Source organism: Mycobacterium sp. MAA66 (assembly GCF_041261665.1).
Taxonomy (GTDB): domain Bacteria; phylum Actinomycetota; class Actinomycetes; order Mycobacteriales; family Mycobacteriaceae; genus Mycobacterium.
On sequence record NZ_JBGCCC010000002.1, the window covers coordinates 57672 to 519044 of the forward strand.

At 65.5% G+C, this 461373-nt stretch carries 438 protein-coding genes, 3 tRNA genes, 4 pseudogenes and 1 riboswitch (2 of these 446 running past the window's edge); of the genes and pseudogenes, 192 read left to right on the forward strand and 253 right to left on the reverse strand.

Features of this window, described 5'->3' with window-relative positions; genetic code table 11:
• On the forward strand, positions 1-202 hold the final stretch of the coding sequence (locus tag ABIA30_RS06785) for an SDR family NAD(P)-dependent oxidoreductase (protein ID WP_370063482.1). It extends 749 nt beyond the left edge of the window; only the last 202 of its 951 coding nucleotides appear in the window; the start codon falls outside the window, past its left edge; it ends in the stop codon at positions 200-202.
• A gap of 1 nt (position 203) precedes the next feature.
• Here ABIA30_RS06785 and ABIA30_RS06790 read toward each other — a convergent pair whose 3' ends face one another.
• From ABIA30_RS06790 to ABIA30_RS06800, 3 genes are read right to left on the reverse strand one after another with little or no spacing between them, the layout of a single operon-like run.
• Positions 204-1295, reverse strand: a complete 1092-nt coding sequence (locus tag ABIA30_RS06790) for a mandelate racemase/muconate lactonizing enzyme family protein (protein WP_370063484.1) — start codon at positions 1293-1295, stop codon at positions 204-206.
• 29 nt (positions 1296-1324) lie between these two features.
• Positions 1325-2500: an alpha-hydroxy-acid oxidizing protein gene (locus ABIA30_RS06795; protein ID WP_370063486.1), complete on the reverse strand. Its 1176-nt coding sequence runs from the start codon at positions 2498-2500 to the stop codon at positions 1325-1327.
• On the reverse strand, positions 2493-2933 hold the full coding sequence (locus tag ABIA30_RS06800; protein ID WP_370063488.1) for a tautomerase family protein: 441 nt from the start codon (positions 2931-2933) through the stop codon (positions 2493-2495). The genes ABIA30_RS06795 and ABIA30_RS06800 overlap by 8 nt, the downstream gene beginning before the upstream one ends.
• Before the next feature lie 305 nt (positions 2934-3238).
• Here ABIA30_RS06800 and ABIA30_RS06805 point away from each other — a divergent pair, with 305 nt between their 5' ends.
• Positions 3239-4192 carry a 2-hydroxyacid dehydrogenase gene (locus ABIA30_RS06805; protein WP_370063490.1) on the forward strand — a complete coding sequence of 318 codons (954 nt, stop codon included), beginning with the start codon at positions 3239-3241 and terminating at the stop codon, positions 4190-4192.
• A 37-nt stretch (positions 4193-4229) separates the two neighbouring features.
• Here ABIA30_RS06805 and ABIA30_RS06810 read toward each other — a convergent pair whose 3' ends face one another.
• Both ABIA30_RS06810 and mdlC read right to left on the reverse strand, forming a co-directional pair.
• Positions 4230-4988, reverse strand: a complete 759-nt coding sequence (locus tag ABIA30_RS06810) for a hypothetical protein (RefSeq protein ID WP_370063492.1) — start codon at positions 4986-4988, stop codon at positions 4230-4232.
• Positions 4989-5255: 267 nt separating this feature from the next.
• Positions 5256-6869, reverse strand: a complete 1614-nt coding sequence (mdlC, locus tag ABIA30_RS06815; protein ID WP_370063494.1) for a benzoylformate decarboxylase — start codon at positions 6867-6869, stop codon at positions 5256-5258.
• A 350-nt stretch (positions 6870-7219) separates the two neighbouring features.
• Between mdlC and ABIA30_RS06820 the strand changes: the two genes are divergently transcribed.
• Positions 7220-8194 carry a quinone oxidoreductase gene (locus ABIA30_RS06820; RefSeq protein ID WP_370063496.1) on the forward strand — a complete coding sequence of 325 codons (975 nt, stop codon included), beginning with the start codon at positions 7220-7222 and terminating at the stop codon, positions 8192-8194.
• On the opposite strand, the gene ABIA30_RS06825 is transcribed toward ABIA30_RS06820, so the two are convergent.
• On the reverse strand, positions 8195-9388 hold the full coding sequence (locus tag ABIA30_RS06825; RefSeq protein WP_370063498.1) for a PucR family transcriptional regulator: 1194 nt from the start codon (positions 9386-9388) through the stop codon (positions 8195-8197). It lies immediately after the preceding gene.
• Positions 9389-9471: 83 nt separating this feature from the next.
• Positions 9472-10758: a PucR family transcriptional regulator gene (locus ABIA30_RS06830; protein WP_370063500.1), complete on the reverse strand. Its 1287-nt coding sequence runs from the start codon at positions 10756-10758 to the stop codon at positions 9472-9474.
• A gap of 176 nt (positions 10759-10934) precedes the next feature.
• Here ABIA30_RS06830 and ABIA30_RS06835 point away from each other — a divergent pair, with 176 nt between their 5' ends.
• The 3 genes from ABIA30_RS06835 (at position 10935) to ABIA30_RS06845 (ending at position 13025) form a co-directional block, all read left to right on the forward strand.
• The gene (locus ABIA30_RS06835; RefSeq protein ID WP_370063502.1) at positions 10935-11861 is read left to right on the forward strand and encodes an NADP-dependent oxidoreductase; all 927 of its coding nucleotides are present in this window, start codon (positions 10935-10937) and stop codon (positions 11859-11861) included.
• The gene (locus ABIA30_RS06840; RefSeq protein WP_370063504.1) at positions 11858-12292 is read left to right on the forward strand and encodes a nitroreductase/quinone reductase family protein; all 435 of its coding nucleotides are present in this window, start codon (positions 11858-11860) and stop codon (positions 12290-12292) included. The genes ABIA30_RS06835 and ABIA30_RS06840 overlap by 4 nt, the downstream gene beginning before the upstream one ends.
• 67 nt (positions 12293-12359) lie before the next feature.
• A complete protein-coding gene (locus tag ABIA30_RS06845) occupies positions 12360-13025 on the forward strand; it encodes a class I SAM-dependent methyltransferase (RefSeq protein ID WP_370063506.1) in 666 nt (221 codons plus the stop codon).
• Here ABIA30_RS06845 and ABIA30_RS06850 read toward each other — a convergent pair.
• The 5 genes from ABIA30_RS06850 to ABIA30_RS06870 form a co-directional block, all read right to left on the reverse strand.
• Positions 13022-14017 carry a zinc-binding dehydrogenase gene (locus ABIA30_RS06850; RefSeq protein ID WP_370063508.1) on the reverse strand — a complete coding sequence of 332 codons (996 nt, stop codon included), beginning with the start codon at positions 14015-14017 and terminating at the stop codon, positions 13022-13024. The genes ABIA30_RS06845 and ABIA30_RS06850 overlap by 4 nt on opposite strands.
• 247 nt (positions 14018-14264) lie before the next feature.
• Positions 14265-15035 carry an SDR family NAD(P)-dependent oxidoreductase gene (locus ABIA30_RS06855; RefSeq protein WP_370063510.1) on the reverse strand — a complete coding sequence of 257 codons (771 nt, stop codon included), beginning with the start codon at positions 15033-15035 and terminating at the stop codon, positions 14265-14267.
• Between the two features lie 169 nt (positions 15036-15204).
• Entirely contained in the window at positions 15205-16059 is an 855-nt protein-coding gene (locus ABIA30_RS06860; RefSeq protein WP_370063512.1) for a pseudouridine synthase, read from the reverse strand.
• Positions 16056-17801 (reverse strand): glycerol-3-phosphate dehydrogenase/oxidase, encoded by a 1746-nt coding sequence (locus ABIA30_RS06865; RefSeq protein ID WP_370063514.1) that lies wholly within the window; start codon positions 17799-17801, stop codon positions 16056-16058. The genes ABIA30_RS06860 and ABIA30_RS06865 overlap by 4 nt, the downstream gene beginning before the upstream one ends.
• Before the next feature lie 71 nt (positions 17802-17872).
• Entirely contained in the window at positions 17873-19288 is a 1416-nt protein-coding gene (locus tag ABIA30_RS06870; protein WP_370063516.1) for an NAD(P)H-quinone dehydrogenase, read from the reverse strand.
• Between the two features lie 67 nt (positions 19289-19355).
• Between ABIA30_RS06870 and ABIA30_RS06875 the strand changes: the two genes are divergently transcribed.
• Entirely contained in the window at positions 19356-19823 is a 468-nt protein-coding gene (locus tag ABIA30_RS06875) for a gamma-glutamylcyclotransferase (protein WP_370063518.1), read from the forward strand.
• A 219-nt stretch (positions 19824-20042) separates the two neighbouring features.
• Here ABIA30_RS06875 and ABIA30_RS06880 read toward each other — a convergent pair whose 3' ends face one another.
• Both ABIA30_RS06880 and ABIA30_RS06885 read right to left on the reverse strand, forming a co-directional pair.
• Positions 20043-21215, reverse strand: coding sequence for a M20 family metallopeptidase (locus ABIA30_RS06880; RefSeq protein WP_370063520.1), 1173 nt, complete (start codon positions 21213-21215; stop codon positions 20043-20045).
• Positions 21212-22393 carry a M20 family metallopeptidase gene (locus tag ABIA30_RS06885; protein WP_370063522.1) on the reverse strand — a complete coding sequence of 394 codons (1182 nt, stop codon included), beginning with the start codon at positions 22391-22393 and terminating at the stop codon, positions 21212-21214. The genes ABIA30_RS06880 and ABIA30_RS06885 overlap by 4 nt, the downstream gene beginning before the upstream one ends.
• A 54-nt stretch (positions 22394-22447) precedes the next feature.
• On the opposite strand from ABIA30_RS06885, the gene ABIA30_RS06890 reads away from it, so the two are divergent.
• Both ABIA30_RS06890 and ABIA30_RS06895 read left to right on the forward strand, forming a co-directional pair.
• Positions 22448-23242 carry a purine-nucleoside phosphorylase gene (locus tag ABIA30_RS06890; RefSeq protein ID WP_370063524.1) on the forward strand — a complete coding sequence of 265 codons (795 nt, stop codon included), beginning with the start codon at positions 22448-22450 and terminating at the stop codon, positions 23240-23242.
• A complete protein-coding gene (locus tag ABIA30_RS06895; protein WP_370063526.1) occupies positions 23239-24747 on the forward strand; it encodes a phospho-sugar mutase in 1509 nt (502 codons plus the stop codon). Before ABIA30_RS06890 ends, ABIA30_RS06895 begins: the two co-directional genes overlap by 4 nt.
• A gap of 8 nt (positions 24748-24755) precedes the next feature.
• Here the strand turns inward: ABIA30_RS06895 and upp are convergent, their stop codons facing one another.
• A complete protein-coding gene (gene upp / locus ABIA30_RS06900; protein ID WP_370063528.1) occupies positions 24756-25379 on the reverse strand; it encodes a uracil phosphoribosyltransferase in 624 nt (207 codons plus the stop codon).
• A gap of 66 nt (positions 25380-25445) precedes the next feature.
• On the opposite strand from upp, the gene ABIA30_RS06905 reads away from it, so the two are divergent.
• The 6 genes from ABIA30_RS06905 to ABIA30_RS06930 all read left to right on the forward strand — a co-directional run bounded on the left by ABIA30_RS06905 (position 25446) and on the right by ABIA30_RS06930 (position 31993).
• A complete protein-coding gene (locus ABIA30_RS06905) occupies positions 25446-25769 on the forward strand; it encodes a hypothetical protein (RefSeq protein ID WP_370063530.1) in 324 nt (107 codons plus the stop codon).
• Positions 25766-26893 (forward strand): C40 family peptidase, encoded by a 1128-nt coding sequence (locus tag ABIA30_RS06910; protein ID WP_370063531.1) that lies wholly within the window; start codon positions 25766-25768, stop codon positions 26891-26893. The genes ABIA30_RS06905 and ABIA30_RS06910 overlap by 4 nt, the downstream gene beginning before the upstream one ends.
• A gap of 16 nt (positions 26894-26909) precedes the next feature.
• The gene (locus ABIA30_RS06915; RefSeq protein WP_370063533.1) at positions 26910-27041 is read left to right on the forward strand and encodes a hypothetical protein; all 132 of its coding nucleotides are present in this window, start codon (positions 26910-26912) and stop codon (positions 27039-27041) included.
• 51 nt (positions 27042-27092) lie between these two features.
• Positions 27093-28376, forward strand: coding sequence for a primosomal protein (locus tag ABIA30_RS06920; protein ID WP_370063535.1), 1284 nt, complete (start codon positions 27093-27095; stop codon positions 28374-28376).
• A gap of 175 nt (positions 28377-28551) precedes the next feature.
• Entirely contained in the window at positions 28552-28980 is a 429-nt protein-coding gene (locus ABIA30_RS06925; protein ID WP_370063537.1) for an MmpS family transport accessory protein, read from the forward strand.
• A 67-nt stretch (positions 28981-29047) separates the two neighbouring features.
• A complete protein-coding gene (locus ABIA30_RS06930; protein WP_370063539.1) occupies positions 29048-31993 on the forward strand; it encodes an RND family transporter in 2946 nt (981 codons plus the stop codon).
• On the opposite strand, the gene ABIA30_RS06935 is transcribed toward ABIA30_RS06930, so the two are convergent.
• The 4 genes from ABIA30_RS06935 to ABIA30_RS06950 form a co-directional block, all read right to left on the reverse strand.
• A complete protein-coding gene (locus tag ABIA30_RS06935; RefSeq protein ID WP_370063541.1) occupies positions 31972-33054 on the reverse strand; it encodes an adenosine deaminase in 1083 nt (360 codons plus the stop codon). The two genes, ABIA30_RS06930 and ABIA30_RS06935, sit on opposite strands and share 22 nt — an antisense overlap.
• Before the next feature lie 132 nt (positions 33055-33186).
• Positions 33187-34602 carry a phytoene desaturase family protein gene (locus ABIA30_RS06940; RefSeq protein ID WP_370063543.1) on the reverse strand — a complete coding sequence of 472 codons (1416 nt, stop codon included), beginning with the start codon at positions 34600-34602 and terminating at the stop codon, positions 33187-33189.
• Positions 34599-36368 carry a DUF3556 domain-containing protein gene (locus ABIA30_RS06945; RefSeq protein WP_370063545.1) on the reverse strand — a complete coding sequence of 590 codons (1770 nt, stop codon included), beginning with the start codon at positions 36366-36368 and terminating at the stop codon, positions 34599-34601. Before ABIA30_RS06945 ends, ABIA30_RS06940 begins: the two co-directional genes overlap by 4 nt.
• A 25-nt stretch (positions 36369-36393) precedes the next feature.
• Positions 36394-37854, reverse strand: a complete 1461-nt coding sequence (locus ABIA30_RS06950; protein ID WP_370063547.1) for a class I adenylate-forming enzyme family protein — start codon at positions 37852-37854, stop codon at positions 36394-36396.
• A 106-nt stretch (positions 37855-37960) separates the two neighbouring features.
• Here ABIA30_RS06950 and ABIA30_RS06955 point away from each other — a divergent pair, with 106 nt between their 5' ends.
• The gene (locus tag ABIA30_RS06955; protein WP_370063549.1) at positions 37961-39232 is read left to right on the forward strand and encodes a PucR family transcriptional regulator; all 1272 of its coding nucleotides are present in this window, start codon (positions 37961-37963) and stop codon (positions 39230-39232) included.
• Here ABIA30_RS06955 and ABIA30_RS06960 read toward each other — a convergent pair.
• On the reverse strand, positions 39229-40050 hold the full coding sequence (locus ABIA30_RS06960) for a dienelactone hydrolase family protein (RefSeq protein ID WP_370063551.1): 822 nt from the start codon (positions 40048-40050) through the stop codon (positions 39229-39231). The two genes, ABIA30_RS06955 and ABIA30_RS06960, sit on opposite strands and share 4 nt — an antisense overlap.
• 181 nt (positions 40051-40231) lie before the next feature.
• Positions 40232-40837 carry a hypothetical protein gene (locus ABIA30_RS06965; RefSeq protein WP_370063553.1) on the reverse strand — a complete coding sequence of 202 codons (606 nt, stop codon included), beginning with the start codon at positions 40835-40837 and terminating at the stop codon, positions 40232-40234.
• Positions 40838-40979: 142 nt separating this feature from the next.
• On the opposite strand from ABIA30_RS06965, the gene ABIA30_RS06970 reads away from it, so the two are divergent.
• Positions 40980-42530 carry a hypothetical protein gene (locus tag ABIA30_RS06970; RefSeq protein WP_370063555.1) on the forward strand — a complete coding sequence of 517 codons (1551 nt, stop codon included), beginning with the start codon at positions 40980-40982 and terminating at the stop codon, positions 42528-42530.
• 6 nt (positions 42531-42536) lie between these two features.
• Here the strand turns inward: ABIA30_RS06970 and ABIA30_RS06975 are convergent, their stop codons facing one another.
• Both ABIA30_RS06975 and ABIA30_RS06980 read right to left on the reverse strand, forming a co-directional pair.
• Entirely contained in the window at positions 42537-43826 is a 1290-nt protein-coding gene (locus tag ABIA30_RS06975; RefSeq protein WP_370063557.1) for a thymidine phosphorylase, read from the reverse strand.
• Positions 43827-43910: 84 nt separating this feature from the next.
• Positions 43911-44303, reverse strand: a complete 393-nt coding sequence (locus tag ABIA30_RS06980; protein ID WP_370063559.1) for a cytidine deaminase — start codon at positions 44301-44303, stop codon at positions 43911-43913.
• Positions 44304-44531: 228 nt separating this feature from the next.
• On the opposite strand from ABIA30_RS06980, the gene sdhC reads away from it, so the two are divergent.
• From sdhC to ABIA30_RS07000, 4 genes are read left to right on the forward strand one after another with little or no spacing between them, the layout of a single operon-like run.
• The gene (sdhC, locus tag ABIA30_RS06985; protein WP_370063561.1) at positions 44532-44969 is read left to right on the forward strand and encodes a succinate dehydrogenase, cytochrome b556 subunit; all 438 of its coding nucleotides are present in this window, start codon (positions 44532-44534) and stop codon (positions 44967-44969) included.
• Positions 44966-45448, forward strand: coding sequence for a succinate dehydrogenase hydrophobic membrane anchor subunit (locus ABIA30_RS06990; RefSeq protein WP_370063563.1), 483 nt, complete (start codon positions 44966-44968; stop codon positions 45446-45448). The genes sdhC and ABIA30_RS06990 overlap by 4 nt, the downstream gene beginning before the upstream one ends.
• 42 nt (positions 45449-45490) lie before the next feature.
• Positions 45491-47245 carry a succinate dehydrogenase flavoprotein subunit gene (gene sdhA / locus ABIA30_RS06995; protein ID WP_370063565.1) on the forward strand — a complete coding sequence of 585 codons (1755 nt, stop codon included), beginning with the start codon at positions 45491-45493 and terminating at the stop codon, positions 47243-47245.
• Position 47246: 1 nt separating this feature from the next.
• Positions 47247-48032: a succinate dehydrogenase iron-sulfur subunit gene (locus ABIA30_RS07000; protein ID WP_370063567.1), complete on the forward strand. Its 786-nt coding sequence runs from the start codon at positions 47247-47249 to the stop codon at positions 48030-48032.
• Between the two features lie 68 nt (positions 48033-48100).
• Here the strand turns inward: ABIA30_RS07000 and ABIA30_RS07005 are convergent, their stop codons facing one another.
• Positions 48101-48961 (reverse strand): hypothetical protein, encoded by an 861-nt coding sequence (locus tag ABIA30_RS07005; protein ID WP_370063569.1) that lies wholly within the window; start codon positions 48959-48961, stop codon positions 48101-48103.
• Positions 48962-49106: 145 nt separating this feature from the next.
• Between ABIA30_RS07005 and ABIA30_RS07010 the strand changes: the two genes are divergently transcribed.
• Together ABIA30_RS07010 and ABIA30_RS07015 are read left to right on the forward strand one after the other, a co-directional pair.
• Entirely contained in the window at positions 49107-50099 is a 993-nt protein-coding gene (locus ABIA30_RS07010) for a diiron oxygenase (RefSeq protein WP_370063571.1), read from the forward strand.
• Complete coding sequence (locus ABIA30_RS07015; protein WP_370063573.1) at positions 50099-51523, forward strand: FAD-dependent oxidoreductase; 1425 nt, start codon at positions 50099-50101, stop codon at positions 51521-51523. The genes ABIA30_RS07010 and ABIA30_RS07015 overlap by 1 nt, the downstream gene beginning before the upstream one ends.
• Here the strand turns inward: ABIA30_RS07015 and ABIA30_RS07020 are convergent.
• Positions 51499-52233: a TetR/AcrR family transcriptional regulator gene (locus tag ABIA30_RS07020; protein ID WP_370063575.1), complete on the reverse strand. Its 735-nt coding sequence runs from the start codon at positions 52231-52233 to the stop codon at positions 51499-51501. The two genes, ABIA30_RS07015 and ABIA30_RS07020, sit on opposite strands and share 25 nt — an antisense overlap.
• Before the next feature lie 66 nt (positions 52234-52299).
• Between ABIA30_RS07020 and ABIA30_RS07025 the strand changes: the two genes are divergently transcribed.
• A complete protein-coding gene (locus ABIA30_RS07025) occupies positions 52300-52872 on the forward strand; it encodes a carboxymuconolactone decarboxylase family protein (RefSeq protein WP_370063577.1) in 573 nt (190 codons plus the stop codon).
• 100 nt (positions 52873-52972) lie between these two features.
• A complete protein-coding gene (locus ABIA30_RS07030) occupies positions 52973-53770 on the forward strand; it encodes a 3-oxo-5-alpha-steroid 4-dehydrogenase (RefSeq protein ID WP_370063579.1) in 798 nt (265 codons plus the stop codon).
• Positions 53771-53863: 93 nt separating this feature from the next.
• Here ABIA30_RS07030 and ABIA30_RS07035 read toward each other — a convergent pair whose 3' ends face one another.
• Entirely contained in the window at positions 53864-54757 is an 894-nt protein-coding gene (locus tag ABIA30_RS07035) for a sigma-70 family RNA polymerase sigma factor (RefSeq protein ID WP_370063581.1), read from the reverse strand.
• A gap of 60 nt (positions 54758-54817) precedes the next feature.
• Here ABIA30_RS07035 and ABIA30_RS07040 point away from each other — a divergent pair, with 60 nt between their 5' ends.
• The 5 genes from ABIA30_RS07040 (at position 54818) to ABIA30_RS07060 (ending at position 61120) form a co-directional block, all read left to right on the forward strand.
• Entirely contained in the window at positions 54818-55819 is a 1002-nt protein-coding gene (locus ABIA30_RS07040) for an SMP-30/gluconolactonase/LRE family protein (protein WP_370063583.1), read from the forward strand.
• Positions 55820-55955: 136 nt separating this feature from the next.
• Positions 55956-57206, forward strand: a complete 1251-nt coding sequence (locus tag ABIA30_RS07045; protein WP_370063585.1) for a D-alanyl-D-alanine carboxypeptidase family protein — start codon at positions 55956-55958, stop codon at positions 57204-57206.
• Between the two features lie 71 nt (positions 57207-57277).
• The gene (locus ABIA30_RS07050) at positions 57278-58648 is read left to right on the forward strand and encodes a sugar porter family MFS transporter (protein ID WP_370063587.1); all 1371 of its coding nucleotides are present in this window, start codon (positions 57278-57280) and stop codon (positions 58646-58648) included.
• A complete protein-coding gene (nagA, locus tag ABIA30_RS07055; RefSeq protein WP_370063589.1) occupies positions 58645-59781 on the forward strand; it encodes an N-acetylglucosamine-6-phosphate deacetylase in 1137 nt (378 codons plus the stop codon). Before ABIA30_RS07050 ends, nagA begins: the two co-directional genes overlap by 4 nt.
• Positions 59782-59881: 100 nt before the next feature.
• Positions 59882-61120, forward strand: coding sequence for an oxygenase MpaB family protein (locus ABIA30_RS07060; RefSeq protein ID WP_370063591.1), 1239 nt, complete (start codon positions 59882-59884; stop codon positions 61118-61120).
• On the opposite strand, the gene yhjD is transcribed toward ABIA30_RS07060, so the two are convergent.
• Genes yhjD through ABIA30_RS07075 form a run of 3 tightly spaced genes read right to left on the reverse strand, consistent with a single transcriptional unit; the run spans position 61117 to position 63688 of the window.
• Positions 61117-62148, reverse strand: coding sequence for an inner membrane protein YhjD (gene yhjD, locus ABIA30_RS07065; RefSeq protein WP_370063593.1), 1032 nt, complete (start codon positions 62146-62148; stop codon positions 61117-61119). The genes ABIA30_RS07060 and yhjD overlap by 4 nt on opposite strands.
• 51 nt (positions 62149-62199) lie before the next feature.
• The gene (gene trpS / locus ABIA30_RS07070; protein ID WP_370063595.1) at positions 62200-63216 is read right to left on the reverse strand and encodes a tryptophan--tRNA ligase; all 1017 of its coding nucleotides are present in this window, start codon (positions 63214-63216) and stop codon (positions 62200-62202) included.
• A gap of 52 nt (positions 63217-63268) precedes the next feature.
• Positions 63269-63688: a MarR family winged helix-turn-helix transcriptional regulator gene (locus tag ABIA30_RS07075; RefSeq protein ID WP_370063597.1), complete on the reverse strand. Its 420-nt coding sequence runs from the start codon at positions 63686-63688 to the stop codon at positions 63269-63271.
• A gap of 51 nt (positions 63689-63739) precedes the next feature.
• Between ABIA30_RS07075 and ABIA30_RS07080 the strand changes: the two genes are divergently transcribed.
• A complete protein-coding gene (locus ABIA30_RS07080) occupies positions 63740-64354 on the forward strand; it encodes a TIGR03086 family metal-binding protein (RefSeq protein ID WP_370063599.1) in 615 nt (204 codons plus the stop codon).
• Here ABIA30_RS07080 and ABIA30_RS07085 read toward each other — a convergent pair.
• Both ABIA30_RS07085 and ABIA30_RS07090 read right to left on the reverse strand, forming a co-directional pair.
• Positions 64336-65142: an exodeoxyribonuclease III gene (locus tag ABIA30_RS07085; protein ID WP_370063601.1), complete on the reverse strand. Its 807-nt coding sequence runs from the start codon at positions 65140-65142 to the stop codon at positions 64336-64338. The two genes, ABIA30_RS07080 and ABIA30_RS07085, sit on opposite strands and share 19 nt — an antisense overlap.
• Before the next feature lie 82 nt (positions 65143-65224).
• Complete coding sequence (locus tag ABIA30_RS07090; protein WP_370063603.1) at positions 65225-67456, reverse strand: NADP-dependent isocitrate dehydrogenase; 2232 nt, start codon at positions 67454-67456, stop codon at positions 65225-65227.
• A 208-nt stretch (positions 67457-67664) separates the two neighbouring features.
• Positions 67665-67787, forward strand: a riboswitch (SAM riboswitch).
• A gap of 41 nt (positions 67788-67828) precedes the next feature.
• On the opposite strand from ABIA30_RS07090, the gene ABIA30_RS07095 reads away from it, so the two are divergent.
• From ABIA30_RS07095 to ABIA30_RS07105, 3 genes are read left to right on the forward strand one after another with little or no spacing between them, the layout of a single operon-like run.
• The gene (locus ABIA30_RS07095; RefSeq protein ID WP_370063605.1) at positions 67829-69154 is read left to right on the forward strand and encodes a bifunctional o-acetylhomoserine/o-acetylserine sulfhydrylase; all 1326 of its coding nucleotides are present in this window, start codon (positions 67829-67831) and stop codon (positions 69152-69154) included.
• Positions 69151-70284: a homoserine O-acetyltransferase gene (locus ABIA30_RS07100; protein WP_370063607.1), complete on the forward strand. Its 1134-nt coding sequence runs from the start codon at positions 69151-69153 to the stop codon at positions 70282-70284. The genes ABIA30_RS07095 and ABIA30_RS07100 overlap by 4 nt, the downstream gene beginning before the upstream one ends.
• The gene (locus tag ABIA30_RS07105; RefSeq protein ID WP_370065424.1) at positions 70275-71003 is read left to right on the forward strand and encodes a class I SAM-dependent methyltransferase; all 729 of its coding nucleotides are present in this window, start codon (positions 70275-70277) and stop codon (positions 71001-71003) included. The genes ABIA30_RS07100 and ABIA30_RS07105 overlap by 10 nt, the downstream gene beginning before the upstream one ends.
• Positions 71004-71062: 59 nt before the next feature.
• Here the strand turns inward: ABIA30_RS07105 and ABIA30_RS07110 are convergent, their stop codons facing one another.
• Positions 71063-71809 (reverse strand): SDR family oxidoreductase, encoded by a 747-nt coding sequence (locus ABIA30_RS07110; RefSeq protein ID WP_370063609.1) that lies wholly within the window; start codon positions 71807-71809, stop codon positions 71063-71065.
• A gap of 141 nt (positions 71810-71950) precedes the next feature.
• Here ABIA30_RS07110 and ABIA30_RS07115 point away from each other — a divergent pair, with 141 nt between their 5' ends.
• A complete protein-coding gene (locus ABIA30_RS07115) occupies positions 71951-72802 on the forward strand; it encodes a helix-turn-helix domain-containing protein (RefSeq protein WP_370063611.1) in 852 nt (283 codons plus the stop codon).
• A gap of 14 nt (positions 72803-72816) precedes the next feature.
• Here ABIA30_RS07115 and ABIA30_RS07120 read toward each other — a convergent pair whose 3' ends face one another.
• Positions 72817-74331 carry an FAD-dependent monooxygenase gene (locus ABIA30_RS07120; RefSeq protein ID WP_370063613.1) on the reverse strand — a complete coding sequence of 505 codons (1515 nt, stop codon included), beginning with the start codon at positions 74329-74331 and terminating at the stop codon, positions 72817-72819.
• Positions 74328-74963, reverse strand: coding sequence for a TetR/AcrR family transcriptional regulator (locus ABIA30_RS07125; protein WP_370063615.1), 636 nt, complete (start codon positions 74961-74963; stop codon positions 74328-74330). The genes ABIA30_RS07120 and ABIA30_RS07125 overlap by 4 nt, the downstream gene beginning before the upstream one ends.
• Before the next feature lie 178 nt (positions 74964-75141).
• On the opposite strand from ABIA30_RS07125, the gene ABIA30_RS07130 reads away from it, so the two are divergent.
• Positions 75142-75339 (forward strand): hypothetical protein, encoded by a 198-nt coding sequence (locus tag ABIA30_RS07130; RefSeq protein WP_370063617.1) that lies wholly within the window; start codon positions 75142-75144, stop codon positions 75337-75339.
• 4 nt (positions 75340-75343) lie between these two features.
• Here ABIA30_RS07130 and ABIA30_RS07135 read toward each other — a convergent pair whose 3' ends face one another.
• Positions 75344-76288: an alpha/beta hydrolase gene (locus ABIA30_RS07135; RefSeq protein WP_370063619.1), complete on the reverse strand. Its 945-nt coding sequence runs from the start codon at positions 76286-76288 to the stop codon at positions 75344-75346.
• An 82-nt stretch (positions 76289-76370) separates the two neighbouring features.
• Positions 76371-76745 (reverse strand): DoxX family protein, encoded by a 375-nt coding sequence (locus ABIA30_RS07140; RefSeq protein WP_370063621.1) that lies wholly within the window; start codon positions 76743-76745, stop codon positions 76371-76373.
• A gap of 160 nt (positions 76746-76905) precedes the next feature.
• Here ABIA30_RS07140 and ABIA30_RS07145 point away from each other — a divergent pair, with 160 nt between their 5' ends.
• A complete protein-coding gene (locus ABIA30_RS07145; protein ID WP_370063623.1) occupies positions 76906-77256 on the forward strand; it encodes a nuclear transport factor 2 family protein in 351 nt (116 codons plus the stop codon).
• Between the two features lie 20 nt (positions 77257-77276).
• Here ABIA30_RS07145 and ABIA30_RS07150 read toward each other — a convergent pair whose 3' ends face one another.
• Together ABIA30_RS07150 and ABIA30_RS07155 are read right to left on the reverse strand one after the other, a co-directional pair.
• A complete protein-coding gene (locus ABIA30_RS07150) occupies positions 77277-77570 on the reverse strand; it encodes a DUF3017 domain-containing protein (protein WP_370063625.1) in 294 nt (97 codons plus the stop codon).
• Entirely contained in the window at positions 77567-78418 is an 852-nt protein-coding gene (locus ABIA30_RS07155) for a bifunctional methylenetetrahydrofolate dehydrogenase/methenyltetrahydrofolate cyclohydrolase (protein WP_370063627.1), read from the reverse strand. Before ABIA30_RS07155 ends, ABIA30_RS07150 begins: the two co-directional genes overlap by 4 nt.
• Before the next feature lie 70 nt (positions 78419-78488).
• On the opposite strand from ABIA30_RS07155, the gene ABIA30_RS07160 reads away from it, so the two are divergent.
• Together ABIA30_RS07160 and ABIA30_RS07165 are read left to right on the forward strand one after the other, a co-directional pair.
• Positions 78489-79679 (forward strand): NADH:flavin oxidoreductase, encoded by a 1191-nt coding sequence (locus ABIA30_RS07160; RefSeq protein WP_370063629.1) that lies wholly within the window; start codon positions 78489-78491, stop codon positions 79677-79679.
• An 18-nt stretch (positions 79680-79697) separates the two neighbouring features.
• On the forward strand, positions 79698-82364 hold the full coding sequence (locus ABIA30_RS07165; RefSeq protein WP_370063631.1) for an FHA domain-containing protein: 2667 nt from the start codon (positions 79698-79700) through the stop codon (positions 82362-82364).
• 146 nt (positions 82365-82510) lie between these two features.
• Here ABIA30_RS07165 and ABIA30_RS07170 read toward each other — a convergent pair whose 3' ends face one another.
• Positions 82511-83101 (reverse strand): pentapeptide repeat-containing protein, encoded by a 591-nt coding sequence (locus ABIA30_RS07170; RefSeq protein ID WP_370063633.1) that lies wholly within the window; start codon positions 83099-83101, stop codon positions 82511-82513.
• Between ABIA30_RS07170 and ABIA30_RS07175 the strand changes: the two genes are divergently transcribed.
• On the forward strand, positions 83100-83849 hold the full coding sequence (locus tag ABIA30_RS07175; RefSeq protein ID WP_370063635.1) for a DUF1906 domain-containing protein: 750 nt from the start codon (positions 83100-83102) through the stop codon (positions 83847-83849). The two genes, ABIA30_RS07170 and ABIA30_RS07175, sit on opposite strands and share 2 nt — an antisense overlap.
• On the opposite strand, the gene ABIA30_RS07180 is transcribed toward ABIA30_RS07175, so the two are convergent.
• From ABIA30_RS07180 to ABIA30_RS07195, 4 genes are read right to left on the reverse strand one after another with little or no spacing between them, the layout of a single operon-like run.
• Positions 83846-84424 (reverse strand): ATP/GTP-binding protein, encoded by a 579-nt coding sequence (locus tag ABIA30_RS07180; RefSeq protein WP_370063637.1) that lies wholly within the window; start codon positions 84422-84424, stop codon positions 83846-83848. The two genes, ABIA30_RS07175 and ABIA30_RS07180, sit on opposite strands and share 4 nt — an antisense overlap.
• A complete protein-coding gene (locus ABIA30_RS07185) occupies positions 84405-84791 on the reverse strand; it encodes a DUF742 domain-containing protein (RefSeq protein ID WP_370063639.1) in 387 nt (128 codons plus the stop codon). Before ABIA30_RS07185 ends, ABIA30_RS07180 begins: the two co-directional genes overlap by 20 nt.
• A 16-nt stretch (positions 84792-84807) precedes the next feature.
• Positions 84808-85224, reverse strand: coding sequence for a roadblock/LC7 domain-containing protein (locus tag ABIA30_RS07190; RefSeq protein WP_370063641.1), 417 nt, complete (start codon positions 85222-85224; stop codon positions 84808-84810).
• Complete coding sequence (locus tag ABIA30_RS07195) at positions 85221-87776, reverse strand: ATP-binding protein (protein ID WP_370063643.1); 2556 nt, start codon at positions 87774-87776, stop codon at positions 85221-85223. The genes ABIA30_RS07190 and ABIA30_RS07195 overlap by 4 nt, the downstream gene beginning before the upstream one ends.
• 246 nt (positions 87777-88022) lie before the next feature.
• On the opposite strand from ABIA30_RS07195, the gene ABIA30_RS07200 reads away from it, so the two are divergent.
• Positions 88023-88487 carry a tRNA (cytidine(34)-2'-O)-methyltransferase gene (locus tag ABIA30_RS07200; RefSeq protein ID WP_370063645.1) on the forward strand — a complete coding sequence of 155 codons (465 nt, stop codon included), beginning with the start codon at positions 88023-88025 and terminating at the stop codon, positions 88485-88487.
• 90 nt (positions 88488-88577) lie between these two features.
• On the opposite strand, the gene ABIA30_RS07205 is transcribed toward ABIA30_RS07200, so the two are convergent.
• The 6 genes from ABIA30_RS07205 to ABIA30_RS07230 all read right to left on the reverse strand — a co-directional run bounded on the left by ABIA30_RS07205 (position 88578) and on the right by ABIA30_RS07230 (position 97909).
• Positions 88578-89219: a nitroreductase family protein gene (locus ABIA30_RS07205; RefSeq protein ID WP_370063647.1), complete on the reverse strand. Its 642-nt coding sequence runs from the start codon at positions 89217-89219 to the stop codon at positions 88578-88580.
• An 87-nt stretch (positions 89220-89306) separates the two neighbouring features.
• The gene (locus tag ABIA30_RS07210) at positions 89307-89876 is read right to left on the reverse strand and encodes a TetR-like C-terminal domain-containing protein (RefSeq protein ID WP_370063649.1); all 570 of its coding nucleotides are present in this window, start codon (positions 89874-89876) and stop codon (positions 89307-89309) included.
• A 93-nt stretch (positions 89877-89969) separates the two neighbouring features.
• A complete protein-coding gene (locus ABIA30_RS07215; RefSeq protein ID WP_370063651.1) occupies positions 89970-91523 on the reverse strand; it encodes a succinic semialdehyde dehydrogenase in 1554 nt (517 codons plus the stop codon).
• Positions 91524-91685: 162 nt separating this feature from the next.
• Positions 91686-94979: an error-prone DNA polymerase gene (locus tag ABIA30_RS07220; RefSeq protein ID WP_370063653.1), complete on the reverse strand. Its 3294-nt coding sequence runs from the start codon at positions 94977-94979 to the stop codon at positions 91686-91688.
• Positions 94980-95030: 51 nt separating this feature from the next.
• Positions 95031-96659, reverse strand: a complete 1629-nt coding sequence (locus ABIA30_RS07225; RefSeq protein WP_370063655.1) for a cellulase family glycosylhydrolase — start codon at positions 96657-96659, stop codon at positions 95031-95033.
• Positions 96660-97228: 569 nt separating this feature from the next.
• Positions 97229-97909: a VC0807 family protein gene (locus tag ABIA30_RS07230; protein ID WP_370063657.1), complete on the reverse strand. Its 681-nt coding sequence runs from the start codon at positions 97907-97909 to the stop codon at positions 97229-97231.
• A 114-nt stretch (positions 97910-98023) separates the two neighbouring features.
• Here ABIA30_RS07230 and ABIA30_RS07235 point away from each other — a divergent pair, with 114 nt between their 5' ends.
• Positions 98024-99118, forward strand: a complete 1095-nt coding sequence (locus ABIA30_RS07235) for a sensor histidine kinase (protein WP_370063659.1) — start codon at positions 98024-98026, stop codon at positions 99116-99118.
• Entirely contained in the window at positions 99096-99731 is a 636-nt protein-coding gene (locus ABIA30_RS07240) for a response regulator (protein WP_370063661.1), read from the forward strand. Before ABIA30_RS07235 ends, ABIA30_RS07240 begins: the two co-directional genes overlap by 23 nt.
• Positions 99732-99739: 8 nt before the next feature.
• Here ABIA30_RS07240 and ABIA30_RS07245 read toward each other — a convergent pair whose 3' ends face one another.
• Entirely contained in the window at positions 99740-101221 is a 1482-nt protein-coding gene (locus ABIA30_RS07245) for a diguanylate cyclase (protein ID WP_370063663.1), read from the reverse strand.
• A 327-nt stretch (positions 101222-101548) separates the two neighbouring features.
• On the opposite strand from ABIA30_RS07245, the gene ABIA30_RS07250 reads away from it, so the two are divergent.
• The 3 genes from ABIA30_RS07250 to ABIA30_RS07260 are packed head-to-tail and all read left to right on the forward strand — an operon-like array spanning position 101549 to position 103509.
• A complete protein-coding gene (locus tag ABIA30_RS07250; RefSeq protein ID WP_370063665.1) occupies positions 101549-102385 on the forward strand; it encodes an SH3-like domain-containing protein in 837 nt (278 codons plus the stop codon).
• A gap of 51 nt (positions 102386-102436) precedes the next feature.
• A complete protein-coding gene (gene scnC / locus ABIA30_RS07255; RefSeq protein WP_370063667.1) occupies positions 102437-103162 on the forward strand; it encodes a thiocyanate hydrolase subunit gamma in 726 nt (241 codons plus the stop codon).
• The gene (locus ABIA30_RS07260) at positions 103159-103509 is read left to right on the forward strand and encodes a thiocyanate hydrolase (protein WP_370063669.1); all 351 of its coding nucleotides are present in this window, start codon (positions 103159-103161) and stop codon (positions 103507-103509) included. The genes scnC and ABIA30_RS07260 overlap by 4 nt, the downstream gene beginning before the upstream one ends.
• A 13-nt stretch (positions 103510-103522) precedes the next feature.
• Here ABIA30_RS07260 and ABIA30_RS07265 read toward each other — a convergent pair whose 3' ends face one another.
• Both ABIA30_RS07265 and ABIA30_RS07270 read right to left on the reverse strand, forming a co-directional pair.
• A complete protein-coding gene (locus tag ABIA30_RS07265) occupies positions 103523-103813 on the reverse strand; it encodes a DUF1330 domain-containing protein (RefSeq protein WP_370063671.1) in 291 nt (96 codons plus the stop codon).
• Between the two features lie 98 nt (positions 103814-103911).
• The gene (locus ABIA30_RS07270) at positions 103912-104493 is read right to left on the reverse strand and encodes a TetR/AcrR family transcriptional regulator (protein ID WP_370063673.1); all 582 of its coding nucleotides are present in this window, start codon (positions 104491-104493) and stop codon (positions 103912-103914) included.
• Positions 104494-104566: 73 nt separating this feature from the next.
• On the opposite strand from ABIA30_RS07270, the gene ABIA30_RS07275 reads away from it, so the two are divergent.
• Positions 104567-105586, forward strand: coding sequence for a zinc-binding dehydrogenase (locus ABIA30_RS07275; protein ID WP_370063675.1), 1020 nt, complete (start codon positions 104567-104569; stop codon positions 105584-105586).
• An 11-nt stretch (positions 105587-105597) separates the two neighbouring features.
• Here the strand turns inward: ABIA30_RS07275 and ABIA30_RS07280 are convergent, their stop codons facing one another.
• Positions 105598-106263, reverse strand: coding sequence for a hypothetical protein (locus tag ABIA30_RS07280; RefSeq protein ID WP_370063677.1), 666 nt, complete (start codon positions 106261-106263; stop codon positions 105598-105600).
• A 1594-nt stretch (positions 106264-107857) separates the two neighbouring features.
• A complete protein-coding gene (locus ABIA30_RS07285; RefSeq protein ID WP_370063679.1) occupies positions 107858-108343 on the reverse strand; it encodes a winged helix-turn-helix transcriptional regulator in 486 nt (161 codons plus the stop codon).
• Between the two features lie 90 nt (positions 108344-108433).
• Between ABIA30_RS07285 and ABIA30_RS07290 the strand changes: the two genes are divergently transcribed.
• The 3 genes from ABIA30_RS07290 to ABIA30_RS07300 are packed head-to-tail and all read left to right on the forward strand — an operon-like array spanning position 108434 to position 111600.
• Positions 108434-109591: an acyl-CoA dehydrogenase family protein gene (locus ABIA30_RS07290; RefSeq protein ID WP_370063681.1), complete on the forward strand. Its 1158-nt coding sequence runs from the start codon at positions 108434-108436 to the stop codon at positions 109589-109591.
• Entirely contained in the window at positions 109591-110577 is a 987-nt protein-coding gene (locus tag ABIA30_RS07295; protein WP_370065426.1) for an LLM class F420-dependent oxidoreductase, read from the forward strand. The genes ABIA30_RS07290 and ABIA30_RS07295 overlap by 1 nt, the downstream gene beginning before the upstream one ends.
• Positions 110578-110580: 3 nt before the next feature.
• Positions 110581-111600, forward strand: a complete 1020-nt coding sequence (locus ABIA30_RS07300) for an NADP-dependent oxidoreductase (RefSeq protein ID WP_370063683.1) — start codon at positions 110581-110583, stop codon at positions 111598-111600.
• Positions 111601-111660: 60 nt separating this feature from the next.
• Here ABIA30_RS07300 and ABIA30_RS07305 read toward each other — a convergent pair whose 3' ends face one another.
• On the reverse strand, positions 111661-112134 hold the full coding sequence (locus ABIA30_RS07305; protein WP_370063685.1) for a MarR family winged helix-turn-helix transcriptional regulator: 474 nt from the start codon (positions 112132-112134) through the stop codon (positions 111661-111663).
• A 115-nt stretch (positions 112135-112249) separates the two neighbouring features.
• On the opposite strand from ABIA30_RS07305, the gene ABIA30_RS07310 reads away from it, so the two are divergent.
• Entirely contained in the window at positions 112250-113089 is an 840-nt protein-coding gene (locus ABIA30_RS07310; RefSeq protein WP_370065428.1) for an SDR family NAD(P)-dependent oxidoreductase, read from the forward strand.
• Positions 113090-113105: 16 nt separating this feature from the next.
• Here ABIA30_RS07310 and ABIA30_RS07315 read toward each other — a convergent pair whose 3' ends face one another.
• Positions 113106-114290: an FAD-dependent monooxygenase gene (locus ABIA30_RS07315; RefSeq protein ID WP_370063687.1), complete on the reverse strand. Its 1185-nt coding sequence runs from the start codon at positions 114288-114290 to the stop codon at positions 113106-113108.
• Between the two features lie 119 nt (positions 114291-114409).
• Between ABIA30_RS07315 and soxR the strand changes: the two genes are divergently transcribed.
• Positions 114410-114862, forward strand: a complete 453-nt coding sequence (gene soxR, locus ABIA30_RS07320; protein ID WP_370063689.1) for a redox-sensitive transcriptional activator SoxR — start codon at positions 114410-114412, stop codon at positions 114860-114862.
• Positions 114863-114943: 81 nt separating this feature from the next.
• On the opposite strand, the gene ABIA30_RS07325 is transcribed toward soxR, so the two are convergent.
• Complete coding sequence (locus ABIA30_RS07325; RefSeq protein ID WP_370063691.1) at positions 114944-116377, reverse strand: PPE family protein; 1434 nt, start codon at positions 116375-116377, stop codon at positions 114944-114946.
• Positions 116378-116683: 306 nt separating this feature from the next.
• Here ABIA30_RS07325 and ABIA30_RS07330 point away from each other — a divergent pair, with 306 nt between their 5' ends.
• The 6 genes and pseudogenes from ABIA30_RS07330 (at position 116684) to ABIA30_RS07355 (ending at position 125231) form a co-directional block, all read left to right on the forward strand.
• Positions 116684-117109: a hypothetical protein gene (locus ABIA30_RS07330; protein ID WP_370063693.1), complete on the forward strand. Its 426-nt coding sequence runs from the start codon at positions 116684-116686 to the stop codon at positions 117107-117109.
• 367 nt (positions 117110-117476) lie between these two features.
• Positions 117477-119654, forward strand: a complete 2178-nt coding sequence (locus ABIA30_RS07335) for a glutamine synthetase III (protein ID WP_370063695.1) — start codon at positions 117477-117479, stop codon at positions 119652-119654.
• A 787-nt stretch (positions 119655-120441) separates the two neighbouring features.
• On the forward strand, positions 120442-121941 hold the full coding sequence (locus ABIA30_RS07340; RefSeq protein WP_370063697.1) for an APC family permease: 1500 nt from the start codon (positions 120442-120444) through the stop codon (positions 121939-121941).
• A gap of 78 nt (positions 121942-122019) precedes the next feature.
• Positions 122020-122145: pseudogene (locus ABIA30_RS07345) on the forward strand (NAD(P)-binding protein); the annotation flags it as partial.
• Positions 122146-122214: 69 nt separating this feature from the next.
• Positions 122215-123702: a phytoene desaturase family protein gene (locus ABIA30_RS07350; protein WP_370065557.1), complete on the forward strand. Its 1488-nt coding sequence runs from the start codon at positions 122215-122217 to the stop codon at positions 123700-123702.
• Positions 123703-123707: 5 nt separating this feature from the next.
• Complete coding sequence (locus ABIA30_RS07355) at positions 123708-125231, forward strand: phytoene desaturase family protein (RefSeq protein ID WP_370063699.1); 1524 nt, start codon at positions 123708-123710, stop codon at positions 125229-125231.
• A gap of 198 nt (positions 125232-125429) precedes the next feature.
• Here ABIA30_RS07355 and ABIA30_RS07360 read toward each other — a convergent pair whose 3' ends face one another.
• On the reverse strand, positions 125430-125894 hold the full coding sequence (locus ABIA30_RS07360) for a MarR family winged helix-turn-helix transcriptional regulator (RefSeq protein ID WP_370063701.1): 465 nt from the start codon (positions 125892-125894) through the stop codon (positions 125430-125432).
• Positions 125895-125953: 59 nt separating this feature from the next.
• On the opposite strand from ABIA30_RS07360, the gene ABIA30_RS07365 reads away from it, so the two are divergent.
• Positions 125954-126322 (forward strand): VOC family protein, encoded by a 369-nt coding sequence (locus tag ABIA30_RS07365; protein ID WP_370063703.1) that lies wholly within the window; start codon positions 125954-125956, stop codon positions 126320-126322.
• A 217-nt stretch (positions 126323-126539) separates the two neighbouring features.
• Here ABIA30_RS07365 and ABIA30_RS07370 read toward each other — a convergent pair whose 3' ends face one another.
• The gene (locus ABIA30_RS07370; RefSeq protein ID WP_370063705.1) at positions 126540-127151 is read right to left on the reverse strand and encodes a TetR/AcrR family transcriptional regulator; all 612 of its coding nucleotides are present in this window, start codon (positions 127149-127151) and stop codon (positions 126540-126542) included.
• Positions 127152-127322: 171 nt separating this feature from the next.
• Between ABIA30_RS07370 and ABIA30_RS07375 the strand changes: the two genes are divergently transcribed.
• The 3 genes from ABIA30_RS07375 to ABIA30_RS07385 all read left to right on the forward strand — a co-directional run bounded on the left by ABIA30_RS07375 (position 127323) and on the right by ABIA30_RS07385 (position 131435).
• A complete protein-coding gene (locus ABIA30_RS07375) occupies positions 127323-127769 on the forward strand; it encodes an MmpS family transport accessory protein (RefSeq protein WP_370063707.1) in 447 nt (148 codons plus the stop codon).
• Positions 127766-130723 (forward strand): RND family transporter, encoded by a 2958-nt coding sequence (locus tag ABIA30_RS07380; RefSeq protein ID WP_370063709.1) that lies wholly within the window; start codon positions 127766-127768, stop codon positions 130721-130723. Before ABIA30_RS07375 ends, ABIA30_RS07380 begins: the two co-directional genes overlap by 4 nt.
• 481 nt (positions 130724-131204) lie before the next feature.
• Entirely contained in the window at positions 131205-131435 is a 231-nt protein-coding gene (locus tag ABIA30_RS07385; RefSeq protein WP_370063711.1) for a DUF3349 domain-containing protein, read from the forward strand.
• A 321-nt stretch (positions 131436-131756) separates the two neighbouring features.
• Here the strand turns inward: ABIA30_RS07385 and ABIA30_RS07390 are convergent, their stop codons facing one another.
• Positions 131757-133427 carry a CocE/NonD family hydrolase gene (locus ABIA30_RS07390; protein WP_370063713.1) on the reverse strand — a complete coding sequence of 557 codons (1671 nt, stop codon included), beginning with the start codon at positions 133425-133427 and terminating at the stop codon, positions 131757-131759.
• Between the two features lie 185 nt (positions 133428-133612).
• On the opposite strand from ABIA30_RS07390, the gene ABIA30_RS07395 reads away from it, so the two are divergent.
• Positions 133613-134230, forward strand: a complete 618-nt coding sequence (locus ABIA30_RS07395) for a TetR/AcrR family transcriptional regulator (protein WP_370063715.1) — start codon at positions 133613-133615, stop codon at positions 134228-134230.
• Positions 134231-134292: 62 nt separating this feature from the next.
• Here ABIA30_RS07395 and ABIA30_RS07400 read toward each other — a convergent pair.
• The 7 genes and pseudogenes from ABIA30_RS07400 to ABIA30_RS07430 all read right to left on the reverse strand — a co-directional run.
• Positions 134293-134759, reverse strand: a pseudogene (locus tag ABIA30_RS07400) (NADPH-dependent FMN reductase); the annotation flags it as partial.
• A 61-nt stretch (positions 134760-134820) separates the two neighbouring features.
• Positions 134821-136035, reverse strand: a complete 1215-nt coding sequence (locus ABIA30_RS07405; protein WP_370063717.1) for a YceI family protein — start codon at positions 136033-136035, stop codon at positions 134821-134823.
• The gene (locus tag ABIA30_RS07410; RefSeq protein ID WP_370063719.1) at positions 136032-136412 is read right to left on the reverse strand and encodes a DoxX family protein; all 381 of its coding nucleotides are present in this window, start codon (positions 136410-136412) and stop codon (positions 136032-136034) included. Before ABIA30_RS07410 ends, ABIA30_RS07405 begins: the two co-directional genes overlap by 4 nt.
• A gap of 38 nt (positions 136413-136450) precedes the next feature.
• Positions 136451-137077 carry an NADPH-dependent F420 reductase gene (locus ABIA30_RS07415; protein ID WP_370063721.1) on the reverse strand — a complete coding sequence of 209 codons (627 nt, stop codon included), beginning with the start codon at positions 137075-137077 and terminating at the stop codon, positions 136451-136453.
• 238 nt (positions 137078-137315) lie between these two features.
• Complete coding sequence (locus tag ABIA30_RS07420) at positions 137316-137741, reverse strand: hypothetical protein (protein WP_370063723.1); 426 nt, start codon at positions 137739-137741, stop codon at positions 137316-137318.
• A 46-nt stretch (positions 137742-137787) separates the two neighbouring features.
• Positions 137788-138726, reverse strand: a complete 939-nt coding sequence (locus ABIA30_RS07425) for an SDR family oxidoreductase (RefSeq protein WP_370063725.1) — start codon at positions 138724-138726, stop codon at positions 137788-137790.
• A gap of 52 nt (positions 138727-138778) precedes the next feature.
• Entirely contained in the window at positions 138779-139012 is a 234-nt protein-coding gene (locus tag ABIA30_RS07430; protein WP_370063727.1) for a dinucleotide-binding-like protein, read from the reverse strand.
• Positions 139013-139308: 296 nt separating this feature from the next.
• Here ABIA30_RS07430 and ABIA30_RS07435 point away from each other — a divergent pair, with 296 nt between their 5' ends.
• Positions 139309-139791 (forward strand): MarR family winged helix-turn-helix transcriptional regulator, encoded by a 483-nt coding sequence (locus ABIA30_RS07435; protein ID WP_370063729.1) that lies wholly within the window; start codon positions 139309-139311, stop codon positions 139789-139791.
• Positions 139792-140370: 579 nt separating this feature from the next.
• On the opposite strand, the gene ABIA30_RS07440 is transcribed toward ABIA30_RS07435, so the two are convergent.
• Both ABIA30_RS07440 and ABIA30_RS07445 read right to left on the reverse strand, forming a co-directional pair.
• Entirely contained in the window at positions 140371-141696 is a 1326-nt protein-coding gene (locus ABIA30_RS07440) for a helix-turn-helix domain-containing protein (RefSeq protein WP_370063731.1), read from the reverse strand.
• A gap of 157 nt (positions 141697-141853) precedes the next feature.
• Positions 141854-144583 (reverse strand): AAA family ATPase, encoded by a 2730-nt coding sequence (locus ABIA30_RS07445; RefSeq protein WP_370063733.1) that lies wholly within the window; start codon positions 144581-144583, stop codon positions 141854-141856.
• Between the two features lie 24 nt (positions 144584-144607).
• Here ABIA30_RS07445 and ABIA30_RS07450 point away from each other — a divergent pair, with 24 nt between their 5' ends.
• On the forward strand, positions 144608-144805 hold the full coding sequence (locus ABIA30_RS07450) for a hypothetical protein (protein ID WP_370063735.1): 198 nt from the start codon (positions 144608-144610) through the stop codon (positions 144803-144805).
• 22 nt (positions 144806-144827) lie between these two features.
• Here the strand turns inward: ABIA30_RS07450 and ABIA30_RS07455 are convergent, their stop codons facing one another.
• The 5 genes from ABIA30_RS07455 to ABIA30_RS07475 form a co-directional block, all read right to left on the reverse strand.
• Positions 144828-145415, reverse strand: a complete 588-nt coding sequence (locus tag ABIA30_RS07455) for an NADPH-dependent FMN reductase (protein WP_370063737.1) — start codon at positions 145413-145415, stop codon at positions 144828-144830.
• Between the two features lie 72 nt (positions 145416-145487).
• The gene (locus tag ABIA30_RS07460; RefSeq protein WP_370063739.1) at positions 145488-146972 is read right to left on the reverse strand and encodes a CoA transferase; all 1485 of its coding nucleotides are present in this window, start codon (positions 146970-146972) and stop codon (positions 145488-145490) included.
• Between the two features lie 29 nt (positions 146973-147001).
• Positions 147002-147970, reverse strand: coding sequence for a 3-hydroxyacyl-CoA dehydrogenase NAD-binding domain-containing protein (locus ABIA30_RS07465; RefSeq protein ID WP_370063741.1), 969 nt, complete (start codon positions 147968-147970; stop codon positions 147002-147004).
• 15 nt (positions 147971-147985) lie between these two features.
• Positions 147986-148888 (reverse strand): 3-hydroxyacyl-CoA dehydrogenase, encoded by a 903-nt coding sequence (locus ABIA30_RS07470; protein WP_370063743.1) that lies wholly within the window; start codon positions 148886-148888, stop codon positions 147986-147988.
• 733 nt (positions 148889-149621) lie between these two features.
• The gene (locus ABIA30_RS07475) at positions 149622-150356 is read right to left on the reverse strand and encodes an SDR family oxidoreductase (RefSeq protein ID WP_370063745.1); all 735 of its coding nucleotides are present in this window, start codon (positions 150354-150356) and stop codon (positions 149622-149624) included.
• A gap of 724 nt (positions 150357-151080) precedes the next feature.
• Between ABIA30_RS07475 and ABIA30_RS07480 the strand changes: the two genes are divergently transcribed.
• Positions 151081-152859, forward strand: a complete 1779-nt coding sequence (locus tag ABIA30_RS07480; RefSeq protein ID WP_370063747.1) for a thiamine pyrophosphate-dependent enzyme — start codon at positions 151081-151083, stop codon at positions 152857-152859.
• 1003 nt (positions 152860-153862) lie between these two features.
• Here the strand turns inward: ABIA30_RS07480 and ABIA30_RS07485 are convergent.
• Positions 153863-154615 (reverse strand): SDR family NAD(P)-dependent oxidoreductase, encoded by a 753-nt coding sequence (locus tag ABIA30_RS07485; RefSeq protein WP_370063749.1) that lies wholly within the window; start codon positions 154613-154615, stop codon positions 153863-153865.
• Between the two features lie 96 nt (positions 154616-154711).
• Here ABIA30_RS07485 and ABIA30_RS07490 point away from each other — a divergent pair, with 96 nt between their 5' ends.
• Positions 154712-155293, forward strand: a complete 582-nt coding sequence (locus ABIA30_RS07490; protein ID WP_370063751.1) for a TetR/AcrR family transcriptional regulator — start codon at positions 154712-154714, stop codon at positions 155291-155293.
• A 93-nt stretch (positions 155294-155386) separates the two neighbouring features.
• On the opposite strand, the gene ABIA30_RS07495 is transcribed toward ABIA30_RS07490, so the two are convergent.
• Positions 155387-155959 (reverse strand): TetR/AcrR family transcriptional regulator, encoded by a 573-nt coding sequence (locus tag ABIA30_RS07495; RefSeq protein WP_370063753.1) that lies wholly within the window; start codon positions 155957-155959, stop codon positions 155387-155389.
• Between the two features lie 228 nt (positions 155960-156187).
• On the opposite strand from ABIA30_RS07495, the gene ABIA30_RS07500 reads away from it, so the two are divergent.
• From ABIA30_RS07500 to ABIA30_RS07515, 4 genes are all read left to right on the forward strand, one after another.
• Complete coding sequence (locus ABIA30_RS07500; RefSeq protein WP_370063755.1) at positions 156188-156667, forward strand: MmpS family transport accessory protein; 480 nt, start codon at positions 156188-156190, stop codon at positions 156665-156667.
• On the forward strand, positions 156664-159534 hold the full coding sequence (locus tag ABIA30_RS07505) for an RND family transporter (RefSeq protein ID WP_370063757.1): 2871 nt from the start codon (positions 156664-156666) through the stop codon (positions 159532-159534). The genes ABIA30_RS07500 and ABIA30_RS07505 overlap by 4 nt, the downstream gene beginning before the upstream one ends.
• 152 nt (positions 159535-159686) lie before the next feature.
• Positions 159687-160478 (forward strand): class I SAM-dependent methyltransferase, encoded by a 792-nt coding sequence (locus ABIA30_RS07510; RefSeq protein WP_370063759.1) that lies wholly within the window; start codon positions 159687-159689, stop codon positions 160476-160478.
• Positions 160479-160762: 284 nt separating this feature from the next.
• Positions 160763-162274 carry an FAD-dependent monooxygenase gene (locus ABIA30_RS07515; RefSeq protein ID WP_370063761.1) on the forward strand — a complete coding sequence of 504 codons (1512 nt, stop codon included), beginning with the start codon at positions 160763-160765 and terminating at the stop codon, positions 162272-162274.
• 1 nt (position 162275) lies between these two features.
• Here the strand turns inward: ABIA30_RS07515 and ABIA30_RS07520 are convergent, their stop codons facing one another.
• Positions 162276-163154: an NAD-dependent epimerase/dehydratase family protein gene (locus tag ABIA30_RS07520; protein WP_370063763.1), complete on the reverse strand. Its 879-nt coding sequence runs from the start codon at positions 163152-163154 to the stop codon at positions 162276-162278.
• A gap of 84 nt (positions 163155-163238) precedes the next feature.
• On the opposite strand from ABIA30_RS07520, the gene ABIA30_RS07525 reads away from it, so the two are divergent.
• The 3 genes from ABIA30_RS07525 (at position 163239) to ABIA30_RS07535 (ending at position 165059) form a co-directional block, all read left to right on the forward strand.
• Positions 163239-163814 (forward strand): TetR/AcrR family transcriptional regulator, encoded by a 576-nt coding sequence (locus tag ABIA30_RS07525; RefSeq protein WP_370063765.1) that lies wholly within the window; start codon positions 163239-163241, stop codon positions 163812-163814.
• An 82-nt stretch (positions 163815-163896) separates the two neighbouring features.
• On the forward strand, positions 163897-164592 hold the full coding sequence (locus tag ABIA30_RS07530) for a DUF899 domain-containing protein (RefSeq protein WP_370063767.1): 696 nt from the start codon (positions 163897-163899) through the stop codon (positions 164590-164592).
• On the forward strand, positions 164589-165059 hold the full coding sequence (locus tag ABIA30_RS07535; RefSeq protein WP_370063769.1) for an SRPBCC family protein: 471 nt from the start codon (positions 164589-164591) through the stop codon (positions 165057-165059). Before ABIA30_RS07530 ends, ABIA30_RS07535 begins: the two co-directional genes overlap by 4 nt.
• Positions 165060-165114: 55 nt before the next feature.
• Here the strand turns inward: ABIA30_RS07535 and ABIA30_RS07540 are convergent, their stop codons facing one another.
• On the reverse strand, positions 165115-165981 hold the full coding sequence (locus tag ABIA30_RS07540) for a MaoC/PaaZ C-terminal domain-containing protein (RefSeq protein WP_370063771.1): 867 nt from the start codon (positions 165979-165981) through the stop codon (positions 165115-165117).
• A gap of 89 nt (positions 165982-166070) precedes the next feature.
• Here ABIA30_RS07540 and ABIA30_RS07545 point away from each other — a divergent pair, with 89 nt between their 5' ends.
• The 12 genes from ABIA30_RS07545 to ABIA30_RS07600 all read left to right on the forward strand — a co-directional run bounded on the left by ABIA30_RS07545 (position 166071) and on the right by ABIA30_RS07600 (position 179631).
• Positions 166071-168080, forward strand: coding sequence for an SDR family oxidoreductase (locus ABIA30_RS07545; protein WP_370063773.1), 2010 nt, complete (start codon positions 166071-166073; stop codon positions 168078-168080).
• Positions 168081-168360: 280 nt separating this feature from the next.
• Positions 168361-169860 (forward strand): APC family permease, encoded by a 1500-nt coding sequence (locus ABIA30_RS07550; RefSeq protein ID WP_370063775.1) that lies wholly within the window; start codon positions 168361-168363, stop codon positions 169858-169860.
• The gene (locus tag ABIA30_RS07555) at positions 169857-170378 is read left to right on the forward strand and encodes a universal stress protein (protein ID WP_370063777.1); all 522 of its coding nucleotides are present in this window, start codon (positions 169857-169859) and stop codon (positions 170376-170378) included. The genes ABIA30_RS07550 and ABIA30_RS07555 overlap by 4 nt, the downstream gene beginning before the upstream one ends.
• A complete protein-coding gene (locus ABIA30_RS07560; protein ID WP_370065430.1) occupies positions 170378-170707 on the forward strand; it encodes a YnfA family protein in 330 nt (109 codons plus the stop codon). The genes ABIA30_RS07555 and ABIA30_RS07560 overlap by 1 nt, the downstream gene beginning before the upstream one ends.
• 289 nt (positions 170708-170996) lie before the next feature.
• Positions 170997-172334, forward strand: a complete 1338-nt coding sequence (gene glnT / locus ABIA30_RS07565; protein WP_370063779.1) for a type III glutamate--ammonia ligase — start codon at positions 170997-170999, stop codon at positions 172332-172334.
• A gap of 80 nt (positions 172335-172414) precedes the next feature.
• The gene (locus ABIA30_RS07570; RefSeq protein WP_370063781.1) at positions 172415-173326 is read left to right on the forward strand and encodes a glutamine amidotransferase; all 912 of its coding nucleotides are present in this window, start codon (positions 172415-172417) and stop codon (positions 173324-173326) included.
• Positions 173323-174003 carry a protein glxC gene (locus ABIA30_RS07575; protein WP_370063783.1) on the forward strand — a complete coding sequence of 227 codons (681 nt, stop codon included), beginning with the start codon at positions 173323-173325 and terminating at the stop codon, positions 174001-174003. The genes ABIA30_RS07570 and ABIA30_RS07575 overlap by 4 nt, the downstream gene beginning before the upstream one ends.
• Positions 174004-174016: 13 nt before the next feature.
• The gene (locus ABIA30_RS07580) at positions 174017-175372 is read left to right on the forward strand and encodes an FMN-binding glutamate synthase family protein (RefSeq protein ID WP_370063784.1); all 1356 of its coding nucleotides are present in this window, start codon (positions 174017-174019) and stop codon (positions 175370-175372) included.
• Positions 175372-176550: an NAD(P)/FAD-dependent oxidoreductase gene (locus ABIA30_RS07585; protein ID WP_370063786.1), complete on the forward strand. Its 1179-nt coding sequence runs from the start codon at positions 175372-175374 to the stop codon at positions 176548-176550. The genes ABIA30_RS07580 and ABIA30_RS07585 overlap by 1 nt, the downstream gene beginning before the upstream one ends.
• Positions 176551-176597: 47 nt before the next feature.
• Positions 176598-177803 carry an allantoate amidohydrolase gene (locus ABIA30_RS07590; protein ID WP_370063788.1) on the forward strand — a complete coding sequence of 402 codons (1206 nt, stop codon included), beginning with the start codon at positions 176598-176600 and terminating at the stop codon, positions 177801-177803.
• Between the two features lie 63 nt (positions 177804-177866).
• A complete protein-coding gene (locus tag ABIA30_RS07595; protein ID WP_370063790.1) occupies positions 177867-178514 on the forward strand; it encodes a helix-turn-helix domain-containing protein in 648 nt (215 codons plus the stop codon).
• Positions 178515-178575: 61 nt separating this feature from the next.
• The gene (locus tag ABIA30_RS07600) at positions 178576-179631 is read left to right on the forward strand and encodes a nucleoside hydrolase (protein ID WP_370063792.1); all 1056 of its coding nucleotides are present in this window, start codon (positions 178576-178578) and stop codon (positions 179629-179631) included.
• Positions 179632-179705: 74 nt separating this feature from the next.
• Here ABIA30_RS07600 and ABIA30_RS07605 read toward each other — a convergent pair whose 3' ends face one another.
• From ABIA30_RS07605 to ABIA30_RS07620, 4 genes are all read right to left on the reverse strand, one after another.
• Complete coding sequence (locus ABIA30_RS07605; protein WP_370063794.1) at positions 179706-180128, reverse strand: organic hydroperoxide resistance protein; 423 nt, start codon at positions 180126-180128, stop codon at positions 179706-179708.
• 17 nt (positions 180129-180145) lie between these two features.
• A complete protein-coding gene (locus tag ABIA30_RS07610) occupies positions 180146-180574 on the reverse strand; it encodes a MarR family winged helix-turn-helix transcriptional regulator (protein WP_370063796.1) in 429 nt (142 codons plus the stop codon).
• Between the two features lie 61 nt (positions 180575-180635).
• Positions 180636-182222, reverse strand: a complete 1587-nt coding sequence (locus ABIA30_RS07615) for a DNA polymerase Y family protein (protein ID WP_370065432.1) — start codon at positions 182220-182222, stop codon at positions 180636-180638.
• Positions 182223-182259: 37 nt separating this feature from the next.
• Complete coding sequence (locus tag ABIA30_RS07620) at positions 182260-182955, reverse strand: hypothetical protein (protein ID WP_370063797.1); 696 nt, start codon at positions 182953-182955, stop codon at positions 182260-182262.
• A 234-nt stretch (positions 182956-183189) separates the two neighbouring features.
• Here ABIA30_RS07620 and ABIA30_RS07625 point away from each other — a divergent pair, with 234 nt between their 5' ends.
• The 3 genes from ABIA30_RS07625 to ABIA30_RS07635 all read left to right on the forward strand — a co-directional run bounded on the left by ABIA30_RS07625 (position 183190) and on the right by ABIA30_RS07635 (position 187162).
• Complete coding sequence (locus tag ABIA30_RS07625; protein ID WP_370063799.1) at positions 183190-183471, forward strand: hypothetical protein; 282 nt, start codon at positions 183190-183192, stop codon at positions 183469-183471.
• A 54-nt stretch (positions 183472-183525) separates the two neighbouring features.
• Positions 183526-185139, forward strand: a complete 1614-nt coding sequence (locus ABIA30_RS07630; protein WP_370063801.1) for a protease pro-enzyme activation domain-containing protein — start codon at positions 183526-183528, stop codon at positions 185137-185139.
• Between the two features lie 103 nt (positions 185140-185242).
• Positions 185243-187162 carry a zinc ribbon domain-containing protein gene (locus tag ABIA30_RS07635; RefSeq protein WP_370063803.1) on the forward strand — a complete coding sequence of 640 codons (1920 nt, stop codon included), beginning with the start codon at positions 185243-185245 and terminating at the stop codon, positions 187160-187162.
• Between the two features lie 3 nt (positions 187163-187165).
• On the opposite strand, the gene guaA is transcribed toward ABIA30_RS07635, so the two are convergent.
• On the reverse strand, positions 187166-188725 hold the full coding sequence (guaA, locus tag ABIA30_RS07640; RefSeq protein ID WP_370063805.1) for a glutamine-hydrolyzing GMP synthase: 1560 nt from the start codon (positions 188723-188725) through the stop codon (positions 187166-187168).
• A gap of 4 nt (positions 188726-188729) precedes the next feature.
• Positions 188730-189326 (reverse strand): TetR/AcrR family transcriptional regulator, encoded by a 597-nt coding sequence (locus ABIA30_RS07645; protein ID WP_370063807.1) that lies wholly within the window; start codon positions 189324-189326, stop codon positions 188730-188732.
• A 68-nt stretch (positions 189327-189394) separates the two neighbouring features.
• Between ABIA30_RS07645 and ABIA30_RS07650 the strand changes: the two genes are divergently transcribed.
• Together ABIA30_RS07650 and ABIA30_RS07655 are read left to right on the forward strand one after the other, a co-directional pair.
• Complete coding sequence (locus tag ABIA30_RS07650) at positions 189395-190285, forward strand: TauD/TfdA dioxygenase family protein (protein ID WP_370063809.1); 891 nt, start codon at positions 189395-189397, stop codon at positions 190283-190285.
• Positions 190286-190373: 88 nt separating this feature from the next.
• Positions 190374-191375 carry an alpha/beta hydrolase gene (locus ABIA30_RS07655; RefSeq protein ID WP_370063811.1) on the forward strand — a complete coding sequence of 334 codons (1002 nt, stop codon included), beginning with the start codon at positions 190374-190376 and terminating at the stop codon, positions 191373-191375.
• Between the two features lie 8 nt (positions 191376-191383).
• Here the strand turns inward: ABIA30_RS07655 and ABIA30_RS07660 are convergent, their stop codons facing one another.
• The 3 genes from ABIA30_RS07660 to guaB form a co-directional block, all read right to left on the reverse strand.
• Complete coding sequence (locus ABIA30_RS07660) at positions 191384-193108, reverse strand: GMC oxidoreductase (protein WP_370063813.1); 1725 nt, start codon at positions 193106-193108, stop codon at positions 191384-191386.
• Between the two features lie 65 nt (positions 193109-193173).
• Complete coding sequence (locus tag ABIA30_RS07665) at positions 193174-194301, reverse strand: GuaB3 family IMP dehydrogenase-related protein (RefSeq protein ID WP_370065434.1); 1128 nt, start codon at positions 194299-194301, stop codon at positions 193174-193176.
• Positions 194302-194409: 108 nt separating this feature from the next.
• The gene (gene guaB / locus ABIA30_RS07670; RefSeq protein ID WP_370063815.1) at positions 194410-195951 is read right to left on the reverse strand and encodes an IMP dehydrogenase; all 1542 of its coding nucleotides are present in this window, start codon (positions 195949-195951) and stop codon (positions 194410-194412) included.
• Positions 195952-196105: 154 nt separating this feature from the next.
• Here guaB and ABIA30_RS07675 point away from each other — a divergent pair, with 154 nt between their 5' ends.
• A complete protein-coding gene (locus ABIA30_RS07675; RefSeq protein ID WP_370063816.1) occupies positions 196106-196510 on the forward strand; it encodes a DUF5319 domain-containing protein in 405 nt (134 codons plus the stop codon).
• Between the two features lie 19 nt (positions 196511-196529).
• Here the strand turns inward: ABIA30_RS07675 and ABIA30_RS07680 are convergent, their stop codons facing one another.
• The 3 genes from ABIA30_RS07680 to ABIA30_RS07690 form a co-directional block, all read right to left on the reverse strand.
• On the reverse strand, positions 196530-197777 hold the full coding sequence (locus ABIA30_RS07680; RefSeq protein WP_370063817.1) for an anti-sigma-D factor RsdA: 1248 nt from the start codon (positions 197775-197777) through the stop codon (positions 196530-196532).
• On the reverse strand, positions 197770-198348 hold the full coding sequence (locus ABIA30_RS07685; protein ID WP_370063818.1) for a sigma-70 family RNA polymerase sigma factor: 579 nt from the start codon (positions 198346-198348) through the stop codon (positions 197770-197772). Before ABIA30_RS07685 ends, ABIA30_RS07680 begins: the two co-directional genes overlap by 8 nt.
• Positions 198349-198433: 85 nt before the next feature.
• The gene (locus tag ABIA30_RS07690; RefSeq protein WP_370063819.1) at positions 198434-199213 is read right to left on the reverse strand and encodes a hypothetical protein; all 780 of its coding nucleotides are present in this window, start codon (positions 199211-199213) and stop codon (positions 198434-198436) included.
• Between the two features lie 410 nt (positions 199214-199623).
• Here ABIA30_RS07690 and ABIA30_RS07695 point away from each other — a divergent pair, with 410 nt between their 5' ends.
• Entirely contained in the window at positions 199624-199914 is a 291-nt protein-coding gene (locus tag ABIA30_RS07695) for a WhiB family transcriptional regulator (protein ID WP_370063820.1), read from the forward strand.
• Between the two features lie 48 nt (positions 199915-199962).
• On the opposite strand, the gene ABIA30_RS07700 is transcribed toward ABIA30_RS07695, so the two are convergent.
• The gene (locus ABIA30_RS07700) at positions 199963-201096 is read right to left on the reverse strand and encodes a HoxN/HupN/NixA family nickel/cobalt transporter (RefSeq protein ID WP_370063821.1); all 1134 of its coding nucleotides are present in this window, start codon (positions 201094-201096) and stop codon (positions 199963-199965) included.
• Positions 201093-201863: a DUF6390 family protein gene (locus ABIA30_RS07705; protein ID WP_370063822.1), complete on the reverse strand. Its 771-nt coding sequence runs from the start codon at positions 201861-201863 to the stop codon at positions 201093-201095. Before ABIA30_RS07705 ends, ABIA30_RS07700 begins: the two co-directional genes overlap by 4 nt.
• 364 nt (positions 201864-202227) lie before the next feature.
• Here ABIA30_RS07705 and ABIA30_RS07710 point away from each other — a divergent pair, with 364 nt between their 5' ends.
• From ABIA30_RS07710 to hypE, 14 genes are all read left to right on the forward strand, one after another.
• Complete coding sequence (locus ABIA30_RS07710) at positions 202228-202563, forward strand: hydrogenase maturation nickel metallochaperone HypA (RefSeq protein ID WP_370063823.1); 336 nt, start codon at positions 202228-202230, stop codon at positions 202561-202563.
• A gap of 30 nt (positions 202564-202593) precedes the next feature.
• Positions 202594-203391, forward strand: a complete 798-nt coding sequence (hypB, locus tag ABIA30_RS07715) for a hydrogenase nickel incorporation protein HypB (protein ID WP_370063824.1) — start codon at positions 202594-202596, stop codon at positions 203389-203391.
• Positions 203392-203718: 327 nt separating this feature from the next.
• Positions 203719-204774 (forward strand): hydrogenase expression protein HypE, encoded by a 1056-nt coding sequence (locus tag ABIA30_RS07720; RefSeq protein ID WP_370063825.1) that lies wholly within the window; start codon positions 203719-203721, stop codon positions 204772-204774.
• Between the two features lie 64 nt (positions 204775-204838).
• Positions 204839-206635 carry a nickel-dependent hydrogenase large subunit gene (locus ABIA30_RS07725; RefSeq protein WP_370063827.1) on the forward strand — a complete coding sequence of 599 codons (1797 nt, stop codon included), beginning with the start codon at positions 204839-204841 and terminating at the stop codon, positions 206633-206635.
• Between the two features lie 3 nt (positions 206636-206638).
• A complete protein-coding gene (locus tag ABIA30_RS07730; RefSeq protein ID WP_370063829.1) occupies positions 206639-207589 on the forward strand; it encodes a NifU family protein in 951 nt (316 codons plus the stop codon).
• Positions 207586-208215: a DUF5947 family protein gene (locus ABIA30_RS07735; protein ID WP_370063831.1), complete on the forward strand. Its 630-nt coding sequence runs from the start codon at positions 207586-207588 to the stop codon at positions 208213-208215. Before ABIA30_RS07730 ends, ABIA30_RS07735 begins: the two co-directional genes overlap by 4 nt.
• Complete coding sequence (locus tag ABIA30_RS07740; protein WP_370063833.1) at positions 208212-208856, forward strand: DUF6084 family protein; 645 nt, start codon at positions 208212-208214, stop codon at positions 208854-208856. The genes ABIA30_RS07735 and ABIA30_RS07740 overlap by 4 nt, the downstream gene beginning before the upstream one ends.
• Positions 208853-210193: a hypothetical protein gene (locus ABIA30_RS07745; protein ID WP_370063835.1), complete on the forward strand. Its 1341-nt coding sequence runs from the start codon at positions 208853-208855 to the stop codon at positions 210191-210193. The genes ABIA30_RS07740 and ABIA30_RS07745 overlap by 4 nt, the downstream gene beginning before the upstream one ends.
• A 75-nt stretch (positions 210194-210268) precedes the next feature.
• Entirely contained in the window at positions 210269-210796 is a 528-nt protein-coding gene (locus ABIA30_RS07750) for a hydrogenase maturation protease (RefSeq protein WP_370063837.1), read from the forward strand.
• 3 nt (positions 210797-210799) lie between these two features.
• Positions 210800-211048 (forward strand): HypC/HybG/HupF family hydrogenase formation chaperone, encoded by a 249-nt coding sequence (locus ABIA30_RS07755; RefSeq protein ID WP_370063839.1) that lies wholly within the window; start codon positions 210800-210802, stop codon positions 211046-211048.
• Positions 211045-213360: a carbamoyltransferase HypF gene (hypF, locus tag ABIA30_RS07760; protein WP_370063841.1), complete on the forward strand. Its 2316-nt coding sequence runs from the start codon at positions 211045-211047 to the stop codon at positions 213358-213360. Before ABIA30_RS07755 ends, hypF begins: the two co-directional genes overlap by 4 nt.
• A 16-nt stretch (positions 213361-213376) precedes the next feature.
• Positions 213377-213694 (forward strand): HypC/HybG/HupF family hydrogenase formation chaperone, encoded by a 318-nt coding sequence (locus ABIA30_RS07765; protein WP_370063843.1) that lies wholly within the window; start codon positions 213377-213379, stop codon positions 213692-213694.
• Complete coding sequence (hypD, locus tag ABIA30_RS07770) at positions 213691-214791, forward strand: hydrogenase formation protein HypD (RefSeq protein ID WP_370063845.1); 1101 nt, start codon at positions 213691-213693, stop codon at positions 214789-214791. The genes ABIA30_RS07765 and hypD overlap by 4 nt, the downstream gene beginning before the upstream one ends.
• Positions 214784-215863, forward strand: a complete 1080-nt coding sequence (gene hypE / locus ABIA30_RS07775; protein ID WP_370063847.1) for a hydrogenase expression/formation protein HypE — start codon at positions 214784-214786, stop codon at positions 215861-215863. Before hypD ends, hypE begins: the two co-directional genes overlap by 8 nt.
• On the opposite strand, the gene ABIA30_RS07780 is transcribed toward hypE, so the two are convergent.
• A complete protein-coding gene (locus tag ABIA30_RS07780; protein WP_370065436.1) occupies positions 215846-216922 on the reverse strand; it encodes a 3-deoxy-7-phosphoheptulonate synthase in 1077 nt (358 codons plus the stop codon). The two genes, hypE and ABIA30_RS07780, sit on opposite strands and share 18 nt — an antisense overlap.
• 294 nt (positions 216923-217216) lie before the next feature.
• Here ABIA30_RS07780 and ABIA30_RS07785 point away from each other — a divergent pair, with 294 nt between their 5' ends.
• On the forward strand, positions 217217-217669 hold the full coding sequence (locus ABIA30_RS07785) for an OsmC family protein (protein ID WP_370063849.1): 453 nt from the start codon (positions 217217-217219) through the stop codon (positions 217667-217669).
• Between the two features lie 84 nt (positions 217670-217753).
• Positions 217754-217945 (forward strand): three-helix bundle dimerization domain-containing protein, encoded by a 192-nt coding sequence (locus tag ABIA30_RS07790; protein WP_370063851.1) that lies wholly within the window; start codon positions 217754-217756, stop codon positions 217943-217945.
• A 71-nt stretch (positions 217946-218016) separates the two neighbouring features.
• Here the strand turns inward: ABIA30_RS07790 and ABIA30_RS07795 are convergent, their stop codons facing one another.
• The gene (locus ABIA30_RS07795) at positions 218017-219513 is read right to left on the reverse strand and encodes a potassium/proton antiporter (RefSeq protein WP_370063853.1); all 1497 of its coding nucleotides are present in this window, start codon (positions 219511-219513) and stop codon (positions 218017-218019) included.
• 100 nt (positions 219514-219613) lie between these two features.
• Here ABIA30_RS07795 and ABIA30_RS07800 point away from each other — a divergent pair, with 100 nt between their 5' ends.
• A complete protein-coding gene (locus ABIA30_RS07800; protein WP_370063855.1) occupies positions 219614-220282 on the forward strand; it encodes a TrkA family potassium uptake protein in 669 nt (222 codons plus the stop codon).
• 70 nt (positions 220283-220352) lie between these two features.
• On the opposite strand, the gene ABIA30_RS07805 is transcribed toward ABIA30_RS07800, so the two are convergent.
• The 8 genes from ABIA30_RS07805 to ABIA30_RS07840 form a co-directional block, all read right to left on the reverse strand.
• Positions 220353-221453, reverse strand: a complete 1101-nt coding sequence (locus tag ABIA30_RS07805; protein WP_370063857.1) for a ferritin-like domain-containing protein — start codon at positions 221451-221453, stop codon at positions 220353-220355.
• A 50-nt stretch (positions 221454-221503) separates the two neighbouring features.
• Positions 221504-222106 carry a DNA-3-methyladenine glycosylase I gene (locus ABIA30_RS07810; protein ID WP_370063859.1) on the reverse strand — a complete coding sequence of 201 codons (603 nt, stop codon included), beginning with the start codon at positions 222104-222106 and terminating at the stop codon, positions 221504-221506.
• An 8-nt stretch (positions 222107-222114) separates the two neighbouring features.
• On the reverse strand, positions 222115-222768 hold the full coding sequence (locus ABIA30_RS07815; RefSeq protein WP_370063861.1) for an FMN-dependent NADH-azoreductase: 654 nt from the start codon (positions 222766-222768) through the stop codon (positions 222115-222117).
• Between the two features lie 41 nt (positions 222769-222809).
• Complete coding sequence (locus tag ABIA30_RS07820; protein ID WP_370063863.1) at positions 222810-223757, reverse strand: aldo/keto reductase; 948 nt, start codon at positions 223755-223757, stop codon at positions 222810-222812.
• Positions 223758-223846: 89 nt separating this feature from the next.
• Positions 223847-224560, reverse strand: coding sequence for a cysteine hydrolase (locus tag ABIA30_RS07825; protein ID WP_370063865.1), 714 nt, complete (start codon positions 224558-224560; stop codon positions 223847-223849).
• A 99-nt stretch (positions 224561-224659) separates the two neighbouring features.
• Positions 224660-225250 (reverse strand): TetR family transcriptional regulator C-terminal domain-containing protein, encoded by a 591-nt coding sequence (locus ABIA30_RS07830; protein ID WP_370063866.1) that lies wholly within the window; start codon positions 225248-225250, stop codon positions 224660-224662.
• 83 nt (positions 225251-225333) lie between these two features.
• Positions 225334-225762: a pyridoxamine 5'-phosphate oxidase family protein gene (locus ABIA30_RS07835; protein WP_370063868.1), complete on the reverse strand. Its 429-nt coding sequence runs from the start codon at positions 225760-225762 to the stop codon at positions 225334-225336.
• Between the two features lie 80 nt (positions 225763-225842).
• Positions 225843-226310, reverse strand: coding sequence for a cupin domain-containing protein (locus tag ABIA30_RS07840; protein ID WP_370063870.1), 468 nt, complete (start codon positions 226308-226310; stop codon positions 225843-225845).
• A 211-nt stretch (positions 226311-226521) separates the two neighbouring features.
• On the opposite strand from ABIA30_RS07840, the gene ABIA30_RS07845 reads away from it, so the two are divergent.
• From ABIA30_RS07845 to ABIA30_RS07855, 3 genes are all read left to right on the forward strand, one after another.
• A complete protein-coding gene (locus ABIA30_RS07845; RefSeq protein ID WP_370065438.1) occupies positions 226522-227208 on the forward strand; it encodes a cupin domain-containing protein in 687 nt (228 codons plus the stop codon).
• Positions 227209-227249: 41 nt separating this feature from the next.
• Complete coding sequence (locus tag ABIA30_RS07850; RefSeq protein WP_370063872.1) at positions 227250-227810, forward strand: cupin domain-containing protein; 561 nt, start codon at positions 227250-227252, stop codon at positions 227808-227810.
• A 110-nt stretch (positions 227811-227920) separates the two neighbouring features.
• Entirely contained in the window at positions 227921-228781 is an 861-nt protein-coding gene (locus ABIA30_RS07855; RefSeq protein WP_370063874.1) for an LLM class F420-dependent oxidoreductase, read from the forward strand.
• Between the two features lie 131 nt (positions 228782-228912).
• On the opposite strand, the gene groL is transcribed toward ABIA30_RS07855, so the two are convergent.
• From groL to ABIA30_RS07870, 3 genes are all read right to left on the reverse strand, one after another.
• The gene (gene groL / locus ABIA30_RS07860) at positions 228913-230532 is read right to left on the reverse strand and encodes a chaperonin GroEL (RefSeq protein ID WP_370063876.1); all 1620 of its coding nucleotides are present in this window, start codon (positions 230530-230532) and stop codon (positions 228913-228915) included.
• A gap of 125 nt (positions 230533-230657) precedes the next feature.
• Complete coding sequence (gene groES, locus ABIA30_RS07865; protein WP_370065440.1) at positions 230658-230960, reverse strand: co-chaperone GroES; 303 nt, start codon at positions 230958-230960, stop codon at positions 230658-230660.
• 248 nt (positions 230961-231208) lie between these two features.
• Positions 231209-231748 carry a DUF3455 domain-containing protein gene (locus tag ABIA30_RS07870; protein WP_370063878.1) on the reverse strand — a complete coding sequence of 180 codons (540 nt, stop codon included), beginning with the start codon at positions 231746-231748 and terminating at the stop codon, positions 231209-231211.
• Between the two features lie 230 nt (positions 231749-231978).
• On the opposite strand from ABIA30_RS07870, the gene ABIA30_RS07875 reads away from it, so the two are divergent.
• Positions 231979-232287 carry a hypothetical protein gene (locus tag ABIA30_RS07875; protein WP_370063880.1) on the forward strand — a complete coding sequence of 103 codons (309 nt, stop codon included), beginning with the start codon at positions 231979-231981 and terminating at the stop codon, positions 232285-232287.
• 247 nt (positions 232288-232534) lie between these two features.
• Positions 232535-234238 carry an alpha/beta fold hydrolase gene (locus ABIA30_RS07880; RefSeq protein WP_370063882.1) on the forward strand — a complete coding sequence of 568 codons (1704 nt, stop codon included), beginning with the start codon at positions 232535-232537 and terminating at the stop codon, positions 234236-234238.
• A 434-nt stretch (positions 234239-234672) separates the two neighbouring features.
• On the opposite strand, the gene ABIA30_RS07885 is transcribed toward ABIA30_RS07880, so the two are convergent.
• Positions 234673-237048 carry a cellulase family glycosylhydrolase gene (locus ABIA30_RS07885; RefSeq protein WP_370063884.1) on the reverse strand — a complete coding sequence of 792 codons (2376 nt, stop codon included), beginning with the start codon at positions 237046-237048 and terminating at the stop codon, positions 234673-234675.
• Between ABIA30_RS07885 and ABIA30_RS07890 the strand changes: the two genes are divergently transcribed.
• A complete protein-coding gene (locus ABIA30_RS07890; protein WP_370063886.1) occupies positions 237041-237286 on the forward strand; it encodes a hypothetical protein in 246 nt (81 codons plus the stop codon). The two genes, ABIA30_RS07885 and ABIA30_RS07890, sit on opposite strands and share 8 nt — an antisense overlap.
• A 417-nt stretch (positions 237287-237703) precedes the next feature.
• Positions 237704-238405, forward strand: coding sequence for a TetR/AcrR family transcriptional regulator C-terminal domain-containing protein (locus ABIA30_RS07895; protein WP_370063888.1), 702 nt, complete (start codon positions 237704-237706; stop codon positions 238403-238405).
• A 24-nt stretch (positions 238406-238429) separates the two neighbouring features.
• On the opposite strand, the gene ABIA30_RS07900 is transcribed toward ABIA30_RS07895, so the two are convergent.
• The 10 genes from ABIA30_RS07900 to ABIA30_RS07945 all read right to left on the reverse strand — a co-directional run bounded on the left by ABIA30_RS07900 (position 238430) and on the right by ABIA30_RS07945 (position 247573).
• A complete protein-coding gene (locus tag ABIA30_RS07900) occupies positions 238430-238861 on the reverse strand; it encodes a nuclear transport factor 2 family protein (RefSeq protein WP_370063890.1) in 432 nt (143 codons plus the stop codon).
• Between the two features lie 34 nt (positions 238862-238895).
• Positions 238896-239921: a tRNA (adenosine(37)-N6)-threonylcarbamoyltransferase complex transferase subunit TsaD gene (gene tsaD, locus ABIA30_RS07905; protein WP_370063892.1), complete on the reverse strand. Its 1026-nt coding sequence runs from the start codon at positions 239919-239921 to the stop codon at positions 238896-238898.
• Positions 239918-240379, reverse strand: coding sequence for a ribosomal protein S18-alanine N-acetyltransferase (gene rimI / locus ABIA30_RS07910; RefSeq protein ID WP_370065442.1), 462 nt, complete (start codon positions 240377-240379; stop codon positions 239918-239920). The genes tsaD and rimI overlap by 4 nt, the downstream gene beginning before the upstream one ends.
• 14 nt (positions 240380-240393) lie before the next feature.
• Positions 240394-241017 carry a tRNA (adenosine(37)-N6)-threonylcarbamoyltransferase complex dimerization subunit type 1 TsaB gene (gene tsaB / locus ABIA30_RS07915; protein WP_370063894.1) on the reverse strand — a complete coding sequence of 208 codons (624 nt, stop codon included), beginning with the start codon at positions 241015-241017 and terminating at the stop codon, positions 240394-240396.
• Positions 241014-241478: a tRNA (adenosine(37)-N6)-threonylcarbamoyltransferase complex ATPase subunit type 1 TsaE gene (tsaE, locus tag ABIA30_RS07920; protein ID WP_370063896.1), complete on the reverse strand. Its 465-nt coding sequence runs from the start codon at positions 241476-241478 to the stop codon at positions 241014-241016. The genes tsaB and tsaE overlap by 4 nt, the downstream gene beginning before the upstream one ends.
• Positions 241471-242592 carry an alpha/beta fold hydrolase gene (locus ABIA30_RS07925; RefSeq protein WP_370063898.1) on the reverse strand — a complete coding sequence of 374 codons (1122 nt, stop codon included), beginning with the start codon at positions 242590-242592 and terminating at the stop codon, positions 241471-241473. Before ABIA30_RS07925 ends, tsaE begins: the two co-directional genes overlap by 8 nt.
• Positions 242589-243755, reverse strand: a complete 1167-nt coding sequence (gene alr / locus ABIA30_RS07930) for an alanine racemase (protein ID WP_370063900.1) — start codon at positions 243753-243755, stop codon at positions 242589-242591. The genes ABIA30_RS07925 and alr overlap by 4 nt, the downstream gene beginning before the upstream one ends.
• A 121-nt stretch (positions 243756-243876) precedes the next feature.
• Positions 243877-245256, reverse strand: coding sequence for a glutamate decarboxylase (locus ABIA30_RS07935; RefSeq protein ID WP_370063902.1), 1380 nt, complete (start codon positions 245254-245256; stop codon positions 243877-243879).
• Between the two features lie 15 nt (positions 245257-245271).
• Positions 245272-246687 carry an NAD(P)H-hydrate dehydratase gene (locus tag ABIA30_RS07940; protein ID WP_370063904.1) on the reverse strand — a complete coding sequence of 472 codons (1416 nt, stop codon included), beginning with the start codon at positions 246685-246687 and terminating at the stop codon, positions 245272-245274.
• A 100-nt stretch (positions 246688-246787) separates the two neighbouring features.
• Positions 246788-247573, reverse strand: coding sequence for a DUF4239 domain-containing protein (locus ABIA30_RS07945; protein WP_370063906.1), 786 nt, complete (start codon positions 247571-247573; stop codon positions 246788-246790).
• Between the two features lie 84 nt (positions 247574-247657).
• Between ABIA30_RS07945 and ABIA30_RS07950 the strand changes: the two genes are divergently transcribed.
• The gene (locus ABIA30_RS07950) at positions 247658-248023 is read left to right on the forward strand and encodes a hypothetical protein (RefSeq protein WP_370063908.1); all 366 of its coding nucleotides are present in this window, start codon (positions 247658-247660) and stop codon (positions 248021-248023) included.
• Positions 248024-248080: 57 nt separating this feature from the next.
• Here the strand turns inward: ABIA30_RS07950 and glmS are convergent, their stop codons facing one another.
• The gene (gene glmS, locus ABIA30_RS07955) at positions 248081-249949 is read right to left on the reverse strand and encodes a glutamine--fructose-6-phosphate transaminase (isomerizing) (RefSeq protein WP_370063910.1); all 1869 of its coding nucleotides are present in this window, start codon (positions 249947-249949) and stop codon (positions 248081-248083) included.
• Between the two features lie 85 nt (positions 249950-250034).
• Between glmS and ABIA30_RS07960 the strand changes: the two genes are divergently transcribed.
• On the forward strand, positions 250035-250886 hold the full coding sequence (locus ABIA30_RS07960; protein ID WP_370063912.1) for a dienelactone hydrolase family protein: 852 nt from the start codon (positions 250035-250037) through the stop codon (positions 250884-250886).
• A 72-nt stretch (positions 250887-250958) separates the two neighbouring features.
• Positions 250959-251975 (forward strand): phospholipase C, encoded by a 1017-nt coding sequence (locus tag ABIA30_RS07965; protein ID WP_370063914.1) that lies wholly within the window; start codon positions 250959-250961, stop codon positions 251973-251975.
• 10 nt (positions 251976-251985) lie between these two features.
• On the opposite strand, the gene ABIA30_RS07970 is transcribed toward ABIA30_RS07965, so the two are convergent.
• Positions 251986-252411: a hypothetical protein gene (locus ABIA30_RS07970; RefSeq protein WP_370063916.1), complete on the reverse strand. Its 426-nt coding sequence runs from the start codon at positions 252409-252411 to the stop codon at positions 251986-251988.
• Between the two features lie 30 nt (positions 252412-252441).
• Between ABIA30_RS07970 and ABIA30_RS07975 the strand changes: the two genes are divergently transcribed.
• Positions 252442-253866: a PLP-dependent aminotransferase family protein gene (locus tag ABIA30_RS07975; protein ID WP_370063918.1), complete on the forward strand. Its 1425-nt coding sequence runs from the start codon at positions 252442-252444 to the stop codon at positions 253864-253866.
• Here the strand turns inward: ABIA30_RS07975 and ABIA30_RS07980 are convergent.
• The 14 genes from ABIA30_RS07980 to eccCa all read right to left on the reverse strand — a co-directional run bounded on the left by ABIA30_RS07980 (position 253846) and on the right by eccCa (position 270529).
• On the reverse strand, positions 253846-255276 hold the full coding sequence (locus tag ABIA30_RS07980) for a hypothetical protein (RefSeq protein ID WP_370063920.1): 1431 nt from the start codon (positions 255274-255276) through the stop codon (positions 253846-253848). The genes ABIA30_RS07975 and ABIA30_RS07980 overlap by 21 nt on opposite strands.
• A 4-nt stretch (positions 255277-255280) precedes the next feature.
• Positions 255281-255583 carry an ESX-1 secretion-associated protein gene (locus tag ABIA30_RS07985; RefSeq protein WP_370063922.1) on the reverse strand — a complete coding sequence of 101 codons (303 nt, stop codon included), beginning with the start codon at positions 255581-255583 and terminating at the stop codon, positions 255281-255283.
• A 55-nt stretch (positions 255584-255638) separates the two neighbouring features.
• A complete protein-coding gene (gene glmM, locus ABIA30_RS07990) occupies positions 255639-256976 on the reverse strand; it encodes a phosphoglucosamine mutase (protein WP_370063924.1) in 1338 nt (445 codons plus the stop codon).
• 99 nt (positions 256977-257075) lie between these two features.
• Positions 257076-257516: a 30S ribosomal protein S9 gene (gene rpsI, locus ABIA30_RS07995; RefSeq protein WP_370065444.1), complete on the reverse strand. Its 441-nt coding sequence runs from the start codon at positions 257514-257516 to the stop codon at positions 257076-257078.
• A 29-nt stretch (positions 257517-257545) separates the two neighbouring features.
• Complete coding sequence (gene rplM, locus ABIA30_RS08000) at positions 257546-257989, reverse strand: 50S ribosomal protein L13 (RefSeq protein WP_370063926.1); 444 nt, start codon at positions 257987-257989, stop codon at positions 257546-257548.
• Positions 257990-258239: 250 nt separating this feature from the next.
• On the reverse strand, positions 258240-259013 hold the full coding sequence (eutC, locus tag ABIA30_RS08005) for an ethanolamine ammonia-lyase subunit EutC (protein WP_370063928.1): 774 nt from the start codon (positions 259011-259013) through the stop codon (positions 258240-258242).
• Between the two features lie 2 nt (positions 259014-259015).
• Positions 259016-260425, reverse strand: a complete 1410-nt coding sequence (locus ABIA30_RS08010) for an ethanolamine ammonia-lyase subunit EutB (protein WP_370063930.1) — start codon at positions 260423-260425, stop codon at positions 259016-259018.
• The gene (gene eat / locus ABIA30_RS08015; protein ID WP_370063932.1) at positions 260422-261870 is read right to left on the reverse strand and encodes an ethanolamine permease; all 1449 of its coding nucleotides are present in this window, start codon (positions 261868-261870) and stop codon (positions 260422-260424) included. Before eat ends, ABIA30_RS08010 begins: the two co-directional genes overlap by 4 nt.
• A 144-nt stretch (positions 261871-262014) precedes the next feature.
• A complete protein-coding gene (gene adh, locus ABIA30_RS08020; RefSeq protein ID WP_370063934.1) occupies positions 262015-263538 on the reverse strand; it encodes an aldehyde dehydrogenase in 1524 nt (507 codons plus the stop codon).
• Between the two features lie 96 nt (positions 263539-263634).
• On the reverse strand, positions 263635-264933 hold the full coding sequence (locus tag ABIA30_RS08025; RefSeq protein ID WP_370065446.1) for a GAF domain-containing protein: 1299 nt from the start codon (positions 264931-264933) through the stop codon (positions 263635-263637).
• Between the two features lie 137 nt (positions 264934-265070).
• A complete protein-coding gene (locus tag ABIA30_RS08030; RefSeq protein WP_370063936.1) occupies positions 265071-265364 on the reverse strand; it encodes a WXG100 family type VII secretion target in 294 nt (97 codons plus the stop codon).
• Between the two features lie 22 nt (positions 265365-265386).
• Positions 265387-265698 (reverse strand): WXG100 family type VII secretion target, encoded by a 312-nt coding sequence (locus tag ABIA30_RS08035; RefSeq protein WP_370063938.1) that lies wholly within the window; start codon positions 265696-265698, stop codon positions 265387-265389.
• Between the two features lie 74 nt (positions 265699-265772).
• Positions 265773-266903, reverse strand: coding sequence for a type VII secretion-associated protein (locus ABIA30_RS08040; protein ID WP_370063940.1), 1131 nt, complete (start codon positions 266901-266903; stop codon positions 265773-265775).
• Positions 266900-270529 (reverse strand): type VII secretion protein EccCa, encoded by a 3630-nt coding sequence (gene eccCa, locus ABIA30_RS08045; RefSeq protein ID WP_370063942.1) that lies wholly within the window; start codon positions 270527-270529, stop codon positions 266900-266902. The genes ABIA30_RS08040 and eccCa overlap by 4 nt, the downstream gene beginning before the upstream one ends.
• A gap of 97 nt (positions 270530-270626) precedes the next feature.
• On the opposite strand from eccCa, the pseudogene eccD reads away from it, so the two are divergent.
• Both eccD and mycP read left to right on the forward strand, forming a co-directional pair.
• Positions 270627-271796, forward strand: a pseudogene (gene eccD / locus ABIA30_RS08050) (type VII secretion integral membrane protein EccD); the annotation flags it as partial.
• A gap of 62 nt (positions 271797-271858) precedes the next feature.
• The gene (mycP, locus tag ABIA30_RS08055) at positions 271859-273160 is read left to right on the forward strand and encodes a type VII secretion-associated serine protease mycosin (protein ID WP_370063944.1); all 1302 of its coding nucleotides are present in this window, start codon (positions 271859-271861) and stop codon (positions 273158-273160) included.
• Here the strand turns inward: mycP and eccB are convergent.
• Both eccB and glpK read right to left on the reverse strand, forming a co-directional pair.
• Positions 273143-274513, reverse strand: a complete 1371-nt coding sequence (gene eccB / locus ABIA30_RS08060; RefSeq protein ID WP_370063946.1) for a type VII secretion protein EccB — start codon at positions 274511-274513, stop codon at positions 273143-273145. The two genes, mycP and eccB, sit on opposite strands and share 18 nt — an antisense overlap.
• Positions 274514-274618: 105 nt before the next feature.
• A complete protein-coding gene (gene glpK, locus ABIA30_RS08065; protein ID WP_370063948.1) occupies positions 274619-276136 on the reverse strand; it encodes a glycerol kinase GlpK in 1518 nt (505 codons plus the stop codon).
• 633 nt (positions 276137-276769) lie between these two features.
• Here glpK and whiA point away from each other — a divergent pair.
• A complete protein-coding gene (whiA, locus tag ABIA30_RS08070; RefSeq protein ID WP_370063950.1) occupies positions 276770-277684 on the forward strand; it encodes a DNA-binding protein WhiA in 915 nt (304 codons plus the stop codon).
• 286 nt (positions 277685-277970) lie between these two features.
• Here the strand turns inward: whiA and ABIA30_RS08075 are convergent, their stop codons facing one another.
• The gene (locus ABIA30_RS08075) at positions 277971-278426 is read right to left on the reverse strand and encodes a hypothetical protein (protein WP_370063952.1); all 456 of its coding nucleotides are present in this window, start codon (positions 278424-278426) and stop codon (positions 277971-277973) included.
• A complete protein-coding gene (locus ABIA30_RS08080) occupies positions 278426-279001 on the reverse strand; it encodes an RNA polymerase sigma factor (RefSeq protein ID WP_370063953.1) in 576 nt (191 codons plus the stop codon). The genes ABIA30_RS08075 and ABIA30_RS08080 overlap by 1 nt, the downstream gene beginning before the upstream one ends.
• Before the next feature lie 177 nt (positions 279002-279178).
• On the opposite strand from ABIA30_RS08080, the gene ABIA30_RS08085 reads away from it, so the two are divergent.
• The 7 genes from ABIA30_RS08085 (at position 279179) to ABIA30_RS08115 (ending at position 283070) form a co-directional block, all read left to right on the forward strand.
• On the forward strand, positions 279179-279643 hold the full coding sequence (locus ABIA30_RS08085) for an Asp23/Gls24 family envelope stress response protein (protein ID WP_370063955.1): 465 nt from the start codon (positions 279179-279181) through the stop codon (positions 279641-279643).
• Positions 279633-279962, forward strand: a complete 330-nt coding sequence (locus ABIA30_RS08090; protein WP_370063957.1) for an Asp23/Gls24 family envelope stress response protein — start codon at positions 279633-279635, stop codon at positions 279960-279962. Before ABIA30_RS08085 ends, ABIA30_RS08090 begins: the two co-directional genes overlap by 11 nt.
• Positions 279963-280047: 85 nt before the next feature.
• The gene (locus tag ABIA30_RS08095) at positions 280048-280227 is read left to right on the forward strand and encodes a hypothetical protein (RefSeq protein WP_370063959.1); all 180 of its coding nucleotides are present in this window, start codon (positions 280048-280050) and stop codon (positions 280225-280227) included.
• The gene (locus tag ABIA30_RS08100; RefSeq protein WP_370063961.1) at positions 280220-280630 is read left to right on the forward strand and encodes an Asp23/Gls24 family envelope stress response protein; all 411 of its coding nucleotides are present in this window, start codon (positions 280220-280222) and stop codon (positions 280628-280630) included. Before ABIA30_RS08095 ends, ABIA30_RS08100 begins: the two co-directional genes overlap by 8 nt.
• The gene (locus tag ABIA30_RS08105) at positions 280630-281190 is read left to right on the forward strand and encodes a DUF6286 domain-containing protein (RefSeq protein WP_370063963.1); all 561 of its coding nucleotides are present in this window, start codon (positions 280630-280632) and stop codon (positions 281188-281190) included. Before ABIA30_RS08100 ends, ABIA30_RS08105 begins: the two co-directional genes overlap by 1 nt.
• Positions 281187-281756 carry a hypothetical protein gene (locus ABIA30_RS08110; RefSeq protein ID WP_370063965.1) on the forward strand — a complete coding sequence of 190 codons (570 nt, stop codon included), beginning with the start codon at positions 281187-281189 and terminating at the stop codon, positions 281754-281756. The genes ABIA30_RS08105 and ABIA30_RS08110 overlap by 4 nt, the downstream gene beginning before the upstream one ends.
• Positions 281757-281936: 180 nt before the next feature.
• The gene (locus ABIA30_RS08115; protein WP_370063967.1) at positions 281937-283070 is read left to right on the forward strand and encodes a GGDEF domain-containing protein; all 1134 of its coding nucleotides are present in this window, start codon (positions 281937-281939) and stop codon (positions 283068-283070) included.
• Between the two features lie 296 nt (positions 283071-283366).
• Here ABIA30_RS08115 and ABIA30_RS08120 read toward each other — a convergent pair whose 3' ends face one another.
• Positions 283367-283924 (reverse strand): CGNR zinc finger domain-containing protein, encoded by a 558-nt coding sequence (locus tag ABIA30_RS08120; protein WP_370063969.1) that lies wholly within the window; start codon positions 283922-283924, stop codon positions 283367-283369.
• A 171-nt stretch (positions 283925-284095) separates the two neighbouring features.
• On the opposite strand from ABIA30_RS08120, the gene ABIA30_RS08125 reads away from it, so the two are divergent.
• The 5 genes from ABIA30_RS08125 to ABIA30_RS08145 all read left to right on the forward strand — a co-directional run bounded on the left by ABIA30_RS08125 (position 284096) and on the right by ABIA30_RS08145 (position 287940).
• Complete coding sequence (locus ABIA30_RS08125; RefSeq protein ID WP_370065448.1) at positions 284096-285073, forward strand: DMT family transporter; 978 nt, start codon at positions 284096-284098, stop codon at positions 285071-285073.
• A 15-nt stretch (positions 285074-285088) separates the two neighbouring features.
• A complete protein-coding gene (locus ABIA30_RS08130) occupies positions 285089-285763 on the forward strand; it encodes a cutinase family protein (protein ID WP_370063971.1) in 675 nt (224 codons plus the stop codon).
• A 24-nt stretch (positions 285764-285787) separates the two neighbouring features.
• Positions 285788-286453 (forward strand): cutinase family protein, encoded by a 666-nt coding sequence (locus ABIA30_RS08135; RefSeq protein WP_370063973.1) that lies wholly within the window; start codon positions 285788-285790, stop codon positions 286451-286453.
• A 67-nt stretch (positions 286454-286520) separates the two neighbouring features.
• Complete coding sequence (locus ABIA30_RS08140) at positions 286521-287195, forward strand: cutinase family protein (protein ID WP_370065450.1); 675 nt, start codon at positions 286521-286523, stop codon at positions 287193-287195.
• A gap of 142 nt (positions 287196-287337) precedes the next feature.
• Complete coding sequence (locus ABIA30_RS08145; protein WP_370065452.1) at positions 287338-287940, forward strand: cutinase family protein; 603 nt, start codon at positions 287338-287340, stop codon at positions 287938-287940.
• Positions 287941-288014: 74 nt separating this feature from the next.
• Here ABIA30_RS08145 and truA read toward each other — a convergent pair whose 3' ends face one another.
• The 8 genes from truA to infA all read right to left on the reverse strand — a co-directional run bounded on the left by truA (position 288015) and on the right by infA (position 292645).
• Complete coding sequence (truA, locus tag ABIA30_RS08150; RefSeq protein ID WP_370063975.1) at positions 288015-288908, reverse strand: tRNA pseudouridine(38-40) synthase TruA; 894 nt, start codon at positions 288906-288908, stop codon at positions 288015-288017.
• Positions 288892-289431 carry a 50S ribosomal protein L17 gene (rplQ, locus tag ABIA30_RS08155; RefSeq protein ID WP_370063977.1) on the reverse strand — a complete coding sequence of 180 codons (540 nt, stop codon included), beginning with the start codon at positions 289429-289431 and terminating at the stop codon, positions 288892-288894. Before rplQ ends, truA begins: the two co-directional genes overlap by 17 nt.
• A 60-nt stretch (positions 289432-289491) precedes the next feature.
• The gene (locus ABIA30_RS08160; protein ID WP_370063979.1) at positions 289492-290544 is read right to left on the reverse strand and encodes a DNA-directed RNA polymerase subunit alpha; all 1053 of its coding nucleotides are present in this window, start codon (positions 290542-290544) and stop codon (positions 289492-289494) included.
• Between the two features lie 100 nt (positions 290545-290644).
• Positions 290645-291250 (reverse strand): 30S ribosomal protein S4, encoded by a 606-nt coding sequence (rpsD, locus tag ABIA30_RS08165; protein WP_370063981.1) that lies wholly within the window; start codon positions 291248-291250, stop codon positions 290645-290647.
• Positions 291251-291267: 17 nt separating this feature from the next.
• Entirely contained in the window at positions 291268-291687 is a 420-nt protein-coding gene (rpsK, locus tag ABIA30_RS08170) for a 30S ribosomal protein S11 (RefSeq protein WP_370063983.1), read from the reverse strand.
• A gap of 4 nt (positions 291688-291691) precedes the next feature.
• The gene (gene rpsM / locus ABIA30_RS08175; RefSeq protein ID WP_043401867.1) at positions 291692-292066 is read right to left on the reverse strand and encodes a 30S ribosomal protein S13; all 375 of its coding nucleotides are present in this window, start codon (positions 292064-292066) and stop codon (positions 291692-291694) included.
• Positions 292067-292260: 194 nt separating this feature from the next.
• Complete coding sequence (gene rpmJ, locus ABIA30_RS08180; protein WP_003879483.1) at positions 292261-292374, reverse strand: 50S ribosomal protein L36; 114 nt, start codon at positions 292372-292374, stop codon at positions 292261-292263.
• A gap of 49 nt (positions 292375-292423) precedes the next feature.
• Positions 292424-292645, reverse strand: coding sequence for a translation initiation factor IF-1 (gene infA, locus ABIA30_RS08185; protein WP_003886926.1), 222 nt, complete (start codon positions 292643-292645; stop codon positions 292424-292426).
• Between the two features lie 266 nt (positions 292646-292911).
• On the opposite strand from infA, the gene ABIA30_RS08190 reads away from it, so the two are divergent.
• The 6 genes from ABIA30_RS08190 to rfbC are packed head-to-tail and all read left to right on the forward strand — an operon-like array spanning position 292912 to position 299465.
• Positions 292912-294612 (forward strand): FAD-dependent oxidoreductase, encoded by a 1701-nt coding sequence (locus ABIA30_RS08190; RefSeq protein ID WP_370063987.1) that lies wholly within the window; start codon positions 292912-292914, stop codon positions 294610-294612.
• Positions 294613-294621: 9 nt separating this feature from the next.
• On the forward strand, positions 294622-296097 hold the full coding sequence (locus tag ABIA30_RS08195) for an ATP-binding protein (protein ID WP_370063989.1): 1476 nt from the start codon (positions 294622-294624) through the stop codon (positions 296095-296097).
• A gap of 58 nt (positions 296098-296155) precedes the next feature.
• Positions 296156-296986, forward strand: coding sequence for an LLM class F420-dependent oxidoreductase (locus ABIA30_RS08200; protein ID WP_370063991.1), 831 nt, complete (start codon positions 296156-296158; stop codon positions 296984-296986).
• Positions 296987-297001: 15 nt separating this feature from the next.
• A complete protein-coding gene (locus ABIA30_RS08205) occupies positions 297002-297850 on the forward strand; it encodes an LLM class F420-dependent oxidoreductase (protein WP_370063993.1) in 849 nt (282 codons plus the stop codon).
• Between the two features lie 17 nt (positions 297851-297867).
• The gene (gene rfbB / locus ABIA30_RS08210) at positions 297868-298863 is read left to right on the forward strand and encodes a dTDP-glucose 4,6-dehydratase (RefSeq protein WP_370063995.1); all 996 of its coding nucleotides are present in this window, start codon (positions 297868-297870) and stop codon (positions 298861-298863) included.
• Positions 298860-299465 (forward strand): dTDP-4-dehydrorhamnose 3,5-epimerase, encoded by a 606-nt coding sequence (gene rfbC, locus ABIA30_RS08215; protein WP_370063997.1) that lies wholly within the window; start codon positions 298860-298862, stop codon positions 299463-299465. Before rfbB ends, rfbC begins: the two co-directional genes overlap by 4 nt.
• 7 nt (positions 299466-299472) lie before the next feature.
• Here rfbC and ABIA30_RS08220 read toward each other — a convergent pair whose 3' ends face one another.
• From ABIA30_RS08220 to ABIA30_RS08235, 4 genes are all read right to left on the reverse strand, one after another.
• Positions 299473-300012, reverse strand: a complete 540-nt coding sequence (locus ABIA30_RS08220; protein ID WP_370063999.1) for a hypothetical protein — start codon at positions 300010-300012, stop codon at positions 299473-299475.
• Positions 300013-300130: 118 nt separating this feature from the next.
• Positions 300131-301528 (reverse strand): sigma-70 family RNA polymerase sigma factor, encoded by a 1398-nt coding sequence (locus ABIA30_RS08225; protein ID WP_370064001.1) that lies wholly within the window; start codon positions 301526-301528, stop codon positions 300131-300133.
• 129 nt (positions 301529-301657) lie between these two features.
• The gene (locus tag ABIA30_RS08230) at positions 301658-301930 is read right to left on the reverse strand and encodes a hypothetical protein (RefSeq protein ID WP_370064003.1); all 273 of its coding nucleotides are present in this window, start codon (positions 301928-301930) and stop codon (positions 301658-301660) included.
• Between the two features lie 256 nt (positions 301931-302186).
• Positions 302187-302528, reverse strand: coding sequence for an ArsR/SmtB family transcription factor (locus ABIA30_RS08235; RefSeq protein ID WP_370064005.1), 342 nt, complete (start codon positions 302526-302528; stop codon positions 302187-302189).
• Between the two features lie 391 nt (positions 302529-302919).
• Between ABIA30_RS08235 and mgtA the strand changes: the two genes are divergently transcribed.
• The 3 genes from mgtA (at position 302920) to ABIA30_RS08250 (ending at position 308749) form a co-directional block, all read left to right on the forward strand.
• The gene (gene mgtA, locus ABIA30_RS08240; protein WP_370064007.1) at positions 302920-305547 is read left to right on the forward strand and encodes a magnesium-translocating P-type ATPase; all 2628 of its coding nucleotides are present in this window, start codon (positions 302920-302922) and stop codon (positions 305545-305547) included.
• Between the two features lie 110 nt (positions 305548-305657).
• Positions 305658-307400, forward strand: a complete 1743-nt coding sequence (locus ABIA30_RS08245) for an ABC transporter permease (RefSeq protein ID WP_370064009.1) — start codon at positions 305658-305660, stop codon at positions 307398-307400.
• 29 nt (positions 307401-307429) lie between these two features.
• Positions 307430-308749, forward strand: coding sequence for a nitrate/sulfonate/bicarbonate ABC transporter ATP-binding protein (locus tag ABIA30_RS08250; RefSeq protein ID WP_370064011.1), 1320 nt, complete (start codon positions 307430-307432; stop codon positions 308747-308749).
• A 34-nt stretch (positions 308750-308783) separates the two neighbouring features.
• Here ABIA30_RS08250 and ABIA30_RS08255 read toward each other — a convergent pair whose 3' ends face one another.
• Both ABIA30_RS08255 and ABIA30_RS08260 read right to left on the reverse strand, forming a co-directional pair.
• Entirely contained in the window at positions 308784-309701 is a 918-nt protein-coding gene (locus ABIA30_RS08255; RefSeq protein WP_370064013.1) for an MBL fold metallo-hydrolase, read from the reverse strand.
• A gap of 4 nt (positions 309702-309705) precedes the next feature.
• A complete protein-coding gene (locus tag ABIA30_RS08260; protein ID WP_370064015.1) occupies positions 309706-310062 on the reverse strand; it encodes a cupin domain-containing protein in 357 nt (118 codons plus the stop codon).
• Between the two features lie 195 nt (positions 310063-310257).
• On the opposite strand from ABIA30_RS08260, the gene ABIA30_RS08265 reads away from it, so the two are divergent.
• The 4 genes from ABIA30_RS08265 (at position 310258) to ABIA30_RS08280 (ending at position 315231) form a co-directional block, all read left to right on the forward strand.
• Positions 310258-311775 carry a CoA-acylating methylmalonate-semialdehyde dehydrogenase gene (locus tag ABIA30_RS08265; protein ID WP_370064017.1) on the forward strand — a complete coding sequence of 506 codons (1518 nt, stop codon included), beginning with the start codon at positions 310258-310260 and terminating at the stop codon, positions 311773-311775.
• Between the two features lie 23 nt (positions 311776-311798).
• Positions 311799-312956 (forward strand): acyl-CoA dehydrogenase family protein, encoded by a 1158-nt coding sequence (locus ABIA30_RS08270; RefSeq protein WP_370065454.1) that lies wholly within the window; start codon positions 311799-311801, stop codon positions 312954-312956.
• Positions 312957-312974: 18 nt separating this feature from the next.
• Positions 312975-313850 carry a 3-hydroxyisobutyrate dehydrogenase gene (gene mmsB, locus ABIA30_RS08275; protein ID WP_370064019.1) on the forward strand — a complete coding sequence of 292 codons (876 nt, stop codon included), beginning with the start codon at positions 312975-312977 and terminating at the stop codon, positions 313848-313850.
• A 103-nt stretch (positions 313851-313953) separates the two neighbouring features.
• A complete protein-coding gene (locus tag ABIA30_RS08280) occupies positions 313954-315231 on the forward strand; it encodes a hypothetical protein (protein ID WP_370064021.1) in 1278 nt (425 codons plus the stop codon).
• Positions 315232-315267: 36 nt separating this feature from the next.
• Here the strand turns inward: ABIA30_RS08280 and ABIA30_RS08285 are convergent, their stop codons facing one another.
• A complete protein-coding gene (locus ABIA30_RS08285; RefSeq protein WP_370064023.1) occupies positions 315268-316038 on the reverse strand; it encodes an HAD family hydrolase in 771 nt (256 codons plus the stop codon).
• Positions 316039-316155: 117 nt separating this feature from the next.
• On the opposite strand from ABIA30_RS08285, the gene ABIA30_RS08290 reads away from it, so the two are divergent.
• The 3 genes from ABIA30_RS08290 to ABIA30_RS08300 all read left to right on the forward strand — a co-directional run bounded on the left by ABIA30_RS08290 (position 316156) and on the right by ABIA30_RS08300 (position 320542).
• Positions 316156-316836 (forward strand): response regulator, encoded by a 681-nt coding sequence (locus ABIA30_RS08290; RefSeq protein WP_370064025.1) that lies wholly within the window; start codon positions 316156-316158, stop codon positions 316834-316836.
• Positions 316833-318038: a GAF domain-containing protein gene (locus ABIA30_RS08295; protein ID WP_370064027.1), complete on the forward strand. Its 1206-nt coding sequence runs from the start codon at positions 316833-316835 to the stop codon at positions 318036-318038. Before ABIA30_RS08290 ends, ABIA30_RS08295 begins: the two co-directional genes overlap by 4 nt.
• A 107-nt stretch (positions 318039-318145) precedes the next feature.
• On the forward strand, positions 318146-320542 hold the full coding sequence (locus tag ABIA30_RS08300; protein ID WP_370064029.1) for a putative bifunctional diguanylate cyclase/phosphodiesterase: 2397 nt from the start codon (positions 318146-318148) through the stop codon (positions 320540-320542).
• On the opposite strand, the gene ABIA30_RS08305 is transcribed toward ABIA30_RS08300, so the two are convergent.
• From ABIA30_RS08305 to secY, 10 genes are all read right to left on the reverse strand, one after another.
• Positions 320539-321045, reverse strand: a complete 507-nt coding sequence (locus ABIA30_RS08305) for a MarR family transcriptional regulator (RefSeq protein WP_370064030.1) — start codon at positions 321043-321045, stop codon at positions 320539-320541. The genes ABIA30_RS08300 and ABIA30_RS08305 overlap by 4 nt on opposite strands.
• 25 nt (positions 321046-321070) lie before the next feature.
• On the reverse strand, positions 321071-322096 hold the full coding sequence (locus ABIA30_RS08310) for a histidinol-phosphate transaminase (protein WP_370064032.1): 1026 nt from the start codon (positions 322094-322096) through the stop codon (positions 321071-321073).
• Positions 322093-323100 carry a 3-oxoacyl-ACP synthase III family protein gene (locus tag ABIA30_RS08315; protein WP_370064034.1) on the reverse strand — a complete coding sequence of 336 codons (1008 nt, stop codon included), beginning with the start codon at positions 323098-323100 and terminating at the stop codon, positions 322093-322095. The genes ABIA30_RS08310 and ABIA30_RS08315 overlap by 4 nt, the downstream gene beginning before the upstream one ends.
• A 7-nt stretch (positions 323101-323107) precedes the next feature.
• A complete protein-coding gene (locus tag ABIA30_RS08320) occupies positions 323108-323755 on the reverse strand; it encodes an SRPBCC family protein (protein WP_370064036.1) in 648 nt (215 codons plus the stop codon).
• Positions 323736-325445, reverse strand: coding sequence for a thiamine pyrophosphate-binding protein (locus ABIA30_RS08325; RefSeq protein ID WP_370064038.1), 1710 nt, complete (start codon positions 325443-325445; stop codon positions 323736-323738). The genes ABIA30_RS08320 and ABIA30_RS08325 overlap by 20 nt, the downstream gene beginning before the upstream one ends.
• Positions 325446-325539: 94 nt before the next feature.
• Entirely contained in the window at positions 325540-326265 is a 726-nt protein-coding gene (locus tag ABIA30_RS08330) for an anti-sigma factor (RefSeq protein ID WP_370064040.1), read from the reverse strand.
• A complete protein-coding gene (locus ABIA30_RS08335) occupies positions 326262-326777 on the reverse strand; it encodes a sigma-70 family RNA polymerase sigma factor (RefSeq protein WP_370064042.1) in 516 nt (171 codons plus the stop codon). Before ABIA30_RS08335 ends, ABIA30_RS08330 begins: the two co-directional genes overlap by 4 nt.
• 52 nt (positions 326778-326829) lie before the next feature.
• On the reverse strand, positions 326830-327624 hold the full coding sequence (gene map / locus ABIA30_RS08340; RefSeq protein ID WP_370064044.1) for a type I methionyl aminopeptidase: 795 nt from the start codon (positions 327622-327624) through the stop codon (positions 326830-326832).
• Positions 327624-328169: an adenylate kinase gene (locus ABIA30_RS08345; protein WP_370064046.1), complete on the reverse strand. Its 546-nt coding sequence runs from the start codon at positions 328167-328169 to the stop codon at positions 327624-327626. Before ABIA30_RS08345 ends, map begins: the two co-directional genes overlap by 1 nt.
• Positions 328166-329485: a preprotein translocase subunit SecY gene (gene secY, locus ABIA30_RS08350; protein ID WP_370064048.1), complete on the reverse strand. Its 1320-nt coding sequence runs from the start codon at positions 329483-329485 to the stop codon at positions 328166-328168. Before secY ends, ABIA30_RS08345 begins: the two co-directional genes overlap by 4 nt.
• 260 nt (positions 329486-329745) lie before the next feature.
• On the opposite strand from secY, the gene ABIA30_RS08355 reads away from it, so the two are divergent.
• The 4 genes from ABIA30_RS08355 (at position 329746) to ABIA30_RS08370 (ending at position 333505) form a co-directional block, all read left to right on the forward strand.
• Complete coding sequence (locus ABIA30_RS08355) at positions 329746-330675, forward strand: class I SAM-dependent methyltransferase (RefSeq protein WP_370064050.1); 930 nt, start codon at positions 329746-329748, stop codon at positions 330673-330675.
• A gap of 17 nt (positions 330676-330692) precedes the next feature.
• Positions 330693-331595, forward strand: coding sequence for a class I SAM-dependent methyltransferase (locus ABIA30_RS08360; protein WP_370064052.1), 903 nt, complete (start codon positions 330693-330695; stop codon positions 331593-331595).
• A gap of 13 nt (positions 331596-331608) precedes the next feature.
• Positions 331609-332517 carry a class I SAM-dependent methyltransferase gene (locus tag ABIA30_RS08365; RefSeq protein WP_370064054.1) on the forward strand — a complete coding sequence of 303 codons (909 nt, stop codon included), beginning with the start codon at positions 331609-331611 and terminating at the stop codon, positions 332515-332517.
• A gap of 67 nt (positions 332518-332584) precedes the next feature.
• The gene (locus tag ABIA30_RS08370; protein ID WP_370064055.1) at positions 332585-333505 is read left to right on the forward strand and encodes a class I SAM-dependent methyltransferase; all 921 of its coding nucleotides are present in this window, start codon (positions 332585-332587) and stop codon (positions 333503-333505) included.
• Positions 333506-333532: 27 nt separating this feature from the next.
• Here ABIA30_RS08370 and sppA read toward each other — a convergent pair whose 3' ends face one another.
• On the reverse strand, positions 333533-335311 hold the full coding sequence (gene sppA, locus ABIA30_RS08375; protein WP_370064057.1) for a signal peptide peptidase SppA: 1779 nt from the start codon (positions 335309-335311) through the stop codon (positions 333533-333535).
• Between the two features lie 157 nt (positions 335312-335468).
• On the opposite strand from sppA, the gene ABIA30_RS08380 reads away from it, so the two are divergent.
• Both ABIA30_RS08380 and ABIA30_RS08385 read left to right on the forward strand, forming a co-directional pair.
• Entirely contained in the window at positions 335469-335717 is a 249-nt protein-coding gene (locus ABIA30_RS08380) for a hypothetical protein (protein ID WP_370064059.1), read from the forward strand.
• Positions 335718-335802: 85 nt separating this feature from the next.
• Complete coding sequence (locus ABIA30_RS08385; RefSeq protein WP_370064061.1) at positions 335803-337029, forward strand: serine hydrolase domain-containing protein; 1227 nt, start codon at positions 335803-335805, stop codon at positions 337027-337029.
• Between the two features lie 87 nt (positions 337030-337116).
• Here the strand turns inward: ABIA30_RS08385 and rplO are convergent, their stop codons facing one another.
• From rplO to rpsJ, 25 genes are all read right to left on the reverse strand, one after another.
• Entirely contained in the window at positions 337117-337560 is a 444-nt protein-coding gene (gene rplO, locus ABIA30_RS08390) for a 50S ribosomal protein L15 (RefSeq protein ID WP_370064063.1), read from the reverse strand.
• Positions 337561-337740: a 50S ribosomal protein L30 gene (gene rpmD / locus ABIA30_RS08395; protein ID WP_370064065.1), complete on the reverse strand. Its 180-nt coding sequence runs from the start codon at positions 337738-337740 to the stop codon at positions 337561-337563.
• Between the two features lie 3 nt (positions 337741-337743).
• Positions 337744-338409, reverse strand: a complete 666-nt coding sequence (rpsE, locus tag ABIA30_RS08400) for a 30S ribosomal protein S5 (protein WP_370064067.1) — start codon at positions 338407-338409, stop codon at positions 337744-337746.
• A 31-nt stretch (positions 338410-338440) separates the two neighbouring features.
• The gene (rplR, locus tag ABIA30_RS08405; RefSeq protein ID WP_370064070.1) at positions 338441-338842 is read right to left on the reverse strand and encodes a 50S ribosomal protein L18; all 402 of its coding nucleotides are present in this window, start codon (positions 338840-338842) and stop codon (positions 338441-338443) included.
• 3 nt (positions 338843-338845) lie between these two features.
• On the reverse strand, positions 338846-339385 hold the full coding sequence (gene rplF / locus ABIA30_RS08410; protein WP_370064072.1) for a 50S ribosomal protein L6: 540 nt from the start codon (positions 339383-339385) through the stop codon (positions 338846-338848).
• 12 nt (positions 339386-339397) lie between these two features.
• Positions 339398-339796 (reverse strand): 30S ribosomal protein S8, encoded by a 399-nt coding sequence (gene rpsH, locus ABIA30_RS08415; RefSeq protein ID WP_370064074.1) that lies wholly within the window; start codon positions 339794-339796, stop codon positions 339398-339400.
• 103 nt (positions 339797-339899) lie between these two features.
• Complete coding sequence (locus ABIA30_RS08420) at positions 339900-340085, reverse strand: type Z 30S ribosomal protein S14 (RefSeq protein ID WP_020109913.1); 186 nt, start codon at positions 340083-340085, stop codon at positions 339900-339902.
• A gap of 3 nt (positions 340086-340088) precedes the next feature.
• Complete coding sequence (gene rplE / locus ABIA30_RS08425; protein ID WP_370064076.1) at positions 340089-340652, reverse strand: 50S ribosomal protein L5; 564 nt, start codon at positions 340650-340652, stop codon at positions 340089-340091.
• 1 nt (position 340653) lies between these two features.
• Positions 340654-340971, reverse strand: a complete 318-nt coding sequence (gene rplX / locus ABIA30_RS08430) for a 50S ribosomal protein L24 (protein WP_370064078.1) — start codon at positions 340969-340971, stop codon at positions 340654-340656.
• Positions 340972-341340, reverse strand: coding sequence for a 50S ribosomal protein L14 (gene rplN, locus ABIA30_RS08435; protein WP_020101420.1), 369 nt, complete (start codon positions 341338-341340; stop codon positions 340972-340974). It lies immediately after the preceding gene.
• 292 nt (positions 341341-341632) lie between these two features.
• Positions 341633-342775, reverse strand: a complete 1143-nt coding sequence (locus tag ABIA30_RS08440; protein WP_370064080.1) for a YeiH family protein — start codon at positions 342773-342775, stop codon at positions 341633-341635.
• Complete coding sequence (locus tag ABIA30_RS08445; RefSeq protein ID WP_370064082.1) at positions 342772-342897, reverse strand: hypothetical protein; 126 nt, start codon at positions 342895-342897, stop codon at positions 342772-342774. Before ABIA30_RS08445 ends, ABIA30_RS08440 begins: the two co-directional genes overlap by 4 nt.
• A 155-nt stretch (positions 342898-343052) precedes the next feature.
• On the reverse strand, positions 343053-343919 hold the full coding sequence (locus tag ABIA30_RS08450; protein WP_370064084.1) for a formylglycine-generating enzyme family protein: 867 nt from the start codon (positions 343917-343919) through the stop codon (positions 343053-343055).
• The gene (locus ABIA30_RS08455) at positions 343920-346271 is read right to left on the reverse strand and encodes an arylsulfatase (protein ID WP_370064086.1); all 2352 of its coding nucleotides are present in this window, start codon (positions 346269-346271) and stop codon (positions 343920-343922) included.
• 219 nt (positions 346272-346490) lie between these two features.
• Positions 346491-346799: a 30S ribosomal protein S17 gene (gene rpsQ / locus ABIA30_RS08460; RefSeq protein WP_370064088.1), complete on the reverse strand. Its 309-nt coding sequence runs from the start codon at positions 346797-346799 to the stop codon at positions 346491-346493.
• Between the two features lie 2 nt (positions 346800-346801).
• The gene (gene rpmC, locus ABIA30_RS08465; protein WP_370064090.1) at positions 346802-347032 is read right to left on the reverse strand and encodes a 50S ribosomal protein L29; all 231 of its coding nucleotides are present in this window, start codon (positions 347030-347032) and stop codon (positions 346802-346804) included.
• The gene (rplP, locus tag ABIA30_RS08470) at positions 347032-347448 is read right to left on the reverse strand and encodes a 50S ribosomal protein L16 (RefSeq protein ID WP_370064092.1); all 417 of its coding nucleotides are present in this window, start codon (positions 347446-347448) and stop codon (positions 347032-347034) included. The genes rpmC and rplP overlap by 1 nt, the downstream gene beginning before the upstream one ends.
• A 2-nt stretch (positions 347449-347450) precedes the next feature.
• Positions 347451-348269: a 30S ribosomal protein S3 gene (gene rpsC / locus ABIA30_RS08475; protein ID WP_370064094.1), complete on the reverse strand. Its 819-nt coding sequence runs from the start codon at positions 348267-348269 to the stop codon at positions 347451-347453.
• Positions 348269-348733 carry a 50S ribosomal protein L22 gene (rplV, locus tag ABIA30_RS08480; protein ID WP_370064096.1) on the reverse strand — a complete coding sequence of 155 codons (465 nt, stop codon included), beginning with the start codon at positions 348731-348733 and terminating at the stop codon, positions 348269-348271. The genes rpsC and rplV overlap by 1 nt, the downstream gene beginning before the upstream one ends.
• Positions 348733-349014 (reverse strand): 30S ribosomal protein S19, encoded by a 282-nt coding sequence (gene rpsS / locus ABIA30_RS08485; RefSeq protein WP_043401734.1) that lies wholly within the window; start codon positions 349012-349014, stop codon positions 348733-348735. Before rpsS ends, rplV begins: the two co-directional genes overlap by 1 nt.
• A gap of 18 nt (positions 349015-349032) precedes the next feature.
• Positions 349033-349872 carry a 50S ribosomal protein L2 gene (rplB, locus tag ABIA30_RS08490; RefSeq protein ID WP_370064098.1) on the reverse strand — a complete coding sequence of 280 codons (840 nt, stop codon included), beginning with the start codon at positions 349870-349872 and terminating at the stop codon, positions 349033-349035.
• Positions 349873-349896: 24 nt separating this feature from the next.
• Positions 349897-350199: a 50S ribosomal protein L23 gene (rplW, locus tag ABIA30_RS08495; protein WP_370064100.1), complete on the reverse strand. Its 303-nt coding sequence runs from the start codon at positions 350197-350199 to the stop codon at positions 349897-349899.
• Complete coding sequence (gene rplD / locus ABIA30_RS08500) at positions 350199-350846, reverse strand: 50S ribosomal protein L4 (protein WP_370064102.1); 648 nt, start codon at positions 350844-350846, stop codon at positions 350199-350201. Before rplD ends, rplW begins: the two co-directional genes overlap by 1 nt.
• Positions 350846-351499 (reverse strand): 50S ribosomal protein L3, encoded by a 654-nt coding sequence (gene rplC / locus ABIA30_RS08505; protein WP_370064104.1) that lies wholly within the window; start codon positions 351497-351499, stop codon positions 350846-350848. Before rplC ends, rplD begins: the two co-directional genes overlap by 1 nt.
• A gap of 13 nt (positions 351500-351512) precedes the next feature.
• Complete coding sequence (gene rpsJ, locus ABIA30_RS08510; protein WP_003883485.1) at positions 351513-351818, reverse strand: 30S ribosomal protein S10; 306 nt, start codon at positions 351816-351818, stop codon at positions 351513-351515.
• A gap of 420 nt (positions 351819-352238) precedes the next feature.
• On the opposite strand from rpsJ, the gene ABIA30_RS08515 reads away from it, so the two are divergent.
• A complete protein-coding gene (locus tag ABIA30_RS08515; protein ID WP_370064107.1) occupies positions 352239-352712 on the forward strand; it encodes a hotdog fold domain-containing protein in 474 nt (157 codons plus the stop codon).
• A 560-nt stretch (positions 352713-353272) separates the two neighbouring features.
• Positions 353273-354586, forward strand: a complete 1314-nt coding sequence (locus ABIA30_RS08520) for a hypothetical protein (RefSeq protein WP_370064109.1) — start codon at positions 353273-353275, stop codon at positions 354584-354586.
• A 232-nt stretch (positions 354587-354818) separates the two neighbouring features.
• Here ABIA30_RS08520 and ABIA30_RS08525 read toward each other — a convergent pair whose 3' ends face one another.
• From ABIA30_RS08525 to ABIA30_RS08535, 3 genes are all read right to left on the reverse strand, one after another.
• Positions 354819-355304, reverse strand: a complete 486-nt coding sequence (locus ABIA30_RS08525) for a MarR family winged helix-turn-helix transcriptional regulator (protein WP_370064111.1) — start codon at positions 355302-355304, stop codon at positions 354819-354821.
• Positions 355305-355881: 577 nt separating this feature from the next.
• Positions 355882-356277, reverse strand: coding sequence for a nuclear transport factor 2 family protein (locus tag ABIA30_RS08530; protein ID WP_370064113.1), 396 nt, complete (start codon positions 356275-356277; stop codon positions 355882-355884).
• A gap of 87 nt (positions 356278-356364) precedes the next feature.
• A complete protein-coding gene (locus tag ABIA30_RS08535; protein WP_370064115.1) occupies positions 356365-357990 on the reverse strand; it encodes a carboxylesterase/lipase family protein in 1626 nt (541 codons plus the stop codon).
• 99 nt (positions 357991-358089) lie between these two features.
• Here ABIA30_RS08535 and ABIA30_RS08540 point away from each other — a divergent pair, with 99 nt between their 5' ends.
• Complete coding sequence (locus ABIA30_RS08540) at positions 358090-359340, forward strand: cytochrome P450 (protein ID WP_370064117.1); 1251 nt, start codon at positions 358090-358092, stop codon at positions 359338-359340.
• On the opposite strand, the gene ABIA30_RS08545 is transcribed toward ABIA30_RS08540, so the two are convergent.
• From ABIA30_RS08545 to mftA, 8 genes are all read right to left on the reverse strand, one after another.
• Complete coding sequence (locus ABIA30_RS08545; protein ID WP_370064119.1) at positions 359306-359947, reverse strand: TetR/AcrR family transcriptional regulator; 642 nt, start codon at positions 359945-359947, stop codon at positions 359306-359308. The genes ABIA30_RS08540 and ABIA30_RS08545 overlap by 35 nt on opposite strands.
• 138 nt (positions 359948-360085) lie before the next feature.
• On the reverse strand, positions 360086-361480 hold the full coding sequence (gene mftG / locus ABIA30_RS08550) for a mycofactocin system GMC family oxidoreductase MftG (RefSeq protein WP_370064121.1): 1395 nt from the start codon (positions 361478-361480) through the stop codon (positions 360086-360088).
• A 4-nt stretch (positions 361481-361484) separates the two neighbouring features.
• The gene (mftF, locus tag ABIA30_RS08555; RefSeq protein WP_370064123.1) at positions 361485-362900 is read right to left on the reverse strand and encodes a mycofactocin biosynthesis glycosyltransferase MftF; all 1416 of its coding nucleotides are present in this window, start codon (positions 362898-362900) and stop codon (positions 361485-361487) included.
• A 13-nt stretch (positions 362901-362913) separates the two neighbouring features.
• Entirely contained in the window at positions 362914-363645 is a 732-nt protein-coding gene (mftE, locus tag ABIA30_RS08560) for a mycofactocin biosynthesis peptidyl-dipeptidase MftE (protein WP_370064125.1), read from the reverse strand.
• Positions 363646-363779: 134 nt separating this feature from the next.
• Positions 363780-364964, reverse strand: coding sequence for a pre-mycofactocin synthase MftD (mftD, locus tag ABIA30_RS08565; protein WP_370064127.1), 1185 nt, complete (start codon positions 364962-364964; stop codon positions 363780-363782).
• 3 nt (positions 364965-364967) lie between these two features.
• Complete coding sequence (mftC, locus tag ABIA30_RS08570) at positions 364968-366188, reverse strand: mycofactocin radical SAM maturase (protein ID WP_370064129.1); 1221 nt, start codon at positions 366186-366188, stop codon at positions 364968-364970.
• Positions 366185-366502, reverse strand: a complete 318-nt coding sequence (gene mftB / locus ABIA30_RS08575) for a mycofactocin biosynthesis chaperone MftB (protein ID WP_370065456.1) — start codon at positions 366500-366502, stop codon at positions 366185-366187. The genes mftC and mftB overlap by 4 nt, the downstream gene beginning before the upstream one ends.
• A 74-nt stretch (positions 366503-366576) precedes the next feature.
• A complete protein-coding gene (gene mftA / locus ABIA30_RS08580) occupies positions 366577-366672 on the reverse strand; it encodes a mycofactocin precursor MftA (protein WP_370064131.1) in 96 nt (31 codons plus the stop codon).
• Positions 366673-366774: 102 nt separating this feature from the next.
• On the opposite strand from mftA, the gene mftR reads away from it, so the two are divergent.
• The 3 genes from mftR to ABIA30_RS08595 are packed head-to-tail and all read left to right on the forward strand — an operon-like array spanning position 366775 to position 369186.
• Positions 366775-367362, forward strand: coding sequence for a mycofactocin system transcriptional regulator (gene mftR, locus ABIA30_RS08585; RefSeq protein WP_370064133.1), 588 nt, complete (start codon positions 366775-366777; stop codon positions 367360-367362).
• A gap of 52 nt (positions 367363-367414) precedes the next feature.
• Positions 367415-367927 carry an RNA polymerase sigma factor gene (locus ABIA30_RS08590; RefSeq protein WP_370064135.1) on the forward strand — a complete coding sequence of 171 codons (513 nt, stop codon included), beginning with the start codon at positions 367415-367417 and terminating at the stop codon, positions 367925-367927.
• Positions 367924-369186, forward strand: a complete 1263-nt coding sequence (locus tag ABIA30_RS08595; protein WP_370064137.1) for a VOC family protein — start codon at positions 367924-367926, stop codon at positions 369184-369186. Before ABIA30_RS08590 ends, ABIA30_RS08595 begins: the two co-directional genes overlap by 4 nt.
• 78 nt (positions 369187-369264) lie before the next feature.
• Here the strand turns inward: ABIA30_RS08595 and ABIA30_RS08600 are convergent, their stop codons facing one another.
• Both ABIA30_RS08600 and ABIA30_RS08605 read right to left on the reverse strand, forming a co-directional pair.
• Positions 369265-370449 carry an NAD(P)/FAD-dependent oxidoreductase gene (locus ABIA30_RS08600; RefSeq protein WP_370064139.1) on the reverse strand — a complete coding sequence of 395 codons (1185 nt, stop codon included), beginning with the start codon at positions 370447-370449 and terminating at the stop codon, positions 369265-369267.
• A 69-nt stretch (positions 370450-370518) separates the two neighbouring features.
• On the reverse strand, positions 370519-370965 hold the full coding sequence (locus ABIA30_RS08605) for an Lrp/AsnC family transcriptional regulator (protein WP_370064141.1): 447 nt from the start codon (positions 370963-370965) through the stop codon (positions 370519-370521).
• 131 nt (positions 370966-371096) lie between these two features.
• On the opposite strand from ABIA30_RS08605, the gene ddaH reads away from it, so the two are divergent.
• Together ddaH and rocD are read left to right on the forward strand one after the other, a co-directional pair.
• Complete coding sequence (ddaH, locus tag ABIA30_RS08610; protein ID WP_370064143.1) at positions 371097-371963, forward strand: dimethylargininase; 867 nt, start codon at positions 371097-371099, stop codon at positions 371961-371963.
• Positions 371957-373177, forward strand: a complete 1221-nt coding sequence (rocD, locus tag ABIA30_RS08615) for an ornithine--oxo-acid transaminase (RefSeq protein ID WP_370064145.1) — start codon at positions 371957-371959, stop codon at positions 373175-373177. The genes ddaH and rocD overlap by 7 nt, the downstream gene beginning before the upstream one ends.
• On the opposite strand, the gene ABIA30_RS08620 is transcribed toward rocD, so the two are convergent.
• From ABIA30_RS08620 to ABIA30_RS08660, 9 genes are all read right to left on the reverse strand, one after another.
• Complete coding sequence (locus tag ABIA30_RS08620; protein WP_370064147.1) at positions 373164-374015, reverse strand: mycofactocin-coupled SDR family oxidoreductase; 852 nt, start codon at positions 374013-374015, stop codon at positions 373164-373166. The genes rocD and ABIA30_RS08620 overlap by 14 nt on opposite strands.
• Positions 374016-374110: 95 nt before the next feature.
• Positions 374111-374932: an SHOCT domain-containing protein gene (locus ABIA30_RS08625; RefSeq protein ID WP_370064149.1), complete on the reverse strand. Its 822-nt coding sequence runs from the start codon at positions 374930-374932 to the stop codon at positions 374111-374113.
• A 54-nt stretch (positions 374933-374986) separates the two neighbouring features.
• The gene (locus ABIA30_RS08630) at positions 374987-375718 is read right to left on the reverse strand and encodes a PP2C family serine/threonine-protein phosphatase (protein WP_370064151.1); all 732 of its coding nucleotides are present in this window, start codon (positions 375716-375718) and stop codon (positions 374987-374989) included.
• Positions 375719-375886: 168 nt separating this feature from the next.
• Positions 375887-377077: an elongation factor Tu gene (tuf, locus tag ABIA30_RS08635; protein WP_370064153.1), complete on the reverse strand. Its 1191-nt coding sequence runs from the start codon at positions 377075-377077 to the stop codon at positions 375887-375889.
• 83 nt (positions 377078-377160) lie between these two features.
• Entirely contained in the window at positions 377161-379263 is a 2103-nt protein-coding gene (gene fusA, locus ABIA30_RS08640) for an elongation factor G (RefSeq protein ID WP_370064155.1), read from the reverse strand.
• 95 nt (positions 379264-379358) lie between these two features.
• Positions 379359-379829, reverse strand: coding sequence for a 30S ribosomal protein S7 (gene rpsG / locus ABIA30_RS08645; RefSeq protein WP_020101372.1), 471 nt, complete (start codon positions 379827-379829; stop codon positions 379359-379361).
• On the reverse strand, positions 379829-380203 hold the full coding sequence (rpsL, locus tag ABIA30_RS08650; RefSeq protein ID WP_370064157.1) for a 30S ribosomal protein S12: 375 nt from the start codon (positions 380201-380203) through the stop codon (positions 379829-379831). Before rpsL ends, rpsG begins: the two co-directional genes overlap by 1 nt.
• Before the next feature lie 308 nt (positions 380204-380511).
• Positions 380512-381717: a hypothetical protein gene (locus ABIA30_RS08655; protein ID WP_370064159.1), complete on the reverse strand. Its 1206-nt coding sequence runs from the start codon at positions 381715-381717 to the stop codon at positions 380512-380514.
• Positions 381718-381756: 39 nt separating this feature from the next.
• Positions 381757-382392: a TetR/AcrR family transcriptional regulator gene (locus ABIA30_RS08660; protein ID WP_370064161.1), complete on the reverse strand. Its 636-nt coding sequence runs from the start codon at positions 382390-382392 to the stop codon at positions 381757-381759.
• Between the two features lie 226 nt (positions 382393-382618).
• On the opposite strand from ABIA30_RS08660, the gene ABIA30_RS08665 reads away from it, so the two are divergent.
• Positions 382619-382969, forward strand: coding sequence for a DUF3060 domain-containing protein (locus ABIA30_RS08665; protein WP_370065458.1), 351 nt, complete (start codon positions 382619-382621; stop codon positions 382967-382969).
• 49 nt (positions 382970-383018) lie between these two features.
• Positions 383019-383426, forward strand: coding sequence for a DUF3060 domain-containing protein (locus tag ABIA30_RS08670; protein WP_370064163.1), 408 nt, complete (start codon positions 383019-383021; stop codon positions 383424-383426).
• 12 nt (positions 383427-383438) lie between these two features.
• On the opposite strand, the gene ABIA30_RS08675 is transcribed toward ABIA30_RS08670, so the two are convergent.
• The 8 genes and pseudogenes from ABIA30_RS08675 to ABIA30_RS08710 form a co-directional block, all read right to left on the reverse strand.
• Positions 383439-384203 carry a crotonase/enoyl-CoA hydratase family protein gene (locus tag ABIA30_RS08675; RefSeq protein WP_370064165.1) on the reverse strand — a complete coding sequence of 255 codons (765 nt, stop codon included), beginning with the start codon at positions 384201-384203 and terminating at the stop codon, positions 383439-383441.
• Complete coding sequence (locus tag ABIA30_RS08680) at positions 384200-384925, reverse strand: PaaX family transcriptional regulator C-terminal domain-containing protein (RefSeq protein WP_370064167.1); 726 nt, start codon at positions 384923-384925, stop codon at positions 384200-384202. Before ABIA30_RS08680 ends, ABIA30_RS08675 begins: the two co-directional genes overlap by 4 nt.
• A gap of 3 nt (positions 384926-384928) precedes the next feature.
• Positions 384929-385843 carry a crotonase/enoyl-CoA hydratase family protein gene (locus tag ABIA30_RS08685; RefSeq protein WP_370064169.1) on the reverse strand — a complete coding sequence of 305 codons (915 nt, stop codon included), beginning with the start codon at positions 385841-385843 and terminating at the stop codon, positions 384929-384931.
• A gap of 84 nt (positions 385844-385927) precedes the next feature.
• Positions 385928-387574, reverse strand: a complete 1647-nt coding sequence (locus ABIA30_RS08690; protein WP_370064171.1) for an acyl-CoA dehydrogenase family protein — start codon at positions 387572-387574, stop codon at positions 385928-385930.
• Positions 387575-387630: 56 nt separating this feature from the next.
• On the reverse strand, positions 387631-389043 hold the full coding sequence (locus tag ABIA30_RS08695; RefSeq protein ID WP_370064173.1) for an amino acid permease: 1413 nt from the start codon (positions 389041-389043) through the stop codon (positions 387631-387633).
• A gap of 76 nt (positions 389044-389119) precedes the next feature.
• Positions 389120-389872: pseudogene (locus ABIA30_RS08700) on the reverse strand (deoxyribonuclease IV); the annotation flags it as partial.
• A 36-nt stretch (positions 389873-389908) separates the two neighbouring features.
• Entirely contained in the window at positions 389909-392806 is a 2898-nt protein-coding gene (locus ABIA30_RS08705; RefSeq protein ID WP_370064175.1) for an RND family transporter, read from the reverse strand.
• The gene (locus ABIA30_RS08710; RefSeq protein WP_370064177.1) at positions 392803-393228 is read right to left on the reverse strand and encodes an MmpS family transport accessory protein; all 426 of its coding nucleotides are present in this window, start codon (positions 393226-393228) and stop codon (positions 392803-392805) included. Before ABIA30_RS08710 ends, ABIA30_RS08705 begins: the two co-directional genes overlap by 4 nt.
• 255 nt (positions 393229-393483) lie before the next feature.
• On the opposite strand from ABIA30_RS08710, the gene ABIA30_RS08715 reads away from it, so the two are divergent.
• From ABIA30_RS08715 to ABIA30_RS08730, 4 genes are all read left to right on the forward strand, one after another.
• On the forward strand, positions 393484-394194 hold the full coding sequence (locus ABIA30_RS08715) for a TetR/AcrR family transcriptional regulator (RefSeq protein WP_370064179.1): 711 nt from the start codon (positions 393484-393486) through the stop codon (positions 394192-394194).
• A gap of 334 nt (positions 394195-394528) precedes the next feature.
• Positions 394529-395587 carry a type III polyketide synthase gene (locus ABIA30_RS08720; protein WP_370064181.1) on the forward strand — a complete coding sequence of 353 codons (1059 nt, stop codon included), beginning with the start codon at positions 394529-394531 and terminating at the stop codon, positions 395585-395587.
• A 4-nt stretch (positions 395588-395591) separates the two neighbouring features.
• Positions 395592-396101 (forward strand): isoprenylcysteine carboxyl methyltransferase family protein, encoded by a 510-nt coding sequence (locus ABIA30_RS08725; RefSeq protein ID WP_370064183.1) that lies wholly within the window; start codon positions 395592-395594, stop codon positions 396099-396101.
• Positions 396098-397117: an NAD(P)/FAD-dependent oxidoreductase gene (locus tag ABIA30_RS08730; RefSeq protein WP_370064185.1), complete on the forward strand. Its 1020-nt coding sequence runs from the start codon at positions 396098-396100 to the stop codon at positions 397115-397117. The genes ABIA30_RS08725 and ABIA30_RS08730 overlap by 4 nt, the downstream gene beginning before the upstream one ends.
• 107 nt (positions 397118-397224) lie before the next feature.
• Here ABIA30_RS08730 and ABIA30_RS08735 read toward each other — a convergent pair whose 3' ends face one another.
• Positions 397225-401175, reverse strand: coding sequence for a DNA-directed RNA polymerase subunit beta' (locus ABIA30_RS08735; RefSeq protein ID WP_370064187.1), 3951 nt, complete (start codon positions 401173-401175; stop codon positions 397225-397227).
• 60 nt (positions 401176-401235) lie between these two features.
• Entirely contained in the window at positions 401236-404715 is a 3480-nt protein-coding gene (locus ABIA30_RS08740) for a DNA-directed RNA polymerase subunit beta (protein ID WP_370064189.1), read from the reverse strand.
• Between the two features lie 507 nt (positions 404716-405222).
• Between ABIA30_RS08740 and ABIA30_RS08745 the strand changes: the two genes are divergently transcribed.
• On the forward strand, positions 405223-406419 hold the full coding sequence (locus ABIA30_RS08745; RefSeq protein WP_370064191.1) for a glycoside hydrolase family 27 protein: 1197 nt from the start codon (positions 405223-405225) through the stop codon (positions 406417-406419).
• A 59-nt stretch (positions 406420-406478) separates the two neighbouring features.
• Here ABIA30_RS08745 and ABIA30_RS08750 read toward each other — a convergent pair whose 3' ends face one another.
• The 3 genes from ABIA30_RS08750 to rplJ form a co-directional block, all read right to left on the reverse strand.
• Positions 406479-407495 (reverse strand): ABC transporter ATP-binding protein, encoded by a 1017-nt coding sequence (locus tag ABIA30_RS08750; protein WP_370064193.1) that lies wholly within the window; start codon positions 407493-407495, stop codon positions 406479-406481.
• Between the two features lie 185 nt (positions 407496-407680).
• Entirely contained in the window at positions 407681-408067 is a 387-nt protein-coding gene (rplL, locus tag ABIA30_RS08755; protein ID WP_370064195.1) for a 50S ribosomal protein L7/L12, read from the reverse strand.
• Between the two features lie 45 nt (positions 408068-408112).
• Entirely contained in the window at positions 408113-408640 is a 528-nt protein-coding gene (gene rplJ, locus ABIA30_RS08760; protein WP_370064197.1) for a 50S ribosomal protein L10, read from the reverse strand.
• A 466-nt stretch (positions 408641-409106) separates the two neighbouring features.
• Here rplJ and ABIA30_RS08765 point away from each other — a divergent pair, with 466 nt between their 5' ends.
• On the forward strand, positions 409107-409991 hold the full coding sequence (locus tag ABIA30_RS08765; RefSeq protein WP_370064199.1) for a glycosyltransferase family A protein: 885 nt from the start codon (positions 409107-409109) through the stop codon (positions 409989-409991).
• Positions 409992-409994: 3 nt separating this feature from the next.
• Here ABIA30_RS08765 and ABIA30_RS08770 read toward each other — a convergent pair whose 3' ends face one another.
• Entirely contained in the window at positions 409995-410423 is a 429-nt protein-coding gene (locus ABIA30_RS08770) for an anthrone oxygenase family protein (protein WP_370064201.1), read from the reverse strand.
• A gap of 69 nt (positions 410424-410492) precedes the next feature.
• Here ABIA30_RS08770 and ABIA30_RS08775 point away from each other — a divergent pair, with 69 nt between their 5' ends.
• A complete protein-coding gene (locus ABIA30_RS08775; protein ID WP_370064203.1) occupies positions 410493-410921 on the forward strand; it encodes a winged helix-turn-helix transcriptional regulator in 429 nt (142 codons plus the stop codon).
• On the opposite strand, the gene ABIA30_RS08780 is transcribed toward ABIA30_RS08775, so the two are convergent.
• Genes ABIA30_RS08780 through ABIA30_RS08795 form a run of 4 tightly spaced genes read right to left on the reverse strand, consistent with a single transcriptional unit; the run spans position 410822 to position 417542 of the window.
• Positions 410822-411730, reverse strand: a complete 909-nt coding sequence (locus ABIA30_RS08780; RefSeq protein ID WP_370064205.1) for an ROK family protein — start codon at positions 411728-411730, stop codon at positions 410822-410824. The genes ABIA30_RS08775 and ABIA30_RS08780 overlap by 100 nt on opposite strands.
• Positions 411731-411755: 25 nt before the next feature.
• The gene (locus ABIA30_RS08785; RefSeq protein ID WP_370064207.1) at positions 411756-412364 is read right to left on the reverse strand and encodes a malonyl CoA-ACP transacylase; all 609 of its coding nucleotides are present in this window, start codon (positions 412362-412364) and stop codon (positions 411756-411758) included.
• Entirely contained in the window at positions 412361-416530 is a 4170-nt protein-coding gene (locus tag ABIA30_RS08790; protein ID WP_370065460.1) for an NEW3 domain-containing protein, read from the reverse strand. The genes ABIA30_RS08785 and ABIA30_RS08790 overlap by 4 nt, the downstream gene beginning before the upstream one ends.
• A gap of 52 nt (positions 416531-416582) precedes the next feature.
• Positions 416583-417542: a helix-turn-helix transcriptional regulator gene (locus tag ABIA30_RS08795; protein ID WP_370064209.1), complete on the reverse strand. Its 960-nt coding sequence runs from the start codon at positions 417540-417542 to the stop codon at positions 416583-416585.
• A 61-nt stretch (positions 417543-417603) separates the two neighbouring features.
• On the opposite strand from ABIA30_RS08795, the gene ABIA30_RS08800 reads away from it, so the two are divergent.
• Both ABIA30_RS08800 and ABIA30_RS08805 read left to right on the forward strand, forming a co-directional pair.
• Positions 417604-418122 (forward strand): DinB family protein, encoded by a 519-nt coding sequence (locus ABIA30_RS08800; RefSeq protein ID WP_370064211.1) that lies wholly within the window; start codon positions 417604-417606, stop codon positions 418120-418122.
• Positions 418123-418124: 2 nt separating this feature from the next.
• Positions 418125-418724 carry a DinB family protein gene (locus ABIA30_RS08805; RefSeq protein WP_370064213.1) on the forward strand — a complete coding sequence of 200 codons (600 nt, stop codon included), beginning with the start codon at positions 418125-418127 and terminating at the stop codon, positions 418722-418724.
• Between the two features lie 92 nt (positions 418725-418816).
• Here ABIA30_RS08805 and ABIA30_RS08810 read toward each other — a convergent pair whose 3' ends face one another.
• Positions 418817-419659 carry a hypothetical protein gene (locus ABIA30_RS08810; RefSeq protein ID WP_370064215.1) on the reverse strand — a complete coding sequence of 281 codons (843 nt, stop codon included), beginning with the start codon at positions 419657-419659 and terminating at the stop codon, positions 418817-418819.
• A 174-nt stretch (positions 419660-419833) separates the two neighbouring features.
• Between ABIA30_RS08810 and ABIA30_RS08815 the strand changes: the two genes are divergently transcribed.
• The 3 genes from ABIA30_RS08815 to ABIA30_RS08825 all read left to right on the forward strand — a co-directional run bounded on the left by ABIA30_RS08815 (position 419834) and on the right by ABIA30_RS08825 (position 423061).
• Positions 419834-421198 carry an ABC1 kinase family protein gene (locus ABIA30_RS08815; protein ID WP_370064217.1) on the forward strand — a complete coding sequence of 455 codons (1365 nt, stop codon included), beginning with the start codon at positions 419834-419836 and terminating at the stop codon, positions 421196-421198.
• Between the two features lie 96 nt (positions 421199-421294).
• Positions 421295-422140 carry an alpha/beta fold hydrolase gene (locus ABIA30_RS08820; RefSeq protein ID WP_370065462.1) on the forward strand — a complete coding sequence of 282 codons (846 nt, stop codon included), beginning with the start codon at positions 421295-421297 and terminating at the stop codon, positions 422138-422140.
• A gap of 57 nt (positions 422141-422197) precedes the next feature.
• On the forward strand, positions 422198-423061 hold the full coding sequence (locus ABIA30_RS08825; RefSeq protein WP_370064219.1) for a cyclopropane mycolic acid synthase family methyltransferase: 864 nt from the start codon (positions 422198-422200) through the stop codon (positions 423059-423061).
• 4 nt (positions 423062-423065) lie between these two features.
• Here ABIA30_RS08825 and ABIA30_RS08830 read toward each other — a convergent pair whose 3' ends face one another.
• From ABIA30_RS08830 to ABIA30_RS08890, 13 genes are all read right to left on the reverse strand, one after another.
• Positions 423066-424919 (reverse strand): fatty acyl-AMP ligase, encoded by a 1854-nt coding sequence (locus ABIA30_RS08830; RefSeq protein ID WP_370064221.1) that lies wholly within the window; start codon positions 424917-424919, stop codon positions 423066-423068.
• A 95-nt stretch (positions 424920-425014) separates the two neighbouring features.
• Positions 425015-425653, reverse strand: coding sequence for a M15 family metallopeptidase (locus ABIA30_RS08835; protein ID WP_370064223.1), 639 nt, complete (start codon positions 425651-425653; stop codon positions 425015-425017).
• A gap of 125 nt (positions 425654-425778) precedes the next feature.
• Positions 425779-426489 carry a 50S ribosomal protein L1 gene (rplA, locus tag ABIA30_RS08840; RefSeq protein ID WP_370064225.1) on the reverse strand — a complete coding sequence of 237 codons (711 nt, stop codon included), beginning with the start codon at positions 426487-426489 and terminating at the stop codon, positions 425779-425781.
• 98 nt (positions 426490-426587) lie between these two features.
• A complete protein-coding gene (gene rplK, locus ABIA30_RS08845) occupies positions 426588-427019 on the reverse strand; it encodes a 50S ribosomal protein L11 (protein WP_370064227.1) in 432 nt (143 codons plus the stop codon).
• 72 nt (positions 427020-427091) lie between these two features.
• Positions 427092-427880 carry a transcription termination/antitermination protein NusG gene (gene nusG, locus ABIA30_RS08850; RefSeq protein ID WP_370064229.1) on the reverse strand — a complete coding sequence of 263 codons (789 nt, stop codon included), beginning with the start codon at positions 427878-427880 and terminating at the stop codon, positions 427092-427094.
• A gap of 47 nt (positions 427881-427927) precedes the next feature.
• Positions 427928-428392, reverse strand: coding sequence for a preprotein translocase subunit SecE (gene secE, locus ABIA30_RS08855; protein WP_370064231.1), 465 nt, complete (start codon positions 428390-428392; stop codon positions 427928-427930).
• Between the two features lie 63 nt (positions 428393-428455).
• Positions 428456-428528, reverse strand: a tRNA-Trp gene (locus ABIA30_RS08860).
• Positions 428529-428673: 145 nt separating this feature from the next.
• Positions 428674-429186, reverse strand: coding sequence for a (3R)-hydroxyacyl-ACP dehydratase subunit HadC (gene hadC / locus ABIA30_RS08865; protein ID WP_370064233.1), 513 nt, complete (start codon positions 429184-429186; stop codon positions 428674-428676).
• A 3-nt stretch (positions 429187-429189) separates the two neighbouring features.
• Positions 429190-429618 carry a (3R)-hydroxyacyl-ACP dehydratase subunit HadB gene (hadB, locus tag ABIA30_RS08870; RefSeq protein ID WP_370064235.1) on the reverse strand — a complete coding sequence of 143 codons (429 nt, stop codon included), beginning with the start codon at positions 429616-429618 and terminating at the stop codon, positions 429190-429192.
• Complete coding sequence (gene hadA / locus ABIA30_RS08875) at positions 429605-430084, reverse strand: (3R)-hydroxyacyl-ACP dehydratase subunit HadA (RefSeq protein WP_370064237.1); 480 nt, start codon at positions 430082-430084, stop codon at positions 429605-429607. The genes hadB and hadA overlap by 14 nt, the downstream gene beginning before the upstream one ends.
• Before the next feature lie 9 nt (positions 430085-430093).
• Positions 430094-430261 (reverse strand): 50S ribosomal protein L33, encoded by a 168-nt coding sequence (rpmG, locus tag ABIA30_RS08880; RefSeq protein WP_023985310.1) that lies wholly within the window; start codon positions 430259-430261, stop codon positions 430094-430096.
• 44 nt (positions 430262-430305) lie between these two features.
• Positions 430306-430382, reverse strand: a tRNA-Met gene (locus ABIA30_RS08885).
• Positions 430383-430449: 67 nt separating this feature from the next.
• Positions 430450-430522, reverse strand: a tRNA-Thr gene (locus ABIA30_RS08890).
• Positions 430523-430722: 200 nt separating this feature from the next.
• Between ABIA30_RS08890 and ABIA30_RS08895 the strand changes: the two genes are divergently transcribed.
• The 6 genes from ABIA30_RS08895 to recD all read left to right on the forward strand — a co-directional run bounded on the left by ABIA30_RS08895 (position 430723) and on the right by recD (position 441573).
• Positions 430723-431466 carry an MBL fold metallo-hydrolase gene (locus ABIA30_RS08895; protein WP_370064240.1) on the forward strand — a complete coding sequence of 248 codons (744 nt, stop codon included), beginning with the start codon at positions 430723-430725 and terminating at the stop codon, positions 431464-431466.
• Positions 431467-431573: 107 nt separating this feature from the next.
• The gene (locus tag ABIA30_RS08900) at positions 431574-432503 is read left to right on the forward strand and encodes a hypothetical protein (protein ID WP_370064242.1); all 930 of its coding nucleotides are present in this window, start codon (positions 431574-431576) and stop codon (positions 432501-432503) included.
• Positions 432451-433158: a crotonase/enoyl-CoA hydratase family protein gene (locus ABIA30_RS08905; RefSeq protein ID WP_370064244.1), complete on the forward strand. Its 708-nt coding sequence runs from the start codon at positions 432451-432453 to the stop codon at positions 433156-433158. The genes ABIA30_RS08900 and ABIA30_RS08905 overlap by 53 nt, the downstream gene beginning before the upstream one ends.
• A gap of 41 nt (positions 433159-433199) precedes the next feature.
• Positions 433200-436538, forward strand: coding sequence for an exodeoxyribonuclease V subunit gamma (recC, locus tag ABIA30_RS08910; protein WP_370064246.1), 3339 nt, complete (start codon positions 433200-433202; stop codon positions 436536-436538).
• Positions 436538-439840 (forward strand): UvrD-helicase domain-containing protein, encoded by a 3303-nt coding sequence (locus tag ABIA30_RS08915; protein ID WP_370064248.1) that lies wholly within the window; start codon positions 436538-436540, stop codon positions 439838-439840. Before recC ends, ABIA30_RS08915 begins: the two co-directional genes overlap by 1 nt.
• The gene (recD, locus tag ABIA30_RS08920) at positions 439837-441573 is read left to right on the forward strand and encodes an exodeoxyribonuclease V subunit alpha (protein ID WP_370064250.1); all 1737 of its coding nucleotides are present in this window, start codon (positions 439837-439839) and stop codon (positions 441571-441573) included. The genes ABIA30_RS08915 and recD overlap by 4 nt, the downstream gene beginning before the upstream one ends.
• Positions 441574-441577: 4 nt before the next feature.
• On the opposite strand, the gene ABIA30_RS08925 is transcribed toward recD, so the two are convergent.
• Both ABIA30_RS08925 and ABIA30_RS08930 read right to left on the reverse strand, forming a co-directional pair.
• Positions 441578-442885 (reverse strand): Ig-like domain-containing protein, encoded by a 1308-nt coding sequence (locus ABIA30_RS08925; RefSeq protein ID WP_370064252.1) that lies wholly within the window; start codon positions 442883-442885, stop codon positions 441578-441580.
• A 264-nt stretch (positions 442886-443149) separates the two neighbouring features.
• Positions 443150-444529, reverse strand: a complete 1380-nt coding sequence (locus ABIA30_RS08930; RefSeq protein WP_370064254.1) for an MFS transporter — start codon at positions 444527-444529, stop codon at positions 443150-443152.
• A gap of 355 nt (positions 444530-444884) precedes the next feature.
• Between ABIA30_RS08930 and ABIA30_RS08935 the strand changes: the two genes are divergently transcribed.
• Positions 444885-445259, forward strand: coding sequence for a hypothetical protein (locus ABIA30_RS08935; RefSeq protein ID WP_370064256.1), 375 nt, complete (start codon positions 444885-444887; stop codon positions 445257-445259).
• A gap of 15 nt (positions 445260-445274) precedes the next feature.
• Here the strand turns inward: ABIA30_RS08935 and ABIA30_RS08940 are convergent, their stop codons facing one another.
• Positions 445275-445868, reverse strand: a complete 594-nt coding sequence (locus tag ABIA30_RS08940; RefSeq protein ID WP_370064258.1) for a hypothetical protein — start codon at positions 445866-445868, stop codon at positions 445275-445277.
• A 222-nt stretch (positions 445869-446090) separates the two neighbouring features.
• Between ABIA30_RS08940 and ABIA30_RS08945 the strand changes: the two genes are divergently transcribed.
• Together ABIA30_RS08945 and ABIA30_RS08950 are read left to right on the forward strand one after the other, a co-directional pair.
• Positions 446091-448577, forward strand: a complete 2487-nt coding sequence (locus ABIA30_RS08945; RefSeq protein ID WP_370064260.1) for an alpha/beta hydrolase family protein — start codon at positions 446091-446093, stop codon at positions 448575-448577.
• Between the two features lie 98 nt (positions 448578-448675).
• The gene (locus ABIA30_RS08950; protein WP_370064262.1) at positions 448676-450010 is read left to right on the forward strand and encodes a hypothetical protein; all 1335 of its coding nucleotides are present in this window, start codon (positions 448676-448678) and stop codon (positions 450008-450010) included.
• Here ABIA30_RS08950 and ABIA30_RS08955 read toward each other — a convergent pair.
• The 3 genes from ABIA30_RS08955 to ABIA30_RS08965 are packed head-to-tail and all read right to left on the reverse strand — an operon-like array spanning position 450000 to position 451947.
• The gene (locus tag ABIA30_RS08955) at positions 450000-450599 is read right to left on the reverse strand and encodes a hypothetical protein (RefSeq protein WP_370064264.1); all 600 of its coding nucleotides are present in this window, start codon (positions 450597-450599) and stop codon (positions 450000-450002) included. The two genes, ABIA30_RS08950 and ABIA30_RS08955, sit on opposite strands and share 11 nt — an antisense overlap.
• A complete protein-coding gene (locus tag ABIA30_RS08960; RefSeq protein ID WP_370064266.1) occupies positions 450596-451165 on the reverse strand; it encodes a hypothetical protein in 570 nt (189 codons plus the stop codon). Before ABIA30_RS08960 ends, ABIA30_RS08955 begins: the two co-directional genes overlap by 4 nt.
• Before the next feature lie 23 nt (positions 451166-451188).
• Positions 451189-451947, reverse strand: a complete 759-nt coding sequence (locus ABIA30_RS08965) for a hypothetical protein (RefSeq protein WP_370064268.1) — start codon at positions 451945-451947, stop codon at positions 451189-451191.
• A gap of 78 nt (positions 451948-452025) precedes the next feature.
• Between ABIA30_RS08965 and chrA the strand changes: the two genes are divergently transcribed.
• Entirely contained in the window at positions 452026-453207 is a 1182-nt protein-coding gene (chrA, locus tag ABIA30_RS08970) for a chromate efflux transporter (RefSeq protein WP_370064270.1), read from the forward strand.
• Between the two features lie 71 nt (positions 453208-453278).
• Here the strand turns inward: chrA and ABIA30_RS08975 are convergent, their stop codons facing one another.
• Positions 453279-454592: a histidine phosphatase family protein gene (locus tag ABIA30_RS08975; RefSeq protein ID WP_370064272.1), complete on the reverse strand. Its 1314-nt coding sequence runs from the start codon at positions 454590-454592 to the stop codon at positions 453279-453281.
• Between the two features lie 252 nt (positions 454593-454844).
• Complete coding sequence (locus ABIA30_RS08980; protein ID WP_370064274.1) at positions 454845-457844, reverse strand: RND family transporter; 3000 nt, start codon at positions 457842-457844, stop codon at positions 454845-454847.
• Between the two features lie 149 nt (positions 457845-457993).
• Between ABIA30_RS08980 and ABIA30_RS08985 the strand changes: the two genes are divergently transcribed.
• Together ABIA30_RS08985 and ABIA30_RS08990 are read left to right on the forward strand one after the other, a co-directional pair.
• Positions 457994-459223 carry a cytochrome P450 gene (locus tag ABIA30_RS08985; protein WP_370064276.1) on the forward strand — a complete coding sequence of 410 codons (1230 nt, stop codon included), beginning with the start codon at positions 457994-457996 and terminating at the stop codon, positions 459221-459223.
• Positions 459224-459321: 98 nt separating this feature from the next.
• Entirely contained in the window at positions 459322-459981 is a 660-nt protein-coding gene (locus tag ABIA30_RS08990) for a TetR/AcrR family transcriptional regulator (protein WP_370064278.1), read from the forward strand.
• A 38-nt stretch (positions 459982-460019) separates the two neighbouring features.
• Here ABIA30_RS08990 and ABIA30_RS08995 read toward each other — a convergent pair whose 3' ends face one another.
• From ABIA30_RS08995 to ABIA30_RS09005, 3 genes are all read right to left on the reverse strand, one after another.
• Entirely contained in the window at positions 460020-460283 is a 264-nt protein-coding gene (locus ABIA30_RS08995; RefSeq protein WP_370064280.1) for a hypothetical protein, read from the reverse strand.
• 209 nt (positions 460284-460492) lie between these two features.
• The gene (locus tag ABIA30_RS09000; RefSeq protein WP_370064282.1) at positions 460493-460828 is read right to left on the reverse strand and encodes a hypothetical protein; all 336 of its coding nucleotides are present in this window, start codon (positions 460826-460828) and stop codon (positions 460493-460495) included.
• Between the two features lie 216 nt (positions 460829-461044).
• Positions 461045-461373: the 3' portion of an Hsp20/alpha crystallin family protein gene (locus ABIA30_RS09005; protein ID WP_370065463.1), read on the reverse strand. 160 nt of this gene lie beyond the right edge of the window; 329 of the gene's 489 nt are visible here — the last part of the coding sequence; its start codon lies beyond the right edge, outside the window; it ends in the stop codon at positions 461045-461047.

Consider the following 461373-nt stretch of genomic DNA (forward strand, 5'->3'; position numbering starts at 1 on the left):
ACAGGGCGCGGCCACGTCGGTGCTCTTGGCCGGCAGCCCCGAAGTCGAAGGGATCACCGGGCGGTACTTCGAAGACTGCCAGGAGTCTCCCGTGGTCGCCGAGCGCGGACAGCACACTGCAGGCGTGGCCCCTTATGCCCTCGATTCGGCGAATGCCGAACGCCTGTGGCAGGTTTCGACCGCGCTGACGAGTACCGAGTGACTCAGAATCGCTGCAGCGTCAGGTTTTCCACTGCATCGAGGTCAATGTCGTAACCCAGGCCGGGTTTTTCGGGTGCCAGCAAGTAGCCCTCGTGGTCCACGACCGGCAGGTCAGACATACCCATACTCAGCAGATTCTGCGGAACCATCACTTCGGCGAAGTCGCAATTGGACACCGACAGAGCCACATTCAGGTACATCGCCAGATTCAGCGTCGGGCCGTAGCTGTGAATCTCGTAGTTGAGTCCGAAGGCCTCGCAGGCGTGCGCAGACTTGCGCATCTGGGTGACGCCACCGGCGTACTCGGCGAGGCTACGGACGTAGAACCCCACGCCACTCTTCAGATACTCACGCATGGCCGGGAATCCGGCGAAGTTCTGTTCCCCGACCGCCAGCGGCACATCAAGCTTGCCCGCCAAGAACGCCAGCCCCTGCAGATCCAGATCCGAGATCGGGTTCTCGAACCAGTAGAAGTCCAGCTCCTGCAGGACCTCACCCACGGCCAATGCCTCGGGAACCGTGTAGGCACACACCGGGTCGATCATCAGATCGATGTCGGGAAACTCGCGTCGGATCGCCTGCGCCAGTTCGATGTCGCGCTTGGCGTCACGGAAGGGATGAAACTTCGCCGCGGTGAAGCCCTGCGCGACCGCGTCACGGATCGCTTCGAGATAGCCGTCGACGGTCGGGTAGGCGACAGTACTGGCGTAGGCGCGGATCTTGTCACGGTGCGCGCCCAGATACTTGTACAGCGGCAGGCCCGCGGCCTTGGCGTTGATATCCCACAAACAGGCGTCGGCTCCGGCCAAGGCCGGCGGATTCGAGTATGGCGGAAGCGCATTGGTCATCTCATCGCTGAGCGCGGCGATGTCGTAGGTATCACGGCCGACCAGAAGGGTCCTGGCCACCTCCGCGGCGTGTTCGGCCGCTTTCGCGGGAATCAGATAGCTGACGTAGTGCCCGTCGATGCCCTCCTGCGTGGACACCGACACCAGCACCAACTCGGGCATCTTGTCCACCGCACCCTGTGTGGGAATCACGGTCTCGTCGAGTTCGGTGCGCAGGATGGACAGCCTGACATCGCTGATCTTCATCGAATTCCCTTCTGGAAATCGGCGCGCTGCTACCGAGCGGTCAGCGTCGGCCGGCAGCCCGCTTCCTTGAGAGTCGCCACGTCTTTGAATCCACAGATCGCCAGCGTCAGGTCGAATTCGGCCAGGAAAGACTTGAGGTAGTGAGTCAAACTCTCCGCGCCACCGTAGGACAACGCATAGGCATAGGGCCGGCCGATCCCGACCGCTGTTGCCCCCAGCGCCAGCGCGATCACCGCATCGATGGGGCTGCGCACGCCCGAATCGAACATCACCGGCGTGGATCCCGCGGCCTCAACCACCCCCGGCAGCAGCTGTAGCGTCGAGATTCCCGAATTTGCCTGACGCCCACCATGATTGGTGCAATACAGCACATCGGCGCCGTTGTCGATCGCCAGTCGGGCATCGTCGGGATGTTGGATGCCCTTGACGGCGATCGGCATAGTCGTCTGCGACCGAATCCAGCGCAGATCCTCCCAAGTCACCGGGTGCGCAAAGATCTTGGCGTAGTGCGTCAGCGCGGCAGCCTGATCCTCTTGCGGTGGTTTGGCCAGATGCTTGGTGAAATTCTCGTCCGAGTAGTAGTTCTGCATGCAGAAGCCGCGGAACTGAGGAAAGTTCCCGATGGCCAGGTCGGTCGGCCGGAAGCCCAACGTCCAGGAATCGACCGTCACGATCAGCGCTGAGTATCCGGCCTTCTCGGCCCGGTTGATGAAGCTGGCGGCCAACTCCCGATCGGTAGGCATGTACAGCTGGAAGAAGTTCGGCGTGCTGCCTGCGTGGCTGATCACCTCCTCCATCGGGTTCTGGCTGAACGTCGACAGCGTGTAGGGCACCCCGGTGGCCGCCGACGCCTGAGCGGCGGCCACGTCACCGTGAAAGTCGGGCGCGCACAACCCCACCAGACCGATCGGGCACAGGAAGATCGGCGACGGCAACCGCTTGCCGAACAACTCGATCGACAGATCCCGCTGCGGCGGACTGACCATCATCCTCGGCGTGATCCCGTAATGCGCATAGGCGTCGATGTTGGCCTGCTGGGTACGGCCGTCCCCTGCCGCCGCCGACACATATCGATAGACCCAGTCCGGCAAGGCCTCCGACGCCTTCTTCTGGATGGTCTGGAAATCGAAGGGATAGCGGGTGGTTACCCCATGCACCGCGTCGAGGTACACGCCCAGCTGAAAGTCACCGAAATTGCTAGGCACCGGTGTTGCTCCTCTCCGCGTTCTGTTGTCGGCGGCGCTGGTCATCGGCGATCCAGGCAGCCTCTTGTCCGGGCTCTGGCAGCACCCGGCCTCCTTCGACCGCGCCGTACGCCGGGCTGTTGCCGATGACGACCAGCACTCGCTCGGCCTCGACACCCGTTATGCGTGTGATAGCGGCGGCCACCTCGGTGGCCAGACGGGTGGTCTCATCGGCTGGGTGCCCCTGGCGGACCCAGCCGTTCATCAGCACCGGGGCCGCCGGCACGCCGTCGGTGTACACATCGTCGGGCGGCAGCTCGTGGAACACCACGTTGACGTAAGTGCTTGGCACATGGTTGATCTCGGCGTGAATGGCGGCGACTTCCGCCGCCAGTGCCTGCTTGGTCTGCGCGGTGAACGTCGAATTATTGGCGGTGCAGGTGTAGATCGGCATCGCAGCTCCCAGCTGTCGCGTGTCTGGATATCACCATCGCGCATTCCCGTCTCGCCGTCGATATCACCGGCTACAACTTCCGGCACCTTGGAATGTGGCAGCCAACAATCACCTTGGCGGACAACAGGTCCCGGCATGGTTGCTCACAGCAAGTGGGCAGTATCAGGCGACCGCTCCCCCACACTTCAATGACGGCAGGGTAACGATATGCAGGACTCGGCGACGTCGGATCCGATAACCACACCCCGGAGACGCAACCCGGCAATATGAGAGTTCAATTGCGGTCACGACAGAGGGAGTCTTTGATGCCCACCACCGTTCTACAGGTCGGCGGGGTTCCGCCTACGCTCGCCGAGGCATTGACCGAGAAGTACGAAGCAGCGGTACTGCCCCTGGATGCAGGTCGTGCCGATTTTCTGGCCGAGCACGCGGCGACGGTCAGAGTGATCGTCGATGCCGGCCAAGCCCCGATCGACGCCGCGTTGATGCGCGCGCTACCCAACCTCGGCGCGATCATCCATTACCTGGACGGCTACGACACCATCGATATGGACGCTGCCCGTCGGCTGGGAATCGGGGTGAGCAATACCGCCGACGCGCTGACTGACAGCGTTGCCGACACCGCGGTCGGGCTGATGCTCATGACAGTGCGCGGCTTCGGTGCCGCTGAGCGCTACACGCGCGCCGGCCACTGGTCGGCCGAGGGGCCATTCCCGTTGACTCGGGACGTCTCCGGGGCTCGGGTGGGAATCCTCGGTCTGGGTCACATCGGTTCGGCGCTAGCTCACCGACTCACCGGATTCAACTGTGCCATCAGCTATCACAACCGCCGCCAGATTCCCGATTCGCACTACCAATACGCACCCTCACCAGTGGACCTGGCCAAATCAGTTGACGTGCTGGTGGTGGCAACCGGCGGGAGCAAGGACGCACCGCCGCTGGTGAATCGCGACGTGCTTGAGGCACTGGGCCCCGAGGGGTATCTCATCAACATCGGTCGGGGCAGCGTCGTCGACGAAACGGCACTCATCGAGCTGTTGACCGCAGGACGGCTCGCCGGTGCCGGACTCGACGTGTATGCCGATGAGCCCGTTGTGCCACAACAACTCCGGGAGTTGAACAACGTCGTCGCGCTACCACACGTGGGTAGCGCGACGGCACGCACGCGAGCGGCAATGGCGGCACTTACGCTGCGAAACCTCGATGAGTACCTGACCAGCGGCACCCTCACCACTCCCGTCATCGTGCCGACCCGGTAGCGCACCGCCGGGACTGATGAACGGGCTGGGGGCCCGATCAGCCGGGCTCGCTCGGGTTGTGCTCGAGCATGAGGCTCAGGACGCGACGCATGTCCCCGCTGGACACATCGTAAACGCCGTCGTACGGGTCAACCATGTCCAAGATGGTAAACAGCATGCTGCACAACGTAATTGCGGATAGCCCGATCATGAGGATGGCAATGGGGCTGGCCGGTGCGCGCAGGCCGAAGCACAAAAATATCGTCATCAGCCAGAACACCAGCACACGCAGGAATGCGGCCGGTATCGACCTCTGCGGCCCGGTCAACAGCGACCATCGGGCCCGGGCAAAGTCCTGATATTGGTCGAGGCAGTCTGCCACCACCCTCTCGTGGAAGGGGCTGCTCGGTTTGGCCCGAAAGATCTCGAGCTTGATGCCATTGAGCAGATCACTCAGCACCAGACTGGCGTTTTCGCGGGACATCGTGCGCACGTCTGGATAGGCCACACCGGTGGGTGCGGGTTCGCTGCGCCAGCAGTTGGCGATCGCGGCGGCAGTAAAGCTCTGCAGCCGACTTCGCATGGGCTGGGACTCAGGTCCGTAATTGCGCATGCATTGGTCGAGTCGGATCAGCTGTGCCGCATACATGGCCCAATGGTCTTCGATGTTGTCAACGAAATTCTTGGCCGTGTTGATCAGCAATCCCATCACGATGGCCGCGGTGGTCACGAGGAATGCCGTGATCACACTCATGAAATCGAGCGCCTCGTTGTGCGTATAGGGTCCCAAGACCTGCGATTTCAGCAGAAAGCCCAACGCCGCACTCCCGCACAGCAGTGTCAAGTCGACCAACGCCCACGAGAGTCGGGAAATGGTCGCTACGCGGGCGCTATTTCGCTTCGATGTCAACAGAACTCGTATTTCTGCACGGCCTTCTTGTCCCCATCCAGACCACACCCGGACCCTCGGGGAGCGATCGTGCCGTAGACGGCGACTGCGAGGTCGTTGAGGCGAGCCTGCGTCATCACGACCGCCGGTTCGCTCTCACCGGCGGGTGCCTGCTACGGCAACCGGGCACGACACCTATCCCAGGTGCGTGGATATGGGGCTGGTCGGCACCACGATCACGGTGGGCCCGTCGGCCGTGAGCGCCGCGTTGAATTCGACGGCGAGCTTCTCGGTAGTGTCGACGTTGACCGCCCGGCACCCGAAACCCACAGCGATGGAAGCAATGTCGAGTCCGGGCAGGTCCAATCCCGGCACGCCCGGGGTCTGCTCCAGCACCGCGAATGACTTGAGGATCGAGTATTCGCCGTTACGCATCACCACGAAAACAATCGGCAGTTTGTGTTGGGCCGCCGTGTAGATGGCCTGCACCGAGTATTCGAACGAGCCATCGCCGATGGTGGCCACCACAGTGCGTTTGACCCCGCGAGCCCGGTCTCCCAATGCGATACCGACCGCCCCGGGTACCCCCCAGCCGATGCCGCCGCTGGCCGTCGCGAAGAATGACGCGGGCCGAACAGTGGGCAGGAATCGTACTTGCTGCGCCAGCGTCGAGGTCGATTCGGTGACCAGCGGCGAGTCTGCCGGTTTGACGCTGCGCAACGTCGCCCACACCGCGTCGGGGGCCAGCGGCGCCGACCCGGTCAGGTCCACTGCACTGGTGTCTTTGGGCGCCGCGGGCACCTGCCGGTCGCTGTGATCGTCGACCATGGTCACCAACTGCTCCAAGCTCAACAACGCGTCGCCGAGCACGCTGTCGCCAACCGGCGCTGTGCCGGCCAGGCGCGGATCATTGGTGATCTGCAACAATTCGGTCCCCTCGGGCAGCCACTCACCCGCCACGTAGGGGTAGTAGCGGAAGACCTGCGCTCCGATCACCACCACCAGGTCGTAGCCCTGCAGCGTCTCGGTGACGCCGGCGACGGTCATCGGCAGCTGTCCCTGATACAGCCGGTGATCCTCGGGGAACGACGCCCGGTCCGGCAAGGCGCCGCTGTACACCGGCGCTCCGACCTTCTCTGCGAACGCCACGCCGGCGTCCCATGCCCCGGCACGGTCGACCTCCGGGCCGAAGACCAGGGCCAGCCGTTGCGCCTTGTTGATCCGCTCGGCGAAGCCCCGCAACCGCTGGGCATCCGGGCTGACCCGGTGACTGGCCGTGCGGATCACCGCCGGCCCCAGAGCCGGTTTCTCCCAGTCATCCAGTGGGATCGAGAGAAACACCGGCCCGGCGGGTGGCTGCAGTGCCACCGTGTAGGCGCGCATGAACGCGGCCGGCACGTCCTGCGCACGCTTGGGCTCATAGGCCCATTTCACCCACGGCTGCGGAAACACCGTTTCGTCCGGGTTGCTCAAATACGGTTCACACAAGACCATTTCGCGAGTCTGCTGGCCGGCCGTCACGATCAGCGGGGTGTTGCCCTTGTACGCCGCCACCAGACTGCCCATCGCATTTCCGGTACCCGCGGCAGTGTGAAGGTTGACCAGCGCAGGTTTTCCGGTGCTCTGGGCGAACCCGTCAGCCATGGCCAACACCGAGGCCTCCTGCAGACCGAGGACATACGTAAAGTCATCGGGGAAGTTCTTCAGGAACGTCTGCTCGGTCGAACCAGGATTGCCGAACACCGTGGTCAACCCCAGCGTCCGAAGCAAGTCGTAGGTGACCTCGTGGACGGTTCTTGCTTCTGCCATGGTCCTACCGATCCTTTCTGCACCGCCGTGGATCACACGTCGGGAACACCCGGACTACGTTCGGATACAACATTCGCGCCTGGCCGCTTTGCCGTCGATATCGCCGAGGACAACGTATGACGCCGGGGGATGTGCAAAACAACAATCACTTTGAAAGACAACCCGTTTCCCAATAAGTCCACAGCGAACCTTCAGCCTGTGGGGCTTGCCGATCGACAGCGCAAGCACACAAACCGGCACGGCTCGCTTTCCGTTGACGGCGGCCGCGTTGTCGGATTGCACCGGGCGCCTGCACATGTTGTGACCTGATCCATCGACAACGACGGCCTGCTGGATTGAAATATTGGGGCATGTACGCGATCACCGTCGCCGAGCACGGCGGCCCAGAAGTGCTGTCGTATGTCGAAACCCCGCGCCCCGCACCTGGGCCCGGCGAGGTATTGATCAAGGCCGAGGCCATCGGCCTGAATTTCGTCGACACCTACTTCCGATCCGGGCTCTACGCCCATCCGTTGCCGTTCATTCTCGGTGCCGAGGTGGCCGGCACCGTCGCCGAAGTCGGTGACGGGGTCACCGACTTCCAGCCCGGACAACGCGTTGCTACCGCCGACGCGGTCGGCGCCTATGCCGAGTACACAATTGCCCCTGTCGGTTTGGTGGCAGCAGTCCCCGACGAGGTGACGTCGGAAGTGGCCGCAGCAGCGATCCTCAAAGGCATGACCGCACATCTGCTCATCACCTCGGCGTATCCGGTGCGATCCGGTGACCCCGTGCTGCTGCATGCCGGAGCCGGCGGAGTCGGGCTGCTACTGACCCAGTGGGCCACGAGCCTCGGCGCTCGGGTAATCAGCACTGCGTCAACGGATCACAAGGCCCAATTGTCCCGCGGCGCCGGCGCGGTCGAAGTGCTGAACTATCCCGATGACGCCCGGCAATTCGATGCGCAAATCCGCAACCTCACCGCTGGCGCCGGTGTCGCCGCGGTGTACGACGGGGTCGGGCGGTCGACGTTCGATGCCAGCCTGGCCAGCTTGGCGGTCCGAGGCACTCTCGTGCTCTACGGAGCGTCCAGCGGACCGGTACCGCCAATGGATCCCCAGCAGCTCAACAAGGCCGGCTCGGTCTATCTCACCCGCCCGTCACGACCGGACTTCATCCGCACCCATGATGAATTCACCTGGCGCACCGACGAATTGTTCGATGCGATCGCCAAGGGCGTGGTGTCGGTGACGGTCGGCGGTCGCTATCGGCTGCAGGACGCCGCCCAGGCGCACCGAGATCTGGAGGGACGCAAAACCGTCGGCTCGGTGGTGTTGACGCCGTGATCAGCGCCCCATCAACCGGCGTTGCACTTCGAAAGCCAGACACAACTCCGCCACGTCCCGCGGCTTCGACAACGACCGGCCGGTGCGCTCCTCGATACGGTGCAGCCGGTACCGGACCGTGTTCGGGTGGCAGAACAATGCATCGCCTGCCGCTCGAACCGAGCCGTCGTTGTCCACCCACGACTGGAAAGTGTCGAACAGGGTGTCCTGCTCCTGATCACTGAGGCCGCTGAAACGAGCCAACTCAGGCGCGACCAGCTTGACCAGGACATCCGGCGCGCTCACCGCGGCGGTCGCGAGTATCGAGTTGTCGAATTGGGATACCAGTTCACCGGCGGGCAGCTGTCCGCGCAGCGAGACGCGGGCAAAGCGCAAGGCCTGCGGGGCCTCCCGGAGATCATTGAATGGAGCGCTGATTCCGACTCTGGCCGTGGCCGATTGGGATATCAGTGTCACGACGTCGGGGAGCATGCGGTCCCACTTGATATGGACGATGCCCACCTGCAACTCCGGCAATAGGTGCCACGCCGAGTACACGTCCATGCTCCGCAGCTTCGACTCGATCTGCGGCAGCGCCGCAGTTCCGGAGTCACCGATTTCAGCTGCGACCACCAGGTAAGGCCCGTTGGTCGGCAGCTTCAAATAGTCCGCGGCCTCCCACAGACTCCACTGTTCGACTATTCGGCCATAAAGCAACGACTCCAAGGGACTAACCCGTTGCGGCTCACCGCGATCGAGTTGCCGGGCCTTCTCGCCGCGATAGCCCATCGCCATCGCGTCAGTATAGGCCTGTTGTGCAGCAAGGACTTTCGATGTCAGGATGCGCATCGCCGGGCCATTTCCTTCGATGCGTTGCTCCGACTCGACCATCACGGCATCCCAGATATCCCGGAAGGCCACCCGGAAGGCCTCCATCACCGACGACAACGGCACGACATCGCGGGCGCGCGCGGCGCCCACGTCGATAGCCGGGGAGATATCGAATTCGTCGTCTGTGGCGATCGCACTGAAAATCGGGGCCACGTTCGCGGCGCAGCTCGCGACCACCGCCTTGAAGGGCACCGGTGTGACATCACGGTAGAGGTGCACCTCGCGATAGATGGTGCCGGCGAGGGTTACGGCGAGTTCGACGGTGTTGCGACCGATCGACTTGGCCACCTCGGAGACCTGTTGGGATACGCCTGCAGTCGTCATGAGCTGAGAGCCTAGGAACCGATCGGGGGCCGAGCTTGTGCTCGGGAAACGAATCTAGGCCTGATTTTTGTCCTGTGGCACAGTCAGCCGGCCTGACTCAGCACCGCATCGCCGTACCAGCGGCAGATCAACAACGCGATCTCCACCGCCAAACGGTCGGTCGCTGCGATCTCGCGGCCCAGCCGGTCCACCGCGCGGCCCACCCGGTACTTGACCGTGTTGAAGTGCATGTTCAGCTCCTCGGCGGCGTGCTTGTAGCTGGACCCACAGGACAGGAACACCTCCAAGGTGTCGCGCAGCCGAGCGTCGGCTTCGGTGTCGGCCGCCAACGCGCCCAACGTCCTGGCCACGTACTCCCGCGCATCTTCGATATCTCCGCCCAAGAGTGCCGCCGCGGACAGACCGGGCTCGCCGGCCGTGATCAGCATCGGCTCGGCGCGCTGTGCGATCAGCGCTATCTGACGGGCGTTGCCTGCCTCTCGGTGCGACCGCCGGAAGCCGTCCACCCCGCCGCCAACCGTGCCGACGGCCAGATTGGGCACGTCCCGGCCGGCTGCGGCGAACTGCCGGACCCTCTCCTCCGCGTCCACCGGCGCAGCACGGTAGGGCAACCACCCCCAGCCGCAGGTGCGGTCCGCGGCAACGAACAGCGGCGCCCCGTCCGCTCCGGCTGCCTGCCCGAGGTCCCGTAGAAAACGTTGCAGCCGAACGATCTCGGCCTCTTCACCGGCCACGTCCGGGTACCACATCACCACGGCGAGGTGCTGCCATTGCAGTGGGTAGCGGATGGTCATGGTGGCGGCATCGACATCGACCGGTCGACCACCTGTGAGCAGATCGCGAACTCGCATGGCGCGCAGGCTGTTCTGGTTCTCCAGCCAACGCTCGCGTTCGTCCTCGTACACCTCGATCACCTGCTGGGTGATCCAGTCGATGTATTCGAACAGCGTCGCGCTCATTGCCTGCAACACCGTGTATCGGGCCGCCTCCGGCACGTCGATCGTGCGTACCTGGGCGAACACCAACTCATTCATCCCATGCTGACCGAGCCGGTAGGCCCGGACCAGTGCATGCACGGGTACCCCGTATTGGGCCAACCGCCTTGCGTATTCGAGGGCCGCCGCAGGCACCGCCACTCGTTGCACCGGGATGGCGTACCGCATGGCGTGGAGCAGGGTGTCGACGTTGCTCTCGACGCTCGGTCCGAGTAGTTCCATCACCCTGGCGTCTCCTTTGAGCTCAGGGATCTGCACTTCGAGCGACTCTCTGATGCCCGCAGACAGCAGCGGCAGCTGCTGCTGCAGTTGCGCAGCGGCTTCGGCAATGTGGCGGGCTACCTCGACTTCGACGTCTGGACCAGACTCCGGCATGGGGCTGACATTAGACCCGGTCGGCGCCACCTGCGGGAGCATTGAGCGGTGCGATTCGGTCAGCTCGGACTCGTCGGCCGGCGCGGTTTATTCCCGAACCCTCGGAGTGTCGCGAGCTGTCATCATCACATCGACATTTGCTTGATATGTCACGCAAATGGACTACCGTGAAGGACATGACCAAAGCAGTGCAGTTCGATTCCTACGGCGACGTCGAGGTCCTCCAAGTCCGCGACGTGCCCCTCCTCATACCGGATGCCGGCGAAGCGCTGGTCCGGGTCAAAGCGGCCGGCATCAACATCAGCGAAGCGGTCATCCGCAGCGGTGCGCTTCATCACCAGTTCCCGGCCACTTTCCCCTCCGGGCAAGGCACCGACCTGGCGGGCGTGATCACCGAACTAGGCTCCGGCATAGACGATTTCAACATCGGTGACGAAGTCATCGGATTCTCCATGCGGCGGTCCAGTCACGCCGAGTACGTCGTCGTGCCGGCCGACCAATTGACCGTAAAGCCCCCACTCGTGTCGTGGGAGGTGGCCGGCTCGTTGTTCGTCGCTGGTGCCACCGCTTACGGCGCTCTGCAAGCACTGCGACTGACCCCCGGGGAAACCGTGGCCGTCTCCGGCGCAGCCGGCGGCGTCGGTGCCATCGCCATCCAGCTCGCCCGCCGCGCCGGCGCCACAGTCCTGGGCATCGCCGGACCCGCCAACGACGCCTGGCTGGCCGAGCATGGCGCGATCCCGGTCAACTACGGCGACGCGCTCGCAGCCCGGCTGTGCGCCGCAGCTCCCACCGGGCGCATCGATGCCTTCTTCGATGCCTTCGGCGGCGGCTACGTCGCCACCGCCGTCGAAGAACTCGACATCGGACCAGAGCGAATCGACACCATCGCCGATTTCGCGGCCGCGGCGAAGTACGGGGTTCAAACGGCAGGTGGCAACGAGGGCTCGACCGCGGCGGTAATGGCGGAACTCGCCGACCTCATCGCGCGGGGCGAACTCGACGTGCCGATCGCCGGTGTGTACGCCCTCGACAACGTCCGGGACGCATACCGAGAACTTGAACAGCGGCACACTCGCGGAAAGTTGGTACTTCAGCCATGAGCGAGGGTCTTGACTTCAACGCACAAAACATCGCGGAGTTCCGCGCCAATCACGGCCACGTCGGCGGCCACTTCGAGGGTGCCACGATGATCATCTTGCACACAGTCGGTGCACGCAGCGGTCAGCCGAGGACCAACATCATGCAATACCTGGCCGACGGCGAGCGGTTCCTGGTGTTTCCGTCAAACCGCGGCGCCGACCACAACCCGGCCTGGTACTGGAACCTGAAGACCAATCCCGACATTCGGGTCGAAGTCGGCGACGACATCATCGACGTGCACGCCACCGACCTGGTCCGCGCCGAGCGCGACGAGAAGTATGCGCTGCAGTCCGCGCTGTACCCGGGATTCGCCGAATACCAGCGCATGACGTCGCGCATCATCCCCGTGGTGGCCCTCACGCCGACCGGCGCACCAACACCGCGTCCGTGACGGCTCAGCCCGAAAAGCACACGTATATCCAAAGATTCACTGCTACTCGCGAAAAGGAGAAAGTGCCGTGGGCACCGCGACCAACTCACCTGAAGAATCGGGCGGATCACTCATCGATTTCGACGCCCTATATCGCGGCGAAAGCCCTGCCGCAGGAGTCCCTCCGGCAGCCATAGTGCCATGGGCCAGAACCGAACCCAGCCCCAGCGTCGTCGCATGGCAAACCGGCGGCTGGGTTCACGGCAACGTCCTGGACATCGGCTGCGGATTCGGCAACAACGCCATCTACCTCGCCCAGCACGATCACCCGGTGACCGGTCTGGACATCTCCCCCACCGCCCTGTCCACCGCCGAACAACGGGCCAGGGAGGCCGGAGTCGACGTGACGTTCGCCGTGGCGGACTCCACCAAACTCGACGGTTACACCGACCGATTCGACACCGTGATCGACATGGGACTGTTCCACAGCCTCGATGACGCGGGCCAACGCAGCTATGCAGCAGTGGCACACCGGGCCACCCGGCCAGGCGCCACATTGTTGCTCGTCTGCTTCTCGGACGCCAACCCCATCGCCAACGACTGGCGCCCGGCCGTGCCGGAAGCGACACTGCGCGAGGTGTTGGGCGGCGCCGGGTGGGACATCACGTCACTCGAGCCCTCCACCGAGGCCGGCGAATTAGACGGTGCACGAATCGAAATGGCCTTCTGGACGCTACGGGCGCAACGACGCTAGAGCGTCACCAGGACCGTACCGACCTTGCCGGGACGGCTGACATGCCGGACCGCGTCGGCGATCTGGTCGAGCGAGTAACGGGCGGCGACGTCGAAATTCTCCGGCTGCGTGGCGGCGATTGCGGTGACGGCGGCGATATCGGACATACGACGTTCGCGTGCGACGCCGTCGAGCCATCGGCCGACGGACAAACCGCGGATGCCGACTTCCCGGCCGACGAAGGTCGCGGCATCCAATGGGACTGCTTCCTGAGCCAGCGCCCCATAGGCGATCAGCGTTCCGCCAGAAGACAATACGGACAACAGCTTGCCCAGGAGGGCGCCGCCGACCGGATCGAGGACCACGGGGATCGGCCGGCCGTCGGCGAGGGCGCGTATCCGCTGGATCCAATCCGGGCTGTCGGTGGAAACGACAGGCACGTTCGGGTGACGGGCGGCCAGTTCCCGGGCACGGTCCGCACTGCGGACCACGCTGATCGTCGCGACGTGATGATGTTCGGCAACGGTGGTGAAGAAGCGAGCGACCGACGAGTTGGCGGCATTGTTCACCACGATGCCGTCCACGCCGACGGAGAAATCCTGCTGGGCAGCCCGGTAGAGCAGCAGTGCGGTGAGCGGATTGCACACCATCTGGGCGGCCACGTCATCACTCACCGAATCCGGCACGGGCACAGCGACTTCAGCGGGGACGGTGATGCGTTGCGCCCAAGAGCCCGGGTGCGGGAACACCGTCACGCGAGTCCCGACCGCCGGCGTCACGACGCCGGGCCCGGCTGCGACCACCACGCCGGTGGCCTCCAGTCCGGCGACCGTGCGTTGCGCAGGATGCACCGGGCCGACTTTGACGCCCAGAAGGTCGCCGGGGTGGATCGGGAAGGCGGTGACCTCGACCTGAATCTGGCCAGACCCCGGCGTTGGCGGATCCGAGACCTCGGTGACCGCCAGCACATCAGCAGGGTCGCCGGCCGTGGCATAGGTGATGGCTCGTCTCATAGTCGATCACATCCCGGATATCGGACTGAACATGAAACCAATTCCCAGACCGCAGTCATTGACGATGACCGCATTGCACTCGATCGATCCCCGACTATATAGCGTCTTTACATGACATGTCGAGTTTTCTCCGTGCTAGTGCGGCCGACCCGACAAGGACGGATACCGGGCCGCGCCGTGACGTCCCACAGTCCTTTCGTGGCTGGCTACCAACGCTTTCGGGGATCACGCGGGTAGCGCCCTGCCGCTACCTCGGCGTCCCGCCGCCGTCGACGACGACCACCTGACCGGTGATGTAGCTACCCGCACCGGAACAGAGCAGCAACGCGGTACCGACCATCTCATCCGGGCGAGCGAGCCGTTTCAGAAACGTACTGCCGGCCATCGCGGCGATCGCTTCCGGCGGGTTGTTGCGCACCATGTCGGTGTCGACCGGGCCCGGCGCAATCGCATTGACCCGGACGCCGTCGGCGGCGAAGCCCGCGGCCATCGACCGGGTGAAGGACACCAGCGCCGCTTTGCCCGCGGCATACATCGACACGTGCGGCGCGAAGTTGAAGGCACCCACCGACACCATGTTCAGCACGGCCGCGGACGGACTGGTCTTCAAGTGCGGCAACGCTTTCTGCACCAGGAACACCGGGCCGCGCAGGTTCGCGTCGTACGACTTCCCCCACGCCTCCGGGGTCATCTGCCCCAACGGCTGGGCCAGCGCGTTGGCGGCGTTGTTGACCACCACGTCGATGCCGCCGAACTCTCCGACCGTACGCTCCACCAGCGCGTCGAGGTCATCGAGGTTACTGGCGTTCACGGGCACCCCGATCGCCTGCCCGCCCAGGCCGCGCAGGTGCTCGGCCGCGGTCTCGCAGGCATCGGCCTTACGGCTGGCCACCGCTACACGCGCACCCGCCAACACGAATCCCTCGGCCAGCGCCAGCCCGATGCCGCGGGTGCCTCCGGTCACGATGACGGTGCGGTCGGTCATGTCGAACAAGCGGTCAAAGGCAGCGCGATCCATGTCAAGCAGTAGAACACAGGGGTCGCGTGGGCCAGCGTGGCTCGGCGTGTCGGGCAGTCCTGCGACACTTGCGATCTGGACTTGTCATCATGTGTTGACATTGTCAACCGATGATGACAAGTCCAGATCGAAGAGTAGTTGGGAAGAGGCCGGCTACCATCGCCGTTCGCTACCCGAGTTCTCGGCCGCTGACGAACTCGCGGGCTTCTCCGGTCACCGGATCGACGAACGACAACCGCTGCGCCAACAATTGCAACGGTGTGGAGAAATCACCGGAAGCCACGTCAAGCACGTTGGGGTACAAGGGATCACCGTCGATCGGTAACCCGAGTGAGTTCATGTGCACCCGCAGTTGGTGGGTTCGGCCGGTCGACGGCGTCAACCGGAACAGCCCCTCCGGAAGCGGCTCGACCAACGTCACCGCATTCACCTCGCCGACTTCTTCGACGGCCTGTAAATGCCCGCGCCGCTTGATAATTCGGCTGCGCAACTCGATCGGCTCGGCCAGCGCTCCGGCCGACGACCGGGCCAGATAAGTCTTGGACACCGCACCAGAAGCGAAAAGTGTCTGATACGCCCCACGCACCTCACGCCGGACGGTGAACACCAGCACACCGGCGGTCAGCCGGTCCAGGCGGTGCGCCGGCGAAAGCTCCCACAACTGCAGCGACCGCCGCAAGCGCACCAGCGCGGTCTGCACCACATGGCCACCACGAGGCATAGTCGCCAGGAAATGTGGCTTGTCCACCACCACGAGGTTCTCGTCCTGGTACAGCACCAGCATCTCGAAGGGCACCACGGTCTCCTCTGGCAGATCGCGATACCAGTAGACGAAGGCGCCCGCCGGCAACTCGGTGGCCGTGGTGACCACCGAACCGTCGGCGCAAACCACCTCTCCGGCGAGCACTTTCGCCGCCGCCTCGGTACCGAAACGGGAGCGCAGCTCAGCGAGTACCGGCCCGCCCAGCACCCGCAAGCGAGCGGGCCCTATCCCCTCGAACCCGGGACGGACGGGCAGGTTCAATCGAGCGGTACCGGTTCGAGAATCTCGGCGCGCGCCTCGGGCGCGGCGGCTCGCAGCGCATCGGCCGACGAGTCATCGGGCTGGGTCTGCGACAACACCTCGGCCTCCACCCGCGCCAGGTACGTCTCGACCTCCCGGTCGATATCGGCAGCACTCCAACCAAGAACGGGCGCAACGACTTCGGCGACCTCACGCGCACAGTCGACTCCGCGATGCGGATACTCGATCGAGATGCGCATCCGGCGGGCCAGGATGTCCTCGAGGTGCAGTGCGCCCTCGGCCGCCGCGGCGTACCAGGCCTCGACCTTCAGATACACCGGCGCCTCGGTGATCGGCTCGAGCAATTCCGGTCGCCCACAAGCCATGTCGAGCACTTCGCCGATCATCGAGCCATACCGGTCCAAGAGGTGCCGCACCCGGTACGGATGCAGTCCGTAGAGCTGGCCGACGTGTTCGGTCTGGTTGATCAGCGCAAAGTAGCCATCGGCACCCAGCAACGGCACCTTGGCGGTGATCGACGGCGCCACCCGGGTCGGCACGAACTCGCTTGCCGCATCGATGGCATCGGCGCCCATCACCCGGTAGGTGGTGTACTTGCCACCCGCGATCGCCACCAGCCCCGGCGCCGGAGTGGCCACCGCATGCTCGCGTGACAGCTTCGAGGTCTCTTCACTCTCGCCGGCCAGCAGCGGACGCAGGCCCGCATACACGCCGTCGATGTCGTCGTGGGTCAAGGGCGTGGCCAACACCGTGTTGACATGGCCGAGGATGTAATCGATGTCGGCCTTGGTCGCGGCCGGATGGGCCAGGTCGAGGTTCCAGTCGGTATCGGTGGTGCCGATGATCCAGTGCGTCCCCCACGGAATGACGAAGAGCACCGACTTCTCGGTACGCAGGATGATCGCCACCTCGGACACGATCCGGTCCCGCGGAACCACGATGTGCACGCCCTTGGACGCGCGGACCCGAAAACGACCACGCTGCTTGGACAAGGCCTGGATCTCGTCGGTCCACACCCCGGTGGCATTGACCACCACGTGGCCCTTCACCTCGGTGGTGGCCCCGTTCTCCGAGTCCCGCACTCGCACGCCGGTCACCCGGTCGCCTTCGCGCAGCAACGCGACCACCTGGGTGGACGTGCGCACCACCGCGCCGTAGTGGGCCGCGGTGCGCGCGACGGTCATGGTGTGCCGGGCGTCGTCGACGACGGTGTCGTAATAACGGATGGCGCCGATCAGGGAGCTGCGCTTGAGTCCCGGTGCCAACCGCAACGCGCCGGCCTTGAGCAGATGCTTCTGCGCGGGCACCGACTTCGCGCCACCCAGCTGGTCGTAGAGGAAGATGCCGGCCGCGATATAGGGGCGTTCCCACAGGCGTTTGGTCAGCGGGAACAGGAACGGCAACGGCTTGACCAGGTGTGGAGCCAGCGTGGTCAGCGACAGTTCACGCTCGTACAGCGCCTCGCGAACCAGTCCGAACTCCAGTTGCTCCAGGTAGCGCAGGCCGCCGTGGAACATCTTCGACGACCGGCTGGAGGTGCCCGACGCGAAATCACGGGCTTCGACCAGGGCGACCTTGAGGCCGCGGGTGGCCGCGTCCAGCGCCGCACCGGCCCCGACCACGCCGCCGCCGATCACGATGACGTCGAACTGTTCCTCCCCCAACCGGTTCCACGCGACTGTGCGGTCTTCCGGAGACAGCAGGGTCTGGCCATTGCCCGGCCCGGGGATCGGGTCGCTCACCGAGACTCCTCGTGGTTACTCGTCGGTAGTGGTCCGAGTGTGAGCCTACGTGGCTTTGACGATGCTCGCGGCTAGTCCAGATCGTCGTGCGCCATGAGACGGCGCGCGGTTTCGACGATCGAACCCGAGAACGAGGGGTACACCGACAGCGTCTGCGCCAGGTCGGTGACCGAGATCCGATTCTGCACTGCCAGGGCGATCGGCAGGATCAGCTCGGAAGCGATCGGTGCGACCACCACGCCGCCGATCACCACGCCGGTGGCCGGCCGGCAGAAGATCTTGACGAAACCGCGCCGCACCAGCGACATCTTGGCCCGGGCATTGGTGGTCAACGGCAGCGTCAGGGTGCGCGCCGGAACGGTTCCGGCGTCGATCGCGGCTTGCGGTACCCCGACCGCGGCGATCTCCGGCCGGGTGAACACCGCGGCCGCGACGGTACGCAGCCGGATCGGCGAAACCCCTTCACCCAGAGCGTGATACATGGCGATGCGCCCCTGCATGGCGGCCACCGAAGCCAGCGGAAGCAGCCCGGTGCAGTCGCCGGCGGCGTAGATGCCCGACGCCGTGGTGCGCGACACCCGGTCCACCGTCAGGTAATTGCCCGGGCCCAGCTCGATACCGACCTTCTCCAGCCCAAGTCCTTCGGTGTTGGGCACCGACCCGATGCTCATCAGGGCGTGACTGCCCTCGACGACACGGCCATCGGCCAGATTCACCTTGACCCCGGTCTCGGTGCGAACCACCGAGTCGGCGCGAGCGTTCTTCACCAGGCTGACGCCACGTTCGGCGAACACCTCCTCCAGCACCGCGGCGGCATCGGAATCCTCATGCGGCAGGATCTGGTCGCGGCTGGCCACCACCGTCACCTTGACGCCCAACTCGGTGTACGCATTGCAGAATTCGGCGCCGGTGACGCCGGAACCCACGATGACCAGGTGTTCGGGCAGTTCGGTCAGGTCATAGAGCTGACGCCAGTTCAGGATCCGCTCACCGTCGGGCCTGGCGTCGGGCAGCACCCGGGGACTGGCGCCGGTCGCGATCAGCACGACGTCGGCCTTGAGCACCCCGGTGCGCCCATCGGACGCGGTGACATTGACCCGGTGATGGGCCATGCCCGGGATAGGGTCGCACAGCTGGCCGCTGCCGGCGACCACGTTGACTCCGGCCCGCACCAACTGCCCGCCGATGTCCACCGACTGGCTCCGGGCCAGTGTCTTGACCCGGTTGTTGATCTGCGGCAACGAGATCTTGGCGTCTTCGATGTTGATGTCGAAGCCCAGCCCGTCGGCGCGGCGCAACTCGGTACGTACCCCGCTGGAGGCGATGAACGTCTTGGACGGCACACAGTCCCAGAGCACGCACGCACCACCGATGCCGTCGCGGTCGACGACCGTGACCTCGGTCTTTTCAGGGCCGTAGCCTGCGGCGACCAGGGCTGCCTCATAACCGGCGGGGCCACCGCCGATGACCACGATTCGGGTAACCACGGCTCTATCTAACCGTGAGTTGGTGGTTGATCGCCGGGCAACTGGGGCCAAGCCTTAGGCTTGCCCAGTGCCGCTCTACGCCGCCTACGGATCAAACATGCATCCGGAGCAGATGCTGCAGCGCGCTCCCCATTCGCCGATGACGGCCACCGGCTGGCTACACGGCTGGCGCCTGACCTTCGCCGGCGCCGATATCGGCTGGGAAGGCGCGCTGGCGACACTGGTCGAAGATCCGCTGTCGAAGGTGTTCGTCGTGCTCTACGACATGACGCGCGAGGACGAGGAGCGCCTGGATCGCTGGGAAGGCTCCGAGCTGGGCATCCACAAGAAGATCCGCTGCCGGGTGGACCGGGTGTCGTCGGACACCTCTACCGACCCGGTGTTGGCCTGGCTGTACGTCGTGGATGCCTGGGAGGGCGGGTTGCCGTCGGCCCGGTATCTGGGCGTGATGGCCGATGCCGCCGAAATCGCCGGGGCTCCGAACGAGTACGTGCACGGCCTGCGGACCCGCCCCTCCCGCAACATCGGGCCTTAGCGCTCAGGCGCCGCGTCGCCGGCCAGCCCAGTGCCGTCCCGAACGCAACTGCACGGTGATTTTCATGCGGTTTTTCCGCCACCCAGTTGCGCTCGGCGATCCCGTCGGCGGCGGTGTCGAGGTCGTCCCCCTAGAGGCCGCGAGATGGACGAAATGGTTGCTGGCCAAACGACTTCCACCGCCATTTCGTCCATCTCACGGCGCCGTAGTTGGCCGAGATCAGCAGAGGTGGGCGGACTGCTCGATGATGTTGACCAGCACCCGAACCCCGACACCGAGGGCGCGCTCGTCCAGGTCGAAGTTCGGCTGATGCAGGTCTAGCTGCGGCCCCACACCGGGCCACACTCCCAGCCGCGCCATGGCGCCCGGAACCTCTTCGAGATACCAGGAAAAGTCTTCTCCCCCGCCGGATTGCTTGGTGTCGGCCAAGGTATCGGGCCCCATCGCCTCGATGGCGTGGGTCATGATCCGGGTGGAGATCTCCTCGTTGACCACGGGCGGCACCCCGCGTCGATACAACAACGTGTGATCCACGTTCAACGGCGCCAACAGCGATGAAACAATCTCACGCACAAGGGTTTCCATCTCCACCCAAGCGTCCCTACTGGCGGTGCGCACGGTACCGGCCAGGGTTCCGGCCTGTGGAATGGCGTTGGAGGCGAACCCGGCATTCACCGCACCCCAGACCATGATGGTGCTGTGCCGCGGGTCGACCCGACGCGACAGCACCCCGGGCAGCCCCGTGATCAACGTGCCCAGTGCATACACCAGATCCCCGGTCAGATGTGGCCTGGAGGTGTGGCCACCCGGTGAGTGCAGGGTGATCTCCATCTGGTCGGCCGCCGAGGTGATGGGTCCTGGGATGGTGGCGACCTTGCCGACCTCCAGTCGCGGATCACAGTGCAACGCAAAGATTCTCGACACTCCGACCAGCGCCCCGGCCGAGATGGCGTCCAGCGCACCGCCGGGCATCAACTCCTCGGCCGGCTGGAACACCAGCCGCACGCCGACGGGGAGCGTCGGCGCCGCGGCCAGAGCCAGTCCGGCGCCGAGCAGCACCGCGGTGTGTCCGTCGTGCCCACACGCATGCGCCACATTGGGGACCTTCGACGCGAACGGCAGGCCGGTGCGCTCGGCCATCGGCAGCGCATCCATGTCTGCGCGCAACGCGATCCGCGGAGCATCGGAGGGGCCGAAATCACACGTCAACCCGGTACCACCGGGCAAGATCTTGGGGTTCAGTCCGGCGTCGGCCAATCGGGTGGCGACGAACTTGGTGGTCTCGAATTCCTGACGGCCCAGCTCCGGATTGGCATGCAGGTGACGGCGCCAGCCCACCATGTCACCGTAATTCGTGGCCAGCCAACGCTCGGCGTGATCCACCAGGGTCATACCCGTCCCACCTTCATCCGGCCGATCACCCGGTCCCGTTGTTCCGACGACTGCGCCAGCGCAACAACGGTGCGCGCCAACATGATTGCGCCTTCAGTGACCGCCCGGTCCGCGCTGGGGCCGACGGCGGCCGCAGTGAACTCGGGCTGATGGATCGACGCACCGTTCGCGTCGATCCCGACGACCGGGTGAATGCCCGGCATCACCTGGGTCACGTTGCCCATATCCGTACTCCCCAGCGGCACAGCGGCTTCCAGTTCCGATGGCAGCGGCGTGCGGCCCAACCGCTCCATCTCCGTGCGAAGTACGTCCGACATCCAGGCATCCGGTGCCAGTGCGTCATAACGGGGCGACACCTCGGTGACCATGTGCGTGCACCCCGTCGCGAGCGCACCCGCGGCGAAGCACGCCGCCATCCGATCTTCGAGCGCGGTCAGCGACGACCCGTCGACAGCCCGCATGGTGTACAGCAATTCCGCGTGTGCCGGAATGACATTGGGTGCCTGCCCACCGTCGGTGACGATGCCGTGCACCATCTGTCCCGGCATCAGTTGCTGCCGCAGCAGGCCGATGGCGACCTGCGTCACGGTGACCGCATCGGCCGCATTGACACCCAGATGCGGCGCCACCGCGGCATGCGACTCACGGCCTCGATAGGCCACCGAGACTTCCGACAATGCCAGCGACCTGGCCGCCGCGATATCGACCGGACCGGGATGCAGCATCACACTGGCCGCGATATCGTCGAAGGTTCCGGCGTTGAGCAACAACGCCTTTCCACCGCCCGCCTCCTCGGCGGGAGTACCGATCAACGCAACCGTGATGCCCAGCTCGTCGGCGACGTCGGCCAAGGCCAGAGCGGTACCGACAGCCGAAGCGGCAATGATGTTGTGTCCACAGGCATGTCCGATACCGGGCAGCGCGTCGTACTCCGCGCAGACGCCCACCACCAGCTCACCACTGCCGAAGTCGGCGCGAAACGCGGTCTCCAGGCCGCCGGCCGACGCCGTGATCTCGAAACCTCGCTCGGCGACCAGGCTCTGGGTCTTGGCGCAGCTACGGTATTCGGCGAACGCCAGCTCAGGCTCCGCATGAATCGAATGCGACAGTTCGATCAGGTCGGCGCGCCGTCGGGTGACGGTGTCGGTAACCGTCTGCAGCGCGTCGTCGGTGAGCATCCTGGAAGTATCGCACCGGCCTGATCTGCACAACCCGGCAACTAAGGTGGGAGCGTGCCCGCCCCTCAGGAAGTCGCCGACGAAGCCGCGTCCGCCATCCGCACCCGGACCGGGATCTCCGGCTTCGACGTGGCGGTCGTACTGGGATCGGGATGGGCACCGGCCGCTGCCGAACTGGGCGAGCCCAGCCACGTCCTGCCGATGTCCGAGATACCCGGCTTCACCCCGCCGACCGCGTCCGGTCACGGCGGACAGGTGCTGGTGGTGCCGATCGGTGACCGCCAGGCGCTGGTTCTACTCGGCCGGATCCACGCATACGAGGGCCATGACCTGCGCCATGTCGTGCATCCGGTGCGTACCGCGGCCGCGGCCGGGGTACGCACCGTGGTGCTGACCAACGCCGCGGGCGGGCTGCAGTCGGACCATCAGGTCGGCCAACCGGTGCTGATCAGTGACCACCTGAACCTGACGGCCCGCTCGCCGCTGGTCGGTGCGCAGTTCGTCGACCTGGTTGACGCCTACTCGCCGCGGTTGCGTGCGCTGGCGCGCGACGTCGACCCCTCGCTGACCGAGGGTGTGTACGCCGGGCTACCCGGGCCGCACTACGAGACGCCCGCCGAGATCCGGATGCTGCGCACGCTGGGCGCCGATCTGGTCGGCATGTCGACCGTGCACGAGACCATCGCGGCTCGGGCAGCCGGTGCCGAGGTATTGGGCATCTCGCTGGTGACCAACCTGGCGGCCGGGATGACCGGTGAGCCGCTCAGCCACGGCGAGGTACTCGAGGCCGGACGGCAGTCGGCGACCCGGATGGGGTCGCTGCTGGCGCAGGTGGTGGCGCGGCTGTGAATGCCCTGACGTTCGGCACCGCCGGGCTGCGCGGTCCGATGCGCGAAGGCCCCGATGCCATGAACGTCACGACCGTCGCGCGCGCGACGTGGGCGGTGGCCAAAGTGCTCAACGACCGTTGCTTGGGCGGCTCGACGGTCGTCGTCGGCCGCGACGCCCGTCACCACTCCGATGAATTCGCCACCACTACCGCTGAAGTGTTTGCTGCCGAAGGGTTTTCGGTTGTTCTGTTGCCAGATCCGGCACCGACGCCGGTGCTCGCCTTCGCCGTCAGGCACCTCGGTGCGGCCGCCGGAGTGCAGATCACCGCGTCGCACAACCCAGCCGCCGACAACGGATACAAGGTGTACTTCGACGGTGGCATTCAGATCGTCCCGCCAACGGACGCGGACATCGAGCGCGCCATGCAGCAGGCGCCGACGCACATCGCCCGCGAGCCGGTAATCGCCGCTGATACCGGACTGATCGAGCTCTACGCACGCCACACCGCAACCCTGCGCCGCACCGTCGGTGACGTGCGCGTGGCCCTGACCGCCATGCACGGTGTCGGCGGTGCACTGGCCGTCAACGTCCTCAAGCGCGCCGGCATCACTGATATCCACACGGTCGCAGAGCAATTCGATCCTGACCCAGATTTCCCCACGGTGGCATTTCCCAATCCGGAAGAGCCCGGAGCAACGGACCTGCTGCTGGCGCTTGCCGCGCACACCGATGCCGAAGTCGCCATCGCGCTGGATCCCGATGCCGACCGCTGCGCCGTCGGAATCCCCACCGACAAGGGGTGGCGCATGCTGTCCGGCAATGAAACCGGTTGGCTGCTGGGCGAATACATCTTGAGCAACCTCGCCACCGAAGACGTCGAGACCGCGGTGGTGGCCAGCTCGATCGTCTCGTCACAACTGCTGGCGAAAATCGCCCGGCACCATCGCACACACCACGTCGAAACCCTCACCGGCTTCAAGTGGCTGGCCCGTGCCGACGCCAAATCGCCCGGCGCCACACTGCGGTACGCCTACGAGGAGGCCATCGGCCACTGCGTCGATCCGGCAACCGTGCGGGACAAGGACGGCATCAGCGCCGCCGTCGCGGTATGCGATCTGGTGACCGCGCTGCGCACCCAAAACCTTACCGTCTCAGATCAACTCGACGCGCTGGCGCGTCGGCACGGAGTCCATCTCACCGACGCCGTCTCGGTGCATACCGACGCCCCCGCGGTGATGCGACATCTGCGCGAAGCACCACCGACGGAGTTCGCCGGCATCGCGGTGACCGTCGACGATCTGGCACAACGCCGCGGACAGCAGCGCACCGACGCATTGATATTCACCGGCGCGCAAGACGCCGGCCTGCGGGTCGCGGTGCGCCCCTCGGGCACCGAGCCGAAGATCAAGTGCTACCTGGAGGTCAGCCTGGCGCCCGGCGCCGACCTGACCGACGCCCGCGTGCACGCTGACAAGGTGATGCGCCAGGCAAAGCGGGAGATCGCCGAACTACTCGGCGGCTGAAACCCCAGCTAGCGAGGCCCGAACTGCCGATCCCCCGCATCCCCCAGGCCCGGAACGATGTACGCGTCGTCGTTGAGGCCGGCATCGATGGTCGCGGTGAACACCTTCAATGACGGAATCATGCGCTCCAACAAGGCGATTCCTTCGGGCGCGCACACCACGCACACCGCGGTGATATCGACCGCACCACGGTCCAGCAGCAGCCGCAGGGTGTGCGCCATCGATCCCCCGGTGGCCAGCATGGGGTCCAGGACCATTACCGGCCGGGTACTCAGGTCGGCCGGCAGCGACTCCAGATACGGCGTGGGCTGGTGGGTCTGCTCATTGCGGGCGACGCCGACAAAACCGACCTGGGCCTCCGGAATCAGCGCATGCGCCTGATCGACCATGCCCAACCCGGCCCGCAGCACCGGCACCAGCAGCGGCGGATCGGCCAGCCGCACGCCGGTGGTCGCCGCCACCGGTGTCTGCACCGACACCACCTCGGCGGCCAGGGACCGGGTCGCCTCGTAGACCAACATCAACGTCAGATCGCGCAGCGCGGCCCGAAAACCCGCGTTGTCGGTGCGCTGGTCACGCAACGTGGTGAGCCGCGCCGCGGCCAGCGGATGATCGACTACCCGGACGTCCATGGGCGCACCATAATCGAATCCGAAAACTCGATGGAACCAAATGGCGTCGAGATCCGTCATAACAACATGAGCACCGAAAGCGCCAAGGGCTTCCAGGCCGATCCAGCTGCGCTCGCGGACCTGGGCCAGACGTATCACCGCACCGGCTCGGACCTGTCCGCGCAAGCTGCACAGTTCTACGCGGCCGCCGCGAGTCTGCATCCCGACGCGCTCGGACCGGTCGGCTCCATCCTCACGTCGGCCCTGGTCAAGGCCGCAGGTTGGCAGGCCGACCAGGCCACCGAACTGGGTTCCCACCTGTCCGGCGCCGGACAGACCTCGGCCGCCACCGCCACCGCGTTCGTCGACGCCGACGCCCGCGTCCAGGCAAATCTGGGGGTCGGGCTGTGACCGGCGCGCTGGCCTCGGCATTGGCTGCCCCGCTGCGCAACGTTCAAGCACTGGTCGGGCCCGGCTGGTCCGGTCACGATCCAGCTGCTGCATTCCGGTCGATGCGCGATCGCCTCGACGATATTGCCGATGCCACCGAGCGGGCCTGGCTGCAGGCCTCGGCGCAGTGGCACGGCACCGCCGCGTCCCGGGCCGAACAGTTCGCACACTCCGCGGTCATGGCCATCGCCGCCATGTCGATGACCGCCGGGCAACTGGGTGACCACACCGAAGAGGCCACCGCCGCGGTCGCTCAGGCTCGGGAACGGCTACGCACGCTCGTCGAAGACTTCGAGGCCCGCGCAACGCTGCTGGAATCCGGGTTGGACCAACCCGGCACGGCCGCTCAGCTGGTCGATGAGGCCAAATGTGCGTTGGACGAGGCGATCGCAGTGGTCGACGGGCTGCGCGCCGAGTTGGGCGCCCACGCCGATGCAATCGCCCCTGCTCCCACCCACTCGGCTCTCGGGGGGCCACTGGGCGCGCCGAGTGCGCTCGGCCGACCGAGCGCTCCTGGCGTGCTCGGTTCCGCCGGCGGGCTGGGTTCGGCGGCCGGGTTCGGTTCGCAGGATTGGCTTGGCTCCGGCGCTTTGGGAGCGGCCGCCCTCGGTGCCGCGGCCACCCCAGTCCTGGCCCGAAACACGATGCGCTCCAATCCCGAAGCACTGGCCGACCCAAGCGCGTTCGGAGCCGAGGAGACCGTCACCCTGCCCAACGGCGCCACCGCGACCGCACCGAACAAGGTCGCGGCCGACGCCGTCCGCCATGCCCTGACCCAGCTCGGCGTGCCGTATCAGTGGGGCGGCACCACACCGGGCGTCGGTCTGGACTGCAGCGGCCTCACCCAATGGGCGTATCACCAGGCCGGGATGGACATTCCACGGCTGGCCCAGGAACAGGACATCGGCAGCGCCGTAGGTCAAGCCGGCCTGCGCCCAGGTGACCTTGCGGTGTGGGACGGCCACGTGGCGATGATCGTCGGGCGCGGAACCATGATCGAGGCGGGCGACCCGGTGCAACTGTCGCCGATCCGAACCACCAACGCCGGCCAGGGCTTCCATGGGTTTTTCCGGCCCACCGGGTGATCCCTACGCCAGCGCGATGGCCCGCGCCCGAGCCGCCCTGGCCGCCATGGACCGAGCCGCCGCCGACCTCGCCACGACCCCAAACAACCGCCGCGCCACCGACATCGACGACGTCCTGCGGCGACTCAGCGACGAGGTCAGCCCATGACGCCCGAACCGCCCGCTGAGCCGACAACCACACGTCGTTAGGCTGTGCCGCATGGCTGCTGACATCGTTCCGGTACGGCTCGGGCTTACCCAGGGCGACCTCTACACACTGTGGGCACCCCTGTGGCGTGACTCTGAAGACGAGTGGGAAGCATTCCTCGGCAAGGACGAGGACCTCTACGCGTTCGAGTCCGTCGCTGATCTGGCCGCGTTCGTTCGCACAAATACCGACAACGACCTGGCCGATCATCCGGCGTGGCAGCGTCTCACCGAGGCCAATGCCCACCGCCTCGATCCCAAGCCGGAACGCCGCCACGACCTGGTCGCCGTTCCCGAGATGGTGTCGAAGAAACCCACCGAAGAGTCGGTGACCGCACTGCGCCGCACCCTGCAGGTCGTCGGCGCGCTCGGCGCGGTCTGCGACCTGATCGCCGTCGCCAAGTTCTTCAACGGCAACCCGGTACTGGCCAACCTCGGCGGCGGAATCGAGACGTTCCAGGGCCGCACCGGCCGCAAGCGCTGGTCTGAAGTCGAGACCGCCATTGTGCGCAGCTGGCAGAACGTGCTCGACGCGATCGACCCGCTGGTGACCACACCCGACGTCGACGCAGCGGCCGTCGAAAAGGCCCAGCAGGAATTGGACGAGCCGGCACCCGAAGACCCCGACGACGACCTCTTCGATGTCGTCGAGCCCAGTGTCGAAGAAGCCGTCATCGAAGACGAAGTCGACACCGACGAGGAAGCCGACGCACTGACCTCTCAGGCCGAAGGTCAACTGCTCGGCGGCGACAAGGCCTTCTGGGAGCGCGTCGGCATCGACCCGATCCGCATCATGACCAATCGCGGCACGTACTACACCCTGCGCTGCTACTACAACGACCAGCCACGGTTCCTGGGCCGCAACGGTCGCATCAGCGTCTTCAGCTCGGAACGCAGCCTGGCCCGCTACCTGGCCGACGAACACGAGAGCGACCTGTCCGATTTCGAGGCGTATTCCGACATCCGCACCGCCGCCATCGACGGCTCGCTGCAGATCCGGGTCACCGACGACAACATCTACGTGTTGTCCGGTCTGTCCGAGGACCTCGCCGACGGTCCGGACGCCGTCGACCGCGACCAGTTGGACCTGGCCGTCGAATTGGCACGGGACGTCTGCGACTACGCCGAGGACGGCACCGCCGACAAGTCGCTGGACACCGACCAGCCGTTGGGCCGTTTCGTCGGCTACGTGCTGGAGCCGGCGACGCTCAGCGCCCCGCCCAAGCCGTACGTGACGGCCGTCGAGCAGTGGGAGTCGCTGGAGCGCTTCGTCGAGTCGCGCTTGCGGCCCGAATAACCAGTGGCGGGGTACTCGCTCGGTACCCCACACGTCACATGTCCGATCAACTGCACAAACCCCATCCATCGGCACCCTGCGTTGCTCATTTGCTTAGCAATGCGTAAGAATTCGTATGAATCCGACTTGAGTCGGCTGCGGGGCGTCGGAAGGTGGTCAGGTGCGGTCGTTTTCGATGAGTCGCCTACTGAAGAAGGTCTGGATACCACTTCTGCTGATCGCGGTGCTGTCCGTGTCGGGAATCGTGGTGTCGCGTCTGCACAAGCAGTTCGCCTCTGAGGACCTGAACGCCAACGCAGGCGCCGGCATCGAGATCGTGCAGTTCCACCCGAAGTATCTGGTGTACGACGTCTACGGCACCCCCGGCGCCACGGCGAAGGTCGGCTACATCGACGCCGAGGCCAACCTGCACAACCTGGATGTGACCCTGCCGTGGTCGACCACGATCGAGACCACGCTGCCCTCGGTGATGGGCAACATCGTCGTGCAATCCCCCAACGGCACCGAGATCGGCTGCACCATCACCGTCGACGGCACGGTACGCGACCAGAAAGTGCAACACGGCACGACACCGCAGACCTTTTGCCTGGTGAAGTCCGCATGACCCGGGCAGCGAGTAACCCCAGCAGATCACGCATCAGCGTCCAGCGAGTAGCGAAGGCAGACCGCGCATGAGCCACGGCGGACCCAAGCCGGTCAAGTACGACGAGCACGGCAACATCAAGCGGCCGATCGTGCCGCACATGATCCGCATCCTGTCGGTGCCGATCGTCCTGTTCTGGCTCATCTTCACCGTGTTCATCAGCGTCGCGGTGCCGTCCCTGGAAAAGGTCGGCGAGACCCACTCGGCGCCGATGGCGCCCCACGACGCGCCGTCGATGATCGCGATGAAGCTGATGGGTGAGAACTTCCACGAGTTCGACTCCAACAGCACGGTGATGATCGTCATCGAGGGCCAGAACAAACTCGACGACCAGGCGCACCACTACTACGACGAGATCATCCGCGAACTGCTCAAGGACCCCAAGCAGATCCAGCACGTCCAGGACTTCTGGGGAGATCCGCTGACCGCCGCCGGCGCCCAGAGCGCCGACGCCAAGGCCGCCTACGTCATGGTCTACCTGGCCGGTGACCAGGGCACCACCGAAGCCAACGACTCGGTCGAGGCCGTGCGCGAGGTGGTCGCCCACTCGCACGCGCCGGCCGGGGTGAAGGCCTACGTGACCGGCCCGGCCGCCCTGACCGACGACATGCACGTCATCGGCAACGCCAGCCTGATGAAGATCACCTTCTTCACCCTCGGCGCGATCGCCATCATGCTGCTGGTCGTCTACCGCTCGATCGTCACCACCCTGGTGCAGCTGTTCCTGACCTTCGTCGGTCTGGGCGCCGCGCGTGGCGTGGTCGCCGCGGCGGGCAACGCGAACTGGTTCGGCCTGACCACCTTCGCCTCGAACATCCTGACCATGCTGGGCATCGCCGCGGCCACCGACTACGGCATATTCCTGTTCGGTCGGTACAAGGAAGCCCGCCACGCCGGCGAGGACCGCGAGCAGGCGTACTACACCACCTACCACTCAGTGACCCCGGTCGTGGTGGGCTCGGGCCTGACCATCGCCGGCGCGGTGTACTGCCTGAGCTTCGCCCGGCTGCCGTACTTCTCCACGATGGGTCTGCCGGTGGCCATCGGCATGCTGGTGGTGGTCATCGCCGCCGTCACCCTGCAGCCCGCCGTGCTCTACCTGGGCAGCCTGGCCGGCCGGTACGAATCCAAGCGCCCGCCCGGCAAATTCTGGCGCAAGGTCGGCACCGCGGTGGTGCGCTGGCCGGCCCCGATCCTGGTCGGCAGTGCCTTTGCGGTGCTGATCGGCATGGTCACCCTGCCCGGCTACAAGCCCTACTACAACGACCGCTTCTACATGCCCACCGACGCCCCGGCCAACCAGGGCTACGCGGCTTCTGACCGGCACTTCTCGCAGGCCCGGATGAACCCGGACATCCTGATGGTCAACGCCGAGCACGACATGCGCAACCCCGCCGACATGCTGGTACTCGACCGCGTCGCCCGCAACATCCTCAACACCCCCGGCATCGCCATGGTCCAGGACATCACCCGGCCCCTGGGCATCCCGATCCAGCACAGCTCCATCCCCTTCCAGCAGGGCATGAGCGGCCAGACCCAGATGCAGCAGTACCCGTTCCAGATGATCACCATCGGCAACATGCGCAAGATGGCCGACGACATGCAGACCATGGCCGACGACATGCAACACATGTACGACGTCATGCTCAAAGTGATCGCCACCACCCAACAGACCAGCCTGGACACCGGCCAGACCGTCATCCACGTCAACAACATGCGCCAGTCCATCGCCGACTTCGATGACTTCTTCCGGCCCATCCGCAACTACCTGTACTGGGAACCGCACTGCTTCGACATCCCGATGTGCTGGTCGGTGCGCGGCGTCTTCGACACCATCGACGGCATCGACGCGCTCGGCGACGACATCGAGAACCTCAACCGCGACATCGGGCAGCTGGCCTTGCTCATGCCGCAGATGGCTGCCGTGCTGCCGCCGACCATCCACGTCATGCGCACCACCCGCAACATGATGCTCTCGACGTACGCCACCATGGGGGCACTGCAGGACCAGAACAAGGCGATGAACGACACCGCCATCGTCATGGGACAGAGCTTCGACACCGCCAAAAACGGTGACCTGTTCTACCTGCCACCCGAAGCGTTCCAGAACCCCGAATTCGAACGCGGCCTCAAGATGTTCCTGTCCCCCGACGGCAAGTCCGCGCGGTTCTTCATCACCCACGAAGGTGACCCGATGACCCCCGAGGGCATCGACCGGGTCAGCTCCGAACGCAGCGCCGCCCAAGAAGGCCTCAAGCAGACCTCACTGTCCAGCGCCAAGGTGTTCCTCGGCGGCACCGCCGCGACCTACCGCGACATGGCCGACGGCGCCAAGTGGGACTTGATGATCGTCGTGGTCTCCGCACTCACGCTGATCTTCATGATCATGCTGATCCTGACCCGCTCCCTGGTCGCCGCACTGGTGATCGTCGGCACCGCCAGCAGCTCGATCGCCGCCTCCTGCGGCATGTCGGTGCTGATCTGGCAGGACATGTTCGGCATCCGCGTGCACTGGCTGGTCATGCTGATGTCGGTCATCATCCTGTTGGCCGTCGGCTCGGACTACAACCTGCTGCTGGTCTCCCGATTCAAAGAAGAAATCCACGAAGGACTCAAGACCGGATACCTGCGCGCCATGGCCGGCTCCGGTGGCGTGGTGACCGCCGCCGGCATGGTGTTCGCCTTCACCATGGCCGCCATGATGGGCTCCAGCCTGCGCGTCATCGCCCAGATGGGTTCGACCATCGCCATCGGTCTGATCCTGGACACCCTGGTCGTGCGCTCACTGCTGATGCCATCGATCGCCGTACTGCTGGGCCGCTGGTTCTGGTGGCCGCAGGTGGTCTACCCGCGCGGCGACTACACCACAAAGAAGTTCGTGCCCAAGACCTACCAACAACAAAACGAACCGGAGCCAGCCCACGCCGGCTCCGGCGACGAACCGACCTCGCCCTACCCGACGAGCACCGCGTAGCGGGGCTTGATGACGTCATCGATGATCGCGAGCCGCTCATCGAACGGAATGAACGCCGACTTCATCGCGTTGATGGTGAATCGCTGCAAGTCGGTCCAGCCGTAACCGAACTGCTCCACCAGCAGGGCCATTTCGTTGGTCATGGTGGTGTCGCTCATCAGGCGGTTGTCGGTGTTGACCGTGACCCGGAACCGCAGCCGGGCCAGCCGGTCGAACGGGTGCTCAGCGATGCTCGGCGCAGCACCGGTCTGCACATTGCTGCTCGGGCACATCTCCAACGGAATCCGCTTGTCCCGCACGATGTTTGCCACCCGTCCCAGTCGCGCGGTACCGCCCGGCCGGTCCTCGATGTCGTCGACTATCCGGACCCCGTGACCCAGTCGGTCAGCGCCGCAGAACGCGATGGCCTCATGGATGGACGGCAATCCGAACGCCTCGCCGGCATGAATAGTGAAGCGGGCATTGTTGTTTCGCATGTACTCGAACGCGTCCAAATGCCGCGTGGGCGGATAGCCGGCCTCGGCTCCGGCGATGTCGAAGCCGACCACTCCCCTGTCCCGGAACCGGATGGCCAGCTCGGCGATCTCGCGGGACCGCGCAGCGTGCCGCATCGCCGTCACCAGGCAGCGCACCGTTGCGGGCTGACCGGCCGCGGCGGCAGCCTTCTCGCCGTCGGCGAATCCGGCCAGCACTGCGTCGACCACTTCGTCCAGGCTCAGCCCATCGGCGATGTGCAACTCGGGGGCGAACCGCACCTCCGCGTACACCACGTTGTCTGAGGCCAGATCTTCAACAGCTTCGTAGGCGACGCGGTGCAGCGCCTCAGGGGTCTGCATGACCCCGACGGTGTGCGCGAACGGTTCCAGGTAGCGCACCAGCGACCCGCTGTGCGCTTGGGTGCGGAACCATCTCGCCAGCTCATCGACGTCATGAGTGGGTAGCTCGGTATAGCCGGTCTGCTCGGCCAACTCGATTACCGTGGCCGGACGCAGACCCCCGTCGAGGTGATCGTGCAACAACGCCTTGGGTGCCTGCCGGATCTGCGCCAACGTCAGAGTCATACGTCCATCTTGCCGCCGGATGCACGAGTTCGGTGGGAATGTCAGCTTCGCCGTCGTCGGCGTGGGTCCGCCGCGAATGCCGTATGGGCTCTGCCGCTGGCACGTGCCGTGCAGCTGATGACAGACTCGCGATTACCTGCGCAGGTGAGCCAGCGCGTGGGCAGCGGCGTTCGCCCCGCCCATCCCGTGGGCTCCGGGTCCCGGCGGGGTGGCTGCCGAGCAGATGTACATACCCGGAACACCAATGGTGTAGGGCGACAATGTGGTTCGCGGACCGAACACCAGCTGCCTGATGTCCTTGGCCCCGGTGTTGATGTCCCCACCCACGTAATTGGCGTTGTAGACCGACATCTCCGTGGTGGACCGCACCACCTGCCCGACGATACGATCCCGGAAACCGGGGGCGAACCGTTCGATCTGGCTGATCATCGCTTCGGTGGCATCACCCGCGTAACCGTTGGGCACATGCGCGTATGCGGAGACGGGATGGACGTTGCCGACGGAGCGCTCCGGATCGGCGAGGTACTGCTGGAACGCCAGCACGAACGGACGGTCCGGCATCCGGCCCGCGTGGATGTCCCGCTCGGTGGCGGCAAGCTCGGCGAAGTCCCCTCCGAGATGAACCGTGCCCGCGCGGCGCGCTGCGCCGTTGGTCCACGGCACCTCACCCTCCACGGCGAAGTCGACCTTGAAAGCACCGGGGCCATAACGGAATCGGCGGAACGCGCGGGCCACCCGGGAGGGCAGCCGGTCCCCGAGGATGCCGGCGATGGCCGTCGGAGACAGATCGAAAATCGTGATATCAGCGGGCGGCAATTGGGACGCAGAGGTGACTCGCACGCCCGTTTCGATCTTGCCGCCCAGCTCGGTCAACAGTGCTTCGAAGGCGTCGGTGATCGACTGCGATCCCCCGGCGGCCACCGGCCATCCGTTGGCGTGACCGGCCGTGATGATGCCCAGCCCGATCGCCGAGGTGAGCGGGCGGTGCAGCGGCTGAAAGGTGTGTGCCGCAACACCTCCGAACAGCGCACGGGCCTGCGACGTGCGGAAGACGCGAGCGGTGACCGCGGCAGGCAACACCGTCGGCGCCCCGAACCGGGCCAGACCGAACGGATGTTTCGGCACTCGCAGCAGCGGTCCCATGATGTCGTCGGACAGTTTGTCGAAGTTCCGCGACGGTCCGCCGAACAGCATCTCCCACCGAGATCCGTCCACTCCGAGGCCGGCTGCAGTGGTCTCCACCGAGCGGTACAGCGCCCCGGCACTGCCGTCGTCGAGCGGGTGGACACAGTCGATCTCGGCCCACTTCCATTGCAGGCCATAGTGATCCAGGCCGAGTTCTTTGATGAACTTCGAACCGGCGGGCATCACGTGGATGGCTGCGCAGTGGTCGAACACCAGACCCGGGATGATGCTCTCGCTGGAGCGAATGCCGCCGCCGATCCGGTCGGCGACCTCCAGCACTGTGACCTCGACACCCTGGGCGGCAAGGGCGATGGCGGCGGCGAGCCCGTTGGGCCCGGCGCCGACCACAACCGCGGTATTCATTGGTGGCTGACCCCTGCACGCTGCCACGTGACGTTCAGCGCGATCGGACCGTTGGGCAGCCACGGTTGCTCGTTGACCAGGTCCGCCACATTCCAGGTGCCGCGTTCGATGACGCCCAGTGCCGCGTCGATCACCTTGTACTCCTGGGTCTTCTTGTGGATCGGCTGCGATTCCACCCAGGCGATCACGAACTCGCCCGGCTCGAACTGCGCCTCCGATTGGATGGCGCGGATCAGGTCCTCGTTGTGCAGGTGGCCGTCACCGAAGTTGAACCCGATGATGGTATTGCAGGACATCTCTCCCTCGCGCACCGTTCGAGTATCGATATCGGGCAAGCATTTCAGCAGCACCGAGTACAAGCCGCGCCCCTGGCTGTGCATGGCCCGCCACGCCGTCACCTGCTGGGTGAACACCTCGGCCGTCACCGGATCCCAGCCGAAGTCGACGTACTGGTCCTTCGAGTTGGGCGACGACCGGGTCACCCGATTGAGCTTCTCCTCCGCCCCCGGGGTGAATGTCCACACCGCGGACGCCCAGTTGCCGGCGTACTGGCGCATGGCCGGCAGGAAGGACACCAGGTCGGGACGGAAGTTGCCCAGCACCGGGAAGAAGCACAGCGCCGCCGCGATCACCAGCGCCAGCCATCCCGGCGTCATGTCCCACACGGCGTAGCCGTCCCAGTTCGGGAATCCGATGAACAAGAAGATGGTGACGTAGGCGAACAACACGTTCCACTCCACCGGCACCGCCAGCGGGAACGTGGAGATGATGAACAGGTGGAAGCCGACCATGACCACGGCGGCGGCGATCGTCAGCCAAGGCCACGGCGATAACAGAAGTGCCAGCGGCGCAACGATTTCGACGAAACTGCCGGGACCGTGCGCCATGAACGTGGCCAGGTGCGACGGACGCAGGTCGTCGGGGAAGTTGCGGTAGTGGGCCCGCTTGAGCCACCGCAGCGGGATCGCCGGGCTGTTGCTCACCATCGGCGGGATGACGTTGGTGAAGTGCAGACCGAACTTCGAGATGCCGGCCCAGATCCACACCGTGCCGATCAGCAGCTTGCCGGCGATGATCATGTTGACGAACGGCAGCGTGGAGAAGAACAGCAGTGCGGGCAGGTACTGCTCCCCGCGGGCCGCCAGGAAAATCGTCTTGTCCCGCAGGCCGATCAGCACGAGCAGTACCATCGGCACGATGAACAGGCACGGGCTCACCAAGCCGGAAGTGTTGTACGGCAATACCTTCGACAGTGAATCGTTGTGCACGCCGGGCATCACCATCGCGATCACCACGCTGACCATCAGCGCGAGATACACCACGACGTCGAACCAGGTTCGCCGGTCGCCGCCCGTGAAAGGCACCGCCTTCCATGGCCGCAACCGGATGGTGCCCGGGCGCGCCCAGAACCGGTAGCCACCTGTCATCGGCTTGGTCTTGCCGGCGAGCGGTCCCCACGATCCAGCCAGCCCGATGAGCTCAAGCAAGATGGTCCACAGGATGACCTTTTGGTACACGATCGGCTGGTTCCACCATTGCGACACATGCCAGAACGCCGGCAGATGCGAGGTCGCGGTGGCAATGACCACGCCGCCCAGGGCGTAGAAGAACACGAGTTTGAAGATGTAGAGGACATGGATCATGCGCGGTGCGCCGTAACCTTCGTCCACCCATTTCAGGGACATGATCCGGATGCGCTCCATCAGCGGCATCCGTAGAAACTCTTCCAGATCGACTTTTGGCAGGGTCGGCTTGATGAATCCCATGACGAGCTCCTTTGCTGGTATCAGGCTAGATTCGCGGTTCGGTGGTCGAGAGGTTTTTCCGCAATGACGGTTTGTCGATCTTGCCGACGGGGTTCTTCGGCAGCGCTTCGAGCAACGTGATATCCACGGGCAGTTTGTATTTCGACAGTGAGGCCCGCAGATGTACGGCGATGTTCTCGGTGTCCAGGTCGATACCGGGCTGCGCCGAGACGAAGAGCACAGGTTCCTCGCCATAGAGTCCACTGGCCCTGCCGACCACGGCCGCCTCGGCGACCCCGGGCAGCTGGTAGACCACGGTCTCGATCTCCTTGGGGTAGATGTTCTCCCCGCCGCGGATGATCATGTCCTTGGCCCGGTCGACCAGGACCAGGTAGCCGTCCTCGTCGAAGCGACCGATATCACCGGTATGCAGCCAGCCGTCTTTCAGGGTCTTCTGGGTCTCTTCCGGTCGGTTCAGGTAGCCGCGCATCACGTTGGGGCCCTTGATCACCACCTCGCCGAGCTCACCGGGCGGCACCTCGACGCCGGCCACATCGATGATGCGAATCTGCTGACCCGGCAACGGAATTCCGACCGTGCCCACTTTGCGGGGACCGTTCAACGGGTTGCCGGTGCTGGCACACGACCCTTCGGACAGCCCGTAGCCTTCGACAAGGGCGATGCCGTAACGCTTTTCGAATCCCTCCAGCAGTTCAACGCTGGCCGGCGCCGCACCGCACACCGCGAACCGCACCGCGGACGTGTCGGGCTGCACCTGCAGCGGCAGGCCGAGCAGCATGGTGTAGATGGTCGGCACCGCTGAGAAGTAGGTGGCGCGGCTGGCTTCCAGACGCTCGAAGAAGGTGGCCGGGTTGAACCGGCCCGCGATGGTGGTCCGTCCGCCGGCGATCAGCGGAGACAGGACACTGACCACGATCCCGTTGACGTGGAACAGCGGCAGGATCAGCAAGCTGTGATCGGCCTCGGTGAGTTCAAAGCCCTCAATCACCATGGCACACATGGCATCGACGTTGCCGTGATCCAGCATCACGCCCTTGGGCCGACCGGTGGTGCCGCTGGTGTAGATCAGCAGGGCCAGATCATCATTGCGGGCGACGACCGGTTCTGCGGCCCGCGGCTCGCCGTCCAAGTCGTCGACGTGCAGAACCGTGACATCGGCCTCGGTGTCGCGGTCTACGACGAGGACAACAGCGCCGGCATCGGCTACCTGGTAGCCGACCTCTGCGGGCACCAGCGTGGGGCTGATGGGTGTCGCGACGGCGCCGAGCCGCCAGGTGGCAAACAGCGCGACCACGAAGGCCGCCCGGTTCGGCAGCATGATTCCGACGACATCGCCGGCCCGCACACCACGTTGGTACAGGGCGCCGGCGGCTTGCCTCACTGCGGTCAGGAAGGCGGCGTTGTCGAGGTCGGCGTGGTCGTCGGCGACGGCAGGAGCATGCGGTGCCGCGGCGGCGCGGCGGTCGGGCAGGGTGGCGAGGTTCATGTCACAAGACTAGGAACTCTGTGGCGTGCAACACTCCGTTGTTGGCCCACCAACTTGGTTCGGCGATTTGTTCCCAAACGACAAAACGCGGCCTTACAGTCGGGGCATGGATCCCGCGCTCAGCGAGGCCAATGCTCTGGTCATGGCGCGTCTCATCGGCCGCCAGACCGAGGTGACCCGCTCCGTACAACACCGCCTGGCCACTGATATCACCGAACTTCGTGGCGATCCCGAGATCATCGAACTACTCGGCGCCAGCGTCGCCGGAAACATCGACACCATCTTTCACGCGCTTCGGCACGATATATCTCTGGACAACATCGAAGCGCCGACCGCCGCCTTGGAATACGCCCGCCGGCTGGCGCAACGCGGGGTGCCGATGAACGCATTGGTCCGGGCGTACCGGATCGGACATGCCCTGGTACTCGATGTGGCCGGCGAAGAGATCAACAATGCCGGCCTGTCCCCGCAAGTCAGCCTGGTCGCGCTGGAACGGATGACGTCGGTGACCTTCCGGTACATCGACTGGATCTCACAGGCGGTCGTCGTGGTCTATGAGGACGAACGCGACCGCTGGTTGACCAACCGCAACAGCACCCGGGCACTTCGGGTGCGGGAGGTGTTGTCCGGCAACGATTCCGACCCGGACGCGGTGACCGCGGCGATCCACTACCCGATGCGCCGGCAACATCTGGCCCTGGTGCTGTGGTGGCGGCCGGAAGCTGGACCGGACACCGAGCACGACGATGCGCTGGCCACGCTCGAACAGTTCTTGCGGGCGTTGTCCGAACATGTTGGGACGCAAGGTAGTCCACTGTTCCAGGCGGCCGATCAGCGGAGCGGGTGGGGATGGCTGCCGTTGTCCAGCGCAACGGCAGCGGGCGCGGGCGAACAGATCCGGCAGTTCGTCGCCTCACGCAAGGACGCACCAGACGTCGCGGTCGGCATCCCGCTACCCGGCGTCGACGGCTTCCGCCGTTCACACCGACAGGCCCTCCGCGCGCACAGCGTTGCCGTCACCGCCAATCTTCACGGCGTCACCTCGGCCGCCGCCCCCGGATTTTCAGCGGCCGCTCTGTTGGGTGAAAACCACGACGATGCAAGGGAATTCGTTCACATGACACTGGGCCCGCTGGCCGGGCCCAGCACCAACGACGCCCGCCTACGCGAAACCTTACGTGTTTTCCTACGCCACGGCGGCAGCTACACCGCCGCCGCAGATGAGTTGATAGTGCACTTCAACACGGTGAAGTATCGCGTCGGCCGCGCGCTGGAACGCCGGGGCCGCCCGATCGTCGATGACCGGCTGGACATCGAGATGGCGCTGTTGCTGTGCCATTGGTACGGCGCCGAGGTCCTGCTCGCCGACGACGTTTAGGCAACCACCAACAACTGCGTCCGGAACAGCTCCAGCACCTGGTCCAGAGCGGCCCGGGTGCGCTGTCCCGGCTCGTCGATCAGGTGCTCGGTGAGCACCGAGTGCGGCGGCAGGGTGGCGTCGGGGTTGGCGTCCGCGTCATCGAGTTCGACGGCGATGAACGCGTCGCCGAGCTGCTCACGCAGGAACTCGAAACGCTCGGCGGGCACGAACTTGTCGCTCTTGAACCGCATTCCGAGAACATTGAGTCCGCGGGCGCATCGTCCCTTGACGATCTCCAGGTCTGCCGGCGAGATGTCGATATTGTGCTTCTGCTTGTTGGTCAGCGGCGCCGGCATCGACGGCTGCGAGAGCACCGGCGCCAGAATGACGTCGTCGGTGGCCATCGCGAGGGCATAGCCGCCGGTGAAGCACATCCCGACCGCACCGACACCCGGCCCACCGCACCGCTCGTGCTCGGCCCGGGCCAGTGCGCGCAGCCAGTCCACCACCGGGGAGGTCTTTCCGGTGGCCAGCACGGTGAATTCCTTGCTGATACAGGCGGGAATCATCGAGCTCGCCAGGTACCTGGCGGTCCCCGCGGCGCCGCGCACCTCCGGATTCGGATCCCGGCCGGGCACACCGAAGAGGTGCGGCAGGACCGCGGTACAGCCGATGCCTGCCACCTTGCGGGCAAAGTCGAGCACCTTCGGGGTGATTCCCGGCATCTCAGCGATCACGATGACGGCCGGGCCGGTACCGAGTCGGTAAACCGTGCGGCTCGTGCCCTCGTAAGTGAAGTCGGTGCGCTCGAAGTCGTTGAGGTCTTCGTCGGCCATGGGACAGACCATAGCCGGGTACCCGCCGCGCGGCCACGTATCGCCCGGCGCACCGGGCCGCGGCCCGAAAGTGCACGTCGACCCTTTTCCGACAGAGCTAATTCCTGTGAATTTCCTCGTGTTGACCTACCAGGCGGGTGTCGTATGCGTAAATAACGTGGCGATACAACCGTCGGTCACGTCAATAACACTTGAGTCCACAGGGGTCATTCATGGCAGGAGCACACCGGAAACAGCGCGATAGTCGAGCGTTGGCGGTGTCAGGTTGGTTGGGCACGGGTGCAGCAGCGGTCGGTCTAGGTGCGGCACTGCTCGCTCCGGCCAGCGCTGCATCGGCAAGCACGGGGCACGGCGAATCGTCCGCGTCGTCCCACTCCGATTCTTCCGGCTCGGGATCGTCCAGTTCGTCGTCATCGAAGACGAAGACGAACAAGCACTCCCAGCCGAACACCACCACGTCTCCGGCTGGCAACGGCAGCGGGTCCAGCTCCGGCTCGGGCACGGGTGCTGGCTCTAGCTCAGGTTCCGGCTCCAGCACGGGTGCTGGCGCCGGCACGGGGTCGGGCTCCGGCACGGGTGCTGGCTCGGGCACCGGCACGGGCTCTGGCACCCCCGGTGCCGCCACCGGCAGCGGCACCGACACGCCGTCGTCCGGCACCAAGAAGCCCACGACGACGAACAAGCATGTGCGCCCCGCAGCGTCCACACCCGGCAAGACAGCCGCGAACAAGCCGACGCCACCCTCGCCGACACCCAAGTCCCCGGCGAATCCCGCTGCGTCGGTCACGCCGGGGGGCTCGGCCCCGTCCACCGCTCCCAAACCGGCTGCGGCGACGGCGCCCCAGCCGGTCGCGGCGTCCCCGACCGCTCATTCGGCAGCGGCCACGCTGGCAGCGCTCTCCTCGACGACCGGGGCCTCCGCAGGCGCCGTGTCCGCGGCCTCCACACAGGTACCGGCCGGCGCCTCTCCGGCCACCGAGGCCCTGGCGATGTTCACCGGGATGCTGAACACGATCGGCGGCGACCTCCGCGGCACGATCCACACCATCGTCACCGCCACGGGCCAGGTAGTGTCGTTCTTCATCGGCAACGGCACCGCCACCCATCCCAACGCCGGCATCTTGATCGGCAACGGATTCAGCTACACGGCGGCGACGTGCGCAACCAAGTGCAACGGCGGCCGTAGCGGCCTGCTCGGCAGCGGCGGTAACGGCTGGGGCGGCGGCAACGGCGGCACCGCGGAACTGTTGGGTCACGGCGGTCGCGGAGGCGATGCCACAGTTGCGGGCGACGATGGCGGCAACGGCGGCGGCGGCGGTTTCATCTGGGGTAACGGCGGCCGCGGCGGCGACGGCAAGGCTGCAACCACTCCCGGTGGCGACGGCGGTTACGGCGGCCACGGCGGCCAGACCGGCACGTACTCCTTCTTCAGCGTCGGCGGAAACGGCGGAAACGGCGGTGCCGGTGCCGCAGCCACCACGCCCGGCGGGACGGGTGGCGACGGCGGTGACGGTGGCTACGGCGGTAGCGCCGGCCAGTTCGGCCTGGGCAACTCGGGTGGCAACGGCGGAAACGGCGCGGCCGGCGGAGCCGGAGTGAACGGCAGCAACGGCGTGGCCGGCGTCAACAACGGTGCCGGGATGAACGGCGGAAACGGCGGCCTTGGCGGCTACGGCGGCGACGGCGGGTACTCCTCTGTGTTCTTCGGCAAGAACGGCCACGGCGGCAACGGCGCCAGCGGCGGCCTGGCCGGCAGCGGCGGTAACGGCGCGAACGGCACCGCCGCCAACCCGAACGGCGGAGCCGGCGGCAACGGCGGCAACTCCGGAATCGGCGGATACGGTGGGTACGGCGGGTACGGCGGACGCACCGGCTCCGGAGCGGAGGGAAGCCCCGGATTCACGCTCATCCCCGACGGCACCGGCAACGGCGGCAACGGCGGTGATGGCTACAGCTTCAACGGCACCGGTACCGGCGGCAACGGGGGCAACGGCGGAGCCGGCGGCGCCGGCGGTCAGGTGGTCACCACCAACGGCGTCACCACCGTCAACGGCAACGGCACCGGCGGCAAGGGCGGCAACGGCGGCAACGCCGACAGCGGCTCGGGCAACTCCGGCGTCGGCAACGCAGCCGCGAACGGAGGTACGGGTGGCATCGGCGGCGCGGGCGGCGCCAGCGGAGCGAGCTCCGGCAACGGCGGCGCCGGCGGCAACGGCGGCCTGGGCGGTAACGGCGGCAACGGCGACAACGGAGCCACCCCCGGCAACGGCAACAGCGGTGGTGCCGCAGGCAACGGCGGCAGCTCGCCCAAGGGCAACGGCGGCGCCGGCGGCAACGGCGGCACGGGTGGTAACGGCGGCAACGGCTCCGGCGGCGGCACGCCCGGCCAAGGCGGCGCACTCGGAACCGGCGGCACCGCGCCCAAGGGCACAGCCGGTGCCAACGGCACCGGCGGCGGCACCGGCACCCACGGCACCTAAGCCGGCCTAGCCGATCCGGTCGATCACCAACGGCCTCGATGGTGGCGCAACGTCGCTGACGGACCAGCCACCATCGAGTTCGGCCAGGGCTGCCGGCAGCCGCTCGGGGGTTTCGGTGTACAGAGTGAACACCGTCTCCCCCGCGGCTACCGGTTCACCACTGCGACGGTGCATGTAGAGCCCGGCGCCAAACTGCACCGGGTCTCCGGGTTGAGCCCGGCCCGCACCCAGTCGCCACACTGCCATCGCTACGGCCATGGCATCGATATCGCCCATGACGCCGCCCCGCGGGGCCAGCACGGTCTCGACGTGTGGCCCCGTCGCGAGCGGTACCGACAGATTCCCGCCCTGTGCCGCGACCAGGTCCCGGAACCGGTCCATGGCGGAGCCGTCACGCAGCGTGTCGGCCGGGTCGACGCCATCGATCCCGGCCGCATCCAGCATCTCGCGGGCCAGGGCCAGCGTCAGTTCCACCACGTCGGAGGGTCCGCCGCCGGCCAACACCTCGATCGACTCGACCACCTCGATGGCGTTGCCCACGGCTCGACCCAACGGCTCGTTCATGTCGGTCAGCAGCGCCCGGGTCGGCACACCGTAGGCATTGCCGAGGTCGACCATGGTGCGGGCCAGTTCACGCGATTCGACTTCGGTCTTGAGGAACGCCCCTCGACCCACCTTCACGTCGAGCACCAGCGACTGTGCGCCTTCCGCCAATTTCTTGCTCATCACCGAACTCGCGATCAACGGCAGCGATTCGGTGGTGCCGGTGACGTCACGCAACGCATAGATCTTGCGGTCGGCCGGCGCCAGGTCGCCGGCCGCGAAGATGGCCGCGCCTACGTCGCAAAGCTGTTGCCGGATACGGTCTTTCGATAGCTCCGCGGTGAATCCGAGGATCGCTTCCAGCTTGTCCAGGGTGCCGCCGGTGTGCCCGAGACCCCGTCCGGCGGCCTGTGGCACCGCGCCTCCGCAGGCCAGCACCACCGGCACCAGCGGGATGGTGATCTTGTCCCCCACGCCTCCGGTGGAGTGCTTGTCCACCAGTGCCAGCGGCTTACCGCCCCGGCGCAGATCCGTGAAGTCGAATCTCTCCCCCGAGGCCACCATGGCCGCGGTCCAGCAGGCGATCTCTGCCGGGGTCATGCCGCGCAGGAAGATCGCCATCAGCAGAGCCGACATCTGAGCGTCGGCAACTTGGCCCCGGGTGTAGGCGTCGATCACCCAGTCGATGGCATCGTCGGACAGCACGCCGCCATCGCGTTTGGCGCGGATCACGGACGGGGCGTCGAACGACATCAATCGAATCCTCCTGTCGGGCCGGAAGTCGGGCCCGTAGCGCTGGTTACTGGCGGGTAACCAGAGTTGTTGTGACGCTTGGCGTTACCGGCGGTTCAGGTCATCGGGCCCGAACGCGTCGGGCAATAGGTCGGCCAGCGACTTCGCGCCCGCCGGGTGATCGATCAGCATCGTCGGGCCGCCGTGCTCGAGCAGCACCTGACGACACCGCCCGCAGGGCATCAGCGCCCGCCCGGCACCGTCCACACACGCCAGCGCGAGCAACCGTCCGCCCCCGCTGACGTGTAGGGCACACGCCACAGCGCACTCGGCACAGAGACCCAGGCCATATGAGACATTCTCCACATTGCAGCCCACCACGATCCGGCCGTCGTCCACCAGGGCAGCCGCCCCCACCGGGTACTGCGAATAGGGCGCATAGGCCCCTCGCGATGCGTCAATTGCCTTGTCCCGCAATATTTTCCAGTCAATTTCCACGTTGGCTGACACCCCGCTTCCGACCCGCAATCAACGCCGCCCGTTGCCACCGAGGCGCGTCGAAAATTAATGTAGGCAAACCTAATTTTTGACGTTTGTTCCGCATTCAACGCACACGCTAGTTCTGACTGTGCGCCAATTGGGTTTAGAGTCGCCCCGAGGTTTGGGCTCGGCATGTGAAAAAGTTGCTGCCGAGCCATGCGTCCACCGACGGCGTTGGAGGTCGAAATGAGTACTGCGGCAGCTGCGGATTCCGCCATACCCGCCCCGCGATCATCACCACCGAAACGGCGGAGCCTGTATCGCGGCGACCCCGGCATGTGGTCCTGGGTACTGCACCGCATCACCGGCGCCACCATCTTCTTCTTCCTCTTGGTGCACGTACTGGACACAGCGCTGGTCCGGGTCAGCCCCGAGGCCTACACCGAGGTGATCAACACCTACAAGACGCCGCTGGTCGGGCTCATGGAGATGGGTCTGGTCGCCGCGCTGCTGTTCCACGCCCTCAACGGCGTGCGCGTCATCCTGATCGACTTCTGGCGGCAGGGCCCCAAGTATCAGCGGGTCATGCTCTGGACCATCCTGGCCATCTGGATCGCGGTGGTCATTGCCGCAGTGGGGATAGAAGGCATGCACATGGCTGATCACTTCGGGTGGTTCAAGTGAGCACGACGACTGATTCTGGCGCCGCCGAGGCGCGCCGCGCGGGCCGGCCGGCGCCGGTCTTGGAGCGCGAGTACGACCGCCCCGCCGCGCTCGATCACCCCCGGGCCCCCCGTCGCCCCCGTGGCATCCCCTACTTCGAGAAGTACGCCTGGCTGTTCATGCGCTTCTCCGGCGCCGCGCTGGTGCTGCTCGCCCTTGGCCACATCTTCATCGGCCTGATCTGGGACGGCGGCGTCTACCGGATCGACTTCAACTACGTCGCCGAGCGCTGGAAGCAGCCGTTCTGGCAGATCTGGGACATGGCCCTGCTGTGGCTGGCCCTGATCCACGGCGCCAACGGCATGCGCACCATCATCGGTGACTATGCCCGGAAGAACACCACCAAGTTCTGGCTGAACTCGGTTCTGCTGCTGGCCACCGGTTTCACCCTGGTGCTGGGCAGCTACGTGCTCGTCACCTTCGACGCGAACATCAAATAGGCATCCAGGGCGAGCGAAGCGACGGGATAAAAGGACTTCAGGATGATTCAGGAACATCGTTACGACGTCGTCATCGTCGGTGCCGGTGGCGCAGGGATGCGCGCCGCCGTCGAATCCGGTCCCCGGGTTCGCACCGCAGTGCTGACCAAGCTGTACCCGACGCGGTCGCACACCGGTGCGGCGCAGGGCGGCATGTGTGCGGCGCTGGCCAACGTCGAGGAAGACAACTGGGAGTGGCACACCTTCGACACCGTCAAGGGCGGCGATTACCTCGCCGACCAGGACGCCGTCGAGATCATGTGCAAGGAAGCCATCGACGCGGTCCTGGACCTCGAGAAGATGGGTATGCCCTTCAACCGGACCACCGAAGGCCGCATCGACCAGCGCCGGTTCGGCGGGCACACCCGCGACCACGGCAAGGCCCCGGTCCGGCGCGCCTGCTACGCCGCCGACCGCACCGGTCACATGATCCTGCAGACGCTGTACCAAAACTGCGTCAAGCACGACGTGCAGTTCTTCAACGAGTTCTACGCGCTCGACGTCGTCCTCACCGAGACCCCGGGCGGGCCGGTGGCCACCGGCGTCATCGCTTATGAGTTGGCCACCGGTGACATCCACATCTTCCACGCCAAGTCGATCGTGTTCGCCACTGGCGGGTCGGGCCGGATGTACAAGACCACGTCGAACGCTCACACGCTGACCGGCGACGGCCTGGGCATCATCTTCCGCAAGGGACTTCCCTTGGAGGACATGGAATTCCACCAGTTCCACCCGACAGGCCTGGCCGGCCTGGGCATCCTGATCTCCGAAGCCGTCCGCGGCGAGGGTGGTCGTCTGCTCAACGGCGAGGGCGAGCGTTTCATGGAGCGCTACGCACCGACCATCGTCGACCTGGCGCCGCGTGACATCGTGTCCCGCTCGATGGTGCTCGAGGTGCTGGAAGGCCGCGGCGCCGGACCGCACAAGGACTACGTGTACATCGACGTGCGGCACCTGGGCGCCGACGTGCTGGAGGCCAAGCTTCCAGACATCACCGAGTTCGCCCGCACCTACCTGGGCGTCGACCCGGTCACCGAACTGGTGCCTGTCTACCCGACCTGCCACTACGTCATGGGCGGCATCCCGACCACCATCAACGGTCAGGTACTGCGCGACAACGTCAACGTGGTGCCCGGCCTGTACGCCGCCGGAGAGTGCGCCTGCGTCTCGGTGCACGGCTCCAACCGCCTGGGCACCAACTCGCTGCTGGACATCAACGTGTTCGGTCGCCGCGCCGGCATCGCGGCTGCCGAGTACGCGCAGAACCACAACTACGTCGACCTGCCGGACAACCCGGCCGACATGGTCAACGGCTGGGTGGGCGACATCCTCTCCGAGCACGGCAACGAGCGGGTCGCCGACATCCGCGGCGCGCTGCAGCAGTCGATGGACAACAACGCCGCGGTGTTCCGCACCGAGGAGACCCTCAAGCAGGCGCTGACCGACATCCACGCGCTGAAGGAGCGGTACTCGCGAATCACGGTGCACGACAAGGGCAAGCGCTACAACAGCGACCTGCTCGAGGCCATCGAGCTGGGCTTCCTGCTGGAGCTGGCCGAGGTCACCGTCGTCGGTGCGCTGAACCGCAAGGAATCCCGTGGCGGTCACGCCCGCGAGGACTACCCGAACCGCGACGACGTCAACTACATGCGCCACACCATGGCCTACAAAGAAGGTTCTGATCTGTTGAGCGATATCCGGCTGGACTACAAGCCAGTGGTCCAGACCCGGTACGAGCCGAAGGAACGGAAGTACTGACATGAGTGCACCCGTGTTGGACAAGCCAGAAGCCGGCGACCCGCCGCTGCCCCCGGTGCCCGACGGCGCCGTGATGGTGACTCTGAAGATCGCCCGGTTCAACCCGGAGAACCCGGATGCTGCCGGCTGGCAGAGCTTCCGCGTGCCGTGTCTGCCCAGCGACCGGCTGCTGAACCTGCTGCTGTACGTGAAGGGTTACCTCGACGGCACGCTGACCTTCCGCCGGTCCTGCGCACACGGTGTGTGTGGCTCGGACGCCATGCGGATCAACGGGGTGAACCGCCTGGCCTGCAAAGTGCTGATGCGCGACCTGCTGCCGAAGAAGGCCGGCAAGGACCTGACCATCACCATCGAGCCCATCCGCGGCCTGCCCGTGGAGAAGGACCTGGTGGTGGACATGGAGCCGTTCTTCGACGCCTACCGCGCCGTCAAGCCGTTCCTGATCACCTCGGGCAACGCCCCGACCCGCGAGCGCATCCAGTCGCAGACCGACCGGGCCCGCTTCGACGACACCACCAAGTGCATCCTGTGCGCCTGCTGCACCACCAGCTGCCCGGTGTACTGGAGCGAGGGCTCGTACTTCGGCCCCGCGGCGATCGTCAACGCGCACCGGTTCATCTTCGACTCGCGTGACGAGGCGGCCGCCGAGCGCCTCGACATCCTCAACGAGGTCGACGGTGTGTGGCGCTGCCGCACCACCTTCAACTGCACCGAGGCCTGCCCGCGCGGCATCCAGGTGACCAAGGCGATCCAAGAAGTCAAGCGCGCCTTGATGTTTGCGCGCTAATTCCGCTCCCCCGAACATGAGCTTGTGTGCCAAATCCGGCAAGGTTTTGGCACACAAGCTCATTTTCGTTAGTAGGGGGCACCGGCAGCGCGCAAGGCGTCGCGGGCACGGGCTATGACCGTCGGGCCTCGGTACTTCAACAGGTTGGCGCCGACGCGGACCATCCGCCAGCCGAGATCCCGATATTCGACGTCCTGGTCGATGTCGCGAGTGCGCTGTCGTGGGTCCTGCCAATGTTGGATGCCGTCGTATTGCACGCCGACTTTCCATTCGAGCCAACCCATGTCGATACGTCCCACCAGGTACCGGCCGTCGAATACCTCGATCTGCGTATGCGTCGGCCGTATCCCCGCACTCGTCAACAACAGTCTGGTGCGGGTCTCCTGCGGTGATTCGGCGCCGTAGTCCGCCAACTCGAGTACTCGTCGCAGTTGAACCAACCCACGCGCACCACTGTGGGTATCGACAAGTGCCTGTACGTCAGGGAGTTTCAGCCGGGTGGCCTGGAGCAGCGCGTCCACTCGAATAACGGCGAGGGTCTGCCCTTTGCGACGGCCAAGATCGAAGGCCGTCCTGGCGGGTGTCGTGGCCCGAATCCCCCGGACCAGACAAATCTCTTCCTCGGCGAGCCGGTCGCTGTGCAAGACAACGCCGGCGTCCCCATGCAGGCTGGCTTGATTGAGTTCGGCAGGCTCGTGGTCGCCGATCCACCGCGATCCATGCAGCGCCGCTGCTGACAATCCGGCTGCCACACCACGCCGCCCCGACCACAACCAGGCCGCCACAGCCTTGTCGATAGGGGTGAGCTCGGCGCCACGCGGAACGTAAACGTCGCGATGGACCTGCTCGTAGTGGGTTCTCAGTTGATAGCGGTTGGCGGCGCCGGCCGCCCGCGCCTCGGAACCCAGGAAAGGCCAGTCACCTGCCATATGTATTTGGACGCCGCCCCGACGACCGCGGTTCCATCTGCACCGAACATGACCTTGTGTGCCAAAGCTGCCAAGGAATTGACACACAAGCTCATGTTCGGCGAGAAATCTCTAGGTATTTACTGGGACCCACGTTCCCGGTAAATTGGATCTCATGACGGTCCCCAACGCTGTGGAGCCCAGCTATCAGAACCTGTTGGACGTGTTGTCCGAAGGCTCCGTGCGACGCCGATTCGACCCCTATCTGGACATCGAGTGGGACGCGCCCGACATGCAGATGGACCCACACGATCCGCGGTGGGTGCTGTCCCCCCACATCGACCCGCTGGGCGCCACCGAGTGGTACCAGAGCCAGCCGCTGGCACGGCAGATCGAGATCGGCCGTTGGCGGACCCTCAACACCGTCAAGGTGGGTGCCGCCTTCGAGAGCATCCTGATCCGCGGGCTGATGGCGTTCATCATGAAGCTGCCCAACAACTCCCCCGAATTCCGGTACGCGCTGCACGAGATGACCGAAGAGTGCAACCACATCCAGATGTTCCAGGAGCTGGTCAACCGTTCCGGAACTGACGTGCCCGGCATGCGCAAGCTGTTCTTTCGGCTGTCGCCGTACATCGGCCTGGTCGGCCAGTACTCGCCGACGGCCTTCATGGCTGGCATCCTCGCCGGTGAAGAGCCGATCGATCACTTCCAGAAGGGCATGATCCGGGAGGGCGCCAACCTGCCGCCGGCGGTGCTGCGCACCATGCAGATCCACATCGCCGAGGAGGCCCGGCACATCTCGTGGGCCAACGAATTCCTCAAGACCCACATGGCAGACCGGTCGTGGCGGTTCAAAGCCTTCGCCACGGTGGCCTTCCCGCTGACGCTCCGCTGGTTGGCGCACGAGATCATGGCGTCGCCGAAGTCGTTCGGCAAGCAGTTCGACATCCCCGAAGAGGTGATGCGGCAAGCCTTCTGGCGCAGCCCGCATTCACGGAAGATCATGGCCGGCTTCTTCGACGAGACCCGCGCGCTGGCCGAGGAGATCGGCCTGATGAACCGTGTCGGCCGCTGGATGTGGAAGCGCTGCGGCATCGCCGGCGAGACGGCTCGCTACCGCAGCGCCCCCAACCGTGAGGCACAGCTGATCGCCTGATGCCCCACGTCATCACGCAGTCCTGCTGCAGCGACGCGTCCTGCGTGTACGCCTGTCCGGTCAACTGCATTCACCCCACGCCCGACGAGCCCGACTTCCACACCGCCGAGATGCTGTACATCGACCCGGTGGAATGTGTCGACTGCGGCGCATGTGTGACGGCCTGCCCGGTCGACGCCATCAAGCACGACGGTTCGCTGGACCCGACCGAGCGGGTCTTCCTCGAGCTCAACGCCGATTTCTACAAAGAGCCGCGGCCCCGGCCACTGCTGGCGCCGGTAGTGCCACCACTGCAGGTCCGGGCGCCAGGCGAACTGCGGGTAGCCATCGTCGGTTCCGGTCCGGCCGCCATGTACGCCGCCGACGAGGTGCTGACCATCCCGGCAGCCCGGGTCCGGATGTTCGAGCGCCTGCCCCAGCCGTATGGGCTGGCACGATTCGGCGTGGCGCCCGATCACCGGCGCACCCGGGCGGTGTCCCGCCAGTTCGATGCGATCGGCGCGAACCCGCGGCTGCAACTGCGCACCGGGGTGGAGGTCGGCACCGACATCACTCACCAGCAGCTGCTCGCCGACAACGACGCGGTCATCTACGCCGTCGGCGCGTCCGCGGACCGTCCGCTCGACGTTCCCCGAGCCGACCTGCCGGGCGTCACCTCGGCCACCCGGTTCGTGGCCTGGTACAACGGCCATCCCGACTTCGCGAGCTACACCTTCGATCTCTCCCAGTCCCGCGCCGTAGTCATCGGCAACGGCAACGTCGCACTCGATGTCGCCCGGATCCTGACCATGGGTGGTGATCTGCTGGCGGACACCGAGATCGCACCGTACGCATTGAACGCCTTGCGGCAGAGCAAGATTGAAGAAGTCGTGATCGTCGGCCGACGTGGGGTCGCGCAGTCGGCGTTCACCGTGCCTGAGCTCATCGGTCTGACGTCGACGCCCGGAGTCGACGTGCACATCGCCGACGAGGATCTGGCCTCGCTGCCCGCCACCGACCCGCGGGCCCGCATTCTGCGGGATGCGCCCCGACGCACAGGCAACCGCCGGATCGTGTTGGAGTATCTGCAGTCACCCACCGCGATCCTGGGTGACCAGGCCGTGCAGGGGGTGGAGTTCGCCCGCAACGAATTGGTGGCTGCCGCTGACGGCACGACACGGGTGAAGCCGACCGGGCAGCTGCACACCGTCAATGCCGGGCTGGTGCTGACCTCGATCGGTTATCGCGGGCTGCCGATCGGAGGATTGCCCTTCGACGACGGCACCATTCCCAACGATGCCGGCCGCGTCCGCGGTGTGCCGGCGACCTACGTGACCGGCTGGATCAAACGCGGGTCGACCGGCTTCATCGGCACCAACAAGTCCTGCGCACAGGAGACCGTGCGCAGCCTGGTGAGCGACTACAACTCGGGACTGCTGGCCTGACGGTTCGCCAACGCGGCAATCACCGCGGTCAAGGGTTCGTCCCGACTGACCTCGAAACCAATCGCCCGTGCGGCTCCGTCGAGGACATACCACGCGAAATCAGCCAAGTGCGCGACCATTTCGTCGCGGGTGTGCGTAGGTGCCGGGCTACGCACCCAAGTGAACAACGTCTCCTCGACCATGGTCACGATGGCCAACGGAACCAGCTTGAACGCGCTGTCGTCGACACCGATCGCCAAGGTGATCGCTGCGATGATGCCGTCGGCCCGTTCGATCATGCGCAGTTTCAGCTCGCCCACCGCGTCCAGCGTCGGGTCGCCCTCGAATGCCGGTCCGCTGCGCGCGAATTCGTTGAGCCTCGGGTGATCGATCATCCAGTCGGCGACTGATTCGATGGTGCGCGTCAGAATCTCCCGCAGTGAACCGTCGGTGATGTCGAGTTTGGTCGATAGGACGCCGCCGAAATCGTCGATCAGATATGACCGAACCCGCCGTTCGAGCTCTTCTTTTCCGGAGGTCTGTCGGTAGATCACCGACTTGGCTACGCCTGCGCGCTTGGCAATCGCCGCGACCGAGATGTCGGCGTCCGACGCGCTCTCCTCCAGCAACTCGATCATCGCCAAGAGGATCTGAGACCGTCGTTCGGTGTTGTGCTGCTCCCATCGCGCCTCGTAGCCACTCATCGACGTTGAGTTCGTGGCCACCGACATGGGTCCACGGTAGCCGTTGGGCGTCACGCCCTGTCACACTTCCGCGGGCCGCCTCGTCTAAGAGGTATGACACCCCGAATTGCACCCGTACCCCCTGACCAAGCCAGCCTGCTGACCCGGTTGATGTACCGCTACGCCAAGCGCCAGTTCGGCGAGGTGCCCGAGCCTTTCGCCGTCGCGGCCCACCACCCGCGGCTGCTGGTGGCCAACGCGGCACACGAGGGGCTGCTGCAGAGCGGATCGAAGAAACTCCCCGCCAGCGTCCGTGACCTCGCGGTGTTCTGGACCGCACGCACCGTCGGCTGCTCGTGGTGCGTCGACTTCGGCACCATGCTGATGCGCCTGGAGAGCCTGGACACCGAGCGGCTCAAGCACATAGACGGTTACGCCACCTCTGAGCTCTTCTCCGACGACGAGCGCGCGGCCATCGCCTATGCCAACGCGATGACCACCGACCCGCACACCATCACCGACGAACAGGTGGATGACCTCAAGCACCGATTCGGCGACGACGGCGTCATCGAGCTGACGTACCAGATCGGCGTGGAGAACATGCGCTCCCGGATGTACGCGGCGCTGGGCATCACCGAGCAGGGCTTCAGTTCGGGTGACACCTGCCGGGTGCCGTGGGCTCAGTGATCGCGCGGAGCTGGAATCACGGTGCGACAGAGTGGTAGAACACGTTATAGAACTGGCGGCCCCGGGTCGCTGAAACTACCTGCTCACCGAGGAAACATCCATGCATTGGTACACCGGCAACACGTTCTATGATTCCGTGCTGACCGCGGCCTTCGCGTTTGCCGCATTCGTGATCATCGGCGGCTTCTTCGCGCAGAGCTCGTACGGGCGCTTTTCGACGACGAAACTCGGCTTGAACCTCAACCCGAAGCTCGGCTGGTGGCTGATGGAGATCCCGGCGACCGTCGTGTTCTTGATCAGCTACCTGGCCGGGCCACACCGATTCGAGCCGACGTCCCTGGTCTTGGCCGGAATCTGGCTGCTGCACTACGCCAACCGAGGTTGGTTCTTCCCGCTCGCGATCCGCCAGGCCCCCGGCAAGCGCGGCACCTTCAACGTCTCGGTGATCGTGATGGGCATGCTCGTCACGTCCATGCACGGCTACCTCAACGGAACCCTGTTCAGCCACGACTTCTTCGGGCAGTACACCACCGCTTGGTTGACCGATCCGCGTTTCCTGGTGGGGTTGGCGGTCTACCTGTGCGGATTCGCGCTGCTGGTCAACTCCGAATCGATCGTGCGGAACCTGCGCGAGAAGGGCAGCCCCGGGGTCGCGTCTGCGGAGTACCGGATCCCGTTCGGTGGCGGGTTCCGGTTCATCACCAGCCCGGCCTACCTCGGCGAGATGATCGCCTGGTCCGGGTTCGCGCTGCTGACCTGGGCACTGCCCGGCGTTGCCATCTTGCTGATCACCGCCGGCAATCTGGTTCCCCGGGCGCTGGGCACCCACAGCTGGTATCAGGAGAAGTTCCCCGAGTACCCCACCGACCGCAGGGCGCTGATCCCCTACGTGTTGTGAGGCCACAGCGGCGAGCCGCTAATCAGGCCGCAGCGGCGAGCCGCTAATCAGACCGCAGCGGCGAGCCGCTAATCAGGCCACGGCGGCGAGCCGCTAATCACTTCGAAGTGGTGAGGCAGTGAACTTGTCCGGGTTGGCGATATCCCACACCGCGACGACCATGCCGTCGCGCACGGTCATCGCGGTAACCCGCGGCAGCAGCTCCGGATAGCCGTCGCGGGCCGGGGTCCCTGAGGTGTACCCGCCCAGTTCACCGTTGACCAGCGCCAGCTGCGTCGCCGAAAGCCATTGCGGCCCATAACGTCTGGCCAGACCGAACAGGAAGCGTGCCACTTTCTCGGCGCCGACGATGGTGCGCGGTGCGGTGGGCGCCCGGCGGTTGGAATCGCCGGTGAACGTCGCCTCGGGATGCAGTAGCTCGATGACCGCGGTCAGGTCCGCACTGGCCATGGCCGCCATCAACTTGCCGACCACCTCGTTATGCGACGGATCTGCCGGCGGGGCGGCCGCCACCGCCCGACGCGCCCGCGAAGCCAGTTGCCGCGCACCGGCTTCCGTCACCCCGAGCACGTCGGCAATCTCGCCGAACGGCACCGTGAAGCCGTCGTGCAGGACGAAAGCAACCCGTTGATCGGGGGTCAACTTGTCCAGCACCACCATGGCGACGAACCGAGCATCCTCACCGGCCACCAGCGCGGTCAACGGATCGGCGGCATCGAATCCGGTGACCACCGGCTCGGGCAGCCACTCGCCGTAGTACGCCTCGCGACGGTGGGTGGCCGATCGCAGCCGGTCCAGTCCCAAACGGCTGACCACGGTGGTCAACCAGGCCCGCAGGTCCGCCACGTCGGCGTCAGTGGCATGCCAGCGCAACCAGGCGTCCTGCACGATGTCTTCGGCGTCGGCGTAGATGCCGGTGAGGCGGTACGCGACGGACAACAGATGCGGCCGCAGCTGCTCGAACTCATCCAGGCCGGCGATGGTCACCCCTCCAACCTACGACCCGAATCCGGCTATCGAACCCGCAGCCGCGGGTACCGTCAGTGCGTGCCGAACAAGCCATCCATCAGCCCGGTCCGCTGGACTCCGCCCCCGGTCGACCCACTGCCCGACTTCGGCCCGGCTGAGCTGACCATCGTGCCGATGCCGGGCGACGCACCCGAAGACGTCGTGGTCGACGCCGATGGCCGGCTGTGGACCGGCCTGGTCGACGGCCGCATCGTGCGGGTAACCCCGGATGGCACAACGGAAGTGGTCGCCGACACCGGCGGCCGCCCACTGGGACTGCACGTGGCCCGCGATGGCCGGCTGTTGATCTGCGACAGTCACCGAGGGCTGCTGGCCATGGACCGTGGCACCGGCGTCCTGGAGACCCTGGTGACCCATATCGACGGCAGACCACTCAAGTTCTGCTCCAATGTCACCGAAACCGATGACGGCACAATCTATTTCACCGAGTCGACCAGCGCGTTCCACTATGAACACTTCCGGGCCGCAGTCCTGGAGGCCCGCGGCAACGGTGGCCTGTTCAAACTGACTCCCGACGGCACCCTCACCACCGTGCGAGATGACCTGTACTTCGCCAACGGTGTGACACCCACCGACGACGCGCTGGTGTTCGCCGAGACGCAGGGCCGCCGACTGTCCAAGTACTGGTTGTCCGGGCCGCAGGCCGGTACCGTCACCCCGCTCGCCACCAACCTGCCCGGCATGCCCGACAACATCTCCACCGGCGCGGACGGCCGGATCTGGGTGGCACTGGTCTGCCCGGTGAACGCCGCCGCGGAGTTCCTCGCCCCGCGTTCGCCGCTGCTGCGCCAACTGGTGTGGCGCCTGCCCGAAGCACTGCAGCCCAAGATGCCCGACGAGGTATGGGCGGTGGCCTTTGATCCGGCCAGTGGAGCGGCGGTGGCAGGTCTGCGCCTCACGCACCCGCAATTCGGTCAGGTCACCGGGTTGGTCGAGCACGACGGCCGGCTGTGGATGAGCTCCATCGGGCATCCTGCACTGGCACATTGCGCAATCCCAGCCGCCGAACGGGCCGGATAGCGGGAAAACACCGCAATCCCCACGCTCGACACCAGGACCGGCGCACGCGACGCAAATCACCCACGCAACATCAACCCCACCAGCCACAGCGCGGCAACCTGGAATCCACGCTCGAGTCGCCTAGTCTGGCCACACCATGGCGACCATCAGAACCACGGCACACCGCGCTGCAGTGCTGGCAGCGGCGTTTTTTCTGGCATCAGCGCCGACGCTGGCGAACGCCGAGCCGGCCGCTCCGCCCGAGGCCGACAGCTGCCCGTACCGGGTGAACACGCCGCCGGCCATCGACCAGTCCGAGGTACCCAAGGCCGGCGATCCGCCCGCTCCCCTGCCCGTGCCGGCCACCCCGCTCGGTGGCGACCTGATGTCCGGTTGCGGCGCGATCGCCGCCCCCGACATGCCCCCACTGCCCGGTGACGTCTCGGCCGACGGCTGGCTGTTGGCCGACCTGGACAGCGGCGACATCATCGCCGCCAAGGACCCCCACGGCCGGTTCCGCCCAGCCAGCATCATCAAAGTGCTGATCGCCACCCAGTCGCTGCGCGAGCTGCCGCTGAACAAGATCGTCACCGGCACCGCCGACGACGCCGCAGCCGAAGGCACCCGCGTGGGTGTAGACGTCGGCGGTAAGTACACGGTCAACGACCTACTGCACGGGCTGCTGATGCACTCCGGCAACGACGCGGCACACGCGCTGGCCATGCAGGTCGGCGGCATGGACGCCGCCCTGACCAAGATCAATGACCTGGCTTCCAAGCTCGGCGGCCGCGATACCCGGGTGGCCACCCCGTCCGGTCTGGACGGGCCGGGCATGAGCACCTCGCCCTACGACATCGGACTGTTCTACCGATTCGCTTGGCAGAACCCGACTTTCGCGAGCATCGTGGCCACCCAGAAGTTCACCTTCCCCGGGCACCCGGCCAAGCCGGGCGAGCCGGACGATCACCCGCCGTACGACCTGGAGAACGACAACCGGCTGCTCTACAACTACCCCGGCGCGCTCGGCGGCAAGACCGGCTACACCGATGACGCCGGACAGACCTTCGTCGGCGCAGCCGACCGCGACGGCCGCCGCCTGGTGGCGATCCTGCTGCACGGCACCCGCGTCCCCGACGCACCCTGGGAGCAGGCGGCCCACCTGCTGGACTACGGCTTCGCGACCCCGCCTGGCACCAAGGTCGGCACCCTCATCGAGCCCGATCCGTCGCTGACCATCGCCAAACCCGCCGCACAAAATGCAGCGGCCCAGCAAGCCGCCATGGGTACGTCCGACGCCGACAGCACGCCCGTCCGAGTGGGCGTGGGTGTGGTCGGCACCTTGGTGGTGTTCTCACTGATCATGGGCGCCCGCTCGGTCAACCGCCGGCCCGAACACTCCATCCGATAGCACCGAATGGGTTGGGCCCACCTGCCGCGTGGTGTATGCCAGTGTCAGCACCATCGAGCGGAGGATCACCCGTGGGCCGAACCACACATTTGGGCACCCTGGTCGCCGTGACCGCGGCGAGCATCGGCGTCATCTATGGCTACGACCTGTCAAACATCGCCGGGGCCTTGCTGTTCATCACCGACGAATTCAGATTGAGCACGCACCAACAGGAATTGGTGACCACCGCCGTGGTGATCGGCCAGCTCGCCGGCGCCATCGGGGCCGGCGCCCTGGCCAATCGGATCGGCCGCAAGAACTCGATGGTGGTGGTCGCCTTCACCTACGCCGCATTCGCCTTGTTCAGCGCCTTCGCCCCGACCGTGCCGATACTGCTGACGGCACGGTTGCTGCTCGGCCTGACCATCGGCGTATCGATCGTTGTGGTGCCGGTGTTCGTCGCCGAGTCGGCGCCTGCGGCCATCCGCGGGCGCTTGCTGGTGGCCTACCAGGTGGCCACCGTAGCCGGTATCATCATCGGTTATCTGACTGCGTATTCGCTTGCCGGCAGCCATGATTGGCGGATGATGCTGGGCCTGGCCGCGATACCCGCGGTGCTGGTCGGGTTGATGCTGCTGAAGATGCCCGACACCGCGCGTTGGTATGTGCTGAAAGGTCACGACGACGACGCGCGGCGTGTACTGCGACAGGTGACTCCGGACGCCACCGAGGCCGACGTCGAAGCCGAACTGTCCGAGATCCGGGCCGCGCTGACCGCCGAGAGCGGCGGATCGTGGCGCGACATGGTCCGGCCACCGTATCTGCGGGCCACCATTTTCGTTGTGGCCCTGGGCTTTTTCATCCAGATCACCGGTATCAACGCAGTGGTGTATTACAGCCCAAGGCTTTTCGAGGCCATGGGCTACACCGGAAATTTCGCCCTGCTGGTACTGCCGGCGCTCATCCAGGTGGCCGCGCTGGTCGCGGTGGTGGTGTCGCTGCTGCTGGTCGACCGGATGGGCCGGCGGCCAATCCTGTTGGGCGGCATCGCCATGATGATCACCGCCAATGCCATTCTGATCGGTGTGTTCGCCGGCGGGCTGACCAACCACACCCTGGGTTTCCTCGGCGTGCTGCTGTTCACCGTCGGGTTCACGTTCGGATTCGGTGCGCTGGTGTGGGTCTATGCCGGCGAGAGTTTCCCGTCGCAATTGCGGTCACTCGGGTCGAGCACCATGCTGACCTCTGATCTGGTGGCCAACGCCATCGTCGGTGCGTTCTTCCTGACCATGCTCAATTCCCTTGGCGGAACGGGCACCTTCGCGGTGTTCGGGGCACTGGCGGTGGTCGCATTCGGGTTCGTGTACCGGTTCGCCCCAGAAACCCGGGGCCGGCAACTGGAAGACATCCGGCACTTCTGGGAGCACGACGGCAGCTGGCCCGAACCCGCCACCACGTCATGACCGTCATCACCGCTTCGATCGCCGTGCTGGGCGACACCGTCACTCGACCGGCGTGGCTGCAGATCGCCGACGGCCGGATCTTGTCCTGTGGTACCGGCGCTCCGCCGCACGCGGCTGACTTCGACTTCCCGGATTGTGTTGTGGTGCCGGGATTTGTGGACATGCATGTGCACGGCGGCGGCGGATTCTCCTATGACACCGGCGACGGAGCCGCGAAGGCCGCCGCCTTCCACCGCGACCACGGCACCACCACCACATTGGCCAGCCTGGTCACCGCATCGCCGACGGATCTGCTGGAACAGGTACGGGTGCTCGCCGACGCCACCCGCGAGGGCGTGATCGCCGGCATCCACCTCGAAGGACCCTGGCTCAGCGAAACCCGCTGCGGGGCGCATGATGTCACCCAACTGCGCGAGCCGGATCCGACCGAGCTCGACGCCGTCCTGGCCGCCGGAGACGGCACCATCAAGATGGTCACCATCGCCCCGGAACTGCCCGGCGCCGACGTCGCAATCGAACGACTGGTGGACGCCGGAGTCATTGTCGCAGTGGGCCATACCGATGCCAGCTACGAGCAGACCAAACGCGCGGTGCGAATGGGCGCCACGGTCGGCACCCATGTGTTCAACGCGATGCGGCCGCTGCACCATCGCGATCCGGGACCGGCCCTGGCCCTGCTCGAGGACCCGCGTGTCACCGTCGAATTGATCGCCGACGGAGTGCATGTACATCCCGCGCTGGTGCATCAGGTGGCGCTGACCGCAGGCGCCGATCGAGTCGCACTCATCACTGATGCGATGGCCGCCGCCGGCCTGGGCGATGGATCATTTCGCCTCGGGCCGTTGGATGTTGAGGTCACCGGTTCGGTGGCCCGGGCCCGCGGGCGATCCACCATCGCCGGTAGCACCGCGACCATGGATGCGCTGTTCCGCACCGCGGCAACGGGTTTGGAGCCATCGTCAGATGACGCACTGCGCCACGCGGTCGCAATGACGGCAACGACTCCCGCGCGCGCACTGGGCTTGCCCGGCGTCGGTGTCTTGCGCCCGGGCGCGGCAGCCGATCTGCTGGTCCTCGACCGTGAGCTTCAGGTCAGCGCGGTGATGGCGGCCGGAGCGTGGCAGGGCCGATAGCGGGCGGCCCTTCGTCAGGGGTGGTTATTCCGCACGCTCGCCGTGCCAATCCGAGCGACCGATACGGTGGACGGCACGGCACCCAAACCAGGGAGGGAATGTGGCTGCTCCGTCGGCATTCAAATGGCCGCAAGCTCGCGACTGTGGTCCGCACGCACGGATACGCAACGGACTCAGGCGAACCACCGGCTTCGACTTGTTTCCCACCGATGACGTGGTCGAAGGCTACGCCGAGTTGCTCACCGCCGGCGACCCGGTGGCCGAACGCTTCGTCGCCGAGACCTTCCTGGGCCCGATGGGCCCGGAACAGTCCCGCGCGCTGCTGAACAAAGCACTGGAGGTCGGCATCGACCAGGTGCCCGAAGCACCGGAATCCATGCGCACACTGTTCACCGAATTCGAAAAGGTCCCCGACTGGGTGGACCCCGAGCTGATCGAGCAGGGCGCCGCGGTGTGGCGACGCTGGGGTTACGCACTGGGTGCCGTCGGCAACGCGGGAACCCTGGATACCTACACCGAAGCGTCGCTGGCCGTCCCGCTGTCGTTGTCGGGCGGCTATGCCGGTGACTCGGCCCTGAACCGCTACCTGGAGACCACCAAGTGGTGGATCGAGGTGTGCCGGCCCGGCGCGGCCCTGACCCCCGGCTCACTGGGGCGACGTATCTCGCTACAGGTCCGGGTCATGCACGTCAGCGTCCGACAACGGGTGGCCGATCATCCCGAATGGGACAGCGGTGTGTGGGGTCTGCCGATCAGCCAGGCGGAGATGATGCTGACCCTGCTGGGCGGCAGCGTCGGCCCAGCACTCGGACTGTTCGGACTGGGCTACCTGACCTCGCCACAAGAGATCCGGGCAACCATGCATTTCAATCGCTATCTCGGGCATCTGGTCGGGGTGCGCTCGGAGGTCTTCCCCGAAACCGTCGCCGACGGCGTGCGGATGCTGTTTCTGTTCGACGCCACGCGGGCGCATGACTCTGGATCTGCGGGCACCGAGCTGGTCGAGTCGTTTGTGCCGGCCTTCGCGCCACGCCCGGATCAGACTGGGCTGCAACGCTTGCGCGCCCAGCTGCACCTGCACGTCCAGGCCGGCTACACCCGGTTGTTCATGCTGCCGTGGAATCGCCGGCACTACCGGTTGCCGTCCGCCGTGCTCGGGCTGACGCTACTGCTGCTCCGGGCGCCGTTGATCGCTCTGTTGGAAATCGCGAGGCGCATCAGCCCCGCGGTCGACCATGCCTGGCAACGACATTCGGTGCGGTCCTGGGAGCGCTGGCAGCGCTGGGCCGCCCAGCGCAAGCCCGAGCAGTACAACGCGACGAACCCGTTGCGCCGCTAGCGCCCGCGGAAGAGCCTCGAAAGTGCGACTCCACCAAGCAGACCCGCGGCAGCCCCGATTGCGGCACTGCCCGCATCGACACCGTCGCTCGCATGGTGGCGGGTGGTGATCAGCGCGGGTCCGGGCGGCGCGACAGGTACCTCCACATGGTTGTCCTTCGACGTCGCGGCCCAGGCTGTGGAGAACAGCAGCAGGCGGGCGGTGATGAACGCGAACACCATGAGGCCGAGGATCGGGCCGAAGGTTGCACCGGCCGGGCCGTGCACGACCGATCGCAGATAGATCGAGGCAACTTGCTTGAAGATCTCGAAGCCCACCGCGGCGATCAGCGCCGCGCGCGCCGAACTGCGCAGGCTCACCGACTCTCGCGGCAGCCGGGCGATGATCCAGGTGAACAACAACCACGCCACCAGGAAGGACACCACCAGGGACGCAATACCCAGGACGTCGCCCAGCCCCGGCACGTGCCCAAGACCCAGCCAGTTGACCACCCTCGTCATCAGTGCCGGGTCGCCGAGGACGGTCAGCGCGATGGTGATGGCCAGGGCGATGAAGGTGGAGACCAGCGCGAACAGGTCGGACAGTTTGGAGTGGACAAACCCGGGCGGCTCGCTCTGCTGTTCCCACATCTCGGTCAGCGCCTTACGCAGATTGGCCATCCACCCGAGGCCGGCCCACGCCGCGGTGAGCAGACCGATGACGCCCACGGTGCCGCGTGAGTTGATCGCCGAATCCATCAACCCGACCAGCTGGTGCCCGAAATCCCCGGATACCGCGCCGCGGATCCGATCCTCGACGTCAGCCATCAGCGCAGGCCGACTGGCCAGCACGAATCCACCGGCGGCGAACCCGACCATGAGCAGCGGGAACAGTGCGAAAACCGTGTAGTAGGTGATGCCGGCGGCGAAGAAATCGCCGTTGCAGTACTGATAGCGCTCCTGCGCCGTCATGACCCGGTCAAACCATGGCAATCTTTGCCGTAACCGGTCGACGATCCCCGGCTTGTCCGGCTCGGTGCTGTCCCCCACTGTTCCCCCGCAGTCCCTAGATGTTTGCCGAAATCCTAAAGCAGCGCGGCGTCAGGGGCGTCGGGGCAGAAACCCGATCCGGTCGTTGACCCGTTGCAGGGTGCGGTTGGCGACTTCGCCGGCCCGCGCGGCTCCGGCCGCCAACACCGACTCCAGCTCGGCCGGGTCGGCCAGCAGCTCGTCGACCCGTGCCTTGATCGGGGTGACGTACTCGACCACGGCCTCGGCGGTTTCCTTCTTCAGGTCGCCGTATCCGCGTCCCTCGTACCCGGCCACCAGGGCATCGATGGCCGTACCGGTTACCGCTGACTGGATGGTCAGCAGGTTGGAGATGCCCGGCTTGGCCTCCTGATCGAAACGGATCTCGCGTTCGCTGTCGGTGACGGCCGACCGAATCTTCTTGGCGCTCTTGGCCGGATCGTCGAGCAGGTTGATCAGGCCGGCGTCCGTGGCCGCGGACTTGCTCATCTTGGCACTGGGGTCCTGCAGGTCGTAGATCTTGGCGGTGGCCTTCGGGATCATCGGCTCGGGCACCACGAAGGTGTCCGGGAATCGGCCGTTGATCCGCTGCGCGAGGTCGCGGGCCAGCTCCAGGTGCTGGCGCTGGTCCTCCCCGACCGGCACCAGGTCGGTGTCGTAGAGCAGGATGTCGGCGGCCATCAGCACCGGGTAGGTGAACAACCCGATCGTGGTGGCGTCAGCCCCCTGCTTGGTCGACTTGTCCTTGAACTGCGTCATCCGCGAGGCCTGCCCGAAGCCGGTGAAGCAACCCAGCACCCAGGCCAGCTGGCTGTGTTCGGCCACATGGCTCTGCACGAACACGGTGCTGCGGGCGGGATCGATGCCCAGGGCGAGGTACTGCGCTGCGGTCACCAGGGTGCGACGACGCAGCGTCTCGGGGTCCTGCGGGACGGTGATGGCGTGCAGGTCGACGACGCAGAAGTAGGCGTCGTAGCCGTCCTGCAGCCGGGCCCAGTTCTGCACCGCCCCCAACGCGTTGCCCAGGTGCAGGGAATCAGAGGTGGGTTGCGCCCCGGAGAAGACGACGCGCTTGTCGCTGTTGCTCATGATGCCGTCGATTTTCGCACCGGCGTCATCCGGGTTTTCCCGGGGCCAGACGCTATGGCCGAGACAGCCGGGCCAACACCCGCAGGAAGACGCCGCGCTCCTCGGCGGTGAGGTCGCCGAGCCACCGCTCTTCGCCGCGCTGAATGTCGTCCTGCACGGCGTCTTTGAGCTTGCGGCCGGCCTTCGTGATGGCCAGCAGCCGGACCCGGCGATCCTCCGGATCAGGGGTGCGCTCGATGTATCCGTTGTCCTGCAACTCGTCGAGCGTCCGGATGATTCGGGTCTTGTCCGCACCGATCGCCTCCGCCAGCGCGACCTGCGATCGCATCGGCGTATGGTCGAGCGCCAACAGGACGATGTACCCCCACATTGTCACGCCGTGTGCATCGAGCACCGGCGCTTCGGCGGCGATCAGCTCGCGCAGCAGCGGCGCCAACATGGCAGCCAGGTCGGAGCGCCGGTTCTGTGCCATCCACCAATAATAAGCATTGCCATATCGTATGTACATGCCTACGATATGGCCATGAGCTCACCCTTCGCAGATCTGCTGGCCTTGCACCGCACCGCGGTACTGGCCTCCGTCGACGTCGTCAACACCGTCGGAACCAGCGATCTCAACCGCGAAACCCCCTGCACCGGATGGAATCTCGGAGACCTGCTGGCACACATGACAGTGCAGCACCGGGGCTTCGCGGCGGCCGCCCACGGCGCCGGAGGCGATCTGGCGATCTGGAACCCCGACACCGTCCGCAACGTCGTCGTCAGCGATCCCGCCGGCGCCTACGCCGACGCCGCCCAGGCCGTGCTGGACGCCTTCGCCAACGCCAACCCGCAGTTCAGCCTCCCCGAGCTCGGCGCCAACTTCCCCGCCGAGGCCGCCGTGGGCTTCCACTTCATCGACTATGTGGTGCACGGCTGGGACGTGGCCGCCACCATGGGCCTGCCCTACAGCCTGCCCGACAACCTCACCGAGACCGCACTGGGCGTGGCCCAGATCGTGCCGGACGGTGAATTCCGCACCATGGCCAACGCGCCGTTCGGCCCGGTCCAGAATGGCGCGGCGACAAACGATTTCGAGCGCCTACTGCGGCACCTGGGCCGCAATCCCGAATGGAAGCCTCAGGCCGATCCTTCGTAGTGCACCGTGACCGGCGCATGGTCGGACCACCGTAGGGCGTATGCCTCGGCCCGTTCGACCCGCGCCGCCACTGCCCGGGGCGCCAGCTTGGCGTTGGCCAGGTGATAGTCGATGCGCCAGCCCGCGTCGTTGTCGAAAGCCTTGCCCCGCCACGACCACCAGCTGTACGGACCGGGGATATCCGGGTGTAGCTCACGCACCACGTCGGTCCAGCCCGAAGCCATCAATTCAGCCAGCCACTGCCGCTCACTGGGCAGGAATCCGGACTTCTTGACGTTGTTCTTCCACGCCTTGATGTCGAGCTCGCAGGCCGCGATGTTCCAGTCCCCGCACACCGCCACACCTCGGCGCTTGCGGCTCAGTTCGGCCATCCGGGTCGCCAACGCCGCCATGAAGCGTTCCTTCTCCACCTGCTTGTCGGTCTCGGCCTCGCCGGTCGGCACGTAGACGCTGGCCACTGTGACGTCGGCGGTGTCAGCCTCCAGATACCGCCCGTGCGAAGCGAATTCGTCGTCCAAACCGATCCGCACCGCGGCGATCGGCGTGCGCGACAGCACCGCGACCCCGTTGCGGCCCTTCATGTGCGGTTCGGCCGACGCCAGGTGCCAGCCGGCGTCCAGAGCGGGTGCCAGCGCCTCGGTGAGCTGGGCGTCGTCCGCCCGGGTCTCCTGCAGGCACACCACATCCGAGCTGGTGTCCCCCAGCCACGGCAGCAGTCCGAGGTTCTCCGCCGAGCGTTCCTTGACCGCGGCGCGGATGCCGTTGACGTTGATGGTGGTGACGATCACTTACGTGCCTTTCAACGCCGAACGTGGGCCTATGCGCGAGAAATCGACGAAATCTCGCACACAAGCCCACGTTCGGGCTCGATCAGAATGCAGCGAGCGCGGCATTCAAGGTCGTGCTGGGCCGCATCACCGCCGCGGTCTTCTCCGGATCGGGTGCGTAGTAACCACCAATGTCGGCCGGATGCCCTTGCGCCGCAGCCAATTCGGCGACGATCTTGGCCTCGTTGTCGGCCAGTGTCTTGGCCAGTGGCGCGAACTTGGCCGCCAGCTCGGCGTCCTCGTTCTGCTCGGCCAGCGCCTGCGCCCAGTACATGGCCAGGTAGAACTGGCTGCCCCGGTTGTCCAGCTCGCCGGTACGCCGCGACGGAGACTTGTTCTCGTCCAACAGCTTTCCGGTCGCGGCATCCAGCGTGGTGGCCAGCAGCAGCGCTCGCGCGTCGTTGGTCTTGTTGCCCAGGTCATCCAGGCTGGCACCGAGGGCCAGGAACTCACCGAGCGAATCCCAGCGCAGGTGGTTCTCCTCGACCAGCTGCTGCACGTGCTTGGGCGCGCTGCCACCGGCACCGGTCTCGTACAGGCCACCGCCGGCCATCAGCGGCACGATCGAGAGCATCTTGGCGCTGGTGCCCAGTTCCAGGATCGGGAACAGGTCGGTCAGGTAGTCACGCAGGATGTTGCCGGTGGCGGCGATGGTGTCCTGACCACGCATCACCCGCTCGATGGTGTGCCGCATGGCACGCTCCTGCGACATGACCGAGATGTCCAGGCCCTCGGTGAAGTGATCGGGCAGGTACGCCGCCACCTTCTTGCGCAGTTCGTTCTCATGTGGACGCTCCTGGTCCAGCCAGAACACCACGGGCATACCGGAATTGCGGGCCCGGGTGACGGCCAGCTTGACCCAGTCGCGGATGGGCGCGTCCTTGACGATCGGCATGCGCCAGATGTCGCCCTCTTCGACGGCCTGGGTAAGCAGGACCTCACCGTTGTCGATGTCGACGATGTTGGCGACGCCGTCCTCGGGGATCTCGAAGGTCTTGTCGTGCGACCCGTACTCCTCGGCCTTCTGCGCCATCAGACCCACGTTGGGAACGGTGCCCATGGTGGTCGGGTCGAACTGGCCGTGGGTTTTACAGAAGTTGATCATCTCCTGGTAGATCCGCGAGAAGGTCGACTCCGGGTTGACCGCCTTGGTGTCCTTGAGCTTTCCGTCGGCGCCGTACATCTTGCCGCCGAGGCGGATCATCGCCGGCATCGACGCGTCGACGATGACGTCCGACGGTGAATGGAAGTTCGAGATGCCGCGGGCCGAATCGACCATGGCCAACTCCGGCCGGTGCTCATGGCACTTGTGCAGATCGTCGACGATCTCGTCGTGCAGTGACTTGGGCAGCGACTCGATCTTGTCGTACAGGTCCGACAGGCCGTTGTTGACGTTGACGCCCAGGTCGTCGAACAGCTTCTGGTGCTTGGCGAACGCGTCCTTGTAGAAGATCTTCACCGCGTGCCCGAACACGATCGGGTGGCTGACCTTCATCATCGTCGCCTTGACATGCAGGGAGAACATCACGCCGGTCTTGTAGGCGTCCTCGATCTGTTCTTCGTAGAACTCGATGAGCGCCTTCTTGCTCATGAACATGCTGTCGATCACGTCGCCCGCGTCCAGCTTCACTTCGGGCTTGAGCACGATCGTCTGGCCGGATGTGGTTTCCAGCACCATCTTGACCCTGTGCGCCGCATCCACCGTCAGCGACTTCTCACCGTGGTAGAAGTCACCCTTCTTCATGGTGGCCACGTGGGTACGCGAAGCCTGCGACCAATCACCCATGCTGTGCGGGTGCTTGCGGGCGTACTCCTTGACCGCCTTGGGGGCGCGCCGGTCCGAGTTGCCTTCGCGCAGCACCGGGTTCACCGCACTGCCCAGGCACTTGCCGTAACGCTCCTTGAGCGCCTTCTCCTCGTCGGTCTTCGGGTCACCCGGGTAGTCGGGCAGGTTGTAGCCCTTGTCCTTGAGCTCCTTGATGGCGGCCGCCAACTGCGGCACCGAGGCGCTGATGTTGGGCAACTTGATGATGTTGGTATCCGGGGACTGGGTCAGCCGGCCCAGCTCGGCCAGGTTGTCCTGAACCTTCTGCTCGTCGGTCAGGTAGTCGCTGAACTCGGCCAGGATGCGGGCCGCCACCGAGATGTCACTGGTCTGCACATCGATACCGGCCGCGCCGGCGAAGGCGCGGACGACCGGTAGGAAGGCATACGTCGCGAGCAGCGGCGCCTCGTCGGTCAATGTGTAGATGATGGATGGTTTCTGGCCACTCATGGTCACTCTCCCGGCGTCACGGACGGTCACGTACAAGCACAAAATCTATGTCGCTTTCCGCATCTACACGCGGCTACCAATGGGGCGACGAGTACGAAGTTACCCGTGACGGGGCTTACAAATTCCGGTGGTCCCACCTGCAGCCACTGAGCGGGACGCTCAGCAACCAACTGGCAGGTCCTCCCGATGGTGAGATACGCTCGCTATCGGTCATGAGCGCCAGCATCAAGCCCCGGCTTGCTGGCCGGCAACCCTCCATCCGCGGTGGGGTGCCCCGGGAGACGACCAGGTTGAGTAGCCGCACACGGCGGCTACACGGCAAGCGCGGGTCCGCCATCACGGGCCCCTGACCCGAGTGGAGGCTCTATACCCATGACCGACGCAATCGACTGGTCCTTCGAGACCAAGCAGGTACACGCCGGCCAGACCCCCGACGGCACCACCAATGCCCGGGCTCTCCCGATCTACCAGACCACGTCGTACACGTTCGACAACACCGATCACGCCGCGGCACTGTTCGGGCTGGCCGAGCCCGGCAACATCTACACCCGGCTGATGAACCCGACCACCGACGTCGTCGAGCAACGGGTGGCCGCGCTCGAAGGTGGAGTCGCCGCGCTGTTCGTGTCCTCGGGCCAGGCCGCCGAGACTTTCGCGATCCTGAACCTGGCCGGCGTGGGCGATCACATCGTCTCCTCACCTCGGCTGTACGGCGGCACCTATAACCTGCTGCACTACTCGCTGGCCAAGCTGGGCATCGAGGTCAGCTTCGTGGAGAACCCCGACGACCCGGAATCCTGGCGGGCTGCGGCGCGCCCCAACACCAAGGCGTTCTTCGCCGAGACGATCTCCAACCCGAAAATCGATATCCTCGACATCCCGAGCGTCTCGGCGGTGGCCCACGACAACGGCGTGCCCCTGATCGTCGACAACACCGTCGCCACGCCGTACCTGATCCAGCCGCTGGCGCACGGCGCCGACATCGTGGTGCACTCGGCCACCAAGTACCTGGGCGGGCACGGCTCGGCGATCGCCGGGGTGATCGTGGACGGCGGGACCTTCGATTGGACTGTCGGAGCCGGCGGGCCGGCGACATCGGGCGGAGCCAAGTTCCCGGGTTTCACCGAGCCTGACCCGAGCTACCACGGCCTGGTGTTCGCCGAGCTCGGCGCACCGGCCTATGCACTCAAGGCGCGGCTGCAGCTGCTGCGCGATCTGGGCTCCGCAGTCTCCCCTTTCAACGCCTTCCTGATCGCTCAGGGATTGGAAACGCTGTCGTTGCGCGTTGAACGCCACGTGGCCAATGCGCAGAAGGTGGCTGAGTTCCTGGAGGGACGCCAGGACGTGCTCTCGGTGAACTACGCGGGCCTGCCCAGCTCCCCCTGGTACGAACTGGGCCGCAAGCTGGCTCCGCGCGGGACCGGCGGGGTGCTGTCCTTCGAGCTGGCCGGCGGTATCGAGGCGGGCAAGGCGTTCGTCAACGCATTGACCCTGCACAGTCACGTCGCCAACATCGGCGACGTCCGGTCGCTCGTGATCCACCCGGCCTCGACCACCCACCAACAGCTGACCGAGTCCGAGCAGCTGGCCAGCGGCGTCACCCCCGGTCTGGTGCGCCTGGCCGTCGGCATCGAGGGCATCGACGACATCCTGGCCGACCTGGAACGGGGCTTTGCCGCGGCGAAGGGGTCGGTGTGACCATTATCGACGTGCCCCTGACCGACGTTCACGCCGAGCTGCCCGCCGAGGGCGCCACCGGTGTGGTGAACATCGGCGACCTGACGTTGGAGAGCGGCGTCGTGCTGCCCGACGTGTCAGTCGCAGTGCAGCACTGGGGCGAGCTGTCAGCCGACCGCGACAACGTGGTCATGGTGCTGCACGCGTTGACCGGCGATTCGCACGTCACCGGCCCGGCGGGACCGGGCCATCCGACCGCCGGCTGGTGGGATGGAGTGGCCGGTCCGGGTGCGCCGATCGACACCGACCGCTGGTGTGCCGTCGCCACCAACGTGCTGGGCGGTTGCCGCGGCACCACCGGGCCGAGTTCGCTTGCCCCGGATGGAAAGCCGTGGGGTTCACGATTTCCGGCGATCACCGTGCGGGACCAGGTAAATGCCGACCTGGCCGCGTTGGCGGCGCTCGGCATCACCCGGGTGGCCGCCGTGGTCGGCGGTTCGATGGGCGGCGCGCGAGCGTTGGAATGGATTGTCGGACATCCCGATACGGTGGGAGCCGCACTCGTGCTGGCCGTCGGCGCCCGGGCCACCGCCGACCAGATCGGCACCCAGTGTGCTCAAGTCGCGGCCATCAAGGCGGATCCGTACTGGGCCGGTGGCGATTACTACCTCACCGGTTCGACGCCCGATGCCGGCATCCAGATCGCCCGCCGGTTTGCGCATCTGACCTACCGCGGCGAACAGGAACTCGACGACCGCTTCCGCAACACCACGCAAGACCACGAAAACAGTTCTGTCGACAGCCGTTACGCCGTCGAGAGTTATCTGGAATACCAGGGCCGCAAGCTTGCCGCGCGGTTCGATGCGGGTACCTACGTGGCGCTGACGGACGCACTCAGCAGTCACGACGTGGGGCGGGGACGCGGTGGTGTCGCCGCAGCGCTGGGCGGTTGTCCGGTGCCGACGGTGGTCGGCGGTATCACCTCGGACCGGTTGTACCCCATTCGGCAGCAGGAAGAATTGGCATCCTTGCTGCCGGGCTGCGCGGGTCTGAATGTCATCGACTCGAAGTTCGGTCACGACGGGTTCCTGGTCGAAACCGATCAAGTGGGCGTATTGATCCGCCACACACTGGATTTGGCATCACGGTGAGCGGCCAGCGCTCACTGTCCTTCGGCGAGGAAGCCGCCGCCTATGAGCGAGGCCGGCCGTCGTACCCACCCGAAGCCATCAACTGGCTGTTGCCTTCGGGCGCCGACGACGTCCTGGATCTCGGTGCCGGCACCGGGAAGCTGACCGTGCGCCTGGCGGAACGCGGGTTGTCGGTGACGGCCGTCGACCCGATCCCGGAGATGCTGGACGTCCTGCGCGGCTCCCTGCCATCGGTACCGGCGCTACTGGGCACAGCCGAGGACATTCCGTTGCCGGACAACAGTGTCGACGCGGTATTGGTGGCGCAGGCCTGGCACTGGTTCGACCCGGCTCGCGCCTCGGCCGAGGTGGCCCGGGTGCTGCGGCCGGGCGGCCGCCTGGGTCTGGTGTGGAATACCCGTGACGAGCGGCTGGGGTGGGTCAAGGATCTGGGCCGGATCATCGGCCGTGAACACGACCCCGTGGCCGATTCCCCGCTGCCGGATATATTCACCGAGGTGCAGACCTACCAGGTCGAGTGGACGAGTTACCTTACCCCGCAGGCACTTATCGACCTGGTGGCATCCCGCAGTTACTGCATCACCTCACCGGCCGAGGTCCGCAGCCGGGTGTTGGAGCAGGTTCGCGAGCTGCTATCCACGCACCCCGCGTTGGTCAACAGCAGCGGCCTGGCGTTGCCCTACGTCACCCACTGCATCCGCGCCACTATCGCCTCCTGAGTGATTTGTGCACGAATTACCGTGCTGGACGCTGATTTTCGTGCACAAATCGGCCGGGGTCACAACTGCGCGGTCGGTCGGAAAACGATCTCGTTGACATCCATGTCGGCGGGCTGATTGATGGCGAACTCGACGGCGCGGGCGAACGAGTCGGCAGAGATGGCAATGTCATAGACCTGTTTGACGCCCTGCGCGATCGCGGGATCGTTGACGCTGTCCGGCAATTCGGTCGCCACCGCACCCGGCAGGATGACCGTCGTCCGGATGTTGTGGGGCTTTGCCTCCTGGCGCAGCCCCTCGGTGATGACCCGGACTGCCTGCTTGGTGGCCGAGTAGATGGTCGTCGCCGGGGTGACCTGCAGCGCGGCGATCGAGGACACGTTGATGATCTGCCCGCCGTGCTGGCGGATCATGTGCGGGAGCGCGGCCGCGATGCCGTAGAGCACACCCTTGATGTTGACGTCGATCATCTGATCCCATTCGGCGACGTTCAGCTGCTCCAGGAGCGACAGCGGAGCGATGCCCGCGTTGTTCACCATCACGTCGATCCGCCCGAATTCGGAAACTGCTGCGGCTACGAGCTTCTGGACGTCATCGCTACTTGTCACATCGGTGGCCAGCGCGACTGCCCGGCCACTGCCGGCATTGATCTCCTTGGCCAGGGCCTCGATCCGGTCGACGCGTCGAGCTCCGAGCACGACCGTTGCGCCCTGCGCGCTGAGTCGCCTGGCCGTCGCTTCGCCCAGACCACTGCTGGCACCGGTGATCACAACGACCTTGTCCGCCAATCCCAGTGAAGAATTCACCAGTTTTCCTTTCGTGGGTATCTCGATCCGCTGGCAGATTCCAGGTTCGCCCGATCCTGACCTGTGCAAAAGAGACAGATTCTTGGCCGGCCACGATCTTGGCCCCTGTGCCGCAGACCGCTTTGGCAGCACAATCGAACCATGAGCGACGACGCTGACCAGGTCGGCGAATTTCTGCGGGCCCGGCGGGCACAGCTGACACCCCGCGACGTCGGCCTGCCCGAAACCGATTCTCGCCGCAAGGTTGCCGGACTGCGGCGGACCGAGGTAGCACAGATCGCGGCCATCAGCGTCGAGTACTACACCCGTCTGGAGCAGGGTCGGGTACGGGCATCGGCGGCGGTATTGCGCACACTGGCCACCGCACTGCTACTCGACGACGACCAGCAGACCTATCTGTATGAGTTGGCCGGCAAGACCGATGCCCGGCCCCGGCGGCGGCGCGCTGCGCAACGGACCCGGCCGGCAGTGCGGCGACTGCTCGAACAACTCGTGACGACACCCGCGATCGTTCTGGGTCACCGGTTGGACATCCTCGACTGGAATGCTGCCGCGTCTGCGCTCTACGTCGATTTCGCGAAAATAGCACCCGCCCAACGCAACTACGTGCATCTGCTGTTCACCAACCAACAGTTCCGCGGCCTACACCGAAACTGGGAACGCGACGCCAGGGTCGCGGTATCGGCGCTGCGCATGGAGGGTGCACACGATCCGGACGATCCCGACCTGGCTCGCCTGGTGGGCGAACTTTCGGTGCAGGACAAGGACTTCCGGACCTGGTGGGCTGGACATCTGGTGACCAGCTCGGCATTCGGCACGAAGAATTACCGACACCCCGTCGTGGGTGACCTGACGCTGGACTGCGACACCTGGCTCAGCCCCGATTCGTCGGGCCAGCGTCTGATGATCCTCACCGCAGAATCTGGATCCGCCTCGTACGACGCCCTGCAGATTCTGCTGTCGTGGAACACCGGACAGACCACTCCCGCGTGATCGCCGCGCGGTGACTACCGATCGATCCCGAACCAACGTCGCACAGCGGCGTCCAACCGGGCGCGGTCATCGGTATCGAAACCCCCTGCCGCCCAGGCGACATAGCCATCCGGCCGGATCAGCATAGCTGCCGCCGGACGATTGGCCATCGCTGCTTCGATGACCTCGACGCGGTCTCGCCAGTCCCCCGCCGCCTTGGCCACGGCGCCACCGGTGAAATCCAGCAGTAGCGGACGGGCCGCGTGCAGCAGCTCGGCCACCCGCCGACCGTCATCGAGAACGAGATCGGGCACCAGTCGTCCGGACAACGCGTGGTCATCGCGGACGTCGTAGCGGACATCGGAGCCGGCCAACAGATTCCCCATGTGTTCGACGACTGCTGGAATCTGCAGCAACTCGCCGAAAAGCTCTCGCATGGCCGTGATTTCCGGTCCCGGTGACATCAGGGCGATCTGCGCCTGGGACTGCATCATCACCCGTTGCCCAACGGGATGACGCTCGGACTCATAGCTGTCCAGTAGCCCGGCCGGTGCCGTGCCGTTGATCTCGGCGGCCAATTTCCAGCCCAGGTTGAACGCATCCGACATGCCGAGGTTCAGACCCGGTCCGCCGAGCGGCGAATGCACGTGGGCGGCGTCACCGACCAACAGGATGCGCCCCCGTCGGTACCGGTCGGCTTGGCGGCTGTTCTGCCCATCGATGCGCAGGTTGGCTTTCGGTCCCTCCCAGCGCGGTTCCTCGATGGGCACGTCCACACCGAGGATGCGCTCGAGGCTCCCCCGCAATTCCGTGACCGACATCGGCCCGTCGACACTGCCCGGCGTATGCCCGTATTCGATGGTGCCGATCATCGGACGTGTGGGGTCCATCATCATCACCATCACCACACCTCGGTCAAGTCTGTTGTGGCGGAACGGAACATGTCCGTATCCGGGAACATCGATTCCGCGGTCGGCAACGCGGATCTGCTCGGGTAGATGCACATGCGCCACCCGACTGACGGTGTCTGCGGTATGCCCCGGGAAATCGATGCCGGACTGCTTGCGCACGACGCTACGTCCTCCGTCCGCACCGACCAGATAACCGGCTTCGAGTTGATAGCCACCCTCGGCGGAGTCGACCGTGAGCACGACGTGGTCACCGTCGATGGCCAGGCCCGTCAGCTCATGACCCCAACGGATCTCGACTCCGAGGCCGCAGGCCCGCTTCTCCAGAATCTCCACCATGCGCGGTTGCGTGATCCGCAGGCCGTACATCGGCCGGTCTTCCAAACCCACGAAGTTGAGCGGCATGCCGGCGAACACCCATTCGTACGCCGGCTCGGGCGGATCACTCTGACCACTCAGCGCCGGGTACAGGCCACGCATATCGAGTTGCCGAACCACCTGCCCGACAACGCCATTGGCCTTCAGCTCGGTGCTGCGGGCCGGCAGCTTGTCGAGCACCACGGGTTGTACGCCGGCCAGTGCCAGCTCACAGGCCAGCATCAGGCCGTTGGGCCCGGCTCCGGAAATCACCACATCAGTCATCGACGCCTCCTTCTGGGCGGTTCGGGCAGCCCGGCTGCCACTTGGGTCAGGCCGCTACGGACCAACGCCTCGAAGGACACCGGCGGGTCAGCGACCGCGTACGTTTCGGCCGCAGCATCACCGACGGCGCGTATCACCGAGGCAACCAGGCGCGGGTACAAGTCACGCCCGGGCTCGGTGCCGGTACGTTCAGCGATCACCGCGACCCATTCGCCGAACAGATCTCTGGCCATCGCATTGCGAACTCGCGTGCTCAGCAAGAATTTTCGCACCTCGACGAAGTCTTCGCGACCGAATAATCGGCTCGGGTCGCTGATCGCGGCGTCGTCCTCCAACGGCTTGAGCACTGATGCGGTGATCGAGGTCCACAGCGGCTCATCGGCGGGACGACGACGTAGTTCCTCGATGCTGCAGCGCATCCGTTCGGACTGCCAATGCGCCAGCGCTTCGTACTTGCCGTTGAAGTAATTGTTGAACGTCCGCAACGACACCCCAGCCAGCGCGGCGATCGCCTCGCGGGTGACGTTCTCGAAGTCGTCTTGAATCGCCAGCTGCAACGCTGCGTCACTGAGTGCCTTGCGGGTGTCGGCTTTTTTGCGTTCTCGCAGACCGAGTTCGGGTGATTCGGGCATGCCGTCACCTTACCGGCAATTTTGCACACTAGGCAAGATTGCCCGTCAGGCAGGTATGCGTTCGTGGGTTTTCCTGCTAGCAGGTACGTCGATTCCAAGCCAGCAGTAGCGACATCCCCGCTTGTGGAGACGACCATGGAAGTCGGAAGTAGCACAACCCCAGAAGTCAGGAGCCACCATGAAAGTCACACCGCACCGCACCGCCGCACTGATCTGCGCCGGGGCGATCGCCTTCGCAATGACCGCGCTGCCCGTGGCTGCGGCCGACGCCTCCACCGACCATCTCCCGACAGCGGTCACAGCGAGCTCCACCGGCGACAGCACCTACGCACCGGTTCCCACTTCGCCTTTCGCCAACCACGGAGCGGTGGGCTGAGCAGCTAGAGATTGCGGAGCCGGCGCAGACGGGCCGCCATGGCCACGCGTGTCATCTGGGCGCCGGGTGCCAGCAGTTCGAATCCGTGTGGCAGCCCGGGCAATACATGCAACTCGGTCGAGACTCCAGCCGACATCAACCGCTTGGCGTATTCGATGTTCTCGTCGCGCAGGATATCCAGGTCGCCGACCTCGACGTACGCAGGCGCCAGCCCGCTGAGATCCTCGGCGCGGGCCGGCGCGGCGTACGGCGACACATCGTCGGCGCCCACGGAGCTCCCGAGCAGTGCACCCCAACCAGTTCGGTTGTCGCTGTAGCCGAACGTGATGTATTCGACCGGAAGCTGCGGGTCGGGTTCGACGGTCCGATCATCGAGCATGCCGTAGATCACCAATTGCTCGGCCACCGCCGGACCGCCCCGGTCCCGGGCCAACAACGCGACCGCCGCCGTCAGCCCACCTCCGGCGCTATCACCCATCAGCGCAATGCGATTCGGATCGACGCCGAGTCCGGCGGCGTGCTCGGCAAGCCACAGCAGTGCGGTGTAACAGTCCTCGACCGGCGTGGGATGCGGATGTTCGGGCGCCACCCGGTAGTCGATGAGCAGCATCGACACCCCGGTGGCTTTCACGTAATCACGAGCTACGCCGTCGTAGACCGGCAGCAGCGGTACGACCATCGCGCCGCCATGCAGGAAAAGCACTGCGCCACCTGATGGTTCATCGGCAGTCCGATACCAGGAGGCCGGCATCTGGTAGCCGTCAGGTGTGGTGATCAGATGGTCGGTTCGCTCCACACCGGTAACCGGCTCCCACGCCGCGACCACCCCCGCCATCGCGGCGACCATGCTCTGCCGGCGAGATTCGACGTCACCAATCGGCGGGCCCGCCTGAACCTCAGTGGGGTTACCGAGCGCGGCGCGCATCTCCGGATCGATCCCGAGTGTCATCTACTGCTCCTCAGTTGCGGACGGCCACGTGAAAGTTCACGATCCGGGGCGGCGCTGAACACCCCGGATCGTGAACCAGTCATCAGAAGGCGTACTGGCCGAAACGTCCCCAGGCGACCACCAGCGCCATAGCCAACAGCACCAGGTTCACCACCACGTTCGGGTATTCCTTCCGGCGGCCATGCGTCACGATGGCGCCGACCATCACCAGCGCGAGTCCGACTGCGGCCAGCGGTACCAGCACTGGTGCGATGTGGACCAGCGGCGGAACGATCAGGCCGATCGCGCCGGCCAGTTCAGCCACTCCGATCAGCCGAATCGCGTTCGGGTCGACCTTTTCGGCCCAGCCCTGTCCGGCGGTGATGAGCTTGTCCTTCGGCACCACCAGCTTCATGACGCCGCTACCGGCGAACACGAATGCCAGCACGCCGGCCAGGATCCACAGTGTCAGGTTCATTTCGAGCTCCTTGGTTCGTAGACGTTGTTGGTCTGCCGCTGTAAACGGACCTTAGTCCACTTCCATTCCCGTTGTCGACACATTTCCCACGGGAACATTCCATCCAGTCGATTGATTGATATGTCATGTAACCACACTCGACTCCCGGAAGGAACCGGTCATGACTGAACGCACCATCGAACTGCTACATCGCAACTTGCAGGAGATCTTCGGCGAAGGCGATCCGGCCCGCCGGCGTGCAGCCATTGCGGAGCTCTACACCGACGACGCCGTGGTCTACCTGACAGAGGGGGCCGTCACCGGGCACGACGCAATCGACACGTTCGCGGGCGAATTACGGGCCACCCACCCGCATTTCGTCTACACACCGCGTGGTGCAGCTCAGGTGGCACAGGACGGCGGAATCCTGGCCTGGGGCTCGGGACCGGCAGGCCAGGCGCCGGTGTATACACCGGCCTGGACTTCATCCAGACTCGCGACGACAAGATCGTCGCGCTCTACGTATTCCTGAATCCCGATCTCGGGTAAGGACTACGCGGTGCCCAGCGGGTTGATGGTCCACGCGATATAGAGCATCACCGCACTGCACGACGCCGTGGTCAGCACATCGATCATCCGGCTGCGCACCACCAACAGACCCGCCCGCTCATCGGTCAAGGTCAGCCGCATCGCCGCGGCCATTCCGACCCCGATCGCCAGCACCAGGGCCCCGCGGCGCCAGTAACCGCCGATCACCAGGACGAAAGCCAAGATGAAAAATCCGCCGACGACCAGGATGGGCCATTGCTCGGCGACCACCCGGCGGGCGAATTCCTTGACCGTCAAGACAGTTTCGCTTCCTCGGCCTCGACGACGTTGGTCAGCAGAAAGGCCCGCGTCAGCGGGCCCACGCCGCCGGGGTTCGGCGACACCGCGCCGGCCACCTCCCACACGTCGGGGTGCACATCGCCGGTCAGCTTGCCGTCCACCCGGCTCACGCCGACATCGACCACCGCGGCGCCGGGCTTGACCATGTCAGCGGTCACCATGTGCGGCACGCCGACTGCGGCGATGATGATGTCGGCCTGCCGGGTCAGCGCAGGCAGGTCACGAGTTCCGGTGTGGCACAACGTCACCGTCGAGTTCTCCGAGCGGCGGGTGAGCAGCAGACCCATCGGCCGGCCCACTGTGACGCCGCGGCCGATCACCACGACGTGTGCCCCGGCCAGCGGAACATCGAACCGGCGCAGCAGGTGCACGATCCCGCGTGGGGTGCACGGCAACGCCGCCGACTTGCCCAGCACCAGCCGGCCCAGATTGGTCGGGTGCAGACCGTCGGCGTCCTTGTCCGGGTCGATGCGCTCCAGCGCGGCGTTCTCGTCGAGATGACGCGGCAGCGGCAGCTGCACGATGTAGCCGGTGCACTCCGGGTTGGCGTTCAGCTCATCGATGACGGCGTTGAGCTCGTCCTGGCTGATGTCCGCCGGCAGATCACGCCGTAGAGAATTGATACCGACTTTCGCGCAGTCGGCGTGCTTACCCCGCACGTAGGCCTGCGAGCCGGGGTCGTCACCGACCAGCACGGTGCCCAAGCCCGGGGTGCGTCCAGCTGCGGTCAGTGCCGCCACCCGCTTCGTCAGATCGGTGAAAATTTCGTCGCGTGTGGCCTTGCCGTCCAGCGTGATTGCACCCACGGCAGCCATTGTGTCAGGCGCAACTGTGTGCTCATTGACACCACCCGGCGCGGCGTGGTCAGCTGCGCTAGTGAACACCCAGCCCGATGTGTCCACTGACGTATTCAGTGAGGCCAAACTCGGTCCGATCACGCTGCGCAACCGGATCATCAAAGCGGCGACGTTCGAAGCGTCGACTCCCAATGCACTGGTCACCGATGATCTGATCCGCTATCACCAGCTGCCCGCGGCCGGTGGCGTCGGCATGACCACCGTGGCCTACTGCGCAGTGGCCCCGGGCGGACGCACCGACGGCTGGCAGATCTGGATGCGGCCCGAGGCGGTGCCCGGGCTGCTTCAGCTCACCGACGCCATCCACGCCGAGGGTGCGGCCATCAGCGCCCAGATCGGCCACGCCGGCCCGGTGGCCAACTCACGCACCAACAAGGCCAAGGCCCTGGCTCCGGTTCGGTTCTTCAACCCGCTGTCGATGCGCTTCGCGAAGAAAGCCACCCGTCAGGACATCGACGACGTGATGGCCGCGCACGCGAACGCCGCCCGGCTGGCCGTCCAGGCCGGGTTCGACGCCGTCGAGGTCCACCTCGGCCACAACTACTTCGCCAGCTCGTTCCTCAGTCCGCTGATCAACCGGCGCACCGACGAGTTCGGCGGTTCGCTGGAGAACCGGGCCAAGGTGGCGCGCGGCACCGTGCAGGCGGTCCGCAAAGCTGTCGGCAACCAGATCGCGGTCATCGCCAAACTCAACATGAGCGACGGTGTGCGCGGCGGCATCCCGATGGAAGAGTCGCTGCAGACCGCCAAGTGGCTGGAAGAGGACGGCGCGCTGGACGCCCTGGAGCTCACCGCCGGCAGCTCGCTGGTCAACCCGATGTACCTGTTCCGCGGCGACGCCCCGGTGAAAGAGTTCGCGGCGAACTTCAAGCCGCCGATCAGCTGGGGCATCCGGATGAGCGGCCACAAGTTCTTCCGTGAATACCCGTATCGCGAGGCCTATCTACTGCGTGACGCGCGCCAGTTCCGGGCCGAGCTGAAGATGCCACTGATCCTGTTGGGGGGCATCACCAACCGCGAGACCATGGACCTGGCCATGGCCGAGGGATTCGATTTCGTGGCCATGGGTCGAGCCCTGCTGGCCGAGCCCGACCTGCTCAATCGGATCAAGGCGGACCGCGGCACCACGTCGGGCTGCACGCACTGCAACCTGTGTATGCCGACGATCTACAGCCACACGCACTGTGTGGTGACAGGTTCGCCTGGCTGACCGATAGAGTTGGTCGCGATGAGTGGACCAGCCGCAGCCCCCGCCCTCACCGTTAGATACGACGGTTCGACACGTACCTTCGCTCCGGGGAATGACGTTGTGGTGGGCCGCGATCTGCGCGCCGACTTCCGTATCGCCCATCCCCTGATCTCGCGCGCCCACGTGGTGCTGCGGTTCGACCACGGGCGTTGGGTCGCCGTCGACAACGGCAGCCTCAACGGCATGTTCTTGAACGGGCAACGTGTCCCGGCCGCCGATCTGCACGACGGCACGGTGTTGAACATCGGCAATCCCGACGGGCCGTTGTTGACCTTCGAGGTCGGCCGGCATCAGGGCCAGGCCGGTTCCCCACCGCCGACCGCAACGACGATGCTGCCTCCGACGTCGCCGACCACCCGGCCGCCGTCGCAGCCGATCGCCCAGCCGCACTATCCCTCCGGACCTCAGCCGCAGTATCCGAGCGGGCCGCAAGCCCAGTACCCGAGCGTGCCACAGCCGCAGTACCCCAGCGGACCCCAAACGCCGTATCCGAGTGGCCCGCAGTCGCAGTACCCGAGTGGCCCGCAGTCGCGGCAGACCGACTTCAACAGCCAGCAGACCCGCATGCAACCCAGCGCGGCCCAACCGGTCTACATACCGCCGGCCGCCAACTCTGCCCCGCCGACGGCCCTCGGTCCCGCCGCCGTATCGCGCCAGCAAGAGGGCAACTTGGGCACCACGATGCTCAAGATCCTGCGGCCCGGCCGGACCGCGGCCATCCCCACCGGTGGCATCAAGATCGGTCGCGCCACCGACAACGAGATCGTCGTTCCCGACGTGCTGGCCTCGCGCCACCACGCCACCCTGGTTCCGGGTCCCGGCGGCACCGCCGAGATCATCGATGCCCGCAGCATCAACGGCACCTTCGTCAACGGCCAGCGCGTGGAGGCCGCTCCGCTACGCGAAGGCGACGTCGTCACCATCGGTAACGTCGACCTGACGTATACCGGCGGCACCCTGGTGCGGCGCACCGCCACCACTGCCGACACCCGTACCGGTGGCCTCGAAGTCCGCGGCTTGACCTGGACCATCGAGGGCAACAAGACGCTGCTGAACAACATCTCGCTGGACGCGCGGCCCGGCACGCTGACCGCGGTGATCGGCCCGTCCGGCGCCGGCAAGTCGACGTTCGCCCGCCAGGTCGCCGGTCTGACCCACCCGACCAGCGGCACCATCACCTTCGAGGGCCACGACATCCATGCCGAGTACGCCTCGCTGCGCTCCCGGATCGGCATGGTGCCGCAGGACGATGTGGTGCACGGCCAGCTGACGGTCAAGCAGGCTCTGATGTACGCCGCCGAGTTGCGGCTGCCCCCGGACACCACCAAGGAAGACCGCGAGCAGGTCGTCATGCAGGTGCTCGAAGAGCTCGAGATGACCCAGCACCTGGAGACCCGGGTCGACAAGCTCTCCGGTGGCCAGCGCAAGCGCGCCTCGGTCGCCTTGGAGCTGCTCACCGGTCCGTCGTTGCTGATCCTCGATGAGCCGACGTCGGGTCTGGACCCGGCGCTCGACCGCGCCGTGATGACGATGCTGCGTCAGCTCGCCGACGCCGGCCGCGTGGTCCTGGTTGTGACGCACTCGCTGACGTACCTGGACGTCTGCGACCAGGTACTGCTGTTGGCACCGGGCGGCATGACGGCATTCTGCGGGTCGCCGAGTCAGATCGGCCCGGAGCTGGGCACCACCAACTGGGCCGATATCTTCAGCACCGTCGCCGGTGATCCCAATGAAGCGCACCGTCGATATCTGGAGCGCACCGGCCCGACGCCCCCGGCGCCCGCCGCTACCGAGGCCGCCGACCTGGGCAAGCCGGCCAAAACCAGCTTGCGACGGCAGTTCTCCACGATCGGGCGCAGGCAGATGCGGCTGATCGTCTCCGACCGCGGTTACTTCATCTTCCTGGCGCTGCTGCCGTTCATCATGGGCGTGCTGTCGCTGTCCGTGCCCGGCAACGTCGGGTTCGGCGTACCCGACCCGCGCGGCGATGCCCCCAATGAGCCGGGCCAGATCCTGGTGCTGCTCAATGTCGGTGCCATCTTCATGGGCACCGCGCTGACCATTCGTGACCTGATCGGCGAACGGGCGATCTTCCGGCGCGAGCAGGCGGTCGGATTGTCCACCAGCGCTTACCTTTTGGCCAAGGTGTGCATCTACGCGATCTTCGCGGTGGTGCAATCGGCCATCGTCACGGCGATCACCGTTGCCGGAAAGGGCGGGCCGACCAAGGGCGCGGTGCTGCTGGGCAACGGCACGCTGGAGTTGTTCGTAGACATGGCAGCCACCACGGTGACCGCCGCGATGGTCGGCCTGGCGTTGTCGGCGCTGGCCAAGTCCAACGAGCAGATCATGCCGCTGCTGGTGGTCGCGGTGATGAGCCAGCTGGTGTTCTCCGGCGGCATGATCCCGGTGACCGGCCGCATCGTGCTGGACCAGCTGTCCTGGATCACTCCGGCCCGCTGGGGCTTCGCATCATCGGCGTCCACGGTGGCGCTGCGCGATCTGGTGCCCCCGCCGATCACCCAGAAGGACGCACTGTGGGACCACACCCTGCGGTCGTGGTTGTTCGACATGGGCATGCTGTTCGGATTGTCGCTGGTCTACGTCGGCTTCGTGCGGTGGAAGATCCGGCTCAAAGCGGGCTAGTTCGCGGACGCGGCCGATCCCCGGCATCCCCCACAGTGCGTCCGGCTGCGGGCCGTCAACTTTTGTTGACAATGTCAACAAAAGTTGACGCCTTCGGATCGAACGGCGACACCAGACAAGTCATGGCGCCTGACGAATTCGACTCGTCAGGACGACAAATCCAGCCCGTGCGCTACCGCATAGGCGATCGCCTGGTCCACATCGATACGAGCGCCCCGCGCCGACGCCGTGGTCCAGAAGGTGGCATCGACCCGCGCGCCACGTAGGTCGGCCTGCTCGAACTTCGCGTTCTGACAGCGGGCGCCCAACAGGTCTGTGCCCCGCAGCACCGCCTTGCGCAGATCGGTGCCGACCAACGACGCCTCGGCAAGCCGGCAGTCCGACAGATCCACCGAGCGCAGGTCGCAGCCGGCCAGCACAGCCAGCCGCAGATCCACCTCGACCATGGTGATCGGCCGCAGCGAGCATTCGGTGAACGTCGACCCCAACAACGTGCAGTGCCGGAAGATGCTGTGCGCCAATGATGTCCGCCGGAATGTGCAGTTGCGGAATGCCGATCCGGTGTGTTCGGACTCGGTCAGGTCGACGCCGCTGAAATCGCAATCGGTGAACACCACCCGCTCGGTGCGCAGCCGACTCAAGTCGCCGTCGTATTCGTCGCGGAAGACCACACCGTCGAATTCCCGGTCAACCCAATGCTCGTCGGTGTCAGTCACGGCTTCGTACGATATCGCCATGCCCGTTTCACGCCGCGGCTTCCTCGCCTTGTCGGCTACCGCACTGGCCGCCACGGCGGCGCCAGCCCCTGCAAAAGCCGACGGCACCAAGATGATCGACTTCGCGCAGCGTCTGGTGCCGGTGGACCAGGTAGCCGCAGCGGGCTACGCCGGGGTGATCGTCTACGTCTCAGAGCTCCGTCCCGGCGCAACCTTCGACTTCAAGCCGGTGACCCGCGCCTACGCCGACGCCCTACGCGCCGCGGGCCTGCACGTGGTCAGCGTCTACCAGTACGGCAAGCCGGGCTGGGTCAACAGCCCGTCGGACTTCACCCGGGGCTTCGACGGCGGGGTGGCCGACGCCCGCACCGCATTGAACCTGCATACCGCGGCCGGTGGTCCCGCCACCGCCCCGATCTTCTTCAGCGTCGACGAGGACATCGACGCACCGACGTGGAAAAGCACTGCGCTGCAATGGTTCCGAGGCATCAACTCAGTGCTTGGAGTGCAGCGCACCGGCATCTACGGTGGCGCCCGCCAGGTCACCTGGGCGGCCGACGACGGTGTCATCGGCCAATCCACCAGTCCCGGATACCGGTGGGCCTGGCAGACCAAGGCCTGGTCGGGCGGACAACGTGCGCCAATGGCGGTGCTGTTTCAGTCGACGGTGGTGACGGCGCAGGATCCCGGGACCATGATCGGCGACATCCACGTCGACGAAGACAACATCCTGGCGGCCGACTTCGGCCAGTGGGATCTGGCTCGTTAGGCGGATGCGCCCAGCTTCATCAACGCGTACTCGGTGACCGTGATCAACGCATTGCGCGCCGACCGCTGGTCGCGCGCGTCGACCGAGACCACCGGAATGTGATCGGCCAACGCCAGCGCCGTGCGCACCGCGTGACCGGGATGCCGTGGCGCACCGGCGAATTCATTGACGGCAACGATGAACGGCAACCCACGCGCCTCGAAGAAGTCGACTGCGGCGAAGCTGTCCTGCAGCCGGCGGACGTCGACCAGGATGATCGCCCCGATCGCGCCGCGTACCAGGTCGTCCCACATGAACCAGAACCGGCGCTGCCCCGGCGTGCCGAACAGGTACAGGACCAGGTCGTCGGCCAGCGTGATGCGACCGAAATCCATCGCGACGGTGGTGGTGCTCTTGTCCGGGGTACCGGCCAGAGCATCCACGCCCGCGGAGGCCGTGGTGACGATCGCCTCGGTACGCAGCGGCATGATCTCCGACACCGAGCCGACGAACGTCGTCTTACCAGCACCGAACCCACCCGAGACGACGATCTTGGTCGACGCGGGGCCGTGCCGGTCAGAGCGCTCGTAGGCCACGCAGTGTCCTTCCTATCAAGTCACGCCGGTCCTCGATGCTCGCCTGATCGCCGAGCGTGGCATGTACTTGAAGATAACCCTGCGAGACCAAGTCACCGATCAGCACACGCGCAACACCGAGTGGGATTGCCAACTTTGCCGCGATCTCGGCCACCGAAGGCCGGGCCGTACCCAGTTTCAGGATCATCGAGCGCACGTCGCCGCCGGGCCAGGGCGGTGCGGGCATGCCCTCGCGAGTGTGGATCGGCGCTTCCCATGACAGCTCGACGCCGGTGCTGGTACGCCCCGCGGTCAGGGTGTAGGGCCGCACCAGACTCGGCTGGTCACCGGACAACTCCGGTTCCCAGGGGTCGAGTGGGCGGTCCATCGCTGGCCTATGGCGGTTAGCCCGTGCCGTGCACGGATTGGGCAGAGGTTCGGCGGGCGGACTGGACGACGGTGCCGACGCGCTCGACCAGGATCGCCATCTCGTAACCGATCTGCCCGATATCGCAGGATCGCGCGGCCAGTGTCGCCAGGTTGGATCCGTCGCCGACCCGCATCAACAACAGGTAGCCGTTCTGCATCTCGACCACCGACTGCATCACGTGCCCGCCGTCGAAGAGCTGCGCGGCACCCGAGGCCAGGCTGGCCAGCCCGGAGGTCACGGCGGCCAGCTGGTCGGCGCGTTCGGTCGGCATGTGCTCGCTGGCGGCCATCAGCAGACCGTCCGCCGAGACCAGGATGGCGTGCGACACCCCGGACACCTCGCGGGCGAACTTGGACACCAGCCAGTCCAGCGACTCACGTTGCTGGGTCATGGCGTGCTCCCGGTGTCGTTGGCTTGCGACCGGCCGGCCTGCACTCCGCCGAAATGACTGCTGAAGCTGGCCCGTACTGCCTCAGGATCTCGCACCGGTTCATCATCCGTGGTGCTTTCGCCGGCAACCTCATCGGGGGCACCCGGCACCAGCCGAGCCCCGGGCTGACGTACCGGCAGGCCTTCATCGGTGCGTTCGACCACCGGCGCCTCGTCGGCCGCGGCCGCCGCAGACCAACCGTGGTCCCACACCGACTTCCAGTCCAGATCCGTACTGTGCGCCAACTCGTTCGGATCGTCGATCAGCCACTCGGACAACATCTTCTGGAAAATGGCGTCCTCACTTCCCGCAGTCGCCGAAGACTTCGGCTGCTGCTCCGCCGGCGCTTGCGGCGCTTCCGGTTGTTCGGTCACCCGGCTCCGCGCGGCGAAGAACGACGCGGTGTTGGTCGGCGCGCCGGCCGCGGCGGGCGACTCGACGATGCCGCTGGAGCCCGGATTGCGTTGCGGTAGAGCCAGACCCGACAGGTCGATCGAATGGCCTTCGTCGACAGCCGGTGCGGCCGCGGCCACCGGTTCGATGATCGGGGCGAAGCCCTGATGGTCGGTGTCGAGGTCCGGATCGGGCTCGACACCGGCGTTGGGGTCGGCATCCCAGTGCTGCAGCGGTTCAGGTCCGCCGACCAGCAAGGCATAGGGCACCCGGACCTCGGCGGTGGTACCCGAACTTCCGTCGACGGCGCCGCGCAGCCGCACGTCGACCCCATACCGGGCGGCCAGCCGGCCGACCACGAACAGGCCCATGTGCCGGGCGGTGTAGGCGTCGATCTCTCCGCCCGAGCGCATCCGGATGTTCGCCATGCGCAGGTCGGCGTCGGTCATGCCGAGGCCGGCATCGCGGATCTCCAGCACCAGTGCGCCGTCGGAGGCGTGCCCACCTGTCACCTGCACCTGCGACGAGGGCGGTGAGTTGCGCAATGCGTTGTCGAGCAATTCGGCCAGCACGTGCACCAGATCGGAGGCCAGCGTTCCGTGGATCTCGGTGTCGGGCACCGTCTCTGCGACCACCCGCGCGTAGTCCTCCACCTCGGAGGCCGCGGCGTTGATCAGCGCCGGCAACGGCACCGAATCTGTTTGCTCGCGTGGGGCATTCGCGCCGGCCAACACCAGCAGGTTGGCACCGTTGCGTCGCATCCGGGTGGCCAGATGGTCCAACCGGAACAGGCTGTCCAGTCGCTGCGGATCCTGCTCGTCGCGTTCCAGTTGATCGATCACCGACAGCTGCTGGTCCACCAGGGATCGGTTGCGTCGCGACAGTGTTTCGAACATGTCGCCGACCTGCAACTGCAGGCGGCTCTGCTCACCGGCCAGCAGCACGGCCTGCTCGTGCAGTTCGTCGATAGCGTGGGCGACCTGACCGACCTCCTCGGTGGTGTACACCGGCAGCGGACGCACCGCCGGCGGGTCACCACCGGCTCGCATCGCGTCGAGTTCGCGGACCAGGTCCTGATGGGCGACCCGCAGCGCGCCGTCACGCAGCATCCGCAACGGACGCACCAGCGAACGGGCCACCAGCAGCACCAGCAGGATCGTCAACAGCATGGCGGCGGCGACGAACACCGAATCCCGCATCGCGGTGCTGCGCTTGGCGGCGGCCTGATCGTCGACCGCCGAGGTCACCGATTTCGCGGCACCGGCGATCAACGAGTTGGCGATATCGCTGGTGGTCTTGATGGACTGGGTCAGATCCGGGTTGTCGACCAGCGTCACGCCCGGGTCGGACATCATGGCCATCCGTTTGACCATTTCCTGCTGCAGCGTGCGCGCATCGGGCGAACCGACGCCGAGCAGCTCGCTCATCCCGAACAACGTCGACGGTTCGGTACCGGCCAGGGTCGTCATCGAATTGCGCAGTTCCGGATCGGGCAGTTCGCCGCCCTGATTGACCAGCAACTGCTGCATCATCATCTGGCCGCGGGCGCCGACCGCGCGGCTCAGGCCTTGGGTCTGCGCACGGATCTTCGCATCATCGATACGCACCGATCCGTTGATGGCATCTTCGGCGGTCAGCAGGATGGGCGCATAACTCGTGACCCGCTCGCGCAGCCCGACGCCGCCCGCGGCGACCTTGTCCAGTAGCCCTTGCCCGCCGGCCAGGAGCGTCGTGATGCCACCCCGCACATCTGGAGTGACGTCGGTGGTGCCCAGTTGATGTTCCAGTTCCGACTTGCTGTTGGCGAATGAAGCGGTCGCAGCCTGGGCATCGGCTCCGGTGGAGCTGGCCAACAGCGCCGCATCCAAGGCCGACATGTAGTTCTCGATCGTCGGCACCATGTTGGCGCGATCAGCCGCCACGCGCAGGTCGGCCGCGCCGGTCCAGCCGTCATAAATACGCAGGCCACCGAGGGTTCCCGCCAGCGCCAGCGGAACGAAGGCGATCGCGAAGACCTTCCAGCCGACCGGCCAGTTCGACAGTGCCCACCGCGGGGGCTTGCGCACCGGCGGGTCGGTGAGGTCGTCGGCCGCCAGCTCCGGTTCGTCGAACGACGTCATCGCGGCCCGGCCTGGTGATGGGCCGCGGAGCCGCTATTCGCTATTGACGCCTGATTCATATGGCTTCCCTGCCGGTGGTGCCCACGCGGGTATGCGCTTCCGCTGGCAATTTGGTGAAGTATGGCAGCGACGAACAGGGGTTTCTAGATATGTCACAGACTCCAGGGAGTTCGTGACCGAGGTGTTGCACAGTTGCGTTCCACAGCCCCGCGCAAATGCGACCCGCCAAGACCGGATAATTCGGCCATGCTCCGAGTGCTGTTCTACTCCCCGCGGATCGCACCCAACACGGGAAACGCGATCCGGATGGTCGCCGCCACCGGGGCCGAGCTGCACCTTGTCGAACCGCTGGGCTTCGACCTGTCCGAGCCGAAGCTGCGCCGCGCCGGGTTGGACTATCACGACCTGGCGGTGGTCACCGTCCATCCGGATCTTTCCAGCGCGTGGCAGGCGCTGATGCCGGCGCGGGTATTCGCCTTCACCGCGCATGCGCCGTCGTCGTTCGCCGACGTGGCCTACCAAGCCGGTGATGTGCTGATGTTCGGCCCCGAGCCCACGGGGTTGGATGCGGCGACGTTGGCCGACCCGCACATCACCGCCCAGGTACGCATTCCGATGCTGCCCGGGCGGCGATCGTTGAATCTGTCGAACGCAGCCGCAGTGGCTGCGTACGAGGCCTGGCGTCAGCTCGGTTTCGCCGGCGGCATCTGACACCTTGCGTCGAAACTACGGTTTCTGGCGAGAAAATCGTCGAAACCCGTCACAAACCGTAGCGTCGGCGCAGATTGAGGCCGGTTCAGCTCACCAGGTGTCCCAATGCGTGAGCTGCTCGGCAGGCAGCCGCTGTGCCTTCTTGAAGTCGGTGCCCTTGGTGTACGCGATCGGGAACAGCCCGCCCTGGGTGTAACGCTCGAACGGGAGGCCCAGGATCTCAGCGGCCTGCTTCTCGCCGTCGCCGATCAGGTGCAGCGTCGTCCATGCCGAGCCCAGCCCGCGGGACCGCAGCGCCAGCATGAAGCTCCACACGGCCGGCAGCAGCGAGCCCCAGTACGACGCCTGCATTCCGGCGTCGGCGCCCTCGGGCCGGCCCTCCAGACACGGGATCAGGAAGACGGGGGCCTTCTCGAGGTTCTCGTTGAGGTACTTGGCCGAGCTCACCACCGCGCCAGCGCGGTCATCGCGGGCGTCGCCGCGCTCCGGTGTCGGCATGGCCAGATACGGGGTGCCGCTGGCGCGGTAGATGTCGGCCAGCGCCTTCTTCTTGGCCTCGTCCTCGACGAACAGGAACTGCCAGCCCTGGGCGTTGGACCCCGTCGGTGCCTGCAGCGCCAGATCCAGACACTCCATCAAAACCTCACGCGGCACCGGCTTGTCGAAATCCAGGCGCTTGCGCACCGATCGGGTCGAGGTCAGAACGTCGTCGGCGGTGAGATTCAGATTCATGGCCGCAGACTACCGCCAACCACAAGCCCACCTAAGCAAATGGCCGATGACCGGGAAAATCCTGGTCAGGCCAACGACTTTCGCTTGCTAGGGCGCCACCGCCCGGCACATCAGCTCGACCACCGTCCGGCAATAATGCTCGTCGACGGGCTCACGGGTGAGCAGTACCCGCATGTTGATCGGGGCCAACAGCATCTGTAGGACCGTCCGCGTATCGACGTCCTGACGCATCTCGCCGCGCGCCATAGCCCGGGCGAAGATGTCCTGTACCACCGCCGATCGGAGCAGCCATACCTTTTGACGGACGGCGACGCGCAATCCCGAGCGGTCCGGTATCACCAACGCACCCTGGATCTTGCGTCCCGGTTCGGAGCTGATGTACTCCGCCATGGCCATCGCCATGGCGGTCAGGTCGCCGGCCAGTGAACCGGTATCCGGCGAGACGTAGGAACGCCCCGGCCACTCCACCAGGACCTCGAGCAGCAGCGCTTCCTCGTCGCTCCAGTACGTATCGATCACGGCTTGGTCGATACCGTGGCGGGCGGCCAGGTTCTCCACGCTGAAACGTTCGATACCCCAACGGGTCACCTCGTCGAACGCAGCGGCGAGCACTCGCTTACGCGCGGCGTCCGGCTCGCCGTCTGGACTTTCCGACACCGCCATCATCCCCCTGTCAGATCCTCAAGCTGATCGACTGAGCGATATTACAACCAGGCGCCGACACGGCAGGGCCGTGTGGGGCAGCCCGGTTCAGTGCCGGGGCAGCTTCATGACTGCGCGCACGACGGGCACCAACGACTTCTGCCAAAGAGTGGCCGGCATCCCCAGCGGCGGGTCCAGGTTGATCACTCGGGCGGTCGAAATGGTCTGTGACTCAACATACTTGAGCAGGCCTTCGGCGCCGTGCCGGCGGCCGACGCCGGAGATCCCCATGCCGCCCATCGGGGCACCGAGGCTGCCCCAGGCCAGGGCATAGCCCTCGTTGACGTTGACGGTCCCGGACCGCAGTCGGGCCGCGATCCGCTCGCCCTCTACGGGCGTAGCCGCCCACACACTGGCGTTGAGTCCGTATTCGGTGTCGTTGGCCTTCTCGATCGCTTCCTCGACATCGGCAACCGGGTAGATCGAGACCAACGGTCCGAACGTCTCGTTGGTCGCGCACTCCATATCCGCACTGACGTCGGCGAGCACGGTGGGCTCGTAGAACAGCGGACCGATGTCCGGCCGGGCGTTACCGCCGGCAATCACCTTGGCGCCCTTGACCTTTGCATCATCGACGTGACCAGAGACGGTCTTGAGCTGCCCCTCGGAGATCAGGCTGCCCATGTCGTCGGAGAAGTCGTACGCGGTACCGAGCTTCATATTGCGCACCGCCGCACCGAACTTCGTGGTGAATTCCTCGGCGATTGCCTGCTCGACGTAGATCCGCTCGATCGAGATGCACAGCTGTCCGGCATTGGAGAAGCAGGCCCGCAGCGCCGCCTTGGCCACCTTGCTCAGATCCGCACCGCGGGTCACGATCATCGCGTTCTTGCCGCCGAGCTCGGCCGAGAAGCCGATCAGCCGACGGCCGGCGTGCTCGGCGAGCTGGCTTCCGGTGGCCGACGAACCGGTGAACATCAGATAGTCACAGTTGTCGGCGATGGCTGTACCCACCACCGAGCCCGGACCCGGCACCACCGCGTAGAGATGTCGCGGCAGCCCGGCCCGGTACAGCAGCTCGGCGCATGCCAGCGCACAGTAAGGCGTCTGACTGTCCGGCTTGACCACCACCGCATTGCCGGCGACCAGCGCGGGTACCGCATCCGACACGGTCAACGTCATGGGGTAGTTCCAGGGCGAGATGACGCCGACCACGCCCTTCGGCTGGTACGAGACGGTGGTCTTGTTCAGGCCCGGGAGCAACCCCGGAACCCGCTTGGGCTTGAGCAGCCCCGGCGCCACCTTCGAGTAGTAGTCGGCGTTGGCGATCAGGTCGATCACTTCTTCCTGGGCCGCCCACCGCGCCTTGCCGGCTTCGGCCTGCAGCAGGTCCATCAGGAACTCGCGATTCTCGGTGACCAGATCCCGATAACGGGCGATCACCTGAGCCCGGTCAGCGACCGGTCGGGCGGCCCAATCACGCTGCGCTGCACGTGCTTTCACGAAGGCAGTCTCAGCATCGGCAGCCGTCGCGACCGGGATGACGGCCAACGGCTTGCCGGTGAAGACCTCGTCGATGGTCCGGGTCGGCCGGGCCTCGGGATCTTCGATCGCGGCCAATTCGCGCAGACGGTCGAAAACCGATGCTGATGGTGCAGGCATGATGGCTCCCCTGAGTCGGTCGCGGATGTGCAGTGATGCAGTACCGGCGGTCTCGGCTAACACTACGGGACAGACAACTGCCGTCCACCTGTTGAGCATTTTACAAAAACGGCCATATGTCAATAATTTGGGCAAAGCCACTTGATCTGTCTGGGTATGTTTTCACTGGAAGTCTCGCGACTTGGCCGTCACTTGCAGATCGAGCGGACCCATCCGATCCGCCAGCAGGGTGACCGCGCCACTGGCGTTCTGCACGATGCCCCGTACCACCAGCGCCGTCGCGGTCTGCGCCAGACGTCGGTGCCGCGCCCACACCCCTGGCACGCACAACACGTTGACCATCCCGGTCTCGTCCTCGAGGTTGACGAACGTCACCCCCTGCGCAGTAGCCGGACGCTGCCGGTGAGTCACCGCTCCGGCCACCAGAATCCGGGTGCCGTCAGGTACATCCAACAACCGATTCGCGGGCACCACGCCCCGCGCGTCCAACTCCGCGCGCAGGAACTGGGTGGGATAGCTGTCCGGGGAGACCCCGGTGGCCCACACGTCGGCGGCCGCCAGTTCCAGCGCGCTCATGCCGGGCAGAGGCGGCACGTGCGAAGACGACCCCACACCGGGCAGCCGGTCTGGACGTTCGGTGGCCGCCGCGCCGGCCGCCCACAGTCCTTCGCGCCGAGCGATCCCGAAACAACCCAGTGCACCGGCAGTGGCCAGCGCCTCGGTCTGCGGGACCGACAGCTGCACCCGGCCGGTCAGATCGAGCAAAGTACCGTACGGCCCGTTGACTTTTCGCTCCTCGACGATGCGCTGCGCCAACTCGTCACCGATGTGCCGGACCGCGCCCAACCCCAACCGCACCTCGGTCCCCTGGTTTTCACACGTCGCATACGCCAGTGAAGCGTTCAGATCCGGGCCGTGCACCACCACTCCGTGCCGACGGGCATCGGCCACCAACGATTGCGGCGAGTAGAACCCCATCGGCTGGGCCCGCAGCAGGGCCGCACAGAACAGCGCAGGGTGATGCAACTTGAACCAGGACGAGGAGAACACCAGTGAGGCGAAACTCAGCGCGTGACTCTCCGGGAAGCCGAAATTGGCGAAGGCTTCGAGCTTTTCGTAGATCCGGTCGGCCATCGGCCCGGTGATGTCGTGCAGTTCGCGCATACCGTCGTAGAACCGGCCGCGTAGCTCGCGCATCCGTTCGGTAGACCGTTTGGAGCCCATGGCCCGGCGCAGCTGGTCGGCTTCGGCCGGGCTGAAACCGGCGCAGTCGACGGCCAGCTGCATGAGCTGTTCCTGAAACAGCGGCACCCCCAGCGTCCGCCCCAGCGCCGGCTTCATCGAATCATGTTCGCAATCCGGCTCTTCCAAGCCGTTGTGCCGCCGGATGTACGGATGTACCGACCCACCCTGAATCGGCCCGGGCCGGATCAGCGCCACCTCGACCACCAGGTCGTAGAACTTCTCGGGTTTCAACCGGGGCAGGGTGGCCATCTGCGCCCGGGATTCAACCTGGAACACCCCGACCGAATCGGCCCGCTGCAGCATCTCGTACACCGCGGGCTCGGACAGATCCAGCTTGGCCAGGTCGACCTCGATGCCCTTGTGCTCCTCGGCCAGATCGATCATGTAGTGCAGAGCCGAGAGCATGCCCAGCCCGAGCAGGTCGAACTTCACCAAACCGATTGCCGCACAGTCGTCTTTATCCCACTGAAGCACACTTCGATTTTCCATCCGGGCCCACTCCACCGGACACACGTCGGCAATCGGGCGGTCACAGATCACCATGCCGCCGGAGTGAATCCCCATGTGCCGCGGCAGATTCTTGATCTGCAACGCCAGATCGATCACCTGACCCGGAATATCCTCGACGTCCGGAGAGTCCGCGAGCCCATTCCATCGGCTGATCTGCTTGCTCCAGGCGTCCTGCTGCCCTTGCGAAAAGCCAAGGGCCCGAGCCATGTCCCGAACCGCGCTGCGGCCGCGGTAGGTGATGACGTTGGCCACCTGCGCGGCGTAGTCCCGGCCGTATTTCTCATAGACGAACTGGATGGCCTCTTCACGGCGGTCCGATTCGATGTCGATGTCGATGTCCGGGGGGCCGTCGCGGGCCGTGGACAGAAACCGCTCGAACAGCAGCTCGTACTTGACCGGATCCACATTGGTGATGCCGAGGGCGTAGCAGACCGCCGAATTGGCCGCCGACCCCCGGCCCTGACACAGAATGTCGTGGTCCCTGCAGAACTTGGTAATGCTGTGCACCACCAGGAAGTAACCCGGGAAGTTCAGCTCCTCGATGATTTTCAGCTCGTGCTCGATCTGTTCGTACGCCTCGGCTTCCTCCGATGCGAGGCCGTAGCGCCGAGCCGCCCCCTTGGCCACCAACTTGCGCAGCCAACTGACCTCGGTGTGCCCGGCCGGTACCTCGAACGGCGGCAATTGCGGTGCGATCAAACGCAATTCGAACGCACACTGCTCCCCCAGTTCGGCGGCCGCAGTTACCACATCCGGACAGTGGGCGAACAACCGCGCCATCTCATCGCCTGATCGCAGGTACGACCCACCCAGCGGGGCCAGCCAACCCTCCGCGGCATCCATCGAGTTACGGGCCCGGATGGCACCCATCGCCATGGCCAGCTTTCCGCGTTCGGGTGCGGCGAAATGCGCTGCGGTGGTGGCGATGACGTCCAGGCCGAACCGCGGCGCCAGCGCGGCCAGCACGGCGTTCTGCTCGTCGTCGTACGGATGCCCATGGTGAGTCAACTCGACGCTGACCCGATCCGCGCCGAATCGCTCCACCAGATCGGCCAGTGCTTCACCCGCCGCCTCGGCACCTCCCGTCGACAATGCTTGGCGCACATGACCTTTGCGGCACCCGGTGAGAATGTGCCAGTGCCCGCCGGCGGCCTCGGTCAGCCGGTCGAGGTCGTAGCTCAGCACCCCCTTCTCGCCACCGGCCAGGTGGGCCCGGGCCAATTCCCGGGACAACCTCCGGTAGCCCTCCGGCCCGCGGGCCAGTACCAGCAGATGCGGCCCGGGTGGATCGGGAAGCTCGGTGCGGGCGGTGTTACTGAGCGAGAGTTCAGCACCGAAAACCGTTGCCATGTCAAGTTCTTTGGCTGCTTCGGCGAAGCGTACGACGCCATAGAGACCGTCGTGGTCGGTCAGCGCGATGGCCCGCAGATCCAGCCGGACGGCCTCCTCCACCAGTTCTTCGGGGGTGCTGGCGCCGTCCAGAAAGCTGTACGCGGAGTGGGCGTGCAACTCGGCATACGGAACCGACACACCGGACCGTCGTGGACGTTCCGCCGGCCGATACTCCCCGCGCTTACGCGACCAGGCCGGACTGTCCCCGCCATCGGCAAAAGGCTCCGGGGATGCACCGGCCAACCGCGGTTTGCCCTCAAGCACCCGCTGCATCTCCGCCCAGCCCGGCGGTCCGTTGTGCCAACCCACCAAACCAGCATATCGAACAAACGTTCGATATGCTGGCGGTTGCGCTTCGGTCTAGTGCGACGTGCCGTGATGGACGGTACGGCCCGAGGTGTTGGCCTGCGCCGGCGTCTGCGATTTGGCGGCGCCCGGCTGGTCCGGCTTCGCGTGATCCTTCTTGTCTTTCTTGCCGTGGTCACCGGAAGTACCCGAACCGGACTGCGGGTTAGAAGACGAAGAGCCGACCCCGATGCCACTACCCGAAGAGGTGGCGCCCGCAGTCGCGGCGGCCACTGCGACCGACTTGACCGCCCGACCGGTCGTCAAGGTAGCCGACGCGGCTTTGGGCTTTGCGGCTGCCGCGACCGCCCCGGCGTGCGGCGCCGCACTGGCTGCAGCCCCGACCAGGGAGCCGAGACCAGAGGTCAGGGCCTTGACGAAACTTGCCACCGCGGCGGCGATTCCGGAGACCACGTGTTGCACGAAGCTGACGACGCCAGAGACCAGACTTGAGACAGCGGAGCTCAAAGCCTGGACCACGGCACCGATGCCGGTCACGACGGAACCGACAGCGCCGACTGCGGTAGCCGCCGCGGGATGGGCGACGATCCAGGCTTCGACGACGGCAACGGCAGACTTGGCGGTCCAATTGTCGGTGAACAGCCCCAAGTTGTCGCCCTGGCTGTCATCGAGCAGTGAGTAGAGGAACATCGGGCCGACGCCGGCCAGGTTCGACCAGGTGGTGAGGAAATCCTGGATATATGCAGCCTGTTGGGCCTGGCCGCCCGAATCCGCAGACGACTCCCCGTATTCGGTGGCCCAGATCAGTTTGGCGGCATCGCCATTGGCGTTCATCAGCGCGCGCAGTGCCTCGAGCTGATCGATGGCCGAGTTCGCGAACGTGGTACCGGCCGAGAAGGTGCTGGTGTCGTTGTACGGGTGGAATGAGAGCGCGTCGAAGTACCCTTCGGCACCGGCGGCGTACATCTGCTGCAGGAAGGTGACCGGGTTGATGGTCAGAGTTCCGATCGAGATGCCCGCCCCGAGCACACCGCCGACGACGGTGATGTTGGGGTCGGCAGCTTTGATCGCGCTGTAGGCGTCTTTCAGCAATTGGGTGTAGTCCGCGGCGTTCGGCGTGGGGTACCAACCGGTGTAGCCGTTGGGTTCGTTCCAGACCTCGATCGCCGAGATCTTGCTGGTGTACCGGGACGCGACAGCTGCCGCAAAGGAGGCGTACGCGGCATCCGCCGAGGCGTTGGGCTGGGCGTCCGGGATCAGGCCGTTGTTGCTGTAGCTGCTCGCCCAGGTCGGGGTGCTGGTGATGTCGGCGTCGACCGCGATGCCGTATTTGGCCGCGGTGTTGAGAAGCTGGTCGGCCTGGGCCCAGCTGTACGTACCGTCGGTCGGCTCCATCGCTTCCCACGGCAGCAGCACCCGAATCTGCGTGACACCCATGGTCTGCAATTCGGACATCGCGGTGTTCAGATCGCTCTGGCCCATGAAATAGAGGCTGGATTCCGAGACGCCCACGGCACTCGACGCGGTGTCGATCGTCGCCGCCAGTTCGACCTGCTCGCTTCGAGTGGCGAACCCCGGGTCAGCGGGCGGATGCAGACTCGCCGAGGCAGCGATGACCGCGACAGTGAGAGCGGGCACCGAATACGTGTTGATGATGCGGAGAAGGTTGCGGTGTGCAGGCATGGCGTTTCCCCAACTTGCTGCATTGATACATCGGTCCGCAGAAGAGGAAGGCCTTCAACTTCAATGGTGTTGCTCCAATGCATCAGTAGTAGACCCTTTTGACGTCATCGTCAATCAGTTTGCGGTGTCGCAAGAATTGCAACCCGAACAAACGCCCAAACGAACTATTAGTATCAAAAATTCACGAATTTTGGCGATTGCCAAATAATTCACCACAGATAGCGATTCAACTCATTTATGCAGTTGAAGACGTATTTATTGTCGCCCAAGCCGATGTCAACGATAGCTCGTAGCCGACCAGCGAAGCGTCGAACAGATCAACCCGGCACCCAGCGCCAACCGCTCAGGTCCGGGTCACCGGAAAGATTGCCACAGGCCATGGTTCTTCGTGCATATCCACGATCCTGCGTCGTGGTGGGTCCATTCGCTGTATGCGGTCTCGGATATCGCACCCGGTAGCCCAAGTCTGTTGATCGGTAGTCGCTGCGGAATCAATGATGATTTGCTCCGCGAACTGGGCGCAGCCCCATAAATCCGCTGCCAGGCACCTCGGCTACTTCAGTGGTCTGCTAGGCGGGCAGCGCTGCCTGCGCCCGCCGCCGATACCAGGCGCTCCATCCGAACAGCCCTCCGATGACTCCAGCGGCGAGCAGATTCGAACCGACCACCGCATCGTCGGCAGGCAGGGCCAGCACCAGCGGAATACGAGCTAGCGCCTCACCGATCAGGCCGACACCCCAGACCACTGCGATCACCGTGAACCGGCGACGGAACCCGCGCTCGGCAGCCCAGCGAGTCCTGAGCTCGGTCTGGCGTTCGGTGTCGTCTCCCGCCGCGCGCAGCACCGCCACATAGGTGAGCGGCCGGTCGATCAGGGCGCTGACCAGAAAGACCAATCCGGTGACCGCAGTGGTCACCGAATCCTTCAGCAGCACCGCCCCCGGGGTCTGGAAGTACATGCTCAGGACCAAGCCGACCGCGAAACCGAGCAACAGCAGAATCGACAAGCCGTCGATAGAGCGTCGCCGTACTGCCACCCATATCGTTCGGACGGCGGCGCACACCGACCCACAGATCAGCGCCACCACCGGGCCGGCGCCTGCCGCCCGCGCCCCGTAGTACACCGTCAGCGCGGGCATCACATCCCACAACAGACTGCGTAGGAGAACTACGAGGCGCATCTGCGATCCGCGTCGGTCGGTCGACGCGGCGCTGTCCAGAGTGTCCGACGCGCATGGCTCTTGAGTCATATGAACATGGTGTGCGCCGGCGCGTGCCCAGCTGATCAACCGGCGGGTGGAGATTCGGGTGGAAACTCGGATCCGGAACCACAGCGTTCACGCGGGTCTTGACACACTGATGTGATGCGCGCACGTTCGGTACTGGTCGTCGTGGTGGTCGCGCTGACCGCGGCGCTGGCAGCCGGCGACATCGCGCGACATTGCTCGGTGGCGGCCATCGGTTGCGGGATCGCCGGCGTCGCCGTCTGGTACGCAGCTCCGATGCGCCGCGACGACCCCTGGTGGCGCTACGTATTCGGCACTGCCACTGCGGCATTGGGGCTGTGGGGCACACTGATCGGGTCGGCGGCGGCCACCGTACCGTTGGCGGCCGGCGTGGCGGTGGTGGTAGGCATCGCTCCAGCGGTGGTACCCCTGTTCGCCGCGGCGGCCCTCGCACTGTCGGCGATCGCCGCCATCGCAATGGCCGTCGGATCTGCCCGGGTATCCGACAGCGCGTCGGTGGTGGTGCCCGTGGCGCTCGGCACGATTCTCGCCCTGGTTCGCCGCGAAGCCGCACACCAGCGTCGGCGCGATCACCAGCTGCATCGGCTGGAACTGACCAGCGCAGCGGCCGACGAACGCACCCGCATCGCCAGGGATTTGCACGACGTCCTGGCACATTCGTTGGGGGCGTTGGTGATCCAACTCGACGCATTGGCCATGGTCGCCGCTCACGAGCAACAGGCCGGTCCGCAGTTGGTCAAGCGCATCACCGATGCCCGGGGCCTGGCCGAGGACGGATTGGCCGATGCCCGTCGAGCAGTTCATGCCCTGCGGCGTTTCGACGATCCAGTGGAGGACACGTTGCGGGGCCTGGCCGATCGACTCGCCGAACTCGACTGGGGAGAACTGCGTGTCGACGTGCACGGCGTCCCTCGGATCGTCACCCCGGCTGTCAACGACGCCCTGAACCAAATCGCCGTCGAGGCCGTGACCAACATCCAGCGGCATAGCACAATCGGCACCGCGACCGCCACGGTGACCTACACCGACGATCGTGTCACCATGCGCATATGCAACCCCGTCGCGCCCGGTCCACCGCCCGTACCCGGTCATGGGCTGCTCGGGATGGACGAGCGGGCCCGTCTGGTCGGCGGCACCTTCACCGCGGAGCGCAAAGACGTTCTCTGGCAACTGTATTGCGAGGTGCCCGATGATCTCGGTCGTCGTCGCTGATGATCAGGCCGCTGTACGCGAAGGATTGACGACGATTCTGAGCCTCACCGACGGCATCGAAGTGGTGGGCGCGGCGGCCGACGGTACCGAAGCGGAGCAGATGGTGCAGGCCCACCGCCCCGATGTACTGCTGCTCGACCTGCACATGCCCATCCGCGGCGGATTGGATGTGCTGCCCGAGTTGGTCGTTCGCTTTCCATCAACGAAAGTGCTTGTGCTGACCACGTATTCGGACGAGACATCGATCAGCGAGGCGCTCGCCGCGGGGGCGCACGGCTACATCACGAAATCCGACGGCGCCGCTCAGATCATCGCGGCGATCACCGCCGTCGCGGCCGGCCACGGTGCCTTTGGACGCGAGGTCACCACGCAACTGGTCGGTGCGCTCACCAACCGAGCTCGGCTGGATCGAGTGGCCCGCCACTATGGCCTCACCGAGCAGGAAACCCGCGTCTTGAAGCTGATCGGCACCGGTTTGCGCAACCGGGAAATCGCCGCGGAACTCTTCGTCAGCGTGGCCACCATCAAGACGCACATCAACAACATGTTCACCAAACTCGGTGTGCAGTCTCGGCAGCAAGCACTCGAACTTGTCGCAGAGAAAAGCCGCTAGCGCGGGAATCAGTCGCGACTCGGAAGCGCCGGAACTTCCGCGACCACCACCCGGTCACGCCCGGCCCGCTTCGCCGCGTACAACGCAGCGTCCGCGCGGTTGAGGAAATCATCGAGCGAGTCGCCGGCCTCCAGCACGCTCACGCCGACACTGACCGTCACGTGGACATCACCGAGGGCCAAGCCCGCCACCGCCGAGCGCAACCGGTCACCGAACCGCTCCGCCGTGCCGGCATCGGCACCGACCAACAGCACGGCGAACTCTTCCCCACCGATGCGCGCCGCGAGGTCGTCATCAGCGGTCAGCGACTGGCAGGTCGTGGCAATAGCCATCAGTGTCCGGTCACCGACGATGTGCCCGTACTCGTCGTTGACGCGCTTGAAATGGTCGACGTCGAACACCACCGCCGCCAGGGGTGTTCCGTCGGCAGCGGCCCGCACCAACAGCGACTCCAGTCGCTCGACGAAATACCGCCGATTCACCAACGGCACCAAGGGATCCTGCCGGGCCAACAATTCGAGTTGTTCGGCCAACCGGCGGCGCTGCTCGAGCAACGAGAACAGCATCATCGAGAAGACGCACCATGTCGTCGCCACGAAAAGCCCTACGGTGGCCAGCCTGCCGGCGAGGCTGACCTTGGAGAACAGATCGTTGGCCGTGGTGGCAGCCCAGAACACCGCCGGCGCGATCAATGCATTGGCAGTCGTGACGCCACGCAGTCCCCGGCGCAGCCCCAACCAGATGACCAACGGATAGGTCATCCCGAGAATCAACAACGGATCGATGGGCAGAACGGCCACCAACACCGCGCTGACGACGATCGTCGTCACGCTGAGTACCAGATCCGTCCGATCCGTGGACCTGTACCGCACAGTCGTCGCCGCCCATGCCAGCAGCAGCGGCGTCACCAATATCTGTCCGACCGAATTGCCGATCCACCAGTGCGTCCAAGCCTCGGGGATCTGATCCAGACTGGTCAGCTGCCGCTGAGCACCGTGCACCAGCAGGCTGTCCCACTTATCCGGCATCCACCCGGACGGGATGCTTCCCAACCACCACATGGCGGCCACGCCACCGGTGGCGCTCAGGGGCTGCAGCACCAGGAAGACCAGAACGGCGAACAACCCGACGTCGCGTGGAGTGTCGAACCGCGGTGAGATGCGCCAGCGGGTGAACAATGCGGCACCGAGCATGCACTCCAGACTGTTGATCGCACCGATCAGCGCTCCACCGAGAACCGACGGTCCGGTCCACACCGACAGGATCGTCTGCCCCAACAACACACCCCAGGTCACCCGACGGCCGAACAAGACGCAGAACGCCAGCGCGATACCCTCCGGCACGAACATCACGCTGGTGACGTTGTCGTGCTCCACCGATACCGCGAACGCCAACCGGCCGAACACCACGTAGCCGATTGCCAGCAAAGCCGTGGCCAGTGCAATACCAGATCGAGAACCACGTCTCCGCTCAACCGACAAACGCCACATCAGGCCATAGTAGAGAGCAGCCATGAGCGTCTGAAATTTGCCAGATACATGCAGACTTGGCAACGCAATTTAGAGATACCGGCGGCGCTCCGACAATATCGACGGCGTCGCGGTCATCGCGGGCATCCGGACCAACGCCGGGCCACGCCTTTTCCGAATTCCCCTGGCAGTTAACCGATCTGACACGGTGACACACGTAGCCGCTCGCACAACCCGGCTCAGGCCTGGCAGCTCGGCATTCAAAAATTGGACTTTCCGGAGTAAGTTGCCTGTTGGGTTCTGAGCGCCATCAATCCGTAAGACATCCCTGCGGAAGCGAGGCTTACGTTGAGTACTGCTGGTGAGCGCGCGGCGCAGTTGGCGCTGGTTTCCCGCCTCAAGACGATCTTCCCGGAAGTGCCGGAGTGGCCCCTGCCGGATGACATCAGCCACGAACACTGGCTGGCGTACCTGAAGACAGCCCATGACGTGGGCGGTGAGTTGGACTTCCCGCATCTGTACGAGAACAAGCAGGAAGAGCAGTGGGAGTTGATGACCTACGTGCTCTGCGAGGTTCTCGGGTGGGGCGGCATCTGGGTTTCCGAGGAGCGCCGCCGACTGGGCAACGTGGACGTCGGCCGGGCCATCTATCTCGGTCTGCCGTACTACAGCCGGTGGTTGTGGGCGGTGGGCCGGCTGCTGATTGAGAAGCAGTACATCAGCTGGGGTGAGCTGACCGATCGGCTGACCGAAGTGCAGGAGCGCTACGCGGGTGGGCTGAACGGCACCTACCCGGAAGCGAAGCCGAAGTTCGCAGGTGATCCCTCAAAAGTCAAGCGCAACAAGCACATTGTTGAAGCGATGGGCAAGGGTGATCCGGATCGCTTTGCCGGCCAGGCCGGCCCGGCCACCTTCAAGCCCGGTGACCGGGTGCGCGTCAAGGAATTGCCGGCGATGTTCTACACCCGCACACCTGAGTACTGCCGCGGGGCCGAAGGGATCATTGCCGAGGTCACCTACGAGACCCCGGCCCCGGAGGACGAGACGTGGGATCGCGAGGACGCCAAGCCCGAGTGGATGTACATCGTGCGGTTCAACCAGTCCGAATTATGGGACCACTACACCGGTCCGGCCGACGACACCCTGCAGACCGAAATTCCTGAACGCTGGCTCGTAGCCGTCTGACCCGACCGTGCAATCACCTGTCCCTCTTGAGTTTTCCGAAAGGACGGCACCATGTCGGATGGCCACGGACACGATCACAGCGTAGACGGCGATCACATCCGCACCGTCAAGCCGATGGTCGACGAGATCACCGACTTCGAGGTACTGGAGATCGCACTACGCGAATTGTGTATCGAGAAGGGCCTTTTCACTGCCGAACAGCACCGGGTATTCACCGAGTACGCCGAACAGATCGGCCCCACCCCTGCGGCGCGCCTGGTAGCCAGGGCCTGGCTAGATCCGGCATTCAAGAATCTTGCGCTGACCGACGCGGTCGCCGCCGCCAAGGAAGTCGGAGTGGACTGGCTGGACCCGACGGGCTTCGGCACCCCGAGCGACTTCACGGCGTTCAAGATTCTCGAGGACACCCCGACGGTCCACAACGTCATCGTCTGCGCGCTGTGCTCGTGTTATCCCCGTCCGATTCTTGGCAATTCCCCGGAGTGGTATCGCACCCCGAATTACCGCCGCCGGCTCGTGCGCTGGCCCCGACAGGTGCTTTCCGAGTTCGGACTGGAGCTACCCGACGGCGTCGAAGTGCGGGTTGAGGATTCCAATCAGAAGCACCGTTTCATGGTCATGCCGATGCGCCCGGAAGGTACCGGGGGTTGGACCGAGGAGCAGCTCGCCGAGATCATCACGCGGGACAGCCTGATCGGTGTCGCGTTACCCAAACCGGGCGTGACCACCAACGTCAAGCCACTGGTTCGGCCGGCCGTCCGCCCGATCGAACAATGAGCGAAAACTACGTCGTGCTCGACGAGATCGTCGGGCGACAACAGACCTGGCCGATCATGGCAGCCAGGTACGGGGTGGAAAATCCGTTGCCGCCGTGGAAGACAAGCCTCGACGGACTCTGCGACGTGCTCGACAACTCCTGCGCTCCCGACGCCGCGGTGCCGTTCAGTTTCAAGGAGCGTCGCGACGAGGAGGACGAACTGTCAGCCTCGGTGTATGCCGACCTTCCGTTCCCGGAGAGCCAACTGGTGTCGTTGGCACATTCACTACTCGCGCGCGGGGTCATCGGTGAAGAGGACCTTCGGCAACGGCTGACCGCCATCCGCAAGCGGCTCGAAGCGCAGTAGTCGCCGCCAGGAACTAGCGCAACCCGTCGATGAGAAGGACCACTGAGTCGGCACCGGCGCGCCGATCTGCGGAGATTTCCTGATACTCAGCCGATTCGGCCCATTCTCGAAATGAGACCTCATCCGGGAACGACATCAGTACAACCTTTTCCCTGTCCCATGCGCCCTCAATAATCCGCGGCGATTCGTCAGCCGCAAGCAATGTTCCGGAGTACTTCCGGAATACATCGAGGAATCTCACTTGATACTTGTCGTACTGCGCACGATCGGTGAAGCGCAGCTGGGCAACGGCATAGACGGTCACCCGGCCACGTTAACCGCTGCTCTGAGATCGGTATTGCGGGGCCGGTGACACCATCACCCAGCAGTGGTTGTCGTCATCCGCGAGGCGAACCTCAGCAATTACGCCCTGGCCGTTGCGTCTTGTATTGCCGAGCGGATCAGCCGGGCAACCTGAGCGGATACGACTTCCAGCGGCGCCTGTGACCGACGCACGCGGGCGAGCAAGGTAGCACCCTCATAGGCGGCGACCACCGTCACGGCGATCGCCTCCGCATCCGGTCCCGGTATACCGAGGTCCTCGAGGAGTGCAGTGAATCCGTTCTCCATGGAATCGAACGCCAGCGCGCAGGCTGCGCGGACGGTATCGACTTCGCTGCCTCCGTCGAGCGCCGGAGTACCGACCGGACAACCGCTGGTCCATTGCGAGCTGGAGAGCTTGGTTGCCATGAAGTCGAACAACGATGTCGATGTCTTGAACACGTCCTCGGGAGCCTGCTGGATCATCCGGCCGACCAGTGTGCCGGTGCCCGTTATCGCGGCTACGGCGATTTCTTCCTTGCCTCCGGGGAAGTGATGATAAATCGAGCCATAGGTCAGGCCGGCGGCTTCGCTGAGCGCTTTCAAGCCAAATCCGTGGTATCCGCTGCGCGCCAGCAGCTCAGCAGCCGCCACTTCGATCCGCCGCTTCGAATCAGATGCCATGCGACAACGGTAAGCCCGCGGACCCGATAACCGACACTTGACCATAAAGAACGTTCTAGCGAGAATAGGCGTCATGCGAAGACTGATGCTCGATGGCCCCGGACGCCTGCGGTGGGAGAACTGCCCTGAACCGACGATCGAGCACCCCGGACAAGCGCTGGTGCGGCCGATCGCCCTCGCGACGTGCGATCTCGATCCGGCGGTACTGCGAGGCGAGTTCCCGCTTACGGGCCCGTACCCCTTTGGGCATGAGGGGGTGGCAGAAGTAGTGGCCATCGGTGACGACGTGCGCACGGTCAGCATTGGCGACCGAGTTGTGGTGCCGTTCCAAATCTCCTGCGGTACTTGCGATCCGTGCCGAAGGGGCCGCACCGGCAATTGTGCAAGCCACCCGATGATGTCCAGCTTTGGCTTGGGCGCACTGGGCGGCCTGGACTGGGGAGGCCTGTGGGCAGACCTTGCGCGCATCCCGTACGCCGACGCCATGCTCGTGAAGATCCCCGACAACATCGATCCGGTCGCAGTGGCCAGTGCGAGCGACAACATCCCTGACGCGCTCCGCGCCGTCGGCCCGCACCTTGCTGCCGAGCCCGGAGCAGAAGTCCTCATTCTGGGCGGGAGCGCCGCGCCGTCAATCGGCCTCTACGCCGCCGGGCTGGCCGTGGCCCTCGGCTCATCCCGAGTGGTTTACCTGGATACCGACCCCGAACGCCTCGGCATAGCAGCCAGATTCGGCGCCGAGCCCATCGGAGGAGCGGCTGACGTTCGAGTGGGCAGGTTCCCGATCACCGTCGAGGCCTGTGGTGGCAGCACCGCGCTGCGGGCGGCGGTCGACGCGACAAGTGCGGACGGGATCTGCACAAGCGTCAGCGTCCAGGCCGGCGATGTCGCGTTGCCGGTCTTCGCGATGTACTCACGCTGCTGCACGTTCCACACAGGCCGAGCCCACGCTCGCCCCCGCATCCCGGAAGTACTGGATCTCGTCGCCAGCGGCAGGTTCGACCCTTCTGTCGTTACTACGTGCATCTCACCGTGGGACGACTCGATCGATGCGTTGTTGAGCACCCCTATGAAACTTGTTGTCACATCATGAGGTTCGACCGCTCACAACGGCACGGCTGATCTCGCCGGTATTGTCGGCGAATGCTGAAGGCGCCCAGCCTGACGCCGGCTCCGACTGAATCTCCACGCCAGGTTCAGCGCCCAACTACCCGAATGCACCTCCCCGAACGCGACAACCAAGGTCGCCCGAAGGAGCCCGGGCTCGCACGGCAGGTTGCCATGGAACTGGCGGTAACCCCAGAACACGTAGGCATCACCGGGTTGCAGGTTCACCAAGTACTTTTCGGCGGATCGGTTCACTTTCTTGGCGAGGTGGCGTCGATACAGGTGGTTGTGAGTCAGCACCGTTTCGACCAAATGCGTACCGACAAAACGCCGGAACGGACGTTTGTTTCCGAAGGCCACCAGCTCGCCGCAATTGCCAACGGTGGCACGAGGAATGAAGATGGGGACGATCATGGTGAGCACGCTCGGGTCGTAGTGAAAGCGGTTTGATCGCATCTTCGGCCCGAAGCCGTTGCGTACGGCGATGTTGCATTTGAACGTCTGTGCGGGGCCGGCCTTGGGGTAACGAAGCATGGCAGCTTCGTCGAAGAGGCGGCGTAGCGCGGGGTCGGACACGAGTTGGTGCGCCGGCGAGCCGATCTCCTTGTCGGCATGCACGACCAGAAGGTCGCCGTCGCCATGGCTGTCGATGCCGTCGGTCACAGTTTTCCGCAGGGCGTCAAGCCATTCTTCAGAGAATGCACCTCCGAGTCGGACCACGCCGTGTTCGTCGAGTTGGTCCGCCAGCCACGAAGGCGAGACGTCACCGATCCGGATGACGTCTGGCGCCACCTCCTCGACATCCATGCGTCCGCCTCTCAAGTCACCGGTAGCGCTCCAGCACGGGACCGGAAGGCCCCTGGCACAGGGCAAGATACTAACGACAATTGTCGCGAGCGCAAATGGGAATAACTCAGCGAATAGTTATGTGGGACATGGCAATAACGAGACGACTGCCCCGTCGCCCGTCCCGGAAACGCACAGCTTCGCAAGTCCGGCAAAGCATGCCCGCTTGCGGCCATGGTCGATCCGCAATGGATGAGGCCAATCCACGCAGCGGCACGTAGGGACGTGCGACGAAGTCAATCACCCTGTTGCACAACACTATTGATTGAATTGCAAATGCTCTGGCACTTACCTGATTGCGCCACAAGGAAATTAGGGCTACCACCATCCCCTTTGCGGTGCACGAGACGGCAATTTTGAGCCAAGCGATTTGTCGACGTCGAAGCTACTGCGCTCGACGGGTCATCGACTCCGTCGAATTGGGCCGACGTTGCCCATCGACATTCGCAACAGTCGCCCTGGCAGATCGTGATCATCAATACCGGGCAGCAGCCATGCAACAGGCCACAGGCCGCATTGGGCTCAGAGGAATCCGCAGTCCAAGAATGGTGACCACGGGATACAGCGTTCGGACAGCGGGACCCGCCCGAACGGCCCGCCCGCCGGCGCTGGTGTCGTTACATGCGGCTGGCCGCGCCACGGATAAATAACGTTGTTTCCAATGTCAACGGTGCCTTCGTACGTCTGATACCAGTCGTGACAGATGGTCCAGTCCCACCTGATCGATGCACTTCCCAGCATCAGCGAGTCACCCGGGCACCATTGGGTACACGTCATCGCCACTGGGCAGTCGGCGTGTTGACGCCCGCGGTCGGACCCGGGCGTGGCATGCCCGACTCCCATGCTCGACCCCAGTCCAACCAGCAGTCCGCCGGTCAGCATGACAACCGCCATCGCATGCGCCGGTGTCCTAATTGCCCACCGAGCGTGCCTCGCGGCCGGTCCCCGGCCCACGATCAGACGCGCGATTCTTCTGGCGTTCGCAGCCATCCAGCAAATAGATGGAACCAGACGTTGCCTGCTAAGCGCGCCAAACCACCGCGCTACATCAGCAACTCTTGATCTCATCGAGTGAGGGCGGCCGCCGCCATGTCTGACATTCCGTCTCGCAAACAACCTGTGTGCGCTCAATCGTAGAGGTATCGGTGCAGTGCTACGTCGATACTCCTCAGCAGGCAACTGTCCGCAATGCATCGCCTTCACCGACCCCTTCGCCCCCGCGGAGACACGTGGCTAACCATCTTGTGGGTCGCACGCCGTCTCCATAAGCGTCTCGCTTAATCTTTATGGACGCAGACAGCAAATACAATAGGTCGACGGTGACGAATCTTGAAGGTGGCAACACTTAAAGCCCGAGTGGGCCGGTTGCCGCTCGCGGGGACCGGACGCCACGTGTGCGCGGTGCGTCCCGTCAGGGCTTCTCGCCCGTAAATGCTTCCCGGAAGCCGGCGCCGGCCTCGGGGGTGACGTTGTGCGCGGTGATCTCCTCGCCGCAATGGGCGCAGGTAAGACGCGGGTCCGCGATTTCGCCGCACGCGTGGTGGCGCAGCACGACCGGCGGGCCGCTCGAATGCGGCAAATGCTTGTCGCCCCAACGCATCAGCGCGACGATGGCTCCGAACAGGTCTCGCCCCGAGTCGGTGAGTCGGTACTCATAGCGCTCGGGATCTTCCGAATAGCAGACCTTCGCAAGCACTCCAGCGTCGACAAGCATGCGCAGCCGGGACGAAAGCGTGGGGCGCGGGATGTTGAGATTGCGGGCGAGTTGACCGAAGCGGCGCACCCCGAAGAACGCTTCGCGCAAGATGAGCAGCGTCCAACGCTCGCCGACCAACTCAAGAGCCCTGCCAACAGAGTCAGCTTCGAAACGGTGGGACAGATCAGATGGCGAAACCATAGTTCAACAAATATACCGGTTCAGTTACTGAACCAGTAGTGGTAACGTAACTGAACCAGTCGACGGTCCCCCACGATTGCGGAGATAGCCATGAACCAGTCCGACACCACGAGCCCATCGCCGAACGGCGCGAACGACATCGAGGCGGTGGCCCGGCAGATCGCGATGACGGCGTGCGAAATGTCCGGCCAGATCGACGACGACCGTCGGCTACCCGAGGAATTGTTGATTCCCCTGCGAGAGTCCGGCCTGCCGCGGGCCGGCGCTCCCGTCGAATCCCGGGGACTGGAATTGGCCCCGGGAGTATCGCTGCGGTGCGCTGAAGCGGTGGCGCGCGGCAATGCCGCGGCGGGTTGGTGCGTCTCGATCGCCATCACCAGTAGCTTGCTGGTTGCGTACCTCCCCCCTACCAGCCGCGATGAACTCTTCGGTGATGGTCGCGGGATCGCCGCCGGGGTGTGGGCTCCGCGCGGTAAGGCCCGGACCGTGAACGGCGGTGTGGTGGTATCGGGCCGATGGCCATTCTGTAGCGGAATCACCCACGCGGACATGATGTTTGCCGGTTGCCTGATCGACGATCAGCGGGCACCCTCGGTGGTCGCGTTGCGTAAGGAGGACCTTCAGGTTCTCGACACCTGGCACACGCTCGGCCTGCGCGGTACCGGCAGCCATGATGTGGTGGCCGACGAGGTGTTCGTGCCGGCCGATCGCGTGTTCTCGCTATTCAACGGTCCTGTGGTGGATCGGCCGCTGTACCGCTTCCCGGTGTTCGGATTCTTCGCGTTGTCAATCGGCGCGGCCGCGCTGGGCAATGCCCGCGGCGCGATCGACGACCTCATCGGACTGGCCGGCAACAAGAAGGGGCTCGGGTCGACCCGCACGCTCGCCGAGCGACCCGCCACCCACACCGCGGTGGCGACTGCGGAAGTGACATTGGATGCTGCACGAGCGCTGTACTATCAGGCCATCGAAGCGGCATGGCAGGCCAGCCAAAGCCCCGAAGGAGTCCCCCTCGACGCGCGAAATCGCTTGCGCCTGGCAGCAACTCATGCGGTAAGGACTTCAGCCGACGTGGTACGCAGCATGTACGACCTCGCCGGCGGAACCGCAATTTACGACGACTCTGCATTGCAGCGACGCTTCCGCGACGCCTACACCGCCACTGCGCATTTCCAGGTCAACGAGGCCTCGCGCGAGCTGCCCGGCAGGATTCTGCTTGGCCAGCCGGCCGACGTGTCAACGCTGTGATCGCACATATCGAAGTTGCGTTGCCGTTCTGGCTGGATCGACCGGACGAGGAAGCGCTCGACCTTGCACGAGCAGCGCGCGACGCCGGGTTCGGCACATTGTGGATCGGCGAAATGGCCACCTACGACGTCTTCGCGTTGGCGACAGCAGTCGGACACCGCGTACCAGGTTTGCGCATGAAGCTGGGGCCATTGGCGCTCGCGGTCCGCAGCCCGGTCGCCTTGGCACTGGGCGCCTCATCCGTCGCCTCACTGACCGGCTGCGAGGTCGACATCGCGCTGGGTGCCTCCAGCCCGCCCATCGTGGTCGGCTGGCATGACCGCCCCTGGGCGCAGCACGCGTCGCGCATGCGCGAGACGATCGAGTGTCTGCGGCCGATACTGTCCGGGGCCCGAGCCGACTACACCGGAGACCACGTTCGCAGCCACGGCTTTCGACTACGAAAGCCGCTACCGGACAGCAGAATTGCGGTAGGCGCATTCGGTCCGACAATGACCAGAGTCGCGGCCCAATACGCCGACGAGGTTGTGCTCAACCTGGTATCACCGGCACACGTCGCCGACGCACGGGCGATCATCGACGCCGTGGCCGCCGCAACGGGCCGCACCCCACCTCGCCTGACGGTGTGGGTTCCCGTCGCGGTCAACCCTGGGGACGCAGCACACGGCCAATTGTCAGCGCAGCTGGCTGTCTACCTGGCCCCGCCCGGATACGGCGAAATGTTCAGTGAATTAGGGTTTTCCGACCTCGTCCAGCGCGCACGCGCGGGCGTCCGCCGCGCCGAACTGGCGCCCGCAGTCCCCGTCGAGCTACTCGACCAGGTGTGCGCGCTCGGCTCACCCGAGCGCGTCGCAGCGCGGCTGCAGGCCTACCACGACGCCGGTGCCGACGCCGTCTCGATCGTGCCCTCCACGGCTGAAGATCCAGGCGGCGCCGCCACTCTCAATTCGGTAGCGCTGCAACACAACATAACTCAGGAGATGTGAACGATGACCCTGGTCAACATGCAATGCCGTTTGGCTGCCCGTCCCGTCGGCCTACCCAAGCCGACCGACTGGACGTTCACCGAGGAGCCGGCGCCCAGCCCTGGCGACGGTGAACTCCTCCTGCAAGTGGAATACCTGTCCATCGATCCGGCGATGCGCTCCTGGATGAACGCAGGTCGGTCGTACGTGCCGCCGGTCGAGATCGGCGAGGTGATGCGTGCTGCCGGCATCGGACGCGTGATCGCCTCGCGTCACGCCGATTTCGCGGTGGGCGACGAGGTGTACGGAGTCTTCGGGGTCCAGCGCTACGTGCTGTCGGACGGGCGCGACCTGACACCGGTGGACACCAGCCTCGCGCCCGCGCCGGTCCATCTCGGCGTCCTTGGCATCGGCGGCCTGACCGCCTACTTCGGGCTACTGGACGTCGGCCGCCCCGAGCCGGGCCAGACCGTGGTTGTCTCGGGTGCAGCGGGCTCAGTCGGCAGCATCACCGGCCAGATCGCGCGGATCAAAGGCTGCCGCGTGGTCGGGATCGCCGGCGGACCGGAGAAGTGCCGCTGGCTGGTCGAGGAGCTCGGGTTCGACGCCGCCATCGACTACCAGGCCGGCGATCTGCGCGCGCAGCTGAAAGTCCACGCCCCCAACGGCATTGACGTGTTCTTCGACAACGTCGGCGGCGAGGCCCTCGAGGCAGCGCTGGCCCGACTCGCCCGCGGCGGTCGGATCGTGCTGTGCGGCGCGGTCTCTCAGTACAACGCCACCGCGGCGCAGGGCGGACCTGCCAACTACATGCAGCTGCTCGTGGCGCGTGGGTCCATGACCGGCTTCGTGGTTTTCGACTATGCCGACCGCTACGCCGAAGGCGTCGCCCAGCTGGCGAAATGGCTGGGCAACGGGGAACTACGATCCCGCGAGCACATCGTGGCCGGCGATGTCACCGACTTCCCCGATGTTCTGCTCACCCTCTTCCGCGGCGAGAACACCGGCAAGCTGGTTCTTGCGCTTGACGCTCATCAGGGCTGAGCAGCCCGCACCCCCCGACACCGTTGGCGTCACAAGTGACCGCCAGAATCGCGGCGTGCCTCAGCGCTCGGCCGTGGTGTCGCCGAGGCGATTGAGCAGCCGTGCCAATTCGGTGCGCTGACGTTCACTCAGTGTCCCGAAAAGACCTTCAAGGACTCGGGTTCCGGTGCGGGTGCCGGCGGCCAGCGCGGCGGCGCCCTCGTCGGTGAGCACAACCAATTTGGCTCGGCGGTCGGCGGGGTCGGCGGTACGGTCGACCAGGCCGTCGGAGGCCAGGCTTTCTACGGCTTGGGTGACGGTGCGTTCGGCGTAACCCAGCTTGTCGGCCAAGGTTTTCTGCCGGATCGCCACTCTGTCGTGCAGCTGAATCAGGATCCTCCAGCGGGCGAGCGAGAGGCCGCCGGCGGTCATCTGTTCGTCGAGAATTTTCTCGACCCCGTGCGCGACGGTCAGCAAGTGCAGTCCGAGGCGCGCGGTCTCGGAGCTGGCAACAGCAGCCAGCACGTCGTCTACCGATGTTCGTGCGGCGGCCACGCGATGCACTTTACCTTTCGGAGGTACCTCAGGTACCTCGGTGACCGTGCTATAAACTGAGGTACCTCATTAACCGTGAGAAGGAGCCCTGATCAAAACCCGCCCTGTCGTTGTCATCACCGGCGCCACCAGCGGCCTCGGCCGAATCGCGGCTATTGAACTGGCTCGCCAGGGCGCGCACCTCGGGGTGGTCGCCCGCAGTCAGCGCAAAGTCGACGACCTCATCGGCGAGCTCAATGTTGTCGCGCCAGGCACGCGGGTGGACACCTTCATCGCCGAGTTGTCTTCAATGGGCAGCGTTCGCCGGGCCGGAAGGCAGATTGACGCGCACTTCGACCGCGTCGACGTGCTGATCAACAACGCGGGCGTGCACGCTTTCCGCCCACGGGTCACACCGGACGGCTTCGCCGAGATGGTAGCCGTCAACTACCTGGCCCCTTGGGTTCTCACCAACATCTTGCGCGACAAGCTCATCGCCTCCGCACCGGCCCGCGTCGTCACAGTCGCGTCGGAAGGGGCGCGTCGCGCGGGCAGTATCGACCCCGCCCACGACCTGACCGCGACACCCCGCTACACCCGGCACGAATCGCTGAACCTGTACAGCCGGTCAAAACTGATGGACATCATGTTCAGCCAAGAGTTCGGCAGACGGCTGGCCGGCACCGGCGTGACCGCCAACTGCTGCGACCCGGGCTTCAACACCACCGGACTCGGCCGCGAACTTCCCTTCGCCGGCCTGCTCGAAAAGGCGCTCCGAGCAATGCATATCGGCGATCCACGCCGCGGCGCCGCCATCGTCGTCAAGCTGGCCACTGACCCGGCATTCGCCAACACCAGCGGCGGATACTTCTCGGCCAAAAACGCCGCACCGCTGACCTGTCCCGAACCGGGTCGCAGCCCCCAAATCCAAGGCGCACTTTGGGAAGCCACCGCAGCACTCGACTGCACATCCTGATTCAGGGTGAACGCAGCTACTCGTCACGCCAACCAGACTCAGCTCGCGCGGGACTCTTGGTCATGACCGTGTCCGCGCCGGTGCGGCCGCGGTAGCGAGTGGCCGCTTGGGCCAGCTGCGACCGGCCGCTGTCGTGACGTTCACGATTGGCCGCAACGACCGCCGCAGTTGCGGGGATACGGCGCAGTTCGTAATTGCGGAGCCCGTCGACGTTGTCCTCCGCAAGGGATTCGGCGAGTACTTCCGCGTCGACGATGGTCTGCGAAGCTCCGTTGGCGCCGACCGGATACATCGGGTGGGCGGCATCGCCGAGCAGGGTGACCCGTCGGCGGCCCCACCGAGACAGCGGTGCCCGATCGACCATCGGATATTGCAGCACGGTCTCGGTCGTAGCGATCAGCGCGATCGGATCAAGCCAACCCAGATTCCAGTCGCGTACGTGTGCGGTGACGGTGTCATGGTCGACCGGTTCGTCCCAACTGGGCGCTGCCATAGCAGCCCCGTCGTGGGCTTCAGGGACCAGCAAGACCCAGTTGATCAACCCGAATCCGAGGCGGTACAGAACGAGTTCGACCCCGTCGCCGGCCTTGACGATTGCCATCGTGGCACCGTCGAGAAACGGCTCTGCCGGTGTAGCACCGCGGAACAGCCGCACACCCGACCACCGGATCGGATCATCTTGCGCTGGATGGAGTTTGCTGCGCACAGCGGAGTGGATTCCGTCCGCGCCGACCAGCATCGCGCACGACAGGTCCCCTCGGCTCGTCGTCACGTGGACACCGTCGTCGCTGTCGTCGAAATCCGTCAGCGCGGTACCGGTGTTGACTGCGTCAGGACCTAGACGCTCGGTAACGGCGTTCAGCAACAGCATCTGCAGCTCGCCACGATGTACCGAACATTGTGGGAACCCGTAGTCACCTGCCAGGCCGAGCGGTTCCCGCAGCAGTAGTCCGCCATTCGCGTCGTAGAACTCGAGCCGACTCGGTGATACCGAGATTTCATCGAGTCGATCGCCCAGGCCGAGGTGGTGCAGCTCCCGCACAGCGTGCGGAAGCAGGTTCACGCCGACGCCCACAGCCCGTAGCTCGGGCGCCCGCTCAATGGCCGCGGCGGAGATGTTGCGGGCGTGCAGAGTAAGCAGCGACGTCAAGCCGCCGATACCCGCACCGGCGATCAGAACGGTCGAATTGTCATCGATCATGAGCGGTTCCCGATTTCTGTGACGTGGTTGTCGAACGCATCGCAAGCAGCCGATGGCGTTGGTTCACACAGGTACGCTAAAACTTCAAGTTCTGTTGAAGTCAAGCCACAGGGAAGACGATGCCGCACAAGCCAACTGACATGCTGACCGTAGGAGAAGTTGCCCACCGCGCCGGAATCGCGCCCAGCGCGGTGCGGTTCTACGAAGAACACGGTCTGATCAGCTCGGTGCGCACGGCAGGAAACCAGCGGCGTTATGCCCGGCACGTGCTGCGCCGGCTGAGCATCGTCCTGGCCGCCCGCCGCTTCGGCATCCCACTAGCCGAGGTGGCAACCACCTTCGAGACCTTGCCGTCCGATCACATGCCCAGTAAGCGCGACTGGATTCGGATCTCGCGAATCTGGCACGCTCAGCTTGCAGCCCGCCGCCGCGAGATCGAACGCTTGGAGGAAGAGCTCACCGGCTGCATCGGGTGTGGCTGCCTGTCCTTGAAGACGTGCCGAGTCTTCAACCCCGGCGACCAGCTCTCCGAACAGGGGCCAGGACCCCGCCGTTTGATTCCGCCGGGATGAACCGTGCGCCTCATACGGGCACCAGCGATTGGGCCAACTGGTGGCACCTTCAAGAATTGGGAGAGGAATGACACCTTGGCGTCAGTTCTCGGTCCAGCTTTGGGGCAGCATCGGTTCTGAAGTGACCTCGTTGGGCTTCACGGTTTTCGCGAATGACAGGCCTCGCGCAGATGTGACAGTGCCGGCACCCCGACCTGACCGAGCGATGTCCGGTCCGCCATATTCTTCGGTTAGATTGGCAGACAGTGGAATTCGTTCGTCGCCGACCATGATTTCGTGCTTATTCATACGCGACCTCCTGCGACGTCGCCCCGCCCGCTGCGCGGCTGCCGGGGCGGCGCCGAGCGCGGCTTCTGCCGCGGCGCTGGTGCTGGTCTCTGATATCCGGCCACCTGCGGTCGGGGTGAACCCTTCTGCCGGCGGCTCGCCACCGACTGCATAGAGGTAGAGCTGGCCGGCCGATTGCGCGTCCGCGGCCGCGGACGACGCCGACGCCGACGGCGACGGCGTTGCCGAACCAGACGCCGAGGCAGTGGAGGGCGACGCGCTCAGCGGTGCGACGCCGACCGCCGGCAGTGCAGAGCGCTCAGGGATACCGCCGTGAACCAAGGAAGCTGGCTGGTACGACGAGGTTCCATCGGGTTGCCCAGCAACCGGCCCGCGGACTGCCACGGCCGCCGCTGTGGCAGCGGTCGCGGCGGGAGCCAGCAACGCGATGAACGGTCCGAAGTAGATCGTCGGATCCAGTATCGAATAGGCGGCGATGGTGAATACCTGGCTGCTGATAACCGAAGACACCGAGTCGAGCGCCTGGGTAAGGATGCTGCGCCAGGGTTCGGGCAACGTCGAGGTCCATTTCTCGAGATCTCCGAGAAGGTTCTCGATCTGCTGAAGGATCCAGCCGGTCACGTCGCCAGTGCTGGAATCCGAACTGGTGGAGGCCGCAGCAGCGGAGGCGGTGAGCGCACCGCCGACGTCGCGGGACAACACCGGCGGAACCCCGGGCACCGCCGGGATCGATTGGACACTCGCCTCAGTTACCGCCTGATAGCTGCTCATGGTGGTGGCAGCCTGTAACCACATGCGGGCATAGTCCGCTTCGTTCAGAGCGATCGGAATCGTATTGATACCAAGGAAATTCGTAGCCGACAGGGCCGCGTAAGCAACGTGGTTCGCCGCAAGTTCGGCCAAAGTCGGCATAGCTGCCAGTGCAGTGGAATATGCTGCCGCGACGGCGTGGTGAATCTGCGCGGTAATGTCCGCCACCGCGCTCATCGACGTCAACCAGGCGAGGAACGGCTGGTGAGCAGCGCAGTACTGCTCGGCACTCGGACCCTCCCATGCCCCCGACCGCACCGCCGACAAGATGTCGGCGAGTTCGGTTGCAGCGCCGGAGTATTGGACCGCCAGGAAGCGCCACGCTTCACCGGCCGCCAGTAGAGATCCTGCTCCGGGGCCCACTGACAGCAGTACCGAGTTCACTTCCGGTGGCAGCGCATACCAAGACACCAACACGCAATTTAGGTTAGCCTAAACTAATCGACTCCGGCAGTGCTACATCCCCACTTGAACCGAGCCTGAAGATGCTTACGTCACGCTCTTGCAATGACACGGCCGGGCACGCTGATTCGGCTCACGACGTCCATCAGATCAGCAGCAGAGATCGCTGCATTGCCACGCTGTCCGGGCGTAGGGATAACGGCGTTGGGATATCACGGCCCAGCTACTAGCCGGTCGCGAAGGTGGCGCAACCAACGCAACAGCGGAGGGGGCCCGTTTGGTGGTGTCCACACCTTGGCGCCTTGCGTCGCACGGGTTGATGTGGAGGAGTTGTATTGCGGCGCCGTTTTCGACGGCGGCGGCGCTACCGATTCCGTGGGGGCCGGCGGCGCCACCGCACTCGAGACAACCGGTGGCGCAGTTGCCGTCTCTGTGGCGGCCGGCGACTGCGTGCGGGTCGGTTCTGCCCTGGCAGTGATGAAGTCTGAATGGATCATGCCCAGGCCCGCGGAGCTGCCCGACAGGATTACCACGGCAATCACCAACGCCGCGAACAGGGTAAGCAGCACCGCCCACGACACCGCCAAGGCGTTCACAGAACGTCTACGGGTGGACCCAACCGGCGAGCGTCGAAGACCACGCACTCGGCTACCGCTGGCCGAACCGGTGTTGACCATGGTCTCGATCGGGAAAGTAGCCGCCGGTTTCATCCTCGGATGTCCCCTCTCCACAGGCATGCCGGGGTGAAGCAGACTCACGCCCGCACTGGTACACGACGGTACAGGGGCGCCGGCCGGTCGGTCACCGTTCCGCAGTACGTGCTGAGCGCCAAATGTCGCCACGCACGCCGACCCGTTTGCCTATCCGATCTGCTGCTTCCCGTTTGGCGGTGCCGGCCGATGTCCACCGCCTGGCCTGACCGGTAAACAGGCAGGGCGCACAGCGTCGGACACTGCGGAGCGTGCCCCCGGATGATCAGCGACTGATTGCCGGGGTACCCGAACGCACCGCGGCCCGTGGGACCTGAATTCTGACTTTGATGTGGCCGTAACAATCACGCCATCGACTGTTCCTAGGGTGAGGCAGTCATTCACCCGGAGCGATAGGAATTCCATTGAGCGGAAACGCGACCCGTTTGCAGGCCATCGCCGGTGTTGAAGCTTATGTGCCCCCGGCGTTCAGCTTCGATCCTGCAGAAGCCCCCGGGGAAATTTTCGGTGCCAACGTGTTCACCAAATCCGAGATGCAATCTCGGCTGCCGAAGGCGATCTACAAGTCGGTGGTGGCGACCATCGAGAAGGGCGCCAAGCTGGATCCGACGGTTGCTGACGCAGTTGCCGCCGCGATGAAAGACTGGGCCTTGGAGAAGGGCGCGACCCACTACGCGCACGTGTTCTATCCGATGACCGGGCTGACCGCCGAAAAGCATGACAGTTTCCTCGAGCCTGTCTCGGACGGGCAGGCGCTGGCTGAGTTCGCCGGCAAGACCCTCGTTCAAGGCGAGCCCGACGCGTCCAGTTTCCCGTCCGGTGGTCTGCGATCGACGTTCGAGGCTCGCGGCTACACCGGCTGGGACGTGACCAGTCCGGCGTACATCCTGGAGAACCCGAACGGCAACACGCTGTGCATCCCGACCGTATTCGTATCGATGACCGGCGAGGCACTGGACTACAAGACGCCGCTGCTACGCAGCCAGCAGGCCATGGGCGTGCACGCCGAGCGCATATTGAAACTGTTCGGCCACGAGAACTTAGAGAAAGTGGTCTCGTTCTGCGGCCCCGAGCAGGAGTACTTCCTGGTGGACCGCCACTTCTTCCTTGCCCGTCCCGACCTGATCAACTCCGGCCGCACCCTGTTCGGAGCCAAGCCGCCCAAAGGCCAGGAGTTCGACGACCACTACTTCGGCGCCATCCCCGAACGGGTGCTGGGCTTCATGATGGACACCGAGCGGGAGCTGTTCAAGCTCGGCATTCCGGCAAAGACCCGCCACAACGAGGTCGCGCCAGGTCAGTTCGAGATTGCGCCGATGTTCGAGCGGGCCAACATCGCCTCCGATCACCAGCAGTTGCTGATGACCGTCTTCAAGACCATCGCCAAGAAGCACGGCTTGGAGTGCCTTTTCCACGAGAAACCGTTCGCCGGGGTGAACGGTTCGGGAAAACACGTCAACTTCTCGATGGGCAACGCCGAGTTGGGCTCGCTGCTGGTGCCCGGTGATACTCCCCACGAGAACGCCCAATTCCTGGTGTTCTGCGCGGCGGTCATTCGTGCCGTGCACAAATTCGGTGGGCTGCTGCGCGTTTCGGTGGCTTCGGCCACCAACGACCATCGCCTCGGTGCCAACGAGGCGCCGCCCGCGATCATCTCGATCTTTCTTGGCGATCAGCTCGCCGATGTCTTCGAGCAGATCGCCAAGGGTGCTGCGACGTCATCAAAGGGCAAGGGCAGCATGATCATTGGTGTGGATACCCTGCCGGTGCTGCCTACTGACCCCGGGGATCGCAACCGGACCAGTCCGTTCGCCTTCACCGGCAACCGATTCGAATTTCGGGCGCCGGGCTCAGGGCAGACTGTCGCCGTGCCGATGATCGTCCTGAACACCATCATGGCCGACTCGTTCGACTACCTGGCCACCATCTTGGAGAAGGCGGTAGCCGACGGCGAAGAGTTCGACACTGCGGTGCAGAAGGTCCTGACCGACATCATCACCGAGCACGGTGCGGTGGTCTTCAACGGGGACGGTTACTCGGACAACTGGCAAGCCGAGGCTGCCACCCGCGGACTGCCGAACCTCAAGACCACGCTGGATGCCATCCCGGAACTGATCAAGCCCGAGGCCGTGGAAGTCTTCGAAAAATACGGGGTCTTCAGCGAGCGTGAGCTGCACAGCCGCTACGAGGTGCGTCTGGAGCAGTACGTATTGACCGTCGGCGTGGAGGCCAAGTTGGCACTCGAACTCGGTTCGACCACCATCCTGCCGGCCGCCATCCGCTACCAAACCGAGCTCGCGCAAAACGTCGCGGCACTGACCGCCGCGGGCGTCACACCGAATTTGGCACTGCTGCAGTCGATCTCGGAGCCCATCAGCGCTCTGGGCGATGCACTGGCCACGTTGAAAACCGCACTGTCCGACCATTCGGCGGAGTCGGCCTACGACGAGGCCACGCACGCCCAGCACGTTTTGTTGCCGGCCATGGAGGCGGTCCGGGCCGCCGCCGACACCCTAGAGACCGTCGTGGCCGACGACCTGTGGCCGCTGCCGACCTACCAGGAGATGCTCTACATTCTCTGACCCCAACACACACATCACTTGCAGGACCGGCCAGGACCTCACCGCCAAGTGCCCAACGAGCGGGCGGTGAGGTCCGACGGGCATGTACAGGGGCCGCTGGTTGTGAGCTCCGAATCGACATAGTTGGTCTGGCGAAGGTCGGCGTCCCGATACGTGGGTGATTGACTACCCGGGCATTGATCTGACACGTGCCGCGCCTGGCGGTGCCGGTTCCGATGACGGCTGCGTTGCCGCCGGAGCCGCCTGTTCCACCGTTGCCGACGGCGACGCCGTCCGCGCCCTTGCCTGCGGTCAGCAGCCTGGCCGGCCGTCGTTACCTCCCACGTAGTGGGCCGCCACTCTTGAGCCAGTGGCCGAGCCCTGCATGCCATCCGGATGCCGTGCGAAACCATCTCTGCGACAACGCATTATCAAACAACGAGGCCAAGCCTCCTACGGTGTTCGATGAGCTCGCAACCTACGGGCCGAGCCGGATCAGCGAATCCCCCGCATCAAAGCTATACGACAATACGTCGTACGAACGCTTCTAAACGCATGACATTGTGTCCGTTGCCCAGTCGGGAGCGTACGCGCACACTTTTTGACACAGCCACACCGAAACACTCAAATCTCATGCGGGAGAACGTAATACCGCAGTAACAAAGGTAGCACCTCCGCAACACGAGTTGTTCCACGTACGCGCAGAGCCTACGGACCCGGTACTACCGGCTCGACACGCCTGGACCCGGCCGCCGCCTCCCCCTACCAGGGCTTGCTTCTGTGCACCTACACCCAGAGGAGACAACCAATGGCAATCGACCCATCTGCCGAAAACCATAGCGACGCCGCCATACTCACAAACTATGGCTATACGCAAGAGCTCGACCGTGGCTTAAAGTTCTGGACCACTTGGGCAATTGGATTTGCCATGGTGTCACCGATAGTCGGCTTGTATACGATCGTGGCGCTCGGGGCCACCGCCGCCGGCCCGGCCTGGGTATGGGCGATCCCGTTGGTGGCTGTCGGTCAGATGGCACTGGCTATGGTCTACGCCCAGCTCGCGGCGAAATGGCCACTGAGCGGCGGCATCTACCAGTGGACGCGACGGCTTCTCGGCCCGGCCGCCTCTTGGTGGGCTGGTTGGTTTTACCTCTGGGCGGTGATTCTGACGGTCGCCGGCGTGACGTACTCGGGCGGCCAATTCCTTGGTGAACTATTCGGCATCCAAAACCCGAGTCCCCTGACGAGCATCTTGTTGGCGATGGCCTTGCTAGTGGTGGTGACGGTCATCAATAGCATTGGTCTCAATGTTCTCAAATATGCGGTGCTGATTGGCATTTGCGCGGAGTTGGTCGGCAGCATCGCAGTGGGACTGTCCTTGCTCATCGTGGCACGCAAACAGCCGCTCGGAGTGTTGGTCGACACATCGTTGGCGCCCGGAGGTTCGTCGGCATTCGTCGGCGCATTCGTGGCGGCGATCGCCGTGGCCGGTTGGGCGTTCATCGGTTTCGATGCGTGCGGCAGCGTGGCGGAGGAGACACAAAATCCCCGTCGCGAGGTTCCTCGGGCCATCGTCTGGTCCTTGCCGCCGGTGATCCTGGTTGTCATCATCGGTGCAGTCGCTCTGATGCTGTCAACACCCGACATGTCGGCCGTCGTCAATGGGCTGATCGCCGACCCGGTGGGTAACTCTGTCGGAGTCGGTTTGGGCGCATGGGCCGAGAAGCCGTTTCTGGCCGTCGTCGTCATTGGGTTCACGGCGTGCGCCCTGGCCGTGCAGACCACTGCATCCCGAGTTGCGTTTTCTTTTGCCCGAGACGGCATGATCCCCGGATCGTCGCTGCTGCGAAAAGTGTCTGGGCACAACCGCATTCCCGTCGTTGCAACATTGACCGTCGGAGGCCTGGCCGCCCTGGCGTTTCTGTACAGCGACGCCCTCAACATCCTGGTCAAGTTCTCCACCGGCGCGTACTTCATCGCCTTCCTGTTTCCGGCCGTCGCGCTGCTGTACGTCCGCGTGAAGGGGCAGTGGGTCCCGTATCCGCAAGCCCCCTTCGGCGGGCGCTTCGGTTACGCCGTCAACATCTTCGCGGTGGTGTGGGCATTATTCGAATGCATCAACATCGCCTGGCCACGGCACGACGTCACCCCGGCCGCAACCTGGGCCGTGCCAGCCGGATTGGCAGTATGCGCCCTGGTCGGCGGCCTCTACTTCGTGGCGAGGCGGCCAGACCGAGCGGTCGTCGACACGGATGGGGTGGGCGGTAGCGAAGTACTACCGGCAACAGCCGCGCCCGTCTACGACTAGGCATCGCGATGACACGCCCTGGCGGTAGCCGCCGCATCACTTGTGCGATCCATGACCAAGCAACGAACGGAGAAATCAATGTATGACGTCATCGTGGTCGGCGGCGGACTGTCCGGCGGCCTGCCCGCAGCCGCCTATCTCCAGAGGGCGGGCTTGCGGGTATTACTCCTGGAGGCCAACGCTGAACTGGGCACCTTCTGCTGCACACACGAGACTTGGCCGCAGACACTCGACAGTCCCCACGTCGGTGTGTCGTTCGCCGGCAACTCCCCGGTGATCGCCGACCTCGAACTGGAAAAGTACGGCTTCAACTTCAAGGTCAGTCCAGTGGTGCTGGCGACCACGTACCGGGACGGCAGCAACGCGCTCATCTGTCAAGAACCGGAGCGAACGAGGGACAACTTCGCCATGCACTCGGCCCGCGACGGGCAACGCATGTTGGAGATCCAGTCACGTGTCCACGAGACCATGGTCGAGTACAACCAGCTCAGCTCGTTCAGTCCGCACCCCGATCCGTCCAAGCTGCAACGAATCTATGAAATCTGTTCTTATGCAATGGGGTACAGCATCGACGAGATGGTCGACATGACCGGACCGGAACTGTGTGAGCGCACCTTCGAAACCGATGCGTGCCGACAGATCCTCATGACACCGGTTGCGTTTTGGGAGCATGGCGCACCCTTCGCCCGCGGCCAGGGTGCATTCGGCACAACGTTCGCCCTGTACTACACGACTGGAATTGCGATCGGCGGCAACGAAGCTCAGGTGGATGCGCTCACCGCGTGCTTCCTGGAGTATGGCGGGACGATCTGGACCGGCTGCACTGTTGACGAGATTCTCGTCAGAGACGGCCACGCCGTTGGGGTTCGGCTGTCCGATCGCGCGATGTACCCCAACCGCGAAATTGAGGCGCGCTACATCATTTCCAACGCAGGCGTGCCAGAGACGCGCCGGATGGTCACACCCAGCGTGCTCGAATCAATCGACCCGATGCTCGCCAACAAGATGAGCGAATGGAAGATGAGCCTACGCGGCTCGCATGTGACGTCCTGGCTCTTGGACCGCAAGATCGATTGGAAGTCATCAGGATTCGACCCGCTGATCAATGATGCCATCCTGGTGTATCGCGCCTTCGATTCGTGGGAGGGCACCAAGCAGTACATGGTCGACATGTTGGGCAACGACACCCGCAAGGCGGCAGGTCATCTCATGGAGTTCACCTATTCCGCGCCCGTCGACCCCAACGCGGTCTCCCCGCGGGGCGAAGTGATCTTGCGGGCCGAAGAATGCTTTCCCTACCCGTTGCACGGCCTCGGCGGGCCCGAGGCATGGGACGGCCCGATCCGCCACGAACTTGTACAGAACCGCAACCTGATGATGGCTGACTTGGTCAACAACTGGAACGACTCCGTTCTCGATCAATACGACTGGACCCCACTGGACAATTGGCGGCTGAATCGGTCGGCGAAGTTCGGCCAGGTCGTTGGCGGCGACTTTTCCGAAGACCAGTGGATCTTGGGCCGCATGCCCTATCGGATGCCGATCACCAACCTCTACATGTCCAACGGCGTATGGCCTGTCGGCCTCAGTTGGATGGCCGCCGGTTACAACGCCGCCCAAGTCGTCGCGGAAGACGCGGGAGTTCGCAACCAGACTTGGTGGACCTCGAAACCCTATGAGTGGTACGCGCAGAACCTTGAGCGGCTACTGACCCCATTAGGGGTTGATCACGAGACATTCGCAGCGAAGACGGGAGCCTGATCGCAATGACCGACGAAGTATTCGACATCGCGATCATCGGATCGGGTCCGAACGGACTCACAGCGGCGGCGTACCTGGCCAAGGCCGGTGCCCGAGTTGTGGTGCTGGAGAGCCGCTTCGAGCGCGGCGGCACCTTCGCCTCCGACGACTACTCCACACCTTTCACCTACAACCTCGCACAGCTGTCACTACCACTGGGCACCGAGCTGCCACCGTATCGCGACCTGCGACTCGATCAACACTCAGTGGGATTCATTGCCCCATCAATCGCCTTCACGGTGACCGCCGGAGGGCAGCGCACCACGATATACAGAGGCGGACGAGGACTGGGGGGACGAGCCCAAGCGCTCCTGGACGCGGCCTACGCCAATGTGAAACCCCTGTTGTACCAATCCCCTTCGAACTACGACAAGGTACTCAGCGTATTGTCCGAGTCCAGCCCGGCGACCGTTGAGATCGCCGAGATGACCCCGGATACCCTTTCTTCCCTGGGCGAATCAGAAGGCGGCAGCATTGCACTGCGATATGCAGCCGGTCTGGCCGGATTCACCAGGAACGACCAGCAACTCGGTGTCATCGGGGCGTTCGCAGTCGCCAGCCAATTCTTCCCAAATCTTGTGGTGGGTGGGACCAAGAACTTGGCCAACGGCATCTACCGGGTGGCCGCGAATGCCGGTGCCCGCGGCTATGTTTCAGCCAAGGTGACATCGGTGACCAAGACGAACGGAGTGTTCGCGTTGGTGCTGGCCGACCGACGTCGCATCCATGCCACGACGGTCATTTCGACCGTGGACCCCAAATCGAACCTCGAAATACTCCACGACGATCTGGTCTCCCCCGCATACCGTGGAGCCGCACAGGACTGGACCGTAGATCGGACAGGTCCCTTCATCGCGCATTACGGCATCAAGGGACAACCGGCGGCTGACCTCACACCCGACGCCAACGCCGCGGCACAGATCATCGGGTTCGACAGCTCCGCCGACGTTGCCGCATACTTCGACTCAGTCGAGCGCGGCCAACTTCCAGATCTACCTGCGGGTCACCTATCGCCGACCACCCTGCACGATCCGCTGCAGGCCTCGCCCGGACCGTACGGGCCACTGCACACGCTTCGCTTCGACACCATGGCGCCGCTGGAGCATCCGGCTGGGTCCTGGACCCGTTTACGCACCGCTTGGCGCCAACGGATATGGGACACACTCGTAGGCGCATCGCCGGAACTAGATCAAGCACATCTGCTATTTCAGTTCTGCGACAGTCCCGCCGACATTGCCCGGCGATTCGCCACGGCCGCGAATGGATCGATACGGCAGGGTTCGTTGTGCATCAGCCAGACGTTCGAGAACCGACCGGAGCCGGCGTCGTCGACGACTCGTACTTCCGTGTCGGGCCTGTACTTGGCCGGAGGCAGCGTCCATCCCGGTATACCCGGATCTCTCGGGTCGGGCTACCTGGCCGCCGGGACAGTCACTGCAGACCTCGGACTGAACCGATGGTGGCCCGAACCAGATCTCACCGCACGTTAGGCGCCCAAAGAAGGGAGAGGCAAAGCTCGTTCAGCCCCACCGCGACAACGCAAAAGTCGTTGGGGCAGCTAATCGTCCGCGGAGAATCCCTCTATCTGTTTCATTGAATATCTGTTTCATTGAACCTTGGGCGGCCGGGCTCGTCATGACGTCCAACGGTTGACCGAATGCGGTAGGCAGGCGAACACCGAATGCGACTCATCGCCGTGCGTCGTCGTTGTCATCGCGCAGGGAACGGATCATGCTCTGCAGAATCCGGAACCCGCCTGACTGCTCGGCCTCGGTCATCCCGGCTACCATCCTGACTTCGACGGACCGGACCGCCATGGTCGCTTTCTCCAGGCTCCGTCGACCCCGAGGCGTGAGCCGCGTCGGAAGAACCTTCCCGACGGGTGCCTCCGCAGGTCTGGTCACATAGCCGTCTCGCTCCAGGGCCTGGAGCAGCACGTTCATCGACTGCCGCGTCACGAACGCGCCCCGCGCAAGCTCGGAGTTCGACAAGCCCGGCCGTTGAGCCAGCAGCTCCAGACACGCGTAGTGCGTCACGCTCATCCCAAGCGGCCGCAGGACCTCCTCCATGGCTGCGCGTAGGACGCTCGACGCTTCTTTGAGCAGGTAGCCCAGTGAGGTCTCCAGGTCGACCCCGACACCATCTTGACTCATGTCAGTATTCTGACATACGTTGTCCATGTCAGAAATCTGACACACAAAGGAGAATCCACATGCCCGTCACCGGCCCCGACTTCATCTCGCTCCAAGCGCGCAATCTCGACGCCTCGCAAGCGTTCTACGAGCAGTACCTCGGCCTCGTGCGCTCGCAGGCCGGACCTCCGCACGCCGTCGTCTTCGAAACGAAGCCGATCACGTTCGCACTCCGCGACGTCATTCCCGGAACCGATCTCGCCTCCGTTGCCCAGCCCGGCATCGGTGCCGCGATCTGGCTTCACGCCACCGACGTCCAGGCCATTCACGATGCCCTCGCCACCGACGGTCACACCATCGTCTCCGCACCGATTGACGGCCCTTTCGGTCGGACATTCACCTTCGCCGACCCCGACGGCTACCAGGTCACTCTCCACGACCGCGCCTGATCGCCACAGGACTTTCACCGATCCCCGAAGGACACGGTGGGGCCAGCGAACAGCACTGGGCGCCAACGCTTCCCACCCCGAGCGGGCCCGATATCGGGCTACCCGGCAGCCGGGTCTACCCATCTGGGCCAACAGTGCTCCTCGACGCCGCGCGCACCCAGCTCGACGCATTCGTCGAGGAGTACCGGATGCTGCCTATTCCTGTGTCACTCGCCTGCTATTCCGGTCCGACTTGCCCACTTCGTTCCCCCGTGAGGCTCGGTAGTAATACCTCGTCGACCAGTACGCGGACCGTCTCATCGGTCGGTGGCCGATCGGAGACCAGGGTCCGGAAGACCAGATATCCCGGCAGCAGATCGAAGAGTTCCTCGTTGAGCACGCAGGCCTCGATCTCGCCCCGCTCAAGGGCGTCGGCGAACACACCGTCGAACATCAATTTGCGCTGCAGCACGAATTTCTCCTGCATCGCCGCCTGCAGTCGGGGATTACGCGACATCTCGTTCAGTACTGCCCGCATGGTCCCCATGTGTTGACGCGCCTGTTCACAGGTGGCGTGGCCGATTTCCAGCAGATCACCACGCAGCGAGCCGGTGTGGGGCGCAGCGGCCGAACTGCGGGTGCCCTCGATGAAGGCGGCGAGCACCAGATCGGCTTTCGATGGCCAGCGCCGGTACATGGTGGCCTTGCTTGCCTTGGCCTTGATGGCCACAGCTTCGACGTTCAGCCGATCGTATCCATGCTCTTGGAGTAGCTGCAGTGTGATCGCCAGGAGTTCAGCCTCGCGCGCGCTCCACGGACCGGTCGAGACATCACATGGGCCATCGGCCATCATCGCGCTCCTTACTACATCGTCAAACCATCGTCGACACCGTGAGAGCAGCATTTTATTCGCACGTCAAGCGGTTGCGATCGCGTGTACCGTACCGTACCGTCCTGCGTAGGTGTGCATCACGGTTTCACTGTTTTTGCGTGAGATCGTCCGCGGGCGAAAGGCTTTGGGTTGAGCAGGTTCTCGATCGGTAAATTCGCGCGTCGACGATGGACTGCGCTCGTGACCATCGCCGTGGTGGGACTCGTAGGGTTCACCGTTTACCGACTCCATGGCTACTTCGGCTCGCACAACGAGTTGTCCAGGCCCGGATCGGACGCGCTGGAGAACACCGGATACAACCCCAAACGCGTGTTATTCGAGGTATTCGGTTCGCCCGGATCGGTGGCCACGATCAACTATCTCGACATCCATGCGCAGCCGCAGCGGGTCGAGAACGTCACGTTGCCCTGGTCGGTGAATCTGATCACCGACGACCCGACGATGTTCGCCGATCTGCGGGCACAGGGGGACGGCAACACCATCGGGTGCCGCATCACAGTCGACGGAATCGTCAAGGACGAAAGGTCCACGAATCACGTGAACGGTTACATCTCCTGCCTGGACAAGACCGCATGACGCCGGGCGAGCAGCCGGACGCGGATGGCACAGCGCATAAGCACCGTACTGAGGCCCCGGTCGAGGGATCCCGGATGGCGCGGTTGATCAGGACGTTGGCGTTACCGATCGTGCTGGCGTGGATCGCTATTGCTGCCGTGTCCAACACCATCGTGCCGCAGCTGGAGATTGTTGGCTGGGAACGTTCGGTAGGGCTGAATGCCGCTGACGCGCCAGGCATCTTGGCGATGCGGCACATTGGACAGGTCTTTCACGAGTTCAATTCCGACAGTGCGGCGATGATCGTGCTCGAGGGCGACAAGCCGCTCGGGCCGGAAGCGCACACGTACTACGACGGCTTGGTGAAGAAGCTCCAGCAGGACACCGTGCACGTCGAACATGTTCAGGACTTCTGGGGTGACCCGCTGACAGCCGGCGGATCGCAGAGTAAAGACGGCAAGGCAGCGCTCACCCAGGTTTATCTGAGCGGCAACCAGGGTGAAGCCAAGTCGAACGAATCCGTTGACGCGGTGCGGAAGATTGTCGCGGACACGCCGCCGCCCCCAGGCGTGAAGGCCTACGTCACTGGTGCGTCACCGCTGGTGACCGACAACTTCGAGGTCGGTAGTGCGGGTACCAACGAGGTCACCGGCGTCACCTTCCTTGTCATCGGGGTGATGCTGCTGTTCGTCTATCGCTCCCTGGTGTCCATGCTGATCGTGCTCGTGATGGTCGCGATCGAGCTGGCGGCGGCTCGCGGCGTGGTGGCAGTCCTTGCTCATGCCGGCGTCATCGGTCTGTCCACCTACTCCACGAATCTCCTTACGTTGCTGGCGATTGCGGCCGGTACGGACTACGCGATCTTCGTTGTCGGGCGGTACCAAGAGGCCCGCAGTAAGGGCATGGACCGGCTTCCGGCCTACTACGACATGTACCGGGGCACGGTCCACGTCATCGTCGGGTCGGGCCTGACCATTGCCGGCGCGGTGGCATGCATGGCGTTCACCCGGCTGCCGTACTTTCAGACTCTGGGCATTCCTGCCGCCATCGGGGTTGTCGTGACGTTGACGGCGGCCCTGACCCTGGGGCCGGCGGTGTTGTTGATCGGCACCCGGTTCGGGCTATTGGAATCTAAGGGCAAGCTCGAAGCCCGCGGTTGGCGGCGGATCGGCACCGCCATCGTCCGCTGGCCCGGTCCCATCCTGGTGGTGACATGTGCGCTCGCGCTCGTCGGACTGGCCGCGCTGCCTGGCTACCAGACCAGCTACGACAACCGCCCGTATATCCCAGACAGTGCGCCCGGCGTCGTCGGGATGGAGGCCGCCGAACGGCACTTCACCGAAGCCCGAATCAACCCTGAGCTGATGATGATCGAGACCGATCACGACATGCGGAACCCAGCCGACATGCTGATTCTCGAGCGCGTCGCCAAAGCGGTCCTGCACACGCCGGGCATCGCGCTGGTGCAATCCATCACCCGGCCACTCGGAACACCGCTCACACACAGTTCCATTCCGTTCCAGATCAGCGCGTCGAATGCCAGCTCGATCATGAATCTGGGTTATCAGAAGGACCGCGCGCACGATCTGCTCAAGCAGGCCAACGACATCACCAACACCCTCGCCGTCCTCAACCAGCAACTGGCGTTGCAGAAGCAGAGCGCTGCCGTGACCCACGAGCAGACGGAGGCGTTCCACGACACGGTGACGACAGTGAACGACCTGCGTGACAAACTCGCCAATTTTGACGACCAGTTCCGTCCGCTGCGCAACTATTTCTACTGGGAACCGCATTGCTTCGATATTCCGATGTGTTCGGCGCTGCGGTCGGTGTTCGACGCCTTGGACGGGATCTCCGATCTCTCCGACAAATTCGGCGCGATCACTGCGAGCCTGGACAAGTTGGATGCCCTGCAGCCGCAGCTGGTCGCGTTGATTCCGCCGCAGATCGCGATCCAGGAACGCAACCGGGAACTCACGCTGTCGAACTACGCGACGACCGGCGGCACCAACGCGCAGAGTGATGAGGCCCTGAAAAATGCGACCGCAATGGGGCAAGCCTTCGACGATTCCAAGAACGACGATTCGTTCTACCTGCCGCCCGAGGCTTTCGACAACGCCGATTTCAAACGTGGCCTCAAGTTGTTCCTCTCACCTGATGGCCAGGCCGCGAGATTCATCGTCACCCACCAGGGCAATCCGGCCGATCCCGGTGGTATCCCGCACGTCGACGCCATGAAGAATGCGGCCTTCGACGCACTGAAGGCGACGCCCATGGCTGATGCCAAGATTTACGTGGCCGGAATCGCCTCCACCAACAAGGACATTCAGGAGGGGATGAAGTACGACCTGCTGATCTCGGCGATAGCCGCGCTGGCCCTGATCATGCTGATCATGCTGTTCATCACCCGCAGCATCGTCGCTGCCGTCGTCATCGTGGGCACCGTCGCGTTGTCACTCGGGGCATCAGTGGGTCTGTCTGTTCTGGTATGGCAGTACATCTTTGGCATTCATCTGTATTGGATCGTGGTGCCGCTGGCCATCATCCTGTTGTTGGCAGTGGGCGCGGATTACAACCTGCTGTTGATATCGCGGTTCGAGGAGGAGATCGACGCGGGCCTGCGGACCGGAATCATCCGTGCGATGGCTGGCACCGGCCGCGTCGTCACGGCAGCCGGCCTGGTGTTCTCGGCGACCATGTCATCGTTCATCTTCAGTGACCTGGTGGTGCTTGGGCAGATCGGCACCACGATCGGCCTGGGCCTGCTGTTCGACACCCTGGTGGTCCGCTCGTTCATGACACCGTCGATCGCCGCCCTACTGGGACGGTGGTTCTGGTGGCCGGTCAACGTCCGACCCCGGCCGGCGAGCCGCATGTTCCGTCCGTACGGAACCCGCAGCTCGGTTCGCGAACTCCTTCATCTCGGCAACGACGAGGAGACCGCACGCGAACCGAAAGTGACGGCGGATAACTGAAGTACGTCCTCCGATCTGGCGTAGCCACGTGATGCATCCACTGAGGACGACCGCGCGGCGGAGTACCGCGGACGGCTTGATCACGACTACAGACCGGTCAGAGCGTGGCATAAAGCTTGCGAGAACCGGCTGTTCTGCCACTGGCGGTGGAGTGGTGATGACGACACACTCGATTTATGCCCAATCCTCCTCAACCGCAGCAGGATTCACCCGCTGCAAACTCGGACCTTGTCACACTGCCTGACACAGCCCTCGCGACGGCTGCGCTCAAACTTGTGCTGGACGCAGAATCGCCGGCTATCGCCAATCACAGCTCCGGATAGCACTTTTGACCACCGGTCAGCCGCTTGCACTAACGACGTTCTCAAGCAACAGGTACGCGCTTGTCAATGTTGCGAGCACGAGTGCACTCAAGGTGTGGGACCGGGGCGTCGTTGGCGGTCAAGGTCGCCTTTAACACCACAGTTGTTTTATGTGATCGTTGAGTGATCCATCCAGACGTCAGTCGTCGCACCGACGTCTGAGCGACGACGAGACCGTTCAGGTGGCCAACGAGCTTGTTGCTGCCGGCCAACTACTCATTGACGGCACCGACATTCGGGTGGCCATCACCAAACTGACCGACGAGATGCCCTCGTCAGAGGACACCGGACGGGTCCGTCAGCGCTTGGTCTCCGCGGGCTGGCCGGTGCACGATTCCCTTGAGCCGTAACGTCATTGACGTAGCAACGCAGCTACGAGAGCTTGAAGCGGACAGTTAGCCCGCCCAGGATGCGGTCGGCTTCCTCGATCCGGGCATTCAACCGGGCTCCGCGCCTCATGACAGCGCGCCGCACTGGTCACTCACCCGGCCCAACAATTGAGATCAGCATGGCAAATCCGAGACCGGTACGGTGGTGCACAAATTGAGGCCACGTCTCACGGCCGAGCTTGCGAAGTTGGCGAATTCTCGCCGATGACAACGACTCTGGAAACTGATGAGCCCGTCGGAGCCCAGCAGTCGTGCGATCTGAGGCCCCGGGAGGGGCCGACGCTACGTGTTTGCGATGGGAAGTCGCAGTGAGGAATCCCAGTCAGCACCGGTGTAGAGAACATGGGCAGCGGTGTTCACAGTGAAATCGTGCCCGTTGACGAATTCTCCACGTGGCCAGCGATAGATGTCTGCGCCGGCAATCGTCAACCGCAGTGACTCGCCGGGGCGGAGGTACGCAGTGAAGGGCCAGATTTCGATGTCAAGAGCGACCGGTCCGTCATCGGGAAGCGGAAGGTCGCGTTTGTGGGCGTGCACTGGCCGGTCGGGTGTGGACCTGGTGCTGTCGAGTTCGCGGCGGCTTGCTCGAAGCCAGCCCTGGGCCAGGGGGCCGTCATCGAGGTATGCGCAAAACGGGTAGGTGACCACGCGCCCGTCGGCGTCGAGCTTGTCCAAGACCACGAATAGGTCCATGTCCCCCGCTCCTGGCGACGCGGCAAACAAGCGCAACGCGCAGTTCCCGGCGAGATGGGTGGGTTCATCGAAGGTGTAGGTGAATGTGGCCGTTTGGTCGCCCGCGTGGCGGAGCGGATCGCCGGGCGAGGCAGTGGGATCATAGGTCGACGTTGCCGGGTCGATGGGCGCATTGTTCTGTAGGCGGCCGGTGGCAGCATTCAGGTATAGCGTCACCTGGTCCGAACCCGATGGTGGCCAATGCGATTCCGCGCGAATGGGTCCCGTCTCGGGTCGGTCACGGTATTCGACGCGGACCGGTGGCCACGACGAGACCTCCGTTTCGGCGTCCCGTAGGAAGTGGTCGAAGAACGCGCGCTGACGTTCGACGTTGTCGCGCTGGTAGTAGTAACGCCATTCTTTGCGTCCGTGAACGTCGAGCCACTTGTGTTCGGACCCGGCGCGGCGATAAGCCTCCAGGGTCCCGCGCGTGTGTAGCCCTTGGTTACCAACCGAACACACGAAAAGGGCTGGTACTTCGATGTTTTCCAAAGCCGGCGTTTTCGCCGCCCAGAAGTCGTCGTAGTAGGGATGGCCGAATATCTCGGTGAGTAGGTCCTCGCGCTGGCCCTGCCCGAAGCCGAGAATCGTGGCCAGGTTGGCTGCGAATTGAGTTTCAGGAATGCCGCCCTGGTAGATCGCTTCGCGGTATTGGTCGCTGATGCCTTCCGATGGGTTGATCGCCGCCAAGTGCGGGGGGCGCAGCGCCGCGATCCCGTACTGGCTGATGGCGAGGTAGGACACTCCGGTCAGGCCGACCTTGCCACTGCTCCACGGCTGTGTTCCGGCCCATTCGACGAGGTCGTAACCATCTTCGGCCTCTTGGCTGCTGAAGTAGGTGGCCTGTCCTTGCGATCCCCAGCTGCCACGTGGGTCGGCGTAGATCACGGCATAACCATGCTTGACCCAGTATTCGGCCACCGGAGCTTCGAAAGGCGTGCCCTCGGGTAGCGGCTCGGCGATGTCAGCACCCTTGCCAAGTATCGACGGAAATCCGTTGTGCTTGCCGTAGGGCGCGTACGCGATAAGCGCCGGCGCGGGTTCAGAGGTGTCGGGGCGTGCGATATCGATGTAGATCAGCGTCCCGTCACGCATCGGCACCGCGACGTCGCGTTCGAAGACCATCCCCTCCGAAATTGACCGCGACGGATTCAGACCCGAATACCCGCCCTCCTCTGGAGGGCGGGAAGGTACGAAAATGAAATCACCATCGGTTGTCATGACATCTCCTAAACCGTTATCGGACAGCACAAATAACCCGAATGCGACTGCTTCTGAGCGCCGGGGTGACCTGCAGTGTCATACCAAACTAGAATCCTGATTCGGTTTCGGTTTGGACAGTAGCAATGTCGCCGTAGGCTGTCCATACTCGAATCTGGATTCGACTCCTAAGGAGGGGAGGGTTGATGGGTGACCGTGACCCCGGCCTGCTGCGCGCCCCGATGCAGCAACGAAGTCAGGATTCAACCAACCGCATGCTCGACGCAGCCCTGGACATTCTCGACCGCGACGGACTCGCAAGACTCACCATTGCAGCAGTGGCCAAGCATGCCGACGTGGCCACCGGCACGATCTACCACCGATTCAAAGATCGGCATGCGCTGATCGTCGGCGCGCAGGACCGCTTCCTCAACCGCCTCGAAGAGCAGTTGTTGATCGCGAGTGCACCGTTACTAGTCGTCTCCGGCAACGAGAAGTTCCTACAGGGGCTGATTGAACTAGTCGAGGAGACCTTCGGAACTCACCGAAATGCCTTTCGGGCCTTCATGATGACCTACGCCGACGACCCCTTGCTTCGTGCACGCGGCACCGAGTCCAGTCGTCGGTTCGCAGAATTTGTCACGGACACACTGACGGTGCGCTTCGAGTGCAGCCACGACACTGCCGACAGCGCGTACCGACTGCTTTACGCCGATGCCGTCCTAGGAACCCTGTTCTCCCCCAACGAGCTTTCCCAGTCACCAGCATCCACCCGTAAACGCCTGGCACACATCAAAAAGGCGCTTGACGCACTGCTGTCGTAAGCAGAATCGATGAAACATGTCGCTCTGCACCCGGCGGGTCTGTTCACCGTCCAAGCCGTAGTCTCCCGTGGATCCTTACCGTCCAGCGAGTTAATCGGGATCGACAAACTGATCGCATCGATGACGCGGACCCCGGCTCCGCCGAGCGACTTGCGCGTCTCGTCATGTGCCCACACGTCGCCGTACTGACCGCCTGCGGCGCCGATCACAGCGAGCACGCTCAGCGGTGACTGCGCCCTCCCTGCACGGCCGCGACAACCAGCCGATCGCGTTCTTCACGACCGCCGGAAATGGTGGCGTTGTATTCGGGTGTGATCACCAGAACAGCGTCGACGTCGGCAACCGCGGCGCGGAGGCTCTGCGCGGCAGCCGGTGCCTCGGCACCGTCGATATCCTCGTCATGGAACGGGATGTCGCCAAGACCGTCATAGACCGCGACGGAAGTCCCGTCCGGCCCGTTCCCCGAGGCCACTTGGCCGATCTGCCGGTTTACCGAACCGGCGCGCAGGCTCGCGACCAACGCCAACACACATTGATGTCCTTCATGGTGGTTCCCTTCAGTTTCTGATTTGTCAGAGCGATGTGCGGCCCTACGCGGGTGCGGCGTCGCCCTCTGATCTGGTCGGCGCGGCTGGTGCCTTGACCGCCTCTAAACACACGGTGACGTCGACGGTGTCTCCGAGCATGGGGCCGCCTCCGGCTAGCACGGGAGTGTCGGTCAGGACGCCGAAGTCGCTACGCTTCAGTTGGATCACGCCTTCGAACCCGGCCACTTCACCGTGACCCATGCCGGGGCTCACGCCGAGAAATGAGAACGCCAGTGGTAGGCGTTTGGTGATTCCGCGCAGGGTGAAGTCGATGATGAGCACCCAGTCGTTGTGCCCGGTGCTGTGCATGTCGACCGAGGCGAGGGTGGCGGTGGGGAAATCGTCGGCGTCGAAGACGTCGGGTGCCCGCAGGTGCTCGTCGCGGTTCGGGTTGCCGGTGTCAACCGACCCGACCGCGATGGTGGCCGCAATGTTCGGAGTTCCGTTCTCGGGCACGGTGATCGCGCCGAAGAAGTCGCCGAATCGCCCATGTACTCGGCCGACCATCAGGTGGCGAACCGAGAACATGATGGAAGAGTGGACCGGGTCGATCGTCCACGTGCCGGCGGTGAGATCCCGCCCAACCGCCGACGTCACCTGAGTATTCTTCTCGAGTTCGGACGGCAGCTCGTAGAGTTCGCGCAAGACCAGGGCGTTGCGGGCTTGGATGAGTACGCCACCCTCGTCGAGACGTCCGAGTTCGATTGGGGCGAAGCCGAGTTGGGTGCACAGTTCGGCTACCGTCGCGCTTGCCGCGGAGTCGTTGCTGGACACGAAGACCACGCGTTTCCCGAATTCGGGTGGGCGCTTCTCGGCCAGCTGCCTGGCGGCGGTTTGGTTGAACGACTTGACCACCGCAGCGCCCGGAAACGCCTCGGCGTTGTACTCGGTCGACATGCGGCCGGCGAGGATTTGCTCGGAGTTGGGCACCAGAAACGCGTTCGTCGCGTCGACGACGATCTTGCCCGACCAGTCTGGACGGCGCCCACCCAGCTCACGGACCTTCAGGAACGGAATGGCCAAGATGATCACGTCCGCATCCAGGGCCGAGTCGAGGGTGGCCGGTGTGATCGAGGCGGACAGTTCGGTGACGTCGATCGTCTCCGGACCTCGCGTGTTGGCCCAGAGTGCTGAGACGTGGTGGTCGGAGAACCGTTGCGCCAGAACCGTGCCAACGGTGCCGGTGCCCACGACGGCGTACTGCAGAGCGCTGGTCATCGCACGACCTCCGCGGTCCGGGCGACGGCGATGAAGACCGCCAGCGCCAGGAATACGGCGTTCACGGGCCACTGCTTGTACTCTGCGCGTCGACCGTGGAACACCGCCGCGCCCACCTGCAGCAGCGCCAGCCCCACGGCTGCGGCCGGCGTCAGGATCGGCGCGATGCCGGTGAGCCACGGCACGATCAGACCGAGAGCGCCAGCCACCTCGACGCCGCCGATGAGTTTGATCGACGTCGCAGACAACGCCTCGGCGGCGCCAGCCGTGGAGGGGTTCTCCGCTAGGCGCTCCTTGGACTTCAGCAGTTTCGTGCCACCGATAAAGAGATATGCGGCGGCGAGTAGTACGGACGCGATCCATACCGCGATGTTCACTAGGGCTCCTCGAAGACGTGGGATTGGTGCAGGGCGGCTCAGCCGGGGAATTCGGTGGCGCCGAGTGCGACGTCGAAGTTGTCCAGTCCATGACGGGCGAGGCCCATGAGGACCAGGCCCGTTCCCTCCAGCCAGTGCGCCATGGTCAAGCCGCCGACGTCCAACGGGCGCAGCCCGAGACCAGTGATGAACTCCGACACGCGCGCCTTGGCCTGCGCATCGTCGCCGGCCATGAACACATCCAACGTCCGACCCTTCTCCAGGACGTGACCGAAGACGGTGTTGAAGGCCTTCACCACGCGGGCGCCGGCCGGAGCCGCCTTGGCGACTTCCTGGGCGATCGAGGTGTCAGCGGGGAGGGCGAGCCCGTCGGCATCGGCGTTGAAGGGGTTGCTGATGTCGATGATGACCTTGTCCGCCAACGCGTTTCCGTACTGGGTGATGACCGGCACGACATCGGCGTACCTCAGGGCCACGATCACGATATCCCCGGCCGGGGCGGCGCCGAACTCTCCTGTTGTGGTGCTGCCGCCGAGAGTCGTGGCGAGGTCAGTGGCCTTGGACCGATCGCGGCCGATGACCTCGACGGTGTTGCCTCCCGCTACCGCCAGCGCGCCGATGGCGCGGGCCATGTTGCCGGTGCCGATGATGCTGATGCTGCTCATGAGATGTCCTGTCTTTCCTACTGAATAAAAGGTTGACTACTCCACCATATGCCGATTGGTGACCATGTCAACCAATCCAGGAGGGCAGGCGGATGGAAGCGAACCGCGCGAGCCCGCGTGGACACGGCGTCCCGGCGAGCCTTCTCGCGCGCCCGGCATCACCATTGGCGTGCACGTGCGCCGGGGCCTGTCCTGGGCCGACTACCGGATCCTGGCGGTGCGTTCCGGGGCGTGGCCATCACTCCTCGTTGGTGCGTAATTCCCAGGGCCGCATGCCGATTGCCTCGGCGGCATTGCGCTGCAGCGCAATGCCGGCCGGCAGCGTGCGGTAGAAGATGCTCACCTCAGCGATCTTGCCGTCTGCGTCGAGCAGGACGAAGAAGATGCCGTTGACCGCGGCGTCTCCGACTTGAAGCCGGAAGTGTGCGGCGTGGTGGGTCTCTCCGCTGAGGACCTCCATGTAGGTGTCGTCGGAGGACAGTGTGTTGACTTTCTTGATGGTCTGCACGGCGGCGGCGCGGCCGCTGACCGGCTCATCGCCGAACGGGCCGTACAGCGCAACGTCCTCGGCGAGCAGGCCGGCGAGGGTGTTCTCGTCGACGCCGCCGTGGATGCAGTCGACGAAGGCCTCCAAGGTGTCGCGGTGCGCGGCAAAGGTGGTCATGGTTACTCCTCGTAGTGGGGGAAATTCGGTAGGTGCGCCGAGGCCGTCAGCTGGCGGCGAAGTAGTGACCGTTATCCAGGTCGGCCATCAATGTTGGCTGAGTAGGTTCCCAACCCAGGGTCTGGCGGGTGATGAGGTTGGCGGCCGGGTAGTTCTTCGTGACGAGGCTCGCGAGGGCCCCGAAGTACCCCGGCACCATCAGTTCGTCCACCGGAACGCTGACGACGGGCAAGTCCAGACGGCTGCCGATGGCCTCGGCGATCTCGCGGAACGAAATGCCCTCGTCCTGGACCGCGTGCCAGTACCTGCCGGCCGGACTCTTCTCCAGCGCCAAACGGAACAGCGAGGCGACATCGCGGATGTGCACGGCGCTCCACGCGTTCGCGCCGTCTCCGGGGTATCCGGCGAAGCCCTTGTCCTTCGCGAGAGCGATCAGCTGCGGGAGGAAGCCGGCAGAATCGGTCGTGTCGTGCGCGATGAGCGGAAGCCGCACGATCGATGACCGCACTCCTCGCTCGGCAAGGCCGACTGCGGCGATTTCCACGACATTGCGCGCCCGCAGGGTGCCCTTGTCCTCCTCCCTGCCGGGAAGGGCCGGGTCCTCCTCGGTGGCCGGCCGGCCCAGACCCTGCCCGGGGCCGCCGATGCTGCCAGCCGCGACCAGCGGCTTTCCCGTTCCCGCGAGTGCCTCGCCGTAGGCGAGCATGATCTGGAGCTCCGCGGCGGCCACGGCGTCCATCCCGCCGGACGGAAGCAGGTCCTGACGGTGGGCCACGTGGATGACACCGTCGGAATCCGCGGCCGCCTCCTTGAGCGCGTCGAGATCCTCGAGGCTGCCGCGACACACCGTCGCGCCCAGGGCCGACAGGGCCGCCGCGGATTCGTCGGACCGGGCCAGGCCCGTGACGTCGTACCCGGCGGCGATCAGCTCGGGGACGATGTGCGAACCGGCATGGCCGGTCCCGCCGGTAACGAAAACGCGCATGGTGCTCTCCTTTTGACAGTGGGTGATGGTGACGGTTGGTGGTGGGTAGCGATCAGCCGAGAATGTTGACGCCAAGAAAGAAGTTGGTGTGCTTGACGGAATGGGCGACGAGGCCCAGATGCAGCAGGGTGGCGTGCTCCAGGGCCCGCGCCATCGCCACCGGCCCGGTGTCCAGCGGGCGCATTCCCAGGCTCTCGACGAATGCCGACACACTCACCCTGGCCTCGGCGTCGTCGCCGGCGATGAACACGTCCAATGCGCGACCCTCGGCTGGGCCGGCCGCCACAACATCGGAGGGCAGGGATGACCATGTCCCCAGCCGGGGCGGCACCCGTGGTCCCAACCGTGGCACCCCCGAGCGCGGCGGCTAACTCCTCGGCCTTGACCGGGTTACGGCCGATGATCTCGACTGCGTTGCCGCCGGCGAGCACCCGGCCGGCCAGAGCGCCGGCCATGTTTGCCGGTGCCGATGATGCTGCTGCTCATGACGCATCCCGTCTAAACTCATCGGTGAGAAGGTTGACTCCTCCACCATAGAGGCTTTGGTAGAGTTGTCAACCAAACTAGGAGGCGTCGAGGTTGATGGAACCCAAGTGGCTGGATGCGCGTGAAGCCCGCGCCTGGCGTGCCTTCGTGCACGCACACCATCAGCTCGAAGTCCACCTATCCCGACGCTTGCAGGAATCGGGCCTGTCCGGTGCCGACTACGAGGTTTTGGCGTTGCTCTCGGCTCTGGACGGGGATCGCATGCCCGCCCGCGACCTGGGCAACGCACTGGGCTGGGAGAAAAGCCGTGTGTCACACCAGGTTCGGCGCATGCAGACCGACGGTCTGATCAGCCGTGAACCCAATCCCGACGACGCCCGCAGCACCATGATCTGCTTGCTGCCGGCCGGCCGCGCCGCCGTCGAGAAGGCGGCGCCCGGGCACGTGGACGACGTCCGCCGAAACTTCATCGACCTGATGACCCCCGCTGAACTCGACATGTTTGCCGCCCTCCACGAACGAATACTGCACCACCTCACCAAGGACGACGACTCTTCCGCCGCAGACAAGCGCTCATAGCCAAGCGCTCCACAGATGACACTCAAGGTCGCTGACGTCGATGCTCAGAGTACGTTCGTCGAACTTGATGCTTATCATGAGATATCTTGTCCTGTAGTGACATTCGCGTCATGCCCCTTGTCGCCAGATACGGCACGCGGCCCCGCCCCGGCCGACTAGTCCCGAGTCTCAGCGAACGTTGACTGCCGCCGTCGACGACCAGTTGCATGCCGTTGACGTAGCTGGAGTCGAGCAGTGTCCGCCCCCCCCCCCCCCCCGGGGGGGGGCCGCGACGCGCGTGCACGCTGAGGTCGAGACGTCGATCAGTACCTCGATATCTTGATCAACAATGCCTACGCCGGCTGCCACACGGTGGCTGCGCCCGGATTCACGAGCGTGAAACACCCTCGGCAGCAGCTATTTTCAGTGTCATGCCGTTTATGGCCGACCTCGAGTGAGCGCCGGCTACCGAAGCCACGGGCCTGGGCGGCCGGATGCAGGATGTCGCGCGTGTGCCATGCCGCCGGTGCGAACGCCGCGCAGTGGACCGTTCCGGATTGATGCTGGAACGGTTTCTTTGGCGCCGACGCGGACTCGGAGTCACATAAGTCGGCGATACACTTCGAATGCTAAACACAATTCGGCGACATCCTTTGGATGCGACAAGGATCGCCCGGTAAGCCGTTCGATTCGTCGCAATCGGTAGCGCACCGTATTGGGGTGGCAGAACAGTCGTTCGGAGACGGCGCCTACCGACGCACCGTTGTCCAGCCACACTCGAAACGTGTCAAAAAGCATCTCCCGCTCCTCGTCGGGAAGCCCACCAAAACCCGCCAACGCGGGACCGACTATTTCGATCATCGCCTCCGGCGCACTGACAGCCGCGGTGCCCAGGATGGAGCCGTCGAACACCGCGACTGAGGATGCCGGATCGGGCCGGCCACGCAACATCACTCGTGCGACATGCAGGGCTCGCGGCGTATCACGCAGATCATCGAACGGCGCACTCACACCCACGCGGGCGGTGGCCAGCCGCGACACCAAGGCAACGCACATACGGAGTCGTTGGTCGGAAGCGACGGACACGACCCCGACCTGCACGTCAGGCAGCAGCCGCCACGCTGAAAATATGTCGAGGCTGCGCAGCTTCGACTCGATCCCGGGCAGCGGCTCATCGCCGATGGCGGCAATGTGGGCGGCAACGACGACGAAGGGACCGTGGAGCGGCAGCTGAAGACGGGCGGCGACCTGCCACATGCTCCACCCGCCGACAGCTCGTCCCTCGAGGACCGAGTCAATCAGATTGGAGCGTCGCGACGCGTCCGCCAGGAGTTGGCGTGTCTGCTCGTCGCGCTCACCGGCCACCAGAGCGGTGGAGATCAGTTCAGCGAAGCGGGCGATGCGGACCTCGGTATCAGCTGGCATGGGGCCGGGCTTTACCGAACCGACGGCAGCCACGCCCCAGACGCGTCCATCAATGATGATGGGCACCCCCACCGCCGCGCTCAAACCGACAGCGCGCAGATGATCAGCGAACGGCCCGGCAGCGTCTTCGTACGTGTCGATCCGTGCAGATCCGCCAGTGCGTTGCACCACCGGTGCAATGGTGTCGCCTTCCAGCGGAGTGCGGGTGCCCGCCGGCAATCGCGCCCGCCCCGTGGGATGGAGCGCGACGGCCACCAACGTTTGCTCGCCATCTGCGTCAAAGCGACCCAGTCCAGCGGCGACGGCGGGCACGCACCGGCGCATCTCCTCGGCCACCGCGCCAAATACCGCCGAAGGTCCGACGCCCTGCGCGACCAACGTGGCCACTCGGCGCAACGCGGCCTGTTCGGTGGTGAGGCGTCGATACTCGGCGTACAGCTGTCCGTCGTCGACGACCTCAGCGAACTGCTCTGCAGGAACCGCGTCTGCGGTCGGCCGCATGTCCATGGCCTCCTCGCAACAGAATCTTGGTGGCGGGCACCACGAGTTTGAGGTGGTCATCATCTGTCGAGCGCGCACACGCTCGCATCTACCAACTGCACAGTCACGACCCAGTCGGTGCGGCCCCCAGATGCATCCCGACGCCGTTTGAGGCGCGTCAGTCCAGACGGTCGGTGGCGCGTTGCGATAGGGCGCTGCCGAGTTTGCCGCGGGATTCGACGCCGAGCTTGGCGAAGACCTTGTGCAAGTGGTAGCGGACTGTGTGCGCGCTGATGAACAGCCGGGCGCCGATTTCCGGGTTCGACAGTCCATCGCGCGCCATCGCCGCGATCTGCGCTTCCTGTGGTGTCAGCTCGTGCGCGGTTGCCGCGACAGCGCGCTTGCGGGCGGTTTCACCGGTGGCCCGCAGCTCACGGCGTGCACGCTCGGCAAAGCCCGCCATGCCCATCGCCTCCAGCATGTCGTGTGCGGTGCGCAGCTGGGCGCGGGCGTCGACGCGACGGTGCTTCCGGCGGAGCCATTCGCCGTATAGCAAGTGCGCGCGGGCAAGCTCTGCGCGCAACCGGGTACGGCTGAGTCGTTCGATCGACTCGCGATACAGACGCTCAGCGGGATCACCGTCGCTCAACAATGCCCGTGAGCGGGCCTCGATGCCCAGCGCCCAGTCGGTGCCGCTGACGCTGGTGATGTCGGCCAGGTAACGGAGGGCTTCGGCGGCGGTGTCGCGTCGTTCGTTGCGCGTGGCCGCCTCGACGAGTTCGACCGCCGCCCACCTTGGCGCATTCAATTCATACGGGTACTCAAGTGCGCGCTCGGCCGCGGTCATCGCCGCCGGGTAGTTGCCGATACCGTTGTTAACGACGGCACTCGCCCATCCCGCGATGCTTATGCCAATCCCTTCGCCGCGGATGCTGGCCTCGCCGATGGTGGTTTCTACCAGGGCCGCCGTTTGTGCGTCGCTGCCACTCATCGCGGCTACTCCGAGGACAGCGTATGGAGCCACCTTGCTGCCAGTTGCCTCCATAACCGCCTGCAGCTCCTGGCTGACTGACGAGGCGGCGGCCAGTTCACCGGCAAACAAGAGCATGAACGCGCGCGAGTTGAGGGCCAGTGGAAGCTCGCTGAGCGCGCCGACGCGGCGGGCAAGCTCGACGTGCCGATCGGAGAGCAACTGCCAAGCGTGGTCATCCCACAGGTGGCGGGCGACGACGCCGGCCACCCAATGCCAGCGCAACTCCTCATCGGCCGACATACCGGTACCGAAGTGCTCGAGTGCCTGCCGCAGAATCGGCAGTCCGGCCCGATATCCGCTGTTGTAATGAGCCACGAGACCGTCAAGAAGAAGATCAACCGCGCATCCGGGACCCGGCGGCGCGGCGTGTGCCGCCTGCGCCACCTCAAGTACTCCGCCGTCCAGCGCCGATCGACCGGCGAACATGCTGGCCGACAGTGCCTGCAGATAGGTCGTTCGCGATAGGGCCGCATCGATGGGTTCGAGCCGCCGGGCGGCCTTCAACAGCAGAGCCGGCGCATCACTGCATCGGCTTGCGACGAACGCGAGGTCGGCGCCGATCAGGTCGACGCGGGCCTGCTGGACATCGTTGAGCGGCCCGGCTCCGGCCAGGCAAAGCAGCTCCTGCGCCGCAATGAACTCGCCAGCCTTGACTTTGGCCGAGGCGGCGGCCAGCGCCCGGTCGCCGCGCCGCGCCGGATCGAGCGTCAGCTTCGCGGCCCGTTCAAGGAATGCCGCGGCGGCCGCCACGCCGCCGCGGCCCTGGGCGCGGCCCGCGGAGCATTCCAGTTCAACGGCAATGTCCTCGTCGGGACCGGGCGCTCCACACGCCCGATGCCACGCCCGTCGATCGGGATCCTGTTCCGGGTCGGTCACCTCGGCGAGCTCCGCGTGCACGCGTTGTCTGTCCTCCAGCGACGCCAACGCGTAGACCGCGGAGCGCACCAAGGGGTGCCGGAACCGGACCCGAGTGCTGAACTCGATGACGCCCGCATCATGCGCCGCCGCCGCACCTTCCCGGTCGATCCCCAACCTCGCGGCCGCTCGCCACACCAGGTCGGGATCACCGACCGGATCTGCCGCGGCGACAAGCAACAGCAGCCGGGTCTGGTCGGGGAGCACCTCGATGCGGCGCCGGAAGCTTCCTTCGACCCTCTCCGAGAGCTGGACTGCGCCCAGAATCCCGAATCCACCCGCCAAGGCGCCGGGCCGTAGGCCCCGCGACAACTCCAGCAGTGCCAACGGATTACCTCGCGCCTCGGTCACGATGAGATCCCGCGCGTGGCTATCGAGCTGTCGGGTCAGCCCGCTGTCCAACAATGCTCGGGCATCGTCGGTTCCCAGCCCCTCCACCTCGAGCTCGGGGACCTCGGCCAGATCGTGGCTCGGGCTTCGCGCGGCGACGACAACGCCAACCGACTCCGCGACCAATCGGCGAGCGACGAAGCCGAGGACTTGCGCCGAGGCCCGATCAAGCCACTGCTCGTCGTCCACGACACACACCAGCGGCCGTCCCCGGGCAGCGTCGGACAGTAGGTTCAACACCGCAAGTCCGATAAGAAACTTGTCCGGCGGCCCTCCCGGACTGATGCCGAACACGGTCCGCAGCGCGTCGCCTTGCGGTCCGGGGAGGCGGTCGAGGCTGCCTAGTATCGGCGCGCACAGCTGATGCAACGCAGCGAAGGCCAACTCCATCTCCGACTGGACACCTGCGGCGCGTAACACCTGGCATTCCGCCGCCTGCTCAGCCACATAATGCAGCAACGCCGTCTTGCCGATCCCGGCGTCGCCAGTCAGCACCAGGGCCCGGCTCTGTCCGGCACGAACCGCTTCGATGAGTTGGCTCAGCCGTTCGCACTCCACGCGGCGGCCCATCAACATCATTAGCGTCCCCGCACCGTGACATCAGCCCGCACACTGCTGGCCGCTGACGCTCACCGTACCGCTGCTGAGTTCAGGCTCGGCAGCGTTCTCCCGTCTTGGTATGACGACGTGGTCGCCCGTACCGACGTGCCGATGGCCCGCGGCCAGCGGGAAGGCTCGGCCGCACCGGTGCCGCTTCTCGGCGACGAATGTTCCTGGTGTCGAATCCATTAACGCCCGCAGCGCGCGGGGCCATTCATGTCGTCCCACTGGGAAGCGCGCGCGGCACGACGGCCAGCACGCGGCTGACGAAAGTATCGAACTCCTCCATGTAGTCGCGCAGAAACTGTTCGGTCGACGGGTCGGTGATGTCACCCTGGTCGGTAATCAGTCCCGGAGTGAATTGCAGGTATGCCTCGGGCGCCGTCATCTGGGGTGCGTTACAGAAGCTGAGTGCACTGCGCAGACTTTGTTGCGCCACAGCAGTTCCGATCTTGCCCGGCGAGGCGCCAATCACAGCTGACGGCTTATGCGTGAGTGAGTTTTCTCCGTACGGGCGACTGGCCCAGTCAATGGCGTTCTTCAGCACGCCCGGCACGCCGCGGTTGTACTCCGGGGTCACGAACAACAGGGCATCGACCGCGGCAATCGCGTCCTTTAGTGCCTGGCCCGCCGGCGGGTAATCGTCATCGAGATCACGGTTGTACAACGGAAGATCCTTTATCGCAATCTCTTCGAACTTCAGGTTGTCCGGCGCCAACCGGATCAGCGCCTTGGACAGAGTACGGTTGATTGACTGGGCCGACAGGCTGCCGATGATGTATCCGACCATGTACCTGGCCATGTGAAGTTGCACCTTCTTTCTGTGTCGACCTTTCTGTGTCGACCGACTAGATCCGCAGCCGCGCTGGCTGGTTCACGGCTCGACGAGCCATTGCGGTTTCGATGAGCCGCGGGGCGCCAGAACCGTCCGGTATGACTCCTTCGTTCGCGACATGACCACCTGGTCGGTCATTCCCCGGTACGTGCCCAGCGGGGTTTCGGCCGTGAAGAGATCGGGGGCGACATAAGAGTGCACCTCGCTCGATCCAGCCGTGGCCGCGGCGTATTCCTTGTCAAAGATCCCGAGCGAAAGCAGCCACAGCACTGTTCGGGTCAGAGACACCACGACTCGATAGCTGCCGCCCTCCGTCGCGCGCCGGCGCATCGCCTCGAGGACGCCGACGGTCCCGAGCCAGCCCACCACGTTGTCGCAGATCGGTACGATCACCGGCGACTTTGGGAGAGTGGGTGACCCTTCGATGCAGAACACACCGGATACGGCCGCACCGATCTCGTCGAAACCGGGACGGTTCGACCATGGCCCCGTGTCGCCATGCAGGATCACCTTGGCATGGATCAGTCCGGGCTTCTGGGCGCACAGATCTTCGGCAGTAAGACCGTTTCGTTCCAGATAACCGGGTCGCTTGTTGGCGAAGAAGACGTCAGCATCCCTCAGCAGGTCGTCGAATGTGGCGCGATCCTCCTTGGAGCCATCCAAGATGGTCGAACGCATACCAACCTGCACATCCCACGCGAAGGACTCGACCTCGGTGGCGTAGGGCCGCCAGATATTGAGGACGTCCGCGCCGTACATGGCTAGGTCCCGACCCATGGCCGCGCCGGCAATGACGTGCCCCATTCCGAACGCGCGGATGCCGTCCAGCGGAGTGCGTCCGCCCCTCTCGAACGGCACGGGTGCGCTCTCCCCGATCTTCTCCACGGTGATCAGCGGCATCGTGGACAGCACTTCGGTATATTGCGGCTCATTGAGGAACTCATCGAGAGTTCGCACCTTCGCCAGGATGAGCCCTTCCTCTGCTGCAGCGGATTCCAATTCGTCTGCACGCCATTGCAATATGGCATTCTCGATGGAGCCGAGGCTGTCGGTGCACCGGAGGAACTTGAGCGTGTCCGTCTTGGATCGAGGATAGAAATCCAGGGCCACCACGTAGCGCCCATCGCGCGTCTTGCGGAACAGCGGAATTTCGAGGAACGGGTTGCCCGCGAAGGCGCCCATCGTGGGAGCGCGCCCGTTCATCGTTTCCCATTTCCCCTCGAAGAAACCACAGAACCGGCGAAGCGCCTTGCGGACGTCGACGTGAATGTCCTGTGGCTCCCCGGTTCTCGCCTGCCAGACGGCCGCGGCCGCGACAGACTTCGCGGCCAGGCCCATCGCGGCCATGGCGCCGAAACGAAGCGGGCTGGAAATGATCGGGTCCTGCCCATAGAACGACAGGCAACCTCCGCAGTCCGCGGCGGTAAGTCCTACGTCGCGGAGCACGTCGTTGGTGTTCGCCAGCAGATCGAACTCCGACGACGTCGCCGGGTTGCCCGTTATCGACTCGAGCGCCTCGGTCAAACGGGTTGCCCCCGTGGCAAATACGGTACTCACGCCGTTTCCTTCGCTGCCGCGTGCACGCTCGCGCCGTTCGCTCGCAACCGAAGAAGGCCGATGATGACTTCGTTCTCTTCGCGCGCGAGGTCGTCGACGGAGCGTCCCCCCGCTTCGCGCATCACACCATCGATGATGGTCTGCTTGAGTTCGGGAGTTACCTGTGGATCGCCGAGGGTCTGCATCATCGCCGCGAGCGGGTCCATGAGCTGCTCCATGAAGTGGTCGATGCCACCCGCTCCCCCACCCAAATGCCATTGCAGGCTTTGGCCCATCACACCCCACCGCAGGCCCGGGCCATAGCTGACGGCAATGTCGGCTTCCTCGACGCTCAGCACATGTTGCCCAATGAGGTTGAGCATCTCTCGGTACAGCGCCGCCTGCAGCCGGTTGGCCACGTGTCCCGGTAACTCCTTGCGCAGATGAATGGGCTTCTTGCCGATCGACGCGTAGAAACCGATCGCGCGTTGGATGGCGTCCGGTGATGTCGCGGTGCCGCCGACCACCTCCACTAGCGGGACGATGTGGGGTGGGTTGAACGGGTGGCCGACGACGACCCGCTCCGGGTGCTTGCACGCTGATTGCATCACGCTGGGCGTGATGCCCGACGAGCTCGAGGCGATGATCGAATCAACGGGCGTCGCTGCGTCCATGGTCGCGAACAACTTGACTTTGAAGTCGGGCCGTTCAGGCCCGTTCTCCTGCACGAAGTCCGCCGTTGCGAGGGCCTCATCGGAGTCCTTGGTGAAACTCAACCGGTCGCGCGATGCGCCCGGCGACAGGCCGATTTCTTCGAGCTGCCCCCAGGCCTCGTCGACATAGCTGCGCAAGTTCGCCTCAGCGTTCGGGGCCGGATCGGTCGCAACAACGTCCAGCCCGCGCGCCAGGTACTGTGCAGCCCAACTGGCACCGATGACTCCCGTGCCGACCAAAGCGACACGCCCAATTGGCTTTTCGAATGACACGATGGCGTCTTCCTTTCAAGAAGTTTCGAAGTATGCGATCCCGGTCAGGTTTCCTTGCGCAACAAACAGGGCCTTCGCCTCCGATCCGTCGAGCTTGGCCGTAAGAACATCGCCCCCGAAGTCGGTGATGAACATTCGGTCGCCCTCGAGATCCAGGGCGATGCCGATTCCTTCCATCAAGTGCGTGAAGATGATCGTCGGAGCCGGGCGACCCTGCGCGTCCGCGTCCATCGGCGCGCGGTTCACCGTGTTGCCGCGGGGCGGATCGCCCCGGTCGGTCCAATAAATGATTCGGTTGTTGAGATCGAGCTCCAGATCGATCGGCTCGGGCAGCTCGTCATAAAGAAGTTCGACATCTGTTCGATTTGACGCTGTCTGTCCGGTGGGAATGTCGACGCCGGCACGGAAAAGACGGCCCTTGTCGGCGTTGTCGGCGCCCTTCTGCGTCCAGTAGAGCTGCTTGCCATCGACGTCTACGGCCACGCCCACACACCACTTCGTGGCGTCCGGTCCCGGTCGCGGGTCGCCCCGGCTGGTGTCCACGAGAGTCTCAACGTTCGAGCCGTCGAGGTTGGCTCGCATCACGCGCATGCCCTCGCGGTCGCACCAGTACAGCGTTCCGCTCTTCTTTGCGAGCTGGAGCTGCTTGGGTGTGAAGGTGCCACCCGGGGCAATGATCGTCGTCCGATTCCGTCCGTCGAGATCAGCCCGCTCGATGGAGCCGTCATTCTCCTTGGGGGTTCCCATATTCGTCCAGTAGATGTGCCCCGCCGCGACATCGACCACGATGCCATCGGGGTATTGGCACTCTGTCACGATGACCTCGCGGTCGGAGCCATCCGAATTGACTGAGACGATCCGATTGCTGCTGAGATCGAGAATTAACAGATGACCGATGGTGGCCGTCTCGTCGGACACGGGTTGCGGTGCCTGTCTGTGTGAACTGACCATCGGTTATCACTCCACTAAATCGGCGGGAATCCGAGCCGCGAGCCGGATTGTCCTCTGCACCAACTAGTTCGATCCTCGGGTGAGTCACCGATGGTGTCGATGTCATGCGCGACAGCAATCTTGGGTGAGGTTTGTCCGCCATGACAGCGGTCCGGAGTGGCAACCGTTGCTCCGTCATGAGCGGGACCGAGCGGGTCGATTTGGATGCGCTCGCAGTCGGCGACCCGCCGAAATTCGCAACGTATCGATCGTCACGATCACAGCGTGTTCGTGACGAACGTAGGTCTGTTCGACGTGTGCGTACACTGCCAACGGCGCGGTCGTGTCGCCGGTACGCGGGTCGCGCAATGGCGACACATTGAGGGTGCGCCAAAAAGGAGCGGCAGCGGCGCGCGTGTGCCCCTCAGGCCTCGTCGAACGCCGGGAACAGCAACACCTGGGCCAGCAGTTGCATCGCCGCCCCGATCAATACGGCGATCAGCGTCACTCCGCCCGGCACCTTGACGGCGCGGCCGATAACCCCGGGGCACCGGCAGATTGTCCTCGAACCACCGGAAGATCATGTAGACGGCGACGGTGGCAATGCCGACCGGGGATGGACACGGTCAGCGCGACCGCGGTGACGACGAAGCCGGCGACGGTGGAACCGATAATGCACGCGGGCCACGCGTAGCCAATTCAGGTCCGGTTAGCTGGCGTTTCAGAGGGCAGGTATGGTGCCGCCGTCGACCGGGACCATGGCGCCGGTGATATAGCCCGCGGCGGGAGACAGCACGAAGGCCGCCGTCTTGCCGAATTCCGCCGGTGTTCCCTGGCGCCGCAGCGAGTTGGCCGGCGTGCCGCCTCCCGTCATGGTGGCCAGTTCTTTGGCGCGGTCGGTCGCAATGTAGGCGGGCAGGAGGCCGTTCACCCTGGTGCCGGCCGGTCCCAGCTCGTCGGCCAATGTCTTGGCCAGCATGCCCAGACCAGGCCGCAGACCGTTCGAAATTGCCAAGCCTGGGATGGGTGCGCGCACCGACGAGGACAGGACGAACAGGATCGAGCCGCCCGGTGAGGCGGCGGCGACGGTGCGGGCAATGCGGAGCGCCCCTAGGAAAATCGACTCGAAGGCGTCCCGCCAGGTGTTGTCGTCGATGTCCATCGCGGCGCCGAAGGGCGGTCCGCCAACACTGATCAGTGCGCCGTCGATGCGACCGAAGTGTCCTTGCGCGGCATCGATGAGGCGCTGTGCGGTCGACTCCTCGGCGTTGTCACCGGCGATCCCCGTCACCCGGTCGGGAGCACCCAGTCCCCGAGCGGTCTGCACCACTGCGGTTGCCCGGCCCGACAGGACCACTCGTGCCCCTTCGGCCAACAACGACTGCGCGGCAGCCAATCCCAGGCCCCTGCTGCCCCCGGCCACCACATATACGCGGTCTCGGAGACCCAGATCCATGCCGTGCTCCCTTCTCGGCCGACTGGTGCTGATGTTCAAAGGGGACGCGAGCCGTCCTTCACGGCATCGGCGAACACCCCCAGCTGAAAGTCGCAGACGCTGTCCAGCACTGCAACAGTTCCCTTTTGAGCCCCGTGACCTTTTGCAGCCGGCTCAGATGGTTGATCATCACATCATCGGAAGAATCGCCAAGACAGTCGATATCGAGCCGAACAACGTCGCGGAGCAGTCGCTATTGCCCAGGACAACGTCCTGCGCAAAATGCCTCCCTTCAAGTACGAGAACCCCAGGGACGTCGACGCTGCCCGCCGTGGCCCAAAGAGTTGCCGTCCCGTTGCAGGCAACCTGGTGCACGGATGTTGACTGATTGCCAGTTCACCGTGCGTAGTCAGCTCGCCAGAGGCGTTGGGAGGCTGGGTTTTACCCACGTGACGGGACCGGGGCGGTTCGCCGTTGCCGGCATGCCGGGTGGATCGCTCTGGATGACGTTGTGCGCCCTGCTTTTTGGGGCCCATAGCCCGCGCATGGCCGCGCGGGTTGTGACGAATGCACAGTCGGCGGAATCAGGTCGATATGAACTTGCGGTGAAGCAGTGGTGCGCTGCGGCGCGTCCCTTGCGGGCAATCGAATGCCCCAGTTTTCGTAGCCTAACCAGTCGGCACAACAAACGTTGGCGGGACAACGTTTGCGGAACAACGTTGTTAGAACAGCCAATGACGCCGCGATGCGCCGCCGCGACGATGTAGCGCAACCGATCGCCGACGCAACGGAGGTTCCCGCAATGACGAAACGAGTAGCTGATCTGCTGGTCGACACGTTGCAAGCAGCTGGCGTGAAGACGTGCTACGGAATCGTGGGCGACACGCTGAACCGCATTGCCCATGCGATTGATCGGAGTGAGATCGAGTGGGTCCACATGAGGCACGAGGAGGTGGGCGCCTTCGCTGCGGGCGCAGAAGCTCAGCTCACCGGACGGCTCACGGCCTGCGCGGGAAGCTGCGGGCCCGGTGGTCTCCACTTCATCAACGGGCTGTACGAGGCCAATCGCAATCGCGCTCCGGTCATCTTGATCGCAACCCAGATCGTCCGGCCCGACCTGGGCTTCGAATCGATCCAGGAGATCGATTTCGCCGACGTGTTCAGGGGCTGCAGCGTCTATTGCGAGATGATCCTGACGCCGGAGCAGGCTCGGCGAAAGACAGTTGCGGCCTGCCAGGCCGCCTTGACGAAACGTGGTGTGGCCGTTCTGGTCGTACCGGTCGACATCGCCAATGCCGATTCACATGAGGAGCTGCCGTACACCGTTCACACACCGCGCCCGCTCATTCGCCCGAGCGACGCGGACCTCGACCAGATCGCGGCCATTCTGAACGAGAACACAGCGATCACCATCTACGCAGGCGCCGGCTGCGCCGGTGCGCATGACGAGGTGGTCGCCACCGCATCAAGGCTCAATGCGCCAATGGCTCACACTTCGCGCGGCAAGGACTTCGTCGAATACGACAATCCGTACAACGTGGGCATGACCGGGATGATCGGTGGGGCCGCTGGTTACCATGCCATTCTGGACTGTGATGTTCTGCTTCAGCTGGGAGCGGACTTCGCGTGGGGCCAGTTCTATCCGGACAAGGCCACGATCATCCAAATCGACGCCGAACCAACCCATATCGGCCGCCGCCACCCGGTCGCGATCGGGGCGGTCGGCGACATCAAAACGACCCTCGAGGCGCTGCTGCCTCGCCTCAAGCAGCACGACGAGGGTGGTTTCTTGTCGGGGTACGTGGAGCGTCATCGGAAGGATGTGGCAGCGGCGGACGCCGAAACTATTTCGGGTCCCGACGCCACCATTTCGGGGACCTATTTGACCAAGATCATCAACCAGCACGCTGCCGAAGACGCGCTGTTCGCAGCGGATGACGGGACAGCGACGGTCTGGATGCTCCGTCACATCGACACCGGCGGGAAACGCCGAACGTTCGCTAGCCTCCTGCAGGGGACGATGGCCGCCGGGCTTGGCTCGGCGCTTGGACTGCAAAAGTGCCAACCCGGCCGGCAGGTGATCTACCTGGCAGGCGATGGCGGGTTAACCATGCTGCTCGGCGATCTCCTGACAGCGGTGCAGGAGAAGCTGCCGATCAAGATCGTCGTCTTCAACAACGGCAAGCTCGGTTTTGTCGATATCGAGCAGAAGGCCGCAGGGCTGGATCCCCTGTACACGGACCTGCAGAACCCCGACTTCGGCGAAGTCGCCACGGCGATGGGCCTATGGGGGCGCCGCGTGTCCGCGGCGGGCGACTTGGAGGGATCTATCCAGAGCTGGCTCGCGCAGCCCGGCCCAGCGCTGCTGGACGTGAGGGTGCAGCCGATGCAATTGGTGAAGCCGCCGTTCATCGCGCGGCAGGCCGTGCATGGGATGGCGGTCTACAGCGCCCGAGCGATCCTGCACGGCAACAGTCGTGACGTCTGGGAAATGGTCGAAGAGAACACCTCCCACGCAAAGTAACCCCGCGTCGAAGGCGTGAGCTGCGTTCGCCACGAGGCTCGCTCCCCGACAAGATCCGCGGCAGGTCCCCGAGGCCGCGGCTATAGCCCAACAGCGACCGCCGCCTGGTCGGTCGGCAGGGCTGACAACGCCCAATTACGTTGGGTACCTATACCCTCATCGCGAGGATACCGGCCCGCGTCAACTCCCAATAGTGTTGCTGCACTGTACTATTCATTGCCAACGAGGGCGACGCCAGGCAATTCGTTGCGCCAGATGAAGCAGAAACACCCTTCTTGCGAAGCCGGGGCCGTCACGAAGGAGGGCTGTCGGCTCGGCCCTCCACAGTCAGAAATCCGGCGTAGTCGGGCCTGCCGAGGCAATCGCTCATCGAGATGGCAATTTTGCCAAGTTCTGCCATCTCAAATGACGAATTGCCACACAGAATGAGAAGTGACAACCACTGTAGGTTGCAAAACTCCGTGTCATATGGCCATCTCTTGACCTGCGCGTTCGCCCAATTGCATCAGGTCTGTCGAATGGGTTTTTGCATTCTGGATGGCGAATCCTAAAACGGTACGGTGGTCCCCAACTGGGACGCGCGCCCCGTGCGGTTCGCTGCTGCTGCGGTTGTCGCCGGCGTATGGCAACAAGCGCTTCATTCGTAATCACGTTGCATTGCAACGTGATTAGAGTTCTCCCAACTGAGCGAACGCTCTATCCATCCGTAACCAACTCGGGGCGAATCACTTTCGCGAGAAGTGCCAGAATCTCCTCTGGGGCGCTGAAGGGGAAAATGCCCACTTCACCCCGCCGCAGAGGAACTGCGGCACCATCCAGTTTTCCGCAGAACGGGTGCCTGGCGACCCGGCTAGGCCAGAACGACGATCTGCAGCGGTCACCGTCGCGATGCGCAAGCAGATGCCACCAGGGTCGGCAGCGTTGAGGACACTCACGCACCGCCGCCGATACCTGCACAGACCAACTACGCGTCACCAAACTGGACGAGCATTCACAACTGGGCTCACGCCACGGCCATACCGCCGTCGACCGCGATCACCTGTCCGGTCACCCAGCTCGACGCCGGTTCGGCCAGCAGGTAGATCCAGCGCGCGACTTCCTCGGGTTCACCCCGTCGTTTGAGCGGGAGTTGCTCGGCCTCAAGGCGTTTGATCGCATCCAGCTGATCCGGCGGCAGAACGGAAGCCAGGATGGGTGTCTCTGTGGGGCCGGGCGCCACCGCGTTGACGCGAATCTTGTCGCCGGCGAGTTCGGCAGCCCAGCACCTGGTGAGGTAGTCCAGAGCAACCTTGCTTGCGCCGTAGAACGCACCGCCGCCCGACTGTGGCCGCTGCGCACCGGCGCTGCTGATGTTGATCACCGAGCCTTGACTTGCCCTCAGGTGCGGGATCGCGGCGCCGACCAGATGAGCCGGGGCGAACACGTTGGTCTCGAAGAGGGCCGCGATCGTCGCGTGGTCCGCAGCCTCCGTGCTGGACGCACGAAAGATCCCGGCGTTGTTGACCAAGGTGTCCAGTCGACCATGGGTTTCGACTGTCCGCGCGATGAGTTCGCTGGCCTGTTCGGCATCCACCACGTCGGCCACCTCGTACGAGATGCCGACATGCAGGGCGGCAGCCTCGGCCAGCGGCTCCATACGGCGCCCGCTGATCGTCACCTTCCAGTTGTGCTGTGCGAACAGGACTGCCGCGGCACGTCCGATACCCGAACCGCCGCCCGTGATCAGCACCACCGGCGCCTGTGTGCCCTCGTCCATACTTGCCTCCCAAAGCGAATGATCTTTCTTTTATGTTCGTTGACTTACATCGGGCCGTCAAGAAGAATGTTTGTTCTATAATGTGACGTGCCTCGCGTGACTCAGCAGCACCTCGACGCTCGTCGTCAACAGATCCTCGACGCAGCAGCGGCGTGCTTCGCGCGCAACGGTTTCCACGCCACATCAATGCCCGACATCTTCGCAGCGACCGGACTGTCCTCCGGGGCGGTCTACCGCTATTTCCCCAGCAAGCAGGCGATCATCGAGGCACTGGCAGACTCTGTGATGGGGCCTGCGCTCTGCGCCCTACACGAGGCGGCGTTCGCGGAACCTGCCCTGTCGGTGCCCGAGATCATCGACCTCATCCATGGCGAGCTGGTCACCATCCCTGACTCCAATGGCTCCGCCGCGCTGGTCGTCCAGGTCTGGGCCGAGGCAGCCCGCTCACCGGACACGCTGCGATCGCAGCGCCACATCGGCACAGAACTGCACGCAGCGCTGACGACGCTGATCGATCGGATGCCCCAGGTGCCGCCAGAAGATAGCTCTGACGCCGCTTGGGCCCTGATGGCGCTGAGCATGGGTACCTTCGTGTGCCAGAACCTGCTGCAAGACACCCCTTCACCCACCGCGAGGCTGGTCGACCACCTGTACACGTTGCTGTCAGTGCCGACATAGTCACTGCCGCATCGCTCGACGTGCAGGTAGCGGCACGACGTCAACCTAGGTGAGTTAACGCATGGTCTCGGCCACCGGGGGTCGGCCGCGGGGTCAAGCGTCCTCGTGGGCGGGTTGCATAATCCGGTTCGACAGATCCAGTAGCACTCTGCGCATTTCCGCGTCCTCGATGTCGGCAAGGAGCGGGTCGGATGCCGCCTTGCCGACCCCGACGAAAAAGACCGCGAATGCGATCCGGCTGGCGGAGTCGGGTTCCGGACCCTCCAGCAACTCGCGAAGTCGATCAGTTACGGCTTTCAGTTCGGGCTGTGTCAGGGCCATCTGGTCGATCGCCGGGTCGCCGTGAAACATCACGACCAGTTGTCGGTGACGTACGACCATTTCCACCAAACCACTGATGACGACCGCCCGACGCGCTTCCCAGTCAGGAAGCGCGTCGGCAATTCTGATGACGCGAGCCATGTCCTCGAGGGTCGGACGCATCGCTTCCAAGACGATCTCTGTTTTGGACTGAAATTGGTAGTACACAGCAGCTTTGGTGACCCCAATGTGATCGGCGATCATCTTGAGCGAGGTGCCGTGCACCCCGTGCTCGGCAAACAGAGTGAGCGCGGCAGCGAGGACTCGCTCCCTGGCGAGGCCCCGCGGTGACACAGGCTTCGCCACGTTGCGCCCTCCTCAGATTGCTTCGCCGATCGAATGTCCCAGGTTAGCCCTCCATCACCACACCTAGGCCGACCGGCAGTCCAGTCGGCCTATTTTAGTTAGCCGATCGGCTTGTTATAGCTTGACTGACCGTTTAATGTTAGTCGGGCTATCAATCAACTAGCGCCATCTCCGCCTCAGTGACGCGACCAGATGGCACAGGCCTGGACGACGAGGAGAACAGCAACGATGACGCTCACGCCCAGCTCGGCCAGACGAGCGAAAGGCCCCGCTGTGGCGGGAATGGTGAAGCGGGCGTGGATTCCGCTGCTTATCGCGGTAGTCGTCGCACTAGGGGGACTGGTCGTCTATCGCATGCACGGGTTCTTCGGTTCGAACAACGAAATCACCCGCCCAGGCGCCGGCCTCGCCGAAGACGCAGAGCCGTTCGATCCCAAAGTCGTGAAGTACGAAATCTTCGGAATGGAAGGCGCCGTGGCGACCATCAACTATCTCGACCTTGAGGCGACACCGCAGAAGGTGACGAACACCCCTCTGCCCTGGTCGATCACGCTAACCACCACCGCGCCGTCGGCCAGCGCCAACATTGTGGCTCAGGGCGACGGAAACAACATCGGCTGCCGCATCACCGTGAACGGCAAGGTCAAGGCCGAGAAGACGTCAGACGGTGTGAAGGCACAGACGTTCTGCCTGGTGAAGTCGGCATGAGCGACAACCTGATGAGCGACAAGCACCCGGCGATTCCTCGGTTCATTCGCCTATTTTGCGTCCCGCTTCTGTTGGGCTGGCTGGTGCTGACGGCCTTCGTGAACGTCGTCGTGCCGCAATTGGAGGAGGTCGGCCAGGCACACTCGGTGTCCCTGACTCCCGATGATGCGCCGTCGCTACAGGCAATGAAGCTGATGGGCAAGGTCTTTCAGGAATCCGACTCCAACAGCACGGCCATGATCGTCCTCGAGAGTGACAAGCCACTCGGTGACGAGGCCCATCGTTACTACGACGGCCTGGTCACGATGCTCAGATCGGACCCCAAACACGTCCAGCACATCCAGGACCTCTGGGGCGATCCACTGACCTCGGCGGGTGCGCAGAGCGCGGATAACAAGGCGACCTACGTGCAGATCTACCTTGCCGGCAACCAGGGCGAGACTTTGGCCAATGAATCCGTCCAGGCGGTGAAGAACGTGGTGGCCGCTGATCCACCGCCGGCGGGCTTGAAGGTCTACGTCACCGGGCCCGGGCCGCTGGCATCGGATCAGCAGCATGCAGGCGACAAGAGCCTGCAGTTGGTCACCGCGGTGACCATCGGGGTCATCCTGCTGATGCTGCTACTCGTCTATCGCTCGGTGGTCACCGTGGTCCTGGTCCTGGCGATGGTGATGATCGAGTTGCTGGTGGCGAGGGGCATGGTGGCGTTTCTCGGCTACCACGAGGTGATCGGTCTCTCGACATTCGCGGTCAATCTCCTCACCATGCTCGCGATCGCGGCGGGCACCGACTACGCGATCTTCCTCGTCGGCCGCTATCACGAGGCGCGTAACGCCGGCGAGGACCGCGAGGCTGCGTTCTACATCATGTATCGGGGCACTGCCCACGTGATCCTTGGCTCGGGAATGACGATCGCGGGCGCAACGTTCTGCCTCAGTTTCACCCGATTGCCCTACTTCCAAACGCTCGGTGTGCCATTGGCAATCGGCATGCTCGTCGTGACGTTGGCGGCGCTCACCATGGCTCCAGCGTTGATGACCGTGGCAAGCCGATTCGGTCTCCTGGAACCCAAACGCGCGTCGCGCACGCGCATGTGGCGGCAGATGGGCACCGCCGTCGTGCGCTGGCCCGGCCCGATTCTGGTGGCGACGATCGCGGTGGCCTTGGTCGGGCTCCTCGCTCTGCCGTCTTACACGACCAGCTACAACGACCGGAAGTATCTGCCGGCCGACATCGAGGCCAACGAGGGCTATCTTGCGGCGGACCGACACTTCTCCCAAGCCCGGCTCAATCCGGAGTTGCTCGTGATCCAGGCCGACCACGACCTCCGCAACTCCGCTGACATGCTCATCGTCGACCGGATCGCCAAGTCCGTCTTTCACCTGCCCGGCATCGCCCGAGTTCAGACCATCACGCGGCCACTCGGTACCCCGATCGAACACACCTCGATCCCATACCAGGTCAGCATGCAGGGCGTCACCACCCAGTTGAACCAGTCCTATTCGGAGGACCGAACGGCCGACCTGCTGACCCAGGCCAAGAACATCTCCGCGACGATCGCGATACTGCGAGAACAGGTCGCGCTTCAACAGCAGAGCTCGACTGCCCAACACCAGCAGACCGAGGCCTTCCACGACCTCATTCCGATCATGAACGACCTGCGCAACGAGCTCGCCGATTTCGACGACTTCCTCCGGCCCTTACGCAATTACTTCTACTGGGAGCCACACTGCTTCGACATCCCGTCATGCGCTGCATTGCGATCGGTATTCGACGCCATGGACGGCATCGGTCAGCTCGCCGACTCGTTCGGAAGCATCACGGCCAGTATGGACAAGATCGATGCACTTCAACCGAAACTGAATGCCCTGATTCCGCCCCAAATCGCCCTCCAGCAAGCCAACCTCGACCAGGTCCTAGCCAATCACGCGACGCAGAAGGGTCAGCAGGATCAGCAGGCCGAGCAGCAACAGAACTCGAACGCGATGGGTCGGGCTTTCGACGAATCCAAGATCGATGACTCGTTCTACCTACCGCCCGAGGTCTTCGACAACGCGGACTTCAAGCGCGGCCTCAAACAGTTTGTGTCGCCGGACGGAAAAGCGGTGCGTCTCATCATCTCCCATCAGGGAGACCCAGCCACACCAGCAGGCATCTCCCACATCGACCAAATCAAGAACGCAGCATTCGAAGCGATCAAGGGAACGCCTCTCGAAACCTCGAAGATCTACCTGGGCGGCACCGCAGCGACCTACAAGGACATGCAAGAGGGCAGCAACTACGACATCGCGATCGCCGCGATATCTGCGTTGTGCCTGATTTTTGCCATCATGCTCGTCATTACCCGAGCAGTCATCGCCGCACTGGTGATCGTGGGCACGGTGGTGTTGTCGCTCGCCGCCTCGTTCGGGCTGTCAGTGCTGCTCTGGCAACACATCATCGGACTCGAACTGCACTGGATGATCTTGGGGATGTCGGTCATCATCCTGCTGGCCGTCGGGTCGGACTACAACCTTCTTCTGGTGTCGCGGTTCAAGGAAGAACGTCACGCGGGATTGAAGACGGGCATCATCCGGTCGATGGGCGGCACTGGCAGCGTGGTGACCTCAGCCGGTCTGGTGTTCGCCTTCACAATGATGTCGTTTGCGGTCAGCGACCTACGCGTACTGGCTCAGGTGGGCACGACCATCGGTCTCGGGCTGCTGTTCGACACCCTGGTGGTGCGCTCGTTCATGACGCCGGCCATCGCAGCACTGATGGGCCGCTGGTTCTGGTGGCCGCTGAACGTACGCACCCGCCCCACCCGGCGGCAGCGGCCACCAGAACCAGCTGAATCGAGTGAACAGCACAGCTCCTCCGCAAAGTAACAACCCGAAGTGGAGGAATGAGGCATAGCCGCCCGCTCTGACTCTTCGACGAATCTCCCTCAGCCGCAATCGAATTCCGCCTGAACTGCCGGTCTACATTCGCGCAATTCAGCCTCCAATTTCCGAATCAACCAATCCAAGGGATGGTAGATATGTCCAACGTTTTCGAACGACCCGATTTCGACCAGGTGTACCGTGCCGAGCGCCTGACCGAAAATGTGCCGTCATTGACACCATGGGACATCGGTGGGCCGCAGCCGGTGGTGCAGCAGCTGGTAGCGTTCGGCGGTCTGCGCGGCGAGGTCCTCGACCCCGGCACCGGGCCAGGACATCACGCAATCCATTTCGCGTCCAAGGGTTATTCGGTCACCGGGATCGACGCGTCGCCAGCCGCGATCGAACGTGCCCAGAGCAACGCGCAGCGGGTCGGGGCCAAAGTCGATTTTCAGGTCGCGGATGCAACCAAGTTGGACGGCCTCGAAGATCGGTTCGACACCGTGGTGGATAGCGCGTTCTACCACGTGTTCCAAGGCGATGAAGAAACGCAAACCCGGTTCGCGCAAGCCCTTCACCGGGCCACCAAACTCGGAGCGCGGCTGTTCATGTTCGAGCTCGGCCGTCACAACGTCAACGGAATTCAGTGGGATGGGTTGGAGGAGAACAACTTCAGGCGGGTGCTGCCTGCGGCGGGGTGGCGTATCGATCACGTCGGAACCACCACCTACGAGGCAACCTTCAGCCCTGAGACTTTGCAGGCCATGACGTCTTCGATGAAGGGATCGAAGGAACGATCCGACAGTGTTGACCAGATGAGGCCAACGATGGATCAACTGCAGACCATCGCCCCGCTGGTCGACAACCACCGCATACACGTACCGTTCTGGTCAGTCGTCGCGACTCGCCTGGATCGCTCGAAGCGTCCGGGTTCGTCGTCACGACGATGAAGCAATAGCAGCGCGCCCGGTCTCCGCAGGCACCCACTCGCAATCTACGACGAACCAGCAGGTGTAGCACCAGATCGCGTAGCGGGCCTTTGCATTTGAAATGTCGAATTCGACATCATTCGACATTTCATACTGCAATTCGACACGGAGAAATGCAACCTACGTCCACCACCACCACTTTCAGGATACCGCGCACCCGGGGGCTTGCGGCAAGGCCCCATCCATGCGTCAAAATCACTGAGCCACAACGCAACCTGTGGTTTTGACTGTCTTGAGGGGGACACATGACAGACACCGATGTGATCATCGTGGGCGCCGGACCGACTGGCCTGATGCTGGCGGCCGAGCTCTGCCTTGCCGGCGTCAAGCCGCTGGTACTGGAACGCCTGCCCGAAATCCGCGAAGTCGCGAAGGCCGGCGGCCTCAGTGGTCAGATCTTGGATCTACTGCGACACCGGGAGCTCGGCGAACGCCTGCAGGCTGTAGCCGGTACACCGACAGCAGCTCGGATTCCGTTCGGCGGCATCCACGTTGACCTGACCACACTGCCCGAGTCGCCGATGAAGATACTGCGACTCCCCCAACCCCAACTGGAAGCCCTGTTGCAGGACCATGTCCGCGCGCTCGGCGTCGAGGTCCGCCGCAGTCACGAGGTGACCGGACTGACCCAGAACGTCGACGCGGTACGCCTCGACGTCGATGGACCGGACGGCCCCTATCCGATCGCGTCCCGCTACGTGGTGGGGTGCGACGGGGTACGCAGCCGGGTCCGGGAACTGGCCGGCATCGAATTCCCCGGCATCACCTATCCGGAAGTCCATCGGCTGGCGACGACCACCATGCCGGCGGACATCACGGTCCGCGACGACGGTGACTACGACGTTCCCGGCTATGGCCGACTGCGGTGGGGTTACACTCAGACCGAGGGCGGGATCTTCGCCATCGCGTCGTCCGCCCCGGGTCAGTTGGGCCTCTACACAAGTGAGGTCCCCGATCGCGAGTACGACGACGATACCCCGCTGACATTGGCTGAACTTCGCGACAGCATTCGCCGAGTACTCGGAACGGACGTGCCACTGGGTGAGCCAAAACGGTTGACCCGCTTCACTTATGCGGCTCGGCATGCCGAGCGTTACGTGGCCGGCCGGGTGCTGTTGGCCGGTGACGCCGCACACCAGGTTCCGACGGGCGGGGTGGCTGTTTCCGCTGGCATGCTGGACGCAGTGAACCTCGCCTGGAAACTTGCGGGAACCATACAAGATTCAGCACCCAAGGGGCTGCTGCAGACTTACCACAGCGAACGACACCCCGCCGGTGAGCGCCTGTTGCTGCACTCGCAGGCCCAGGTGGCGCTGCGGCGCGGGCACGACCCCGCTGCCGAGGCATTGCGAAAAGTGTTCGGCGAGTTGTTGATCGACCCGCAGGCTGCCTACAGGGTCGCGGCGATGATCGCCGGCACTGACCTCCGCTACCCGATGCCAGACTCCCGGCCGCACGCCCTGGCCGGGACCTTGCTGGCCAATCCACCGGACCATGTCAGGACCGCCATGGGATCGGCGCGGCCGATATTGGTCGACCTGGCCAGTCGCACGGACCTGCGGGCGGCCGTCGCACCATGGGATGATCGCATCGAAATACACAGCGCCACAGCAGATTATCTTCGCGCCGACGCCATATTGGTTCGCCCAGATGCATGCATCGCCTGGGCCGCGGACATCGGTGAGCCAGCCGAGACCGCGGCACCGGGCCTGCAAAATGCACTGCACTACTGGTTCGGCGAACCCGGGCACCGGTGAATCACTCGATGTTCTCCAAGTCCTCGAGGAGGCTCGGGTGCTGCGGTTGCCAACCGAGTGCCTGTCGGGTCTGGGTGCTCGACGAAGGCTGATCGGCAGCGAAGATCGGGCCCAGCACACCAAACGTCTGCTCTGGCACGGCCTGAACCGGAAGGCCCAGGCGACGACCGATGATCGTCGCGATGTCACGCACCGCGTCGCCCTCATCGGCCACCGCGTGCCAAGCGGTTCCGGCCGACGCATTCTCCAATGCCAGCCGGAACAGCACGGCCGCATCGAGTGCGTGCACGGCAGGCCAGCGCTGGGCGCCGTCACCCGGGTAGCCGACCACTCCGGTGCGCCGTGCGGTGTCGGTCAGCAGGCCGGCGAACCCGCCCTTGCCCTCCTTGTGCACCGTGCGCGGCAAGCGGATGGTGGCGCTGCGCACGCCGCGCGAGGCCAGCTCCAGCACTGCGGTGGCAGACCGACTGCGACCTCCGACGGGTCCGCCGGTCGGTAGCGGATCAGCCTCGGTGGACGCCCGGCCCGGCACGGGTGGCGTGCCCGAGACGGTGATGAGCGGGCGATCACTGTCGGCAAGTTCCTCGCCCAGCGCCGCCAGCGCGCCGGCCTCCTCAGCGATCCCTTCGGCGACGGCGGCGGGGCTGCTGAAGCCGCCGATGCCGGCTACGTAGATCACGCCGTCAGCCCGGGCTGCGCCGGCGCGCAGGGTGGGCAGATCGGCGAGGTCACCGCGAAGCGGCTCGGCGCCCAGCGCCGCTATCGCCGCCGCTGACGAATCGGAGCGGGCGAGCGCCAAGACAGTGTGGCCGTGGTGGAGCAGTTCAGTGACAACAGCCGAGCCGATCAGGCCGCTGCCGCCGGTGATGAAAACGCGCATGTGGCTCCTCGCCTTGTGATGAGACCTTTGTCCCATCACCGTACACCGCAACGGGACAAAGGTGCCATCACTTACGATTGCCCGATGGCGCGATGGGAACCCGGGGCACGCGAGCGGCTCGTCCTGGCTGCCGTCGACCTGTTCACCGAACAGGGATACGACGCCACGACCGTGGCACAGATCGCCGAGCGCGCCGGAGTCACCAAAAGCACCTTCTTCCGGCATTTTCCAGACAAACGCGAGCTCCTCGTGGCCGGACAACAAACCCTCGGTCAGCTGCTGACCGAGGGGATCGCCGAGGCTCCCGAGGGCGCGACTCCGCTCGAAGCCGTCGCTGCGGGACTCGAGCGCGCAGCGGCCCACATGGGCCCGATGAACCATGAACTCGGACCCCGTTTGAAGGCAGCCGTCGCCGCCAATGTCGAACTGCAGGAGCGCGACGCCCTCAAGAGCGTCGGGCTCGCGGCCGCCATGTCCGACGCGCTCCTGGCCCGCGGTGCACCAGCACCCGTCGCACAGCTCGCCGCCGAGCTCGGTGTCTTGGCGTTCAAAGAGGGTTTTGCCCAGTGGCTGCAGGCCGGCGACCCCGACGCCGCCATGGCGCCCCATACCTTGGCAGCCCTCGAAGGCTTCCGCATCGCGAGCCAGTCCCTGAGCTGAGGCAAATCTCCGTTGCGATGAATTCTGCTGCCGGCGGCGGTCTACTCACCATGAGCCGCACCCTGTGCCACGAGGAGGAACAGTGACCCAGCAGACCGCCACCGCCCTACCGCCCGTCGTCGACCCCGACACCTGGCGCGCCGCCCTCGACGAGTTGCGCCGACGCGAGAAGGCCGCGACCCGCGAACTCGATGCCATTGCCGCCCAGCGCCGCCGGCTGCCGATGGTGCAACTGCCCGACTACACGCTGATCGGCGCCGACGGGCCCGTCCGCCTGGCCGACATTTTCGACGGCCGGTCGCAGTTGATCGTCTACAACCACATGTGGAATGACGGCGCCGAGTGGCAGTGCCCCGGTTGCACCGGCTACACCTCGCAGTTCACCCGACTGGATTTCCTGGCCAATTACGACGCCCGGTTCGTCATCGTCACCAACGGCCCGATCGAGGAAGCCCTTGCCTACAAAGCGAAGGTGGGCAACACGATGGACTGGTTCTCAGCCTCGGAGAGCAGCTTCGGAGCCGACGTCGATGCGCCGCCGGAGAACGGCTTCGCGGTCAATGTCTTTCTGCGACACGGCGATACGGTGTACCGAACCTGGCACACCAACGGCCGCGGCACCGAGCAGCTCGGCTACAGCTTCTCGCTGATCGACGTTTTGCCGTACGGCCGCCAAGAGCAGTGGCAAGATTCGCCCGAGGGCTGGCCCAAGTCACCGACGTACTCGAAATGGGCAGGCTCGCCCGATATCGCACGCCTGTACGGAGAGACCCGATGACCGACGAACGCTACGCAGTCACCCGCACCATCGCCGCCACACCGACCGCCGTATTCGCGATACTGGCCGACCCCACGCGGCACCAGGAGACCGAACCGGGCGACTGGGTACGCGACGCGGTGGACCGCACACCGATCACCGCTGCCGGACAGATTTTCGCCATGAACATGTTCCTGGTCCAGGCCGGCGGTGACTACGTGACGCACAACCTGGTGACCGCATTCGAGCCGGACCAGACCATCGCGTGGTCAACCGGCAACCTGACCGACACCGGCGAGCACAACCCCGGCGGTTGGTGGTGGCGCTACGACCTGGCCCCGAATGGAGCCGCGACCGACGTGACGCTGACCTACGACTGGGCCGCAACGCCACAGGCTTTCCGCGACCAGGTCGGTGGCATGCCACCGTTCCCGGAGACGTTCATCGAGGAGTCGCTGGCGGCGCTGGACCGCGCGGTCACCGGCTAGCCGGGTCGGAGCTTTCGCGGCCCGGACTCAGGTGGCCGCTGCGACCAGGGCGGCGCTAGTCGACGTACTCGGCCGTGCCGTCCTCCAGCACGAGCCTGGCATTGCTGCCGTCGACACCCGCTGCCTCGGTACGGAACACCGCATGCCCCGGCTCCGTCCGCCACACCGACGTCGTCAACGTCTCGCCGGGGAACACCGGCGAGGTGAACCGTGCGCCGACGGCCCTGATCTTCGTCGCATCGCCGCGGCCGAGCTCGGAAACCAAGACCCGGCCGGCCACGCCGTAGGTGCACAGTCCGTGCAGGATCGGCTTCGGGAAACCGGCCAGGTTCTGCGCGAACCACGGGTCGCTGTGCAGCGGGTTGCGGTCACCGGAGAGCCGATAGACCAGCGGCTGGTCCTCGGTGGTCGGCAACGCCACCTTCGCGTCGGGTGAGCGGTCCGGGATCTGCGGCGCGGCGGCACGCTCGCCGGGCTGCCCGCCGAATCCACCCTCTCCGCGGATCACCGCGGTCGACCAGGACTCCGCGATGACGTTTCCGGCATCGTCGGTGCCGGTGCCCTTGAAGGTCAGGATGGCGTTCTTACCCTCCCCCTTGTCCTGGATGTCGACGACCTCCGAAGTGACGTTCAACCGACCCGACGGCGGGAGCGGGGCGTGCACCCTGATCTGCTGGCTGCCGTGCAGCAGCCTGCCGAAGTTGAAGCTGCCGACCTCACCGACCGCGCCCCACGCCGGACAGGCGATCACCGCGTAGGTGGGCAGTACCTGCTGCTCGATGTCGTGACTGTTCTCGGTGGTGAACGCCAAATCGTTGGTGCCACAACCGACTCCGAGCGCGTACAGCAAGGTGTCACGCTCGGTCCATTCGAACGGCTGCGGTGCGGTCTTGGCTCCGACGGCATTGGGGTTGATCGGCATGCGGCTGCTCCCTGTAATCACGTGGGTGTGACGTAGACGGACCCTACGCGCTGTTGACCTTTGTTCGCGGCAGGTTCACCATGACTTTCATGCGCTATGTCGTTACCGGCGGTACCGGGTTTATTGGCCGCCGCGTCGTCAGCCGGATTCTGGAATCTCGCGACGACGCCGAAGTATGGATTCTGGTTCGCCGGGCCTCGCTGTCCCGCTTCGAGCAACTCGCGGCCGACTGGGGAACGCGAGCAAAACCGCTGGTCGGCGAACTGACGTCGGCCGATCTCGGCCTGACCGACGAAGCCCTCGCCGAGTTGGGCCCCGTCGATCACCTGGTGCACTGCGCCGCGATCTATGACATGACCGCCGATGCCGAGAGTCAGCGGGCAGCCAATGTCGAGGGCACCCGGGCCGTCATCGAATTGTCCCGCCGGACCGGCGCCACGCTGCATCACGTCTCCTCGATCGCGGTGGCCGGCAACTTCCGTGGGGAGTTCACCGAGGACGATTTCGACGTCTCGCAGGAATTGCCGACGCCCTACCACCAGACCAAGTTCGAGGCCGAGCAACTGGTACGTGCGACCACGGGGCTGCGCTACCGGGTGTACCGGCCCGCCGTCGTCGTCGGCGACTCCCGCACCGGCGAGATGGACAAGATCGATGGCCCCTACTACTTCTTCGGAATGCTCTCGCGGCTGTCAGTGCTGCCCAAGTTCACACCGATGATGGTGCCCGACACCGGCCGCACCAACATCGTCCCGGTGGACTATGTGGTGGACGCAATCGTCCACCTGATGCACACCGACGGCCAGGACGGCCAGGCGTTTCATCTCACCTCGCCGAAAGCTATTGGCCTGAAAGACATTTATCGTGGCGTCGCCCGCGCGGCCGGGCTGCCGCCACTGCGCGGCACGCTGCCGAAGGCCGCCGCCGCACCGGTACTGGGCGCCACCGGCCGGGCCAAGGTGTTGCGTAACATGGCGGCCACTCAGTTGGGTATCCCCGCCGAGGTGCTCGACGTCGTCGACCTGGCTCCGACCTTCACCTCGGACCGGACTGTCGCCGCGCTGCGGGGCTCGGGCATCAGCCTGCCCGAATTCTCTTCCTACGCACCGAAACTGTGGGAGTACTGGGCCGAGCACCTCGATCCCGATCGCGCCCGCCGCGACGACCCCCGCGGCCCACTGGTCGGTCGCAACGTGATCATCACCGGAGCCTCCAGCGGCATCGGTCGGGCGTCGGCGATAGCGGTGGCCGAACGCGGCGGACGAGTGTTCGCCTTGGCCCGCAGCGCCGACGCGCTCGATGAACTGGTCGACGAGATCCGCCAATTAGGTGGTGAGGCATACGCTTTCACCTGTGATGTCGCCGACGGATCCTCCGTCGAGCACACGGTCAAGGACATTCTGGGACGGTTCGGCCACGTCGACTACCTGGTCAACAACGCCGGTCGGTCGATCCGCCGCTCGGTGAGCAACTCGACCGACCGGTTCCACGACTACGAACGCGTGATGGCGGTCAACTACTTCGGCTCGGTCCGGATGGTGCTGGCGCTGTTGCCGCATTGGCGGGAACGCAAATTCGGACACGTAGTGAATGTGTCCAGCGCCGGGGTGCAGGCCAACAGCCCGAAATACAGCGCCTACATTCCGAGCAAGGCGGCACTCGATGCGTTCGCCGAGGTGGTCGGCACCGAAACCCTCTCCGATCACATCACTTTCACCAATATCCACATGCCGTTGGTCCAAACCCCGATGATCGCCCCGTCGAAACGGCTCAACCCGACGCCACCGATCACTCCCGAGCACGCCGCGGCCATGGTGGTGCGCGGGCTGGTCGACAAGCCGGCCCGAATCGACACCCCCTTGGGCACTCTCGCCGACATGGGAAACTACTTGACCCCCAGGTTGTCCCGCCGAGTGTTGCACCAGCTGTATCTGGGCTACCCGGATTCCGCAGCGGCCCGCGGGATTGCCCCGGCCGAGCCCGAACCCGAGCGTCAGCGCACCCCGCGTCGTCCCAAGCGACCGCTCGCGGCCCGGGCAATCCGGGTCCCACGGCCGGTGAAGAACGTGGTCCGGATGATCCCCGGCGTGCACTGGTAAACGCAGGGCCGGAGGCCCGTCCCGGCCAGTCACCGATGGACGAGTCCTGAAAGATTCTGCACAGGAATCGAATTCAGCGCGCTGCCCGCTGGGCCGCGCACTCCCGCGCCTATCCGAGACGTCGCCTGACGTACGACGCTGCGCATTTTGCGATTGAACCCAGACCAAACCTTCCGTCTCCAACGGTTACCCATCGTTTATTCCGACGAAACACCTCGGGTGTCCACTAGCAGTGGATGAAGGACACCTGCCGTATTTAGCCGGACGAAGGGATCGCGATATGACGTCGGTAACTGCAGAACCCGATTCAGGGCTGCATAAGGGCACCAACTGGTGGGGTGCATTCGTGATCGGCCTCGCCGGCCCAATTCTGGTCACCGGTATAGCTCCGCCGGCCGTCCAGTCTCTCGGCGCGGCAGCGGTGCCCCTGATCGCGATCGCAACGGCAATGGGCGTGCTTCTCTGCTTGTTCGCCGCCGAACTCGCCGCGGTCATGCCGCACCGAACCGGCGGGCTCCCGTCGTATACGACCGAGGCTTTCGAACCGATGCATTCCGGCACCGCCACCCATCTGGGCGGTCTGTCCGCATGGGCCTACTGGCTGGGCTGGTTTCCCGTCGCACCCATCAACATGATCCTGGCGTCGGCCTACATCACCCAGCTGTTTTCGATCCCGCAAGGACGCTCGTTCCTGCCTTTCGGGACTGTCGGTAGCCCGATCACGTTGTCGGTACTGATCATCTCGATCGTGGCCATCGCCGCGATGTACGTACCCGCGTACTTCGGGATCAAGCTCGGCGCCGGATTCGCAACCGTGATGGGTGTGATCTCCATGGCGCCGCTGACCCTGCTGATCCTGTTGCCCTTCTTCAAGCCCAGCTCGATCACCGTCAGCAACTTGGCCGGCTTCCACTTCGCCCCGGGAGTTGTCGGCAGCCCAACCTTGGTGCTGGCGTGGATGTTTGTCATGACGTGGTCGGTTCTGGCCATGGAAGCGGCGGCCTGCTACCTCGGTGAATGCCGAGACCCGGCGCGTGACGCCAAGATCGCGATGACCGTGGAGGGCCTCTATGGCTTCTTCATCTTCGTGATGACCGCGGTGGTGTTGGTACTGGTCCTGGGCGTAGCGAACAACGCCGATCCGCTGACCATCTTCTCCACGTTCATCACCAAGATCACCGGATCCTCGGGCGGCTGGGTGCAGTGGGCGATCGGCCTGCCGCTCATCGTGGCTCTGCTGTTGTCGGTACTCAACGCGATCATGGGCTGCGCGCGCTCGCTGTACCAGACCGCAGAAGACGGAGTACTGCCCCGCTGGTTCGGCCACCTGAACAAGCACGGGGTACCCGACCGGGCAATGGCATTCAACGTAGTGTGCTCGATCATCATCCTGCTGTTCGGCAGCCCACTGCGGATCTACATCATCTCCAACATCGGCTACTTGTTTGCTTGCGGCATGGGCTTTTTCGCCTACTTCGCACATCGGCAGACGTGGACCTCGGTCGAGCGCCCATTCCGGTTGCCCAGTTACATGCGCTGGGTAGCGCTGGCCATCGGCATCTTCTGCGCGGTGCTGTGGGTCTTCGGCGGCTGGAACAGCCCGTCGGTTGTGGTCGGCACACCGAGTCACGAACTGTTCCTGATCGGTGTCGCCGTCCTGGCGGCCTATGTTCCGCTGCACCTGTGGCGACGATTCTCCGATCGGCGCAGCATGACCGAGGCGCCCGCCGCGGTAACCGTCGTGGTGCCCGCCGGAGCCGAACCCGGACTGTCGGCATGACCGCCGCAGTCAAGCAGTTCAGCCGGCGCCGTGGCGATCCGGCACCGGAGTCGCCACGTGATGTGGTCCTGGTCTTGAGTCCGGATACCGCAGCCTCCCCCGAATTGGCCGCCGCTGCCAAGGCGACCGGTGGCACCGTCACGGTGGTGCTGCCGCTCAAGATTCACGGATATTCGCTCGGCATGCCCAATCCGGGACTGATGCCGACGGCACGCGAGCGTGCCGCCGCGGACGAGGCGATCACCGCGACCGTGCGCCGGCTGCGCCGGGCCGGGGTGGACGTCGACGGCCAGATCGTCGTCACCCGGCACGCCCACCGGGCGATCGTCAAGATCGTCCGGCGGCGCGGCGCCACCCAGGTCCTACTGGAAGGCACCACAGCCGGCAGACTGCGGCGTTTTGTCGAAGGCGACCTGAGCAAGCAGCTGGCACGCCGGCTCGCACCGGAGGTCACCGTGGCCGTCACGCCCGGCACATCGCCCGACGAGAGCCCCGGAATGACCACTGCCACAACATGATTGTCGCCAAGTCCATCGGGCTGTTCATTCTTGCGGCGATCGCCGAAATCGGTGGGGCCTGGTTGATCTGGCAAGGAGTTCGGGAACACCGCGGACTTGGCTGGATCGGTTCCGGGATCGCAGCACTGGCCGGGTACGGGTTCGTCGCCACACTGCAGCCGGACGCACACTTCGGCAGGATCCTCGCCGCCTACGGCGGTATCTTCGTCGCCGGTTCGCTGGCGTGGGGAATGGCTCTCGACGGCTTCCGCCCGGACCGCTGGGACCTGACCGGTGCGCTGGTCTGCCTGGCCGGCGTCGGCCTCATCATGTACGTCCCGCGTCCCTGATACCCGGACCGCGTCGCATCACCGGCCAGACCGAAAGCCGTCCCGAACGGGGCGGCTTTCGTCGTGGACATCGCCGGTGTGCGATATTCGTTGTCCTACTGCATATTTCGAGCATGTTGACGAGTTGACCCACAGTGCCGCGCACGCGCGTCACTACGGCGACACGCCTGGGCCGGCCAAGGGATGCAAATTCTTAACGCGGAAGTTACGCAGGTCCCGCTTGCGGCAATCGAATACAGGCAGTCTACTTAAATGAAACATCGATTCATTCCAGTAGTCAGGGGTCGGAATGTCCACTTCCAATGAGCTGGCCGATCTGGCCAAAGAGTCGGGGACGAAGTTCATCCTCGCGCTGTTCGTCGATCTCAACGGCAAGCCATGCGCCAAGCTCGTGCCGGTCGAGGCGGTCGATGAACTGGCCACCGAGGGCGTCGGTTTTGCCGGCTATGCGGTAGGTGCCATAGGGCAAGAACCCAAAGATCCCGACCTGATCGCGATTCCCGATCCGGCCTCCTTCACGCCCGTTCCCTTCATCAAGGACGGGCTGGCCATCGTGCACTGCGACCCGCACGTCAACGGGAAACCGTGGCCGTTTGCACCGCGCAACATCCTCAAGTCCCTGATCGCGCGTGCCGCCGACGCGGGTTTCGAACCATGGGTCGGAGCCGAGGTCGAATACTTCCTGGTCAAGCGCGCGGCCGACGGCACCCTGGTACCCGCGGACGACGCCGACACCGCGCGGCAGCCGTGCTACGACGCCCGCAGCGTCACCCGGATGTACGACCACCTGACATCGATCAGCAGCGCCATCAACCAACTCGGCTGGGGCAACTACGCCAACGACCACGAGGACGGTACGGGCCAGTTCGAGCAGAACTTCAAGTACGCCGAGGCGCTGACCACCTGCGACCGAGTGATCACATTGCGCTATCTACTGAACGTGATGGCCGACCAGCGCGGCATGATCGCCACATTCATGCCAAAACCCTTCGCCGACAAGACCGGTTCGGGCCTGCACATGCATATCTCGCTGACCAGCGGGGGCACCCCGGTGTTCCCTGCCGACCCCACCGAGGACCAACGACCGCTGGCCCTGTCCGCAACGGCGTACTCATTCATCGCCGGAATCCTCGAACACGCCTCGGCGATCCAGGCCGTGATCGCACCAACGGTGAACTCCTACAAGCGCACCGGCGCGCTCTCGACAGCGTCGGGTGCCTCGTGGGCGCCGCGTTTCCCGACCTACGGCGGCAACGACCGCACCCACTACATCCGCGTCCCCGACAACAACCGCATCGAACTACGCGGCGGCGACGGCTCGGCCAATCCTTACCTTGCAGTGGCTGTCACGCTGGCCGCGGGACTCGACGGCATCAAACGATCAGCCGACCCGGGCAGCGTCGGCGGCGGACCTACCCAGGAACGACTTCCCGCGACCTTGTTACACGCGATCGAGCAACTGGAAACCGATGACGTGGTGATCGGCGCCCTCGACGCCGCGGTCCCGCCGGAATCGGACATCCCCAGTGTCGCAGCATATTTCGCCCAGCTGAAGAAGGTCGAATTCTGGGACTGGCACTCCGCGGTCGGCGCCTGGGAGCACGACCGTTATCTGACGGCTTTCTAGCCCGCTGACCGGCGAGCATTCATCCCGTGCCACCGAACTGCGGAACGGCGGCAGTGAAAAACTGAAAGGAACCAACGAACATGTGCGGAATCGTCGGGTTGCACCTGCGCAGCCCCGAGCTCTACCCGCGGCTCGGTGAACTGCTCAGCGGCATGCTGGCTGCGATGGAAGCCCGCGGCGCCGACTCGGCCGGTATCGCCGTCTACGGCGATCCGATCTGGTCGCCGGCCGACCACAGCACCGTCTCGCTGATCGAAGTCGACGCGACACCGGACCGAGTGGCCGATGTGCTGAGCAACCACCTGGGCACCGAAGTCAGCGTCATCGCCCTCGACGTCACTTACCTGGTGTCCGCGGACGTCGAGCCCCAAGTACTGCTCGCGGCCGCCAAAGACGCGTATCCGCATGTGCTGATCGGCGGCTTCGGCAACGACGTGGCGGTGCTCAAAGGCGTTGGCACACCCACGGCGCTGGCCCACAATTGGGGGCTTGCCAACGCGCAGGGCTGGCAGGGCGTCGGCCACACCCGGATGGCCACCGAGTCGGCGGTGACACCCAGCGGGGCCCACCCGTACGCCGTGGGGCCGGATCAGTGTCTGGTGCACAACGGTTCGTTCGCCAACCACGCGGGCATCCGGCGTGACCTGCGCGCAGCCGGAATCGAATTCGACTCCGAGAACGACACCGAGGTCGGCGCCCGGTTCGTGGCTCATGAACTCGCCGGCGGCGCTGACATCGCGACGGCCCTGACCGACCTGACGAAGACCTTCGACGGCTTCTACACACTGCTGGTGTCCAACCGCGACAGCTTCGCCGTGGTGCGTGATGCCATCGCGTGCAAGCCCGCAGTCATTGCCGAAACGGACGACTGGGTCGCCATGGCATCGGAGTTCCGAGCCCTTGCGCACCTCCCGGGGATCGACGGCGCCCGCATCTGGGAGCCGGAGCCGGAGGTCGTCTACGCCTGGAACCGCGAAGTGGTGCCGGCATGAGCGACCTCGCAACGACTTTCGACCTGTCCATCACCCCGCTGCGGGAGGTCAACGCCGCCTTGCACACCGAAGGAATCGACGGCCAGTACGTGATCGTCAATCCACACGGCGCGCACAACGTCGCAGTCGGCATCGACGCACCGGTCGAGATAACCGTCAACGGTCACGTCGGCTACTACGCCGGTGGGATGAACCAAAAGGCGGAGATCACCATCAATGGCAATGCCGGACAGGGCGTGGCCGAGAACATGATGAGCGGCGTCGTGCACGTCACCGGTGACGCGTCGCAGTCCGCCGGCGCCACCGGACGCGGCGGCCTGCTCGTCATCGACGGCAACGCGGCCGCGCGCTGTGGCATCTCGCTGAAGGGCCTCGACATCGTGGTGGGCGGTTCGGTCGGTCACATGAGCGCGTTCATGGCCCAGCGCGGTCGCATCGTGGTCCGCGGCGACGCCGGCGACGCGCTGGGTGATTCGATCTACGAAGCGCGACTGTACGTCCGCGGGGCGGTGAAATCGCTTGGCGCGGACTGCATCGAGAAGCCGATGCGAGCCGAACATGTCGAAGAACTCGCCGGCCTGCTCAAGGCTGCAGGCTATGACGACGACCCGACCACCTACCGGCGGTACGGCTCGGCACGCAGCCTCTACCACTTCCAAGCCCACAACTCCTATTGATCGGGACCAGCCCATGACTTTCTCCGCCGACGATCGCGCGCGCCTCGGCCTACGCGAGTCCGCGACCTTCGACCGGGCGACCATCGCCGCCATCCATCGGGCCGCCGAAACCGGTATCTACGACATCCGGGGCTGGGGCGCCAAACGTGCACTCCCCCACTTCGACGATCTGCTCTTCCTCGGCGCGTCGATGTCGCGATACCCGTTGGAGGGATACCGCGAAAAATGCGGTACCGATGTAATTTTGGGTGCCCGGAACGCCAAATATCCCCTGCATCTCGACATCCCCGTCACCATTGCGGGAATGTCATTCGGTGCCTTGTCCGGCGCGGCCAAGGAGGCCTTGGGGCGCGGCTCCTCGGAAGTGGGAACCTCGACCACCACCGGTGACGGCGGCATGACCCCGGAAGAGCGTGGTCACTCCAAATATCTTGTCTATCAGTATCTTCCGAACCGATACGGGATGAATCCCGACGACCTGCGCCGGGCCGACGCCATCGAGATCGTGCTCGGCCAGGGAGCCAAACCGGGTGGCGGAGGAATGCTGCTGGGACAGAAGGTTTCCGAGCGGGTCGCAGGGATGCGCGATCTGCCAGAAGGCATCGACCAGAGATCAGCTTCCCGGCACCCCGATTGGACCGGGCCCGATGACCTCACCATCAAGATCAACGAGCTCCGGGAAATCACTGACTGGGAGAAACCGATCTACGTCAAGATCGGCGCCTCCCGCACCTACTACGACGTGAAGCTTGCGGTCCACGCCGGTGCTGACGTGGTAGTGGTGGACGGAATGCAGGGCGGCACTGCCGCCACCCAGGAAGTCTTCATCGAGCACGTGGGCATCCCGACCCTCGCTGCCATACCGCAAGCCGTGCAAGCACTTCAAGAACTCGGCGTCCACCGCAAGTCCGATGGGGTGCAGCTCATCGTGTCCGGCGGTATCCGCACCGGCGCGGACGTCGCCAAGGCGCTGGCACTGGGCGCCGACGCGGTGGCCATCGGCACCGCCGCACTGATCGCATTGGGCGACAACCACCCCAAGTACGATGCGGCATACGGCGAACTCGGTTCAGCAGCAGGCTTTTTCGATGACTTCCAGGACGGCCGTGATCCGGCCGGGATCACCACCCAAGATCCAGCACTGCAACAGGCACTGGACCCGGTCGACGGCGGCCGGCGGCTCGCCAACTATCTCCGGGTACTGACCATGGAGGCACAGACCATCGCCCGTGCCTGCGGAAAAGCGCACGTGACCCACCTGGAACCCGAAGACATGGTCGCGGTGTCCATCGAAGCCGCCGCCATGGCCCGGGTACCACTGGCAGGCACTTCCTGGATTCCGGGCCAAGGTGGCGGGGCCGCGTTCTGATGACCACAAAAGCAGTGATCGTCGGTGGTGGCCTGATCGGGTTGTCGATCGCCCACGCACTGACCGACCGCGGCCTCTCTGATGTTGTTGTCCTGGAACGACATCAGCTGGCCAGCGGCGGAACCGGTAAATCGTCGGGCATTGTGCGCGCCCACTACGGCGTGCCGTCCATCGCGGCGATGGCCTGGCGCAGTACGCCGGTTTTCGAGCAACTCGGATCGCAGGTCGGTTTCCGCCAAGTCGGATACACGGTGCTGGTCGGTGACGACAATGTCGACGCGCTCACTGCCAATACCGCCATGCACCAGTCTTTGGGCATCGAGGTCGACCTGATCGACACCGAGAAGCTGCAGGCGCTGTGGCCGATGTTGGAGACCTCGGACGTCGCCCTGGCCGCCTACGAGCCGCGCGGCGGTTTCGCCGACGCCACCCAGCTGGCGCTGCACTTCGGCCAGGTGGCCCGCGCGGGCGGCGCCAAGATCCGGCAGAACACCCCGGTGGCACGTGTACTCACCGTGGGCGACAAGGTCACCGGCGTGATGCTCGAGAACGGTGACGTGGTCGACGCCGATCTGGTGATCGTGGCAAACGGCTGGTGGTCGGCAAAGTTGTTGGCCGACATAGGAATCAGTTTTCCGGTCGAAGCCTACCGCTCCGAACTTCTCATCGTCGACGCCGGTGAACCGCTACCGGACCTGCCGGTGATCTCCGATTTGATCAGCCTGCAGTACTGCCGCGTCGAAGGGTCCGGCCAATTCCTGGTCGGCAACAGCGACCACGCGGACTTCCAGAAGAAGTTCGTCGACCCCGACAACTACTCGAACGTCGCTGCCGAGGCATCCGTCCTGGCGTACGGCGAGAAGGTGATGCACCGGTTCCCCGGCTTCCCCGAGCCGGCGGTGACCCACACCTACGCGGGCGTGTATGACGTTCCGCCGGACTGGAATCCGGTCATCGCACCCGTCCGCGGGTTCGATGGTCTGATCCTGGCTGCCGGATTCGCCGGCCACGGTTTCAAGATCAGCCCGGCAGTCGGTGACCTGGTAGCGGACTTGGTCTTCGAGGGCGACAGCACCGACCCGGACATCCCGGCAACAGACTTCCGCCTGGAACGGTTCGCCGAAGGCAATCCGTTGAACAGTCTGCACCCCTATGCCGGAGCGGGCGAGATGCGCTGACCGGCGCCTGCGAACTTCTCCGATCTGCCTGCCCCCGAAGGAATCTCATGTCCGATACCGTCACATCGCTGCTTGCCGAGATTGGTGCGATCGGCGCCGACAGCCAGCGCGGCGGCTACACCCGGCCGGTGTACTCCACTGCCGAACTCGATTTGCGTTCGTGGTTTCTGGGGCACGCGGCCAAGCGCGGCTTCGACGTCGAGACCGACCGTAACGGCATCATCTGGGCCTGGTCCGGCGGCGTCGGCGACGGGGCGGTGGTCACCGGCAGCCACCTCGATTCGGTACCGGGCGGCGGCGCCTACGACGGCCCTCTTGGCGTCGCGTCCGCATTGGTCGCCTTCGATCTGCTCACCGCCAGAGGTGTCCGCGGGAGCCGCGCCATTGCGGTCTTCCCCGAAGAGGAAGGTTCCCGTTTCGGCGTCGCCTGCTTGGGTTCTCGGTTGCTGACCGGCGCGATCGATCCGGACCGGGCACGCGCGCTGACCGACGGCGACGGGACCACGTTCGCCGAGGCCAGTCGTAGCGCCGGCATCGATCCCAACCATCTCGGCCCTGACCCGCAGACGCTGGCGCGAATCGGGACGTTCGTCGAGCTGCATGTCGAGCAGGGACGTGGCCTGGTCGATCTGAACCGGGCGGTGGCCGTCGCCTCGTCGATCCTCGGACACGGACGGTGGCGGCTGTCCTTCACCGGCCAGGGCAACCACGCCGGCACCACGTTGATGGGCGACCGCGCCGATCCGATGGTCGCCGCCGCGCGACTGGTCCTTGCCGTCCAAGCCGAAGCCCGAAAGATCGGTGACGCACGCGCCACGGTCGGGCGGATCGTCCCGGTGCCCGGCGGCACCAATGTCATTGCCTCCCGGGTCGATGTGTGGCTGGACGTGCGGCACCCCGACGACGCGGTGACGAAACTGCTGGTGCACCAGATTGCCGAGGCAGCCAACGCCGCGGGCCAGAGCGAGGGGTGCGCAGTCTCGATGACCGAGGAATCCTTCAGTGCAACAGTTGATTTCGACCCACTGCTGCGGGATTCGCTCAGCACTGTCCTCGATGACGCACCCGTGCTGGGGACTGGGGCCGGCCACGATGCCGGAGTGCTCAAAGAGCATGTGAGTACTGCAATGTTGTTCGTGCGCAACCCAACCGGCATCTCGCACGCCCCCGCCGAGGTCGTCGAGGACGCCGATGCGGATGCCGGTGCCATCGCCCTCGCGGACAGCCTGCAAGAACTCCTGGCGACCCCCTGAACCCGTACACCACACAAGCGTCGCGTTCACTGCCAGTGGACACTTATGCGCTACCGTCACCTCATGGAGAACGACGAAACGCTGCTTCGCAACACCGGCACCGCGCGTGATCGACGCCCCGAGGACCAGGTCGAAGAACTCGAACTTGAAGTGGCCATCGCACGCAATGTTCGTCAGCTGCGCCACAATTCGGGCCTCCCCGTCGGTGAGATGGCGTTGCGCATCGGCATCTCCAAGGCCATGCTCTCCAAGATCGAGAACGCTCAGACCTCGTGCTCGCTGGGGACACTCGCCCTGCTTGCCAAGGGATTTGACGTGCCGGTCACCTCGCTGCTCCGCGGCGCCGACACGGAACGGCCGGCATCGTTCGTCAAAGCCGGTAAGGGCACGGCGATTGTTCGCAACGGTACGCAAGTCGGCCACGAGTACCACCTGCTGGGCAGCCTGCGCGGCGAACACAAGCGTCTCGAGTGCCTGATGGTCACACTCACCGAAGACAGTGAGATCTACCCGCTGTTCCAACACCCCGGGACGGAGTTCATCTACATGTTGGACGGTGTCATGGACTACAGCCACGGCCGTTCCGAGTATCGCCTCGAGCCAGGCGACTCTCTTCAGTTCGACGGTGAGGGCGTACACGGACCGATCCGGCTGATCAATCTGCCGATCTGGTTTGTCTCCGTCATCGCGTTCCCCGACGGCACGATCTGATCGGTCCGGCCCGAGCGATCCCGGTGTGCGCTGGTAGAGGTCGGGCCATAGGGTTGGCGGCGTGACTGCGGTGGGGGTTCAGAAAGCACAGCCGATCTTCGCGGATGTCGACACCGGCGTCGACGACGCGATGGCATTGGCCTACCTGCTGGCCAGTGCCGATGCCGAACTGGTCGGGATCGCGTCGACCGCGGGCAACGTCCCGACCGCCCAGGTCTGCGCGAACAATCTGGGACTGTTGACATTGTGTGGCGCCGAAGAGATTCCGGTCTCGCGCGGTGCCGACGGCCCATTGACCGCACCGTTGCGCACCGCAGAGGACACACACGGCCCACAGGGGCTGGGCTATGCCGAATTACCGCCCGGTTCCGCGGAACTCACCGACTACGACGCGGCCGAGGCCTGGGTGCGGGCCGCGCGTGCCCATCCCGGCGAGTTGATCGGTCTGGTCACCGGGCCGTTGACCAATTTCGCACTGGCCCTACGGATCGAACCCATCTTGCCCCGGCTGTTGCGACGTCTGGTGATCATGGGTGGCGCGTTCGACTACAAGGGGAACACCACCCCGGTGGCCGAATGGAACATCAGCGTCGACCCGGAGGCAGCCGCCGAGGTGTTCTCGGTCTGGGGCGCGGCCTGGGGCCTGGAGCCGCCGACGCATCTGCCAATCGTGTTGGGATTGAACCTGACCGAGAACATTGCGATGACGCCGTCGATCCTCGGGAGGTTGGCCGAGGCGGCCGATTCTCCGACCTCGGCAATGAGCGTGCTCGATGATCGGGGCGCCCGGTCCCGCGCAGCCAACCCGTTGATCCGGGTGCTGGAAGATGCGATGCGGTTCTACTTCGAGTTCCACTTCGACCAGGGCGAGGGTTATCTGGCGCACCTGCACGACCCACTGGCCGCTGCGGTGGCACTGGATCCCGACCTGGTTCGGTACGTGCCGACGACGGTCGACGTGGAATTGGTCGGGCGGCTGACCCGCGGTATGACGGTGGCCGACTGGCGCGGGCACTGGGGCAAGCATCCCAATGCCCGCGTCGGGGTCGACGTCGATCCGGCAGCGTTCTTCGATCGGTTCATCGCCCGAGTGGGCGCGTACGCCTCCGATCTCTAGATGCCGAATGGCCACTTGTGACACAGAAATTCGCGGAATGCGTGTCACCAAGTGGCCATTCGAGGGCGACATCCTCAGTCGTCGGTGACGGTGATCTTCACCTCGATGTTGCCGCGGGTGGCGTTCGAGTAGGGGCAGACCTGGTGGGCCTTCTCAGCCAGCGCCACGGCCGCGTCGTGATCCAGGTTGGGCAGTGTGATCTCCAGCTCGACCGCGAGACCGAACCCGCCGTTGTCGAGTGCGCCGAGCGAAACCCGCGATCCCACAGACGAATCGGTGACGTCGGCCTTGTCCTGACGCCCCACCAGGCGCAGTGCGGAGTGGTAGCAGGCGGCGTAACCGATGGCGAACAACTGCTCGGGGTTGGTGCCGTTGCCGCTGCCGCCCATCTCCTTCGGGATCGCCAGATCCAGATCGAGGCGGCCATCGGAGGTACGACCATGACCGTCGCGACCTTCACCGGTGGCCAACGCTTCTGCGGTGTAGAGAGTTTTCATGGACAGGCTCCTTTACGTCACGATGCGCTGAGCGCGGTGGTGAGTTGACGGACCGCATCACGCAGGTCCGCGGCTTGTTGTTCGGTTATCCCAGCCAGGCCGGCCAGCTTCTCGGGGATGCATTGAGCCTTGGCTTCAAGCTTGCGTCCGGCTGCGGTGAGACGTACCGCGACCTGACGCTCGTCCTCCGGCAACCGCTCCCGGCGAACCAATCCGTTGACCTCCAATCGCTTCAGTAACGGCGAGAGGGTTCCCGAGTCGAGTTGCAGACGCTCCCCGAGCCGGCCGACGGTCACACTTTCGTCCTCCCACAGCACCAACAGCACCAGGTATTGCGGGTAGGTCAGGTTGAGCTCGGTCAGGATCGGCCGGTAGGCCGCCGTCATCGCCCGCGACGCCGAGTACAGGGCGAAGCAGAGCTGACGGTCGAGACTGAGCGCTCCCATGCGACAACCATAGCTCACAATTTAATTGTGCACAATTAATATTTCGCGGCCATCACCTGAACTACTCGTAAACGCCCTCCAGGTACCACCGCCGCTGTCGATAACACAGCAACAGCGCCCGCCCCACCCGATCGGCACCGTCGGCCTCCAGCAGTACCTGCACCCGGGCAGTCCGCCCTTTGGCCCGGCCCGGATCCCACCATCGCTCGTCAACCGACCACGGGCCCGCCCACCAACTCAGCGTTCCCCGATACCCCGAACCGTTCAGTCGGACCGGATCCGCCGAAAACATCCCCCTTTCCGTCACCCGAATCGAATTTCCTTGCACATCAACGAGTTCCACTGGATCATCCAGCAATACCGCCGGGGCCGGATCCGGCAGCCGGCCCGGCCAGGGCTGCGTTGGGTCAGCCGACGGCACCGGCTCATCCCCCAATGTCGTCAGCGTGATGCGCTCGGCCGGCCCACGCCCGCCGCTGAGCACCGGCACCTGTACCGCCTCCGGACCCAGCAGCCCCTGGACCCGCACCAGTGCACGCCGGGCCCGCATCCGGTCCTCGTCACCCGATGACCCCCACAGCGGCAACTGCAGCGCCGATGCCGAAACCACCTCGACCGGATGCAGCCACAACCTGGTGATCGGCCCAGTAGGGCCGCCACCTCCTGCCCGCCGGTGCACATCCCCCGCTCGCTGCGCTCCTACCCGCCGGTGCGTCAACCAGCCATCGAGCTGCCACCGCACCCGATCCGCCGTGGCGTCCTCGGTCAATGGCTCAGCACAACGCCAAACCCGCTGCAGTTCTTCGCCATTGGTGGTAACCGCATGTATCGCCAACCTGGTGCAACCGATTCCCGCAGATTCCAGGCTGCCGTGCAGCCGACCTGCCAACGACCGCCCGGCGAACGCCGCAGCATCAACCCGATCGATCGGCGGGTCACAGTCCAGTACCGCATCGAGGTCGGCCGGTGGCTCCGGCCCCGACGGACGCCGGGAGTCCTCTCCACAGGCGAATCGGTGCGCGATCACCGCGTCAGCGCCGAACCGCGATGCCACATCACCGCGGGACAGCCCGGCGAACTGACCGATGGTTCGAATACCCATGCGCCACAACAGGTCTGCCAGTTCATTGCGGCCAGGTCCGGATAGGCTCGGCTCAGTGGCCAACTGCCTGATCGACAACCCGGAAAGAAACTGCGCGTCCCCACCGGCAGCAACGATCCGCCCCGCCCGGGCCGCGAACACCGCGGTGGGCAACTGATCGGCGATACCCACCTGACACTCGACCCCGGCCGCTCCCACCGCATCGACCAGCCGTTCGGCCGCGGACTGCTCGGACCCGAAATACCGCGCCGCGCCGCGCACCGGAAGCACCAACAAGCCCGGACGCAGCACCTCCGCGCGCGGCACCACCTCATCGACTGCCGCCAACACACCCTCGAAGTACCGAGCATCGCGCGCCGGGTCTGCAGCGGCGATGTGCAGTTGCGGACAGCCGGCCTGCGCCTCCCTGCGCCGCAGCCCTCTCCGAACCCCGGCCGCCCGGGCCTGCGCCGAACAGGCCGCCACCCGATTGGCCAGGGTGACCGCCACCGGGGTCGTCATCGACAGCCCGGCGGCCAGCGCCGCCGCCACCGCCGGCCAGTCCATGCACCAGATGGCCAACACCCGGTGCCCGCCGAGCACCTCATCCACCGACTGCTCGCGTCGGACGCGCCAACCGTCCCCGGATCCTGGTGTCGAACCGCACCCGCCCGATCCGGCCACACCCCGGCGTCGGGCTGCCAGGGCCAGCGCCGACCACCTCATAACCACAGACCCTGGCGTCCAGTCGGGCCGCTGCCCCTGGCCAATCACCTCCCGTGACCAGCAGGGTGCACTCACGCTGGCGCGCCCGTGCTGTCACCGCCCGGGCCCGGCCCGGCGACACCGACCGACCACCCAGTCCGAGTGCTACCAAATCCAGCCCATCCATCAAGACCGCGGCCACCTCCACCGGATCGGATCCCGGGTCCGGGATGACCGCGAGCCGCTCCAGGTCCGCCCCCATCTGGACCGCGGCCAACAACCCCACATCGGGCTGGCCGACGATGGCGGCATGGCCCCCGGCGGCAGTCACCTCTGCAACCAGACGCAGCGTCAACGACCGCGCCCCGGAGAGCACTGCGACAGTACCCCGGGGCAAGCTCGCCGGCAGCTGGTCAGCCTGGAAATCCGGCTGCTCCAGCAAAGTTTTCTCGACCGATGACGGACGTCCGACGGGTGCCACCGCCCGCCGCACGGCACTCCCCTCACCGGACATCTCGGCAATCCTGCGGCGGAGGTGTTCAACCTGTTCAGTGCGGTCACCGCGGACATCCGCCAAGCTCGCAACCACCGCCACAACTCCACCTCCTTCACCACGGGCCACATCGGTATTCGAATGTTTGTTCGATATCGCTAGTAAACACTCGCCCACCGACAACGGTCAAGCAGAGCAGGGGCGGATCGTGGCCATGACGGGCGGTCGATGCCCGTCCGCCACTATCCGAACTGCGTTAAAATTGAAATAACCGGAATTCCGCATCTGTTCGAAAGCGGTGTAGGTCTATTCGGGATAGTCAAAGGACTGAAAACAATGCGCTCAGAACGTCTCGTCCGCCGCCTCACGATCGCCGCCGGAGGCACCGCAATCATCGCGATGGTCGGCTTCACCGCCGCCTGTGGCAACAACGGCGAGAAGGCTCCGGAGACCTCCACCACTCCCACCACCAGCACCACGACGACCCCGTCCTCCACGGCCGCCCCCGCGCCCGCCGTGACGCCCAGCGAGAAGTCGTTGGACCCCAACGGTGGCAGCCTGTTCACGCCGAACATCACCGCGTCGCAGCAGTACACCCCCAGCCTCGGCCACCACTGATATCCGAGCCGATACCGGCCCAGGAAAACCCCGTCCCGGCGCTACCGTTGTTGCATGCCGTCATCGCTCCGGACCATGCCACATCGGTGGCTGCTGACGTTGGGCATGGTCGCGGCGCTGACGCTGGTTCTTGACCTGCCTGCAGCTCCCCGTTTCACCGGGCGACCCCAGGTCATCGCGGGCCCCTATTCGTCGCTGCTCGCCGCCTCGACCGATCTGGGACCTGCGCACCGCAGCCAGATCCAACTCACCGCAGCCCTGGACGATCGCGCCCGGCCCGATGCGCTGATCAATTGGGCTCGCTCCCAACATCTCTCGGTGCACTGGCGCCCGGGTGACGACTGGGCAGTCGTCTCAGGCAATCCCGACCGGATGGGAACCGCCTTCGGGGTCGACGTGCACGACTACCGCAGCCTGCACGGTCAGGAGTTCTACGCCGCACCGCAACAACCGCAGGTGCCCATCGAACTGCACGGCACGGTAACCGAATTGGGCCGCATCCTCAGTTACACCTCCCACCGAACATCGGCACCGACCCCGTTGGAGATTCCCGAACGCGGACTCACCCCGGACATCCTGCACAACGCCTACGGCGCCGAGCAGTTGGTCCAGTCCGGCAACACCGGCAAGGGCGTCACCATCGTGATCTTCGCCTTCGACGGCTACGCCCAGTCCGACCTCGACCTCTTCGCCACCACGTTCAAACTGCCCAAGTTCACGCCGGTCGTCGTCGGCGGTCAGCCCAGCGAGGTGCACGGCGAAACCACCATGGATCTCGAAGTGGCACATGCCATTGCGCCCGATGCCCAACTGGTTGTCGTCAACGCCCGGCCGACCGTCAGTGGTGACGGCGCCTACGTGAAGATCGGCCAGATGCTCGAGCAGGCCGACCACGATTATCCCGGTGCCGTATGGAGCTTTTCGATCGGCTGGGGCTGCGACAAGCTGATCACCGCAGCGGATCTGGCACCGGTTCGTTCGGCGCTGGCCACCGCGCAGGCGCACGGCACCTCCGCATTCGACGCCAGCGGCGACCTGGCAGGCCTGGAGTGCAAGGGCGGCGAAGACTGGGACACCCCACCCGGCCCCAACGACATCGGACTGGACTCGGTGGCCTCCATCCCCGAAATGACCAGCGTCGGCGGTACCACCCTGTCCACCACCTCGCGCGGGCAATGGCTCGCCGAGCAGGCCTGGTTCAACGTCCCGCTGTCCCAGGGCACCGGCGGCGGGGTATCGAACCTGTTCGACACCCCCCGTTGGCAATCCGACGCGGCGACCCAAGTCAATCCCGCACGCAGGACCGGAAAACGCATGACACCCGATATCTCCGCGGTGGCCGACCCCTACACCGGGGTGAAAATTGTTGTCAATCAACATGTTGTCGTCGGCGGCGGCACCTCGCAGTCGGCTCCGATCTGGGCGGGACTGGCCGCGATCATGAACCAATACCTCGTCGCCCACGGCGGTCGTCTGCTCGGCGCGCTCAACCCGCAGCTGTACCGCACCGCCGCGGGTGCACCCCATCCGGCATTCCGGGACATCACCTTGGGCGGCAACGCGGTTGACACGGCCGGCCCGGGCTATGACCTGGTCAGCGGGCTGGGCACCCCCAGCCTCGACAACCTGGTCGAGGACCTGCTCATCCTTCAGCGGGTGGCGCAATGAGCGCCCAGCGAGAAGCGAAGGCAGGCCGCGCAATGAGCGCCCAGCGAGAAGCGAAGGCAGGCCGCGCAATGAGCGCCCAGCGAGAAGCGAAGGCGGATCGCGCATGAGCACCGTGCTGGAAAACCCTCCGCTGATGGAGTGCGAGGTCTGCCAGCTGGACGTTCCGGCCGGCGAATACTGCGGCCTGTGCGGCGCTCCCCTGAGCGCCCACCGCGGCGACGGGCCGCATTGGTTGCGGGCCCGCTCGTTCAGCGCCGCACCCGGACAACACCTGCTGCAGCTGTCGGTCACCAGCTCCCTGTTCCCGCATCTGCCACCACGCGCCCGCGCCGGGTTTCTCGGCGCCTTGTTCGCGCTGGTGCTGGCCCTGGCCGCCACCTCGTTGCTGCGCCTACCCGGTGCACTGGTAGCGGTGGCGGTGCTCGGATTGCCGATGATCTTCGGGGTCTACCTGCACACCTCCGGGATCAATCGCGACGCCCCGCGCGGCACCCTGTTCCTCACCGGTGTGATCAGCTTGGTGCTCGGAGCCGGCTGGGCACTGATCACCGGGGCGGCAGCAGCACGGTCTTACGGCATACCGTTGGGTGCGGGCATCGCCGGCGCACGCGTGCTGCGCGACGGCGTGAGCGTGACGCTCGGCGGTCTACTGCTCATGCAGGTGCCGGCCCTGCTGATGCGCCTGATCCGCCCAGGCCCGCGAGAAGCGTTGCACGGCTATGCCATTGGTGCGCACGGCGCCATCATCTTCACCGCGGCCGCGACCTTGACTCGGCTGGCACCACAGTTCACCACCGGTGCCGTCGTCAAGGACCGCCCCATGCAAGACCTGTTCGTGGAGGCCGGAATCCGCGGACTGGCCACCCCGATCACCTTCGCCGCAGTGGGCGGTCTGGTCGGCGCGGCACTGTGGTTCACCCGTCCGCCGAACAAGAGCCAGACCCATCGCGGCTACCTGCGACTGATCCTGTCGCTGATCGCGGTGACCGTCGCGGTGATCTTCGCCCTGCTGGGCATGGTCGGCGTCTCCCAGATGCGCCAGCTGGTCCAGTTGGCGCTGTACCTGTCCCTCACCGTCGTCGCGCTGTTGGCGCTACGGATCGGGTTGCATCTGGCGTTGCTCCATGAGGCGCACGACGAGATGCACATGGACCAGCCGCTGCTGTGTGCCCAGTGCGGCCACGTGGTGCCGGATGCTCCGTTCTGTGCCCACTGCGGAGCGTCCACCCGGACCTCATCACGAACCGCACGGGAAGCCCAGCGCACCGACCGTCTGGAACGAAGCGACCAGTCCGACGATCTGACGGTGGGGCTGCTACCCGGCTACTCGTTGCATGCCGGGACGTACGCTGCACCACCGGCACGCTCCTCCAGGCACGTCAAGGTGACGCTGAGCCTGGTCACCATTCTCGTGGTGATCGCGGCTCTGCTGGTCGGGCTTTCCAGCCTGCTGGAAAAGCCCGCGGCACGCTACGTGTGCCCGCCCGAATGTGGACACCCGCCGATGGGCGAGCCGGTGATGGTCAATCCCCGGTTCACTGCGCCTGACGGCTCGTTCAGCGTGGACTATCCGTCGTCCGGCTCCGCCTACAAGGTCGACACCAACGACCACGGCGTGATGGCCCACCTGGAAGCCGGAGACGGCGGCACCTTGCAGTTGTTCAGCCGCCCCGCAGCCGGAAAGCAGCCGAAAGACATTGCCGCCGAACTGATCAAGAAGACGTACCCGGACGCCAAGACGGCCTACGAAATTCCCAACGCCATGGTCGGCTATCAACCGGGCTACGGCGTGGTGGCCGACTGGTATCCCCAGAGCACCACCGGCATGTACTCCCGGACGCGCCTGCTGATACTGGTGTCGATCAAACACGACCTGGCTTTGGTGGCTGCCGCCTCCGGTCCGTACCACCCGTTCGGACCGGACTTCGGGTCCGGCAAGCCGTCCGCGGTCGGTCTCGAGTTGGCCTTGGACATGGGCCAGTACGTCAACAGTTTCAGCTGGCGCGGAGATCCGACCCGATAGGGCTCACTCCCACTCGATGGTGCCCGGCGGCTTGCTGGTGATGTCCAGTACCACCCGGTTGACCTCAGGAACCTCGTTGGTGATCCGGGTCGAAATGCGTTCCAGCACTTCATAAGGCACCCGGGTCCAGTCCGCGGTCATGGCATCTTCGCTGGACACCGGACGCAGCACGATCGGATGCCCATAGGTGCGGCCGTCGCCCTGTACACCGACCGAGCGGACGTCGCCGAGCAGCACCACCGGGCACTGCCAGATGTGCTGATCCTGACCGGCAGCCGTCAGCTCCTCGCGGGTGATCGCGTCGGCCCGGCGCAGCATGTCCAGCCGTGGACCGGTCACCTCGCCCACGATCCGGATGCCCAGGCCCGGGCCCGGGAACGGTTGGCGCGCAACGATTTCCTCCGGCAGGCCGAGTTCACGCCCAACGGCACGCACCTCGTCCTTGAACAACAGCCGTAGCGGTTCGACGAGCTTGAACTTCAGGTCGGCGGGCAGGCCACCGACGTTGTGGTGACTCTTGATGTTGGCCGCGCCGGCGCCACCACCGGATTCCACCACGTCGGGGTAAAGCGTGCCCTGCACCAGGAATTCGATCTCCCCCTCGCTGGAACCCAACGTGTCGCGGACCGCGCCCTCGAACGCCCGGATGAACTCCCGGCCGATGATCTTGCGCTTGCCCTCGGGGTTGGTGACGCCGGACAGCGCGTCCAGGAAGCGGTCGGCCTCGTCGACGGTGACCAGCTTGGCACCGGTGGCGGCGACGAAGTCGCGCTGGACCTGTTCGCGCTCACCGGCCCGCAGCAGGCCGTGGTCGACGAACACACAGGTGAGCCGATCGCCGATGGCCCGCTGCACCAGGGCGGCGGCCACTGCTGAGTCGACGCCGCCGGACAGGCCGCAGATGGCCCGGCCGTCACCGATCTGTTCGCGCACCTGCTCGATCAGCTGGTCGGCGATGTTGGCGGCGGTCCAGGTGGAGCCGATACCGGCGAAGTCATGCAGGAACCGGCTCAGCACCTGCTGGCCGTGCGGCGAGTGCAGCACCTCGGGGTGGTACTGGACACCGGCCAGCCGCCGGGCCCGGTCTTCGAAGGCCGCGACCGGCGCGCCGGTGGTGCTGGCGACCACCTCGAAGCCGGCGGGCGCCACGGTCACCGCGTCGCCATGGCTCATCCACACCGGCTGCGCGTCCGGGAGTCCCGAATGCAGTTCTCCGCCAGCGACTTTCAGCTCGGTCCGGCCGTATTCACTGGTGCCGGTGTGCGCCACCGTGCCACCGAGCGCCTGTGCCATGGCCTGGAATCCGTAGCAGATGCCGAATACCGGGACGTCCAATTCGAAGATCGACGGATCCAGTTGCGGGGCACCGTCGTCGTAGACGCTGGACGGGCCGCCGGACAACACGATGGCCAACGGATCTTTGGCCTTGATCTCCTCGATCGTCATGTCGTGCGGGATCACCTCGGAAAACACCCGCGCTTCGCGGACCCGTCGCGCGATCAGTTGGGCGTACTGGGCACCGAAGTCGATGACGAGAACCGGCTGGGTCGGGGTTGCTGCCACCCGGTCAGTCTAGTGGCGAAGCCTCGGCGGGCTGCGTCGGCTCGGTCAGCCGCCCGACGGCACTGCCGATAGCGCTGCGGACCTCTTCGCCGGTCAGGTCGCCCAGGTCCAGCGCCGAGTACAAGAACGGCCCCAACAGGCGCCAACCCAGTTGCAACGCAATGATATTGGCCACCGCCAACCGAGCCTCGGTGTCGTCGGCGTAACGCGGACGGAGTTCGTCGAGCATCCGGACCACGTTGGGAAATGTCGTCTGCAACTCGCCGGCCGGATAACCGTCGAGCACCACCCGGGCCATCACCCGGGTCTGCCGGTCCAGCGCCGCATCGATCTCATCGGCCGGCGCGCCCGCGTCGATGAGGCCGGTCAGATGCTGTCCCAGGTAATCGAGCACCGCGCCGACCAGCTTTTCCTTGGAACCCAGGTGCCGGAACACCAGCCCGTGGTTGACCTTGGACGCGGCCGCAATGTCCCGGATCGAGGTGGCCGCCGGCCCCCGGGCGGCGAACAGCTCGGCGGCCGCCTGCAGAACGGCAGCGACCACCTCGTCCCGGCCCACAGGAAATTCTCCGGAACCCGACCCTGGCGCGCCTGTAGTCATATGGCTACACTAGCGTCCATGACCTGTAGTCAACTGACTACAGTTTGGCTCTGATCGAGAGGAACACCATGACCAACGTGCAGACTCCCCAGCTCACCGTCACCAAGCTGACCAGCAAGATCGGTGCTGTCGTGGGCGGGGTACGCCTCGGCGGCGAGCTGTCGCCCGACACCGTCGCCGAGATCAGGGCCGCACTGCTCAAGCACAAGGTGATCTTCTTCCGCGGCCAGGACCACCTCGATGACGCACAGCAGCAGGCCTTCGGTGAACTGATGGGCACCTTGGTCGGCCACCACGCGATGAAGCGCACGGACGCGCCGAACATCACGCCGATCGACTCCGAGTACGGCAAGGCCAACCGCTGGCACACCGACGTCACGTTCGCCCCCGACTACCCCTCCGCATCGATCCTGCGGGCCGTCACCCTGCCCGAATACGGCGGATCGACGCTGTGGGCCAACACCGCCGCGGCCTACGAAGACCTGCCCGAACCGCTCAAGGCACTGGTCGAGAACCTGCGCGCCGTGCATTCCAACCGGTTCGACTACATCAAGGACGTCACCGTCGATGTGCCTGAACTGACCGACGAGCAGCAGGGCTACCAGGAGGCGTTCCAGAAGCCCGACTTCCGCACCGAGCACCCGGTGGTTCGGGTGCATCCCGAGACCGGCGAGCGCGCCCTGGTGGCCGGCAACTTCGTCCGGGGCTTCGCCGGGCTGGACAGCTACGAGTCGGCGACGCTACTCGAACTGCTGCAGCGCCGAATCACCATGAACGAGAACACCGTTCGTTGGAATTGGGCCCTGGGTGACGTCGCGATGTGGGACAACCGGGCCACCCAGCACCGCGCGGTGGACGACTACGACGGCCAGTACCGGCTGATGCACCGCGTCACCCTGACCGGCGACGTTCCGGTCGACGTGCACGGCGAGCCCAGCCGCGTGATCAGCGCTGCCTGAACACGATTGGGCGCGCTTTGTTTCGTCAGAGATACAAAGCGCGCCCAAATCCTGGCAAGACCGCTGCCACCCACTAGCGTTGTAGCCGATGACGAAGTTGCTTACCGGCGTTGCGGGGGTATCCGGTGCGGCAGCGCTTGCGGTTGCGGCCTTACTGGGGCGCCGCTACCTGTCCATGCGCGATGCCATCGCAACGGTCCCGCCCGAATTCCGTAGTCCGCTGTTGGTGCTCTCGGTGGAAACCAACGCGCGGTCGCTCAAGTTCAACCGTTTCACAAACGGTGCCATCCCCACTCCCTGCGGGCCCGGAGTGTCATCGACCGTGCACGAGGCCGGTGATCCGTCGGTACCGGTCCTGCTCATCACCCCGGACGGCATGCGCCGACGCCCAGGAGTGCTCTACATCCACGGCGGCGGCATGGTCCTGGGTTCGGCGAAAGCCGAGGCCATCGCCAGCGGACGAGTGGCCCGCGAGCTCAACGCCGTCGTCGCCTCGCCCGACTACCGACTGGCACCCGAGTATCCGTACCCGGCCGCCATCGATGACTGCATGGCCGCGCTGCGCTGGATGCACGACAACGCCGACGAACTCGGCATCGACCCGGCACGACTGGCAGTCACCGGGTCCAGCGCCGGCGGTGGACTGTCGGCGTCCGTCGCACAACGCGCCTACGACGAAGGCATCACCTTGTGCGCGCAGGTGATGGTCGCCCCCATGCTCGACGACCGTTCCGCCCTGCTCGATCACAGTCCCCGCGGCCGACTGCTCTGGACAACGGCATCGAACCGATTCGGCTGGACCTCATACCTGGGCCAGGAGCCGCGGCCGGACGACAACCGCCCGTACATCGCCGCCGCCCGCCGTGAAGATCTCACCGGCCTGGCCCCCGCCTGGATCGGAGTCGGTGAACTCGACCTGTTCCATGACGAGTCGGTCGACTACGCACAACGACTGCAGGCTGCCGGGGTGCCGTGCGAACTGGTCACCGTGCCCGGCATGTACCACGGCGCAGAGGGACTGGTCCCACACGCCACCGCGATGCGTGAGTTTCTGAACGCCGGGACTGATTTCCTCCGGAAATACCTCTAGGTTCTCGGTCAGACCGGAGTGATCGGCAGCCGCCGCAGAGCGCCCGGCGCATCGGCCGGAACGACAGGATGCGCCGGCGTCACCGGATCCATCCGCTGATACGGCTCGCCTTGCGCCGGACGGCTGTCGTCCTCGCCCTTGTTCGGCCACAGCGACGCAGCCCGCTCGGCTTGCGCGGCAATCGAAAGTGACGGATTCACACCGAGATTCGCCGAGATGGCCGCGCCGTCGGTGACGTAGAGGGTCGGGTAGTTGTACACCCGGTGGTACGGGTCGATGACCCCACTGGCAGCGGTGTCCCCGATCGCCGCGCCGCCCAGGAAATGCGCGGTCAGCGGGATGTTGAACAGCTCGCCCCAGGTGCCGCCGGCGATGCCGCCGACCTTCTCGGCCATGCGACGGGTCGCCTCATTACCGACCGGAATCCAGGTCGGGTTGGGCTCGCCGTGCCCTTGTTTCGAGGACATGATCCGGACGCCGCCGGGCCCGCGCTTGGTGAACGTGGTGATGGAGTTGTCCAGGTGCTGCATCACCAGGGCGATCACCGTCCGCTCGCTCCAGTGCTGCGGGTTGAGCAGCCGGATCAGCTCACGCGGGTCCTCGCCGGCCTGGTTCAGGAACTGCTTCCACCGCGGCACATCAGTGCCTTTCGGGCCCGCGCCGTCGGTCATCAGCGTCTGCAGCATGCCCATCGCATTGGAGCCCTTGCCATACCGCACCGGTTCGATGTGGGTGTCCGGGGTCGGGTGGATCGACGACGTGATGGCCACCCCGTGAGTGAGATCCATGTCCGAGGGAACCGACCGGGTCTGGGCGCCCACGATCGACTCCGAGTTGGTCCGGGTCAGCACCCCGAGCTTGTCGGACAACTTGGTCAGCTTGCCGGTGTCGCGCACCTTGAACAACAGCTTCTGGGTGTTGTAGGTGCCGGCCGCGACGATCAGGTACTTGGCCGTGAAGGTGCGCTTACCGCGGCGGACCCGGCCGTTGGTGCGACGGGTCGCAACCTCCCACAGCCCGTCGCCCCGCTGCTCGAAACTGGTCACCGTGGTGAGCGGATGTACTTGCGCCCCAGCCTTTTCCGCCAAGCCCAGGTAGTTCTTCACCAAGGTGTTCTTGGCACCGTGCCGGCACCCGGTCATGCATTCGCCGCACTCGATGCAACCCGTTCGGGCCGGGCCGGCGCCGCCGAAGTAGGGATCGGGCACCGTTGTGCCGGGCAGCTTCTCACCGTCGGGCCCGAAGAAGACGCCCACCGGAGTGGCCACAAAGGTGTCACCACAACCCATGTCGTCGGCAACCTCTTTGACGATGCGGTCGGCATCGGTGAAGGTCGGGTTCTTGACCACTCCGAGCATGCGCTGGGCCTGCTCGTAATGCGGCATCAGCTCGGCACGCCAGTCGGTGATGCCCTTCCACTGCGGGTCGTTGAAGAACGGGTCCGGCGGGATGTACAGGGTGTTCGCGTAGTTCAGCGAGCCGCCGCCGACCCCGGCGCCGGCCAGGATCATCACGTTGCGCAGCAGGTGGATGCGCTGGATGCCGTACATGCCGAATTTGGGCGCCCACAAGAACTTTCGCAGATCCCACGAGGTCTTGGCGAAGTCGGCGTCCGCGTAGCGGGGCCCGGCCTCGAGCACCCCCACCCGGTAGCCCTTCTCGGTCAGTCGCAGGGCGCTGACGCTGCCCCCGAACCCCGAGCCGATGATCAAGACGTCGTAGTCAGGCTCCATGGCAAAAGTATGAACCTACCGCCCGGTAACCAGCTACCAAGGCCACCCTAACCCGGCAAACCCGATCAGCTCCCGACGGTCAGGCCGACCTTCTGGAATTCCTTCAGATCGCAGTAGCCGGCCTTGGCCATGGACCGGCGCAGGCCGCCGACCAGGTTGACCGAACCGAACGGATCGTCAGACGGGCCGCCCAGCACCTGCTCCAGCTTGGGCCGCTCGCCGAGGGCGACCTGCAACAGAGCACCGCGCGGCAGCGACGGGTGCGCGGCCGCGTTGGGCCAGAACCAGCCATCACCGGGCGCCTCGGCGGCGGCGGCCAGCGGGGTGCCCAGCACGACGGCGTCGGCACCACAGGCGATGGCCTTGGCCAGATCGCCGGAGGTGTGGATGTCACCGTCGGCCAGCACGTGTACGTACCGACCGCCGGTCTCATCGAGGTACTCGCGGCGGGCCGCGGCGGCATCGGCGATCGCGGTGGCCATCGGCACGCTGATACCCAACACCTGATCGCTGGTGGTAACCCCCGCAGTGGAGCCATAGCCGACGATGACGCCGGCCGCGCCGGTGCGCATCAGGTGCAACGCGGTGCGATGGTCGAGCACCCCACCTGCCACCACCGGCACGTCCAGTTCCGAGATGAAGGTCTTCAGGTTCAGCGGCTCACCGTCGGACACCACCCGCTCGGCCGAGATGATGGTGCCCTGAATGACCAACAGGTCGATTCCGGCCGCCACCAGCGTCGGGGTCAGTGCCTGGGCGTTCTGCGGGCTGACCCGCACCGCCGTGGTGACCCCGGCCTCGCGGATCCGGGCCACCGCGGCGCCCAACAGGTCGAGATTCAGCGGCGCGGAGTGCAGCTGCTGCAGCAGCCGGACGGCCGCCGACGGGTCCGGCTCCTTGGCCGCGGTCTCGACCACCTGGGCGAGCTTGTCCTCGACGTCGGCATGGCGGCCGATCAGACCCTCGCCATTGAGTACGCCGAGACCGCCGAGACGGCCCATCTCGATGGCGAACTCCGGTGACACCAGCGCGTCGGTCGGATGCGCCATGACCGGAATGTCGAACCGGTAGGCATCCAGCTGCCAGGCCGTGGACACATCCTGACTGGAGCGGGTGCGACGTGACGGCACGATGTTGATGTCATCGAGTTCGTAGGTACGACGGGCGGTACGGCCCATGCCGATTTCAACCATGTCACGCATGGAGCAAGCCTCTAACTTTCTTTCGCGAAACCGACGTCTCGGCCAGTTCTACTCGCATTTTTGGCCCATTTTTCCGTTTGGGCGAATGACGGGCAGCGCTCAGCGCGCGTAGTAGTTGGGCGCTTCGACGGTCATCGCGACGTCGTGCGGGTGGCTTTCCTTCAGGCCCGCAGCGGTGATCTGCACGAATTGCGCCTGTTGCAGTTGCTCGATGCTGGCCGAGCCGGTGTATCCCATGGCGGCACGCAGGCCACCGGTGAGCTGGTGGATCACCGTCGAGAGCGGGCCCCGGAACGGCACCCGGCCCTCGATGCCCTCGGGCACCAGCTTGTCCTCAGAGAGCACATCGTCCTGGAAGTAGCGGTCCTTGGAGTAGGACTTGCCCTGACCACGGCCCTGCATGGCGCCCAGCGAGCCCATGCCCCGGTAGCTCTTGAACTGCTTGCCGTTGACGAAGATCAGCTCACCGGGCGACTCGGCGGTGCCGGCCAGCAGCGAACCCAGCATCGCGGTGGACGCACCGGCTGCCAGCGCCTTGGCGATGTCACCGGAGTACTGCAGGCCACCGTCGGCGATCACCGGCACTCCGTAGGGCCGGCAGGCCGCCGTGGCCTCCAGGATCGCAGTGATCTGCGGAGCGCCGACGCCGGCGACCACTCGGGTGGTGCAGATCGAGCCCGGTCCGACGCCCACCTTGACTGCGTCGGCTCCGGCCTCGCACAGGGCGGCGGCCGCCGAACGGGTGGCGACGTTTCCGCCCACCACCTCGACCTTCGCGCCGACGGCCTGCTTGAGCCGGGCCACCATGTCCAGCACACCCCGGTTGTGGGCATGGGCGGTATCCACGATCAGCACATCCACGCCGGCGTCGGCCAATGTCATGGCCCGGTTCCAGGCGTCGTCACCTACGCCGACCGCGGCGCCGACCAGCAGCCGGCCGTCGCTGTCCTTGGTGGCCAGCGGGAACTGCTCGGTCTTGACGAAGTCCTTGACGGTGATCAGCCCGGTCAGCCGGCCGTGCCCGTCGACGATCGGCAGCTTCTCGATCTTGTGCCGGCGGAGCAGCCCCAGGGCCGCCTCGGCGGACACGCCCTCCTGGGCGGTGATCAGCGGCGCCTTGGTCATCACCTCGACCACCGGCTTGTTCTGGTCGACCTCGAAGCGCATATCGCGGTTGGTGATGATCCCGACGAGCTGCCCAGCCTCATCCACCACGGGCAGACCCGAGATCCGGAACCGCGCGCACATGGCGTCGACCTCTGCCAGCGTGTTGTCCGGCGAGCAGGTGACCGGGTCGGTGACCATGCCGGCCTCAGACCGCTTGACGGTTTCGACTTGGGCGGCCTGCTCGGTGAGCGGCAGGTTGCGGTGCAGGACGCCCATGCCGCCCGCACGGGCCATCGCGATGGCCATCCGCGACTCGGTGACGGTATCCATGGCCGAGCTGACCAGCGGCACCCGCAGCCGGATGTTCCGGGTCAACTGACTGGAAGTGTCCGCAGTGGCCGGGATGATGTCGGACGCGGCAGGCAGCAACAGCACATCGTCGAAGGTCAGCCCGAGCATCGCGATCTTGGTCGGATCGTCTCCACCGGTCGGTACCGGAACGGAGATGGGAACGCTGCTTTCAGCGATCGACATGGGTGAGGCCTCCCGGCAGACACTGTCGTGGAACTAAAAAGCCATTCTATCGGCACCGAAGCCGACCGTTGACGGCCCGCCTCGGCAACCGTCCAGCGGGACACCCGCCGCTATCCGCTGGCGCGATACCTGTGGTGATAAGTAGGGTGGAGCCGTGCGTGACCACCTGCCGCCGGGGCTGCCGCCCGATCCGTTCGCCGACGATCCTTGTGACCCGTCGGCGGCTTTGGATGCACTAGAACCAGGTCAGCCACTGGATCCCCAGGAACGGATGGCGGTCGAGGCCGACCTGGCAGACCTGGCTGTCTACGAAACGCTGTTGGCCCACAAGGGCATCCGCGGCCTGGTCGTCTGTTGCGATGAGTGTCAGCAGGATCACTACCACGACTGGGACATGCTGCGGGCCAACCTGCTGCAACTGCTGGTCGACGGCACGGTCCGCCCGCACGAGCCGGCCTACGACCCCGAGCCCGATGCCTACGTCACCTGGGATTATTGCCGCGGTTATGCCGATGCCTCGCTGAACGAGGCCACGTCGGAACCCGACGGCTACCGCTGATCTCGACCCAGACGCTGCGTCAGTGCTGACTGGTCGGCCGCGGCAGCGCGGGCAATCCCGGCAGCTGACCCAACACACCCGAGCCGTGTGACGGCGACATGTCCCGCGACGGCGTCGTCGCGACCGTCGTGACGGGTGAGGGAATCGCGATCGGTGAGGTCGAAGTGGTCGTTTGGGTCACAGTCACGCTGGTAGCCACAGGCGTGTCGGCCGTGGCAGCGGCCGGCGCCTGAGACGTTGTCGGCGTGTTGGTGGCCGCGCTCGTGGTCGGCGACGGTGATGGCGACGCCGATGACGAGGTCGACGGCGCGGAAGACGACGATGACGCAGTCGACGATGGCGATGCCGATGGCGACGAAGCTGTCGAGGACGCCGACTCCGAAGACGAGGTCGACGACGGAGTCGCCGCAACCGAACTCGTCGGCGTGGCGGTCTCGGCCGTCGACGGAGCCGAGGAGGACGTGGAAGACGGCGGAGTCGAGGTGGTGCCGTCCGGCGGAATGGAGGTGGTGCCGTCCGGCGAACTCGACGTGCTGGTCGTTTCGGTCGACGTGCTCTGCGTCGTCGAGGAGGCCGACGAAGACCCGGCCGGCGGCACGATAACCGGCACCGGCAGCAGCGTCAGCGGCGAGGACGGTAGCGGTGGCAGCGGCTCACCGGCCGGCGGCAGCATCGCGGCGGGATTCTGCTCAACGACCTTGTAGGTCAACGCATTCCACTGCTCGATCAACTGTTGTTTGTGCTCGGGGGCATCGACGCTCTGCACCTTCGGACTCAACTGTTGGAGTTTGTCCTGAGCCTGCTCCCACTGCCCCTGGTCGATCAGGGTCTGGACCTGTTGCATCTCGGTCTGCGCAGCAAGCATCACCTGGTCATCGCTGACCCGCTGGGTTCCGAACAACGCGGTGCGCGCACCGTAGAAGGTGTCGCCCGGATCGGCGCCGTAGATCGCCGCCCCGAACCCTCCGATACACAACAGCGCCGCAGCGGTCGAACCGACGGCCAACCACGACCCACGCGAATGTCGTTTGGTCAGACCAGCATTGAGCGCGGACACCGCATCGCGGGCCGTCACCGGGACGGTCGGGGCGGGGTCACGAACAGTGTCGCGCCAGTCGGCGAGCAGGAAGGCCAACTCCGCCTCAGCGGGGTCGGTCGAGTACACCGGTTGTTTCGCGGCGAGCGCGTCCAGGAAACGGTCGGCCCGGTTGATCTCGTTCAGCGACGGATCACCGCCGCTGGGCTTGCACCCTCCGAAGTCAGGCATGGCCACGCTCCGTGGCGGCGATCTCGGACTTCAGCTTGGCCAGCGCCCGGTGCTGGGCGACCCGCACCGCGCCCGGTGTGCTCCCGACCGCCTCAGCCGTCTCCTCGGCGCTCATCCCGACCACGACGCGCAGGATCACGATCTCGCGCTGTTTGTCCGGCAACACCGCCAACAGCCGGTCCATTCGGGCCGCCGAGTCAGCGTCGAGTGCCAACTGTTCCGGGCCCGCCTCCGTTGACGGCCGGTCCGGCAGGGTGTCGGTGGCGTCGGCCCGGTTGCGGCCGGCGGCCCGGTGCGCGTCGGCCACCTTGTGCGCGGCGATGCCGTACACAAAGGCCAGGAACGGACGTCCCTGGTCCTTGTACCGCGGCAGCGCCGTGATCACGGCTAAGCACACCTCCTGAGCCACATCGTCGGCCGAGTATCCACTGCGTTCCGTGGCGCCGACACGTGCGCGGCAGTAACGCAGCACGATCGGGCGAACGGTTTCCAAAACCGTCCGCAGCGCATCGCGATCGCCGGCGACAGCATCAGCAACGACAGCATCGAGACCTTCTCCCGAAAATGTCATCGTGCGCGATATCTCCAGCGTTACGGACGTGGCCGGCCAACAGGGTGTCAGCTAAACAGTAGTGAATGCTCAGACGTGGTCGGCGTCACCGACCCGTCCACATTCCTCCCCTGTCGCGCACCGTGTTCGCCGCGGCATCGCGGATCCGGGCGATCTCGGCCACGCTGTGATCGGCGCTGCCAATGTCGCCGAGCAGGCAGGACAGCGCCCAAACCAGCGGAACCAAGCCGAGATCCTGGGCGGCCCGCAGGGCGCGGTCGGCCACCACCCGAGACTCGTCGAACCGGCCGGCGCTGCACAACGCCGCGGCATGCACCACGTCGGATTTGACGGTGTGCCGCGCCGAGCCGAACGAGGCGGCCAGGTGCACTGCGCGTTCGGCGTGTTCGACCGAGACCGAACCGGCACCACTGACCATCGCCAGTTCGGCATTGACCCACGCCAACCGCACCCGCAGACGCGGCTCGCCGCTGTCCTCGACGTGTGACTGGGCCCGCTGCAACAGCCGGTCCGACGCGGCGAACCGCCCCACCCCCAGCGCATCGGCGGCCAAGCCGATCAGCGCATCGGCCCTCGATTCCGGGTCGGTGGCCAGCGCCCAGGCCTGGCCGTCCAGGGTGCGGGCCAGATCGTGTCCGCCGAGTTGGCGCAGAAACGATGCCCGGGTGCTCAGCGTCAGCGAGGCGAGCGGTCCGCGGGTCAGCCGCCGCAGCGTTTCCAGATCGGCCAGGGCGCTCGCGTACCTGCCCTGGCCTCCGGCGGCGATCGCGCGCCACCACAGCTCACGAGCCGAACTGGCGCGCGGCAAGGGCCAAGACTGCGGTGTGTGGCCGAACGCGGCCTCGGCGAGCATCGCGGTTGTCATCGGATCCGCACGGTATCAACGCCTGCGTGTAACCCAACGCACAGGTTGCCCGAGCAACTTTGGTTAACAGTTTGTGCGCAGCACGTTAACAGCATGTCAATCGCTTAGTGGTGCTTACTAAAAATGTTGAATTAACCACCTGGGCGAATTTTCCGCGAACTGCGACTATGCGCTACTTCGAATATTGCAGAATTCGTTGCCATAGTCGGTAAACCCCGATCAGATGAACATGAAGTAAACTCTTGAGCTGGGATTATGTCCTTTCGCACAGCGCGGGGCTATTGACTGAATTTCCCAGCTCCTTCTAGTTTGTGTGCACGAGTAGTCATTGGCGACTAGCACTCGGATCATTTCCAAGATTCACGCGCTCCGCAGGCAAGCGACAGGATGCGCAGGGAGGAGTTATCCCAATGCCACAGCCGCAGCAGCTACCAGGACCTAACGCCGACATCTGGGATTGGCAGATGCAGGGTGTTTGCCGGGGCGTCGACTCTTCGGTGTTCTTCCATCCGGACGGCGAGCGCGGCCGGGCCCGGGCTCAGCGTGAATTGCGCGCCAAAGAAATGTGCCGGGCCTGCCCGGTGATCACCCAGTGCCGAACGCACGCACTGGCCGTCGGAGAGCCGTACGGCATCTGGGGCGGGCTCAGCGAAAGCGAACGTGACCTGTTGCTGAAACGAGGCATTCGCCGCGCGTCGTAGCACTTCTGTGCACAGGTGGCTCCATCCTCGCGGATGGGGCCACTTTTGTTACCGACTCACTGCGTCCGCGGACGGAGGCGATACGTTGGCCGACCACTTTTCTTCGATCTTGCCGTAGCGCCAAATCAGCAGGGACGCAATCCATGTGACCGCGAAGAGCCCGACGATGACGAAGCCCAGAAAGTTCATGTCAAGGCCGTTGATCCAGTCCCAAAAGCTGCCCGTCCAGTTGAGCTGCTGAGCCAGCAGACCGAGCAATTCGACACCGCCGATGATGAGGGCGACCGCGATCGACAGGCCGGTGATGGTGATGTTGTAGTAGACCTTGCGGACGGGTTTGAGGAACGCCCAACCGTAGGCGAAATTCATGAACGTGCCGTCGGCGGTGTCCAGCAGACTCATGCCGGCGGCGAACAATATCGGCAGACACAGGATCGCGTACCAGGGCAGCCCGGCGGCAGCACTGGTGCCGGCCAGCACCAGCAGGGCGACTTCGGTGGCGGTGTCGAAGCCAAGACCGAACAGCACCCCAACCGGATATATCTGCCAGGGCTTGGTGATCGACTTCATCAGGCCGCCGAACATCCGGTTCATCAATCCCCGCTTGTTGAGCTGGTCTTCGAGTTCGGCTTCGTCGTAGCTGCCCGAACGCATTTCCCGGAACACCTTCATGATGCCGACCAGAATCACGATGTTGATGATCGCGATGAGCAGTAGGAAAACGCCCGACACACTGGTGCCGATCAGCCCGGTGTAGTGGTGCAGCGCCGAGCCGTCATCCTCGACAGGCCCGATGATCGCCTTGACGCCGATCGAGAGCAGCAGAGCGAGCCCGAACACGACGGTGGAATGCCCCAACGAGAAGTAGAAGCCCACCGACAAAGGCCGTTGCCCGTCCGCCATCAGCTTCCGGGTCGTGTTGTCGATTGCCGAAATATGGTCGGCGTCAAAGGCATGCCGTAATCCGAGCGTGTACGCGGTCAAGCCCACTCCCAACCCCAGGGTCTTGTCGCCCAGATTGAAGTGTTGCGGGGCCACGAACGCAGCCAGGGTGATCCAGCCGATCAGATGCAGCACCACGATCACGCCGACCATAACCGCCATCCGCAGCCATTCATCCCGGCTCAGTGCCGCCCTGACCGTCGCCAATCGGGACCGTCTGGTTTCCCCTGCGGCCGTCATGGGTAGTCCACCTCCTGCAGCCGCTGATTGGTGACGCGCAGCTGGCGTACTGTGCTGTCCTGCAGCGCCCGATCCTGATTCGGGGTGAGCCTCCCGCAGAGCCGACCCCAATGCACCGCGACTCGATCGCCCACACCCACGTCGGGCAGCGCGCTGTATCCGTCCTCCCAGATGTCCAGTCGCAGGGGCGACGGTTCAGATAATCGGAGTTCGTGACCGTCCCACGACAGCCGGCGCGCCTGCACCTCGACATCGCCACCGGACCTGGAAAGCACAGTGGCCCAACTGATTCGACAGTTCTCCAGGATCCGTAGCGGATGCTCGTCCAGTCCCCGGCCAAGCAGCCGAGACCACGGGTACACCCCGAACACATGGAAACTGTGGTTGGCCGCCGCTTCTTCGGTGAGGTCCGCAGTCAGATGCGACCAGTACTGACCAACACGCGGTCCGATGACGGCAAGCAGTTCGCGTGCGAACTCCCCGGGATCCAGTCCGGCCCCGACACCGCCACCAAGCCAATAGGATTCGACGAGCCGGTGATCGAGCGGGTCGGCAATCCCGGTCATCTTGGACAGCACTTGCAGGTACGGCCAGGCGCCCGAGAATTTCTGGGCCGCGGCGCGCACCCGCGTAGCGGATCCACTACGCAAATCGGCCGGCTCCGGCGGACCGCAGTAACCAAGATGATTGGGGGCGTACGCATAACGCGCGAACATCTCGGCGCCTCGATCGTCCACGGCGCTGGGAACCGCCGGCGTCGGTGTCACCCCGGAACACCTTGACCGGCGAGGCTGACGGCGTCGAGGTATGTCCGGCCGAGAAACGCAAGGCACATCATGACTTCCCTTCCGGTCGGTCCCACGATCCGGCACGCGGTCGCGATCAGCTTTGCCTTCAGCCGCAGAAAGACTGTGCGCGCGGTGGGCCTGCCGTGCGCATCTGGTCGGTAGCTACCAGGCTAGTTCGCTGACACCACCCTCGACAATCAGAATTTCGCATACCGGGTTTGCGATCTTCCACGCGCATTCATACCTGCGAGCCAGGGCTGAGGGATAGCGTTGATACACGTTCCGGAGCAGTCCTGCGGCGAGTGGGACGAGCACCGGTCAGGTGGAGGCGCGGTGAAGTTCAGTGCATGAGCTGTCGCTATGTCAAGCAATCGCCGGTGTCGTGAGGCCGTACGCCGCCGACAAACACGTCGACGTGGTACGAGTGCAGGTCGGCGCCCTCCGGCAAGTAGTTCCCGACTCATTGTCCTTCTGCTGGAGCCTGATTCGCGAATACGAGTGCATGCCCGATGCTCGGCTCGAGCTAGAGATGGTCCCGGCTGAAGTGGCATGCCGGTCATGCGGGCAGCAGTCACAGATCGCGTCGCGCTGGTCCATATGTTGCCCGGCATGCGACAGCGGAGACGTCCAGGTGCTCAGCGGCAATGAGTTCCAGGTGACGTCCCTAGACGTGTCCTGACAGACCGACGTTCCATGAGAGGTGTCCACGATGGGTAGGTTTCACCGGCACGACGACGGCACGGTCCACACCCACGAACACGAGGACCACGATCACCACCATGACGACCACGACCACGGGGACCACAGCGGCTACGAAACCGGGTCGCAACGGATCGACGTGCTGGAATCGATCTTCGCCGAGAACGACGTGCGGGCAAACATAAACCGGAATATGTTCGAGAGCAACGGGATTCGCACGCTCAATCTGATGAGCTCCCCCGGATCCGGCAAGACGACGGTACTGGCCGCAACGCTCGACGAGCTCGCCGGCGACATCGCCGTCGGAGTCATCGAGGGCGATATCGCGACCGACCTCGACGCGGCCAAGCTCGCAGGCCGAGGCGCGCAGGTGTCGCTGCTCAATACCGACAACGGCTTCGGCGGCGAATGTCACCTGGATGCGCCGATGGTCAATCGGGCGCTGCAGGGTCTGGATCTCACGCGCCTTGATCTGGTCATCGTCGAAAATGTCGGCAATCTGGTCTGCCCGGCCGAGTTCGACGTCGGCGAGCACGCCAAGGCGATGGTCTACTCGCTCACCGAGGGCGAAGACAAGCCGCTGAAGTACCCGGTGATGTTCCGCGCGGTGGACGTGGTGCTGCTCAACAAGATCGATCTGGCACCGTATCTCGATGCCGACATCGACACCTATGTCGCACATGTGCGGATGGTCAATCCCAGCGCGACGATCCTGCCGGTGAGCGCCCGGACGGGTGCGGGCATGACGGAATGGTTCGGTTGGCTACGCCGGTTCGCCGCCGGCGCAGCGACCACCGCCGCCAAGTGAGGTCCGCGGTCCGCCGATCAACGAGACCAATGGCCGGACCGCAAACTGAATTGTTTTGAATCCGAGCAATTTTCGCTAGGTCTGTGTCGATCTCGACGACACGGTCAGATTGACGTCGATGCCAATTGGTAAACGGACTCGCGGCCCCCGCGTATCGGTTCGCTGGCAGGTTACCTCGCACCGTTGACAAGCCAATTTCCCCGGAGTAGACCGGAGAACAGCGCCGCGTATCGGGCCGAACGTCGACTCCTGCGGCGAATGGGATTCAGCAACCAGTCCCCGAAAGTTCGACGTAGGGACCCAGCCCGTCCCGGAAAGAACTGCGATATGCCTACTTCGGCAGCAGTCAAGGCAGAGTCGGCGTTGATCCACGTGCTATGGATCAACGCCGGTCTGAGTTGTGATGGCGATTCCGTGGCGCTGACTGCCGCCACTCAGCCCAGCATCGAGGAGATCGCGCTCGGCGCGCTCCCCGGTCTACCCAAAATCGCCGTGCATTGGCCTCTTATCGACTTCGAATGCGGACCGAATGGAGGCGCGGACGACTTCCTCGAATGGTTCTTCCGGGCCGATCGGGGCGAACTGGAACCGTTCGTACTGGTTGTCGAGGGATCGATACCCAACGAGCAGTTGCACACCGAGGGCTACTGGTGCGGGTTCGGCAACGACCCCGCCACCGGGCAGCCGATGACCACCAGCGAGTGGCTGGATCGATTGACACCCAAGGCAACTGCGGTGGTCGCCGTCGGCACCTGTGCCACCTACGGGGGTATCCACGCGATGGCCGGTAACCCCACCGGCGCAATGGGTGTGCCCGACTACCTCGGGTGGGATTGGAAGAGCAAGGCGGGTATCCCCATCGTCTGCGTCCCGGGCTGCCCGATACAGCCCGACAACCTGGCAGAGACGCTGACCTATCTGCTGTACATGGCGACCGACCAGGCGCCGATGATTCCGCTGGACGAAGCATTGCGGCCGACCTGGCTGTTCGGCGCGACCGTGCACGAAGGCTGTGACCGGGCCGGCTACTACGAACAGGGCGACTTCGCGCACGAGTACGGATCGCCCAAATGCATTGTCAAACTGGGGTGTTGGGGCCCGGTCGTCAAGTGCAACGTACCGAAGCGGGGTTGGATCAACGGCATCGGCGGCTGTCCGAACGTGGGCGGCATCTGCATCGGCTGCACCATGCCGGGATTCCCGGACAAGTTCATGCCCTTCATGGACGAGCCGCCCGGCGGCAAGGTGTCCACCGCCGCATCCGGTCTGTACGGATCGGTGATCCGCAGCTTGCGCCACGTCACCGGCCGCACCGTCGACAAGGAACCACATTGGCGCCACCGCGGCACGAAGCTGGAAACGGGAGCGACCCGCACCTGGTAGGTGCGGGGTTCCCCGCCGCTCTGCCACCGGCAAGGCGAAAAAGTATTGCTAGGGAGCGAAGTCCATGACAACGATCATTCCGGAACCGTCCCACGTCAAACACGAGCCCGGCCAACTCGTCGAGATGGCCTGGGACCCGATAACCCGGATCGTCGGCAGCCTCGGCATCTACACCAAGATCGACTTCGAGAACCGCGAAGTGGTGGAATGCCACAGCACGTCGTCGATCTTCCGCGGCTATTCGATCTTCATGAAGGGCAAGGATCCGCGGGACGCGCACTTCATCACCAGCCGCATCTGCGGCATCTGTGGTGACAACCACGCCACCTGTTCGTGCTACTGCCAGAACATGGCCTACGGGGTCAAGCCGCCGCATCTGGGCGAATGGATCGTCAACCTCGGCGAGGCCGCGGAATACATGTTCGACCACAACATCTTTCAGGAGAACCTGGTCGGCGTCGACTACTGCGAGAAGATGGTCGCCGAGACCAACCCGACTGTGCTTGCCAAGGCCGAGACCACGCTGGCACCACACTCCGATGCCCACGGCTACCGGACCATCGCCGACATCATGCGCACGCTCAACCCGTTCACCGGCGAGTTCTACCGGGAAGCGCTACAGGTCAGCCGCTGGACGCGAGAGATGTTCTGTCTCATGGAAGGTCGCCACGTCCACCCGTCCACGCTGTATCCGGGCGGCGTCGGCACGGTGGCCACCGTCCAGCTGATGACCGACTACATGACCCGACTGATGCGCTATGTCGAGTTCATGAAGAAGGTCGTGCCCATGCACGACGACCTGTTCGACTTCTTCTACGAGGCCCTCCCGGGTTACGAGCAGGTCGGGCTACGTCGCACCCTGCTCGGCTGCTGGGGCTCGTTCCAGGATCCCGAGGTCTGCAACTTCGCCTACAAGGACATGGAGCGCTGGGGCAACGCGATGTTCGTCACCCCCGGTGTGGTCGTGGACGGCAAGCTGGTCACCCACTCGCTGGTGGATATCAACCTGGGCATCAGAATCCTTTTGGGCAGTTCGTATTACGACGACTGGACCGATCAGGAGATGTTCGTCAAGCAGGACCCCCTCGGCAACCCCATCGATCGCCGGCACCCGTGGAACCAGCACACCAACCCACATCCGCAGAAGCGGGACATGGACGACAAGTACAGCTGGGTCATGTCGCCGCGCTGGTTCGACGGCAAGGATCACCTGGCCCTCGATACCGGTGGCGGCCCGCTGGCCCGGCTGTGGTCCACCGCCCTGGCCGGCCTGGTCGATATCGGCTACGTGAAGTCGACTGGGCACAGTGTGCAGATCAACCTGCCCAAGACCATCCTGAAGGGCCCCGTCGAACTGGAATGGAACATCCCGACGCACGGTAGCAACACCATCGAGCGCAACCGTGCCCGCACCTACTTCCAGGCCTACGCGGCCGCCTGCGCACTGCATTTCGCGGAGAAGGCACTCGCCGAGATCCGCGCGGGCCGCACCAAGACGTGGGAGAAGTTCACGGTGCCCGATGAGGCCATCGGGTGCGGATTCACCGAAGCGGTACGCGGTGTGCTCAGCCATCACATGGTGATCCGGGACGGCAAGATCGCCAACTACCACCCCTATCCGCCGACGCCGTGGAATGCCAATCCCCGTGACAGTTATGGCACGCCCGGACCCTACGAGGATGCCGTGCAGGGTCAGCCGATCTTCGAGGAGAACGACCGGGAGCACTTCAAGGGCATCGACATCATGCGTACGGTGCGAAGTTTCGATCCGTGCCTGCCCTGCGGAGTGCACATGTACCTGGGTGGGGGAAAGACCTTGGAGCGATTGCACTCCCCAACGCAGTCCATCACCGGGGATTAGTCTGTGGGCGCGCCTGGCTTGTCACACTCCGAGGTAACCCAGGACGACGCACATTGGCGCACGGCGGGCGACCGGATACAGACGTTGCTCGACGCCAGTTCGGCGAGCGGGCCGCTGGCCCGCGAGCGGGCCGAGCTGTTGATCGGCGAGGTCACCGATCTGTATGGTGCTGCACTGCAACGTGTCATGCGACTGACAGTCGATGCGGCCCCGGCACTCTCGGAACGGTTCACCGCCGATGACCTGATCGCCAGCCTGCTGCTGGTGCACGGTCTGCACCCACACGACGCCAGACGGCGCATCGAGGACGCGCTGGACAAGGTCAGGCCCTACCTCGGTTCACATGGCGGCGACGTCGCCGTGCTCAGCGTTGCCGACGGTCCCGACGGCGCCGCTGTGCGGTTGCAGTTCTCGGGCAGTTGCAAGAGCTGCCCGTCGTCCGCAGTGACGCTGGAGCTCACGGTCGAGGACGCGATCCGCGCGGCCGCGCCGGAAGTCAGCACCATCGAGGTGGTCACGGCCGAACCCAAAACCGGGGTGATACCGGCGGAGTCGCTGCTGAGTCGGGTCCACCGCAACGACCACACTGGGTCGACCTGGCATCCCGTACCTGAGCTCGCCGACCTGAAACACACTGAGGTCGCCGGGTTTCGGGTGGCCGGCAGCACGGTGCTGACCTGCCGGCTCGGCGACAACTGGTTCGTCTACCGCGACCGGTGTGGACGTTGCGGGGAGTCGCTGGCCGGCGCCGCGCTGCACCGCCGCGTCGGGTCGGCCGACCCGGTGTTGCGCTGTCCCCGCTGTCACGCCCATTTCGACGTGGTGCACGCCGGCACCTGTGTCGACGACAATGCCACGGCAGCCGAACATCTCGAACCGCTGCCGGTGCTCGTCCGCGACGGCGTGCTGTCCATCGCGATGGAAGCCGCACCGACCACGGCCGGTGTGCCATGACCGATGCCTATGACGTGCTGGCGCGTATCCGAGCCGGACGGGCCGCGCCCGCGGCTGCCGGCGAACGGTGCGAGATGTGCTCGGAGCAGATCGCCGAGGAGCACCAGCACGTGGTGAATGTCGAAGGCCGACAACTGATGTGCGTCTGCCGCGGCTGCTACCTGCTGTTCACCGACGTCGATGCGGCGCTGCGCTACCGCGCCGTCCCGGATCGGTACCTGGCCTTCCCCGAATTCGCCCTCAGCCGCCGCGATTGGGAGCGGCTGCAGATCCCGGTTGGCCTGGCCTTCTTCTTCCGCAACTCCATCCTCGGCCGCACGCTCGCCTTCTATCCGGGTCCGGCCGGCGCCACCGAATCCGAGTTGGACCTACGCATCTGGGACGACATCCGGGTCGCGGACCCGCGCATCGACATGCTCATCGACGACACCGAAGCGCTGATCCTGCGGGTAACAGAAGACGCGGGCCCCATCGAATGTCATCTGGTGCCCATCGATGCCTGCTACGAGCTCGTGGGCCGGCTGCGGACGCTCTGGCGCGGCTTCGACGGCGGGCAGCAGGTCCACGAGTTCATCGACGAATTCTTCGGTGCGATCAGCCAGCGCAGCAAGGTGGTGGCGCCATGACCGAGGTAACCTTCGCCGTACTCGACGTACTCCCCCAGCCCTACGCGGTGGCACCGATGCTCACCGCACGGGTCGGAATCGCAGCGGTCGGCGATGATCCGGTGCACGCCATCGCATTGCGCGCCCAGGTCCGCATCGAACCGTTGCACCACGGCTACACCGACGACGAGGCGGCAGCGCTGCTCGACCTGTTCGGTACCCGCGACCGATGGAGCACCACCCAACACACCTTCCTGTGGCAACACACCGGGGTCATGGTGCCGGGTTTCACCGGTGCCACCCAGGTCGAGCTGCCCCTGGCGTGCACATACGACTTCGAAGTCACGGCTACCAAGTTCTTCCACGCCCTGCGCGACGGCAACATCCCACTGCAATTCCTGTTCAGTGGAACCGTTTTCACCGCTGGGCAAAGCGGCTTCGCCGTCAGCCCGGTGCCCTGGGATCGAGAGGATCACTATGACATGCCGGTCTCGGTGTGGCGCGATCTCGTCGAATTGCACTTCCCGCATACCGGTTGGATCCGGTTGCACCACAACACCATCGACGCACTTGCCGACTACAAGACCCGGCACGCGTTGCTCGGGCTCGACGACGCCGTAACGGCGTTGCTGGTCGCGCAGGGGGCGGAGGACCTCCGATGACCGCCGGGTGGGAGCAGGCCAAGGCCGTTGCCGATGCGGTACTCTACGAGGGCTATCTGCTTTATCCGTATCGGGCCACGTCGGGAAAGAACCAGTCCCGCTGGCAGTTCGGTGTGCTCGGCCCGCAGCAGGCAGCCGAACTCGGACTCGGCGAGGACCACCACTTGTCGGCTCAACTACTGGTAAGCCCGGGTCCCGACACGGCACTGAAGATCGTGGTCCGGTTCCTGCAGTTGCAACACCGCGCAGTGCAACGACTCACCGAAAACGGGTTCGAAGCCGTCCGCGAGCTGACCATGGCCGGCCGAACCTGGCTCACCTGGGACGAGGCCACCGAACGCGAACTGTCGTTCGGTCCGTTCTGCGAATCGGAGCTGGCCACGGCGCAGACGGTGCCGATCTCCGTCGCCGGAGGCACCGACGTCGAGACCGTGGACGGTGGCCGGTTGGTCCGGACCCGCGAAGAGTTGCACGCCGAGCTGACGGTGCGCTCCGAGCCCGATGACGGCCTGCTGCGCGTCAGCCTGGAAGTACGCAATACCGCTGCGACACCTACGGATAAGAACATCGCGATCGCTCGTTCGCTGATCGGTACCCACCTGATCATGGAAGTCACCGGCGGTGAGTTCGTGTCGCTGCTGGAACCGCCGGATTCGGCAGCCGGCGCGGTGAGCCGCTGCCGGCAGCATCGCTGTTTCCCGGTGCTGGCTGGTGCGCCGGGCAACACCACGCTGATGCTGGTCTCGCCGATCATCCTGTATGACCACCCGCAGATCGCCGAACAGAGCGATGGCGCACTCTTCGACTCGACCGAGATCGATGAGATCCTGACGTTGCGTGTGATGACGATGACCGATGAGGAGAAGGCGCAGGCCCGGGCCACCGATCCGCGCGCCGCGCAGATCATCAACCGCTGCGACGCGATGTCCCCGGAGGCGCTGCTGAATCTGCATGGGGTGCTGCGCAATCCACATGCCGGCGCCGAAACCCGACCGCTGATACCGGAGATCCCCGAAGGCATCGACTGGTGGGATCCACTGGTGGACAGCGCAGTTGCCCCGGACGTCGACGCGGTACTGGTGAACGGGGTGCGGGTGAGTCGCGACAGCCGGGTCCGCCTGCATCCTTGCAGGCGGGCTGACGCGCAGGACCTTTTCTACGCCGACAAGATCGCGCGGGTCACCTGCGTGCACGAGACGGTCGATGGCGACCAGCAAATCGGCGTCGTCCTCGAGGATGACCCGGCCGCCGAATTGCACGACTGGTACGGCCGGTATCTGTACTTCGCACCCGACGAAGTCGAACCGTTGAGTGAAGGGAAATCACAATGGAAGTAGTGGGTTGGATTGCCGTTGTCGTAGTCGCGGTAGTGGTTGTCGGCGGAGGCGTCGTCGGTATCCGCTCCATCCCGGATGCGCGACGTTACCTGCGCATGCGGCGAATGTGATGGAGGCAGCACCACGCAACGGATTCTGGTAGCCGGCATCGGCAACATCTTCCTCGGTGACGATGGCTTCGGCCCCGAGGTGCTCCGGTACGTCGGTTCAACGGAGCCGGGTGTCCAACTGATGGACTACGGCATCCGGGGTATGCACCTCGCCTACGACCTGCTCGCCGAGTGGGATGCGCTGGTGCTCGTCGACGCGCTCCCTCCTCGGGGCGCGCCGGGCACCCTGCACGTCTTCGAGGCCGATCACCAATCTCTCACGGCGGCAGTTGGTCTAGATGCCCACGCGATGGATCCTGCAACAGTTTTCGCCAGCCTCAATGCACTCGGCGGAGCCGCCCCCTACACGGTCGTCGTGGGCTGCGAGGTGGCCGATGTCGAGGAACGTATGGGACTGTCCGAAGCCGTGTCCGCCGCGGTCCCGGCCGCCGCCCGCGCCGTCGAAAGCGTCGTCGCGGACCTGCGCAACCGCACCCCGGCCCGGGAGGGCTGACCGATGTGCCTGGGCATACCGGGACAGGTCATCCGGATGCTGGACGGCTACGGCGACCAGCTCGCACTCGTCGACGTGGCCGGCGAACCGCGCAAAGTGAATATCGGGATGCTTCCCGAGGAGACGTTCAGCGCCGGCGACTGGGTGATCATCCACATGGGCTTCGCCGTCGAAAAGACCGACGCAGCGGGGGCAGCGGCAGCACTGGACGGTTTGAAACTGATCGGCAGCGGCGACGGAGCAGAGCCATGACGCGCCGACGACTACGCATCTGTGTGCACGGCGTCGTCCAGGGGGTCGGCTTCCGGCCGTTCGTCTACACGAGCGCCGCGGCGCTCGGGTTGAGTGGGTCGGTGCGCAACGACAGCTCTGGGGCGATCGTCGAAGTCGAAGGTGACACCGCCGCCATCGGGGACTTCCTGGACCGGTTGAAGGACCGCCCGCCGCCGCTTGCCGTCATCGAATCTGTTCAGAAACAAGATATTCCGCTGCGGGGCGGTACCGGATTCGTCATCACCGACACCTCACGCTCGGCGGGCGGTCGCACCCTGGCCTCTCCCGATGTCGCGATGTGCGGTGACTGCGCAGCAGAGCAGCGCGATCCGGGCAACCGGCGGTACCGACACCCCTTCGTCAACTGCACGAACTGTGGGCCCCGCTTCACCATCATCGCGTCACTGCCCTATGACCGGGCCTGCACCACCATGGCCGAATTCCCGATGTGCCCCGAATGCGCGCGCGAATACGCCGACCCGGCCGACCGCCGGTTCCACGCACAACCCGTGTGTTGCCCGCGATGCGGGCCCACGCTGAGTTTTCGGGACCACGGCGCTCAGGACATCGACGGCGAGGCCGGTCTGCAGCTGGCACGGAAACTGTTGCGCGAAGGCGGAATTCTCGCTGTCAAGGGCATCGGCGGGTATCACCTCGCCTGCGATGCCACCAACGGGTCGGCGGTGGCGACGCTCCGTCGGCGCAAGCGTCGCCGCGCCAAGCCGTTCGCGGTGATGGTTCCCGACCTGGTGACCGCACACGACATCGCCGACGTAAACGAGCCCGAAGCGCAGCTGCTCTCCGGTATCCAACGACCAATTGTGCTGCTCACCAGGCGAACACCCACGCCGATATCCGATCTCGTTGCGCCGCATATCCCAGATATCGGCATCATGCTGGCCTACACACCGTTGCACTCACTGCTCTTCGGGCTGGCGGGTGACGAGCCGGGGCCCGCGGTACTGGTGATGACGTCGGGAAACCTTGGCGGCGAACCGATCTGTTTCACCGACGCCGATGCGCTGGATCGTCTCGCACCACTGGCCGACGGCTGGCTGCTGCACGACCGGGCGATCCTGGTGCCGTGTGACGACTCGGTAGTGCGGATGCTCGACCTCGGCGGTGCCGAGAATCGGACCGGGGCCATCGAGATGCCCATTCGCCGGTCCCGTGGCTACGCACCGCTCCCGGTGGCGTTGCCGGCGCCGGTGCCGCCGACGCTGGCGGTAGGGGCAGATCTGAAGAACACCCTGGCCGTCGGGGAGGGTAAGTACGCGTGGCTCAGCCAGCACATCGGTGATATGGACGACCTGGCGACCCTGTCCGCGTTCGACGCAGCCCAACAGCACCTGCAGGAGCTGACCGGAGTGGTCCCCGAGAATCTCGTCGCCGATGCCCATCCCGGCTACCGGTCCACCGCATGGGCGCACCGCAACGCCGACGGACGGCCGATCCGAACCGTGCAGCACCACCATGCCCACATCGCCGCCGTGATGGCCGAACATGGCCTCGATGGCAGCCGCCAGGTTCTCGGATTCGCCTTCGACGGAACGGGTTACGGTCCCGACGGTGCGATCTGGGGCGGCGAGGTATTGCTCGCCGATTACAAGGGCTACCGGCGGGTGGCGCAGCTGCGTTATGCACCGCTGGCCGGAGGCGATGTCAGCGTGTTGCGGCCGTATCGCATGGCGCTCGCGCACCTATGGGCCGCCGGTCTGCCCTGGGATGACGACCTACCGCCGCTGCGGGCCTGCCCGGACAACGAACGCGCAGTCCTGAGCCATCAGTTGCAGACCGGGCTCGGGTGCGTGCCGACCTCCAGTATGGGCCGGCTCTTCGACGCAGTGGCCGCACTGGCCGGGGCGCGACAGACTGTCGACTACGAAGCCCAAGCCGCCATCGAACTGGAGGGCATATCGCGCGGCATAGATTGCGGCACCAGGACTTACACATTCGGTATCACGGCGGGCGGTCCGGTGCTGGTCGAGCCTGCGCCAGTACTCGCCGCCGTCATCGACGACCTGCGCATCGATGTTCCACTCGGTGTGATCGGAGCGCGGTTTCACCGGGCGGTGGCCGACCTCGTCGTGCACTTGGCCGAGCTCGAGTCGAAAACGACCGATTCATCCGTCGTCGCGTTGTCCGGAGGTGTGTTTCAGAACGCACTGCTCTTGGGGCTGGCATTGAGCGGCCTGCACGCCAAGGGTTTTGAAGTGATCACCCACCACCACGTCCCGCCCAACGACGGGGGTATCGCGCTCGGCCAACTGCTGGTGGGCAATTCAATCTGAGGTAAGGAGTACTCCCATGTGTTTGGCAGTTCCGGGAAAGATCCTGAGTCTGGCCGAGCGTGACGGCACCCTGATGTCGGTGGTCGACTTCGGCGGCATCCAGAAAGACGTCTGCCTGCAGTACATCCCCGATGCGACGGTCGGCGAATACGTCGTCGTGCACGTGGGATTCGCCATCCAACGACTCGACGAAGAGTCAGCGATGAAGACATTGGCCGAGTTCGAACACCTCGGCGTGCTCAATGAGGAATTCGGCGACGGCTTCGCGATCGCGGCGCGACAAGCCGGACTGGCCGCGCCGGCAAGCAACGGGACAACCGAGGTGACACCATGAAGTACCTGGATGAATTCAGCAACCCCGAACTGGCGGGCAAGCTCGTCGACCAGATCCGGGCAGCCACCAGCAGACGCTGGGCGATCATGGAAGTATGTGGCGGACAGACGCATTCGATCATCCGCCACGGTATCGACCAGCTGCTGCCCGACGAGATCGAGATGATCCACGGCCCGGGTTGCCCGGTCTGTGTGACGCCGTTGGAAATGATCGACAAGGCACTCGAGATCGCCTGCCGGCCCGAGGTGATCTTCTGCTCCTTCGGCGATATGTTGCGGGTGCCGGGCAGTTCGAAGGACCTGTTCCGGATAAAGAGCGAAGGCGGTGACGTCCGGGTCGTGTACTCACCACTGGATGCACTGACGATTGCGCGCGACAACCCGGAACGGCAAGTGGTGTTCTTCGGCATCGGGTTCGAGACCACCGCGCCCGCCAATGCGATGACGGTGTATCAGGCGAAACGACTTGGCATCAAGAACTTTTCACTGTTGGTGTCACACGTTCTGGTGCCACCGGCGATCGCCGCCATCATGGAGTCGCCGACGTGCCGGGTACAGGCGTTCCTGGCCGCGGGGCACGTGTGCTGCGTAATGGGAACCGACGAATATCCGGCGCTGACCGAGAAGTACCGAATTCCCATCGTGGTCACCGGATTCGAGCCGCTGGACATCCTGGAAGGCATCCGGCGCACGGTGATTCAGCTGGAGGCCGGCCGGCACGAGTTGGAGAACGCCTACCCCAGGGCCGTGCAGGCGGAGGGCAACACCGCGGCCAAGGCGATGTTGCAGGACGTCTTCGAAGTCACCGACCGCTCCTGGCGCGGTATCGGCATGATCCCGGCCAGCGGGTGGCGGCTGTCCCCCGCATACCGCGACTTCGACGCCGAATACCGGTTCTCGGTCACCGGAATTCACACCGCGGAGTCGGCGGTGTGCCGGTCCGGCGAGGTGCTGCAGGGCATGATCAAGCCGCACGAATGCGCGGCGTTCGGCAAGGAATGCACGCCGCGTAATCCGTTGGGCGCGACGATGGTCTCCTCGGAGGGCGCCTGCGCCGCTTACTACCTCTACCGCCGACTCGAGGTGACACATGCCTGAGTCAGCAGCCGACAACGGTGCCACCATCGACATCGAGTCGTGGGTCTGCCCTGCGCCGCTGCGCGACGCACCGAACATCGTGATGGGCCATGGCGGCGGCGGGGCGATGTCGGCCGAATTGATCGAGCACCTGTTCCTGCCTGCCTACGGCCCGGCAGCCGAGGCCGGGATGGGCGACTCGGCCGTGGTCGAGGTCGGTGGTGTGCGGTTGGCGTTCTCCACCGATTCGTTCGTGGTCAAGCCGTTGACGTTCCCCGGTGGCACGATCGGTGACCTGGCGGTCAACGGCACCATCAACGATCTCGCGATGGCGGGTGCGCAGCCGCTGGCACTGTCGACGGCATTCATCCTCGAGGAGGGCACCGCTCTGCAGGAGATCGCGCACGTGGCGCACGCCGTCGGGACGGCCGCCCTGGCTGCCGGAGTCAAGCTGGTGACCGGTGACACCAAAGTGGTCGATTCAGGTCACGGCGATGGCGTGTTCATCAACACCACCGGGATCGGCATAGTCGATCCTCGAGCCGATATCCGTCCGCAGCGGGCCACGCCCGGTGATGTCGTGATCGTCAGCGGCGACATCGGCGTGCACGGCGTGGCAGTGATGAGCTGTCGTGAGGGATTGGCGTTCGCGACCACGGTGGCCAGCGATACCGCACCCCTGCACGGACTGGTGGCCGCCATGATCGACACCGGTGCCGACCTCCATGTTCTGCGTGATCCCACGCGCGGCGGGGTGGCCGCCACGCTCAACGAGATCGCGAAGACCGCGCAGGTCGGGGTGGCGCTGGACGAGCGCAGCTTCCCGATCCCGGCGGAGGTACGCGACGCGTGCGGGTTACTGGGACTGGACCCGCTGCAGGTGGCCAACGAGGGCAAGCTGTTGGCCTTCGTCCCCGCGGCCGACGCCGATCGCGTGCTGGCCGCGATGCGCAGTCACCCGCTCGGCGCCCGGGCTACGGTGATCGGCCACTGTGTCGCCGAACACCGCGGCATGGTGGTGGCACGGACTGCGCTCGGTGGCACCCGAGTGGTGGACCTGCCCATCGGCGAACAGCTACCTCGGATCTGCTGAGTCCGACGACGGCCCGGCCAGGCCGCGCAACACCAGATCAGTTGTGGCCCAATCCATGCACTTGTCGGTCACCGACTGCCCGTAGGTCAACGGCCGCGCCTCGGGGGCCTGCGCACCGGCGACCAGGAAGCTCTCCAACATCACCCCGCTGATCGGGAGCCCGTCGCGCACCAACTGCGCCACCTCGCCGGCCACCACCGCCTGGCGGACATGGTCCTTACCGGAATTGGCGTGGCTGCAATCGATCACGATGCGATCAGGCAGCCCGGCCTTGGTCAGCGCGGCCGCCGCCGCGCACACCGACTCGGCATCGTAGTTGGGCCCATCGGTGCCGCCGCGCAGAATCACGTGGCAGTCCGCGTTTCCGACGGTGCTCACCACCGCACCCCGGCCGAGATCGTCCAGCCCGAAGAAAACATGTTCGGCGGCAGCGGCTTTCACGCCGTCGATGGCCACCTGGACATTGCCGTCGGTGCCGTTCTTGAAACCGACCGGCATCGACAGTCCCGACGCCAGCTGACGGTGCACCTGAGATTCGGTGGTGCGAGCACCGATCGCGCCCCACGCCACCGCATCGGCGATGTACTGCGGACTGGTCGGCTCCAGGAATTCACACCCCACCGGCAAGCCGATGTCGATGATGTCGAGCAGCAGTTGCCGGGCCGTGCGCAGGCCGCGGGCCACGTCGAAGGTGCCGTCCATGCCTGGATCGTTGATCAAGCCTTTCCACCCGGTGGTGGTGCGCGGCTTCTCGAAGTACACCCGCATCACGATCTTGAGTCGGCCGGAGAGTTCGTCGGCCACCTTGACCAGTCGGCGGGCGTAGTCGAGCGCCGCAGCCGGGTCGTGTACCGAGCACGGGCCCACCACGACCAGCAGCCGGTCGTCGCGGCCGGCGAGGATGTCGGCAATCTCGTCGCGGTCGCGGGCCACCCGTTGGGCTCTGTGCGCATCCAACGGGAATTCGGCCAGCACCTCGTGCGGGCTGGGGATCGTGCCGTAACTGCGGATCCGCCGATTCGACGTGGCGGGTGCCGTCTCGAGCTGGGCCAGATTCATGGTCACGTGCCTTTCTGGGTAACAGGCACCTGCGCGAAGGTCCGGTGCCCTTGAATGACAAAAGGCAGCGACCATGTCGGTCACTGCCTGGGCTCCGGGTGGATGCGTGCTTAGTTCAGCGCGTTATCGGCTCCGCCCGGAGCCTGGATAAAGCGCCAATAGCCGGCACACACACCGATGTTCACGTCGGCCAGCTTATACCGCGTGGCCAAGTGCGCCACAACCGGCCGCCGACCTCGATACCCTGATGGCGTTTTGCCCCGGTCTCGGCTTCGCACCCTCAAGGAGAGTGGAATGACAACACAACCCGACGCAACGCCATCCGAGGGCACGGTCACCGTCACGGAGGCCGGCACAGGAACCTACACGCAGGAGATCATCGCCGGGCGGCACCGGCTGACCGCCGACGAGCCGCGCCCGGTCGGCGAGGACGCCGGGCCGAACCCCTACGACCTGCTATTGGCGGCGCTGGGGGCATGCACCTCGATGACGGTGCGCATGTACGCGGACCGCAAAGACCTGCCGCTTGAGCAGGTACGAGTCACGTTGCGGCACTCGCGGATTCACGCAAAGGACTGCGCGGACTGCGAAACCAGCCAGGGCATGATCGACCACATCGACCGCAACATCGAGCTCACCGGCGACCTTGATGAGGTCCAGCGGCAACGGTTGTTGGACATCGCCGAACGCTGCCCCGTCCACCGGACGCTGACCTCCGAAGTCCACGTCACCACCTCCTTGATATGACGGCCGAATAACCCACCCGCGCTTGCCGAAAACTCGGAATGCATTCAGTTGACACGCGTCAACGCTGACGTGATGCTGTCAGGAATGAGCAAACCTTCGGAGCAGGCAGTGCGGGCCGAAATCGAAAACAGGCTCTGCCTCGAATTTCCTCATGCCACCCCAAGCGCCATCAGCGAATTCGTGGATCAGGCGTATGCACGCTTCGCTTCCAGTCGAATCCGCGATTTCGTTCCCCTGTTCGTGGAGAAGGACGTTCGGCGTCAGCTGTCGCGTTAGTCACTCTCGAGGGTGCTGACGTCCGCCGTCACAACCGTCGAGATCTGTTGCGTCGCACACATAGTCGGAGCTCAGTCCGGTTCACCGTATTCGTCGAACCAGTACGCCAATTTGCCGCGGCGACTCACTGCACGCAGCCGGCGTTCGGTGGCCTCGCGGGTCGTGCTGGTGCTCACGATGAGTAGCTCGTCACCGGCCTCGATGCGGGTATCCGGTTGCGGCACAAAGGTATTACCCTTGCGGATGATCAGGGTGATCACGCTGGGATCGGGCAGCCGCAGTTCCAGCACCGTCACGTTGTGGAGCCGCGACTGCGGTAGCACCGTCAGGGTCAACAGTTCCGCGTCGAGCACATCCAGCGGCGCCGATTCCACTTGGACCTCACGGGTGATGTCGCGGCGGATCAAGCCCAGCCGGTGCGCGACCGGCTTGAGGCTGGGCCCTTGGATGAGGGTGAAGACCACCACAAGCACGAACACGATGTTGAGCAGCCGCTGACTGTCGGGCACACCGGTGACGATCGGGTAGGTGGCCAGCACGATCGGCACGGCGCCACGCAGACCCGCCCAGGACAGGAAGACCTGCTCGCGCCAGGGCACCCGGAACCCGATCAACGAAATGACCACCGACAGCGGTCTGGCCAACAGCAGCAGGACGAGGCCGACCACGACGGCCGGCACCAGGTCGTCGCCGAGTTCACGCGGCGTGACCAACAGCCCGAGCAGAACGAACAGCCCGATCTGCGCCAGCCAACCAAGGCCTTCGGCGAAGGATCGGGTGGCCGCGCGGTGCGGCAGTCCGGAATTCGCCAGCACCAGGCCGGTCAGGTAGGCCGCGAGGAAGCCGCTGGCGTGCACCACGCCGGACGCGGCGAACGCCACCATGCCGAGACCGAAGGTGGCGAGCGGATACAGACCCGATGCCGGCAGCGCGATACGGCGCAGGGTGACGGCGCCGAGATAGCCGCACAGCAAGCCGATCGCGGCGCCTGCCAGCAGTTCGTAGACCAGGCTGATCAGCGCCTCCCCCGCCTCGAAGTGCAGGGGAACCGCGCTGAATATCAACACCAGGATGACCGCGGGCGCGTCGTTCAGCCCGGACTCTGCCTCCAGCAGCCCGCCCAGGCGCCGGGGCAGCGGCAGCACCCGCAGCACCGAGAACACCGCCGCGGCGTCCGTCGACGAGACGATGGCGCCGAGCAACAGCGCAAGTTGCCAGTTGACGCCGAGCAGCAAGTTCGCCCCGGCAGCCGTGATCACCATGCTGATCGCCACGCCGAGGGTGGCCATCACCCCGGCCGGCGCCAGACTCTTGCGCACATCGCTGAACTGGGTGGTGAGGCCACCTTCGATCAGGATGATCGTCAGGGCGGCCGTACCCAGATCTTGAACCAAAGCGACATCGTCGAACTTCAAGCCCAGGCCGTTCTCGCCGAGCACCACGCCGACGCCAAGGAACAGCAGCAGACTGGGCAGGCCCACGCGGGTCGCCAATCGAGTGGCCACGATGCTGGCCAACAACACCAGCGCGCCGGCCAGCAGCACCCGGTATAGCTGGTCCAGAGTCATCAGCCCCCCGTTCCGATCTGCGGCCGTAGGCCAATGTATCCGGCCGGTGGGTGAGAATGGCGGCGTGGACATCGGTTCACCCGGCAGGAAGGAAGCATGAATGCGCGTGGCGATCGCCGGTGCCGGCGCGGTCGGTCGTTCGGTGGCGCAGGAACTCCTCGACAACGGCCACAAGGTTCTGCTGATCGAGAACGACATTCGCAAGTACGAGCCGCAGACGGTGCCCGTGGCCGACTGGCTCCTCGCCGACGCGTGTGAGCTGGCTTCGCTCGAAGAATGCGGCATGGAGCTGTGCGATGTCGTGATCGCCGCAACCGGCGATGACAAGGCGAACCTCGCGATGGCACTGCTGGCCAAGAGTGAGTTCGGGGTGCCGCGGGTGGTCGCACGGGTCAACAACGCGAGCAACGAATGGCTGTTCACCGAAGCCTGGGGTGTCGACGTCGCGGTGTCGACCCCGCATGCCATGGCCGCGGGCGTGGAGGGCGCCTTCGACGTCGGCCATCTGGTGCGTTTGATGGGGCTGCGGCAAGGTCACGCCAACCTCACGAAATTCACGCTGCCCCAGGGCAGTCCGCTGATCGGGCGCACGTTCGGCGAGCTGACGCTGCCGTCGAACACACTGCTGGTCACGGTGCAGCGCGGGCCCAGGATCATCGTGCCCAAGCCCGACGACCGGTTCGAAGATGGCGACGAATTACTGTTCGTCGCAGACGAATCCGTGGACGACGACATCCGCGCGTTCATCCATGGCGAGACGGAATCCTGACGGCGTCGACCGTGTGGCCTGTGCACAAAATTCGACAAGAATCCGTGCACAGCCCTCGCACACGGGGAAGCTAGCTCGCACCTTTCGCGATCACCTGGTCCACCTCGAGAGCCCGGGCCGACATTTCCGCGTGTGCTCGGTCCAGCGCCTCAGCCTGATCCTCGTCAGCCTTCATCAGGTTCTCGATGTCGAAGCCGGCCATATCGATGACACCCATGTCGGCAAAGGCCTTCTGCACCCCCTCGCCCCACAACCCAATGTCCTTGACGATCGGCACAATTCGGCTGAACAGATGCGAGCGGAACTGGATCATCATCGGCGACGTGTCGACCCAGTCGGCGCAGGCCTTGACATCCAGACCGAGGGTTTCGAAAACCTCCTCGCCGCGGAACCGGTCGCGCATCAGGTAGCAGGCATCCACGACGAACTCTTCACGCTCGCCCCGCTCGACTTCGGTCAGCTCGGAGTAGTAGTCCTTCAACGAGATTCGACCGAAGGCGACGTGCCGGGCCTCATCTTGCATCACGTAGGCCAGTACCTGCTTGGCCAGCGAGCCGGGCGCCGCCATGTCGCGCAGCACGCCGAAGGCCGCGAGTGCGAGCCCTTCGATGAGAACCTGCATACCGAGGTAAGGCATATCCCAGCGGGAGTCGCGCAGCGTGTCACCCAGCAGTGCGGTCAAGTTCGTGTTGATCGGATAGACGAGGCCGACCTTGTCCCGCAAGAACCGTCCGAACGCCTCGACATGCCGGGCCTCGTCCATGGTCTGGGTGGCCGCGTAGAACTTCGAGTCCAGGTCCGGGACGACCTCGACGATTTTCGCCGCGCACACCATCGCACCCTGCTCACCATGCAGGAACTGCGAGAACTGCCAGGACTGGAAGTGGTGGCGCATCTCGGCCTGACGCGCTTCGTCTGCGGCTTCCCACATCGGGCTGCCGAACAGCGGATGGAACTGGTCGGGCAGCCCGATCGGATTCATCGGGTCGACATCCTGCGTCCAATCGATGCGCGACTGCGCGTCCCACTGCTTGTCTTTTCCCTTCTGGTACAGGGACAGGAGCCGGGCCCGCCCGTCGTCGTACTCCCAGGTGAAGCGCGCATCGCCGGCGCTTGGGACCTCCCACGAGTACGGCGCGGGCACCTCGGTGTACATGTCCTTCGTGGTCATGAGCCGACCCTCCTACTCGACGTGACCCGTATCACACTGCTCGCGTGTGGCTACGTGGTCAATGCCGAGGCCCGGAAGCAACCTTCGAAATGACCGTTTTCGATCCCGACGGTCTGGATGAACGAGTGCGCCACGACCGGTCCGACCATCTGAAACCCGACTTCCCGCAATGCCGCCGAAAGTCGGTCGGACTCCGGGCTGGTCATCCGGCCGTCGGCCCAGCTCCGTAGTCGATGGTGCTGACGCGGTCGGTGCTGCCAGGACAGTTCCGCGAGCGAGTATTTCGCCAACAGACGTGCATTGTGCACGGTGGCCTCGATCTTCCGCCGATTCCGAATGATGCTGGCATCAGCCATCATTCGCTCGATATCGGCATGGTTCGTGGCGGCCACGGCGGCCGGCACGAATCCCCGGAATGCCCTGCGTAGGTCATGGCGCTTGTCGTACACCGTCGCCCACGACAGTCCGTTCTCGAAATACGTCAACGCCAACGCCTCGAACAATGCGGCTTCGTCGCGGGTCGGAACGCCCCATTCCTGGTCGTGATAGCCGATCAGATCCCGGCCCGTCTCCGTGGCCCACCAGCACCGCGCGACGCCGTCGGAGCCGGTGACCACCGGCGGCGCCGTTGGTGGCATTCCGACGCCGGCCATCGCTTTCATTACCCGGCCCGGCGCCAGACGCGGCCGTGAGCTGCCGCGAGTCGTGCCGCATCGTCGAGTGCCTTCTGCAGGTCGCCGGCCGGATCCGGCGTCAGCATCGACGGCTGGAAGCGCACTTCGTCGATCTGGTGTATCCCGGCTTGGTTGAGCCACATTCGGAGATAGCCGGCATGGTGGTCCACCCCGAATGCCGGCTCGGGGACGCCCTGTGCGTAGACACCGGACGTCAGCGCCAGAGTTGCGTGCTTGTCCTTGAGCAATCCGGTATAGCCGGACCGAGGATCCAGACTCCAAAGCATCCCAGGCTGATGCACCAGGTCGATGTAATGCTTGAGCCGATACGGGATTCCCGAGTTCCACATCGGCGACGCGATGAGATACCGATCTGCTGAGATGAAGCGCGAGGTGATCGCCACGATCTCATCCCAGGCGCTCTGTCCGGTGCCGTCTTGGGCCGCACCTTTGATCACATTCATCTTGGCGGCCGCCTTGTCGCCGTCGAACGCCGGAAGTACCTCATCCCACAGATCGAGGGTGTCGATGTCGAGGTCTGGCATTGCGGTACTCAACGCGTCCAAATACGCGGTGGCGAGCTGAATCGACTTCGAATCGCCCTTGCGCGGAGAGGCTTGGATGTAGAGCAACTTCGTCATGGCTGCACTCCTTGTCCTGGTTCTTTCCCTAGTTCCAAAGCTCAACGGCCAGAGGGAACTTCGGCGAATCCTGGTTCTCCCCCGTCGACAACGGAATTGAACCGGTAGCGGGTGTCCAACCGCTCGCTGATTTCTCGGATCGCGCCATCGGGAAGCGCAGTGACATCGAAGTTCTCGGCGATTCGCTTGGGCGTGACGGATGCGGTGAGGACGGCGCTGCCGCGCTGGATACCCCAGGCCAGCAGCACCTGAGCCGGCGTCTTTCCGAACTGCTGCGCCAACGACACGATGAGCGGGTCGTCGAGCAGTCGCGGTTCCAGCGCGTGCCCCAAGGAGGCAAAGGCCAACAGGACGATGCCCTCCGACTGGCACAACTCATGCAGATCCCACTGCGGGTGATACGGATGCGACTCCACCTCCACGACCGCCGGCTTGATACGCGCGGAATCGACGACCGCCCGGGCCGCTTCGGCACTGATGTCCGAAAGGCCTATTGCGCCAACCAAACCCGCATCGACGAGGTTCTCCATCGCACCCCAGGTTTCCGCCAACGTGACTCCGTCGTCGTAGATGACAGCACCGTCCGGATGACGAGGGTCCTGATCATCGCCGGGCTGAAACGCGAACGGGGTATGCACCAGATACAGATCGACGCTGTCCAGTCCGAGCCTGTCCAGGCTGGCCTGCAGCGCGGGCCTGACCCGTTCCGGGCGATGGTTGTTGTTCCACAGCTTGGTGGTGATGAACAGGTCGTCGCGGCGCACGATCCCGTTCGCGAACAGTTCCTTCAGCGCCGTTCCGACCAGTGCTTCGTTGCGGTACCGTTCGGCCGCGTCGAGATGACGGAAGCCCACTTCGACGGCGGCCTTGACCGCGTCCACCGTCTTGCTGTTGTCCGATAGTGAGGTACCGAACCCGAGGGCCGGAATCTTGCCGCGGCCGTTGTTCAGCAGAAATCTGCGTTGCTTCAGATCGTCTTTGAGTGTCATGGCCTGGATCTCCTTGATGATGAATTCTGGTTTGTGGGTGGATCGCCGAATGCGCTCGGGCGCAATATTTTTCGGGGTCGCGGCGTCGGTCAGGGCACGCTCCCCTCAAGATTGGCAACCGCCTGGTCCGTGGTCCAGACCGCGCTGGCAAGAAACCGGAAATTCACCAAGGCGGCCAAATACCCGTCACCCTCTGGCAGGCGCGGACCGGCCGTCGCGTCCTTGACCACGACCACCTCGAAGCCCTGCTCGACCAGCTCGCGCAGATGACCCTCGACGCACAGGTTGGCGGCCATCCCCGCGAGGACCACCTGCGTCACACTCCGCTTCCGCAATTGCAGCACAAGATCATTCGACTCCGGTCCGACGATCTTGTGCGGTGAGGTGATCACGGTGCGCCCGTCGTGGATGTGGCGCCGATAGGCGGGCAGGAAGTCCGCGCCGGAGCCGGCGAAGCCATCCATCGTGTACGCACCGGCCCGGGAGAACATGCCGACGCCGCCCATGAACTGTTCGAGCGGATCACCGAACCGCCACTGCTTGTCCGTCGGATAGAAGTAGTGCGGCGATACCGCGACAGTGACCCCCGCCCGCTTCGCAGCGTCGAACAGTTCGCCGATATGCGCGACGGTGTTGTTCTCGTCGATGCTTTCGCCGAACACCGGCCACGACGCTCCATCAGGACTGAGGAAGTCGATCTGCGGATCGGTGATGACCAGCGCGACGTGCGCGCGGTCGAGCACAAAACCCGAGCTCGGCAATGCGGGATGCTGCGGTTCGGAGTAACTGGCCGGATCCGTCATGGGTAGCCCTTGCGATCGGTGTGCGGTTGACTTTATTAATATAGATGACCGGTCGTCTATAAATCAAGAGCTGTCGAGACCTCGGCCGAATGATTCAGGTCACCGCAGCAGTGCCGGCAGCGTGACCGTCTCGAATCGCTCGTAGGGTGCGCGACTGCGAGTCACCTTCCCCCGCAGGGCGGCACCCTCCCAAGCCTCGATCAACACAGATGCCAACTCCGCCGAACTCAGGTCCGCGCCGATGTCACCGGACCGACCCTGCCCGGATCGCACGCACCCGGCAAGCGCGTCGTCCCACCTGCCCAGGATGCGGGTGAGTTCGGCACGGACGGGCTCGCTGGAACCTCCGAGCTCCAGCGACATGTTCCCGACCAGGCACCCGAGCAGAAAGTCGGCCGCCTCGTGTTCGTCGGCGAGCGCATGAAAGAAGCGCGTGATGCGTTCCTGCGCCAATCCGTCGGCGTCCAGCAGCGGCAGTATCCGCGTCTCGATATCGGACCAATAGTGTTCGAGGATCGCCGCGGCGAAAGCTTCCTTGCTAGGAAAATAGGCGTAGAACGATCCCTTCGGCACACCGGCCGCGTCAGTGATGTCCTTGACTCCGCTCGCAGCGAATCCATGCGCATGCACCAGGTTGAGCCCCGCAGCCAGTAGACGGCGGCGCACCTCGGGATTGGACGGGCGTGGCATGCCACAATGTTAGCCGACCGGTCACCTATCTACAGTGGTCGCGCTGAAGGACTGGTGGCAGCGCCCACAGACAGTCCGAACGACTAGATCTCGTCCGAGAAGTCGGCGGTGATCCACCGGTCCGGCCGAACGGTGAACAGCACGCTTTCAGCACCCATACCGCGGACGAACTCGCGACCCGCCTGCTCGCCGAGGTATCGGATTGCGATGGCCTCCCGGACATCCAGCGGCGCGGGTTTGGTGGTGTCGACGACCGTACCCTCGACAACCACGTACTGATATGGAAGATCCTCGCGCTGAACGACGAGAGTCACCACGCCCGCCCGTTCGATCAGCTTGGCCTTGCGCCCCGCAGCGCCGGTGTTGATCAGGATGTCGCCACCCGGCTCGTAGCCGTACCAGATCGGCACGCTGGCCGGCGGACGGCCTCCAATGGCGTCAACGGACAAGATGGCCACATGCTTTGCCGCCAAGAACGCTTGGCTCTCGGCGTCGGTAAATGCTTTGGGCATAGCTGTGCGAACCTCCTGGTTTCAGTCCCTATTCCCGGTGAATGCTGCGGAGAACAGGCGCTTTTCGAACACGTGCGCGGTCAGCGCGGCGGGCCGAGAATGATCTGCCCGAACTTGTCCGCTCCCTCAGCCATCCGTGCAGGTGAGATCTCGAAACCGTCCGGGCGCGGCGTGGCCTTGTCGCGACCGGTATACCGGAACATGCCCTCGATTCCCGCGGGTGTGTTGATCATGAGTAGATCGGCCTTCTTGGACGTGATCCGATATGCGTGCGGAATGTTCTTGGGCAAGAAGACAATCCCGCCTTCCGACAACTCCATCTCCTGGTCGTCCAACCAGAGCAACGCAGTCCCCTTGATCAGCATGAAGACCTCATCCTCACGCGTGTGCTTGTGATACGGGGGTGCTTCGCCTTCGCTGACATCGAAGCGCCCGACCATCAACTGGCCATTGGTGACCTTGCCGTCGAGCAGGATCGCCAGCGTTCCGCCATCGAGCCATTCCAATTGCTGCTGCTGGTCCGGTTGCGCCAGGTATGCCATGCTCATGCGCCACTCCCCATGGATCACTTGGGCGACTTGCGTCCGATAGTCGAGAGTATGCACGCCGGTTCAGTGACACGCGAGGCAATGCAGCCGAGTGCCGGAAACAGTTGCAGCCGTTGGCTTCTAACAACTTTCGAAATTGCACCAAGCCGCTGAGCTGTCAAAGGAATCCATTTGAGCGAATCCGGTATCCCCGTTCTGATCGCTGCGGTAAATTCAGCGCGTGCCGATTAACCGTCGCACAGTGTTAGGTGGAGCCGGCCTTGCCGGCGCCGCGGCTGCCGCAGGTGTAGGTGTCGATCGCTTTGTCTCCGAACATCACACCGCCCAAGAAGGGCCACTGGCCGATGATGCGGCGCGCTTCGGCGATCCCCGCCTGCCATCGGAAACCATCACCTCGCAATCGCACCTGTTTCATCTCGGCGCGTCGCCCCTCAACAGCTACGACGGCGGCTCATTTCACCAGGCGGACGAGGACAATTTCCCGATACTCAAGGGGCAAGAGGCCAGCATTGTGATGCTGACGTTGCAGCCCGGCGGTATTCGCGAACCGCACTGGCATCCCAGCGCCTGGGAGATCAACCTCGTCACCAAAGGGGTCGCTGCCTGGGCCGTCGTCGATGGCAACGGCAACCACGAGAGTTTCGACCAACACGTCGGCGACGTCGTGTTCGCACCCCAGGGCTCTTTCCACTACTTCGAGAATCACGGCCCGGATGACATGAAGATCGTGATCATCCAGAACACCAGCACGCCAGAATCCAAGGACAATATCGGCATCGGTGAATCCCTGAGCATGCTTCCGCCGCGAGTACTGTCGGCGGTCTTCGGCGTTCCCGCAGAAACCTTCAACTCCTTCAAGAAGTTCGACAAGGCGATCGTCGTCCTGCGGGCGCATTAGCCAACGCAAGCTGCGGTCGGGAGAGAGCCAAGGGAGAGCCCATGACTGAAGACGCGGCGCGCTTTGGTGATCCCCGCATCCCCTCGGAAACCATCACCTCACAATCGCATCTGTTCCACCTCGCCGCAGTCCCGCCCATCACCTATGACGGCGGTTCGCAGCAGCAGGCACACGAGGGCAACTTCCCGATCCTCAAAGGACAGGAGGCCAGCATCCAGCTGATCACGTTGCAGCCCGGCGGTATTCGCGAACCGCACTGGCACCCCAGCGCGTGGGAGCTCAATCTGGTCACCAAGGGAGTCGCCAGCTGGGTCCTCGTCGACGGCAACGGTAATCACGAGAGTTTCGACGCCCACGTCGACGACCTCGTGTTCGCACCCCAGGGTTCGTTTCACTACTTCGAGAACCGCGGCGCGGAAGACCTGGACGTGCTGATCATCCAGAACGCCAGTACAACCGAAGACAAAGACAACATCGGCATCGGCGAGTCGCTGAGCAAGCTTCCGCCCCAAGCGTTGGCAGCAGTCTTCGGCGTACCCGCAGAAACGTTCAACTCTTTCAAGAAGTTCGACAACGCAATCACCATCCTGCGATCGCACTGATTGATCGCGCGGCGGCAAAGCCAGAGTTCACGGCAAGTGTGGTGGCGATGCGCGATGCCTACGCGCAGCACAGCGGAATGGGTTCACGTGACACGGGGTTGCACTGAGTTATGACCCTCTCGGACACGGCCACCCCAGACCTCGGTCGATTCGGCTTCTTCGGTATCAGCGCCACCCCCGATCAAGCTCAGGAGATCGAACGACTGGGCTACGGCACGATTTGGATCGGCGGTTCGCCGCCCGCCGACTTGTCGTTCGTCGAGCCACTTTTGGCAGCGACGACCACCGTGAAGGTCGCCACGGGCATCGTCAACATCTGGACGGCAGCCGCCAAGCCCGTCGCCGAGTCCTTCCACCGCATCAACGCCGCCTACCCGGGGCGCTTCGTGCTCGGCGTCGGGGTGGGCCATCCCGAGGCCCAAACGCAATACCGCAAGCCATACGACGCGCTGGTGTCGTACCTCGACGAGCTCGACGAATACGGTGTACCGGCGAATCAACGCGTGCTCGCCGCGCTCGGGCCGCGCGTGCTGAGGCTGTCCGCCGAGCGGTCCGCCGGGGCGCACCCCGCCAACGCCACGCCTGAACACGCCGCCTGGGCTCGCGAGATCATCGGGCCGAATGCGCTGTTGGCACCCGTGCACAACGTGGTGCTCTCCGCCGATGTCGAGGAAGCGCGGGCAATCGCCCGCACTGCACTCGACCACTACTTCAGCCTGACGAACTACGTAAGTAGTTGGAAACGGCTGGGTTTCACCGATGCCGACGTAACGCGGCCAGGCAGCGACAAGTTCATCGATGCCGTGGTGGCCCACGGAGCGCCTGAACAAATCGCCGAGCGCCTCAACGAATATCTGCAGGCCGGCGCCAATCATGTCGCGATCTTGCCGGCAGGCAGCATGTATGACACTGCGCTGGCATTACCGATCTTGGCCGAGCTCGCAGGGCCACTTGGCCTTTCACATCGCTGACTGTGAGGTCTATGCACGGAAATCGGAAAGATTGCGTGCACAGCACTCACAGTCCGGGCGCCTCGTGAGCAGACACAAAAACCCCCATTTCTTTGCAGAAATGGGGGTTTTGCGTCTGCTCGGCAGAGAACCTAGTGGGCGTGGCCGTGGTGGCCGTGCCCGTGGTCGGCTTCCTCTGCAGGCTTCTCGACCACTGCCGTCTCGGTGGTCAGGATCATCCGGGCCACCGATGCGGCGTTGAGGACCGCGGACCGGGTCACCTTGGCCGGGTCGACGATGCCCTCTGCCAGCAGATCACCGTAGGTGAGGGTGGCGGCGTTGAAGCCCTGCCCGACGGGCAGCTCGGACACCTTGTTCACCACGACCGAGCCGTCGAGGCCGGCGTTGGTGGCAATCCAGTACAGCGGGGCCGACAGCGCCGAGGAGAAGACCTCGAGGCCAATCAGTTCGTCGCCGGAAAGCGATTCACGCAGGCCGTCCAGAGCGGTACGAGCCTGGACCAGAGCTGCGCCACCACCGGTGACGATGCCCTCTTCCACCGCGGCCTTGGCGGCGGCGACAGCGTCCTCGACGGCTTCCTTGCGCTTCTTCAGATCGGTCTCGGTGGCCGCGCCGACCTTGATGACGGCAACGCCGCCGGCCAGCTTGGCGAGGCGCTCTTCGAGCTTCTCGCGGTCCCAATCGGAATCGGTGGCCTCGATCTCGGCGCGCAGCTGAGACTTGCGTCCGTTGATGGCCTCGGCGGTACCGCCACCGTCGACGATCACGGTGCTGTCCTTGGTCACTACGACCCGGCGAGCGGTGCCGAGCAGCTCCAGTCCGGCCTCACGCAGCACGAGGCCGACATCTGGGTTGACCACCTGTCCGCCGGTGACGACGGCCAGGTCGTCCAGGAACGCCTTGCGGCGGTCGCCGAAGAACGGCGCCTTGACCGCAACGGCCTTGAGGGTCTTGCGGATGGCATTGACCACCAAGGTGGACAGCGCCTCGCCCTCGATGTCCTCGGCAACGATCAGCAGCGGCTTACCGGCCTGGGCGACCTTCTCCAGCAGCGGCAGCAGGTCGGGCAGCGAGCTGATCTTGTCGCGGTGCAGCAGCACCAGCGCGTCTTCGAGCACCGCTTCCTGCGAGTCGAAGTCGGTGACGAAGTAGGCCGACAGGAAGCCCTTGTCGAAGCCGACGCCCTCGGTGACCTCCAGCTCGGTGTTCAGCGTCGAGGACTCCTCGACGGTGACCACGCCGTCGGCGCCCACGCGGGTCATGGCCTCGCCGACCAGCTCGCCGACGACCTCGTCACGCGAGGAGACGGTGGCCACCTGCGCGATGGCGGTCTTGTCGGAGACCGGCTTGGCCACGGCGAGCAGCGCCTCGGAGACCGCGTCGGCGGCCTTGCCGATGCCCGCGCCGAGCGCGATCGGGTTGGCGCCGGCGGCGACGTTGCGCAGGCCGGCCTTGATGATGGCCTGAGCCAGCACGGTCGCGGTGGTGGTGCCGTCACCGGCGACATCGTTGGTCTTGGTCGCGACCGACTTGACCAGCTGGGCACCCAGGTTCTCGAACGGGTCTTCCAGGTCGATGTCGCGCGCGATGGTCACACCGTCGTTGGTGACCTGCGGCCCACCAAAAGCCTTGGCCAGCACCACGTTACGGCCACGCGGACCGAGCGTGACACGTACCGCGTCGGCGAGCTTGTCGACGCCCGCCTCCATGGCCCGGCGCGCAGTCTCGTTGAATTCAATCTGCTTGCTCATAAAAGTCTTTCTCTTTGATTTCCCCGTCGCTTCGCTCGCCCTGACCAAATGCCAACAGGGCAGAACGCGCACCGCCCCGGACATCACCCGCACATGCGGGGATGACCGGGGCGGGATACAAACGCTTACTTAGAGACGACAGCCAGCACGTCGCGGGCCGAGAGGATCAGGTACTCCTCGCCGCCGTACTTGATCTCCGTGCCGCCGTACTTGCTGTAGATGACGGTGTCACCCTCAGCGACGTCCAGGGGAATCCGCTTGTCGCCATCCTCATCCCAGCGGCCGGGGCCAACTGCGACGACGGTGCCTTCCTGCGGCTTTTCCTTGGCGGTGTCGGGGATGACCAGACCGGAAGCGGTCGTGGTCTCGGCCTCGTTGGCCTGAACGAGGATCTTGTCCTCGAGTGGCTTGATGTTGACTGCCACGATGGAAGCCCTCCACTTGGTTGGGGTGTCGATCCAGGGCCAATCCCCGGATGCCAGGTTGTTCGGCAAGCGTCCTGACCACACACCGTCGTCGCGGGTGCCGGAGCGGGACTGGCCGCATGCCACCTAGCACTCTATACACGCGAGTGCTAGCACTCAAGGGTGGGCCAGTGCCCGGCGATCAGCCGAGAGCGAACCTCGGCCCGCAGCGCAGCAGTCGACCGGAATCAGCCGGCGGTATAGAACCGGAATCAGCCGGCGGTATAGAAAACGTACAGCGCCGAGTACGGAACGCTCACCCGTGCCGCGTTGGTGCATTGCCCCTTCGGCGCCAGGCCGCCCTGCGTCTGCAGACGCTGGACGTAGGTAGTGGAACCGAACTGCCCAGTGCCCTGATCCTGAGTTGACTTCAAAAGAAGCTCAGGTATTGCGTCGCTGTGGGACACCGTCGCATTGGGCACCGGTGCTGCGTGGACTTCGCTTCCGTCGACGGTCGAAACCCATACGGGGCCCTTCGTGTGGAAGGCGACCGGGTTTCCGTTGTCGCTGAGGATCGCGGCTGGTTCGAGCAGCGTCCAGGAAGAGTTGGTGCACACGTAGATCTGCTGCCCGTGGCCCTCAAACTTGCCGACGAGCTTGTTGCCGGCCGGCACGTTGAGCGCGTCAGGGATCTGAAGTTGATCCGCGGCCCGTTGGCCGCCGGCCGATGACGCCGGCTGCGTTGGCGATGAACAGGCCGACGATCCAGCGGTCAGCAGCCCGAGCGTCAGAGTCAGTGCGATGGCTTTCATGATTTCGGTCCTTTGCCTAGTGCCCACGGAGCCGTCCACCAACAATACGAGCGGCGACTGACGAAGCCCCTGGGCAAATGCACAACCAGCACCGTCCCCCAGACAAATTCCAGCTAGCTGGCGCAAGCAATTGGGTGCCAGCGAGGACGACTTCAACACGCCTCCGGCGCACACTGAGATCAGTTGCGATCCAAAGACTTCGGGCGCTGACATCACGGTTGGGAGCCGCCATGAACATCAACAACATCCGCCGAATGCCGTTGATCGCAGTGGGCGCTGCGGCACTGACAATCGTCGTCGCACCCACAGCATCGGCCATGACTTCGGCCGGAGAGACCACCGTCGTCCCGTCGTCGCTTGTCACCGAGACCGCTGTGACATCGAATATCCAGTCGCCGTCGGGAGTTCCGACGAGCTCCGCCGCTCTACATTCCGTGGTCGACGCCGGTTGGCACGGCGGCGGGCATGGAGATTGGCACGGCGGCGGTTATGACCCGGGCGGCTGCTGGAACTGGGCCCCGTGGTGCCCATACGCCTGACCGTATCCCGTTGGGCCGCACCAGATACAGACCAAGTTGACCGGCCGCGCCATCAACCTTGTTCGATGACAACTGTCATCTCGTTGATCTTCGTCACCGCTTCGCCGAGGTAGGGATGCAACAAGGACAGTGATCTCATGGGCAACGGGCAGCAACTGTAGACGCATCGGGACGATGATTTTTAGCGATGCGGGAAAAATTCGTCGAAATCGGCTCCGCCGCGGGTTTTCTCCCGTATACAAAACCTATGAACGCATCTGCGCACAGCGGTCGGGCTGGTGGTGTTGCGGCGCACGATATGCGCCTGCTACCGCTGCGGTTGGTTGTAATGGCGGTCGCGCTGGCCACCTGGGCAACATTCACAGTGGCCGACGGCGTCGCTTGGGCCGAGGGCGGTGGCAAAGGGTCCAACCACGCCAACGCACACGACACGGTCAAGCCGGCACCACCGCATCACCGCACCAATGCCCCTGGCGAGGCCAAGCCAGTCGCCCCCCGAGCCGATCCACAGCCGGCAGCGAAACCGATATCCAGCAACGACCGCGGCACGCCGACCAAGCCGTTGGCCGCGCTCAGCGTCCAGCGCGCCGCCGTCACCACCAAGTCGCCCTCCCCTGCACTTACAGCCGCCAAGCCTCCGAAGGTCCCCGCCGCCGCGACCCCAGTGAGCGCCGCGACCACCGCGAGCGCTCCCCGCACGCCATCCGCTCCGTCGACCCCGTCGCTTCCGGACAGCACGACTGTCGCGGCGCTGGGCGAAGAGGTACACCGCAAAGCAAATGTGTCAGCCCACCTGAGCCCCGGCTACTTGGTCAATTCGGTGGTCAACACCGTGGGGGCAGCGCTGGCCGGAACCGTCGCACACCTCGGCTCGGCGTTGGCCAACGATGTCCGCCAGGTCACGCAATGGACCCGACAGATGGTTGGGCTGGGGTTCGACGTCGGCGCGATGCTGGCGTCAGAGGTGGACAACACAGCCACCCTGGATGCCCAAAAAGTCGGCCCAAACCTGTTGTGGGGCTTGCCATATAAGGCGTTGACCGCCGTGGCTACCACGGCCGGCAATATCAGCAGGGTGCTCACCGGGACGCCGCTCAATGCCACCAGCACCGGACCGTTCGCGGTCGACTACGGCGTCTACAACCTGCTCGGCTTCTCCACGCCGTCGGCGCCGCCGCCCGGGGCCAACGACCCATCGATCACCGTGACCGCGCAACATCCACTGCCGATCATCCTGATCAACGCAACAGCGACGACGCAGGACTTCGACTGGAGCGTTGGTGCCCCCGTGCTGGCCGACGCCGGCTACAAGGTGTACACCTTCAACTACGGCAACAACACCAGCGACCCCAACTTCCCCATACAGGCCACCGCGGACATCACGAAGTCGGGCGAACAACTCTCCGCCGAGGTCAACATGGTTTTGGCCCAGACCGGTGCGTCGCAGGTGATCCTGATCGGGCACTCTCAGGGCGGGGGCATCCTGCCCGAGTACTACATCAACGATCTGGGCGGCGCCTCGAAAGTCTCGCAACTGATCGGCATTGCCCCTAGCAACCACGGCACCAACCTCGACGGAATCACCAGTCTGCTGTCGATCCCGATCCTCGGGACGTTGATCAAGGGCCTGGTGAATCAGGGCGGGGCTGCCTGGCTGCAACAGGCCATGGGCTCTTCGCTCGTGCAGCAGGTGTACGGGAACGGCGACACCAGGCCCGGCGTCATCTACGACACCATCGCCTCCACCAACGATGAGGTGGTGACGCCGTACACCCAGCAAGCACTCAGTGGTCCGAACGTCACCAATGTCGTTGTCCAGAACCAGGATCCCGGATTTGGCGGCGGACATCTGGACATCGCGATCAACTACGGGGTGTGGCAGGACATCCTGGGCATGCTGGCCGACAACCCGGCGGCGAGCCCGCAGCAGCCGGTGGCGGCAGTAGCCTGAAGGCGCTATAGCGGACCGAACTCGATCGGGTAGCCCAGGCCCGGAGCCAGTCGCCGACACTCTGCTGGCACAATACCCGACTGTCAAATACGCTGCGCAGGAACGAGTTCCCCGCGATCAGCGTACCCACCGCCGGCATCATCCGTCGGCGGGTTCGCCTGCGATTCACCAGAAACAGCTACGGGAAGCCGATGGCGGGTACCACCTTGACTCCGTCCGGGCTCGTCTGGAAGTAGACCTTGCCTTCGTCGGCTCGTATTAAGTCGGTCGACCAGACGACGTTGGTAGCCCGAACTCGGATCACTGGCCGACGCGGTCATCGTGGACCGGTCCGAATGAACCCCGCTGGACACAAAGTGCAACCGCCGCGAACCATCCAGTGCTGCAGATGATTCACGGCGGTTGCGGCGTACGTCGGAGGTTTGCCAGGTCGTTTACGTCGCCGCTGCCGTGGCCCCATTTCCGGTGGCCGCGGTCACGACGACGCTGACTGTGGTTGCTCCGTCGCTCGACGCAATGATCAGTTGGGGAGCGTTGGGAGCCGACACAACCTGCCCACCGGTGACGGTCACCTGGTAGCCATTCGGGTACTCCACAGTTGGCGTCGAGATGGTGGTCTGCGAGCCGGCGGCGAAACTGCCCGAGCCGTCAGCCTTTTCCGTGGAGTAACTGAACTGGAAAGTTCCATTGACATAGGTCCAGGTATTCGGGATTCCGGAAACCGTCTGCGGGTACGGCTGGGCAAGGATTGCCAGCTTGGTGGCATCGACATTACTGCCGGTCGGCGGCAGGCTGAGGTCCTTCACCAGCCACTCTGTGTTCGGTGAACCGGTGATATCGCCTTGCCCGGTGAAGGCCCAATCCGACCAACCAGCCTCAATCTGGTTGGCGCCCTGCATCGAGGGGGGCAGCGTGGAGTAGTCGGTAGTGGAACCGATCGTTCCGAACTCGGTCATCATCGCCGGCATACCGTGGTTATGCGCGTAGCTATTGGCCATATTCGTGATGGTGGTGATGTTCGGGAAGCAACCCCCGCCGACTTTCGTGCAGTAAGCGTGATACGAGAAGACGGTGTTGGTGATGTCCACAGTCCCCAGGTGGGTGGGCACGCCGAAGTCGAAGAGAGCATTCGGTTCGAAGTACACCGGCGTGTCGGTGTCGACGGACCGGATCGCCGCCCCCACCTGGTTGTAGAACGGGTTCAGCTGCTGAGCGTCGAAGTACGTACCACCAAGCATGCTCAGCAGCGATTGCCCGGCGGTCGGGTACGGCTCGTTCATGATTTCGTAGCCGGCCAGGTCGGGGTCACCGTTGAAGTAGCTCGCAACGTGTTGCCACATCTGCGCGTAAGCGTTCTCCAGCCCCGTCCCATTCGGTCCTTTGGCGTTCGCCCAGAACGCACCGATGGCGTGCTGTGCCGCGGGATCGAGAAGCGAGGTGAGCGGGAAGCCGCCGACCTGACTGTTGGGCAGCCCGCCGGATAGCGACGCCCATGCCGGAGCACCTTCGCCCCCGTACACGCTGCTGTAACCGTCCTGGTGCATATCAAGGAGGGTGTAGATGCCATGGCTGGCCAGCATCTGCACGGTCTGGTTGATGGAGTCGAGGTAGGCCGTGTCATAGACGCCGGGCTCGGGTTCCACCGCAGCCCAGTCCAGACCTAGGCGCACCTCGTTGAAACCGTTGGCCTGCAGAAACTCTGCGTCGGCCTCATCGAACCCAGCGGCAGACGGTTCGTACGGCGCGATCTTGACGACCTCATTGACCCCGTGCATGATGACGACCTGCCCGTCGCTGTTGGTAATCCAGGTGCCGGTGGTCGAGAGCGCGCCAGCACCCGGGGCTGTTGTTGCGGCACCGGCGACCACACCACTCTGGCCGACCGTGCCGTGGATACCGAACCAGCCCGCGTTACCGCCGGCCCCTCCCAGGGCCGGCAATCCGGTGGCGTTGCTGCCATTGCCGGCGCTGCCGCCCTCGCCGCCGGAACCGAACAGAATCGTGCCGTTACCGCCGTTACCGCCGTAACCACCCAGGGCGCCGGCCCCACCAGCAGCACCGTTGCCACCGTTGCCGCCATAGCCGAGCAACCCCACCGCGTTACCGCCACGCCCGCCGGCCCCGCCATCAACGCCAGCCGCACCGGCCCCGCCATCGCCGCCGAACCCGCCGTTGCCCATCAGCATCCCGCCGGTCCCGCCGGCCCCACCAGCAGCGCCGGCGCCACCGTTACCGCCGAACCCGCCGTCGCCCAACAATCCGCCGCGACCGCCGGCACCGCCGGCAACACCGGCATCGGTGCTGTTCCAACCAGCACCACCATCGCCGACCAACCATCCACCGGCGCCGCCGGTCGGATGTGCTGCGGTACCGGCTGCGCCATTGCCTATGACGTACGAACCAGCCAGTCGATTGACGACGTAGTCCACGTCCCGGCCGAAGCCGCTGTTAATCCAGTGCTGCAGGGCGGCGTGGATCGCGATGTAGAGATTCTGCTCCGGCGACGGGGCCGGCACCGTCACTACGGTGACCGTCGCGCCGGGTGTAGATGCTGTGCCGGCAGCGGCGGTGGCGGCGAGCAGCGTCGGAGCCAGCTGTGTGCCCGCGGGCGCAGCCGGCGCGTTGCCTGTCGTGACGGTTGCAGCCGGCGTGACCGGCGCGGTCGATGTGGTCAGCGCCGTTGCGGCGACGGCCGCAGCCGCAGCGGGCTTGGCTGCCGTGCCAGAGACCTCACGGCGAGAGGCGGCCAGCAGGATCGAGACCAGCGGTGTGTCCACGGGCGCGGCCGGCGCGTTGCCCGTCGTGTCCACTCCAGCCGCTGTCGCCGACGCCGTAGCCGAGGCCACGGCGGAGGTCACCGAACTTGCCGTGGCTGACGACGCCGACGGCTGGGTCGCTGTCGCACTACTTGATGTCCTCTTTGGCGAGGCCCCGGATGGGCTGCTCGCACTTGGCTTGACTGCGTGCGAGTCTGTCGTGCTGCTGGCTGCGGCGCCCGCCGCGGGTGGAGTCGCCGAACTCGTCGGAGCTGACGACGCCGACGGCTGAGTCGCTGTCGCGCTGCTGGATCTCGTCTTTGCCAAATTCTTGGGCGCACTGCTCGCCTTTGGTTTGACCGTTCGGGGACCGGCCGTGCCGCTGGCGCTCCCACCGGCTGCGGCGCCAGCAGAGCCAGCCCCGGAATGGCTGCTTGTCGAGTCGCCCGTGTGCGCCGACGCCACCCCATTTCCCCAGCTCAAAGCGGCGCCGATTCCCAGCGCGACCGCAAGACCACCAACCCGACCGATGTACGCAGATGCCTTCATAGGTCTCGGTATACGGGAGAAGGACAGGCGGCGGAGTCAATTTCAACAATTTTTCCCGGATCGCTCGAAATATTTCTTCCCGACTAGCCAACAATTGCTGACCGCCAGCTGTGAGGTCACTGTCAGTGGGTGCGCGATGCGGGAATCTAAGCTGACAAATGTGAGCGCTGACGACCCGGGTGAAGCCAGAGCAGCTGCGTCACAAAATCGGCGCGGACGTCCGGCACGGATCAGTCGCGACCAAATCGTTTCTGCCGCTCTCGGGGTCGTACCGGAGCCGGTGACGATGCAAGCGGTGGCCGACGCTCTGGGCGTCGACCGCAAGTCCCTGAACTACCACGTCGGCGATCGTGAAACCCTGCTGTCGCTGATGGCAACGGCGGTGTTCCAGTCCGAATTCTCGCGCATTCCCCCACCGTCGCAGGACGATTGGCGTGCTGTGCTGCGCTGGTTCGCAGAAACTATGCGTCGCGCCATACGTATGTTCGGAATCAACGACACATTCCCGATCGAGGGCGCGCTCGGCCTCACCTCTTTGCACAAAGCCGAGTACTTGCTCAAAACGCTTGTCGACGCCGGCTTTGAAGTCGAGCAGGCGGCCCGCGCGACCAACGTCGTCATCGAGCTCGCGCTGACTTCCGCACGCGATTCCCTGCTGCGCGCCGGGAACGGAAAGCACCCGCAGCGCGCGGAGGCCATCGAGGCCATCGGCAGCGCCAACAGAACCGAATTCCCCCTGCTGTTTCAGAACCTGGTGGCGATGACCGCAGAATTCAACGAGGACGCGCAGTGGGAGTTCAATCTCACTGTTGTCTTCGCAGGGCTCACGGCGTTACTTCAGCCAAATTCGGGCACAGCTTGATCCGGCGTGGCCGACCGCGCCTGTCTACAACGCGAAGTACAGATGGTCGGACACATCGCCCACCATCTGCACATCCGCCTGACGATCGGTGAAATGCCAGCCATCACCGTCGCGCGCGAACGAATCCGCATAACGGCCCACCACGATCGGCTGCAGCGCAACGGTGTCGGTCTGCTGCACCACGCAGAAGGTCGACCGCGCCCGGGCGGTCGAACCATCGAGCTCCACGATCGGGTTCAGCACCAGATGCCGGGTGCGCGGAGTATTGCCGTGAGAGGGGAACCGGCGCGTGCTCTTGGCGAACAGCGCCGCAATGCCCTCCGCGCCCGCGACGCTCATGAAGGTGCCGCGGCCCAGTAATGCACCGACGCCGTCGAAATCGCCGGCATCGATCAGTTCGGCGTAGCGATACAGCAATTCGGTGATGGCCAACTTGTCGGCGACGTCAGAAGTCATCCGCGATCCGCCTCCGGCTCCTCGCTGCCCAAACTCAAGCTACCTGTCCCTTCATCACCGGCAGGCCCGGATCGCTTGGCACGTCCAGCCGTGACGGCGGCGCGCCGGCGGCGATCAGATGAGCTGCGAACGAGGCGATCATCGCACCATTGTCGGTGCACAACCGGGGCTTGGGCACCCGTAACGTCAAACCGGCAGCGGCACAGCGTTCTTCGGCCAGCTCCCGCAGCCGAGAGTTGGCCGCGACTCCCCCGGCAATCAGCAGAGTCGACACCCCGAGGTCGGTCGCGGCCCGAACAGCCTTGCGGGTCAACACATCCGCGACAGCTTCCTGGAAGCCGGCGGCGACGTCAGCGTGGGAGGCATCCGGGTTGTGTTCCATGTGCCGGGCCACCGCGGTCTTGAGGCCCGAGAAGCTGAAGGCGTATGGATCATCCCGTGGGCCGGTCATGCCACGCGGAAACGCGATGGCGTCCCGGTCACCTCGACGGGCAAGCTCGTCGAGCACCCGGCCGCCCGGATAACCGAGCCCCAGCAGCCGGGCCACCTTGTCGTACGCCTCCCCTGCCGCGTCATCGACCGTGCTGCCGAGTTCCTCAATCGGCTCGCCCAACGAACGCACGTGCAACAGATGAGTGTGCCCACCCGAGACCAGCAATCCGACGCTCTCGGGCAGCGGTCCGTGCTCGTAGACGTCGGCAGCCAGGTGCCCGCCCAGATGGTTGACACCGTAGAACGGCACCCCCCACGCGGCCGAATACGCCTTGGCCGCAGCCACTCCCACCAGCAGCGCCCCGGCCAGGCCCGGGCCGATGGTGGCCGCGACCACGTCCGGCCGCTCGATACCGGCGGCGGACAACGCCCGTCGCATCGTCGGCTCCAACGCCTCCAGGTGTGCGCGCGAGGCTATCTCCGGGACCACGCCGCCGTACCGGGTGTGTTCGTCGACGCTGGAGGCCACTTCATCGGCCAGCAGTGTCACGGTGCCGTCGGCCGCCAGTTCGCAGATACCGACACCGGTTTCATCACAGGAGCTTTCAATGGCCAGGATGATCGTCATGAGTTTGAATTGCTCCTCGCGTCTGCGACACCCTCGCGTTGCATGGTGTAGGCATCCGCACCACTGATTCGGTAATAGCGTTTGCGCACACCCATTTTCACGAAGCCCACGCTTTCGTACAGACCGATCGCGGGCGCGTTGTCGGTGCGAACCTCCAGGTAGACGGTGTCGCTGCCGGCGATGGACAGCAGCCGGTCCAGCATGGCCCGTCCCACGCCACGACCCTGATAATCGGGGTCCACCCCGATGGTGTGAATCTCGTACTCGTACGGCGCTTTCCGGCCAAGCCTGCTGATCCCGCCGTAGCCGATCAGGGCGCGGCCGTCCCGGGCCGCCACATAGTGGTTGTGCGTGGCATCGAGCTCACGGATGAACGCCACCGCGGGCCACGGGTCGTCCCCGGGGAACAGGATCGATTCCAGTTCGCCACACCTATCGGCATCGCCGACGGCCAACATGCCGTACTCGATGCTCACGCCAGCCCCCGCTCGGCGAGGGTTTTGGCGTCCGGGCGGCGCAGGTACAGCGGCACCAACGGACGCGGTGGCCGGCCCCAGTCCGCCGCTGCCACCAGACCCGCAACAGTCGGGAACTCGGCATCCAGAGCCGGCAACTCGAACAGCGCCGCCTGCGCAGCCGGACCGGCCACCACACCCGAACCGGTTGAGACATCGGCCGGCGCACTGACCTCAGGCCCCGTCACCCGGACCCCGTCGCAGTATCGCGCCCAGTACACCTCACGGCGGCGAGCATCGGTGACCACCAACAACTCTCCGGCCACCCCGGGCGCCACGGCATCCAGGCTGCATACCCCGTACACCGGGACGCCGAGCGCATGCCCGTACGCAACGGCGGTGGCCATGCCTACTCGCAGTCCGGTGAACGGGCCCGGCCCGCAGCCGACCACCACGGCCTCGATATCAGCGAATCCGATACCCGCATCGGCAACAGCGCCAACCACATTGGGCGTCAACTGCTCGGCGTGGGCACGCGCGTCCACCGTGATCCGGGACGCCAGCACCTCGACGGCACTGCCGCTACGGCGCGCGACGCCCGCGGTGACCGCCGGCGTCGCGGTATCAATAGCCAGAATCACGGGCGGCTCCAGTGCCAAGTTGCGGTGCGGGCGTCGTCATCGGCGCGTTCCAGCCGAAGGTCCAGGTGGCTGTCGGACAGTCGCTCCGCCAAACCCTCGCCCCATTCGACCACCACCACAGCATCATCAAGGTCGGTGTCCAGGTCCAGTGAATCGAGTTCGCCGATCAAATCGGTACTGCCCGAATCCAGCAGCCGGTACATATCGACGTGCACCATCGCCGGCTTGCCCGCCACCCGCGCCGGGTGCACCCGAGCCAATACATACGACGGCGAGGTCACCGGACCTTCGACATCCATCCCTTGCGCAATTCCCTTGGCCAGCATGGTCTTTCCAGCGCCGAGCGGCCCGGTCAGCACCACCACGTCACCAGCCGACAACTGCGCACCGAACCGGGCACCCAGGGCCTTCGTGTCGTCAGCGGTGGGCAGCAATGCCGTGCCCTGCAGCAGGTCATCCATTGCGCTGACCCCTTCGCCGAATGCGCCGACTCAATGCGATCAACCGCGACGGGGTGGCGCGCTCCACGAACTGGACGAGTGCCTCGTTGATCAGCTCGGGTTGTTCCATGTGCACCATGTGCCCAGCCCCTTCGGCAACCACAAGTTGGGACTTGGGCCACTGCCGGGCCATCGCCTCGGATTTGGCCAGTGGTGTCAGCAGATCCCGGTCACCGCAGGCGATCAGGGTCGGCACCTTCTCCAGCACAGGCAACGCACCGGCTTCGTCGTGCACCTCAAGGGCATGCAGGAACTCGACCGTGGTGCGGATCGACGTGTTGTGCATCATCTTCTCGGCATAGGCGACCACCGACGGGCTGACCTGCACATCACCGAAGGACGCCGCCTTGAGCACCGGGCTGAGCACTGATCGCGCCGCGCCGCGGCCACGGGTCACCGCTCCTGGCGCAAATCGCACAGCGGCCTTGGCCGCCTCCACCGCCGGGTTACGCAGCACCTCACCGAGCGGAGACCGCGAAACACCCTGGGCCGCAGAAGCAATGAGGGCCACACCACACACCCGCGACGGGTAGCGTTGTGGGTACTGGCGGGCATGCGACAGCACAGTCATGCCGCCCATGGAATGCCCGACCAGCACCACCGGACCGCGCGGAACCATAACCCGCAGCACCGATTCCAGATCTTGACCCAGTTGCGGCACGTTGTAGGAGTCGACCGGTCCGGCGGACGACCGTCCGTGGCCCCGCTGATCGTAGAACACCATCCGCACCTGGTCGCCCCACTGTTCGGCGAGCCGGGCGCGCTGAAAATGGAAGGAGCCCATGCTGTTACAGAATCCGTGAGCGAACACCACGGTCAGCCGAGCGTCTTTGGGACCGACCTCGCGCACCGCCAACGACACCCCGTCGGCGGCGGTAACCACGCAGCCGCGGTCCGCATCCAGCGTGGTGAAGTCTTCGTCGGCATACGGATCGTCGATGACACCCCGACGGCGGACCGATCGGGCCACGCTAACCCCGGCCACCGAGCCCACCGCTGTGATACCGGCTACCCCGGCCAGCCAGCGGACATCCCTACGGTGATCCCGGATCACCGGATTCTTGTTGTCGCTCAACGCATTGCGCCCGTCGCCTGGCGGTAGGTGCGTGCCACCCGGCCGCGTGGACTGGTGACGATCTCGTAGTTGATGGTGCCCGCCACCGCGGCCCAGTCCTGCGCAGTCATCTCGCCGCCATCACCGGGGCCGAACAACACAGCCTCGTCACCGATCTGGACTCCGGTGTCACCGGGACCGAGGTCAACAACGAACTGGTCCATACAGATTCGCCCGACGTTGCGGTAGCGCACACCGTTGATGAGCACCTCGATGCGGCCACTGAGGCTGCGGAACACGCCGTCGGCATACCCCAGCGGGATCAGCGCCACATTGGTGTCCCGATCCGCGATCCAGGTGTGGCCATACGACACCCCGTCACCGGCGTGAATCGAACGCACCACGGCGACAGGGCATTTCAGCGTCATGACGGGTCGCAAGCCGAAGTCACCGAGCGCCGGAATCGGCGTCTGCCCATACACTGCGATGCCGGGCCGAATCAGGTCGAAGGCCAGGTCCGGCCGGGTGAGGGCGGCCGGCGAGTTGGCCAGGTGGGCCACTTCGAACTGCACTCCGGCGGCCGCTGCCTGCTGCCGCGCCGCGGTCAGCCGCGCGGCCTGTAGGTCGTTGGTCGGGTTGTCCGGGTCATCGCCGCAAGCCAAGTGACTCATGATGCCGCGGGGACGAATCGCACCGTCGGCGGTGGCCCGCGCCATCGCGTCGAGCAACGCCGGATACTCGCCGGGGCTGACGCCGTTGCGGCTGAGCCCGGTATCGACCTTGACGGTGACAACCGCGGTCCGACCGGTGCGCCGCACCGCGTCCAGCACGTCGTCGAGCTGTCTCATCGAGGACACCGCGACCTGGACGTCGGCGCTCAGCGCGGCGGCGAAGTCGGTACCCGGCAGGTTCAGCCAGGACAGCACCGGTGCGGTGATACCGGCCTGCCGCAGCGCGAGTGCCTCGCCGACATTGGTGACGCCCAGTTCGGCGGCTCCGGCGGTGAGCGCGGCGCGCGCCACCTGCGGCGCGCCGTGCCCGTAGCCGTCGGCTTTGACCACCGCCATCACCGCTGCGTTGCCGGCGCGCTCCCGCAAAAGTCGCACGTTGTGCGCGACGGCACCCAGGTCGACCAGCGCTTGTGCAGTCGGGATGGGGAGCGTCGGGAGATGGGACTCGGTCATGTCACCCCGATTCTCCCAGACACTGCCCGGTGGGCGCCCGACGCACGTCGAACGTGAGCTAATGCACCAAAATTTCAGAAAATCTCGAACACAAGCTCACGTTCGTCGGACCGGCAGCCGATCAGTGGGCGAACGGCTGCTGCTCATCGAAGTGGCCTTGCGGCTTGAGCTCATCCAGGCTGTTCAACACGGTGATCAGGTCGTCACGCAAGGCTCGGGCCAGATCCGCCGAGAACCCCTCACGCACCACTACCCGCAACACCGCGATGTCGGTCACATCGTCGGGCATGGTGTACGCGGGCACCTGCCAGCCGTAGGCGCGCAACGCGTGCGATACGTCGAACTCGGTGTAGCCGCGCTTACCCTTGAGTCGGCACGCCACCACCGGGATGGCCGAACCGTCGGAGATCACCTCGAAGTGCTCGCTCTTGCGCAGCTCGTCGCCGATCCACCGGGCGGTACTCGACAGGCACCGCATGACCTGGGTGTAACCGGCCCGGCCCAACCGCAGGAAGTTGTAGTACTGCCCGACGACCTGGTTGCCGGGCCGCGAGAAGTTCAGGGTGAAGGTGGGCATGTCGCCGCCCAGATAGTTGACCCGGAACACCAGGTCTTCGGGCAGGTGCTCCTTGCTGCGCCAGACCACGAAGCCGATGCCGGGGTAAGTCAACCCGTACTTGTGGCCGCTGACGTTGATCGACACCACCCGGGGCAGCCGGAAGTCCCACTCCAGATCGGGGTGCAGAAACGGCACCACGAAACCGCCACTGGCACCGTCAACGTGCACCGGCACGTCCGGACCGCCGTCGGCGGCCAATTTATCCAGGGCCGCGCAGATTTCGGCGATGGGTTCCAGCTCGCCGGTGAAGGTGGTTCCCAGGATGCCGACCACACCGATGGTGTCCTCGTCGACGGCGGCCAGCACCTGCTCCGGGGTGATGACATACCGCCCCTCGGCCATCGGCAGGTAGCGCGGCTCGACATCGAAGTACCGACAGAACTTCTCCCACACCACCTGGACGTTGGAGCCCATGATCATGTTGGGTGTCCGGCCCTGGTGATCGCCGACCTTCTCGCGCCAGCGCCATTTGAGGGCAAGCCCGGCCAGCATCACCGCCTCGCTGGACCCGATGGTGGACACCCCGGTCGCCGACGACGGATCGTCGTCACGCAGGCCTACGGCGTGGAACAGATCGGCCACCATGGACACACAGCGGGCCTCGATCGCTGCGGTGGCCGGGTATTCGTCCTTGTCGATCATGTTCTTGTCGAACGTCTCGGCCATCAGCTTCTCGGCTTCGGGGTCCATCCAGGTGGTGACGAACGTCGCGAGGTTCAGCCGGGAGCTGCCGTCCAGCATCAGTTCGTCGTGGATGAAGCGATAGGCAGCCTGCGGGTCCATCGGGTCGTCGGGTAGCCGCAGCGACGGCACCGGCGCGGTGGACAATCGCCCGGTGTATGCGGGGCTCATGGTTGATGCGTGAACATGTCTGTGCGACATGGGTATTCCTTTCGGTTACAGGGAAGCGATGGCGGCCCGGAGGTGGGACAGGATGCGCAGTGCCGAAGTCGGCACCGGCCGCGGTCCGGGGTCGGCGGCAGACATTCCGGCGGCGCGGGCGTGCACGAACGCCGCCATCGCGGCGGCCCGCGCCGGTGCGAGTCCGGCGGCCAGCAAAGCACCGACGATGCCCGACAGCACATCGCCGGATCCAGCGGTGGCGGCCCAGGATTGACCGGCCCGGTTGAGATAGACCGGACCACCATCCGGAGCGGCGACGACGGTGACGTTGCCCTTCAACAGGACCGTCGCGCCGAGGCGGTCGGCGAGCGCGCGAGTGGCGCCGACTCGGTCGGCGCCGGGTGGATCGCCTGCGAGACGGGCGAATTCACCGGCATGCGGAGTCAATACCGTCGGAGCCGCGCGGTCGATGACCAGGTCGAGATCTCTGGCCAGTAACGTCAGCGCATCGGCGTCGACGATCACCGGCAGGTCGGTATTCAGCGCGAAGCGCAGCGCATCCTCACAGGCCGCGTCGATGCCCAAGCCCGGCCCGACCACCCAGGCCTGAACCCGGCCTGCGGACGAAGCATTGGCCGCCACAACAACTTCCGGCCAATGCGATACCACTTCGGCATGCGCGGCCCCGGCATAGCGGACCATTCCGGAGGTGGCAGCAACCGCAGCACCGGTGCTGAGCAGGGCCGCACCGGGGTAGGTCGCCGAGCCCGCCAGGATGCCGGTGACACCCTGACTGTACTTGTCGTCGTGTGGTCCGGGCACCGGCCAGCTGGCGCGTACGTCGGCACCATCACAGGACCGAACGTCTGAGGATGTCAGCTCCAGGCCGATGTCGACCAGTTCCACCCGGCCGCAATCACCCAGTGCATGAACAGGTTTGAGTCCACCGAAGGTGACAGTGACGGCAGCGTGGACGTAGGGGCCCTCGGCGGCGCCAGTGTACACATCGAGCCCGCTGGGCACGTCGACGGCAACCACCGGCGCGGCGTTGGCCTCGAACACCGCTGCGGCAGCGGGACGCAACGGGCCGGAGGCTCCGATGCCGACCACCCCATCGATCACCAGATCGGTTGCCGCCGGGATGTTTTCGACAATCCTGCCACCGGAATTGCGGAAAGCGTTGAGCCCCTTCGCATGCGCACGCTCCGGGTTGAGCAACACCGCTGTTGCGCCAACCCCACGCCGGCGCAGGAAGGTAGCCGCCCACAGGGCATCACCGCCGTTGTCGCCTGAACCCACGACCGCACAGACCTGCCGTCCGACGACACCTCCGGTGCGGTGCTTGAGCTCGGCGATGATCTCGTTGGCCAAGCCGTATGCCGCCCGCCGCATCAGCACGCCGTCGGGCAGGGATGCAAGCAGCAGTGCTTCGGCTCCGCGGATCGCGTCGGCCGTGTAGTAGTAACGCATCAGCCCCCGATCGCTCGTTAGGTGCGCGCCAACAGATTACGCTGACCGCCGGATTTGCGGGCCGTATCGCTTCCGAGGAATCGGTGGTGGACCGTCGCGGTCAGGTTCCTTTGTCGACGAGGTCGAACACCGCCACGGCGTGGGCAAACGGTTGCGGAGTGACGCCGATCTGGCCGAACGGATGGTCGAGGGTGTAGATGACGTAAAGCAGCAAGGCCAACAGGACGGTCACGGCGCTGACCAGGATCTCGTGCGCACGGTTGTTCGCGAGCCGCATGAAACTGGTCAGCAGGATCAGTACCGTTCCGCCGAATACCAATGCGCACCACAACAGAGCGGGGATTCGCTGCTTGGCGTTCAGGATGCGGGCGCTGCGATCAGATGCCAACACCGTCAGTTGACTGAGGAACTGCTGATCGACCGGGCTCGCAGAGGCACCCGAATTGCCGCTTCCCACAATGCGATACAGCTGGGTGAGCGCGGACCTGCCGCTGTTGCCGATGTCACCGAATTCATCTCTACCCCACTCGGGACCCTGCACCGCAGCGGCGTACCTACGCAACTGCTCGCGGGCCTGGGCCTGCTCGGGCTGCGGCATCGCGACGGTCTGGCGGTACAGCGTCGTCAACGTCGACGCCTCGTTGAAAACGTTGGTCTCCGCCGACAGGAACTGCTGCCACCCCACGACGACGGTGAATCCGAGCAGCGCGCCGTACACCAGTCCGACGACGGTGAGAAATGGCGACAGCACCGAGTTGTGTTCTGGGCCGGTGTCCCGGTCGACGATGCGGCGGGCCAGGAGTACACAGCCGATCGCCAGGCACACCGCACCGATCACGACAACCGCCAGCAGGAGCCAAGCGCCGGCCACTCCCAAGTCGCCCATAACCAAAGCAGCATGCCAACAATGTCTTGGCCTCACCAGTGGCAGCAGCAAATTGCGCTCCGGGCACGCCTACCATCGACGGTCATGACCTACGGCTACCCGCCACCGCTACCGGCGAAGCCGCCGATCTCCAGCGGCGATCTCGCCGCGTCGATCGTCGCGCTGGTGCTCACGTTCATCGGCGGCGGCGTCGGCGCAGTCCTGGCCGTGTTCATGATGGCGTTCACCGATTACTGTCCGCCCGCCACATGTCATGTCGACGCGGGTGTCACCGCGGCGATGACCGGGTTCACCATCGCGGGACTCATCGCGATCGCGGGTACGACGGTGACCGTCGTACAGCTGACGCGCCGTAGTCGGGGCTGGCCGTTCGCCGTCGGCACCCTGGTGCTGTGCGGCGTCGCCTGCGCCCTGGGCATCGGCGGGTACATCGTCGCAGTCGGCGGCTGATCAGCCGTCAGGCACACGAATGCTGTTGCGCAACACCCGCAGACGCCAGGAGGCGTGCTATTCGACGGTGACCGACTTGGCCAGGTTCCGCGGCTTGTCGACGTCATAGCCACGCTCCCGAGCCACCGACGCCGCAAAGATCTGCAGCGGGATGGTCGACAACAACGGCTGGAAAAGCGTTGACGTCGCTGGGATCTCGAAGATGTGGTCCGCGTAGGGCCGCACCGTCTCATCGCCTTCCTCGGCGATGACGATGGTCACCGCACCGCGGGCCTGGATCTCCCGGATGTTCGACAGCAGCTTGGAGTGCAGCATCGCGGCACCCTTGGGCGACGGCATCACGACGATCACCGGAAGGTCGTCGTCGATCAGCGCGATCGGACCGTGCTTGAGCTCGCCGGCCGCAAACCCCTCGGCGTGCATGTACGCCAGTTCCTTGAGCTTGAGCGCACCCTCCAGCGCCACCGGGTAACCGACGTGGCGCCCCAGGAACAGAACGGTCGGAGAACTCGCGAACCGGCGGCCCAGCTCGGCGATCGGCTCCAGCCGGCCCAGCACCTGCTCGACCAGGGCCGGCATGGCCTCCAGCTCGCGGTATTCGCGGGCCACTTCGTCCGGGTACTTGGTGCCGCGGGCCTGCGCCAGCGCCAGCCCGACCAGGTAGTTCGCCGCCAGCTGCGCCAAGAATGTCTTGGTGGCCGCGACGCCGATCTCCGGACCGGCCCGGGTGTACAGCACCGCGTCGGCCTCACGCGGAATCTGCGAACCGTTGGTGTTGCAGATCGCCAGCACCTTGGCCTTCTGGTCCTTGGCGTGCCGGACGGCTTCCAGGGTGTCCGCGGTCTCGCCGGACTGCGAGATGGCGATCACCAGGGTGCTGCGATCCAAAACCGGGTCGCGGTAACGGAATTCGCTGGCCAGCTCGACCTCGACGGGCAGCCGGGTCCAGTGCTCGATGGCGTACTTGGCCAGCAGACCCGAGTGGTACGCGGTACCGCACGCGACGATGAACACCTTGTCGATGTCGCGCAGGTCGCCGTCGGAGAGCCGCTGCTCGTCGAGCACGATGCGGCCGTCGACGAAGTGGCCGAGCAGGGTGTCGGACACCGCCGTGGGCTGCTCGGCGATCTCCTTGTACATGAAGTAGTCGTATCCACCCTTTTCGGCGGCGGACAGATCCCAGTCGATGTGGAACGGGCGGGCGTGCGCGGCGTCGTCGTTGCCGTCGAAGTCGTAGATCCGGTAGCCGTCGGCGGTGATCACCACGGCCTGGTCCTGACCAAGTTCGACGGCGTCACGGGTGTGCTCGATGAACGCCGCGACGTCAGATCCGATGAACATCTCGCCGTCGCCGACGCCGACCACCAGCGGGGTGGAGCGGCGGGCCGCGACGATGGTGCCCGGCTCGTCGGCGTTGGCGAACACCAGGGTGAAGTGGCCCTCGAGGCGGCGCAGCACCGCCAGCACCGAGGCGACGAAGTCGCCGGCGTTCGCGCCCTGCCGGTACTCGCGGGCGACCAGATGAACGGCCACCTCGGTATCGGTGTCACTGAGGAACTCGACACCGGTCGACTCCAGCTCGGCGCGCAGCACCGCGAAGTTCTCGATGATGCCGTTGTGGACCACCGCGATCTTGTCGGCGGCATCGCAGTGTGGGTGCGCGTTGCGGTCCGTCGGGCGGCCATGGGTGGCCCACCGGGTGTGCCCCATGCCGGTGCTGCCGGCGAGCACGGCGTCATCGGTCTCGGCGAGCGCCGCTTCCAGATTGGCCAGCCGTCCGGCGCGCCGACGAATGGTCAGACCGCCATTGCCGTCCACCAGGGCGACGCCGGCGGAGTCGTACCCGCGGTATTCCATCCGGCGCAGCGCGTCGACCACGATGCCGCGGGCAGGCCTCTGCCCCACATAGCCGACGATTCCACACATAGTTGTCCAGGGTAATGCAGTGACTCCGGTGCGCTCCCGCCCGTGAGTGCGGTACGAATCACCGGCACTGCGCTACGGTCATCGAGTGGCCAAGACCAAGCAGCTCTTCGCTGCCCTGACGCGACGCGGACCGCACCGCGTTCTGCGCGGCGACCTGGCATTTGCCGGTCTTCCCGGCGTTGTCTACACCCCGGAGTCGGGGACGAACCTGCCCGGCGTGGCGTTCGGCCACGACTGGGTGACGGGTGTCGCACGTTACACCGGAACCCTGGAGCACCTGGCGTCCTGGGGCGTCGTGGCGGCCGCGCCGAACACCGAGACCGGCATCGCTCCGTCAGTGCTGAACCTGGCCTATGACCTGGGCAACACCTTGGACATCATCACCGGCGTGCGCCTGGGACCCGGGCAGATCAGCGTGCACCCCACGAAGTTGGGTTTGGTCGGCCACGGATTCGGCGGGTCGGCCGCAGTGTTCGCGGCGGCCGGCCTGGGCTCGGCGCCCAATGCGCCGAAGACTGTCGCCGCGCTGTTCCCGTCGGTGAGCAAACCCGCCGCCGAAGAACCCGGCGCGGGGCTGCGGATTCCCGGTCTGATCCTGTCCGCGCCGGGTCATGAGTTGGCCCTGCAGTCGAACGCGAGCGAGTTGGCGGCGGCCTGGCGCACGGCGACGTTGCGCACCGTGGCCAAGGCGCAGCCCGGCGGGCTGATAGAGGGATTCCGGGTGGGCCGGGTCGTGGGGCTGCCGGGCGCCGACCGCGGCACCCAGAGGTCGGTTCGGGCCCTGTTGACCGGGTACCTGCTACATGTGCTCACCGGGGACAAGACGTATAGGGATTTCGCCGACGCCGACGCCGTGCTGCCCAAGACCGTCGCGACCGAACCCGGCGCCGAGCCCGCCGCACTGGAGGACAAGGTCGTCGCCCTGCTGAAGGGCTAGTCACCTTTTCGGCGGAGAACTGTTCACTGGCCGTACACCGTTCGATGTCCAGTACCCGGCGAGACTGGGCTGATGGCCAATCCGATCGAACACGTCGTGATCATCGTCAAGGAAAATCACACGTTCGACAACTACTTCGGCACGTTCCCCGGTGCCAATGGCGTCACGCTGGACCAGGCGCAGAATCCGCCACCATCCGATCCCGACCACAAGCACCAGACCTGGATGAACCGGGCGTCGGACCCCACATTCCGGGTGCAGTACACCGAGGCCGACCTGCCCGGCTATTTCGACCTGGCCCGCCGATTCACCTTGTGCGACAACTACTTCTCCGAAGTCGCCGGCCCGTCGACCCCGAATCATCTGATGCTGATCTGCGCTGACTCCCCGGTCATCAACAACCCACATCACCACTACCGCCCGTCCCCCACCGACCGCTTCCAACTGCCATCACTGCCGGCCACGCTGGACAAAGCGGGCTTGTCGTGGGGCAACTACGGCGGCTATGCCTTCGCCTACATCGACGGCCTGCAGACGCACGGCAACAACCACGGCCGCGATGTATTCGAAACCCATGCCCGCGCAGGCACTCTCCCCGCGGTCTCGTGGGTGTACGGCGACGGCAAACCCGATCTGTCCGAACACCCCACCCAAAACGTCACCGACGGGATGACCTGGACTGTCCAGCAGATCCAAGCCATCGTCGACGGCGGGTTATGGGACCAGGTCGCCATCTTCATCACCTGGGACGACTGGGGCGGCTGGTACGACCACGTCGAACCAGCTGTCGTCGAGACCTGGGACCACACCCACGCACAACGGCCCGACGACGAATTCGCCGAGTTCGACGGGCAGCCATTTCGTTACGGCTCCCGGGTGCCGTGCCTGGTGGTCGGGCCGTACGCCAAACCCGGCCACGTCAGCAGCCAGCTCAACTCGCACGTCAGCCTGCTCAAGTTCTGCGAGGCCAACTTCGGGCTCGACCCGCTGACCGATCGCGACGCCTCCTCCAACGGCATGACCGACTGCATCGATCTGGCCCAGACGCCCAACCCGGCACCGGCCAGCGGGTCCCAGCCGGCGTCATGACCGCCCGTCGTTACGACCGCTCACCGATCCACTCGCACGCCCGTCGCACGGTCTCGGCGGAGTCGAACCGGTCAGCTTCCCAGCTGGTCGAGTGCACGCTACCGCGGTCCCGATAACGCGCCATGATGTCCAGGTGCCGCGGCAGAGTGATGAACTGCTGCAAGGCATCTGCGCTCTCCCAGACCGAGATCGAACCGCTCCTGCCGGCCGCAGGCAGGCTCCACAACCACAGTCCGATCGCGCCCGGCATCGCGTACCAGCCTTCGCGCATCCGCATCCCGCGATAGGCGATCCCCGGTAGGTCCCGACGCTGCTGCGAGGCAAAGTCGGTGACGCTGACCACCACCGCAAGTCCGGCCGGAGCTACCGGGCCCGGCATCCACCCGGTGATAACCGGTTGGGCCAGCGCGCGGGAGACATGATGCAAATCGGTCATGACACTCAGCCTGCGCTCTACGATTGGTCCGTGTCAGGGTCCAATTTTGAAGCAATTCAGCAGACCAATCTTGACGGCTTTCCGGCCGACATCTTGCTGGACCTCGACCGGTCGGCTCGCACCGGGCTTGCTGTCCAACTGCAGCACCAGTTGCGCACCGCCATCCAGCACGGTCGTCTCGCGGAGGGCACGTTGCTGCCCGCGTCTCGAATCCTGGCTCAGCAGTTGGGTGTTTCGCGCAGCGTCGTGGTCACCGCATACGAGCATCTGACCTCGGACGGCTATCTGTCCGGACGCCAAGGCTCAGGCACCAGGGTGCTTCAGTCAGGCCGGGCGGTGCCCTCGCCCGAGCCGGCCACCGTTGCACCCAAGGCCATTCGGCTCATCGGCGGACTTCCCGACCCCGCATTGTTTCCCCGCGCCGAGTGGTTGCGCCATTACCGCGCCGCGATCAATGCGATACCCAACGACGAGTTGACGTATCCGGGACCGCTCGGCGCACCGGCTCTGCGTCACGCACTCACCGACTACCTGGCCCGGGTCCGCGGTGTGTCGACAACGGCCGAAAATGTCCAGGTGACAACGGGAATCACCCAGGCGGTGACGCTCCTGGCACGAACACTGCGGGCCCGCGGCGGCCGCGCCATCGCCGTGGAAGACCCGTGCTTCAGCTTCCACCGCGACACCATCACCAATGCCGGGTTGGACGCGTTGCCGGTTCCGGTCGATCGCGACGGACTCGAGGTGGAGCGCCTCGACGACCTCGAAGCCGACGCGGTGCTGGTGGCACCGGCACATTCCTATCCGACCGGGGTGGTGCTGAGTCCGGGCCGGCGGGCCGCCCTGATCGCCTGGGCCCGCCGACGCCATGCCCTGATCATCGAAGACGACTACGACGCCGAGTTCCGCTACGACCGCCGCCCCATCGGTGCCCTGCAAGGGCTGGCGCCAGACCTGGTCGCCCATGCCGGGTGCGCCAGCAAGACCCTGACCCCTGCACTGCGGATCGGTTGGGTTGCCCTGCCGCCCTGGCTGATTCACGAGATGGCGCAGCAGAAGCTCTACGACGACATGGGCAGCCCGCTGCTCGAGCAGCTGGCGTTCGCCCGGTTTGTCGCCGGTGGAGGGATGGCGAGCCATCTCCGTCGGGTCCGCCCGGTGTACCGACGACGACGCGATGCCGTGCTCGCCGCGCTGGCCAACTCGCTTCCCGCCGCCACTCCCATGGGCGTCGCGGCAGGGCTACACCTGTACCTTCAACTTCCCCAGCACTGCGACGAGGATGCTGTCGTTGCAGGCGCATACGACCGCGGCGTGCTGGTCGGCGGTGCGCGCTGGAACCGGGCCGACCCGGCGTCGGCCCCACCCGCGTTGGTGCTCGGCTACGGGTCGGCAACCGAATCCGACGTCGCCCGTGCTGTCGCAGTACTGAGCTCACTCACCCACCTGCGGTAGCTCATCGGCGGCGATCTGGCACGGTGTCTTGTCGATCGGCCGTTCGTGCACCGCAACGGGTTCGGCGGGCGGAGCCTCACCGACCAGCGCGTCGGCAGGCACCGGATTCGGCGGCGGTGTCGCCGCCGGAGTCTGCGATTCCGGCGGCGCCGCGGGCACGGCCGGCTTCGATTCGGGCGAGTCTTCTGCTCCAGCAGCATCTTCCGCGGCCGAATCGGCCACCTTCGCCTCGCCGTCGTCTTCGCCGTCGGAAGTATCGGATTCACCGTCGTCGTCGGGATCGGTTCCGGGATCGTCGGCAACGTCGACTCCCGCACCGGGGCCGCCGGTCAGATCTCCCAGCGCCGCCCCGTCCGGGACCAGCCCGGCGGCCGAGCCGAGCGCCCCGCCGAGGATGTCGGCCAGCTGTTTCCCGAATCCGCCAACCGCCGAACCTATTCCGAGATCACCGGGCAACCCCGACGACGCCGACATCGGCAACGCCGGTTCGGGCGCCGGCGGCGCAGCAGCAGGAGCCACCGGAGCCGCCGCAGGCGCAGCTCCCACATCGATGGGCGCGGCAGCCGGAACAGTACTCGGCGCGGCCAGCGCGGTGGGCACCGCGGGAGCCGCTGCATTACCGATCAGGGGGACGGCGGCCGACGGGATACCGCCGAATGTCGCAGCGTTGCCGATCGCTGGAACATGAGCGACCGCCTCGGAAGGCCCGCTCCCGAAAGACCGCCACGCCCCGCCACCGAACTCCCCCGGCACCTCGAACCCGACCACGCCGGGCCGTACCGCCGACAACGCCGAATCATAGGAATTGGCAACGTCATTGCTTGCAGCTTGCAACGTACCTGCGAGCTCGCCGTAGACCACGGAATCCACGAACGGCTTGATCTGCTGATCAACCACCTCACTGGCGGCGGCCCGATCACCGCCGCCGCCCAGCACCGTCAGCGCCGCCGCCGTCCACCCGTGGCGCTGTGCGGCCGCGCGATCGCCGGCTGCAAGCACCGCCGCCACCTTGCCGTCCACCGCCCGACACAAGTCATCGCGCAGCACCGCCAGCGCGTCAGCGGCCCGTCGTAGCCCGGTGACCAGCGCACGCGCCGAGTCGCCCTGCCGCCCCACGAAGTCACCGGCCGACAACGCCGCCGACCCCGACCAAGAATCCGCCAACGAATGAGATGCATTGTCCTGCAAACTCAAAACGTCCTGCGCAGCATCGGCCGCGGCGACCAGCACCCGGTGATCTGCGTCCAGAGCCTGCACGTCCAGACCGCTCTCGGCGGTGTACAGCTGCCGAAGATCCGGTCCTGCGTAGCGGTGCCCCAGCGCCTCGCACGCCGCCACATAGGTCTGCAGATCGGCGAGCATCGGCTCACCTTCGGCAAGACGGCCCGTGACGTCAAAACCCGTGCGCACCGGACTAACCGATCCGGGATGCCGCAAGGGCGTCGGTCGCGACGTACCGATCTGCGGTAACCTGCAGGGCCACCGCGGTTTCCGTCACCGCCCGCGACCACAGTCGCAGCTGATCGACTGAATGCTCCAGCGCCGATCGCAGTGCCTCGCCGCGGGCTGTGTAGTCGCGGCCCGCACAATGGGCGCCGAAAGACCAGCGCAACAACGGCACCACCGTGCCGGACAGCGCGTCGGCGGCCGATTGGTATCGCCGCGCAACCTCGCGCAGCGCCGACGGGTCTATCCGAGCAACATCACGTTCTCCCATACCCACCTTGGACGCACACCGAGCCCGTTCGGTTCCATTCGGGGCGAAGAATGTTTCAGCGCTGTTCGCTGACCGACTCGGCGACCCGCGCGGCCAGTGTCCTGGCGGTGTCCGCGTCAGAGGCCTCGACCATCACCCGAACCACCTGCTCGGTTCCCGAGGGCCGCAACAGAATTCGACCAGAGTCGCCGAGTTCGGCTTCCGCCTCGGCGACCGCGCTGCGCACCGACGGCGCCTGCGCGACGGTGGACTTGTCGGCCACTTCGACATTGATCAAGACCTGCGGCATGGTCTGCATGGGTTTGGCCAATTCGGCCAACGTCAACGAGGTCTGCGCCATCCGCGCCATCAGACGCAGGCCGGTGACGATGCCGTCGCCGGTGGTACCGAGCGCGGGCAACACGATGTGGCCTGACTGTTCACCGCCCAGCGAGAACGCGCCGGCCCGCAACTCCTCGAGCACATAACGGTCACCGACGCCGGTGGTGCGGACCTCGATCCCGGCCTCACGCATTGCGATGTGCAGTCCGAGGTTGCTCATCACGGTGGCCACCAGGGTGTCCGAGGCCAGCTCGCCGGCCTCCTTCATCGCCAGCGCCAACACCACCAGGATCGCGTCGCCGTCGACGACTGTGCCGGTCGCATCGACCGCCAGACACCGGTCGGCGTCCCCGTCGTGAGCCAGACCGAGATCGGCACCATGTGCGACGACTGCCTGTCGCAGCTGCTCCATGTGGGTCGAGCCGCAGCCCTCGTTGATGTTCAGGCCGTCGGGTTCTGCATTGATCGCGATGACGTTGGCACCGGCCGCCCCGTATGCGCGGGGACCGGCGGCGGATGCGGCACCGTGCGCGCAATCGACGACGACCGTCAGTCCGTTCAGCTGAGTCGGCGCGGCCTGCGCGGCGTGCCGGAGGTAGCGCTCCAGTGCGTCAGGGGCGTCGACCACTCGCCCGATGTCGGCGCCGACCGGTCGACTACCCGCTCCGGCCGCCACCAGTTCGGCGATGCGATCCTCGGTGTCATCGTCGAGCTTGTGTCCACCGGGCCCGAAAATCTTGATGCCGTTGTCCGGCATGGGGTTGTGCGAGGCGGAGATCATCACGCCGAGATCCGCGTCGTACGACGCGGTCAGGAATGCCACGGCAGGGGTCGGCAGTACGCCGACCCGCAACACGTCGACGCCTTCGCAGGTGATGCCGGCGATGACCGCGGCCTCCAGCATTTCCCCGCTGGCGCGGGGGTCACGGCCGACGACGGCGACCCGACGCCCGGTTCCTCCGGTGGCGCCCAACCGGCGTGCCGCGGCCGACCCCAGGCCGAGCGCCAACTCGGCGGTCAGATCGCGGTTGGCGACCCCGCGTACGCCGTCAGTACCGAACAGCCGTGCCATGCACACCTCTCCAAGAAAGCCGAGGGCAGGACCCTCCTCATAAAACGCCGAAGGCGGGCGTGTCCACATTGCGACACGCCCGCCGACGAGCAGAAACGATCAGCGCTTGCTGTACTGAGGCGCCTTACGGGCCTTCTTGAGGCCGTACTTCTTGCGCTCGATGGCACGCGGGTCACGGGTCAGGAACCCGGCCTTCTTCAGTGCCGGACGATCCTCGGGCTGCACGATGATCAGCGCACGGGCGATGGCCAGACGCAGCGCGCCGGCCTGGCCCGACGGGCCGCCACCATCGAGGTGGGCGTAGATGTCCACGGTGTCGACCCGGTCGACGGTCACCAGCGGAGCCTTGATCAGCTGCTGGTGCACCTTGTTCGGGAAGTAGTCCTCGAGCGAGCGGCCGTCCAGGTTGAACTTGCCGGTGCCGGGCACCAGGCGAACGCGGACGACGGCTTCCTTGCGGCGACCGACGGTCTGGATGGGACGGTCGATGTAGACGGGCTCGCGCGGTGCCGCTTCTTCGGTCACCTCGACGTCGGCCACTTCAGTCACTTCAGTTACGTCGACTTCAGTCACTGGGCCACCTGCTTGATCTCGTAAGGAATCGGCTGCTGCGCGGCGTGCGGATGATCAGGACCCGCGTACACCTTCAGCTTCTTCTGAACCTGTCGGCTGAGCTTGTTGTGCGGGAGCATCCCGATGATCGCGTTCTCGACGGCGCGAGTCGGGTACTTCACCAGCTGCTCGGCCATGGAACGCTTGCGCAGACCGCCCGGGAAACCCGAGTGGCGGTAAGCAAACTTGTCGGTGAGCTTCTTGCCCGACAGGGCAATCTTCTCGGCGTTGATGACGATGACGAAGTCACCCTCATCGGTGTTCGGCGTGAACGTCGGCTTGTGCTTGCCGCGGAGCAGCTTGGCTGCTTCGACGGCGAGCCGGCCGAGCACCACGTCTTGGGCGTCGATGACGTACCACTGACGTGTGGTGTCACCCGCCTTCGGCGTGAATGTAGGCACAGCTATACCTCTTCTTCTCGGGTTGAGTCCCGGAGCTACCGGGTGTCGATCAAGTGCGCGACCTGGCATTTCCCGGCGACCGACGGTGACCCGGGAACCACTGGCCTCTCGGCCTGCAGCGCACCAACGAAGGAGCTTACCTGTGGGCGTCGCCGCAGGTCAAAACGCGTCGGGCCGGCCCAACGCCGAGTGTTGGCCGGTCTGTCAACTTCGGCCGACTTTTGGCACACAACCCAACTTTCGAGGGGCGCTAAGTGAGCTCAGCAGCTGCCGCGGTCCCCAGCGAGGTGTCGCGCGAGGTGTCTTTGAGGTCGACACCGGACCGACCCAACGCCATGGCGCCGGACACCAGCCCCGCGGCCACGCGCGCAGCCTCCGAATACCCCAGCCCCTCGGGCGGGTGGATGTTGGAGATGCAGTTGCGATCGGCGTCGGTGCGGCCCGGCATCGGCAGGTGGGTCAGATAGATGCCGAGGCTGTCGGCGACCGACAGTCCGGGGCGCTCCCCGATGATCACCAACAGCGTGCGGACCCGGGCGGCCGCCCCGATGTGATCACCCAGCGCGACGCGGGCCTGGGTGGCGATCACCGGCGGTGCCAGGGTGTAGTCATCGCGCAGCGCGGCGACCATGTGGAGGAGCAGCGCCGGGCCGTGCTTGGCCAGGGCGTACGGCGAGAGCCCGTCGGCCAGCACGAAGCCGATGTCGGCGGGCGTCTCGGGAACCTCCAGCGGTTCGGCCGGCACTCGGCCCAGATCCGGCCGGCACAGGTATTCGGTGCGCGACTCCGCCCTACTGCGCACATGCACGGGCTCGCCGATGCCGATCTGGCGAACCCGCTCGGTCAGCGCTTCGACATCCAACGGCTCGTGCACCGCGTCGCGGGCCGCCGCATGGGCAGCCCCCAGCTCGAGGACCCGCCGGGTGGGCAACGCGTTACCGGCCCGCCCCAGCCCGATCCGGGCCTGTGTGGTCTTGCGTAGTTCATCCCAAAATTCTTGGACCGCAACATCTTCGGAAGTCATGTTCACCCCGCCTGGGTCAGCGCGCGAAGCGGCGAGTGCCGCAGATCGAATTGGGTGAGCCGGCCGGCGTCGTCCATCATGCCGCTGCCGTGCAGCCACGCCTCGAACTCCGGTGCCGGCCGCAACCCCAGCGTCCGTCGCGCCACCAGCACGTCGTGGAACGACAGACTCTGGTAGCCGAGCATCACGTCGTCGGCGCCGGGCACCGTGATCACGAACGCACATCCGGCCGCCGCGAGCAGCGTCAGCAGGTTGTCCATGTCGTTCTGGTCGGCCTCGGCGTGGTTGGTGTAGCAGACGTCGACACCCATCGGCAGGCCGAGCAGCTTGCCGCAGAAGTGGTCTTCCAGTCCCGCACGGATGATCTGTCTGCCGTCATAGAGGTACTCCGGGCCGATGAACCCGACGACGGTGTTCACCAGCAGCGGGTCCAGCGCACGGGCCACGCCGTAGGCGCGGGCCTCCAGCGTCTGCTGGTCGACGGGCCGGCCTCCGGTACCCAGGTGGGCGCCGGAGCTCAGGGCCGAGCCCTGCCCGGTCTCCAGGTACATGACGTTGTTGCCGACGGTGCCGCGTCCCAGCGAGCGTCCGGCCTCGTTGCCCTCCAGCAGCAGCGCCATGTCGACGCCGAAGGCCTTGTTGGCGCCCTCGGTTCCGGCCACCGACTGGAACACCAGATCAACCGGCGCGCCGGCTTCGATCAGCCCGATCGTGGTGGTGATGTGCGACAGCACGCAGGACTGCGCCGGGATGTCGTACCGGCTGCGGATGTTGTCCAGCAGGTGCAGCAGGTCGGCGGTGGCCTGCGGCGAGTCGGTGGCCGGGTTGATGCCGATGACGGCGTCCCCACAGCCCATCAACAGACCGTCCAGCACCGCCGCGGCGATGCCCCGCGGGTCGTCGGTCGGATGGTTGGGCTGCAACCGGGTCGCCAGCGTCCCCGGCAGGCCGACGGTGGTGCGGAAGGCCGCCTGCACCCGGGCGGCCGCGGTGACGGCGATCAGATCCTGGTTCCGCATGATCTTCGAGACCGCTGCGGCCATCTCCGGGGTGATGCCGGGTGCGACGGCGGCGATCCGCGCGGCGGCGTCATCGCGGTCGATGATGGCCAGCAGCCAGTCCCGGAAATCTCCCACCGTCAGGTGGGAGATTTCCGAAAATGCTTGCCGGTCATGGGAATCCATGATCAGCCGGGTGACCTCGTCGGTCTCGTACGGGACCACCGCTTCGGTGAGGAAAGTCTGAAGCGGCAGCTCGGAGAGGGCCCATGCGGCGGCGGCGCGTTCAGCGTCGCTGCCCGCTGCGCAGCCGGCCAGTTGATCTCCGGAGCGCAGCGGCGTGGCCTTGGCCATCAGGTCCACGAGACCGTCGAAGGTGTAGTTCACACCCGAAACCCGCTGCTGGTATTTCATTTCAGCTCACTCTCCGCTTCGGCAAGCATGGCGAACTCTTCATCGGGCGAATTGGAAACCAGCTTATGCCGGCTGTATAAGGCGAAGTACAACATGAAAGCGGCGAACACCGCGAGGCATAGGCCGGCCGCGACCGGGTCGACCAGGAAGGTCGCGATGACCGCCACCACCGCGATGATCAGGGCGAAGCCGGTGGTGACGACGCCGCCAGGGGTGCGGTACGGCCGGTTCATGCCGGGTTCGCGGACCCGCAGCACGATGTGGCTGATCATCATCAGCACGTAGCTCAGCGCGGCGCCGAAGACGGCCATGTTGAGGATCAGGTCGCCGTGGCCGGTCAGCGACAGCAGGAAGCCGACGATGCCCGGGACGATCAGCGCGAGAGTCGGAGCCTTGCGCTTGTTGGTCACCGACAACCTGGTGGGCAGGTAGCCGGCCCGCGACAGGGCGAACGTCTGGCGGGAGTAGGCGTAGATGATCGAGAAGAAGCTGGCGATCAAACCGAACAGGCCGATGTAGTTGACTGCCTTGGCAGCCAGGCCCTGTCCGCCGAGGGCCTGCACCAGCGGATCATCGACGTGCGACATCGCGTCCGCGCCGGTGGCGCCGGTGGCCAGGAACAGCACCGTCACGCAGGTGACGATCAGGACGGTCATCGCGGCGATGATGCCGCGCGGCACATTCTTTTCCGGGTTGGCCGTCTCCTCGGCCGCCAGCGGGACGCCCTCGACGGCGAGGAAGAACCAGATGGCGAACGGAATGGCCGCCCAGATGCCCAGGTACCCGTGCGGCAGGAAGGACGACGCGCCGGCCGCCGCAGCATCGGGAGCGATGTTGGTCAGGTTGGCGATGTCGAAACTCCCGAAAGCGTTGATCGCGAAGATGATCAGACCCAGCAACGCGATCGCGGTGATGACGAACATCAACCGCAGCGCCTCACCCACGCCGGCGAGGTGGATGCCGATGAAGATGACGAACGCTGCCAGGTAGACCCACCAGCCCTTGTGAATGCCGAACAGCCCCAACGATTCGACGTAGCCGCCGATGAAAGTGGCGATGGCGGCCGGAGCGATCGAGTACTCGATGAGGATCGCGGTCCCGGTGGCGAAACCGCCCCAGGGGCCCAGTGCGCGACGGGCGAAGGTGTAGCCGCCGCCGGCCGCGGGCAACGCCGAGGACAGCTCGGCGAGCCCCAGCACCATGCAGAAATACATCGCGGCGATGATGACCACGGCGATCAGCAGGCCGCCGAATCCGCCCTGCGCGAGACCGAAATTCCAGCCGGAGAAGTCGCCGGAGATGACATAGCTGACGCCGAGGCCTGCCAGTAGCAGCCAGCCTGCGGTGCCTTTCTTGAGTTGGCGCTTCTGGAGGTATTCGTCGGTTTCGACGTGTTCCTCGACTCCGCGGGCGGAATGCTCGCTGGGTGAATTGGTAACTGACACTGCAAACTCCTTCGGGATGGCATGCGGCCACGATGAATCTGGCCCCCAGGCAGAAGCCTGGTGCCGACGTGAATTGATTTGTCGCCGAACGCTTTAGCGTCGACCAACGCCCGCCCGTCGTCAGAGGGGCGGGCGCGCGTCAGATCAGAAGAACCCCTGGGCCTTCGTGGAGTACGACACCAGCAGGTTCTTGGTCTGCTGGTAGTGGTCCAGCATCATCTTGTGGTTCTCGCGGCCGATACCGGACTGCTTGTAGCCGCCGAACGCCGCGTGCGCGGGATACATGTGGTAGCAGTTGGTCCACACCCGGCCGGCCTTGATGTCCCGGCCGGCGCGGTAGGCGACGTTGCCGTTGCGCGACCACACCCCGGCACCCAGGCCGTAAAGGGTGTTGTTGGCGATCGAGATGGCGTCCTCGTAGTCCTTGAAGGACGTCACCGAGACGACCGGCCCGAAGATCTCCTCCTGGAAGATCCGCATGCCGTTGTTACCCGAGAAGATGGTTGGGCTGACGTAGTAGCCACCATTGAGGTCGCCACCGAGCTGTGCCCGCTCGCCGCCGGTAACCAATTGAGCCCCTTCGGATTTGCCGATCTCGATGTAGGACAGGATCTTCTCCAGCTGATCGTTGGAGGCCTGCGCACCGATCATCGTCTCGGTGTCCAGCGGGTCGCCCTGCCGCACCGCCTTGGTGCGGACCGCGGCCAGCGCCAGGAACTCGTCGAAGATGTCGGCCTGGATCAGCGACCGAGACGGGCAGGTGCAGACCTCGCCTTGGTTCAGCGCGAACATGGTGAAGCCTTCCAGGGCCTTGTCCTGGTAGTCGTCGGCGGCGGCCATGACATCGGAGAAGAAGATGTTCGGGCTCTTGCCGCCCAGTTCCAAGGTGACCGGAATCAGGTTCTGGCTGGCGTACTGCATGATCAACCGGCCGGTGGTGGTCTCGCCCGTGAACGCGATCTTGGCGATCCGGTTGCTCGAGGCCAGCGGCTTGCCGGCCTCGACGCCAAACCCGTTGACCACGTTGACCACACCCGGCGGCAGCAGGTCACCGATGACCGAGAACAGGAACATGATCGACGCCGGGGTCTGCTCGGCGGGCTTGAGCACGATCGCGTTGCCCGCGGCCAACGCGGGCGCCAGCTTCCACACCGCCATCAGGATCGGGAAGTTCCACGGGATGATCTGCCCGACCACACCGAGCGGCTCGTGGAAGTGGTAGGCGACGGTGTCGTCGTCGATCTCAGAGATCGAGCCTTCCTGGGCGCGCAACACACCAGCGAAGTACCGGAAGTGATCGACGGCCAACGGAATGTCGGCGTTGAGGGTCTCGCGGACCGGCTTGCCGTTGTCCCAAGACTCGGCGACCGCGATGGCCTCCAGGTTCTGCTCCATGCGGTCGGCGATCAGGTTCAGCACCCGGGCGCGCGCGGCCGCCGACGTCTTGCCCCAGGCAGGCGCGGCAGCGTGCGCGGCGTCCAGCGCCTTCTCGACGTCGGACTCGTCCGACCTGGCGATCTCACAGAACACCTGGCCGGTCACCGGGGTCCGGTTCTCGAAGTACCGGCCAGCCGAGGGCGCGACCCACTCGCCACCGATGAAATTCTCATAGCGAGCCGGGTAGGTCATTACCGAACCCTCGGCACCGGGACGCGCGTAAACAGTCATGGACCACTCCTAGCCGTGTGCGACGAAAATGTGTTGCTCATCACTCAGGATAGGCGCGCGGCGTTGCATCACAGTTGCATCGTTCGTTGCAACCCGTCAGGCCAGCTCGGCGTCCAGCCCGGCCAGATGCCCGACGGCCTGCGCGCGGGTCGCGGCGTCGGCCGCCGGGTGGTTGCGCAACAGCTGCCAGCCGTGCCGGTCGTCGCGACCGTCGGGTAGCGCAAGCCACCGGCGCAGCGCACGGAGGTCGCCCGATGCCGCGGCCGACAGCACCGCACTGCGCAGGCTCTCCCCCAGTTCGGTGCGCAGCCGCGCGATCGCCGGCGACACCGACTGCGGTAGCAGGGCGCCGCGGTATTGCGACAGCGCAGCGTCCACATCACCGTGCTGCAGGGCGGTGAAGACCTCGGCGAGGTCGGTGTCCACGGGAGCCAGCAGTCGGTACGGCCGGGACGCCACATACTGCGCGCCGATCACCCGTCGTAGCCGGGACATCTCGACCCTGATGGTCACCGCGTCAAGATCGTTGTCGTCCAACAACATTGCCAGATGATCGGCGCTGAGGCCCTCGGGATGACGCGTCAGCAGCACCAGGATGTCCGCGTGCCGGCCGGTCAACGTGTGGTGGCGCGGGCGGCCGTCGTCGTCGGTGACCACCCAGCGCGGGCGGTCGGCGCCCAACACCGTCAGCCGGGCGTCGGCGGCCGCTGCGGTGTCGGGTCGGGTCAGTCGCTGCAGCGCCAGGTGGTTCTCGACGGCAACCACAGTCGCGCGTACCAGAGCCAGGGTCTGCGGCGTCGCCAACTGACTGTCGCCGGTCAGGTCGATGGTGCCGATGAGTTCGCCGGTCTGCGGGTCGTGTACCGGCACAGCAGTACAGGTCCACGCGTGGACCAGCCGCGAGAAATGCTCGGAGCCATGAATTTGCACCCCGCGGTCCAACGCCAGCGCAGTGCCCGGGGCGTTGGTGCCGGCGCCCCGCTCGCTCCAGTCGGCGCCCGGCACAAAATCCATCGCCTCAACCCGGCCGCAGGCCTGTGGATCGCCTTCCACCCACAGCAAGGTGCCGTCCGCGGCGGTGATCCCGACCACCACGCCAGAGTCGCGGGCATCGTCGACCAGCAGACTGCGAATGACCGGCAGCGCCGGGGCCAACGGTTGAGCCGCCCTGATCTGTTCGATGGTCATCGACATCCGGGAGTTCTGGGCGCCGCCGCGATCCGGGTCCACACCGGTGGCCAGACTTCGTTGCCAGCTCTGCGCGATCAGCGGCCGCAACGGTGCCGAGTCAAGCTGACCGACATCGATCTCGCCGGCGACGAAACGCTGGTGCACGATGTACAGCTCAGAGGCTGACGACTGCCCCCCGCTGCGGCTGGCTCCCACGACTATCACGCTCCTCGCGGGTCCGGTGTGGTAGCCCGCGTGCGCGCCACAGTAGTCGAATCGGCTGTATTCCGGCAGCTGGTTCGGCCACTGCGTGCCCTGCCCAGGCTCTCCTCCAAGGCAGGGCACGCAGAGTCATGGAGGGGCTAGAAACCCCAAGCCGAGGCGGCCCTGCGGTCAGTGGCGGCGACGTCATCGGAGCCGTCGCGAACCGCGTTTCCGAGGCTGTGCAGCATGTCGTTGAGCGCCGCGGCCGACTGGTCCCACCGGGTCTGTTCCATCCGGAATGCGTCAGCGGCCTCACGGGTCCAGGTGGCCTGCAGCGGCGCGATCGACCGGCGCAGATCCTCCAGCGCGGCGTTGAGCCGCGCCGAGGTGGAGTGAATCTGTTGGCGGACCGTGTATTCGATCTCGCCGAAGTCGTAGGTCAGTGATGTCATGGATTCTCCGATCTCGCCGGTTTCACAGGGCCTGAGCGACGGCGGCGATCCGCTGGCCGTGTAGTTCTCCGGCCTCGCGCAAGGTGTCTGCGTTGCGTCGCACCGTCTCGGCGATCCGGCCGAGCGCGGCATGCAGTTTCACCGATTCGCTGTTCCAGCGATCGACGACGTCCTGGAACCGCATCGCGGCCGCCCCGCCCCACACGCCGGGCGGGATAGCGGTCATCTGCCCGATGAAGCCGGCCAGCATCGCGCGAATCTCTTCATTGCGTGCGTCGACCTTGCCGGCCACTGCGGCCATCAGGTCGAGATCGGTTGTCAGTGCCCCACTCATGATGTTCCTTTCATCGCGTTTGATGATTGGACGCACCGGAGCGCCGTTCGGTTCCCTTGTCGGCCAACATTTTTTCAGCCCACCCGGTGCGCGGACCGAATCGCCTGATCGCAGCGATCGGCGATTTCGGACCCCTGGCAGCCGATCGCGATCCGGATCGCGTCATCGAGGACCACCGTCCACCGCACCGCACGGTCGGCGCGCACCTCGCGGTAGGTCACCGCTGCCCTGCCCGCGACCGTCGCGGAATCGTCGAAGTCCACAATGACGCCATCGGGCAGCGCCGCTGCTGCGGTGCGCAGGACCTGGGCACTCTCGGCCAGGGTCGGTCTGGACGGCACCGGGGTCTGGGTGAAGTGGATGATGCGCCCGGGATCGTCTGGTGAAACAACTTGCACCCGAGCCGATCCCGCTCCAGAGGCCGCCCGATTCACCGCCCACCGGGCCGGCACCCGCACCGCCACGTGACCCTCGACCACCCAGGTCAGCTCGGCATCGGCGGCGGGCGGCGGCGCGCGCACCTCCATGTCCTGTCCACTGAACACCGCAACACCTGCCACCGCCAGCGTGACCGCCACCGCACCGACGCGTACCAGTGGCCACCGCCCGGGCGTCGGCACGTCTGCAGCACGACACAGGTCGGCACAACTGAGCGTGACAACCTCTATTCCGTTGCGGTCCAACAGCTTGGCGAGTTCAGCCGACACCTGCCCAGCACCGACGATGCCCTCCGGAGCATCGATGATGACTGTCGGAGCGCCCGGAAGATGCTGTGTCACCATCAGTTCCAGCGCAGCACTCGATCGTCGAGCAGCCGCGGCCGGGCTCCCTGGGCGGGAGAGCACCACCAGATCCTCGCCGATTTCGATGACCGGGGAGTCAGTCCCTCCTGCGATCTCCCGCAACGCATCACGCCGGTCCCTGACCACCACCTCAGGGGCCATCACTCGACCGGCATCCCGTACCCGGCCGATCCGATTGGCCGGCCAATACGACGGACACACGACCGACAGCCGATCCACCGGCGCACCGACTGCGGCGGTCATCACATCGGACCAAACCGTCTGGGATCTGACCACTTTCGTGCCGACCAGGCCGACATCATCGTCGATACAGCAGAGTGCCGACATCGCCAGGTCGGCGTCGACGGCGCCCGGCCCACACACCGTGGCTGGACCGACCACGATCACCGCGCCACCGCTCACGGCGGTTCACTCCAGCCGATCTGCACCACCTGTTCGGGCTGCGCCCGCCGAACGATGACGGCCCGGCCCGGCGGCATCGGGGTACTGCGCAAACCTCCCATCAAGACGCCCTCTTCGGGACTGGCGCTCATCAGCAAACCGGTGGCACCCAGATCGCGCATGCGAGCCAGTATCGGGTCGAACATGGCGCGGGCGGCACCACCGGAACGGCGGGCGATCACTACATGCAGTCCGATGTCGCGGGCATGCGGCAGCAGGTCCAGTAGCGCGAGCAACGGGTTAGCCGCGCTGTCGGCCACCAGGTCGTAGTCGTCGACCATCACATACAACTCGGGTCCGGACCACCACGAACGATCCCGCAGCTGCTGTTGGGTGATGCCGGCACCGGGCAGGCGCGCGGTCAATTCATCAAGTACCGCAGCCAGTTCGGCTTCCACGGTCACCGTCGACATCGCATACCCGGCCAGATGGGACCGCTCGACGACCCCCAACAGCGTGCGCCGGAAATCGACGATCAGCAGCTGCGCCGCCATGGCGGCAGACATGATCGACCGGCACAAGGCGCGCAGCGTCGCGGTCTTGCCGCATGCGGTGTCCCCGAGGATCATCAGCAGCGGCTCGTCCGGCAGGTCCAACACGGTGGGCTGCAGGTCGTCGGCGGCCAGGCCGATCACGAAATCCCTTGGATCCAAGCCCTTCAACGCCTCGACGCTCACCCGGGTCGGCAGCAGGGCGATCCGCGGCGCCTGGTCATCGGCGGCACCGACGACCGCATCGATCCGGGGCAGCGCGACGACGAACTCTTTCCCCTCGCGGGTGATGCCGCGACCCGGCGGTCGGTCGGCGAGCAACAGGGCTCGACGGCGGTCCATCTCGGACTCTGCCGGATCTCCCAGCCGGAGCTCGATCCTCGAACTCAACTGGTCCTTCAGCGCGGGCCGCAGATCAGCCCACCGCGGCGCCGTCAATACCACATGCACGCCGACGGAAAGCCCCTGGGCCGCAATGCTTGTCACGGCGTCCTCCAGGTCGCCGAAATCGCGGCGCAGGGCCGCCCATCCGTCGATCGCCAGGATCACCTCGCCGAAGCCGTCGCGGTATCCGCCCTCACCCGATCGTGCGCCCTGGCGACGACTGATCAATGAGCTCAGTTGAGCGATGATGCGCCGCAACAAATCCGGCTCGTCACGCCCTGCCACCGTACCTACCTGAGGTAGCGCGCTCAGCGCGGCGAGCGCACCCTCGCCCAGGTCGATGCCGTAGATGCTGATCCGCCGGCCGCTGTGGGTTGCGGCCAGCGCCAGCAGCACCGTCTGCAGTGCGGTGGACTTACCTGATCGTGGCCCACCGACGATCGCCAGATTTCCGCCGGCACCGCGCAGGTCGACCGGCAGAACGTCGTACCGCTGATCGATCGGGTTGTCCACCAGTCCTATCGGCACGCACATCGACGGTCCGTTGTCCCCACCGCGGTTGATCAGCAAGTCGGCCAGCACCGGTGACTGGGACAGCGGCGGCAACCAGACCCGATGGGCGCTCGCGCCGAGCCCGGCGAGTCGATCGACAACCGACTGCAACACAGTCTGACCGCCGGCCGCCGGCAGGTCGCAGAGTTGCTCCGTCCCGGTGAAGAGTCCAGGTCGGAGCTGCCTGTCGGTGGGCATCGGTCCCGAGACGAACGCCGCGCGAAACCGGATGAGCTCGCCGTCAGCGGTTCGCAGATATCCCGACCCGGGGATACTGGGGAGCTGGTGGGCGTCTGGAACGCCGATCACGGTCCGGGATTCGGTCGCCGAAAACGTTTTCAGACAGATTCGGTAGGACAGGTGGGTTTCCAGTCCACGCAGCCGGCCTTCCTCCAGCCTCTGACTGGCCAGCAACAGATGGATGCCCAACGACCGTCCGAGCCGTCCGATGGCGACGAATATATCCGCGAAATCCGGCTGTTGGCTCAGCAATTCAGAGAACTCGTCGACCACGATGAACAATGCCGGCATCGGATCCAATGCGGTGCATTCAGCACGCACCCGGCGATATTCGCCGATATTGGCGACGTTGCCGGCGGCCCTGAGCAACTCTTGCCTGCGGATCAATTCACCGGCCAGTGCCTCGCGCATCCGCTCTACCAGGTGAGCCTCTCGCGCGAGGTTGGTGATCACCGCCGAGACGTGCTGGACCTGGTCGAAGCCGAGAAAGGTCGCACCGCCTTTGAAATCGATCAGAATGAGGTTGAGGTCGTCCGGTGAGTGCGTGCTGATCAGACCCAGGACCAAGGTCCGGAGGAATTCCGACTTACCCGAACCCGTTGCGCCGATGCACAACCCGTGCGGTCCCATGCCGCGCTGCGCCGATTCTTTGAGATCGAGGTGAACCGGCGCGCCCGTGTCACCGACCCCCACCGGCACCCTCAACAAACTCCCGATCCCGCGTTCCGACCAGGTGCGTTCGGGCCGCCACGCGGCCGGATCATCGATGCCGACCAGACCGGCCCAGTCAGACGGTACCGACGAATTTCCTTCTACCAGTTCAAATCTGCTCATCTTCCGGGCGCAACTCAACACCTGGGCAGCCGAGAGCGAGTCGGGCGCGACCACGCGCGGAAAGCCCGTGATTCCACAGCCGTCCAGCTGATCACCGACGACGGTGAAGCCCGGTCCGGCAACCGCCGATCCCGATTCGGCCAGTTCGACCACCGTGACGTCGTCGCGGTCTTGCAGCTCGCCGGCCATCAAGCCGTCGGCGATCACCACGACATGACATCCCGGCAATGCATCGCAGACCTCTGCTGCCCGCTCAGCGCGGGAAAAGCGCAGGGCCGACGCGCCGAGGCAACCGGTCCGGTAGTGATGCGGCAGCCATTTGAGCCAATCCCAGCTCGCGCTCGCGGTGACCGCGAGCACCCGCACATGATCCGGCCCGTGCCATACCGTCAACTGACAGATCATGGCCCGAACCAGGCCCGCCGCGCCCTCTCCGCATACCGTGATCCGTCGATGCCGATTCAGCACCAGGGTGACCGGCACACCACCGATGACCGCAGCGCTCTGCAGAAGCTCGTCCAGAGCCCCGAAGGTCACCGGGTCACGATGCTCTTCGGTGGCCGCTGAATCTGCCACCAGACGATCGAATGGCGGCGCTGTGCCAATACCGACGCGCACCTCGGTGAAATCCGGATCGACCGGCCGACGTTGCCACATCTGTTGGGTGCCAACACTGTGCCACAACGCTTTCGGTGCCGGATGAGTCCGGTGCAACCAGTCGTGCTGGTCCCGGGCACAACGGTCGGCACATTCGCCGAGTGCGGCGAGGTACCGCAGATATTCGCGGCGGTCGGCATCGATCTCGGAGGTGCGTCGAACACCACGTGAGCCATACACCGCGCTGCCAAGCACCGAGATCGCCATCATCGCGGGGAACAACAAGAACATCGGGTTGCGCGATACACCGTTTGCAGACTTGAAGTAGAGCAGCGTCATACCGGCCATCGCCGCCACCATCACCAACGGGACCAGCCGACCCGCCAGCGGTGTCGGGGCAGCCCCGGGTAGTGCCGGCGGTTGGCGCACCTCGATATCACCGGTGACCGGAAAGGCCGCGGGATCGCGAGGCGTTCGGGTGAACTTCATCGTCTATCAGACGTTCGTCACCGGCGTTCGGTTCCATCCAATTTTGGCGTCGAGAACGGTTCGCGAACGCACCTAAGGTGAGTTCGGGGGTGATGCCATGTCGGGGTTGATATGTCGGCTGTCGGTACAAACCGATGCCGCCCGCAGCTTCGACCTGGTGCTGCCCGCCACCGCGCCGGTGGCCGAGTTGCTGCCGACCATCGTCACGTTGACAGGCGCCCCGCCCGAACTGGGTGGGTGGTATCTGTCCCGGCTCAACGGCGGTCGAGTGGATGAGTCGATTTCGCTGTGCCAGAACATGATCGAAGACGGTGAGCTTCTCGTCCTGACGCCAGCGCCGGTGCCGCCGATGTCAACGCGACCCCGAGACGCCGTAGAACTCACCGCAGCCGCCGCCGTGTCACCCGCATCGTCATCGGCGATACCGCAGATGGTATTCCTCTGGGCGGTCGTGCTCACGGCAGTATTCGCCGGCAGGCACGGCGGCGCCCTCTTCGGATCGCTCGCCGCCGCCGCCGGCTGCGTCGCCGCCGCGGTATCGGCCGGCCGGTCCGACCATCCGATCGGTGCGGTGTTGGGTTGTGCCGCAATTATTTTCGGATCAGCGGCGGGGTTTCTAGCGGTACCGTCCGGACCGTCCGCACCGAACGCGCTGCTGGCGGCGGTCGCTGCGATATCGGCGTCGGTGGTCCTGTTGCGCAGCTGCCCCGAAGCGCTGCCGGTCGCGGCCGGTACGGTCGGCTGCTGCGTGCCGATTGCTCTGACCGCGGCGCTCGCAACCGCCCGTCATCTACCCACGGGCGCACTCGGTGCCACCGTGTCGACGCTGGCGCTCACCGTCTTGTCCGCGGCGCCGCGGCTGGCACTGTCGGCCGCGGGATCCACACCTGGTCTGCCGCCGCCGCAGCGGGCGGTGCAGGCACATCGCGTGCTGACCGGACTGGTGCTCGGGTCCGCGGCGGCGGCGGCCATCGGCGCCGGCTACGTCGCGGTCGACCATCGACGAGCGGCCCTGGTGTTCGGTTGGTTGTTGACCACTGCGACGCTGCTGCGCGTGTTGACCTTCGTTGATGCCGAACGCCGGTGGGCGGTGGCGGTCAGTGGATTATGTTGTGCAACTGCGGCGTTCGCCGCAACCGCGGTTCAGCACCCAGCGTGGGTGCCGTGGTTGTCATTGACGGTGTTGGCCACCGGTGTCGTGGCTCTGCGTTGCGCCGCACCTCGCGCCGCCGCACTGCGCGTACTGGCGCACGCGGAAGTGGTCACACTGGCACTGCTGGTGCCGTCGGCCCTCTGGGTCGTCGACATATACGCCATGGCCCGCGGCGGATGACCCGTCCGCAGCGCCTGGCTGCGGTGCTGATGCTGCTCTACCTGACGGCCCCGGCCCCGCAAGCGGTGGCCGTGGCACCACCGCCGGTCGAGCGGTCGTACCTGCCGCCCGCAACGGCGCCGACCCCGCCGGGACCAACCGAGCAGAGCGGTCGGTGCGCTGCCGCGCCCGCAGCCAAATCGACCGCAGGTGAACATCTTCCGTCGTGGAATCTGTCCACGGTGTGGCCGTTGTCCCGCGGGGCCGGGCAGACGGTCGCGGTGATCGACACCGGCGTCGCGCGCCATCGGCTGCTGCCACATCTACTCCCGGCGGGCGACTACGTGTCCTCTGGTGACGGCACGCAGGACTGCGACGGTCACGGTACCGCGGTGGCCGGGATCATCGGGTCCGCTCCCCTCGGCAGCTTCGGTGGTATCGCGCCGGAGAGCACCATCATGGCTATCCGGCAGTCCAGCAACAGGTTCCGACTGACCGCTGACCGCTCAACGTCGGGCCTCGGCGACGTCGACACGCTGGCCCGGGCCGTCCGGACCGCCGCAGATGCCGGCGCCACCGTTATCAACATCTCGTCGGTCGCATGCCAACCGGTCACCGAACCGCTCGATGATCGCGCCCTGGGCGCCGCGTTGGCCTACGCGGTGGACGTACGCAATGTCGTGGTGGTCGCCGCCGCCGGCAACCTCGGCGGCGGGTGCGACAAGCAGAACGCGGTGACCTCCACCGCCCCCGATTGGGAGAAAGTCGAATCCGTGGTCAGCCCGGCCTGGTACGACGACTACGTGCTGACGGTTGGTTCGGTCCGGGCCGACGGTGCGGCATCCCAATTCAGCCTGGCCGGGCCATGGGTCGATGTCGCGGCCCCCGGGGAAGACGTGGTGTCGCTGGCCACCGCCGGCGATGAGCTCACCGATACCCGGCCCGACGACGCGCAGCGGCGGCCCCTGTCCGGTACCAGCTATGCGGCCCCGGTGGCCAGTGGCGTGGTGGCACTGGTCCGTTCACGATCGCCACACCTGACCGCGCACCAGGTGATGGCCCGAATCAAGGACACCGCCCGCCATCCTGCCGGCGGTTGGAATCCGCGGGTCGGCCATGGTGTGGTCGACGCGTTGGCCGCGGTCAGCGCCGACGGTCCGGGCCTGGCCGCTGCCGCCGCCGCACCGCAGCCAGCTCATCCCGGCGCGTCGCGACAGGCCGTCGATCCGCTGCCGCGCAGAATCGCGGTCGTCGGCACCGTCTTCTGCGTGGTGGTGGCGCTGGCACTGCGGGCTCTGCGGCTACGGACGCACGACTAAGGCGTCGCGCTGCAGTGCCGCGGCCTCGGTGCTGAGCTCCGGCCCTTGCGGCAGTTGGGCCAGCATCGGCCATGGCGCACGGACCGGCGGGCCGGACAGGCCGAGATACCCCGCCGTCTGTTCATCCGGGATTCCGTACAGCACACCGGAATCGGCCAATACATACAGTGACCCGCCGCCCGCGTCTCCGGTCACCCCGGCGGCGCGCAGGTAGACGCTGCGTCCGCCCGGTACGACCACCGAATCGACGCGCGGGCCACCGCCGTCGGCCTGGGCTAGGACGACCTCGCCCCCGAAGGTCGGCTTTCCTGTCAGCGCAACGGTATTGGCGCCCGACGTGTCGGATCGCCACTGGGCGCATACGCCCGGCGCGCCGTGACCGACCGGCGGCCGGGCCTGCATCGGGAAGCTCGATACCGCCAGGACATTCACTGCGTCGACCCCCGCGATGGCGGCCGGTTCGACCGTCGGGACGTCACCGCCGCCGATGCCGTGGGTGAATCGGATGATGTCAGCGGCAACCTCGCCGATTCGTTGCAGACCGTCGGCCAACACCACGTAGTACTCGACGGACCCGGTGCGTGGCAGTCGCACCACCTGACCGACCCGGTAACCGAGTGGCCCTGGCGTACCCAGGCCGACCATCGGCGGCGCGCCGATGGTCGGCGACTCGGGCAAGAGATCAAGCACCGAACGCGAAACCGGCTGGGCGGTAACACCATCGAGCCGAAGTGCCCGTGCCACCGCGAGATCCCGCAGGTCGACCTCGGCGCGCTTACCGTCGTACAGCAGATAGGTGACGGCGGTGCTCTCCCCCGCCGGGGTCGCGAGCACGGGCGTCGACGCGTCGAGTCCATCAAGGTGTTGTGCCGCTGCACCGGTGACCATGACCGTCTTGCCGGCGTCGCAGGCCAACCAGGACGAGACCTCGGCCGGCACCCCGAGATGTGCCGGCGCGCCTGGAATACCTACAGCCGGACCCCGGTCGGCACGACCGATCGCGGCGGCACTGACGACCGTCGGGTTCGCCGGGGCCCGGGCGATGAGTCTGGCCGAAGTCAGGTTGAACACCGGGTGCAATCGATGGTCCACCCGTGCATAGAGAGCCCCGGTATCCCGCACCATGACGATCGGCGCATCACCGGCCGAGTCCGGTGGGATCACGACCGCGATGACGGCGCAGACCGCGACGGCCATCACCCCGGCCAACCAACCGACCACAAGCGAAATCGATTGGTTCCGTGCGGGTTCGTCGACCATCGCGGTGTCGCGGCGCACCAGTGCGTGGATCAGCCGTCGCGTCTGAAAGCGTCGGGCGCTGGCCTCAAGTTGCGCATCGAGCCGCCGAACCATGTGCATCCCCCGGCAAGCAGCCTAACCGCGCGTGGGTGGGCGCCCCGACGGCAATTCGCCGACGTCAACCGGATGCCTTCTCGCTGAGCGCGATCTCGGCGCGGATCAGTCGACGTCGACCCAGTCCAGGGTGCGTTGCACGGCCTTGCGCCACCCCGCGTAGCCGGCGGCCCGCTTGTCCTCATCCCACGACGGCGTCCACCGCTTGTCTTCTTGCCAATTGACCTGCAGTTCATCGGGATTCGACCAGAATCCGACGCCAAGGCCCGCCGCGTACGCGGCACCGAGCGCCGTCGTTTCGGCGACGACGGGCTTCACCACCTCGACGCCGAGGACATCGGCCTGGATCTGCATGCACAATTCGTTGGCCGTGATACCACCGTCGACCTTGAGCACCTCCAGGTGCACACCCGAGTCGGCCTCCATGGCTTCCATGACGTCACGGCTCTGATAGCAGATCGCCTCGAGTGTCGCGCGGGCCAGATGCGCGTTGGTGTTGAACCGGGACATGCCGACGATCGCACCGCGTGCATCCGAACGCCAGTAGGGCGCAAACAAACCCGAGAATGCCGGCACGAAGTACATGCCACCGTTGTCCTCGACCTGGCGGGCCAGCGTCTCGCTGTCCGAAGCACCACCGATGATGCCCAGCTGGTCCCGCAGCCACTGCACCGCGGAGCCGGTGACCGCGATCGAACCTTCGAGGGCGTAAACGGGTTTCGCGTCGCCGAAGCGGTAGCACACGGTGGTCAACAAGCCATGCTGAGAGCGCACGATCTTCTCGCCGGTGTTGAGCAGTAGGAAATTTCCAGTGCCGTAGGTGTTCTTGGCCTGCCCGGCCGACAGGCACACCTGCCCTACCATCGCAGCCTGCTGATCGCCGAGAATTCCGGTCACCGGCACGGCCGCGCCCAGCGGACCGTCCGCTGCGGTCAGCCCATAGGGTTCGGCAACCGACGACGAGGCGATCCGGGGCAACATCTGCCGCGGAATCCCGAAGAACGACAACAACTCGTCGTCCCAGTCCAGCGTCTCCAGGTTCATCAACATGGTGCGGCTGGCATTGGTGACGTCGGTGACGTGGACGCCGCCGCGGGCGCCGCCGGTCAGATTCCACAGCACCCAGGTGTCGCAGGTGCCGAAGATCGCATCGCCTCGCTCGGCGGCCTCCCGGACACCGTCGACGTTCTCCAGGATCCACTGGATCTTGCCGCCGGAGAAGTATGTCGCGGGCGGCAGTCCCGCCTTGCTGCGAATGACGTCACCTCGCCCGTCGCGATCCAGGGCGGCGGCTATCCGGTCGGTGCGGGTGTCCTGCCAGACCACGGCGTGGTAGTACGGACGACCGGTGTTGCGGTCCCACACCATCGTCGTCTCACGCTGGTTGGTGATGCCCAGTGCGACCAAGTCCGCCGCCGACAGGTGGGTCTTGTTCAGCGCGGTCTGCAGGACCGAGCCGGTGCGCTCCCAGATCTCCACCGGGTTGTGCTCGACCCAGCCGGCGCGCGGCAGGATCTGCTCGTGCTCTAGTTGGTGTCGGCCGACCTCGCGCCCCGAGTGATCGAAGATCATGGCCCGGGTGCTGGTGGTGCCCTGGTCGATTGCCGCTACGAATTCGGCCAATTGCTTTGTCCTCCCCGGTCGGAATCATCCACGAGCTACGCGACACCCTATGCCCCGGTGCACCGATACCGTGCCGGAAATCGCCGCCGTCGCAATGCCTGGCCTGCCACGACCCATCTCGCTACCGTCGACGATGTCTGTTGATTCTCGAACTGCGTTTCCAATTCTCATTTCGAATGTCCAACGATGTGCGGTTGGACCCGACCTTGATTTTTCGGCACCAACCTCGAAGTGGCGGACGAAGTACGCGGCCAAAGACTTGCGGTAGCACGGCGGACCACCTCGATGGCGAGCAGAAACTGTGTCTTCAGCGCGGAACATCGAGGCTGGCAATAAGTTTCACGGCACTTCGGTGATCAGCTCACCTGTCTGGTTTCCTTCGAGCAGCTCACGGATAGCAGCGCGTCCGGGTACGCAACCCGCAGCAGGCATCGGTTCGCGAATCTCCGCGCGTTGGGTGTGGCCAGGGTCACCGTTCGGTTTCCTGTCGGTCCTGCGACTACACCTTCGGGGGTTTCTTGATGCAGTGATGGCCTGGGAAGTTCGGGCCGGGTAGATCCACTGCGACGACGGTAAGTGATGGTTGCAGGGCGCGTAGCCGCCTATGGCGAGGGGGATGTTGGCAATATGGGGATGACTGCTGACGCGAAGCTTGAACTGAGTCAGGTGGCCGCGCGTTGCGCGTCTGTTCGTAAGGCGGAAGTTACTGCGTTCCTTCGTTTTGCCGGTGCGCTGCGCGTCGTGGCCGGCCGCGCGGTGATTCAAGCCGAGATCGACCATGCGGTCATCGCGCAGCGAGTGGCCCGCGATTTGCACGATCTTTTCGGGCATGAAGCGTTGATCCGACATCGCACCTCCGGCAGCGCCTGCCGACAGGACGCGTTTGTACTGGTGGCTGCCCGGGACGCCGAGGACTTGGCACGGCAAACAGGTCTGATCGATCATCGCGGTCGGCCGGCGTTCGGCTTGCCGGCTCACCTCGTGCGGGGCAGTGCAGAGGATGCGGCCGGAGCGTGGCGCGGAGCCTTCCTGGCCGGTGGGTCGCTTCATGAACTCGGCCGGATGAAGGGTTTTTCGGTGAGGTCACCTGCCTCCGAAGCCGGTCTGGCTCTGGTCGGCATGGCCCGCAGGCTGGGTGTTGCTGCCAAGGCACGTGACTCAAAGGATGTCGAGCGGGTGGTGGTACGGGACGAGTCGGACGTCGAGACACTGCTCGCAAGGATGGGCGCACCGGCGGCGGGCAGGTCCTGGGTTCTTCGGCGCCAGCGGGTGGCGGCGGCGCCGAAGGTATTACAGGCCAACTTCGAGTCTGCGAACGCCCGACGTTCCGCTGAGGCCGCGGCGGATGCGGTTACCCGTGTCAGCGCGGCATTGACGATCCTGGGGGATTCGGCACCTGAACCACTCGCCGAGGCGGGCAGACTGCGACTGCAGTACCCGCTGGCCTCGCTCGAAGAATTAGGCAGAAAGGCCGAACCGCCGTTGTCGAAAGACGCGGTGGCGGGCCGCATTCGCAGGTTGTTGTCGCAGGCTGAACGGACTGCCTGATTCGATCCGATCGGAAGTGAGAAGTCTGGCGACTTCGCGTGATGGAGTAGCCGGGAAACGAACACCAGGGCGTCATCGCCGCAATGGCGCCTGACGCAGCTTGGCGGCCCATATGTACTGTCCCGCAATCTCATTCGAAGACTCCGCTGGACTGGCGCCACCAGCCGGGTAGGGCGGATCGTCGGAAAGGCGCAAGCGGATGGCGACCGCGGTGTGCGTCGCCCGACGCACCGGGACACCGGGACACCGGTCGACGAATACCCTTGGGCCAGAACTAGACCCGCGACTATCCCAGCGGATCGCCGTCGACGACATCGGTGACGGTCACATCGATCGGGCCGGCCGGAGTACTGCCATCGTCGTCGAGGTCCTCGAAGATGAGACGGATCACGTCGAACACCGTTTGACGGATGTCATCGCCCAGGTCGCGTAGTTGGGTGCCGTAACTTCCGGTGACATCGATGTCGACGGCGCACAGCTCCGTGCCTTCCAACGTGAAAGCGATTCGGGTCGGCTGGCAGACGAACTTGCGCCGTAACTCTCGAGCGAGCAGGCTGCGCAGCGCGTGATCGCTGATGTATACCACTCCGCCCTTGGCGTCCCGAGAGGCTCGGACCGGCCAACCGACGCGGGCTGCGGCGTGTACAGCTGCACGTACTTTGGCGCTGATAGCGTCCCAGCCGGGTTCTGGCACAGACCTCAGGTATGAGGCAGCGCGGTGCAGGACAGGATCAGGCTCCATCACTGCCACCTCCTCAACAGAACTCGCAAACTCTTGGTAGCGCGAATGTGGTGTCCACGCACTGCATCAGCACTGAGGTGGAGCACTTCGCCGATCTCGGGAAACGTCATCGATTCGATCTCCCGCATCATCCACACCGCGCGTTGGCGCACCGGCAACTCTTCCAGCGCCAGTTCCAGGGCCGCCAGAAATGCAGCATTGGACGCCGCGGTGAACGGATCAGCGGACGTGTCGGGTCCGGCCAATGGTTCCAACACCCAGTCTTCGACCGGTCGCGCACGTTTGAGCCGGTGCGTATCAGCGATTTTGCGGTAACAGATCGCGAACAACCAGGTCCGCAGTGACGAGCTGCCGCGGAAGGCGCCGATCTGCTGCCAGGCTGCAACGAAGGTGTCCTGCACGACATCTGGGGCGTCCGCCTCTGCGGCGAGCATTCGCCGTGCGTACCGGTAGAGCACCGGTCCGTAACGGGTCACAATGGCGTCGAACGCTTCTCGATCACCGACTGCCGCCGAGACGCGCAGCGCCTCATCATCAGCGTGGCATAGGTCGCCACCAGTAGGCGCTATCACCACACTCCGCTCCCAGCTACGCACCGCTGCTTCGAAAATATAGGCCTGATGTCAAGAACAAGCGCGGTATGGCTCCTTTTGGATGCCAGTTGCAGTGTGTCCTGTATCACCCCTGCGGGCACGTTCGGTTCGCGGGCGCTTTAGCGACTACCCCATGTATCCGTCGGAAGGAGAGTGGTGATGACCAGCGCACAGGCCGAGGTGGAGACGTCCGGCAAAGCAGTGAGCCCATATCAGGGATCGCCGTTGGTGAGCGCGCAGGGCAAGACGACCATCGCGGACGTGGTGGTCTCGAAGATCGCAGGGATCGCCGCCCGCGAGGTCAGCGGCGTGTACGACCTGGGCGGTGGCACGTCGCGGATGGTCGGCGCTTTACGTGAGCGGATTCCGGGCGCCAGCGTCAACCAGAGCCAGGGCGTATCGGTGGAGATCGGCGAGAAGCAGGCCGCCGTCGATATCGACATTGTCGCCGAATACGGGGTGGCGATTGCCGATCTGGCCGCCGGCATCCGCCGAAACGTCATCGCCGCGATCGAGCGGATGACGGGCCTGGAGGTCGCCGAGGTGAACATCACAGTGCACGACGTGCATCTGGATGGCGACGGCAGCGATGACACCGAGGCAGCACCAGCCCGTGTCCAGTGAGAGGCCCACGGAGACAAACTTCCCCGAGGATGACGCAGATCGGATTGCCGCTGTTGTCACCGCAGTCGATGGAGTGGCCGCGCTGCACGCGGGCATGTTCGGCGAGGTGGCCACGTACCTGCCCGGGCGCCGGGTGTCCGGTGTGCGGATCAGCACGGACCGCGTGGATGTCCACGTAAGCCTGACGCTGAACGCGCCGGTGCGTGAGACCGCCACCGCCATTCAGCGTGCGGTTGCCGCACTGACAGATCTGCCTGTCGACATCACTGTTGAAGATCTCGTTCCCGTGACACCGGCGTCCAGACGAGAACTGCAATAGTGCACCGCGGTGTGGCGGCGCGACGAGGGGCGCGCCGCCACACCCTCTACTTCGAAAGTCTTTTGCTGACTGAAAGGTTCATGCCATGACCTCGTCGACACTGGGTTTGGTTGCCGGTCTGTTGCTCGGTGTGGCTGCGGCGGCCGGCGGACTGTGGGGTTTCGTCATCACGCTGCTGCTCGGCGTGGCAGGTTATCTGATCGGCGCCCACCGCGACGGCGAACTCGACCTGTCAGCCGTGCTGCGGGGCCGCGGCCGTGACTGAGGCAGACGCAGAGGCAGAGGGCGTGGAACCGCCGTTACCGCAGGCGGTTTCCGATGACGAAGCCGCAACCCGGGGGACCCTGACCGTGCGTGAGAAGGTCGCGCAACGGCTGGCGGTGCGCGCCGCGCTCGATACGCCCGACGTGCAGCCGTTCTCCGCCGGCCTGACCAAGATCGCGGGCCGGTCGCTGCCCCAAGCGCAGCTCACCGTCACCGGCAATCGAGTGACCGCCCACCTCAAGGTCACCGTGGCGTGGCCCGCGCCGGCGGTGGACGTCGCGCGCGCGGTGCAGCGCAACGTCGCGCAGACCTTGTCGAGCATGGCCGGACTGCATGTCGACCGCGTCGACGTCACCGTCGAGCAACTCAGCACTGCCACCAGAGACGTGAAAAGGACTCGATGATGACTGCCGACGCCATTGCGCTTCCCATACCAGGGCGGGTGCCGGTCGCCCCCGCCACCGCTCGGCGCATCGCAGTGGTGCTGGCGCTGATCCTGCTGATCGGCGGAGTCGTGGTTCTGCGTGAAGCCGGTGTCGTGCTGGGCTGGGTCGCGGGGACACCGTGGATCGGGTCCGCCGCCACCGCCCTGAACGGTCTGCACCGTCAGTGGTGGATGGTCCCGATGGGCGCCGGCGCGCTGGTCATCGGCGCCTGGCTGGTATTCATGGCCTTGCGGCCCAGGCGCAAGACGGTCGTCGCCGTCGACGCGGCGGGATCGGTATGGATGCGCCCGAGCGACGTAGCCCGTCTGGCTTCCTACGCTGCATCCACTGTGCCCGGCGTCGAGGTGCTGCAGTCGCAGGCGACCCGCCGCAAGGTAGTGCTCTACGTCGGACTCGCGGGTGTCGAGTCCGATGTCGCAGCCAAGGGCGCGATCACCGCTGCGGTCGGTAGCGCCACCGAAATCCTTTTACCGCCACCGCAAATCGCGGTGCGAATCGGCACGAGCGGGCCAGCGTGAGCCTGCACCCGACTGATCTGCTGAATCGCGCTGCGACACTGTCCACCGGTATCGCGGTGACCGCAATCGGAGTTGCAGCGGTGCTGTGGCCGACTCATCTGATGCGCGCCGCACCCGAACGCATCAGCGCAGGACCGGTCGTGCGTGCCACCACCTCAACATGGTGGCCATGGGGACTGGCCGCAGCGGGAGCACTACTGGTGCTGATCGGACTGTCCTGGCTGATCTTGCACGTGCCGGTCCGCAAGGCCCCGGTGCTGCGCGTTCCCGGCACCACTTGCCCGGGTTTTATCACCGTGAACCTGGACGGTGTCGCCTCGGCAGCTGCTGCCGCCTTGGCGCAAGAGCCGAATGTCCAGTCCGCCAAGGGAAAAGCGGTCATCGACCGCGGTACGTCGACAGTCGAACTGACCGTTACCGTGGCACATCCGGCCGGCCTCGCCGGGGTGATCTCGGCCATCGACACCACGTGCACCCATATTGCCCAGGCAACCGGGGGGGCAGAAAATCCAACTGTGGCGGCACGCACGGTGTTGCAGATCGCCAAGGGCAACGGCAGCCGGTGAGTAGGCGGACCACACCCACTGGACACAGAATGTCGGTGACAACTTCGACGTCTGATCGGCCGGCTCAGTGGACGAACGGCTATCGCAACCACGTCGAGCTGGCCCTGGGGCAGATTCGACACGCATGTCCTCCGGACTGGGATCGCCGTTGTTGACTCGGCGCGCGGTGCGAGGTGGCCAGTGCTGACCAAACTGCGGAGTCTGCCAGTCGCCACCGAGATGGCCCGGGACTGGTGGTCGACACCGACGGACCGTGACGCCCAAGTCGCGTATTTCGCCCAGCGCGGGCTGCTTGGTGGAGTCCAGCTCGTCATCGGCGCCTGTACTGCCGTAATCGCAGTCGTCCCGCTCGTCGTCTACTTCTCACCGGCCGGCCCTGGCACCGCCGCGTCGCGCGTCATCTCGCTGGGACTCACCGTGTCGGCGATCCCGTGGGTGCTGCTGTGGTGGTTCGGGCACTGGCCGTCGCGGTGGACGTCGGTAGCCTTCGTTGCCTACGCCGACGTCGCGATCACGATCGGCTCATTACAGCACTGCAATCACCTTGTCGGCCTGCTTGACCTGATGTTGCTGGGTTTGATTTCGCTTTACCTAGAGTTCTTCGAAGGGCCGAAAGTCCTTGTGTTGCACATGGGTTGGATGCTGATTTCGGTCAGCTTCTCAGTTGCGTTGATCGCCACCGGTCCACACGGTGACCCGCTGCTCGCCGCGGCCAAGTTCATCGTGGCGATCGTCTCACTGGTGGCCACACCCGCGTTCGTTCACTGCGGCATCTCGCTGATGCACAACGACGCGGCTGACTCGTTGAACGATCAACTCACCGGTTTGCTCAACCGTCGGGGACTGAATCTGCTGGTAGCCAATCTACTTCAGGACCCACGCCATCGGGTCGACGCGCACGTGATGGTGACGGTCATCGACCTGGACCGGTTCAAACACATCAACGACACCCACGGACACGCCGAAGGCGACGCAGTCTTGGTTCGCAGCGCCCGCCGGATCAAGTCCGCCCTACGTGCAGACGCACTCGTTGCACGGATGGGTGGCGAGGAGTTCGGCATCATTGACGTCGTCGCGGCTGACCATGTCCCGTCAATCGCGGAGCGCGTGCGAGCGAGCATCGCGGCCCGTTCCGAACAAACTCCGGTAACGGCAAGCATCGGCATCGCCACGGTCGCGCTAGCGGATGTTCTGCAACACGACGCTGACTCGGCGGCCGTGATCAGCGCCGCGATCGAGCGTGCCGATCACGCCATGTTCGAAGCAAAACATCGCGGTGGCAACGCGGTCGTCACCTGTCCGATCCGGCGATGATTACGGGCGGTCAGTGTGCGGCCTAGCGGGCGTCACGCTGACCCACCTGACTTTTGGTCTGAAGGGTTCCACCACCGCTGACAATGTCAGTTGCGGCTGGTGGCTCGATCGGGCTCGACACCGTAGAACTGCTATGCCCCTTCAGATATCGCCATGTACGGCTTTGCATCGACCTTGGCTAACGGCGGTCGCTCAACACGTCTTGCCGCCAAAGTGAGATGTCCGCACCAGGGCGGGGAATGCGGGGCCATAGCAGCCTTCGCGAAGCCGGATCCGCGACGGGCACCTGCCCTGAGTCAATCGTGCTCGTGAGCGCGGCGCTCGCGATAGGCCGCGACGTGCTGCCTGTTGCCGCAGTTTCCGGTGTCACAGAATATGCGAGATCTGTTGCGCGACAAATCGATCAACACCGCGTCGCAATCCGGTGCCGTACACGTCTTGAGCCGGCGCAACTCACCGGCCCGGATGAGGTCCGCCAACGCCATCGCCATCTCGGCACCCATCCGCTGGGCCAGCGGATCCCGGTCAGAGGCCAGGTGCAGATGCCACTCAGGCATCTCCGGGTGGCGGGTCAGCCAGGGCGCGGCCCGGGTGTCGCTGAGTAGCCCGTTGACCTGACCGACCACGGTCTCCTCGTCGCCGGCGGCGACCCACAACGCGCTCAGACGCTCGCGGAGGCGATGCACCGATGCCAATTCCGCGGCGTCGCGGTCGCGCCGCCCGGTCCACCCGAACGCATTCAGGTATTCGTCCAGCGCAGCCAGGTCGGCGAGCGGCCGGCCGTGAACCCGGTCGCTGTTGATCAACACGCAGGCCGCGCGCAGCGTGAGCTCCGTGTCATGACTGAAATTCATTTGACTCGTTACTCCCGAATTGCGTAGCGTCATGACCAATATCAGATTTACTCATTACATCATCAGAGGTGGCCGATGCCTGCGCCGAACGGACCGCACACCCCATCCCTCGGTCGCCCCACCCCACCCAATGGACAACCCTCCGGCGCTCCGGGCCAGTTCCGAACCGGCATGGCCTTCGCCATCACGTCCGCCTTCTGCTTCGGGATGGCCGGTGCGCTGGCCAAGTCACTGATCGAGGCCGGCTGGAGTCCTACTGCCGCTGTCGTCGCCCGGCTCACCGGCGGCGCCCTGGTGATGGCGGTGGTCGCAACCCTGCTCAGGCACAACTGGCTGCGCGAGGCACTCGACCACGCCGGGACCGTGATCGTCTACGGCGCCATCCCGATCGCGGGCGCCCAGCTGTGTTACTTCAACGCCGTCACCTATCTGCCGGTCGGCGTGGCCCTGCTGCTCGAGTACGCCTCGCCGCTTCTGGTCGTCGGCTGGCTCTGGGCCACCACCCGCCGTCGCCCCGGCAATCTCACCCTGGCCGGCGTCGCACTGGCGGTTGCCGGCATCACCCTGGTGCTCGGCCTCGTTGGACCCGGTGCCGGCACCGGCGGTGGAATCAACCCAGTCGGAATCGGCTGGGGACTGGGCTCCGCGGTATGCGCCGCCTGCTATTTCATGATGTCCGACAAGGCCAGCGCCGACGGTACCGGCCTTCAGTCGATCACCCTGGCCACCGCGGGGTTGGTGGTCGGCGCAGTCACGGTCGGTCTGCTGGGCCTGACCGGCGCGATGCCGCTGACCTTCGCCAACCACGATACGGCGATGGCAGGGATCATGACGCCGTGGCTGGTGCCGGTCATCACCCTGGCGATCGTTCCGACCGCCACGGCGTACACCTTCGGCATCATGGGCATCGCCAGACTCCAGCCTCGGTTCGCATCCCTGGTCGGTCTGGCCGAGGTGATGTTCGCGGTACTGGCCGCGTGGGCCTTGCTGGGCGAATCGATCAGCCCGACGCAGTTGCTGGGCGGAGCGGTAGTGCTCGCCGGCCTAGCCTTGGCGCGACAGGGTGACCGCAATGAGGCCACTTGGCACGACAACTGGCCGGACAGTCCCGACGGTTTGCCGGGCCCTCAGACAATTGGCCCTAGTTGAGCACCGTGTGTGAAGATGTGCCGCGTGACCTTGCTCAGCATGTCGGCCCGCCTGGCCGCGCTTGCAGCCGCCCTGACCTCAGGGGCGGCGCTGATCACCGCGGTTCCGGCCGTCGCGCAGGACGTTCCGTGCCCGAACATCGAAGTGGTGTTCGCCCGCGGCACCAGTGAAGATCCGGGTATCGGCCGGGTCGGCGACGCCCTGGTCAATGCCCTGCAGCCACTGGTCGGCAACCGAACCATCGGCAGCTACGGAGTCGACTATCCGGCGTCATACGACTTCCTGACCGCGCAGGATGGCGCCACCGACGCGCAGAACCACATCGCCATGATGGCGCAGCAGTGCCCGCGCACCCGAATTGTGCTGGGCGGATACTCTCAGGGCGCCGCAGTGGTGGACATGCTGTCGGGCATACCGCCGCTCGGTAACAAGGTCGGCGAAATCGGCTCGGCCCCGCCCCTGCCGGCTGATCTGGCCAGCAAGGTGGCCGCCGCCGTCGTCTTCGGCAATCCCAGTGCCAAGTTCAGCATTCCGCTGGATTCTCAGGGCCAGTTCGCGAACCGGTCGATCGACCTGTGCTCCGACGGTGACCCGATCTGCTCACACGGCCGTAACCCGTTCGCGCACACCCATTACGAGACCTCCGACTTCGTTCCTCAGGCGGCGAGCTTCATCGCTCGGCTGGTTTGAGCCGACGGCGCGTTAGGATTACTTATGCGCTCTAATCGATTTTCTCGGGTTCTGGCGGTCACCGCAGCGACGACCGTTGCCGCCATCACCCCGATCGTGACACCGGGCCCGTCGAGCTCTATCGGTATCGCCGCCGCCGACAACTGCCCGGATATCGAGGTCACCTTCGCTCGTGGCACCACCGAAGCTCCCGGCTTGGGCCGCGTCGGCGGGTCATTCGTCAACCAGCTGCGGCAGAAGGTCGGTGGCCGGTCGGTAGGCGCCTACGGCGTCAACTATCCCGCCTCGTATGACTTCCTTGCCGCCGCCGACGGCGCAAACGACGCCAGCGGCCACATCCAGTGGATGGCCGACAACTGCCCCAACACCCGGCAGGTACTCGGTGGCTATTCGCAGGGCGCAGCCGTGATGGATGTCATCGGCGCGATCCCGGTTCCCGGCGTCGGATTCAACAACCCCTTGCCGCCTGACGCGGCCGGTCACGTCGCAGCAATCGCGGTGTTCGGTAACCCGTCAGCCAAGCTGGGGCTGCCGCTCACGGCGAGCCCGGTGTGGGGCGGCAAGGTCATCGATCTGTGCAATCCGGGTGACCCGATCTGCCAGACCGATGGTCAGGACATGGGCGCGCACAGCGCGTACGCCGGTGGCCCCACCAATGATGCGGCGAATTTCGTCGCCGGATTGGTGTAACAACTTGGTATAGCAGGCTGTAGCGCTCGACACATATTCAACGAGTGCGTCAATCTGTTGGGCTAGCATCGAATTCGTGACCCACCGCGCACTGCCCGCGATCACGGTCGTGGCAGCCGCGGTGGCCTCGATCGTGCTTCCGTTGCTTCATTCCCAGACTCTGCCCGTTGCCGAGGCGGCATCGTGCCCGCCTGTCGAGGTGGTGTTCGCCCGGGGCCGCAATGAACCCCCCGGCGCCGGCCTGGTCGGCGACGCGTTCGTGAATTCGTTGCGTGGCAAGACAAAGAAGACCGTCGGGCTCTATGCCGTCAACTACCCCGCCGACACGCAGATCGACATGGGCGCGGCCGATATGAGTCGGCACGTCCAATACATGTCGGCCAACTGCCCCACGACCCGAATGGTGCTCGGCGGTTACTCGCTGGGAGCGGCTGCGACCGATCTTGTTCTGGCGCTGCCTGTTTCATTGTTTGCTTTCACCAACCCCCTGCCGGCCGGCACGGATCAACACATCGCCGCAGTCGTATTGTTCGGCAACGGTTCCAACTGGGCCGGGCCCATTTCCGGATTCAATCCGATCTATGCCGGCCGCACCATCGACCTGTGTCACGGCGACGACCCGATCTGCAACCCGAGCAAGCCATCCACCTGGACGGCCGACTTTCAGGACCATCTGCAGCCCGGCTACATCAATTCCGGAATGGTTGCGCAGGCAGCCAGTTTCGCCGCCGCCCGCATCTAGCTTCCGCCGCACCAGCGATCGTCGCCGGATCGTTGCCTGGCTGCCACCTTTTCTCGATGGCATGGTCAATACCATCTAATTTGTGGTTGGCCATCGGATTTTCCTGGCGCTGATCACCGCCCTGACCGCCGTCGTGGCACCGATGACGGCGGCGCCCAACATGATTGGCGCCGCGAATGCCGTCGTATGCCCACCGGCTGAGGTGGTGTTCGCCCGCGGACGAAATGAGCCGCCCGGCCCGGGAGAGGTCGGCGCGGCATTCGTCAACGCCCTGCGCTATCTCCGCGGCCCGAACATCACCCTCTACCCGGTGAATTATCCGGCGGACACCCAGGTGGATATGGGCGCCAACGACATGAGCCGCCGCGTGCAGTGGCTGGCGCACAACTGCCCGAGCACCAAGATCGTGCTGGGTGGTTACTCGCTGGGCGCAGCAGCCACCGATCTCGTTCTTGCCGTGCCCATTTCAGCCTTCACGTTCAACAGCCCGCTGCCACAAGGCACCGATCAGCACATCGCCGCGGTCGCGCTCTTCGGCAACGGAGCCAACTGGGCCGCACCGATCACCGCGATCAACCCGACCTACCAAACCCGCACCATCGACCTGTGCCACACCGATGATCCGATATGCAATCCGAGCAGCCCGTACCGATGGCGATCCGAATGGCAGGATCACCTGGCGCCGGGCTACATCCAGTCGGGCATGGTGGCCCAGGCGGCCAAGTTCGTCTCGTCCCGGCTCTGAGTCTTGCGAGATCGCCGAAAATCCCCTCTCCACTCGCACTCTCTCCGCACCAACGTACGTGTGGACGGAAAGGATCAGAGGGAGCGCAGGTCGCGGGTGACCGCGATACGCGACGCCAATTCGTCGTCGGGCGGGTAGTCGACGCGGACCAGCGTCAGTCCGCGCGCCGGCGCGGCAGCGTATTCACTGGATCGCTTGTCGGCTTCCAGCAGGCCGGCTATCCATGAAGGCTCCCGTCTGCCCTGACCGATCACCAACAGCGCACCGACCAATGAGCGAACCATGTTCCAGCAGAAGGCATCTGCGGTGACATACGCCGTCACCAGATCGTTCGTTCGCTCCCATGACAGCCGCTGCAGATCGCGGATGGTGGTCGCGCCTTCACGGAACCGGCAGAACGCGGCAAAGTCCTGCAGTCCCAACAACTCCTGCGACGCTGCCGCCATCGCAGACAGATCCAACGGCCGCGGCCACGGCGTGACGAAGCGGGCCAGCGCAGGGTCGACACCGTACGGCGCCAACGACAACCGGTATTCGTAGTGCCGGCGCAGCGCGGAGAACCGGGCATCGAAACCCGCTGGGGCACGGGCGATCTGGCGTACCCGGACATCCGCCGGCAGGAATCGTGCCAACCGCCGCACCAACGGCAGGAACTCGGGGTCGCCGGGGCGGGGTGTACGGGGATAGGCGTAACCCAGTGCGCCACAAGGCACGTCAACGTGAGCTACCTGACCGGTGGCATGCACCCCGGTGTCGGTGCGCCCGGCAGTCACCAGCCGCACCGGCTCGCGGAACACCGTCGTCAGCGTCTCCTCGATGACTCCCGCCACCGTGCGCTGGCCGGCTTGTGGTGCCCAGCCGGCGAATTCGGTTCCGTCGTAAGAGATATCGAGCCGTAGACGAACATACCCGCCATCGGAATCGATGGCGGGTATGTCGTTCACAGCTTGATTAGGACTTGGCGTCATCCTCAGTCGCTTCAGCCTCGGCCTCGGGAGCCTCGACCTCAGCAGCGGCTTCCGCGGCCGGAGCCTCAGCAGCGGCTTCCTCAGCCGGAGCTGCCGGAGCCTCGGCAGCGGCCTTGGCCTGAGCCGCAGCGGCACGACGGGCACGATCGGCCTCAGAGACGACAGTGCGCTCCCGCACCAGCTCGATGACCGCCATCGGGGCGTTGTCGCCCTTGCGGTTCTCGATCTTGATGATCCGGGTGTAGCCACCATCGCGGTCCGAGAAGAACGGTGCGATCTCGGCGAACAGGGCGTGCACGACGTCCTTGTCGCGGATCTTCTTCATCACCTCACGCCGGTTGTGCAGCGCGCCCTTCTTGGCGTGGGTGATGAGCTTCTCCGCATACGGCCGCAACGCCCGCGCCTTGGGCTCGGTCGTGGTGATCCGGCCGTGCTCGAACAGCGAGGTGGCCAGGTTGGCCAGGATCGCCTTCTGGTGCGAGGACGACCCGCCGAGGCGGGCACCCTTTGTAGGCTTGGGCATGACAACTATCTCCTAATTGGGGCCGGCCCCCGTATCAGGTAGGGCCGGGACGGAATTCTTTTAGAGCTGCTCGGTTTCGGCGTAGTCCTGGGTGTCGTCCAGGTCATAGCCGGCGTCGCTGTTCCAGGTACCGGTGGCCACGTCGTAGCCGGCAACCTGAGACGGATCGAAGCTGGCCGGGCTGTCCTTGAGCGACAGACCCAGCTGGTGCAGCTTGATCTTGACCTCATCGATGGACTTCTGACCGAAGTTGCGGATGTCCAGCAGGTCGGACTCGGTACGCGAGACCAACTCACCGACGGTGTGCACACCCTCGCGCTTGAGGCAGTTGTACGACCGCACGGTCAGTTCCAGATCGTCGATCGGCAGTGCGAACGACGCGATGTGGTCGGCTTCAGCCGGCGACGGGCCGATCTCGATGCCTTCGGCCTCGACGTTGAGCTCGCGGGCCAGACCGAACAGCTCGACCAGCGTCTTGCCGGCCGAAGCCAGGGCGTCACGCGGGGCGATCGAGTTCTTGGTCTCGACATCGAGGATCAGCTTGTCGAAGTCGGTGCGCTGCTCGACGCGGGTAGCCTCCACCTTGTAGGTGACCTTCAGCACCGGCGAGTAGATGGAATCGACCGGGATCCGGCCGATTTCCGCACCCGAAGCCTTGTTCTGCACGGCCGGGACGTAACCGCGACCGCGCTCGACGACGAGCTCGACCTCCAGCTTGCCCTTGTCGTTGAGGGTGGCGATGTGCATGTCCGGGTTGTGCACGGTCACACCGGCCGGAGGCACGATGTCACCGGCGGTGACGGCGCCCGGGCCCTGCTTGCGCAGGTACATGGTGACCGGCTCATCCTCTTCCGAGGACACGACCAGACCCTTGAGGTTCAGGATGATGTCGGTGACATCTTCCTTTACCCCGGGGACGGTGGTGAACTCGTGCAGCACACCATCGATACGGATGCTGGTGACCGCCGCGCCCGGGATGGACGACAGCAGCGTGCGCCGCAGCGAGTTGCCCAGCGTGTAACCGAAGCCCGGCTCCAGCGGTTCGATGGTGAACCGGGACCGGTTGTCGGCCAGCACATCTTCGGACAGGGTGGGACGCTGAGAGATCAGCATTCTTTTCTATCTCCTTCTCGGCACCCGCTATTTGATGCCGGTTTGGTGTTGACGGACGGATTGCCGTCAACATGTGCGGCCTACGGCCGCGGCGACCCGGTTACTTCGAGTAGAACTCGACGATGAGCTGCTCAGCGAGCGGCACCACGATCTGAGCGCGCTCGGGCAGCTGGTGCACGAGGATGCGCTGACGCTCGCCCACGACCTGCAGCCAGGACGGGATCGGGCGGTCGCCCGAGGTCTCACGCGAGATCATGAACGGCAGGGTGTTCAGCGACTTGCCCTTGATGTCGATGATGTCGTACTGCGACACCCGGTAGCTCGGGATGTTGACCTTCACACCGTTGACGGTGAAGTGGCCGTGGCTGACGAGCTGACGGGCCATCCGGCGGGTACGGGCCAAGCCGGCGCGGTACACGACGTTGTCCAGACGGCTTTCCAGGATCTGCAGCAAGTTCTCGCCGGTCTTGCCAGCCTTGCGGTTGGCTTCCTCGTAGTACTTGCGGAACTGCTTCTCCATGACGCCGTAGGTGAAGCGAGCCTTCTGCTTCTCCTGCAGCTGGGTGCGGTATTCGCTCTCCTTGATCCGCGCGCGGCCGTGCTGGCCGGGCGGGTAGGGGCGCTTCTCGAATGACTGATCGCCGCCGACGAGGTCGACGCCGAGACGGCGCGACTTGCGGGTGGCGGGTCCGGTATAACGAGCCATGAGTTAGTCCTTCTCCCCTAGACCCGGCGCCGCTTGGGCGGACGGCAGCCGTTGTGCGGCTGCGGGGTGACGTCGGAAATGGCGCCAACCTCGAGGCCGGCTGCCTGCAGTGAACGGATCGCGGTCTCGCGGCCCGAACCCGGGCCCTTCACGAAGACATCGACCTTCTTGACACCGTGCTCCTGCGCCTTGCGGGCAGCGTTCTCGGCGGCGAGCTGCGCGGCGAACGGGGTGCTCTTGCGCGAACCCTTGAAGCCGACGTGGCCCGACGAGGCCCAGGCGATGACGTTGCCCTGGGGATCGGTGATCGAGACGATGGTGTTGTTGAACGTGCTCTTGATGTGAGCAGCGCCGTGCGGGACGTTCTTCTTTTCCCGGCGACGAGTGGGCTTGCCGCGCTTCGCTGAGGCAGCGCCGGCTTTCTTGGTCGGTGCCATTTACTTACCTGGCCTTCTTCTTGCCGGCGATGGTGCGCTTCGGGCCCTTGCGGGTACGCGCGTTGGTCTTCGTCCGCTGGCCACGCACGGGCAGGCCACGACGGTGGCGCAGGCCCTGGTAGCAGCCGATCTCGATCTTGCGGCGGATGTCGGCCTGGACCTCGCGGCGCAGATCACCTTCCACCTTGAGGTTGCCCTCGATGTAGTCACGCAGCTGGGTCACCTGGTCGTCGGTGAGGTCCTTGGTGCGCAGGTCGCGGTCGATGCTGGTAGCGGCCAGGATCTCCTGGCTGCGGGTACGGCCGATGCCGTAGATATAGGTCAGCGCGATCTCCATGCGCTTGTCGCGCGGGAGATCAACGCCCATGAGACGTGCCATCAGGCAGTGTTCCTTTACTTTGCGGAGGTCTGTTCCCAGTCCGTTCCCCGTCTATCGGGGTCCGGCCTCCGTGCCGGACGTGGCTGAGTGACGCATTCACTCAGTGGTACTGGGATGTCTGCATTCAGTTATGGGTGGTGCCTTTGGGCTTGCTGGATCAGGAGCTTGCGGACAAGCGCCCCGACCTGTTGCTACTAGCCCTGCCGCTGCTTGTGCCGCGGATCGGAGCAGATCACCATGACCCGCCCGTGCCGGCGGATCACCCTGCACTTGTCGCAGATCGGCTTGACGCTCGGGTTCACCTTCACGGCTTCGCGATCCTTTTCTCTGGTCTGGTTGGTGTTGCTTGCTGGGCGTTTACTTGTAGCGGTACACGATGCGGCCACGGGACAGGTCGTAGGGAGACAGCTCCACCACGACGCGGTCCTCCGGCAGGATGCGGATGTAGTGCTGCCGCATCTTGCCGCTGATGTGGGCGAGTACCTTGTGTCCGTTCTCCAGCTCAATGCGGAACATCGCATTGGGCAGGGGCTCGATCACGCGGCCCTCGACCTCGATGGCGCCGTCTTTCTTGGCCATACTTCTCGGTAATCCTCTGGTTTTTCGGTTTCGTATCTCATACGCCCGTGCTTGGCGCAGCGTCCACCCCGACTACACAAACGTGGACCGGACGCTAGGAAATTCCAGGGAACTTCAGAACAGGGCACGCAAAGAAGCCGGCGCGGCAGTCGCACCGTTGGTCCACGATACCCGCTGAGCGGCCAGGCTCCAAAATCACCGACCGGGGCCGCCAATCCACCACTCGCGCGCCGCGTCTGTCCAAGTCAGGCGCATAATGGCTAGCGATGACTGGACCCTCTTCTCAGGCCCGCAATCCTGTGATTCTCACCGTCGACGACGATCCGGCGGTTTCCCGGGCGGTCGCCCGCGACCTGCGCAAACACTACGGAAACCGGTATCGGATCGTGCGCGCCGAATCCGGAACCGACGCACTTGTCGCGGTCAACGAGCTGCAGCTACGCGGTGATGCCGTCGCGGTGTTCATCGCCGACTACCAGATGCCGGAGATGAGTGGCATCGACTTCCTCGAGGCGGCGATGGATGTCTTCCCGCTCGCCCGACGGGTGCTGCTGACCGCCTACGCCGACACCCACGCCGCGATCAACGCGATCAACCTGGTCGACCTGGACCACTACCTGCTCAAGCCGTGGGATCCACCGGAAGAAAAGCTCTACCCCGTCCTGGACGGGCTGCTGGAGCAGTGGCATACCGTCGGCGACCGCGCCGTGCCACACACCAAGGTGATCGGGCATCGCTGGAACCCGCGGTCCTGGGAGGTTCGTCAGTTCCTGGCCCGAAACCAGCATTACTACCGGGCGTTCTCCTCCGATGAGCCCAAGGGCAAGCAGCTGCTGGCCGCCGCGGGGCTCGATGGCCTGCAGTTGCCGGTGGTCATCTCCGAGCAGGGCGAGACGATGGTCGAACCGACCGACGCGCAGCTGGCCGAGATGCTGGGCCTGGCCACGAACCCGTCGTTGGACATGTACGACCTGGCGGTGATCGGTGGCGGACCTGCGGGGCTGGCCGCGGCGGTGTACGGCGCGTCCGAGGGGCTGCACACGGTGCTGATCGAACGCACCACCACCGGCGGACAGGCCGGGCGCAGCTCGCGGATCGAGAACTACCTGGGCTTCGAGACCGGTGTCTCCGGCGCCGAGCTCACCACCGCCGCACGACGACAGGCGGAGCGGTTCGCCGCCGAGGTGATCACCACCCGCGAGGTGGTCGGGCTGGAGATCGGCGGGCCGGCCACCAAGACGCTGACCTTCGACGACGGTGCCAGCATCACGGCACGGGCAGTCATCCTCGCCACCGGCGTCGACTACCGGCACCTACAGGTCAGCGGATGCTGGGACGACCCAACGGCCGTCGGATCGAGCTACGTCGGCAACGGCGTGTTCTACGGCGCGTCGGTTTCACAGGCGTCCGAATGCGCCGGCGAGGACGTCTATGTCGTCGGCGGCGCGAACTCGGCCGGGCAGGCAGCGATGTTCATGTCGCAGCAGGCCAAGTCGGTGACACTGCTGGTACGCGGACCGTCGCTGGAAGCGTCGATGTCGTACTACCTGATCCAGCAGATCGAGAACACGCCCAACATCAACGTGCGCACCTGCACCGAAGTCGTCGACACCTGCGGCGAAGACGGCCATCTGACCGGATTGTGGCTGGTGGACAACAACACGGGCCTCCGCGAACACGTCGAGTCGACGCGGCTCTGTTGTTTCATCGGGGCCACGCCGCGCACCACGTGGCTGGAGGATGCGGGAATAGCTCGCGACGACCACGGGTTCGTGCTTACCGGACCGGACTTGAAGGACGTCTGCGGCTGGACGCTGGACCGGCCACCGCACCACCTGGAGGCCAGCGTGCCCGGCGTGTTCGTGGCCGGCGACGTGCGGGCCGAATCGGCCAAGCGGGTGGCCGCCGCAGTGGGTGAAGGTGCCATGGCGGTGATGCTGGTCCATCGCTATCTGACGGAGACGTAAGGAGCGCATATGGGTGAGAAATGCGTGCGTGACGAGTTGCGCACCCTGTTCCTGTTCGAGTCGTTGACCGACGAACAGCTGGACACCTTGTGCTCCCACGGACATATCGCCACCTTCGAGCCCGGCCCGGTGTGTACCGAGGGCGAGCCGGCGACGTGTTTCTACGTGATGCTCGAAGGCGAGCTGGTGATGTCGATGAAGTCCGGCGGCATCGACATCGAGACCAACCGAACCGACATGCGCGGCGTCTACTGCGGCGCCTGGTCGGCGTACATTCCCGACGAACAACGGGTCTATGAGGCCTCGGTGCGAGTGACCAGGCGGTCACGGTTCTTCGTACTGGACGCCAACGCCTACGCCGACTTCATGCGGGCCGAATTCCCGATGGCGGTACATCTGCTGGAGGGCCACAAGGTCGGCGGCATGCGGCGTCGCCAGATTGTCGGGCAGCGCGAGAAACTGCTTGCCCTGGGCCAACTTTCGGCCGGATTGACCCATCAGCTCAACAACCCGGCGGCGGCTACCGCCCGCGCCGTGGCTGACCTGCACGAACGGATCGGCAAGATGCGCCACAAGCTGGCGATGCTGGCCGACGGCAAGCTCTCCGCAGAGTCCCTGCGAGTACTGGTCAGCATCCAGGAAGGCATTCCCGAGCAGGTGGCCAAGGCCAGGGACCAGGAACTGACCGCCATGGAGACCGCCGATCGCGAGGATCTGATCGGCGAATGGCTCGAGGACCACGGCGTGGCCAGCGCCTGGGATTACGCGCCGACCTACGTCGAGGCCGGCCTGGATGTCGATTGGCTGGAACGCATTTCGACTCTGATCGGCGACAGCAATGCCCCCGAGACCCTGCAGGGCGCGCTCGGCTGGCTGAAGTACACCATCGACACCGAACTGCTGATGTGCGAGATCTCCGAAGCGAGCAAACGGATTTCGACGTTGCTCGCCGGCGCCAAGCAGTACTCGCAGATGGACCGGGCGCCGTACCAGAACGCCGATCTGCACGAACTCCTTCGCAGTACCTTGATGATGTTCGGCGACCGGATCGGCAAGGACGGCACATCCTGCGTCAAGGTGGTCAAGCAATACGACCCGACGCTGCCCGAATTGCAGTGCTACCCAGCCGATCTCAACCAGGTGTGGACCAACATCATCGACAATGCACTGCAGGCCATGAAGGGTTGCGGGGTGTTGACCATACGCACCATGAAGGTCGGCGATGACACGGTCCGGATCGAGATCAACGACAACGGCCCGGGCATCCCGGCCGATGTGATCGAGCGCATCTTCACCCCGTTCTTCACCACCAAGCCGTTCGGTGAGGGCACCGGTTTGGGACTGGACCTGGCCTGGCGGATCGTCTGCGAAAAGCACCACGGCAACCTGTATGTCGAATCCGAACCGGGCAACACCACATTCATCGTGACGCTGCCGGTATCCGCACCTTCGCCGGATGAAGTGCCGACCGGGTCGACGAAGTAATTTCGGATCAGCCGGAGTCGATCGGAATGCCGTCCGAGGCAGGGGCGTTGCCGCACACATGACCAAACCAGACCTCGGCCGATACGGCGTCTTCGGACGCGGTGCAACACCCGGGCAAGCACAAGAGATCGAAGCGCTGGGGTACGGCGCGATCTGGGTCGGCGGTTCCCCGCCCGCGGAGCTGGAGTGGGTCGAGCCGCTGCTCGCCGTAACCACCAACCTCAAAGTAGCCACCGGCATCGTCAACATCTGGACCGCACAGCCCGGACCCGTGGCGGACTCGTTCCACCGGATCAACGCGGCCTTCCCCGGCCGGTTCCTGCTCGGCATCGGCGTCGGCCATCCGGAGGCACACACCGCGTACCGCAAGCCCATCGAAGCGCTGACCGACTACCTCGACAAGCTCGACGAGTTCGGCGTGCCCAAGGAACACCGGGTGGTGGCCGCGCTCGGGCCACAGGTTCTCAAACTCTCGGCCAGCCGCAGCGCCGGCGCCCACCCGTACCTGACCACGCCCGAGCACACCGCCCGGGCTCGTGAGCTGATCGGGCCGGACGCGTTCCTGGCGCCGGAACACAAGGTGGTGCTTACCACCGACGCCGAGCACGCCCGCGCAGTCGGACGCAAGGCCCTCGAGATTTACCTCAACCTGAACAATTACCTCAACAGCTGGAAGCGGTTGGGGTTCACTGACTCTGACGTCGCCAAGCCCGGCAGTGACCGCCTCGTCGACGCAGTCGTCGCATACGGCACGGTGGACGCGATCGCCGCCCGGCTGCAGCACCACCTCGATGCCGGCGCCGATCACGTGCCGGTGCAGGTGCTGACGTCACCGGACAAGTTGGTACCCGCATTGACCGAACTCGCCGGCCCGCTCGGGCTGCGCTAACTGGAGGGATTGCGCATGAGCCAGCTGAACCTGGGCCGCTTCGGGGTGTGGACGTTCGGCGCCCCGAAGCCCGAACAGGCCGCCGAGATCGAGAGGCTGGGATACGGGGCCATCTGGCCCGGCGGCTCGCCGGCCGCCGACTTGGCGTTCGTCGAGCCGGTCCTGGCTGCGACAGAGAACCTGATCATCGCGACCGGCATCGTCAACGTGTGGACCGCACCCGCCGCCCAGGTGGCCGAGTCGTACCACCGTATCGAGGCGGCATACCCGGGCAGGTTCGTGCTGGGCATCGGCATCGGCCATCCCGAACACACCCACGAGTACCGCAAGCCCTACGACGTCCTCGTCGAGTATCTCGATGAACTCGACGCGGCGCAGGTGCCGGTGAGCCGCCGAGTGCTGGCCGCACTGGGCCCCAAGGTGCTCCGGCTCGCCGCCGACCGCAGCGCCGGCGCCCACCCCTACCTGACCACTCCGGAGCACACCGCCTCGGCGCGCGAGCTGATCGGCCCCGAGGTGTTCCTGGCGCCCGAGCACAAGGTGGTGCTCACCGACGGGTCGGCCGAGGCCGCCGAACAAGCCCGCGCAGTTGGCCGCCAGACCGTCGACTTCTACCTGAATCTCAGCAATTACCTGAACAATTGGCGCCGGCTCGGATTCACCGAAGAGGACATCGCCAAGCCCGGCAGTGACCGGCTGATCGACGCGCTGGTGGCCCACGGGACGCCGGAAGCGATCGCGGCCCGGCTCACCCAGCATCTCGACGCCGGTGCCGATCACGTGGCGATCCAGGTACTCGGCGGCTGGGGCGAGGTGGTGCCGACGCTGACCGCGCTGGCGGGGCCGCTGGGTCTGAAGGGGTAGCCGTTAGGGTTGCATCCATGCGGATGCTGGTCACCGGCGGCGCGGGGTTCATCGGCGCGAACTTCGTCCACCTCACCTTGCGGGAGCATCCCGGCACCGAGGTGACCGTGCTCGATGCCCTCACCTACGCCGGCAGCCGGGAGTCACTGCAGCCGGTGGCGGGCGACGTGCGACTGGTGGCCGGGGACATCCGGGACGCCGGGCTGGTCGACGAACTGGTACGCGGATCCGATGCCGTGGTCCATTTCGCCGCGGAAACCCACGTCGACAACGCACTGGCGGACCCCGCCCCATTTGTCCAGTCGAATGTCGTCGGCACCTTCACGGTGCTCGAGGCGGTACGCCGGCACGATGTGCGGCTGCACCACGTGTCCACCGACGAGGTGTACGGCGATCTGGAGCTGGGCAGCCCGGACCGCTTCACCGAGACCACGCCATACAACCCATCCAGCCCGTATTCGTCCACCAAGGCCGCGGCCGACCTCCTGGTCCGGTCCTGGGTCAGGTCCTACGGGGTGCGGGCGACGATCTCCAACTGCTCCAACAACTATGGGCCGTACCAACACGTGGAGAAGTTCATCCCGCGGCAGATCACCAACGTCCTGACCGGTCGGCGGCCCAAGCTCTATGGCACCGGCGCCAACGTGCGGGACTGGATCCACGTCGACGACCACAACCGCGCGGTGCACCGAATCCTCGATCGGGGCACCAGCGGGCGCACCTACCTGATCGGCGCCGACGGCGAACGGGACAACCTGTCGGTGCTGCGCATGCTTTTGCACTTGATGGACCGCGACCCCGACGACTTCGACCAGGTGACCGACCGGGCCGGCCACGACCTGCGCTATGCGATCGATCCGAGCGCTCTGCGCGACGAATTGGGATGGCGACCCGGACACACCGATTTCGAGGCCGGGCTGAAAGCCACCATCGACTGGTATCGAGCCAACGAATCCTGGTGGCGGCCAATGAAAGACGCTTCCGAAGCGACCTATGAGGAGCGTGGCCAGTGACCGTCCGTGAGCTGGCAGTGCCGGGCGCGTGGGAGCTCACCCCGACCGTGCACACCGATGACCGTGGCCTGTTCTATCAATGGTTCACCGACTCCGAATTCGTCGAGATGACCGGCCACGCACTGGATCTGCGGCAGGCCAACGTCTCGGTATCGGCCAAGGGCGTGCTGCGCGGCCTGCATTTCGCCGAACTGCCGCCGAGCCAGGCCAAGTATGTGACATGCCTGAGCGGCGCTGTGTTCGACGTAGTGGTCGACATCCGGATCGGCTCACCGACATTCGGCCAGTGGGATGCGGTGGTTCTCGACGGTGCACAGCATCGATCGGTCTACGTCTCCGAAGGATTGGCACACGGATTCCTTGCGCTGCAAGACAATTCCACTGTGGCCTACTTGTGTTCGGCGGGCTACGCTCCGTGGCGCGAGCACACCGTCAACGCCGCCGATCCCGCGATCGGGATCGAGTGGCCGGACGCCGGCCGGACTCTGTCGGACCGCGACGCGGCAGCGCCGAGCCTGGCCGAGGCACAGGCCGCGGGGCTGCTGCCGACCTGGGCGGCCACCGAAGCATTCGCCGCACGACTGCGGGAGACGAACGCCTAGAACCGGCTCAGTGCTGGTCGTGGTGGCCCCAGTTCCGATGGCCCCAGGTGAAGTGGCGCCGGTCGTAGTTCTCCGGGCGCTGCGCGGCATCACCACCAGTGGTACCGGCCTGTGGTGCACCGTCGAGCGGCACGGCGATCGGACGCGTCTTCGCTGCGACCGGGACCGGGATCGTCAGCTGCTCCGGGACGACGGCCTGACTGAGGGACGGTGTCGGGGCTGCAATCACCGGAACGTACGGAGCCGATTCGGTTCGGTCGACGACGGCCGGGTTCGGCTCCGGTGAACCGTTGCCGCCGAACATGATTGCCCCCAACGTGGCAACAACGGTGACCGCCCCGAAAAGCGTGGCCGCGACCACCGCCGGGGTGGATCGGGTGACTGGCCGCGTCCTGACGGCGGGCGCCGGCGGGGGCGGTTCGTCGGCCGGCTGCTCCGCCGACCAGGCCAGGGCAGCGATCGGCATGGTCGGCGCCGCCGTGAAGCCGGTGGCCGCGACTGACGAGAACGCCAGGCCCGGCAGTGTGGCAGTGAGGTTGGTGGACATGGCGTTCTCCTGTGTCGTGCTCGCCGCCCGGGTGGGCCGCTCCTATGGGTAGGAGCACCGACGCCGCCGCATCGGGACAACTTTTCGTGGACTTCTCGGTTTCGCCGAGCAGCTACGGCTACTCGATCACCGGGGGCGTTGTTGTCACCGGAGCCGGCAGCACCGGACCCACGATGATCGGGGGCCGCCGCCGCGGCGGTTCAGGCGCCGGGACCGGCGGTATGGGCCGCCCGGTGATGATCGGCGGAACCGGAGCCTCGCCCGCCGTCGGAGGTGCGCCGGTGATCGGTGGCCGGTGTCGCCGCGGCGGGGGCAAGGGTGGCTGGACCGGCGACGGGAATGGCGGCGACTGTTGCACCGGAGGAATCGGCGGTGCCGGATGCGACGTAGTCGGCCCCGCGGGCACCGGCGCTATGACGGTCGGTGCGGGCGGCCGCGGGATCACTCCGGTCCGGGTGTCCAGGGTGGCCGGCGCGCGACTGGTCGGCGGGGCACCAGGGCTGGTTACGCTGAAAGGTATTACAGGCGTGTCAGTTTCGCGATGCCAGGCGATGGCCAGGCCCAAGATGATCAGCGGAATGCCGATCAGCAGCGACATGATCAGCAGCACCCGCCGGACCGGCTGGGCCGGTACGCCGCCGTCCGAGTCGACCGCCGACTCGCCCCTTGGCAGCGCCTGGGTGGGTGCGTCAGTGTGCATGTCCGTGCCCGCGGACGTCAGCCGAATCCGATTCAGTGTGCGGCCGCGTAGCCACGCGGGTGCAGGGATGAACATCGGGGCGCCACCGAGCAGCGCGACCGGGTTGACCAATCGCCGCCGGTCCTGCTCACAGGTGGAACAGCCTTCGATGTGTCTGGCGATGCGCTTGCGCATCAAGATGTTGAAGTCGCCATCCCAACCCTGGAGGATCGCGGCCAGCTCGGCACAGCTGTTCGGATTGCTCTGGCTTCGGCGGGCGAGAAGGAGCGCGCCCAGGGATCGCTCCATGGTGTCGCGTAGCCGCTGCATCATCTTGTTGGCGTTGGCGGTGCTGACCCCGAGGGCATCAGCGAGTTCAGGACCCTCCAGGCCGTGGCGGTAACCCAACTCCAGCACCGAACGATCGCGGTCGGACAGCCCGCCGGCCGCCTCGGCGACCAGCATGGCCAGTTCGTGGCGGGCTGCCAGCGTGTCCGGTCCGGCATCCTGGGACGCGGTGTCGGGCAGTTCGTCGGACGGTTCTTCGCGGCGACGCTGCCGGATGCGGCGCAACGCCTCGTTTCGCGCGATCGAGTACAGCCAGGGACGCAGCTTGTCGGGTTCCCGCAATGTGCTCAAAGCTGTTGCCGCTGTGCAGAACACATCCTGAACGCAATCCGCGGCGGTGTCGCGATCACGGACCATGCCCACACAGAAGTCGTGCAACCTGTCGGCGTAGCGGTCGTAGATGCCGGCGAACGCCATGCCGTCACCTGTCAGCGCGGCGCCGACCAACTCGGAGTCGGTGACGATGTCCCAGTCGGACACTGCGGTCATGAGACGGACTCCCCTACTGCGCATCGGCGTCGGCAGATTTGGTGGTTCACCTATCTGAACGTGTGCCGACCGGACCCGGTTCAATACCGGGTCCGGCTGGCCGCGACGATGATTCGTCACCACCGTCAGTCAGGGGTGGTCGTGGTGCTCGTGGTGGTCCCAGTCGTACCAGTCGAAGTAGAAGTGGCAGTGGTCCCAGTCCCAGAACGCCCACGAGCAGTAGTCGTGGTCGTAGCCGTAGTGCTGCGGCGCGACGACGGGTTGGGCTTGCGCGGTACCCGTCGTCAGGCCCAATCCGGCCAGTGCCATGCCGCCGGACAGCAGCGCCGCCGCAACCGCACGCCGGCCGATGGACTGCCGTTTGGTCGATCCGGTCACCTTGTCGGTGTAGTTGGTGCTCATCTCTTGTGCTCCTCTGGTGTCGCAGCCGCCCCGGGTGGGCGCTGTCATAGGTAGGAGCACGACCACCCATGATTCGAGACACTTTTTCTGGAAGTTTTTTCGGCGAATCTTCCGGCCCGTTTTCGGTCACCACCCACGGCGCGGGACCCGCGTCCGAGGATCTCAATAGTCAGCTGGCTCAAAGACTTCCGAGCCGTGACCAGCCACAGCGGAGCTGCCGCCGGGGCTATGGTGGATGTTTGCCGTCAGCGCCGGCTCAACGGGCCAGCCGCACCGGCGGGGCCTCACCCTGGTGAGGAGCGAGCGCCTCCCGCACGATCTCCACCACCGTGTTGTCGGTGACGACGTAGACCCGGTGCTTGCCCTGCCGCCGGTCACGTACCAGCCCGGCGAGCTTGAGCTTGCCGAGGTGGTGGCTCACGGTCGCGACCGACTGTCCGGTCTCCTCGGCGAGGGTGCCGACATCGCGGTCGCCTTCTGACAGCAGCCACAGGATGTGCAATCGCACGGTGGCCGACAGCAGGCCGAACATCGCGGCCGTGTCCTGCAGAACGTGCGGCGGAAGCCCGCCAGGGGCGGGATCGGCGCTGGGCAACATCGGCCTCTCGTCGTGGTCGCACTCGGACGTACCGAAACCTGCAAATCTGCTGGATATCGAGCATACTTGTACAACCGTTTGACTGTCTATGTGGCAACCGCCGCCACTGAACGGCTCGCGCCACCCGGTAACGCCAAACCCAACGGGAGGTACCCAAACCGTTAACACTTGTACGATCGTTTGACTGTTCAAACTCGTTCGGGTCTACTGATCAGGCATGGCGCGACGGCGCCACGCCACGGCGAAAGGGCAGGTGAACTGTGTCCGGGCCGAGCAGTATCCCGCCTCGCGCAGAATCTCGTCGCGCAGGCCGCGGCCGGCAGTCAACGCTCGGTGTGGAGGTCACCACATATCTTCCACGGCAAGGCATCCCGACAACATGAGAGCAGGCATGCCGGGCGTAGCGGGCCGCACCGCATATGACCTGAAGTATGCGGTCGACCAGGTCTGCCCATTGCTGTCTGCCGACGTCCCGCTCATCACTGTCTTCAATGATCTGGGCAGCGGGCCACGTGGCCTGACCGAAAGTGACGCCGCCGACCGCCTGCGGATCCACGGCGGCAACGATCAACGCCCGTCGCATGAGAGCATCTGGCATCGCCTCCAATTGGCGGCCGGCAGCCCATTCGTCGCCCTGCTGGCAGGCCTCGGCTGCCTGCTCGCAGTCGTCAACGACGCGCGGGGCACAGTGACCGTCGCGGTCATGGTCCTGATGGCGGTCGGCCTGCGGTACTGGCAGCACGCACGTTCGGCTCAGACCACCAGGGAGTTGAGCAAACTCATCACCACGACCGTGACCGTGCGGCGTCGAGCCAGCGCCGACGCACAGCCCCGGGAACGCGAAGTGCCGGTGGCCGACCTGGTGCCCGGCGACGTAGTGGTGCTTCACGCCGGCGACATCGTGCCGGCCGATCTCCGGGTGATCGCCACCGGCAGACTGCTCGTCGACGAAGCCGCGTTCACCGGTGAGTCATTGCCGGTCGAAAAGAGCGCCCAAAACATCGAGCTCACCGGCAATCCGGTCGCCTCGGCGCCTCAGGTGTGTTTCGCCAGCACCGCAGTGGTCAGCGGCTCGGCCGTCGCGATCGTCACCGCCACCGGCCAACACACCTACAGCCGGTCACTCGCGTTGGCCGCCAACGTCTTACGCCCCGAGTCCAGCTTCGATCGCGGAGTCAGGGCCGTTGGCTGGACGCTGATCCGCTTCATGCTGGTACTGGCGCCAATAGTGCTGGTAGTCAACGGTGTGGTGCGTGGCAACTGGGCCGAAGCGGCGATGTTCGCGGTTGCCGTGGCCGTCGCGCTGACACCGGAGATGTTGCCGGTGATCGTCACCACCAATTTGGCTCGAGGCGCCATTCGGCTGTCCCAGGAGCGCGTTGTGGTCAACCGGCTCAACGCCATTCAGGACCTGGGCGCCCTGGAGGTGTTGTGCGTCGACAAAACCGGGACCCTCACCGAGGACCGGATCGGCTATGCGCACAGCGTCGACCCGTTGGGCCGGCTCAACACATCGGTCACCGAATACGCCTATGTGGCAGTTCATTTCCAGGACACCGGACACAACCGCCTGGACGAGGCCATCACCGACCTGCTGGCGGACGGCGACATGCCGGTGGTGGCCGAGGCCGCCTACGACAAGATCGACGAGGTCGGCTTCGACCAGGTGCGCCGGCGCAGCTCGGTCGTCGTGGCCCAACGCCGCGACGAACACATCGTCATCTGTAAGGGTGACCCCGACCAGATTCTGCCCCGCTGTTCCTTCGTCCGACTGGACGACCAAACCCTGCCGTTCGACGACGACACCCGCGCCGAAGCGAGCGAGGTCCTGTACGCCTACCGGGCACACGGCATGCGGGTGTTGGCCGTGGCCATGAAGTCCAACTGCGCCAAACTCGGCCGCTACACCGAGTCCGATGAAACCGACTTGGTGCTGATCGGTTTCATCGGATTCGTCGACCCGGTGCGGGAGAGCTCAGCCGACGCGGTGCACCGCCTGCACGAGCACGGTGTGACGGTCAAGATGCTCACCGGCGACGCGAAAACCGTTGCGCTGCAAGTGGCACGGCAAGTGGGACTGCCCACCACGCCGGTGCTGACCGGCGCCCAGATCGACAAACTCAGCGACACCAGACTCCAGGCGAAAGCGCAGCGCTGCTCGGTGTTCGCCGAGCTGACCCCGGCGCACAAAGCCCGGATCGTGGCGGCGCTTCAGCACAGCGGCCATGCGGTGGGCTTCCTGGGAGACGGAGTGAACGATATTCCGGCCCTGCGCATCGCCGATGCCGGCATCGCCGCCGACACCGCGGCCGATGTGGTCAAGGACGTCGCCGACCTGGTCCTGCTCGACAAGAATCTGGCAGTCATCGCTGACGGCGTCCTCGAAGGCCGCCGCACTCTGGCCAACACCCTGAAATACGTCAAGATCACCGCCAGCTCGAACTTCGGCAATGTGCTGACGGTGGTCACCGCCAGCGCCTTCCTACCGTTTCTGCCGATGCTCCCCTTGCAGTTGATGGTGCAGAACCTGCTCTACGACAGCTCGCAACTGGCGCTGCCGTGGGATCGGGTGGACCCCCAGTTCCTCCGTGTTCCCCGGCGCTGGCAATCCATCGGGCTGGTCCGGTTCATGGTGGTGTTCGGGTCGCTCAGCTCGTTGTTCGACCTGTGCACTTTCGCCGTGCTGTGGTACGGGTTCGGTCTGGGCGATGCACCGAGCGCTTTTCAGACTGCGTGGTTCGTCGAGAGCACGCTCAGCCAGGTGCTCATCGTGCTGGTCTTGCGGACCCCTGGGGTGCCCTGGCGCCGGCCCCGGCCCAGTCCGGTACTGCTGCGCTCGACCATGACCGCCGCAGCCATCGCCTCCTTGCTGCCATTCAGCCCACTGGCCCCGTCACTGGGCATGACGCAATTGCCCGGCGGTATCTGGCTGCTGATGGTGGCCATCACCGTGGCCTACGCACTGACCGTCCAACTCGCCAAACGCCATTTCGCCGGGAACAACGGGTCTTGGCCCTGACCCATCTGTCGATCAGCACCAAAGAACGCGTCCCTTCCTCGATGAAAGAGATTCACGTTGCTTAACGCGCACCTGAGCCCGCAGGCAGCGGACCGACCCGGAGGCATCTCATGACACTGATCGCACCGGCCTCCACCCGACCGACCGAAGGCCGGCCGGCGCTGAGCCGGGTGGCCGACGTCGTCGTCTTCGTCGGGGCCGCCGCGCTGCTCTGGCTGATCGTGCGGATCGGGCACGGCACCACGGTGCCGTGGACCCCGGAACACGCGGAAGCGTCGGTGTCCACCGACCCGGCGAATCTGCCGTACTACGCCGCCCGTTCGCTGCTGCGAATGTTCGTCGCCCTGATTGCCTCGGTGATCTTCACCTTCATCTACGCCACCGCCGCGGCCCGGCTACGCCGCACCGAGAAGGTATTGATCCCGCTGCTGGACGTCCTGCAGTCGGTGCCGATCCTGGGCTTCCTGTCGATCACCGTCACCGGTTTCATCGCACTGTTCCCCGGCTCGGAACTGGGGCTGGAATGCGCCTCGATCTTCGCGATCTTCACCTCGCAGGCGTGGAACATGACGTTTGCGTTCTATTACTCGCTGCGGTCCCAGCCGCGTGAGCTCGACGAAGCATCGCGGTTGCTCAGATTGTCGCGGTGGCAACGGTTTTGGCGAGTGGACGTGCCCAGCGGCATGATCCCGCTGGTCTGGAACGGCATGATGAGCTTCGGCGGCGGCTGGTTCTTCCTGACCGCATCGGAGGCGCTCAGCGTCAACAATCAACACTTCGCGCTGCCCGGCATCGGCGCCTACGTGGCGGCGGCCAGCGACGCCGGTGAACTGAACCACGTGTTGATGGCGGTCGGCGTCATGGTGGTGCTGATCCTCGCGGTGAACGTGTTGTTCTGGCGGCCGCTGACGGCATGGGCGGAGCGGTTCCGGATCGAGGACTCCGACGCCGCCGAGGCGCCGCGCAGCATCACCCTGGATCTGTTGCGCCGCTCACGGATTCCGGCGGGGCTGTCCGCCACGGTCGGCAAGCTGATCTATCCGATGGACCGCGCGATGTCGGTGTTCGGTCTGGCCGATCGACCGCTGCGGGCCTCTCCTTCGCGCCAGCGCACCGGCGACTGGATATACGCGACTGTCGTACTGGCCGTGGTGCTGTACGGCGCCTGGCGCGCGCTGAACTACATCCACAACGGCGTCGGGTTCGGGGAGTTCGGCCACGCCTTCCTGCTGGGCCTGGCCACTTTCGGCCGGGTCGTCGTGCTGCTGATCGTCGCCACCGCCATCTGGGTGCCGGTCGGTGTGTGGATCGGCTTGAACCCCAAGGTTTCCCGACTGGCCCAGCCGGTGGTACAGATCCTGGCCTCGTTCCCGGCGAACTTCCTGTTCCCGTTGTTCACTGCGGTCTTGCTGGCCACCGGCATCACCCTGAACTGGGGTGGCATCGTCTTGATGGCGCTCGGCGCGCAGTGGTACATCCTGTTCAACGTCATCGCCGGCGCCAGCGCCATTCCGAACGACCTGCGTGAAGCGTCGAGAAATCTCGGCCTGCCCCGAATGTTGTGGTGGCGCAAGCTGATCCTGCCAGCGATCTTCCCCAGTTACGTCACCGGCGGCATCACCGCGGCCGGCGGCGCGTGGAACGCCTCGATCGTCGCCGAGATCGTCACCTATAACGGCATCACCCTCACCGCCACCGGACTGGGCGCCTACATTGCCGAGGCCACCTCCAATGGCGATTGGGGCAAGATCCTGGTCGGCGTCATCGTGATGAGCTTCTACGTCGTGGCCAGCAACCGACTGTTCTGGCGCCGCCTGTACTCCGTGGCCGAGCGCCGCTTCTCCCTGACCTGAAACCCCTTGACTTCACTGGAGGTTCACCCATGACCAACGACCGCAATGTCCTGATCGCCATCGACCACATCAACAAGAGTTTCGCTGCCGCCGACGGCAGCGAGTTGCACGTCCTCGACGACATCGTCCTTGACCTACGGGAAGGCGAGATCGTCGCGCTGCTGGGCCGTTCCGGCTCGGGCAAGTCGACGCTGCTGCGCACCGTCGCCGGGCTGATCAGCCCCACCAGCGGCGAGGTGCGCTACCGCGGCACCGCACTCAACGGGGCCAACCCGGGTACCGCGATGGTGTTCCAGACCTTCGCGCTGATGCCGTGGCTGACGGTGCTGGACAACGTGGAACTCGGCCTGGCCGCGCGCGGGGTGTCCCCTGCCGAGCGCAAGGAACGTGCGCTCAAGGCGATCGACATGATCGGTCTCGACGGCTTCGAATCCGCTTATCCCAAGGAGCTTTCCGGCGGTATGCGGCAGCGCGTCGGCTTCGCCCGGGCACTGGTGCTCGAACCCGACCTGCTGCTGATGGACGAGCCGTTCTCGGCACTCGACGTACTGACCGCCGAGAACCTCAAGAGCGAACTCATGGAGCTGTGGAGCGGCGAGCACTTCCCCACCAAAGCCATCTGCCTGGTCACCCACAACATCGAAGAGGCAGTGCTGTTGGCTGACCGCGTTATTGTGTTGGGCGCCAACCCCGGTCACATCCGCGCCGAGGTGGGCATCGAGCTGGCACGGCCGCGGGACCGCCGGGCCCCGGCATTCGAGGCCATGGTGGACAAGCTCTACGCGTTACTCACCGGAGCCGCGGCTCAGGTTGCCGAGCCGGGGCCGACCCGCGAAACCCCCACGGCCCGGCCACTTCCGGATGCCTCAGTGGGTGGGCTGGCAGGTCTGGTGGAGATCGTGTACGCCAGCGGGCGGCGCGTCGACATCCCGGAGATTGCCGACGACCTGAACTTCGAGATCGACGATCTACTGCCCTTGGTGGATGCCGCCGTCATGCTTGACCTGCTACGCGTCGATGGTGCGGACATGGAAATCACCGACACCGGAAGCGAATTCACCACTGCCGACATTCAGGCCAGCAAGCAGATCTTCGCCGAGCAGGCCCGCACCCGCGCACCCCTGGTGCGCACCATCTGCAAGGCTCTGTCCTCCAGTGCCGACGGCAATCTGCGGGCCGGCTTCTTCCTGGATCTGCTGCGACGCGGGTTCAACGCCGTCGATGCCCAGCAGCAGTTGGACACCGCGATCGACTGGGGCCGGTACGCCGAGCTGTACGACTACGACACCGATACCGACACCATCACCGCCGACCCGGCGGCCCAGTTGTTCGGTGTGAGCGCGAGCTGACGGCCGGTACCGCCGCCGAATCAGGCCCGAGCGTTCATCGCGGCACCGATAGCGGGTAATTGATCCACTGAAAGCTGTCGCCCCGACGGCCGACGCGGAACGGATCCTGCACCGGGAAATGTGCTGTGACGATGGATATCTCATTGTCGGCGGCATGACCTAGCAGCGCTCGCCGGGTGGCGGCTCCTTGGTGCGGGTCGGTGTCGGCAAAAAACGGGAGATCGGGAAACTGAGCCTGCATCGGGTGGTGCAGCGCGTCACCGACGATCAGCAGCCCATCATGGGGGCCGGTTATTTCGACGGCCAAATGTCCGGGGGTGTGGCCGGCGGCGTCGATGACGGTGAGCCGGGTGCTCTCACTGGCCAACAGCTGCTCATTGGCCGCGATGACGCGGTATTCCGCGTATTCGAGCACCGGGCGGACACTGTCCTGGTAGACCCAACCGGCGTCTTCCCGCCATTGCCCTACCGCAGCTGATCTCCATTGCTGCTCAATGTATTCGAGCTCAGGTGAGTGGAACAGATAGGTGGCGTTGGGGAAAGTCGGCTGCCAGGTGCCCTGGACCAACTCGGTGTTCCAGCCACAGTGGTCGGCATGGAGGTGGGTGTTGATCACGATGTCGACGTCGCTGGGCTCGAACCCCGCCCGCCGGAGTCGAATCGGGTAGTCGGTGTCCAGCATGTGCAGGTCCGGAAAGTAGGGCCGGTTCTTGTGGTTACCCGAGCAGGTATCGACCACGATGACGCTGCCGTCGAGTTCAACAACGTAATTGTGGATGGCGAAGAGCAGTGTGTTGCCATCGGCGGTGATCGCCGAGGGCTGATACGTCGCCCTGGTGAACGCCAACTGGTCGTCGCTGATCTCGGGATACCAGAGCCGCGGCGGTATCGGCCAGACATCCAGTTCGGTCAGTTGCGTGACGGTCGCGTCGCCGACCGTGAACTTGTGCACGTTCCTATCCTTCCGGGTAGAAAAGGAACAGCACGCAGCCGGTCGCTGACTGCGGAATATGCCATGATCCGGCCGGAGCGTGCAGGAAAGTCCCTGCGGGATAGTCATTTACGCCGTCATTGAGGACACCGGACACCACGTACACCTCCTCCGGCCCCGGACTGTGGTGGTCCTGCTCCCCCCACACCGCACCGGGCGCAATTGTGGTGACGACCGCTTTGGCGCCATTTTCGCCCTGCCAAAGGCGCTGAGAGGTAATTCCTGGGAAGAGTTCGACGGGCTCGACGTCGGACACCGATTTCCAGGTATATCCGGGTGCGTTCGGGCCAAATCGCGCCACATCATCGCCGGCGATGGTCATGGGTCAAACCAACCGCCCCGGGTGGCGAGGCATTCCCGGCGTCACGGTCACCTGCACAGCGCCGACCGGGATCGCTCGCCGTATCAGGTACTCGAGCCAACCCTTGCGCAGTGCGTCCCGAAGTTACTAGGATGTCCTAGTAAATCCTGGGCGGTTGCTCAGGTCTTCGCACACGCTCGCGCCAAGGGACCCGAAATGACCACCATTCCGCACTTCATCAACGGCCAACGCACCAACGGGCAGTCCACCCGCACTGCCGACGTGCTCAATCCGAGCACCGGAGCAGCCCAGGCGCAGGTGGTGATGGGCGGGGCCGCCGACATCGACGCCGCGGTCGCCGGGGCGGTGGTAGCGCAGAAACAGTGGGCCGCGCAGAACCCGCAACGCCGGGCCCGGGTGCTGATGAAATTCGTCGACCTGGTGAACCAGAACCGCGACGAGCTGGCCCGGCTTTTGTCGTTGGAGCACGGCAAGACCTTCGAGGACGCCCTGGGCGATATCCAGCGCGGTGTCGAGGTCATCGAGTTCGCCGTCGGCATCCCGCACCTGATGAAGGGCGATTACACCGACAGCGCCGGCGCCGGCATCGATGTGTACTCGATGCGTCAGCCACTGGGCGTGGTCGCGGGCATCACCCCGTTCAACTTCCCGGCGATGATCCCACTGTGGAAGGCAGGCCCGGCCCTGGCCTGCGGCAACGCCATCATCATCAAGCCCTCCGAGCGCGATCCCTCGGTGCCGCTGCGCCTGGCCGAACTGTTCATCGAGGCCGGCCTGCCCGCCGGCGTGCTGCAGGTGGTCAACGGTGACAAGGAGGCGGTCGACGCCATCCTGCACCACCCGGACATCGCGGCCGTCGGCTTTGTCGGCAGCTCCGACATCGCCCAGTACATCTACTCCACCGCCGCCGCCCACGGTAAACGCGCGCAGTGCTTCGGCGGCGCCAAGAACCACATGATCGTGATGCCCGACGCCGACCTGGATCAGGCCGTCGACGCCCTGATCGGCGCCGGCTACGGCAGCGCCGGTGAGCGCTGCATGGCCATCAGCGTGGCGGTGCCGGTCGGCGAACAGACCGCAAACCGGTTGCGCAACAAACTCGTGGAGCGGATCAACCAACTGCGCGTCGGGCACAGCCTGGACCCCAAAGCCGACTACGGCCCGCTGGTCACCGGCGCCGCATTGGAGCGGGTCCGCAGCTACATCGGCCAGGGCGTGGACGCCGGCGCCGACCTGGTCATCGACGGCCGCACCCGCTCCAGCGACGAACTGACCTTCGATGACTCCGACCTGTCCGGTGGCTACTTCATCGGCCCCACCCTGTTCGACCACGTCACCCCGGACATGTCGATCTACACCGACGAAATCTTCGGCCCGGTGCTGGTGATGGTGCGAGCCAACGACTACGAAGAAGCGCTACGCCTGCCCTCTGAACACGAATACGGCAACGGTGTGGCAGTGTTCACCCGCGACGGCGACACCGCCCGCGATTTCGTCTCCCGCGTGCAGGTCGGCATGGTAGGCGTCAACGTGCCTATCCCAGTTCCGGTGTCCTACCACAGCTTCGGCGGCTGGAAGCGGTCCGGCTTCGGCGACCTGAACCAATACGGAACCGCCTCGATCCAGTTCTACACCAAGGTCAAGACAGTGACCTCCCGCTGGCCCTCAGGCATCAAAGACGGCGCCGAGTTCTCCATCCCCACCATGCAGTAAAGGGACAGACCTTGAGCATCGACCTGTACGGGCTGGACGACGACGAACGCGTGATCGCCGAGACAGCGGCCGCATTCGCCGAAAAGCGCCTTGCCCCAAACGCTCTGGAATGGGACTCCACCCACCACTTCCCCACCGACGTGCTCCGCGAAGCCGCCGAGTTGGGCATGGCGGCCATCTATTGTTCCGAGGACGTCGGCGGTAGCGGCCTACGCCGATTGGACGGGGTACGGATCTTCGAGCAGTTGGCCACCGCCGACCCGACGATCGCCGCGTTCATGTCCATCCACAACATGTGCGCCTGGATGGTGGACCGATACGGCACCGCCGAACAGCGCAAGGCCTGGCTGCCCAAGCTGTCGTCGATGGAGGCCATCGCCAGTTACTGCCTGACCGAGCCCGGAGCCGGCAGCGACGCTGCGGCCTTGCGCACCAAGGCCGTTCGGGACGGCGATCACTACGTGCTCGACGGCGTCAAACAGTTCATCTCCGGCGCAGGGGCATCCGACGTCTACATCGTCATGGCCCGCACCGGCGCCGCAGGGCCCAAGGGCATCTCGGCATTCATCGTCGAAAAAGGCACGCCCGGCATGACTTTCGGTGCCGCGGAGGAGAAGATGGGCTGGCACGCCCAACCCACCGCGCAGGTGATCCTGGACGGCGTCCGACTGCCGGCCGAGGCCATGCTCGGCGGTCCCGACGGTGCAGGCACCGGATTCTCCATTGCCATGAACGGCCTCAACGGGGGCCGGATCAACATCGCCGCGTGCTCACTGGGCGGGGCGCAGGCGGCGTACGACAAGACGCTGGCATACCTGGCCTCACGTGAGGCATTCGGTTCGGCGTTGATCGACGAACCCACCATCCGGTTCACCCTCGCCGACATGGCCACCGCACTGGAGACCTCACGAAACATGTTGTGGCGCGCGGCAACTGCGCTGGACAACGGGCACCCGAACAAGGTCGAACTGTGCGCCATGGCCAAGCGCTATGTCACCGATTCCTGCTACACGGTGGCCGACCAGGCCCTGCAACTGCACGGCGGCTACGGCTATCTGCGCGAGTACGGATTGGAAAAGATCGTCCGCGATCTTCGGGTGCACCGCATCCTTGAGGGGACCAACGAAATCATGCGCGTAGTTGTCGGCCGCGCTGCTGCTACTGCCGCCAAGACGGCATAGCTCCAAGGAAGGACATCGATGACGACAATCGCGTTCCTGGGTCTGGGCCACATGGGCGGACCGATGGCGGCCAACCTGATCGCCGCCGGATACACCCTGCACGGCTTCGACCCGGTACCCGCCGCGGCCGAGGCCGCCAAAGCCAACGGCGCGACGCTGTTCGCCACCGGCGCCCAAGCGGTCACCGACGCCGACGTCGTCATCACCATGCTGCCCAACGGTGAACTGGTGGCCCGCTGTTACGCCGAGATCCTGCCCGCCGCAAAAGCCGACGCCCTGCTGATCGACTCGTCGACCATCTCCGTCGACGACGCCCGCGCCGTACACCAACTCGCCGCCGAACACGGCCACGCCCAACTCGACGCCCCGGTGTCCGGCGGAGTCAAAGGCGCGGCGGCCGCAACGCTGGCCTTCATGGTCGGCGGCCCCGCCGACGCCGTCGACCGCGCTCGCCCGATCCTGGAGCCGATGGCCGGCAAGATCATCCACTGCGGAGACTCCGGCGCCGGCCAAGCCGCCAAGGTCTGCAACAACATGGTGCTCGCGGTGCAGCAGATCGCCATCGGTGAAGCCTTCGTACTCGCGGAAAAACTGGGCCTGGCCGCGCAATCGCTGTTCGACGTCATCACCGGAGCGACCGGGAACTGCTGGGCGGTGCAGACCAACTGCCCGGTCCCCGGACCGGTACCCACCTCACCGGCCAACAACGACTTCAAACCCGGATTTGCCACCGCCCTGATGAACAAAGACCTGCACCTGGCCATGGCCGCGGTGAATTCAACCGGGTCGTCGGCCCCACTGGGCACCCACGCGGCCCAAATCTACGAAAAATTCGCCACCGAGCACGCCGACCAAGACTTCAGCGCAGTAATTAACGAGCTCCGAGCGGATTAGCTGTAACGTTCGCCCACGTCGACGCGGTATTCCTTATGGTCCTGTGACATCGCACGCATTTGCACATAGGATGACCCCGTTGCCCAGGGAGGATTCGTACCGTATGACTTTCAACAACTTCGCCAAGAGCGCTGCCGCCTCGACAACTGCTCTCGCGGTGTCGTTGTTCGGTGCAGGCGTGGCATTCGCTTCGCCTGAGACGGACACCCACTCGGGTTCCGACACTGAGTCGGTCTCGAACAACAACAGTGGTGGCAACACCGCCCGGAACAACAACAACAACTTGAACTGGGGCGACGACTGGAGCCTGGGCGGCTTCCCCCCGATCAACCTGTCCTCGATGCCCGCGCCCGAGGCTGACCTGTCGGTGCCGCTGTCCGTGGGCTTGCCGGGCCTCGGCCTGCCCTCGATCTGGCCGTCGGTGAACGTCAACCTCGGCGGCATCCTGAGTGGCATCGGCGCCGCCGCGGCAACCTCGACGGTCACCGGCCTGTCGTCCGTGGCCAACGCCGCCGCCAAGCCGACCGCCGCGGCAGCAGCGGCCAGCACCGGTACCGCCGTCGAGACGGTGTCCGACGTGGCCAAGCTGTCCTCGCTTGCGGCCGCCCCGAGCGTGGGCGCCGCCACTGGCGCAAGCAAGGCCGCCGGCGCGGTCGCCACCTCGGCCGTCGACCTCACCAAGATCGCCAACCCGGCCGCGGGCGTCGCCAATTCCGCCGGCAGCGCCGTGACCGATGTGGCAAAGATCGCCGCGCCTGTCGCCGCTGTGCCGAAGGTGCCCGCCCCCGACCTGTTCGGCGGTATGGGTGACCTGACCAAGGTCCCTGCCGTCGCCGCACCGAAGGTGTCCGCACCGGACCTGAGCGGGCTGACGCCCAAGTCGTCTCCCAACGTCGGCGGACTCACGCCCAAGGCACCCGATCTCAGCGGCCTGACCCCCAAGGCACCTGACCTGAGCGGCCTGACCCCCAAAGCTCCGGACCTGAGCGGCCTGACGCCGAAGGCCCCCGACCTGAGTGGGCTCACCCCGAAGGCGACTGACCTGGGCGCGCTGGCCGGGGCGGCCCCCAAGATCGCCGCCCCTGATCTGGGCAGCATCGCCAAGGCCCCGAGCCTGGGCGCACCGCAGCTGCCGAAGTTCGCCGCGCCGCAGATGCCGGACTTCACCAAGCTGCCGAACCTCGGTGCGGGCCTGCAGGCACCGAAGATGCCCGACCTGGGCCTTCCGGATCTGACCAAGCTCCCCAGCCCCCAGATCGGGCTGCCCAAGCCGCCGCCGATCGGGCTGCCCAAGCCGCCGCAGATCGGCCTACCCAAGATCGGACTGCCGCAGATCGGGCTACCCAAGATCGGTGCGCCACACCTGTGGCCGTTCTTCTGAGCCGGTACTAAAAAGGACTAGTTTGAAGACTGGTGGTCAGCCTCGGGCTGACCACCAGTTTTTGTGTAGGCGCTCGCAGCCGGAAGCCAGCAGTCCGTCGTAGTCGTCGCGTACCTGCACGGCGCCGTCGTAGTCGTCACCGGCCAGATAGCTGGTGGTCACCACCATGGTCGCCAGCTTGGCGGCGCGCGCAGCGGCGAATCCGCGAGTCCCTCCGACCACGGCGAGCGCACTCTCAGGGCCGACGCCCAGCTCCCACAGGGTGTGGCCGAACAGATCGGGCTCTCGGGTCGGCCGCGGCAGTTCGTCGGGAGTCACCACCAGCTCGGCGATCCCGTCACCGAGCAGTTGCCGCACCAGCGGCTCCACCCAGCGCCCGGTGCCGCTGCTGACCACGGCCACCCGCACACCGTCGCCGAACAGGCTGGTTGCCAAGTCGCCCAACCCCGGCCGGGGAGTGACGTCGCCGTCCAGCACCAACGTTTCGAACAAGTCGGTCTTGGTGCGGTACACGTGTGCGGCGATCTCGGTGCTGACGCGCCCGAAACCGCGCCGACGCAAGGCCGAAGCGATCCGCCGGCCTTCGTCGCCGATGCGTCCCAGCCGGGTGTACTCCTGAACCCCCCACACGATGTCCAGGCCATGCGCGGCGAAGGCAGCGTTGAACGCGGCGCGATGGCCGTCGCGCTCGATGTCGGCAAGCGCGCCGTCCAAGTCGAAAATCACTGCACTCAGCGGCTCGACCACGGCATGAGCCGGGCGCGCGACGTCCCACCAGAAGGTGCGGTCCTCACAGTTAGCCGACATGCTTACATGGTGGCGTACCTCACACCGGGTGGTCCTCCCCCAATTGGGGGATTCGGCAGGCCAACTTGGTCCCGAGTCTTCAGCCGCCACGCAGAGCCACGACCTTAAGGTGATGCCATGACGGCGGACCCCGGTGGCAATGCGGCAGCACCGGTGCGGCTGATCCTGGTCGACGACCACGAGATGGTCATCGAAGGGCTCAAAGCGATGCTGGCCGCATTCAGCAATCGGGTGCAGGTGGTCGGGCAGGCCGTCGGTGCCGAGCGCGCGGTCGCGGTGGTCGACGAACTGCAACCCGACATCGTGCTGTGCGACGTGCGGATGCAGGGCGCCAGCGGACTGGATCTGTGTCGTGATCTGCGCGATCGCGACCCGGGCCGCAAGGTGGTCATGCTGTCGGTGTACGACGACGAGCAGTACCTCTACCAAGCGCTGCGAGTCGGGGCGGCGGGCTATCTGCTCAAGAGCATCAGCAGCGACGACCTGGTGCGCCAACTCGAGCTGGTGCACGGCGGCGCGACCGCGATCGACCCCGGTATGGCAGCCCGGGCCGCCGACACCGCCGCGCGCATGCAACGCGACGAGTTCTGGCCCGGCGCCCGTCAAGGCCTGACCCAACGCGAGAGCGAGATCCTCTCGTTCCTGGTCAGCGGCATATCCAACCGCGGTATCGCCACCCGGCTGGTGATCGGCGAAGAGACGGTCAAAAGCCATTTGCGGTCGATCTATCGCAAACTCGGCGTCAACGACCGGGCCGGGGCGGTCGCCACCGCGCTGCGGGAAGGCATCTACCAATGAGCACGCCCCAATCTGGCAACGACATCCTCACCGCCGATCGCGAATTGGCACTGCTGCGCGAACTGATCCAGGCCGCCTCGCGTGGCCCCGGCGTGGAGCCCCTCGCTGCAGCCGCCGCGCGAATGATCACGGCCGCCACCGGCACCGACGTCTGTTTCGTGCACGTGCTCGACGACACCGAACGCTCGCTGACCCTGACCGGGGCCACCCCGCCGTTCGACCAGGAGGTCGGCAAGATCCGGTTGCCGCTGGGCGAAGGCGTGTCAGGGTGGGTGGCCAGCCACCGCGCGCCCGTGGTGATCAGCCAGGACAAGGAAGCCGACCCGCGGTACCGGCCGTTCGAGTCGCTGCGCGGTAGCGATTTCGCCTCGATGGTGTCGGTACCCATGGAAACTGATCCGGGCGGACTGGTCGGTGTGCTCAACGTGCACACCGTCGCACGGCGCGAATTCACTGCCCGCGACGTCGAACTGCTGCTGGTGATCGGCCGGCTGATCGCCGGGGCAATGCACCAGGCCAGGCTGCACCGCCAGGTGGTGGCCCGCGAACGCGCACACGAGAACTTCGTCGAGCAGGTGATCCAGGCCCAGGAGATCGAACGCCGACGGCTGGCCGGCGACATCCACGACGGCATCTCGCAGCGCCTGGTGACCCTGTCCTATCGGCTGGACGCGGCCAGCCGCGCCGTGGGTTCGGATCCCGCAATCGTGGCCGAGCAGCTCACGCTGGCTCGCGAGCTGGTGGACCTGACGCTCGGCGAAGCCCGGGCCGCGATCAGCGGCCTGCGACCGCCGGTGCTCGACGACCTTGGACTGGCCGGTGGACTGGCCAGCCTGGCGCGCTCGATCGGCCAGCTCGACGTCGACGTGGAACTGGCTGACGTCCGGCTGCCGGACCACATCGAACTGGCGCTGTACCGGATCGCCCAGGAATGCCTGCAGAACGTCATCAAGCACGCCCAGGCCAGCAACGCGCGCCTGACCTTCACCGCGGACGGCGAACGGGCGAAGCTCGAAATCATCGACAACGGTGTCGGCTTCGACACCTTCGAACATCCACTCGGCGCCGACGAAATGGGCGGCTACGGGCTGCTGTCGATGGCCGAACGGGCCGAGATCGTCGGCGGGCGGCTGAACATCCGATCCCGGCCCGGCTCGGGCACCATCGTCACCGCAACCATCCCGCTACCGTCGGCGGGCTGAACAGCAGACGTTGCTAGATTTGCGACACCAGTTACGACTCGCCAGCTTATTGCTGGTTTGACATCACAATCCAGATGGCCGACGATTAGCTCGGACTGGGGGTGTTGGTGCTCACACACAGAGCGAACGTCATCATCGGCGTTGCCGCGACCGCATTCGTTGCGTTTGCGTATTGGCGACTCGCCGACGCGGACGCCGGTGCCCCCGCCAGCCCACCGTTCATCGACGGGTTCGCACTGGCGGCGTTCAGCGTGTTCGCCTGCCTGTCCACCACAGCCGCGGCTCGGGTCTCGCTGGGCAGCCGGCGTAGGTCCTGGGCGGCATTGGCCGTCGGGGTGGCCGGATGGGTAGTCGGCAACCTGATCTGGCTGTACTTCGGCGTGGTGTTCGCCGGCGGACCGCCGTTCCCCTCGATCGCCGACGCCGGATTTCTGCTGTTGCCGGTCGCGGTGGTGTTCGCCGCCCTCAGTGAGGTGAGCGCGAGCCGGATCTCGGCACTGCGTCCCGTCCTCGACGGGGTGATCATCGCTGCCGCGCTCTTTTTGGTGTCGTGGGTGCTCGTCCTGCGGGATGCGTTCATGTCCGCGACATCCGGCCTGCTGGCAAATGCGGTCCAGGTGGCGTTCCCGATCTCCGACGTCGTGATGGTCACCATGACCCTGGTAGCCCTCAGCGCCGCCCCGGTCGGCGGCCGCCGCGCGATCGGACTGGTCGGCGTGGGGCTGACCGCCATCGCGCTGGCCGACAGCGCCTGGATCTACACCCGAACCCAGGGTGGCTCGGTAAATGCGGGCATCGTCATCGGCTGGACGGCCGGAATGCTCATCATCGGCGTCGGCGGGTTGATCGACGCGAGCCGCCGACCACCCCCCGTCCTACAGAACCAGCAGAACCTGCACCGGCCGGTGTCCGAGCGGCTGCTCTGGCTGCCGTGCACGCCGGTGGTGCTGGCCGTTGCCGTCGGGTTCGTCTCCCTCTGGCCGGTCCCCGGCGCCGCACCGATCCTGATATCCGCCGCGGTACTGGTCCTGGCAGCACTGGCCCGGCAATTCGTCGTGCTCATCGACAATCGGCGTCTGATGCGGACCGTGGCAGAGCAAGCCAGACGCGATCCGCTGACCGGGCTGGGCAACCGGCTGTTGTTCAACGATCGGCTGGATTCGGCGATGAGGGCCCGCGAGAACGACGGCCTGCCGGTCGCTGTGCTGGCCCTGGATCTCGACGACTTCAAGATGGTCAACGACAACCTGGGCCATCCCAGTGGAGACGAGTTACTCGTCGAGGTTGCCAATCGACTCACCGGCAGTGTGCACGCCGGGCAGGCCGTGGCGCGGCTCGGCGGCGACGAGTTCGCGATCCTCATCCGGTCCGCGCCGTGTCGCCTCGAGGAGATTGCCCAGGACGTCATCGAGGCATTCGACGTGCCCTTCACCCTCAAGGGCGAAGAGGTGTTCATGCATCCGAGCGTCGGCCTGGCCATCGCCGACGACGACCTCGACGTTACGGCCGACGACCTGCTCCAGCGCGCGGATGTCGCGCTGTACGTCGCCAAACGCGCCGGAATCGGTGGAGTTCAGACCTTCAGCCCCGATATGCAGCAAGACACGGCGGTGGAGCCGGGGGAACGGTGGAGTGACAGCGGCCGGGTCCGATTGTCGGCCAGTAGTGGTCTGCAACTGCTGGGCCCGCTCCGCCGGGCCATCACGCACGGCGAGCTCAAACTGACCTATCAGCCCAAGGTATCCATGAGCACCGGCAAGACCGTCGGGGTCGAGGCCTTGATGCGCTGGCCCCACCCGCAGCTCGGCCTGCTGACTCCCGCGCATTTCCTGCCGTTGGTCCGGCGCAACGGATTGATCGGGGCGGTCACCGACCTGGTGCTGCACCAAGCCGCCCGCGACGCCGCCGCCTGGTTCCAAGCCGGTCATCGCGATGTGCCCGTCGCGATCAATCTGTTCGCCCCGTCGCTGAGCGACATCACACTGGCCGACCGCATCGGATCGGTGCTGGCTGAACACGCCCTGCCGACCGACGCCCTGCTGGTCGAGATCACCGAGCACCTGTTGCTGGCCAACGTGAACCGGACACACGCGGTGATCAACCAGTTGCGCGAATCGGGCCTGCGGGTCTCGATCGACGACTTCGGCACGGGCTATTCGTCGATGAGCTATCTGCGTGACCTGCCGGTCGACGAACTCAAACTGGATCGCCAGTTCATCGCACCGATACTGCACAACCCCCGCGCTGCCGCGATCGTGCGCTCGGTGATCGACCTGACCCGTGCGCTGGACATCGTCAGCGTCGCCGAAGGCGTCGAGAACACCGCGACGGCCGAACGGCTCACCGCCTACGGTTGTGATGTCGCCCAGGGCTATTACTTCGCCAAACCGATGTTCGCCGATGAGTTGCGGGCACTGCTGAACACCCACGAGGCGCTGTGGCACCCGCGCGCTCGCGGCGAGACCACCGACCGTCTGACGCCGAGCCCGACCCCTCGCGGCTAGAAGTCGCCCGCGTGGTGGCGCATCGTCTCGATAGCGCCCACCAGTGCCGCAGATTCGGCGGAGGAAATCCCGATGTCGGCGAACACCTCTTTGTTCAGCGTCACCGTCGCGTCCTCGACGGTGGACCGGCCTAAAGACGTGAGCTGCACCAGTGTGGTGCGGCCATCGGTCGGATGTGGCACCCGCTCGACCAATCCGTCAGCCTCCAACCGCCGAATGGCGTGCGTGACGCTGGTGACGTGGACCTGCAGCCGGTCCGAGGCCTTGGTGATCGGCAACGCGCCGCTGCCGCTGAAGGCCAGCAGCCGCAACAATTCGTAGCGCGAGAAGCTCAGGTCATAGGGCCGCAGCGCATTCTCGACGCGGGCCAGCAGAATCTGGTGCGCCCGCATCACCGAGGTCACCGCGACCATGCCGTCGGCGACGTCGCCCCAACCGGAACGCTCCCAGTTGGACCGCGCCCGAGCTATCGGGTCACGAGATGCCGGCGAATCGGAAGCCACGCCTATTCATACCGCACCGGCACCATCAAGCCCGGGCAATCGTGGCCAGTACCGCCCGCGACGACTGCCGGTTGCCGATGCTCACCCGCACCCCACCGTCGGCATACCCGCGCACCCGCGGCCCGGCGTCGTCGAACACGGCGCGCCAGTCCCGCTGCCCGCCTGGCAGGTAGAGGAAGTTGGCGTGGCTGTCGGTGCAGTACGTCCCCATCGCCCGCAACCGGGCACTCAGGTACGACCGCTCGGTAGCGATCCGCGCAATGCGTTGCTGCAGTTGGTCTTCCGCATCGTAGGACGCTGCAACGCCGACCAAAGCAGTGATCCCCATCCCGAACGGCAGCTGCATGGCCCACAGCACACTCGCCAACGCCGGCGCGCAGAAGCCGTAGCCGATCCGCAGGCCTGCCAGCCCATACGCTTTCGAAAAAGTGCGCACCACAACAAGATTAGGAAACCGATGCACCAGCGCCGCGGCATCCACGCGCAACGCCGGCGCCAGGAATTCCACGTACGCCTCATCGAGGATCACCACGGTGTCCGACGGCACGCGGGCGAGAAAGCTTTCGACCTCGGCGATCGTTTCGATGGTGCCCGTCGGGTTGTGCGGACGGCACAGCACCACCACGCGTGCCCCGCTCGCCGCAGCAGCCATGGCGTCCAGGTCGTGATGACCACGCTGGTCCAGCGGCACGGTCACCGACCGCAGCCGGGCCATCGACGCGAAGATCGGATAGCCGTCGAACGTGGGGTCCGCCATCACCATCACGTCTCCGGGACTGGTCATCGCCTGTAGCACCTGCAGCACCACCCCGGTGGCACCGGTACCGAGAATCACCTGGTCATCGGCGACCCCGACCCGCTGCGCGATCAGTGTGCGCAGTCGCTCCGGCAAGAATTCCGGGTAGCGATTGATCGCGCCGATCGATTCGGTCAGCGCCGAGCGCACCGCGGGCAGTGGCGGGTACGGATTCTCGTTGAGCGACAAGGCCAATGGATCCGACGCGTCGGGCAGCGCGGCCACCGCATCGGGCAGCGCGCAGTCGGGCATCATCGTCCACCCCAGCGCACGGCGGCGGCGCCGGCGAAATCACCGGCGTGCGCGAAGGCCGCCATCATGACCACGTCGCCCTTGTTCAACTGGCCGTCGGTGATCGCCCGGTCCAGGTTCACCGGGATGCCTGCGGCGAACAGGTTGCCGCACTCGTCGAAGGTGTCGCGGTGTTTCGATTCGGGCAGCTCCAGCGCCTCCCGCCAGTTGCGCAGGAACACCCGGTTGGGCTGGTTGGTGACCAGCAGGTCGATGTCCTTGGCCGGCAATCCGATCCGATCACATACCGCATAAGCCACCTCGGGCACCTGCCGGTTGCCGCGGGCCAGCACCTTGGTGATCTTGCTTTCGGTGAAACCGATGCAGCCCTCTCCCTGGCCCGCCGCCCACCACTTGCGCGGCGGGTCGACAGCGATGGTCATGTCACCGGCGAATTCGCCATAGGTGCGGCACTCCACGTCCAGGATCGGTGAAATATCACTCACCGCAACCAGTCCCACCGCAGCACCGTCGCCGGGCACCGCAGCCTGGGCCTTGCGCCGGATGGTCGGCTGGTCGAAGATCTGCCCGGCCGAATTCTGTGCCACCGCGATCAGCGCGGTGCGGCCCTCACCGGAGGCCAGCAGTTGCCTGGCCAGCTTCAGGCCCAACACGAAGGCCGCACATCCTCCGTTGTGCAGATCGATGACCCAGTTCGGCTTCATACCAAGGCGATTCGCCATACCGCCGCCGCCACCGTAGAACGGCATGTCCGGCAACTGGGTGTGGGTGATCAGCACATCGACATCGGTCAACGCATCGTGGCCGTGCCGCTCGATGATTCCGGCAGCAGCGCGTTCCACCATGTCGATGGCGCTCTCGTCGGGTGCCACGTGGTGGCGGAACCTGGGCGCCCGGAACATCAGGTTGTCACGCAGCTCGTCGGTGTCGGCATACTGCGAGTAGTAATCGGCACCGACCGGCTCACCCGGCAGGTAGGTCGAAACATCGAGCAGGCTCACGTTCATCGAGATCTCACTTCATCCACGCCGGCTTGACCGGCAGTCCGTTGCGATGCCGGTACTCGGCAATCGCTTTGAGGTTGTCCAATTCCAATCGATGGCCGGCACCGAACATGTCCCAGAAATCACCCACCCAAACCGGACGCTGCTCGGGCGCCGTGTCGGGGTACGGATTGTCGTCGTAGAACGGGTGATGGCAATTGGTCCACAACACCACCGAGCCCGGCTTGTCCAGCACGATCTGAGCGTCGACAACGCGCATCAGGTAGACCATCCACAGGTGCTTGCCCTGATCCCACGCGCAGTGATAGTCGACTGTCATCGACTCGCGATTTGCCACTGTGCGCGTGTAGATTTCGGTCTCCGACCCGAGCCGATCATAGGCCAGCCACAGATCCGGCTCGTCGGTCGCGGTGAACCCGCGCAGGCTATAGGTCCACTCCTCCAGACTGCGGGTATCGGCCAGATACTCGAACAATTCATCGGGTGGGCAGTCGATGTAGTCGTTGACGGTGCAGTACTCGCCGAATACCACGTCGTGGGGATACACCGAGCGCATCATCTCCATGATGATCGGGGTGGCCTTTTCACGCGGCGCGGTCTCGATGCGGACCACTCCGTCGAGGGGTTCGGTGATGTCGTCAAGCGCGGGCAGCGACATGTTCTGTGCTCTCTTTCTGATTTAGCCGTACGGTGTCGAGAAATGGTGCGAATGGCGGGATTTCATCGGCAGAGCATTCGATGCTGACCACCGACGGCCCGCCGGTGCCCAACGCATAGGCCAGTGCCGGGGCCAGCGAAGACAGTTCTGTGACGTCCACCGCATGCAGGCCCGAGAACATCGCGGCCAGCCCGGCACCCAGACGGCTCGGGGTGAACCGGTTGTAGCTGTACCGGTCGCCGTAGAACAACTGCTCGCGGGTGACGCACATGGCGTGCGCGTTGTTGTTGAACAGCACCAGCGTCAACGGCAGCTGATACTGGATCGCGGTATGCAATTCCATACCGTGCATGTAGAACGAGCCGTCGCCGGCCACCACGACCGTCCGTTGTCGGCCAGTACTTTTCGCGCGTGCGAAGCACATTCCTATACCGGCGCCGAAGCTGTATCCCATGCCGCCCATCCCGAGGGCCACCACGAACCGGCCACCGCGGCGCACCGGCAACTGATGGATCGCCGAGGCTCCGGTGTTACCCGCATCGACCACCACATCGGTACCGTCGGGCAGCATGTCGTCGAGCACGGCCATGGCGTCGCGGTACCGGACACCCGGCCCATCGTGGTCCGGCGGCTGCAGCTCGTACGCGGGCTCGGGTTCGAGCACCCGCAGACCGTGCGGCCTGCCCGAACCGGACAGTGATCGCGTCAGGGCCGCGAGCGACGCCTTCAAGTTCGTCGAATGTAAGTGCGCGGCAGGCACATACGGCTGTGCCGAACCGACGGACAGCGTCTGCACCTCGCCCAGCGCATCGTCGAGCCCGCCCCGGGCGGTCACCGATAACCGGGTGCCGACCAGCAGGCATACCGCACTGCGCGATACCGCGTCGGCCACCCGCGGGTGTCCCATCACGCCCGTCACGCCCAACCAAGACGAATGCCCAAGCCCCGGCGATCCACTGACATCCTTGGCGTCGGGTACCGTGGCGACCCAGGCCCGCAGGGTGGCGCGGAGCTCTTCGAGTTCAGCCCGGGCGTCGTCGCGGGCCACCTGCTCACCGGCGATGATGGTCACCGGCCCCAGCGCCCGGCGCAGCGCCTCGGCGATCGAAGTGGGATCGGCAATCTGCGAATCATCTTGGCTATCAATAGATTCAGTACGTTCAATGAGCCCCTGCTGGACATCTTTGGGCAGCAGGAGCACCGCCGGGCCGCCGGTGCGGGCGGCAGCCAGCGCCTCGCGCAGTGCCACACCGATGTCTTGCGGGTGCACCACTCGGCGGCAGTACACCGACACCGCCGAGAACAAGGCGTGGGCGTCCAGCGCTCCACCGCGACCACTGGTGTCCTGGAAACTTCCGCGGCCGTCCATTCCGGTCGGCGGCTGCCCGACCAACGCCAGCACGGGGACTCGGCTTGTCAGCGACTCCCCAAGTCCGGCAACAAGATTCAAGCTACCGCCACCGGATGTGGCGACCATCACACCAACTCCGCCCCCGGCCCGGCTGTAGCCGTCGGCCATGGTCGCAGCCGAGAATTCATGCTTGGCCAATATCGCGCTCAGCCCGTCGCAGTCGAATGCCGCGTCGAAGAGGTCCTCGATATTGGCGCCGTCGACCCCGAAGATGTGCTCGATCCCGGATGCCGCCAGGTGCTCGACGATGTGGTCGACCACCCGATACGTGCCGGCCATCTGCCACCTGCTTTCGCTCGTCCACTTCGGGTTACCCGCGGGTATACCAATGAAACGAAGGCGACCGGTGAACGGTTCAATGCAGGCGAAAGATTTACAGGTTGCGCTCCAGCAGAACTTTGCCCGTGTCAGCGGAAACCAGTTGCACCGCAGCGATTTTCTCCACCGGCAACGGGGTGTTTCCGCTGGGCAGCGCCGTCGCTCCGGACATGCCGAGCCAGGTGGCGACCTGATTTCGGGTGCCGTCGCGGCCCACCACGACCATACCCAGGTTGCTCGGCGGTGCGGCCGGACCGCTGGACCAGTCACCGTAACTGCACGCCATGTCGATACGAGTGCCCCAGCTGTAGCCGGTCATCGCGATGGTGGCGTTGAACGGAGTGGGCGCGACATGGCTCATCGGCAGCTGTTGCGCCTGGGTCTCGGTGGTGCCCGCCCCGAATATCTCGGGTTGCACGACAGCGACGGCGCCAACGGCCAGCACCGCAGCGGCGACGCCTACCGCAGCCGAGGTCAGCAACCGCGACCGGCGACGGCGCCAACGCACCTTGGCCAGCACCGATTCCAGAACCTCCGGGCGAAGCGGTGGCTCGGCCTGCACAGCGGCAGCGCCGGGCAACTCATCAGCAGTGAGCAGTCCCAGCAGGGCCGGCATGCCACTGAGCTCGGCCACTGCCGCCCGGCACCGGTCACAGGTCTGCAGATGAGCCTCGTATTCGCGGTGCTCATCAGGCGACAGCGCGCCCAAGGTGTACGCGGCATCCCAGGTTTCGTACGGGTCGTCGCCCAAGGGCCCGACGGACTTCAGATGCGAGGTCATCGAGTCACCCCCATTTCCTGCAGATTCAGACGCAGGGACCGGACCGCGTAGTGCAGTCTGGATTTCACTGTGCCCTCGGCGATCTCAAGTTCGGTCGCGATCTGGGCAACGCTCAGGCCCCGGTAGTAAGCCCGTTCGACCACCGCGCGGTGGTCAGTGGACAGTTGGCTCAGCGCCGCGCCGAGCAGCATCTTGTCCAGCGTGTTGTCCACCTGGTCCGGCGTGGCCCGTTCGGCCACGGACTCGGTGTCCGCGGTGGTGGTTTCGTGCCGACGGCGGGCACTGCGTTGTTCGTCGATGATCAGATTGCGCGCCACAGTGAACAGCCAGGCCCGCACCGACCGTTCTGTATCGGCCGTGACGTCGGGATGACTCCAAGCCCGCACCAATGTTTCCTGCACGATGTCCTCCGAGCGTGCCGGATCGCCGGTCAGCCGCAACGCGTAGCGCCACAATGCTTGAGCGTGTTCGTCGTAGAGAACCCGCATCATGGCGGCCTCCGGATCGCTCATCCACTAAACCTCCGCCGTAGACACGAGGTAGACAGTGATCCGGTTCACACAGTCAGGGCAGCGTCAGGATCCTGGGCCCGTCCGCGGTGACCGCGACGGTGTGTTCCCAATGTGCTGCACGCGACCCGTCAGTGGTGACGACCGTCCACTCGTCGTCCAGTATGACGGTCTTGGTGGTCCCCAGGGTCAGCATCGGCTCGATGGCCAGCACGGACCCGACCTCCAGGTATGGTCCGCGTCCGGGTGATCCCTCGTTGGGCAGGAACGGGTCCATGTGCATCTCGCGGCCGATCCCGTGACCGCCGTAGTTGGCCACGATGCCGAACTTCCGGCCGTAGCGAGCCTCGGCGGCGTGGGTGCCCTTGGCGATGGCGTGTGAGACGTCAGTGAGGCGGTTCCCCGGCAGCATGGCGGCGATGCCCGCCTCCATCGATTCCCGGGTGGCGTCGGACAGTTTCTGGTCGGCGTCGATCAGCTGGCCGACCCCGAAGGTGACCGCCGAGTCGCCGTGCCAACCGTCGAGGATCGCGCCGCAATCGATGGAGACCAGATCGCCGTCGACGAGCAGCTCGTCGGCGGTCGGGATGCCATGCACGACCCGGTCGTTGACCGACGCGCAGATGGTCGCCGGAAAACCGTGATAGCCCAGGAAGGACGGGATGCCGCCGCCGTCCCGGATCACCGATTCGGCGATGTTGTCCAGGTCAAGAGTCGACATTCCGGGAGCCGCGGCGGTCCGGACGGCGGCCAGGGCGGCGGCAACCAGGGCGCCGGCAGCGGCCATCGAGTCGAGCTCGGCGGCAGTGCGCGAAGGAACGACCTTACGTCGGCCGGGCAGCCCGATCACTACTGGCCGAGGGCCTGCAAGGCGCGGGCAAACACCTCGTCGAGGCTGCCGATCGCATCGACCGACTTCAACTCGTCGTGGTAGTAGTCCAGCAACGGAGCGGTCTCATCGCGGTACACCTTCATCCGGTTGAGGATGACCTCTTCGGTGTCGTCGGCGCGACCGCGGCTCTTGAGCCGGGTCAGCAGTTCGGATTCGGAGACCCGGAACTCGAGCACTGCGTCCAGCTTGAGGTTGCGCTTGGCCAGCATTTCCTTGAGTGCCTCGGCCTGCTCCACCGACCGCGGGAAGCCGTCGAGGATGAATCCACCTGCTACGTCGGCATCGCCCAGCCGGTCATCGACCAGCGCATTGGTCAGCTCGGCCGGGACCAGATCACCGGCGTCGAGGTACTTCTTGGCTTCCACACCGAGCGGGGTGCCGCCCGCGATGTTGCTGCGGAACAGATCGCCGGTGGAGATCTGAGGAATGCCGAACTTCTCGGCGATCTTCTCGGCCTGCGTGCCCTTGCCCGCCCCCGGCGGTCCCAGCAGAACCATTCTCACTTGAGGAACCCTTCGTAGTTGCGCTGCATGAGCTGGCTCTCGATCTGTTTGACCGTATCCAGACCCACTCCGATCATGATCAGCACCGCGGTACCGCCGAATGGCAGGTTCTGTACCCCGCCGGAGCTGCCCATTCCCAGGAACACGTTGGGGAGCACCGCGATCACACCCAGGTAGATCGAGCCGGGCAGGGTGATCCGGCTCAGGACATACCGGAGGTAGTCGGCGGTCGGTTTACCCGGTCGAATACCCGGGATGAACCCACCGAACTTCTTCATCTCGTCTGCGCGCTCATCGGGGTTGAACGTGATCGATACATAGAAGTAGGTGAAGAAGATGATCAGACCGAAGTAGATGGCGATGTAGGCCGGGTTGCTCGGGTCGGTGAGGTAGCTACCGACGAACCGGTCCCACTTGTTGTTGCTCGGTTTTCCGCCCTCGACCAGCTGGGTGATCAAGTGCGGGATGTAGATCAGCGACGAGGCGAAGATGACTGGGATGACGCCCGCCTGGTTCACCTTCAACGGCAGATAGGTCGAGGTACCGCCATACATCCGTCGGCCCACCATGCGCTTGGCGTACTGCACCGGGATACGGCGCTGGCCCTGCTCGACGAACACGACGCCGATGATGATGATGAGCGCCGACGCGCAGACCGCGGCGAACACCAGGCCACCACGGCTCTGCAGGATGGACTGGCCCTCGGCCGGGATCCGGGCGGCGATGCCGGCGAAGATCAGCAGCGACATGCCGTTGCCGATACCGCGCTCGGTGATCAGCTCGCCCATCCACATGACCAACGCGGCACCGGCCGTCATCACCAGCACGATCACGATCAGCGTGAAGATGGCCGAATCCTCGAGGATCGGCGACTGGCACGACGGGAACAGTGCACCGTTGGCGGCCAGGGCGACGATCGAGGTGCCCTGCAGCACGGCCAGGGCGACGGCGAGATAACGCGTGTACTGCGTCATCTTCGACTGGCCGGCCTGGCCTTCTTTACGCAGCTGTTCGAACCGCGGGATGACGACGGTCAGCAGCTGCACGATGATGCTCGCGGTGATGTACGGCATGATGCCGACCGCGAACACGGTCAGTTTCAACAGCGCGCCACCGGAGAACAGGTTGATGAGCGAGTAGACCTGAGCCGAATCAGAGCCCGACGCTTCGGTGATGCACTTCTGCACGTTCTGGAAGTTCACCCCTGGCGACGGCAGCGATGCGCCGACCCGATACATGACCACAAGTCCAATCGTGAAGAGGATCTTGCGTCTAAGATCGGCCGTCCGCAACGACGAAATGAAAGCCGAAAGCACTCTTCCTCCTGCGCAGCCGAGCTCGGGGTCGCGGCGTGCCGATGGGGCTGGTCAAGTCCAGCGTGTGGTTACGTCGTACGCGGTCAGCGGCAGGGTCCGTGGCCTGCACCGTCGCGTCGTCAAATCAGTCTCCGAGAATAACAGTTGACCCCCGCTGGTCCTGCATCCGCTTCGCCCGGACCGTTCATTCAGATTTGAGGCGTACAGTCGGCCACGAGTTGTTACACAAGCTAACTACCTGTGGATTATGGGGAACCGACATGCCTCGCACCGATAACGACACCTGGGATCTGGCCTCCAGCGTGGGCGCCACCGCCACCATGGTCGCAGCCGCTCGTGCCGTCGCGACCAAAGCAGAAGATCCGATCATCGACGACCCGTTCGCCGCTCCCCTGGTGCGCGCCGTCGGCGTCGAGTTCTTCACCAAACTGGTCGACGGCACCACCAATTTCGAACAACTCGCCGCCGACGGGTCCGGGATGGCCCAGTTCGCCAACGGCATGGCCGCCCGCACCCGGTTCTTCGATGACTTCTTCCACGACGCCGGCGCCGCCGGGATCCGCCAGGCCGTGATCCTGGCCTCCGGTTTGGATTCCCGGGCCTACCGGCTGTCCTGGCCGGCCGGCACCATCGTCTACGAGATCGACCAGCCCGAGGTGCTCGAATTCAAGGCCCGGGCCCTGGCCCACCTGGGCGCCGCGCCGACCACCGGCCGCCGCACGGTGCCGATCGACCTCCGCGACGACTGGCCGGCCGCGCTGCGGGCCGCAGGTTTCGACGCCGGCCAGCCGACCGCCTGGATCGCCGAGGGACTGTTCGGCTACCTGCCGCCCGAGGCCCAAGACCGCCTGCTGGATCAGGCTTCCGAGCTCAGTGCACCCGGCAGCTGGTTCGGCGCCGAAGGCGTGCCGGCCGTACAGGCCGCGGACCAGGACAAGGCACGCGAACGTATGAAGGCGATGTCGGACAGCTGGCAGCAGCACGGTTTCGACCTGGACTTCACCGAATTGGTCTACCTGGGAGAGCGCGCCGACGTCACGACCTATCTGCAGGGCCACGACTGGCAGACCACCGCTGTCAGCGCCAATGACCTGCTGGTCCGCAACGGCCTGCCACCCATTGAGATCGATTCGGACAGTGATGACCAGGCCACTTTCGGCGTGGTCGCCTACATCACCGCGAAGAAGTAGAAGGACAGGAGCGTTCGATGGCACGTACCGATACCGACACCTGGGACCTGGCCTCCAGCGTCGGGGCCACCGCCACCATGGTGGCCGCCGCCCGTGCGCTGGCCAGCCGGGAAGCCGAACCGCTGATCCACGACCCGTACGCCGATCCGCTGGTGCGAGCCGTGGGCGTGGAGTTCTTCGTCAAACTGCTCGACGGTGAGATCGAGATCGACGGTGACGTCGGCGACGTGGCCACGATGATGACCTCGATGATGGCCGTGCGCACCAAGTTCTTCGACGATTTCTTTGTCGACGCGACCGCCTCGGGCATCCGCCAAGCCGTCATTCTGGCCTCCGGCCTGGATTCGCGGGCCTACCGGCTGTCCTGGCCGGCCGGCACCGTCGTCTACGAGATCGACCAGCCCGAGGTGATCGGCGCCAAGACTGCGACCATGACACAGATCGGGGCCTCCCCGACCTGCGAACGGCGCACGGTGGCGATCGATCTGCGTGAGGACTGGCCGGCCGCACTGAAGGGCGCCGGCTTCGATCCGTCGGCGCCGACGGCGTGGAGCGCCGAAGGACTGCTGATCTATCTGCCGTCGGAAGCCCAGGACAAGCTGTTCGACAACATCAACACGCTGTCCGCGCCGGGCAGCCGGCTGGCGACCGAATACCACACCGACCACGGAGCGGCGATGCGGCAGCGCAGCGAGTCGATGAGTGACCGGTGGCGGGAGAACGGCCTGGATCTGAACCTCTCGGACCTCTGGTACCAGGGCGAACGCAACTCGGTGGTCGACTACCTCGACGGCCACGGATGGCAGAGCACCTCCCGACCGCGGCCCGAGATATTCGCCGAGTACGGCCGCACCTTCCCCGATACCGAAGACAACCTGGCACTGCGCAATTCGCTTGCCGTGACCGCCACCAAGAACTAAGGAGCTGCAGAACATGGCACGTACAGACGGCGATTCCTGGGACCTGGCCTCCAGCGTCGGCGCCACCGCCACCATGGTGGCGGGGCAGCGCGCTCTGGCCCACCGTGAGCAGTTGATCGACGATCCATTCGCCGAGCCGCTGGTGCGGGCCGTCGGCCTGGACTTTTTCACCAAGGCCCTGGACGGCGAGCTCAAACTCGAAGACGTCGACCCGAATTTCACCCCGCGCCGCGCCGCCGAGGGCATGACGGTACGGACCCGGTTCTTCGACCAGGTGTTCACCGATGCCGCGGCCGCCGGGGTCCGGCAGGCGGTCATCCTGGCTGCGGGACTGGACGCCCGGGCTTACCGGTTGCCCTGGCCGGCCGGCACCGTCGTCTACGAGATCGACCAGCCCGAGGTCATCGCGTTCAAGACCCAGACGCTGACCGAGTTGGGCGCCGCCCCGACCACAGACCGCCGCGCGGTATCGATCGACCTGCGCGAGGACTGGGTCACGGCGTTGAAGGACAACGGTTTTGACCCGTCGGCACCGACCGCCTGGATCGCCGAGGGCCTGTTGATCTATCTGCCGCCCGAAGCACAGGACAAGCTGTTCGACAACATCACCGCGCTGTCGGCGCCGGGCAGCTTCGTGGCCTGCGAGCAGATCGGCGACATGTCCACTTTCGACGACGACAGGCACAAGTTGATGAGCGAGCGGATGAAAGCGCTCGGCTCGAACATCGAGATGACCGACCTGATCTATCAGGGCGATCGCAATCACGTAGTCGACTACCTGGACGGCCACGGCTGGGACGTCACCGCGATCTCGATGGCAGATGCCTACGCCGCCAACGCTTTCGAGTTTCCCGACGACGAAATGTCACGGGCCTTCGGCGACCTCAAATACGTCCGTGCGGTACTGACTCAGCAGCGGTGATGGCGGGCTCGTCGAAGAGCGACGTCATCTGGTGTTTTATCTGTTCGCACGGCTGAAATGAGGCGGTATGGCACGGGTTGACGGCGACAGCTGGGATCTGGCATCGAGCGTCGGCGCGACCGCCACGCTGGTGGCAGCGGGGCGGGCCATCGCCAGCACGGCGCCGCACGGGTTGATCAACGACCCGTTTGCGGCGCCGCTGGTACGGGCAGTGGGGATCGACGCATTCACCAAGATGGTCGACGGTGAATTGACCTTGGAGACCATCGAGTCATTCGCCCCGGACGCCGCCGAGCGGGCACGCGCCAACATCGATGAGATGGCCGTGCGCACCAAGTTCTTCGACGACTTCTTCGTGACGTCCACCGATGGCGGTATCAGGCAGGCGGTCATCCTGGCATCCGGACTGGACGCTCGCGCCTACCGGTTGCCCTGGCCGGCCGGCACCGTCGTCTACGAGATCGACCAGCCCGAGGTCATCGCGTTCAAGACCCAGACACTGACCGAGTTGGGCGCCGCCCCGACCACAGACCGCCGCACGGTATCGATCGACCTGCGCGAGGACTGGGTCACGGCGTTGAAGGACAACGGTTTTGACCCCTCGGCACCGACCGCCTGGATCGCCGAGGGCCTGTTGATCTATCTGCCGCCCGAAGCACAGGACAAGCTGTTCGACAACATCGACGACCTCAGCGCGCCCGGCAGCACCCTGGCTACCGAATTCGTGCCCGGGCTCAAGGATTTCGACCCGGACAAGGCGCGAGCCGCGGCGGCCGGATTCAGCCAGATCGGGTTGAACATCGACATGCCGTCGCTGATCTACCACGGCGAACGGCACTCGGCCACCGACTATCTGGCCGACAAAGGCTGGCAGATGACCGGCATCGCCCGGTCGGATCTGTTCGCCCGGTACGGCCTAGCGGTACCGCATATGCGCGATCAGGATCCGATGGGCGAAATCGTCTACATCAGCGGCACTTTGGGCTGACCGGCCGGCGGCGGCTAACTCGTCCGGTCAGAAACGGTGGTCACCCAACCAGAGCGCGCTGACCCCGTTCACCGAGCGCTCGACCTGGCCGAGTGCGCCGGCCAACGAGCGACCCAACAGTGCCGCCACCGCGTCGGGCAACGATGCGGCGGCGGGCTGCGACGAGGACTTGGGCCGCAGGTAGTCCAGCAGGGACGAGCCCGGGTAGTTGACCAGCTTGACCGAGGTGTCCGCATCCAGGCCGGCCAACACCTTGGCCCTGCGCACCGCTGTACGCAGTCCGCCGAGTTCGTCGACCAGCCCGTGTTCCTTGGCGTCGGCACCGGTCCACACCCGTCCGCGGGCCACCTGGTCGACGGCATCCGCGGTCATCTTCCGGCCCTGCGCGGCCCGGTGCACAAAGTCGGTGTAGAACAGGTCGGCCTCGGCCACCACATGGGCGTGCTGGGCCTCGGTGAATGGCTGGTTCGCCGACCAGGCATCAGCATTGTCGTTGGTGCGCACCGAATCCGAGCCGACACCGAGACGTTCCTTGAGCCCCTTGGTGACCAGCTTGCCGGTCACCACACCGATCGACCCGGTGATGGTGCCGGAGTTGGCGACGATGTGGTCGGCGGCCATCGAGACGTAGTAGCCGCCCGACGCGGCCACCGAACCCATCGATGCGACAACGGGTTTCCCCGCCTCACGGAGCCGCACCACCTCGCGCCAGATGGTCTCCGAGCCGGTCACCGCACCGCCGGGGCTGTCCACCCGCAGCACAACGGCTTGCACCTCGTCGTCGGCGGCGGCTTCGCGCAGCGCTGCCGCGATGGTGTCGCCGCCGGCGCTGGATGGACCGGGAGGAAAGACCGACGGTCCGCCCCGGCCACTGACGATCGCGCCGTGCAGGGTGACCACGGCGATGGTGGGCTTCTTCTTAAGGCCAGGGATGGACGGCACTTCGGGCAACGCGTGGCCGGCGGTGGCATGGGCGTAGCGGCCCAGGAACAGTCGCGGCGGGGCGTCCTTGGCATCGGCTTGCGTTGCACCACCGGCCAATTCGCACAGCCGGCCGTATGCCTCGTCCCGGAAACCGATGCGGTCCAACAGGTTTGCCGCCACCGCGTCGTCGCGCAGCAACGGTGCACGGTCGACGAGCGCGTCGAGCTCACTGGCGTCGATGGCCCGCGACTCGGCGATGGCGGCCAATACCTGGCTGTGCAGGCTTTCGATGAGCCGGCTGTCGGCCTCGCGGTGCGGTGCGGTGTAGCTGTCCTGGGTGAACATGTTCGCCGCCGACTTGTACTCGCCGCGGGCGACGAACTGCGCTTCGATGCCGGCCTTGTCGAACGCATCGCGCAGGAACATGGCGTTGGTGGCGAAGCCGACCAGCGCGACGGTGCCCGACGGCTGCATCCACACCTCGCGGAATGCCGAGGCCAGGTAGTACGACATAGTGCCCGGGTAGGTCTCGGCCCACGCGATCGACGGCTTGACTGCACTGAACGCGGCGATGGCTTCGCGTAGCTCCTGCACCGGACCGGCTGCGGCAGCGGGCAATTGGACCCGCGCGATCAGGCCGGCCACCCGATCGTCCTCGGCCGCACGGTGAATGGCGGCGACCACCTCGCGCAGCATCAGCGGCCGGGAGTGCCCCATGACCAGGGCCACCGGGTCGAAGCCTGCGGTCTCCGGCGGCACGGCCTGCAGGTCCAGTTCGAGGACGCAACCGCTGGGCACGCCGTGGTGACGCGCAGTGTCGACTTTGCGGACGATCGCACGCAGCTCGTCGGGACCGGGCAGCCCGGGCAGGAAAGAACGCATCCCACGAGACTACCCATCTGCCGAACCGGACAACTAGGTCGCAAAGTGCAAGTAGAACCGGCCACCAGGTCGATCTCGTGATCGTCGATCGCGTTCCGCTCTCGGCGGCCGCAGAGCGGCGTTATGCTCGAGTTCCATCTGCTCATCGGGAGCTCTCATGGCGAGAATCAAGTATCTAGCGCCGCTGGTGATGATGACCGTCGCAGTATCGACTGTCGGCACCGCACCCGCTCAAGCGCAGCCCGGAAGCGACCAAAGCTGCCAGTTCTCCGCGGGGTCCGGACCTCATTCTGCGTGCGCTTCGGCGCCGGAGGATGACTATCCCGACATCTTCTGGCCTGGCAGCGGCTATGGCTACGGCACCTTCCCGCGCGGCGGCATGCCCGGAATCTGGAGGGGCTTCTAGCCAGCCGGGCGGCCGACACCCAAATCCCCCACGGGTTTGGGGCAATGACGTCTACCCGCACGCGAATCCGTTACAGAATCACCTCATGGTGCTCAAGGTCGACGTCCCACCGAAGCTGATCCACGGCGACGCCGACGAGGGCTACGGCAAGGTGGCCGACGCGTTCCGCGCCAACTTCGCGGCCGGACACGAAGTCGGTGCCGCGGTATCGGTGTACCGGGACGGCCGCAAGGTGGTCGACATGTGGGGCGGCTACCGCGACGGCCGGACGCTGTCGCCTTGGCAGGGCGACGCCCTGGTCAACATGTTCTCCTCGACGAAAGGTGTTGCGGCGCTGTGCGTCGCACATGCCGTCTCGAAGGGACTGCTGGACTACGACGACAAGGTGACCGACCACTGGCCCGAGTTCGTGCAACACGGCAAGGGTGAGGTCACCGTCCGCCAACTGTTGGCGCACCAGGCCGGCCTGTGCGCGCTCTCGCCGAATCCGACTCTCGCAGACATCGCCGATCCGGCCCGCCTTTCACCGATCCTGGCCGCGCAGAAGCCCGCGTGGACGCCCGGCACCCGGCACGGCTACCACGCCATCACCATCGGCTGGTACGAGTCCGAGCTGATCCGCCGCACCGACGGCCGCACGCTGGGGCGCTACCTGGCCGACGAGATCGCCGGTCCGCTCGGACTGGACCTGTACATCGGCCTGCCCGACACCCTGGACCGGACCCGGGTGGCGACCCTGCACCAGTGGAAACGGCACGAGGTCCTGAGTCACCTCGATGTCATGCCGGCCGGGTTCCTGCTGGGCAGCCTCAACCCGGCTGGGCTGTTGGCGCGGTCCGCGGCGATCCCGGCCGACGTCGACCCCTATCGGGGGGATTACAACCGCGAGGATGTGCGCCGGGTCGAGATCCCGTCGGCCAACGGCACCGGCGCCGCACGATCTCTGGCTCAGCTGTACGGCCACGCGGCCGTGCGCGGGACCGGATTGGGCTTCACGCCGAAGGTCTTCAAATCCTTGACCGCACCGTCCCGCATTCCGTCCGGCGGCGCGCGGGACATGGTCATGCGCATGGACAGCGCATACGCTCTCGGCTTCTGTAAACAGTTCCCCCGCATGGTGTTCGGCTCGTCGTCGCGGGCTTTCGGCACACCCGGCTTCGGCGGCTCATTCGGATTCGCCGACCCCGACACGGGAGTCGGCTTCGGCTACGTGATGAACCGGCTCGGCTTCCACCTGGTCAGCGATCCGCGCGAACTGGCTCTGCGCCAGGCTCTCTTCCACGACACCCTCGGCGCCCGTCCGCAGATCTGAGCTCACGAGCAGTCCCGCGGTACCCATAGCAAAAACCCCCAATTCCTTGCGGAATCGGGGGTTTTCGCGTCTGCTCGCGCAGAAAAGTTACAGCTCGGTGGCGCTACCGCCGGCAGCGGTGATCGCCTCACGGGCGCTACCGCTGAACTTGTTGGCGGTGACGTCGATCTTGACGCCCAGCTTGCCGTCGCCAAGAACCTTCACCAGAACGTTCTTGCGGACCAGGCCCTTGGCCACCAGCTCGTCCACACCGACCGAGCCGCCGGCCGGGAACGCCTTGGCGATGTCGCCGACGTTCACCACCGCGTACTCGGTGCGGAAGCGGTTACGGAAGCCCTTGAGCTTCGGCAGCCGCATGTGGATCGGCATCTGGCCACCCTCGAACGTCACGGGGACGTTCTTGCGGGCCTTGGTGCCCTTGGTACCGCGGCCGGAGGTCTTACCCTTGGAGCCCTCACCGCGACCGACACGGGTCTTGGCCTTCTTGGACCCGGCAGCAGGCTTCAGGTCGTGCAGCTTGATGACGCTCATTTACGCCTCCTCAACGGTAACGAGGTGGGCAACCACCGCGAGCAGACCACGGGTCTGCGCGTTGTCCTCGCGAACGACGGACTGGCGGATCTTTCGCAGTCCCAGTGTGCGCAGGCTCTCGCGCTGCTTCCACCGGGCACCCACGGTGCCGCGCACCTGGGTGATCTTCACTTCAGCCATGAGTTATGCCGATCCTTCACGCGCTGCCGATGCGGCCAGCGCTTCAGCCTCACGCCGGGCCCGCAGCATGCCGGCCGGCGCAACATCTTCGATGGGCAGGCCACGACGGGCCGCCACTTCTTCCGGACGCTGCAGCTGCTTCAGCGCGGCAACGGTGGCGTGCACCACGTTGATCGCGTTGTCGCTGCCCAGCGACTTGGCCAGGATGTCGTGCACGCCGGCGCATTCCAGCACCGCACGCGCCGCGCCACCGGCGATCACACCGGTACCCGGACTGGCCGGACGCAGCATCACGACACCGGCAGCGGCTTCGCCCTGCACCGGGTGCACGATGGTGCCACCGATCAGCGGAACCCGGAAGAAGCCCTTGCGGGCCTCCTCGACGCCCTTGGCGATGGCGGCCGGAACTTCCTTGGCCTTGCCGTAGCCGACACCCACCATGCCGTGGCCGTCGCCGACGATCACCAGCGCGGTGAAGCTGAAGCGCCGACCGCCCTTGACCACCTTCGAGACACGGTTGATGGTGACAACGCGCTCGATGTAGTTACTCTTCTCGGCGTTGTCGCGACCACCGCGACCACCGCGGTCGTCACGACGGCCCCGACGATCGTCGGAACGTCCGCCACGGGACTCGCTGTTGGCCCCGGCTCCATTAGCCTGCTCGGCCATCATGCAGTCCTTCCGTTGGTGAAGTAAGTCATCAGAACGCCAACCCGCCTTCTCGCGCAGCGTCGGCGAGGGCGGCGATCCGGCCGCCGTAGGTGTAGCCACCGCGGTCGAAGACGACCTCGGAGATGCCCGCGGCCTTGGCGCGCTCGGCGATCAGCTGACCGACCCGGGTGCTGACGGCCTTCTTGTCACCCTCGACGGCACGCACGTCTGCCTCGATCGACGACGCGGCGGCCAGCGTGGTGCCGGACAGGTCGTCGATGAGCTGGACGTGGATGTGCCGCGAGCTGCGGTTGACCATCAGGCGCGGACGCTCGGCGGTACCGGCGACCTTCTTGCGCAGCCGGGAGTGACGGCGCAGACGCGCCACCCGACGGGTCTCGGAAACGTTCTTGCCCAACGGCTTACGCTTGGCAGTTTCAGTGTTAGCCATTGCTTACTTACCTGTCTTTCCGACCTTGCGGCGGATCGTCTCACCCTCGTAGCGAATGCCCTTGCCCTTGTAAGGGTCGGGGCGACGCAGGCGGCGGATGACGGCCGAGATCTGGCCGACCTTCTGCTTGTCGATGCCGGACACCGAGAACTTGGTCGGGGTCTCGACGGCGAACGTGATGCCCTCGGGAGCCTCGATCAGCACCGGGTGGCTGTAGCCGAGCGCGAACTCCAGGTTCGAGCCCTTGGCCTGCACGCGGTAACCGACACCGAAGATCTCCATCTTGGTGACGTAGCCCTGCGTCACACCGGTCACCAGGTTGGCGATCAGGGTGCGCGACAGACCGTGCAACGAGCGGTTGCGACGCTCGTCGTTGGGACGGGACACCACGATGGCGCCCTCGTCATTGCGGGAAACCTCGATGGGCTCGGCAACGTCGAGCACCAGGGTGCCCTTGGGCCCCTTGACCGCGACGTTCTGCCCTTCGATGGTCACATCGACCCCGGCGGGAACCAGGACCGGCTGCTTACCAATACGCGACATGTTTTCTGCCCCCTACCAGACGTAAGCGAGGACTTCGCCGCCCACGCCTTGTCGAGCTGCCTGGCGGTCGGTGAGCAGACCCGTGGACGTGGAGATGATCGCCACGCCAAGGCCACCCAGCACCCGCGGCAGGTTGGTGGATTTCGCGTACACCCGCAGACCGGGCTTGGACACCCGGCGGAGACCGGCGATGCTGCGCTCGCGGCTCGGGCCGTACTTCAGCGACACAACGAGGCTCTTGCCCACACGGGCGTCCTCGGTGCGGTAGTCAGTGATGTAACCCTCGCGCTTGAGGATCTCAGCGATGTTCGCCTTGATCTTCGAGTGCGGCAGGGTCACCTCGTCGTGGTACGCCGAGTTGGCGTTGCGCAGACGTGTCAAGAAGTCTGCGATCGGATCCGTCATGGTCATGACAGCCGGCTCACCTTCCTCGCGGCGGTTCCGCCCCATCGAATGGATTGGGAGGCCTTCCGCGCCTTTCTAAATGGTCTTTTGGTCCTGGGTTCCGGCGGAATTACCAGCTGGACTTCTGCACACCCGGCAGTTCGCCGGCGTGTGCCATCTCGCGCAGGCAGATCCGGCACAGGCCGAACTTGCGGAACACGGCGTGCGGACGACCGCACCTGTTGCAGCGGGTGTACCCGCGCACGGCGAACTTCGGCTTCTTGTTGGCCTTGTTGACCAGTGCCTTCTTTGCCATTACTCAGTTCTCCTTGAACGGGAAGCCCAGGGCCCGCAGCAACGCACGGCCTTCGTCATCGGTGGTCGCCGAGGTGACGACGGTGATGTCCATACCCCGCGGCCGGTCGATCGAGTCCACGTCGATCTCGTGGAACATCGACTGCTCGGTCAGACCAAAGGTGTAGTTGCCGTTGCCGTCGAACTGCTTGGCCGAGAGGCCGCGGAAGTCGCGGATACGCGGCAGTGCGATCGAGATCAGCCGGTCCAGGAACTCCCACATCCGGTCGTTGCGCAGCGTGACGCGGGCGCCGATCGGCATGCCCTCGCGCAGCTTGAACTGAGCGATCGACTTGGTGGCCTTGCGGATCTCCGGCTTCTGGCCGGTGATCAGGGCCAGGTCGTTGACCGCGCCGTTGATCAGCTTGGCGTCACGGGCGGCGTCACCGACACCCATGTTGACGATGACCTTCACCACGCCCGGGATCTGCATGACGTTGGCGTACTTGAACTCGTTGTTCAGCGCGTCGCGGATCTCTTCGCGGTAGCGCGTCTTCAGCCGCGGCTGAACCTTTTCCACTGTGGTCATCTCAGATGTCCTTGCCATTGCGCTTCGAGATGCGAACCTTCTTGCCGCTCTCTTCGTCGACTCGGTAGCCGATGCGGGTCGGCTGGCCGTCCGAGTCCACCACCATCACGTTGGAGACGTGGATCGCGGCCTCCTGGGTGACGATGCCGCCGGAGGAAGCGCCACGCTCGTTGGTCGAGACCGCGGTGTGCTTCTTGATCCGGTTGACGCCCTCGACCAGGACCTTGTTGCGGGTCGGGTAGGCCTCGATGACCTTGCCCTTGGCACCCTTGTCCTTGCCGGCGATGACAAGAACGGTGTCGCCCTTGTGGACCTTCATTTACAAAACCTCCGGAGCCAGCGAGACGATCTTCATGAACTTCTTCTCGCGCAGTTCACGACCGACCGGCCCGAAGATGCGGGTGCCGCGGGGGTCGTTGTCGTTCTTGATGATCACGGCGGCGTTCTCATCGAACTTGATGTAGCTGCCGTCCGGACGACGACGTTCCTTGACGGTGCGCACCACGACGGCCTTGACCACATCACCGCGCTTGACGTTGCCGCCCGGGATGGCGTCCTTGACGGTCGCCACGATGATGTCGCCGATCCCGGCATAGCGCCGCGACGAACCGCCGAGAACGCGGATGCACAAGATCTCCTTGGCGCCCGTGTTGTCGGCGACCTTCAGTCGCGATTCCTGCTGAATCACTCGATCTCCTCGATATCTGTGCACGACGAGCAGCACGAAACTGCTCGACGTACGCGGTCTTTGTTACCGAAAGGCACGCAGGGTTCTCGTCGATGAGCGTGTACTCGAAGAGCACGCGGACACAGCCGATAACCGAGGTCTGCCCAAGGCAACCCCTAGAGCTTAGGCGATGACCTGCAGATAGCCAAATTGCTGCGGATTTGCGGCTCGCAGGCACCCCGAAAACGACGAAATGGCCGCTGCCAGTCGATGGCAGCAACCACTTCGTCGATCTCGCGGCGATTGACGGGGGCTAGGTGGTCCCCCAGCCCAGCACCCGGGTGGTCACGAGCACCAGGCCCAGCGAGACCAAAGCCACCACGACCAGGCCGATGACCGCGACCACCAACGGACGCCAGCCGGTGCGGGCGATCTGCCGGAAATCGGTGGACAAACCGACCCCGGCGAAGGTCAGCAGGAACGCCCACTTCGACAAATTGGCCAGGTTGGTGATCTGTCCCTTGCTCAGCAGGCCCGCCGTGACAATGCCCGAGACGGCGAGGAACCCCAGCACGAACTTGGGGAACTTCTGCCAGACGAACGTGGCCCGAGCCCGCACGCCGGTTGCCACGGCGTCGGCCTCGCCCTTGGCCGCCCAGTAGATGGCGAATCCGAGCACGACGAATCCGATGAGCGCGTTGCGTACGGACTTGACCAGGACGGCGATCTTGCCGGCTTGGTCCGAATACAGATATCCGGTGGCGGTGGTCTCGGCGGTGTTGTCCACCGCGAGGCCGGCCCACAACCCGAACTCGTGGTCGGTCAGACCGATGGCATGGCCCAGCGGCGGCAGGACGAACAGTGCTACCGCACCCAGCGCGAGAATCGACGCAATGGCATAGCTGACGTCCGAATTGCGCGCCCGGATGGCACCTTTGGCCGCGATGATCGCCGACACCCCGCAGATAGAGGTGCCGATGGCCAACAGCGAGCCGAGCTTGCCGGACAGCCCGAACAGCCGGGCCGCGCCGATGATGATGGCCCCGGCGACCGTCATATCCACCAGGATCTGCACCAGGCTGACCCCGCCCAGTTTGAGGACGTCACCGAGGACGAAGCGCGAGCCCAGCAGCACGATGCCGATCTTCAGCCAGAACTCGTAGGTAGCCACACCCGGCCGGAAAACCCGATGCAGGCCAACGGTATTGGTGATCACCAGGCCGATCACGATGGCCCACAGCACGTATTCGATGTCGGGGACCCGCCAGTGCTGATGCTTGGCCAGTGACAACCAGCCGACTTCGGCGTACTTGCCGGCCAAGCCGACTGCCACGAGCAGCAGCAGTCCCGGCAGGTAGTCGACGAATCGTCGCGCGCCGGTGTGCTCGGCTTCGGTCTCTGCCCCCGGCTCGACCTGGCCGGCGGTGTCTGTCGCTTCGATACTCACGCCCGTCACCAACCGATCTTCGGCAGCAGCTCGGCAACCGCCAAGACCGCCACCCCAACGCCGATAATCGTTGCCCACCAATCGGTTCCGATACGGCTCAGCCGGCCGCGGACCGCTCCTGATTCGGTCATCACACTCTCCTGTCGCCCGATGTCAGGGTCATCGTGGAGCAACACAGACCAAATTCACAGGAATCGAATCGCGCTGAATCTGAGGTCTGCTGCGTCGAGATCGACGACATGGCCGGATTTGGTCGCGCAGATCGGCCCGGTTGTCCGTTTGAACGTCAGCCGACGCAGCGGAAGCCGATGTGCGTCGTCGCGCTGTCCTGCGACTGCGGTGACCGAGCGGCCGGGCGATACCGGTGGCAGTACTCGGGCGCGCACAGGTGCGAGCCACCTTTGAGGGCCTGCGTGACACCCGGGTCCGGCTGAGCCGGCGGGCAGCACGCGGGCGCCTCCGACACCGGACCGGAGAACGGCGTCGTCGTCCACTCCCAGACGTTGCCGATCATGTCGGCAAGCCCGAACCCATTGCGCGGGAACGCCCCCACCGGCGATGTCCCGACCCAACCCAGCGCACCCCTGTTCTGGTACGGGAACCGGCCCTGCCAGGTGTTGGCCATCAACCGGCCGCCGGGCGAGGACTCCTCACCCCAGGCGTATGTGGTCTCGGTGCCGCCGCGGGCGGCGTATTCCCATTGCGCCTCGGTCGGAAGTCGGCGGCCGGCCCAGTGCGCATAGGCCAGCGCATCGGTGTAGGCCACTTGCACGACGGGATGGTCTGCGCGGTCCTCCCACACACTGTCCGCTCCGAACGGATGCCGCCAGCATGCGCCCGGGGCCCAGTCCCACCACTGCCGCCAGTCCCGCAGGTCCACCGGCCCCGGGGCCGGCCGGAACACCAACGCACCGGGCGCCAGATCTTCCTGCGCCACACCGGGATACAGCGCCGGATCCATCGGGCGCTCGGCGACCGTCAGATAGCCGGTATCCGCCACGAATTCGGCGAACTGGGCATTGGTCACGGGGTGCTCTTCGATGGCGAACGACGACACCGACGCCCCGCGAGCCGGACGTTCCTCGGGATAGAAGCTGTTCGACCCCATCGGGAACTCCCCGCCCGACAGCTCGATCAAACGGGTCAGCGTCATTCAGTCCTTCGAGAAAGCCCGTGCCAGCTCCCGTTCCACATCCACGTACGGCGCACCCGACACATCGAAAACCACCTTGGCGATGGTACCGCCGGTGAACGGGTAGGGCGCCGCGTAGTGGCTCGACACCGGCTGGCCATCGTTGCGTCCTACCGCCACCCCGCCGCCACTCAGACCGAACATGCCCGGGTGGGTCCGCACGCCGTCGCGAGTCGCCACCACTGTGTCGTCGATGTGCAATTCGACCGTGCCCAGCGGAGTGTGGCTGCCTTCCACGGTCCCGGTGCGGTTGTACCGCACACCCAACACGTGCCGGCCCAGCGGTAACGGGTCCGGTGCGGACAGTTCCTGTTCGTCTTCGCCCATGAAGTTGTAGACGTAGTGCAGCCGGCCGTCCTGGACGAACAGCACATGCCCGCCGTGACCGGCGCCGTGTTTGACCAGTACACCCTTCGCGTCGGCGGACTCGACGTCGACTTCGGCCAGGATCGAGTAGGACTGACCGCGCAGTTCGACGCAGGCGCCGATACCCACCTCGGCGGTGCCCGGGTAGTAGGTGAAGTTCTGCCGATCCCGGGACAGGTAGGGCCGCTCGCGCGTCATCGTCTCGAGGATGTTGAGGTCGGCCAGCGGCAGCCCGCTGTACTTCGCCGCCTCGCTGAACCACAACTCTTGCAGTTCAGCCAGTTTCGCCGGGTTCTCGGCGGCCAGGTCGTGGCATTGGCTGCGGTCGGACTCGATGTGGAACAGTTCCCAGCGGTCTTTGTCGAAGTTCGACCAACCCGACGGGGTGGCGGCGTGAACGGTGTTGGCGAACCAGCCGTCGTGCCAGATACCACGAGTGCCGAGCATGGTGTAGAACTGCGTGGTCTTGCCGGTGTCGGCGGTCGGATTGTCCAGCGCCGCTTTGAAACTCACGCCTTCCAGCGGTCGCTGCGGGACGCCGCGCACCTCGGCGGGCGCTTCGATACCGAGCAGTTCATAGACCGTCGGGGTGATGTCGGAGACGTTCACGTAGTTGTCCCGGACCTCGCCATGCGCCGCAATTCCGTTGGGCCAGCTGATGATCGCGGTGTCTGCGATGCCGCCCTCATGCGACGCGTAGCGCTTGAACAGCTTGTAGGGCGTGTTGAACGCCATCGCCCAGCCGATCGGATAGTGGTTGTAGGTATCGGGCGAACCGAGGCTGTCGAAATAGCGCAGGTTCTCTTCGACGGTGTCGATGTAACCGTTGAAGAACTTGACCTCGTTGACCGAGCCGTTGGGCCCACCTTCACCACTGGCCCCGTTGTCCGAGATGACCACGATGACGGTGTTGTCGAGCTGCCCGGACTCCTCCAGGTAGTCGAGGATCCGGCCGATCTGCGCATCGGTGTAGGACAGGAATCCGGCGAACACCTCGGCGAACCGGGCGAACAACCGCTTCTCATCGTCGCTCAACCCGTCCCAGGGCCGCACCGTATCCTGCCACGGCCACGGTTCCCCGCCCGGCCCCTTGGTATCCAGGTACGGGTTGATCGGTGAGAGCTCCGTGTCGGGCGGGACGATGCCGAGCCGCTTCTGGTTCTCCAGCACGATCTCGCGGTAGCGCTCGTAACCCATGTCGAACTTGCCGGCGTACTTGTCGGCCCACTCGGTGAACACGTGGTGCGGAGCATGCCCGGCACCGGGACACACGTAGGAGAACCACGGCTTGTCCGGGGCGATCACCTTGGCGTCCTGAATGAACTCGATGGTCTTGTCCGCCAGGTCTTTCGACAGGTGGTAGCCCTCTTCCGGAGTGGCCGGCGGAGCAACCGGGTGGTTGTCGTACACCAGGTCCGGGTACCACTGGTCGGTCTCGCCGCCCATGAACCCGTAGAACCGCTCGAAGCCACGGGCCAGCGGCCAGTGCCGTTTCGTCGAAGCGAGGTTGGATTCCTCGAGCGGGGTCAGATGCCATTTTCCGACGCAGTAGGTGTTCCACCCGCGCTCGGCGAGGACCTCGGACAGCAATGCCGTCTCAAAAGGTATGCGTCCGTTGCAGTTCGGGAAGCCGTCGGTGAATTCCTCGATGGTCGCCATACCCACAGAAGTGGCGTTACGTCCGGTGAGCAGCGACGCTCGCGTCGGCGAGCACAGCGCGGTGGTGTGGAACTGGGACAGGCGCACGCCCTTGTCGGCGATCCGGCGCATGGCCGGCATCTCGACCAGTCCGCCGAAGCTGTCCCAGGTGGCGATGCCGGTGTCGTCCCACACCAGATAGAGCACATTGGGCGCATCCGCCGGCGCGGTCGGCGCGGCGTACGGACCCCAGTCGGGCTCCGAATCGCGAATGTCGAGTTCGATCTTGCCCTGAAACTCCGTTGCCATGACGCCCCGTCCCGGTCGACGTCGCCAGTCTCGGCGATCGCCGGCGAGATTACACCCGCGAACTGAACCGCGACACAGAAATTGACGGCCGCGATAATCGCACCGGGAGGCCGGGGACGCGCTCGGCACGCGAGCAGACACAAAACTGCCCCTCTTCCGAAGAAAAGGGGCAGTTGTGCAACTCTTCGCGAGGGACTCGCGAACCTCGAAGTCGAAGGCCTACTTGGCCTTCTCGAGCACCTCGACCAGGCGCCAGCGCTTGGTGGCCGAGGTCGGACGGGTCTCCATCAGCGAGACGCGGTCGCCGATACCGGCGGTCTCGTTCTCATCGTGTGCCTTGACCTTGGTGGTGGTCCGGATGATCTTGCCGTAGAGCGGGTGGCTCTTGCGCGATTCCAGCTCGACCACGATGGTCTTCTGCATCTTGTCGCTCACCACGTAACCGATGGCGGTCTTACGACGGCCACGCGGCTTCTCGGTGGCCGGCGTGTGCTTGGGGCCGGCTTCTTTCGCAGTTTTCTCAGCCATTACTAATCCTTACCAACCGGCCCGGACGCCAGGCCCAACTCTCGTTCACGCAGGACGGTGTAGACCCGCGCGATCTCCTGACGCACGACACGAAGCCGGCGATTGTTCGACAGCTGACCGGTGGCCATCTGGAAGCGAAGGTTGAACAGCTCTTCCTTCGACTCCCGCAGCTTGGTGATCAACTCTTCCTCGGTGAGCTCACGCAGTTCACCGGGCGAAACTCCCACAGCCATCAGAAGTTCTCCTCTCGGGTGATAATGCGGGCCTTGATCGGCAACTTGTGGATCGCGCGGGTGAGTGCCTCCCGGGCGACCGCCTCGTCGGGGTAGCTCAGCTCGAAGAGCACGCGGCCCGGCTTGACGTTGGCGACCCACCACTCCGGCGAACCCTTACCCGAACCCATGCGGGTCTCGGCGGGCTTCTTGGTCAGCGGACGGTCCGGGAAGATGTTGATCCAGACCTTGCCGCCACGCTTGATGTGCCGGTTGATGGCAATACGAGCGGACTCGATCTGCCGGTTGGTGATGTAGGCGTGGCCCAGGGCCTGGATGCCGTAGTCACCGAAGCTGACCGAGGTGCCGCCACTGGCGATACCGCGCTGCTCCGGGTGGTGCTGCTTGCGGTGCTTGACCTTACGGGGAATCAGCATGCTTAGCTCTCCGTTGCTTCCGTGGCAGCTTCGGCAGCAGGAGCGGTCTCAACAGCGACATCCGCGGCGCGGCCGGCCTCGGTGCTCGTCGCCGTGGTGCCCGACGAACCGCTGCGACGCGGCCGAGTACCCGACGGACGATCCCGACGAGGACGGTCGGCAGCGGGAGCGGCGGCAGTCAGCTCACGCTTACCACCGACGATGTCACCCTTGTAGATCCACACCTTCACGCCGATACGGCCGAATGTGGTCTTGGCCTCGTACAGGCCGTAGTCAATGTCGGCGCGCAGCGTGTGCAGCGGCACGCGACCTTCACGGTAGAACTCCGAGCGGCTCATCTCAGCGCCACCGAGGCGGCCCGAGCACTGCACCCGGATGCCCTTGACGTTGGGTTGACGCATGGCCGACTGGATCGCCTTGCGCATGGCACGACGGAACGCGACACGGTTGCTCAGCTGCTCGGCCACACCCTGGGCCACCAACTGCGCAACTGCCTCCGGCTGCTTGACCTCGAGGATGTTCAGCTGAACCTGCTTGCCGGTCAGCTTCTCCAGGTCGGTGCGGATGCGGTCGGCCTCGGTGCCACGGCGACCGATGACGATGCCGGGACGCGCGGTGTGGATGTCAACGCGGACCCGGTCACGGGTGCGCTCGATCTCCACGTCGGCGATACCGGCACGCTCCAGGCCGGTGGCCAGCAGCTTGCGGATCGCGACGTCTTCCTTGACGTAGTCCGCGTACTGCTTGTCTGCGTACCAGCGGGACTTCCATTCGGTGGTGATGCCGAGGCGGAAGCCGTGCGGGTTGATCTTCTGGCCCACTACTCCGAGCCTCCCTTCGTCTCGGTCTTAGCGGCGGCAGCCTTGCTGCCCTGGGCGCGACGAGCGCGAGCGGCGCCGGCCGGCGCACCCTGAGAACCCTTGTCCTTAGCGGGCCGGCTCTCCACGATCACCGTGATGTGGCTGGTGCGCTTACGGATCCGGTACGCACGCCCCTGGGCGCGCGGACGGATGCGCTTGGCAGTCGGGCCTTCGTCGGCAAAGACCGCGGCGACCACCAGGGTCGACGGGTCCAGGCCTTCGTTGTTCTGGGCGTTGGCCGCAGCGCTGGCGATCACCTTGGCGACCGTCTCGCTGGCGCCCTGAGGTGCCCACCGCAGGATGTTGAGCGCCTCTTCGACGCTCTTGCCGCGGACCAGGTCGATGACCCGGCGGGCCTTGCTGGCCGAGACGCGCACGAAGCGCGCCTTCGCCGTCGCAGACGGGTATTCAGTAACGGTAGTCATTAGCGGCGCTTGCTCTTCCGGTCGTCCTTGATGTGACCCTTGAAGGTCCTCGTCGGAGCGAACTCGCCCAGCTTGTGCCCAACCATCGCCTCGCTGACGAACACCGGCACGTGCTTACGGCCGTCGTGGACGGCGAAGGTGTGACCGATGAAGTCGGGGATGATGGTCGACCGACGGGACCAGGTCTTGATGACCTGCTTGGTGTTCTTCTCGTTCTGAACGTCGACCTTCTTGAGCAGATGGTCGTCGACGAACGGACCCTTTTTGAGGCTGCGAGGCATCGTCTATTCCTTTCCGGCCTAGCGCTTGTTCTTGCCGGTGCGCCGGCGTCGGACGATGAGCTTGTCGCTCGGCTTGTTCGGCTTGCGGGTACGGCCCTCGGGCTTACCCCACGGGCTGACCGGGTGGCGACCACCGGAGGTCTTGCCCTCACCACCACCGTGCGGGTGGTCGACCGGGTTCATCACGACACCACGGACGGTCGGGCGCTTGCCCTTCCAGCGCATACGGCCGGCCTTGCCCCAGTTGATGTTCGCCTGCTCGGCGTTGCCGACCTCGCCGACGGTGGCGCGGCAGCGCACGTCGACGCGACGGATCTCACCCGAGGGCATACGCAGCGTGGCGTAGGCGCCTTCCTTACCGAGCAGCTGGACGCTGACACCGGCCGCACGGGCCAGCTTGGCGCCACCACCCGGCCGCAGCTCCACGGAGTGGATGACGGTACCGGCCGGGATGTTGCGCATCGGCAGGTTGTTACCCGGCTTGATGTCGGCGTTGGGGCCCGACTCGATGACGTCGCCCTGCTTGAGGTCCTTGGGGGCGAGGATGTAGCGCTTCTCGCCGTCCACGAAGTGCAGCAGTGCGATGTTCGCGGTGCGGTTCGGGTCGTACTCGATGTGCGCGACCTTGGCGTTGACGCCGTCCTTGTCGTGGCGACGGAAGTCGATGACGCGGAAGGCGCGCTTGTGGCCGCCACCCTTGTGCCGCGTGGTGATGCGGCCGTGGGCGTTACGACCACCCGTGCTGTGCAGCGGGCGGACCAGCGACTTCTCCGGGGTCGAACGAGTGATCTCGGCGAAATCGGAGACGCTCGAACCGCGACGACCGGGGGTCGTCGGCTTGTACTTGCGAATTCCCATGATTCTCTAGGTCTCTCTGCCGGCTCAGGCCGGCGCTCCGAAGAGGTCGATCGGCTTGCTGCCCGGTGCCAGGGTCACGATCGCGCGCTTGGTGCCCTTGCGCTGGCCGTAACCGGTGCGGGTGCGCTTGCGCTTGCCCTGTCGGTTGGCGGTGTTCACCGAGTCGACCTTGACGGAGAAGATCTTCTCGATGGCGATCTTGATCTGCGTCTTGTTCGAATCCGGGTGCACCACGAACGTGTACACGTTGTCCTCGATCAGTCCGTAGGACTTCTCCGAGATGACCGGGGCCAGGATGATGTCGCGAGGATCAGTCACGGTAGCCATCAGGCCGACACCTCCTCTTTCGTGTTGGCCTCGATGTAGGCGTTGAGGGCCTCGACACTGAACACCAGGTCGTCCGCGTTGAGGACGTCGTAGGTGTTGAGCTGGTCCGGAGCGATCACATGCACGCCCGGCAGGTTGCGCACGCTCTTGGCGCTGACCTCGTCGGCGCGGCCGATGACCACGAGGACCTTCTTGTTCTCGGTCAGCGACGACAGGAACGACTTGGCGTCCTTGGTCGACGGGGTCTGACCGGCCACCAACTCGGTGATGGCGTGGATGCGCTCGTTACGGGCCCGGTCCGACAACGCGCTGCGCAGGGCGGCGGCGATCATCTTCTTCGGGGTCCGCTGGCTGTAGTCGCGCGGCTTGGGGCCGTGCACAACGCCACCGCCGGCGAACTGCGGCGCGCGGGTCGAACCCTGACGGGCGCGGCCGGTGCCCTTCTGGCGGTACGGCTTCTTGCCACCGCCGGACACCTCACCACGAGTCTTGGTGGAGTGCGTGCCCTGGCGGGCGGCGGCCAGCTGGGCCACGACTACCTGGTGCATCAGTGCGATGTTCGGCTCGACGTCGAACAGCGCGGCGGGCAGCTCGACCGAGCCGTCCTTCTTGCCGTCCGGGGTCTTGACGTCAATCTTCAGAGTCATTACTTCTCACCTCGTTTGATCGCGGTGCGAACGACGACCAGTCCACCGTTGCGTCCGGGGACGGCGCCCTTGATGAGCAGCACACCGTTCTCGGCGTCAACCTTGTGAACCTTCAGGTTCTGGGTGGTGACGCGATCGCTACCCATGCGGCCGGACATCCGGGTGCCCTTGAAGACACGACCCGGGGTGGCACAGCCACCGATCGAGCCCGGACGGCGGTGCACGGCTTGTGCGCCGTGAGCCGCGCCCTGACCGCTGAAGCCGTGACGCTTCATGGTGCCGGCGAAGCCCTTGCCCTTGCTGGTGCCGGTCACGTCGACGTATGCACCGTCGGCGAAGATCTCGGCGGTCAGCTCCTGGCCGACCTCGTACTCGGCGACCGCAGCCTCGTCGTCCAGACGAAGCTCGGCCAGGTGCCGACGCGGGTTCACCCCAGCGGCGGCGAACTGACCGGTAACCGGCTTGTTCACCTTCCGCGGGCTGATCTCGCCGTAAGCGAGCTGCACGGCGCTGTAGCCGTCGCGCTCGGGGGTGCGGATGCGGGTCACCACGTTGGGGCCGGCCTTCACGACCGTGACCGGGACGACTTTGTTGTTCTCATCGAACACCTGCGTCATGCCCAGCTTGGTGCCCAAAATGCCTTTGCGTGCCATTTTTCTGGGTCTCCTACTGGATGTTGACGTCGACGCTCGCCGGCAGATCGATGCGCATCAAGGCGTCAACGGTCTTTGGCGTCGGGTCGAGGATGTCGATAAGGCGCTTGTGGGTGCGCATTTCGAAATGCTCCCGCGAGTCCTTGTACTTATGGGGGGACCGGATAACGCAGTACACGTTCTTCTCGGTCGGCAGCGGCACCGGGCCGACCACGCTCGCGCCCGTACGGGTGACCGTCTCAACGATCTTGCGCGCCGAGGCATCAATGGCCTCGTGGTCGTAGGCCTTGAGCCTGATGCGGATCTTCTGTCCCGCCACGCTTCTCCTACCTCACTACTAACGGGCTTTCGTGCCTTGGGCGCGAAAAACCTCTGTCGTCGTGCGCACGCCCCGGGATACCCGTTGACGCGCGCTGGCTATGCCGCCGCTCTTTACGTTTCTCTGGTTCACCGGCCCCCGCGCTCGGGCGTGTCGCCTCTGCGCACACTCGTCTGCGCTGGAAATTCCATCGCATTCGAGGGCTGGACCGGATGCGCCCGTGATGGGCGCCGATCGTATGCCCGCAGCAGGCGAACCCGCCGCAAGGCAACCCGAACAGTATGCCCTAGATCCGGGCCCTCTCCAAATCCGCTCGCCACGCCACCAAACCGGACAAACAGGCCGGTTGTTGCGAGTCCACGCAGCCATTTGGTCGGTCTCGGCGACGGTACCGAACTTACTTTTGAGTAAGATCAGCGCATGACATCACTGAGCCCCACTTACCGGGCCTGGAAGCAGCTGTCCGGACGGCCCGGCGGCAGCCTGTTGTTCTCGGCTGCAGCGATGGTGCGAGTGCCCTACTTCGCCTCGGTGCTCCCCCACATCGTGACCATGGAGCCCGGATACGCCGAGGTGACGGTGCCCAAATGGTTCTTCGTCTACAACCATCTGCACACCGTGCACGCGATCGCGTCGTGCAACGCCGCCGAAGTCGCGATGGGGATGGCGATGGAGGCCACCGTGCCCGCCAGTCATCGCTGGATCCCGAAGGCGATGAACGTGCAGTACCTGGCCAAGGCCACCACGTCACTGCGGGCGCAAGCCCGGTTCGACGTGCCGGACTTCACCAGCCTGACCGAGGGCACCGACGTCGTGGTGTCCGTGGCGATACTCGACGATTCGGGCACCGAGGTGGTGCACGCCGACATCACCACCTGGGTCACGCCGGCCTGATGCAGGAAAAATCGGCGCGCTGTGCGTGACGGCGGGTTCGGCACCACGCCGTGATACCCGAAGGGGTCTGGCCGCGTTGGCGGCCGCGGTCCCGGTGCTCGACATCGAAGGCTTGAAGATCACTGAACAGACCATGCCCAGTGCCCAACCGGGGCGCGAGCGTGGTGGCGATCGCGGCGAGCTTGCATTCGCCCGCCTTGCGGATGCTGGTCGGACCGCCGCGCCGAAGAAAGGATCTCGAGCGGCCCATGGCAAATCGAAATAGTCAAATAGAGCGTGCATCAAGTACCTTGAACGATTGTTGCACATCCGACTAATCGCATTTAGTTAAATACATTTAATTAGACAAATTTAGCTAAACGCACTTAATTAGATACATCGGATATCGATTTGCTGACAATGGCCTTCCAGATTACTGACCAGCAAGAATGTATCTCAATTCTAATTGCGAGCGTCCAGGGCGACTCAGCGAATCTGAAAATCCTTCCCGAACCCAGTTTCTGCTGAGGTAACCTCCCGCTGTCCCGACCTCGTCAATTAATTCAATAAGGAGAGATGGCATGCAAGTTGTCGTTCGAGCACGTCTCAACATGGGCATTGCACTGGCGGGTGCGGGTGCGATAGCGCTTGCCCCGATCGCCCAGCCGTTGCCCGCCATCGCCGAACTCCAAGCGCGAGCTGTGTCTTCGACCCACGTCGCGCTGACCGCCGCCGCCAACCCCATCGAGCAGTGGGCGCAGATCATCCGGGACACCCTCGCCAACGGCGGCACGCTCGTCCAGAGCTATCTGAGCGATCCCCTGCCAATCTTGCATCAGGTGCTCAACAACGGGCTCGGCTATGGCCAGCAGACGATCACGGCACTACAGGGCGCGTTCTCGGCTTTCGTCCAACAAATGGCGTTCAACAACCCCTCCGGCACTCCGGCGATGCTCCATCAAGGAATCCAACAGATTCTGGCCGGCCAGTTCGCCGACGGCGTGGAGAGCCTCTACGAGGCCGTAATCAATGCGGTGGTCCAACCAGCCTTCGCCCTGCTGCCCCTTATGCAGATCCCGGTCACCATGGCGAAGAATCTCGCCAACGCGTTCGCCACAGTGCCGCAGTCCATCCTTGGGGTGGGCCTCGGTGCACTCGGCATCGTCAGCGCGTCTGTCACGGCCGTCGGCGCGTCGGGGCAGGCAATCATCGACGCAGTGCGCGCCGGGGACCTCCGGGGCGTCATCGGCGCCATTGTGGCGATTCCCGGGACAGTCGTCGGCGCCATCCTGAACGGCGTTCCGTCGACGGGGAGTGGCGGTCTGCTCGGACCCTATGGCCTGGTTTCACAAATCATCAACGCGGTCCAGGGGTTCGCTCGAGCGCTCGCGCCGCCGGCGCCCACGCAGCTTGCGTTGAAGGTGGCCGCCACCAGCCCGTCGGCCCTACCGTCGGCTGCGTTGTCGGTTGCGACTGCCACGCTGGCCCCCGAGAAGGTGACAACGCCCGAGACGGCGAAGGTCCTTGCAGCGAAGGCCGCTTCGGCACCCGCCGCGACGGCTCCGGCTGCTCAGGCACCCGCCGCAACGGCTCCGGCTGCTCAGGCACCCGCCGCGACCGCACCTGAGACAGCGCCCACTGCAACCGACGCAAAGCCCGAAACGAAGCCGGAGACCAAACCGGAATCGGGCACGACCTCGGGCAGCACCACCACGCCAAACGGTGGCACCGACACGACCAACGGGAAAAAGGCCAAGCCTGGCAAGCCCAGGAAGCCGAGCGGATCGACCGGGAGCGAGACGGGCTCGGGCAGCACCGGTTCCGCCAGCGGCCACGGCGCATCCGGCAGTGGTAGCGGTGCACCCGGACACGGCGCTTCCCACGCCGCCGCTTAGTCACACCCCTTCAAGACCAGTGGGCCCCACTCATGAGCGGGGCCCACTGCCGTCCGGCGTCTCGAACGGTCGCCAGACATGGAGCGGCCGCCAAACCTTGATTCCTGGTTTGGACGGATCGACGGGCTCCGAGGGCCGGGCGGCTGTGGGGAATTCGCTCGGCGGCGCACCGCGGTCAAGTTCACCCACCCGGCGAGCAAGTACCGCTGGTGAACAGAGACCGCGATGACTCTTATTGAGGGTAGGGATCCAATTCACGCATCCGGTTCAGATGGGCTTGTTGTAGTTCGTCCGTACGGGTGAGGAAGCCGACGATCAGGTCGATCTCCGCCGCGTTGTAGTAGCTCAACAACATCTTGCCGCCCTGATCCAGCAGCGGGGAGACGAGTTCTGAGATACGGCGAGCAGCGAGATCCGTGGCCAACACCATTACTCGGCGGCGATCGGTCGGATGAAGCGTTCGACTGACGTAGCCCAGCTTCTCCAGGCGGTTGAGCACGATCGTGGTACCGGCGGCAGTGAGACCGAGCCGGTCTGCCAGAAGTCCCGGCGTCGTGAACTTCTCACCCGCAAGGAGAATGAGTTCCAGGGCGCGTCGGTCTGTCTGATTGACACCGAGCACCCTCACCAATTCGCGCGCCAAGTCATCGACGGATCCGTGAAGGGATTCCAGTGTTCTTTTCAGGACTACGGCGATCCGAGCGAGTTCGGTTGCCATCGGACGAAACCTCCCCCAAGGTTTTCCTTCGTGACTGGGCCTGAATCATACCGATGGTCGAGTGGCTCCCGCGGTGATTATCGAAGCTTTCGTTCGAACTGTCGACGGCGAACTTTGCTGTCGCCTTGGCCGGCAACACCCTGCCGGTCGTAGAACTCAACTTTCAATGTGGCCCAGAAGGATTCAGCCGCAGCGTCGTACCAACACCCGTGCGGCCGGCCCACGGACGAGTTGTGCTCGGCGGCGAACCGCGCCAGCCGGGTGATTGGTGTTGATAGGCGGCGCAGTTGCAGCGCTTACGCCAAAACTGAATGCCGAATCGCACAGTATCTGGCATCGGCCGCTTCGTTGTTCTCCCAAATCCGTGGAGAGTTTTCGCGCCTATTTCGATAGGCAACTGCCACCTGCCTCGAGGTCAATGATCCTGCCAAGCACAGGCCCATTCACAAACGGAGCCGACAGGTGGAATGACTGATTCGGGACAGACCAGCCACATTCGAGATGGTGACTGGAAAATAGCGATGACCCTCGACCGAGCCGGTCATTCAGCCCAGTCGAGGGTCATTCACCGCTGCACTCATTCAGCCTGTGCGCTGAATCTGACCCCGGCCCGATCAGCGCCGTCCAGGTAAGTGCCGTGTCCTTGGCGGACCAGGTCACCGTCGAAGATCAGCACCTCATTGACCAGTTGGCCACGGTGGTTGCGGTAATTGATGACGATGGCCTGCGTCCCTACGTAGGTCGCGACCACCTCGAAATGCAGATCGGGCAGCGCAGCCAGGGCAGCCGTCCAATATGCGCGCAGTGCTTCCTTGCCCCGAACCACTCCCCCGGAGCCCGGCACGATCCGGGCCGCGACCGGTGAGCTGAAGACGACGTCGTCGTGAAAGTGCACGAGCACCGCCTCGACGTCGTGCGCGTTCCAGGCCGTGACCCATTGCCGTGCAAAGGCCTCGGCGTCGGCTGCCGTCATGGTCCGCCTCTCTGTCGTTCGCCGAAGTCGACGCCATGCCGGTGCTCTCGCACTCTGCGGCCCGTTTGTCCGTTTCGGCGACGGGGATCAGGGTTTGAGGCTCTGCCAGAACGTGCATTGATGATCGGCGTCGAATTCGTCCATCAGCCTGCTGCCATCGGGCCGCAAGGACAACCGAATTTCGTCGGGCCCACCGGACAGCTGGGGCCATTCCAGAGCACCCGGTGCACTGGGCTTGCCGGTTTTCACGAACGAGGTCCAATAGTCGATCATCTGCTCGGACAACGCGGTCTGTTCCGGTGACATCGGCGGAGCACCACCCATGTCGAAGGTGTAGCGCAATTCGAGTGCGTGACTGGCACCCAGCGGAAAGGGCAACCGGCGCAACGGCTCTGGCGTCGGCGGTGCCGGATCGTTGAACTCGTAGGCGTAGACCGGCACGTCGGTGGCCAGCGCGTCGGCGATGCTGTCACCCACACAGGAGAACGCTCCGTCGGTCACGGCCGCCGAGTACGCACTGGCCGCGCTGCCGCGGTATCGGCTCAACGGATAGTGCTCGGCCACCGCATCGGCATTCGCACCGAAGGTCTCGGACAGCAGGCGCGGGTAGGCAGCGGGACTGAATCGTTTGCCGGACTTCAGATATTGCAGGCCGACGAACAAGGTGAACTCGTCATGATTGGTACCGATCAACACAGGCACCTGCGCCGCCGAACCTGCCGCGATGGCCTGCATCGGGTCGACCGGCAACGCCGCCGTCCCCGTCACCGGACCGCTCAGCGAGTCCTCACCAATCCGGTAGTACCACACCGGTTTTCGCAATTTGTCAACCGGAAGCCGACGCAAACACGTTGCGGCAGTGGCCGGATCACCGCAACCGACCCCGCGCGCATAGGCCAGGCTGGAGCGCTCGGCGTCGGGCAGAGCGACCTGCGCCTGGCACGGTCCGCTCTGGATGATCGCGGCGCGGAACAATCCGACCGATCCCGGCGCCACCAGGTGATCGCACACCGACATACCACCGGCGGACTCGCCGGCGACGGTCACCTGGTCGGGGTCACCACCGAACGCGGCGATGTTGTCGCGCACCCAGCGCAGCGCCGCCTGCTGATCGGCCAGCCCGTAGTTGCCGACGTCGGTGCCGTTGCCCAGCGCCGGGTGCGCCAGGAAACCGAGCGCGCCAAGTCGGTAGTTCAGCGTGACCACCACAACGTCCCCGCGTTTGACCAACCGCTCGGAGTGATAGATACCGGCGCTGCCGTTGATGAAGGCCCCACCGTGAATCCACACCAGCACCGGCCGCCGTTCGCCCGACTGCTTGACCGGCGGCGTCCAGACGTTCAGGAACAGGCAGTCCTCGCTGGAGTTACGCCCCATCTCCAGATCGCCCTGGGGGTCCTGCATGCACCGCGAGCCCGGCTTACTGGCGTCGCGCACTCCGTCCCATGGCAACGCAGGAGCCGGCGGCGCAAACCGCAGCGCGCCGGTCGGCGGTGCAGCATAAGGAATTCCACCGAAGAACCGCAGCCCCGGAGCGAGTACGCCGCGCACCACACCCGATGCGGTGGTGACCAGGGCCGGATCAGTCGTCGCGGCAGTAGACACCGAAGGAGAGCTCGCGACGTCGACGCGCCCACAGGCTGCCACCAGTACCACGGCAGCAGCCAGTGCAAACAGACGCCGGATCCACCGGCCCGGATGAGCGGGCTCCACGGACTACGAGACTACTGACTCAATCGGGCCCGAGCCGCCGACGAGCTCACATACACTCCACTTGACGGCCGTCAAGTCACCGCCTCACCAGGAGCCAAGATGAGCAGCCCCACCATGGATGAAGCCACCAAAGTCCTCGCCGACCCGACCGCATACGCCGACGACCAACGTCTGCACAGCGCTTTGGCACATCTGCGAGCCACCAATCCCGTTGCCAGGGTGGATAATCCGCCGTATCGGCCGTTCTGGGCAATCACCAAGCACGCCGACATCATGGCGATCGAGCGGGACAACGAGCTGTTCATCAGCGAACCGAGGCCGTTGCTGATGCCGGCCGACGCCGAGGACCTCCTGAAGGCACAGGTCGAAGCCGGCATCGGCCTACGCACCCTGATCCACATGGATGACCCGCACCATCGCAAAGTCCGTGCCATCGGCGCCGACTGGTTCCGGCCGAAGGCCATGCGCGACCTGAAGGTCCGGGTCGACGAGCTGGCCAAACGCTACGTCGACAGGATGCGCGAGGTCGGTCCGGAGTGCGACTTCGTCGACGAGATCGCCATCCGGTTCCCGCTGTACGTGATCATGTCGCTGCTCGGCCTGCCCGAAGAGGACTACGACCGCATGCACATGCTCACCCAGGAGATGTTCGGCGGGGACGACGACGAGCACACCCGCGGCAAGGAGCCCGAGGACATGCTCGCGGTGCTGCTGGACTTCTTCAATTACTTCGCGACGCTGACCGCATCGCGGCGGGCCAACCCCACCGAAGACCTCGCGTCGGCCATCGCCAACGGCCGGCTCGACGGCGAGCCGCTCAATGACATGGATACCGCGTCGTACTACGTGATCGTCGCGAGCGCGGGGCACGACACCACCAAAGACGCCATCTCCGGTGGACTGCACGCCCTGATCCAGAACCCGGGCGAGCTGCAGCGGCTGCGCGATAACCCTGCCCTGATGTCCAGCGCCATCGAAGAGATGATCCGGTGGACCACCCCGGTCAAGGAGTTCATGCGCACCGCAACCGCCGACACCGAAATCCGCGGAGTGCCGATCGCCAAGGGTGAATCCGTTTATCTGGCATATGTTTCGGGCAACCGGGACGAGGAGGTCTTCACCGACCCGTTCCGCTTCGACGTCGGCCGCGACCCGAACAAACACCTGGCCTTCGGCTACGGCGTGCACTTCTGTCTGGGCGCCGCCCTGGCCCGAATGGAGATGAACAGCCTGTTCACAGAATTGCTCTCGCGGCTGGATTCCATCGAATTAGCAGGAACCCCAGAGCTTTCCGCGACGACGTTCGTCGGCGGATTCAAGCACCTGCCGGTCCGGTATTCCGTGCGCTGACGGCGTGGGTGGCCAGAAACCCCGCGGCGGCAACGCCTGCGATCTCCCGATGATCGAAGTCGGGCAGCATGCTCAGCTTGCCCAGCACGATCGGTCCGAGCAGCAGCGTGAACGCACGAACCGGGTCGACGTCGCCCAGTTCAGCGACCGCCTCGGGGCTGCCCAGCACCGTCGCAAAGGGTTCGGCGTACTGCTCGACCATCCGCAACCGGAGGCTGCGCACCTCCGGGCTCTCGGTGTCCGGAGCACCCCACGGCAGATGTTCGAAGTTGCCGCCCAATGCCAGCCAGGACATGGCGGCCAGGCTCACCGGAGCCTCGGCGATCAGCTCGGCCTGCGCATACGTCAACTCCAGCAATCGCTCACGAAACGACCCATCCTCGGGCGGTGCCGGCGCCGAGGGGATCAGCGCATGAAAAGCCGCGGCCAGCAAGTCATTTCCACTTGGATAATGCCGGTACAGGGTGGCCCGGGCGACGTTCGCCGTCTTGAGCACAGCGTCCACGGTCACCGCACCGGGCCCACCTGAGCGCAGCAATTCGGTCGCCGCGTCGAGCAAGCGAGCGCGCGACCGGGCCGGCCTAGGGTCACAGCGTTCCCCGGACATTGGGCAAACTCCTGACGGACTGGTGACAAGCCTCGTTTTGTGAGACTGGATGACCTGCCATTTCAGGCTACCCAGCCGAACACAGTGTCAGCAGATCACCGGATCCACCGGTCGACCTCCCGCTGAGTCGGAGATTGCTCAGCCGTGGACGAATTCGGCGGCCCGGTGCGCCAGCATGACGATCGTGGCGTGCGGGCCCCGGCCGGTGATCTGTGGCAGCGCCGAGCCGTCCACCACCTGTAGGCCGTCCACCCCGCGCACCCGGCACCGCTCGTCGAGCACCGCCCGCTCGTCGTCGTCGCGGCCCATCGGCGCGGTGGCACACAAGTGCTGCGCGGTCGACCAGATCGGCTCGTCGACCAACATTGCGGCAGTGAACAATTCACGCACCAGCTGATGACCGGTACGCAGTTCGGCGAGGTCGGATGCGACGCTGTCATAGCGGTGCTCGATCACCGGTGGGATATCCGGGTCGGCCGAGACCAGCCTGACCCGGCCGCGCCCGCCGGGACGCATCAGCGAGATTCCGATGTGCACAGGGTCGAGCGCCCACGAGGTTCCCGTCATCGCGCCGAAGCCGACGGTGTAGGGCCGGATCTCTACGCTGCCGGTGCTCAGCGCCACCTCGATCGGAGGACGGTCCGCGCTCGCGGCCCACGCGACAGGCACCAGCCATTCGGGATGATCCGCGCACCAGCGCCCCACCGGCAGGTCGGCCACCACGGGCACACCGCAGCCGGCCAGCTCGTCGGCCGGTCCGATTCCCGAGCGCAACAGCAAATGAGCCGAATCAATTGCACCGGCGGACAACACAATACGATCAGCGGTCAACTCCAGGGGCCCGTCGGGCCCGACACATCGGGCCGCGACCGCGCGACCACCCCGGAAGCCGATCGTGCGCACCTGGGTGTCCGTCAGTACGGTCAGATTGCCCCGGCCCAGGGCCGGAAGCAGAAATGCCTGACCCGGACCGCAGCGCAACCCGTCCGCACCCACATTCAGCGGGATCGCCCCCAGCCCGGGTCGCGACGGCGTCCCGCCGTTCACGTCGTCCAGCCACTCGCTGTGGGCGGCGGCGCCGTCGATGAAGGCCCGTGAGGCTGCGGCGAAGTCGCGGGTCCGCCGCACCGGGATGGGCCCGGCGTCGCCGTGACCGGAACCGCCGAAATCGCAATCGGATTCGATGGCCCGATAGTGCGGGAACACGTCGTCCCAGCCCCAGCCGGGAAGCGCCCAGCGGTCGAAATCATCGGGGGTCGCCCAGCAGAAATACCCGCCGTTGACCGCGCCCGAGCCACCGACCACCCGGCCCCGGACCAGCTCGGCCGGACGCCGCGGGGTAGTCGTCAGGGCGCTGCGGTAATGGTCCGCCACGGCACTGTCCGGACCGATCGGCAACACCCAGCCACCGGTCGCCGCGGCCCCGCCGCCACTCTCCACAACGGTTACCCGGCAGCTCGGATCGACGGAAAGACGCTCGGCGAGAACACAACCGGCGCTTCCGGCACCGACTATCAGCACATCACTGTGCAATGGCTCAGGTCCGGATCTGCGGCTTGAGGGCGCCCAGGTGGCGCTCCCGGACCACGCCGGTCCACAGACCCAACCCGTATGCGATGTCGTCGAGCCGTTTGAGCAGCAGGTAGGCCAGCAGGCCGACGCGTTGTCCGTCGTCCTCGATGGGATGATTGCGCCGGACCCAGTCGACCACACCGTCGACGACGGCCGCCACCAGCACGACGTGACGCCAGCGCCGGAACAGCACCGCCAGCACCAGTGCGGCCGGCCAGTAGTGCCGCGTCAGCGCGGCGGCCAGTTGCAGAGCCGCGGCACCCAGTCCCCGCGCGGCCACCGCCACCACCTCGCGGGGTTCGGTATCCACCGAACTGAGCGAGCTGGCGATTCGCCGGCCGGTGATCGCCGCCGCGATGGTCGACGCCAGATAGCCGACGCCGGAACCCATCGCGAGCAGCACCCACACCACCAGCGTCCAGCCGGAGATCACCAACGGCGCGGTCTTGCCCGGATGCCGGATGGACAACGGCGCCGCGGAGGATCCGTAGAAAGCCTTGCGCGTGAACCACTCTCGCAACTCCGTGCGGTGGTCGTGGGCCACCATCGCGATGGGCTCGTAGCGCAGCCGGGCACCGGCCTCGATCAATCGCCAGCAGAGATCGACGTCTTCGCCGGAGCGCAGCGTCTCGTCGAAGCCGCCCATGTCATCGAGCATCGAGCGCCGGCACACGATGGCCGCGCTCGGCACGTATGCCACCGAGCCGTACGGCACCACCGGGGCCTCCCGGATACCCAGGTCCAACGAGGACCGCACGGCCTCGTAGCGGGCGATCATGTTGCGTGGTTCGCGCAACCCGACGATCCGGGGCGCGACCAGCGCCACCGCCGGATCACAGAAGTGCCCTAGCAGCGCCTCCAGCCATCCCCGGCGCGGAACGACGTCGGAGTCCAGGAACGCCACGAAATCGGTCTGACAGGCCGCCAGGCCGGTATTACGGGCCGCGGCAGGCCCACGGCTGACATCGTGGCGCAGCACCCGGATGTCGCACAGCACGTCCCCGAAGTCGGCGGACTGCAACGGCACCGCCGAACCGTCGTCCACCACCACCACGCGCATGCCGCCGCGCAGCGTCCGAACCAGACGGACCACGCCGATTGCGTTGTCGCGCACCGGGATAACGATCGTGACGTCGAGATACGACGGGCCGGTCGCCGGCCGCGGGTGCGCCACCGTCGCATCGAGCAGGGTCCGCGCCAGCTGGGCGCTCTGGGCGTCATGAACCTCGAGGCGTCCGCCCTCGAGCATGGTCCGGGCCGCCGGAGCGAGCTTGAGCAGCCGGGTCGGTGAACCACCGAGCAGCGCGGCCCCCTCGCCGAGTACCTTGACTCGGCGATCGACCTGCACGGCAAACCCGTCGGGCAGTCGGGGCCCGGTCACAGTCGCGACTTTCTCACCTGAGCATCCCCCGCGGGTCGGGCTCCCATGCGCCGATGCGCCGCACACAGCTACCAACCATTTCTGCGAAGATACGCCGTCCCTCGGCCGCCGTCGCGGTGGTGGGGTCACCGAGAACCCCGACCGGGCTCACCGCCGCCACACCTCCGCTGCGCAATGCGGGCATCAGCTCGGGCAAGGGCGCACTGTTGCCGGCCACGGTCTCGTCGACCCACACGTCGCCGGGTGAAAGGTGTAGCAGTACAGACGTTTCGGTATGGCCGGCGTGAGCGTCGGCACCGGGCACCGCGCAGGGGCACCAGCCGGCGTCGCGACCCTCGGCACGTAACAAGGTCACCGCCCTGGTCAGTGCCCCGATATTGCCGCCGTGGCCGTTGACGAACACCAGCCGGGACGCCCAATTGCACGCCGAGCGGCCATACTCGACCAGCAAAAGTTCCAATGCGGCCTGGCCGATCGAGATGGTCCCGGGGAAGCCCTCATGTTCACCGCTGGCGCCATAGCTGATGGCAGGGGCCAGCAACCACTCACCGGCAAGGCACTCGGCCACGGCCGAGGCCACCGCACCGGCAATCCGGGTGTCGGTGTCGAGCGGCAGGTGGGGCCCGTGCTGCTCGGTGGAACCTAACGGGACGATCAACGAAGGCGACAATTCGTGTAGCTGCCTCGACGTCGAGTTCCCGAGCTCGCTTGGGAAAGCCACCTGCCGATGGTAGGCCGAATTCACCTGGTGTGCGCCAAATGTTGCGGTTTAGGCCAAAATTTGTCTACGGCGTCAATTGTTGTCACGTCCATCGCCGGGCTGAACGGCAACGTCAGCCCCGCCTGCCACGCCCGTATCAGCGCCGACCATCGATTCACTCAGACCCGCGGCACACCGAGCGTCCGGGTGAAGCCCTCCGGGATCAGAATGTCGTCGGGACCGAGATCGTGGATCGAGGCCTTGCCCAGACCGCGCAGCGCCGAGTCGATGCCGCCGTGCATGATGTCGAGCACGTTCTCCACGCCGGCCTGGCCCTCGGCTGCCAGGCCCCACAGGTAAGCCCGGCCGATCATCACCGCGCGGGCGCCCAGCGCCAGCGCCTTGACCACGTCACTGCCACGCCGGATGCCGCCGTCCAGCAGCACCTCGACCTGCTCGCCGACCGCGTCCGCGACCGCCGGTAGACAACGAATCGAGGCCGGGGTGCTGTCCAGGTTGTTGCCGCCGTGGTTGGACACCGAGATGGCCGAAACACCAGCATCCACAGCACGTTTGGCGTCGTCGACCCGAACGATGCCCTTGAGCATGAACGGCCCACCCCACAGTTCCCGCAGCCAGGCGATGTCTTCCCAGGTGGGCGCGGGCGTCCCCATCCACTCGCCGTAGGCCTGGAAGAACGGCGGACCGGCCTCACCCTTGCCGGCCTGGTTGGGTACCGACAGGGCCGGCGGGCGCATGGTCTTGGCCCACTGGAAGAACCAGCGTGGCTTGGTCATGACCTCGGGACTCATCTTGATGATGGTCGCCAGATCCATCTTCTCCGGGATCTTGGGGCTACCCCAGTCGCGGCCGTGCGAGAAGCTCCAGTCAGTGGTCACGATCAGCCCCACCGCACCGGCGGCGCGGGCCCGTTCAGCCCGCGCCGCGATCGCGTCGCGGTCACCCAGCCAGTAGATCTGGAAGAACGTCTTGGGGTTCGCCGCCACGACCTCTTCGACGGGCTTGCTCGCGAACGAGGACAAGCCCATCGCGGTGCCGCGGGCGGCGGCCGCGCGTGCCACGGCCACCTCGCCGTCGGGGTGCACGGCCTGCACACCGGTCGGCGAGATCAGCACCGGCAGCGAAATGTCCTGCCCCATAACGGTTGTCGACATCTCGCGCTTGTCCAGCGCGCCGATGACGTGCGGCGCGAAGCCCAGCTCACCGAACGCCTCGACGTTGTCGGCGACGGTCAGACCTTTTTCGCTCGCGGAGATCAGCGAGGAGTAGGCGGACTTGGGCAGCCGCTTCTTGGCGCGTTGCTGCGCGATCGCGACGGTCTCGAACCAGGTATCACGGGCCATGAGTTACACGGGACTTTCGTTACAGAATTTCTGGGGAGCCTTGGCCGGCATGGCCAGAAGTTTGAGTGGGATCGGCGCCCTGGCGGAGCGCCGGGACGGATCACCGGCACCGCGAGAATGGTCGATGTGCGACTTGGGCTTGTCCCGGTCGGCCGCCAGCGCGGGTTCACCGTAGCCCTGCACGCACTCGGGGTCCGGACCGTCCATCGGCAGGCCCGTGAAGAACTTGGCGGCCATGCAGCCGCCGCGGCAGCTGTCGTAATGCCCGCAGCTGCCGCAGGCACCGGCCGACTGCGGCTCGCGCAGTTCACGGAACAGCGGAGCGTTCTGCCAGACGTTCTGGAAGCCAGCTCCAAAACCGGTGTCTTTCAGGATGTTCCCAGCCAGGAATCGCTCGTGGATAGCGAAGGGGCAGGCGTACACGTCACCCACCGGGTCGATCAGGCACACCACCCGGCCGGCACCACAGAGGTTCAGGCCCGCCAGTGCACCGGGCTCACCGAGTCCCGACAGGTGAAAGAACGAGTCACCGGTCAGCACACCCTCGCCGTGGGCGACCAGCCAGTCGTACAGCTGGCGCTGCTGCTCGGCGGTGGGATGCAGCTCGTCCCAGACATCGGCGCCGCGGCCGGACGGACGGAGCCGGGTGATCCGCAGCGTGGCGCCGTACCGGTCGGCGAGCGCTTTGAAGTCGTCCAGCTGATCGACGTTCTGCCGGGTGACGACCACCGAGATCTTGGCATCCTTGAAGCCGGCCGCGGACAGGTTCTCCAGGGCTCGGATCGCCATGGCGAACGAGCCCGGGCCACGTACCGCGTCGTTGATCTCCGCGGTGGCGCCGTCGAGCGAAATCTGAACGTCCACATAGTCACTGGCGGCCAGCTTCGCGGCGACCTCTTCGTTGATGCGAACGCCATTGGTGGAGAACTTGACTCCGACGTGATGCTCGGTGGCGTAGTCGACGAGCTCCCAGAAGTCCGACCGCACAGTCGGTTCGCCGCCGCCGATGTTCACGTAGAACACCTGCATCCGCTCGAGCTCGTCGATGATGTCCTTGCATTGCCGGGTGCTCAGCTCGCGCGGGTCCCGCTTGCCCGACGAGGACAGGCAGTGCACGCAGGACAGGTTGCAGGCGTAGGTCAGCTCCCAGGTGAGGCAGATCGGGGCGTCGAGGCCGAGCTCGAACTGCTCGATCAACCGGGGAACGGGTGCCGTCGTGGTCATGGGGCGGTGGATCCTTCCGGGCTGTTCGGGACCGTCGGTATCAGCATCTTGGATCCGACCAGCACGCCGAATGCGTGCAGATACGGCGCCTGCTGATCGTCGTCGATGCCCGCGGCGCGGCAGGCACTGCGGACGTCCGGATGGTCGGCCAACGAGTTGACCACCTCGACGATGGTCCGGTTCTTCAGGAACGAAAGTTTGCGGGTACCAAAGTGATACAGCAGCGCCCCGAATGGTTCGGGGCGCACGGCGACCTGCGGGTGCAGCTGCCAGCCGCGGTCAGGATCGAAGGCCGACGCCGGCGGGGCCGGCAATTCGGCCACCGCCGGCGGGGCCGGCAATTCGCCCCCTGTTGGCTCGGTCCGGGCCGCGGCTGGAGCCGACATGGTCAGTAGACCCCGCACATACCGTCGATCGAGACTTCCTCGACCAGCGACTCGGTGACGAGTTCAGCGTCTGAGTCAGCCTGCTGAGTCGTGTCCATAGGATCGCCCCTTTCGCTACCGTGGCAGTTGCCGGGTCTCGACAACTGTGATCCAGGTCGCAACAATATGGCATTGAGTGCCGAAATGGAAGGGCGGGTCCGATGGTCGCCGGTCGACGCCGTTCCACCACCCAGGACCACATCACCGACGTCGCACTGGAGTTGTTCGCAACCCGCGGTTTCGACGACGTCAGTGTGGACGATGTGGCCGCTGCCGCGGGCATCTCCCGGCGCACGCTGTTCCGGTATTTCTCGTCCAAGAACGCCATCCCGTGGGCTGATTTCGACGCCCATCTGGACCACCTGCGCGAGCTGCTCGACACCACCCCCGCCGACCTTCCATTGGATACCGCGTTGCGGTCGGCATTGTTGGCGTTCAACAGCTTTGACGAATCGGAAACCCCACGGCACCGGCGCAGGATGCGAGTGATCCTGCAAACCGATGCACTACAGGCCTACTCGATGACCATGTACGCCGGCTGGCGCGGCGTCATCGCCGCGTTCGTCGCACACCGCACAGACACCAAGCCCGGCGATCTACTGCCGCAGACGGTCGCCTGGAGCGTGCTGGGCGTGGCGTTGACCGCCTACGAACAGTGGCTGGCCGACGAAGCCGTCTCGCTGCCGGACGCCCTGAGTGCCTCATTCGAGGTGGTCCGCGGCGGGCTGCGGGAACTGCGCGCACACTGAACCGAGAAATTTCTGCCCACCCCGTCGGAAAACAGCCGCCCGGCGCGACGATATGGGTGTGAGCGGCGAATCAGACGGTGACGCCCCGCAGACGCTGCTGGCGCTGTACGACGAAGCACTACCGGTGGTCTACGGGTACTTCGTGCGGCGCTGCAGCGACCGGAACACCGCCGAGGACCTGACGTCAGAAACCTTCCTGGCGGCGATGGATGCTGCCCGGAAGGACAGGCCCCCGGTCATATCGGTGCCGTGGCTGATTGGTGTGGCCCGGCACAAACTCGCCGATCACTACCGCCGCCGGCACGACCGGCCGATTCCCGAAACACCTGAGCCCACACAACCTTTCGATGATTGGGACGCCGAACTGGACCGGATCGTGGCCGAGGCAGCACTGGCACGGCTGCCCGAACAGCACCGGGTGGTGCTGGCGTTGCGGTACCTGGACGACCGATCCGTGGGCGAGTGTGCCCAGCTCATCGGACGCACCGTGCACGCCACCGAGGCGCTGCTGGTGCGGGCCCGCAGGGCCTTCCGAACCGAATACCAGGACGGAGGAGCGTCATGAACCAGCACAACGGTCGTGATCCGCTGACCGTCCTCGCCGGCCACGAATTGCCGAGTCCGCCCGACCCCGCGTTCGCGGCCCGGCTTCGCGCCCGGCTGCAAGCGGCCGTCGACCTACCCGAAGGAGTGATCATGAGTGGAACCGATGCCCTCATCGCCGAACTCAACCAGTCGGTGATCGAGCCACCACGACCGGCGGCCCTGCCCTACCTGGCCGTCGCCGACGCCCGGGCCGCGATCACCTGGTACCTCGACGCTCTCGGCGCGACGATGGTCGGCGAACCGATCACGATGGACGACGGGCGGATCGGCCATGCCGAATTGGCACTGGGTGGCGGCGTGCTCTACCTGGCCGACGAGTTCCCGGAAATCGGACTGAAAGCTCCTGCACCTCAGTCTGTTTCCGTCAGCCTGATGCTCGCGGTCCCAGACACCGACGCCGCCCTGACCCAGGCCCGGCGCCATGGTGCGCACGTTCAGCGCGAGCCCTACGAGGCCTACGGATCGCGTACCGCGGTGGTCATCGATCCGTTCGGCCATCGCTGGATGCTGACCGGCCCGCCCCTGGGCACCTCGATCCGGCACGGCGACATCGGCTACGTGTCGGTACAGACGCCGGACGCGGCGCGCGCTGCCACTTTCTACGGCCACGTCCTCGGCTGGAGCTACGACCCCACAACGCACAAGGTCACCAGCAACCAGATGGACACCGGCATCTTCGAGACGGCCGGCCCACACACGGTGTTCTGCTGCTACGCGGTGGACGATCTCGACATCGCCCGGCGGGCGATCCTGGCCGCGGGCGGCCGGGTGGGCGAGGTCGAGGATCACGAATGGGGCGCGACGCTCGATGCCGTCGATGCGCTGGGTACTGCCTTCGCGGTCTTCCAACCCGTCACCGCCATTGCCCGACCCCAGCTCAATGGCGCTGGGCCCGGCGAACTTTCGTACCTCACCCACGAGGTGACCGACTCTGCCGTCTTCAAGGAGTTCTACGGCCGGGTCTTGGGCTGGACGTTCGAGCCGGGCCGGATCGTCGACGGGTGGACGGTGCAGGGCTGCCAGCCCATGTCAGGTGTGGCCGGCGGCGCCGCTGACGGTGCCGGCGTCCCGATGTGGACGGTGGCGGACGTCGAGGCCGCGGTGGCACGCGTGCTCGAGGCCGGCGGGTCGGTCATCGACGCACCCACCCGACAGCCGTACGGCATGTCAGCGCTCTGCGCCGACGACCAGGGCGCCCGCTTCTACCTCGGGTCCTGAATGATCTGGGCACGAAAATCCGCTGTCCTGCCGGCACCGCCGACCACGGCACTCAGCGCGCCTTTTCGTGCCCAGTCGCTATAGGACGTCGGAGATCGGGACGGCCGCAGCGACCTTGGCCCGGTTCTTCATGACCTTGCCCGGCATACCGCCGCCGACCACGCCGCTGACCTTGCCCTCGCGCTCGTAGAACGCCAGGAACTTGCGGCCGTCGTCCTCGACGATGTGCACGACATCCCCGGCCGCCGGCTCCCCCAGGCACTGAAGCTTGACGTCGTACTGGTCGCTCCAGAAGTACGGCACCACAACGGGTGCGGTGGCCTCCTGGCCCAGCATCGCCGGCACGATAACCCGCGCCTGCTCGGCCACATTGCTCCAATGCTCAACCCGCACTTGGTGTCCCGCAGCATCGCGCCAGGACGCGACATCGCCGATGGCCCACACGTTCGGTGCGCTGGTGCGGCCCGCCACATCACACACCACGCCGTTGTCGACCGCGACACCACTGCCTGCCAGCCAGTCGGTGGACGGTCGCGAACCTATACCCACGACGACGATGTCGGCGTCCAGCTCGGAGCCGTCGGCCAGCTGCACCTTCTCGACGTGACCGGTGCCGGTCACCCCGGTGACCCCGACGCCGCATCGGACGTCGACGCCCTCGGCACGGTGCAGTCGTGCCACCAGTTCGCCGATCTGCTCACCGAGCACTGACGCCAGCGGCGTGGGTTGCGGCTCGACCAGCGTCACCTCGACACCCAGCTTGCGCAGGCTCGCAGCGACCTCGCAACCGATGAAACCGGCGCCGATCACCACGGCGCGTCTGGCCGAACCGGCGTGCTCGCGCAACGCCATCGACTCGTCATAGGTGCGCAGGACACGGATGCCCTCCAGGTCCGGCAGCGACGGAATGGTCTTGGGCACCAGACCCGTAGCAATCACCAGCTCGTCGTACGCGATCACGTCGCCACCCACCAGGGTCACCGCCTGGGCTTCGGTATCCAGCGTGGCCGCGCCCGAACCGAGCAGCACCGTGATGTTGTTCTCGTCGTAGAACTCGGCCGGCTTGAGCGCGACGTCATCGGTCTCGGCGCGTAATACTTCCTTGGACAGCGGCGGCCGGTCGTACGGCAGATGGTCCTCGTCGCTGATCAAGGTGATCGGCCCGGCGTACTCGGCCTTGCGCAGTTGCTCGGCGGTACGCGCGGCGGCCAGACCGCCACCGACGATGACGATGCCTCCGTTAGTAGTCACGTGGGCTTTCATACACGATGAGCGCGATACCAGGTAGGCCCCCCTTCTGATGACCGCTCAGTTTTCACCCATACCCGCCGATCAGATCCGCGTCCGATCAATGATGTTCGACAGCACCACGATGCTTTCGCTGCGTTCGATGTCGGCGCTGGACCGGATGCGCTCGAGCACCTCCTCCAAATGCCGCATATCACGGGCCAGGATGCGCAATATGGCGTCGGATGTGCCGGTGACGGTTGCCGCGGACACCACCTCGGGGATGAGCTCCCAGGCCTGACGCAGCTGGTGCGGCGCGATGGTTCCGTGACAGTAGACCTGGACGTATGCCTCAGTGCCCCAACCGATCACACTGCGATCGACGATCGTGGTGAAGCCTCGGATCACCCCCGCCGCCAGCAACCGGTCGACCCGGCGCTTGACCGCGGGGGCGGACAGGTTCACCCGTTCACCTATCTCGGCGAACGTGGCGCGGGCGTTGCCGGCCAGCTCGGCCAGGATGCGTTCGTCAGCCTCATCGACGCCATTCATCGATCCATGCCTCCACTCAGTCACGGGCGCGCAATAAAACACCGTCAAGCAGATTCTTACGCAACAAATCACCACTCGCAACGCCGGTTCTTCGAATTGCTTGCACGCTGAGCCGCGCCTACCATCGAAATATGACGATCACCGAAGTCGTCAACACGACGACACCGCATTCGCCGCGGGTTCCCCGACAACGGCACTACGTGATGACCCGTCCAGCCCACTTCGCCGTCGAGTACGCCATCAATCCGTGGATGGATACCTCGGTCGCCGTCGACACGGCACTGGCGATCCGGCAGTGGGAGACACTCGTCCGGACGTATCGAGAACTCGGGCACACCGTCGAGCTGGTCGAGCCGGTACCCGGCCTGCCCGACATGGTCTACGCCGCCAACGGCGGACTGGTGATCAACGACGGCTTCGAAAAGGTGGCCATCATCGCGCGCTTCACCTACCCGGAACGCGCCGGCGAAGCGGTCGCCTACGCGAACTGGATGTACGACCACGACTACTGCCCCCTGTATACCGAACACACCAACGAAGGCCAAGGCGATCTGCTGCTCGTCGGATCGAAGATCTTGGCCGGCTACGGATTCCGCACCGAACTGCAATCCCATGACGAGGTGTCGAAGCTTTCCGGGCTGCCGGTGATCAGCCTGCAATTGGTCGATTCCCGCTTCTACCACCTCGACACCGCGCTGGCCGTTCTCGATGACGACACCATCGCGTTCTATCCGCCGGCCTTCGGCGCCACCTCGGCTGCCGTACTACGCAAGATGTTTCCCGGCGCCATCGAGGTCAGCAATCGGGATGCCCATGCGCTGGGCCTGAACTCGGTGTCCGACGGGTATCACGTGGTACATCCATCAAACGCGACCGGATTCGCCGCTCAATTGGCCGCGGCGGGCTTCCAGCCGATCGGCGTCGATCTGTCCGAACTGCTCAAGGGCGGCGGATCGGTGAAGTGCTGCACCCTGGAGGTGTACCCGATCGGATGCTGAACACAGTTGCGGCGAAAGGAAACACGGGGCGGATCATCGAGCTGCACGACCGTCACGCGGCACACAACTACGCACCACTGCCGGTGGTCGCCGCGTCCGCGGACGGAGTGTGGATCACCGACCCCGAGGGCCGGCGGTACCTGGATTGCCTCTCGGCGTATTCAGCGGTGAACTTCGGGCATCGCAATCCGGAGATCACTGCGACGGCGCACGCTCAGCTCGACGCCGTCACCCTGGTGAGCCGAGCATTCCATTCCGACCGGCTCGGACCGTTCTGCGCCGCGCTGGCTCAGTTGTGCCGCAAGGACAAGGTACTGCCGATGAACAGCGGCGCCGAGGCGGTGGAGAGCGCCATCAAGGTGGCCCGCAAGTGGGGAGCCGACGTCAAGGGTGTCACCGAGCCCAATATCGTTGTGGCGCACAACAACTTTCATGGCCGCACCACCACCATCGTGAGCTTCTCCGATGACGAGACTGCGAGAGCCGGCTTCGGCCCCTACACACCCGGTTTCCGGGCGGTGCCGTTCGGCGACGCAGACGCCCTGGCCCGGGCGATCGACCGCGACACCGTCGCGGTGCTGATCGAGCCGATCCAGGGCGAGGCCGGAATCATCGTGCCGCCCGACGACTTCCTGCCCCGGATGCGCCAACTGTGCACCGACCGCAATGTGCTGATGATCGCCGATGAGATCCAGTCCGGACTGGGCCGCACCGGCCGCACCTTCGCCTGCGACCACTGGGACGTGGTGCCCGACGTGTACGTGCTGGGCAAAGCATTGGGCGGCGGCGTCGTACCACTGTCGGCCGTGGTGGCCGACGACGACGTACTCGGTGTCCTGCATCCGGGTGAACACGGGTCGACTTTCGGCGGCAACCCACTGGCCGCGGCGATCGGTACCACCGTGGTCGCGATGCTGCGACGCGGTGAGTTCCAGGACCGCTCAACGCAGCTCGGCCGCCACTTGCATCACCGGCTGCGTGCCCTGACCGGACGCGGCGTGACGGCCGTTCGCGGACTGGGGCTTTGGGCCGGCGTCGACATCGACCCGGCTATCGGCACCGGCCGGCAGGTGAGCCTGGCCCTTGCCGCTCGCGGCGTGCTGACCAAGGACACTCACGGCCCGACGCTGCGCTTCGCCCCGCCGCTGGTGATCACCCAGCCCGAAATCGACTGGGCCGTCGACCAATTCGAGCAGGTTCTCAGTACTTCATGACGCCGCGGTCGACGGCGATCTGCGAGCCCGACAGGGTCGCAGAATTCGGCCCGGCCAACCAGGTCACAACATCCGAAACCTCTTCGGGCGTCATGAATTCCTGCAGTCCCGCCTTGCCGTCGTGCGCGACGGGCTTGTAGGGCATCGGCGCGAAGCTGTGCAGGTAGGTCGGGTACTTGGTGAAGATCTCCGCCATGGCCTCAGGCTCGATCATCGGGGTCATGATCGAGTACGGGTGAATCGAGTTCACCCGAATCCCGTACTCCCCCACCTCAAGTGCAAGCGCGTTGGTCAGACCGACCAGGCCGAACTTGGACGCCGCGTAGTGACCGTTGCCCGGCGTGGCCTTCAGACCCGCCGACGAGCTGACGATGATGATCGACCCGCCATTGCCGGCCTCGATCATCGCGGGAACAACGGCCCGGATGGTCCGCCAGGTACCCGAGAGATTCACCCCGATGACGCTGTCCCACTGCTCGGCATCCATCTCGAACAACCGTCCCCAACTGAGCACACCGGCGTTGGCCACCAGCACGTCCAGCCTACCGAACTGATCGATCGCGTCGGCGACCACTTGCTGCTGGGCGGCCAGGTCGCGGATATCGATCTCGCGGGCCAGTACCTTGCGGCCTTCGGCCTCGACCAGTTGGGCGGTCTCGGCGAGGTCCTCCGACGTCGGCATCGGATAGGTGATGGTGTCCGAGACCGGAGCACAGATGTCGATGGCAACCACGTCGGCGCCCTCTCGGGCCATCCGGACCGCATGTGCCCGGCCTTGGCCGCGTGCCGCCCCGGTGATGAATGCGACCTTGCCCTCGAGAGTTCCGCCTGCCGCCATTGCCAGTCCTTCCATCGCATCTCGCCCGAATTCATCGCCAGGCTAGCAGCCGAACTGAAACGTGTTCTAGTGATCGCCCGACAACCGGGCCGGGCCTACAGCTCGGCGATGATCTGCGCGCGTTTGGCGGCATATTCGCCCTCGGAGATGGACCCGGTGGCACGCAACGTCTCAAGCTCCTGCAGTCGCTGCGCCGCCGACGGAGCCGGCGCAGCAGGAGCCGCAGGTGCAGCGGCAGGCGCCGCGGCGGTTTGCGATGCAGCGGCCCGCCGCACCACGGCCATCACCTGTTGACGCACCACCGGATTGGAGCGGATGTCGACGGTGCCGTCGGCCGGCACCTGGTTGGCCTTCAGGATGCGGAGGATCTCGATGATCGGGCCGGGCTGCCCGGTCAGGTCATAGGTCTTGTGATCCTCGTCCGAGGTGAACTGGGCCGGCGCGATACCGGCCACCAAAGTGCTTCGCTGCCAATCGATCTCAAACTGGTTGGTGGCCGGGTCGACCAACACCGCCAGATAGCGGGCGGTGATCAGCGGCATCCGCGGTATCGAGGCGATGACCCGGTCCTGCGCGTCGAACGCGACGAGTCCGGGGCCTTCGATGTGCAAATCGAGCTTCACCAACGGACGGTCATTGATCTGGGTACCGGTCTCGGTCAGTGCGGTGACCCTGGCCAGCGCCAGCACCCCGTTGGCCTCCAAGGCCTGGTGCTTGGCCTGCCGTTTGGCCCCAAAATTCACCAGCGCCAGCGCAATCAGGACGTCCGCGGCCGTGATCGCCAGGCCCGCCCAGTACATCCAGCTGACCAACTCGCTCGGCCCGATGACGAAGAAGTACACCACCAGGAAGATCGGCCCCACCAGACCGCCGCACAGCAGCACCACCGCCTGCGCTTTGAGATAACGCCACAACATCTCACACGCCCCTTCGGCCGGCTGGATATCAGCTGCCAGGAAGCCTAGTGCGAATCAGTCACCCTGAATATCGAGTAACACAAACGAAAAGTTGTCGGCGGCGCCATTGGCTCGCGCGGTACTGATGATCACCGCGGCACCGTCGGAACGATCGCTGCACGACGTCGCCGCCTCCAGGTCGTGATGCTCCATCTGGCCATGCACCCCGTCGGAGCACATCAGATAGCTGCCACCGCGAACATCCAGCGAACGGACGTGGGGCACCACCAGAGCCTGCTGCGGATCCTGGCCGATCGACTGGGTGATGATGTTCGTCGGCCGGCCGGCCTCGTCGAATATCGAGTCGTCGATCGACAGTTGGTCCAGCGATTCCCCGTTGATCGAATAGACCCGGCTGTCACCGACATTGAAGACGATCAGCTCGTCAGCGGTCAGACACACCCCGGCGATCGTGCAACCCATCCCGGACAGTTCGGAGCCCCGGCTCATGTCGTGGATCCAATCGCTGACATAGCACAGCGACGACGAAATGTCCCCCGCGCCAGTCCATCCCAGGCACATGGTGGCAATCATGGTCAGCGCGGTGCGACTGGCGACATCGCCACCGGCGTGACCGCCCATCCCGTCGGCGACCGCACAGACAAAGGGCGATCCGGGCTGCATCCGGATGTCGGCGAGTACTCCGTTATGGGTCTGACTCACCCATCCGTTGACCAACACCGCGTCTTCATTGCGCTTGCGGCGCAACCCGGTGTCGGTGAATGCGCGCACGCTGACCTGTGTCACCGGTCAGCCCCCATCGTGTTCGAATCCATTTGCAAAGATCCTGCCATCCCCGTCCCAACAACAAAGCGCCGCCCACCCTTTCGGGTGAGCGGCGCTCCGCTGTGCAGCAAACTAGATCACTTGATGATCGCGTAGGCGGTGCCTACTTGATGATCGCGTAGGCGGTGCCTACTTGATGATCTTGGAAACGCGACCCGCGCCGACGGTACGACCGCCCTCACGGATGGCGAAACGCAGACCCTCGTCCATGGCGACCGGCTGGATCAGCACGACGGAGATGTCGGTGTTGTCACCGGGCATGACCATCTCGGTGCCCTCGGGCAGGGTAACCACGCCGGTCACGTCCGTGGTACGGAAGTAGAACTGCGGGCGGTAGTTGTTGAAGAACGGCGTGTGGCGGCCGCCCTCGTCCTTGGACAGGATGTAGACGCTGCCCTCGAACTCGGTGTGCGGGGTGGTGGTGCCGGGCTTCACGACGACCTGGCCACGCTCGACGTCCTCACGCTTGATACCACGAACCAGCAGACCGACGTTGTCGCCGGCCTGGCCCTGGTCGAGCAGCTTGCGGAACATCTCGACACCGGTGACGGTGGTCTTGGTGGTGGTCGGCTTGATACCGACGATCTCGACCTCTTCGTTGACGTTGATCACGCCACGCTCGACGCGGCCGGTGACCACGGTGCCACGACCGGTGATGGTGAAGACGTCCTCGACGGGCATCAAGAACGGCTTGTCGGTCTCGCGGACCGGGTCCGGGATCGACTCGTCGACGGCGTCCATCAGATCCTCGACGGACTTCACCCAGGTGGCGTCACCTTCGAGGGCCTTCAGCGCCGAGACACGGATGACCGGGGCGTCCTCGTCGAAGTCCTGGGCGGCCAGCAGCTCGCGGACCTCGAGCTCGACGAGCTCCAGGAGCTCCTCGTCCTCAACCATGTCGGACTTGTTCAGTGCGACCAGGATGTAGGGCACGCCGACCTGGCGGGCCAGCAGCACGTGCTCACGGGTCTGCGGCATCGGGCCGTCGGTGGCGGCGACCACCAGGATGGCGCCGTCCATCTGAGCAGCACCGGTGATCATGTTCTTGATGTAGTCAGCGTGACCGGGGGCGTCCACGTGGGCGTAGTGACGCTTCTCGGTCTGGTACTCAACATGCGAGATGTTGATGGTGATACCGCGCTGACGCTCCTCGGGCGCATTGTCGATCTGGTCGAATGCGCGCGACTCGTTCAACGTCGGGTACTTGTCATGCAGAACCTTGGTGATTGCTGCAGTCAGCGTGGTCTTGCCGTGGTCAACGTGACCGATGGTCCCGATGTTGACGTGCGGCTTCGTCCGCTCGAACTTCGCCTTCGCCACTGTGGTGTCCTCCTGGACTTGTTGGTGCTTGGTTAAGCAGTGTTGATGGGTATTGCGTTGTGCCGCGACAGCGACAAGTCAGACTACTGACCCGTCGCCTTCGCGATGATCTCCTTCGACACGTTCGCCGGAACTTCGGCGTACGAGTCGAACACCATGGAGTAGTTCGCCCGGCCCTGGGTCTTCGACCGGAGGTCGCCGACATAGCCGAACATTTCGGACAGCGGAACCTGCGCCTTGACGACGCGCGCACCGCTGCGCTCCTCCATGGCCTGGATCTGGCCACGGCGGGAGTTCAGGTCGCCGATCACGTCGCCCATGTAATCCTCGGGCGTGGTGACCTCGACAGCCATGATCGGCTCCAGGATGACCGGCTGCGCCTGTGCGGCCGCCTTCTTCAGCGCCTGCGAACCGGCCACCTTGAAGGCCATTTCCGACGAGTCAACATCGTGGTAGGCACCGTCGATCAGCGTCAGCTTCAGGTTCACCAGCGGGTAGCCGGCCAGGATGCCGTACTGCATGGCGTCCTGCGCACCGGCATCCACCGACGGGATGTACTCACGCGGGACGCGGCCACCGGTGACCTTGTTCTCGAACTCGTAGGTCGCGCCGTCCTCGCCGACGAACGGCTCGATGCTGATGATGACCTTCGCGAACTGGCCCGAGCCGCCGGTCTGCTTCTTGTGGGTGAACTCGACGTTCTTGACCTCGCGCTTGATGGTCTCTTTGTAGGCCACCTGCGGCTTGCCGACGTTGGCCTCGACCTTGAACTCGCGGCGCATGCGGTCCACCAGGATGTCCAGGTGCAGCTCGCCCATACCGCCGATGACGGTCTGGCCGGTCTCTTGGTCCAGGTGCACCTTGAAGGTCGGGTCCTCTTCGGCGAGCTTCTGGATCGCCGTGCCCAACTTCTCCTGGTCACTCTTGGTCTTGGGCTCGATGGCCACCTCGATAACCGGATCCGGGAAGGTCATCGACTCCAGCACGATCTGGTTGTTCGGATCGCACAGGGTGTCGCCCGTGGTGGTGTCCTTGAGGCCGATGACCGCGTAGATGTGGCCGGCGGCGGCGGACTCGACCGGGTTCTCCTTGTTGGAGTGCATCTGGAACAGCTTGCCCAGACGCTCCTTCTTGCCCTTGGTCGAGTTGATGACCTGGGCACCGGAGTCGACCTTGCCCGAGTAGACGCGGACGTAGGTCAGCTTGCCGAAGAACGGGTGGGTGGCCACCTTGAACGCCAGACCGGAGAACGGCTCATCGGCCGACGGCTTGCGCGAGATGATCTCGTCTTCCTTGCCCGGGACGTGGCCCTCGGCGGCCGCGACGTCCAGCGGGGTCGGCAGGTAGTCGATGACCGCGTCGAGCATGGGCTGCACGCCCTTGTTCTTGAACGCGGAACCGCACAGCACCGGGTAGGCAGCGCTGGTGACGGTCAGCTTGCGCAGGCCACCCTTGATCTCCTCGATGGTGAGCTCTTCGCCGCCGAGGTACTTCTCCATCAGCTCGTCGTCGGTCTCGGCGACGGCCTCGATCATGGCGAGGCGGTACTCGTCGGCCTTCTCCTGCAGGTCTGCCGGGATGTCGATGGTCTCGTACTTCTCACCGAGCTTGGTCTCGCCGCGCCAGACCTTGGCCTTCATCTCGACCAGGTCGACGACGCCCTCGAAGTCACCTTCGGAGCCGATCGGCAGCTGGATCGGGATGACGTTCGCGCCCAGGCGATCCTTCATGGTCTGCACCGAGAAGTAGAAGTCGGCGCCCAGCTTGTCCATCTTGTTGACGAAGCAGATACGCGGGACGTCGTACTTGTCGGCCTGACGCCACACCTGCTCGGACTGCGGCTCCACGCCCTCTTTGCCGTCGAACACGGCGACGGCGCCGTCGAGCACGCGCAGCGAACGCTCCACCTCGACGGTGAAGTCGACGTGGCCCGGGGTGTCGATGATGTTGATCTGGTTGTCGTTCCAGAAACAAGTGGTGGCAGCGGAGGTGATGGTGATACCACGCTCCTGCTCCTGCTCCATCCAGTCCATGGTGGCCGCGCCGTCATGGACCTCACCGATCTTGTAGCTGATACCGGTGTAGAAGAGGATGCGCTCGGTCGTCGTCGTCTTACCGGCGTCGATGTGCGCCATGATGCCGATGTTGCGGACCTTGTTCAGGTCGGTCAACACGTCCTGTGCCACGGCTAGATTCCCACTCTTTCAGTTGCTTTTGTATCGCTTTGCCTGGTCAGGCAACCAATTGCGCCGGCCACCGACATTGGTGGCCGGCGATTACATCACCAGCGGTAGTGCGCGAAGGCCCGGTTCGCCTCGGCCATCTTGTGGGTGTCTTCACGCCGCTTGACGGCTGCACCCAGGCCATTGCTGGCGTCGAGGATCTCGTTGGCGAGGCGCTCGACCATGGTCTTCTCGCGGCGAGCCTTGGAGAAGCTCACCAGCCAGCGCAGGGCCAGCGTGGTGGACCGGTCCGGACGAACCTCGACCGGCACCTGGTAGGTGGCGCCACCGACGCGGCGGCTGCGCACCTCAAGCGACGGCTTGACGTTGTCCATGGCGCGCTTGAGGGTGACGACCGGGTCGGTGCCGGTCTTCTCCCGAGCCTGCTCAAGGGCACCGTAGACGATGCGCTCGGCCAGCGACTTCTTGCCGTCCAGCAGCACCTTGTTGACCAGCTGAGTCACCAGCTGCGAACCGTAGACCGGGTCGTTGACCAGCGGACGCTTCGGCGCGGGGCCCTTGCGTGGCATTAGCTCTTCTCCTTCTTGGCGCCGTAACGGCTGCGGGCTTGCTTGCGGTTCTTCACACCCTGGGTGTCGAGCGAACCGCGGATGATCTTGTAGCGCACACCGGGGAGGTCCTTCACACGACCGCCGCGCACGAGCACCATCGAGTGCTCCTGCAGGTTGTGGCCTTCACCCGGGATGTAGGCCGTGACCTCAACGCCGCTGGTCAGCTTGACGCGGGCCACCTTGCGCAGAGCCGAGTTCGGCTTCTTGGGGGTGGTGGTGTACACGCGGGTGCACACACCACGGCGCTGCGGGCTTCCCTTGAGCGCCGCGGTCTTGACCTTGGTGGTCTTGTCGTGGCGACCCTTGCGGACCAGCTGGTTGATGGTTGGCATTCATCGGCTTTCTGTGTTGCGTGTGTTACTGCTCTTCATAGGTCTCTGTACTGCTGTTTTCGTCCGAGCGCTTACCCCGCGTTCGGGCGTGTCGCACAAGTCCGGGCATCTCAATGCTTCGATGCTTCATAGACATGCGAATTCGCCCAGCGCGCAGGCATGCTCACCGTTTGTGCAGCAACATGCGCCCCTGACGGCCAGGCACGAGGGTCCACGATACCTGGCTGCGGTAGCGCAGGTCAAAGCGCCGCCTACCAGGGCGTTATACAGCCAATTTCGGGGCGTCCCACCGCGAGTGTCACGACGCCTCACGCCCGCCGCCGGCGCGCGAGCACCAGCAGACCGACGACTATCACTACCGCAACCAGAATGCCACCGGCCGCTACGACTATCCGCGGAATCGTCCAGAACGGCGGATCGAGCGCGACAACCCGAACAGACTGCACGGTGAGGCCGACCGGCAGCGGCCGGTCGCCGACCACCGCGGCCAGGGATCGAGCCGAATCAGCGTCGAACCGGCCGTCGATTTGCGCTCGCCCGCCGGGAATCGCCTCCCGGATGGTGGGGGCGCTGAGCACCTGCGAATCCATGGTGAACCCGACCTGGGCACCGACGTTGTTGCGGGTGAAGGTCGCCCAGGTGGCGGTGGCAGCATCATTGAACTGCAGATCCACCACGTACTGACCGTGCTGCTGATCCCAACGCCAGGACGCGTCCCGGATCTGGTCGCTGGCCATGATCGACTTCTCCAACACGTAGACCTGCTTGCCGTCTTGTGAGCAGGTCACCAAGGGCAGGTTCGGGTCATCGTTGTCCGCCAACGCGTCCGGCTGACCGCATCGGGTGGCCTGGAACTGCAGCGCCAGCAGCTGGATCTGCGGGTTGGCGCTCTGCCGAAGCGCCTTCTCGTCCTGGATCGCCGCATCGGTGGCAGGGGCGGCCGACTTTGTCGGCCCCGCCGATGCGTCGGGATGTGCCGCGATGGTGTGGATGACGGGTCGAATCTGGAGCCGACCGATTTCGGCGATGGCCCGCAGCTGGTCCTCGGTGACACCGGTGGCGCCGACTTCGACGGTGTCACCCGCAACCGAGACCGAGATGCTGCGACCGCCGAGGTGACCAACTCTGTTACGCAGCAGCTCACCGGTCGTGGTGAGCTGCTCCGGCGTCGCCGACTCGCCTGCCGGCGGCAGGGCGGCGAACGTCGCATGAGCTGACGTCGCGGGTGCGTCCTTGTTCCACAGGCCCTGCGTCAACAGGACCGTCAGCCCATAACCGACGGCCAGCGCAACCAACAGCGCGGCGATCAACCAGCGTGGGACGCCGCGCGCGGGCCCGGCGCTGCCGGCAGGTGCCCAGCCCGGTGGCGCAGGTACCTGACCGACGTACTGGTCATCCGGAAGCCAGAACGGCCAACCGGGCGGCGCGGGCGGCCACGCCGGATCGGCTTCCCACCCCGGGCCCGGAGCCCAGCCTGGAGGCACCGGCCAGTTCGGCGGCGCATTGAATCGCATCGGGCCCCTCCCCTTGCCGGCTGCTTCAGACCCGAGCTTCTAGTCCCGCTTGTCCATCCCCGCCGCGAGCCGTAGCACCATGTCGGTGAACACTGCGTCGGTGTCGATGTCGTCCATGACGCCGGTCATCTCCAACAGCACGAAACCATGCAGTGCCGACCAGAACTCGAGGGCCGCATAGAACGCGTTCTCACCGTCCAGACCGTACGACGCCAGCACCGCGATCACCGGGCCCGCGGCGGCGTGGGTCGCCGCAGTGAATTCCGGATCATCACCACCCAGGGGCATCCGGGTAAAGGCCGAATACCGGCCCGGATGATGGTGGGCATAGCTGCGGTATGCACTGGCCATCGCGACCACGGCGTCGTCGCGGGTGCGTCCTTCACCAACCGTGTTGAGCATCCCGATGATGTCGTCGACCACCCGCATGCGCACAGTTCGACGCAGGTCATCGAGGCTTTGCACATGGTTGTACAGGGATGGGCCCTTGGTACCGAGCTGGTTGGCCAACGCGTTGATGGTCAGCGAATCCCAGCCCTCGCGGTCCAGGAACGTCAGCGCGGCACCAACGATCGAATCTCGGCTGAGCTTGGTCGTCCGCGTCGTCCCGCGCGACCGCGAGGCCGGCGCGGGCCGACTGGCACCAGCCGTCGCAGCCTCAGGCCGAGGTGCCATATTGCCTCATCCTCCGGTCCCTAAGAAGAGTCCGACCGCCCCGTTAGGCAATCAAGTTAACTAATGACTCTAGCTTCTTTGCCCGGCCGATTCCGGGTTAGCGCAAAGCGTGCTTCCCACGAAGCGGTCAACTCGTTCCACTGGACCCGACCGGCAACGTAGGCTCCGTTGAAGCAGCAGCCGACCGAAGGGGACCATTGTGAGTGGCAAGTCGTTGGGCACCGCGATGGTCGTCGGCCTACTGACCTTTCCGGCTGCGTTGGCCGTCGCCGTCCCGAACGCGACTGCCAAGAACGGTGACACCCACATCGTCGGACAGAGCATCGAACAGACCCTCGACTGCGGCGGCGGCACCCTGATCGTCAACGGATCCAACAACACTGTCAGAGCCATGGGATCGTGCTGGGCGGTGACGATTCAGGGCGCGGACAATACGGTGATCGCGGACAACGTGGTCAATGACATCACCGTCTACGGCAACAACGAGACGGTGCTCTACCACAGCGGCGACCCGGCGCTGATCGACTACGGTCCCGGCCTCGGCATGGCCAACCGATTGAACCGCATCCCCGGCTGACACCGTCGGCACCGCACAACGGACCGTCGAGAAGAAGGAGCCCATCGCCATGTACTCCATCAGGATTGCCGGGACGGCGGGTGTCGTCATCGTCGCGACCTGCATCGCAGGACTCACCGGGTGCAGCTCGACCTCCGACAACGGCGCATCAGGCGGATCGTCGGCGGGAGGCTCCCCCGTCGAGGTGGGCAACACCATCAACTACACCTCGACGGGCAGCACCAACGAACTCGACTGCGGCAGCGGCAAATCGCTCACCATCGGCGGGGCCAACAACACCCTCACCGTGAAGGGCACCTGCGCGACGGTCAACATCGGCGGCACCGACAACAAGGTCAAGCTCGACAAGATCTCCACCGAACTCGACGTCGTCGGAATGAACGCGACGGTGACCTACAAGGATGGCTCACCGAAGGTCAGCAACACCGGTAGCGGAAACACCGTCCAAAAGGGTTGAGCCGCAGGCCGACTAGGTCTGCGCCCCATGCCGGCCCGCGCCGTCGGCGAACCGCCGGGCACCAGCCACCGATTCCTGTGCCACCGCGGCCAGGGTCTGGAACTCGAAATCCATTGCAGTTTCCTCAGATTCGCCCCACTGCCGGAGCACTGACGTGCGGTCTGCCCGCATGCACAGCTGCGGCAGGGCCGCCAACTCGTGCGCCAACTCTTCGGCGCGGTGGCGCGCTTGCCCCGTGGGCACGACCCGATTCGCCAAACCGATCTGGAGTGCCTCTGCGGCGTCGACCGAGCGTCCGGTGAGGATCAGATCCATGGCGCGACTGTGGCCGATCAGCCGTGGCAGCCGCACTGTGCCGCCGTCGATCAGCGGTACTCCCCAGCGTCGGCAGAACACCCCGAAGGTGGCGTCCTCCTCGACGACTCGCAGGTCACACCACAGCGCCAGCTCCAGCCCGCCGGCGACGGCGTAACCACTGACGGCGGCGATCACCGGCTTGGACAACACCATTCGGCTCGGCCCCATCGGCCCCGGGCCCGTGGGCTCGGTGCGGTTCATCTCGGCGGTGCCGAAGGCCTTGAGATCGGCTCCGGCACAAAAGGTGCCGTTGTCACCCCAGAACACCGCCACCGACGCCGTGTCATCGCGGTCGAACTCGTCGAAGGCCCGGTACAGCGCCTCTGCAGTCGGCCGGTTGACGGCATTGCGGGCTTCAGGACGGTCGAGAATCACCGTGGTAACGGGTCCGTTCTTCTCGACGCGTACGGGTTCGCTCATGAGGCCTCCATCGAATCATCGCGCCGCGCAACCAGTTCCGCGGCAAAATCGGCATAGGCCTGGCGCAGGTCGGCACCAGGCCAGGTATCGGGGAGCAAATCGCCCGGCAGCACCGGGTCGGTCAACAGATGACGGACAATGGCTGCGGCGGCCACAAAACGACCGGGCACATCAGTGGCCGTATCGATCTCGCGGCGCAGCCGACGCGCCGTGGCCGCCCAGCCCGGCAGATCCCACAACGACGCTGCCAATTGCTTGGGATCACCGTCGCGACTGCGCAGGATCCGCGCGTTCGCCGCTATCTCGACCGGCACATCGGCGGCAAGGTTGTCCGGCCGCAACCACACACCTTCTCGCAGTTCACCAAACCTGTTCTGAACCAGATCATTTCGCAGGTCCGCTCGCGTTCGGGCGTCCGCGCCGACGGTGGTGATGACGACGGTGATCCAGTGACCGTCCCAGTCCCGCAACCGAGGATTGATGGCGGCGTCCTGGCGGCGTTGCCGGGCCAGCAGACGGTCGGCCAGCCGGTAGCCGTCGGCCGAGCGCACCAGATCGCCGGCGCCGACCATGCGCGTCAGCGCCACCCGCAGAGTCTGCTCCTTGATGTCGAAATCGTCAGTGAGCCGGACCAGTTCGGCCGATGTCGCCGACGCCGGGTGGGCGCCGAGGAGCACACTGAGGACCACCGACCTGGCCGCGAGGCGCTTGAGTTCGGCCACGTCTCAGACCCCGGAGGCCACCCGACCCGCATCACCGAACGGGTCATCGCGGTGGTGCACCGCCGCGCGGAAGCCGTGCTGCACCGCGTCGGCGACGAATGCGTGGCCTTCCGGGGTGTGCCGGGCGATGCCGTCGAACACCGTGCTGACCATCCGGCTGGTGGCCACACCTTGCTGTAGAAGCGAGGTGTTACAGGCCAGTTTGGCCATGATCAGTTGGTTCACCGGCATCGCCGCGATACGCGCGACCAGCCGCTCAGTTCGTTCATCGAGGTCTTGCGGATCGGGTGCCTCGACAGCCAGACCCCACTCGGCGGCCTGCGCACCGGTGATGCAATCACCGGTGAACAGAAGACGTTTCGCGCGCTGGTCGCCCAACCGATGCGCCCACAGCCCCGCTGCCGGCACGCCCCATACCCGCATCGGCGGGTAGCCGATCTTGGCATCAGAGGCGGTAATCACCTGGTCGGCGTGCAGCGCGATGTCGGTACCGCCCGCCACGCAGTATCCGTGGATCTTGACCACGGTCGGCTTGTCACAGTGCATCAGGGACGAGAAGCCCTTCACGAAGCGGCTCATCATCTGGTAGTCGATCATCGGATCCCACGGCCGGTCCGGAAGATGGTTGACCGCTTGGGTTTTCCCGTCCAGCACGGTGCCGCCGTAGTCGGTGCCACCGGCCGATCCGGTGCCGTCGGCGTAGGCACTCAGATCGAAACCGGCGCAGAACCCTTCACCGCGACCCGACACCAGGATGACGTGCACGTTCGGATCGAGGTCCGCACGCTCGACGCACGCCGCGAGTTCCAGCGGAGTGTCGGCGACGATTGAGTTGCCTTTTTCCGGGCGGTTGAAGGTGATTCGCGCAACCCTGTCGGTGACCTCGTAGGTCATCGTCTTGAGGGCCTCTAAATCCACTAGCTCACCTTTCCCGCGAGCAGACGCAAATGTCCGCAACACGCCGGGGTTTTGGGCACATTTGCGTCTGCTCGGCAGTAGAACTCATCCCTTGACCAAGGCGCGTTCGATGATCGGGGCCAGATCCAAACCGGTCGGCAGGGTACCGAAAGCACCACCCCACTGCCCGCCGAGACGGCTGGCCAGGAACGCCTCGGCGACGGCCGGATGGCCGTGCCGCACCAGCAATGCGCCCTGCATGGCCAGCGAAATGTCTTCGGCCACTTTACGTCCGCGGTATTCGAGGGTCTGCGGATCACCCAATTGCGCCTTGAGCGCGGCGACGTGGGCGTCCAACCGCGGTTCGCGGGCCTGGCCCAGTTCATCGAACAGCACCTCGATGCATTCGGGCTTGGTTGCCATGGCGCGCAAGGTATCCAGCGCGCTGACGTTGCCCGAGCCTTCCCAGATGCCCATCAACGGGGCCTCCCGGTACAGGCGCGGCATGCCCGACTCCTCGGCATAACCATTGCCGCCCAGGCATTCCATGGCCTCCGCGGCGTGCGGCGTGGCTCGCTTGCACACCCAGTACTTGCCGGCCGCCAAACCGATTCGGCGCAAAAGGGATTCCCGCTCATCGCCGCGGACGGCCTTGTCGGCGGCACCGGCCATCCGCATGGCGAGCATGGTTGCCGCCTCGGCCTCGACGGCCAAGTCGGCGAGCACATTGCGCATCAACGGTTGGTCGATCAGGTAGGCGCCGAACGCCTTTCGATGCTGGGCGTGGTGGACGGCCTGGGTCAGACCGCTGCGCATGCTGGTGGCGCTGCCCAACGTGCAGTCCAGCCGGGTCATGTTGACCATCTCGATGATGGTCGGCACGCCGCGGCCTTCCGCCCCGACCAGCCACGCCACCGCGCCGTCGTACTCGATCTCGCTGGAGGCGTTGGCGTGGTTGCCGAGCTTGTCCTTCAGCCGCTGGATGTGCATCCGGTTGCGGGTGCCGTCGGGCAGCACCCGGGGCAGGAAGAAGCAGGACAGTCCGGCCGGTGCCTGAGCCAGGACCAAGAAGATGTCGCCCATCGGCGCCGAGGTGAACCACTTGTGGCCGCGCAGCGAGTAGGTGCCATCACCGTTGGGAGTGGCCTGCGTGGTGCCGGCGCGCACATCGGACCCACCCTGCTTCTCGGTCATCGACATGCCTGCGGTGATACCCGCTTTGGTGGCAGGCACTTTCAGCTCGGGGTCATAGACCCGGCTGGTCAGCAGCGGCTCGTAGATCTTGGACAGTTCGGGGTTGAAACGCAGGGCCGGAACCACCGCGTAGGTCATCGAGATCGGACAGACGTGACCGGGCTCTGGCGTCCACGCCGACATCTTCGCCGCGCGCACCACGTGGGCACCCGGACGATCATCGGCCCACGGAGCACCATGCAATCCGTGAGTGACGGCGGCGTTCATCAGCTCGTGGTAGGCGGGGTCGTATTCGACCTCGTCGACCCGGTAGCCGTAGCGGTCGTGGGTGTGCAGGATCGGCACGTTGCGGTCGGCCAGCTCGCCCCAGCGCTGGGCGACTCGGCTGCCTCCGAGCGCACCGACCTCGTGAACCTCGTCGATGCCCCATTCACCGCCCTCGCGGATCAGCGCCTCGGCGAGCACCGGGGCGGTGGCCGGGTTGTAGTCGAGCAGCAGGGGGACCTGGTTGGTGACGTCGTGGGTGCGTGGGGTTGCGAAGTCCGAGCGATCAGCCATGCGCCCAGTATTACACTTTCACGACAGTCGCACAAGAACTGTAATTCCTGCTGCGCCTACTCGCCGCGGGCCTCCTTGGCCGCCCGATCGCCGCGGTGCACGAAGTACCCGAGCACCACGATGGCGAACCAGATCAGACCCACCAGAATCGCGGTGCGCCCATCCGGATCGAAGAACAACAGCACCACCACCAGCGCCAGGAAGGCCAGCGCCAGCATGTTGGTGACCGGGGCGCCGGGCAGCCGGTAGTCCGAAGCCGGCAGCAGACCCGCGGCCACCCGCTTGCGATACACCATGTGCGACACCAGGATCGAGCCCCACACGAAGATGATGCCGATGGTCGACACCGAGGTGACGTAGGCGAACGCCTTGTCCGGCGAGAGGTAGTTCACCAGCACGCCCACGCCCACGGCCAGGGCCGAGAAACAGATGGCCAGCATCGGCACCTGCCGGTTGCTCAGTGCCTGCAGACCGTTGGGCGCATCACCGCGCTGCGACAGACTGCGCACCATCCGGCCGGTCGAGTAGATGCCCGAGTTGCACGACGACAGTGCCGCCGTCAGCAGGATGAAGTTCACGATCCCCGCGGCCGCGGGGATGTTGAGGTACTGGAACACCGCGACGAACGGGCTCTGGCCGGCGTGGTAGTGCCGCCAACCCTGGATCGACAGGATCACGATCAACGCACCGACATAGAACAGCCCGATCCGGAACGGCAGCGTGTTGATCGCTTTGCGCAGCGTGACTTTCGGGTTCTCGGCCTCGCCGGCAGTGACGCCCACGAGCTCGACGCCGACGTAGGCGAACACCACGATCTGCAGGCTCAGCAGTGCCGAGGAGAACCCGGTCGAGAAGAAGCCGCCGTCGTTCCACAGATTGGCCAGGCTCGAACCCGGACCGGGCGCCAGACCCGTGAACGGGAGCAGCACGCCGATACCGATGAGGATCATGCCGATGATCGCGGTCACCTTGATCATCGAGAACCAGAATTCGGCCTCACCGAAGATCTTGACCGAGATCAGATTGGCCACGAACAACACCACCAGGACCACCAGCGCCGTCACCCATTGCGGGATGACATGCCCCCAGGCCCAGTTCTGGATGTATTTGCCGGCCACCGTGATCTCGGCCATGCAGGTGGTGACCCACACCGCCCAGTAGGTCCAGCCGTTGGCGAACCCGGCGAAACGGCCGAGGAACTCCTCGGCGTACTCCGAGATACTGCCGGACACCGGCCGGTACACCAGCAACTCGCCGAGCGCTCGCATGATGACGAAAACCGCAAGGCCCGCAACGAGGTAGGCCAGGATCAGCGCCGGACCGGCCTTTTCGATGGCACCGCCGGCGCCCCAGAACAACCCCGTTCCGATCGCCCCGCCGATCGCGATCATCTGCACAGTCCGCGCGGACAAACCGCGCTGGTAACCGGCGTCGACGTTTTCTACTTCAGTAGCGTTCGCGTCTCCCACTGCAAACGTCTATCACAGATTCAGTGACAAAACCGGGCGAAGCTGGGGGTTGGCGCGGAGTTGATTTCGCTGTAACGCTTCGGAGGTTCTCGCGCAGGAACGCGATGTCGTCCTTGCGGCCCTCTTCCGAGGTCTCGCAGATCACGGGTGCGTCCGCAGCCCGCACCACCGCCGCCAGCAGCTGCGGATCGATCTGGCCCGCGCCGAAATTGGCATGCCGGTCGGCGCCGGAGCCGGCAGCGTCCCGAGAGTCGTTGCAGTGCACCAAGTCGATTCGGCCGGTGATGGACTTGATCCGCTCGACGGCGTCGATCAGTGCCTCCCCCGCCGCCCACGCGTGGCAGGTGTCCAGGCAGAAACCAATGCCCTTGTCTCCGATGTGATCCCACAATCGGGCGATGGTGTCGAAGTGCCGGGCCATGGCGTGGTCGCCGCCGGCAGTGTTCTCCAGGTACACGGGAACGTCGGTCTTGAGCGCAGCGAGTGCTTTCACCCAGCGTTCGAAACCGGCGTCCATGTCGTTGTCGTCGGCGTGTCCGCCGTGCACGATGACCGCGGTCGCGCCGATCTCGGCGGCGGCATCGCAGGTGTCCTGCAGGATCTTGCGGGACGGGATGCGCACCTTGTTGTTGGCCGAGGCCACATTGATCAGATACGGCGCATGCACGTAGAGCGGAATGCTCGATGCCTTGAGGATTTCCGCATCCTCACGCGGCGCGGGCTTCTTCCAACTCTGCGGGTTGCCGAGGAAGAACTGAACCACGTCGGCCCCGTCGGCAGCAGCCGCGGCGAGTGGATCGGTGTTGTCGACATGCGAACCAATCAGCACGTGGCCAAGTCTAGGCGGGTGGCAGCAGACGGTTCATCAGCTCATCACGTCCACGGGTTCCCGCTCGGCAGGCTGCGGCCACTTCGCCGGCACCGGTCGCTGCCGGACCCGCTGCGGCCACCAGAACCAATGGCCCAGCAGCGTGGCGATGGACGGTGTCATCAGCGAGCGGACCACGAGGGTGTCGAACAGCAAGCCGAGTCCGATGGTGGTGCCCACCTGGCCGATGATGATCAGCTTGCTCACCGCCATGGACATCATGGTGAACGCGAAAACCAGACCCGCTGAGGTGACCACCGAGCCGGTGCCCACCATGGCGCGGATGATGCCGGTGTGCAGCCCGGCGTGGATCTCCTCCTTCATCCGCGAGACCAGTAGCAGGTTGTAGTCGGCTCCCACGGCCAGCAGGACGATGACCGACATGGGCAGCACCATCCAGTGCAGCGGAATGCCCACGACGTGTTGCCAGAGCAGCACAGACAGCCCGAACGCAGATGCCAGAGAGAACACGACGGTACCCACGATCACCGCCGACGCCACCACCGCACGGGTGAGCACCAACATGATGATGAAGATCAGGATGAGCGCCGCTGCCGCGACGATCATCAAGTCGAAATTGGCGCCCAGTTGCATGTCGTTGTACATCGCCGCGCTGCCACCGAGATAGATGGAGGCACCCTCCAGGGGCGTGCCCTTGATCGCGTCGGCGGCGGCAACCTTGAGCGGTTCGACGCGTGAGGTGCCCTCCGGGGTCAACGGATCACCCTGGTGAATGATGGTGAACCGCACCGCATGTCCGTCGGGCGACATGAACAGCTTGAGGCCGCGCTGGAAATCCGCGGTCGTGAAGGCTTCCGGTGGCAGATAGAACGAGTCATCGTTCTTGGCGGTATCGAAGGCCTCGCTCATCGCGGTGCCGGTCTGCTGCATCGCGATGGTCTGATCCTGCTGAGCCCGCTGCATCTGGTACTGGTTCAGCAGCACCTGCTTCTGGTGCTTCATCGACGCGATCTGCTTGGGCATCGTCGCGACCATCTTCGGCATCAGGTCGGCCATGTGCTGCATCTCCGGCACCAGGTCCTCGAAGTCGTCGGACATCTTGCTGATGCCGTCGATGCTGTCGAATACCGCGCGCATGGACCAGCACACCGGGATGTCGAAGCAGTGCGGTTCCCAATAGAGGTAATTGCGAATCGGCCGGAACTGATCATCGAAGTCCGACAAGTGATCTCGGGTGTCCCCCATGTCATTGGAGGTTGCCTTCATCTTGTCGGCCATGCGCTGCGAGACTGCGGCCAGATCGGTCTGGATATTCATCATCTCGGTCATCGCGTCGATGCTGTCCTGCAGATCGCCGGCTTGCGAGAGCAGATTGTCCAGATTGGTCTGCGTGTAATCGTTGTTCATGAGCTGCGTGGTGCCGCTCTGCCCCACGGTGTACGGGATCGTCGAGTGCTTGATCGGATCACCGTCGGGCCGGGTGATGGTCTGCACCTGGGCGATACCGTGCACGTTCTTGAGCGCCTTGGCAATCCTGTCGATCACCAGGAAGTCGGCCGGGTTCCGCAGGTCCCGGTCGGACTCGACCATCATCAGGTCCGGGTTCATCTTGGCCTGCGAAAAGTGCCGGAACGCAGCGTCATAGCCGACATTGGCCGCAACGTCCTTGGGCAGGTAGATCCGGTCGTTGTAGGTGGTGCGATAGCCCGGCAAGGCGATCAGACCAACGAGCGCGGCCACCACGGCGCAGACCAGGATCGCACCCGGCCAACGCACCGTCGCGGTGCCGACCCGGCGCCAGCCACGGGTCTTCGTGTTCTTCCGGGGTTCGAGGATTCGGCCGAAGCGCGTGAGGACCGAGATCAGCGCGGGGCCCATGGTCAGCGCCATCGCGACCACCATGACCATGCCGATCGCCAGCGGGAAGCCCATCGTCTGGAAGTACGGCAGCCGGGTGAAGTGCAGGCACAAGGTCGCGCCCGCGATCGTCAGACCCGAGGCCAGCACCACATGCGCTGTCCCGTGAAACATGGTGTAGTAGGCCGATTCTCGGTCTTCTCCGGCCCGCCGCGCCTCTTGATATCGACCGATCAGGAAGATGGCGTAGTCGGTCGCCGCGGCGATCGCCAGCGTGACCAGCAAGTTGGTCGCGAACGTCGTCAGCCCAAAAACGTTGTGGTAGCCCAGGAATGCCACCAAACCGCGCGCGCCGGACAGCTCGAGCACCACCATCAACAGCACGATCACCGTCGAGACGACCGACCGGTAGACGAGCACGAGCATGACCGCGATGACGGCGAAGGTGACCATTTCGATCAACTCCATGCTCTTGTCACCGACGGCGTTCTGATCGGTACTCGTTGCCGCGGGACCGGTCACATAGGCCTTCACCCCCGGCGGAGCGGGGGTCTCGGTGGCGACGTGACGAACCGCATCGACCGACTCGTTGGCCAGCGTCTCACCCTGGTCACCCGCGATGTAGACCTGCACGTAGGCAGCCTTACCGTCGCGGCTCTGGGCGCCCTTGGCGGTCAGCGTGTCGCCCCAGAAGTCCTGAACGTGCTGGACATGGGTGGTGTCCGCGCGCAGATCCTCGACCATCTTGTCGTAGAACTTGTGCGCATCGGGGCCGAGCGCGTGATCGCCTTCGAGCACGATCATCACCGAGCTGCTGGTGTTGTACTCATCGAACACCTTGCCGACCCGTTTGGTGGCGATCATCGAGGGTGCGTCGTTGGGGCTCATGGACACCGCGCGCAGCTTGCCGACAGCCTCTAGCTGCGGGACGGCGGTGTTCAGAGCGGCGACGACGACAATCCACGCCAGGATGATCGGCACCGCGAACAGCCGAATGAACCGCGGTATCCCCCGATGGCCGGTGGGCTCGACCGCGGGGATGGCCTCGGTCGGAGAGTCGTATGCCGGGGCGCTCATGCGGCCTTCACAAAGCAGAAGGTTTCGGCGTTCATACCGGTGGCGGTCCTCTCTTCTTTGACCACGTCATCGACGCTGACCCGGCAGCTGATGTGCCCGCCGTTGCCCTGGGCCAAGATGTTGGGCTGCACGGACGGCAAGGTGGTCTGCAGCGTCAACGTCCACGGCAAAGATGCGCCGGCGACGCGCTGCGGCCTGCCCTCTAGATCCATGTAGTTGATGACGGCCTCGGTGCCCGAGCCGAAGATCTCGTACTTCACGAACTTCGGGTTGAAGTCCTCGGCGTTGTCCGAGCTCTTCTCGGTCACCACAACGGGATTCGCGCCGAACACCTTGCGGACGTTCGTGACTATCAACGCACCGGCGACAACGGCGACGATCACCAATATGGGCAGCCATACCCGCCCGAGCACCCTTGTCATCGCTGCCTTCCTCGAAGTTGACAACTGCAGTTGACGGCCGCCGGCAGGGCGCGATCGAACGCGGCAGGCCGCCACCGACGTGATGACGCGGTGCGCGCGGGAGAGACCTGTCGAAGCCAGTCGATGCGTTTGAGCCCTCTGCGCCCGAAGACGTCACCAGAGTCGGTAGTCGCTGAAAGTTCTGTATCGCAAAACTAGCTGGGCTAAGCGGATCGAGTCAATCCGTTTTAGTGTTGCCCGCATTACACTCGACGCGTGACTGCGCATGAGCCGGCGGGCCGCCCGCTGCGTAAGGACGCCGAGCGCAATCGCACGCGCATCCTCGAAGCGGCCCGCGAATTGTTCGCAGTCAAAGGCCTGGAGCCGAATCTCAACGACGTGGCCCGCCATGCAGGCGTAGGCGTGGGAACCGTGTATCGGAGGTTCGCCACCAAGGAAGAACTCCTCGAGGCGATCTTCGAAGATGCGCTGAATCAGCTCACCGCCCTGGCCGAATCGGCCCTGCACCAACAAGACTCATGGCAGGGGTTTGTCTGTTTCGTCGAGCAGCAGTGCGAAATGACCGCGACCGATCGCGGTCTGCGGGAGATCGCCTTCAGTAAATGCTACGGCGGCGACAGAGTGACAGCGGCCAAAGACCGCCTCTCCGCGGTCACCACGAGCCTCGTCGAGTGCGCCCAGAGCAGCGGCCAACTACGTCCAGGCGTGTCGGCAACCGACCTGCCTGTGCTCGCACTTCTGGCCGGCACGGTGAGCGAATTCGCCGGACATGTGGATGCCGAGCTGTGGCGCCGATACGTGGCCGTGCTCCTGGAAGGAATGCGGCACCGCAGTGACCAAGAGCCGGTGCCGGTTCCAGCCTTGGACCACGACGCGCTCGATGCGGCGATGCAAACCTGGGAACCCGCGGGTCCCGCGACCTACCGGCTCCGGCGAAACGCCAGCCCATGCAATCAGGATTCGTGAGACGACACCGCCCGGCGCCGCGAGGCTCCCGCCGGGACCAGCGCCGGGCCTGACGAAATCGGAACGATTCGGTTCCCGTAGCCGTGTTCCCCATCAGGCCAGAACTCACACAAACATTGCTGCCCGTGCGTCCGGCAAAGCGTTGTGGCCCTTCGCCATCCAAGTCAACATGGCACCATGCAGCCGAAACCGGTTGGCGCTTCGTAAATCTCACGCTCTCGGCAACTCCCCGCATAGGCGCCGCGCGCCGACCGAGCGGCCCAGGTCGCGTGACCTGCGCCACAAGATGAACCGAATGCCGGCGCATCTCGTGACCAGGGTGAAGGAGGAACAGATGAGCGTAATCGCAAGCGTCCGTGGCGAACTGCCGCCCAACCGCTATTCCCAGGATCAGGTGACCGAGGCGCTGCTGGCGATGCCCGGCTACGCAGAGCACGCGGACGCGATCCGCAAACTCCATCGCAGTGCCAAGGTGGACAGCAGGCATACGGTGTTACCGCTGGAGGACTACGCGGCCCTGACTGATTTCGGCCGCGCCAACGACGTCTTCATCGAACATGCAGTGAAGTTGGGTTGCGCGGCGGTCCTGGGTGCACTGGAGGACGCCGGGCTGGAGCCCGCAGATGTCGACGTCATCTACACCACGACCGTCACCGGCGTGGCTGTGCCGACGCTCGATGCCCGGATCGCCGGGATCATCGGCCTGCGCCCCGATGTCCGCCGCGTGCCGATGTTCGGGCTCGGCTGCGTAGCCGGCGCCGCCGGAGTGGCCAGAGTCCACGATTACCTGCGCGGGGCGCCCGACGGCGTCGCGGTGTTGCTGGCAGTCGAACTGTGCTCCTTGATTCCCAAGACCGATCCCTCGATGGCCACCGTCGTCGGCTCCAGCCTGTTCGGCGACGGAGCAGCAGCGGTGGTCATGGTCGGCGACCGTCGCGCCCTGCAGATCCGGGAGACCGGCCCACAGGTGCTCGACTCCCGTAGCCACCTGTACCCCGATTCGCAGCGGACCATGGGCTGGGACATCGACGCGAGCGGCTTCCGGTTGGTGCTCTCCCCCGACGTGCCGAAGGTGGTGGAAAAGTACCTCGGCGAGGATGTCGCGAAATTCCTTGCCGCACATGACCTTCAGATCGAAGACATCGGTACCTGGGTCAGCCACCCCGGCGGTCCCAAGGTCATCGAAGCGATCACCGCGACGCTGGGTCTTCCCGACGACGCGCTCGAGCTGACCTGGCGGTCCCTGGCCGAGGTGGGCAATCTGTCGTCGGCCTCTGTCCTGCACGTCTTGCGTGACACCATCGCCAAGCGGCCACCTGCGGGCAGCCCCGGGTTGATGTTGGCCATGGGACCGGGTTTCTGCTCCGAGCTCGTCCTGTTGCGCTGGCGGTAATCCGATGACCTGGTATCTCCTGTTGATCGCGGCCGTCGCCGTCGAACGCGTCGTCGAACTCGTGGTGTCCAGACGCAACCTGGCCTGGTCCATGGCGCAGGGCGGCACCGAACACGGCTTCGGCCACTACCCCGTCATGGTGGTCCTGCACATCGGCCTGCTGGTGGGGTGCGTCGCCGAACCCCTGTTGCTGCACCGGCCGTTCATCCCGGCGTTGGGCTGGCCGATGCTCGCCGTCGTCCTGGCAGCGCAGGTCCTGCGGTGGTGGTGCATCACGGCGCTGGGCCCGCAGTGGAATACCCGCGTCATCGTCGTGCCCGGCGCCTCACGCGTCATCGGCGGCCCGTATCGCTGGATCCCGCATCCGAACTATGTGGCGGTGGTGGTGGAGGGCTTCGCCTTACCGCTGGTGCATTCGGCGTGGGTGACCGCGGTCGCGTTCACCACGCTCAACGCACTATTGCTGCGGACCCGACTGCGGGTCGAGAACGCTGCGCTGGCCGGCTTGTCGTGATCGACCTGCTGGTGGTCGGCGGCGGTCCTGCGGGACTGGCGACCGCGCTGTACGCGGCGCGTGCCGGTCTCGAAGCAGTCATCGTCGAACGCCGGCCAGGCGTCTTGGACAAGGCCTGCGGCGAGGGCTTGATGCCCCACACCCTGGCCCATCTGGACCGGCTGGGGGTGGTTACGCAGGGCCGTCCACTGCGCGGGATCAGTTATCACTCGAGCACCGCCCACGCCGAGGCGACGTTCCGCGGCGGCGAGGTGGGCCGCGGTGTGCGCCGAACAGCGCTGCACGCGGCGATGTCCGATGCCGCCCACGCCGCCGGGGTGAAGTTCATCTTGGGCGAGGCCGGCGAGATTGCACAGGACGCGGCCAGTGTTCGGGCCGGCCAGTTCCGCGCCCGCTACCTGGTGGCGGCCGACGGGCTGCACTCGCCGATCCGCCGCGATCTCGGGTTGTCGCTACCGGCTACCGGCCCGCGACGCTGGGGCATTCGACGGCACGTCCAGATGGCACCGTGGACCGACAAGGTCGAGGTGCACTGGAGCCACGATGCCGAGGCGTACGTGACGCCGGTGGCGCAGGACTGCGTCGGCATCGCGATTCTGTCGGCCGGCCGCGGCGGCTTCGAGTCGAAGTTCGACGCGTTCGACGAACTTCGACAGCGGGTGGCGGGTCACGAGGCAGGGCCCGACCGGGCAGCCGGACCTCTGCGGCAGCAGGTACGGAGTCGGGTCGCGGGCCGGGTGCTCTTGGTCGGCGACGCGGCGGGGTACATCGACGCACTCACCGGCGAGGGCCTGGGGCTCGCGTTCGGTGCGGCCGAGGCGCTGGTCGACTGCGTCGCGCGGAATCGGATCGACGAGTATGACCGTCGGTGGCGCAGCCTGACCCGTCGCTACCGATTACTCACCGACGCACTGGTACAGGCGACGGCGCGGCCGATGGTGCGCTCGCGGCTGGTCCCGGCCGCCGCCGCACTGCCACGGGTGTTCTCCGCCTGCGTGAATCAGCTGGCGTTCTGACCGGTACGCCGGACTTACGGCGCGACTGCACCCCGCCCGTCCAGACGCGAAAACCCCCAAAATCCGGAGATTTTGGGGGTTTTCGCGTTTGGTCGCGCGGCTAAGCGCTACCGGTAATCCGAGTAACCGTAATCGTCCAGCGGCACCGCGGCACCGGTGGCCTGACCGAAGTCCGGGCTGTAGTACTGATCCTCGTAGGACGGGATCGTGTACGCCGCAGCACGAGCTTCTTCGGTCGGCTGCACCTGGATGTTGCGGTACCGGTTGATGCCGGTACCGGCCGGGATCAACTTACCGATGATCACGTTCTCCTTCAGACCCTGCAGCTTGTCGCTGCGGCAGTTGATCGCCGCATCGGTCAGCACGCGAGTGGTCTCCTGGAACGACGCCGCCGACAGCCACGAGTCGGTGGCCAGCGATGCCTTGGTGATACCCATCAGCACCGGACGGCCGGCCGCGGGCTCGCCGCCCTCGGCGACCACCCGACGGTTCGCGGTCTCGAACTCGGCACGCTCGGTCAGCGAGCCGGGCAGGAACTCCGTCGCACCCGAATCGATGATCGTGACGCGACGCAGCATCTGCCGGACGATGACCTCGATGTGCTTGTCGTGGATCGACACACCCTGTGCGCGGTAGACCTCCTGGACCTCCTTGACGAGGTGGATCTGCACCTCGCGGGGGCCCTGGACACGGAGCACCTCGTGGGGGTTCGCCGAACCCTCCATGAGCTGCTGACCGACCTCGACGTGGTCACCATCGGCCAACAGGCGCTCGGTGCCGTCGTCGTGCTTGAACACCCGCAGGCGACGGTTACGACGGGGCAGCTTGTCGTAGACGACTTCCTCGCCACCATCGTCGGGGACGATGGTGATCTTGTAGAACTTGTCGTCTTCTTCCAGGCGCACCCGGCCGGCCACGTCGGCAATCGGAGCCACGTTGCGGGGCACGCGGGCCTCGAACAGCTCCTGCACACGGGGCAGACCACCGGTGATGTCGTCACCGACGCCACCCTGGTGGAAGGTACGCATGGTCAGCTGGGTACCGGGCTCACCGATGGACTGGGCGGCGACGATGCCGACGGCCTCGCCGATGTCGACCAGCTTGCCGGTGGCCATCGAGCGGCCGTAGCACTTGGCGCACACACCGGTGCCGGTGGCACAGGTCAGCACCGAGCGCACCTTCACCTGCGAGATACCCGCGGCCAGCAGAGCCTCGATCGCGGGATCACCGAGATCGTGGCCGCGCTCGACGACGACGTTGCCGCTGGCGTCGAGTGCATCGGTGGCCAGGGTCCGCGCGTACGCGGAGGTCTCGATGTGAGCGTCGCGCACCAGCGAACCGTCGGCCTGGACCTCGGCGAGGGTGACCAGCACACCGCGCTCGGTCTGGCAGTCGTCCTCACGCACGATGACGTCCTGCGACACGTCCACCAGACGACGGGTCAGGTAACCCGAGTCGGCGGTACGCAGCGCGGTATCGGCCAGACCCTTACGGGCACCGTGGGTGTTGATGAAGTACTCCAGCACCGTCAGACCCTCGCGGAACGAGGACTTGATCGGCCGCGGGATGAACTCACCCTTCGGGTTGGTCACCAGACCCTTCATGCCCGCCAACGTGCGGGTCTGGGTGAGGTTACCGGTGGCGCCCGACTTCACGATCGTGATGATCGGGTTGTCCTCGGGGTAGTACGCCTCCAGTGCCTTACCGACCTCTTCGGTGGCCTGCTGCCAGATCTTGACCAGTTCACCGTTGCGCTCGTCGTGGTTCAGACCACCGCGCTGGTACTTCTTCTCGATCGCGTCGGCCTGGCCCTCGTAACGCTCCAGGATCTCCTGCTTCTGCGGGGGAACCAGAACGTCGGCCATCGAGACCGTCACTCCCGAACGGGTGGCCCAGTGGAAGCCGGCGTCCTTGAGCTTGTCGACGGTCTGGGCGACCACGATCATCGGGTAGCGCTCGGCCAGATCGTTGATGATCGCGGCCTGCACCTTCTTGTGCATCTGCTTGTCGATGAAGGCGTAGCCCTTGGGCAGCAGCTCGTTGAAGAGCACGCGACCCAGGGTCGTCTCGGCGGTCCAGGCGTCGCCCGGCTTCCAGCCGTTCTCGAACAGCTGCGCCTCGATGTCGGCCGGCGGACGCTGCTGCGTCAGCCGAACCTTGATCTTGGACCGAACGGAGAGCGAGCCGCGGTCGACCGCCATGATGGCTTCCGACGGCGAGCTGTACACACCGGACTCCGGCTGATCCTTGGCGGCCGGGGTGTATTCACCCAAGTCGCCGTCGATCTGCGTGGTCAGGAAGAACAGCCCGGTCACCATGTCCAGACGCGGCATGGCCAGCGGGCGGCCCGACGCGGGCGACAGGATGTTGTTCGAGGACAGCATCAAGATGCGGGCCTCGGCCTGCGCCTCCGCCGACAGCGGAAGGTGCACGGCCATCTGGTCACCGTCGAAGTCGGCGTTGAACGCCTCACACACCAGCGGGTGCAGCTGGATGGCCTTGCCCTCCACCAGCTGCGGCTCGAAGGCCTGGATACCCAGGCGGTGCAGCGTAGGTGCACGGTTCAGCAGCACCGGGTGCTCGGCGATGACCTCTTCGAGGACGTCCCACACCTGCGGACGCTGACGCTCGACCATGCGCTTGGCGCTCTTGATGTTCTGCGCGTGGTTCAGGTCGACCAGACGCTTCATCACGAACGGCTTGAACAGCTCGAGGGCCATCAGCTTGGGCAGACCACACTGGTGCAGCTTGAGCTGCGGGCCGACCACGATGACCGAACGGCCGGAGTAGTCGACGCGCTTACCCAGCAGGTTCTGCCGGAAGCGACCCTGCTTGCCCTTGAGCAGATCGGACAGCGACTTGAGCGGACGGTTGCCCGGTCCGGTGACCGGACGGCCGCGACGGCCGTTGTCGAACAGCGCGTCCACCGACTCCTGCAGCATGCGCTTCTCGTTGTTCACGATGATCTCGGGCGCGCCCAGGTCGATCAGTCGCTTCAACCGGTTGTTGCGGTTGATCACGCGGCGGTACAGGTCGTTCAGGTCGGAGGTGGCGAACCGGCCACCGTCGAGCTGAACCATCGGACGCAGCTCCGGCGGGATCACCGGAACGGCGTCGAGCACCATGCCCATGGGCGAGTTGCGGTTCATCTGGAACGCCGCGACGACCTTCAGACGCTTGAGGGCGCGCAGCTTCTTCTGGCCCTTGCCGTTCTTGATGGTGTCGCGCAGGATCTCGGCCTCGGCGTCGATGTCGAAGGTCTCGATGAGCTTCTTGATCGACTCGGCACCCATGGCGCCGGTGAAGTACTCGCCGTAGCGGTCCTGCAGCTCGCGGTACAGCACCTCATCGACGATGAGCTGCTTGGGAGCCAACTTGGTGAAGGTGGTCCAGATCTCGTCGAGCCGGTCCAGCTCACGCTGGGACCGGTCGCGGAGCTGACGCATCTCGCGCTCGCCACCGTCACGCACCTTGCGACGCACGTCGCTCTTGGCGCCTTCGGCCTCCAGCTCGGCCAGGTCGGTCTCGAGCTTCTGGCTGCGCTCGGCCAGATCCAGATCACGCTGATCCTCGACGGCCTTCTTCTCGACGACCATCTCGGCCTCGAGCGTGGACAGCTCGTTGTGCCGCATCTCGGTATCGACGCTGGTGATCACGTAAGCCGCGAAGTAGATGATCTTTTCCAGATCCTTCGGGGCCAGGTCCAGCAGGTAACCCAAGCGCGACGGAACGCCCTTGAAGTACCAGATGTGCGTGACGGGCGCGGCCAGCTCGATGTGGCCCATCCGCTCACGACGCACCTTGGCGCGAGTCACCTCGACGCCACAGCGCTCGCAGACGATGCCCTTGAAGCGGACGCGCTTGTACTTGCCGCAGTAGCACTCCCAGTCGCGAGTCGGTCCGAAGATCTTCTCGCAGAACAGGCCGTCCTTTTCCGGCTTGAGCGTGCGGTAGTTGATGGTCTCCGGCTTCTTGACCTCGCCGAAGGACCAATTACGGATGTCTTCCGCGGTGGCCAGGCCGATGCGGAGTTCATCGAAGAAGTTGACGTCTAGCACGTAACTCCCTTTCCCCTTGCGGGTTTATGAATCAGAAAAAGCTGACTGGCTGACGGTTGACTAGGCGAGGTCCTCGACGGACGCGGACTCGTTGCGCGACAGGTTGATACCCAGGTTCGCGGCGGTGCGCTCCAGGTCCTCGTCGTCACTGTCGCGCATCTCGATCGCAGCGCCGTCCGAAGACAGCACCTCGACGTTGAGGCACAGCGACTGGAGTTCCTTGAGCAGAACCTTGAACGACTCCGGAATGCCCGGCTCGGGGATGTTCTCGCCCTTGACGATCGCCTCGTAGACCTTCACGCGACCGACGGTGTCGTCGGACTTGATGGTCAGCAGCTCCTGCAGCGTGTACGCCGCGCCGTAGGCCTGCATGGCCCAGCACTCCATCTCACCGAACCGCTGGCCACCGAACTGCGCCTTACCACCGAGCGGCTGCTGGGTGATCATCGAGTACGGGCCGGTGCTGCGGGCGTGGATCTTGTCGTCGACCAAGTGGTGCAGCTTCAGGATGTACATGTAGCCGACCGTCACCGGGTACGGGAACGGCTCACCACTACGTCCGTCGAACAACTGCGACTTGCCTTCGGCGTTGACCATCACGTCACCATCGCGGTTCGGCAGCGTCGAGGCCAGCAGGCCCTCCAACTCACCCTCGCGGGCACCGTCGAACACCGGGGTGCTCACGATGCTGTCGCGGGGTGCGCTGCGCATACCCTCGGGCAGGTTCGCTGCCCAGTCGGGCTCACCTTCGACGTTCCAGCCGGCCTTGGCCACCCACCCGAGGTGGGTCTCCAGGATCTGGCCGATGTTCATACGACGCGGCACACCGTGGGTGTTCAGGATGATGTCCACGGGGGTGCCGTCGGGCATGAACGGCATGTCCTCGATCGGCAGGATCTTGCCGATGACGCCCTTGTTTCCGTGGCGTCCGGCGAGCTTGTCGCCGTCGGAGATCTTGCGCTTCTGGGCCACGTAGACGCGGACCAGCTCGTTGACACCGGCAGGCAGCTCGTCGTCGTCCTCGCGCGAGAACACGCGGATACCGATGACCTTGCCGGACTCACCGTGCGGCACCTTCAGCGACGTGTCGCGGACCTCGCGGGCCTTCTCGCCGAAGATGGCGCGCAGCAGGCGCTCCTCGGGGGTCAGCTCCGTCTCACCCTTCGGGGTGACCTTGCCGACCAGGATGTCGCCGTCGCGGACCTCGGCGCCGATGCGGACGATGCCGCGCTCGTCGAGGTCGGCCAGCACCTCATCGGAGACGTTCGGGATGTCCCGGGTGATCTCCTCGGCGCCCAGCTTGGTGTCGCGGGCATCGATCTCGTGCTCCTCGATGTGGATCGAGGTGAGCACGTCCTCCTCCACGAGCCGCTGGCTCAGGATGATCGCGTCCTCGTAGTTGTGGCCTTCCCACGGCATGACCGCAACCAGCAGGTTCTTGCCCAGGGCCATCTCACCGTTCTCGGTGCAGGGACCGTCGGCGATGACCTGGCCGGCCTCCACCCGCTGCCCGGAGTCCACGATCGGACGCTGGTTGGCGCAGGTGCCGTGGTTGGAGCGGGCGAACTTGCGCATCCGGTAGGTGTGCCGGCTGCCGTCGTCGGCCATCACGGTGACGTAGTCGGCCGAAACCTCCTCGACCACACCGGTCTTCTCCGAGACCACCACGTCGCCGGCGTCGATCGCGGCGCGCAGCTCCATGCCGGTACCGACCAGCGGGGCCTCGCTCCGCACCAGCGGAACCGCCTGACGCTGCATGTTCGCACCCATCAGGGCGCGGTTGGCGTCGTCGTGCTCCAGGAACGGGATCATCGCGGTTGCGACCGACACCATCTGGCGCGGCGAGACGTCCATGTAGTCCACGTCGTTGGCCGACACGAACTCGACCTCGCCGCCCTTACGACGGACGAGGATCTTGTCCTCGGTGAAACGGCCGGTGTCGTCCAGCGGCGAGTTGGCCTGCGCCACGATGTGGCGGTCCTCCTCGTCGGCGGTCAGGTAGTCGATCTGGTCGGTGACCACACCGTCGGTGACCTTGCGGTACGGCGTCTCGATGAAGCCGAACGGGTTGACCCGGGCGTAGACCGACAGCGAGCCGATCAGACCGATGTTCGGGCCTTCAGGGGTCTCGATCGGGCACATCCGGCCGTAGTGCGACGAGTGCACGTCGCGGACCTCAAGGCCGGCGCGCTCACGGGACAGACCACCGGGGCCCAGCGCCGACAGACGACGCTTGTGGGTCAGACCCGACAGCGGGTTGTTCTGGTCCATGAACTGCGACAGCTGGCTGGTTCCGAAGAACTCCTTGATCGCCGCCACGACGGGACGGATGTTGATCAGGGTCTGCGGGGTGATCGCCTCGACGTCCTGAGTGGTCATGCGCTCACGCACGACACGCTCCATACGGGACAGGCCGACCCGGATCTGGTTCTGGATCAGCTCACCGACGGTACGCAGACGACGGTTGCCGAAGTGGTCGATGTCGTCGACCTCGACGGGAACCTCGGAGCCGCCCGGGGCGGTCATCTTGTTGTCACCGTCGTGCAGACGCACCAGGTACTCGATGGTGGCGACGATGTCCTCTTCGGTCAGCGTCGAGCTGGTGATCGGCTGGCCGACGTTCAGGCCCAGCTTCTTGTTCACCTTGTATCGACCCACGCGGGCCAGGTCGTAGCGCTTCTCCTTGAAGAACAGGTTCTCCAGCAGGGTCTGCGCGGACTCCTTGGTCGGCGGCTCGCCCGGGCGCAGCTTGCGGTAGATGTCCAGCAGCGCCTCGTCGGGACCGGCGGTGGTGTCCTTCTCCAGGGTGCCCATCATGATCTCGGAGAAGCCGAAGCGCTCACGGATCTGCTCGCTGGTCCAGCCCAGCGCCTTGAGCAGCACGGTGACCGGCTGACGACGCTTGCGGTCGATACGCACACCGACGGTGTCGCGCTTGTCGACGTCGAACTCCAGCCAGGCGCCACGGCCCGGGATGACCTTGACGCTGTGCAGGGTCTTCTCGGTGGCCTTGTCGATGGCCTCGTCGAAGTACACACCGGGCGAACGCACCAGCTGGCTGACCACGACACGTTCGGTGCCGTTGATGATGAAGGTGCCCTTCTCCGTCATCATCGGGAAGTCACCCATGAACACCGTCTGGCTCTTGATCTCGCCGGTGGTGTTGTTGATGAACTCGGCCGTGACGAACAGCGGGGCCGCGTACGTCATGTCCTTGTCTTTGCACTCGTCGACCGGAGCCTTGACCTCGTCGAAACGCGGGTCGGAGAAGCTCAGCGACAAGGTGCCGGCGAAGTCCTCGATCGGGGACAGCTCATCGAGTACCTCTTCGAGGCCACCCTTGGCTCCGGCATCACCACGCTCGGCGGCCTTCGCTCGCCAGCTCTCGGAGCCGATCAGCCACTCGAACGAGTCGGTCTGCACATCGAGCAGCCCCGGAACCTCGAGCGGTTCACGAAGCTTTGCGAAGGAGACCCGGTTCGGCGCCCCGGGAACGGAGTTAGAGGTATTAGCGGACTTGCTCTGGCGAGAGACTGCCAAGATGCACCCTTCCAGCACTGGTGCGACGATCTGGAAGGGCTGTGGGCCAGTCCGTGCCGTCGCGCTATCTGCGTCGGTTCGGCTGGCGGTATCCAGTCCAAGCCACCAGACTGGAGGCACACGACTAGATCACTGAGCAGAGCTCAGACTGAGACCACGTGTCGGGTGCAGGTCGTAAGGCAGTGAGTGGGCAGGATGCAGCCAGCGCAACGTCCAACACTAGCGCAGGACGGCGCATTCCTCAACCGCCGCATGTCTCAGGGTCGGTCGAATCTGCTGACGCTGGCTGGCGTCCGTCCCGAACCTCAAGACCCAATAAGACATGCTGCCCAACAGAGTGGCCCGTTTGAAGGCGTCAGTCAAGAGTTCACACGCGGTTTGGTGACGAGTTTTAACACGTGGGCGACTCCCAGGCGCGACTGCAATCATGGACGGCGGCCCCGGACTGCCAGCTAATCGCACGTCGGATCGCCGGCCAGACGCCCGCCGCACGTCGAGAGGGACCAGATGAACCGAGCCGCACGATTGCCGGCTCTGCTCGTCACAGTGGTCCTTTCTCTGGTGTTGGTAGGTGCCAGTGCCCCGCCGCCGATGCCCAAAGCGGACTTGGCCGCCACTCCACCGATGGGCTGGAGCAGCTGGAACGCGTTCGGCTGCGGCATCAACGAGCAACTCGTTCGCGAGACCGCCGATGCGATGGTGGCCTCCGGGATGGCCGCGGCGGGTTATCACTACGTCGACGTCGATGACTGCTGGATGGCGCCCGTCCGGGGATCTGAGGGGCGACTACAGGCCGACCACCAGCGCTTCCCGTCGGGCATCAAGGCGCTCGCCGACTACGTCCACTCCCGCGGACTCAAGTTCGGCATCTACTCCTCCGCCGGCCTGGCCACCTGCGAGGGCCGGCCGGCCAGCCTGCACCACGAGGCCGTCGACGCCCAGACCTTCGCCGATTGGGGTGTGGACCTGCTCAAATACGACAATTGCTACGCCACCGAGGAGCCGGCCGTCGAGCGCTACCGGGCGATGGCCCGGGCGCTGCGGAACACCGGCCGCCAGATTCTCTACGCCATCTGTGAGTGGGGCTACAACCGGCCGTGGCAGTGGGCTGCGGCAAGCGGTGGCCACACCTGGCGCACCACGCCCGACATCGCCGACAACTGGCGCACCGTGATGGCCATCCTGGACCGCCAGGTGCCACTCGCCCCCTACAGCGGCCCGAATGGCTGGAACGACATGGATTCCCTGGAGATCGGCAACGGCGGCATGTCGACCGAAGAGGACCGCGCCCACCTGAGCTTGTGGGCACTGCTCAACGCACCGCTGATCGCCGGCAACGACCTACGGTCGATGAGCCCGACGACCCAGGCCATGCTGACCAATCCCGAAGTGCTGGCCATAGACCGCGACTGGGCAGGCACGCAGGGCCATCTGGCGGGGTCAGACGGCGTGCACCAGGTGTGGACCAAGCCACTGTCGACCGGCGGCGTCGCGGTGGTGTTCCTGAACCGCGATCGGCACCCGGCGGTGATCGCGACCACTGCGCAGATCCTGAAGCTGCCGCCGGCCCGCGATTACCGGGTCCATGATGTGTGGACCGGCGGCACCGTGGCTGCTGTTTCGGCTTCCGGAGCGGACGGCGACATTTCGGCTCCAGTACCGCCGCACGCAGTCAAGATGTACGTGATGACACCCGAAAACTGATGGCCGACAAAACAAATCGCGCCCGGACTGTCGTCCGAGCGCGATTCGCGTGAAGTTGATCAGGCCCGCGGAATCTGAGCGGTCACCGGGTCGGGCCGGGTGTTGTTCAGGTCTTCCAGGATCGCGGCTTGAGCGGCCGGCGGCAAGGTATGCAGGATCGAACGCACCCGAGCCTGACGGCGAGCCACCGCCGCACGCACCGGCATACCCGGGGTCACCTCGATCTGCGGCGGCACACCCTCGATCTCCTCGACACCACCATCGGCGTGCCCGGCATCGATTGCTGCCTGCTCGGCGGCGGCGGTGGCCGCGTCCTTCTCCTCGGACATACCGATCGGACCGATACGCCGACCGTTGAGGAACTGCTTGACCGCGGGCTCCTCACTGGTCAGCAGCACCTCGCGGGGACCGAACATCACCAAATGCTTGCGGTAGAGCATGCCGATGTTGTCCGGCACCGTACGCACGATGTTGATGTTGTGGGTAACGATCAGCACCGTCGCGTCGATCTGCGCGTTGATGTCGATCAACAGCTGCGACAAATACGCCGTACGGACCGGGTCCAGGCCCGAGTCCGGCTCGTCGACCAGGATGATCTTGGGGTCCAACACCAGCGCGCGGGCCAGGCCGGCACGCTTGCGCATACCACCGGAAATCTCACCGGGGAACTTGTGGCCGTCGTTGGGCATACCCACGACCTCAAGCTTTTCCATCACGATCTTGCGGATTTCGCTCTCGGACTTCTTGGTGTGCTCACGCAACGGGAACGCCGTGTTGTCGTAAATGTTCATCGACCCGAACAGCGCACCGTCCTGAAACAGCACCCCGAACAAGGTCCGGATCTCATAAAGTTCCTTGGCCGAACACTCGATGATGTTGGTGCCATCGATCACGATCGACCCGCGCTCGGGGCGCAGCAACCCGATCAACGACTTCAAAAACACCGACTTACCGGTACCCGACGGGCCCAGCATCACGCTGACCTCACCAGCCGGGATCGTCAACGTGACGTCTTCCCAGATCTTCGACGACCCGAAGGACTTACTCAGTCCCGTTACATCGATTTGGACGCCCACGTGAGATCCCTTCCACCAATGACTCGCACGCCACGTGCTCCCCGCCTGTGGCTTGAGTCACTGTAGCGCATTGCAGTGCTGCCGACGGTCGTTGTGCCGACTGAGCGGGATTGTCGACGGTAGACAGCAAAAATCCCCTGGAATCCAAGGTGGATTCCAGGGGATTTGCTGCAGTTCTAGCGAACTTACTTGACGGTGACCGTGGCGCCGGCAGCCTCGAGCTTGGCCTTGGCGTCGTCGGCGGCCTCCTTGTTGACCTTCTCCAGCAGCGGCTTGGGAGCGCCGTCGACCAGGTCCTTGGCTTCCTTCAGGCCCAGGCCGGAGACGATCTCGCGGACGACCTTGATGACGCCGATCTTCTTGTCGCCGGCACCCTCGAGGATGACGTCGAACTCGGTCTGCTCTTCGGCGGCCTCGGCAGCCGGAGCAGCGCCACCAACGGCGGCGACGGCGACCGGAGCGGCGGCGGTGACGTCGAAGGTCTCCTCGAACTGCTTCACGAACTCCGAGAGCTCCAGCAGGGTCATTTCCTTGAAGGCGTCGAGCAGCTCTTCGGTGGACAGCTTGGCCATGTGAATGGTCCTTCCTAGTTTCTTGGTTTGTTTGGTCTAGATGGGTCAGGCAGCCTCTTCGGCAGCCTTCTTTTCTTGCAGTGCGGCAGCCAGACGGGCGACCTGGGACGCGGGCGCAACAAACAGCGCCGCGGCCTGGGACTGCTTCGCCTTGAGTGCGCCGGCCAGCTTGGACAGCAGCACCTCGCGCGACTCGAGGTCGGCGATCTTCTCGACCTCTGTCACGGACAGCGCACGGCCGTCCATGTAGCCGCCCTTGATGACGAGCTGCTTGTGGTCCTTCGCGAACTTCTTGATTGCCTTCGCCGCATCGACCGGCTCGCCGGCGATGAATGCGATGGCGGTCGGACCTGCGAACAGGTCGTCGAGGCCCTCGACTCCGGCCTCCGAGGCAGCGCGCTTGACCAGGGTGTTCTTGGCGACCGTGTAGGTCGTCGAGGCACCCAGGGAGCGACGCAGCTCGGCGAGATTGGCAACCGTCAGACCGCGGTACTCGGTCACGACAGTGGCCGTCGAGGCCTTGAACTGTTCGGCAATGTCAGCGACCGCAGTGGCTTTGTCAGCCTTGGCCATGCATGCCTCCTTGTGGTGTATTCGTCGGCCCACTGGAGACTGCCGGAAGATTGGCCCGGATCAGGGCCGGAAATGACAAGCGCCCCGACGCAGACAGGTCGGGGCGCACAGAAAAATCTGACTACCTCGTCCTCCTGCGTGGGCCGCCGGGCATTGCCCGGACCTTCAACCGATTGCTCGGTGACCGACGGTCTTCGGTGGAACCGGATCAGAGTAGCCGATGGCCGACCGATCAGCCAAAACGCGTGCCGCGGGCGCCATCCGCATACGCCCCCGCAAGCCGACTTCAGCGACTCCCGGCCGCATCAGCATTCACTTGCGGCACCGCTCGCCGGCCCGCGGTCAATCTTCACAGCGTATTGCCACGAAATCCCCGGCTAACCCCCACCGAGCTGTGACAATTATTAGAGCCGCCTTTGAGCAATATTGACGCCTTCGATATCGACGAAACGAAAGGACGCCGCGGGTGCTGGCATTCATAACCACCCTCCGACATCCGGTGAACACCGCCGATTACGGCCGGGCGGAAGCCTTCCTCCAGGGCACTCTGGCTTCGATCGCCAACCAGTCCTCGGACGAATACGTGACCATCGTGGTGGGTAATCAGCGGCCGAGTTTCACGCTGCCGGATCGCACCCACTTCGTCGAAGTCGACTTCCCGGCACCGACCGGGCACCGAGGTCCGCGCACCGGGATGGCGCCGTTCATCTGGGACAAGGGCACCAAGATCGGCGTCGGGCTGGCGGCGGCGCGGGCGTTCGCACCCGAATACGTGATGTTCGTCGACTCCGATGATTTCGTGCACCGCGATATCGCGGCATTCACTCATGCCAATCCCGGCCACGACGGCTGGATGATCGCCCGGGGCTGGATGTATTCGCGATCACGCAATGCATACGCGTTGCGGCGCAATCTATTTCGTATTTGCGGCAGTTCGTTCATCCTGCCACTCGAGGCGTATCAGGTGTCACCGGATCTGACCATCGCCTCGACCCAGCATGAAATCGCCGATGCGTTCGGCGACGACCAGATGGAAGAGATCCTCGCCGGTCACCGTTACGCCGTGCAATGGTGGCGGGAACGTGGCCGCATGCTCGAACCGCTGCCGTTCCCCGGCGCGGTCTACCAGGTGGATACCGGCGAAAACCATTCGGGCAGCATGCTTCTCGGCCCAGCGCTGCCCTACCGTCCGCACCTGCTCGACGACTTCGGTCTGCACCCCTCGCTACCTCGTGGCGCCTCCTTGTGGTCGGCGTTCGGGCTGCCGGCGTTCCGGCCGGACTTCCGGCCCCGCCGACCGGCGTTCATGCGGCCACTACGACCCGAACTGGTTCGGCCGGAGCGGAACTGACGCCTAGGTTGCGCCTAACACCACCAATACGAAGGACATTGCCAGCAGCGCCACCCGCAGCCAGTGCAGCCGGTCCCAACGGTGCGCCAGTTCCCGCGACGGCATCGGGGCACCTGCCCATGCCGCAACCCGGTTGTTGATCGGGACCAGGACGCTCAGCGTCAGGACCAACACCAGCGCCATCAGCACCACTGCGGCAATAGCCAACGGTGACCGCCCCAAGATCGCGACCACCACCACCGGAGCGATCGCGGCGATGTACCAGAACGGCATCACCGTGCCGAGAATCCGGCTGCCGGTGGCACGCGCCTGCCGGTAGGCGTCGTCAGGCAACCGTTCCAGGATCGGATTGGTGAACGCGGCAACCCCGAACTCCACTCCGACCAGCGTTCCGGTGGCTATCACAGCCAGGATCTGCAAAAGGTGTTCCATGACATCGACCCTGGTAGTTATGCTGACAAAAAACAAGGTACTGACAAATTAGTCAGCAAGGAGGCCGCGATGGCAGTGTCGAAGAGAGAGATCGGCGAGTGCCCGATCGACGCCGCCCTGTCGGTCATCGACGGCCGCTGGAAGGGCACCATTCTGTGGCGGCTGACGGACGGTCCGATGCGCACCGCCGAACTGCGGCGCAGCATTCCCGACATCACCGAACGGATGTTGATCCGGCATCTGCACGAGCTGGTCAACGACGGCATCCTGGACCGGCACGACGCGCAGACCGTGCCGCCGTGCGTACACTATTCGATATCCGAGTACGGCAAGACCCTGGGACCGGTGTTGTGGGCATTGTGCGACTGGGGACGAAACCATATGGAACGCAATGCTTCTCACGACCTGAACAGCGCGGCAGCGCCGACCAGTCCGGCATCGCCGGCAAGCGCGGCCGGCACCACCCGCAGTTCACGGAGAAAGCTCAGCCCGGCGTAATACGCCAGCCGCTCCCGCAACGGCCCGAACAGCAACTCACCGGCCTGAGCCACCCCGCCGCCGAGCACCACCAGATCGAGATCGCACACCGCGGCCACCGACGCGATGACTGCCGCGAGTGCGTGGGCACCGCGGTGAAAGGCACTCAGCGCCAAAGGATCACCGGCGTGGGCGGCATCGGCAAGGGACTTCGCGTCGGCATCCCGGGAGGCGGCCCAACCTTGCCCGCGTGCCCACTGCACCAGATGCGGGCCGGCGGCCACCGTCTCCACACAACCGTGGCCACCGCAGGCGCACAGCAGCCCGCCCGGCTCGACCACCACGTGGCCCACATGGCCGGCATTGCCGGTGCGGCCGGCATACGGCGCACCGTCGAGTACCAAGCCTCCGCCGATGCCGGTGGACACCACCATGCCGAGCATGAACCGCGAGCCCCGGCCGGCTCCGCGCCACCATTCCCCCATCGCCATGCACAAGCCGTCTCCGCCCAACCGCACCGGCAGTCCGGTTCGCTCGGCGAGTCTCTCGACGATCGGAAACTGTTGCCAAGCAATGATATTGATCGGGCTGACCGTCCCCGTGGGTACGTCGACGGGTCCGGCCGAGCTGACCCCCGCACCGGCGACGGGACGTCCTGTGGCCGCCCTCAGCGCCTCCCCCACCAGGGCGTCGACGCCCGACCAGACCGCTTCGGCATCGGCATGTGCGGTGGGCAGTTGGGCCCGGTGAACCAACCGGCCGTTGGCATCCACCAATGCGGCGGCGATCTTGGTGCCACCGATGTCGAGTGCCAGGACCAATTCGGACATCAGAGTGCCAGGACCAATTCGGACATCAGTGGGTGTGGGTGTTGTCGGGTTGCCTCGGATCCCCAGGATGCTCGTAGCCGGGCGCCAAATGCACCAATGCCGCCCGCCGGGAATCGAGCCAGCGGCGGAAAGCCTGACGCCGAGCCGAGCCCAACAGATGATCGGTGATCGCCGGTCGCACCTGCGCCAGAGGTGGCGGCTCCGTCGGCGCTGTCCGCCAACCGGATTCGGTGGGCATCGGTGCGGCGAAGCGCAGCGGATTGCGGGCGTGGTAGTCGGCGATCTGCTGTTCGCTGACCCCGATCTGCCGGGTCAGATGCACGAACAGCGCCCGAGCCAGCGGCTGCTGCAAAGCGGCCGCGGCGACACTGCCCACCTCGAGGCGGGCCGCGGTGTCGGGTAGCAGCTCGGCTTCCGACGGCGCAACGCCGTCGTCGAGACGTGCCGACTGCGCTTCCAGCTGGACCACCACTTCACTGACCAGAAGCTGCGTCAGCCAGCGCCGCAACTGCCGTCCCTCGCTGGTGCCGGGCCGCGGTAGCGCCGCGGCGAGTGGCCCCGCACGCAAACGGGATTCCCGTGCGTCGAGATCGGCGACCGACACCGGCAGGCCTCCGACAGTGGCGACGTTCATCGGACCGTCACCGCCACCGCGGGCGTGTACAACAGCCGTCCCGCCGCCGCGACGCGCACCAGCGCCCACCAGCGGCCGGGCCGCACCCAGGCCGGTGGTGCCACCTCGAAGTCGAGTCTGACGCTGCCACGGGCGCTCAGCTCGGCGCCAATGACGCTGGGCCCCAGCCAGTCCCAGGTACCCCAGGGACTGATCAGATGTGCCTCAAGGCTCAGGGCGGCTCCGGCATCGGTGCCCACCGTGACACTCAGTCCGGCAGTGTCGCCCGCGGCCACGTCGACCGACTCCGGTTCGGCAACGAGTTTGAGCAGCTCGGCGGAGGTTTCGCCGACGCTCACCACGCAGACGTCCTCGACCACCTGGCGCCAGGACGCCGGGATCTGGCCGTGGTTGCCGCCGCCGGTGACGGCCAACTCCACCCGTACCGGGTAACGGTCGGGCGGTGTTTGCGGCGGCACCCGGACCGTCACCTCGGTCTCCAGATACTCACCCGGTGGCAGCATGAACGGGAGCTCGGCCGGCGCTGCGGACCAGCCGGGCGGGCAGACCAACCGGACCCGACCGTGCAATGCCAGATCATTGCAGTCACTGGCAGCGGTAAGACGCAGGCGCACAGGAGCATTCGGGTGCGCGGCAACCTCGGTCGGATGCAGGCAGGCCACCGCAGGCAATCCGCCGAGCGGCGCAGCACCCCGATTGTGCAGCCAGTACCGGGCGTAAAGCGGTTGGGCCACTTCGGCATCGGGCGCAAGCATGGTGTGATCGCCATTGAGCACATGGGGCAGATCCAATCGCGCGCGCACCGTGGCGATTTCGAAGCCGTGCAGGTTCAGCGCCGCGGCGGGTGCGGCGGCGGGCCGTTCGAGCAGATCGAGCCGTACCGGTTCTGCCAGGTGCCGGATGCCCGCGGTGATGTTGACGTCGGTGGGACGCCCCGAGGTCTGCACCAGCCGCAGCGTGATACCCGCGCTGGGGTCGATGGCGGCGCTGCTGCCGCAGGCGATCGGGTTGCCGGTGGCCTTGAGCGCGCCTAGCGTCACCTCACCCGCCGGTTCGATGCTGAGTAACGAACCGGCGCAGGGTAGTCCGCCGGCCACCGCGGGGTGATCGGTGTGTACGCCGATCAGCGGTTGTGAATACTCGGCGCTGCGGCCCACCATCGCCGCCGTGCGCCAGTCGCCGTCGCCGGCCGCGAGCGCATAGTCGAACGTGTGCGTCCAGTGCTGGAGCTGAAAGTTCGAGCCGTCGGGCGCGGTGCGACGCGGCGGATCTATCCAGGTGCCCGAGGGCCAGCCGGTGCACGAGCGCATCAACGAGGTATGTAGCACCCCATCGGGCTCCACGGCGAAACCCGGCACCCCGCGGTTCAATACGGCCACGGTCCGCGATTCGAACGGCCCCGCGCCGGCCACCGAGTCCTGCTCGACGCTGATCTCGCCGTCTGCGAGATCAGCAATCAGATCGGCTACCGCAGCCCGCCCGGCAAGGATCAGCACCGGCAATGCCCGCACATCCCGCAGGTCGGCGCCGGGAACCCAGCGCTTCAGCAGATCTGCCTCGGCGGGCACCCAGAGCCGAGCGGCCCCGGTCGCGATTCGACGCTGCAGTTCCTCGGCATACTGCGGGTCGGCCGCAGCCAATACCGCTGCAGTGAAAGGGTTTTCGTCAGATCCCCCAAGAGCGATCCGGGCGTCCGGCAAGTTCGAGTCGACGGTCAGATCGCCGTAGCGCGGCCGGTCAGCGGTGCTGCTGGTGGCGGTGACACCGGCCCGCACCAGCGCGACCATCAGGTCCCGGGTGGGCACCGTCGGGTCGGCGGCCACCACCTCGGCGACCGATACCGCCCGCACCCCCTCACCGAGGGCGTCGCGTACCCGCACCCGAAGCGCCGACGACAGTCCGAACCACCCATAGGCGGGATTGTCCAGGGTGTAGGGGTGCTCCGCAGTGTCGACGGCGTGGTGCGAATCCCGTTGGTGCAGCAGGCCGAAGCCTCGGCCGATCACCGCATCGCCGACCTCGCTGACCGGCATTGCACCCGGCACCGGGCACGGCCAGCGCAGCCGCAGCAGTTGGTCGGCTCCGGTGAATTCGTCGATCACAGTGCGGCAGTCCACCCGGTCCACGCCGTGCCACAACGTGATGGTCTGGGTGTACCGCAGTACCGCGCCGACGCTGCCCGTCACCACCAGCCGCTGCCCCAGCACACTGCGGTAGGCCTGTGCCGTGTCGGCGGCGTGATCCGAGGAGACCAGCACCGGTCCCTTCGGCAACAGATGCCACGGCCCTTCGTTCTCCGTCGGATGAGCCGGATACTCGTCGTAGACGGCCAATTCATTGCCGAACCGTCCGGCGGCAACCAACTCGATGCCGTCCCTGCTCAGTGCGGATACCGCGCCGCCATGACTCGGGTCGACCGTGCACCGGTAGTGGCCGGCGGTGATGGTGTTGCCGGACAACGGTTCCCAATCAGACGACGAGGCGGCACCGGAAATCCGGTAGGAGGTCCAGCCCAGCGACGGCACATCAGACACCAGCCAGCTGACAGTGTGGCCGCCGTTCTCGGTCAGCACGGGCACCGGTTCGCCCGCGGCGTCGACCAACGCGCCGGAGAGCGGCTCGTCGAGGCGCAGGGTGACGACGTCGGTACGGCTGTGTGCCAAAGGATTCCACACCACGATGTCACCGTCGACGGCACGGGACAGCAGCAGCAGGGCATTGTCCCGGGTTGTGCGCCCGAGCTCCCAGGCGTCGCGCCAGCCGGTGAGCAGATCGAGGTACACCTGATCGGATTCCGAGCCGGTGATGGCATCGTGGTGCGCGCCGTAGGCCAACTGCACCCAGGCCTTCGCCAGCGCCGCCTGCGGATACGTTGCGCCGGTGAGCAACCCGGCGAACACCGCGAAACGCTCGGCCTGCAGCACCGCATGCTCGGCGTCCCGATTGGCTTGCTTGGTGTCGATGTACGACACGTCCTTGCCGGTGTAGATCGGATTCATGTCCCGGGTCTGCGGAGACGGAGACGCGCCGCGGTCCGCGAGTTCGGCACGCACCGCCGCGAAGAATTCCCGCGGCAGCGCGCAGACGAACCGAGGCCAGGTGTAGCGGTCGGCCCAGTCTCGGTGGATCTCGGTGACCCATTTGTTGGGCGGCGTGTAGTCGGTGCCGACCGGCAGCAGCACATTGCGGGTCAGCGCAACCTTTTTCAGCTTGGTGAAGGTCTGATAGGTCGATTCCTCGGCCTCCCGCAGCGATGCCGCCGAATCCATCCACCAGCCCGCAGCGTAGTGCGCCGGCATGTAGTGGGTGAGCAGCCCGCGCCCGGACGGGGCGATCCAGTCGAACTCGCTGGCGAACTGCATCCGTTCGGGATCGCCGTCTCGGTGCATCGGCCCCCACTGGTGGTGCGGGCCGCGGGCCCACGAACTGGACGTCAGGCCGGCGTCGGCGGCCATCCCCGGGAACTGTGGATCGTGGCCGAACACATCGAGCTGCCAGGCAGTCGCCGGGTCGGCACCCATCACTCCGTGCTGAAAGCCGATGCCGTGCACGAAGTTACGGATCGCGGTCTCCGGGCTGGTCAGGTTGGTGTTGGGCTCGTTGTAGGTACCACCCATGATCTCGAGACGGCCCTCTGCGAGCAGCCTGCGCAGGTACGCCCGCTGTTCGGGGTGGGTGTCCCAGTACGGTTTGAGATAGTCGACCTCTGCCAGGACGAATTTGTATTCCGGCTCGCGCCTTGCCATTTCAAGATGGGCGGTGACCAGCTCGAAGCCGTTGGTCTGTCGGCAGCGTCCGGGCGGATCCTCGGTCCACACACTGGTGTAGGCGCCCTGGGTGTTCCACCAGACCGGGTCGTAATGGAAATGGCTGATCATGAACATCGTCCAGCCAGGCTCGGCGACGACGAACTCGAACGGGAGGGCCGCGCCACCGATCTCCACCTGTGCTGCCCGGACGTGGCCCGGCACCGGAGCCTGAATGGCCACCGGGATCTCCACGGTGCCATCGCCCGGTTCGGCCACCGCTTGGCCGGTCAATCCGTCACCAGTCACGCGAACGACAGTCGGCTCGACGCATCCGGTGTAGGCCACCCGGACGACTTGCAACAGCTCGTCGACCGGCCCCACAAAAAGCTCGGTTGCAGTCGCAGAAATCGCGCGCATCATTCGCAGGGATCGTCCCGTCGACACTCCTGCACCCTACGGCGCAACGTCGCTAGCCGGGTGGCATTGCAGCACCGAGTCGTTCGGCTACGGCCCGGGTCGCGGCCACCACCTCGGGCGGCTCAAGCACCTCGAACCGGTAGCCGGGCATCGCCAGATACAGCACCATGCGCTGCGGGTCGTCGCCCCCGGTGGTCACGATGCAGTGGTCCGGTCCGTCCGGTTCGATCTGCGTCGAGGCCGCGGAAAACACCTGGGCCACTGCGCTTTCCGGGGCGTGATAGCGGACCTTGGCCACATATCGGTACGGCGAGGACGAGATGGCCCGGCGGACGTATTCAGCCGCGTCGGGTGCCGGCCGAGCCACGAACGTCGTCCCCGCGGCCCGGACCTCGGCCATCCGGTCCAGTCGCAGCGTGCGCCAGTCGGCCCGGTCACGGTCGTAGGCCAGCAGGTACCAGCGCCGACCGGTGGTCACCAGCCGATATGGCTCCAGTCGTCGCTGGGTGCGGTTGCCGCGGATGTCGGTGTACCCGAGTGCGATGTGCTCGCGGTCCCGGCAGGCCCGAGCCAGCGTCATCAAGTCGTCGGGGGACACCGATTCGGCAGCGGCGCCGCCGGTCAGGGTCACGGTCGCGTCGTGCACTGCTGCCACCTGTGATCGCAACCGCGCCGGCATCACCTGATCGATCTTGGCCAGCGCCCGCAGTGCGGAGTCGCCTACGCCCGCCACGCTGCCACCGGCGGCCAGCCGAAGGCACACTGCCATCGCCACGGCCTCGTCCGGGTCGAGCAGCAGCGGGGGCAGTGCGGCACCCGCACCCAGTTGATAGCCGCCGTCGCGACCCTTGCTCGCCTGCACCGGGTAGCCGAGATCGCGCAACCGCTCGATGTCGCGGCGCACGCTGCGCCCGGTGACGCCGAGCCGCTCGGCCAACTCCGCCCCGGTCCATACCCGCCGCGACTGCAGCAGTCCCAGCAGTTGCAGCACCCGGCTCGCGGTTTCCGACATGTCACCACCCTGCCGCATTCATAGGACAAAAACAGTCCTAATTTGATGAAAGGCTTCTCGCATGACCCCCGAACTGGGCGACCAACTCGAATGGCACTGGCAACATCAACTACGACCCCGACTCGCCGAGCTCACCGACGACGAGTACTTCTGGCGGCCGGTCGGCGGCTGCTGGACCGTCCACCCGGACGGGTCCATCGACTTCGCTTATCCCCCACCGGATCCCGCGCCGTTCACCACCATCGCCTGGCGGCTGGCACACGTCATCGTCGGCGTGTTGGCCGTGCGCAATCATTCCCACTTCGGCGGCCCGCCGGCCGACTACACGTCCTGGCCCTACGCCCGCGACGCGCACACCGCGTTGAACCAGCTCGACGCCGCCTACGCGGACTGGATGAGTGGGGTCCGCGGGCTCGACGACGCCGCGCTGGCTCGGCCGTGCGGACCCGCCGAAGGTCCGTACGCCGACCTGTCCATGGCCACCCTGGTGCTGCACATCAACCGCGAAGTGATCCACCACGGAGCTGAAATCGCCTGCATCCGTGACCTTTACACCCACACCAACAACAAGGAGAACTGACCGTGCCCGGACTGCCCGCCCCTGCTGCTGACGAACGCCAGTCGCTGCTGAATTTCCTGACCTTCCAGCAGGACGCCTTCACCGCCGTCGCTCACGGCCTCACCGACGAACAGGCCAGGTCGACCCCGTCGGTCAGCGCACTGTCCGTCGGCGGCCTGATCAAACACATCACCGGGGTGCAACGGGGTTGGACGGACCGGGTGCTGGCCGCGCCGGACTTCCCGCCGCGGGATCCGCGCCCGATAGCCGAACAGATGGCCGATTACGCCGATCAGTATGTGATGGGCGAGGACGAAACCCTGGAGACCCTGCTGTCCGCACTGCGCGCGCAGAATGCCGTGACGCTGCAGGCCTTCGCCGATGCCGACTTGAACGTCCTGGTTCCGGTGCCGCACGAGGTGCCATGGTTCCCGGCCGACGTCGATCATTGGTCGGCGCGCTGGGTGGCGCTGCACTTGGTGGAGGAACTGTCCAGGCATGCCGGCCACGCCGACATCATTCGCGAATCCATCGACGGCGCAACGATGTACGAGTTGTTGGCCGCCAACGAACAGTGGCCCGAGACCGAGTGGATCAAGCGCTGGCGGCCCGCCGCGTCCTAAGCCTCTGTCGAGGTATCCGTCGAGATCGACGAAATGGCGGTTGTCAGTTCACCCGATAGCCACCATTTCGTCGGTCTCAACGCACAACGGTGCTACCCGTACCACCCCCGCGCACGCAGGACTGCGCGGGCATGCTCGACGATCTCGGCGTCACGGTCCTCCTTGATGACATGAATGATGTTCCACTGCAGTCGCCGCAGTTCCCGATCGACCCGCACGTCCTTGGCATATTGAACTCGGTCGGTCAGGTGCTGCGTTCCGTCGTACTCCACCCCGACTTTGAAGTCCTCCCAGCACATATCGATTCGCCGGACATAGCGACCTGACTCATTGCGGACGACGAACTGCGTCGTGGGTTCAGGCAACCCGGCGTCGATGAACAACAGCCGCAGCCACGTCTCTCGGGGCGACTCAGCGCCGCCGTCGACCAATGGCAGCACGGCCGGCAGACGTCGAAGCCCCCGGACTCCTTTGTGCCGCTTGGCAAGTAGAGCGACGTCGTCCACTGCGAACGGTGCGGAACTCATGAGTGCGTCGAGCCGTGCCAGAGCGGGATGGCGCGGTAAGTGACGCGCAAGATCGAATGCGGTGCGCGCAGGTGTGGTGACCCATATCCCGGCGATCATCGCCAGTTCATCTTCACCAAGAGTTTCATTGCGAACGATAAGGCCCCGCTGGCCCCGGCACGCTGCGACAAGCTCGATGGAAATCTCATCGCCGACCCATTTGGCGCCGTGGATCGCCGACGCCGCAACGCCGGCGACGACGGCGGATGGCACGGCGAGCAGTGCGGCGTCAATCCGGTCGCGCAGCGTTATCTCGTAGCGTCGCGGGACGTAGATCCCGTGAAAGATCGGTCGATACCGGTGACGCAACTGGGCTCGGGTGAGACGCCCGGCCGCGATTGCTTCGCCTCCGACAAATGAAACAGACACACCTGTTTGGACGCATAGCTGCCCCAATCGGCTCCATGACACTTCGAAACTGACGAAACGGCGGCCTTCGTGGCGATGGGAACCGCCAATTCGTCACTCTCGACGCATCGAGTCACGCGGTGTGACCCGGGACACATTTTTTGGCGGTACCCGCGGTTTTGAGACACTGAGTCGATGAGCAAGTCACCGAACCGCGAGGTTGCCAGATTGGGCCGGGTGCCGTTGCCGGTCGAGGCCGCCCGGATCGGCGCCACCGGCTGGCAGGTCACCCGGACCGGCGCACGCGTCGTGGCCAGTCTGCTCGGCAAGGGCTCACTGCAGCAGAAGGTCATCGCCCAGGTCCCGCAGACGTTCGCTGATCTCGGCCCCACGTACGTCAAGCTCGGACAGATCATCGCCTCCAGCCCAGGCGCGTTCGGCGAGCCGCTGTCCCGGGAGTTCCGCAGCCTGCTGGACCGCGTGCCGCCGGCCGACCAGGAGCAAGTCCACAAACTGCTGCGCGAGGAGCTCGGCGGCAACCCGGCCGAGCTGTTCCGGTCATTCGACGAGGAACCATTCGCGTCCGCGTCGATCGCTCAGGTGCACTACGCCACCCTGCACACCGGCGAACAGGTCGTGGTGAAGATCCAGCGCCCCGGCATCCGCCAGCGGGTGGCCGCCGACCTGCAGATCCTCAAGCGCGGCGCCCAGGTGGTCGAACTGGCCAAGCTGGGTCAGCGCCTGTCGGCCCAGGACGTGGTCGCCGACTTCGCCGACAACCTGGCCGAGGAACTCGACTTCCGGCTGGAAGCCCAGTCGATGGACGCCTGGGTCGCGCACATGCACTCCTCGCCGCTGGGGCGGAACATCCGGGTACCGCAGGTCTACTGGGATCTGACCAGCGAGCGTGTGCTGACCATGGAACGGGTCGAGGGCATTCGCATCGATGACGCGGTGGCCATCCGCAAGGCCGGATTCGACGGCGAAGACCTGGTCAAGGCACTGGTCTTCAGCTTGTTCGAGGGCGGTCTGCGACACGGCCTGTTCCACGGCGACCTGCACGCCGGCAACCTGCACGTCGACGCCGAAGGCAGGATCGTCTTCTTCGACTTCGGCATCATGGGCCGCATCGACCCACGTACCCGCTGGCTGCTGCGCGAGCTGATCCACGCACTGCTGGTCAAGAAGGACCATGCTTCGGCCGGCAAGATCGTGGTGCTGCTGGGCGCCGTCGGCACCGTGAAGCCGGAGGGCCAGGCCGCCAAGGACCTGGAAGCTTTCGCCACCCCACTGACCATGAAGTCACTCGGCGACATGTCGTACTCCGAGATCGGCAAGCAGCTCTCGGCCCTGGCCGACGGCTACGACGTCCGGCTGCCGCGCGAACTGGTGCTGATCGGCAAGCAGTTCCTCTATGTCGAGCGCTATATGAAACTGCTCGCACCCAAGTGGCAGATGATGAATGATCCGCAGCTGAAGGGATATTTCGCCAACTTCATGGTCGACATCAGCCGTGAACACAAAGCCGAGCTCGACGAGCCGTCGACGCCGAAGGCCTGACCCGAGTAGGACGCAGTGAACCCTGAACAAGCCGCCGACCCGCAGATCCGCGCCGGCTTCGCCAAGTCCGGCGAGCTGGACATCGCGTACGAAGACATGGGCAATCCGGACGATCCCGCGGTGCTGCTCATCATGGGCCTGGGCGCGCAGTTGTTGTTGTGGCGCAAGGGCTTCTGCGACGAGCTGGTGCGCCGGGGCTATCGGGTGATCCGGTACGACAATCGCGACGTCGGCTTGTCGACCAAGTTCGACGGCCGCCACACCGGCTCGGCATTCCTGCCCAAGATGATGCGGTTCTACCTCGGCCTGGGCAACGCATCGGTCTACACCCTGGAGGACATGGCCGACGACGCGGCCGCTCTGCTGGACCACCTGAAGATCGACCGGGCGCACATCGTCGGTGGGTCGATGGGCGGCATGATCGCCCAAGTCTTCGCGGCGCGCCACGGGCACCGCACCAAGGCCCTCGGGGTGATCTTCTCCAGTAACAACCGAGCGCTGCTGCCACCCCCCGGTCCAAAGCAGTTGCAGGCCATCACCACCCGCCCGCAGGACAGCTCGCGCGAGGGCGTCATCGCCAACACGATCAGGGTCGGCCGGATCATCGGCAGTCCCGGTTACCCGACGCCCAGCGATCAAGCCGAGACCGACGCGGCCGAATACTACGACCGGTCCTATTACCCAGCCGGAGTCGCGCGCCATTTCGGGGCCATCCTCGGCAGCGGCAGCCTGGCGCACTACGACAAGGACATCACGGCTCCGACGGTCGTCATCCACGGCCGGGCCGACAAACTGATGCGTCCGACCGGCGGTCGGGCGATCGCCAAGAGCATCCGGCGGGCGCGGCTGGTGCTGTTCGACGGGATGGGCCACGACCTACCGCAGGCGCTGTGGGACCGCATCGTCAGCGAACTCACCACCACATTCGCCGAAGCACACTGACGTCACGCCCGCGCGGTTATCGAACGATTCACAGCTGGGTTCGATAGCCTGGAAGCGATGTCAAAACTAGAGCCGAAATACGACGAGCTTCAGTCGATCTACGACATTTCGAACGAATTCTTCGAACTGTTCCTCGGCCCCACGATGGGCTACACCTGCGGGTTCTACGAGCATGCCGATTCCACGTGTGACGAAGGCCAGATCGCCAAATTCGATCTCGCCTTGGGCAAGCTGGGCCTTGAGCCCGGCATGACCCTGCTCGACGTCGGTTGCGGCTGGGGTGGCGCGATGCAGCGCGCCATGGAGAAGTTCGACGTCAACGTCATCGGCCTGACCCTGAGCGAGCAGCAGCGCAACTACGCCGTGGAGCGGCTCGCCAAGGCCGACAGCAAGCGCACCTCAGAGGTCCGGCTGCAGGGCTGGGAGGAGTTCGACGGCAAAGTCGACCGCATCGTGTCGATCGGTGCGTTCGAGCACTTCGGCCGCGACCGCTACCCGGCCTTCTTCCAGCGCAGCTACGACGCACTACCGGCCGACGGCCGGATGCTGCTGCACACCATCACCACGATCAGCGGCTCCGACGATGCTCAGAGCAGGGGCATCCCGCTGACCATGGACCTGGCCAAATTCGTGCTGTTCATCATGAAGGAGATCTTCCCCGGCGGGCAGCTGCCGTCGGCGTGGATGCCGCGGGCCTACGCCGCCGAGGCCGGCTTCAAGGTGACCCGGGTGGACGAGATCGGACCGCACTACGTCCGCACGCTGCAGGACTGGGCCGCCGCGCTGCAGGCACGCAAGCAAGAGGCGATCGCCGCACAGTCGCCGGAGGTCTACGACCGCTACGACAAGTACCTCAACGGCTGCGTCAAGCTGTTCGACGAGGGCTACACCAGCGTCCACCAGTACACGCTGCAGAAGTAGCGAGCTACAACTCACCGTCCAGGTAGCGCACCCGGCAGGCCCGACGGGCCAGCTTCCCGCTGGTGGTCCGCGGGATCACCCCGGCAGCCACCAGCCGGACGTCGGCCACCGCCAGACCGTGGTGTCGCGACACCGCGGCGCGGATGTCGTCGGCCACCGGTTGCGAATCCACCCGGCCGGCGCCGGTCGCGCGTTCAGCGACGATCACCAGACACTCACCGGCTTCATCGCCGGCCGCTCCGCGCATCAGGCTGGCGGGCACCGCGAATGCCGAGACATAGCCCGAGCGCACGGCCGGTGACGCCTTGGCCACGGTCGCTTCGATGTCCTGCGGGTAGTGATTACGCCCGTCGACGATGATCAGATCCTTGACCCGACCGGTGATATACAGCTCGCCGTCCAGGTAGACACCCAGATCCCCGGTACGCAACCAACTGGCGTCGGTCCCCAGGCCGTCGGCATGGCTGCCCGTAGGCAACCGGGACTGCAGTTTGTTGCCGAAGACCTGCTCGGTCTCCTCGCGCCGGGACCAGTAGCCGATGCCGATGTTGTCGCCGTGCAGCCAGATTTCTCCGACTCGGCCGTCGGGGAGTTCGGTGTCGTTGTCGGGATCGACGATGACGCCCCACTGGCTGCGGGCGATCTGGCCGCACGACACCTGCGGAACGGCGTCGGGCGATTCCGGGTCGACGGGCACCGCGTGGCCGGCGCCCAACTCCTCCCGATCCAGATACACGGTGCTCGCTGCGGCGGAGAGGCTGATCGTCGAGACGAACAACGTGGCCTCGGCCATGCCGTACGACGGCTTCACTGCGGTGCTGGGCAGGCGGTAAGGCTCAAACGCCGCATTGAATTTCGCGATCGAGTGCGGATTCACCGGTTCGGAACCGTTGATCAACGACACCACGTTGCTCAGGTCGAGATCTTCGCCTTCAGTGGGCAGCCCACGTTCGGCGGCGAGTTCGAAGGCGAAGTTGGGCGCGGCCGCGAATGTCGGGCCTTGCTGGGATTCGATGGCCAACTGGCGAATCCAGCGCTGCGGCCGGCGGACGAACGCAAATGGCGACATCAGCGTCAGCTGGGTACCGAAGACCGCGACGCAGACGATCATCAGCAGGCCCATGTCGTGGAACAGCGGCAGCCAACTGACACTGCGGGTGTCCCAATCGATGCCCGTCGAGATGACCATCTGCAGCACGTTGGTGCCGACGGCGCGATGGGTGATCTCCACCCCGACCGGCGTCCGGGTGGATCCCGAGGTGTATTGCAGGTAGGCGATGTCGTCGGTGCCGAATTCTACCGAGGTGAAGGTGGTGCCGACCGAGTCGGGGACCTCGTCGATGGCGATGATCCGCGGGCGCCGGTTGCGCGGCAACGTGCGGACGAAATCGCGGACCGCCGCGCTGGCGGCGGCCGTGGTGAGCAGGACGGCAGGTCGGGCGTCGCGCACCACGGCCTCGAGACGTTCGACGTGACCGGGCAGTTCAGGCGCGAACAGTGGGACGGCGATGTTGCCGGCCTTGATGGCTGCGAAAAATCCGACGATGTACTCGATGCCCTGTGGCGCCACGATCGCCACCCGGTCCCCGCGGTCGCAAACCTGCTGCAGGCGGGCGCCTACGGCCCGCAGTCGAACACCCAACCGCGGCCAGGTCAGGTCGATGGCCTCGCCCTGCGGGTCGTGGTTGTAGTCGAGATAGCGGTAGGCGACTACTTCGCCGATGTTGGCGATATGACGATCCAGGAAACTCACCACATTGGTGCCATCAGGCAGAACAATGCCGCCATTGGCGTCCAAGAAGTCGGCCAGGTCCAGTCGTGCGCGCTGCGCGCAGTCGATTTCGATGGCGCCACCCATGACCAGAGTCTAGGAGTAGGTACAGCCTTCGCAGGCCTATGACCCGCCGCGAAATCATAGTCGGCGCCAAGATCCGACGAGGCACAACCAGGCGATCAATTGACTGGGACGTCAAGAATTGGGCGTGGCTCCTTGGCACCCGGACCGTCGAAATGCCACCACTCCCCTGAGTACGGGGTCAGACCACCGGCGGTCATCGCGTCCCGCAACCGAGCCCGATTGGCCTGCTGCTGCGGGGTGACGCCCTCGGTGGCAAAGGCCAGCGCACGCTGGCTGAAGTCGTCGAAATCGGTACCCATGTCGACCCCGGCAATGGTCACGTCGACCGACCGGCCGCTCTCGTGGCTGCGGGCGAAGTCGGTCGGCTTGGCCACCCAATGCGGGTCGGGCACCGCCTGGAACATCCGAACCTGAACGTCGTGTGGCCGATAGCAGTCCCAGAACACCAACCGCTCACCACCGGTACGCAGGATCTGGGCGGCCGTCGTCAGCCCCGGCGCCATCGACTGATGCACCAGGCAGCGGGCATCGGCCGGGTACAGCGGAAAACCGACGAAATTGTTGGCAGTGGCATAACGCATGTTGATCAGCGCGTCGGGGACGACCGACCGGACATCCACCAGCCCCGCGGCCTGCGCCTGCGGTGACACGGGCGGCACCGGATCAGCGGCCGCAGCGCCGAGATCCGTCATTACGCACAAGGCGCCGAGCAGCGCCAGCGTTCGCACAAACATGCACAGAGGGTCCCACACATCTGCGTGCCGACAGGCCCGAGGACATCCGGAAAGCAGAAAGTGCGGCCTCTTTACGAGACCGCACTTTCAGCGGAAATTGACTGCCGGGGGATCCGGCCTTCGGCCTAGGCCTCTTCGGTGAAGTTCCGGGTGACCGCCGGGTCGACCGGGATGCCCGGGCCGGTGGTGGTCGAGATGGTGACCTTCTTCAGGTACCGGCCCTTCGACGACGACGGCTTGGCGCGCAGCACCTCGTCGAGCGCCGCACCGTAGTTCTCGACCAGCTGGGTCTCGTCGAACGACGCCTTGCCGATGATGAAGTGCAGGTTGGCCTGCTTGTCGACGCGGAAGTTGATCTTGCCGCCCTTGATGTCGGACACGGCCTTGGCCACGTCCGGGGTGACCGTGCCGGTCTTCGGGTTCGGCATCAGGCCACGCGGGCCCAGCACGCGGGCGATCTTGCCGACCTTGGCCATCTGGTCCGGCGTCGCGATGGCCGCGTCGAAGTCGGTCCACCCACCCTGGATCTTCTCGATCAGATCATCGCTACCGACGGCATCGGCGCCGGCAGCCGCAGCGGCCTCGGCCTTGTCACCGACCGCGAACACCACTACGCGGGCGGTCTTACCGGTGCCGTGCGGCAGGTTGACGGTGCCGCGCACCATCTGGTCTGCCTTACGAGGATCGACACCCAGCCGGATCGCCACCTCGACGGTCGCGTCCTGCTTCTTCGATGAAGTCTCCTTGGCCAGCTTCGTGGCGGCCAGGGGGGTGTACAGGGTATCGCGGTCCACCTTCTCGGCGGCTTCGCGGTATGCCTTGCTGTTCTTGCTCATTGTTTCTCCAGTTCAGAGTTTGCGGTTAGCGAGCCGAAGCGGGCTCTCCCGCGTTTTGAATGCGGATACTCGACCCGGTAGTCGGGTCGATCCGCGCGCTACTCGACCGTGATACCCATCGACCGGGCAGTGCCGGCGATGATCTTGGCAGCAGCTTCGATGTCGTTGGCGTTGAGATCTTCCTTCTTGGTCTCGGCGATCTCGCGCACCTGGTCCCAGCTGACCTTGGCAACCTTGGTCTTGTGGGGCTCAGCCGAACCCTTCTGCACACCGGCAGCCTTCAGCAGCAGCCGAGCGGCGGGCGGGGTCTTCAGAGCGAACGTGAAGCTGCGGTCCTCGTAGACAGTGATCTCCACGGGGATGACGTTGCCGCGCTGCGATTCGGTCGCAGCGTTGTACGCCTTGCAGAATTCCATGATGTTGACACCGTGCTGACCAAGCGCGGGACCAACCGGCGGGGCGGGGTTGGCCTGCCCGGCCTGGATCTGCAACTTGATAAGCCCGGTGACCTTTTTCTTCTTCGGGGCCATGAGTTGTGGTGTTCCTTTCTAGGTAGTCGCGGTGCGACTACGTTCCTGCTAATCGCGAGTTGGCGGTCGCGATTAAATCTTGCTGACCTGGGTGAAGGTCAATTCGACCGGCGTCTCGCGTCCGAAGATGGACACCAGCACCTTGAGCTTCTGTTGTTCGGCGTTGACCTCGCTGATCGACGCGGGCAGCGTGGCGAACGGGCCGTCCATGACGGTGACCGACTCGCCGACCTCGAAGTCCACCTCGATGACGGGGCGCTCCAGGCCACCGGTCTCGGCAGCGGCGCCGGATGCGGCGGCCGCACCCGTCGACTTGGCCGGCTTCTTCGCGGCGCCCTGCGGCAGCAGGAACTTGACCACGTCGTCGAGCGACAGCGCCGACGGCCGTGAGGTCGCACCGACGAACCCGGTCACACCCGGGGTGTTGCGCACCGCGCCCCACGATTCGTCGTTGAGTTCCATCCGGACCAGGATGTAGCCCGGCAGCACCTTGCGGTTGACCTGCTTGCGCTGGCCGTTCTTGATCTCGGTGACCTCTTCGGTCGGAACCTCGACCTGGAAGATGTAGTCGCCGACGTCCAGGTTCTGCACGCGGGTCTCGAGATTGGCCTTCACCTTGTTCTCGTACCCGGCGTACGAGTGGATCACGTACCACTCGCCCGGCTGACGGCGCAGCTGCTTCTTGAGTGCGACCGCGGGATCCTCGTCCTCGTCCTCAGCCACTGCCTCTTCGGCGGCCTCCGGGGCCGCTTCAGGTGCTGCGTCGTCAACGTCGTCGGCCTCGACCGTCTCCACCGACTCGACTGCCTCGGCGGTCACGTCGGACTCATCCGAGGGCAGTTCGCCATCGAAAGTCGTCACGGTAGTCAGTCCTCTCTCAATTCTTCAGCTCGTCAGGCGCGTCAGCGTCAGCCGAACACCAACATCACGAGCCTGGCCAGGCCGAAGTCGACGCCGAAGATCAGCGCGACCATGAATGCCAGGAATGCCAGCACGACCGACGTGTAGCTGACCATCTGCTTGCGGTTCGGCCAGATGACCTTGCGCAGCTCAGCCACCACCTGCTTGAGGTAGTTCCAGACGAACACCAACGGATTGCGCGAGGGGCCGTCCTGCTTCGGCTTGGCCTTCTTCGCCTTGGTCTTCTTCGCATCGCTCTTCGCGTCGGACTCGGAGTCCTCCGAAGCAGCTTCGTCCGCCTCCGACGCGGAATCCGAGTCGGCAGCATCCTCGACAACCTCGACGGTCCGTCGAGCCCGCTTGCCAGTCGGACGTGCCGGACGCGTCACCACGACGGTCTGACCGGTCGACTCGCTATCGGTCGCGTCGTTGTCGGCGCCTGCGGAGCCGGCACTATCGCGCTCGTCGCTCACCGCATGCCTTTCGTCTGTTACAGGTGGTCACTTCTCCAGTGTCCACATCGGTCTTCAGTTGAGCAGGGGCGACAGGACTTGAACCTGCAACCTGCGGTTTTGGAGACCGCTGCTCTGCCAATTGAGCTACGCCCCTTCAGCGACGGGCCTACCCGTCACATCCGGTTGGGTCCTCACACAGTTCGCGCGCTCTCCGATCGGTCGATGCGAAACCGACGGACAGCGCGCTGAAAGGGGTGAAGTCCCGAGGACCGAGTGTACATCGGCCCAAGTCCGAGTTACTAATCCGCGGTGGCCGCCGACCGCAGGACCTGCCCGGTCTCGCGGTCGTAGTGCACCGACACCGAATTGTCGCCCTCATGGCCCATCAGCGTGGTGAACGCCTCCATGATCAGGCCACCGTCGTCATCGGTGAGGGTGTTACGGGTCTGCACGATGTCCGCGCCGAAGCGGTGCTCGACCGAGATGATCTCGACCGTCGCGTGCAGCCGGTCCCCGACCCTGATCGGGCGGTGATAGACGAACTTCTGGTCGACCTGGATGATCTGCATGGTCTCCATGCCGACATCGACGGTGCGGAAGAAATCCTGCTGAACCAGCAGCGCGACGATCGACACGAACGTCGGGCCGGCAACCAGGGTGTCGTGGCCCAGCTCGGCGGCGGCCGCTTCATCGATCGAGGCCGGATGATCCGACTTGACCGCCTTGGCGAACTGGCGCACCTGCTCACGGCCCACCACGAACACCTCGGGGTACTTGTGGATCATCCCGAGGACATCGGCTTTCAATGCCATGCGCTAGGCCAACTTCGCGGTCGCAACGGCGCGGCCGAAGATCTTCTTGCCGCCCGTCGTGGCGGAAAGTGCGATGACCACCGACTTCGTCTCCGGATCGACAGACTTCACCCGACCGCTGAAGATCAGCTCGGCGCCGATGCCGTCGTTGGGAACCGGGACCACCGCAGTGAAGCGGACGTTGTACTCGGTGACCGCGGCCGGGTCGCCGACCCAGCTGGTGACGAAGCCGCCGCCGAGACCCATGGTCAGCATGCCGTGGGCGATCGCGGTGTCCAGACCGACCTGCTTGGCGATCTCGTCGTCCCAGTGGATGGGGTTCAGGTCGCCGGAGACGCCGGCGTAGTTCACCAGGTCCTGCCGAGTGAGCTGGATGGTCTGCTCAGGCAGCTGTTCGCCGACCTGCACTGAACTGAATTCACGAAGTGCCATCTGAGAATCCCTCCTGTCCGTCGTCACCCGACCGACCCGCCAGGGTCGTGAAGGCCTCTTGCACAACATCACCACGATCGTTGGTGATGACGTTCTTGGTCACGATGATGTCGGTACCGTGCGCCTGCCGGAACGATTCGACGTACACGTCGCAATACAGCTTGTCGCCGGCCTTGATGGGCGCCCAGAATTTCAGCTCCTGGTCGACCTGGACGATCTGGGCGTCGGAAATCGTGATACCGGCGTCCTCGAACATCGCGTACTGCGCCTGGTAGCCGAAAATGGAGATGAAGGTCAACGGCGCCAGGATCGCGTCATGGCCGAGCCCGGCCGCAGCCGTCTCGTTGTGATAGCACGCGTCGTCGTTCTTGACCGCGATCGCATGTTCGCGGATCTTCTCGCGGCCAACCTCGTAAGACTCGGGATGGCGGTAGTGATACCCGACGATGCTCGACGACAGACCCACAGCTGGGGGCTAACGCGACTCTTTGTGCGGCTGGTGGTGACCGCAGTTCGGGCAGAACTTCTTGATCTCAAGTCGATCCGGGTCGTTACGACGGTTCTTCTTGGTGATGTAGTTACGGTGCTTGCACACCTCGCAGGCCAAGGTGATCTTCGGCCGTACGTCGGTACTCGACGCCACGTCAATGCCTCTTTCGCGGTTATAAATTCGGGTCTTCGTTGTGCTGGTAGCGGTGGGGAGGCTCGATCTCCCGACCTCACGATTATGAGTCGTGCGCTCTAACCAGCTGAGCTACACCGCCCCGATAGACGCTGGCGGGCACGCCGACAGACTCATCTCTCGCCGCTTCGCTCGCCCGACATCCACCGAGCCCCCTAACGGAATCGAACCGTTGACCTTTTCCTTACCATGGAAACGCTCTACCGACTGAGCTAAGGGGGCGCGGCCCTCGGTCTGAACAGTCCATGAACGACTGCCTATCCCGTGGGCCTTAAAGAGGGTACATTCTCGCGGTTTGTCCTGCCAAAACGGCAGCGTAGCGGCCATGTCTCCGCCCTGATTACGGGCCAGGCCCCATCTGCCCGAGCGCAATGCGGCCTCAACCACAGCAGCCAGTCGTTGGGGCTGCTTAGTCTGTCGGCATGTCTGATGACCGCCTCTACTTCAAGCAGTTGCTGTCCGGCCGTGACTTCGCCGCGGCCGATCCGATCGCCCAGCAGATGCGCAACTTCGCCTATCTGATCGGCGATCGGCAGACCGGCGATGCCGTGGTGGTCGACCCGGCTTACGCCGCTGGCGAGCTGGTGGACGTGTTGGAGGCCGACGGGATGCACCTGTCGGGGGTGCTCGTCAGCCACCACCACCCCGACCACGTCGGCGGCTCGATGATGGGCTTCGAGCTGGCAGGCCTGGCCGAGCTGCTCGAGCACGTCAGCGTGCCGGTGCACGTCAACAGTCACGAAGCCGACTGGGTCTCCCGGATCACCGGGATCGCCCTGTCGGAGCTGACACCGCATCAGCACGGCGACAAGGTCTCCGTCGGCGACATCGACATCGAACTGCTGCACACCCCGGGACACACGCCGGGCAGCCAGTGCTTCCTGCTGGACGACAAGCGCGAGCGAAGCGGCGGGGGAAGAGGGCGATTGGTCGCCGGCGACACCTTGTTCCTGGAGGGCTGCGGCCGCACCGATTTCCCCGGCGGGAACGTCGACGACATGTTCCGGAGCCTGCAGTCGCTGGCAGCCCTGCCCGGTGACCCCACCGTCTTCCCCGGCCACTGGTACTCAGCCGAACCCAGCGCCCCACTGGCCGAGGTGCGCCGCAGCAATTACGTGTACCGGGCGTCCAATCTGGATCAATGGCGCATGTTGATGGGCGGCTGACCGCCAGCAACCGTTAAAACTTCGTTGTACAAGATATTCAGCGAAGTATTAGTCTCAGATTCCGACGCGGACCGACCGCGTCGGATTCTGTGAACGCAGGTGGCGCAGTGGAGTGGATTTCCGCACGTTGGCAGGACCTGACCGCGATTGGTTCGGGCGGTTGGCTGGCCATCGCAGCCTGGGCCGCACTCCTGTTCGGCATCGTGGTGCTGATCGCGACGAACCGGCACCTCGCCAAGAACCGCCAGTTCAAGCATGATCAGGTGCGTCCACAGGTGACCATGTTCATGGAGCCGCACGCGTCCGACTGGCATCTGATCGAATTGGTGGTTCGCAACTTCGGGCAGACCGCCGCGCACAACATCGAGCTGCGTTTCACCGACAATCCGACGGTCGCCATCTACGAGGATTCCGATCACGACGGCGAACTCGACGTCACCGACCTACACCTGCCCAGCGAACTGACGGTGTTGGCGCCGGGGCAAGAGTGGCGAACGATTTGGGATTCGGCCATCAGCCGCGAGCAGCTGGGCGGATCGATCGGGTCCCGGTTCGACGGTGCGGTCGTCTACTACGACATGCCGCGGCCGGACGACGGCAAGCGGACCTCCCGGTTCGGCACCAAGCGCCGCGAGTTCGAGACGAAGGCCACCCTCGACTGGAAGGCGCTGCAGCCGGTGCAACGCCTGGAACTGATGACCACGCACGATCTGGCCAAGCGGGAGAAGCAGAAGCTGGAACTGCTGCGCAGTGTGCTGACCTATTTCCACTACGCCTCCAAGGAGACCCGGTCCGACATCTTCCGGGCCGAGATCGACCGGATGAATCGTGCCGTCCGGGAAACCCAGGATCGCTGGCGCACAAGACAATTCGACGACACCACGGAGCTGGAGTTCCCCTGGGTGGACGACAGCCCGCAACGGAGCACCGCATCGGCGCCCGCTAACATTCGGCTCATACCCGACCGACCCCAGGGAGAGCCCGATGAGCACAGTCAACTACGAGCAGTCCGAAGCGGTCGCCACCATCACCCTTGATGACGGCAAGGTCAACGTCCTTGGTCCGGTCATGCAGCAGAACATTCATGCGGCGCTGGACCAGGCTGAGCAGGCCGTCGGCAGCGGTGAGGTCAAGGCCGTCGTACTGACCGGAAACAACCGGGTGTTCAGCGGCGGATTCGACTTGGCGATCTTCGGCTCCGGAGATCCGGTGGCCGGTCTGGCGATGCTGGGCGGTGGCCTAGAATTGATGGTCCGGCTCCTGACGTTCCCCGTGCCCGTCGTCATCGCGGCCACCGGACCAGCGATCGCCGGCGGCTCGTTCCTGCTGATGTCCGGCGATCACCGGGTCGGCTCGCTCAAGACGCGCTGCCAGGCCAACGAGGTCGCCATCGGCATGACGGTGCCGCAGGCATGCGTCGAGATCCTGCGCATGCGGTTGACCCGCGCGGCTTTCCAGCGGGCAGTCGGCCTGGCCGCAACGTTCTCGGGGCCTGAACTGGTGGCAACCGGTTGGCTGGACGAGATCGTCGAGCCGGAGGACGTGGTCAGCCATGCCCAGCAGGTGGCCGCCGGATTCGCCGCGACCCTGCACACCAAGCACCACCTGGCCAGCAAGCTCAAGGCTCGCGCCGATGCGCTGGCGGCGATTCGCGCCGGCATCGACGGCCTGGCCGCCGAGTTCGGCGGATAGCCGCCGGCGCTGTCGGTCCCGCCGCCTAGGGTTGGGGACCGATGGCGCTACACCTGCACCGAGCCGAAGACACCGGCACGCTGGCCGCTGAGTTGGGCGCGCTGTTGTCCGACCCGCTGCCGGATCCGTTCGCCTCGGAGTTGGTACTGGTGTCGGCCCGCGGGATCGAACGTTGGCTGAGTCAACAGCTCTCACACATCCTCGGTCGCGGCTGGACCACCGTCGCACGGGACGGCCGGCCGCCGACTGACGGCGTCTGTGCCGGCATCGAATTCCGCTCCCCCGCATCGCTTCTGGCCGAGATCATCGGCACCAGCGAGGCCGACCCATGGCATCCCGACACCATGGTGTGGCCGCTGCTCGATGTCATCGATGAAGCCGTCAGCTCCACAGAGGCCGCCGGTTGGGCCGCGACGTTGGCCGCCCATCTCGGTCACGACGGCCTGGGCGACCCCGGCGAACGTGAACTGCGCCGCGGTCGCCGTTACGCGGTAGCCCGGCGACTGGCGGGCCTGTTCTCCTCCTACGCCAAGTCCCGGCCCGCCATGCTCACCGACTGGCTGGCGGGCCACACGACCGACGGGACGGGCCGGCCGCTGGACGGCGATCTACTGTGGCAGCCGCCGCTGTGGCGAGCGACGGCGATGCGGATCGACGCCGATCCACCTCCGGTACGTCAGGCCAAAGTGATTGCCCGACTCCATGATTCACCATCGGATCTACCGGCGCGACTGTCCCTGTTCGGTCACACCCGGCTGCCTGCGGCCGATATCGAACTGCTCGGGGCGCTGTCGATCCACCACGATCTGCACCTGTGGCTGCCGCACCCCAGCGATGCCCTGTGGCACGCCCTGTCGGATCTGCATGGCGCGGTATCACGCAGCGCGGACACCAGCGGACTGGCAGCACATCACCCGCTGCTGCAGACCCTCGGCCGCGACCTGCGCGAGTTGCAGCGCGCCCTGCCCGCCGGCCAGACCGACGAGTTCCGCACTCCTACCAAAGCGCGGTCCGACACCATGCTGGGCTGGCTGCAATCCGATATCTCCGCCAACCTGGTGCGGCCGGTCAGCACCCGGTTCCACAAGCAGGACGATCGATCGGTTCAGGTGCATCGCTGCCACGGCGCCGCCCGGCAGATCGACGTGCTGCGCGACGTCCTGTTGGGTCTGCTCGACGACGATGACACCCTGCAACCGCGCGACATCCTGGTGATGTGCCCTGACATCGACACCTACGCGCCGTTGATCACGGCCGCCTTCGGCGCGCCCGAACGCACCGACCACAGCCATCCGGCCCAGGGCCTGCGGGTCCGGCTGGCCGACCGCGCGCTGACCCAGACCAACTCGCTGCTGGCGGTGCTCACGGAGCTACTCACGGTCGCGGACAGCCGCGCCACCGCCAACGCAGTGCTCAGCCTCGCCTACAGTGAGCCGGTCCGCCACCGCTTCTCGTTCACCGACGACGACCTGGTGACCATCACCGAATGGGTTGGCACATCGGGCATTCGGTGGGGTTTCGACGCCGAGCATCGCGCGCCCTTCCAGCTGTCGCAATATCCGCAGAACACCTGGCGATTCGGCCTGGACCGGTTACTGACCGGCGTTGCGATGTCCGACGACTCGCAGGCCTGGCTCGACACTGCACTACCCCTGGACGATATCGACAGCGACCGCGTCGAGCTGGCCGGCCGGTTCGCCGAATACGTCGAGCGTCTGCGCGGCGTCGCCGACAGGCTCACCGGCACCGCACCGTTGCAGCGCTGGATCGAGGTGCTGCGCGAGGGTACCGCCGCGCTCACCCGGGTTCCGGCGGCCGATCTGTGGCAGCAGGGACAACTCGATCGAGAACTGTCGAAGGTGTTGTCCGATGCGGGTTCTCACACCGCAACAGAACTGCGGCTGACCGATGTGCGTGCCCTGCTGGGCCGTCGCCTCGCCGGCCGTCCGACCCGCGCCAATTTCCGCACCGGCACCCTGACGGTGTGCACCATGGTGCCGATGCGCTCGGTACCCCATCGGGTGGTGTGCCTCGTCGGACTCGATGACGGGGTGTTCCCCCGGACCAACATCGCCGACGGCGACGACGTGCTGGCCCGCCATCCGCTGACCGGGGAACGTGACGCCCGTTCCGAGGACCGGCAACTACTGCTCGACGCCATCTGTTCGGCGACCGACACCCTGGTCGTCACCTACACCGGCATCGACGAGCATTCCGGCGAGCACCGCCCGCCCGCGGTTCCGCTGCAGGAACTGCTCGACGCGGTGGACCGCACCACCGAGGAGCAGGTGCGCGACCGGATCGTGGTCAACCACCCGCTGCAGCCGTTCGACACGCTCACCGTCGAACCCAATCGACTGGTTCCGCATGAGCCGTTCACCTACGACCCCGCCGCCCTGCGGGGAGCCCGGGCCGTCATCGGCGAACGCACCCCCAAACCCCCGCTGATCGCCGGCCCGCTGCCCGAATCACCGTGCAGCGACATCGAACTGACCGACCTGCTGGACTATTACAAGAATCCGGTCCGCGGGTTCTTCCGGTCGTTGGACTACACCCTGCCGTGGGACATCGAGGAACCCTCCGATGCCATGCCCGTCGAGATCGACGGGCTCACCCGGTGGACGGTCGGCGACCGGATGCTCGGCGATCTGATGGCCGGCCGCGATCCCGAGTTCGTGATCGGCGCCGAGTGGCGGCGCGGCACCCTGCCGCCCGGACGGCTCGGTTGGCGGCAGGCGCGCGAGATCAACGCCGAGGCAGCCGATTTGGCCGCGGCCGCGCGGGCGTTGCAGCAGGACCGGCCACAGCGCACTCTCGATGTCGACATCGACCTGGAACCGGGCCGCCGCCTGACCGGAACCATCGGACCGCTGTGGGACGACCGCACGGTCTCGGTGACCTACTCCAAGCTGGCCGCCAGGCACCGTCTGCAGGCCTGGATCACCTTGCTGGCACTGGCGGCGGGGGCACCCGAGGTGCAGTGGGAGGCCTATTGCATCGGCCGCGGCAGCCGACGCGAGCCGGTCAAGACGCTGGGCTATCGCCCTCCGGAACAACCCCTTTCGGTACTGCGCGAGCTGATCGCCATCTATGACGCGGGTCGCCGCGAACCCCTGCCGCTGCCCCTGAAGACCTCATTGGAGTGGGCGCTGGCACGGCAATATGCCGACGACGCACCGGAGAGGGGCGCCGCACGCGAATGGCTCTGGGAGCGGGACGCCGCCGAACATGTCGAGGTGTGGGGACCGACCGCGCCACTGACGGTGCTGCTCGATCCGCCCCGGCCCGACGAAGTCGAAGTCCGCGGTGAGACGACCCGGCTGGGCACCTATGCGACCCGGCTGTGGCTGCCGCTGCTCGACTGCGAACGGCGGTGCTGATGCAGGCATTCGATCTGCTCGGACCGCTGCCGCCGCCCGCGACCACCACGGTGCTGGAGGCCAGCGCCGGAACGGGCAAGACCTACGCGCTGGCCGGGCTGGTCACCAGGTACATCGCCGAGGGTGTGGCCACCCTCGACCAGATGCTGCTGATCACCTTCAGCCGGGCGGCCACCCGTGAACTACGCGAGCGGGTCCGCACCCAACTGGTGAATACTGTTGCTGCCCTTGATAACCCGCCCGAAGATGCCGACGACCTGATTCGCCACCTGGCCACCGGCGCCCCTGAGGAACTGGTCGCCCGCCGGGACCGGTTGCGGGACGCACTGTCGGATTTCGATGCCGCCACCATCGCCACCACACATGAGTTCTGCGGCCTGGTGCTGCGGTCGCTGGGCATCGCCGGCGACACCGACTCGGGCACCCGTCTGGTGGAAAGCCTCGATGATCTGGTCACCGAGATCGTCTCGGACCTGTACCTGATCGACTACGGCGGCCTGCGTGAGGCGCCGGCGCTGAGCTATGCCGACGCCCTCATCCTGGCCAAGCGGGTGGTCGGCGATCCCGGCGCGGCACTTCGGCCGCGGCATGCCGAAGCCGACAGTGTCGCGGCACAGCGAATCTCGTTTGCCACCAAGGTGATCGAGGAACTCGAACAGCGCAAGCAACGCGCGGGTGTGCTGAGCTTCGACGACCTGCTCAGCCGGCTGGCCACCGCACTGTCGGCCGACGACGCCCCAGCCCGGGACCGGATGCGGCGGCGCTGGCCGATCGTGATGGTCGATGAATTCCAGGACACCGACCCGGTGCAGTGGCGGGTGATCTCCCGGGCATTCGTCGGGCACAGCGCGGTGATCCTGATCGGCGACCCGAAGCAGGCGATCTACGCGTTCCGAGGCGGCGACATCGTCACGTATCTGCACGCCGCCCGCAGTGCCGGGCAACGCCTGACCCTGGCCGAGAACTGGCGCAGCGACAAGGTTTTGGTCGACTGCCTGCAGACCGTGCTGCAGGGCGCGGCCCTCGGTGACGAGGACATCGTGGTGCACCCTATCGAGGCCCGCAATCCGGGCCATCGCCTCACCGACGCGCCGCACAACGCTCCTTTTCGGCTACGGGTGGTCGCGCGCACGGAGTTCGGCACACCACAACGCAAGACCATCCCCGTCACGGCACTGCGCCCGTATATCGCCAAGGATCTGGCCGCCGACATCTCGGTGCTCCTGGCCAGCGGCGCCCGCTTCGAGGGCAGGCCGATCACCGCCGGCGACATCGCCGTCATCGTGGACGGCGCCAGGGATGCCGAGCCGTGCCGGGATGCCTTGCAGGAGATGGGCATTCCGGTGATCTACTCCGGCGATACCGACGTCTTCGGGTCAGCCGCCGCGCAGGACTGGCTGCGACTGCTCGACGCCTTCGACACCCCGAACCGCAGCGGCGTGGTGCGGTCCGCGGCGACCACCATGTTCTTCGGCTACCGGGCCGACGAATTGGCGGCCGGTGGCGATGCGCTCACCGATGAGTTGACCACCACCATCCGGCACTGGGCCGGACTGGCCCGGGACCACAGCATCGCCGCGGTGTACGAGGCCGCGCAATCGGCGGGCATGTCCGAGCGGGTGCTGTCCCATTGGGGCGGTGAACGCCACATGACCGACCTGGCGCACGTCGGCCAGCTGCTCCACGAGACCGCTCATCGGGAGCGTTATCACCCTCCTGCCCTTCGTGATTGGTTGCGCCGACAATTACAGGACCGCAGCGGTCCGGCCGAACGCAACCGCCGGTTGGACAGCGATGCCGCCGCGGTGCAGATCATGACGGTATGGCGGAGCAAGGGACTGCAGTTCCCGGTGGTGTACCTACCGTTCGGGTTCAATCGGAACATCCAGACCGACATGGTGCTGCGTTACCACGACGACGCGGGCACCCGCTGTCTGCATGTCGGCGGCGAAGGTGTCACCGACCGCGCCGAGGTCGAAGAACGGGCGCTGGCCGAAATCGCCGGGGAGAACGTACGCCTCACCTACGTCGCGCTGACCCGGGCCCAGTCCCAGGTGGTGGCGTGGTGGGCGCCGACCTGGGATGAACGCAACGGCGGCCTGTCCAGGCTGTTGCGCGGCCGGCGGCGCGGCCAGACCGAAGTTCCAGATGTCCTGGTGCCACAAACCATTTCCGATGACGATGCGCTGGCGCACTTGCGAGGTTGGGAATCCGCCGGCGGTCCGGTGATCGAGGAGGCAGTGCCGGTGCCCCCGGCGCCGCCGCGGGTGTATTCGCCGCCGTGGGACCTGGACGTGCGGCATTTTCACCGCAACATCGACACGCATTGGCGGCGTACGTCGTACTCGGCGTTGATCCGGGCCGCGGAGGATCAACCGATCGGCAGCGAGCCGGAATCAGCACTGCTGGACGACGAATCGACCGACGTGGCCAATCCGGTTGCCACCGCGGTAGCCGACGATGTGCGTTCGCCGATGTCGGACTTGCCCGCCGGTGCGGCGTTCGGCTCGCTGGTGCATGCGGTGCTCGAGCATGCAGATCCGCTGGCCGCCGATCTACCGTCCGAGTTGGCCGCCCGGATCGACGAACAGGCCGGGCTGTGGAATGTGCAGGTGCCCACCGCCGATCTGGCAGCGGCCTTGCTACCGCTGCACGACACCCCGCTGGGTCCGTTGGCACCGGGGTTGACGCTGCGGCAGATCGGGCTCAAAGACCGCCTGCGGGAACTGGATTTCGAGATTCCGCTCAGCGGCGGTCAGTTCCGCACCGAATACACGCCCGAAATCCTGCTGGGCGAGGTGGGCGATCTGGTGGCCAGACTGTTGCCTGCGTCCGATCCGCTGCATGCCTATGGCGCCCGGCTGCAATCGGATGCGCTGGGGCGGCAGAAGTTACGCGGCTACCTGTCCGGTTCGATCGATGCGGTGTTGCGGGTGCCCGGCCGGCACGGCCACCGATACGTGGTGGTCGACTACAAAACCAACCGTTTGGGGCAGTTCGGGGTCGAGAACACCGCCGCGGACTACACCGCACCGCTGCTGGCCGACGCCATGATGCACTCGGACTATCCGCTGCAGGCCTTGCTGTATTCGGTTGTGCTGCACCGCTTCCTGCGGTGGCGCCTACCTGACTACGTGCCCGAGCGGCAGCTCGGCGGGGTGATGTATCTGTTCGTCCGGGGCATGTGTGGGCCGGACACGCCGGTGGTGGACGGTCACCCGTGCGGGGTGTTCAGTTGGCAGCCGCCGCCCGGGCTGGTGAGCCGACTGTCCGATCTGCTGGATCAGGGAGCAGAGCAATGAGTACCGAACCCACCGTGGACCCGATGGACTGGCGGTATTCGCCCGAGGCGACGGGGCTGTTGGCCGCGTTCAATGCCGCTGGGTTGCTGACATCGGCGGACATCCGGGTCGCGCGGCGGTGTTGCACCCTGGCCGGTGAGACCGATGATGTGGTGGCGCTGGCAGTTTCACTGGCAGTGCGGGCGCTGCGAGATGGGTCGGTATGCGTCGACCTGACGACGGTGGCCGACGATCTCGGGGGCGATCTGCCGTGGCCGTCGCCGGACGAGCTGCTGGCGGCGGTGCGGGCCAGTGCGCTCACCGGCACCGCCATCCGATTGGACTTTGACCGGCTGCTGTACCTGGATCGCTACTGGCGCGAGGAATTACAGGTGTGCACCGACCTGCTGGCACTGTCGGCACGGCACCCGGCCACCCGGACCGTCTCCGAAGCCGATCTCGAACGGCTATTTCCCCCAGCGGGTTTCACCGAACAACGGGCCGCCGCACAGCTGGCACTGACGCAATCGGTGACGGTACTGACCGGCGGACCCGGTACCGGCAAGACCACCACGGTGGCCCGGCTGCTGGCGCTGCTGGCCCAGGCCGCCGCGCCCACACGGCTGCGAATCGCCATGGCCGCTCCTACCGGCAAGGCCGCGGCCCGATTGCAGGAGGCAGTCTCGGCTCAGGTGGGACAACTGAACGCCGACGACCGGGAACGCCTGGGGCCATTGCGAGCGGTGACGTTGCACCGACTGTTGGGCGGGCGGCCCGACAGTGCGTCACGGTTCCGGCACCATCGGTCGAATCGGTTGCCGCACGACGTGATCGTCGTCGACGAGACCTCGATGGTGTCGCTGACGTTGATGGCCCGACTGCTGGAGTCGGTGCGGCCCGACACCCGGCTGCTACTGGTCGGTGACCCGGACCAGTTGACCTCGGTACAGGCCGGTGCGGTGCTGGCCGATCTGGTCGACGGCCTCACCGATCACCCGGACATCCGGGTCGCTGAACTGCGCACCACGCACCGGTTCGGCGAGTCGATCGGCGCGCTGGCCGCGGCGATTCGCTCCGGTGACGCCGATCGTGTTGTGACCCTGCTGCGTTCCGGCGACCCGGCGATCGAGTTCATCGAGGACACCGATCCCGCGCAGGCGCTGCGCCCGGTGCTGGTGGACCACGCCGTGCGGGTGCGGGAGTGCGCGCTGCTCAACGCCGGCCAGCTGGGGCTGCAGACCATGGACCTGCACCGGCTGCTGTGCGCCCATCGCGATGGCCCGTACGGGGTGCGGCACTGGAACCTCGAGGTCCAGCGGTGGATGAGCGAGGAAACCGGACAGGTGACCTGGTCCCCCTGGTACCCGGGCCGGCCGCTGCTGGTCACCGCGAACGACTACACGCTGGGTATCTACAACGGCGACACGGGACTGGTGGTCGCCGGACCTGACGGCCCGCTGGTGTGCGTCGCCGGTGCGTCTGGGCCGCAACATTTCTCGCCGAGCCGGATCTCCGACGTCGAGACCATGTACGCGCTGACCATCCACAAGAGCCAGGGTTCACAGGCCCGGGAGGTGACCGTGATCATGCCGCCCGTCGAGTCCCGGCTGCTGACCCGCGAGCTCTTCTACACGGCGGTCACCCGGGCCACCAAGAAGGTGCGCATCGTCGGCTCGGCGGCCGAAGTGCAAGCGGCCGTGCAGCGACAGGCGCTGCGGGCAACCGGGTTGCGGCAGCGGCTGCGAACGACCTGAGCCGTTACTTCGGCGGGGCCGGGGCGGCCAGCGGTGTCGGCGGAGCCAATGCGCTACCGCGCTGCCACTGATCCCACGGCATGCTCCAGTCGCCGTTCTGGTTCATCTTCTGCGGTGGGCCGCCGGTGTAACGCACCTCGACGATGTCCCCGGGGACCGCGAAATCGAAGAACCACTTGGCATTGTCGGAGCTGAGGTTGAGGCAACCGTGCGAGGTGTCGGTCTTGCCCTGCGCCCAGATCGTGGCGTTGAGCTGATGCAGATAGATCCCGTCATTGCTGATCCGGGTGGCCCACGGGATGGTCTCCCGATAGCCCAGCCGCGAACCGATCGGCAGACCGAACGTCGAGGAGTCCATGATCACCGGGTTGGCCTTGTCCATGACGGTGTAGACGCCCGGCGGGGTCCACAGGTAGATGGTCCGGTCGCCGACCTCTTCGGTGCCGCCCATCCCCATGGAGGTCGGCATGGTGCGGATCAGCTTGCCGTTCTCGAAGACGCTGACCTGCTTGGTGTTGTCGTCGGCGATGGAGACATGCGCATCGCCGATCCGGAACGAGACATGCTCGTCGGACTGGCCGTACAAACCGTCGCCGACCTTCAGCCCGTAAAGCTTCGAGGTGACCGAGACGGTGGTGCCCGGTGCGAAATACTTCTCCGGCCGCCAGTGTGCGTTGGTGTCATCGACCCAGAACCACGACCCGGCGACGGGCGGGTTGGTGGTGACGGCCAGGCTGCGCTCGGCGGCGGCCCGATCGGTGATCTTCTCGTCGAAGTGCGCCACCACGACGGTGCCGATGCCGTAGGTGCCGCCCTCCTGGATCGGCGCCCCGGACACGGTGTTGAGGTACACCGAAGTCTGGTAATCGGGATTGAGGGTGGTGAAGCTGGACGTCTGCCGCGAGGGCATCCCGCCCGGCCCTTGGGCGGTGATCGTCATCGTGTAGGTGCGGCCGTAGCCGAGCTGCTGGCCCGGAGTCCAGACCTTGCCGTCGGGGCTCAGGACGCCATCGATCCGGCGGCCCGAGTCATTGACCATCGACACGTCGGTGATGACACCGCTGGACGCGGTGACGCTGACCGGTGCCGCAGGGCTGACGTCGGCGGCGCCGCCGGCCGGAGCCACCGCCAGCGTTGCTGGCGCGGGCGCCACCGGTGCGGAGGCCGAGAGATCACGAGCCGCGGCCACCACCTGGCAACCGTTGCCGCACTGCGATGCCGATCTCACGACCAAGCCCCCGAGCACAGCGAGAACGGCCAGCACGACGGCCAGCCAGGCGCCTCGGGCACGACGGGAAAACGTCAAGGTCAAGCTCCAGAACTGGGGCGGGGATTAGTCGGATGCGTACCGCAGTACCAGTGCAGCGTAGGCCGTGCTGGAGGGAGTCCGCACATCGCATTCGACGTGTCCAGGATTTGTGATGCGTTCGTCGCCGCGCCTTTGCAGCATCCACAGATTACTCAATGGGACCGACTGTGTCGCAGCCCACTCCACTTGGCGGCCGCTCAGCACCGACGCCCGACAGGTTGTCTCAGATGCGTTATCCGGCAGGGGTATTCACCGGCGACCCCGCGATCAGACCGGGTTGATGTCCTCCAGATTGCGCCCGCTGGTACGAGGTCCGAATATCGCGACCACCGCGATCACGACAACCAATGCCGCTACCACCGCCCCGAACATCGTGGTGGCGCCGAAGTTGTCCAACACCGGGATCAGCAAGAAGGGCAGCAACCCACTGGACAGTCGGGACACCGAGTACGTCGCGCCCACCGCGGTAGCCCGGATGTCGGTCGGAAAGATCTCGGCCTGATACACGTGATAGGCGTTCGAGAACACATTGCACAGCGCGGTGGTCAAGAAGCCGAACACCACAATGGTCGCCGGGTGGTCGGCAGTGGCGAACAACAGACCGGACACTGCGATGGCAGCCGCCGAGCCGATGATCAGAAATTTGCGCTCGATCAGCCGCAACAGCGGGATGGCCAGCACCGACCCGACCGGATAGCCGACGAAGGACAGCGCGGTGAACATCAACGAGTGCGTGGTGCTGTAGCCGCGGCTGACCAGGACCAACGCCGCAAGGGTTCCGAAGCCGTAATAGGCGAAGGGCTGGAACCAATGGAAGATCGTCAGCATCAGGACTCGCTGCCGGTACGGCGAGATCCACAGCCGGGATCGGCCCGGTTCGAGGCTCTGCACGGGCTCCGAATCGGCCGTCACCGGCACCGCCACCAGCTCTCCGGTGTCGCCGAACCGGACGAACGCCCCCGATTCGAACTGCTTGAGCGCGGCGGTGGCCTCGTCGAACCTGCCCTGGCTGGCCAGCCAGCGCGGCGATTCGGGCAAGCCACTGCGTAGCCCCGCGACCATCACGGCGCCCAGCGCTCCCGTCGCCAACAGCACCCGCCAGCCGTCCACCCCGAGCACTACACGGGTATCCAGATACAACGCCAGGAACCCGAGCACCGGCACCGCGACGAACGACAATGTGTAAGCCCAGGACGCCAACCGCCCGCGATCAGCCTTCGGCAACACGTCGGCCAGATACGAGTCGGCCACCGGATACTCGGCACCGACACCGATTCCGGCCATGAAGCGCGACGCCACCAGCACCCAGGCGTTCGGTGCACACGCGCCGATCAGGCTCCACAGTGAGAACCAGGTGAGGTTGAGCAGGAACGCCCGGCGGCGACCGAGCCGGTCCGCGAGCCGGCCGAACGCCAACGCACCGACGAACATGCCGACGAACGTGGAGGCCAGCAGGAATTTGAGTGCCGCGCCGTCGACCTCGTACCGGGTACGCAGGGTGGCGGCGATGCTGCTGGCCAGGAATATCTCGTAGACCTCGAAGAACAACCCGAGACCGATGGCCAGCACCACCCGTCGATGCACCTGCCCGACCGGCAGCAGGTCGAGTCGTCGTCCGATCTCGCCGAGCGTGGTTGTTTCCGACACGGTTCCCCATTATCCGAATGCGCGTGCCGTCCGGCGAGGCACTGCCCCGACTCTGCCAAAGTAATTCGCCATCTCAGCAACAGTTATCTTCATCGGCAACTCCCCACCCGCCGCGAACCGGGCCGTCGACGCGGTCACGGGAAGCTTGTGAAGCAGTTCACGGGATTGGCCGGTTCCGCGACATTGTCCGACCGCGTGGGTAGCATCTATCCAGCACAAATACGCGTCACCAAAGTGGTGCACCGCACCGGAAGCCAGAGAGCCGAGCACCGTGACCAGCGAGCAGAAGATCCATCGGGACGACGCGTCACCGCGCACTTCTCGCGCCAGGCTCCGTTCCGCCAGCGATGTAATCGTGATTTGCTGTGCAGTCGGTGTCGGGCAGCTGGTGTTCGCTGTCGGGAACTCGCCGGCCGGCCGGCTGAACTACACCGCGGTATCAGTCACGTTGGCGACACTCTGGATCACTCTGGTCACCATGGGCCGGGGCGTTCCCCAGATCACGCGGAGAACCACCGAGTACCTCACGCTGGCCGCGGCCACCCTGCAGGTGTTCGGCGTGATCGCCATCGGATCGCTGGTGCTGCACGTCGACGTCGCGTTCGAATATCTGGCTCTCACCCTGCTGCTTGGCCTGGGCGCGCTGCTGTGCACCTGCTGGATGTGGCGTCATGTCGGCGGCCACACGGCCCCCGCGTGGAAGTCGGCCACCTCCCGAAACCCGCTCTGACGATTGGGCCCGAGATCAGTCCAGTGGTGGCACCGGACTGATCTGGAATCCGAACTTCGTCAACGGATCGAGGGATGGCCGCGCGCTGGCCTGCGCCACCGAGAAGGTGATGATGCCGGTCTGGTCGGTCGCGGCCGACGCGAAGAACGCCATGAAATTGGACTGCAGCGCGTGGGTCATCTGATCGTTCGCAGTCCACTGCGTCACCCAGATGGTGTTCTCCAAACCCGGATTGACCTTGCTGCCGCACGTGCCCTCATGCGTGGCGCCCGCCCAGTTGCGCGACATGGTGCTGGGCGCTCCGGGGGCGAAAGTGCCGGGTGCGCACACCGCCTTCTGCCAGTCGTCCAGGACGCCGGTCAGCGCCGCGGGCGCCGGGACATCGGGCGTCGGCGCCGGAGGGGCAGGCGGGGCGGGGAGCCACGGGAGCCAAGGAAGTCCCGGGGCACCTGGCGGCGGGCCGGGAACATCGGTGTCAGCATGCGCGACGACCGGACCGGCGGCGGCAAGCAGTGCCAACGCCAACGGGCCACAGACCAGTTGCCGCAACCATCCGTGCCGGGTGTTCATGTCGATGTCGCTCCATTTCGGGTGTGCGGCCGCCGCCATGTCGTGGTGCAGGCAGACTAACCGGTCCAGGCCACCATTCTGGCCCCTTCCACGCCACCGCGAACACTCCCTGGACAACTGCTGTGAGTTTTCACAGTGCCAGACGGGCCGCGAACTCTGGCGTTAATTTACCTACACATGTCGGTGGCCCCAGCCGCATTCCATCACCGGAAGCCGATCGGTCGTCACCGGCGATCCGAGCATCGTGATGGGAGAACACCCGTGAGCGCATCGACGTACGTCGGCCGGGTCGGCGGACTTGCAGTGGCACTGGGCGTGGGCGCCGCAGTGTTCATCGGTTGTGACGGGACCGCTTGGGCCAAGGGCGATTCCACGCATTCGTCCGATTCGACGTCGCACCCCGCGCCGAAACCCGCGGCGGCCGGACATCCCAAACCGAAGCATGACGCGCAGTCCACCTCTGACGGCAACACCACACCACCCAAGGTGTCGGCCGACAACGCGACCACCAAGACGCCTCCCGTCAAAGCACCAAGCAAAGCCCCGACCGCCGCCACCACCGTCGCTGCAGCGGCCCCCACGCCACCGGCGACGACGCCCCATGTCGCCGCCGCAGTGGTCACCGCCGCGTCGGCCCCCGCCGCGGCGACGTCGGTGACGGCCGCTTCGTCGAGCACCGTCGCCGCAGCCGTCACCGGCACGGGCGGTTCGAACTCGGGTAACAGCCCCACCACACCGGCCGACGCGGTGGTCGCCGCGGCAGTGCTGGTCGCCAACCGTCAGCAGAAATCGGCCGCAGTCGCCACTCCTGCCGCGGCCACCCCGGCGACTCCGGCCATCACCGTCGACCCGACGCTGTTCGTCACCAACGGGTTCATCGAAGGCAACACCAATGCCGTCGACAGCAAGGGATTGCCACTGACCTACACCGTCATCAGTGGCCCCAGCCAAGGCGGCAAGCTCAGCTTCGACCCGGAACTGGCCAAGGGCGACTTCAGCTATCTCCCCTATGCCACGGTGCTGACCTCCGGAACCGAAACATTCCGCGAAATGGTCAGTGAAACAACAGCATTCGACAAAGCACTGGCGTCCATCCCGCTGCTGGGCGGCCTGGTCCCATCCTTGCTGGTGCAGCTGCACGAAGTGGCTGGGCTCAGCAGTTTCCTGGCCCCGCTGATCGGCGCATCCACCGTAGTGACCTTCAATGCCGACCCGTCCGCGCTCAACACCACCGGCAACCCCATCGCGTACACGGTCAAGGTCAAGTCCTTCGACGGCACGCTCATCAGCACCAACATCTTCCCCGCCCAGGGCCTGGCGTCCGGTTCGACGGCACCGACCGTCCTGGAGGGACCGGGTCTGGGCGACAACGGCATCACCGATCCCTTCTCGACCACCGGCATCGGTGACATCCCGGGCCTGGTCCCGGGTGTGGACACCTTGCGCGCCGCGGGCTACAACGTGGTCAGCTGGGATCCCCGCGGTGAGGGCGCCTCGGGCGGAACGCTGCAGCTGGACAACCCGAACTTCGAGGGCAAGGACGTATCCGCGATCCTCGACTACGTCCAGACCCTGTCCGAGAACAACAACCGGTTCGGCATGGTCGGCGGGTCCTACGGCGGCGGTATCCAACTCACCACCGCCGCCATCGATCCCAGGATCGACGCGATCGTGCCCGGCATCGCGTGGAACACGCTGAACGCGGCGCTCTACCCCAGCGGAGCGTTCAAGACCTCCTGGGCCACCATCCTGGTTCTCGATCTGCTGGAAGCCGGCGCCCGGATCAATCCGGCGATCTACGGCGGCATCCTCACCGGGTTCTTGACCAGTTACCTGACCCAGGCCCAGCAGGACCTGCTCACGGCCAGCGGTCCCGGTACCGCGGTCAGCAAGATCACCGCGCCGACCCTGCTGCTGCAGGGCACCGCCGACGGTCTGTTCCCGCTGCAGCAGGCCGTCGACAACGAAGAGGCGCTGACCGCCGCCGGCACCCCGGTCAAGATGGTGTGGTTCTGCGGTGGGCACGGCGTGTGCCTCGACCCGGGTAGCCAGGCCGCCCAGACCGCGCTGCTCACCCAGGACACCCTGGCATGGCTGAATCAGTACGTCGCACAGACCGGCACTGCGGCCAATTCCATCCCCAATTTCCAGTGGATCGATCAGTCCGGAAACATCTACTCCTCCAGCCAGTTCCCGAACAGCGCTGCCTTCCAGGGCACACCCGTCACCGCGTCGCTCAAGAACGGCGGCACCATGCCGATCGTCCCGATCATCGGCGGCGCAGGACCCAGCCCCAAGGTGTCGGGATCGCTCACCGCCGACCTGGTGGCGACCGCGACGGCATCGCCGGCAAGCAATGCCATCAACCTGAAGGTGTCGGTGGCCGGAGGCACGCAGATCGTCGGAGCGCCGACGGTCACCTTCACTTACTCGGGCCTGGGCAACGGTCGCGACGTCTACGCCCAGATCGTCGACGACCAGACCGGCCTGGTGCTGGGCAACCTGGATACGCCGGTCCCGGTGGTGCTCGACGGCCAGACCCACACCGCGACCGTCTCGTTGAACGACATCGCCTACACCGCGGCGGCGGCCGGCGGGCTGTTGACCCTGCAACTGGTGGGCTCGGCCACCCAGTACGAGAACTTCACCTCATTCGGCGCGATCCAGGTGTCGAATCTGTCGATCTCGCTGCCGACGGTGGGCACCGGCGTGGCGACCGAAGAAAACCCGTCGCCGGCGCCGGTCTGAGCGGACCTGACCGGCATATCGGACTCGATCGCTCCGGAAAGCGCTCCGGAAGCGCTGGCCAGCTCACCGGCGCCTGAACAGCGATCTACGATGACCCGGTGGGGACCCTGCTGCTGCGCCCGTTGCGCCTGTGGGTGAGGTATCTGCCGCAGCTCGCCGCCTGTTACCTGCTGGGACAGCTCGGCCGCACGGCCGCCATCGAACTCGCTGCCAGGTTCGGCGCGCACAACGCACTGTGGGCCGACGTGATCATGCCGTTCGCCGGCTTCGCCCGGCTGGCGTCGTTCATCGCGATGTTCCTGGTGCTGCGCCCGGCGATACCGGCGCTGAACGCACTGCCCCGCACCAACGCGCGCAACGTCGACCTGTTCTCGAATGTGGTCATGCCGTTCATCGCGATCTACATCGGCTGGCAGCTGCTGCGCGATGACTGGGTCGCCTTCGCCCAGACCAGCCTGTACTACCTGGACCTCAACAGCGCACCCGATCAGATCACCGAGCTGAATCCGTCCGACATCCCGGTCAGCAACGTGGCGTGGGCACTGATCATCGGCGCCTTCGTGTTGCAGCACCTACTGAAATGGTTCCAGAACCGGACGCCCGAATGGTTCGTGGGGATCAGGCTGTATCTGCAGGTGTTCTGGGTGTTCCTCACCGTGAGCTTCGCGGCGAATCAGGGCGCGGTGTTCCTGCTGAAGCCCGCCGTGTGGTTCCAGCAGCGACGGCTGGTGGTGTGGTTCGACAACGCCACCGAGCAGGCGAACAACAGCCATCCGGCGGTGAAGGCCGGCACGAGCGTGATCGGCGCGGTCTGGCACGCGGTGGTGGGCGTCGCCGGTATGCCGCTGCTGTGGCTGGTGATCGCGGGATTGGTCTACGGCGTATCGGCGGCGGCGTCGTGGCGCGGCGTCGCGCGGCAGCTGGCCGGTGACCGTGCCGCCGCGGTGGTGGATCGTGCGGCGCCGGCGCAGGTCCTGCTCCAACAACACTTCGAGGCGCACCTCGGCGCCCGGTCGCAGGGCCTGGCCAAACGGGCGTGGGAGTCGATCAAGGCCCAGGTGAAGGCCTTCTTCGGCAAATACGCCACCATCCTGAATTCGGCCCGGCCGATTCTGCACGGCGGATTCGTCCCCATCGCGGTCTACGTACTGGCCTTCGCGGGGACGGCTTGGCTCTCGGTGACCGACACCTTCTATCGCATGCAGATCGAATCCGGCTACCTGGTCAGGTTTTTCGCCTGGGCGATCGGCTGGCACGACGACGCCTTCTGGTCCGGCCCGGGTTCGCTCGCCTTCACGTTGTCGGACACCTTGGTGACCGCGCTGCGCATCTGCCTGGTGGCGTCGACCTACGCATACTGCGCCGAGAAGATCGAAGCCGAGCAGGCCGCGAACCCACAGACCGACGAGGCGGCCGAAGCCGTCACAGCTTGAGGCGCACGCCGATCTGACCTCGGTAGTCGACGAGGTCCAGCGACGACGGCCGGGCATCGTCGGGCAGCAGGAACGAGAATTGCAGCGGCCCGCGCGCCTGACAATCCTGCGTGCCGTCGGCATCTGCCGGCGGAACCCAGAAGTCGCCGCCATACGCGGGCTCAGCCTTCCACCGACGATCGCCCTCGACGAGGTAGGCGTCGCACGAGACGGGGTGCTGCGGGGCACCGGTGCGGTTCACCTCCACGACCGTTATCGCAGTGCCTCGCGGTGCCGGGCGTCGGGCATTCGGCGAACGGCCGAGTTGGCGGACCCGGCCCAACGTCCACACCTGGCCATCGATGGTTGCCGAGGCGGCGTAATCGATCGTGTGCGCCGGCACCCGGGTTCGCCAGTAGACGGTGAAATCGTCACGGTCGAAGACGCTGATCACCGTTCCCAGCACCAACGAGCCCAGTGCCACCACCGTGGCGACGACGTTGCGGAACCACAACTTCGAGGCGAACCCGGGCAGCCTGCGGCGCGCCCGCACCGGCGTGTCCGGTGATGTACCAGAAGATGTTGCCTCCGAAGGTGTTTCGGCACTCATGACGCGACGATCACCGCCTTCGGCGGGGTTATCGCCGGGACGCGCGGGGCGTGCGTCGCATCCATCGGGACGGTGATCGACGGGATCCGCGGGAAGAATCTCGGAAGCACCGGGCTGACGTCGACCCAGGCGCGCAACTCTGCCGCGCTCGCCTTGAGTGCGTCATCGGGCACTTCGAAGATCCAGCCGCCCTTCTGCGGGATGCCCGCGGCCAACTGGTTCAACGAGATCGGGAACACCCCGACCGGCGATCGGTTGTCCGGCGTGTAGGTGCGGCCGTTGATCACCAGGATCGCTCGCGCCTCTCCCGGACCTCGCCGTGCCGTGACGGTCGCCTCCACCAAGATCCAGTGCCCGTTGGCCTTCAAACTCCCGCCGACGAGTTTGAGTTTGTCGCTGACGGTCGCACCGGCCACGTGCAGCGTGACGGTCGGGGTGCTCACCGTCTCCCCCACCGCCCCTGCGGTGTAGAACGGCGCCTCGACGTCCGTGGGATATGGCAGCCGGTCGGAGACAAACACCGCCGCGGCCAGCAGCGCGACCACCACAACGGTGTGAATTACCATGCGCAGCAATGGATTTCGCATCGTCATGCGCCCCCCGTGACCGGCACGGTGATGTCGGCGTACGTAAGCAGGTCGACCCACCCCTGTCCATATCCGACACTGAACGCACCGAACGAACGGTTCGGCAGCCGGAAGGTCACCGGCATTCCCGGCCTGATCGCGTCGTCGGCCACGTTCCAGACGAAGGCCAGGTCGTCGGTGGCCGCCGGCTGCAGCACGGCCGGGGTGGCGTCGGACATTCTGATCACCGGCGCCGGATCCGCCAGGCGGTACGGGACACCCACCGGCGTGATGATCGGACCGAAACCGCCGAAGCCTTCGGGCACCGTGCCGTTGTTCGTGACCGTCGCGACCACAGCCAGATACAACCGGTGCTCCTGCGGTTCGAACACCACCCGCCGGTCGTTGCTCAAGCTCGACTTCACCACCGCGCGCTTGATCACCATGGTCAGTTGACCGGTGCTGTGGCTCTCGTTGACCTGGAATGTCGTGGATTTGGGCGCAACGGTGTCGATGCCGCCGAATCCCGCGGTCGCCAGCACCACCGCTACCGCGACGATGTGCCAGATCTGCTGTATCTGCAGTCCGGCGAACCATTTCCTGATGTCGGCGATCTGCCCGGCGACAAAGCCCTCTTTGACCTCTGGCTCCGGATCGGGTGCAGATTCGGGCTGCTGGTCCTGGGCAGCGGTTCCGGGGCGGCGCCACACCTGGTCGGGCTCACCCGCGTTCGGACTGGCATCGTCGGCGCCTGACGGGGTCAGGTTCGGGCCGACGTCCATGACTCCAGATCGTATCGGCTCAGCTACGCCCTGTACCGACACCATTGCGGCGAGAGTTGCGGCTACCGTGAGCAGTCGATGAGCAACGGCAACGTTCCCACGCCCGGCCCGAGTTTGGCTGAGGTGCTGCGGGAGTGGGGGCGCATCGGTTGCATCGGCTTCGGCGGCCCGCCGACCCACATCAAACTGCTGCGTGAACTGTGCGTCGAGCACAAGAAGTGGTTGACACCAGTCGAATTCGAAGACGCCGTCGCCGCCTGCAATCTGCTGCCCGGCCCGGCATCGACCCAGCTGTCGATCTTCTGCGCGTGGCAGGTTCGCGGCCTACTCGGCGCGCTGGTCGGCGGCGCAGCCTTCATCGTCCCCGGACTGATCCTCATCCTGGTTTTGGCGACCGTCTTTCTGGAGGGCTCGCCGCCGCGCGCCGTGCTGGCCGCGGGCGCAGGTGCCGGATCTGCGGTGGCCGCCGTGGCGATTCACGCGGCGGGCGGATTGCTCCCGGCCAGCTGGCAGCGAGCAGGTGGCGGCGGCCGGGCACATCAGGTGCGCTGGCTGGGCTACGTATTCGCAGGGCTGGTGGCTGCCGCGACGGTCGGACCCTGGTTGGTGCTTGTTCTGCTGTTGTGCGGGGCGATCGAGGTAGCGGTGCGGTCGCGGCCATCGGGCTCGGGCCCGCTATCGGTCAACCCGCTACCGATACTCGCGATCGGCGCGATAGCCATGGGCACGCTGCCCGCCTTGATCTGGGTGGCACTGAAGGTCGGTGCGATGTCGTACGGCGGCGGGTTCGTGATCATCCCGCTCATGCAGAACGACGCGGTCGATGTGCACCACTGGATGACCGGCGCCCAGTTCCTCAATGCCGTCGCGCTCGGTCAGATCACCCCAGGCCCGGTGGTGCAGACCGTCGCCGTCGTCGGCTATGCCGCCGGCGGCCTGGTCGGCGGCGTCCTGGCCGCATTCATCGCGTTCAGCCCGTCGTTCGCGTTCGTGCTCCTCGGGGCCCGCCATTTCGATCGGCTCCGCGCCAACCCCACCGCCCGAGGATTTCTCGACGGGGCCGGGCCCGCCGCCATCGGAGCCATCCTCGGCTCCGCTCTGCCGCTGGCACTCACGCTGACCCGGCCCTGGCAGTTCGTCGTGCTGGCCGCCGCAGCCGTCTTGCTGCTGGTGCTGCGCCGCAGCGTGGTCCTCACCTTGCTGGCCGCGGCCATCACCGGCGTCATCGCGGTCGGCGCCGGTCTCCCCCTTCCGCACTAGCCCGATCCCTGAGCACCAGACCGGCCCCCTTCCGACATCGGAAGGGGGCCGATTGGTATTCAACCGACCAATCAGGCCGCAGCGGCGTGAGCCTTCTTCGTGTTGCCGTTCGAGGCGGCTTTCTTCGGGCTGCTGTTGCCGCTCGACGCAGCGGATTTGGCGGCGGCATAGCCGGAAACCGTCGAGGTCGGGTTGGCGGCAGCTGCCGTGACCGGCTTGGCAGCTGGCTTCTGACCGGCGCTAGGAGCCGTCGCCGCAGCGCTGACCGCAGACACGGTCTTGGGTGTGGCCGGCGTCGCGGCACTGACCGCAGACCCCGTCGTGGTCGATGCCGGCTTGAAGCGGTTCACCACGTTGGTCACGTCCGTCTTCAACTGGTTGACCGCATTGGTCACGTTGGTCTTGACCTGGGCGACCGTCGCACTGACCTGCTGCTGGATAGCGGGCGCGATCGCACGCAGATACTTCTGCACCGAGAATGCCGCGGTGGACACGCCGCTACTGATCGCGCTCAGCACCTTGACGATGTTGTGTGTGGCGAACGCAGCCTGGATCGACTGAACCACTCCAGCGAGTTGCCCTTGCAAGGTGTGGTTGTTCACCGCAATCGTCGCCGCCGGGGCCGGCTGAGTCCCGAACAGCTGGCCGTTCCAGTTCAGCAGCGTCCAGCCAGCCGTCGGACTGCCTTGGACCACAACGTAATTGGTGTTACTCAACGGAGCTGAGGCGAACAGCGCGAACTTCTGCTGCAAAGTGAGGTTCGTGATGTTCATCATGACCCAGAACATGATCGCGCCGCCGTGCGAGAAGACGACCGGATTGAGATCACCGGTGTTGTAGATGGTCTGCATCGCACCGTTGAACCGATCCTCGAACTGGGTGCCGGTGATCGACCCGGGGATCTGCGCGCTGAGGTTGCCCTCGACCCATTGAATCGGTGCCTGGAGGTATCCGCTGGTGGCATTGGCCTCGGGCGTGCCCTCATAGATGCCGGCCTGGATCTCCTCCAGCCCGTCCAGCACCGTCACCGGCAGGCCCAGAGCCTGCGACATCGGCGCGGCGGTCTGCTGGGTCCGCACCATGGTCGAAGCAAAGATCCCGTCGTAGTTGTTGACGGACAACTGGTTCGCGATGGCCTGAGCCTGCTGCTGTCCCAGCGGGGTCAACGACGGACCAGGGGTCGACGTGTCAATCAGACCCGAGGCGTTACCCTCCGAATCGCCGTGACGGATGAATGTCACCGTCATCACGTCGGCCGCCCACGCAGGCAGCACCGACATGACAAGGAAGGCAGCGGCGGTCACTACAACACCGAGCGCCTTCCAGATACCTGAACGCCGGCCCGATCGCCGCACGTTGCTACCAAAACTGTTGGGGTTATCCATGTCCTCACCTGCTAGGGAACGATTTACGCATGCGAGCGTGAGGTACCTCACAGCGCGGCTGGGTTCCTCGTCCCATTCAGCGAGCTGTGCGCAACCTGGCATTCACCTGTTGTTGGCCTGGAATTCACGGAAGGCCTGTTGGGCACTCACCATATTCACTGCTTGCCGAACGCGATCGACCGATGGATTGAGACGGCCGTACCACTGTGGCGGCGGTGCGAAGACCCGACCGCAACTTCTGAACGACGCGCCCTACACGCGGTGTTTCGGCCACCAGCTCGCCTCCCCCAGCAGCGTCGCGATGGCAGGCACGGTCAGCGTACGCACGACGAACGTGTCGAGGAGCAGACCGCAGCCGATGATGAAGCCCATCTGAACCATGATTCCGATAGAACCCACCATCAGCCCGAACATGCTCGCCGCGAAGATCAATCCAGCCGATGTGATGACCGAGCCGGTACTGGCGACCGTACGCATCACGCCCATGCGGATGTTGTTGGCAGATTCCTCGCGAAGGCGCGAGATGAGCAGCATGTTGTAGTCGGCGCCCACTGCCACGAGGATGATGAACGACAGTAGAGGGACAGGCCAGGCGATGTCGTGCCCTAGTCCGTACTGGAAAACCAATACACCCATGCCGAGTGCGGCCGCGTAGTTGAGCACGACAGTGGCCAGGAGATAGATCGGTGCCAGCACCGCCCGCAGCAGCGCGGCAAGGATCAGGGCCACGATGATCAGGGTCGCGATGGCCAGTTGCAGAAAGTCCCGCACCATCAACCGTTGGATGTCGGAGTTGATGGCCGGAAAACCTGCCATGGACACCTCGGCGTCGGCCAGCGATGTGTTGGGTGTCGCCGCTGCCGCGACGTCGGTGATGTGTTGCCCAAGCCTCATCGCGTATGCGGTATAGGGATCAAACCCGGATTCGATGACAAACCGCGCGGTCCTTCCGTCGGGCGAAATGAATTGCCGGGCAACCTGCGCGAACTGTCGATCCTGCAGCGCACTGGCCGGCAGATAGAAGCCCGTCGCCGCGTCCGATCCGTCGGCGCTGCGCGCAGAGTCGCGCAGTTGTGCCGCGATCTGGCTCATCCCGCCCAGCATCTGAATGTTGCTGTCCACCAGGGTGTGCACGCCGACCGCCAGCGCCCGCGCGCCCGCGGCGAGCTGTCCGATGCCGCGCTGCAGTCGTGCGATCTGCGCGGGCAGGTCGGCTCCTGGGCCGCCGAGGACTTTCATGCTCCGGTCGAGGGTGTCCGCGGCACGCTGTAATTGGGTGATCGTCTCTGACACTGAGGAATCCGCGGTCCTCGCGGTCAATTCATCACCCAGACCGGCGATCTGATCGAAGAAGCCCCCCAGGCGCAGTGCCACCAACGTCTGAACATTGTCGCGCAACGCTCCGCACTCCGGTGTGGCCGCACAGAGGGGCGAGGCGCCGAGCGTGGCCGCCAGCGGATCGATGACGGCGATTGCATTTGTTGCCCGTTGCGCCAGCGGTCGAATCTGTGCTCCGTCCTTGACGATGCGGTCGACGTTGGGCCCCATGGCATTCAGCTGCTGCAGTGCCGGCCGGTAGCGCTGAATCGTCTGGCCGGCATGCTCTGCCTGACCGAGCAGACCAGTCAGCGGCCCCAGCGCGGAGCGCACGCTGGTGTCGAGCTGGGTGAGACCGTCGGCCAACCGATCGGCGCCGTCTGTCAGCCTGGCCAAATCACTCTTGCGGGCATCGCCGTCGGCCACGGCGCCCGCGAGCTTGTCGCCGATCTGTCCGTTCTGCCACGACAGCTGTGCCTGATCCAGCCGCTTCCCGGTCGGCCGAGTGACGCCGACGATGCGAACGACCCCGGGTATCTGGGAGACCCGGGAGGCCATCTCCTCGAGATCGGCGAGTCCCCTGCCGGTACGCAGGTCCGTCGGCGACTCCACCACGAGGAACTCGGAGATGATCACATCCTTGGGAAAGTGCCTGTCCAACAAGCGATAACCCTCATTGCTGGCAGTGGTGGATGGTTGCCCCTTGCGGTCGTCATAGCTCATCTGCAACGTGAGCGCCACGCCGCCGAGTGTCAGGAGCAGCACCAGACTGATCACCAGCAGTGGCACCGGCTTGCGGACGACGGTCACCGCGATCCGGTTCCAGTAGGCGCGGGTCCGATCCTTGCGGGGCTCGCCGATGCCGCGCTTGGCCGCCAAGACCAACACCGGCGGCAGCAGCGTCATCGTCGCCACGCACCCGACCAGCACCGCCACGGCGCAGGCGGGGCCCGAGGTGGCGAAGATGGTCAGCGTCGCGAACGCCATGGCCAGGAACGCCAGGGCAACGGTCGCGGCCGAGGCGAGGATGACACGCCCGATCGTCGCCGTCGCATTGATCACCGCTTGATCTACAGCCACGCCCTGCCGTCGTTGCTCGTGGTATCGGCTGATCAGGAACACCGAGTAGTCGGTGCCTGCGCCCAACAGGATCACGGTCATGAACGCGATGGTGAACTGCGAGACCGGCATCCCCAGTTCTCCCAGCGCCGACAGGACTCCTCGCCCTACCCCCAGGCTCACGCCGATGACGAGCAACGGCAGCAGCGCGGTGAACACCGAGCGGTAGACCAGCAGCAGGATCGCCGCGATCAGGCCGGCGGTGGCCAGCGAGATGAACACCAGATCCCTTTCCGCAGCGACGATCTGATCGCTCATGGTCGCGGCCGGACCAGTGACATATGCGACCGTCGCCGTGCCGTCGAACGCATTGGCGGCGATGCCGCGTACCGACTCGACGGATTCGGCGGCCCGCGGCCCACCCAGCGTCCCGGCGATGCCGACCGGCAGATACCAGGCCTTGCCGTCGGCGCTCGTCGCCCGACCGGCAGTGACCGGATCGGCGAGCAGATCCTGGACCAGCGGCACGTTCTTCGAGTCGGCGCGCAACGCGGAAACCATTGCGGCATAACGCTCCCGTGCTGACGGGGTGAGCCCCTCCGGATTCTCCATCGCGACGACCACCGTGGTCGTCGATCCCTCCTCGCTGAACGCCTTGCCCATCCGGTCCAGCGTCTGGAACGACGCCACGTCGTGCGGAATCGGGTCCAGCGACTGCCGTTTGACCACCGTCTCCAATTGCGGAAACAACATCGCGAGCACGACGGCCAGACCTAGCCAGGTGCCGATGACGATCCACTTGTGCGTGACGGCGAACCGCGCTACCCCGGCCAGGCGGGCGCTGTAGGCATCTTCGTGCGGCGGACGCCTCACCATGGCCGCGCCGTCATCGTCCGATCCGATCTGCTGTCAGTCACATCGCCTCCTGAGGACGGTCGCAGGCCCGCGGAATCGTGCCGCGCGACCATGTATGCAACGTACGACATATTGCGTCGAGTGTTGCACGGCGTCTAGCGTGAGTCCTCATGCAGACCCCAGAGTCCCTCGACGTCGAGGGAATCGACTTCGCGTTCGACGATCAACCAGACCTCCACGCCGCGCTCGCCCAACTCCGCGCGCGCAGGCCCTACGCGATCGTTTCGTTTGCCGGGGTCAGCGCGGTCTTGTTGTTGACCGATGAGCTGGTCCGGGCGGCCTTCCGCGACGAAGCCACATTTCCCGCCGCACCGGTGTATGCGATGACCACAGAACCGGTGTTCGGCAGGACCGTGCTCAGCATGACGGGCGCCGAGCATCGCGCCAGCCGCAGCGTGGTGTCGGCGCCACTGCGGCGCACCCGCGTCCGGGACTATCTCGAGCCGGTGATCGAGCCGGTCATCACCGAGCTGATCGACCAGTTCGCCGCCCGCGGGACCGCCGATCTGGTCGTCGAATTCACGGACCGCTACTCACTGTTGGTCATCAGCCGCCTGCTGGGCTTGCCGGTCGACGACGAAGCCAACATTCACCGCTGGGCACAGGCGATGATCCGATACCCCTTCGACCCGCCGACTGCGGTTGCGTGTGCCGCCGAATTCACCCTCTATGTCGCCCCGCTGCTGGCCGCGCGCCGCCGGGAACCTGGCGACGACATGATCTCCATGCTGGTCACTGAAACCACTGAAGACGGCGAGAACCTCTCGGACGAAGAGATACTCACGTTCCTGCGGATGCTGTTCCCGCTAGGCGCCGACACCACCACGCTGGCACTGGGCAACATCTTGTCGGCCTTGCTCAATCATCCCGACCAACTGGACCTGCTGCGGTCTGACCCGGACCGCTATCTGCAGCCCGCGGTTTGGGAGGGACTGAGATGGGAGCCGGCGGTCGGGATGCTGCCGCGCGCCTGCCCTGAGGCCGCGACGTGGCAGGGGATCGACATCCCCGCTCTGACCCCGGTGATCTTCGCCATCAACGCCGCCAACCGCGATCCGGCGGTGTACCCGCGGCCTGACGACTTCGACATCACCCGCAACGTGATGCCGACCGTGGCGTTCGGGCAGGGCCGCCATAGCTGCATCGGGAACTGGCTGGCCAACACCGAACTTCTCGCCGCGCTGCGGGCCCTGATCGAGCGGCTGCCCGACCTCGCGCTAGACCCCCGATACGCCGAGACTTCCACCATCACAAGCCAGGTCGGCACCACGCTACGCGGACCCGATGCCCTGCCCGTGACATTCAAGCCGTCGGGGAGGCGGCCGGAGGTCGCGGTCTAGGCGCGCCGCGGACCCCCGTTCGACCAGCGGATGACGCCGTGTGCGCAAGGCGTTCGCTAGGTTGTCCTCAGGGTGGCCCCACCGGAACGGAGAAAACCGTGACACCGCGCCGACTTCGCGTCAGCGAGCAGGCCTCTCGCCCGGCAACCTGGGGAGACCGGCCACCGGTCGATGACGACGAGGCACGCCGGCGCCTACTGGACGCGGCCGAGGTCTGCTACGAGCGGCGCGGCGTGAGTCGCACCACGGTTGATGACATCGCCAAGGAGGCCTCGGTACACCGCACCACGGTGTACCGGTACTTCGGAACACGCGACGACGTCCTTGCTTTCGTACTTCTGCGCGAGACAGCCGGAGTCATCGACAGCGCAAAACAGGCGCTGCTACGCGATGGGCCTTTCGGCGACCGCCTGCTCGACGCGCTGGACGGCGCGGTCGGAGTCGTCGAAGAGTCCCGTTGGCTGAGCGTGCTGTTCTCCCCCGAAAGCCTGACCATGACGGTCTCCGTCGCGGCGTCCGGAGCGTTCCGCGACCGCATCCGCGACGCATTGCGACCGCATGTCGAGGCCGCCAAAGCCACCGGCGAACTGCGTCAGCAACTCGACCCCGATGCCGTCGCCGACTGGCTGGTGCGGGTGGCGCAGATGCTGCTGATGGAACACCTCACTACCCCGCCCGATGAAACTCGGCCTGAGCGCCGCGCACTGCTTCGCGACTTCGTCATCCCCGGCATTCTCAACCCGACCCAACCGCGCTGACAGGCTGGCTCCTGCGGCGGCCGGCTTGGTCGATCGGCTCAGCACGTTCCCAGCACCGTCTGGACGATGTCGCTGACGGTGGGGACGTCGGAAGGGGTGTCATCGGTGCCGGCCCCTAGTGCGGTCGCGATCGCTTCCCATGTGCAGCCGGACCTGTGCGCGGTCTCGACGGCCATACGCAGTTCGGCCTGGGCCAGCCGGACGGCGGTGTTTGCTTGGGTGACGCGCCGAAGGTGCGTCGGGTCGGCGTGCGGCGCAGTCGACGCCGGGCGATCATCGGGGTATTCGGGCTCAGCGGGCATGCGCCTACGTCCTGGAGTTTGTCAATGGCATACATCGGTGGTGAGAGGTGGCGGGCCGCCCGCCCCAGGGGAAGTGTTGCCTCGGTTGGGCGTTGGCGTGTCCGGCTCCCCAGTGTGTGGGTGGGGACGACGCCCAGGGTGTGGCCCTGGGGGCGGGCCGGCCCGGCCGTTGGGTAGGTGTTGCCATCACCTCTCTTTCGCCCTGCTGGTCATGGTGCCATCGGATTGCGGTGGGGGTCTGATCTGACAGTCGGAGGGCTGCGTTGCATCGGGTCGACCCGCTGTACCTGTTCGCCGTGCGGTCGCGGCGATGCGCGGTGGTAAGACCGACCAGCGTGCCGGGGCCCACGAAGGGCGCACCCGACCGCTGGTGGTGCCGGCCGCTGACGCAGGGGAGCTTCAGCAGGCACGCAGAAGATGGCGTCGACTTCGGCGATCAGCGCTATCACCCCCGTGGGGTCAGCGGCACCCAGGGACGTGGCCAGAACCTCTGGCTCAGCGGGGCTTGGCGGCGCCGGTGCCGCCATCATGGTGCGCTGCGTCATTGCTCACCTCCTTTGCGGTCGTCAGCACGGCCGACCAGTCAGGTTTGGGGATGCAGCCGCTGGGACATGTGCATCGCGGCGGCCGCGGGAATCCGGTCGGGACATCGTGGTGACCGGGGCCGGGGGACCAGGCCGGCGAGGGAGAAGCAACCGGGTCCCCCGGGGACACCCTGCGGGGTAACGGGCCGGCCACCCCGCAGGGTGTCGGGACCCGGGTCAGGCGCTGACCGGCTCCTTGACCGCACTACCGCCGCGCACCGGGTCACCTTCTTCGGTGATCACCGTGGTGTCGTCGATCGCCTTGGCGGCGTCGGGGCGGCCCACAGTGATCTTGCGGGGCTTGGCCTTCTCGGCCACCGGGATCACCAGCCGCAGCACTCCGTCGCGGTAGTCCGCCGTGATCCGGCCGGTGTCCAGGTTGTTGCCCAGCACCAACTGGCGGGAGAACACCCCGCGGGGCCGCTCGCTGGCCAGCATCTCGCGCCCGGGATCCAGGGGTGCGCGTTCGGCGCGCACCGTCACCACATTGTTTTCGATATCCAGAT

Excerpts from the sequence above, each read along its gene's own strand:
- ABIA30_RS06790 (WP_370063484.1), bottom strand. The coding sequence starts at position 1,295 with ATGAAGATCAGCGATGTCAGGCTGTCCATCCTGCGCACCGAACTCGAC.
- ABIA30_RS06800 (WP_370063488.1), bottom strand. The coding sequence starts at position 2,933 with ATGCCGATCTACACCTGCACCGCCAATAATTCGACGTTCACCGCGCAG.
- ABIA30_RS06805 (WP_370063490.1), top strand. The coding sequence starts at position 3,239 with ATGCCCACCACCGTTCTACAGGTCGGCGGGGTTCCGCCTACGCTCGCC.
- mdlC (WP_370063494.1), bottom strand. The coding sequence starts at position 6,869 with ATGGCAGAAGCAAGAACCGTCCACGAGGTCACCTACGACTTGCTTCGG.
- ABIA30_RS06820 (WP_370063496.1), top strand. The coding sequence starts at position 7,220 with ATGTACGCGATCACCGTCGCCGAGCACGGCGGCCCAGAAGTGCTGTCG.
- ABIA30_RS06825 (WP_370063498.1), bottom strand. The coding sequence starts at position 9,388 with ATGACGACTGCAGGCGTATCCCAACAGGTCTCCGAGGTGGCCAAGTCG.
- ABIA30_RS06830 (WP_370063500.1), bottom strand. The coding sequence starts at position 10,758 with ATGCCGGAGTCTGGTCCAGACGTCGAAGTCGAGGTAGCCCGCCACATT.
- ABIA30_RS06835 (WP_370063502.1), top strand. The coding sequence starts at position 10,935 with ATGACCAAAGCAGTGCAGTTCGATTCCTACGGCGACGTCGAGGTCCTC.
- ABIA30_RS06840 (WP_370063504.1), top strand. The coding sequence starts at position 11,858 with ATGAGCGAGGGTCTTGACTTCAACGCACAAAACATCGCGGAGTTCCGC.
- ABIA30_RS06850 (WP_370063508.1), bottom strand. The coding sequence starts at position 14,017 with ATGAGACGAGCCATCACCTATGCCACGGCCGGCGACCCTGCTGATGTG.
- ABIA30_RS06855 (WP_370063510.1), bottom strand. The coding sequence starts at position 15,035 with ATGGATCGCGCTGCCTTTGACCGCTTGTTCGACATGACCGACCGCACC.
- ABIA30_RS06880 (WP_370063520.1), bottom strand. The coding sequence starts at position 21,215 with ATGACCCTGGTGGATCACGCCGAGCGTTGGCTGGCCACGAATTACGGT.
- ABIA30_RS06885 (WP_370063522.1), bottom strand. The coding sequence starts at position 22,393 with ATGCTCACCGACGACGCGCTGCAGACGGTTACCGACACCGTCACCCGA.
- upp (WP_370063528.1), bottom strand. The coding sequence starts at position 25,379 with ATGGACGTCCGGGTAGTCGATCATCCGCTGGCCGCGGCGCGGCTCACC.
- ABIA30_RS06905 (WP_370063530.1), top strand. The coding sequence starts at position 25,446 with ATGAGCACCGAAAGCGCCAAGGGCTTCCAGGCCGATCCAGCTGCGCTC.
- ABIA30_RS06915 (WP_370063533.1), top strand. The coding sequence starts at position 26,910 with ATGGCCCGCGCCCGAGCCGCCCTGGCCGCCATGGACCGAGCCGCCGCC.
- ABIA30_RS06920 (WP_370063535.1), top strand. The coding sequence starts at position 27,093 with ATGGCTGCTGACATCGTTCCGGTACGGCTCGGGCTTACCCAGGGCGAC.
- ABIA30_RS06925 (WP_370063537.1), top strand. The coding sequence starts at position 28,552 with ATGAGTCGCCTACTGAAGAAGGTCTGGATACCACTTCTGCTGATCGCG.
- ABIA30_RS06930 (WP_370063539.1), top strand. The coding sequence starts at position 29,048 with ATGAGCCACGGCGGACCCAAGCCGGTCAAGTACGACGAGCACGGCAAC.
- ABIA30_RS06935 (WP_370063541.1), bottom strand. The coding sequence starts at position 33,054 with ATGACTCTGACGTTGGCGCAGATCCGGCAGGCACCCAAGGCGTTGTTG.
- ABIA30_RS06940 (WP_370063543.1), bottom strand. The coding sequence starts at position 34,602 with ATGAATACCGCGGTTGTGGTCGGCGCCGGGCCCAACGGGCTCGCCGCC.
- ABIA30_RS06945 (WP_370063545.1), bottom strand. The coding sequence starts at position 36,368 with ATGGGATTCATCAAGCCGACCCTGCCAAAAGTCGATCTGGAAGAGTTT.
- ABIA30_RS06950 (WP_370063547.1), bottom strand. The coding sequence starts at position 37,854 with ATGAACCTCGCCACCCTGCCCGACCGCCGCGCCGCCGCGGCACCGCAT.
- ABIA30_RS06955 (WP_370063549.1), top strand. The coding sequence starts at position 37,961 with ATGGATCCCGCGCTCAGCGAGGCCAATGCTCTGGTCATGGCGCGTCTC.
- ABIA30_RS06960 (WP_370063551.1), bottom strand. The coding sequence starts at position 40,050 with ATGGCCGACGAAGACCTCAACGACTTCGAGCGCACCGACTTCACTTAC.
- ABIA30_RS06975 (WP_370063557.1), bottom strand. The coding sequence starts at position 43,826 with ATGTCGTTCGACGCCCCGTCCGTGATCCGCGCCAAACGCGATGGCGGC.
- sdhC (WP_370063561.1), top strand. The coding sequence starts at position 44,532 with ATGAGTACTGCGGCAGCTGCGGATTCCGCCATACCCGCCCCGCGATCA.
- sdhA (WP_370063565.1), top strand. The coding sequence starts at position 45,491 with ATGATTCAGGAACATCGTTACGACGTCGTCATCGTCGGTGCCGGTGGC.
- ABIA30_RS07000 (WP_370063567.1), top strand. The coding sequence starts at position 47,247 with ATGAGTGCACCCGTGTTGGACAAGCCAGAAGCCGGCGACCCGCCGCTG.
- ABIA30_RS07005 (WP_370063569.1), bottom strand. The coding sequence starts at position 48,961 with ATGGCAGGTGACTGGCCTTTCCTGGGTTCCGAGGCGCGGGCGGCCGGC.
- ABIA30_RS07015 (WP_370063573.1), top strand. The coding sequence starts at position 50,099 with ATGCCCCACGTCATCACGCAGTCCTGCTGCAGCGACGCGTCCTGCGTG.
- ABIA30_RS07020 (WP_370063575.1), bottom strand. The coding sequence starts at position 52,233 with ATGTCGGTGGCCACGAACTCAACGTCGATGAGTGGCTACGAGGCGCGA.
- ABIA30_RS07025 (WP_370063577.1), top strand. The coding sequence starts at position 52,300 with ATGACACCCCGAATTGCACCCGTACCCCCTGACCAAGCCAGCCTGCTG.
- ABIA30_RS07030 (WP_370063579.1), top strand. The coding sequence starts at position 52,973 with ATGCATTGGTACACCGGCAACACGTTCTATGATTCCGTGCTGACCGCG.
- ABIA30_RS07045 (WP_370063585.1), top strand. The coding sequence starts at position 55,956 with ATGGCGACCATCAGAACCACGGCACACCGCGCTGCAGTGCTGGCAGCG.
- nagA (WP_370063589.1), top strand. The coding sequence starts at position 58,645 with ATGACCGTCATCACCGCTTCGATCGCCGTGCTGGGCGACACCGTCACT.
- trpS (WP_370063595.1), bottom strand. The coding sequence starts at position 63,216 with ATGAGCAACAGCGACAAGCGCGTCGTCTTCTCCGGGGCGCAACCCACC.
- ABIA30_RS07075 (WP_370063597.1), bottom strand. The coding sequence starts at position 63,688 with ATGGCACAGAACCGGCGCTCCGACCTGGCTGCCATGTTGGCGCCGCTG.
- ABIA30_RS07080 (WP_370063599.1), top strand. The coding sequence starts at position 63,740 with ATGAGCTCACCCTTCGCAGATCTGCTGGCCTTGCACCGCACCGCGGTA.
- ABIA30_RS07090 (WP_370063603.1), bottom strand. The coding sequence starts at position 67,456 with ATGAGTGGCCAGAAACCATCCATCATCTACACATTGACCGACGAGGCG.
- ABIA30_RS07095 (WP_370063605.1), top strand. The coding sequence starts at position 67,829 with ATGACCGACGCAATCGACTGGTCCTTCGAGACCAAGCAGGTACACGCC.
- ABIA30_RS07115 (WP_370063611.1), top strand. The coding sequence starts at position 71,951 with ATGAGCGACGACGCTGACCAGGTCGGCGAATTTCTGCGGGCCCGGCGG.
- ABIA30_RS07120 (WP_370063613.1), bottom strand. The coding sequence starts at position 74,331 with ATGACTGATGTGGTGATTTCCGGAGCCGGGCCCAACGGCCTGATGCTG.
- ABIA30_RS07125 (WP_370063615.1), bottom strand. The coding sequence starts at position 74,963 with ATGCCCGAATCACCCGAACTCGGTCTGCGAGAACGCAAAAAAGCCGAC.
- ABIA30_RS07130 (WP_370063617.1), top strand. The coding sequence starts at position 75,142 with ATGAAAGTCACACCGCACCGCACCGCCGCACTGATCTGCGCCGGGGCG.
- ABIA30_RS07135 (WP_370063619.1), bottom strand. The coding sequence starts at position 76,288 with ATGACACTCGGGATCGATCCGGAGATGCGCGCCGCGCTCGGTAACCCC.
- ABIA30_RS07140 (WP_370063621.1), bottom strand. The coding sequence starts at position 76,745 with ATGAACCTGACACTGTGGATCCTGGCCGGCGTGCTGGCATTCGTGTTC.
- ABIA30_RS07145 (WP_370063623.1), top strand. The coding sequence starts at position 76,906 with ATGACTGAACGCACCATCGAACTGCTACATCGCAACTTGCAGGAGATC.
- ABIA30_RS07165 (WP_370063631.1), top strand. The coding sequence starts at position 79,698 with ATGAGTGGACCAGCCGCAGCCCCCGCCCTCACCGTTAGATACGACGGT.
- ABIA30_RS07175 (WP_370063635.1), top strand. The coding sequence starts at position 83,100 with ATGCCCGTTTCACGCCGCGGCTTCCTCGCCTTGTCGGCTACCGCACTG.
- ABIA30_RS07170 (WP_370063633.1), bottom strand. The coding sequence starts at position 83,101 with ATGGCGATATCGTACGAAGCCGTGACTGACACCGACGAGCATTGGGTT.
- ABIA30_RS07185 (WP_370063639.1), bottom strand. The coding sequence starts at position 84,791 with ATGGACCGCCCACTCGACCCCTGGGAACCGGAGTTGTCCGGTGACCAG.
- ABIA30_RS07190 (WP_370063641.1), bottom strand. The coding sequence starts at position 85,224 with ATGACCCAGCAACGTGAGTCGCTGGACTGGCTGGTGTCCAAGTTCGCC.
- ABIA30_RS07195 (WP_370063643.1), bottom strand. The coding sequence starts at position 87,776 with ATGACGTCGTTCGACGAACCGGAGCTGGCGGCCGACGACCTCACCGAC.
- ABIA30_RS07200 (WP_370063645.1), top strand. The coding sequence starts at position 88,023 with ATGCTCCGAGTGCTGTTCTACTCCCCGCGGATCGCACCCAACACGGGA.
- ABIA30_RS07205 (WP_370063647.1), bottom strand. The coding sequence starts at position 89,219 with ATGAATCTGAATCTCACCGCCGACGACGTTCTGACCTCGACCCGATCG.
- ABIA30_RS07215 (WP_370063651.1), bottom strand. The coding sequence starts at position 91,523 with ATGCCTGCACCATCAGCATCGGTTTTCGACCGTCTGCGCGAATTGGCC.
- ABIA30_RS07225 (WP_370063655.1), bottom strand. The coding sequence starts at position 96,659 with ATGCCTGCACACCGCAACCTTCTCCGCATCATCAACACGTATTCGGTG.
- ABIA30_RS07230 (WP_370063657.1), bottom strand. The coding sequence starts at position 97,909 with ATGACTCAAGAGCCATGCGCGTCGGACACTCTGGACAGCGCCGCGTCG.
- ABIA30_RS07235 (WP_370063659.1), top strand. The coding sequence starts at position 98,024 with ATGCGCGCACGTTCGGTACTGGTCGTCGTGGTGGTCGCGCTGACCGCG.
- ABIA30_RS07240 (WP_370063661.1), top strand. The coding sequence starts at position 99,096 with ATGATCTCGGTCGTCGTCGCTGATGATCAGGCCGCTGTACGCGAAGGA.
- ABIA30_RS07245 (WP_370063663.1), bottom strand. The coding sequence starts at position 101,221 with ATGTGGCGTTTGTCGGTTGAGCGGAGACGTGGTTCTCGATCTGGTATT.
- scnC (WP_370063667.1), top strand. The coding sequence starts at position 102,437 with ATGTCGGATGGCCACGGACACGATCACAGCGTAGACGGCGATCACATC.
- ABIA30_RS07260 (WP_370063669.1), top strand. The coding sequence starts at position 103,159 with ATGAGCGAAAACTACGTCGTGCTCGACGAGATCGTCGGGCGACAACAG.
- ABIA30_RS07270 (WP_370063673.1), bottom strand. The coding sequence starts at position 104,493 with ATGGCATCTGATTCGAAGCGGCGGATCGAAGTGGCGGCTGCTGAGCTG.
- ABIA30_RS07275 (WP_370063675.1), top strand. The coding sequence starts at position 104,567 with ATGCGAAGACTGATGCTCGATGGCCCCGGACGCCTGCGGTGGGAGAAC.
- ABIA30_RS07285 (WP_370063679.1), bottom strand. The coding sequence starts at position 108,343 with ATGGTTTCGCCATCTGATCTGTCCCACCGTTTCGAAGCTGACTCTGTT.
- ABIA30_RS07290 (WP_370063681.1), top strand. The coding sequence starts at position 108,434 with ATGAACCAGTCCGACACCACGAGCCCATCGCCGAACGGCGCGAACGAC.
- ABIA30_RS07300 (WP_370063683.1), top strand. The coding sequence starts at position 110,581 with ATGACCCTGGTCAACATGCAATGCCGTTTGGCTGCCCGTCCCGTCGGC.
- ABIA30_RS07315 (WP_370063687.1), bottom strand. The coding sequence starts at position 114,290 with ATGATCGATGACAATTCGACCGTTCTGATCGCCGGTGCGGGTATCGGC.
- soxR (WP_370063689.1), top strand. The coding sequence starts at position 114,410 with ATGCCGCACAAGCCAACTGACATGCTGACCGTAGGAGAAGTTGCCCAC.
- ABIA30_RS07340 (WP_370063697.1), top strand. The coding sequence starts at position 120,442 with ATGGCAATCGACCCATCTGCCGAAAACCATAGCGACGCCGCCATACTC.
- ABIA30_RS07355 (WP_370063699.1), top strand. The coding sequence starts at position 123,708 with ATGACCGACGAAGTATTCGACATCGCGATCATCGGATCGGGTCCGAAC.
- ABIA30_RS07360 (WP_370063701.1), bottom strand. The coding sequence starts at position 125,894 with ATGAGTCAAGATGGTGTCGGGGTCGACCTGGAGACCTCACTGGGCTAC.
- ABIA30_RS07365 (WP_370063703.1), top strand. The coding sequence starts at position 125,954 with ATGCCCGTCACCGGCCCCGACTTCATCTCGCTCCAAGCGCGCAATCTC.
- ABIA30_RS07370 (WP_370063705.1), bottom strand. The coding sequence starts at position 127,151 with ATGGCCGATGGCCCATGTGATGTCTCGACCGGTCCGTGGAGCGCGCGC.
- ABIA30_RS07380 (WP_370063709.1), top strand. The coding sequence starts at position 127,766 with ATGACGCCGGGCGAGCAGCCGGACGCGGATGGCACAGCGCATAAGCAC.
- ABIA30_RS07390 (WP_370063713.1), bottom strand. The coding sequence starts at position 133,427 with ATGACAACCGATGGTGATTTCATTTTCGTACCTTCCCGCCCTCCAGAG.
- ABIA30_RS07395 (WP_370063715.1), top strand. The coding sequence starts at position 133,613 with ATGGGTGACCGTGACCCCGGCCTGCTGCGCGCCCCGATGCAGCAACGA.
- ABIA30_RS07405 (WP_370063717.1), bottom strand. The coding sequence starts at position 136,035 with ATGACCAGCGCTCTGCAGTACGCCGTCGTGGGCACCGGCACCGTTGGC.
- ABIA30_RS07415 (WP_370063721.1), bottom strand. The coding sequence starts at position 137,077 with ATGAGCAGCATCAGCATCATCGGCACCGGCAACATGGCCCGCGCCATC.
- ABIA30_RS07420 (WP_370063723.1), bottom strand. The coding sequence starts at position 137,741 with ATGACCACCTTTGCCGCGCACCGCGACACCTTGGAGGCCTTCGTCGAC.
- ABIA30_RS07425 (WP_370063725.1), bottom strand. The coding sequence starts at position 138,726 with ATGCGCGTTTTCGTTACCGGCGGGACCGGCCATGCCGGTTCGCACATC.
- ABIA30_RS07435 (WP_370063729.1), top strand. The coding sequence starts at position 139,309 with ATGGAACCCAAGTGGCTGGATGCGCGTGAAGCCCGCGCCTGGCGTGCC.
- ABIA30_RS07440 (WP_370063731.1), bottom strand. The coding sequence starts at position 141,696 with ATGCGGCCGACCGCAGACGCGGTTCCTGCAGAGCAGTTCGCTGAGGTC.
- ABIA30_RS07445 (WP_370063733.1), bottom strand. The coding sequence starts at position 144,583 with ATGGGCCGCCGCGTGGAGTGCGAACGGCTGAGCCAACTCATCGAAGCG.
- ABIA30_RS07455 (WP_370063737.1), bottom strand. The coding sequence starts at position 145,415 with ATGGCCAGGTACATGGTCGGATACATCATCGGCAGCCTGTCGGCCCAG.
- ABIA30_RS07475 (WP_370063745.1), bottom strand. The coding sequence starts at position 150,356 with ATGGATCTGGGTCTCCGAGACCGCGTATATGTGGTGGCCGGGGGCAGC.
- ABIA30_RS07480 (WP_370063747.1), top strand. The coding sequence starts at position 151,081 with ATGCGCCGCCGCGACGATGTAGCGCAACCGATCGCCGACGCAACGGAG.
- ABIA30_RS07485 (WP_370063749.1), bottom strand. The coding sequence starts at position 154,615 with ATGGACGAGGGCACACAGGCGCCGGTGGTGCTGATCACGGGCGGCGGT.
- ABIA30_RS07500 (WP_370063755.1), top strand. The coding sequence starts at position 156,188 with ATGACGCTCACGCCCAGCTCGGCCAGACGAGCGAAAGGCCCCGCTGTG.
- ABIA30_RS07505 (WP_370063757.1), top strand. The coding sequence starts at position 156,664 with ATGAGCGACAACCTGATGAGCGACAAGCACCCGGCGATTCCTCGGTTC.
- ABIA30_RS07510 (WP_370063759.1), top strand. The coding sequence starts at position 159,687 with ATGTCCAACGTTTTCGAACGACCCGATTTCGACCAGGTGTACCGTGCC.
- ABIA30_RS07515 (WP_370063761.1), top strand. The coding sequence starts at position 160,763 with ATGACAGACACCGATGTGATCATCGTGGGCGCCGGACCGACTGGCCTG.
- ABIA30_RS07520 (WP_370063763.1), bottom strand. The coding sequence starts at position 163,154 with ATGCGCGTTTTCATCACCGGCGGCAGCGGCCTGATCGGCTCGGCTGTT.
- ABIA30_RS07525 (WP_370063765.1), top strand. The coding sequence starts at position 163,239 with ATGGCGCGATGGGAACCCGGGGCACGCGAGCGGCTCGTCCTGGCTGCC.
- ABIA30_RS07535 (WP_370063769.1), top strand. The coding sequence starts at position 164,589 with ATGACCGACGAACGCTACGCAGTCACCCGCACCATCGCCGCCACACCG.
- ABIA30_RS07540 (WP_370063771.1), bottom strand. The coding sequence starts at position 165,981 with ATGCCGATCAACCCCAATGCCGTCGGAGCCAAGACCGCACCGCAGCCG.
- ABIA30_RS07545 (WP_370063773.1), top strand. The coding sequence starts at position 166,071 with ATGCGCTATGTCGTTACCGGCGGTACCGGGTTTATTGGCCGCCGCGTC.
- ABIA30_RS07550 (WP_370063775.1), top strand. The coding sequence starts at position 168,361 with ATGACGTCGGTAACTGCAGAACCCGATTCAGGGCTGCATAAGGGCACC.
- ABIA30_RS07555 (WP_370063777.1), top strand. The coding sequence starts at position 169,857 with ATGACCGCCGCAGTCAAGCAGTTCAGCCGGCGCCGTGGCGATCCGGCA.
- glnT (WP_370063779.1), top strand. The coding sequence starts at position 170,997 with ATGTCCACTTCCAATGAGCTGGCCGATCTGGCCAAAGAGTCGGGGACG.
- ABIA30_RS07570 (WP_370063781.1), top strand. The coding sequence starts at position 172,415 with ATGTGCGGAATCGTCGGGTTGCACCTGCGCAGCCCCGAGCTCTACCCG.
- ABIA30_RS07575 (WP_370063783.1), top strand. The coding sequence starts at position 173,323 with ATGAGCGACCTCGCAACGACTTTCGACCTGTCCATCACCCCGCTGCGG.
- ABIA30_RS07580 (WP_370063784.1), top strand. The coding sequence starts at position 174,017 with ATGACTTTCTCCGCCGACGATCGCGCGCGCCTCGGCCTACGCGAGTCC.
- ABIA30_RS07585 (WP_370063786.1), top strand. The coding sequence starts at position 175,372 with ATGACCACAAAAGCAGTGATCGTCGGTGGTGGCCTGATCGGGTTGTCG.
- ABIA30_RS07590 (WP_370063788.1), top strand. The coding sequence starts at position 176,598 with ATGTCCGATACCGTCACATCGCTGCTTGCCGAGATTGGTGCGATCGGC.
- ABIA30_RS07595 (WP_370063790.1), top strand. The coding sequence starts at position 177,867 with ATGGAGAACGACGAAACGCTGCTTCGCAACACCGGCACCGCGCGTGAT.
- ABIA30_RS07605 (WP_370063794.1), bottom strand. The coding sequence starts at position 180,128 with ATGAAAACTCTCTACACCGCAGAAGCGTTGGCCACCGGTGAAGGTCGC.
- ABIA30_RS07610 (WP_370063796.1), bottom strand. The coding sequence starts at position 180,574 with ATGGGAGCGCTCAGTCTCGACCGTCAGCTCTGCTTCGCCCTGTACTCG.
- ABIA30_RS07615 (WP_370065432.1), bottom strand. The coding sequence starts at position 182,222 with ATGGACTGGCCGGCGGTGGCGGCGGCGCTGGCCGCCGGGCTGTCGATG.
- ABIA30_RS07625 (WP_370063799.1), top strand. The coding sequence starts at position 183,190 with ATGCGCTCAGAACGTCTCGTCCGCCGCCTCACGATCGCCGCCGGAGGC.
- ABIA30_RS07630 (WP_370063801.1), top strand. The coding sequence starts at position 183,526 with ATGCCGTCATCGCTCCGGACCATGCCACATCGGTGGCTGCTGACGTTG.
- ABIA30_RS07635 (WP_370063803.1), top strand. The coding sequence starts at position 185,243 with ATGAGCACCGTGCTGGAAAACCCTCCGCTGATGGAGTGCGAGGTCTGC.
- ABIA30_RS07645 (WP_370063807.1), bottom strand. The coding sequence starts at position 189,326 with ATGACTACAGGCGCGCCAGGGTCGGGTTCCGGAGAATTTCCTGTGGGC.
- ABIA30_RS07650 (WP_370063809.1), top strand. The coding sequence starts at position 189,395 with ATGACCAACGTGCAGACTCCCCAGCTCACCGTCACCAAGCTGACCAGC.
- ABIA30_RS07655 (WP_370063811.1), top strand. The coding sequence starts at position 190,374 with ATGACGAAGTTGCTTACCGGCGTTGCGGGGGTATCCGGTGCGGCAGCG.
- ABIA30_RS07660 (WP_370063813.1), bottom strand. The coding sequence starts at position 193,108 with ATGGAGCCTGACTACGACGTCTTGATCATCGGCTCGGGGTTCGGGGGC.
- ABIA30_RS07665 (WP_370065434.1), bottom strand. The coding sequence starts at position 194,301 with ATGGTTGAAATCGGCATGGGCCGTACCGCCCGTCGTACCTACGAACTC.
- guaB (WP_370063815.1), bottom strand. The coding sequence starts at position 195,951 with ATGTCGATCGCTGAAAGCAGCGTTCCCATCTCCGTTCCGGTACCGACC.
- ABIA30_RS07680 (WP_370063817.1), bottom strand. The coding sequence starts at position 197,777 with ATGCCTGACTTCGGAGGGTGCAAGCCCAGCGGCGGTGATCCGTCGCTG.
- ABIA30_RS07685 (WP_370063818.1), bottom strand. The coding sequence starts at position 198,348 with ATGACATTTTCGGGAGAAGGTCTCGATGCTGTCGTTGCTGATGCTGTC.
- ABIA30_RS07690 (WP_370063819.1), bottom strand. The coding sequence starts at position 199,213 with ATGACAACCGCGATGCTCGCCGAGGCCGCGTTCGGCCACACACCGCAG.
- ABIA30_RS07695 (WP_370063820.1), top strand. The coding sequence starts at position 199,624 with ATGCCACAGCCGCAGCAGCTACCAGGACCTAACGCCGACATCTGGGAT.
- ABIA30_RS07700 (WP_370063821.1), bottom strand. The coding sequence starts at position 201,096 with ATGACGGCCGCAGGGGAAACCAGACGGTCCCGATTGGCGACGGTCAGG.
- hypB (WP_370063824.1), top strand. The coding sequence starts at position 202,594 with ATGGGTAGGTTTCACCGGCACGACGACGGCACGGTCCACACCCACGAA.
- ABIA30_RS07720 (WP_370063825.1), top strand. The coding sequence starts at position 203,719 with ATGCCTACTTCGGCAGCAGTCAAGGCAGAGTCGGCGTTGATCCACGTG.
- ABIA30_RS07725 (WP_370063827.1), top strand. The coding sequence starts at position 204,839 with ATGACAACGATCATTCCGGAACCGTCCCACGTCAAACACGAGCCCGGC.
- ABIA30_RS07735 (WP_370063831.1), top strand. The coding sequence starts at position 207,586 with ATGACCGATGCCTATGACGTGCTGGCGCGTATCCGAGCCGGACGGGCC.
- ABIA30_RS07740 (WP_370063833.1), top strand. The coding sequence starts at position 208,212 with ATGACCGAGGTAACCTTCGCCGTACTCGACGTACTCCCCCAGCCCTAC.
- ABIA30_RS07745 (WP_370063835.1), top strand. The coding sequence starts at position 208,853 with ATGACCGCCGGGTGGGAGCAGGCCAAGGCCGTTGCCGATGCGGTACTC.
- ABIA30_RS07750 (WP_370063837.1), top strand. The coding sequence starts at position 210,269 with ATGCGCGACGTTACCTGCGCATGCGGCGAATGTGATGGAGGCAGCACC.
- ABIA30_RS07755 (WP_370063839.1), top strand. The coding sequence starts at position 210,800 with ATGTGCCTGGGCATACCGGGACAGGTCATCCGGATGCTGGACGGCTAC.
- hypF (WP_370063841.1), top strand. The coding sequence starts at position 211,045 with ATGACGCGCCGACGACTACGCATCTGTGTGCACGGCGTCGTCCAGGGG.
- ABIA30_RS07765 (WP_370063843.1), top strand. The coding sequence starts at position 213,377 with ATGTGTTTGGCAGTTCCGGGAAAGATCCTGAGTCTGGCCGAGCGTGAC.
- hypD (WP_370063845.1), top strand. The coding sequence starts at position 213,691 with ATGAAGTACCTGGATGAATTCAGCAACCCCGAACTGGCGGGCAAGCTC.
- hypE (WP_370063847.1), top strand. The coding sequence starts at position 214,784 with ATGCCTGAGTCAGCAGCCGACAACGGTGCCACCATCGACATCGAGTCG.
- ABIA30_RS07780 (WP_370065436.1), bottom strand. The coding sequence starts at position 216,922 with ATGAATCTGGCCCAGCTCGAGACGGCACCCGCCACGTCGAATCGGCGG.
- ABIA30_RS07785 (WP_370063849.1), top strand. The coding sequence starts at position 217,217 with ATGACAACACAACCCGACGCAACGCCATCCGAGGGCACGGTCACCGTC.
- ABIA30_RS07790 (WP_370063851.1), top strand. The coding sequence starts at position 217,754 with ATGAGCAAACCTTCGGAGCAGGCAGTGCGGGCCGAAATCGAAAACAGG.
- ABIA30_RS07795 (WP_370063853.1), bottom strand. The coding sequence starts at position 219,513 with ATGACTCTGGACCAGCTATACCGGGTGCTGCTGGCCGGCGCGCTGGTG.
- ABIA30_RS07800 (WP_370063855.1), top strand. The coding sequence starts at position 219,614 with ATGCGCGTGGCGATCGCCGGTGCCGGCGCGGTCGGTCGTTCGGTGGCG.
- ABIA30_RS07805 (WP_370063857.1), bottom strand. The coding sequence starts at position 221,453 with ATGACCACGAAGGACATGTACACCGAGGTGCCCGCGCCGTACTCGTGG.
- ABIA30_RS07810 (WP_370063859.1), bottom strand. The coding sequence starts at position 222,106 with ATGGCCGGCGTCGGAATGCCACCAACGGCGCCGCCGGTGGTCACCGGC.
- ABIA30_RS07815 (WP_370063861.1), bottom strand. The coding sequence starts at position 222,768 with ATGACGAAGTTGCTCTACATCCAAGCCTCTCCGCGCAAGGGCGATTCG.
- ABIA30_RS07820 (WP_370063863.1), bottom strand. The coding sequence starts at position 223,757 with ATGACACTCAAAGACGATCTGAAGCAACGCAGATTTCTGCTGAACAAC.
- ABIA30_RS07825 (WP_370063865.1), bottom strand. The coding sequence starts at position 224,560 with ATGACGGATCCGGCCAGTTACTCCGAACCGCAGCATCCCGCATTGCCG.
- ABIA30_RS07830 (WP_370063866.1), bottom strand. The coding sequence starts at position 225,250 with ATGCCACGCCCGTCCAATCCCGAGGTGCGCCGCCGTCTACTGGCTGCG.
- ABIA30_RS07835 (WP_370063868.1), bottom strand. The coding sequence starts at position 225,762 with ATGCCCAAAGCATTTACCGACGCCGAGAGCCAAGCGTTCTTGGCGGCA.
- ABIA30_RS07840 (WP_370063870.1), bottom strand. The coding sequence starts at position 226,310 with ATGAGCATGGCATACCTGGCGCAACCGGACCAGCAGCAGCAATTGGAA.
- ABIA30_RS07850 (WP_370063872.1), top strand. The coding sequence starts at position 227,250 with ATGACTGAAGACGCGGCGCGCTTTGGTGATCCCCGCATCCCCTCGGAA.
- ABIA30_RS07855 (WP_370063874.1), top strand. The coding sequence starts at position 227,921 with ATGACCCTCTCGGACACGGCCACCCCAGACCTCGGTCGATTCGGCTTC.
- groL (WP_370063876.1), bottom strand. The coding sequence starts at position 230,532 with ATGAGCAAGCAGATTGAATTCAACGAGACTGCGCGCCGGGCCATGGAG.
- ABIA30_RS07870 (WP_370063878.1), bottom strand. The coding sequence starts at position 231,748 with ATGAAAGCCATCGCACTGACTCTGACGCTCGGGCTGCTGACCGCTGGA.
- ABIA30_RS07875 (WP_370063880.1), top strand. The coding sequence starts at position 231,979 with ATGAACATCAACAACATCCGCCGAATGCCGTTGATCGCAGTGGGCGCT.
- ABIA30_RS07880 (WP_370063882.1), top strand. The coding sequence starts at position 232,535 with ATGAACGCATCTGCGCACAGCGGTCGGGCTGGTGGTGTTGCGGCGCAC.
- ABIA30_RS07900 (WP_370063890.1), bottom strand. The coding sequence starts at position 238,861 with ATGACTTCTGACGTCGCCGACAAGTTGGCCATCACCGAATTGCTGTAT.
- tsaD (WP_370063892.1), bottom strand. The coding sequence starts at position 239,921 with ATGACGATCATCCTGGCCATTGAAAGCTCCTGTGATGAAACCGGTGTC.
- rimI (WP_370065442.1), bottom strand. The coding sequence starts at position 240,379 with ATGTTGGCCGTCGGCGATGCCGATAGGTGTGGCGAACTGGAATCGATC.
- tsaE (WP_370063896.1), bottom strand. The coding sequence starts at position 241,478 with ATGGATGACCTGCTGCAGGGCACGGCATTGCTGCCCACCGCTGACGAC.
- alr (WP_370063900.1), bottom strand. The coding sequence starts at position 243,755 with ATGACCGAGTCCCATCTCCCGACGCTCCCCATCCCGACTGCACAAGCG.
- ABIA30_RS07935 (WP_370063902.1), bottom strand. The coding sequence starts at position 245,256 with ATGTCGCACAGACATGTTCACGCATCAACCATGAGCCCCGCATACACC.
- ABIA30_RS07940 (WP_370063904.1), bottom strand. The coding sequence starts at position 246,687 with ATGCGTTACTACTACACGGCCGACGCGATCCGCGGAGCCGAAGCACTG.
- ABIA30_RS07945 (WP_370063906.1), bottom strand. The coding sequence starts at position 247,573 with ATGGGCGACTTGGGAGTGGCCGGCGCTTGGCTCCTGCTGGCGGTTGTC.
- ABIA30_RS07950 (WP_370063908.1), top strand. The coding sequence starts at position 247,658 with ATGACCTACGGCTACCCGCCACCGCTACCGGCGAAGCCGCCGATCTCC.
- glmS (WP_370063910.1), bottom strand. The coding sequence starts at position 249,949 with ATGTGTGGAATCGTCGGCTATGTGGGGCAGAGGCCTGCCCGCGGCATC.
- ABIA30_RS07965 (WP_370063914.1), top strand. The coding sequence starts at position 250,959 with ATGGCCAATCCGATCGAACACGTCGTGATCATCGTCAAGGAAAATCAC.
- ABIA30_RS07970 (WP_370063916.1), bottom strand. The coding sequence starts at position 252,411 with ATGACCGATTTGCATCATGTCTCCCGCGCGCTGGCCCAACCGGTTATC.
- ABIA30_RS07985 (WP_370063922.1), bottom strand. The coding sequence starts at position 255,583 with ATGGGAGAACGTGATGTTGCTCGGATAGACCCGTCGGCGCTGCGCGAG.
- glmM (WP_370063924.1), bottom strand. The coding sequence starts at position 256,976 with ATGGCACGGCTGTTCGGTACTGACGGCGTACGCGGGGTCGCCAACCGC.
- eutC (WP_370063928.1), bottom strand. The coding sequence starts at position 259,013 with ATGACTTCCGAAGATGTTGCGGTCCAAGAATTTTGGGATGAACTACGC.
- ABIA30_RS08010 (WP_370063930.1), bottom strand. The coding sequence starts at position 260,425 with ATGAAATACCAGCAGCGGGTTTCGGGTGTGAACTACACCTTCGACGGT.
- adh (WP_370063934.1), bottom strand. The coding sequence starts at position 263,538 with ATGACTGTTTACGCGCGTCCCGGTGCCGAGGGTTCGGTAATGACCTAC.
- ABIA30_RS08030 (WP_370063936.1), bottom strand. The coding sequence starts at position 265,364 with ATGACATCACTGACCTACGACTTCGGCGAGATCGAATACACGGTCCGC.
- ABIA30_RS08035 (WP_370063938.1), bottom strand. The coding sequence starts at position 265,698 with ATGAGTGGGGCACTGACAACCGATCTCGACCTGATGGCCGCAGTGGCC.
- eccCa (WP_370063942.1), bottom strand. The coding sequence starts at position 270,529 with ATGAAGTTCACCCGAACGCCTCGCGATCCCGCGGCCTTTCCGGTCACC.
- mycP (WP_370063944.1), top strand. The coding sequence starts at position 271,859 with ATGACCCGTCCGCAGCGCCTGGCTGCGGTGCTGATGCTGCTCTACCTG.
- eccB (WP_370063946.1), bottom strand. The coding sequence starts at position 274,513 with ATGGTTCGGCGGCTCGATGCGCAACTTGAGGCCAGCGCCCGACGCTTT.
- whiA (WP_370063950.1), top strand. The coding sequence starts at position 276,770 with ATGACTGCTGACGCGAAGCTTGAACTGAGTCAGGTGGCCGCGCGTTGC.
- ABIA30_RS08075 (WP_370063952.1), bottom strand. The coding sequence starts at position 278,426 with ATGGAGCCTGATCCTGTCCTGCACCGCGCTGCCTCATACCTGAGGTCT.
- ABIA30_RS08085 (WP_370063955.1), top strand. The coding sequence starts at position 279,179 with ATGACCAGCGCACAGGCCGAGGTGGAGACGTCCGGCAAAGCAGTGAGC.
- ABIA30_RS08095 (WP_370063959.1), top strand. The coding sequence starts at position 280,048 with ATGACCTCGTCGACACTGGGTTTGGTTGCCGGTCTGTTGCTCGGTGTG.
- ABIA30_RS08105 (WP_370063963.1), top strand. The coding sequence starts at position 280,630 with ATGACTGCCGACGCCATTGCGCTTCCCATACCAGGGCGGGTGCCGGTC.
- ABIA30_RS08120 (WP_370063969.1), bottom strand. The coding sequence starts at position 283,924 with ATGAATTTCAGTCATGACACGGAGCTCACGCTGCGCGCGGCCTGCGTG.
- ABIA30_RS08125 (WP_370065448.1), top strand. The coding sequence starts at position 284,096 with ATGGCCTTCGCCATCACGTCCGCCTTCTGCTTCGGGATGGCCGGTGCG.
- ABIA30_RS08130 (WP_370063971.1), top strand. The coding sequence starts at position 285,089 with ATGTGCCGCGTGACCTTGCTCAGCATGTCGGCCCGCCTGGCCGCGCTT.
- ABIA30_RS08135 (WP_370063973.1), top strand. The coding sequence starts at position 285,788 with ATGCGCTCTAATCGATTTTCTCGGGTTCTGGCGGTCACCGCAGCGACG.
- ABIA30_RS08145 (WP_370065452.1), top strand. The coding sequence starts at position 287,338 with ATGACGGCGGCGCCCAACATGATTGGCGCCGCGAATGCCGTCGTATGC.
- truA (WP_370063975.1), bottom strand. The coding sequence starts at position 288,908 with ATGACGCCAAGTCCTAATCAAGCTGTGAACGACATACCCGCCATCGAT.
- rplQ (WP_370063977.1), bottom strand. The coding sequence starts at position 289,431 with ATGCCCAAGCCTACAAAGGGTGCCCGCCTCGGCGGGTCGTCCTCGCAC.
- ABIA30_RS08160 (WP_370063979.1), bottom strand. The coding sequence starts at position 290,544 with ATGCTGATCTCTCAGCGTCCCACCCTGTCCGAAGATGTGCTGGCCGAC.
- rpsD (WP_370063981.1), bottom strand. The coding sequence starts at position 291,250 with ATGGCTCGTTATACCGGACCCGCCACCCGCAAGTCGCGCCGTCTCGGC.
- rpsK (WP_370063983.1), bottom strand. The coding sequence starts at position 291,687 with ATGGCACCGACCAAGAAAGCCGGCGCTGCCTCAGCGAAGCGCGGCAAG.
- rpsM (WP_043401867.1), bottom strand. The coding sequence starts at position 292,066 with ATGGCACGTCTCATGGGCGTTGATCTCCCGCGCGACAAGCGCATGGAG.
- infA (WP_003886926.1), bottom strand. The coding sequence starts at position 292,645 with ATGGCCAAGAAAGACGGCGCCATCGAGGTCGAGGGCCGCGTGATCGAG.
- ABIA30_RS08190 (WP_370063987.1), top strand. The coding sequence starts at position 292,912 with ATGACTGGACCCTCTTCTCAGGCCCGCAATCCTGTGATTCTCACCGTC.
- ABIA30_RS08195 (WP_370063989.1), top strand. The coding sequence starts at position 294,622 with ATGGGTGAGAAATGCGTGCGTGACGAGTTGCGCACCCTGTTCCTGTTC.
- ABIA30_RS08200 (WP_370063991.1), top strand. The coding sequence starts at position 296,156 with ATGACCAAACCAGACCTCGGCCGATACGGCGTCTTCGGACGCGGTGCA.
- ABIA30_RS08205 (WP_370063993.1), top strand. The coding sequence starts at position 297,002 with ATGAGCCAGCTGAACCTGGGCCGCTTCGGGGTGTGGACGTTCGGCGCC.
- rfbB (WP_370063995.1), top strand. The coding sequence starts at position 297,868 with ATGCGGATGCTGGTCACCGGCGGCGCGGGGTTCATCGGCGCGAACTTC.
- ABIA30_RS08220 (WP_370063999.1), bottom strand. The coding sequence starts at position 300,012 with ATGTCCACCAACCTCACTGCCACACTGCCGGGCCTGGCGTTCTCGTCA.
- ABIA30_RS08225 (WP_370064001.1), bottom strand. The coding sequence starts at position 301,528 with ATGACCGCAGTGTCCGACTGGGACATCGTCACCGACTCCGAGTTGGTC.
- ABIA30_RS08230 (WP_370064003.1), bottom strand. The coding sequence starts at position 301,930 with ATGAGCACCAACTACACCGACAAGGTGACCGGATCGACCAAACGGCAG.
- ABIA30_RS08235 (WP_370064005.1), bottom strand. The coding sequence starts at position 302,528 with ATGTTGCCCAGCGCCGATCCCGCCCCTGGCGGGCTTCCGCCGCACGTT.
- mgtA (WP_370064007.1), top strand. The coding sequence starts at position 302,920 with ATGCCGGGCGTAGCGGGCCGCACCGCATATGACCTGAAGTATGCGGTC.
- ABIA30_RS08245 (WP_370064009.1), top strand. The coding sequence starts at position 305,658 with ATGACACTGATCGCACCGGCCTCCACCCGACCGACCGAAGGCCGGCCG.
- ABIA30_RS08250 (WP_370064011.1), top strand. The coding sequence starts at position 307,430 with ATGACCAACGACCGCAATGTCCTGATCGCCATCGACCACATCAACAAG.
- ABIA30_RS08260 (WP_370064015.1), bottom strand. The coding sequence starts at position 310,062 with ATGACCATCGCCGGCGATGATGTGGCGCGATTTGGCCCGAACGCACCC.
- ABIA30_RS08265 (WP_370064017.1), top strand. The coding sequence starts at position 310,258 with ATGACCACCATTCCGCACTTCATCAACGGCCAACGCACCAACGGGCAG.
- mmsB (WP_370064019.1), top strand. The coding sequence starts at position 312,975 with ATGACGACAATCGCGTTCCTGGGTCTGGGCCACATGGGCGGACCGATG.
- ABIA30_RS08280 (WP_370064021.1), top strand. The coding sequence starts at position 313,954 with ATGACTTTCAACAACTTCGCCAAGAGCGCTGCCGCCTCGACAACTGCT.
- ABIA30_RS08285 (WP_370064023.1), bottom strand. The coding sequence starts at position 316,038 with ATGTCGGCTAACTGTGAGGACCGCACCTTCTGGTGGGACGTCGCGCGC.
- ABIA30_RS08290 (WP_370064025.1), top strand. The coding sequence starts at position 316,156 with ATGACGGCGGACCCCGGTGGCAATGCGGCAGCACCGGTGCGGCTGATC.
- ABIA30_RS08295 (WP_370064027.1), top strand. The coding sequence starts at position 316,833 with ATGAGCACGCCCCAATCTGGCAACGACATCCTCACCGCCGATCGCGAA.
- ABIA30_RS08310 (WP_370064032.1), bottom strand. The coding sequence starts at position 322,096 with ATGATGCCCGACTGCGCGCTGCCCGATGCGGTGGCCGCGCTGCCCGAC.
- ABIA30_RS08315 (WP_370064034.1), bottom strand. The coding sequence starts at position 323,100 with ATGAACGTGAGCCTGCTCGATGTTTCGACCTACCTGCCGGGTGAGCCG.
- ABIA30_RS08320 (WP_370064036.1), bottom strand. The coding sequence starts at position 323,755 with ATGTCGCTGCCCGCGCTTGACGACATCACCGAACCCCTCGACGGAGTG.
- ABIA30_RS08325 (WP_370064038.1), bottom strand. The coding sequence starts at position 325,445 with ATGGCCGGCACGTATCGGGTGGTCGACCACATCGTCGAGCACCTGGCG.
- ABIA30_RS08330 (WP_370064040.1), bottom strand. The coding sequence starts at position 326,265 with ATGACCTCGCATCTGAAGTCCGTCGGGCCCTTGGGCGACGACCCGTAC.
- ABIA30_RS08335 (WP_370064042.1), bottom strand. The coding sequence starts at position 326,777 with ATGAGCGATCCGGAGGCCGCCATGATGCGGGTTCTCTACGACGAACAC.
- ABIA30_RS08355 (WP_370064050.1), top strand. The coding sequence starts at position 329,746 with ATGCCTCGCACCGATAACGACACCTGGGATCTGGCCTCCAGCGTGGGC.
- ABIA30_RS08360 (WP_370064052.1), top strand. The coding sequence starts at position 330,693 with ATGGCACGTACCGATACCGACACCTGGGACCTGGCCTCCAGCGTCGGG.
- ABIA30_RS08365 (WP_370064054.1), top strand. The coding sequence starts at position 331,609 with ATGGCACGTACAGACGGCGATTCCTGGGACCTGGCCTCCAGCGTCGGC.
- ABIA30_RS08370 (WP_370064055.1), top strand. The coding sequence starts at position 332,585 with ATGGCACGGGTTGACGGCGACAGCTGGGATCTGGCATCGAGCGTCGGC.
- sppA (WP_370064057.1), bottom strand. The coding sequence starts at position 335,311 with ATGCGTTCTTTCCTGCCCGGGCTGCCCGGTCCCGACGAGCTGCGTGCG.
- ABIA30_RS08380 (WP_370064059.1), top strand. The coding sequence starts at position 335,469 with ATGGCGAGAATCAAGTATCTAGCGCCGCTGGTGATGATGACCGTCGCA.
- ABIA30_RS08385 (WP_370064061.1), top strand. The coding sequence starts at position 335,803 with ATGGTGCTCAAGGTCGACGTCCCACCGAAGCTGATCCACGGCGACGCC.
- rplO (WP_370064063.1), bottom strand. The coding sequence starts at position 337,560 with ATGAGCGTCATCAAGCTGCACGACCTGAAGCCTGCTGCCGGGTCCAAG.
- rpmD (WP_370064065.1), bottom strand. The coding sequence starts at position 337,740 with ATGGCTGAAGTGAAGATCACCCAGGTGCGCGGCACCGTGGGTGCCCGG.
- rpsE (WP_370064067.1), bottom strand. The coding sequence starts at position 338,409 with ATGGCCGAGCAGGCTAATGGAGCCGGGGCCAACAGCGAGTCCCGTGGC.
- rplR (WP_370064070.1), bottom strand. The coding sequence starts at position 338,842 with ATGGCTAACACTGAAACTGCCAAGCGTAAGCCGTTGGGCAAGAACGTT.
- rplF (WP_370064072.1), bottom strand. The coding sequence starts at position 339,385 with ATGTCGCGTATTGGTAAGCAGCCGGTCCTGGTTCCCGCCGGGGTCGAT.
- rpsH (WP_370064074.1), bottom strand. The coding sequence starts at position 339,796 with ATGACCATGACGGATCCGATCGCAGACTTCTTGACACGTCTGCGCAAC.
- ABIA30_RS08420 (WP_020109913.1), bottom strand. The coding sequence starts at position 340,085 with ATGGCAAAGAAGGCACTGGTCAACAAGGCCAACAAGAAGCCGAAGTTC.
- rplE (WP_370064076.1), bottom strand. The coding sequence starts at position 340,652 with ATGACCACAGTGGAAAAGGTTCAGCCGCGGCTGAAGACGCGCTACCGC.
- rplX (WP_370064078.1), bottom strand. The coding sequence starts at position 340,971 with ATGAAGGTCCACAAGGGCGACACCGTTCTTGTCATCGCCGGCAAGGAC.
- ABIA30_RS08445 (WP_370064082.1), bottom strand. The coding sequence starts at position 342,897 with ATGACCGAATCAGGAGCGGTCCGCGGCCGGCTGAGCCGTATCGGAACC.
- ABIA30_RS08450 (WP_370064084.1), bottom strand. The coding sequence starts at position 343,919 with ATGACGCTGACCCGTTTGATCGAGCTGTCGGGCGGGGAGTTCCCGATG.
- ABIA30_RS08455 (WP_370064086.1), bottom strand. The coding sequence starts at position 346,271 with ATGGCAACGGAGTTTCAGGGCAAGATCGAACTCGACATTCGCGATTCG.
- rpsQ (WP_370064088.1), bottom strand. The coding sequence starts at position 346,799 with ATGGCTGAGAAAACTGCGAAAGAAGCCGGCCCCAAGCACACGCCGGCC.
- rpmC (WP_370064090.1), bottom strand. The coding sequence starts at position 347,032 with ATGGCTGTGGGAGTTTCGCCCGGTGAACTGCGTGAGCTCACCGAGGAA.
- rplP (WP_370064092.1), bottom strand. The coding sequence starts at position 347,448 with ATGCTGATTCCCCGTAAGGTCAAGCACCGCAAGCAGCACCACCCGGAG.
- rplV (WP_370064096.1), bottom strand. The coding sequence starts at position 348,733 with ATGACTACCGTTACTGAATACCCGTCTGCGACGGCGAAGGCGCGCTTC.
- rpsS (WP_043401734.1), bottom strand. The coding sequence starts at position 349,014 with ATGCCTCGCAGCCTCAAAAAGGGTCCGTTCGTCGACGACCATCTGCTC.
- rplB (WP_370064098.1), bottom strand. The coding sequence starts at position 349,872 with ATGGGAATTCGCAAGTACAAGCCGACGACCCCCGGTCGTCGCGGTTCG.
- rplW (WP_370064100.1), bottom strand. The coding sequence starts at position 350,199 with ATGGCTACCGTGACTGATCCTCGCGACATCATCCTGGCCCCGGTCATC.
- rplD (WP_370064102.1), bottom strand. The coding sequence starts at position 350,846 with ATGACTCTGAAGATTGACGTCAAGACCCCGGACGGCAAGAAGGACGGC.
- rplC (WP_370064104.1), bottom strand. The coding sequence starts at position 351,499 with ATGGCACGCAAAGGCATTTTGGGCACCAAGCTGGGCATGACGCAGGTG.
- ABIA30_RS08515 (WP_370064107.1), top strand. The coding sequence starts at position 352,239 with ATGACATCACTGAGCCCCACTTACCGGGCCTGGAAGCAGCTGTCCGGA.
- ABIA30_RS08520 (WP_370064109.1), top strand. The coding sequence starts at position 353,273 with ATGCAAGTTGTCGTTCGAGCACGTCTCAACATGGGCATTGCACTGGCG.
- ABIA30_RS08525 (WP_370064111.1), bottom strand. The coding sequence starts at position 355,304 with ATGGCAACCGAACTCGCTCGGATCGCCGTAGTCCTGAAAAGAACACTG.
- ABIA30_RS08530 (WP_370064113.1), bottom strand. The coding sequence starts at position 356,277 with ATGACGGCAGCCGACGCCGAGGCCTTTGCACGGCAATGGGTCACGGCC.
- ABIA30_RS08540 (WP_370064117.1), top strand. The coding sequence starts at position 358,090 with ATGAGCAGCCCCACCATGGATGAAGCCACCAAAGTCCTCGCCGACCCG.
- ABIA30_RS08545 (WP_370064119.1), bottom strand. The coding sequence starts at position 359,947 with ATGTCCGGGGAACGCTGTGACCCTAGGCCGGCCCGGTCGCGCGCTCGC.
- mftD (WP_370064127.1), bottom strand. The coding sequence starts at position 364,964 with ATGGCCCGTGATACCTGGTTCGAGACCGTCGCGATCGCGCAGCAACGC.
- mftC (WP_370064129.1), bottom strand. The coding sequence starts at position 366,188 with ATGACCACGACGGCACCCGTTCCCCGGTTGATCGAGCAGTTCGAGCTC.
- mftA (WP_370064131.1), bottom strand. The coding sequence starts at position 366,672 with ATGGACACGACTCAGCAGGCTGACTCAGACGCTGAACTCGTCACCGAG.
- mftR (WP_370064133.1), top strand. The coding sequence starts at position 366,775 with ATGGTCGCCGGTCGACGCCGTTCCACCACCCAGGACCACATCACCGAC.
- ABIA30_RS08590 (WP_370064135.1), top strand. The coding sequence starts at position 367,415 with ATGGGTGTGAGCGGCGAATCAGACGGTGACGCCCCGCAGACGCTGCTG.
- ABIA30_RS08595 (WP_370064137.1), top strand. The coding sequence starts at position 367,924 with ATGAACCAGCACAACGGTCGTGATCCGCTGACCGTCCTCGCCGGCCAC.
- ABIA30_RS08600 (WP_370064139.1), bottom strand. The coding sequence starts at position 370,449 with ATGAAAGCCCACGTGACTACTAACGGAGGCATCGTCATCGTCGGTGGC.
- ABIA30_RS08605 (WP_370064141.1), bottom strand. The coding sequence starts at position 370,965 with ATGAATGGCGTCGATGAGGCTGACGAACGCATCCTGGCCGAGCTGGCC.
- ddaH (WP_370064143.1), top strand. The coding sequence starts at position 371,097 with ATGACGATCACCGAAGTCGTCAACACGACGACACCGCATTCGCCGCGG.
- rocD (WP_370064145.1), top strand. The coding sequence starts at position 371,957 with ATGCTGAACACAGTTGCGGCGAAAGGAAACACGGGGCGGATCATCGAG.
- ABIA30_RS08620 (WP_370064147.1), bottom strand. The coding sequence starts at position 374,015 with ATGGCGGCAGGCGGAACTCTCGAGGGCAAGGTCGCATTCATCACCGGG.
- ABIA30_RS08625 (WP_370064149.1), bottom strand. The coding sequence starts at position 374,932 with ATGTTGTGGCGTTATCTCAAAGCGCAGGCGGTGGTGCTGCTGTGCGGC.
- rpsG (WP_020101372.1), bottom strand. The coding sequence starts at position 379,829 with ATGCCACGCAAGGGCCCCGCGCCGAAGCGTCCGCTGGTCAACGACCCG.
- rpsL (WP_370064157.1), bottom strand. The coding sequence starts at position 380,203 with ATGCCAACCATCAACCAGCTGGTCCGCAAGGGTCGCCACGACAAGACC.
- ABIA30_RS08655 (WP_370064159.1), bottom strand. The coding sequence starts at position 381,717 with ATGCGATTCAATGCGCCGCCGAACTGGCCGGTGCCTCCAGGCTGGGCT.
- ABIA30_RS08660 (WP_370064161.1), bottom strand. The coding sequence starts at position 382,392 with ATGGCACCTCGGCCTGAGGCTGCGACGGCTGGTGCCAGTCGGCCCGCG.
- ABIA30_RS08665 (WP_370065458.1), top strand. The coding sequence starts at position 382,619 with ATGGTCGTCGGCCTACTGACCTTTCCGGCTGCGTTGGCCGTCGCCGTC.
- ABIA30_RS08670 (WP_370064163.1), top strand. The coding sequence starts at position 383,019 with ATGTACTCCATCAGGATTGCCGGGACGGCGGGTGTCGTCATCGTCGCG.
- ABIA30_RS08675 (WP_370064165.1), bottom strand. The coding sequence starts at position 384,203 with ATGAGCGAACCCGTACGCGTCGAGAAGAACGGACCCGTTACCACGGTG.
- ABIA30_RS08690 (WP_370064171.1), bottom strand. The coding sequence starts at position 387,574 with ATGGCTGATCGCTCGGACTTCGCAACCCCACGCACCCACGACGTCACC.
- ABIA30_RS08705 (WP_370064175.1), bottom strand. The coding sequence starts at position 392,806 with ATGAGCGCCCCGGCATACGACTCTCCGACCGAGGCCATCCCCGCGGTC.
- ABIA30_RS08710 (WP_370064177.1), bottom strand. The coding sequence starts at position 393,228 with ATGACAAGGGTGCTCGGGCGGGTATGGCTGCCCATATTGGTGATCGTC.
- ABIA30_RS08720 (WP_370064181.1), top strand. The coding sequence starts at position 394,529 with ATGAGCGTAATCGCAAGCGTCCGTGGCGAACTGCCGCCCAACCGCTAT.
- ABIA30_RS08725 (WP_370064183.1), top strand. The coding sequence starts at position 395,592 with ATGACCTGGTATCTCCTGTTGATCGCGGCCGTCGCCGTCGAACGCGTC.
- ABIA30_RS08745 (WP_370064191.1), top strand. The coding sequence starts at position 405,223 with ATGAACCGAGCCGCACGATTGCCGGCTCTGCTCGTCACAGTGGTCCTT.
- rplL (WP_370064195.1), bottom strand. The coding sequence starts at position 408,067 with ATGGCCAAGCTGTCCACCGAAGAGCTGCTCGACGCCTTCAAGGAAATG.
- rplJ (WP_370064197.1), bottom strand. The coding sequence starts at position 408,640 with ATGGCCAAGGCTGACAAAGCCACTGCGGTCGCTGACATTGCCGAACAG.
- ABIA30_RS08770 (WP_370064201.1), bottom strand. The coding sequence starts at position 410,423 with ATGGAACACCTTTTGCAGATCCTGGCTGTGATAGCCACCGGAACGCTG.
- ABIA30_RS08775 (WP_370064203.1), top strand. The coding sequence starts at position 410,493 with ATGGCAGTGTCGAAGAGAGAGATCGGCGAGTGCCCGATCGACGCCGCC.
- ABIA30_RS08780 (WP_370064205.1), bottom strand. The coding sequence starts at position 411,730 with ATGTCCGAATTGGTCCTGGCACTCGACATCGGTGGCACCAAGATCGCC.
- ABIA30_RS08785 (WP_370064207.1), bottom strand. The coding sequence starts at position 412,364 with ATGAACGTCGCCACTGTCGGAGGCCTGCCGGTGTCGGTCGCCGATCTC.
- ABIA30_RS08790 (WP_370065460.1), bottom strand. The coding sequence starts at position 416,530 with ATGCGCGCGATTTCTGCGACTGCAACCGAGCTTTTTGTGGGGCCGGTC.
- ABIA30_RS08795 (WP_370064209.1), bottom strand. The coding sequence starts at position 417,542 with ATGTCGGAAACCGCGAGCCGGGTGCTGCAACTGCTGGGACTGCTGCAG.
- ABIA30_RS08800 (WP_370064211.1), top strand. The coding sequence starts at position 417,604 with ATGACCCCCGAACTGGGCGACCAACTCGAATGGCACTGGCAACATCAA.
- ABIA30_RS08815 (WP_370064217.1), top strand. The coding sequence starts at position 419,834 with ATGAGCAAGTCACCGAACCGCGAGGTTGCCAGATTGGGCCGGGTGCCG.
- ABIA30_RS08820 (WP_370065462.1), top strand. The coding sequence starts at position 421,295 with ATGGGCAATCCGGACGATCCCGCGGTGCTGCTCATCATGGGCCTGGGC.
- ABIA30_RS08825 (WP_370064219.1), top strand. The coding sequence starts at position 422,198 with ATGTCAAAACTAGAGCCGAAATACGACGAGCTTCAGTCGATCTACGAC.
- ABIA30_RS08830 (WP_370064221.1), bottom strand. The coding sequence starts at position 424,919 with ATGGGTGGCGCCATCGAAATCGACTGCGCGCAGCGCGCACGACTGGAC.
- ABIA30_RS08835 (WP_370064223.1), bottom strand. The coding sequence starts at position 425,653 with ATGTTTGTGCGAACGCTGGCGCTGCTCGGCGCCTTGTGCGTAATGACG.
- rplA (WP_370064225.1), bottom strand. The coding sequence starts at position 426,489 with ATGAGCAAGAACAGCAAGGCATACCGCGAAGCCGCCGAGAAGGTGGAC.
- rplK (WP_370064227.1), bottom strand. The coding sequence starts at position 427,019 with ATGGCCCCGAAGAAGAAAAAGGTCACCGGGCTTATCAAGTTGCAGATC.
- hadC (WP_370064233.1), bottom strand. The coding sequence starts at position 429,186 with ATGGCATTGAAAGCCGATGTCCTCGGGATGATCCACAAGTACCCCGAG.
- hadB (WP_370064235.1), bottom strand. The coding sequence starts at position 429,618 with ATGGCACTTCGTGAATTCAGTTCAGTGCAGGTCGGCGAACAGCTGCCT.
- ABIA30_RS08895 (WP_370064240.1), top strand. The coding sequence starts at position 430,723 with ATGTCTGATGACCGCCTCTACTTCAAGCAGTTGCTGTCCGGCCGTGAC.
- ABIA30_RS08905 (WP_370064244.1), top strand. The coding sequence starts at position 432,451 with ATGAGCACAGTCAACTACGAGCAGTCCGAAGCGGTCGCCACCATCACC.
- recC (WP_370064246.1), top strand. The coding sequence starts at position 433,200 with ATGGCGCTACACCTGCACCGAGCCGAAGACACCGGCACGCTGGCCGCT.
- ABIA30_RS08915 (WP_370064248.1), top strand. The coding sequence starts at position 436,538 with ATGCAGGCATTCGATCTGCTCGGACCGCTGCCGCCGCCCGCGACCACC.
- recD (WP_370064250.1), top strand. The coding sequence starts at position 439,837 with ATGAGTACCGAACCCACCGTGGACCCGATGGACTGGCGGTATTCGCCC.
- ABIA30_RS08940 (WP_370064258.1), bottom strand. The coding sequence starts at position 445,868 with ATGGCGGCGGCCGCACACCCGAAATGGAGCGACATCGACATGAACACC.
- ABIA30_RS08955 (WP_370064264.1), bottom strand. The coding sequence starts at position 450,599 with ATGAGTGCCGAAACACCTTCGGAGGCAACATCTTCTGGTACATCACCG.
- ABIA30_RS08960 (WP_370064266.1), bottom strand. The coding sequence starts at position 451,165 with ATGGTAATTCACACCGTTGTGGTGGTCGCGCTGCTGGCCGCGGCGGTG.
- ABIA30_RS08965 (WP_370064268.1), bottom strand. The coding sequence starts at position 451,947 with ATGGACGTCGGCCCGAACCTGACCCCGTCAGGCGCCGACGATGCCAGT.
- chrA (WP_370064270.1), top strand. The coding sequence starts at position 452,026 with ATGAGCAACGGCAACGTTCCCACGCCCGGCCCGAGTTTGGCTGAGGTG.
- ABIA30_RS08975 (WP_370064272.1), bottom strand. The coding sequence starts at position 454,592 with ATGGATAACCCCAACAGTTTTGGTAGCAACGTGCGGCGATCGGGCCGG.
- ABIA30_RS08980 (WP_370064274.1), bottom strand. The coding sequence starts at position 457,844 with ATGGTGAGGCGTCCGCCGCACGAAGATGCCTACAGCGCCCGCCTGGCC.
- ABIA30_RS08985 (WP_370064276.1), top strand. The coding sequence starts at position 457,994 with ATGCAGACCCCAGAGTCCCTCGACGTCGAGGGAATCGACTTCGCGTTC.
- ABIA30_RS08995 (WP_370064280.1), bottom strand. The coding sequence starts at position 460,283 with ATGCCCGCTGAGCCCGAATACCCCGATGATCGCCCGGCGTCGACTGCG.
- ABIA30_RS09000 (WP_370064282.1), bottom strand. The coding sequence starts at position 460,828 with ATGACGCAGCGCACCATGATGGCGGCACCGGCGCCGCCAAGCCCCGCT.